Genomic DNA, 452,555 nt, shown 5'->3' with positions numbered 1-452,555 from the left:
ACTGGGATGAAAGCGACAACCCGGCCTACCAGCTGTTCCTCGGCTGAACGACTACGCTGAGGATCGGAGCCTTAAGGAAGCGAAAACATGGAAACACTGACCACGCTGAAGACGCTTCATGTACTGGCCACCGTGCTGCTATTGGGCAGTGCGCTGGGGCTGGCGATCTGGGTCTGGCGCCTGCGCCGCCAGGGGGATGCCACGGTTTATAGCCGGGTGCTGCACCGTCCGGGCCTGTTCGGCTGGCTGTTGCTGGCGCTGGGCATGCTGACATTGCCGTTCAGCGGTTGGTGGCTGGTGCATCTGGTGGGTTGGCCGCTAGGGCAGACCTGGGTCCTGGGTTCCAGTGTGCTCTACACCCTGGGGGCCCTGGCCTGGCTGTGGCTGATGGTGCGCCTCAACCGCCTGCGGGTGGCCAAGGTTGCCAGCGGCCTGGCGTTCACCCTGGTGCTGGCGGTGTTCAGCGCCGCATGTTTCGTGACCATTGCCGGTCTTATGGGCGCCAAGCCGGTCTAACTCTCAAGGATTGCCATGAAGGTCGTTCTGGTGGGGGCCACAGGGTTTGTCGGCCGTCATCTGCTGGCGGCATTGCACGCTGCCGGCCATCAGTTGATTGCCACCAGCCGTCGCCCGCAGCCCCAGGGGTTGCCTGGGGTGGAGTGGCGCCAGCTGGATCTCGATCGCCTGGGCCGCGAGCCCCAGCCCTTTGCCCTGCCTGCCGACACCGACCTGCTGATCAACGCCGCGGGGCTGTTGAGCACTGATGCGCGGGCGTTGAGCCTGACCCAGGACCTGGGTACCCGCGCGCTGTTCGATCTGGCGGCGGCCCGGGGCGTGCGGGTACTGCAGATTTCCGCATTGGGGGCCGGGATCCTGCCCCAGGTGCCGTTCCTTGCCAGCAAGGCGGCGGCGGATGATTACCTGCTGCAGTTGGGGGTACCGGCGGTGGTGCTGCGGCCCTCGCTGGTGCTCGGCGCTGGCGGTGCCAGCAGTGGCTGGCTGACGAGGCTGTCGCCCTGGCCGCTGATTCCCTTGCTATCCGCCAAGGCGCAGATGCAGCCCTTGCATATAGAGGACTTGAGCGCCGCGGTGCTGGCGCTGCTCAGGCAGTGGCCGCAGGAATCCATGGTTCTGCCCCTGGTCGGCCCGGAACGCATGACCATGGCGCAACTGCTCGATCACCTGCGGTCGGCCCAGGGCTGGGGCCCGGCGCGCTACTTCAAGCTGCCAGCGGTCTTGCTGCGGCTGGTGGCCGCTGCTGGCGATCGCCTGGGCTGGCGAGCCTTGAACCGGCAGAGCCTGGCCATGGCCCGCCACGACAACCTGGCGGATCCGCAGGTGCTGGCCTCGGTCTGCGGGTATCACGCGGCGCCGCTGGCGGCCCGCTTGCAGGACTGGCCGCAGGCGGCGCAAAGCACCCAACTGGCCCTGCGCCCCCTGTTGCTGGCAGTGATGGTGCTGATCTGGCTGGGTACCGCGCTGGTGTGCATTGGCCCGGGTTACGACTGGGGCCTGCGGATCATGGCCGAGGCTGGCGTGCAGGGCGTCTGGGCGGCCCTGGCGGTGATCGGCGGTTCACTCTGTGATGCGCTGCTGGGTGTCGGCCTGCTGCTGCGGCGCTGGCGCCGGCGGGCCTTGCAGGCGCAGTTGGGGCTGATGCTCGGCTACACCCTGATCATCAGCCTGATCCTGCCGCACTTCTGGTTTGACCCTTATGCCGCCGTCGCCAAGAACCTGGTGCTGATGGTGGCGACCCTATGGCTGCTGTGGACCGAACCCCGCCAATGAGCGCTTACCTGCTGTTGAAAACCCTGCATATCCTGTCCTCCACCGTGCTGTTCGGCCTCGGCGCGGGGTCGGCCTATTACGCCCTGCGGGCCTGGCGCAGTGGCCGGGTGGAAGTGATTGCCGTGACCTTCAAGCACCTGGTGTTCGCCGACTGGGCCTTTACCGCCACCACGGCGGTATTCCAGCCGTTGAGCGGGCTGGGGCTGGTGCACCTGGCAGGCTGGTCGCTGCAGCAGGCGTGGCTGATGTGGAGCCTGGGCCTGTATGTGGTGGCGGGGCTGTGCTGGCTGCCGGTGGTCTGGTTGCAGATCCGAGTGCACAAGATGGCCGAGCAGGCCCTGCAGGACGGGACGCCGATGCCGCTGCGGGCAACCCTTTATATGCGCTGGTGGTTCGCCCTGGGCTGGCCGGCGTTCCTGGCCTTCATGGCGATTTTCTATCTGATGGTGGCCAAGCCGGCGTAGGTTTTTTCGCTGGCAAGCCAGCGCCTACAGCCGGCTCGCCGGCGAGCTGTCTAGTCGCGCAGGCTGATGATCTGCCAGCCACGTTTCTCGGCCTCGGCCCGCAGGTTCGGATCCGGGTCAACGGCCACGGCGGTGGTCACTTGCTCCAGCAGGGGCAGGTCGTTCATCGAATCGCTGTAGAAGTAGCTGTCTTCCAGGCTGTGGCCGGTCTCTTCCAGCCAGCGGTTGAGGCGGGTGACCTTGCCTTCACGGAAGCACGGCACATCGGTACTGCGCCCGGTGTAGCGGCCATCCTGCATTTCGCATTCGGTGGCGATCAGGGTTTCCACGCCCAGGCGTTCGGCGATCGGCGCGGTCACGAAACGGTTGGTCGCGGTGATGATCACCAGCTTGTCGCCGGCAGCGCGATGCTTGTCCAGCAGGGCCTGGGCCTTGGGCAGGAGGATCGGCTCGATGCAGTCGCGCATGAAGTCGCGGTGCCACTCTTCGAGCACGGCCATGTCGGTGCGGCCGAGGATTTCCAGGCAGAAGTTCAAGTAGGCGGCATTGTCGAGCTTGCCGGCCAGGTAATCCTGATAGAACTCGTCGTTGCGGGTCTTGTAGGCGACGGCGTCGAGGAAGCCCCGCTCGCACAGATAGTCGCCCCAGGCGTGGTCGCTGTCGCCGCCCAAAAGCGTGTTGTCCAAGTCGAATAAAGCCAGGCGCATTGCAGTTACTCGCTGAAAAGTCGCGGAAAAAGGTGCCCAGAATACGGTCTTTTCACAAGAGTGCACATAAGCTAAGCAGCCTCGTTGCTGCATTCCCAAGCTTTGTGGAACAATGCGGCGACATGCGTTTGCGAGGTTGTAGCCGTGATCGACCCCGATGGTTTCCGCCCCAATGTCGGGATCATTCTGACCAATGATGCCGGACAGGTGCTATGGGCTCGCCGTATCAATCAAGATGCCTGGCAGTTTCCTCAAGGGGGAATCAACCCCGATGAGACGCCGGAAGACGCCTTGTATCGCGAGCTGAACGAAGAAGTGGGGCTGGAGCGCGAAGATGTGCAAATTCTCGCCTGCACCCGGGGCTGGTTGCGCTATCGTTTGCCGCAGCGTCTGGTCCGGACCCACAGCCAACCGCTGTGCATTGGCCAGAAGCAGAAATGGTTTCTCCTGCGCCTGATCTCCAACGAGCAGCGGGTGCGGATGGATTTGACCGGTAAACCGGAGTTCGATGGCTGGCGCTGGGTCAGTTATTGGTATCCGTTGGGCCAGGTGGTGACATTCAAGCGCGAAGTGTATCGCCGCGCTCTCAAAGAGCTTGCCCCGCGCCTGCTAGTGCGCGACTGACGACGGAGTTCGACCCCGAGCCATGCTCAATACGCTGCGCAAGATCGTCCAGGAAGTTAACTCCGCCAAGGATCTCAAGGCGGCGTTGGGGATTATTGTATTGCGCGTCAAAGAGGCCATGGGCAGCCAGGTCTGCTCGGTCTATCTGCTGGACCCGGAAACCAACCGTTTCGTCCTGATGGCCACCGAGGGCTTGAACAAGCGCTCCATCGGCAAGGTCAGCATGGCGCCCAACGAAGGCCTGGTAGGCCTGGTGGGCACTCGCGAAGAACCCCTCAACCTGGAAAACGCCGCCGACCACCCGCGCTATCGCTACTTCGCCGAAACCGGTGAGGAGCGTTACGCCTCGTTCCTCGGTGCGCCGATCATTCACCACCGCCGGGTGGTGGGCGTACTGGTTATCCAGCAAAAGGAGCGCCGCCAGTTCGACGAAGGCGAAGAAGCCTTTCTGGTGACCATGAGCGCCCAACTGGCCGGGGTTATCGCCCATGCCGAGGCCACCGGTTCGATCCGTGGCCTGGGTCGCCAGGGCAAGGGCATTCAGGAAGCCAAGTTCGTCGGCGTACCGGGCTCGCCCGGCGCGGCGGTGGGCAGCGCGGTGGTGATGCTGCCGCCAGCCGACCTGGATGTGGTGCCGGACAAGCACGTCACCGACATCGATGCCGAACTGGCCCTGTTCAAGAGCGCCCTGGAAGGGGTGCGGGCCGATATGCGCGCGCTGTCGGAAAAGCTCGCCACCCAATTGCGCCCTGAAGAGCGCGCGCTGTTCGACGTCTACCTGATGATGCTTGACGACGCCTCCCTGGGCAGTGAAGTGAAGGCCGTGATCAAGACCGGGCAATGGGCCCAGGGCGCGTTGCGCCAGGTGGTCACCGATCACGTCAACCGTTTTGAACTGATGGACGATGCCTACCTGCGCGAGCGGGCCTCGGACGTCAAGGACCTAGGCCGCCGGCTCCTGGCCTACCTGCAGGAAGAGCGCCAGCAGACCCTGGTCTATCCCGACAACACCATCCTGGTCAGTGAAGAACTGACCCCGGCCATGCTCGGCGAAGTGCCGGAAGGCAAGCTGGTGGGCCTGGTCTCGGTGCTGGGTTCGGGCAACTCCCACGTGGCGATCCTGGCCCGGGCCATGGGCATCCCGACGGTGATGGGCCTGGTGGACCTGCCGTACTCCAAGGTCGACGGCATCCAGATGATCGTCGACGGCTACCACGGCGAGGTCTACACCAACCCCAGCGACGTGCTGCGCAAGCAGTTCGCCGATGTGGTGGAAGAAGAACGGCAACTGGCCCAGGGCCTGGATGCCCTGCGCGACCTGCCCTGCATCACCCCCGATGGCCATCGCATGCCGCTGTGGGTCAACACCGGCCTGCTGGCCGATGTAGCCCGGGCGCAGAAGCGCGGGGCCGAAGGCGTGGGCCTGTATCGCACCGAAGTGCCGTTCATGATCAACCAGCGCTTCCCCAGCGAGAAGGAACAGCTGGCGATCTATCGCGAACAGCTGGCGGCCTTCCACCCGCAACCGGTGACCATGCGCAGCCTGGACATCGGCGGCGACAAGTCGCTGTCGTACTTCCCGATCAAGGAAGACAACCCCTTCCTTGGCTGGCGCGGGATCCGCGTGACCCTCGACCACCCGGAGATCTTCCTGGTACAGGCCCGGGCGATGCTCAAGGCCAGCGAAGGCCTGAACAATTTGCGCATCCTGCTGCCGATGATTTCCGGCATCCACGAGCTGGAAGAAGCCTTGCACCTGATCCACCGGGCCTGGGGCGAAGTGCGCGATGAAGGCACTGACGTACCGATGCCGCCAGTGGGGGTGATGATCGAAATCCCTGCCGCGGTGTACCAGACCAAGGAACTGGCGCGCCAGGTGGACTTCCTCTCGGTGGGCTCCAACGACCTGACCCAGTACCTGCTGGCGGTGGACCGCAACAACCCACGGGTGGCCGATCTCTACGACTACCTGCACCCGGCAGTGCTGCAAGCGCTGCAGAACGTGGTGCGTGATGCCCATGCCGAAGGCAAGCCAGTGAGCATCTGCGGCGAGATGGCCGGTGATCCGGCGGCGGCGGTGCTGTTGATGGCGATGGGCTTCGACAGCCTGTCGATGAACGCCACCAACCTGCCGAAGGTGAAGTGGATGCTGCGTCAGGTCAGCATGACCAAGGCCAAGGAACTGCTGGCGGAAATGATGACCATCGACAACCCGCAAGTTATCCACAGTTCGCTGCAACTGGCGCTGAAGAAACTCGGGCTGGCGCGGATGATCAATCCGGCTTCGAGCAAGACCCTATAACCGGGTTGTTTTCTTCGCCGGCAAGCCGGCTCCCACAGAAGCGTTCGTGGGAGTCGGCGTGCCGGGGAACGCTTCAGACCTTCAGTTCGACCTCTCCCAGATGCCCGCCATAGGGGCCAAAGCTGCGCTCCAGCAGATGCCGCGAGCCATCGGCGTGGACGATCAGGGCCGTGCTGGCTCGTGTGCCGTAGCTGGGGCTGGCGATGAACACGCTGGACAGCAGGCTTTCGGTGGCCAAGCCCACGCCGGTGTCCGGCAGGTCGGCGAAGGGTGCTGTCTGCGGGTCGCTCAATAGCGCCAGCAGTGCCTGGGGCTGTGGATCATGCAACACCTCCTGCAATGCCGCCCTGGCCTTGAGCAGCTTGGGCCAGGGCGTATCCAGCCCGGCATTGGAAAGGCCGTAGACCCCAGGCTCCAGCTGTTGCGGCTGCGGGTCCCGAGCGTTGTAGTGCCACAGTTGCTCGGCATTGCCCAGCAGCAGGTTGAACCCGGCGTACTCCACCGAGCGCCCGACTACATCGCGCAAATAATCATCCAGGGGCACGTCGCCGGCGAGAAAGCGCGCCACCAGTTCACCCCGCGAGCGCCGCGCCGGAGGCTGGTGCGGGTTGCGGATATTGGTCAGGGCGGCAAAGCGGCCCTCGGCGCCGACCCCGAGCCAGGTGCCGCCGGCTTCCAGGTCGCGACCGGCGTGGATCTGCGGCAGTTCCGGCCACTGCCCCAGGGGCAGGCTCGGCCGCGCGTAGAATTCATCACGGTTGGCCGCGACGATCAGTGGCTGAGCATGACCCGGCCGCCAGGCGAAAACGATCAAGCACATTAAGGTGGCCCCCTGTGTGTTTTGCCCACTTTACGCACAGATCCGGCGGGTATCCATCGCCATCCAGTGGAGTCCGGGGCGGCGCTTCCGTTACCATGCCGATCTATTTTTCGGATGCTCCCATGGAATTTCTGCTCTATCTGCTGCTGGGCGCCTGTGCGGGCGTGCTGGCCGGGCTGTTCGGCGTGGGCGGCGGGATCATCATAGTCCCGGTGCTGGTGTTCAGCTTCACCCTGCAAGGCTTCGATGTCTCGGTGCTGACCCACCTGGCGGTCGGCACCTCCCTGGCCAGCATCATCTTTACCTCGGTCAATGCGGTGCGCGAGCACCATCGGCGTGGCGCTGTGCGCTGGCCGATCTTCGCCTGGATGACCGTGGGTATCCTCCTGGGTGCCGGTTTCGGCGCACTGACCGCCGAGGCGATCTCCGGCCCGCACCTGCAGAAAATCATCGGTGTGTTTGCCCTCGTGGTGGCCTTGCAGATGACCCTGGAGCTCAAGCCCAAGGCCAGCCGCCAGGTGCCCGGCAAGCTGGGCCTGACGGCCGCCGGCGGTGTGATTGGCTGGGCCTCGGCGATCTTCGGCATCGGCGGTGGCTCCCTCACCGTGCCTTTTCTCACCTGGCGCAGCGTGCCCATGCAGCAGGCGGTGGCCACCTCATCGGCCTGCGGTTTGCCCATTGCCCTGGCCAGTGCCTTAAGTTTCATGATTCTGGGCTGGCATGATCCGCTGCTCCCGGCCCATAGTCTCGGTTTCGTTTATTTGCCGGCCCTGTTGGGTATTGCCCTGACCAGCATGGTGTTCGCCCGCATCGGCGCGCGCCTGGCCCACAAACTGTCGCCACGCCTGTTGAAACGCATGTTCGCCGCGCTACTGTTCTGCGTGGGGCTCAGCTTCCTGTTCTGAGTGGTGACGCAATCCTGGCTTAATCCTGGGCTGGCAGTTTGCCCCGGGAATCTGAAGTTCTAACCCTTACGAGGAGTCGCAATGCTGCCTTACCCGCAGATTGATCCGGTGGCGCTGGCCATCGGCCCGCTGAAAATCCACTGGTACGGCCTGATGTACCTGATCGGCATTGGCGGTGCCTGGTTGCTGGCGTCGCGCCGCCTGAACCGTTTCGATCCGACCTGGAGCAAGGAGAAGCTCTCGGACATGGTGTTCTGGATGTCCATGGGGGTGATAGTCGGTGGTCGCCTGGGTTATGTGCTGTTCTACGACCTGAGCGCCTATTTGGCCAACCCGACGCTGATCTTCGAGGTGTGGAAGGGCGGCATGTCGTTCCACGGTGGTTTCATCGGGGTGATGCTGGCGGCCTGGTGGTTCGGCAAGCGCAACAACAAGACCTTCTTCGAGCTGATGGATTTCGTCGCGCCGATGGTGCCGATCGGCCTGGGCGCCGGGCGCATCGGCAACTTCATCAACGCTGAATTGTGGGGCAAGCCCACCGATCTGCCCTGGGCCATGGTGTTCCCGCCGTTCAGCGATCCGGCGCAATTGCCGCGCCATCCCTCGCAGCTGTATCAGTTCGCCCTGGAAGGCGTGGCGCTGTTCCTGATCCTCTGGCTGTTCTCGCGCAAACCCCGGCCGACCATGGCGGTTTCCGGTATGTTCGCCCTGTTCTACGGGATCTTCCGTTTCATCGTCGAGTTCGTCCGGGTGCCGGACGCCCAGCTGGGCTACCTGGCCTGGAACTGGCTGACCATGGGTCAGGTTCTGTGCGTGCCGATGATTCTCGGTGGCCTGGGGTTGATCTGGCTGGCTTATCATCGCGCTCCGGCCAAGAGCGCGGCGCAATAAATTCGAACCCCGGGGCGTGCCCCGGGTTCAAGGATGCAGGTAATTCATGAAGCAATATCTTGATCTGGTGGCCCACGTCATCAACAACGGCACCAAGCAGGCCAACCGCACCGGTGTGAACACCATCAGCTTCCCCGGGGCCATGCTGCGCTACGACCTCAAGGAAGGTTTCCCGGCCATCACCACCCGCAAGATGGCCTTCAAGTCGGCCATCGGCGAGATGGTCGGCTTCCTGCGCGGGGTGAACAACGCCGCCGAGTTTCGTGCGCTGGGCTGCAAGGTCTGGGACCAGAACGCCAACGAAAACGCCCAGTGGCTGGCCAACCCGTTCCGCCAGGGCGACGACGACCTGGGCGAGATCTACGGCGTGCAGTGGCGCAAGTGGCCGGCCTACAAACAGATCAAGACCAGCAACCAGGCGGCCATCGACCTGGCGCTGAGCCAGGGCTACCGGCAGATCGCCGCAGGCGAGGAAGACGGCCAGGGCTACGTGGTGCTGTACAAGGCCATCGACCAGGTGCGCCAGTGCGTCGACACCATCATCAACGACCCGGGTAGCCGGCGGATCCTGTTCCACGGTTGGAACTGCGCCCAGCTGGATGAAATGGCCTTGCCGCCGTGCCACCTGCTGTACCAGTTCCACCCCAATGTCGAGACCCGGGAAATCTCCCTGACCCTCTACATCCGCTCCAACGACCTGGGCCTGGGCACGCCGTTCAACCTCACCGAGGGTGCTGCGCTGCTGAGCCTGATCGGCCGCCTGACCGGCTACACGCCGCGCTGGTTCACCTATTTCATCGGTGATGCCCACGTCTATGAAAACCATCTGGACATGCTCAACGAACAGCTCAAGCGCGAGCCGTTCCCGATGCCCAAGCTGGTGATTTCCGAGCGTGTGCCGGAGTTCGCCAAGACCGGCGTCTACCAGCCGGAGTGGCTGGAGCTGATCGAACCGAGCGACTTCTCCCTGGAAGGCTATGAGCACCACGCGCCCATGACGGCGCCGATGGCGGTCTGAGCATCCAGCTACTGCAGCAAGGGCCGCGCGGCCCTTGCCGATTGATCCTGTTGCCCTTATCGACCTGTGCCCGGAGCCGTTCCGGGCATGGCTGTGCCCGGCGGCCAGCTACGCTCTGAGTAGCGGCCCTGCCAGGTGCGGGGTGTGGTCCTTGTGACATTCAACGTGAGCCCCGAATGGAAGAACTCAATCACAGCCTGTTCCTGGCCATCAACGCCAGTGCCGGGGCGTCCATGCCGATGCGTGCACTGGCGGTTTTCCTCGCGCAATGGGTGGTACTCAGCGTGCCGCTGCTGCTGGTGGTGTTCTGGGTTTTCGGCGAGCGCCGCCAGCGCATGATCGTGTTGCTCGCCGGCCTGAGCATTGTCCTGGCCCTGGTCTGCAACCTGCTGATCCGTGAGCTGTGGTTCCATCCGCGGCCGTTCATGATCGGCCTGGGGCAGAACTTCCTCGCCCACGCGCCCGGGGCGTCTTTCCCCAGCGACCACGCCAGTGGCATGTTCGCCATGGCTTTCGCGCTGATCCTGGCCAGCCTGCGCAAGACCGGGCTGGTGATGCTGGGCCTGGCGCTCCTGGTGAGTTGGGCACGGGTCTACCTGGGTGTGCATTTCCCTTTCGACATTCTGGGTGGCTGCCTGGTGGGGGGGCTCAGCGCCTGGCTGGTGCGCCAGGCGCTGGCCTGGCAGCAACTGGACCAGCGGCTGCTGGCAATCCTCGAAGGGGCTTATCTGCGGCTGACGGCCAGCGTTCGGCGCGGCGCCTGAAACCGCGCCAGGGGTTCAGTGCCCGTGGCTGCGCCCGACATGGGAGGGCTCGCTCTCATTGGGGGCCACCGAGCCGCTGACTTCCAGGCGCTGGAGAATTCCGCAGTGCTCAAGGTCCGGGCCCTCGCTGCAGCGCTGGCGCAGGTCCAGCAGTTGTTCCTGCAGGGCCAGCAGGCCGTCGATGCGCGCCTTGACGTGATGGATATGCTCGTCGATGAGGGCGTTGACGCTGGCGCACTGGTCCTGGGGGCTGTCGCGCAGGTTGAGCAGGCTGCGGATCTCCTCGAGGGTCATGTCCAGGCTGCGGCAATTGCGGATAAAGGTCAGGCGCTCGGTGTGGGCCTGGGTGTAGAGGCGATAGTTGCCTTCACTGCGGGCCGGTTCCGGCAGCAGCCCTTCGCGCTCGTAGTAACGGATGGTCTCGACCTGACAGTCGGTGAGTTTCGCCAGTTCGCCAATCTTCATTGTCGTCGTCTCCGAATGGGTGCTTGACCCTATAGTGGCTACAGGGTGTTCACTTGGCAACAAGCACCTTAATTCGGAAGGGACCCTAATGAGCGATTCTCTCCACAGCCCGCGCAAAACCGCGGATCAGCAGCCCCAGGCTGATCACGATCACGATCACGATCACGATCACGATCACGATCACGATCACAGCCATGGCCACAGCCATTCCCATGCGCCCGCGGGCAAGTTGCAGCCGGTCAAGGCACACGATCATGCCGCCCGCGGCGCATCCTGCTGCGGTTCCGCCGACCTGGCGCCGTCCAGGGTCACCCTGAGCGAGACCCCGACCGCCGGCGCGCGCTTGAGCAGCTTTCGCATCGAAGCCATGGACTGCCCCACCGAACAGACCCTGATCCAGAACAAGCTGGGCAAGCTGGCCGGGGTCCAGGCGCTGGAGTTCAACCTGATGAACCGCGTGCTGGGGGTGACCCACGACCTGCCGAGCACCGCGCCTATCATCGAGGCGGTCAAGTCACTGGGCATGCACGCCGAACCGCTGGAACAGGAGGGTGACCAAGCCGCGCCTGCCGCAGCGCCCGTGAAGAAGCCCTGGTGGCCGCTGGCCCTGTCCGGTATCGGCGCGCTGGCTGCCGAGGTCATCCATTTCACCAATGCCGCGCCCGACTGGGTGATTGCCCTGGTGGCCCTGGTGTCGATCCTCAGTGGTGGCCTGACCACCTACAAGAAGGGCTGGATCGCCCTGAAGAACCGCAACCTCAACATCAATGCCCTGATGAGCATCGCCGTGACCGGCGCCGTGCTGATCGGCCAATGGCCGGAAGCGGCGATGGTGATGTTCCTGTTCACCGTGGCGGAATTGATCGAGGCCCGTTCCCTGGATCGGGCGCGCAACGCCATCAGCGGCCTGATGCAGATGACCCCGGAACGGGTCACGGTGCAGCAGGCAGACGGCAACTGGAGCGAACAGGAAGCGAAAAACGTCGAACTTGGCGCACTGGTGCGGGTGCGTCCCGGCGAGCGCATCGGCCTCGACGGCGAGGTCGTGTCCGGCAACTCCACCATCGACCAGGCGCCGATCACCGGTGAAAGCCTGCCGGTGGAAAAGACTGTGGGCGACAAGGTTTTCGCCGGCACCATCAACCAGGCCGGCTCCCTGGAATACCGAGTGACTGCCGCCGCCAACAACTCGACCCTGGCGCGGATCATCCACGCTGTGGAACAGGCCCAGGGCGCCCGGGCTCCGACCCAGCGCTTCGTTGACAGCTTCTCGAAAATCTACACCCCGGCGGTATTCGCCTTCGCCCTGGCGGTGGCGCTGATTCCGCCGCTGTTCATGGGCGGCGTCTGGTTCGACTGGATCTACCGCGCCCTGGTGCTGCTGGTAGTGGCTTGCCCCTGCGCCCTGGTGATCTCCACCCCGGTGAGCATTGTCAGCGGCCTGGCGGCTGCCGCGCGCAAGGGCATCCTGGTCAAGGGCGGGGTCTACCTGGAAGGCGGCTACAAGCTCGACTACCTGGCCCTGGACAAGACCGGCACCATCACCCACGGCAAACCGGTGCAGACCGACTTCCTGTCCCTGGACCCGCTGGCCCAGGACACCGCCCCGGCCCTGGCCGCAAGCCTGGCAGGGCGTTCCGACCACCCGGTGTCCCTGGCCATTGCCCAGGCGGCTGTGGATAAGCAGTTGGCCATGCACCCTGTGGATAACTTCGAGGCCCTGACCGGCCGAGGCGTACGCGGCGAGATCAACGGCGAGCTGTACCACCTGGGCAACCATCGTCTGGTGGAAGAGCTGGGCCTGTGCTCCCCGGCTTTGGAAGAAAAACTCTTCGCCCTGGAGAAACAGGGCAAGACCGTGGTCCTGCTGCTGGACCGCAATGGCCCGCTGGCGCTGTTCGCCGTGGCCGATACGGTGAAGGAATCCAGCCGCGAAGCCATCCAGCAATTGCATGAGCTGGGGATCAAGACCCTGATGCTCACCGGCGACAACCCCCATACCGCCCAGGCCATCGCGGCCCAGGTGGGTATCGACCAGGCCCGGGGCGACCTGCTGCCCACCGACAAGCTGCAGGCCATCGAAGACCTGTACGCCCAGGGCCATCGGGTGGGCATGGTGGGCGACGGCATCAACGACGCCCCGGCCCTGGCCCGTGCCGAAATCGGTTTCGCCATGGCTGCGGCGGGCACCGACACCGCCATCGAGACCGCGGATGTGGCCCTGATGGACGATGATCTGCGCAAGATCCCGGCGTTTATCCGCCTGTCGCGCCAGACCTCGGTGGTGCTCAAGCAAAATATCGTCCTGGCCCTGGTCATCAAGGCGATCTTTCTTGGGGTAACCTTTGCCGGGCTGGCCACCATGTGGATGGCAGTGTTCGCCGACATGGGCGTGAGCCTGTTGGTGGTGTTCAACGGTCTGCGCCTGCTGCGCAAATAAGCAACGAGAGAACCCTGTGCTGAGTGCCGAGCTGAAGGCTTTTTACATGGTCGCCCGCCTGGGCAGCATTACCCAGGCGGCGAAGAAGCTCGGCCTCAGCCAGCCCACGGTGACTACCCAGGTCCGCAACCTGGAGAGCCAGTACGCGGTGGAGCTGTTCTACCGAGGCGGTCGCCGCCTGAGCCTGAGCGATGAGGGCGCGCGCTTGCTGCCGATGGTCAAGGAGCTGCTGCAGAAAGAGTCGGACATCGAATTCTTCCTGCGCAACTGCGGGCAGGTGCAGGGCACGCTGCGCATCGCCGCCACCGCGCCGTACTACATCCTCGATCTGGTGAAGACTTTCCGCCAGCGCCTGCCCCAGGTGGAGGTCTCGGTGGAAATCGGCAACTCCCAGCAGGTCCTGGAGGCGCTGGAAGACTACCGGGTGGATGTGGCCGCTTCCTCGCAACTGCTGGAGGATTCGCGGTTGGTCCGCCGGGTGCTGGGCAGCGATCCGCTGGTGCTGGCGGTGCATCGCAATCACCCCCTGGCGGCGCTGGATCACGTGCCCCTCAACGCCCTGGCCGGGCATACGCTGCTGATGCGCGAACCCGGCTCCACCACCCGCAGCCTCACCGAAGGTCTGCTGAAGAACGCCAACGTCAGCTTTGGCCCGCTGCTGGAGATCGGCAGCCGTGAATCGATCCGCGAGGCGGTGCTGCGCAATATCGGCATCAGCATCATTGCCCGCCAGGAAGTGCCCCACGACCCGCAACTGCGGGTACTGACCATCGAAAACGCGCCGCAGATCGCCGAGTACCTGTATTGCCTCAAGGAGCGCAAGAACGCGCGCCTGCCCGCCGCCTTTCTCGGCCTGGCCCAGGAAATGGCTCCCGCCTGAAAGACCTGCATCGGCCATGCCGATGCCTTCGCGAGCGAGCTCGCTCCTGCGTTGAAATGCATTGCCCCTGGGGGAGCGAGCTTGCTCGCGAAGGCGCCAGATCAGCCAGCACATGATTTACACGTGAACCCAAATCCCTGAATACCACTATCGGTCGTTTTTGCCTTACTGCCATATGACCGACGCATTGCAACTCTAGGATTTGCCTCATCTGCTAGATGAGGTCCGTCCATGAACCACTCCACTGCAACTGCCCTGAGCAACCCCGGTGCACCGATGAAGGTGCGCGGTATCCACAAGCGCTTCGGTGCCTTCACCGCGCTGGATAACGTGTCCCTGGACGTCGCCGCCGGGGAGCTGGTGTGCCTGCTGGGGCCGTCCGGCTGCGGCAAGACCACCTTGCTGCGCTGCATCGCCGGCCTGGAACGCCAGGACCAGGGCGAGTTGTACCTCGGGGATCGGGACGTGTCGCTGCTGGCGCCCCAGGCCCGGGACTACGGGATCCTGTTCCAGTCCTACGCGCTGTTCCCCAACCTCACGGTAGAAGCCAACATCGCCTACGGCCTGTCCGGAAGTGGCCGCGAAGAAGCGCGCAAGCGCGTGGCGCAGATGCTGGAACTGGTGGGGCTGACCGGCAGCGAGAAGAAGTACCCCGGCCAGCTGTCCGGCGGCCAGCAGCAGCGCGTGGCCCTGGCCCGTGCCCTGGCACCGGCGCCGTCGTTGCTGCTGCTGGACGAGCCGATGTCGGCGCTGGACGCCCGGGTCCGCGAGCACCTGTGCACCGAGCTGCGCCAGCTGCAGCGGCGTCTGGGGATCACCACCCTGATGGTTACCCACAACCAGGACGAAGCCATGCTGATGGCCGACCGCATTGCCGTGATGAATAACGGCAAGGTCGAGCAGTACGCCACGCCCCAGGAAATCTACGACCGTCCGGCCACGCCGTTCGTCGCCGAATTCGTCGGCCAGGGCAACTGGCTACCCTTCAGCCGCAACAGCGACAGCCATGCCCAGGTTGGCGGCATGAATGTGCGCCTGGCCGACGGCTCGGCCAAGACCGCCTCGGGCCGGCTGTTCTGCCGTCCGGAAGCCATCAGCGTGAATCCGCTGGTGCACGAGGAAAACCTGTTCCCGGCCAAGGTCCGCGAGATCACTTTCCTCGGCAATCGCTGCCGCATGAGCTTCGAACTCAACGAGCTGCCGGGGCATGCGCTGCTGGCCGAGCTGGCCCCGGAAGCCATGCCGCGTCTGGGCGCCCAGGACATCTGGGTCGCCTTGCCGCCGCGCAGCCTTCAGGTGTTTGCCTAAGATGAGCGTGCCAATGTCCCTGCCGCTACCTGCCAAGCGGGCGCGCCAGGCTTCTCGTGCCGAGATCGGCGACCGTATTTTTGTCGTCGGCGGCAAGGTTCTGCTCCTGGTCCTGCTGGGTGTAGCGGTGCTGTTGCCCCTGTTGGCGATCTTCTGGCGCGGCTTCAGCGCCGAGGCCGGGCAGGGCGGAGGCTGGCTGGCGGCTCGCGAGCTAGTGGCCAGCGAAAACTTCCACTGGTTGCTGGGCAACAGCCTGAAAGTCTCCCTTAGCGTGGCCGCTATCGTCGTGCCCCTGGCCTACCTGTTCGCCTACGCCCTGCAACGCACGCTGATTCCCGGCAAGGGCATCTGGCGCGGCCTGTCGCTGTTGCCGCTGATGGCGCCGTCGATGCTCCCGGGCATTGCCCTGGTCTATCTGTTTGGCAATCAGGGGATGCTGCGTGGCCTGTTCGCCGAGAACATCTACGGCTTCTGGGGCATTGTCCTGGGTGAAGTGATCTACACCTTTCCCCACGCCCTGATGATCCTGCTCTCGGCGCTGTCCCTGGCGGACGCGCGGCTGTTCGACGCCGCGTCGAGCATGGGCGCCAGCCCCGCCAAGGCCTTTCGCAGCATCACCTGGCCGGCGACCCGGCAGGCGGTGTTCGCCGCCTTCTGCCTGGTGTTCACCCTGACCATCACCGACTTCGGCGTGCCAGTGGTAGTGGGCGGCGACTATCAGGTGCTGGCCCTGGAAGCCTACAAGGCGGTGGTGGGGCAGCAGCAGTTCGGCCGCGGCGCGTTGATCGGCATGGTCCTGCTGTTGCCGGCCCTGTTCAGCTTCGGTGTCGACGCCTGGCTGCGCCGGCGCCATGGTGACTCCATGAGCGGCCGTGCCCAGGTATTCAAGCCTGCGCCGTCGCCACTGCGCGATGGCTGCTACCTGGCCATTGTGTTGCTGATCTGCGCGGCCCTGCTGCTGGTGTTCGGCATGGCGGTGTTTTCGTCGCTGGTGAAATTCTGGCCCTACAACCTGTCGCTGTCGCTGAACCACTACCAGTTCAACGACACCGCCGGCGGTGGCTGGCTGGCCTACCGCAACAGCTTGACCATGGCACTGTGCACGGCGCTGATCGGCAGCGTGGTGATCTTCACTGGCGCCTACCTGATGGAGAAGACCCGCGGCCAGCGCGGCTTGAACCTGGCGCTGCGCATGCTCAGTTTCGTGCCCATGGCGGTGCCCGGGCTGGTGCTGGGCCTGGGCTACGTCTTCTTCTTCAACCTCAATGGCAACCCGCTGCACGTGTTCTACGGCACCATGACCCTGCTGGTGGTGTGCACCATCGCCCACTACCTGACCACCGCGCAGATGACCGCCACCACCGCCCTGCGCCAGCTGGATGCCGAGTTCGAGGCGGCCGCGCTGTCGCTCAAGGCGCCGCTGTACCGGCATTACCTGCGGGTTACCGTGCCGATCTGCCTACCGGCGCTGCTGGACATCGTGCGCTACCTGTTCGTCTCGGCCATGACCACGGTGTCGGCGGCGATCTTCCTCTACAGCCCGGACACCATCCTCGCTGCCGTGGCCGTGCTGAATATGGACGACGCTGGCAACGTCGGCGGCGCCGCGGCCATGTCGACCCTGATCCTGTTCACCTCCGCCGGCGTCTCGCTGCTCCTGGCCTGGGCTTCGCGCGGCCTGCTGCGCCGTTCCCAGGCCTGGCGCCAGGGCACGCCGGGCCACTGATGCGCTTCACCCACCCCCACCCCCACTCTGATCTGCACTCACTAAGGAACCGCACCATGTTCAAGCCCCTGGCTCTTGCCGCTGCCGTCCTCTCTGCTGTCAGCCTGAACGCCTTTGCTGCGAAAACCGAGCTGACGGTCTACACGGCCCTTGAAGCCGAGCAACTGAAGTCCTACAAGCAAGCCTTCGAAAAGGCCAACCCGGACGTGGAGATCAAGTGGGTACGTGATTCCACCGGGATCATCACCGCCAAACTGCTGGCGGAAAAAGCCCGCCCGCAGGCCGATGCGGTCTGGGGCCTGGCCGCGTCCAGCCTGGCGATCCTCGACCAGCAGGGCATGCTGCAAAGCTATGCGCCCAAGGATCTGGGCAAGATCGGCCCGAACTACCGCGACGCCGCCAACCCACCGGCCTGGGTCGGCATGGACGTCTGGGCCGCCACCATCTGCTTCAACACCGTGGAGGCCGAAAAGCAGGGCCTGACCAAGCCGGTGAGCTGGCAGGACCTGACCAAGCCCGAGTACAAGGGCAAGATCGTCATGCCCAACCCGGCCTCCTCGGGCACCGGCTTCCTCGACGTCAGCGCCTGGCTGCAGACCTTCGGCGAGAAGCAGGGCTGGCAGTACATGGATGAGCTGCACCAGAACATCGGCCAGTACGTCCACTCCGGTTCCAAGCCCTGCAAGCTGGCCGCCGCCGGTGAATTCCCGATTGGCATCTCCTTCGAGTACCCGGCCGTGCAGCTCAAGCGCCAGGGCGCGCCGCTGGACATTGTCCTGCCGAAGGAAGGCCTGGGCTGGGAAATCGAAGCCACCGCGGTGATCAAGGGCACGCCTCATGAAGAGGCGGCGAAGAAACTCGCCGACTTCTCCGCCAGCCCCGAGGCCATGGAGCTGTACAAGGAAAACTTCGCCGTGCTGGCCCAGCCGGGCATCGCCAAGCCGCAGACCGAACTGCCGGCCGACTACGAGCAGCGCCTGATCAAGAACGACTTTGCCTGGGCCTCGAAGAACCGCGACGAGATCCTCGCCGAATGGCGCAAGCGCTATGACGGCAAGTCGGAAAAGGTTGCCAAGCAGTAGCCGATCAATCGCCTTCGCCGGCTTGCCGGCGAAGGCGCTCCCCATCCAGGAAACAACTCATGACCAATCACAGCGATCTGCTGATCGTCGGCGCCGGCATCCTGGGCCTGTCCCATGCCTATGCCGCCGCCAAACGCGGTCTGCGGGTGCACGTTTTCGAGCGCAGCGCCACGCCCCTGGGCGCTTCGGTGCGCAACTTCGGCCAGGCCCTGGTCACCGGCCAGCCGCCGGGCACCATGCTGGAGCTGGCCAGGGCCAGCCGCGAGATCTGGGCCGACTGGCAACAGTTGGCGGGCCTGCAACTCAAGCGCAACGGCTCTTTCCTGTTCGCCCGCAGTGAAGCCGAGGAGCAGTTGCTCGAAGCCTTCTGCGCCGGGCGTGCGCTGGAGCACGGCTACCGCGTCGAGCTGCTCCAGGGCGCGGCGCTGAATGATCTGTACGGCGGCCAGTTCCGCCATCACCGGGCGGCCTTGCACGGCCTGGACGACCAGCAGCTGTATTCCCGTGAAGCGATCCCGCAGTTGATCGACTACCTGCGCCGGGACCTGGGGGTGCAGTTTCACTTCTCGACCCTGGTGCGGGATATCCAGCCGGGCCAGTTGCGCAGCACCGCCGGCAACTTCCACGCGCCGCGGATCGTGCTGTGTTCGGGGCACGATTATCAGGCCCTGCTGGCGGATCAGATCGCTGCCTTGCAGCCGCAGATCTGCCGCTTGCAGATGCTCCGGGCGCGGCCCGAGGCCAATCTCAACCTGCAACATGCCCTGCTGACCGGTCTGAGTTGCGTGCACTACGGGGCCTTCGCCGACCTACCGGAAGCCGCCGCGGTGCAAGCGCAGATTCTGCGCGAGGCGCCCCATCTGCACGAGCATGGTATCCACCTGTTGATCAGCCCGACTCCCTACGGTGAGCTGATCATCGGTGATTCCCACGATTACGGTAGCGATCCTTCACCGTTCAATGCTGAACAGGTGGACAACTGGCTGCTCGAACTGGCCGAGCAGACCCTGGGTTGCAGGGTCCGGGTGGTGGAGCGCTGGCAGGGTGTCTACGGCGCTCGCGGCCCGGCACCGTTCTCCTTCCTGGAGGCGGCCCCCGGGGTCCATGTGGCCCTGATGCACACCGGGGTCGGTATGAGCGTTGGCCCGGCCATGGCCGAGGGCAATATCGCCCGACTGCTGGAGGAAGCGTGATGGAGCGGCGACAGCAGGTGGTCGACGAGGTCTTCGGCCTGTACGAGCGTTTCGGCGACTGCGACTACATCGGCGAGCCGGTGTCGCAGATCGAGCACATGTCCCAGGCCGCGCAGTTGGCCCTGGCGGAAGGTTATGACGACGAGGTGGTGCTGGCGGCGTTCTTCCACGATATCGGGCATATCTGCCAGCAGGATGCCGAGAACATGGGCGGCTTCGGCGTGGTCAGCCATGAGCGCCTGGGGGCGGACTACCTGCGCCGGGCGGGTTTCAGCGAACGCCTGGTGCGGCTGGTGGAATACCACGTCCAGGCCAAGCGCTACCTGACCTTCAAGGACCCCGGTTATTACCAGCGGCTGAGCGAAGCCAGCCGGCGCACCCTGGAATACCAGGGTGGGGTGATGAGCGCGGCAGAGGCGGCAGCCTTCGAACTCGACCCGTTATGGGCGGTGAGTTTGCGCATGCGCCACTGGGACGAGCAGGCCAAGGAAATGTGGGTGCCGGTGATGGATTTGCAGGTGCTCAAGGACAAGGCGCTGGCTGTATTGGCCTGAGGGCCCTTTCGCCGGCAAGCCGGCTCCTACAGGGCTTGCAGGAGCCGGTTTGCCGGCGAAGGCGATCTAAGACACCAGCAACGTCTCAGCCAGCGCCTCGATCTGCTCCTGGCGCTCGGCCTGGCTCAGGCGTTTTTGCGGATTGAGCGATGACCACTGCGGGTGCGCCCGGGCCTTGCTCAGGGCTTCCGGCAACTTGCCCTCGCGCCAGCTCTTGTCCTCCGGCGTGGCCAGGCGAATGCTGTCCATGGCCGCATGCCCGCGCAGGTTCAGGGCCTGTACCAGCTGGCGCTGACGCAGGGCCAGCAGGCGCAGCACGCTGTCGTCCACGGTCAGCTCGCGCTGGCCCTTGAGTTTGCCCAGCAGGCGGCTGCCGTAGCTGCGGGCGGTCTGCAGGGCGCCGCCGGCAATAGCCCCGGCCAGCGCCGCGGCCCCCAGGGTCAAACCACCCACCAGCAAATCCACCCCTGCGCCGGCCGCGGCTCCGGCGGCGATGCCGCTGCCCACCCGCACCCCCAGTTGCTTGAGGGTTTCCGGGTTGAACAGGTCGTCGCCCCAGCGCCCGTCCAGTAGCGGCAGGTCGCTGGCCGACGCGTCCTCGGGGCGGAAGGCGTAGAGCTTGAGCAAGGCCTCGACGCAGCGCTGCTCGCGCTGGCGGATGGCCTGGCGCAGTTCGCCTATGGCCTGTTGTTCCTGTTGGGCGTCGCTGGCTACGCTGCGGCGGCAGGCGGCGCAGTCCACCAGCAGCTCGGCAATCAGCCGCGCTGCGCTGTGCTGGCGGGCCAGGCGCTGGGCCTCTTGGTCGTCGATCAAGCGTTGCAGGGCCGGGCGTGCGTGCTCCAGCAGCAGCGCCAGGCTTTCATACAGGCGCCGTTCGCCGTCCTCCGGTGGCGCCACGCTGTCGAAGCGCACCAGGGCGTGCAGCCCCAGGCGGGCCAGGGCATCGCGCCAGTCGCCTTCGCGCTGGTCGGCGCTGCTGACGAAATTCAGCACTGGCAGCAGCGGCTTGCCGCAACCGGTGAGCACTTCAAGCTCATCGCGATACTTGGCCAGCACCGGCTCGCGGGCGTCGATCACATACAGGCCGGCGTCCGAGGCCAGCAGCTGGCGCAGGACCTTGGCTTCCTGTTCGAAGCGCTGGCGAGCCTCGCTACCGTCGAGAAACCGCGCCATCCGCGCCGGGCCGTCCAGGCGTTCGCCCGGGCGCTCCAGGCGCTCCAGGTAATCCAGCAGGGCGATGGCATCTTCCAGGCCGGGGGTGTCGTAGAGCTCCAGCAGGGGTTGGCCATCCACCGAAAGGCGGGCGCCTTCCACGTGCCGGGTGGTGCTGGGGCGATGGGAAACCTCGCCAAAACCCACGTCCCGGGTCAGGGTGCGCAGCAGCGAGGTCTTGCCGACGTTGGTGTGGCCGACCACGGCGAGTTTCAGTGGCTTGTGGCGGGTATCAGTCATGACCGTTCTCCAGCCAGTCGAGGGGGGCGCAATCGGCGAAGGGCAACTGCAGCTGGTGCAGGGCGCTGTGCCAGTCGCCCAGGCGATCGGCGTCCAGGGCCTGGCCGGGCGGGGCTTGCAGCAGCCAGACCCGGGTGGCGCTGGCGTTGCGCGTCAGTTCGGCGATCAGCCCCAGGCTGCCGCGGTCCGGCGAGCGCCGCGGGTCGCAGGCGATCACCAGACGCGCCGGGGGGAAACGGCTCATCTGCTCCAGCAGGCGGCTGCGCGACTCGCGACTGTCGAGGATGCCGGCGTCCTTGACGCTCTCCGGCAGTTGCGGCGGCCAGGGGCGCTGGTTGTCCAGTTCGATGGCCACCAGCAGGGCGCCGCTGCTGTCCTGGGCACTGACGCCGCCTTCGACCCGGTGCAACTGCTCGGGGGCCGCATCGTTGACCCCCAGGCGCTCGCTGCTGGGCATCAGGCGCTCACGCAATTGGGCGTAGCCCGGCAGGTTGAGGTCCAGTTGCAGGCGCGCCTGCCCGTGTTTCCAGCGCCAGCGGCAGAACAGCATCAGCAGCAGGCGCGGCAGCACGCCGTAGATCACCACCAGCACCACCAGCCAGATGGCCCAGGACTGGCGGATCAGTTCGGTGTTGTAGACATCCCGGGTGCTGGCCTGAATGCTCGCCACGCTCGGCGCGCCAAAGCCCAGGCCACGGGGCAGGGCACTCAAGGTGTTGGTAATGGCCACGAAGGCATCGCTGCCCAGCAGGGTGCTTTCCCAGACAAAACTGTAGCGGTGGGTGGTCAGCAGCAACAGCAACATGACCACGGCGCTGAACAGGGCCAGGCACCACAGGCCGTTGATCAGGCTGCCCAGGGCCCAGCGGTTGAGCTTGCGCCGTTGCAGCAACAGCAGCAGGGCCGGCGGCAACTGCGCGGCCTTGGCATCGCGGGAGAATTTTTCGCTGAGCCACAGCCACAGGCGGCCCAGGCTGGCGCCGTGCTCGCCGGCGAACAGCAGGCCTGCCAGCCAGCTCAGCAGCAGGATCAGGTTGATTCCCAGCAGGCTGCCCAGGGCCCAGAACACGTTCACCGGTTGCTGGGTGCTGCCCAGGGCGCTGAAGGCCAGGCCGGCACCGCTGATCACCGCCAGAACCGAGAGCGCCAGCAGGGCCAGGCGTGCGCCCTGCTGCCAGTGCAGCAGGGCGCTGTGCAGGCCGTCACGCTGGGCCAGCCACAGGGCGCGGTTCTGGATCCGGGTCGCCAGGTCGCCGCCCTGGTTGCGGGCCAGGCGATTGGCTTCCTGATCTTCCAGCGGGCCGGCGTGTTCCTCGCGCAGGCGCACGGTTTCGGTCAGCCACAGGCGTTGCAGGGGAGTCAGTGCAGTCACGCGTCATTCCATCGCTCAAAAGTGCGCTGAGCATAACTGCTGCAGCGCGGATCGGGGTACGTTGCCAGGTCCTGGTCCTCTGGTATCCTCGCCGGCATGAAAAAATCTCTCCCTCTCAGCCTGATCGCGGCCCTTGCACAAAACCGCGTGATCGGCGTCGACAACAGCATGCCCTGGCATTTGCCGGGGGATTTCAAATTCTTCAAGGCCACCACCCTGGGCAAGCCCATCATCATGGGGCGCAAGACCTGGGACTCTCTCGGCCGGCCGTTGCCGGGGCGGTTGAATATCGTGGTCAGTCGTCAGACCGGCCTGGTGCTCGAAGGTGCCGAGGTCTACCCCTCCCTGGAGGCGGCAGTGGCCCGGGCCGAGGAGTGGGCACTGGAGCAGGGCGCCAGCGAGCTGATGCTGATCGGTGGCGCACAGCTTTACAGCCAGGGGCTGGAGCAGGCAGATCGCCTGTACCTGACGCGGGTAGCCTTGAGCCCGGAAGGCGATGCCTGGTTTCCGGAATTCGATGAGCAACAGTGGAAGCGGGTGTCAGAGGTGCCGAACCCGGCGGAAGGGGACAAGCCGGCGTACAGCTTCGAGGTGTGGGAGAAGCGCTGAGCGCTCCGCCAGCCAGCCGGGCTCCCGAAGGAACCGGCGGGCCGGCGAAGAGATCAATCAGGCCTGAGCCAGTTCTTCGTGCTCATCGGCGTCCAGCAGCGCCTTGTCGGTCTGCTGCATCACCTGGCTGGTGATCGCGCCTGCGGTCATCGAACCGCTGACGTTGAGCGCGGTGCGGCCCATGTCGATCAGCGGCTCCACGGAAATCAGCAGCGCCACCAGAGACACCGGCAGGCCCATGGCCGGCAGCACGATCAGCGCGGCGAAGGTTGCGCCGCCGCCCACGCCTGCAACGCCGGCGGAACTCAGGGTGACGATGGCCACCAGGGTGGCGATCCACAGCGGGTCCAGCGGGTTGATGCCCACGGTCGGGGCAACCATCACCGCCAGCATGGCCGGGTACAGGCCGGCGCAGCCGTTCTGGCCGATGGTGGCGCCGAACGAGGCGGCAAAGCTTGCGATGGACTGGGGAATGCCCAGGCGCCGGGTCTGGGCCTCGATGCTCAGGGGAATGCTGGCGGCGCTGGAGCGGCTGGTGAAGGCGAAGGTCAGCACTGGCCAAACCTTGCGGAAGAAGCGCAGCGGGTTGATCCCGGCCAGTGCCACCAGCAGGCCGTGGACCACGAACATCAGCCCCAGGCCGATATAGGACACCACCACGAAACTGCCCAGCTTGATGATGTCCTGCAGGTTGGAACCGGCCACCACCTTGGTCATCAGCGCCAGCACACCGTAGGGCGTGAGCTTCATCACCAGGCGCACCAGGCGCATCACCCAGGCTTGCAGGGTGTCGATGGCGTTGAGCACTTTCTGGCCCTTGTCGGCATCGTCCTTGAGCAGCTGCAGCGCCGCGACGCCGAGGAAGGCGGCGAAGATCACCACGCTGATGATCGAGGTCGGCTTGGCCCGGGCCAGGTCGGCGAAGGGGTTCTGCGGGATGAACGACAGCAGCAGCTGCGGCACGTTGAGGTCGGCCACCTTGCCTGCGTAATCGCTCTGGATCACTTGCAGGCGGGCCATTTCCTGGGTGCCGGCCACTAGCCCTTCGGCGGTCAGGCCGAACAGGTTGGTCAGGCCGATGCCCACCAGCGCGGCGATGGCGGTGGTGAACAGCAGGGTGCCGATGGTCAGGAAGCTGATCTTGCCCAGGGACGAAGCATTGTGCAGGCGGGCCACGGCGCTGAGGATCGAGGCGAACACCAGGGGGATGACGATCATCTGCAGCAATTGCACGTAGCCGTTGCCCACCAGGTCGAACCAGGCGATGGAGGCCTTGAGCACCGGGTTGCCGGCGCCGTAGAGGCTGTGCAGGGCGATGCCGAAGACCACGCCCAGCACCAGGGCCAGCAGGACTTTCTTGGCCAGGCTCCAGGTGGTATGGCGGGTTTGTGCCAGGCCCAGCAGCAAGGCCAGGAACACCAGCAGGTTGAGGAACAGCGGCAGATTCATTGGGGCTCCGATAAGGCTTGTGCCAATCGCGGCTCAGGGCGATTGCGAACCGGCAAGCCTAACAGCTTGAAATCTATTGAATTAATAACGATATCGCATGGCAACTGTCGTTTTTGGAATAAGCGATTGACGTTCAGGCGCATGTCGCTGGCGCTTACGGGACGCAAGCGGTCGCGTGGAGACGAGAACTGTCACAGGGATTTGTTAGCGTCGAAGGCTTTCACTCAGGGAGAAAACCGCCGATGAAACTCGCTCCGAAATTGCTCGCAGTCGCACTCTGCCTGGGCCTCGCCGGCCAGGCCCTGGCCACCGAGTTGAAGCACTGGCCCGCGGAACAGGCCAAGCAGCTGGACGCGATGATCGCGGCCAATGCCAACAAGGGTAACTACGCGGTGTTCGACATGGACAACACCAGTTACCGCTACGACCTGGAAGAATCCCTGCTGCCCTTCATGGAAAACAAGGGCCTGATTACCCGCGACACGCTTGACCCGTCGCTCAAGCTGATCCCGTTCAAGGACACCGCCGAGCACAAGGAAAGCCTGTTCAGCTACTACTACCGCCTCTGTGAAATCGACGACATGGTCTGCTACCCCTGGGTCGCCCAGGTGTTCTCCGGCTTTACCCTCAAGGAGCTCAAGGGCTATGTCGATGAGCTGATGGCTTCCGGCAAGCCGGTGCCGAGCACCTATTACGACGGTGATGTGGTCAAGACCATCGAGGTCAACCCGCCCAAGGTCTTCACCGGCCAGGCCGAGCTGTACAACAAGCTGATGGAGAACGGTATCGAGGTCTATGTGATGACCGCCGCCTCAGAAGAGCTGGTGCGCATGGTCGCCGCCGATCCCAAGTACGGCTACAACGTCAAGCCGCAGAACGTCATCGGCGTGACCACCCTGCTCAAGGATCGCAAGACTGGCGCCCTGACCACCGCGCGCAAGCAGATCAGCGAAGGCAAATATGACGAGAAGGCCAACCTCGGCCTTGAACTGACCCCCTACCTGTGGACCCCGGCCACCTGGATGGCGGGCAAGCATGCGGCGATCCTGACCTACATCGACGAGTGGAAGAAACCGGTGCTGGTGGGCGGCGACACCCCCACCAGCGACGGCTACATGCTGTTCCACGATGTTGACGTGGCCAAGGGCGGCATCCACCTGTGGATCAACCGCAAGGACAAGTACATGACCCAGCTCAACGGCATGATCGCCAAGCACGCCGCGGCCCAGGCCAAGGAAGGGTTGCCGGTGACTGCCGACAAGAACTGGGTGATCGTCAAGCCCGAAGACATCCAGTAAGCCTGCCCGCTACACCGCCCCTCTGTAGGAGCCGGCTGCCGGCGAAGAGGCCATTGGGCCGGGCGTCGCTCTCGCGGACGCCTTCGCTGGCAAGCCAGCTCCTGCAAGGGGTGTCTGTCGTTCGGTGCGGAGCCGGCGTCCGTTATAGGCGGAGAATGTTTCAACTTGTGACTGCCAAACCCCCTCTGCCATAATCGCGTCCGTTTCCCATCCCCCCGCCTGCTCTCCCTTGTGCCGGGTTTGTCCCCGACTGCACGTAATGGACTACGTTGTGAGCTATCTCTCGATCGAATTCGGCCTCTGCTTCATCCTGTTCTTCGTTCTGTACTGGGGCCTGGGCTTCAGCCTGCGCTTGCAGAACGTCCTGCTGCTGGTCGCCAGTTACGCGATCCTTGCCAGCTTCAGCCTGAACTTCCTCTACATCCTGCTGGGCTACACGGCCCTGGTGTACCTGCTCGGCCTGTTGAGCCAGCGTTACCCCGGGCGCGGCTGGGTCAACGGACTGATGCTGCTGCTGGTGCTCGGGGCGTTCTACCTGTTCAAGTACCAGGATTTCTTCACCAGTACGGTGCAGAACGCCTTCGCCCAGTTCGGTGTCGAGGTGTCGCTGCCGCTGCTGGAGGTGCTGCTGCCGGTGGGGCTGTCATTCTATGCCTTCCACTCGGTCAGTTACCTGGTGTCGATCAACCGCCGTGAGCTGACCCCGGGCTCGCCCTTCGACCTGGCGCTTTACCTGGCCTTCTTCCCCAGCCTGATCGCCGGTCCGGTGAACCGGGCGATTCCCATGCTGGCGCAGATCAACCCGCCGCAGTTGCGCCAGGTGCTGGAGCCGCAGCGCGCCCTGGGCCTGATCGCGGTGGCGGTGGTCAAGCTGTTCTTCCTCAGTTCCTGGCTGGCCAACGAATGGGTCGACCCGGTATTCGACAGCCCGGTGGCCTATTCTGCCGAGCAGATCCTGCGTGCGGTCTACGGTTATTCGTTCCTGATCTACTTCAACTTCAGCGGCTACACCGACCTGGTGACGGGCATCGCCCTGCTGCTGGGCTTCCGCCTGCCACAGAACTTCAACTACCCCTACGCGGCGCGCAACCTCAAGGAATTCTGGGGCCGCTGGCACATCAGCCTGTCGACCTTCATCCGTGACTATGTGTACATCCCCTTGGGGGGCAACCGTGGCCCGGTGTGGCGCGGCAACCTGAACATGCTGCTGGCGATGCTGATTTCCGGCCTGTGGCACGGCGCCAGCGCCAACTTCATCATCTGGGGCGCGCTGCACGGTATCGGCCTGGCCCTGTACAAGCTGTGCAGCCCGCTGCTGGCCCGGGGGCCGAGCTGGATCGGCGCCGACCTCATGGCGCGGCTGTTGACGTTCCACTATGTGGCGTTCGCCTGGATCTTCTTCCGCTGCGCGACCCTGTCCGATGCCATGGACATGCTCAAGGGCCTGGGCGAGCTGTCCTTGGGCGGCCTGCTCGGCGGCGGCGCCAGCCTGCTGGGCTGCCTGCTGTTCGTTGCGTTCTACCCACGGATCGTGGCGCTGCTGCGCCGCCTGTTCGATGCCGCCACCGGTTTGCCGTGGCTGTTCTATCCAGTGCCGCTGGGGCTGTTTATCTGCGTGGTCATCTTCGCCTCTCCGTCGGGCGTGCCGGGGTTCATCTATGCCAGTTTCTAACCGTTCGCCCTTGTCGATCAGCCTCGGTAGCGCGGCCAAGGTCTTCTACGCCCTGGTGGTCACCAGCCTGCTGCTGGTGTGGTTCAACCAGCAGTCGATCCGCCTCTACTGCCAGCAGAAGTACCACGACGACTGCGAGGTCCCGGGGTTGTCGCAGAACCCGCAGTGGCGCTTTGGCGCGCAACTCAACCAGGCCCTGGAAAATGCCCGGGTGGCCTTTGTCGGCAGCTTTACCGGCCAGGTGATGGTGGCCGAGGCCGCCGCGGAGCAAGAGCTGCCTCCTTTGCCTACGCTGGCCGAGGTGTCTGCGCCCGTACCTGCGCCGGTTGCGACCGACCATGCTGCGCCGGTGCATCCGGCCCCCGTGCATCCCGCTCCGCAGGCGCCGGCTGCAGTGCACCCGCAGCCGGTGGCCGTGGCCCCGGTGGTCAGCCATCCGCCCAAGGTCGAGCCGGGGGCAACCACGCCTCTGAAGGCCAGCCTGGCCACCGGGGATGAAGTGTTCTTCGTCGGTGATTCCCTGATGCAGGGCGTGGCGCCACACATGGCCAACACCTTGCGCAAACGCTACAACGTCAAGAGCCTGAACCTCAGCAAGCAGAGCACCGGCCTTGCCTACCCGAGCTTTTTCAACTGGCCCAAGACGGTTGAAAGCACCCTGGCCAGCAACCCCAACATTCGCCTGATGGTGATTTTCCTCGGCCCCAACGACCCCTGGGACATGCCGGTGGTCAAGGGCAAGCCGTTCCTGCGCTTCAAGACCCCGGACTGGGAAGAAGCCTATCGCCAGCGCATCGATTCGATCCTCGACACCGCCCAGGCGCATAATGTGCAGGTGATCTGGGTCGGGCCGCCGAACATGGAGAAGCCCAAGCTGTCTACAGCCATGGCCTACCTGAGCCAGCTGTACAAGGGCCAGATCGAGCAGTACCACCAGCACTACGTCTCGGCCAACGAGATTCTCGGTTACCAGAGCGACGAATTCTCCTATTACCGCACCACCGGCGATGGCAAGAAGGTCAAGACCCGGGTCGACGACGGTATCCATTTCACCACCACTGGGCAGAAGCTGATCGCTGAGCGTGTGATCTCGCTGATCAACTTTCCCAGCCAACAATTGACGGAGCACTGACTATGGGGCGACTGCAAGGCATTGCGCTGTTGCTGGGCATCACCTTGCTGAGCAGTTGCAGCCCGACCACCGAGGTCCAGGCCACTCCCGCTTCGGCGCTGGCCAAGTCCGGGATGAAGGCGAAAAAAGTCCTGACCACCGGGACCGACCCGAACCTGGCGCTGCTGGCACGCAAATTCAGCACTTCCAACCGCACCCCCATCACCATTGTGCAACTGGGCGACTCCCACACCGCCGCCGACTTGTTCAGCGGTGAGGTGCGGCGCCTGCTGCAGGCGCAATACGGCGATGGCGGCATCGGTTTCGTGGCAGCCACGCCGGTGCCCGGCACCCGCTATGAGCGGGTGATTCTCGGCGCCGCCAAGCGCCAGTGGTCCTTGGTATCGGCACGCAACCAGCAGAGCAACCAGTTTCCCCTGGGCGGCTACCTGTCGCTGCCCCTGACCCCAGGCGCGCGGGTGCATATCGCCGAACGCCAGCCGAGCAACCAGCAGTACCGGATTTCCGCGCTGTACCAGGCGTCCAGCAACAGCACCCTGACCGCCCGGGACAACCTCAACAAAAGCAGCCGCATGCTGGCCGCTACGGGGGGGCAATGGCGCTTCAGCCCGCCGTTCAACAACCTGACCCTGCCCCTGGACCTGAACGTGGCCAGCAACCAGGGACTGGCCCTGGGCGGCTGGAACATCCTCGGGCAGAAGAGCGCCGGGGTGATCTATTCCGCCCTGGGGATCAACGGTGCACGCCTGGACGTGCTGGACAAGTGGCAGCCCGGCTGGCTGGAAGCCCTCAAGGCCCTGCGCCCGGACATGGTGGTGCTGGCCTACGGCACCAACGAAGCCTTCGACGACGACCTGGATCTGCAGTTGTACCGCAGCCAGTTGCAGGAGAAGGTCGCGCTGTTGCGCAAGAACCTGCCCAAGACCGTGATTTTGCTGGTGGGGCCGCCGGATTCCATCAAGCGTCGCAATGCTGGCAGTTGCGCGGCCTCCCAGCCCCAGCCGTTGCGGCAGATCATCCAGATCCAGAAGGACGTGGCGAAGAACAGTCGCACCCTGTTCTGGGACTGGCAGGCGTTCATGGGGGGGGACTGCTCCATCAGCAAATGGCAGGGCAGCGACCTGGCCCGCAACGACCTGATCCACCTGACCGCCGATGGTTATCGCAAGAGCGCCGATGGCTTGTATCGCTTCCTGCGCGGGCAATTGGGCGAACGCATGCCTTGAGCTCCCGGCACCGCTTCAGCGGCGGCGCCACCACCTTGAATGCTGCTGTAGGAGCTGGCTTGCCAGCGAAGGCGCGGTCGAGGGCGATGCAAGGTTCAACGCTGCCTTCGCCGGCAAGGTCAAAAAAAATGCCCCGCACTTGGCGGGGCATTTTCATTGGCGGGCTACGATCACAGGCCGTCGAGCATGGCCTTGTTGCGCACCGCACCCTTGTCGGCGCTGGTGGCCAGCAGGGCGTAGGCCTTCAGCGCGGTGGTCACCTTGCGCGGGCGTGCTTCCACCGGTTTCCAGCCTTTCTTGTCCTGCTCGACACGGCGGGCCGCCAGTTCCTCGTCGCTGACCAACAGGTTGATCGAGCGGTTGGGAATGTCGATCAGTACCTTGTCGCCGTCCTGCACCAGGCCGATGGCGCCACCGGCTGCCGCTTCAGGCGAGGCGTGGCCGATGGACAGCCCCGAGGTGCCGCCGGAGAAGCGGCCGTCGGTGAGCAGGGCGCAGGCTTTGCCCAGGCCCTTGGACTTCAGGTAGGAGGTCGGATAGAGCATTTCCTGCATGCCCGGGCCGCCTTTCGGGCCTTCGTAACGGATGATCACGATGTCGCCTTCCTTCACCTCGTCGGCGAGGATGCCGCGCACCGCGCTGTCCTGGCTCTCGAAGATCTTGGCGTTGCCTTCGAAGACATGGATCGACTCGTCGACACCGGCGGTCTTCACCACGCAGCCGTCCAGGGCGATGTTGCCGTAGAGCACGGCCAGGCCGCCTTCTTTCGAGTAGGCATGCTCGACACTGCGGATGCAGCCGTTTTCACGGTCATCGTCGAGGCTGTCCCAACGGGTCGACTGGCTGAACGCCGTCTGGGTCGGGATGCCCGCCGGGCCGGCCTTGAAGAAGTGATGCACGGCTTCGTCGCTGGTCTGGGTGATGTCCCACTGGGCGATGCCTTCGGCCATGGTCTTGCTGTGCACGGTGGGCAGGTCGGTGTGCAGCAGGCCGCCACGGGCCAGTTCGCCGAGGATGCTGAAGATGCCGCCGGCGCGGTGCACGTCTTCCATGTGGTACTTCTGGATGTTCGGCGCCACTTTGCACAGCTGCGGCACGTGGCGCGACAGGCGATCGATGTCCCGCAGGTCGAAGTCGATCTCGGCTTCCTGGGCGGCGGCCAGCAGGTGCAGGATGGTGTTGGTGGAACCGCCCATGGCGATGTCCAGGGTCATGGCGTTCTCGAACGCCTTGAAGTTGGCGATGTTGCGCGGCAGGACCGACTCGTCGTTGTCGCCGTAGTAGCGCTGGCACAGCTCGACGATGGTGCGCCCGGCCCGCAGGAACAGCTCTTCGCGATCGCTGTGGGTGGCCAGGGTCGAACCGTTGCCCGGCAGGGCGAGCCCCAGGGCTTCGGTCAGGCAGTTCATGGAGTTGGCGGTGAACATGCCGGAGCACGAACCGCAGGTCGGGCAGGCGCTGCGCTCGTACTCGGCAACCTTCTCGTCAGAAGCGCTGGAGTCGGCGGCGATGACCATGGCGTCCACCAGGTCCAGGCCATGGCTGGCGAGCTTGGTCTTGCCGGCTTCCATCGGGCCGCCGGAAACGAAGATCACCGGGATGTTCAGGCGCAGGGCGGCCATCAGCATGCCGGGGGTGATCTTGTCGCAGTTGGAAATGCACACGATGGCGTCGGCACAGTGGGCGTTGACCATGTATTCCACGGAGTCGGCGATGATCTCGCGGCTCGGCAGGGAATACAGCATGCCGTCGTGGCCCATGGCGATGCCGTCGTCCACGGCGATGGTGTTGAATTCCTTGGCCACGCCACCGGCGCGTTCGATCTCGCGAGCCACCAGCTGGCCCAGGTCCTTCAGGTGCACGTGCCCCGGGACGAACTGGGTGAAGGAGTTGGCAATGGCGATGATCGGCTTCTTGAAGTCGTCATCTTTCATCCCCGTGGCGCGCCACAGGGCGCGGGCGCCGGCCATGTTGCGGCCATGGGTGGATGTTTTCGAGCGGTAATCAGGCATGGAGCACTCCGGGCGGCTAATCAGGTAACAAATGGGGAGTGAGCTTCTATTGACCTCGGGAACACTCAGAAATGGCCGTGTGTCCGAAAGCTGCCGATGACGCCGCGGGATCGCCGCGCGCCTCAGCCTGAGCTCATAAACCCGCCGGGGGATGACTGGCGATGAATTCGCCGATTCTACACCGCTGGCGTCAGGAAGGAATGCCGGGGCCGCTCTGTGGCATTGATTGCCTGGATATCACCGGACGCTGCCATCCTGGTTTAGACTCGCCGCCCTTCGATTACCTTCCAATGGAGCTGGAATGTCCGCGACTCTGCAATCCATCAAGTTCTGCCTGGGCGTCGGCCTGTTGCAGGGGCTGCTGCTGATGTGGCTGTTGTTGTACAGCGATTGGTCCGGCCTGGGCATCGTCGCAACGGGTGCTGCACTACTGGTGGGCGGCGGGGGGTTGCAAATGCTGGCCGGGCAGCAGCGCCAGTGGCGCACCTGGGGGCTCATGTTGCTGCTGGGCCTGGGGGCGGCGGGGCTGGTACGGCTGTATGACGAGCTACCCTCCAGCCCGCGGATGGAGTACTGCGTGGCGGCCGGGCTGCTGGTCGCCGTGGCCGTGGTGAGTCGGGTGCAAGGGCGGGCACGATTGGGCCGGCGCCTGCTGGGCAATGTCCTCTGGCTGGTGCTGGCCTTGCCATGGCCCTGGCTGGTGCTGAAGCTGTTCAAGCTGTGGCTTGCTTACCGTTATCTCGACCCTTTCAAGAGCGGGTGGATGTCCCTGCTGTTCTTTGCCGGCCCGACCCTGGCCTTCTCCCTTGGCCTGTGCCTGACTGGCCGCGGGCTGGCCCGTTTCAGCGAGGGAGCTGCCACAACCGCCTGATGGCCACCAGGACCCGGGCCAATCCGGGCTTCAGGCCAGGCGCAGGTTCCGGGCGCGGCGGCTGATGCGCTGGTTGACCAGCAGGCCGACGCTGCTCAGGGCGATGAAACTCAGGGCCAGGGTGGTCTGCAGGTCGCTGGCGCTGAGGTTGATCACGGCGCTGATCAGCCCGCCCATGACGAAAATCAGCGTGTTGCCGGCCGAGGCCGAGGCGCCGGCATTGTCCGGGAACAGTTCCATGGCCCTGGACGTGGCGGCGGGCCGGGTGATGGTGGTGCCGGCGGTGCAGATGATCATCGGCACCAGCACCGTGCTGATGGACAGGCCGAACTGGCTGGCCAACAGCAGCATGACCAGCCCGGCGAGGAAGATCAGGCACAACCCGGTAATGATCTGGGTGCCGGGCTCCAGGTATTTGTTGAGCACCCCGGCTACCACCCCGCCAATCACGTAGGCCGCGCCGTAGAGCAGCAGGGTCAGGGAAAACTCGTAGCTGCTGAGCTGCAGTTGCTCCAGGAAGATCAGCGGCGAGACCACGATGAACGAGAAGTGGCAAGCGAAGACGATGGCCGAGATCAGCCAGTAGGCGACGAAACTGAAGTTGCTGCAGACCCGTCGGTAGGCCTGGAGGATGCCGGTGCGCGGGCCGCTCCTGACGATCGGCGGGTTTTCCAGGGTGGCCAGCGCCTTGAGAAACACCAGGACGGCAATCGCGCTGAACACATAGAAGCTGCCTGGCCAGCCCATCAGGCTTTGCAGCAGGGTCCCGGCCAGGGGCGAGAGGGAAATGCACAGGCCGCTGGCGGTGACCATGAGGATCCGCAGGCGGTCGCGCTCCTGGCCGACGAACAGGTCCTGGACCAGCGCCTGGGACAGCACGAAGCAGCCACAGCCCAGTGCCTGGACCACGCGAAACACCAGAAACCAGTTGTAGTCCCTGGCCCAGACGCAGCCCAGAGCGCCGCCGACCGATACGGCCATGCCGGCCAGCAGCAGGGTCTTGCGGCCCAGGGCATCCGACAGCGGGCCGATCAGCAATTGGGAGATCGAGATGCCGATGGCGAACAGGCTGACGGACAGGGCGATATCGGCGGCGCTGGTAGCAAAGTGTTGGGACAGTGCAGGAAAAGAAGGCAAGAGCACGTCGATCGGGAACACCCCGAGCATGACCATGGCCATGAGCAAGACAATGGCGCCGACCTTCCTGGTCGTGGAGGCAGAGTCATCCCTGATTTCAGGCATCGATCAGTCCTGTCTGGGTGAAGAGTCGGCGGTTATCATCGTGCTCGAAGAAACCTGCGCGCTTCATGGCTTGCAGGGTGGCGCCGGCGATCGAGCGGGCGCGCAGCACTTCTGCACTCGGCTGAATCAGGCTGTGGATGGCGGCATGTGCCGCGGCGAGGGGAATGCCGGACTCGTTCAGGCTTGCGCTCAGCCACTCCTGGTCCACGGCAGCGAAGATGAAAATGATATCGATCAGTTGGCTGGCGGAAAAAACCTGCTGCTGCGGCGACAGTCGTGCCCAGACATAGTCGAACACTTCGCTGAAATAACGACTGTGCCGGGCCTCGTCTTCCAGGTGCTCCCTGAACATCTGGTAGACCGTGGACACCAGCCCATCACCGGTGATGCTCAGCAACTCCTTGGCAATGATGGTTTCGGAGACGAAACCCAGCAGGAACCAGACCAGGGGCCGTTGAGAATCGGCGCAGCGGGCCAGCAGGTCGTGCATCAGGCGGATGCGCCTGGGCAGTGGCTGCCAGGCTGGCATGGCGTAACCATTCGCCACCTGCTCCGCCAGCTTGAAGGAGAACAGGGCGTGATAGCCCTCGTCGGTATACAACTGCAGGGCCGCGATTTTCATCGTCTCCGGCAGCTCGATCGCCAGTTCCCCGTGGATCAGGGTTTCCACCGAGCGGTTGACGATCTTGTGCTCCAGGATCGTCGTGTAGTGCAGGAAGTACACCAGATGGTTGGCCGCCAGGCGCTGCTGTACCGTCCTCCCGGCGTGCTGGACGGCCGGGTCGGCGAAGTAGGGGATGAAGGCCGGCGGAAACCAGTCACGGGTCTGCAGTTCCTGTTCGAGCTCGCTGTGGGGCGGTAGCTGGTAGCTGCTCTTGCGCGAGCGCACCGCGGAGCGGTTGTCCCAGTCGCCGAGGGAGTAGGGACGCCGGCCTGCCGGGGCCTCTTTGGACGATGCGGCGGGGTGCATTACTGTTCGCGCTCCCGCTGTTCGATCAGGGCCTTGAGTTCCTTGCATTGCACCTGGCCATCACCTTGGCCGCAGCCGACAAAGAACAGCGGCTGCTCCGCGGCGTCCTGCAGCCCCAGCAATTGCTCCACGCGCTCGTCGCTCAGGGCTCCCGTCAGCCAGGTGTCCAGGCCCAGGGCAGTGGCCGCGAGCTGGAAGGTTTGCGAGATATGCCCGGCCTCGACATAGGCCATGCGGTAGGCCCGGGAGTGTTCGTATTTCCACCACAGTTTGTCGAAGCGGCAGGTCAGGAACAGGCCCAGGGGCAGTTCGTTGACGAAGTGCTGGCCAGCCAGCAGCAGGCCCAGGGGTTCTTCTGGAAGCGGGTGCACGGGCCGCAAGGCGTGCAGCTCCGGGTGGTAGTAATAGAGGCCCGGCTCCAGGCCGCGGACCCTGGCGGCATAGACATAACCCTCGCAGGCGTTCAGGCCACCGCCGGAAGGGCTGCTGCGCCTTGGCCGCAGGGCTTCGGGGACGGTCTCGTCCGTGTCGGCTTCCCGTTCCTTGAGGTAGCCCAGGGACAGGTAGAGCAGGGTGCTGAGCTCTTCCAGGGCCACGGCCTGCTGGGAAAAGGAGCGTGAAGTCTTGCGCTGCAGCAGCACCTGGTTCAGGGAGCTGGCGGTTTCCAATACCGGCGCGGGCAGGCGGATCAGACCATTGTGGGAGGTTTCGGCAAAGCGGGCTGAGGGGGCCGGGGTGTCCAGTACCTGATCGCAATGCTCGAGGTATTGGGCGGACCACTCATGAATATCCTGGGGCACTTGCTCGAAGGGCAGGTTCTTGGTGCCGATGTGGAAGATCCGCGACAGTTCATCCCAGCCCCATTCAAGTGGCTCGAAAGTCTCGTTGGACAGGAGCCCGGCGGCGGCGAATGCACTATCTATTTCATTCTTATCGTCATACTGCGAAGGGTCTTCGACAAGTTGTATGAGGCGTGTGGAATAGATCGAGTCCAGTTCGAACTGAGTGTGATCTTTATAGTTCCAGATAACAGTGAAGGGCGGGCGGGCAAGTATGAAAAAGTTCGGGTTTATTTGCATGTTCTTTTAAAACTCTGAACTTGACCAAAGATGAAGCTGGGTAGCCGGCACTCCCCAGTTCATCAATTACTTAGCGGGATTTAGCCGCTGCGAGGCAAGCCAGGTTGGCGATCTTTTTCGATTCGAGGGAGATAGCTTTCATTGTTATTGCTCCTAAACGATTTGAATGAATGTCGCTTCCTAAGCGACTTCCGAAGAGTAGACAGCAATAGAGAGGAATCAAGTAGTTATTAGGTAAGTGATTGCCTAGAGCACTGTAGGATATTGGCTAGTTACTTTGATGGATCATAGGTATATAAGCGCGGGTTTCCCTGGGTTATCCAATGGCCCGGGCGGCGAGAGGGGAGAGGCGAGAGGGGAGCGAGGCGCTCGAGCGGTTGCCCAGGGATGCTGTGGCGTCCCTGGGCAGGCAGTGGCTCAGCTGTTGGGCAGCAGGCGGCAGGTGATGCTCTTGATGTAGCGGGTTTCCGGAATGGCCGGGTGTACCGGGTGGTCCGGGCCCTGGCCGCCGCGCTCCAGCAGCTGGATGTTGCGGTCCAGGTGGCGGGCGCTGGTCAGGAGGATGTTCTGCAGGTCGTCCTCGGGCAGGTGCATCGAGCACGAAGCGCTGACCAGGATGCCGTCCTTGTTGAGCAGGCGCATGGCTTGCTCGTTAAGGCGGCGGTAGGCGCCTTCGCCGTTCTTCAGGTCTTTCTTGCGCTTGATGAAGGCGGGCGGGTCGGCAACGATCACGTCGAAGCGCTCTTCACTGGCCTTGAGTTCCTTCAGGGCTTCGAAGACGTCGCCTTCGATGCAGGTCATTTTCTCGGAAAAGCCGTTCAGCGCGGCGTTGCGCTCCACGCCGTCGAGGGCGAAGGCCGAGGCGTCGACGCAGAACACTTCGCTGGCGCCGAAAGCCGCGGCCTGCACGCCCCAGCCGCCGATGTAGCTGTACAGGTCCAGCACGCGCTTGCCCTTGGCATAAGGCGCCAGGCGGGCACGGTTCATGCGGTGGTCGTAGAACCAGCCGGTTTTCTGGCCCTGGATCACCGGGGCTTCGAACTTCACGCCGTTCTCTTCCAGGGCGACCCACTCCGGCACCAGGCCGAACACGGTTTCGACGTAGCGTCCCAGGCCTTCGGCGTCACGGGCGGCGGAGTCGTTCTTGAACAGGATGCCGCTGGGCTTGAGCACCTGGGTCAGGGCGGCAATGATGTCGTCCTTGTGGGTTTCCATGGTCGCGGAGGCGATCTGTACCACCAGGATGTCGCCGAAACGATCGACCACCAGGCCCGGCAGCAGGTCGGAGTCGCCGTACACCAGGCGGTAGAACGGTTTGTCGAACAGGCGCTCGCGCAGGGACAGGGCCACGTTCAGGCGGTGCACCAGCAGCGACTTGTCCAGGGCCAGCTTGGCATCGCGCGACAGCAGGCGGGCGCAGATCAGGTTGTTCGGGCTCATGGCGACCACGCCCAGGGGCTTGCCGCCGGCGGCTTCCAGCACTGCCTGGTCGCCTGCCTTGAAGCCGTGCAGAGGGGTGGCGGCTACATCGATTTCGTTGCTGTAGACCCACAGGTGGCCGGCGCGCAGGCGGCGATCGGCGTTGGCTTTGAGGCGCAGGCTTGGCAGGGACATGACGTCGCTCCGGAAAAAAGGGCGCGATTATACCCCGTCGCGGGGCGCAAGCGATGGCCAATGGACCTGCGGCGGGAGCCCTTTGCCGCAACCATTGGGTAAAGTTCCTGTCCGGTCGCCCAACATTCCCGTGTTAGAGGTTAGAATCCCCGGCTCACCCAGAGCGTGTACTTATGTCCCAAGAGCTATCAGCCGAACAGATTCAACAGGCCCTGCAAGGCATCAGCGTGCCGCCCCAACCGCAAATCATGGTGGATTTGCAGATGGAGCAGTACATGCCCGATCCCGATCTGGAGGTGATCGCCAAGCTGATCTCCCAGGACCCGGGCCTGTCCGGCGCGTTGCTGAAGATCGTCAATTCACCGTATTACGGGCTGAGCAACAAGATTGCTTCGATCCAGCGGGCGGTGAATCTCCTGGGCAGCCGTTCGATCATCAACCTGATCAATGCGCAGTCGATCAAGGGCGAGATGAGCGATGAAACCATCGTCACCCTCAACCGCTTCTGGGACACCGCCCAGGACGTGGCCATGACCTGCCTGACCCTGGCCAAGCGTACCGGCTCCCAGGCCGTGGACGAGGCCTATGCCCTGGGCCTGTTCCATGACTGCGGCGTGCCGCTGATGCTCAAGCGCTTCCCCGACTACATGACTGTGCTGGAAGAGGCCTACGGCAGCGCCGGCCCGGAGCAGCGGGTGGTGGACACGGAAAACCGTGCCTTCAATACCAACCACGCGGTGGTCGGCTACTACACGGCCAAGTCCTGGCGCCTGCCGGAGCACGTGACCAACGCCATTGCCAACCACCACAACGCCCTGGCGATCTTCAGCGACGAATCCTCGCGCAACAGCCAACTGAAGAACCTGCTGGCGATCCTCAAGATGGCCGAGCACATCTGCGCGTCCTACCGGGTGCTGGGCAACCAGGTGGAAGACCACGAGTGGAACAGCATCGGCCACCTGATTCTCGATTACGTCGGCCTATCGGACTACGACTTCGAGAACCTCAAGGAAACCGTGCGCGAGCTGGGCGCACACTGATCGTTCATTTCGCGATGAGTACCAGGGGCGCATATGCCTGAATTACCGGAAGTCGAAACCACCCGGCGCGGAATCGCGCCGCATCTGGAAGGCCAGAAGGTCAGCCGGGTCATCGTCCGTGACCGGCGCTTGCGCTGGCCGATCCCCGAAGATCTGGACGTGCGCCTGTCCGGGCAGCGCATTGTGCTGGTGGAGCGGCGGGCCAAATACCTTTTGATCAATGCTGAGGTCGGCACCCTGATCAGCCACCTGGGAATGTCCGGCAACCTGCGTCTGGTGGAGGTTGGGCTGCCGGCGGCCAAGCACGAACATGTGGATATCGAGCTGGAGTCCGGCCTGGCCCTGCGCTACACCGATCCGCGGCGCTTTGGCGCCATGCTCTGGAGCCACGACCCGCTGAATCACGAATTGCTGGTGCGCCTGGGGCCCGAGCCGCTGACCGACCTGTTCGACGGCGAGCGCCTGTATCAGCTGTCCCGCGGACGCTCCATGGCGGTCAAACCGTTCATCATGGACAACGCGGTGGTGGTGGGGGTGGGCAATATCTATGCGACCGAGGCGCTGTTCGCCGCGGGCATCGACCCGCGCCGCGAAGCCAAGGGGATTTCCCGAGCGCGCTACCTGAAGCTGGCGATCGAGATCAAACGCATCCTGGCGGCCGCTATCGAGCGCGGCGGCACCACCTTGCGCGACTTTATCGGTGGCGATGGCCAGCCGGGCTACTTCCAGCAGGAACTGTTCGTCTACGGGCGTGGCGGGGAGAACTGCAAGGTCTGCGGCACCGGGCTGCGGGAAATCAAGCTGGGCCAGCGGGCCAGTGTCTATTGCCCGCGTTGCCAGAGCTGAGAAGCTTCGCCGGCAAGCCGGCTCCTACAGGTGTTTGTGGGAGCCGAAAGGGCGCCATATCACTCAAGCCTTGCCGGTGATCTTCCGGTACTTGGCCATCAACTCTTCTTCGGTTTCCGGGCGGGCTTCGTCCAGCGGAATGCAATCCACCGGGCACACCTGCTGGCACTGCGGCTCGTCGTAGTGGCCGACGCACTGGGTGCACAGGTTCGGATCGATGACGTAGATCTCTTCGCCTTGGGAAATCGCCGCGTTAGGGCACTCGGGTTCGCAGACGTCGCAGTTGATGCAATCGTCGGTGATGATCAGGGACATGGGGTACTCCGGCCTGGGCGGCAGGCCCGGGCATGTAAAAACGAATGCGCGCAATTGTGCCGTATTGACGCCCACAGTGCACGCGGGCGCGATGGCTGACGTCAGGCGAGGGCCCCGGTGCGGGGCCGCGCGGCTTATTTCTTGAAGCGCAGGGTCAGCGCGTCGGCGACCGCCGGGTGCACGAACTTGGTGATATCACCGCCCAGGGCAGCGATTTCACGGACCAGGGTCGAGGAAATGAACGAGTAGCGCTCCGACGGAGTGAGAAACAGGCTTTCCACGTCCGGGGCCAACTGGCGGTTCATGTTGGCCAGCTGGAATTCGTATTCGAAGTCCGAAACCGCCCGCAGGCCGCGCAGGAAGACATTGGCGTTCTGCTCCTTGGCAAAATGCGCCAGCAGGGTGGAGAAGCCGACGACTTCAACGTTGGGCAGATGCTTGGTCACCTCGCGCGCCAGTTCCACGCGCTGCTCCAGGGGGAACAGCGGGTTTTTCTTGGGGCTGGCGGCAACGGCGATGATCACATGGTCGAACAGGCGCGAGGCGCGTTCGACCAGATCGCCATGGCCCTTGGTAATAGGGTCGAAGGTACCTGGGTACAACACTCGGTTCATCGCGTCGTCCTGGCGGGAATCCGTTGGGGAGTCGGATGGTATCGCAGCCTTCCCGGTCGGCCAAGTCGCCTTTTAGGGAAGAAAGCACTATAGACGACGAGAATATCCCGCTTTTTCACACTGATTTCAGGCGCTCCGCCAAGGCGCTGGCCAATTGCGCCGTGAGCCCATAGACCGACAGCTGCGGGTTGGCGCCGATGCTGGTGGGAAACAGCGAGCCGTCGTGGACCGACAGGTTGTGCAGTTGATGGTGGCGCCCGAGGCTGTCGGTGACCGCGGTTTTCGGATCTTCGCCCATGGCGCAACCGCCCATCACGTGGGCACTGCCCAGGCGGGTGCGGTACAGGGCCAGGTCCAGGCCGTCGATCTGCGCCCGCACTTCGTCGAGGTTCTTGGCGAAGCGTGCATCGCTGTGCAGCGGCTTGACCGCCTTGGCGCCGCCAGCGAACTGGATCTCCGCCATGCTGTGGAAGGCCCGGCGCAGTCCGTCCCAGGCGTAGGGTGAAACCTGATAGTCGAGGACAGGGGTGCCGTCACCCCGCAGTTCGACGTTGCCGCCGGTGCTGTCGGGGTGAAAGCCGTCCCGCAGCAGGGCAAGCATGGCATGGGTGTGGGGCAGTTTCTCCATGGACAGCCCGCTCTGCGGCCCGAACCCGCCCAGCAGGGTGCTGGCCAGGGCCGGCTGCAGGGGCGGCACTTCAAGTTTGTAGGACATCTTGCCGGTGGTGCCGTCCTGCCACTGGAAGTGGTCGGAATAGATCGACTGCGGCGCGCCGTAGAACGGGTTGATCACCTCGTCGAACTGCCCGGCGGAGAAGTTGACCAGGTGCAGGAAGGTGCGTTTGCCCAGCCGCGAATGCGGGTCCGGCGCATCGGAACGCAACAGCAGGGCCGGGCTGTTGATGCCGCCACCGGCCAGCACGTAATGCTTGGCCTTGACCGTGATGGTGCGCCCGGTGGGGGCCACGCAGCGGGCGTCCATGGCCTGGCATTGCAGGCTGGTGACCTTGTCGTCCTTTATTTGCAGGCGCTCGGCCCGGGCCAGGTACAGCAGCTCGCCACCTTTCTCCAGGGTCGCCGGAATGGTGGTCACCAGCATCGACTGCTTGGCGTTGGTCGGGCAGCCCAGGCCGCAGTAGCCCAGGTTCCAGCAGCCGCGCACGTTGCGCGGAATCACGTGCCAGCTGTAGCCCAGGGCTTCGCAGCCCTTGCGGATCACGTCGTTGTTGGCGTTGGGCGGCATGACCCAGGGCGCGACGCCCAGGCGCTGTTCCATTTTCTCGAACCAGGGCGCCATTTCGGCCGAGCTGTGGCCCACCACCCCGTGCTCACGGGCCCAGTGCTCCAGGGTCGGGTCAGGCGTGCGGAAGCTCGACGTCCAGTTGATCAAGGTAGTGCCGCCCACGGCGCGGCCCTGGAGGATGGTGATGGCGCCATCCTTGCTCATGCGCCCGATGCCCTCCTGATAGAGGCTGGTGTAGGCCTGGTCTTCGAGCATCTTGAAGTCGTCGCTGGTCTTGAGCGGGCCTTCTTCGATCAGCAGCACCTTGTAGCCGGCGGCGCTGAGGATCTCGGCAGTGGTGCCGCCCCCGGCGCCGCTGCCGATGATGGCGACATCGGCTTCCAGGGTCAGGTCCTGCTCCAACTGCGAGCCGTTGTAGGTTTTCCAGCCACGATTCAGGCCTTCGCGGAACAGATCAGGTACAGGCATATCGGGTGCTCTCTTATTATTGATGGCTCGGCGCGCATCCACTGTAGCTGCTGCTGAGCCTGCGAAGCTGCGAAAAGGCCCCAGGGCCTTGCTTGACGATCTGCAGCCGAACCCCCAGTGCCCCGCGAGCGCCTCGCTCGTTCGCAGCCTGTGGCAGCGGCTACAAAGGCCGGTCAGACCTTCGGTGGCCCGGGATAACCGCAATGGGCCCAGGACTCGGGCCGGGTGTACCAAGCCATCATCACCAGTTGCAGCAACGAGGCATGGCCCATGCGCAGCAAGGCCAGGAAGCTGTTTTCCCAGCGGCTGAGGAAATTGCGGATGTCATCCGCGCTGGCGTTTTCCCAACTGCCCCAGATCCCCGTCAGCGGGCCGCGGGTGACCGCCATGCCCAGTACATCGAACAGCTGCTGGGTGAGCTTGAACATCTCGGTCGACAGGTGATTGAGGGCGTTGTCCAGGTTGGCCAGGGTGCCTTCGATGGCGGCGGGCATCTTGTCCGCCGGTACGGCGCCTTCGAGCATCACCGGGATCAGCGCCCGCAGGAACGGCAGGTCATTGCTGCGCAGCATGGTGAAACCGCTGGCGGGCGTGCTGGCGGAGCAACCGCTGAGGCTGGCGCCGAGCCCGGCAGTGGCCAGGAAAGCGCTGGCGCAGAGGCCGATTTTCAGCAGGCCGCGCCGTGACAGCGCGGGTGTTTCAGACAGGCTAGGGGTCATTGTTGTTATTACCCGGCGTTGTACTGGTTAACGAATGAACAGCTTCTGGATGAGCTTCTGGATCGATTTGCCATACGGCGGGTAGATCAGGCGGGCGGCGTTGAACCGCTGCTTGATGAACACCCCCTTGGCCTTGCTGAAGGTCAGGAAGCCTTCATGCCCGTGGTAGTGGCCCATGCCGGAAGGGCCGATGCCGCCGAACGGCAGGTCGTCCTGGGCCACATGCAGCAGGGTGTCGTTGAGGCACACGCCGCCGGAGTGGGTTTCGTTGAGCACCCGTTGCTGCTCGGCCTTGTCGTAGCCGAAGTAGTACAGCGCCAGCGGGCGCGGACGCTGGGTGATATAGGCGAAGGCCTGGTCCAGGGTCCGGTAGGGCACGATGGGCAGGATCGGGCCGAAGATCTCGTCCTGCATCACGGTCATGTCATCGCTGACATTGAGCAGCAGGCTGTGGCCCAGGCGGCGTTCCTGGCTCTGCTCGAACAGGGGCACCAGCAGCGCGCCCTTGCTGGTGGCGTCGCTCAGGTAACCGTTGAGCCGCGCCAACTGGCGCTGGTTGATGATGGCGGTGTAGTCGGGGTTGTCTGCCAGGGTCGGGAAAAAACCGCGCACCACCTGTCGATAGGCTTCGACAAAGGCGCCGACGCGCTCTTCCGGTACCAGTACGTAGTCCGGGGCGACGCAGGTCTGCCCGGCGTTGAGGGTCTTGCCGAAGGCGATGCGTTCGGCAGCGTCCTTGAGGGGCACGGTGCTGGAGACGATGGCCGGGGATTTGCCGCCCAGTTCCAGGGTCACCGGGGTCAGGTTTTCCGCGGCGGCGCGCATCACGTGCTTGCCGATGCTGGTGGCGCCGGTGAACAGCAGGTGGTCAAAGCGCAGCTTGGAAAACGCCATGCCCACCTCGGCCTCGCCCAGCACCACGCACACCAGGTCCTCGGGGAAGACCCGGGCCAGCAGTTGCTTGAGCAGTTGCCCGGTGGCGGGTGTGGACTCACTGAGCTTGAGCATCACTCGGTTGCCGGCGGCCAGCGCCCCCACCAGCGGGCCCATGCACAGGTACAGCGGGTAGTTCCACGGCACTATGATCCCGACCACCCCCAGGGGCTGGTAGACCACCTTGGCCGAGGCCGGCTGGAAGGCCAGGCCCACGGCGCGGCGGGACGGCTTCATCCATTTCTTCAGGTGTTTGCTGGCGTAGTGGATGCCGTGCAGGCTGGGCATCAGCTCGGCCAGCAGGGTTTCGTCGGCGCTGCGGTTGCTGAAGTCCTGGCTGATGGCATCGATCAGGGCCTGGCGCTCGTTGCTAAGCAGCTCCTGCAGTGCCTTCAGCCATTGCTGGCGTTGCGCTGCGGGGGGCATCGGGTTGGCGGCAAAGGCCCGGCGCTGGGCTTCGAACAGCTCAAGCAGCTCGTCCTGTTGCTGAAGGGAATCCTGCAGGTAAGCGATTTCGGCAGACATGGACGGGCTCCGTCTTTGTAAGGTGGCTAGTTTTTTAGAGCTTATGCTCTAAAATGTCAATTGCCCTCCTGCGCCGGTGGCGATTTATCCCCGGGGGGATAGAACGTAAGATGCACGCCAGCCTTCTGATTAAAGCCCACGCCCATGGCCCCACGCATAAAAACCCGCGAACGCATCGTCCAGTTCAGCCTCGAACTCTTCAACCAGCAGGGCGAGCGTAACGTCAGCACCAACCATATTGCGGCGCACATGGAGATTTCCCCGGGCAACCTGTACTACCACTTCCCCAACAAGCAGGCGATCATCGCCGTGCTGTTTGCCGAGTACGAAAGCCTGGTGGACAGCTTCCTTCGACCGCCCCCCGGGCGCGCGGTCACCGTGCAAGACAAGCGCTACTACCTGCAGGCTCTGCTGGCGGCCATGTGGCGCTATCGCTTCCTGCACCGCGACCTGGAGCACCTGCTGGACAGCGACCCCGAGCTGGCTGCGCGCTACCGACGTTTTTCCCAGCGCTGCCTGATCCAGGGCATGGCCATCTACGGGCGTTTCGTCGACGCCGGGATCGTCGCCATGGACAAGGTGCAGATCGAATCCCTGACCCTCAATGCCTGGATCATCCTCACCTCCTGGGTGCGTTTTCTGTGCACGACCCGGGAAAACTCCACGCACCTGAGCGAAGAAGCCATCAAGCGTGGGGTGTACCAGGTGCTGGTGCTGGAGGCCGGTTTCGTCACCGACCAGGCCCGGGAAGCGGTCAACGGCCTGTTCGAAGAGTTTTATGTGCCCTTGGCCCAAGCCCTGGAAGAAGTGCAGTAGGATCAACCTCCAACTTATTCACAGGAGCCCGCCATGCCCCTCGCGCAGTTGATCAGCCCGCTTGCCCTGGACCAGAAGAAACAGCAGCCCGGCCTGGTGATTCTGGATTGTCGCTTTGCTCTGGAAGACCCGGATTACGGCCAGCGCAGTTACGCCGACGGGCATATCGCCGGGGCGCATTTCGCGGACCTGAACCGGGATCTGAGCGCGCCGGTGATCAAGGGCGTGACCGGTCGGCATCCGTTGCCGGAGCCCGCGCAGTTGGTGGCGCGCCTGCAGGCCTGGGGCATCGATAACGACAGCGAGATCGTGCTCTACGACGACGGCCCCGGTTCCTACGCCGCTCGTGCCTGGTGGTTGCTGGCCTGGCTGGGCAAGCGTGATGGCGTTTTCATTCTCGATGGCGGCCTGAAAGCCTGGCACGCCGCTGGCTTGCCGCTGAGCCTGGATGCCCCGGAAAACGCGCCGGGGCAGTTCGTCGGGCACCCTGATCACAGCCTGCTGCTGGATGCCGAGCACCTGGGCAAGCGCCTGGGCCAGACGGACCTGACCCTGCTGGATGCCCGTGGCCTGCCGCGCTTTCGTGGCGAAGTGGAACCCATCGACCCGGTGGCCGGGCATATTCCCGGGGCGCAATGCGCGGCGTTCACCGACAACCTGGGGGAGGATGGGCGCTTTCTACCGGCCGATCAGCTCAAGCAGCGTTTCGCGCAGAAACTGGCCGGGCGTGACCCGCAGCAACTGGTGGCCTATTGCGGTTCTGGCGTCACCGCCTGCCACAACCTGTTTGCCCTGAGCCTGGCCGGCTACCCCCTGGGGCGGCTGTATGCCGGTTCGTGGAGCGAGTGGATCACCGATGCGCAGCGGCCTGTCGCCACCGGTGACTGACGGCCTTTACCCGCGGCCCCTTCGCTGGCAAGCCAGCTCCTACGGCCCGCAGGCCCCCGCGAACCTGTAGGAGCGAGCTTGCTCGCGAAAGCCGCACCGCCCTACTGCAGAACGGCACTGCGATAAGCCGCCGGCGCTACCCCATACACCTGCTTGAACTGCCGACTGAGGTGACTCTGGTCGGCAAACCCCAATTGTGTCGCCACTTCCAGGGGCAGGCAGCCGTCACGCAGCAAGGCCCGGGCCTTGGCGATGCGCTGTTGCATCAACCAGGTGTGGGGCGGAATCCCCGTAGCCCGGCGAAACACCCGGGCGAAATGGAACGGTGACAGGTTCACCGCTGCTGCCAGTTCCTCCAATGAAGGCGGCGCCGCCAGCTGCGAGCGCAGCAACTCCTTGGCCTGGACGATGGCCCGGTGTTCCTGCCCGGGTTCACCTGGTGCCCGCACTCCGGCGTGCCGTTGCAACAGCAACAGCAGCATTTCTCGCCATTGGGTCTGTTGTTGCAGGGCCGTGGCCGGGCTTTCCAGCAGGTGGTGCAGGCGGGCAAAACCCTGTACCAGGTCCGGATCGCGGTACAAGGTGGCGCCGAAGGCCGGCAGGCTGCCGCTGGGCAGTTCCAGTTCATCCAGCAGGCCGAATATCTGCTGGTTCTCCGGGTAGAAGGCGCGGTACAGCCAGCCGTCTTCCACGCCCTTGGCCCCGGTGTGCAGCTCGTCCGGGTTGATCAGCACCAGGGTGCCGCTGCCCGCCAAATGCTCGGCTCCGCGATAGCGGTAGCGCTGGGCACCGGCCATGATCATGCCGATCACATAGCCCTCATGCACATGGGGCACGAAACGCTGCTCGATGTAACGCGCGGCCAGCAACTCGACCCCGGCCAGGGGCGCACTCTGCCAGAAGCGGATCGATTCCCGGGCTGGCTTATCCATGGCGATCCAGGCCAGCCAACCACTGCGGGATCCGCCGCTCCAGGTAATAGCCGGGGTGTTTCAGGCTGCCGTCGACAAAACCCACATGGCCACCCTTGGCCTGCAGCTCGAACTGGGTGCTGGCGGATAGCTCGCTGGCTTCGGGCAGGCTGTGACGGAATACGAAGGGGTCGTCCGCGGCCTGGATGATCAGGGTCGGGGTGCGGATTTGCCCCAGGAAATAGCGGCTGGAGGCGCGGCGGTAATAGTCCTGGGCATCGGCAAAGCCGTGCAGCGGCGCGGTGACCCGGCCGTCGAAGTCCCAGAAGGTGCGCATCTTGGTCAGCGGCCCCAGTTGCGCCAGGGTGGCCAGGCCTTCGTGGCGGCCGTCGTGCTGGAACTGGCGCTGCTTGTCCTTGATGTAGGCCAGCATCTCGCGCATGAAGTGCGCCTGGTAGACCTTGGAAAAACCCTGGCCTATGCGATCGGCGCACTGGTCCAGGCGAAACGGCACCGACACCGCCGTGGCGCCTTGCAACGGGCTGTCGCTGCCGCTTTCCCCTAGGTATTTGAGCAGCACATTGCCCCCCAGGGAGTAGCCCACCGCATAGAGCGGCGCCTGGGGGCGCTTGGCCCGCAGGTGAGCGATGGCTGCAGCCAGGTCTTCGCTGGCCCCGGAGTGGTAGCTGCGGGGCAGCAGGTTGGGCTCGCCGGAACAGCCGCGCCAGTTTAGCGCCGCGCTGGCCCAGCCCCGGGTTGCCAGGGCCTGCTGCAGGCCGGCCACGTAAGGCGAGTTGGAAGAACCGGTCAAACCATGCAGCACCAGCACCAGGGGCGCGTCGGCGCTATGGGGGCCGTGCCAGTCCAGGTCGAGAAAGTCGCCGTCGTCCAGCCACAAGCGTTCGCGCTGGCGCTCAAGATGAGTGGTCGGGCGCCACAGCGGGCCCCACAGGGTCTGTAGGTGCGGGTTGCCAAGGCCGAAGGCGGGGGTGAAGCGATCAGGCGAGTCGGGCACGGGGAGGGTCTCGATGCAGCGGCGCGCAGCCCGGGCGGGCTGCGTACCTTGTTCCGGTCGGCTTGAGAGCCTGACTACGATCTGCTGCGCGGCTCGGGCCTGAGCGTTGCTCGCGAGGTCGTGATCAGGTTCTAGGCGACGTTGTCTGCCATACGTTGCCACAACGAGTAATACACCTGCCCGGATTTTTGTTCACGGTGCAGGCGCCAGCTTCCGGGGAGCCCCAGGGTCGATGGCGCGGTTTCGCTTTCGGTGTAGATCCAGGCGTCGTCCGCCAGCCAGCCGCACTCTTCCAGCAGGGCGCAGGCGGCGGGCAGCAGGTTCTGATTGAACGGCGGGTCGAGGAAGGCCAGGTCGAACGGCGTGGCCGGCTGGGTTTCCAGGTAGCGCAGGGCGTCGGCGGTCTGGGCCTGGCCGACGGTGCAGCGCAGGGTCCCCAGGTGCTCGCGCAGGCTGGAAATGGCCACGCTGCTGCTGTCCAGGGCCAGGCCCGTGGCGGCGCCACGGGACAGGGCTTCGAGGAACACCGCACCGCTGCCGGCGAACAGGTCGATGACCTTGGCCCCGGCCACATAGGGGGCCAACCAGTTGAACAGGGTTTCACGCACCCGGTCCGGGGTCGGGCGCAGCCCCGGCAGGTCGGGGAAGCTCAGCTTGCGGCTGCGCCATTCGCCGCCAATGATGCGCAACTGGCCCACGCCATTGTGCTGGTTGTGGACGGGTTTCTTGCTGGGACGGGCTGGACGGGCCATTAATGCTCCGGAACCCCGAGCGGCTGCTCGGCGGGTTTGTCAGTGGGAGGCGGCAACGGCTTTTGCGCGACGGTGGGGCCGGCGCTGACGATGACCATCTTGTCGACATTCAGGTGCTTGTTCATGGCGGCCTTGACCTGCTCCACCGTCAGCTCCTGGGATTGACGCATGAAGTCTTCCAGGTAGCTCAACGGCAGGTTGTAGAAACCCATGGCGCCCAGCTGGCCGACGATATCGGCGTTGCTGGCGGTGGACAGCGGGAAGCTGCCAGCCAGTTCACGCTTGGCGTCGTCCAGTTCTTTCTGGGTCGGGCCGTTCTTCAGGTACTCGGCGAACACGTCCTGCACCAGCTTCAGGGTGCCTTCGCTCATTTCCGCGCGGGTCTGCAGGTTGATCATGAACGGGCCGCGGGCCTGCATCGGGGTGAAACCCGAGTAGACGCCGTAGGTCAGGCCGCGCTTCTCGCGCACTTCGCTCATCAGCCGGGTGCCGAAGCCGCCGCCGCCGAGAATCTGGTTGCCCAGGGAGACAGCGGCGTAGTCCGGGTCGTCACGGTCGATGCCCAGTTGCGCCAGCATCAGGCTGGTCTGGCTCGACGGGAACTCGATATGGCCGATGCTGGCCTTGGGTTCGGCAGGTTGCTCGATCTTCGCCAGCGCCGGGCCTTTTGGCAGGGCGGCGGAGACTTGTGCGGCAATCGCCTCGGCATCGCTGCGGGACAGGTCGCCGACCAGGGCGATCACCACGTTGCCTGCGGCATAGGCCTTGGCGTGGAAAGCCTTGAGCTGGGCCAGGGTGATCGGCGGGATGCTCTTGGCATCGCCGTCGCTGGCATGGGCGTAAGGGTGGGTGCCATACAGGCGCTTCATCAGCTCCAGGCTGGCCAGCTTGCCGGGGTTCTGCTTCTGGTATTCGAAGCCGGCGAGCATCTGGTTCTTGATCCGCGCCAGGGAGTCGGCGGGGAAGGTCGGCTTGCCCACCACTTCGGCGAACAGCTTCAGCGCCGGTTCGCGTTTATCCACAGCGCTCAGGCTGCGCAGCGAGGCCACGGCCATGTCCTTGTAGGCGCCGTTGCCGAAATCCGCACCCAGGCCTTCGAAGCCCTGGGCGATGGCGCCTACATCCTTGCCGGCCACGCCTTCGTTGAGCATGGCGTTGGTCAACAGGGCCACGCCCGGCGCGTTGCCGTCCTGGCTGCTGCCGGCGGCGAAGATCAGGCGCAGGTCGAACATCGGCAGCTCGCGGGCTTCGACGAACAGCACCTTGGCGCCTTCGGCGGTGCTCCAGGTCTGCACATTGAGGTTGCGGTGGCTGGGGGCCTTGCCATCCAGCTCGGCCAGGGATTGGAGCTTCTGGCTGGTCTTGGCGTTGTCCAGGGCCTGGCTGGCATTGGATTCGCCGGAACGCGACAGGTACAGGCCGCCGGCGGTGAGCAGGGCCACCAGGGCCAGGCCCAGCAGGACCGGCGAGGCATTCTTGCGCTTACTCATGAGCGGACTCCTCAGGCAGTACATGGGCCACGCTCATACGTTCCCGAGTGAAATAGGTGCGGGCGGCCTTCTGGATGTCTTCCGGGGTCACGCTTTGCAGTTCCGCAAGCTCGGTGTCCATCAGCTTCCACGACAGGCCGACGGTTTCCAGCTGGCCGATGGCGGTGGCCTGGCTGGTGATGGAGTCACGTTCGTAGACCAGCCCGGCGATCACCTGGGCTCGCACCCGCTCCAGTTCCTCGGCGGATGGCGGGGTGGTCTTCAACTGGTCCAGCAGGCGCCACAGCCCGGCTTCGGCCTGGGCGATGGTTTTCTTCTTCTGGCTGTTGGGGGTGGCCGAAAGCATGAACAGGCTGTCGCCCCGGGTGTAGGCGTCGTAGCTGGTGGAGCCGCCGGACAGCAGCTCTTCGCCGCGCTCCAGCTGGGTCGGGATGCGAGCGCTGTAGCCGCCGTCCAGCAGGGCCGCGGCCAGGCGCAGGGCGTTCACCGCGCGTTTGTCCTCGGCGGTGGCGATGCTCGGCACGTTGAAGGCCAGCATCAGGCTCGGCAGTTGGGTCTTGACGTGCAAGGTGATCAGGCGCTCGCCGGGCTCGGCCAGCTCCATGGGGATCTTCGCCGGTGGCACGTCACGCTTGGGGATCGCGCCGAAGTAGCGTTGGGCCAGGGTTTTCACCTCGTCCGGGGTGACGTCGCCGACTACCACCAGGGTGGCATTGTTCGGCACGTACCAGGCCTGGTACCAGTGGCGCAGTTCCTCGACCTTCATCCGGTTCAGGTCGGCCATCCAGCCGATGGTCGGCGTGTGGTAGCCGCTGGCCGGGTAGGCCATGGCCTTGAAGCGCTCGTAGGCCTTGGACATCGGCTTGTCGTCGGTGCGCAGGCGGCGCTCTTCCTTGATGACCTCGATTTCGCGGCTGAACTCGTCGGCCGGCAGGCGCAGGCTGGCCATGCGGTCGGCTTCCAGCTCCAGGGCCACGCCCAGGCGGTCGCGGGCCAGGACCTGGTAATAGGCCGTGAAGTCGTCGCTGGTGAAGGCGTTCTCTTCGGCGCCCAGGTCCCGCAGGATCAGGGAGGCCTCGCCGGGGCCGACTTTCTCGCTGCCCTTGAACATCATGTGTTCCAGGGCGTGGGACAAACCGGTCTGGCCCGGGGTTTCGTAGCTGGAGCCGACCTTGTACCAGACCTGGGACACCACCACCGGCGCGCGATGATCTTCGCGGACCACGACCTTGAGGCCGTTGTCGAGGGTGAATTCATGGGTGGGTTGAGGGTCGGCAGCCAGGGCTGCAAGGGGCAGACAAACTGTGCTGAGCAGCAGGCCTGCGGCGCGGCGGGCTAGAGCATTCATTCGTTTTTAAACCTGTTGGGCTGCCCGCTTGGTCTTAGCCTGTGCGGGCGAGGAGGTGCTAGGATACTGATCCGTTTTACTGGCGGCCACGCCTATCAGGTCTTCGCGGATCAGCATGTACTTGAGCAGGTTGTATGAGTTACCGGCAAGAAGCCCTGATTTACCAGCTAGACTTCGACTTTTCGCCGATTTTGCCGTTCCAGTCCTTTAGTAAAATCGCTCCTTGAAGTGCTTTTGGGCATTTCGACAACATGTTGCGCGTGAACAAGCTGGATGAAACACAGTCTGTTCTGCATCGAATATTTATTTACCGAGGCGCCCAGTGGCGCATCGCTACCTTGAGATAGCCGTCTCCATGTTTGGTTCCAACGACGACAAAAAGACCCCAGCCGCGGCTGGCGAGAAGAAAGGCCTGTTCGGATGGCTGCGCAAAAAGCCGCAGGAACCCGTCGTCGAACAGCCGCAAGTGCCTGCCGAGCCGGCACCGACCCCGGTCATCGAACCTGCCGCCAGCGTAGCCTCGGCCGAGCCGGTGGTGCTGCCAATGGCCGAGCTGGTGCTGCAACCGCACATCGCGCCTGAACCGGCGGCCCCCGCGGCGCCCGACCTACCGCTGGCGCCAAGCGCCGAGCACAAGCCCTGGTTGACCCTGCCGGTGGCGGAAGAACCCGTGGCCCTGGTGGAAGACGCCCAGGCCGAGCATGTGGCTCCGCCGATTCCGGCTGTTGCCGTGCACCCTGAGCCGGTGGTCGAAGCCCCGGTGGTTAGCCCGGCTCCCGTGGTCGAGGTGCAAGCCCCGGTTGCCCCGGTATTCGTCGCCCCTGAACCTGTTGCTCCTGCTCCTGCTCCTGCTCCTGCTCCTGCTCCTGCTCCTGCTCCTGCTCCTGCTCCTGTAGCCGAGCCGGTTGTGGCGGCGGCAGAGCCCGAGCCTGTGACCGAGCCCGTCCGTCCCGCCGAAGAGAGCAAGATCGGCTTCTTCGCTCGCCTCAAGCAGGGTCTGTCCAAGACCAGCGCCAGCATTGGCGAAGGCATGGCCAGCCTGTTCCTGGGCAAGAAGGCCATCGATGACGAATTGCTGGAAGACCTGGAAACCCGCCTGCTGACCGCAGACGTCGGGGTTGAGGCGACTTCGGTGATCATCCAGAACCTGACCCAGAAGGTGGCACGCAAGCAGCTCACCGACTCCGATGCGCTGTATGCCTCGCTGCAGGCCGAACTCACCAGCATGCTCAAGCCGGTGGAACAACCACTGCAGATCGTCGCCCAGAACAAGCCGTTCGTGATCCTGGTGGTGGGCGTCAACGGCGCCGGCAAGACCACCACCATCGGCAAGCTGGCGAAGAAGCTGCAGTTGGAAGGCAAGAAAGTCATGCTGGCCGCCGGCGACACCTTCCGCGCCGCGGCAGTGGAGCAGCTGCAAGTCTGGGGCGAGCGCAACAAGATCCCGGTCATCGCCCAGCACACCGGTGCCGATTCGGCCTCGGTGATCTTCGATGCGGTGCAAGCGGCCAAGGCCCGTGGCATTGACGTGCTGATCGCCGACACGGCGGGGCGCCTGCACACCAAAGACAACCTGATGGAAGAGCTGAAGAAAGTCCGTCGGGTCATCGGCAAGCTCGATGCCGACGCCCCCCACGAGGTGCTGCTGGTGCTGGACGCCGGTACCGGCCAGAACGCCATCAACCAGGCCAAGCAGTTCAACCAGACGGTGCAGTTGTCCGGCCTGGCCCTGACCAAGCTCGACGGTACCGCCAAGGGGGGAGTGATCTTCGCCCTGGCCAAGCAGTTCGGCCTGCCGATCCGTTATATCGGCGTCGGTGAAGGCATCGACGACTTGCGTACCTTTGAAGCCGAACCCTTTGTCCAGGCACTGTTTGCCGAGCGGGAGCGTTCATGATTCGTTTCGAACAGGTCGGTAAGCGCTACCCCAACGGTCACGTTGGCCTGCATGAGCTGAGCTTTCGCGTGCGTCGCGGCGAATTCCTGTTTGTCACCGGCCATTCCGGCGCCGGTAAGAGCACCTTGCTGCGCCTGCTGCTGGCCATGGAGCGTCCCACCACCGGCAAGCTGCTGCTGGCCGGGCAGGACCTGGGGCAGATCAGCAATGCGCAGATCCCGTTCCTGCGGCGGCAGATCGGCGTGGTGTTCCAGAACCACCAGTTGCTGTTCGACCGCACCGTATTCAACAACGTCGCCCTGCCGCTGCAGATCCTCGGCCTGTCCAAGGCGGAAATCGCCAAGCGGGTGGACTCGGCCCTGGAGCGCGTAGCGCTGTCGGACAAGACCGATCTGTACCCCGGCGACCTGTCCACCGGCCAGCAGCAGCGCGTGGGCATCGCCCGGGCCATCGTCCACCGCCCGGCTCTGCTGCTGGCGGACGAACCCACCGGTAACCTCGACCCGCGTCTTGCGGCGGAAATCATGGGCGTGTTCGAAGACATCAACCGCCTGGGCACCAGCGTGCTGATCGCCAGCCACGACCTGGCACTGATCGCCCGCATGCGCCACCGCATGCTGACCTTGCAACGCGGACGCTTGATCGGCGACGGGGAGGCCGGCGTATGAGTGCTACACGTACCCCTAAAGTGGCGGAGCGCGTAGCGCCCAAGGCTTCCGAAGCACCACCGCCGAAGAAAAAGCGTGACGAGGACGACGGCCCGGATTTCGGCACCCTGCTACACGCCTGGATCGAAAGCCATCGCGCCAGCCTGCTGGACAGCCTGCGGCGCCTGGGCAAACAGCCCATCGGCAGCTTCTTTACCTGCCTGGTGATGGCCGTGGCCTTGAGCCTGCCCATGGGCTTGTCGCTGTTGCTCAATAATGTCGAGCGCCTGGGCGGTTCCTGGCAGCGCGCGGCGCAGATCTCGCTGTACCTGGATCTGGGGGCTTCTGCTACCGAGGGCGAGAAGCTCAGTGAAGAGATCAAGGGCCTGCCCGGTGTGGCGGATGCCGAGTTCATCAGCAAGGAAAAGGCCCTGGAGGAGTTCCAGCAGCAGTCCGGGCTGGGCGAGGCCTTGCGCGAACTGCCCCATAACCCGCTGCCGGGTGTAGTGCTGGTCACACCGAACGAAGTGGACAAGGCGACCCTGGAAGCCCTGCGCCAGCGGTTGTCGGAAATGCCCAAGGTGCAACTGGCGCAACTGGACCTGGTATGGGTCGAGCGGCTGGCGGCGATCCTCAAGCTGGGGGACCGCTTTGTCTTCGGCCTGACGGTGCTGCTGGTTTCTGCATTACTTTTGGTGATAGGCAATACCATTCGTCTTCATATTGAAAACCGCCGCACCGAGATAGAAGTGATTAAACTCGTCGGCGGCACGGACAGTTATGTTCGTCGGCCCTTCCTCTATATGGGGGCGCTGTATGGTTTCGGCGCGGGGATCCTGTCCTGGGGTGTATTGGCGTTTGGCCTGAACTGGCTGAACGATGCGGTAATCGGTCTGGCTGGCTTGTATGGCAGCGATTTTGCCCTCGCGGGGGTGCCGGTTGCCGATGGTCTGTCGCTCTTGCTAGGGGCGGTGCTGTTGGGTTATATCGGTGCGTGGATTGCGGTGGCCCGTCACCTGAGGGAACTGGCACCGAAGTAATATCTTTTTGCTTGTATTGACCTTTCAGCATTTTTGGGAACTTGTTTCGCGGTTTCCGGTCAATTTTCGCAGTGCTGAACGGCACGAGTTATGTGAGTCGGAGGTTTTTTCGTATGACCACTTCTTTGCAACCTGCTTACGCATTGGTTCCAGGCGCAAACCTGGAGGCTTATGTGCACACGGTGAACAGCATTCCATTGCTGACACCCGAGCAGGAGCGTGAACTGGCCGAGAGTCTCTACTATGAGCAGGATCTTGAGGCGGCTCGGCAGATGGTGCTCGCCCACCTGCGTTTTGTCGTACATATCGCCCGTAGCTATTCCGGCTACGGGTTGGCCCAGGCTGACCTGATCCAGGAAGGCAACGTTGGCCTGATGAAAGCCGTGAAGCGCTTCAACCCTGAAATGGGTGTGCGCCTGGTGTCCTTTGCCGTGCACTGGATCAAGGCGGAAATTCACGAGTTCATCCTGCGTAACTGGCGGATTGTGAAGGTTGCTACCACCAAGGCGCAGCGCAAGCTGTTCTTCAACCTGCGCAGCCAGAAGAAGCGTCTGGCCTGGCTGAACAACGAAGAAGTTCACCGCGTGGCGGAAAGCCTGGGCGTGGAGCCTCGTGAAGTGCGGGAAATGGAAAGCCGGCTGACCGGCCAGGACATGGCGTTCGATCCGGCTGCGGAAGCGGACGACGACAGCGCCTTCCAGTCGCCAGCCAACTACCTGGAAGACCACCGCTACGACCCGGCGCTGCAACTTGAGGATGCCGACTGGAGCGACAACTCCACCAGCAACCTGCACGAAGCCCTGGAAGTGCTGGACGAACGCAGCCGTGACATCCTCTACCAGCGCTGGCTGGCCGAAGAGAAAGCCACGCTGCACGACCTGGCGCAGAAGTACAACGTTTCGGCCGAGCGGATTCGCCAGCTGGAAAAAAGCGCGATGAACAAGCTGAAACTGTCCATCGCCGCTTAAGCCTGAAGCATCATGTAAAACGCCCCGATTACCTCGGGGCGTTTTTGTTTGTGCGGTTGGCGTAGGAGCCGGCTTGCCGGCGAATCCCCAGCCCAGCACCCATCTCGAACATGCTCAAGAAGAACCGGCGCAAAGCCAAATCCGGGTTACTCCGCCCAGGGCGCCCTGCGCGACTCGTTCAGCCGATTCAAGTAATCGGCTCCACCCAACTGGCTCATCTGCCGCCGAACCCAGCCCGCCCGCTGCATCACATAAGTGCTGGGACGTGCTGCGCTCCACACCCTTGGATTGGGCAGGACAGCGGCTAGCAGGCTGGCTTGCTGGCGTGACAGATTGGCCGCGCTGACGCCGAAGTGATGGCGCGCCGCGGCTTCTGCCCCGAACACCCCTTCATCCCATTCGACACTGTTGAGGTAGACCTCAAGAATCCGCTGCTTGGGCCAGAACACTTCGATCAGCGCGGTGAACCAGGCTTCCAGTCCCTTGCGCAGGTAGCTGCGGCCGGACCACAGGAACAGGTTTTTCGACACTTGCTGGCTCAGGGTACTGGCGCCACGGATCGAGCCGCCCCTTTCGTTGTGGATCAACGCTGCCTGGATTGCATCGATATCGAAGCCCCAGTGCTCGGGGAATTTCTGGTCTTCGCCGGCAATCACCGCCACCTTGAGGTTGTCGGATATTTCATCCCAAGGCTTCCAGGTGCGCTGCAGGTCGATGGGGTCGTTGTCGACCCAGGACTCGATCTTGCGCTCTACCATCAGGGCGGTGCCCGGTGGCGGTACGAAACGCAACAGCAGCACCAGCAGGACGCTGCCGACCATGAACCACATCAAGGCTTTTACAAGACGACGAAACAGATAACGCAGCATAGAGATGGCTTGGCCGAACCCGTTGAGCGCGCCATTATACAGACCCTTTGTGCTGAATCTGACTGGAGTTCCTCATGTTGCGTGGCTTCCTGATGCTGGCCGCCTTCTTCGGTTTCACCGGGGTTGCCCTTGGCGCTTTCGCCGCCCACGGTCTTAAAAACCGCCTGAGCACGGACTACCTGGCTATTTTTCATACAGGTGTTACCTATCAACTGGTGCATGCCCTGGCGTTGTTCGGCGTCGCCTTGCTGGCGGCTCATATTCCCGGGCGGCTGGTGACCTGGGCCGGCGCTGCCTTCACCCTGGGCATCCTGCTGTTCTCCGGTAGCCTGTACCTGCTGACCCTGACTGGCACCAGCAAGCTGGGGATCATCACCCCCTTCGGCGGTGTGGCCTTCCTGGTCGGCTGGTTCCTGCTGGGGCTTGCCGCCTGGCGCCTGCAAGTCGCCGGCTGACGCTTGTAGCTGACCTTTAGGTCATGATCGGGCTAGAATGCTGGCCCCTAAAAATGATGGCGGCCTTGGCATGCGCATTCAGTTGAACGGTGAATCCTTTGAACTGCCCGACGGCTCGACCGTTGCGGCCCTGCTGAGCCATCTGGAACTCACCGGACGGCGGATCGCGGTGGAACTCAACCTGGATATCGTTCCGCGCAGCCAGCACGCCGAAACCGCCCTCAACGAAGGTGACCAGGTTGAAGTGGTCCACGCCATCGGCGGCGGCTAGTCACTGGCTTCAATAGCGCTGCTGTCCATCTGCGCAGCGCCCTGGCCCGGCTCCGGGCCCTCTCATGGACGACATGCTTTCACCGGCCCCGGATCGAGGGTCACCAGCGCCCCGGGCCTGATAAAGAATTCTGCAAGAACCTCACCCCAACAGAGGATTTCCGATGAGCAACGTTCGTAGTGACAAGCCTTTCGTCCTGGCCGGTCGGACGTACCAGTCGCGTTTGCTGGTAGGCACCGGCAAGTACCGCGACATGGAAGAAACCCGCCTGGCCATCGAGGCCTCGGGTGCCGAGATCGTGACCGTTGCCGTGCGCCGGACCAATATCGGCCAGAACCCGGGCGAACCGAACCTGCTGGATATCCTGCCGCCGGATCGCTACACCATCCTGCCCAACACCGCCGGCTGCTATGACGCGGTCGAGGCCGTGCGCACCTGCCGCCTGGCCCGTGAGCTGCTCGATGGCCACAACCTGGTGAAGCTGGAAGTCCTGGCCGACCAGAAGACCCTGTTCCCCAACGTGCTGGAAACCCTCAAGGCCGCCGAAGTGCTGGTCAAGGAAGGTTTCGACGTGATGGTCTACACCAGCGACGACCCGATCATCGCCCGCCAGCTGGCGGAAATGGGCTGCATCGCGGTCATGCCGCTGGCCGGCCTGATTGGCACCGGGCTGGGGATCTGCAACCCGTACAACCTGCAGATCATCCTTGAAGAAGCCAAGGTTCCGGTACTGGTGGATGCCGGTGTCGGTACCGCTTCCGACGCCACCATCGCCATGGAACTGGGGTGTGAGGCGGTGCTGATGAACTCGGCCATCGCCCACGCGCAGCAGCCGGTGATGATGGCCGAAGCCATGAAACACGCAATTGTCGCGGGCCGCCTGGCGTACCTCGCCGGTCGCATGCCGAAGAAACTCTATGCCAGCGCCTCTTCGCCGCTGGATGGTCTGATCAAGTAAGAGCCATTGATGACTGAATCAAACGACACGCCAATCCAGCCGGAAGCCGGCGACGAGCGCCAACACCGCCGCATCAAGAGTTTCGTGATGCGCGCCGGGCGCATGACCGAAGGCCAGCAACGCGGCCTGGACCAGGGCGCGCCGCTGTACGTGCTGCCCTTGGCCGACGCACCGGTGGATTACGACCAGGTGTTCGGCCGTTCGGCACCACGCTCCCTGGAAATCGGCTTCGGCATGGGTCACTCGCTGCTGGAAATGGCGGCGGCGGCTCCGGAACAGGATTTCATCGGCGTTGAGGTTCACCGCCCGGGTGTCGGCGCGCTGCTCAATGGCGTGCTGACCCAGGGCCTGACCAACCTGCGGGTCTACGATTGCGACGCCATCGAGGTGCTCAACCGCTGCATCGCCGACAACAGCCTGGACCGGCTGATGCTGTTCTTCCCCGATCCGTGGCACAAGAGCCGGCACCACAAGCGCCGCATCGTCCAGGCTTCCTTCGCCGAGCTGGTGCGCAGCAAGCTCAAGGTTGGCGGCATTCTGCACATGGCCACCGACTGGGAGCCCTATGCCGAATACATGCTGGAGGTGATGAACGTCGCCCCGGGTTATCGCAACCTGGCCGAAGACGGCAAGTGTGTACCGCGCCCGGCCGAACGCCCGATCACCAAGTTCGAGCGTCGCGGCGAGCGCCTGGGCCACGGCGTGTGGGATTTGAAGTTCGAAAAGCTCGCCTGAGCCCCGCGGACACGCTGCTGTAGGAGCTGCCGGGCGGCGTTCCGCTTGCCAGCGAAGAGGCCTTCAAGGTCGCCTTCGCCAACCAGCTGGCTCCTACAGGGCTTTGATGAAGCCGACCGGCACCTGGTCGGTCAGCCACACCCCATTCTCTGCCTGATAGAAGGTGAAACCCTGGGCCTGCATGGCCTGGGCGTCGATCTGCAGGATCACCACCTTGCCATAGCGCTGGCCCACGGCCCGGGCGGTGTCGATTTCCTGGGACAGGTGCACGTGGTGCCGTGAACCCGGGATCAGCCCCTTTTCGTTGATCGAATCCATGAAGCGCGTGGCGGTGCCGTGGAAGAGCACGGCGGGCGGTTGCTTTGCCTCAAGCTGCAATTGCACGGCCTTGTTGGAATGCCCCTGAACGGCACGAATCCGCCGGCTGTCAGCCGAGAGGGCGAAGCGCTTCTTGTCGTTGCCTTCGACCACCAGCTCGATCAGTTCCCGGCTCAGTTGCCGGCCGTTCTTGGCCGCACCGCTGATCAGCGCGTCGATATCGCCCCAGCCTTCGCTGTCCAGTTCCAGGCCGATGGCCTGGGGCTCGTGGCGCAGCACATAGCTGAGGAACTTACTGGTGTCCTCGATGACTTTCTTGCTCATGTTCTTCCTTGATAACGGGGGCAGCCGTTGGATTGCGTTCGCCGGCTTGGTGTAGGAGCCGGCTTGCCGGCGAAGGGGCCCTGCGAATTAACGACGATCAGCGACCACGCCAATCAGCACCAGCACCACCAACAGCACTGGCGCCAGGCTGTAGTTGTTGAACTGGCTCAGGCCGCGGACGATCCACGGTGTGGCGTAGATCAGCGCCAGGCCGCTGCCGACCATGCACAGCAGGGCCATCAGCGGCACCCGCAGGGCGCCGGCGATGCCGCCCAGGCGCTGTTCGACCCAGCCCTTGATGTCCGCGCCGAACAGCACCAGCAGGCAGCCCACCAGTGCCAGGGCGATTTCCGAGAGGTTGCTGCGACTCCAGCGGGACACGGTGGCGAGCAGGTCGAGTACCAGATCCATGTGATTTCCTTAGATCAGAAAGTATTGCAGCAGGTCATTGAGAAAAAGTTGCCCGCGGGCCGTGGCCGCCAGGCGTGACGGTTCGACCTGCAACAAGCCGCTTTGTTCGGCCTGGCGCCGACCTTCGGCGAGGCTGACCAGGTCCAGGCCGGTGCGTTGGGCGAACAGCGCAGCGTCCACGCCATCGGTGAGGCGCAGGGCGTTCATCAGGAACTCGAACGGCAGCTCTTCGTTGCCCAGGGCCTTCTCGCCCGCCTTGAACTGCTTGGCCGGGTTCAGGTAGTCCTTGGGCAGGCGGGTCTTCCAGGTGCGCAGGATGCGCCCGTCCGGGTGGCTGAGTTTGCCGTGGGCACCGGCGCCGATCCCGATGAAGTCGCCAAAGCTCCAGTAGTTCAGGTTGTGCCGCGCCGCGCGCCCGGGCTGGGCGTAGGCCGAGACTTCGTACTGGGCATAGCCGTGCTCGGCCAGCAGGGCCTGGCCGGCTTCCTGGATGTCCCACAGGGTGTCGTCTTCCGGCAGTACCGGTGGCTGGTTCCAGAACACCGTGTTGGGCTCCAGGGTCAGCTGGTACCAGGACAGGTGGGTCGGCTTCATCGCAATGGCCTGGCGCAGGTCGCCCAGGGCATCGTCCAGGGACTGGTCCGGCAGGCCGTGCATCAGGTCCAGGTTGAAGTTGTCGAACCCGGCCTGGCGCGCCATGCCAGCGGCGCGAGTCGCTTCATCGCCGTTGTGGATGCGGCCCAGGGCCTTGAGCTTCTGTTCCTGGAAACTCTGGATGCCGATGGACAGGCGATTGATGCCCAGGGCGCGGTAGGCGGTGAATTTTTCCTGCTCGAAGGTCCCGGGGTTGGCTTCCAGGGTGATTTCGATGTCGGGGGCAAACCGGATGCGCTGTTCCACGCCCTTGAGCAGCCGACCCAGGGCCTGGGCGCTGAACAGGCTCGGGGTGCCGCCGCCGAAGAAGATCGAGCTCAGCTCGCGACCGTGCACGGCGTGCAGGTCCTGGTCGAGGTCGGCCAGCAGGGCGTCGACGTACTCCTCTTCCGGTAGCGTCGGGCTGGCCGCGTGGGAGTTGAAGTCGCAGTAGGGGCATTTGCGTACACACCACGGGATGTGGATGTACAGCGCCAGAGGCGGCAACTGGGGCAGCGCCGCCCGGGGCGTATGCGCGCCGCCGAGAATCAGCGGCGACGCGGAGGGCTCGTGGCTCATTTCAGGCCCAGGCGTTGCCGCAGAATGGCCATGGCGCGGGCGCGGTGGCTGAGCTGGTTTTTCTCCTCGGGGCCCAGTTCGGCGCTGGAGCAGTTGCGTTCCGGCACCCAGAACAGCGGGTCGTAGCCGAAGCCGTGCTCGCCGCTGGCGGCGGTAAGGATGCGCCCGTGCCACAGGCCTTCGCAGAGGATCGGCAGCGGATCGTCGGCGTGCCGTACCAGTGCCAGGACGCAGACGAACTGCGCACCGCGCTCGGCTTGCGGGACATCCTTGAGGGCTTCGAGCAGCTTGGCGTTGTTCGCCGAGTCGCCCTGGCCGTCGGCGTAGCGGGCCGAGTAGATGCCCGGGGCGCCACCGAGGAAGTCCACTGCCAGGCCGGAGTCGTCGGCCAGTGCCGGCAAGCCGGAAATGCGTGCGGCATTGCGCGCCTTGAGGATGGCGTTTTCGACGAACGACAGGCCGGTTTCTTCCGGCTCGACGCTGCTGAACTCGCCGATCGAGCGCAATTGCACCGAAGCGCCGAGCATGGCCTGGAGTTCTTTGAGTTTGCCGGCGTTATGGCTGGCCAGTACGAGTTGCGTGAGGTTCATTATTCGCCCGGGAATAGCTCTTGGTTGAAGCTGAAGCTGTTGGTGTCACCGCCAGTCTGCACATTGATGGTGAACGTACGGTTTTCCTGCTGCTCCACCGGGAACTGGGCGATGTAATAGATCGCGCCCTGCTCGGTGATCTGGCGGAATTTCAGCGGGATGCTCTTGCTGGTCAGGTCCTTGACCGTGCCACTGACCTGGCCGACCAGCGGCTTGCCGTCCTTGATCAGGGAAACGTTGATCACGCCCTGGTTCTTGCTGCGGACCAGCTCCGCCGCCCTGGCGATATCAGGCTGCAGGTAGGTGGAGTTGAAGGTGTTGTAGTGCACGGTGATGTCACCGAACACTTCCTGGCGTTCGCCCTTGATCGGGTCCGCCGCCAGGGCGCTGACGCTCAGGCAGGCAGCCAGTAGAAATGTAACCAGACGTCCCATGATGGTTCTCCTCGATGCAACGTGGTTTATACCGCGACCTTGTGATCTTGCAGGCCGGGACTGCTGACGCGGTAGATGCCGATCTCTCCTAAGAGATTAGGCCATAGCTTACTGGCCCACCCATGGCGGTGTTGTTGATCGACGGCAAGGCGGTTGATCACCCGGGCTTGCCGCTCGCGGCACAGTTCTTCGAAGTCCTCGAAGGTGCAGAAGTGGATGTTCGGCGTGTTGTACCAGGTGTACGGAAGGAACTCCGAGACCGGCATCCGCCCCTTGCTGGCCAGGTACCAGCGGCAGCGCCAGTGACCGAAATTGGGGAAGGTGATGATGCACTGGCGGCCGACCCGGAGCATTTCGTCGAGGATCTTGTCCGGGTAGTGCACGGCTTGCAGGGCCTGGGTCATGACCACGATGTCGAAGCTGTTGCTGGCAAAGTTGCCCAGGCCCTTGTCCAGGTCCTGCTCGATCACGTTGATGCCCTTGGCCACGCACTCGGCGATGTTGTCCGGGTCGTTTTCCAGGCCATAGCCGGTGACCTGCTTGTGCTCCTGCAGCCAGCTCAGCAGCTCGCCGTTACCGCAGCCCAGGTCGAGGACGCGGCTGCCGGCGGGGATCCATTCCTGGATGATTTCCAGATCGGCTCTCATCGTGTCCTCACAAGGTAATGCGGTTCATGTAGTGGCTGAACGCCTGCAGGTAGCGCGGGATCGGGATCAGGAAGGCGTCATGCCCCTGCGGTGCGTCGATCTCCAGGTAGCAGACGTCCTTGCGCGCGGCCATCAATGCATCCACCAGTTCCCGGGAGCGGGCCGGGGAGAAGCGCCAGTCGGTGGTGAAGGACATCACGCAGAACTTGGCGGTGGCATGGGCGAAGGTCTTGGCCAGGTCGTCGTCGCAGTTGGCCGCCGGGTCGAAGTAGTCCAGGGCCTTGGTCATCAGCAGGTAGGTGTTGGCATCGAAACGCCCGGAGAACTCCTCGCCCTGGTAGCGCAGGTAGCTTTCCACCTGGAACTCGACGCTGTGGAAGTCGTAGTTGAGCTTCTCGCTCTTGAGCCCACGGCCGAATTTCTCGCCCATGGAGTCGTCGGACAGGTAAGTGATATGGCCCACCATTCGCGCCAGCATCAGCCCGCGCTTGGGGATCACCCCCTGTTCCTGGAACGAGCCGCCGTGGAATTCCGGGTCGGTGAGGATCGCCTGGCGCGCCACTTCGTTGAAGGCGATGTTCTGCGCCGAGAGCTTGGGCGCCGAGGCGATGGCCAGGCAGTGCCGTACACGGTCCGGGTAGGTGATGGTCCATTGCAGGGCCTGCATGCCGCCGAGGCTGCCGCCGATCACCGCTGCCCACTGGTCGATGCCCAGGCGATCCGCCAGGCGCGCCTGGCTGTGTACCCAGTCTTCCACGGTAAGCACCGGGAAGTCGGCGCCGAATGGCTTGCCGGTGTCCGGGTTGAGGCTGCTGGGACCGGTGGAGCCGTTGCAACCGCCGAGGTTGTTGAGGCTGACCACGAAGAACCTATTGGTGTCGATCGGCTTGCCCGGGCCGATGCAGCTGTCCCACCAACCGGGCTTGCGGTCGTCGACGCTGTGGTAGCCGGCGGCGTGATGATGGCCGGACAGGGCGTGGCAGATCAGCACCGCGTTGCTGGCGCTGGCGTTGAGCTGACCGTAGGTTTCGTAGATCAGGTCGTAGGCCGGCAGCGCGCGCCCGCAGGCCAGGGCCAGGGGTTCGCTGAAGTGCGCTATTTGTGGCGTGACCAGACCAACAGAATCGGGGGGAAAGGCAGTTGGCATCGACCCTGCTCTCATTTAAATGAGGCGTAAGTCTAAAGACCGCTGCCCCCAGCGGCAAGCAAAGCCCGGGGCTGTGTTTCGTTGCGGGAAATGACGTGGGAGCTTCGCTGGCAAGCCAGCTCCTGCAGTGAACATGGCGCGCAGGAGCCGGCTTGCCGGCGAATCAGGCGGGGCGAGCCAGCCCCGGCAGGTCCGGCAGCTTCTTCGGCGCTTGCAGGCGCACCCGCTTCTGCCGGTTCAGTTCGCCGCTGACCAGGCTGACGTTGCTCTTGGGAATGCCAAAGGCCTTGGCCAGGAACGCCATCAGGTGCGCATTGGCCTTGCCTTCCACTGGTGGCGCGGTGAGGCGGATCTTCAACCGCTCGCCGTGCAGGCCAGCGAACTCGTCGCTGCTGGCCTTGGGTTGCAGGTGGCAATCGAGGATCAGATCGTCACCGTCCCAGCGGTAATAACTCATGCAGGCCGCCCGGGTCAGATCAGCAGGCGCAGGATGTCCGGCATCATGGTCATGGCCGCCAGGTTGTTGATCACCAGCATGTCCAGCAGCTTGAGCACCATGAATGCCAGGATCGGCGAGATATCCAGGCCGCCCATGCTCGGCAGGATGCGACGGAACGGGGCCAGGGCGGGTTCGCAGATCTGGTTCACCAGTTCGGCGCCGGGGTTGTGGCTGCCAGGGGCGACCCAGGACAGGATCACGCTGATGATCAGGGCGAAGAAGAAGATCTTCAGGAACAGCGCGGTGACGCCGATGATCGACCAGATCAGCAGTTGCAGCGGGTTGCCGGTGGTGCCGTAGGTCAGCAGCAGGGTCAGGGCCATCAAGGCCAGTTGCACCAGGATCGCCAGGAGCAGCGAGGACATGTCCAGGCCGCCGATGCTCGGGATGACCCGGCGCATCGGCTTGAGCAGCGGCTGGGTGGCCCGCACGATGAACTGGCACAGCGGGTTGTAGAAGTTGGCGCGCACCAGTTGCAGGACGAAACGCATCAGCACGATCAGCAGGTACAGGCTGCCCAGGGTTTGCAGCACATACACCGCAGCGGTGTTCAATCCAATCATCATTGGCTCCTTATTGGCCCAGTTGTTCGGCCATTTCGGCCGAGCGGTGCGCAGCGGCACCCAATGCTTTTTCCACCAGGGCTTCAAAGCCACCGGCCTGGAACGACTTGATGGCCGCTTCCGTGGTGCCTGCCGGTGAAGTCACGCGGCGGCGCAGCTCGGCGGCGTCAACGTCACTGGAGACCGCCATGTGGGCGGCGCCCAGGGCGGTCTGCAGAGTCAGCTGGGCGGCGGTTTCCCGGGGCAGGCCGAGCTTCTCGCCGGCGGCGGTCATGGCTTCGATCAGCAGGAAGAAATACGCCGGGCCACTGCCGGAGACGGCAGTCACTGCGTCCAGTTGCTGCTCCTGGTCCAGCCACAGGGCGATACCCACGGCGGACAGCAGTTCCTCGGCCTGCTGGCGTTGCTGGGCGCTGACTTCGGCGGTGGCGTACAGGCCGCTGACACCCTGGCGCAGCAGTGCCGGGGTGTTGGGCATGCAGCGCACGATGGGCTGGGTGCCGAGCCAGCTGTTCATGCTCGAACAGGTGATGCCGGCGGCGATGGACACCACCAGCTGTTGCGGCTTCAGGCTCGGGCGCAGGGCTTGGCACACGGCTTTCATGGCCTGGGGCTTGACCGCCAGGACGATCACGTCGACGCCTTCGATGGCCTCGGCGTTATCGGCAAATACCTGGATGCCATGTTCGGCCGCGACTTTCGCTCGGGTCTGCTCGCCCGGGTCGCTGGCGCGGATCTGCGAGGCCTCCAGGCCTTTGGCCCGCAGGCCGCCGATGAGACTGGCCGCCATGTTGCCGGCACCGATAAAAGCGATACGAGTCGTGTTCATGACAGGTCCTTACAAGAGGTCGGGGTCAGTCGCATCAGGACTGACTGTAGTCGCGGGCACCAAACAGCGCGGTACCGATCCGCACCCAGGTGGCGCCTTGGGCAATGGCCGCTTCGAGGTCGTGGCTCATGCCCATGGAAAGGGTATCCAGGGGCAGCTTGAGGCTGTCCCGCAGGTCGTTGTTCAGGCGTTGTACCGCGGCGAAGGCGGCGTCCTGGGCAGCGCGGTCCTCGGTAGGCTCGGGAATCGCCATCAACCCCCGCAGTTGCAGGCGTGGCAAGGCACCGATGGCGCTGGCCAGGGCCGGCAGGTCGGCCGGGGCGCAGCCGGACTTGCTGGCTTCGCCACTGACGTTCACCTGGATGCAGATGTTCAGTGGCGGCAACTCGGCCGGGCGTTGTTCAGACAGGCGTTGGGCGATTTTCAAGCGATCCACGGAGTGCACCCAGTCAAAATGCTCGGCAATGGCACGAGTCTTGTTCGACTGAATGGGGCCGATGAAGTGCCAACTCAAGGGCAGGTCGGCCAGTTCCTGCTGTTTGCCCAGGGCTTCCTGCAGGTAGTTCTCGCCGAAATCCCGCAGGCCGGCGGCATGGGCCTCGCGCAGGGCGGCGGCGGGCTTGGTCTTGCTCACGGCCAGCAGCTGGACGCTGTGCGGGTCGCGCTGTACGGCCTGGCAGGCGTTGCGGATGCGCTCGGCTACCTGGGCAATGTTGTCTGCTATCGTGGACATTCGATTTCGTCTCAAAAGTACCGGCGGCCCTGGCCACCGGCTGCCGCGTGAATCCACCAGACCTCGATTCTCCGCCGGCCCGAGCCACGCTCAAGGGTCGCGCCGGGCATCGTCCGCGGCCTGGCCATTGAATCTGCCAGGCGCGGGCGGGTCTGAAGCTCGCGGCATTCTACTGGAATTGGGGGGCACTATGGACATCACCGAACTCTTGCGCTTGAGCGCTTCCCGGGGCGCTTCGGACCTGCATCTGTCCGCCGGGCTGGCGCCGATGTTGCGCATCGATGGCGATATTCGCCCGCTGCCGGGCCCGGCCCTGGAAGGGCCAGAGGTGCTGGCGCTGATCCATGAACTGATGAGCGAAGCTCAGCGCCAGGCATTCGCCGCCTGCAATGACCTGGATTTCGCCCATGAACTGCCAGGTGTGGCGCGGTTTCGGGTCAATGCCTTCCGGCACGCCCGGGGCGCCGGTGCGGTGCTGCGCCTGATTCCCGCGCGGGTACAGAGCCTGGAGGAGCTGGGGCTGGGGGAAGTGTTTCGGCAGATTACCGAGGCGCCCCGCGGGCTGGTGCTGGTGACCGGGCCCACCGGCAGCGGCAAGTCCACCACACTGGCGGCGATGATCGACCACCTGAACCAGCGCCGCCAGCAGCACATCCTGACCATCGAAGACCCTATCGAATTCGTGCATCCGCAGAAAAACTGCCTGGTGCACCAGCGCGAAGTGCAGCGCGATACCCAGAGCTTCGCCACGGCCTTGCGTGCGGCGCTGCGGGAAGATCCCGACGTGATCCTGCTGGGCGAACTGCGGGACCTGGAAACCATCCGCCTGGCCCTGACCGCCGCGGAAACCGGGCACTTGGTACTGGCCACCTTGCACACCTCGTCGGCGGCCAAGACCATCGACCGGCTGGTGGACGTGTTTCCAGGGGAGGAAAAAGCCCTGGTGCGCTCGATGCTGGCCGAGTCGCTGCAGGCAGTGGTCGCGCAAGTGCTGGTGAAGAAGGTGGGCGGTGGCCGGGTAGCGGCGCACGAGATCATGCTGGGCAGCCCGGCGATCCGTAACCTGATCCGCGAGGACAAGGTGGCGCAGATGTATTCGGCGATCCAGACGGGCGGCGCCCAGGGCATGCGCACCCTGGACATGAGCCTCAAGGCATTGCTCGGGCAGGGGTTGATCAGCCGCGATCAGGCGCGGGAGCAGGCGCGGATGCCGGAGAGCTTTTGACGGGGCTGGAAATGCATTCGCCGGCAAGCCTGCTCCTACAGGTGGGTGCAGGAGCCGGCTTGCCGGCGAAGCGGGGTATCAGCGTTGCACGACCCGCAGGGGCGCGTGCTCCTTGGGCAGGACCCGCTTGGCAACCACGTAGTGGCTCTGCCAGTAGGGCTTCTTCAGGGTATCGATGGTCACTGCCTTGCCGCGCCGCGGGGCGTGGATGAAGCGGTCTTCGCCCAGGTAGATGGCGACGTGGTTGACCTTGCGGCTCTTGATGTTGAAGAACAATAGGTCGCCCGGCTTCAGGTCCTTGCGTTCGACCTTCTGCCCGTGGCCGCTGGCCATGGCGTTGGAGGTGCGTGGCAGGTCCACGGCGGCGACATCATTGAAGGCGTAGCGCACCAGGCCGCTGCAGTCGAAGCCTTTGCTTGGGCTGCTGCCGCCCCAACGATAGGGTGTACCGAGGACATTGACCGCGCGGCTGAGAACCGTGGTGCTCGGCCGGCCGGCGTTGTTGGCCACCAGCTTGCTGTCGGCCTTGCTCAGGCGGGTGGGGTGCTTGATGGTGCTCTTGTTCTTGGCGGCGACCGTCGAAACGTGAGGTTTCGGAGTGTAGCCATTAACGTTGGGAAGTCGTTGCTCACGGTTGGTGGCGTGGGCGGCCAGTGGCATTAATAGGCAAATGGTTAGCCATGTCTTGAAAAATGGACGCATTAGGCAAGGCTCTTATTTGGTTAGCGCGCAACTTTATAACAGCTTTCAGGTCACTTCCGTGGCCGTTTGTCGATTCAACCTTGGGGTCAACTTCGGCAAAGAGGTGGCAACTTGACGCAGAAAACCGTCAGAAGTCAGGCAGTACAAGGCTTTGGCAGAACAGAAGGTAACATTGCCCGCACGTCGAATGCCTGTAAAAAAGTCACAAAGTTTTTAAGAATATTTATCTATCACCTGCAAAGAGGCACTTAATGAACACCTATCGTCAGGATGCATCCACCCATGACACCCACAGCAAGGTGATCGGTTACCTGTTGTGGATTTTCGGTTTTACCGGGGCCCACCGCTTCTATTACGGCAAGCCGGTGACCGGGACTATCTGGTTCTTCACCTTCGGTCTGCTGGGCATTGGCTGGCTGATCGACTTGTTCCTGATCCCGTCCATGGACCGGGAAGCGGACCTTCGCTTTACCGCAGGTCCGGTGGAATACAGCGTGGCCTGGATTCTGCTGACCTTCCTCGGGGTTTTCGGCGTGCACCGCATGTACCAGGGCAAATGGCTGAGCGGGGTGATCTACCTGTTCACCGGCGGCCTGTTCTTCCTGGGGGTGCTGTACGACTTCTGGACCCTGAACGATCAGGTATCGCTGGAGAACGCCAAGCGCCGTTGATCCCGTCATCGGCGCAGGCGGTGATGGCGCAGCCTGTAGCCACTGCCGCAGGGCGCCATCAGGAGCGGCGGCTCCTTCGGAGCCGTTCGCAGCCTGCGGCAGCGGCTACAGGGTGTTTGCCAGGCGATCAGCCCTGATAGCTGATATGGCCGTCCACCAGGGTGTAGCGCACCGCGCCCGGCAGGCTATGGCCGAGGAACGGGCAGTTTTCGCCCTTGGACAGCCAGCGCTCGCCGGCCACGGTGGAACTGGCCGGGTCGAACAGCACCAGGTCCGCCGCACCACCGGCTGCCAGCTTGCCTGCCGGCAGGCGCAAGGCCGCGGCGGGGCCGGCACTCAGGCGTGCCAGCAGGGTCGGCAGGTCCAGCAGGCCGTCCTGCACCAGGGTCAGGGCCAGGGGCAGCAACAGCTCGACGCTGCTGATGCCCGGCTCGGTGGCGCCGAACGGCGCCAGCTTGGCGTCCCGCTCATGGGGCTGGTGATGGCTGGAAATGGCTTGCACCACCCCGGACTTCACCGCTTCGCGCAGGGCATCGCGGTCGGCCCGCGAGCGCAGCGGCGGCTGCACGTGGTACAGGCTCGAGAAGTCGATCAGCGCCTCGTCGGTCAGGATCAGCTGGTACAGCGCCACATCGGCGGTGACCGGCAGGCCGCGGGCCTGGGCCTGGGCGATCAGCTCCACGCCGCGGGCGCTGGTCAATTGGCTGAAGTGGGCGCGCACGCCGCTCTGTTCCACCAGCAGCAGGTCCCGGGCCAGGGCCACGGTCTCCGCGCTTTCCGGGATACCCGGCAGGCCGAGGAAGCTGGCGGTGGCGCCTTCGTGGGCCAGGCCGCCTTCGGCCAGGTCGCGGTCCTGGGAGTGGAAGATCACCGTCAGGTCGAAGGTGGCGGCGTATTCCAGGGCGCGGCACAGGGTACGGGTGCTGCGGAAACCTTCCAGGCCGTTGCCGAAGGCCACGCAACCGGCGTCACGCAATGCGATCAGCTCCGCAAGCTGCTCGCCTTCCAGGCCCTTGCTCAAGGCGCCAATGGGGAACACTTTGCTGTTGCCGGCCTCGCGGGCGCGGTCGAGGATCAGTTCGGCCACCGCCGAGGTGTCCAGTACCGGCTTGGTGCGCGGCGGGCAGCACAGGCTGGTGACGCCGCCGGCGGCTGCGGCGCGGGTTTCGCTGGCAATGCTGCCCTTGCGGCTGTAGCCCGGCTCGCGCAGGGCGACGCTCAGGTCCACCAGGCCGGGGGCGGCCACCAGGCCCTTGGCGTCGATGGTGGTAACGGCATTGAAGCCGCCAGGCGCGGCGCCGATGGCGACGATCTTGCCGGCTTCCAGGTGCAGATCGGTGGTTTGATCCAGGCCGCTGCTTGGATCGATGACGCGGGCGCCGAGAATGCTGAGCTTCACTGGGCGTTCTCCTGCTCGAATTGTCGCTGGGCGGTCTGCCCGCTCATGGCCATGGACAGTACCGCCATGCGCACTGCAATGCCGTAGGTCACCTGGTTGAGGATCACCGAGTGCGGGCCGTCGGCTACCGCCGATTCGATCTCCACGCCGCGGTTGATCGGGCCCGGGTGCATGACGATGGCGTCGGGCTTGGCCCCGGCCAGGCGCGCGGTGGTCAGGCCGAACAGGCGGTAGAACTCGCCTTCGCTGGGCAGCAGGCCGCCCTGCATGCGTTCACGCTGCAGGCGCAGCATGATCACCACGTCCACGTCCTTCAGGCCTTCGGTCATGTCGGTGTAGACCTTGACCCCGTACTGCTCGATGCCGATGGGCAGCAGGGTTTTCGGCGCGATCACGCGGATGTCCGGGCAGCCGAGGGTTTTCAGCGCCAGCATGTTCGAACGCGCCACTCGCGAGTGCAGGATGTCGCCGACGATGGCTACCGAGAGGTTCTCGAAGCCGCCCTTGTGCCGGCGAATGGTCAGCATGTCGAGCATGCCCTGGGTCGGGTGGGCGTGACGGCCGTCGCCGCCGTTGATGATCGCCACTTGGGGGCACACGTGTTCGGCGATGAAGTGCGCGGCGCCGGAATCGCCGTGGCGCACCACGAACATGTCGGCGGCCATGGCTTCCAGGTTGCGCAGGGTGTCCAGCAGGGTTTCACCCTTGCTCGCCGAAGAGGTCGAGACATTCAGGGTGATCACGTCCGCCGACAGCCGCTGGGCGGCCAGTTCGAAGGTAGTGCGGGTTCGGGTGGAGTTCTCGAAGAACACATTGCACACGGTCTTGCCGCGCAGCAGCGGGACTTTCTTCACCGCCCGGGCGCCGACTTCGAGGAACGAGTCGGCGGTGTCGAGGATTTCCGTCAGCAGCTCGCGGTTCAGGCCGTCGAGGGACAGGAAGTGGCGCAGCTGGCCCTGATCGTTGAGCTGCAGCGGGCGCTTGGCGTCTAGAGGCGTCATCGCAATGGACTCTTAAAAGGGCGAGTTAGAGGGCGAGGTCTTGGAGCTCGAGTTGAAGCGGCGCAGGACCGGACAATTTTACCCGCTCATGGGCGGCCAGCGACAGGGTCGCGCCCACCACATTCGGACGGATCGGCAGTTCAGCGGCGTTCAGGTCCAGCAGGCAGACCAGGGTCACGCTGGCCGGCCGGCCGTAGTCGAACAGTTCGTTGAGGGCGGCGCGGATGGTCCGGCCGCTCATCAGCACGTCGTCGATCAGCACCAGGTGCTGGCCTTCGATCTCGAACGGCAGCTCCGAAGGGCGCACCTGCGGGTGCAGGCCGTTCTGGCTGAAGTCGTCGCGGTAGAAGGACACGTCCAGGGTACCCAGGGGCGAATCGCTGCCCAGGGCTTCCAGCAGGGCCTGGGCCACCCAGACGCCGCCGGTACGGATACCGATGAAACGTGGCTCGCTGATGGCGCGCTGGGCCAGGTGGGCGTTGAGATCAGCGGCCATCTGGCTGATCAGGGCGGCGGGATTGGGCAGGCTCATGGTGGCTCCTTCGTGGGCTCGCGCCTGCTGCCGGGCAGCTGGGCGCGGGAACTTACGGCTGGTGTTGGGCCAGGAGGCGCGCAGCCCCGGGGCCGCGCATCTTCAGGATGTGGTCTCAGGTGTTCAACAGGCCGGCGTTTTCATCGAGCCAGCCTTGCAGCAGCAGGGCGGCGGCGATGGCGTCCACCGGGTTGTCGCGGTAACTGCCTTTCTGGCCGCCCCGGGCCAGGCGTTCACCCTTGGCCTCGAAGGTGGTCAGGCGTTCGTCGTGGGTATAGAAGGGCACATTGAAGCGGCCGTTCAGGCGCCGGGCGAACTTTTCGGCGCGCACGCACATGTCGCTGGGGCTGCCGTCCATGTTCAGGGGCAGGCCCACCACCACGGCGTCGGGCTTCCATTCCTTGATCAGGGCTTCCACCTGGTTCCAGTCGGGCACCCCGTTTTGCGCCTTGAGGGTGCACAGCTCCCGGGCCTGGCCGGTGATGGCCTGACCCACGGCAACGCCGATCTGCTTGGTGCCGTAGTCGAAGCCGAGGATCAGTCGCAGGGTCATCAGGCGTGGCCCGCCTGGCTGGTGAGCAGGCTGAGGTTGACCCCCAGGTGCCGGGCGGCGGCTTCCAGGCGCAGTTCGCTGCTGGTGTTGAACAGGATGTCGGCGTCGAAGGGGCAGGTCAGCCAGGCGTTGTCCGCCAGTTCGGCTTCCAGCTGCCCGGCTTCCCAGCCGGCATAGCCCAGGGCGATCAGGCTCTTGGCCGGGCCCACGCCATCGGCGATGGCGAACAGCACGTCCTGGGACGTGGACAGGGACAGCCCCTCGAGTTCCACCGTGGCCTGGTAGACCGGGCCGTTGGGGTGCAGGACGAAGCCACGATCGGTCTGCACCGGGCCACCGCTGAAAATGGGCACGTGCTGGCACAGCAGGGACGGCTCTTGGTCAGGGCGCAATTGTTCGAGGATATCGGCCAGGTTCAGGTCCTGGGGGCGGTTGACCACCAGGCCCATGGCGCCACTGGCGTTGTGCTCGACGATGTAGGTCAAGGTCTGCGCAAAGTTCGGGTCGGCCATATGGGGCATGGCGATCAGGAAATGATGCTTGAGATAGCTTGGGCTGACATTTTTCATGAGCGCTAGTGTGGCGGTGGCGGGCCCGGCTGACAAGCTGGCGATGTGCGGCCATGGCGCTGTCACGCGGCCGATTGCCGGCCGATCAGTTGCTGGAAAGCTTGTCGCCCCGGGCGAAGCGCCAGGTGCGGATGATTTCCAGGCGATCGATGTCCGACAGGTCGCCGGTAAAGGGGGCGAACGGCGCCGCCAGGCGCACGATGCGCTGGGCCGCCTGGTCCAGCAGCGGTTGCCCGGAGGACTCCAGCACCAGCACTTCATACAGCGAGCCGTCACGGTTGATCGAGACCATCAGCCGCAAGTTGCCGTAGATCTGCTTGCGCCGGGCTTCCTCGGGGTAGTTGAGGTTGCCGATGCGCTCGACCTTCTTGCGCCATTCGTCCTTATACCAGGCGCCCTTGTCGCGCATGGTGGAGGCGGCGCTGAGGCGGTGGATGCGCGGGCGTTTGGCATACAACTGCTGTTCGTTGGCCAGCTCGGCTTCCAGGCTGGAAATCTCGCTGGACAGTTGCGAGCTGTCGAACGTCGGAGTGGGGGCCTTGGGCGTCGGGTCTTTCTTGACCTCTTCACGCTGGGTGACGGTCTTTTTCGGCTTGGGCGCGGTGGTGGCCACGGCGGCCTTGGGCGCGGTGTCCTTGACCTCGGGCTTGACCGAGGGCGGCGGCGTGACCTTCTTCACCGAGTTGTCCTGGAACGGTGCGACTTCGGTGGTTTTCGGAATGGCCTTCTTGTCCAGGGTGCCGCTGCCCTGCTGGTTGTCCTGGGCGAGGAAGTCGGCCTTCTTCGGCTTGGTCTCGCTCTTGAAGGTGGCCAGGGTGATTTCCAGGGTCTTGCTGATGGCCTTGGGCTCGGCGAAGGAAAAGCCCAGGCCGAGGATCAGTGCCAGGTGCAGGAGCGCCGCCAGGAACAGGGTAAAACCCAGGCGATCGGCCGCACGCACGCCGCTATGGGCAAGCTCGGGGGGCAGATCGGACGGGAGGCTCATCGGCAGTTCGACATCACAGGAGGCATCACACAACCAACATCACGGTTTCACAGGCGGCGCATGATAACGCAATGTTGGTTTGTGCTTGGTTGTTCTACATCACTTGGCCTTGAGCTTCTGATCGATGGCATCCATCAGCATCGCGCCGATGTTGGTGCCGAAGGCGTTGTCGATTTCACGGATGCAGGTGGGGCTGGTGACGTTGATTTCCGTCAGGTGTTCGCCGATCACGTCGAGGCCGACGAACAGCAGGCCCTTGGCCCGCAGGGTCGGGCCGACCTGGGCGGCGATCCAGCGGTCCTTGTCGCTCAGCGGGCGGGCTTCGCCACGACCGCCGGCCGCCAGGTTGCCGCGGGTTTCACCGGCGGCGGGGATGCGCGCCAGGCAGTAATCCACCGGTTCGCCGTCGATCATCAGGATGCGCTTGTCACCGTCCTTGATTGCCGGCAGGTAGGCCTGGGCCATGATCTGCTGGCTGCCGAGCACGGTCAGGGTTTCCAGGATCACCGACAGGTTCGGATCACCCGCGCGGTGGCGGAAGATCGAGGTGCCGCCCATGCCATCCAGGGGCTTGAGGATCACATCGCCATGCTGGGCCGCGAACTCGCGCAGCACGTCGGCGCGGCGGCTGACCACGGTGGGCGGGGTGCACTGGGGGAACAGCGTGGCAAACAGCTTTTCGTTGCAGTCACGCAGGCTCTGGGGCTTGTTGACCACCAGCACGCCAGCGCTTTCGGCCTGTTCCAGCAGGTAGGTGGAGTAGACGAACTCCATGTCGAAGGGCGGGTCCTTGCGCATCAGGATCACGTCCAGATCGCTCAGCGGGCAGTCGATCTCGGCGTCCAGCTCGAACCACTTCTGCGGGTTGGCGAACACCTGCAGCGGGCGCATGCGGGCCCGGGCCACGCCGTCGCCCTGGTACAGGTCGCGCTGCTCCATATAGAAGAGGGTCCAGCCGCGCTCCTGGGCGGCCAGCAGCATGGCCAGCGAGCTGTCCTTCTTGTAGGAGATGCTGGCGATAGGGTCCATGACAATCCCGACGCGAACGCTCATGGGTGGATTCCTTTAAGAAAATGAGTGGGAGCGAGGCAAAAAAAGTGGCGTCAGAGTGGCGCTGACAGGGGCCTGGGTCAAGGAAAAACCACTGCCTGGCGTGGTCCATAGATTGCAGGGGGGAGAGTGTGCTAAAAAGGCTCGCAGGCCGGGCCCAAGCCTTGAAGTTCAAGGGTTTCACCCATTGCCCGGCGGTACCGGACCAAATCATTCGCTGGGGCGATGGCAGAGCAGATATGGAACAGCATTCCAACGCCTTGAAGGTGATGGTGATCGACGATTCGAAGACGATTCGCCGCACGGCCGAAATGCTGCTGAAGAACGTCGGTTGCGAGGTCATCACCGCAGTGGACGGCTTCGAAGCCCTGTCGAAGATCGTCGACCATCACCCCGGCATCATCTTCGTCGACATCATGATGCCGCGGCTCGACGGCTATCAGACCTGTGCGCTGGTGAAGAACAACAGCGCGTTCAAGTCCATCCCGGTGATCATGCTGTCTTCCAAGGATGGCCTGTTCGACAAGGCCAAGGGGCGCATCGTCGGCTCCGACCAGTTTTTGACCAAACCCTTCAGCAAGGAAGAACTGCTGAGCGCGATCAAGGCCCATGTCCCGGACTTTGTCGCGCTTGCGCCACAGTAGACACGCACAGCGACGCCCGGCCAGCAGGCCGCGCGCCTATACCGTATGGGGAAGACCATGGCTCGTATTCTGATCGTCGATGACTCGCCGACTGAAATGTACAAACTCACCGGCATGCTGGAAAAGCACGGCCATGAAGTGCTCAAGGCCGAGAACGGTGCCGACGGCGTGGCCCTGGCCCGGGAAGAAAAGCCCGACGCGGTGCTGATGGACATCGTCATGCCCGGCCTCAACGGTTTCCAGGCGACCCGCCAGTTGACCAAGGATGCCGAGACCAGCCATATCCCGGTGATCATCATCACCACCAAGGATCAGGAAACCGACAAGGTCTGGGGCACCCGCCAGGGCGCCAAGGACTACCTGACCAAACCGGTGGACGAAGAGACCCTGATCAAGACCCTGAACAACGTCCTGGCCGGCTGACAGCCGCGCCATGAGCCAATCCCAGACCGCCTTCGAGCTGCTGCTGGAGATCGACCAGCGCTGCCGCTTGCTGGCCGCCGACCTGCCGTCCCAGGAAACCCGCCAGCACAGCTGGAGCGGCATCGGCTTTCGCCTGGGCGAGCATTGGTACGTGGCCGCCATGGGCGAGATCAGCGAAGTCCTGCACGAGCCGCGCTACACCCTGCTGCCCGGGGTCAAGCCGTGGGTCAAGGGCGTAGCCAACCTGCGCGGGCGGCTGCTGCCGATCATGGACCTGTGCGGTTTCTTCGGCCATGAGCTGTCGCCCCTGCGCAAGCAGCGACGGGTGCTGGTGGTGGAGTACAAGGAGCTGTTCGCCGGCCTGCTGGTGGACGAGGTGGCCGGGCTGCAGCACTTTGCCCAGGACAGCCTGGAGCCCGGCATCACCGACTTTGCCGACGCCGCGGTCAACCCCTACCTGCAGGGCCAGTTCCGCCGCGATCAGGTCTGGCAGGTCTTCAGCCCCTTCGCCCTGGCCCGTTCGCCGGGGTTCCTGGAGGTGGCAGCGTGAAGGGCGCCCCGGCGCCTGGGCAACCCGTTGGCCGTGCCACGGGAAGCGCGTGTTTCCCTGGATCAACCCATGCTGCCCCGGCGTTGCGCGCGCCCCGGGCACTCGAATGCGGGACCGCCCGCTCGCCACAGGCCTGATCGATGACCAAAGCCAAAACCGGCAAGCCCCTGGAAGGCTCCCGCAGTCGCTCGCAGATCATCGTGCTGTTCATCGCACTGATCGTGTTCATCATGCTGTTGTTCGCCAACTTCGCTTACCTCAATACCCAGGCCACCTACGACAAACAGTACATCGGCCATGCTGGCGAGCTGCGGGTGCTGTCCCAGCGCATTGCCAAGAACGCCACCGAAGCGGCGGCGGGCAAGGCTGCGGCGTTCAAGCTGCTGGGGGATGCGCGCAACGATTTCGCCCGGCGCTGGGGCTACCTGAAAAAGGGTGACCCGGACACCGGGCTGCCCGGGGCCCCGGTGGCCTTGCGCCAGGAAATGCGCGCGGTGCAACTGGACTGGGAAAAACTGCTGAAAAACACCGACGCGATTCTCGCCAGCGAGCAGACCGTGCTGTCCCTGCACCAGGTGGCGGCAACCCTGGCGGAAACCGTGCCGCAATTGCAGGTGGAGTATGAAAAGGTCGTCGAGATCCTGCTCCAGCGTGGCGCCCCGGCGGCCCAGGTGGCCATGGCCCAGCGCCAGTCGCTGCTGGCCGAGCGGATTCTCGGTGCGGTCAACACGGTGCTGGCCGGCGACGAAAACGCGGTCCAGGCCGCCGATGCCTTCGGTCGCGATGCCGCGCGCTTCGGCCAGGTGCTCAACGGCATGTTGCAGGGCAACCCGGGGCTGAAGATCAGCCAGGTGGAAGACCCGGATGCCCGGGGGCGGCTGGCGGAGATTTCCGAGTTGTTCGAGTTCGTCTCCGGCTCCGTGGACGAGATCCTCGAAACCTCCCCCGAGCTGTTCCAGGTCCGCGAGTCGGCGAGCAACATCTTCAGCCTGTCCCAGACCCTGCTGGACGAAGCTTCGCTGCTGGCCACCGGCTTCGAGAACCTGGCCGGCAGCCGCAAGCTGGACACCATCGGCGGCTACGTCCTGGGCTTGCTGGCCCTGGCTTCGATCATCCTCATCGGCCTGGTGATGGTGCGCGAGACCAACCGCCAGTTGCGCGAGACCGCAGAGAAGAACGAGCGCAACCAGAACGCGATCATGCGTTTGCTGGACGAGATCGAGGACCTGGCCGACGGCGACCTCACGGTCACCGCTTCGGTGACCGAGGACTTCACCGGCACCATTGCCGACTCCATCAATTATTCCGTCGACCAGCTGCGCGACCTGGTGGCCACCATCAACCTCACCGCCGGCCAGGTGGCCGGCGCAGTGCAGGAAACCCAGGCCACCGCCATGCAGCTGGCCGAAGCCTCGGAGCATCAGGCCCAGCAGATTTCCGAAGCCTCCACGGCGATCAACGAAATGGCCCAGTCCATCGACCAGGTATCGGCCAACGCCGCGGAATCCTCGGCGGTGGCCGAGCGCTCGGTGGAAATCGCCAACAAGGGCAACGAGGTGGTGCACAACACCATTCACGGCATGGACAACATCCGTGAGCAGATCCAGGACACCGCCAAGCGGATCAAGCGTCTGGGCGAGTCTTCCCAGGAGATCGGCGATATCGTTAGCCTGATCGACGACATTGCCGACCAGACCAACATCCTCGCCCTCAACGCGGCGATCCAGGCCTCCATGGCCGGTGACGCCGGGCGCGGCTTTGCCGTGGTGGCCGACGAGGTGCAGCGGCTGGCGGAGCGTTCCTCGGCGGCCACGCGGCAGATCGAGACCCTGGTGCGGGCGATCCAGACCGACACCAACGAGGCGGTGATCTCCATGGAGCAGACCACCACCGAAGTGGTGCGCGGCGCGCGCCTGGCCCAGGACGCCGGGGTGGCCCTGGAAGAGATCGAAGGCGTGTCCAAGACCCTGGCGGCGCTGATCCAGAGCATCTCCAACGCGGCCCAGCAGCAGACCTCTTCGGCCGGGCAGATTTCCCTGACCATGAACGTGATCCAGCAGATCACCTCGCAGACTTCGTCCGGTTCCACCGCCACCGCCGAGAGCATCGGCAACCTGGCGAAGATGGCCAGCCAGCTGCGCCGCTCGGTGTCCGGCTTCACCCTGCCGGCCACCCGGGGCCCGGCCCCGAATGACAACCGCTGACACAAGGCTTTGACTGGAGTGGTTATGGTTGATCGGCACGACTATGTAGCCCTGGAGTGGGTCAAGGGCGAAATTGCCGAGACCCTGAAGCAGGCGCATCAGGCGCTGGAGCATCTGGCGGACGATCCCCAGGCCCTGGAGGCCATCGACCAGTGCCTGGAAGGCATTCATCTGGTCCATGGCAGCCTGCAGATGGTGGAGTTCTACGGCGCCGCGCTGCTGGCTGAAGAAATGGAAAAGCTCGCCCAGGCCCTGCAGCAGGGGCGCGTGGCCCAGCGCGACGAAGCCCTGCGCCTGCTGCGCCAGGCCATCGGCCAGTTGCCCCAGTACCTGGACCGGGTGCAGAGCGCGCGGCGCGACCTGCCGCTGGTGGTGCTGCCGCTGCTCAACGACCTGCGCAGTGCCCGGGGCGAGAGCCTGCTCTCGGAAACCAGCCTGTTCAGCCCGCAACTGCCCAGCCTGCCGCCCCTGAGCGACAAGGCCCTGGCGGCTTTGGAACCCCTGGAGTTGCCCAACCAGTTGCGCAAGCTGCGACACATGTTGCAGACCGCCCTGGTGGACCTGCTGCGCGAGCAGGATGACGAGCAGAGCCTGGGCTACATGGCCAAGGTCTTCGAACGCCTGGAAGCCTTGTGCCAGGACGCCCCGCTGGCGCCCTTGTGGCATATCGCCTCGGCCCTGGTGGAGGGCATGCGCCACGACGAGATCGCCAACAGCCCGGCGGTGCGCAGCCTGCTCAAGGATGCCGACAAGGAGCTCAAGCGCCTGCTGGAACAGGGCATGGCCGGGATCAACCGGCCGGCCCCCGATGAATTGCTCAAGAGCCTGCTGTTCTATATCGCCAAGGCGCGCCATCCCACCCCATTGATGCTGACCATGAAAGAACGTTACGGACTGGATGACGCCTTGCCCGACAGCGCGGTGGTGGACGAGGAGCGGGCCCGCCTGGCCGGCCCCGACCGGGATGCCATGCGCTCGGTGCTGACCGCGGTGTGCGATGGCCTGGTGCGGGTCAAGGAACGCCTCGACCTGTTCGTGCGCAGCGACCGCCAGCACACCGACGACCTCGAAGGGCTGCTGTCGCCCCTGCGGCAGATCGCCGACACCCTGGCGGTGCTGGGCTTCGGCCAGCCGCGCAAGGTCATCATCGATCAGTTGGCGGTGGTCCAGAGCCTGGCCCAGGGCCAGCGCGCGCCGGACGACGCGGTGCTGATGGATGTGGCGGGGGCCCTGCTGTACGTGGAAGCGACCCTGGCCGGCATGGCCGGCACCGTGGAGCCCGAAAGCCGTGAGGAAAGCCGCCTGCCCACCACCGACCTGACCCAGATCCACCAGTTGGTGATCCAGGAGGCGCGGGTTTGCCTGCACCAGGCCAAGGACCTGATCGCCGAGTGCATCGAGGCCGACTGGGACGCCGAACACCTGCAGGCGCTGCCCGAGCTGCTGACCCAGGTGCGCGGCGCCCTGGCGATGATCCCGCTGCCCCGCGCGGCGGGGCTGATGCAGGCCTGCCAGCAGTTTGTCGTCGAACACCTGCTGGCGGCCAGTTCCCGGCCCGACTGGCAGCAACTGGACCACCTGGCGGATGTGCTCACCAGCCTGGAGTACTACCTGGAACGCCTGAGCGAGGACCACGAGGCGCCGGGGGAGAAGATCCTCGATGTGGCCCAGCAAGGCCTGCTCGCCCTGGGCTATGTGCCGGTGGAGCAGGTGCCGTTGCTCGATCAGCCCCTGAGCCCCAGCGAAGCCCTGGTGATGCAGGACCTGCAAGAGCTGGACGATCCCCGGGTGGCGCAGTCCCTGGCGGATGTCCTGGCGGTGCCGGTCTCGGCCCTCAACCCGCCGGCCCTGATCACCCCGGGCAGCCTGTTGCCGCCGCCAGGGGACGAGGAGCCGGTGGACGATGAACTGCGGGAAGTCTTCCTCGAAGAAACCGAGGAAGTGCTGGAGATGCTGCGCGAGTACCTGCCGCGCTGGGCCGCGGACCCCCATGGCACATCTGCCCTGAGCGAACTGCGCCGGGCCTTCCACACCCTCAAGGGCAGCGGGCGCATGGTGCGCGCGCTGGTGCTGGGGGAGCTGGCCTGGGCGGTGGAAAACCTCCTCAACCGGGTGCTGGAGCACAGCGTGGAGCCCGGTGTCGAAGCCCGGCAACTGGTGGCCGACACCCTGCAACTGTTGCCGGAACTGATCGCCGAGTTCGCCCAGCAGGCCCAGCGCCAGCGCGACGATGTCGACCGCCTGGCCGCCCGGGCCCATGCCCTGGCCAATGGTGCGCAAGGCTCGGCGCCAGTGCCGGCCGAGGCCTTGGACCCGCAGTTGCTGGAGATCTTCCGCACCGAGGCCCAGACCCACCTGGACAGCATCAACCGCTTTCTCGAGCAGGCCGCCGAACACGTACCGCTGCAGGCCAGCGACGAACTGCAACGGGCCCTGCACACCCTCAAGGGCAGCGCCTCCATGGCCGGAGTGCTGCCGATTGCCGAGCTGGCCGGCCCTCTGGACCAATTGGCCCGGGAATACCGGGCGCACTTGATCCCCCTGGACCTGGACGAGGTGGAGCTGCTGCTGGAAGCCGAAGGCCTGCTGCGCCGGGGCCTGCGGCAGCTGGACAGTGACCCGCTGGCGCCTATCGATGGCGCCCGCTCCCTGGTGGGGCGCGCCCTGGCCCTGCTGGGGGAGCGCCTGGAAACCCTGCTCAGCGCCCCGGACAGCGCGCCCCGGGCCAAGCGCGACCCGCAGTTGATCAACAACTTCCTGGCCCAGGGCATGGACATCCTGCTGGATGCCGAAAGCCTGCTGCGCCGTTGGCAGCAGCACCCGGGCGAGCGTCAGGAACTCAGCGCCCTGCTGGATGAGTTGACCACCCTGGGCGAGGGCGCGCACCTGGCCGACCTGTACCCGGTGGACGAGCTGTGCGAAGCCTTGCTCGATCTCTATGGCGCGGTGGAAGAGAGCAGCCTGGCCGTCAGCGAGCGTTTCTTCCACGAAGCCGAAAGCGCCCATGATGCCTTGATCAACATGCTCGACGAGCTGGCCGCAGGCCAGGAAGTCAGCCCGCGCCCGGAACGGGTGCAGGCCTTGCGCGAGCTGCTGGATGAAGGTCTGGACCCTTCTGCCACGGGCCTGATCAAGAGCGATGGCAGCCGCGCCCTGAGCATCAGCGAACTGGGCGCGGCCACGGCCCGCCTGGAGCAGGCTGAAGCCCCGATGCAGGCGGACGACGAAATTGTCGAGATCTTCCTCGAAGAAGCGGTGGATATCCTCGAAAGCGCCGACCAGGCCCTGCAGCGCTGGCTGGCCGACCCGGACAATGGCGCGCCACTATCTTCCCTGCAGCGAGACCTGCACACCCTCAAGGGCGGCGCACGGATGGCCGAAGTGGCACCGGTGGCGGAACTGGCCCAGGAGCTGGAGTCGCTGTACGAGGGGCTGGTGGACCGGCGCTACAGCCACAGCCAGCACCTGGGCCTGCTGTTGCGCAGCAGCCACGAGCAACTGGCACTGCTGCTGGAACAGTTGCAGGGGCAGCATCCCCTGGACGAATCCCGGGCGCAGATCGAGGCTGTGCGGTCGTACCGGCAGCAGGCCGCCAGCACCGGCGAAGTGGCCCAGGGCACGGTCGAGGCAGACCGTGCGGCCCAGGACCCGGAGCTGCTGGAAATCTTCCTCGAAGAAGGTTTCGACATCATCGACAGCTCTGCCGCGGCCCTGGCCCGCTGGCAGGCCGAGCCCCAGGGTCGCCAGGAAGTGGAAACCCTGCTGCGCGACCTGCACACCCTCAAGGGCGGTGCGCGCATGGTGGAAATCGCCCCCATCGGCGATCTGGCCCATGAACTGGAATTTCTCTTCGAAGGCCTGTCCGCCGGCCTGCTGCAACCCAGCTCGGTGCTGTTCACCCTGTTGCAGAAGAGCCACGACCGCCTGGCCCAGATGCTCGATGCGGCCCGTGCCGGCCAGCCCATCGAGCCGGCCCAGAAGCTCATCGATGCGATCCACGACCTGAGCCATCCGCGGGTAGCGACCGGCGTTGCCGCAGAAGCTGCACTGCCCAGCACCAAGTCCGAGCCCGCTGCGCCCGCGGCGGAAGCGGCAGTGGCGGGGGACATGGTCAAGGTCTCGGCAGAGCTGCTGGACGACCTGGTGAACCTGGCCGGGGAAACCTCGATCTTCCGTGGCCGTATCGAACAACAAGTCAACGATGCGCGCACGGCATTGGGCGAGATGGAAACCACCATCGAGCGCATGCGCGACCAGTTGCGCCGCCTGGACACCGAAACCCAGGGGCGGATTCTCAGCCGCCAGCAGGTGGAGGCCGAGCGCCTGGGCTACGAAGAGTTCGACCCCCTGGAAATGGACCGCCACTCGCAGTTGCAGCAGCTGTCCCGGGCCCTGTTCGAATCGGCTTCGGACCTGCTGGACCTCAAGGAAACCCTGGACCGGCGCAACCACGACGCCGAGAACCTGTTGCAGCAGCAGGGCCGGATCAACACCGAATTGCAGGAAGGCCTGATGCGCACGCGCATGGTGCCGTTCGAGCGCATGGTGCCCAGGCTCAAGCGCATCGTCCGCCAGGTGGCCGAAGAGCTGGGCAAGGACGTGGAGTTCGTGGTCGGCAACGCCGAAGGGGAAATGGACCGCAACGTTCTCGAACGCATGGTCGCGCCCCTGGAACACATGCTGCGCAACGCCGTGGACCACGGTCTGGAATCGGCCGAGGCGCGCCTTGCGGCAGGCAAGCCGGCACAGGGGCGGATCAGCCTGGACCTGTCCCGCGAGGGCGGCGACATGATTTTCGACATGCGCGACGACGGCGCCGGGGTGCCCCTGGAAGCCGTGCGCAAAAAAGCCATCAAGCGCGGCCTGCTGGACCCCGAGGCGCAGCTCAGCGACCGCGAAGTGCTGCAATTCATCATGCAGCCGGGGTTTTCCACCGCCGAGAAGATCACTCAGATTTCCGGGCGCGGGGTGGGCATGGACGTGGTCCATGAAGAGGTGCGCCAGTTAGGCGGCAGCATGAGCATCGACTCGGTTGCCGGCCAGGGCGTGCATTTTCGCATTCGCCTGCCGTTCACCGTGTCGGTCAACCGCGCGCTGATGGTGCAGTGCGCCGACGAGCAGTACGCGATTCCGCTGAATACCGTGGAGGGCATTGTCCGGGTGCTGCCCGCAGAGCTGGACGGCTACTACCAGCTCGACCCACCGCGCTATGAGTACGCCGGCCAGTCTTATCAGCTGTGCTACCTGGGGGAGCTGCTGCACACCGTGCCCCGGCCGAAGCTGCTGGGCCAGGTGCAGCCGCTGCCGGTGCTGCTGGTGCACTGCAACGAGCAGCGCATCGCGGTGCAGGTGGATGCCACCGCCGGCACCCGGGAAATCGTGGTCAAGAGCCTGGGGCCGCAGTTCGCCGCGGTCCAGGGGTTGTCCGGGGCGACGATTCTCGGCGATGGTCGGGTGGTGCTGATTCTCGATTTGCTGGCGCATATCCGCGCCTTGCAGGCCCAGGCACCGCTGCCGCGCCTGGCGGGCGACGAGCCGGCCAGCGAGGTGCAACCGCCGCGGCCGATGCTGGTGCTGGTGGTGGACGACTCGGTCACGGTGCGCAAGGTCACCAGCCGCCTGCTGGAGCGCCACGGCATGAATGTGCTCACCGCCAAGGATGGGGTCGACGCCATGGCGCTGCTGGCCGAGCACACCCCGGACCTGATGCTGCTGGACATCGAAATGCCGCGCATGGATGGCTTCGAAGTAGCGATCCAGGTACGCAACGACCCGCGCCTGCAACACCTGCCGATCATCATGATCACCTCCCGCACCGGCCAGAAACACCGCGACCGGGCCATGGCCATCGGCGTCAACGACTACCTCGGCAAGCCCTATCAAGAGTCGGTGCTGCTGGAAAGCATCGCCCTGTGGAGCAAGACCCATGCTTGATCACCGCGCCAGCACTCTCACCGGGCTGCTGCTGCCCCTGGCCGACCGTACCCTGATCCTGCCCAACGTGGCCGTGGCCGAGCTGATCGACTATCAGCAGGGCACCTTCGACCTGGATTCACCGCCCTGGTACCTGGGCCGGGTGCTGTGGCGCGAGCGGTGGATTGCGCTGATCAGCTTCGAGTCGGCCTGCGGTGGCAGGACCGTGATTGGCGAGCGGGCGCGGATCGTCGTGCTCAATGCCCTGGGCGGGCGCCCGGAGCTGAAGTTCATGGCCCTGCTGGTGCAGGGCATTCCCCGCTCCTGCAAGCTCGACAGCCAGTTGAGCTATGTCGACGTGCCCCTGGCTGCGCTGGAAAAGGCCGCGGTGCAGGTGGCCGAGCAGGTGGCCAAGGTGCCGGACCTGCTGGCCCTGGAAGAGCTGCTGGTGACGGGGCTCTAGGCCTCTTGGCCGGCAAGCCGGCCGCTACACAACACCGCCGGTAGGAGCTGGCTTGCCAGCGAAGGCAACCCCTCAGCCAATGCGCAACCTGTCCCGCACCTCCATCAGCGCATAGCCCAGCAGATTCAGGCCGCGCCACTGTTCCGGCCGGCTGGCCCTGGCGTCCTCTGCCGCCAGGCCGATGCCCCAGATCCGGTCCACCGGGCTGGCTTCCACCAGTACCTGGTCGCCTGTGGACAGCAGGTATTCACCCAGCGCCTGATGTTGGCTGAACTTGGCCAGGTTGCCCTGCACCACGATATCCAGGCGTGCTTCGGTCCAGCGGGCGTCATCGAAGCCGCGCACCTCGCGACCCAGTTGCTTCACGTCGGCGGGCGTCACGGCCTTGAGGATCCGCCCGTGGGTTTCCTGGTCGCCGAACAGCAGGGCCTTGCCGGCCATCATGAAATGCTCGGCGCTGGGGTATTGAATGCCATCGAGTTCCAGACCTGCGTCGAACCACTGGCTGAAACAGCTCTGGGAGATGCGTCCGTCCCGGGTGGGCTGGTGCCCCCAGAACATCAGGTAGTCAGGCTTCAGGCCATGCTTGAGCTGCTCCAGCAGCGCCTGGTTCGAGCGAATCGGTGTGTCCATGCTGACTCTCATCTTGGTCTGCCCAGGCCGCTCATGGGCCGGTACGGCGGGCATTGTGTACCGAGAGAGCATGAGAGTGCCATGGCTCCCAAATCATTACGCTGAGCGTAACGATCCAACGCCGTGCTTGATTGATGCTCCTTGTTTTCACTCCTAAGGTGACTGCCACGACAGCGAACCCGTGGAGTGAGCATGACAACAATAATTTCCCCCGACGCGCGCTGGTCGCGGCGGCGCAGCGAAAAGCAGCGGCGCCTCGAGCAGGTGCGGGCCATCGCCGATGGCGTGGTGTTGCCGACCGACAAGATCGTCGCGGCCCTGGAAGCGCTGATCCTGCCCGGCGACCGGGTGGTGCTGGAAGGCAACAACCAGAAACAGGCGGACTTTCTCTCCCGCTCCCTGGCCAAGGCCGACCCGGCCAGGCTGCATGACCTGCACATGATCATGCCCAGCGTCGGCCGTTCCGAGCACCTGGACCTGTTCGAGCGCGGCATCGCCCGCAAGCTGGACTTTTCCTTTGCCGGCACCCAGAGCCTGCGCATCAGCCAGTTGCTGGAAGACGGGCTGCTGGAAATCGGCGCCATCCATACCTACATCGAACTCTATGCGCGGCTGGTGGTGGACCTGATCCCCAATGTGGTGCTCTCTGCCGGGTTCATGGCCGACCGCGCCGGCAACATCTACACCGGCCCCAGTACCGAGGACACGCCCGCGCTGATCGAGCCGGCGGCCTTCAGCGACGGCATTGTCATCGTCCAGGTCAACCAGCTGGTGGACGATGTCAGCGAGCTGCCCCGGGTCGACATTCCCGCGTCCTGGGTGGATTTCGTGGTGGTGGCCGACAAGCCGTTCTATATCGAGCCGCTGTTCACCCGTGACCCGCGCCATATCAAGCCGGTGCACGTGCTGATGGCGATGATGGCGATTCGCGGCATCTACGAAAAACACAACGTGCAGTCGCTGAACCATGGCATCGGTTTCAACACCGCGGCCATCGAGCTGATCCTGCCCACCTACGGCGAATCCCTGGGGCTCAAGGGCAAGATCTGCCGCAACTGGACCCTCAATCCTCACCCAACCCTGATTCCGGCCATTGAAAGTGGCTGGGTGGACAGCGTGCATTGCTTCGGCACCGAACTGGGCATGGAAAACTACATCGCCGCGCGTCCGGACGTGTTCTTCACCGGTCGCGACGGTTCCCTGCGTTCCAACCGGATGTTCTGCCAGCTGGCCGGGCAGTACGCGGTGGACCTGTTTATCGGCGCCACCTTGCAGGTGGATGGCGACGGCCATTCCTCCACCGTGACCCGTGGCCGCCTGGCCGGTTTCGGCGGGGCGCCGAACATGGGCCACGACCCCCGCGGGCGCCGCCACGGCACCCCGGCCTGGCTCGATATGCGCCAGGATCAGAGCGATGCACCCCAGGCCATGCTCGAACGCGGCAAGAAGCTGGTGGTGCAGATGGTGGAAACCTTCCAGGAAGGCGGCAAACCGACCTTCGTCGAAACCCTCGACGCGGTGGACGTGGCGCGCAAGAGCGGCATGCCCCTGGCGCCGATCATGATCTACGGCGACGACGTCACCCACCTGCTGACCGAGGAAGGCATCGCCTACCTGTACAAGGCCCGTTCCCTGGAAGAGCGCCAGGCGATGATCGCCGCCGTGGCCGGGGTTACCGCCATCGGCTTGCGCCACAACCCCAAGGACACCGCGCGCATGCGCCGTGAAGGCCTGATTGCCCTGCCGGAAGACCTGGGCATCCGCCGCACCGACGCCAGCCGCGAGCTGCTGGCGGCGAAAAGCGTGGCCGACCTGGTGGAGTGGTCCGGTGGCCTGTACAACCCGCCCGCCAAGTTCAGGAGCTGGTAATGCACGCATTCAACCTGCAATCACCCACCCCGAGCCTGGCCGAGCGCCTGGCGGACCTGGCGGTGGACGCGCTGATCGACGAGGCCGACCTGTCGCCCAAGCCGGCCCTGGTGGACCGCCGTGGCAATGGCGCCCACACCGACCTGCACCTGGGCCTGATGCATGCCTCGGCGCTGTCGCTGTGGCCGGCCTTCAAGGAAATGGCCGACGCTGCCCTGCTGCTCGGGGAAGTGGGCCTGCCCCTGCGTGAAGCCCTGGGGCGCATTGGCCGAGAAGGCGAGCAGGCCATGCTCGCCACCACTGGTGGGGTGAATACCCATCGCGGGGCGATCTGGGCCCTGGGGCTGCTGGTGGCCGCCGCCGCGCTGGAACCTCAAGCCACGAGTGCCGGCAGTGTCGCGCTGCGGGCCGCGCGCCTGGCCTTGCTCGAAGACCGTTATGCACCACGCCCCTTGAGCCATGGCGCCCAGGTGGCGCTGCGCTACGGCGTGCGCGGTGCCCGCGAAGAAGCCCAGCAAGGCTTTCCCGCCGTGCTGCAACTGGGGCTGCCGCAGCTCAAGCGCAGCCGCGCCCAGGGCCATGGCGAACAGAATGCCCGGCTCGATGCCTTGCTGGCGATCATGAGCCGGCTGGCGGACACCTGCGTGCTCTATCGCGCCGGTGAGCTGGGCCTGCAGGCCATGCAGCAGGGGGCCCGGGCGGTGCTCGATGCTGGTGGCAGCGCCACCCTGGCCGGGCGTCGTCGCCTGCATGAACTGGATCTGCAACTACTGACCTTGAATGCCTCGCCCGGCGGCGCTGCCGACTTGCTGGCGGCCAGCCTGCTGCTGGACCGGATCGAATCCGGCGATGCTGTTAACCAGGGAGCGAACTGATGGAAACCTTGTCCTTTGAATTCCCCGCCGGCCAGCCCGGCCGTGGCCGCGCCCTGGTGGGCTGTGTCGGCTCCGGCGACCTGGAAGTGCTGCTGGAGCCGGGGCAGCCCGGCAAATTGAGCATCCAGGTACAGACCTCGGTAAACGGCAGCGCATCGCGCTGGCAGCACCTGTTCGAGCGCATGTTCGACGGCCAGACGCCGCCGGCGCTGTTGATCGACATCCATGATTTCGGCGCCACCCCCGGGGTGGTGCGCCTGCGCCTGGAGCAGGGCTTCGAGGAGATCGGCCATGACTGACAGCGCACGCTTGTTGAACAAGCACAGCTTCGTCGAGCTGGGTGCTCGGCAGCGGGCCCGGGCACTCCTGGATGCCGGCAGCTTTCGTGAGTTGCTGGACCCGTTCCAGCGGGTCATGTCGCCCTGGCTGGAGCGCCAGGGCGTAGTGCCCCAGGCTGATGACGGGGTGGTGATCGCCAAGGGCAGCATCGCGGGTTCGCCGGTGGTGATTGCTGCCATCGAAGGCGCTTTCCAGGGCGGCAGCCTCGGTGAAGTGGGGGGGGCGAAGATTGCCGGCGCCCTGGAGCTGGCCGCCGAGGACAACCGCAACGGCATCCCGACCCGCGCCGTGTTGCTGCTGGAAACCGGCGGCGTGCGCCTGCAGGAAGCCAACCTCGGGCTGGCGGCGATTGCCGACATTCATGCGGCGATTGTCGACCTGCGCCAGTACCAGCCGGTGGTCGGCGTGGTGGCCGGCAGCGTCGGCTGCTTTGGCGGCATGTCGATTGCCGCCGGTTTGTGCAGTTATCTGCTGGTCACCCAGGAAGCGCGCCTGGGGCTCAACGGCCCGCAGGTGATCGAGCAGGAAGCGGGCCTTGAGGAATACGACTCCCGGGACCGGCCTTTCATCTGGAGCCTGACCGGCGGCGAGCAGCGTTTCGCCAGTGGCTTGGTGGACCGCTACGTGGCTGACGATGTGGCACTGATCCAGGCCCAGGTCCGTGAGCTGCTGGCCCTGGGCTTGCCGTCGCGGCAACGCAGCCGCGAGGCCGAGCTGTACCTGCAACGTCTGTCCCGCCTGAACACGACGCCGCAAATCGATGCGGCGACGGTGCGCGACCTGTATCAAGGAGACCGCCCATGACTGCTAGTTCCCTGCGGGGCCTGAACTGGTTCGACGCCTTGAGTGGCGATGCAACCCCCGTGAGCGGCCTGCCACCTTCCTTGAAGGTTGCCGACGGCCAGTTGGACGGGCAGCCGGCGCGCTTCATTGCGGTAGTGCCTGACCCCGACAACCGTTTTCCCCGCGCCCGTCAGGGCGAGGTCGGCCTGCTGGAAGGCTGGGGGCTGGCCAAGGCAGTGGATGAGGTGATCCGCGCCGATCAGGACCAGGAGCACAAGCGGGCGCTGATCGCCATTGTCGATGTGCCGAGCCAGGCCTATGGCCGGCGCGAAGAGGCGCTGGGCATTCATCAGGCCCTGGCGGGCGCCGCCGACAGCTATGCCCGGGCCCGCCTGGCCGGGCACCCGGTGATCGCCCTGCTGGTGGGCAAGGCCATGTCCGGGGCCTTTCTGGCCCATGGGTATCAGGCCAACCGCTTGATCGCCCTGCGTGACCCGGGGGTGATGGTGCACGCCATGGGCAAGGCCTCGGCGGCGCGGGTGACCCTGCGCAGCGTCGAGGAGCTGGAAGCCCTGGCCGCCAGCGTGCCGCCCATGGCCTATGACATCGACAGCTACGCGGGCCTGGGCCTGCTGTGGGAAACCCTGTCGGTGCGGCAGATTGAGCAGCCGACGGCGGAGGATCTGGCCCGGGTCAATCAATGCCTGTTGGCGGCGATTGCCGATGTGCGGGCCAAGGGCGTCGACCTCGGCAGCCGTCTGGGCGCGGTGAACCGGGCGGCGTCGAGCCGAGTCCGGCAGTTGCTGCGGGAGCAGTGGTGAGCGGGTGCGGCCCCTGGCTGCCCCACGACCTGCTGTGGGGCATGACCCCGGCGCAGTTGCCGGGCGATGCGCCGGCCTGGGCCCATGCGGTGCTGGAGGCCGGGCAGCCGGTGGTGGTGCGCCGGGCCCTGACTGCACCGGGGCAGGTTGCGGTGGGTTTGCGCGGTGTTTCCCGGGAACAGCGCTATCCGGCGCTGCTGGATCTGCAAGCCGTGCAGCGCGGGGTGCGCCCCGAGCAGCTGTGTCATGTACCGCCCCAGGGCCCATGGCCGGCGTTGCAGGCGTTGCAGCACTTGCGCGATGAACTGGATGCCCAGGAGTGGATCTGGGGCGTGAGTGGCAGTGCCGGTTTCGAGCTGGCGAGCGGCGTGGCGGCCTTGCATCAGCACAGCGACCTGGACCTGATCCTGCGTACCCCGGAGCCTCTGCCACGGGCCCGGGCCCGTGAATTGCTGGCGCTGCTGGACGGCGCCGGTTGCCCGGTGGATATGCAATTGCAGGTGCCCGGCGGCGCCCTGGCCCTGCGCGAATGGGCCGGGCCGGCTGCCCGGGTTCTGCTCAAGAGCGCCAGTGGCGCGCGCCTGGTCAGCGACCCCTGGAACCCTCAGGAGCAGGCGGCATGAGCAGCCTGCTGGTGTTTCCGGGCCAGGGCGCGCAGCAGCCGGGGATGCTCCAGCGTCTGGCGCAAAGCCCGCAAGCGCGGGCCTGCCTGCAAGAGGCCAGCGATGTGTTGGGGCAGGACGTACTGACGCTGGATTCACCCCAAGCCCTGGCCAGCACCCGGGCGGTGCAGCTGTGCCTGCTGATCGCCGGCGTGGCGGCGGCGCGCACTCTGTTGCAGCCCGATACTCGGGTGAACTACGTGGCGGGCCTGTCCATCGGCGCCTATCCGGCGGCGGTGGTGGCCGGGGCCCTGGAGTTTGCCGACGCCTTGCGCCTGGTGAGCCTGCGGGGTGAGTTGATGCAGCAGGCTTATCCACAGGGCTATGGCATGACCGCATTGATCGGCCTGGAACTGGCGGCGGTGGAAGGGCTGCTGGCCCAGGTCCACAGCCCGCAGAGGCCGGTGTACCTGGCCAATATCAACGCTGACAACCAGGTGGTGATCGCCGGCAGCGATGCCGCGATGCATGCCGTGGCCGAGTTGGCCCGGGGGTGCGGGGTCGGCGTGGCCAAGCGCCTGGCGGTCAGCGTGCCGTCCCATTGCCCACTGCTGGAGCAACCGGCCCAGGCTCTGGCTGCCGCCTTTGCCGAGGTACCTCTGCAGCTGCCGAAGCTGGGCTACCTCAGTGGCAGCCGGGCGCGCCTCATGCGCTCCGTGGAAGCGTTGCGTGACGACCTGGCCTTCAACATGTGCCGCGTCGTCGACTGGCGCGGCACGGTGCAAAGCGCCTACGAGCGCGGGGTGCGCCTGCAGGTCGAATTGCCTCCCGGCGCGGTACTGACCGGGCTGGCCCGCCGGGTGTTTGCCCAAGGGACGGTGATCGCCTTCGACGGCGCGCGCCTGGACACCCTGCAAGCCCTGTTGAGTGAGGAGGGAAGCCGCGACCGATAGAGCACCGACTCAGGCTGACGAAGCACAAGAACAACAACTTCGACGATGCACTTTGAGGACTACGACAATGATTATCTACGGTGTGGCATTGCTGGCGATCTGTACGCTAGCGGGTGTGATTATCGGCGACATGCTCGGCGTGTTGCTGGGGGTGAAATCCAATGTCGGCGGAGTCGGCATCGCCATGATCCTGCTGATCTGCGCCCGTTTGTGGATGCACAGGCACGGCGGCATGACCAAGGATTGCGAGATGGGCGTGGGTTTCTGGGGCGCCATGTACATTCCGGTGGTGGTGGCCATGGCCGCCCAGCAGAACGTGGTGACGGCGCTGCACGGCGGGCCGGTGGCGGTGCTGGCGGCCATCGGTTCGGTGGTGCTCTGCGGATGCACCATCGCCCTTATCAGCCGCACCCACAAGGGCGAGCCACTGCCGGCCGAGCCGCTGGAGCCGGGTGTGAAAGCCGCACCGGCAGGAGGGCGCTGAGATGTGGGATCTGATCGAGAAAGGCCTGGAGCACAACGGTCTGGTCACCGCCTTCGCCTTCGTCGGAGTGATCATGTGGGTCTCGGTGCTGCTGTCCAAGCGCCTGACGTTCGGCCGGGTACACGGATCGGCCATTGCCATTGTCATCGGCCTGGTCCTGGCCTGGGTTGGCGGCACCCTGACCGGTGGTCAGAAGGGCCTGGCGGACCTGGCCCTGTTTTCCGGCATCGGCCTGATGGGGGGCGCCATGCTGCGGGACTTCGCCATCGTCGCCACGGCCTTTGAAGTACAGGCCACCGAGGCGCGCAAGGCCGGGATGATCGGTGCCGTGGCGCTGCTGCTGGGTACGGTACTGCCGTTCATTGTCGGCGCGAGCATCGCCTGGGCCTTCGGCTATCGCGATGCGGTGAGCATGACCACCATTGGTGCCGGCGCGGTGACTTATATCGTCGGCCCGGTGACCGGCGCAGCCATTGGTGCCAGCTCCGACGTGGTGGCCCTGTCGATTGCCACGGGCCTGATCAAGGCGATCCTGGTGATGGTGGGTACGCCCATGGCCGCGCGCTGGATGGGCCTGGACAATCCGCGTTCGGCGATGGTCTTCGGTGGCCTGGCCGGCACCGTCAGCGGCGTGACCGCGGGGCTGGCAGCCACGGACCGGCGGCTGGTGCCCTACGGCGCCCTGACCGCCACCTTCCACACCGGGCTGGGCTGCCTGCTGGGGCCATCGCTGCTGTTCTTCATCGTCCGCGGCCTGGTGGGCTAACCCCTGCAGGAGCCGGCTTGCCGGCGAAGAGGCCCGTGAGGCATGCGCTGTTCTTGCGCACGCCTTCGCTGGCAAGCCAGCTCCTACAAAAGGCCGGGCCGGCCGGCTTCTAGGGGGTTTGGCGGTTGGCGTACATCCGGCATTCGGCCAGCAGCGCCAACAGGTTCGGGTCGCGCTCCTTGGCCTTGAGAAACACCACGCCGATATGCTGCTGCAGGCGGTAGCGCGCCTGCAGCGGTATCAGTTTCACGCGGTTCTCATACACCGCCGCGATCCTCCCCGGCAGCAACGCATAACCGACCCCGGAGCTGACCATGCTCAGCAGGGTGAAGATGTCGTTGACCTGCATCGCCACCTTGGGTTCGAACCCCGCCTGCTTGAACACTCGCACCCCGTCCTGATGGGTGGCAAAGCCCTGGGTCAGGGTGATGAAGGTGGCGTCGCGCACGTCGGCCAGGTCCACTTCGCTCTGCTGGGCAAAGGGCGAATCGGCGGGGGTGGCGAGAAAAATGTCATCGGAAAACAACGGCAGTTGCTCGCAGTCCGGGTCATGGGCGCTGTCGTCCAGGGAAATCAGGATGGCGTCCACTTCCATGTTCTTGAGCTTGTACAGCAGGTCGATGTTGGAGCCCAGGATCAGGTCGATGTTCAGCTCGCTGCGGCGCAGCTTGAGGCCCATGATCAACTGCGGCACGGTTTTCACCGTCAGCGAGTAAAGTGCGCCGAGCTTGAAGCGTTCTGCTGAAAAGCCCGCCGCTTCGCGGGTCAGGCGCACGCTCTCGACCACGTCCTGCACCAGCTTCTGTGCCCGTTCCTCCAGGACGAAGGCGCTTTCCAGGGGCGTCAGGTTGCGCCCTTCATGCTTGAACAGCGGGCAGCGCAGGGCATTTTCCAGGGAGTGGATGGCCCGGTGCACGCTGACATTGCTGGTCTGCAACTCGGCGGCGGCGCGGGCCAGGTTGCCGGTGCGCATGAAGGCCAGAAACACTTCGAGCTTTTTCAGGGTCAACTCTTCGTCGATGAGCATGGTCCGGACTCTGCTGAGGAGGGGCTGATGATGCCCGATCGGTCAGGACGTGGCCGCTGGTATTTTCTCGGCCGCGCCCCAATAGACATATTGCGCTTTCAAGCTGCAGGCCTGAGCCTTGCGTGTTTTTTCAATGTTTCAAGGGTGAGCGACTGATGTATCACGGAGAAAGATTCAACGCCTGGACCCACCTGCTGGGGGCAATCGCGGCGTTTATCGGCGGCATCTGGCTGGTGGTGCTGGCCAGCCTGGATGGCAGCCCGTGGAAGATCGTCAGCGTGGCGATCTATTCCTTCACCTTGCTGGTGCTCTACAGCGTGTCCACGGTCTATCACAGCGTGCGCGGACGGGCGAAGAACATCATGCAGAAGGTTGATCATTTTTCGATCTACCTGCTGATTGCCGGCAGTTACACGCCGTTCTGCCTGGTGACCCTGCGCGGGCCCTGGGGCTGGACCCTGTTCGGCATCGTCTGGGGGCTGGCGCTGATCGGCATCCTCCAGGAGATCAAGCCGCGCTCGGAGGCGCGGATTCTCTCCATCGTGATCTACGCGGTGATGGGCTGGATCGTCCTGGTGGCGGTCAAGCCGCTGCTGGCGGCCCTGGGGCCAGCCGGCTTCGCCTGGCTGGCCACGGGCGGGGTGCTGTACACCGTGGGCATCATCTTCTTTGCCCTCGACAGCCGCCTGCGCCATGCCCACGGCATCTGGCACCTGTTCGTGATCGCCGGCAGCCTGCTGCATTTCGTCGCGATCCTGTTCTACGTCCTGTAGGGGCCGGCTGGCCGGCGCAGCGGGCCCTCTGGATTTGCACCGTGCTGGCGGACGTTTTCGCTGGCAAGCCAGCTCCTACAAGGGGCGGTCGAGCTGGGCCCGGGCCTGGCGGGCGAAGATTTCCAGCAGGCTGGCCAGGGTGTGGGGCGGCGGTTCTGCGGCGCGGGTCACGGCGTACAGGGTGATCGGCAGCGGCGGGCTCAAGGGGCGGATAGCGGTGTTGGCCGTTGAGGCGCCCAGGGCGGTGAAGGGGTCGATCAGAGCCAGCCCGGCGCCGGACTCGACCATGGCCCGGGCCAGGGAATAGGTCTGCACGGCAATGCTCACCCGCGGCGGTGGCTCCACCGACTTGAGGTAGCTGTCGAGCCGGGCCGACAACGGGTCGGCGCTGCTCAGGCCAATCAGTGGCGCGTCCGCCAGCTCCTGCAGCGCCAGGGGCTGGCCGCGGCTGTGCTCGGGCCAGAAGCCCAGCGGCGCCAGGGCCACCAGCACACCCTGGGCCAGGGGTTGGGCGCTCAGGCCCGGGTGATCCGGGGGTTGCAGGGTCAGCGCCAGGTCGATTTCGCGCATCAGCAGGTTCTGTACCAGCTCGCGGCTATGGGCGCTGGACAGTTCGCATAGGCTGTCCGGGTAAAGGCGGATCCATTCACTGATGGCGGGCGGCAGCAAGGCCAGGGCCAGGGCCGGTGTGGCGCCGATGCGCAGGCTGTGGCCCGGCGCCCGGCGCAGGTTCTGGGCCAGGCGGCGTACCCCTTGCAGGCTCTCGCTGACCTTGTCCACTTCGCGCTCCAGCTCCAGGGCTTCCGGGGTTGGCTGCAACTTGCCACGCACCCGCAGGAACAACGGGAAACCCAACTGCAGTTCGGCGTGCTGCAAAACCTTGGTCACCGCCGGCTGGGAGACATGCAGCAACTGCGCCGCGCCGCTGATGGAGCCGGTCTGGCGGATGGCCTGGAAAATCTCGATATGACGAAGGCGCATGGGACAGTCCATAACCTTTGTTTATGGGAGGTCCATCTTTATTCATTGTCCGGCGCCTGTCACCTGCCCCTAACCTTGGGCCATCGACCAACAGGCCAGGGGCAGTCATGAGTCAGCGGGTTTGCATCATTGGAGGGGGCGTTATCGGTTTGGCCAGTGCCTACGCCCTGGTCCGCCAGGGCTTCGAGGTGACGCTGGTGGAGGCGCAGGAGTCCCTGGGCAGCCAGACCAGTTTCGCCAACGGCGGGCAGCTGTCCTATCGCTATGTGGCGCCTCTGGCTGATGCCGGGGTGCCCTGGCAGGCCCTGGGCTGGATGCTCAAGGGCGACTCTCCGCTCAAGCTGCGGCCACGCCTGGACGCGGCGCAGTGGCGCTGGCTGGCGGGGTTCCTCGGTGCTTGCCGGCACTCGGTGAACCGGCGCAATGGCGCGCACCTGCTGCGCCTGGCGCTGCTCAGCCAGAGCACCCTGCAAAGCTGGCGCGAAGAGGATGGCCTACAGGGCTTCGACTGGCGGCGCAACGGCAAGCTGGTGACTTTCCGCGAGCAAAAAAGCTTCGAGCACGCCCGGCACAACCTGGCGGACAGCGGCCAGCAACAGGTGCTTTGCGCCGCCGAATGCACGGCCCTGGAACCGGCCCTGGGGGATACGCCCTTCGTCGGCGGTATCTATACCCCGGATGAAGAAGTGGCCGACTGCCACGCCTTCTGCCAGCAACTGGCCACGCGGCTGCGCGCTTCCGGGCGCTGCGAAATCCTACTGGGCCAGCGGGTGCGGGGCATTCGCCATGGGGGAGATAAGGTCCAGGCCATCGACCTGGGGGAGCGCGTGTTGCCGGTGGACCAACTGGTGCTGGCTGCCGGGCACCGCAGCGCCGAACTGCGCCTGCCCGGGCTCCAGCTGCCGCTGTATCCGCTCAAGGGCTACAGCCTCAGCGTGCCCATCGGCCCGCAGCACCGGGCGCCGGGCATCAGCATCACCGACTACAACCGCAAGATCGTCTATGCGCGTATCGGCCAGCAACTGCGGGTGGCGGCCATGGTCGACATCGTCGGCTTCGACCCGTCCCCGGACCCGGCTCGGCTGGCCTTGATGCGGCGTCAGGCCGAGCAGACCTTCGCCGCCGCCGGTGATTATGCGGCAGCCATCGAATGGGCCGGTATGCGTCCCGCCACTCCCAGCGGCGTGCCGCTGATCGGAGCCACCGCCTATCGCAATCTGTGGCTCAACCTTGGCCACGGCGCGCTGGGATTTACCCTGGCCTGCGGCAGTGGCCAGTTGCTTGGCGAACTGATCGGCCAGCGTTCCACCAGCATCGACATGCAGGGCCTGGCGCCCCGCGTCGCCTGAATGTTCAACAGGAGTCTTCAGATGAGTATCCAGCGTATCCACAGCAACAATCGCCTCAGCGGCGCCGTCACCTTTGCCGAACTGGTGTTCCTTTCCGGCCAGGTGCCGGGCTCTAGCAGCGACATCGGCGGTCAGACCCGGGAGGTCCTGGAGAAGATCGACGCCTTGCTGGTCGAAGCCGGCAGTGACAAGGATCATCTGCTCAGCGCAACGCTCTACCTCAAGGACATCCAGGCGGACTTCGCGGCCATGAACGTGGTCTGGTCGGCCTGGCTGTCTCCGGGCCAGGCACCGGCTCGCACTACCTTGCAGGCGGCCCTGGCACGTCCGGAGATCCTCATCGAAATCAGCGTCATCGCTGTTCGCCGCTGAATCACTTCTACCCACAACGGAGAATAACAATGCATAAGATCACGTTGCTCGGCTGCACCCTGGGACTGTTGTTCAGCGCCATTTCCCACGCCAGCGAAGTGCCCCTGGACGGCACCCTGGCCAAGATCGCCAATAGCTCCACCATTACCTTGGGTTATCGCGATGCATCGGTGCCGTTCTCCTATGTTGGCGACAACAGTGGCCAGCCCATGGGGTATTCGGTGGAACTGGCGGGCAAGGTGGTGGAGCGCATCCAGCAACAGTTGCACCTGCCCAAACTCGCAGTGAAGTACAACCTGGTGACCTCCCAGACGCGCATTCCCCTGGTGCAGAACGGCACCGTGGACCTGGAGTGCGGTTCCACCGGGGTGACGGCCGAGCGGCAGAAGCAGGTGGCGTTTTCCTATGGCTTCATCTACGTCAAAGGCCAGTTGCTGACCGCCAAGGACAGCGGGATCAAGAGCTTCGCCGACCTGCGGGGCAAGAACGTGGTGACCACGGCGGGGACCACCAACGAGCGTTTTCTCAAGAGCTACAACGTCGAGCACAAGATCGACATGTTCGTGATCAGCGCCAAGGACCACGGCGAGGCATTCCAGATGCTGCAGTCGGGGCGTGCGGCGGCGTTCTACATGGACGATGCGTTGCTGTACGGCGAGCGGGCCAAGGCCCGGGATCCGCACAACTGGGTGGTGGTGGGGGAAGAACAGTCGCGGGAGATCTACAGCTGCATGGTGCGCAAGGATGACCCGCAGTTCCTGGCCCTGGTCAATGGCGCCCTGGCGGACCTGTACCGCTCCGGGGAGATCAACGGCATTTACCAGCGCTGGTTCCAGCAGCCGATTCCGCCCAAGGGCCTGAACCTGGAATTCCCCATGACCAGTGAACTCAAAGCGATCATCGCCCAGCCCACCAGCGATCCGGTGCAATAGCCACCAAGGAAGGGTTAGAAGTCACCCCACAGTTGCTGGGCCACGGCCAGGGCCACCACGGGAGCGGTTTCGGTACGCAGCACCCGCGGCCCCAGGCGCGCGGGGAGGAAACCGGCGCTGTGGGACAGCTCCACTTCGGCGTCTGTCAGGCCGCCTTCAGGGCCAATGAGGAACGCCAGGCTGGCAGGCTTGGCGTGGCTTTCCAGGGGCTGGGCCACGGGGTGCAGCACCAGCTTCAGGTCGGCCCGGGCCTGCTTGATCCAGTCCGCCAGCAGCACGGGTGGGTGGATCACCGGGACCTGCGAGCGGCCGCACTGTTCGCAGGCGCTGATGGCCACCTGGCGCCAGTGCAGCAGGCGCTTATCGGCGCGCTCGTCCTTGAGCCGCACTTCGCAGCGCTCGCTGAAGATCGGGGTGATTTCGCTGACCCCCAGTTCGGTGGCCTTCTGGATCGCCCAGTCCATGCGCTCGCCTCGGGACAGGCCCTGGCCCAGGTGAATCCGCAGCGGTGATTCTTCCTGGCCGGCGAAGCTTTCATTCAGCTGGACCCGAACCCGCTTCTTGCCCACTTCCACCAGAGCCCCGCGAAACTCGGTGCCCGAGCCATCGAACACCTGCAGGGCAGCACCTTCGGCCATGCGCAGTACGCGCCCGATGTAGTGTGCCTGGGCTTCCGGCAACTCGTGTTCGCCTAGGCTCAGGGTGGCGTCGATAAAGAAGCGGGACAATCTCATCTGGGTTCTCTGTTGAATGTGAATCGGTGGAAAGCGTTCTGTGGCGAGGGAGCAAGCTCCCTCGCCACAACTAACGACCTGTTCTAGCCCGGATCGCGAAAGCCGGGGTGGAAGTCCTTGGGCACCGCCACGCTGACCTGGTCGCGGGTGGCGATATCGATGCCTTCACTGGCGACTTCGGCGAGGAAGTCGATCTGTTCCGGGGTGATCACGTACGGCGGCAGGAAATACACCACGCTGCCCAGGGGACGCAACAGGGCGCCGCGTTCCAGGGCGTGCTGGAAGACTTTCAGGCCGCGGCGTTCCTGCCAGGGGTAGGCGGTCTTGCTGGCCTTGTCCTGGACCATCTCGATGGCCAGGACCATGCCGGTCTGGCGTACTTCGGCAACGTGGGGGTGGTCCACCAGGTGCGCGGTGGCGCTGGCCATGCGCCGGGCAAGCGCGTGGTTGTTCTCCACCACCTTGTCCTGCTCGAAGATATCCAGGGTCGCCAGGGCCGCGGCACAGGCCAGCGGGTTACCGGTGTAGCTGTGGGAGTGGAGGAAGGCGCGCAGGGTCGGGTAGTCGTCGTAGAAGGCGCTGTAGACCTCATCGGTGGTCATGCACGCGGCCAGGGGCAGGTAGCCGCCGGTCAGGGCCTTGGACAGGCACAGGAAATCCGGGCGGATGCCGGCCTGCTCGCAGGCGAACATCGTGCCGGTGCGGCCGAAACCCACGGCGATCTCGTCATGGATCAGGTGCACGCCATAGCGGTCGCAGGCTTCGCGCAGCAGCTTGAGGTACACCGGGTGATACATGCGCATGCCGCCGGCGCCCTGGATCAGCGGCTCGACTATGACCGCGGCCACTGTTTCGTGGTGCTCGGCCAGGGTCTGCTCCATGGCGGCGAACATGTTCCGCGAGTGTTCTTCCCAGCTCATGCCTTCGGGCCGCAGGTAGCAGTCCGGGCTCGGCACCTTGAGGGTGTCCAGCAGCAGGGCCTTGTAAGTCTCGGTGAACAGCGGTACGTCGCCCACCGACATGGCGGCGATGGTCTCGCCGTGGTAGCTGTTGCTCAGGGTGACGAAGCGCTTCTTGTTCGGTTGGCCGCGGTTGATCCAGTAGTGAAAGCTCATCTTCATCGCCACTTCGATGCATGACGAACCGTTGTCGGCGTAGAAGCAGCGTGTCAGGCCTTCGGGGGTGATCTTGACCAGGCGCTCGGACAACTCGATCACCGGCTGGTGGCTGAAGCCGGCGAGGATCACGTGTTCCAGCTGGTCCACCTGGTCCTTGATACGCTGGTTGATGCGCGGGTTGGCGTGGCCGAACACATTGACCCACCAGGAGCTGACCGCATCCAGGTAGCGTTTGCCTTCGAAGTCTTCCAGCCAGACGCCTTCGCCTCGCTTGATGGGGATCAACGGCAGCTGTTCGTGGTCTTTCATCTGGGTGCAGGGATGCCACAGCACCGCAAGATCGCGTTGCATCCACTGGTTATTCAGGCCCATGTACAGTCTCCTGGAAGCGGCCCGCCAACGGCGCGGGCGAACAATCGGGCAAGCCTATGCAATGCATGGCCGCGGGACAACCTATTGTGCAAGACGCGCCACGGCGTGATGCGTCAGGTGCAAAGACGCCGCCTGCAAGACCCAGGGCACGGCACGAGGGAGCAAGAAGGCTGGCTTGGCGTGAGGCTTAATCTTTTCTTAACGCGCTCGGTCCAGACTACTGATCGTATTTCTCGATATTTCAAAGCAAAAAATTCCGCTTTAATTCGATAGGTAAATCGCTAGTCTTGATCTGCGTTTCTTACAGGATGCAACTGATGCAGTTACGTAATTCTTCTTCTCGCTATGGTTGGGTCAGCATTGTTCTGCACTGGGGCGTGGCCCTGGCGGTGTTTGGTCTGTTCGCCCTGGGCCTGTGGATGGTCGGCCTCGACTACTACAGCACCTGGCGCAAAGACGCGCCGGACCTGCACAAGAGTATCGGCCTGACACTGTTTGCAATCATGCTGCTGCGGGTGTTGTGGCGGTGGGTCAGCCCACCGCCGCCGGCCCCGGCCAACCATGGGCCGCTGACCCGCCTGGGGGCCAAGCTGGGGCACGCGTTCCTCTACCTCGGCCTGTTCGCGGTCATGATTGCCGGTTACCTGATCTCCACCGCCGACGGCGTGGGTATCCCGGTGTTCGGCTTGTTTGAAGTTCCTGCCCTGATCTCCGGACTACCGGACCAGGCAGATGTAGCAGGTGTGGTGCATCTGTACCTGGCCTGGGCACTGGTGATCTTTGCCGGTATCCATGGCCTGGCTGCGCTGAAGCACCACTTTATCGATCGTGATGCGACCCTTACCCGTATGCTGGGTCGCAAAGCCTGATGTTCAACCTTGACTCAAAAGGAATAGAAAGCATGTTGAAAAAGACTCTCGCCGCTCTGGCAATCGGATCTGCTGTATTGGCGGCCGGTCAAGTGATGGCAGCGGACTACGTGATCGACAAGGAAGGCCAGCACGCCTTCGTCGACTTCAAGATCAGCCACCTGGGCTACAGCTTCATCACCGGTACCTTCAAGGACCTGGACGGCAAGTTCAGCTTTGACGCGGCCAAGCCGGAAGACGCCAAGATCGAAGTCAACGTGCGCACCGCCAGCGTGTTCACCAACCACGCTGAACGTGACAAGCACATCACCAGCAAGGACTTCCTGGACGCCGGCAAGTTTGCCGACGCCAAGTTCGTCTCCACCAGCGTCAAGCCCACCGGCAAGAACGCCGACGGCAAGCTGACCGCTGACGTGGCCGGCGACCTGACCCTGCATGGCGTGACCAAGCCAGTCGTGGTCAAGGCCACCTTCCTGGGTGAAGGCAAGGACCCATGGGGCGGCTACCGTGCCGGCTTCGAAGGTACCACCAGCATCAATCGCCAGGATTTCGGCAAGATGATGGACCTGGGCCCGGCCTCCAACAATGTTGACCTGTACATCAGCTTCGAAGGCGTGAAAGCGAAGTAATGCTTCGTCTGTAGCCGCTGCCGCAGGCTGCGACAAGGCCCGCAGGGCCTTCGCGATCTCCCCCGCACAGCCCTTATAGGACTGGTCGCAACCTGCGAAGGCAAAAAAACGCCCCCGGCCACAAACCGGGGGCGTTTTTTATTGCCCGTCATGAAACACGGTGAGCCGGTCAGATCCTCGCGCCGGGTTCCCCCTCGTTCGCAACCTGCGGCAGCGGCTACAGAAACGCCCTCGACCAGCCACCATAAAAAACGCCCCGGGCCTTGCGGCCAGGGGCGTTTTTCATTTCAGCGCGAGGCTCAGCGGTTGCGGGTCAGCAGCGCCGGCTTTTCGCCCCGTGGACGGCTTGGCAACTGATCCAGCTGCTCAGGCGTCGGGAAACGATCGGCCTTGGATTCCTTGTGCATGATCTTCGGCTGGTTGCCCCGAGGATTCTGCACGGCCGGTTCCTGGCGTGGCTGATCGTCACGATTCGGGCGGCGATTGCGCGGCTCGTCGCGACGGCCCTGGCTGTCACGAGGGGCGCCGTTGCGCGGGCCGCCACTGCGCTTGGCCGGCGCGGTGCCGGTGGTGCTGCCGTTGCTGTTGCGCGGGTTGCCGGAACGACCCTGGCCACCACCGGCACCGCCGCGTGGCGGATTGCCAGCGCCCGCACCCTGGGCCGGAGCCCCTGGGCGGCGGCCGCGGCCCTGGTTGTTCTTGTTCTGGTACGGGCTGACGTAATCAGCGCGGTTACCGAAGTTGTCCACGTCGTCGTCGAGGAACTCGTCCGGTGCGCGATCGGCACGGGGCGTCGGTTGACGCTGTTCGCGGGCCGGGGTGCCTTCACGAGGCTTCTGCTCGCGGGCCGGGCGTTCGCCACGGGCGGGTTTTTCCTTGCCACCCTTGTCCTTGCCCTTGTCCTTGCGACCGCCACCACCGCCACCGCCGTTCGGGCCATCGCCGCGTGGGCCACGGGGATTGCGCGGGTTGCGCACATCCGGACGCTCGCGCACTTCCGGCTTCTCGGCTTCCACTGCGCTGGCATCGAAGCCCATCAGGTCACCGTCGGCGATCTTCTGCTTGGTCATGCGCTCGATGCTTTTCAGCAGTTTCTCTTCGTCCGGAGCCACCAGGGAGATGGCTTCGCCGGAGCGACCGGCACGGCCGGTACGGCCAATACGGTGCACGTAGTCTTCGTCGACGTTAGGCAGCTCGAAGTTGACCACGTGAGGCAGTTGGTCGATATCCAGGCCGCGGGCGGCGATATCGGTGGCGACCAGGATCCGCACTTCGCCGGCCTTGAAGTCGGCCAGCGCTTTGGTACGGGCGTTCTGGCTCTTGTTGCCGTGGATCGCCACAGCGCTCAGGCCGTGCTTGTCCAGGTACTCGGCCAGGCGGTTGGCGCCGTGCTTGGTCCGGGTGAACACCAGGACCTGTTCCCAGGCGCCGGCGGTGATCAGGTGCGCCAGCAGGGCACGCTTGTGGCTGGCCGGCAGGCGGAAGACCCGCTGCTCGATACGCTCCACCGTGGTGTTCGGCGGGGTCACTTCGATGCGCTCGGGGTTGTGCAGCAGCTTGCCGGCCAGGTCCGTGATGTCCTTGGAGAAGGTCGCGGAGAACAGCAGGTTCTGGCGCTTGGCCGGCAGGCGGGCGAGGACTTTCTTGACGTCATGGACGAAGCCCATGTCGAGCATGCGGTCGGCTTCGTCGAGAACCAGGATTTCCACGTGGGACAGGTCGACGCTGCCCTGGCCAGCCAGGTCCAGCAGACGGCCGGGGCACGCCACCAGCACATCGACGCCACGGGCCATGGCCTGGACCTGCGGGTTCATGCCGACGCCGCCGAAGATGCAGGCGCTGACGAACTTCAGGTCGCGGGCGTACAGCTTGAAGCTGTCATGCACTTGCGCGGCCAGCTCGCGAGTGGGGGTCAGGACCAGTACGCGGGGTTGGCGCGGGCCATGACGCTGGGATTTGTCCGGATGACCGTTGGGAAACAACCGTTCCAGGATCGGAAGGGCGAAACCGCCGGTTTTACCAGTACCTGTCTGTGCCGCGACCATCAGATCGCGACCTTGCAACACGGCGGGAATGGCCCGCTGTTGCACCGGAGTAGGCTGGGTGTAGCCGGCGGCTTCGATGGCGCCGACTAAAGCCTCGGAGAGACCGAGGGAAGCAAAGGACATGAGTAATCCTGTTTTAGTGAGGGCTTGGCCCAAAGGGATAATCTTGCCGGGCGTGAATGGCGTTTAAGAGGACGCAATCCCGTCCGGTCCTGCTGGCCTGAAGGGTCATTCACCGGCGGCTCGCGCGGGCCGGTTGGCTGCGCTGTAGCGGGGTGGAGAGGCCTTGAACAGGGTCCAGCGTCCGGGCGTGAGCCTGGCGGGAGGCCGGAGTATAACAGAGCAATCAGTGTGCGCTGCTTTCCTGCTGCTCAACGGTTTTTTCTGACTCGCGGGTTGATGAAGACCTGACCGGCGGCAGAGCAGGTTCAGCACCGTACTTGGCGCTCAGTTGGGCGTAGGCCGGTTCGCGCTTGAAGCGCTTCAGTTCGGCGCCGAAGCGCTGTACCAGCAGGTCCATGCCGGCATTGCGGCGCACGGCCAGGTATTGGCTCTGGCGGCTGATGACAGTGGGGTTCTGGCTGACCTGGTCACGCAGCCCCAGGCTGTCCAGCAGGTGCTGGCCGACCCGTTTGTCGGTAATCAGCAGGTCGATCCGCCCCAGCAGCAGCTTGCCGAAATTGGCTTCGTGGGTGGGGGCCGGTTCGCGGTTGAACAGGGTCGAGTTGCTGAAATCGTCGCTGTACAGATAGCCGGGGGAAGTGCCGATGGTCAGGCCCTTGAGTTCGTTCAGGCGCTTGAACGGGTATGGGCGCTGGTTGGCATAGAACATCACGAACTCCACGTCCGAGAGCGGTTCGTTGGGGTAGAGCAGGGTGCCGTCGCGCTGGTCGCTGTGGAAGATGTCCAGGGCGCCATCGGCCTGGCCGGTTTCCAGCATCGCCAGGCAGCGTTTCCAGGGCAGGAACTGCCACTGCACCTCTATGCCCAGGCGCTGGAAGACAATGGCGGTGGTTTCGTAGTCCAGGCCCTTGGCCGTGCCATTTTCCTCATAGACATAGGGTGCCCAGGGTTCGGTGACAATGCGCAGCTTCTCGCCATGGGCGGCAAGGCTCAGGCAAGTGCAGAGAAGGGCGGTCAGCAACCGGGCTATGACGGACATTGCTGGAGATTACGACGAGAGATCATGCAATTGCTAGAGGCAGTTCCGGACGCTCTAGCTCAAGGCTGCTGCAAACAAAAAGGCCCCGGTTTTCACCAGGGCCCGGAGCTTGGGTTGCAGCCTGTCAGCGTGGCAGCTGGAGGTTGTTCCAGATCGCCAGGCTCGGGTCGGCCTGGTTCAAGGTATAGAAGTGCAGCCCGGGTGCGCCGCCCTGGAGCAGGCGTTCGCACATGTCACTGATTACCTGTTCACCGAAGGCCTGGATGCTGGCGCTGTCATCGCCATAGGCTTCCAGCTGCTTGCGGATCCAGCGCGGAATCTCTGCGCCGCAGGCGTCGGAGAAGCGCGCCAGCTTGCTGTAGTTGGTGATGGGCATGATGCCCGGCACGATCGGGATGTTCACGCCCATCTTGCGCACGCGCTCGACGAAGTAGAAGTAGCTGTCGGCGTTGAAGAAGTATTGGGTGATCGCACTGTCGGCACCGGCATTGGCCTTGCGCACGAAGTTGACCAGGTCTTCCTCGAAGTTGCGCGCTTGCGGGTGCATTTCCGGGTAGGCGGCGACTTCGATATGGAAGTGGCTGCCGGTTTCCTCGCGGATGAAGCTCACCAGGTCATTGGCGTAGCGCAGTTCACCGCTGGCCATGCCCATGCCCGAAGGCAGGTCGCCACGCAGGGCGACAATGCGCTTGATGCCGGCTGCCTGGTACTGCTGCAGCAGGCCGCGCAGGTCGTCCTTGCTGTCGCCGACGCAGGACAGGTGCGGCGCCGCAGGGACTTTAACTTCGCTCTCCAGTTGCAGCACGGTGTTGACTGTGCGATCACGGGTCGAGCCGCCGGCACCGTAGGTGCAGGAGAAGAAATCGGGGTTGTAGCCGGCCAGCTGACGGGCAGTGGCGAGCAGTTTTTCATGCCCAGCATCGGTCTTGGTGGGGAAGAACTCGAAGCTGTAGCGACGATCTTGGGACATGGAGGGGACCTCCAGTTGCAAGTAACAGGCGGCAAGCGCCAAGAAAAAGCGGAGGTGCGCTGGTTTCTTGTGCCTGCAGCCTGCTGCTTGAAACTGCTATAGCGATTAGGACAAGCACCAGGTCAGTTGCAGCAAGCAGAGCTTTTGGCTCCTTGCTTGCCGCTGATAACTTGCCGCCTGCAGCTGCTCTTAGTAGCGGTAGGCGTCTGGCTTGAACGGGCCTTCGACGGTTACGCCGATGTATTCAGCCTGTTGCTTGGTCAGTTGAGTGACCACGCCGCCGAAGCCGCGAACCATTTCCAGGGCCACTTCTTCGTCGAGTTTCTTCGGCAGTACTTCAACAGTCAGGCGCTCGGCTTTCTGGGCCGGCGACAGGTCGGCGTACTTCTGGCCGAACAGGAAGATCTGTGCCAGGACCTGGTTGGCGAACGAACCGTCCATGATGCGGCTTGGGTGACCGGTGGCGTTGCCCAGGTTCACCAGGCGGCCTTCGGCCAGCAGGATCAGGTAGTCGTCGTTCTGTGCATCGAAATCGCCAGGGCCGGTGCGGTGGATCTTGTGCACCTGTGGCTTCACTTCTTCCCATGCCCAGTTCTTGCGCATGAAAGCGGTGTCGATTTCGTTGTCGAAGTGGCCGATGTTGCAGACCACGGCACGCTTTTTCAGGGCCTTGAGCATGTTTGCGTCGCAAACATTGACGTTACCGGTGGTGGTCACGATCAGGTCGATCTTGCCCAGCAGGGCTTTGTCGATGCTGGCTTCGGTGCCGTGGTTGATACCGTCGATGAACGGCGAAACCAGCTCGAAACCGTCCATGCAGGCTTGCATGGCACAGATCGGGTCCACTTCCGAAACCTTGACGATCATACCTTCCTGACGCAGGGACTGGGCCGAGCCCTTGCCCACGTCACCGTAGCCGATGACCAGCGCTTGCTTGCCGGACAGCAGGTGGTCGGTGCCGCGCTTGATAGCGTCGTTCAGGCTGTGACGGCAGCCGTACTTGTTGTCGTTCTTGCTCTTGGTCACCGAGTCGTTGACGTTGATCGCAGGAACCTTCAGCTCGCCCTTGGCCAGCATGTCCAGCAGGCGGTGCACGCCGGTGGTGGTTTCTTCGGTCACGCCGTGAACGCGGTCCAGTACCTGTGGGTACTTGTCGTGCAGCAGCTGGGTCAGGTCGCCGCCGTCGTCGAGGATCATGTTGGCGTCCCAAGGCTTGCCATCCTTGAGGATGGTCTGCTCCAGGCACCACTCGTACTCTTCTTCGGTCTCGCCTTTCCAGGCGAACACAGGAATGCCGGCAGCGGCGATGGAGGCTGCGGCCTGGTCTTGAGTCGAGAAAATGTTGCAGGACGACCAGCGTACTTCGGCACCCAGGGCAACCAGGGTTTCGATCAGCACGGCGGTCTGGATGGTCATGTGGATGCAGCCGAGGATCTTGGCGCCCTTGAGTGGCTGTTCAGCCAGGTACTTGCGGCGCAGACCCATCAGGGCCGGCATTTCCGATTCGGCGATGATGGTTTCGCGACGACCCCAGGCAGCCAGGGAGATGTCGGCGACTTTGTAGTCGGTAAAACCTGCAGGCGTGTTTACAGCGCTCATCAAGAGCCTCCATTCGTAGTGTGCGAATGGGCGCCGTTGTGCGTTTAGTGTCCATACAGGGAGCCCTGTACCAACAACGCCCCATCCGAGCCTGACAGGCCATGCCTGCTGCAGCGCCCCTCGGACAGGTGGCGGGAAAACGGTATCAAGTGCAGATGACCGTTTTGAAACGGTGGCGATTATAGCCGCCTGAGCCAGACTTCCAAAAGTGTTTATGTCACCTGGATGAAGATCGTTAATCGCGACCATAGTCGATGTTGCATAGAGCATGACTGCCCGGTCTGCCATTATGCCGGGCATCAATTGGCAGGACGGTCAGGAGTGCATATGAATTTCCACACCCGCAAGTGGGTAAAACCCGAAGACCTCAACCCCAACGGCACGCTGTTCGGCGGCAGCCTGTTGCGCTGGATCGACGAAGAAGCGGCGATCTACGCCATTGTCCAGCTGGGCAACCAGCGAGTCGTGACCAAGTACATCTCGGAAATCAACTTCGTCAGCGCCTCGCGCCAGGGCGACATCATCGAGCTGGGTATCACCGCCACCGAGTTCGGTCGTACCTCGATCACCCTGACGTGCGAAGTGCGCAACAAGATCACTCGCAAATCCATTCTCACGGTGGAGAAGATGGTCTTCGTCAACCTGGGGGAAGACGGCCTGCCGGCGCCTCACGGCCGCACCGAAATCAAATACGTCAAAGACCAGTTCAAGGATGACGCTTGCGACGCCTGATGCCTTGCGTAGAAAGGAACAGCCCTGAGCCCAGCGTGTCGTAGCTAAATGACCCGCCTGGTTCAGGAGCCTTATGGACGCGCAAAAAGATGGCAAGACCCCCGGTCTCTCTGCTCAAGAGCAGCATGAGGTCGACCATAACCAGCCGCCCCGAGCGGCGGTCCTGCATGAAATCATCCGCACCCAGGGCGACCAGGAACTGGAGCGCAGTGTCGCGGCCCTCTGGTGGTCGGCCCTGGCTGCCGGCCTGACCATGGGCCTGTCGCTGATGGGCATGGGCCTGCTCAACTCCCGCCTGCCCGACGGCGAGGCCTTCAAGGTCATTGCCAGCTTTGGCTACTGCGCGGGCTTTCTGGCGGTGATTCTGGCGCGCCAGCAACTGTTCACGGAAAACACCCTGACTGCCGTGCTGCCGGTGATGAGCAAGCCGAGCCTGAACAACTTCGGGCGCTTGCTGCGCTTGTGGGGCGTGGTGCTGGTGGGCAACCTGTGCGGCACCCTGCTGGTGGCCTATGTGATGCTGCACTTACCGATTTTCGACGGCAAGACCGATCAGGCTTTTCTGGAAATCGGCCGCAAGGTCATGGAGAACGACAGAGCGCAGATGTTCGCCAAGGGCATCATCTCCGGCTGGATGATTGCCACCATGGTCTGGATGATCCCGTCCATGGAGAGCGCCAAGCTGTGGATCATCATCCTGATCACCTACCTGATGGCGCTGGGGGATTTCACTCACATCGTGGTGGGCTCGGCGGAAGTGTCCTACCTGGTATTTGCCGGCGAGTTGCCGTGGCGGGATTTCTGGATGGTGTTCGCCGGGCCGACCCTGGCCGGGAATATCATTGGAGGCAGTTTCATCTTCGCCCTGATCAGCCATGCCCAGGTGCGTAGTGAAAGTGGCAAGCCGAACAGGAACGCGGACCGGGCACCGGCGCCCGATCCGCGGCAGATCAAGAAATGATCAGTGGGCCTCGGCCTTGGCCGCCGGGGCATCCTGGGTGACATGGCGCACCAGTTTGCCGATGGTCAGACCCTGCAGCAGGATCGACGACAACACCACGATGTAGGTGATGCTCAGCACCAGGTCACGCTCCGGCCCCAGGGGCAGGGCCAGCGCCAGCGCCACCGAGACGCCACCGCGCAAGCCGCCCCAGGTCAGCACGCGGATAGTGCCCCGGGGCACGCTGCGCCAGCGCCGCAACAGGAGGATTGCCGGAGCCACGGTGAGCACGCGAGAGAGCACGATGGCCACGGCCAGCAGGCTGGCAGCCGCCAGGTGCAGCCAGTTGAATGGCAGCAGCAACAGCTCCAGGCCGATCAGGGCGAACAGCAGGGCATTGAGCATGTCGTCGAGCAACTCCCAGAAACCGTCCAGGTAGCGCCGGGTCATGTCGTTCATCGCCAGGTTGCGTCCCAGGTTGCCGATGATCAGGCCGGCCACCACCATGGCAATCGGCGCCGAGACATGCAGCTCGCTGGCCATCGCCGAACCACCGATGACTAGGGCCAGGGTCAGCATCACTTCGATCTGGTGCTGCTCGATGCTCTTGATCATCAGATACACCAGGTAGCCGATCAGCCCGCCGAACAGTACGCCGCCAATGGCCTCATGCACGAACAGCCAGGCCGTGGCAGCCACGGTCGGGGTTTCCCCCAGTTGAGCGATGCCCAGCAGCACGGTGAACACCACTACCGCGGTGCCGTCGTTGAACAGCGATTCGCCGACGATGGTGGTTTTCAGCGGCTTGGAAGCGTTGGCGGTACGCAGCACACCCAGCACGGCAATCGGGTCGGTGGGGGAAATCAGCGCGCCGAACAGCAGGCAGTAGAGAAAGCTCACGTGCCAGCCGAACAGGCCGAAGATCCAGTAGGCCAGGCTGCCGATGACGAAGGTGGCGATCAGCACGCCGACCGTGGCCAGCAGGCCGATGGGCCAGCGGTAGCTGCGCAGGTCGTTGAGGTTGACGTGCAGGGCGCCGGCGAACAGCAGGAACGACAGCATCCAGTTCATCAGCAGATCGCCGAAGTCGATCTTGCCAATCAATTCTTCCACATGTTCTTCCAGGCCGGGGTAGCCCAGGTAGCTCAGGCCTTGCAGCAGCAGCGAGAACAGCAGGGCGGTGACCATCACGCCGATGGTCGGTGGCAAGCCGATAAAGCGGAAGTTGACGTAGGTGAGCAGCGTCGTCAGGCAGATAAAGGCAGCGACAAGTTCAAGCATCCGGACTCCTTTGGATGATTACAGAAAAAGCGACCTGAATGCTTTCAGGCTAAGGGTTTGATGTACCGGCGTCGGCGAGGGACACAGTTTTCGCCATCGTCGCCTGACCGCAGCCATTGACCACAGCCTCGACCCGACGTTGCAGGCACTTGGGGAAAAGTACCTCGAACATGCCCATGTTGCCGAATTGGCTGCTGGCACTGCCAAATGCGCCGGTAGCCCGTGCAAGCAGGGCCGCAGGCATGCGAGGATTCCCGGCTTCTGCCCGGATGTGCGGTATCCGGCTTTTTCAGGCAACCAGGGAGTGCAAGGTGCTGGCGACAAGTCTGGTTTTGGTGGCGGCGTTGTTGCACGCAGCCTGGAACACCCTGATCAAGTTCAGTGGCGAGCGCTTGCTGGTGGTGGCCTGCATGGACACCGTGGCCCTGCTGTTCGTGGCCATCATGCTGTTTTTTCTCGAATCCCCACCACTGGAGATCTGGCCCTGGATCATCGCCTCGGCGGCATTCGAGCTCTTGTATCGATATCTGCTGATCCAGGCCTATCGCGTGGGGGATCTCGGGCTGGTGTACCCGTTGATGCGCGGACTTTCGCCATTGGTGGTGCTGGCGTTGACCCTGGTCTTCGCCGGCGAGGCGCTGAGCACTCAGCAGGTCCTAGGCATTCTGCTGATTCCCTTCGGCATGCTCTGCCTGCTCTGGCAGGGCGGCGGCGGGGCACGGTTGCCCTGGTCGATGCTGCCGGTGGTGGCGCTGATCGGCCTGTGCATCGGTTGCTACACCTATATTGACGGCCAGGCGCTGCGCCGCTGGTCGCACCCGCTGGATTATCTGACCTGGGTCACGCTGCTCAGCGCCTGGCCCTTTCCGCTGGTGGCGGTGGTCTGGAAGCGCCCGGCCTTTGCCCTGTTCTGGCGCGAGCAGTGGCGCCTGGGGCTGAGCGTCGGGTTTTGCGTGTTGTTCAGCTACGCTCTGGTGCTTTGGGCCATGCAACTGGGATCGATCGCCGAAGCGGCTGCGTTGCGTGAAATCAGTGTGATCCTGGTGGTGCTGTTCGGCATGCGCTACCTGAAAGAACCTTTCGGCCGGCCACGGCTCTTAGCCTGTGGACTGGTGCTGATTGGCATGTTGGTGATGAAGTTCTGAAGGCTCCCTAAAAACTCTAAAAAAGGATTTGCTCCATGACTGTCGCTTTCTGGTGTGTGTTGATTGCAATCATCCTGCCCTATCTCTGTACTGCCATCGCCAAGGGCGCCGGCAAATACGGGCTTCGCTACAACCATGACCCACGGGCGTTCCTGAGTACTCTGGAGGGTTTGCCCAAGCGTGCCCACAACGCGCAGCTCAACGGTTTCGAGGTGACCCCGGCATTCGCTGCGGCGGTGATCATCGCCCATGTAGCAGGTAACGCCGAGCTGGTGACGATCAACGTGCTGGCGGTGCTGTTTATCACCAGCCGCCTGCTGTACATGATCTGCTACCTGGCGGACTGGGCGATCCTGCGGTCCCTGGTGTGGTTCGTGGGCATGGGCCTGATCGCCAGTTTCTTCTTCGTTTCAGTCTGAGACACCCTTTTGCAGGAGCCGGCAAGCCGGCTCCTGCAGGGGCTCAAGGGGCGTCGGGCACTTCCGGCACCTTGGGCAGCGCTACGCCCTTGGGCCAGAGCATCCAGATCTGGCCCTGCTGCTTCATGTCTCCGGCCAGTTGCCCCGCGGCATCGCCCGTGCCCCAGAACAGATCGGCGCGCACCTCACCGGTGATTGCGCCGCCCGTGTCCTGGGCGGCTACCGGCCGTACCAGGCTGCTGCCATCCGGGCGGGTGGTGGACAACCACAGCAGGCTGCCCAGGGGGATCACCTTGCGGTCCACGGCCACGCTATAGCCTGACGTCAGCGGTACGTTCAACGAGCCCCGCGGGCCTTCATTGCTATCCGGGTTGCGGTTGAAGAACACGTAGCTGGGGTTGCTGCCCAGCAGCTCGGGAATCCGTGCCGGGTGGGCCTTGGCCCAGGCGGCAATGGTGCCCATGGTCACGTCCTCTTTCTTCAGCTCGCCCTGGTCCACCAGCCAGCGGCCGATGGGACGGTAGGGGTGGCCGTTCTGGTCGGCATAGCCGATCCGCAATTGGCGCCCGTCATCCAGCTGGATTCGCCCGGACCCCTGGATCTGCAGGAATTGCAGGTCCATGGGGTCGGTCAGCCAGGCAATCACCGGGGCCTTGGTTCCCTTGCTTTCGATGGTCGCCGCATCGTCATAGGGCTTGAGTACCCGGCCTTCGAGCCGGCCACGCAGGCGCTTGCCCTTGAGCTCCGGGTAGAGGCTGTCCAGGGCGACGATGATCATGTCCTCCGGCACGCCGTATACCGGCACATTGGCCACCTGGGTCTGGGTCAGGCTGCCGGGATAGACCGGTTCGTAGTAGCCGGTGATCAGGCCGGTACTGCTGCCGTTGCCCGAGCGCAGGCCGTAGACCTGCAGGTGCTCCTTGAGAAAGCCGCGGATGGCCTCGGGGGTTTGCGGCACCGTCGCGGCTGCGGCGCAGGTGGCGCCCCACACCGGGTCGGCCTTGAGGCGGGTGCAGGCGCTGCGCCAGGAGCCGAAACCGGCCAGCAGGTCGTTGTCGGCGACGTTGGGCAGGGCGTCCCAGGTGGCGCTGTTGTAGGTGGCCAGGGCGTGGGTGGGGGCTGGCTTGGTATTGTCGCCGCCGTTGCAGCCAGCGAGCAGCGCCAGGGCCGGCAGGGCCCAGAGCAGATGGCGAGGCCAGCGGAGCGGGCTCGGGTTCATGCTGTATTTCCTTGAGAGGCTGCCCGCCGCATTGGTGATGGGGGACAACCCATATTATTAATAGGGCTATTGGTCTTTGCCGGGGAGGCGAGGATACTGGCCGCCGTTTCCGTGACCAGACCTGAAGCCACCATGACGCTAAAAAGACTTTCTGTTGTATTGCTGGCCTGCCTGACGCTTTCCGCCTGTGGCGGTGTCGATCCCAATTCTCCCCTGGGCCAGCGCAAGGCGATCTTCAAGCAGATGCTCAAGACCGGCGAGGACCTGGGGGGCATGTTGCGTGGGCGGATTCCTTTCGACGGCGCGCGCTTTGCCGAAGGCGCGGTGAAACTCGACAGCCTGTCCCATGAGCCGTGGAAGCACTTCCCCGAGGTCAAGGAAGAGGATCACAGCAGCGCCACCGATGACGTCTGGCGCAAGCAGGCGCGTTTCCAGGAGTTGGCCCGCACCCTGGAAGCCGCCACCGGTGAGCTGGTGACGATCAGCCAGGTCCAGCCCTACAAGGCCAGCAATCTGGGGCCGGCGGTGCAGAAGGTCGAGGATGCTTGCAGCGCCTGCCACAAAGAGTTCCGCAATCACTGATTGGCGGCTCTGCTGAGCAGGGCCGCGGCATCAGGTTGCTTACTTGTCCAGTTCGTCCAGGGCTTGCTGCAGTTCCTTGCGCGACTCGGCAAGCTTGTCCTTGCGCTTGTTGATCTTCTCCGAGTCACCTTTCTTCATGGCTTTTTCCAGGTCGGCCTGGCGTCGGCTGACCTCATGCTTGGCCTCAAGCACTTTGTTTTCCCGCTCTTTCTTCAGCGAGGCGTCGGTGCAGTGGGCGGTCACTTCGCTCAGGGCGCGCTCCAGGCCGGCCTGCTGATTGCTGTTGCCGTGGGCCTTGGCCTGTTCGATCTGGTTCATGATGGCCTGGCGCTTGGCGGCGCAGCCGGTCAGCTCGGGGGCCTGCTCGGCGGCCAGCAGTGGCGCGCTCATCAGGCTGCAGAGGGTCAGGGTGGCGAGCGATGGAAAAAGTTTCATTGAAGGCTCCAGGTGAAAAAGATCAAGAAATAACCAATAAAAATACTGACTGTTGTACCGGGAATGGGCTGTTGGAGCGTATTCCGGCTTGGGTGGTTCCACGTGCCATCGGGCTAAAAACCTTCGATACCGGCGCTGTTCAGGGCGCCTTGCAAGGCCAGGACCTCTGGAGCGCGAAAAAACGCCACCAGTTGTGCGGCCCGCTCCGCTCCGATACCGGCTTCATTCTGCCAGTCCAGGCTGCTTTTCATGGCCAGGGCCTGCCATGGCCCGCTCAGGTCGGCCGAGCCACTGGGCGGGATGCCGAGGGCTTTGAGCCAGCGTGGGAAGGGCTGTTGCCTGGCGCTGTGCAGGCTCTCGAGCAAACGCTTGCTGCTGCGATCACCAAAGCCGGCAATGTTAGCAAGCTCTGCCTGATCCAGGGTCAGCCAATCCAGCAGGCCTTTGATACGGCCTGTTTCAACCAGCCGGGCCCAGGTCCGGCTGCCGATATTCTGCAGGTTCAGGCCTTGTTTGCTGCTGAGCCAGGTCAGTCGGGCCAGAAATTGTTCCTCGCAGCCGGGTGATGGCTGCCAGCAACTCAGGAAGTGAAAGTCGGCTTCTCGCGGGGGCTGGATGCTTTGGCGCAGGGTGCTTCTGAGTACCACTTCATCCAGGCGCGGGATGCTCAACCCGGCGAGACTGATGGCTACCTGATCGCCGGGAACGATATCCAGGGATCGCCAGCGTTGCAGTGAGCCGAGACTGACACGGCGGATCTGCCGGTCGTCCAGGGTCACCGGCTCGATCTCCAGCAGGGGCGTGATGCGCCCCGTGCGGCCGATACGAAAATCGACTTGACGAACGCTGGCCAGCACCTGGGCGTAGGGGTACTTCCAGGCGGCAATCCAGTATGGGGCCTTGGCCTGCCAGCGTTCGGCGGCGGGACGCCGGCTTTGCCGCAGGATGATGCCGTCACTGGCAAAGGGCAGTGGCGAGCGATACCAGCGGGCCCGCCACTGTTGTGCATCGGCGAAGCCGCCTATGGGTCGGCTGTACTCGCGGGGTTCGGCAAAACCCAGGGCTGCCAGTTGTTCCAGGCGTTCGCTCAATGTAGCCGGGCCCTGGGGCCAGTCCCAGACAAACAGCCCGATCTGCGCGGCCTCCGCCGCTGTCAGCTGTTTGCGAGCCATCCAGCCTGCCACCCGGTTGCGCGCCTTGAGGCTGCCGGAGCGAGCCTGGACATGCTGCTCCAGGCGCAGATAGAGCTCTCCTTGCAGCAACAGGTCGACGGGCCGTGACAGTCGTTTGGGTATGGCCTCGATTTGCCAGGCTGCACGGGTCCAGTCATGGCCATGCACGCCGTCGCCACGGCTGAGTGCTTGCTGGAACTGCCCCTGGTGGTAGATCAGGGTCACCGCTACGCCGTCGACCTTGGGTTGCGCCCAGATGTCGTCGCGGCCCTTGAGCCACCCCGTCACGGCATTGGCATCGGCGAGTTTTTCCACTCCTGTGTGGGGGATGGGGTGGCGGATGCTGCCCCCGGCGCCGAGCAGGGGCTGGTCCATTGCCCGGGGAGCCTGAGGGAAGCACTGGCGCCAGGTGAGCAGGCGCTGGCGGGCCTGATCGTAGAGCTCATCCGCCACCAGTGATCGGCCGTCACGGTAGTAGCTGCTATCCCAGCGCTGCAGTTGCTGCTGCAGGGCGGTGATTTCATCGGTGGCACGGGGAACCGGCCAGTCGGGGCAGGCGGCCTGGGCGAAGAATGGAGTGAGGCTCAGCAGCACAACGGCTCTTGGCAGCATGGGGAGCATCCTTGCTCTATGGGTCATGCGCTAAAGGCTAGAGGGGATTGGCTGACGGCCGGGATGAAGGTGGTTGCGAGGTGTTTCCCCGTCAGGGAACACCTGTGTCCTTGCTCGCTCGGCCCCGTACCAGCAGCGGTTTGCGGGATGAGCAAGAAACCCCAGGCGACAAAAAAGCCCCGCCGGGCGAGCCGGGCGGGGCTTTGGATGTTGCCAGGTGAAGCTTACAGGCCGGCAGCGGCGCGCAGGGTGTCGGCGCGGTCGGTCTTTTCCCAAGTGAAGGTGGTGAAGGTGTCGTCACCCACGGTCTTGGTTTGCGGAGCCCGGCCGAAGTGACCGTAGGCGGCGGTTTCCTGGTACATCGGGTGCAGCAGGTCGAGCATGGTGGTGATTGCGTAGGGGCGCAGGTCGAACACTTCGCGTACCAGCTTGATGATCTTGTCGTCGCTGATCTTGCCGGTGCCGAAGGTGTTCAGCGAGATCGAGGTCGGTTGGGCCACGCCGATGGCGTAGGACACCTGGATCTCGCAGCGCTCGGCCAGGCCGGCGGCAACGATGTTCTTGGCCACGTAGCGACCGGCGTAAGCGGCGGAACGGTCGACCTTGGATGGATCCTTGCCGGAGAACGCGCCACCGCCGTGACGGGCCATGCCGCCGTAGCTGTCGACGATGATCTTGCGGCCGGTCAGGCCGCAGTCACCTACCGGGCCACCGATGATGAACTGGCCGGTCGGGTTGATGTGGAACTGGGTGTCCTTGCTCAGCAACTCGGCAGGCAGCACGTGCTTGACGATCAGCTCCATCACGCCTTCGCGCAGGTCGTTGTAGGACACCTCGGGGTTGTGCTGGGTCGACAGCACCACGGCATCGATACCGACCACCTTGCCGCCTTCGTAGCGGCAGGTGACCTGGGATTTGGCGTCCGGGCGCAGCCAAGGCAGCAGGCCCGATTTGCGGGCTTCGGCCTGGCGCTGGACCAGTTGGTGCGAGAAGGTGATCGGCGCCGGCATCAGCACCTCGGTTTCGTTGCTGGCGTAGCCGAACATCAGGCCCTGGTCGCCAGCGCCCTGATCTTCCGGCTTGGCGCGGTCGACGCCCTGGTTGATGTCGGGGGACTGCTTGCCAATGATGTTCATCACGCCGCAGGTAGCACCGTCGAAGCCGACGTCGGAGCTGGTGTAGCCGATATCGCAGATCACATCGCGAACGATCTGTTCCAGGTCGACCCAGGCGCTGGTGGTGACTTCGCCGGCAACAATGGCCACGCCAGTCTTGACCAGGGTCTCGACCGCTACGCGGGCGTGCTTGTCCTGGGCAATGATGGCGTCCAGCACCGCATCGGAAATCTGGTCAGCGATTTTATCCGGATGCCCTTCAGACACGGACTCGGAGGTGAAAAGGGAGTATTCGCTCATCTTGAAGGTTTCCTAAATTTACCGATGGTGAGTGTCGCCAGCCGGTCGCTGAAAATGGCGAACCTGGATCTGGAAACCATTACGTAAGCCTACATACAGGCTTTCCCCGGGAGTCAGTCCCGCAGCGGTGGCCCAACGGGCCAAATCATCTTGTTCGAACCCTAGCCAGAGATCGCCGCAAGCCTCTTTGGCCCAACTCTGGTTGTGGCTGCACAAGTCTGTCACTAACAGGCTGCCGCCTGGTTGCAGCAATTGGGCCATCTGCTTGAGGGCCTCGGCCGGCGCGGCGAAATGGTGCAGGACCATGTTCAGCACCACGCAATCGGCCTGCAGCTGTACACCGTTCAGTGCATCGGCCAATTGCAGGCTGACGTTAGCCAATGTTTCGCGTTCGCACAGCTGGCGTGCCAGCTCCAGCATCGCCGGGCTGTTGTCCAGCGCGGTAACCCGGGCAAAGCGTCGGGCCAGCTCGGGGAGAAATCCACCGTCGCCGGGGCCGACTTCAATGGCCGTGGCCACTGGGTCGAAACTCAGTTTGTCCAGCAGCGCCAGCACACTGTCGCGATACTGGGGCAGTCCTGCGATCAGGTCCTGCTGGGCGCGGAATTTTTCCGCCACCCGGGAAAAGAAGTCCTGGCTGGCTGCAGCCCGCTGCCGGTGCACCAGGCTGATCCGGGCCTGTACCTCGCCCGGCAGGTTCAGCTGGTCGACCTCTTCCAGCAAGGCTGCGTGCAGTTTGCCGCCCAGGAGCCCGGTATGGGGCAGGGCGCGGCGATAGAAAATCGCATTGCCTTCACGGCGGGTCGCCACCAGGCTGGCCTGGGCCAGGACCTTCAGGTGGTGGCTCATGCCCGACTGGCCGATGGCGAAGATCTGCGCCAGCTCCAGCACACCAAACGAATCGTTGCTCAGCGCGCGCAATACATTCAGCCGCAGGGGGTCGCCGCCGGCCTTGCACAGGGCCGCCAGTTCGTCGCAATTGTCATGGCTGATGGCAGGCGCGGGCAGGTTCATGGGGCAGCAGTCTAGAGATGCCCGCAAATGCTCGCAAGGCCAATATCAAAAAGTTTTGATATTGGTGCCTGTAGGGGCTTTTCCAGAGCCTCTGCTTCTACAGTCAACGAGCGGCGAAGGGGTTTCATCAATGGATTGTGTCTTCAACAGGGGAAAAACATGCCTGAGTGACTATCTGTCATTGCCCCCGCCTGACGCCTGAGGGAAAATGCAGGCCTTTTTTCCGTTTCGTTTTATTCAATCCCCAGGAGATCAGCGATGCCAAGCCGTCGTGAGCGTGCCAACGCCATTCGTGCCCTCAGCATGGATGCCGTGCAAAAAGCCAACAGCGGCCATCCAGGTGCCCCTATGGGTATGGCGGATATCGCCGAAGTACTTTGGCGTGACTACCTGAAGCACAACCCGAGCAACCCATCCTTCGCCGACCGCGACCGCTTCGTGCTGTCCAATGGCCACGGCTCGATGTTGATCTACTCGCTGCTGCACCTGACCGGCTACGACCTGTCGATCGATGACCTGAAGAACTTCCGCCAGCTGCACAGCCGCACCCCGGGCCACCCGGAGTTCGGTTACACCCCAGGCGTGGAAACCACCACTGGCCCGCTGGGCCAGGGCCTGGCCAACGCTGTGGGATTTGCCCTGGCGGAGAAAGTCCTGGCGGCGCAGTTCAACCGTCCAGGCCACAACATTGTCGACCATCACACCTACGTGTTCCTGGGTGATGGCTGCATGATGGAAGGCATTTCCCACGAAGTCGCTTCCCTGGCCGGCACCCTGGGCCTGGGCAAGCTGATCGCCTTCTACGATGACAACGGCATCTCCATCGACGGCGAAGTCGAAGGCTGGTTCACCGACGACACGCCCAAGCGTTTCGAAGCCTATAACTGGCAAGTGATCCGCAACGTCGACGGCCACGATCCGGAAGAGATCAAGACCGCCATCGACACCGCGCGCAAGAGCCCGCTGCCGACCCTGATCTGCTGCAAGACCACCATCGGTTTCGGTTCGCCGAACAAGCAGGGTAAGGAAGATTGCCACGGCGCCCCACTGGGCGACGCGGAAATCGCCCTGACCCGCCAGGCGCTGAACTGGAACTACGGTCCGTTCGAAATCCCGGCCGACATTTATGCCGAGTGGGATGCCAAGGAAAAAGGTCGCGCTGCCGAAGCCGAGTGGGACCAGCGTTTCGCGGCCTATTCCGCTGCCTTCCCAACCGAAGCCAACGAACTGGTACGTCGCCTGAGCGGTGACCTGCCTGCCGACTTCGCCGAGAAGGCCGACGCCTACATCGCCGAAGTGGCCGCCAAGGGCGAAACCATCGCCAGCCGCAAAGCCAGCCAGAACACCCTGAATGCTTTCGGCCCCCTGCTGCCGGAAGTGCTTGGTGGGTCGGCCGACCTGGCCGGTTCCAACCTGACCCTGTGGAAAGGTTGCAAGGGTGTCAGCGCTGAAGATGCCAGCGGCAACTACATGTACTACGGCGTGCGCGAGTTCGGCATGACCGCCATCATGAACGGCGTTGCCCTGCACGGCGGCCTGGTGCCTTACGGCGCGACCTTCCTGATGTTCATGGAATACGCCCGCAACGCAGTGCGCATGTCGGCGCTGATGAAGAAGCGTGTGATCCATGTCTACACCCACGACTCCATCGGTCTGGGCGAAGACGGCCCGACGCACCAGCCGATCGAGCAACTGACCAGCCTGCGTACCACGCCGAACCTGGACACCTGGCGCCCGGCCGATGCCGTTGAATCGGCGGTGGCCTGGAAGAACGCGCTGGAGCGTAAAGACGGCCCTTCGGCGCTGATCTTCTCGCGTCAGAACCTGCAGCACCAAACCCGCGATGCCGGCCAGATCGCCGACATCAGCCGCGGTGGCTATGTGTTGAAGGACTGCGCAGGCGAGCCTGAACTGATCCTGATCTCCACCGGTTCGGAAGTCGGCCTGGCCGTTCAGGCCTACGACAAACTGACCGAGCAAGGCCGCAAGGTGCGCGTGGTTTCCATGCCTTGCACCAGCGTGTTCGATGCTCAGGACGCTGGCTACAAGCAATCGGTTCTGCCGCTGCAGGTCAGCGCACGTATCGCGATCGAAGCGGCTCATGCCGACTTCTGGTTCAAGTACGTGGGTCTGGAAGGTCGCGTGATCGGCATGACCACCTACGGCGAATCGGCTCCGGCTTCGGCACTGTTCGAAGAGTTCGGCTTCACCCTGGACAACATCCTGGGCCAGGCCGAAGAGTTGCTGGAAGACTAAACCCGGAAGCCGGGTTGTCTGTACTGACGCAATCGCGAGCAAGCTCGCTCCTGCAGGGATGTATACCGTCCTTGTGGGGGCGAGCTTGCTCGCGATGACGATGGCGCAGGCAGCACGAAGCTGATGGTTTCACCACCGGTCATTGAGAACCCCATGCCTCAACCGCGTCCCTACAAAGTTGCACTCAACGGCTACGGCCGGATTGGTCGTTGCGTCTTGCGTGCTCTGTTCGAGCGAGGGGCTGCGGCCGGGTTCGAGATCGTTGCCATCAACGATCTGGCCGACATGGCCAGCGTTGAATACCTGACACGCTTCGATTCCACCCACGGGCGTTTTCCCGGTGAGGTGAAGGTCGATGGCGATTGTCTGCATATCAATGGCAACTGCGTGAAAGTGTTGCGCAGTGCCACCCCCGAAGGCATCGATTGGGCGTCCCTGGGCGTCGATCTGGTGCTGGAATGCTCCGGTGCCTACCACACCCGCGAAGACGGCCAGCGTTTCCTCGACGCCGGCGCGCCGCGGGTGCTGTTCTCCCAGCCGATGGCCAGCGAGGCGGATGTCGACGCCACCATCGTCTATGGGGTGAACCAGGACTGCCTGAGCGGCGACGAACGGCTGGTGTCCAACGCCTCCTGCACCACCAACTGCGGCGTGCCGCTGTTGCGCCTGCTGGATCAGGCCATTGGCCTGGAGTACGTATCGATCACCACCATTCACTCGGCGATGAACGACCAGCCGGTGATCGACGCCTATCACCATGAAGACCTGCGGCGTACCCGTTCGGCCTTCCAGTCGGTGATCCCGGTGTCCACCGGTCTGGCGCGGGGTATCGAGCGCCTGTTGCCGGAACTTGCCGGGCGAATTCAGGCCAAAGCAGTGCGGGTGCCGACGGTGAACGTGTCCTGCCTGGACATCACCATGCAGACCGTGAGCGATACCGACGCCACCGAGGTCAACCGGATCCTGCGCGAGGCCGCCACCAGCGGTCCGCTCAAGGGCCTGCTGGCCTACACCGAGCTGCCGCATGCCAGCTGTGATTTCAATCATGATCCCCATTCGGCGATCGTCGATGCCAGTCAGACCCGTGTTTCCGGCCCCCGGCTGGTGAACATCCTGGCCTGGTTCGACAACGAATGGGGCTTTGCCAACCGAATGCTGGACGTAGCTGGGCACTACCTGCACACAGCCGCTCCACGCACTGACACTCAACTCTCTGTTTCTGAAGAACAGTAACCCAGGAATTGCGACCCATGACCGTGTTGAAGATGACCGACCTCGATCTGCAAGGTAAGCGCGTGCTGATCCGTGAAGACCTCAACGTCCCAGTCAAGGACGGTGTTGTCACCAGCGATGCGCGAATCCTGGCTTCGCTGCCGACCATCAAGCTGGCCCTGGAAAAAGGCGCGGCAGTGATGGTCTGCTCGCACCTGGGCCGCCCGACCGAAGGCGAGTTTTCCGCCGAGAACAGCCTCAAGCCGGTAGCCGACTACCTGAGCCGCGCCCTGGGTCGCGAAGTACCGCTGGTGGCCGACTACCTGGGTGGTGTCGAGGTCAAGGCCGGCGACATCGTGCTGTTCGAGAACGTGCGCTTCAACAAGGGCGAGAAAAAGAACGCCGACGAGCTGGCCCAGCAATACGCCGCCCTGTGCGACGTGTTCGTGATGGACGCCTTCGGCACCGCGCACCGCGCCGAGGGTTCGACCCATGGCGTGGCCAAGTTCGCCAAAGTGGCTGCTGCTGGTCCTTTGCTGGCCGCTGAGCTGGACGCGCTGGGCAAGGCCCTGGGCAACCCGGCCAAGCCGATGGCGGCCATCGTTGCCGGCTCCAAGGTGTCGACCAAGCTGGACGTGCTCAATAGCCTGAGCCAGATCTGCGACCAGTTGATCGTCGGTGGCGGCATCGCCAATACCTTCCTCGCCGCTGCCGGGCATCCGGTGGGCAAGTCGCTGTACGAGCCGGACCTGCTGGACACCGCTCGCGCCATCGCCGCCAAGGTCAGCGTACCGCTGCCGGTGGACGTGGTGGTGGCCAAGGAATTTGCCGAGAGCGCTGCGGCCACCGTCAAGCTGATCGCCGATGTGGCCGATGACGACATGATTCTCGACATCGGCCCGCAGACTGCCGCGCAGTTCGCCGAACTGCTGAAATCCTCCAGGACCATCCTCTGGAACGGTCCGGTGGGCGTGTTCGAATTCGACCAGTTCGGCAATGGCACCAAGGTCCTGGCCCAGGCCATCGCTGACAGCGCCGCGTTCTCCATTGCCGGCGGCGGCGACACCCTGGCAGCCATCGACAAATATGGCGTAGCCCAGCAGATCTCCTACATTTCTACCGGTGGCGGCGCCTTCCTCGAGTTCGTCGAGGGCAAGGTGCTGCCGGCGGTTGAAGTCCTGGAAGCCCGGGCCAAGGCCTGAGGCCTCGATTGGCCGGGCAAAGGAGTGTTCTGATGGTCAAGACGTTGCCACTGTTGGTCGCCGTGGCGTTGCTGGCGGGCTGCTCCAGTGCCCCCAAGGCAACGCCTGCGGAGGATGCCGGCGAGGTGCAGAAAGGCTGCTACCAGGCTGACTGGCAGGCCGAGACGGCTCCGGTGATCAACAAGCGCCTGGGCCCTGAGGGCCTGGAGAAGTACGAGACGCCGTCAAAGGCCAGGGAACAGGGTTGCCCTTGACGGGTCAGATGGGTTAACGCAACGCGCCGGGGCCTGTTGGCCGCCTGCCGAGGAACATTGATGAAAGGTTTGATCGCCGTGGCGATGCTGGGCTTGTTGGCAGGTTGTGCCAACCTGAACCTGCTCAAGTCGCCGACCACTGACAACTGGACCACCTGGACCTGCGACAGCCAGGCCCAGGTGCTCTGGCGCTACACCGACGACAGCCGCAAGGCCGTCGACGTGCGCCTGGGGGGCGACGACCAGGTACGCCGCCTGAAGCTTGAGCCCAGCGGTTCGGGCTCGCTGTACAGCGACGACATGCTGGCGTTTCACGTCAAGGGCGAGGAGGGCCTGGTCTACTGGGTCGCCACCAATGACCTGATCGGCCGCGGCTGCAAGGCCATGTAGGGGCTGGCTTGCCAGCGGAGGCGGCCTCCAGACCTGTGCAAGGTTCAAGGCCCCTTTCACCGGCGAGCCGGCTCCTGCATGGCTGTAGAAATTTGGTTTTAACGAATGGAACAGAGCGGGTTGACCCCCGATCTGCAATCACTTGAATAGCAGTCGCCGCTACGGCAGGCTTGCACGATTAACGACCCTCGACCGGGAGACACACACACAATGGCACTCATCAGCATGCGCCAGATGCTGGACCACGCAGCCGAGTTCGGCTACGGCGTTCCAGCTTTCAACGTCAACAACCTTGAGCAGATGCGCGCCATCATGGAAGCCGCTGACAAGACTGACTCCCCGGTGATCGTCCAGGCTTCGGCCGGCGCCCGCAAATACGCCGGCGCGCCTTTCCTGCGTCACCTGATTCTGGCTGCCATCGAAGAGTTTCCGCATATCCCGGTGTGCATGCACCAGGACCACGGCACCAGCCCTGACGTCTGCCAGCGCTCCATCCAACTGGGCTTTTCCTCGGTCATGATGGACGGCTCCCTCGGTGAAGACGGCAAGACCCCGACCGACTACGAATACAACGTCCGTGTTACCCAGCAAACCGTAGCCATGGCTCACGCCTGCGGCGTGTCGGTAGAAGGCGAACTGGGCTGCCTGGGTTCGTTGGAAACCGGCATGGCCGGTGAAGAAGACGGTATTGGCGCCGAGGGCGTGCTGGACCACAGCCAGATGCTGACCGACCCGGAAGAAGCCGCGGACTTCGTCAAGAAGACCCAGGTGGATGCCCTGGCCATCGCCATCGGTACCAGCCACGGCGCCTACAAGTTCACCAAGCCGCCTACCGGCGACGTACTGGCCATCGACCGTATCAAGGAAATCCACAAGCGCATCCCCAACACTCACCTGGTGATGCACGGTTCCTCTTCGGTGCCGCAAGAGTGGCTGGCGATCATCAACCAGTACGGTGGCGACATCAAGGAAACCTACGGCGTGCCGGTTGAAGAAATCGTCGAAGGCATCAAGTACGGCGTGCGCAAGGTCAACATCGACACCGACCTGCGCCTGGCGTCCACTGGTGCCATGCGCCGCCTGATGGCCACCAACCCCAGCGAGTTCGACCCGCGCAAGTTCTTCGGCGCCACCGTGACCGCCATGCGCGATGTCTGCATCGCCCGTTACGAAGCCTTCGGCACCGCCGGCAACGCCTCGAAGATCAAGCCGATCTCCCTGGAAGCCATGTTCCAGCGTTACCTCAAGGGTGAGCTGAACGCCAAGGTCAACTGAGCCTAAGCGTCGAACGAAGAAGCCCGCAGCGATGCGGGCTTTTTTGTATTCGAAGCTCTTGCCTTCGTAGGCGCTGGCTTGCCCGCGAAGAGCGCCTTTGGGCGGATGCCGGGCTCAAGGGCGCCTTCGCCGGCAAGCCGGCTCCTACGCAGGGAGGGGGGTCAGGTCTTGTTGTGGTCGATGTCCAGCTTGGAAAAGGTCACCTTGCCGCCTTCGCTGGTATAGCCGGTGTTGTCCTGCACATAAACCCCGGCCTTGAAGTACAGCGGCTTGTCGCGCCAGGTCGCGCTCAACTGGCTGTCCCACTGATAGCCGGCAGCGCTGACGCCCAGGGCGCCGCCCGGGCTCAGGTGGATCAGGTAGGAAAACTCCCGGTCCATGGGCACGTTCTCGGCAATGGTGATGACACGGCCTTCCTCGTCGTCCGGGTGCAGGCGCACCTTGGCCACGATGTTGCCGCTGCCCTTGCTGGTCTTGTACTGGTACTCGACCTTCACCAGCGGCTTGGTGCTGTTGTAGGCGTGGATCTGGCCGATGACGATCTTGCCCGAGGAGGGCACCTGGTTCACCGCCAGGGTCGCGTACAGCAGGTTGTCCGCTTCGGGGTAGGTCCAGTTGCGCAAGGTGCCGTTGGAGTAGGTCTCGCGCAGCTCGGTGCGCGGGTAGATGGCGTTCTCGGTTTTCGAGCCGGTCACCGGCGACCAGAAGAACAGGGTGCCGGTATCGGAGTGGAAATACTGGTCCTTGAACCCCTTGACCAGTGTCGGGGTGTCGATGGTCGCCGGCGGGCTGCCGACGGGAACGCTGAGGTTCCAGGTTGCCAGGTCGATCATGGTGGTTTTCCGCAAGGCATGACTGATGCAGGTGGCCGAAGGCTTTAGCCTGCGCTTCTTAGGGGGTCTTTATAGCGCAGAAGCGGCGCTTGGCGAGGCCCGTATGGCGGATATATGGCGTCAGCAAAATGTCGAAATGCCATCTATCCCGGTTCTTATGCGGCAACTCTGTGACCGTTAGTCGGGAGCTGCGGCCATTGGCGAAGTGATGGCGTGCTGACTGCTTCTGCTTTTGAGGATCCGGGTCTAGAGTGAAACCTCAGGTTTTACCGGGTTTTTAAATCCGTTCAGTCTTATTACAGACAAGAGAAGCAGCATGGAATGCGTGCAACCAGAGGCAGCCGAAGGCCACTCCACTCTTCTGATCGTCGATGACTATCCTGAAAACCTCCTCAGCATGCGTGCTCTGTTGCAGCGCCAGGACTGGCAGGTGATGACCGCCGCCTCGGGGGTCGAGGCCCTGGGCCTGCTGCTCGAACATGAAGTGGACCTGGTGTTGCTGGATGTACAGATGCCCGGCATGGATGGCTTCGAAGTCGCCCGCCTGATGCGTGGCAGCCAACGTACCCGGCTGACCCCGATCATCTTTCTCACCGCCAACGAACAGTCTCAGGACGCTGTGATCAAGGGCTATGCCAGTGGCGCCGTGGACTACCTGTTCAAGCCGTTCGACCCACAGATTCTCAAGCCCAAGGTCCAGGCCCTGCTGGAGCATCAGCGCAACCGCCGGGCCCTGCAGCACCTCAGCCACGACCTGGAGGTGGCACGGGCCTTCAATGCCTCGGTGCTGGACAACGCTGCCGAGGGCATCCTGGTGGTGGACGAGGGCGGGTGCGTGCGTTTCGCCAATCCGGCGGTCTCGCGCCTGCTCAATGCCCAGGTCAAGGAACTGGAAGGCTCGCCCTTTCTCGACTACCTGCAAAAGCCCCACGTTCCCGACTGGAGCGGCTCCGAGCTCTACGCCTGTTATCGCCGGGGCGAAACCTATCGCCTGCACGACGCTCAGATGCGCACCGTGCCCGGCCAGTTGATCAGCGTGGCCTTGTCCTGTGCGCCCTTGCCCAGTGACCAGAAAGCAATGGTGGTCACCCTGCTGGACATGTCCGAAGTGCGTCACCTGCACCAGCAACTGGAATACCAGGCCGTGACCGACCCGCTGACTGGCCTGCTCAACCGCCGCGGCTTCTATCAGACGGTGGAAAACATCCTGCTGCGCAGCGACCGCTCGGGAAAGTCCCTGGTCCTGCTCTACCTGGACCTCGACGGCTTCAAGCGGGTCAACGACTCCCTGGGGCACGACGCCGGCGACCGGGTGCTGCGCTGGGTTTCCGAACAACTGAAGGACTGCCTGCACTCCTTCGACATTCTCGGGCGCATGGGCGGCGACGAATTCACCGCGCTGCTGGAGCTGAGCTTCCCCGAGCAGGCGGCGAAGATCGCCGAGAAGCTGATCGAACGCCTGTCCATCAACCAGCAGATCGATGGCCTGGAGGTGGTGCTGGGGGCGAGTATCGGCATCGCCATCTACCCCGACTGCGGCTCCAACCTGGACGGCCTGTTGCGGGCGGCGGACATCGCCATGTACGAAGCCAAGCGCGCCGGCCGCCAGCAGTACCGCTACTACGATCACGAGATGAATGGCCGCGCCCGTTCGCGGCTGATGCTCGAGGAAAGCGTGCGCAGCGCCGTGGAGCGCAAGGAATTCACCCTGGTGTACCAGCCCCAGGTGGCCATTGCCGACGGGCGCCTGCGCGGTTTCGAAGCCTTGCTGCGCTGGCGTCATCCGAGTGTGGGCGACGTGCCTCCGGGGCTGTTCCTGCCCCTGCTTGAGGAGGCACGGCTGATCAGCCGCCTGGGCAGTTGGATCTATCAACAGGGCGCGGCCCAGCGCAAGGACTGGGAGCAGGTGTTCAGCCCCGACCTGGTGCTGGGCGTCAGCCTCAGTGCCACCCAGTTCAACATGCCCAACCTGGTGGCCGAGCTGCGTCAGGTGCTGTCGCGCCATGGCCTGCAACCGCGCCAACTGGAGGTGGAGGTTACCGAGGCCGCCTTGACCCAGAACCTGGATGACACCCGCAAACAGTTGCAGCTCCTGCGTCAGCTGGGGGTGCGGGTGGCCCTGGACGATTTCGGCTCGGGCAGTTGTTGCCTGGCCTACCTGCGTGACCTGCAACTGGACACCCTCAAGCTCGATCGCCACCTGATCGCCCGCCTGCTGACCTCGCCAAGGGATGCCGCCATTGCCCGGTGCGTGATCGACCTGTGCAAGCAGTTCGACCTGCTGGTGATCGCCGAGGGCGTGGAAACCCTCGAGCAATACCAGTGGCTCAAGGCCAATGGCTGCGAGTATGTGCAAGGTTTCCTGGTGGCTCGGCCGCTGACCGCCAGTATCGCCAGCCAGTTTGCCCAGCCCTTTGACTGGAGCGCGCTACAGGCCTGAATTCGCTACACTGGCGCCTTTTATGCCCTGCGTTGCCCCTTCATGACCGCACTCAAATACCTCCAGGCCTATCCCGTTGCCTTGCAGCAGCAAGTGCGCCAGTTGATCGATGAACAGCGCCTGGGCGACTACCTGAGCCAGCGTTACCCGGGCCGGCACGCTGTACAGAGCGACAAGGCGCTGTACAGCTACGCTCTGGAGCTCAAGCAGGAATACCTGCGCAATGCGCCGGCCATCGACAAGGTGCTGTTCGACAACCGTCTGGACCTGACCCACCGTGCCCTGGGCCTGCATACCACGGTTTCCCGGGTGCAGGGCGGCAAGCTCAAGGCCAAGAAAGAGATCCGCATCGCTTCGCTGTTCAAGGAGGCGGCGCCGGAATTCCTGCAGATGATCGTGGTGCACGAGCTGGCCCACTTCAAGGAGTCGGATCACAACAAGGCGTTCTACAAGCTCTGCGAGCATATGCTGCCGGGCTATCACCAGCTGGAGTTCGACCTGCGGGTCTACCTGACCTGGCGCGACCTGCAAGGCAAGGCGGGAGCGCCGGATTAACCCCTGAAGGCAAGGAGTGGGCGATGGATGTGAGCAAGACCAAGAGCAGTTTCTACCGCCGCCTGTATGTGGCGTACCTGATCGACAGCGGCCTGGCCAGCAGCGTGCCGGCGCTGACCGAGGTCACCGGCATGCCACGGCGCACCGCCCAGGACACCATCGCGGCCCTGGCGGACCTGGACATCCTCTGCGAGTTCGAGCAGCAGGACGGCGCGCGCAACCATGCCGGGCGTTACCGGATCCACAACTGGGGCGCCATCGACAAGGGCTGGATCGAGCCCAACCTGCGGCAGATCAAGGCCGTGCTGGGCTATCCCTGAGGCTCAGGAGCGACGCATGCCGATGTGAGGAATATCGTCCTCCAGGTATGCTTCGCCCGCCACCACGAAACCGTAGCGGCCGTAATAGGCCTGCAGATGAGCCTGGGCCGAGAGGTAGATCGGCGTTTGCGGCCAGTGCCGCTCGGCCTGCTTCAGCGCCTGCTCCATCAGGGTGTGGCCCAGGCCCTGGCCACGGGCCTGTTCAGCGATGACCACGCGGCCGATGACCACATCGCCGCCCTGGGAAGTCGGGTCCAGCAGGCGCAGGTAGGCCAGCAACCGGTCGCCGTCCCAGGCCATCAGGTGGCAGGTATCGCCTTCAAGGTCGCGGCCGTCGACTTCCTGATAAGGGCATTTCTGTTCCACCACGAAGACTTCGGTGCGCAATTGCAGAATCGCGTACAACTGTTCCTTGCCCAGGTCGGTGTGGTGTTTGCAGACCCATTCGATGGTCATCTTCATATCCTGTATTGAGTGCTGCGCGAAATAGTAAGCACATCGCCACGGGATGTCTTGCCGGTTGTCACGCAGAAATTGTTTCTGTGAGATGGGTCAAAATGCCACTACTGAGATCACTGGTATTTGTCTTCTTTGTGTAATCTGTTTTCAAGACCTGTGCATGGGTTCTGATGAGCTAATGTTAGGAGCTGGGCCGACCTGTGCCGCACAGGCCGCGACCCTGGAGTATGGGCTGGAACGCGCTGGGCCCAGGGCCCGCTAAGGATCTATTAGCATGCTGCGACTGCATCGAGCTTTGGCTTTGATCGGATTGCTGTTGCTGGGCCAGAGCGCTTTTGCCGAAAGGCTGCGGCTGGTCGCCGATGCCTGGCCACCCTTTACCGACGCGACCCTGGTCAATGGCGGCGTGGCCACCGACATTGTCAGCACCGCGCTGTCCCGCGCCGGCTATTCCAGCGAATTCGAGCAGGTGCCCTGGGCCCGGGCCCTGCTGGGCATCGGCGAGGGGCGCTACGACGTGCTGGTGAATGCCTGGTACAACGAAGAGCGCACCCAGTTGGGGCAGTTCTCCGCGGAATACATGGTCAACCGCGTGCGCTTCATCAAGCGCAAGGACGCGCCGCTGGAATACAGCAACCTCAAGCAGCTGCATGAGTACCCGGTGGCAGTGGTGCGTGGCTACGCCTATTCCCCCGAATTCGACAATGACCCCGACCTGCAGAAGGTGCCGGTGCACAACTTCGCCATGGCGGTGCGCATGCTGGCGGCGGATCGGGTCAAGCTGACCCTGGAAGACGAATACGTGGCCCGCTACTACTTGGCCCGGGAGTCACCGCGGGTACGCAATGCGGTGGAGTTCCTGCCCAAGCCCCTGAGCGAGAACAGCCTGCATATCCTGGTCAGCCTGAAGAACCCCGAGCATGCGCAGATCGTGGCCAGGTTCGACAAGGAAATCGCTGCCATGAAAGCTGACGGCAGCTACGACCGCCTGCTGCGCCAGCACGGCATGTAACCGAAGATGCAGGAGCTGGCTTGCCAGCGAAAGCGACTCCGGACCGTGCATGAGTCTTGCGGCCCCTTTCGCCGGCAAGCCGGCTCCTACGGTTTTGCGTTGTCGCTGGTGTCCTTGATCAGATGCGCCGCCAGGGTCCGCAACGGGCCCAGCTGACGGCAGATCAGCGCCAGTTGGGTCTGCACCAGGCGCTGGCCTTCGTCGACCTCGTCGGGCATCTGCTCCAGCTCATTGGCCAGGGCTTCTTCGGCATCGCTCTGGATATCGATCGGGATCTTGTTGGCCAGACCCTGGGCAATCTCGTCGATGCTGGCCGCCAGGCTGACCCCGGCGCCTTCGATCAAGTGCTCGCGAACCTCGTCCGGCAGCCGGGTTTCGCGGTGTGCGCCCAGGCCCGAGAGGTAGCTGAGCAAGGTGTGGGACAGCACCAGGAAGCGAAAGCCCACGTCCGCTTCCTTACGGAAATGCCCGGGTTCCATGAGCATGTTGGCCAGGGTGGTGGACAGCGCGGCGTCGGCGTTGTGGGCGTTGCGCCGGGCCAGGCGGTAGGCCAGGTCGTCGCTCTTGCCGGCGGCGTACTGCTGCATGATCTGGCGCAGGTAGATGCTGTTGCAGGTCAGGGTGTTGGCCAGCACCTTGTTCAGGCGCCGGCCCTGCCAGTCCGGCAGGAACAGGAACACCGCCAGCCCGGCGATCAGGCTGCCCAGCAGGGTATCGAACAGCCGCGGCAGGAACAGCCCATAACCGTCGCCCACCTGGTTGAAGCAGAACAGCACCATCAGGGTGATGGCCGCCGTGGCCAGGGTGTAGCGGGTGGTGCGGTTGGTGAAGAACACCACCCCGGCGGCAATGGCGAACAGCGACTGCACCAAGGGGCTGGGGAACAGGTCGAACAGCGCCCAGGCAATGGTCAGGCCGATAGCGGTGCCGATGATCCGCTGGCCCAGCTTGCGCCGGGTAGCGCCGTAGTTGGGCTGGCAGACGAACAGGGTGGTGAGGATGATCCAGTAACCCTGGGAAGGGTGGATCAAATGCACCATGCCGTAGCCGATGCTCAGCGCCAGGGGCAGGCGCAGGGCATGGCGGAACAGCAGCGAGGTTGGCGTCAGCTGGGTGCGCAGGCGGGTCCAGACATCCTTGAAGTTGCGTGGCGAACGGTCCAGCAAGCTGCTGTCGGTGGCGTCCGCCAGGGCGTCGGGGTTGCTGGCGTCGCTGAGCAGGCGGTCGAGGGTGCCGAGGTTGGCCGCTAGGGCTCGCAATGAGCGCAACAGCCCGCGCCAGGCCGGGTTGCTCTGGATCCGCAGGTGTTCCAGGGAAGCGTGCAGGTCGCCCAGGGCCTCGGCGAAGGTGGCGTCATAGACGAACGGCTGGCGCAACTGGATGGATTCGGCCAGGGCACGGCAGGCCTTGCCCTGCTGGCGCAGCAGGCGCTGGCAGCGGAACAGCACGTCGCTGTGGAAAAACGCCTCGGTCAGGGCGTTGTACGGGTAGTGGGAAGAGCTGGCGCGCTCGTGAATGTCCTGGGCCAGGAAGTACAGCTTCAGGTAGCGGCTGACCTTCGACCCCGGCCGGCCGTTGCCCACCCGGTGCAGGATGATTTCCTTGGCGACGTTGAGGGCCGCCACCACCTTGCCGTTCTGCTTGGCCAGTTCCAGGCGCCGGGCCTCCACGTCCAGCTGGCGGATGGGCTCGAACAGAGAGGACTTGAGCTTGAGGTAGTAACCCAGTTCGCGAAACAGCCGGGCCAGGCTCTGCTGCACCGGCTGGTTGGAAAACAGCGCCTGCCACAGCACCGACAGCAGGCCGTACCAGGCGGCGCCGGCCACCAGCAGCAGCGGCTCGTGCCAGAAATCGATCACCGCGCCGCCGCGCTGGTCGACGCCGATCATGGTGTAGACCGAGAGGATCAGGGTCGCCGAGGCGATGGCGCCATAGCGTTCGCCCAGCGCCCCCAGCATGGTCAGGCCGAAGCTGGCCAGGGCCAGGGCGATGGCGAAGATCCAGGGGTAGGGGAACAGCAGTTCCACCGACAGCGCGGCAATGCTGAAGCACACCAGGGTTACGGCCAGGGAATTGAGCCGGCCTTGCCAGCTGTCGTCGGTTTCCGCCAGGGCGCTGGCGATGATGCCGAGGAACAGCGGGATCAGCAGGGCCATTTCATCCTGATACCAGCACAGCGCCATGCTGCCGGTCAGGGCGATGAACACCCGCACGCTGTAGCTGAATTTATCCAGCGCCCAGAGGCGGCGCAGGGATTGGCGAAAAGAGGTCGAGGACATGGAGTAGGGCAGGCCTTCCGGGGCGATGCAGCTAAATTGAGCCAGTATTGACGACGGCGCAATGCCGTCGTCACATCGGCCGGCAAATTCTGTTGCCGTTGCCGGTCGGACACCTGTAGCCGCTGCCGCAGGCTGCGACAGGTCCGCAGGACCTCAGCGGACATTGGATCGCCGCGCCCCTTCGGGTCGTTCGCAGCCTGCGGCAGCGGCTACAGGGACACGCAGCGGCTCAGACGTATTGGGCCGCCGCGTAGCCCGAGGCCCAGGCCCACTGGAAGTTGAAGCCGCCCAGGTGGCCGGTGACGTCTAGCACTTCACCGATGAAATACAGCCCCGGGCTCTTCAGCGATTCCATGGTCTTGGACGAAACTTCCCGGGTGTCGACGCCGCCCAGGGTCACTTCGGCGGTGCGGTAGCCCTCGGTGCCCGCCGGTACCAGTTGCCAGCTGCCGAGTTTCTGCGCCACGTCCGCCAGCTCCGCCGGGGTGTACTGCTTCATCGGCTTGGAGACGAACCAGTGGTCGGCCAGCAGGCCGGCCATCTTCTTGGTGAAGATCTCCCCCAGGAGGGTCTTGAGCTCGCTGTTGGGGCGCTCGGCCTGCTGCTGTTGCAGCCAGCCCAGGGCGTCGTGGTCCGGCAGCAGGTTGATCTCGACGCTGTCGCCGGGCTGCCAGTAGGAGGAAATCTGCAGGATCGCCGGGCCGCTGAGGCCGCGGTGGGTGAACAGGATGTTCTCGCGAAAGCTCTGGTCGTTGCAGCTCACCAGGCAATCCACCGAGGTCCCCGACAGCTCGCTGCACAGTTCCTTGAGCTGGTCGGTGATGGTGAACGGCACCAGGCCGGCACGGGTCGGCAGCAGTTCGTGGCCGAACTGTTTGGCCACCTGATAACCGAAGCCGGTGGCGCCCAGCGTCGGGATCGACAGCCCGCCGGTGGCGATCACCAGCGATTGGCACTGAACCTGGCCGAGGGTGGTGTCGAGCAGGTAGCCGCTTTCGACCTTTTCGATGGTCTGGATCGAGGTGTCCAGGCGCAGCTCCACGCCGACCTGATCGCACTCGTCGAGCAGCATGCCGAGGATGTCGCTGGACTTGTTATCGCAGAACAGCTGACCGAGTTTCTTCTCGTGGTAGGGCACGCCGTGCTTGGCCACCAGGCCGATGAAGTCCCACTGGGTGTAGCGCGCCAGGGCCGATTTGCAGAAGTGCGGGTTCTGCGACAGGAAGTTGGCCGGTTCGGTGTACATGTTGGTGAAATTGCAGCGGCCACCGCCGGACATCAGGATTTTCTTGCCGGCCTTGTTGGCGTGGTCCAGCAGCAATACCTGGCGGCCCCGGCCGGCCGCGGTCAGGGCGCACATCAGGCCGGCGGCGCCGGCGCCAATGATCACGACTTCGGTAGAACGCAAAACGGTGTCCTCATTAGGAGCGAACGACCCTGCGGCAGAGGCTACAGGTCAAGCAGTGGGGTTAGAGGACGCGCACGCGCAGCGAACGGCCCTTGATCTTGCCGTTGTTCAGGCGCTGCAGCGCCTGCATGACCACGGTGCGCTCAACCGCCACATACGACTGGAAGTCGAAGATCGCGATCTTGCCGACCTGGGCGCCCGGGATGCCGGCGTCGCCGGTCAGTGCGCCGAGAATATCCCCCGGACGTACCTTGTCCTTGCGCCCGCCGGCGATGCACAACGTGCTCATCGGTGGCTGCAGCGGGGCGCCGCCCTGGGACTTGAGGTTATCGACCTGATCCCAGTTCAACGGGGCTTTCTGCAGTTGTTCGATGGCTTGCGCGCGATGGGCTTCGGACGGTGCGACGAGGCTGACCGCGATGCCTTTCTCGCCAGCGCGACCGGTACGGCCAACGCGGTGAATGTGGATTTCCGAATCGCGGGCCAGCTCGACGTTGATCACCATGTCCAGCGCATCGATGTCCAGGCCACGGGCGGCAACGTCGGTGGCGACCAGTACCGATGTGCTGCGGTTGGCAAACATCGCCAGCACCTGATCGCGGTCACGCTGCTCCAGGTCGCCGTGCAGGCCGACAGCGGAGATGCCTTTGGCGGTCAGGTGATCGACGGTTTCCTGCACTTGCTGCTTGGTGAAGCAGAACGCCACACAGGAGGCCGGGCGGAAGTGGTGCAGGACTTTGGTCACTGCGCTCATGCGCTCTTCCGGTGAAATCTCGTAGAAGCGCTGCTCGATCTGCGTATCGTCGTGGAACGCTTCGGCTTTCACCGTTTGCGGATCGCGCATGAATTTCGACGCCAGTTGCTTGATGCCCACCGGGTACGTGGCGGAGAACAGCAGGGTCTGGCGGCGCGACGGGGTCTTTTCGATGATGTCTTCGATGGCGTCGTAGAAGCCCATGTCGAGCATGCGGTCGGCTTCGTCGAGCACCAGCGTGTTCAGGCCGTCGAGCACCAGCGAACCCTTGCGCAGATGCTGCTGGATACGCCCTGGGGTGCCGACGATGATATGCGCACCGTGCTCCAGGGAGGCGATCTGTGGCCCGAACGACACGCCGCCGCACAGGGTCAGGACCTTGATGTTGTCTTCGGCGCGAGCCAGCCGGCGCACTTCCTTGGCCACCTGGTCGGCCAGCTCGCGAGTCGGGCAGATCACCAGGGCCTGGCAGCCGAAGTAGCGCGGGTTGATCGGGTTCAGCAGGCCGATGCCGAAGGCCGCGGTCTTGCCGCTGCCGGTCTTGGCCTGGGCGATCAGGTCCATGCCCTTGAGGATCACCGGCAAGCTCTGCGCCTGGATCGGCGTCATCTGGGCATAACCGAGGGAGTCGAGGTTAGCCAGCATGGCGGGAGACAGGGGCAAAGTATTAAAAGCGGTGGCAATGGTGGTCACGGGACTGGCCTGCAAAACAAAATGTCGCGCAGTGTATCAGTCCCGCTCCCACAACCTGCAAATTCTGGACGAGCAGCCGTGCAGGGGCGGTTTTGTGTAGGCGCTGGCTTGCCAGCGAAAGCGGCCGCGAGGTTGGCGCAGGGCCCGGGGGCCTCTTCGCCGGCAAGCCGGTTCCTACGGGGGGAGGTGCGTGGGTTCAGTGTTCGATGTGCTGCTCCTCGAGCTTGCGCGCGCGCCGGCCATCGGTGGGCGACAGCTGGAGGAAGATCGCCGCCGCCAGCATCGCCATGATGCCTACCGTGAGGAAGGTCAGTTGGAAGGCGCCGAGCACGGTGTCCACGCCATCGTTGCCCAACTCAGCGGTAAAGCCGCCCAGCAGCGCGCCGGCACAGGCCACCCCAAGGCTCAGGGACAGTTGCGCCACCACCGACAGCAGGCTGTTGCCGCTGCTGGCGGCGGCATCGTCGAGGTCGATCAGGGTCACGGTGTTCATCGCCGTGAACTGCAGCGAGTTGATCGCCCCCAGCACCGCCAGCATGCCCAGCAGCAGCGGGTAGGGCGTCTGTTCGCTGACCAGCCCCATACTGGCCAGCATGATGCCCAGGGCCAGGGTGTTGCCGGTGAGCACGATGCGGTAGCCCAGGCGCTCGATCAGTGGCCGGGCGATGGATTTGGCCAGCATTGCCGCGGCCGCCAGGGGCAGCATGCTCATCCCCGCCTGGGACGGTGAATAGCCCAGGGCCACTTGCAGCAGCAGGGGCACCAGGAACGGCAGGGCGCCGCTGCCCAGGCGGGCGAACAGGTTACCCAGAATGCCCACGGCAAAGGTCCGCACCTTGAACAGTGACGGGGCGAACAGCGGGTTGTCGGTGTGCACGGCCCGCAGCCAGTAGGCCGCCAGGCAGGCCAGCCCGCCGAACAGCAGCAACATCACCCGCAAGTGCGGCAGGTGCAGTTCCCCCAGGCCTTCCATGGCGATGGTGATCAGCACCATCGCCGCGCCGAACAGCACAAAGCCCAGGCTGTCGAAGCGTGTGCGCTCGCTGCCGCGCAGGTCGGGAATGAAACGCCACACCGCATAGCAGCCAACGGCGCCTACCGGCAGGTTGATCAGGAAGATCCAGTGCCAGGTCAGGTACTGCACCATCCAGCCGCCCATGGTCGGGCCGATCAGCGGCCCCAGAAGCCCGGGAATGGTGATGAAGCCCATGATCCGCACCAGTTCCGAACGCGGGTAGGCACGCAGCACCACCAGCCGTCCCACCGGCAGCATCAGCGCACCGCCCAGGCCCTGGATCACCCGGGCGCCAATCAGCTGGGTCAGGGTGTTGGACAGGGCGCAGAGCAGGGAACCGATGCTGAACAGCAAGATGGCGCCGAAGAAGATCCGCTTGGTGCCGAAGCGGTCGGCGATCCAGCCCGAGGCCGGGATCAAGAGGGCCACAGTGAGCATGTAGGCGATGATCACCCCCTGCATGCGCAGCGGGTTTTCCGCCAGGTCCTGGGCCATGGCCGGCAGGGCGGTATTGAGGATGGTGCCGTCCAGGGACTGCATGAAGAAGGCGATGGCCACCACCCAGGGCAGCCAGCGGGCGGTGGTGGCATCGAGTGGCGCGCGTTCGGGCATGGGACCTCTGGGTGAGTTCAGGTTTGAAGGCGGTTTCTACAGGGTCAGGGTCAGGCGGCTGACCAGCGCTCCGGGCAAGTGCATCGAAGCGGTCTGGCGCTGGCTGTAGGTACTGGCCGACAGCAGCAGCTCGCGTTGCTCGGTCAGGGCCTCCAGCTGCGAGCCCAGCAGGCTGTAGACGCTGTCATCGAAGCGCATGGTGCTCACCGGCGCCTGGATCTCGCCGTTCTCCACCCAGAAGGTGGCGAAGCGGGTCATGCCGGTCAGGCGCGCCGCGGGCAGGTCCGAGTAGTTCAGGTACCACAGGTTGCTGATGTACAGCCCGGTGCCCAGCTGCTTGAGGATCTCCTGCTGGGACAACCGCCCCGCGGCCATGTTCAGTGCACTGGGGTACTCGCCGCTGCCGGCACCATTGGTGGTCAGGCCGTATTCGGCGGCGCTGCGGGAGTTGATCAGTTGGGCATTGGCGCTGCCCGCGGCGATCAGTGACAGGTCGCTGCGCGGGTAGCCTTCGTCGGAAAACGCCGGGCTCAGGGAACCGCTGACCTGTTCGTCGAGCGACACCAGCGGGTTCAGCGCGGCATCACCGGCATAGAGCTTCTGCAGCGGGCTGTGCTTGCTGGCGATCGACTGGGCCGAGAAGCCGCCCCAGGCCAGCATGCCCATGATCTCCTCCAGGGCCGCCGGCGCCAGGTAGGCCCGGTACTGCCCGGGCGCCAGGGTGCGCAGTGGCCGGCCAAGGAACTCCAGCTGCTCCCGGGCCTGCTGGAAGCGCAGGGCGAAGGCCTGGCTGTCCCAAGCGTGCCCAGCGTAGCTGGCCTTCACCGCCTCGCCGTTTTCGTGGAACAGGCTGAAATCGAAGTTGAAGCTGTTGGCCTGGTGCCAGCCGAAGGCCCCGCCGGAACTGGCGAAGCCACGGCTGATGGGGCCGGCAGCGTAGATGCCCACCAGGTCCAGGCCGGCGCCGGCGCGACCGATTTCTTCCACCACCTGCTCACTGCCGGGCAGCGGCTGGTCCTGCACGTGATGGCTTTGCCAATGGGTGTGGTTGAGCATCAGGTACGGGTCGGCCGGCAGCAGCGGCAGGGTCTCGCGCAGTTGTTGCAGGCCATCGGCCAGGCGCTGGCGATCCACCTCGGGGTCATTGCTCAGGGTGATGCTGAGGTCGGCGTGGCGGCCATTGTCGATCAGCTTGAAATGCACGCTGGCCTGTTGCACCTGCCCGGCCTGGCGCACCTTGGCGTGGTTGAAGCGAATGAACTCCGAGGCTTCGGCGGCGTAGCTCAGGGTGAACTGCTCGGTCTCGCGCAGCGCGTCTTTGAGCCACTGCACCAAGGCCTTGAATGGCTGGGCCTGATCGGCTGTCCTGGTCATCAGGCGTCTCCTCCAAATACATCAATCTTGCTGAATACGCAGGCCGGCGAAGCATGGCCGACGCGAATCACCTGGTTGGGCTCGCCCTTGCCGCAGTTGGGTGTGCCCAGCACCTGGAAGGTGCTGCGGTCGCCGACCGCGCTGAGGTTGCGCCAGAACTGCGCGGAAATCCCCCGGTAATTGGGGTTCTTGACCACGCCCCGGAGTTCGCCGTTCTCGATCAACTGGCCCCATTCGCAGCCGAACTGGAACTTGTTGCGCGCATCGTCGATGGACCAGGAACGGTTGGTGGACATCAGGATGCCGTGCTCGATGTGCCCGATCATTTGCTCCAGCGGCTGGTCGCCGGGCTCGATGTTGAGGTTGGCCATGCGGTCGATCGGTGCACGGTTCCAACTGCTGGCGCGGCTGTTGGCAACGCCGTCGAGGCCGCTGCGGTATTGCGAAAGGGCGCTGCCCAGGGGGCGTACCAGCAGGCCCTCGCGAATCAGGAACTGCTTGCTGGCCGCGGTGCCGTCGTCGTCGTGACTGTAGCTGGCCAGTTCCTCGGGGATCTGCGGGTCGAAAGTCACGTTGAGCAGCGAGGAGCCGTATTGCAGACGGCCGAAATCCTGCTGTTTGACGAAGCTGGTGCCGGCGTAATTGCGCTCGTCGCCGAGAATGCGGTCCAGCTCCAGGGGATGGCCGATGGATTCGTGGATCTGCAGCATCATCTGGTCCGGCATCAGCAGCAGGTCCCGCGGGCCCTGGGGGGTATTGGGCGCCAGCAGCAGTTGCAGGGCCTGGTCGGCGACCCGCGGCGCGGCCCCCAGCAGGCCGCAGCGGCTGATCACATCGCCGGCGCCCTGCTGGCCGAAGTTCTCCCGGCCGAGGCTGCGGGTCTGGCTGTCGCTGCCGTCGTAGGCGGTCACGTCCAGGCCCGGGTAGACGAAACGCTGGGCCTGGCGCAGCTCGGCGCCGGCGCTGTTGAGGTAGATCTGTTCGACCTGGGTCACGCCGATGCCCACCTGCCAGTTCACCAGGCGTTCATCCTTGGGCACCGAGGCCGACTCATCGCCCAGCAGCTGATAGCAGTCGCTGAGGGAGGGGAAGGGCTGCTCCAGGTTGGGCGAGAAATAGTCCGCGCGGTGGCTGGAGACCGGTTGCTCACGCAGGTCCAGCAGGGCATGGGCGGCGATGACCCGGGCCTGCTGCTCGGCGCGCTCCAGGGCGGCCTGCAGGCCGCTTTGCGACAGGTCGTTGGTGGCGGCGTAGGCTTCCACGCCGCGCACCCGCACGGTCAGCATCGCCCCTTCGTCTCGGCCCAGGCTCGGCGGCTCGGCGACGTTCTTGCGCACCGACAGGTACTGGTCCGACTCGCGGACATAACGCAGGGAAAAGAATTCGGCGCCCGTGCGCAAGGCAGCGAAGCGCTGCTTGAGCTGGGGGTGAAAGTCGAACATGGAGGACCTCCTTGTGAGGCGCGATAGCGGGTCGACGCGTTTCGCCAGCAAACGGAACACCGCCCGGCGGTTCCTACAGGTATAGGTGCTGATGGGCGCGGGGGCGAAAGGGGATGTGCAAGTTGCAGAACTGTAGCCGCTGCCGAAGGCTGCGATCAAGGAAGTAGTTCTGAGGGAATGAAGGGAAGAGAAAAAGGGCGCCGACCCTTGCGGTCGGCGCCCGTCAGGCTTACTGCGCGGCGGGAGTCACATCGCGCATCGGCTTGCCACGTACCGGGGCTTCACCGGCTACGTAGTAGGCCGCGGTGCTGCGTGGCAGTGGCTGGCGGCCACGGATCTTGTCGGCGATTTTCTCGGCCATCATGATCGTCGGCGCGTTGAGGTTGCCGGTGGTGATGATCGGCATGATCGAGGCATCCACCACGCGCAGGCCTTGCATGCCATGCACGCGACCCTGGCCATCCACTACAGCCATGTCGTCGGTGCCCATCTTGCACGAGCAGGATGGGTGGAAGGCGGTCTCGGCGTGCTCGCGGACGAACTTGTCCAGTTGCTCGTCGGTCTGCACCTCGATGCCCGGGCTGATCTCGCGGCCGCGGAAAGGATCCAGGGCCGGCTGCTGCATGATTTCACGGGTCAGGCGGATGCCGTCGCGGAATTCCTGCCAGTCCTGCTCGGTGGCCATGTAGTTGAAGAGGATGCTCGGGTGTTGGCGCGGGTCCTTGGACTTGAGCTGCACGCGGCCACGGCTCGGCGAGCGCATGGAGCCCATGTGCGCCTGGAAGCCGTGCTCTTTCACACCATTGCTGCCGTTGTAGTTAATCGCTACCGGCAGGAAGTGGTACTGGATGTTCGGCCATTCGAACTCTTCGCGGGTACGGATGAAGCCGCCGGCTTCGAACTGGTTGCTGGCGCCGATGCCGGTGCCGTTGAATAGCCACTCGGCACCGATGGCCGGCTGGTTCCACCACAGCAGCGATGGATACAGCGACACCGGCTGGGTGCAGGCGTACTGCAGGTACAGTTCCAGGTGGTCCTGAAGGTTCTCGCCCACGCCCGGCAGGTCGTGAACCACCGGGATGTCCAGGCTTTCCAGGAGGGCGCGGGGGCCTACGCCGGAACGTTGCAGCAATTGCGGCGAGGCGATGGCGCCGGAGCTGACGATGACTTCCTTGCGCGCACGGGCCTCCACGCGCTCTTCAGTGCTGCCTTGCAGGTAGCTCACGCCCACGGCGCGCTTGCCTTCGAAGAGGATCTTGTCGGTCAGGGCGTGGGTGACGATGGTCAGGGTCGAACGCTTTTTCGCGGTGTCCAGGTAACCGCGGGCGGTGCTGGCGCGACGACCTTTGGGGGTCACGGTGCGGTCCATCGGGCCGAAGCCTTCCTGCTGGTAGCCGTTCAGGTCTTCGGTACGCGGGTAACCGGCCTGCACGCCGGCTTCGACCATGGCGTGGAACAACGGGTTGTTGCCGGCCTTGGGCGTGGTCACGCTGACCGGGCCTTCGCCGCCGTGGTAGTCGTTGGGGCCGATGTCACGGGTTTCCGCCTTGCGGAAATACGGCAGGCAATCCAGGTAGGTCCAGTCTTCCAGGCCCGGCAGCTTGGCCCAGCCGTCGTAGTCCATGGCGTTGCCGCGGATGTAGCACATGCCGTTGATCAGCGACGAGCCGCCCAGGCCCTTGCCGCGACCGCATTCCATGCGACGACCGTCCATGTGTGGCTCAGGATCGGTCTCGTAGGCCCAGTTGTAGCGCCGGCCTTGCAGGGGGAACGCCAGTGCCGCCGGCATCTGGGTGCGGAAGTCGAAACGGTAGTCCGGGCCGCCGGCTTCCAGCAGCAGGACGGTGACGCCTTCGTCTTCAGTCAGACGGGTCGCCAGGGTGTTACCGGCAGAGCCGGCACCGATGATGATGTAATCGAATTCTTGGGCCATTGGAGCCTCCGTGGAGAGCTGCAAGCCTCAAGCTTCAAGCTGCAGGGAAGGCAGCGAAGCGGGCTTGGCATTGAATGGGGAGCAGGCGGCAAGCCAGGCTGTTGCCTGGGCCTGCCGCTTGTAGCTGACAGCTGCTTAGAACACCGAGGCGTAGTCGCCCAGCTCGACCTGCACCGACTTGATGCGGGTGAAGTTGTTCAGCGAGCTGATGCCGTTCTCACGGCCCACGCCCGACTGCTTGTAGCCGCCAACCGGCATCTTGGCGTCGGACTCGCCCCAGGCGTTGATCCAGCAGATACCGGCTTCGAGCTGATGAATCACGCGGTGAGCGCGGTTCAGATCCTTGGTGACCAGGCCGGCAGCCAGGCCGAAGTCGGTGTCGTTGGCGCGGCGGATCACTTCTTCTTCGGTTTCGTAAGTCAGGATCGCCATCACTGGGCCGAAGATTTCTTCACGGACGATGGTCATGTCGTCGGTGCAGTCGGTGAACACGGTCGGTGCAACGAAGGCTCCCTTGGCGAATTCGCCGTCGGTCAGGCGCTCGCCGCCGCACAGTACACGGGCACCTTCTTCTTTACCCTTGGCGATGTAGCCCAGCACGCTTTCCATGTGCGGGAAGCTGACCAGCGGGCCGAAGTTGGTGTTTTCGTCTTCCGGGTTGCCGATGCGGATGCGTGCAACGCGCTCGGCGATCTTGGCTTCGAAAGCGGCTTTCAGGTGGCTCGGCACGAACACGCGAGTGCCGTTGGTGCAGACCTGACCGGAGCTGTAGAAGTTGGCCATCATGGCGGTGTCGGCGGCGCGATCCAGGTCGGCGTCGTCGAAGATGATCAGTGGCGACTTGCCGCCCAGTTCCATGGTCACGTCTTTCAGCGAGGAGCTGGAAGCGCTGGCCATGACCTTCTTGCCAGTGTCGGTGCCGCCGGTGAAGGAGACCTTCTCGATGCGCGGGTGCTCGGTCAGCCAGGTGCCGACTTCGCGGCCGCTGCCGGTCAGGACGTTGAACACGCCATCCGGCAGGCCGGCTTCGGTGTAGATCTCGGCTAGTTTCAGGGTGGTCAGCGAGGTCACTTCGCTCGGCTTGAAGATCATCGCGTTACCGGCCGCCAGGGCCGGTGCGGATTTCCACAGGGCGATCTGGATCGGGTAGTTCCACGCGCCGATACCGGCCACTACGCCCAGGGGCTCGCGACGGGTGTAGACGAAGGAAGTGGTGCGCAGCGGGATCTGCTCGCCTTCGATGGCCGGTACCAGGCCTGCGTAGTATTCCAGCACGTCGGCGCCGGTGACGATGTCCACGTACTTGGTTTCGGAGAACGCCTTACCGGTGTCCAGGGTTTCCAGGGCGGCCAGTTCGTCGTTGCGCTCGCGGAGGATTTCCACGGCGCGGCGCAGGATGCGCGAACGCTCCATGGCGGTCATGGCGGCCCAGATCTTCTGGCCTTTCTCGGCGCTGACCACGGCGCGTTCAACGTCTTCCTTGGTCGCACGCTGCACTTGTGCGAGAACTTCACCGTTGGCCGGGTTGATGGCATCGAAAGTGGCGTCGCTGCCGGCATCGGTGTAGCCGCCGTCGATGTAGAGTTTTTGCAGTTCGAAACGGGCCATAGTGTCCTCGCAAGTGCATTAAGTAGTGGGCTTGACCACCGGGCATGCCCCTAAGTTCGGGGCGCGCTGATCAGTGGCGGTTCAGGGGCCGAGCGTCTCTTTTGTGCTCTAGCGCTCCTGCTTAGCCAGTTGTAGATCCATGTATTCGTAAGCGATCCGTATCGCCTGGTCGGTGTCGAATGCATCACCCGACAAGGCACCACGCAGCCACAAACCGTCGATCAAGGCCGCCAGGCCGCGGGCTGCCTTGCGCGCATGGTAGAGCGGCAGGGCACGGCGGAACTGGCAACACAGGTTGGAATACAAGCGGTGGTCGTTGATCCGCTGCAACCTGTGCAAATCGGGCTGGTGCATGCTGGAAGCCCAGAAGGCCAACCAGGTTTTCATTGCCGGGCCGTTCACCTGGCTGGCATCGAAGTTGCCCTCGATGATCACTTTCAGATGAGCGCGCGGGCTGTCGTCCGTCAGGGCCTGGCGGCGTGCTCTGACGCCTTCGTTGAGCATGCTCATGATGTAACCCATCGTCGCTGCGATCAGGCCGTTCTTGTCCCGAAAGTAGTGACTGATGATGCCGTTCGAGACACCGGCCAAACGGGCGATCAGCGCAATGCTGGCGTCCCCCATTCCGACCTGATCGACCGCTTGCAGCGTGGCTTCGATCAATTGCTGGCGGCGTATGGGTTGCATACCGACCTTGGGCATCTGATACCTCTCCTTAGGCCTGTCGATTGGCGTATGACGCCCGTCGACTTGTGGGCCAGTCTATTTTGTTTTGATTGAACGTTCAATCAACAAAGAATAAGATCTGCGACAAATCGTCGCTGCCTGGGGAGTTTCTCCTGCTCGCAGATGGCGGAAAAACGACCTCCGAAAATGCCCGAAACTTACACGCGGCATAGCGTGGACCGGCAAGAGAGCACACGTGTTGAAGGGGCAGGACGCTCCGGGTTCCAGGCGACGAACTGCAGGTTCGTCACCGGCCCCGGATGCGGTTGCGCAACGCGGCTTTTGCGGTTTCGGGTGTTTTCGGGGTGTCTTTATAACACCCGATGATCGGCTGCCAACTAACCGATTGGTCGGGTGCCGTGTTGCCTTGTGTCCTTCTCTCGCACTGCCCGGAGCATCTGCGCAATGAGTTCTGCCTCTCTTATAAAGACCCCACCGGAGAAGGTGCGGGTCAACGGTTGGGTGTTCTACACCTCCACCGCGCTGATCCTGTTGTTGACCGCCATTCTGATCATCGCCCCGCAAGAGGCCGGCCGACTGCTGGGCATTGCCCAGGCCTGGTTGTCCCGCAGCTTCGGCTGGTACTACATGGTGGTGATCGCCGCTTACCTGGTGTTCGTGGTGGGCCTGGCGTTCTCCTCCTACGGCAAGCTCAAGCTGGGGACCAAGCAGGACACCCCGGACTTCAGCTACGGCGCCTGGGCGGGGATGCTGTTTTCCTCCGGCATCGGCATCTCGCTGCTGTACTTCGGTGCTTCCGAGCCCCTGGACCACTACTTCAACCCGCCGGAAGGCGTACCGGGCAGCAACCTGGCCGCACGCCAGGCGCTGCAGCTGACGTTCCTGCACTGGGGCCTGCACGGCTGGGCCATCTATGCCCTGGTGGGCCTGGCGGTGGCGTACTTCGCCTATCGGCATAACCAGCCACTGGCACTGCGTTCGGCGTTGTACCCGCTGGTGGGCGAGCGCTGGGTCAAGGGTGCGGCCGGCCATGCGGTGGACGGTTTCGGCATGTTCGTGACCCTGCTGGGCCTGGTGACCAACCTCGGGATTGGTTCGATGCAGGTGTCTTCTGGCCTGGAAAACCTGTTCGGCATGGAGCACAGCAACACCAACCTGCTGATCGTGATCATCGTCATGAGCACGGTGGCCACCATCGCTGCGGTGTCCGGTGTGGAAAACGGCATCCGCCGCCTGTCCAACCTGAACATCGTGCTGTTCAGCGGCCTGTTGATCTTCGTCCTGCTGTTTGGCCCGACCCTGCACCTGCTCAACGGCTTCGTGCAGAACATCGGCGACTACCTGAACGGTGTAGTGCTCAAGACCTTCGACCTCTATGTGTATGAGGGCGACAGCGCCAAGTCCGATCGCTGGCTGGGCCTGTGGACCCTGTTCTACTGGGCCTGGTGGATTTCCTGGGCGCCATTTGTAGGCATGTTCATCGCGCGTATTTCCCGTGGTCGCACCGTGCGTGAACTGGTGGCCGGCGTATTGCTGATTCCCCTGGGCTTCACCCTGGCCTGGCTGTCGATCTTCGGTAACTCGGCTCTGGATCTGGTGGTCAATCAGGGAGCCGTGGAGTTGGGCAAGACGGCGTTGGAACAGCCGTCCATGGCGATCTACCAACTGCTCGAGCACTACCCGGCCTCGAAGATTGTCATCGGTGTGTCGATCTTCGTCGGCTTCGTGCTGTTCCTGACCCCCGCCGACTCCGGGGCGGTGATGATGGCCAACCTTTCGTGCAAGGGCGGCAACGTCGACGAAGACGCCCCGCACTGGCTGCGGATCTTCTGGTCGGTGGTGATCACCCTGGTGACCATCGGCCTGCTGTTCGCCGGCAACTTCGAAGCCATGCAGACCATGGTGGTGCTGGCCGGCCTGCCGTTCTCGGTGGTGCTGATCTGCTTCATGTTCGGCTTGCACAAGGCCATGCGCCAGGACGTGCAGATCGAGCAGGAGCAGGCGCAACTGGCCGAGCGTGGTCGTCGTGGCTTCAGCGAGCGCCTGAGCCAGCTGGACCTGCAGCCGACCCAGTCGGTGGTGCAGCGCTACATGGACAAGCACGTCAGCCCGGCCTTGCAGGAAGCGGCGGCGCAACTGCGCAACTTGAGCCTGGAAGTGCAGACCAACCTGGGCAAGTCGAAGAACCTGCTGGGCCTGCGCGTGGAAATGGATGAAGGCAATCCCTTCGTCTATGAAGTGAGCCTGGACGGCTACCTGGCGACGCCTAGCGAATCGACCCAGCCGGAAGGGGCCGACAGCGAAGTGCGCAGCCGTTTCTACCGCGCCGAGGTGTATCTGCACAACGGCAGCCAGGAATACGACTTGATGGGCTTCACCCAGGAGCAGATCACCCGGGATGTGCTCGATCAGTTCGAAAGCCATCGGCAGCTCCTTGGCCGTGTCTATAGCTGAGTGAAAACGGCCCCATCCTTGTAGGAGCCGGCTTGCCGGCGAAGACGTCCTCAAGGGCGCTGCAAGGCTTCAGGGCCTGTTCGTTGGCAAGCCAGCTCCTACAGAAGGGGGTGGGTGGTTAAAGCAAAACGCCGCGATTGCTCGCGGCGTTTTTGTGTCTGCTGCTTAACCCAGGTTCTTGCCGAGCAGCGCGTGGTAGAGCTCGCTGTCGCCAAGGATACCCACCACTTTCTGGTTGTCGTGGAGCACCAGTTTGTTGCCGGTCTGGTAGCGGATCTGCAGGGCATCGCGCATGCCGATGCTGGAGTCCACCAGGGTCGGGCGTCGGCCCAGTTCTTCCACGGCTTGCCCCGGAACCCAGTTCTGCAGGTCCAGCTGCGAGCCGTTGCGGCGTGCGCCCTTGATGGTGTTGCCTTCGGCCAGGTCGAGCCAGGAATCGCCACCCGGGTCCAGGCATACCGAGCCGTTGACCCGCTTGCAGTTGTCCAGGCTGCGCATCAGGCTGCGCCCGCACAGCACGTTCAGTGGGTTGGTGTGGGCAACGAAAGTCCGTACATAGTCGTCCGCCGGGTTGAGCACGATCTCTTCCGGGTTGCTGTACTGGATGATCCGTCCGTCTTTCATGATGGCGATGCGGCTGCCCAGCTTCAGGGCCTCATCCAGGTCGTGGCTGACGAAGACGATGGTCTTGCTCAGCTTGCGTTGCAGCTCCAGCAGTTCGTCCTGCAGGCCCTGGCGGATCAGCGGGTCGAGGGCCGAGAAGGGTTCGTCCATCAGCAGGATATCGGCGTCCATGGCCAGGGCACGGGCCAGGCCCACGCGCTGCTGCATGCCTCCGGAGAGTTCGTCGGGCTTCTTGTTGCGCCACTGGGTCAGGCCCACCAGCTCAAGCTTCTCGTCCACCAGCTTGCGCCGTTCCTTTTCCGGGCGGCCCTGCATTTCCAGGCCGAAGCTGATGTTTTCGCGCACGGTCAGCCAGGGCATCAGGGCGAACTTCTGGAACACCATGGCGATGCGCTTGGTGCGCATCATCTTCAGCTCGGCGGGGCTGCAGGAGGCGATGTCGATCTGCTTGCCTTCATGCTCGACGAACAGCTTGCCGCGGCTCACGGTGTTCAGGCCGTTGATGCAGCGCAGCAGGCTCGACTTGCCGGAACCGGAGAGGCCCATCAGCACGCAGATCTCGCCTTTCTCGATGTCCAGGCTGGCATTCTCGACGCCGACGATCTGCCCGGTCTTCTTCAGGATCTCGTTGCGGGTCATGCCCTGGTCCAGCAGCTTGAGGGGCTCGCGCGGGTCCTTGGAGAAAATCACGTCGACCTTGTCGAAGCGGATAATGCTCATGCGTCACCTCCTACTTTGGCTTCAGGTTGCTTGCAGATGCGGTCGAGCATGATCGCCAGCAGCACAATGGCCAGGCCGGCTTCGAAGCCCAGGGCGATATCCGCGGTATTGAGGGCGTTGACCACCGGCTTGCCCAGGCCATCGGCGCCCACCAGGGCGGCGATCACCACCATCGACAGCGACAGCATGATGCATTGGGTAATGCCGGCGGCGATGCTCGGCATGGCGTGGGGCAGTTCAATGCGCGACAACAACTGACGGCGCGAGCAGCCAAAGGCCTTGCCGGCGTCCATCAACTCTTGTGGAACATCGCGAATGCCCAGGTAGGTCAGGCGGATCGGCGCGGCGATGGCGAACACCACCGTGGAAATCAAGCCGGGTACCACCCCCAGGCCGAACAGGGTCAGGGTCGGGATCAGGTAGACGAAGGTGGGCACGGTCTGCATCAGGTCCAGCACCGGCCGCATCATGGTGTAGAACAGCGGCTTGTGCGCCGCGACTATGCCCAGCGGTACGCCGATGAGCACGCAGACCAGGGTGGCGAACAGCACCTGGGCCAGGGTTTCCATGGTTTCCTGCCAGTACCCCAGGTTGAGGATCAACAGGAAGGACAGCACGACAAAGGCGGTCAGGCCCCATTTGCGCTGGATCAGGTGCGCCAGCAGGGCAATCAGGCCGATCAGGGCCAGGGGGTTGAACCAGGTCAGCGCGAACGTCACGCCGTGGATCATGGTTTCCAGGGTGGTAGCGATCGCGTCGAAGGTGCTGGCGCCGTGCTTCGTCAACCACTCGACGAAAGCCGCGATGTACTGGCCCAGGGGGATTTTCTGATCAGTGAGCATGGTATTGAACGTCCGCATGCAAGGGAAAAACAGCCCGGGCGGGCGAGCCCGCCCGGCGTAAGCGCACTACTTAATTTGAAGCTTGTGCAAGCTTGGCTTTCACGGCCTCCAGGCCAGGTTTACCGTCAATGGTGGTCACGCCGGCGAGCCAGGTATCGAGCACCTGAGGGTTCTGCTTCAACCAGGCCTTGGCGGCCGCCTCAGGCTTCATCTTGTCGTCCAGCACGTTGCCCATCAGGGTGCTTTCCATGTTCAGGGTGAACGACAGGTTCTTCAGCAACTGGCCGACGTTGCTGCACTCTTCGGCATAGCCCTTGCGGGTGTTGGTGTAGATGGTGGCCTGGCCGAAGTTGGGGCCGAAGAACTCGTCGCCGCCGGTCAGGTACTTCATCTTGAAACGGGTGTTCATCGGGTGCGGTTCCCAGCCCAGGAACACCACCGCGGTGTCACGGCGCTGTGCGCGCTCGACCTGGGACAGCATGCCTGCCTCGCTGGATTCCACCACCTTGAAGCCGGCGTCCTTCAGGCCGAAGGCATTCTTGTCGATCATGGTCTGGATGGTGCGGTTGCCGTCGTTGCCCGGCTCGATGCCGTAGATCTTGCCGTCCAGTTCCTTCTTGAATTTGACGATGTCGGCGAAGTCCTTCAGGCCCTTGTCGTACAGCGACTCGGGCACCGCCAGGGTGTATTTGGCGTTTTCCAGGTTGGCCCGCAGGGTGGCCACGGTCCCGGCGTCGCGGTAGGGCTTGATGTCGTTTTCCATGGTCGGCATCCAGTTGCCGAGGAACACGTCCATGTTCTTGCCGTCGGCCAGGGACTTGTAGGTCACGGGCACGGAAATCATGGTGGTCTTGGTCTTGTAGCCCAGGGCGTTGAGCACGACGCTGGTGGTGGCGGTGGTCACGGTGATATCGGTCCAGCCGACATCGGAGAAGTTTACGGTGCTGCATTGTGCCGGTTCTGCGGCTTGTGCCAGAAGCGGCAGACTCAGCATGGCGGCCAACAACAACGACGGGGAACCTTTCATAGGGGGGACTCCTGGATGTTTTTTTGGCGGCGTTTGGACCGCGCTTATAAGTGTGGCGGTTGGTGTGTCGGGAACAGCTCTACCACCGTGCCTTGCAATCGAGTCGAGACTGATCATGTACCAGTGAAAATCTGTCGCCTACAGGGTGCGTCGTATCCAGTACAGGGAGGGTCGCATCCAGTGTCGGTGAGGTCGCTTACAGTGTTTTCGAGCGATTTTTCCTACAACTGAGCCGCAAAAAACGCCCAAAACCCCTGCGTTGCGCCTGGCGGCGTTAGTGGGCATGAGTGAGTCGGTGTCAGACGTCGCGGGCCTTGGCAAAAGCCTGATGATGCGCCCTTCTCGGCGGATTGCAGCTTGAGCGTAGCAGCTCCGTCAGAGGGCGTTTCCGGCGCCCGGACAGTGCTCAACCAGGAGTTACGCAGCAATGGCTATCAGTGTTTTCGACCTGTTCAAGATCGGCATCGGCCCCTCCAGTTCCCACACGGTCGGGCCCATGCGCGCAGCGGCTTTGTTCGTCCAGGTGTTAAAGGAAAGGCAACTGTTGGAGCAGGTACGCCGGGTCGAGGTGCAGCTCTTCGGTTCGCTGTCCGCCACCGGCATCGGCCATGGCAGCGATAACGCGGTGATCATGGGCCTGATGGGGGAGTGGCCGGACGCGATCGACCCGTCGCTGATCGGCACGCGCATCGAGCTGCTGCGGGAAACCGACACTCTGTTGCTGGACGGGCGGCTGCCAGTGCCTTTCATCTGGGCCCGGGACATGCAGCTGGTGGACCGCAACCTGCCATTCCATCCCAACGCCATGACCCTGGTGGCCGCGGGCGAAGAGGGTGAGCTGCACCGCGATACCTACTATTCGGTGGGCGGCGGTTTTGTCGTCGACCAGGCCCAGGCCGACAGCGGTGTGGCGGACCTGGACCGCAGCGAGCTGCCTTACGATTTTTCCAGTGCGGTGGAACTGCTGGGCCTGTGCCAGAAGCACAACCTGCGGGTCGCCGAACTGATGCTGGCCAACGAGAAGGTCTGGCGTTCGGAAGAGGAAATCCGCAGCGGCCTGATGGCGCTCTGGCGTGCCATGCAGGACTGCGTGGAACAGGGGCTCAAGCACGAGGGCATCCTGCCTGGCGGGCTCAACGTGCGTCGCCGCGCGGCCAAGTTGCACCGTAGCTTGCAGGAACTGAACAAGCCCAATGTGATCGGCTCCACCCTCAGCGCCATGGAGTGGGTCAACCTGTTTGCCCTGGCGGTGAACGAAGAGAACGCCGCCGGCGGACGCATGGTCACCGCCCCCACCAACGGCGCGGCGGGGATCATTCCGGCGGTGCTGCATTACTTCATGAAATTCAGCGAAGACGTCACCGACGCCAACGTGGTGGATTTCTTTCTCGGCGCGGCGGCCATCGGCATCCTGTGCAAGAAGAACGCCTCCATCTCCGGTGCCGAAGTCGGCTGCCAAGGTGAAGTGGGTTCGGCCTGCGCCATGGCGGCGGCCGGGCTGGCGGAAATTCTCGGGGCGACCCCGGAGCAGTTGTGCAACGCCGCGGAAATCGGCCTGGAGCACAACCTCGGCCTGACCTGTGATCCGGTGGGCGGGCTGGTGCAGGTGCCGTGCATCGAGCGCAATGCGATTGCCGCGGTGAAGGCGATCAATGCCGCGCAAATGGCCTTGCGCGGCGATGGCCAGCATTTCATTTCCCTGGACCGGGTGATTCGCACCATGCGTGATACCGGCGCCGACATGCACGACAAATACAAGGAAACCTCCCGTGGCGGCCTGGCGGTCAGCGCCGTGGAGTGCTGATTGCCGGCGCGCACAAATCGCTCACATGCCCAGGGGCGCGCCACCTTTTAGCGCGTCGTGAATAGACAAGTCGCCAACCGGGCCGGGCAGCCCCCGTGCCCGTGGCCCGGTTGTGCTTTGAGTGACACTCGCCCGCCCCTGTGCGAAGTGCCTGCCGCGCAAGTGCTACCTAACTGCTCACAGCTCTCTGGGCCTGGCCACCGCACGCCGACGGCGGCGCTTCTTATCCGCACATTGACAAGGGCTATGTAGACACGTCGCGACGTCGTTTTCAGGAGTTATTGAATGCCCATTCAACTTTAGGCATGGCAATTGCTCTGTGAATATCAAGCCCGTCTCCCTTGAGGAACAGGGCACATAAAAAGAGCCTCCGCCTGAGGCCATCACCCGCTTTGTGTGAGGAGATATCGCGATGACGTCGTTCAACTCCGGGGCCCAACCCCAGAACCGTGCGCCTCAATCCATCGGCTTTCTGCTGCTGGACAATTTCACGCTGATTTCCCTGGCCTCCGCAGTCGAACCCCTGCGCATGGCCAACCAACTGTCCGGTCGCGAGCTGTATCGCTGGACCACCCTCAGCGTCGATGGTGGCCAGGTCTGGGCCAGTGACGGTCTGCAGATCACCCCCGATGCCGCGATGCACAAAGCCCCCAGCCTCGATACCGTGATTGTCTGCGGCGGTATCGGCATTCAGCGCACCGTCACCCGCGAACATGTGTCCTGGCTGCAGAGCCAGGCCCGCCAGTCGCGCCGTCTGGGCGCGGTGTGTACCGGCAGCTGGGCCCTGGCCTGCGCCGGCCTGCTGGACGGCTTCGATTGCAGCGTGCACTGGGAATGCCTGGCGTCGATGCAGGAAGCCTTTCCCCGGGTGGCCATGAGCACCCGCCTGTTCACCCTCGACCGCAACCGCTTCACCAGCTCCGGCGGCACCGCGCCGCTGGACATGATGCTGCACCTGATCAGCCGCGATCATGGCCGCGAGCTGTCGGCGGCGATCTCGGAAATGTTCGTCTACGAGCGCATCCGCAACGAGCAGGATCACCAGCGCGTACCCCTCAAGCACATGCTGGGCACCAACCAGCCCAAGCTGCAGGAAATCGTCGCCCTGATGGAAGCCAACCTCGAAGAGCCGATCGACCTCGACGAACTGGCGGTATACGTCGCCGTGTCCCGGCGACAGCTGGAGCGGCTGTTTCAGAAGTACCTGCATTGCTCGCCGTCGCGCTACTACCTCAAGCTGCGGCTGATCCGCGCCCGGCAACTGCTCAAGCAGACTCCCATGTCGATCATCGAAGTGGCGTCGGTCTGTGGTTTCGTCTCCACGCCGCACTTCTCCAAGTGCTACCGCGAGTACTTCGGCATTCCACCGCGTGACGAGCGCATCGGTTCCAACACCACCCAGCAGGTGGCGATGATGCCGTTGCCGCAAGCCATGGTTTTGGCGCCGCTGTCCGGGCCATTGTCGGCCCTGAGCCAGGCACGCAACGAATCGACCTTCGCCAGCGTGCGCCTGTAGTCACAGGCGTTTCTTGAAATACACCACGCGCTCGGTTTCCTCGAAACCCAGCGCGTGGTGCAGATCCTGGCTGGCCAGGTTGTCGAGGCTGGTGTCCGAGGCCATTTCCACGCATCCCCGTTGTTGCCCCCAATAGGCGACCTGCTCGATCAGGCGCTGGGCAATGCCCTGGCGACGATGCCCGGGGGCCACATAGATGCCTTGAAGAAAGACCACGGGGGAGCTGTCGGTGCCGTTGACGTAGTCGTGGCGCAATGCAGCCTCGGCCAGGCCCACGGCCTCACCGTTCTCGGTGCAGGCCAGCCAGCAGCCGTAGCGCTGGGGCTCGGCCAGAATCTGCTGGATTTCGGCCTGGTGTTCATCCTGCGGGCAATCGGGCCATAGGCCCTGGCGCAATTGCAGCCACCCGCCAGCGTTGGCGGATGAACCAGGTTCAATGGGGGTTATGAGCGGGCCTGTGGTTTGTGGAGGAAACCCACTTTAGCAACCCGCCCGGGCCCCGGGGGCGTTCACGCGCGTTTTTGCTGCTGGTACTCGGCCAGGGCCGGCAGTAGTTGGCGGTCGATGGCCTGGCGTACGGCAGGCAGGATGGTCGCATTGCCGGTGAGCATCTGCTCGACCATGCCCTTGAGCGCCTTGGCCCGTGCATCGCTCAAGCCCCTTACCGCACATTCGCAGGCCTGCTCGGCGCTGGCGCCTGCGGGCATTTCGAAACCCAGTGCCCGGAGTTGTCCCAGCAGGTCGTCCTGGTCAATCAGATCCGCGTGCATCATGACTCTTATCCTTGTTCAGGGAGCGTGGTCGTGAGCCGATTCTGGTAGGGCGTCCGGGTGGCGGCAAGGGCAGATTGTCGCGATGGCCCGTTTACCTATGAACAGGTCGTTTTCGGCTAAGTCGATGGCCATGGCCGGTTGCCACAGCGTTGGGAAAAGGCGGCGCAATCAAGTCTTGCGGCGCCTGCTTGTGAGGCCTCGGGCTTGCCTGAAGGGTGGGGTAATGAGCGCTCCTGCCGCGCAAAGACACTCTGTGCAAGCGCTGGGTGTTCGGTAGGATGGCCGCCGAGTGGTAAACCATGGAGCTGGAGTGGATGAAAGTGATGTTCAGAATGGGGTTCGCCTGTTTGTTGTTGATGGTTTCCGGCGCCGCTCTGGCAGCTCCCGAGTGCGGCGATTTTCTGAAGGCCATGACCGATCCACCGAAGTCCCTGGAGTTTTTCCGTTGTGAGTCGAAGCCCCAGGATCAGGGCGCACCGCTGACTGCCAGTTACCGGGTCAAAGGTCAGGATGCCCATGAGGTAGAGCGCTATCTGCAGCGGGAGTTGGGGGTTCAGGAGGGGCTCAGGTTTGTCTGCTGCGGCTGGGAAACGAAGGGTTTCATTTCCTATAGGGATAAAAAGACCGGGCGTAATTACCAGATTGGCATGGGCTCTGAAGAGACGCCCTACAACCAGCGCCAGGATTGGCACAAGATCGGCTATTTCTATGTGACGGTGGTGCTGTATACCGAGGACATCTGAAGGCGTGGCAGTGGCCCTATTACCTATGAGCAGGTCGCTCTCGGCTAACTCGCGGGAAGGCAGAGTGGGCAGACTGAAACCAGCTCGCGTCGTGTCGGTTTGGTCACCTTCTCACCGCAGCTCCTCAGAAGTAGTCCCTGCCTCGATCCTGTCACGGCTTGATCGGGGCTTTTTTTTGCCTGTGCAAAGCTCTCCGGCAAGTTTCGCCGGCAAGCCGGCTCCTACAGGGGAGCCGGGGGCGGGAGGGGTGAGGATCAGCGCTGCAGCACCAGGATTCTGGAGAGCAGTTCGTCGCGGTCGATGTAGCAGCCCTGGAAGTGCCGGGCGCCGCTGGCCGGGTCGAAGGCGTTGCGCGCGTGCAGGGTGCGGCGGTTGTCGAAGCACCAGAGCTGGCCCGGGTCCAGGCGGCGAATGACCCGGAACCGGGCTTCGCGGGTCAGGGCGATAAAGCGCCGGTAGGCGCGGTACAGCCGGGGCATCTGTTCTTCCGTGGTGTCGAAGGGGCCACGCAGGAAATTGGCCATGCGGATTTCCGCGACCTGGCCCCGGGCATCCAGGGCGATGATCGGCGCCAGGCAGCGGTAGTCGCTGTGGCGGTCCTTGTTGCGAAACTCCACGGGGATTTCGCACAGGGCGCGGAACGCCTCGGGGTCTTCCCGGCGCAGGGCGTCGGCAATGGCGAAGCCGTCGACGAAAATGCTTTCGCCGCCTACCGCGTCATTCACCAGGCAATGCAGGAATTGCAGCCCCGGTTGCAGCTCGCGGGTCGGCAGGTCGCTGTGCAGCGGCAGATTGAAGGCGGTGTAGGCGTTGCTGTCGGCATCGGCCTTGGACTGCACGTTGAACAGTACGCCGAAATTGCTTTCGCGGATAAACGAAATACGCCGCGCAATCAGGGCCAGCGAGCCGGGTTCGGTGGGCGCGCCACGGACCTGGGTCAGGCCGGTATCGCGCAGGGCCAGCAGCCATTGCAGCAGCACCTGGGGGTCCTCCATCAGCGGCTGGTACTGGAACTCGGGCAGTTGGAGGCTGGCGTCCCACAGCGAGTGCCGGGCCTTGGCGGCCTGCCGTTCTTCGCGCGACTGTCGATCATAGGCATGGGCCCGCAGCCAGCCGGGGTCGAAGCGGCTGCGGTGGCCGTCCGCCCAGTCGAGGTTCAGGCAGCCGTCGGCATCAATGCGTGCGGCGTTGCACTCGAGGTCTTCGGCAACATCGACGATTTCCAGCACCTGTTCGCGGGTCACGCTGTAGACGCATTGCGGGCAAGGGCAGTTGTCCCGCAGCCATTGATGGTGAAAAGGGCTGAGACGGCCGTCGGCCCAGTGCACCTGGAGCCGGTCCGGCAGGACCTGGACAGTGGCCAGTGCGCTGATCAACGGGTAACTGCGGTAGTCGGCAAGGGCGGCGGTGTTCACGGCGATCTCCTTTTATTCTGAGGGCTATTTTTCCGCGGGCAGGGCGATCACCCGGCCGAGGCAGGCCGGGCGCGGCAGGTCCGCCTGCTCGGCGGCCAGGGTTTGCAGGCGTTGCAGCACCGGCTCGCTGAACGGCGCCGAACGCGGCCCGGCCAGGTCGACGTGGAGCAGCATTTGCTCGTTGCCTGCCAGCTCCCGGGGATCATCGAGTCTGTGCAGGCTGTGGTAGAGGTGCAGGCGCTTGCGATCGTGGCCGATGATCTGGGTGCGCACTTCGACCTCGGTGTCGAGCTTCACCTCATGCAGGTAGTTCAGGTGCAGTTCCAGGGTGAACAGCGAGTGGCCGCTGGCTTCGCGGTTGTCGCTGTCGAGCCCCAGGCGATCCATCAGGGCGTCAGTGGCATAGCTGAAGATCAGCAGGTAGAAGGCATCGCGCAGATGGCCGTTGTAATCGACCCAGTCGCTGATGATGCGGGTGCTGTAGGTGGTCAGGGCAGGCATAAGGTCACCGGATAACGGTAGGAGCCGGCTTGCCGGCGAAGGCGTCCGTTGGGTTTGCGCCTGGCTTGGCGGCCCGTTCGCCGGCAAGCCAGTTCCTACGGGGTTGGGTTAGTCGTGAAAGTGCATGCCGTGCTTGGCCTTGGTGGTTTTCACCGCCTCCAGCACCGCCAGCAGGCAGTCATCACGATAGCGCTCCAGGGCCGCAATGCTGTGGGTGCCCAGTTGCTCGGCGGTGCCTTCGACCACGTCGTCGATCAGCTTGTCGGTCAGCTCCGGGGCCGGCAGGTAGGTCCAGGGCAGTTGCAGCGCCGGGCCGAACTGGGCCATGAAGTGGCGCATGCCGGCGTCGCCGCCCGCCAGGGTGTAGGTGAGGAAGGTGCCCATGAACGACCAGCGCAGGCCGGCGCCAAAGCGGATCGCATCGTCGATTTCCCCGGTGGTCGCCACGCCGTCGTTGACCAGGTGCAGGGCCTCGCGCCACAGCGCTTCGAGAAGACGGTCGGCGATGAACCCCGGGACTTCCTTGCGCACGTGAAGGGCGCGCATCCCCAGGGATTCATAGACCTTGATCGCGGCCTGGACCGCTTCGGGCGCGGTGCGCTTGCCGCCCACCACCTCCACCAGTGGCAGCAGGTACACCGGGTTGAACGGGTGGCCCACCACGCAGCGTTCCGGGTGGGTCGAGCCCTCGTAGAATTCGCTGGGCAAAAGGCCCGAGGTGCTGGAGCCGATCAGCGCCTCAGGCTTGGCCGCGGCGCTGATTCTGCTGTGCAGTTCCAGCTTGAGCTCCAGGCGTTCGGGAGCGCTTTCCTGGATGAAGTCGGCATCCTTCACGCATTCCTCGATGGTGTCGACGAAGCGCAGGCGCTGTTGTGATGCTCCGGGGGCCAGCCCTTGTTTTTCCAGCGCGCCCCAGGCGTTGGCGACGCGCTTGCGCAGGGCCGCTTCGGCGCCGGGCGCCGGGTCCCAGGCCACTACGTCGAGGCCGTGGGCCAGGGCACGGGCCACCCAGCCGCTGCCGATCACGCCACTGCCCAGGGCGGCGAAAGTTTTGATGTTGGTGATAAAAGTCATCGCGTCTTCCTGGATAAAAAGTTCGTAGGAGCTGGCTTGCCAGCGAAGCTATTGGCGGCCTTGCGGGCCTCTTCGCCGGCACGCCGGCTGCTACGAGCTCGGATGTGACGGCCTCTTCGCGAGCAAGCTCGCTCCTACGGTGGGAGAGGTGGATTGGGGTCAGCCGCGTTGCTTCAGGCCCATTTTCTGCCGACCTTCGGCCGGGGTCAGGACCCGGGCGCCGAGGCGGCTGAGGATTTCCGTGGCCCGTTCCACCAGTTGGCCGTTGGTGGCGAGCACGCCGCGATCCAGCCACAGGTTGTCTTCCAGGCCGACCCGCACGTTGCCCCCCAGCAGCACCGCTTGCGCAGCCATGGGCATCTGCATGCGGCCAATCCCGAAGCCGGCCCAGACCGCGTCCGCCGGCAGGTTGTCGACCATGGCCTTCATGGTGGTGGTGTCCGCCGGGGCGCCCCAGGGAATGCCCAGGCACAGCTGGAACAGCGGGTTGTCCAGCAGGCCTTCCTTGATCATCTGCTTGGCGAACCACAGGTGCCCGGTGTCGAAGATTTCCAGCTCGGCCTTCACTCCCAGCTCCTGGATACGCTTGGCGCCGGCCCGCAGCTGGGCCGGGGTGGAGACGTAGATGGTGTCGCCGTCGCCGAAGTTCAGGGTGCCGCAGTCCAGGGTGCAGATCTCCGGCAGCAGTTCCTCGACATGGGCCAGGCGGGTCAAGGGGCCGACCAGGTCGGTGTGGGGGCCGAACTCCATGGGGTTCTCGCCGCCGCCGATCTCCAGGTCGCCGCCCATGCCGGCGGTGAGGTTGACGATGATGTCGATGTCGGCCTCGCGGATCCGCTCCATCACTTCGCGGTACAGCGCCACATCGCGGCTGAACTTGCCGGTGGCGGGGTCGCGCACATGGCAGTGCACCACGGTGGCGCCGGCCTTGGCGGCTTCTACGGCGGCCGCGGCGATCTGTTTCGGGGTGACCGGCACGTGCGGGCTCTTGGCGGTCGTGTCGCCAGCACCGGTGAGTGCGCAGGTGATGATGACGTCGTGGTTCATGGTGCGGTTCCTTACAGGCGTGTTTGCTGAGGGCGTGAGGTGGCCGTGCGCAGCCCAGGGCGGGCTGCGGGGCGGCAGTGGCGGTGGCTTATTTGCTGGTCAGTTGCAGGTGCTCGGCGGCCGGCTTGCCATCGAAGGTGGTGACCCCTTCCAGCCAGCGCTGCTGGTCCTGCGGGTGGTCCTTGAGCCATTGCCGCGCGGATTCCAGGGCATCCTTGTGATCCAGCAGCGGCTGCATCATGCGGCTCTCGTCTTCGGCGCTGAAGGTCAGGTTGGTCAACAGCCGGTGCACGTTCGGGCACTGCTCGGCGTAGTTAGGCGCGGTGACGGTCCACACCGTGGCCTGGCCTTCGTTGGGCCCCAGGGCGTTTTCGCTGCCGCTGAGGTAGGTCATCTTGAAGTTGACGTTCATCGGGTGCGGCGCCCAGCCGAAGAACACGATGGCCTCGTTGCGTTTCACCGCTCGGGCCACCGCCGACAACATGCCCGCCTCACTGGACTCCACCAACTGGAACTTGCCCAGGCCGAACTGGTTCTTGGCGATCATTTCCTTGATCTGGGTATTGGCTCCCGAACCCGGTTCGATGCCGTAGATCTTGCCCCCCAGTTCCTTCTGGAACCTGGCGATGTCGGCAAAGGTCTTCAGCCCCTTGTCCGCCAGGTAGGCCGGCACGGCCAGGGTGGCGCGGGCGTCCTTGAGGCTCGGTTCGGCCAGGACCTTGACCTGGTTGGCGTCGACGAAGGGGGTGATGGTCTGGGTCATCAGCGGGTTCCAGTAGCCCAGGAACAGGTCCAGGCGCTGGTCACGGATGCCGGCGAAGATGATCTGCTGGGAAGCACTGGTCTGCTTGGTCTTGTAGCCGAGGCCGTCGAGCAGGACCTGGGTCAGGGCGCTGGTGGCGATCACGTCGGTCCAGTTGACCACGCCCAGGCGCACGTTCTGGCAACTGGCGGCATCGGCGGCCAGGGCCCCGCTGCTCAGAAAAACGCTACCACTAAGCGCAAGCACACAGCTGCTGATCAGTCGTTTCATGATGCTTTCCTCGGCAGGTCGTTATTGTCGGTCCCGGCGTCTTTGTGCGCAGGTGTTGCCAAGGTACGCAGGCGCCGCCGGTGGCAAGCGCACAGCGGCGACCGACTCTTGCACTGCAGCGACCTGCCCCCTTGTGGCACGGGGGCATTTGGCGTATCACAAGGCCCACGCTGGCCGTCACCGGAGTGCGTTGCATGTCCCAGGACTTCTATTTCCTGCTGATGCCGGGGTTTTCCGCCATCGGTTTCATCTCGGCCATCGAGCCGCTACGGGTGGCCAACCGCTTTCGTGGCGAGCTGTACCGCTGGCATGTGCTGAGCGCCGACGGCGGCGCGGTGCTGGCCAGCAATGGCATGTCGGTGAATGTCGATGCGGCCCTGGAGCCGCTGAAGAAAGGCGCGACCTTGTGGGTGGTGGCCGGTTTCGAGCCGCTGAAGTTTCTCACCCCGGCCCTGGAGCACTGGTTGCGGCGGCTGGAGGTGGAGGGCGTGACCCTGGGCGGGATCGACACAGGTAGCGTGATCCTTGCCGAGAGCGGTTTGCTGGAGGGGCACCGGGTGACCTTGCACTGGGAGGCCATCGAGGCCTTCAAGGAGTCCTACCCGCAACTGAGCGTGACCCAGGAGCTGTTCGAGATCGATCGACGGCGCATCACCTGTGCCGGCGGCACGGCGTCCATCGACATGATGCTCGACCTGATCGCCCAGGCCCACGGCCCGCAACTGGCGGTCCAGGTCAGCGAGCAGTTCGTGCTGGGGCGCATCCGCCCGCGCAAGGATCACCAGCGCATGGAAGTCGCCAGCCGCTACGGCATCAGCAACAAGAAGCTGGTGCAGGTGATCGGCGAAATGGAACAGCACAGCGAACCGCCCCTGAGCACCCTGGCCCTGGCCGAGTCGATCAAGGTCACCCGGCGCCAGCTGGAGCGCCTGTTCCGCCTGCACCTCAACGATACCCCGAGCAATTTCTACCTGGGCCTGCGCCTGGAGAAAGCCCGCAAACTGCTGCGCCAGACCGACATGAGCGTGCTGGAGGTGAGCATTGCCTGCGGGTTTGAATCGCCGTCCTACTTCACCCGCAGTTACCGCGCGCGGTTCGTGCGGTGCCCGCGGGAAGACCGGCGCCCGTCGGGCGGCGGCCGCGAGCTGGCTTGACTCGGGCTCGGTAGCGCCGGCCAGCCGGCTCCTACGGTTACTTTTTCAGCAGGGCGGCGCAGGCGGCTTTGTAGGCTTCGTGCTGGTATTTGTTGAGGCTCGCGGCCAGAGCGAAGCCGTGCTTCTTGTACTGGGCGTTGATGGTCTGGGGCGACAGCAGGGTCACCTCGCAATTCTCCAGCAACTGAAACACGCCTTCGATCTTGAAGGTGGTGGGGCCGCCGGCGAACTCGCCTTTCTTGCTGCGCTTCTTGATGGCGATGCGGGTGATCCCGTGTTCGCGCACGAAGGCCCCGACCTGGCTGGCGAAGGCCCTGACGTTGGCGGCCTCGTCATCGTCTTCCAGGGCGATTTTCTTGGTGGCCAGCGGCTGGTGTTGCACCGCGCCGTCTTGCAGAGTGGCGAGGGCGAAGATGGCTTCGCTGCCTTTGATCTCGATACCGCAGATGCTCATGGGGAACCCTTTCAATCAGTGAGTGAGGCGCAGCTTACAGCTCCAGCTGGTCGGCGCGTATGCCGAAGGCGGCGGCGATCTTTTCCCGGGTGGCCCGGCGCGGCCGGGCGACGCTTTCCTGCTGGGCAAAGGCCGGCTGGGAGATCCCCAGGCGCCTGGCTACTTCGTCCTGGGTGAGGTGCAGGTGCTCGCGCCAGGCGCGGATCGGCGTGGCGCCGTCGACCATGCGGCTGACCACGTCATGGGGTATCAGATCGGCTTCCTTGTACTGCGCCATGTACTGCGCGTAGGGAATCACCACGAATGCCGGGCTGCCGTCCGGGCCGTGGATGATCTGGATGTCAGTAGGTACGTTCATCACGTTTCTTGACCTCTTGAACACTGACGATGTGTATGGCTCCGTCCCAGTCGAACAGGACCCGGTACTGCCCGACCCGAAGACGATAGGCATAAGTGTGGCCGGACAGGGCTTTGACGTTGCCACTGGCGGGCATGTCGGCCAGCAGGGCAATCGCATCGCGAACCTGGACCTGATGCTCGTGGTGCAGTCGCATCAACTGCTTGACCGCTTTTCTACTCCAGAGGATCTCGTTCATGGCGGACTATATAAGTCTTTTATAAGGAATGCGAATCCTTGCTTATATTTTCTGCCCGGCCAAGTGCAGAACCTTGTCCCTTTGTTGCCCGCGCCAGCATTACCAGGTCGTGGACTGCCCGCGCCGGTCCACCTCGTACACCTTCTGGCGCAGCAGCCGCTCCTTGAGCCAGCGCTCGGCCTTGCCCATCACCCGTTGTCGGGCCCAGAGCAGGTCGACGCCGATCAGCCAGTCGGTATGGGGGTAGGCCCCCAGTTGCAGTTCCACCAGCTCGCCCTTGGCCAGTTCACGCTGGATCAGTTGCCGCGGCAGGGTGGCCCAGCCCAGGCCGGCGCGGACCATTTCCAGCAGCGCCAGGTAGTTTTCCGCCTGCCACAGCTGGGTGGAGCGCAGGTATTCGCTGCTAGGCAGCTTGTTGGCGTGGGCGCTGAAGGCCAGGCGCCGGTGCACATGCAGGTCGTCGAAGGTCACGCTGTCGAGCTGCGCCAGCGGGTGGTCCGGGTGGCAGACGTGCAACATGATCAGCTTGCCCAATTGCTGGAACTCCAGCTCCTGGGGGTAGCCCGGTTGCGAGAAGGCGATGCCCAGCACCGCCTCACCCCGGGCCACCAGCTCGCTGGCGTCCCCGGACAGCGGGTGGCGGATCAGCAGGTCGACATAGGGAAAGGCCTGTTCGAACTCCCGCAGGGCCGGCATCAGCGGGCCATAGGGGGTTTCGATGACGATCGACAGGTGTGGCTCCACCACCTGCGACAGGCAGTCGGCGTTGGCCTGCAGGGTCAGGCAGCGTTCCAGCACCGCCTCGGCCTGCAGCAGCATCTTCTGCCCGGTGGCCGTTAGCACCGGGCTGCGAGCGCTGCGGTCGAACAGCTCGACCCCCAGGTCCGCCTCCAGGTTGCCGATGGCCACGCTGACCGTGGACTGGGTCTTGCCCAGCTTGCGTGCGGCGGCCGAGAACGAGCCGCTTTGCGCGGCCTGTACGAACATCTGCAGTTGATCCAGCGAAAAGCGCATCGCGGCTCCCGGCCCTGGAAGAGGGCTGTCTGATCCATCGTTAAAAACGATGGCTGCTCATTTGTTTCATCGTATTCAAGCACAGATCATGGCCCCGACGTCCGTACTTCCTGCCGGCGGCGCTTGCCCCGGATGCCTGCCAAAACAAAAGCAAAAGCTGCACCTTCAGGAGACCTGCGACATGACAATTTCCCGCGTGCATCCCGTGGACGAGGTACTGCCCGTCCGCCAGCTGTTCACCTTCGGCCTGCAGCATGTGCTGGTGATGTATGCCGGTGCAGTGGCGGTGCCGTTGATTCTAGGCAATGCCCTGGGCCTGACCCCGGCGCAGGTGGTGCTATTGATCAACGCCAACCTGCTGACCTCGGGCATCGCCACCCTGGTCCAGACCCTGGGGTTCTGGCGTTTTGGCGCGCGGCTGCCGTTGATCCAGGGCTGTTCGTTCATCGCCCTGGCACCGATGATCATGATCGGCAAGCAGTTCGGCCTGACCGAGGTGTTCGGCGCGGTGATCGCCGCAGGCGTCATCACCATTGCCCTGGCGCCGCTGTTCAGCCGTTTGCTGCGGTTTTTCCCGCCCGTAGTGATCGGCAGCCTGATCACCATCATCGGCATTTCCCTGATGCCGGCAGCGGCGATCTGGCTCGGCGGCGGCAACCCCGCGGCGGACGATTTCGGCGCGCCGGCCAACCTGCTGCTGGGGCTGGCCACGGTAGCGGTGACGCTGGTGATCTACGGCAAGTTCTCGGGCTTTATCGGCAACCTCAGCGTGCTCATCGGCTTGCTGGTGGGCAGCCTGATCGCCGCGGCGTTCGGCATGACCGACTTTGCCCAGGTGAGCCAGGCGGCCTGGTTCGAACTGAGCCGGCCCATGGCGTTTGGGGCTCCACAGTTTTCCCTGGTGCCGATCCTGATCATGACTCTGGCGATGCTGGTGATCATGGCCGAGACCACCGGCAACTGCCTGGCCATCGGCAAGCTCACCGGCAAACCGACCACCCAGCGCACCCTGGGCGATGCGTTCCGCGCCGATGGCCTGTCGACCCTGCTCGGCGGGCTGTTCAACAGCTTTCCCTACAACGCCTTTACCCAGAACACCGGGCTGATCGCGCTGTCCAGGGTCAAGAGCCGCTTCGTGGTGGCCGCGGCCGGGGCAATCATGGTGCTCATGGGGCTGTTTCCCAAGCTGGGTGCCCTGGTGGCCGCGGTGCCGACCCCGGTGCTTGGCGGTTGCGCCATCGTGATGTTCGGCATGACTACAGTGGCCGGCATCCAGGAACTGTCGCGGGTGCCGTTCGAAGGTACGCGCAACGCCATCGTGGTGGCGGTGTCGGTCAGCGTCGGGGTGCTGCCGATGTCCTTCCCGGCGCTGTTCGCCCATCTGCACGGTCCCCTCAGGCTGGTGCTGGAAAGCGGCATCTTCCTTGGCGCCATCACCGCCATCGTTCTCAACCTGCTGCTCAACCCCCGTGAGGCCGCCGCCCAGGTGCTGGCAGCCCATGTCGAGCTCAATGACTGACGTTTTTCTCGCCGCCATTGCTGTGGCGGCTCCTGCCCATGAAAAGGAGGTCAAGATGACCCAGATTCTTTCTTCCATCCCTGCCGGCGTCACCGAACTGGACCTGCACCTGCTGCGCCAGAGCATCCAGCTCGCCGAAGAGGCCAAGGCCCGCGGCCGTCATCCGTTCGCCGCCCTGGTGGCCGATCGCGACGGCAAGGTCATCGCCAGCGCCGGCAACAACTCGATGCCCCCCGAAGGCGACCCGACCCAGCACGCCGAACTGGCGGCAGCGGCGCTGGCGGCCAAGCGCCTCAGCCCCCAGGCCCTGGCCGAGTGCACCCTGTACACCAGCGCCGAGCCCTGCTGCATGTGCGCCGGGGCCATCTACTGGACCGGCATTGGTCGGGTGGTCTACGCCTTGTCCGAACATGAGCTGCTGGAGTTGACCGGCGACCACCCGGAAAACCCGACCTTTTCCCTGCCGTGCCGCGAAGTGTTCGCCCGTGGGCAGCGGCAGATCCCGGTGTTCGGGCCGATGCTTGAGAGCGAGGCCGCCCTGGCGCACAAGGGCTTCTGGAAATGAACGGCGGCCTATCCATCCATGTGGTGGACGTCGCCAGCGGCAAGGTGGCCGAAGGCATGGCGGTGCGGGTGCGCCGCCTGGGCGGCGAGCTGCTCTGCGCAGGGCGAATTGCCGGCAACGGCTTGCTGAGCGAGCTTGCCGAGCGGTCGGCGAGCTTCGGCCAGGGCGTCTACGAAGTGGAGCTGGACGTGGCGGCGTTCTATCGCGAGCAAGGCCAGGCGCTGCCGCCGGTGCCCTTCCTCGAGGTGCTGGCGTACCGCTTCGGCCTGGATGATCCGCGCCAGCACTACCACCTGCCGTTCAAACTCACCGCCTGGGGCGTCTCGTGCTTTCGCGGTGGCGCCTGACCCGGCGCTGACCTGTAGGAGCGAGCTTGCTCGCGAAACGCTCGCAGCCACCACAACCGGTTCGGCAGAGCGCTTTTCGCGGGCCGGCCCGCTCCTAGCGGTGGCGGGTCATTCCTGGGCGATGGATTCGATGAACTCCGAGCGTTCGTCGCTCATGCGCGCCAGGCAGTCATTGGTGGCGATGGTGTAGGCCTTGGTGCCGGGCTTGGCCGGAAAGGACTCCATCGCGCAGTCGGCGTCGCGCTGCTTCTGCCACAGTTGCTGGGCATTTTTGACCTTGGCGCTGATGTCGGCCAGTTGCCCTTTGTCGCTGCCATAGAGGGTACCCAGGCGTTCCAGCAGGCTCTGCACGTTGTCGCCCAGCAACTGTTCGGCGGTGGTCCTGTTGTAGGTCGCGCATTCCAGGGTCTGCACGTTGTTTTCCACGCCGTCGCAGGGCGTGTTGTCGGCCTCTTCGGCCGCCTGTACGCCTGTCGTTATCAGTAACAAGGCCAGGAAGATCGGTTTCATTGCAGCGCTGCCCTCATCCAGTGACGCTTTCGTTGAAGCGGCGAATTCTGGCGCAAGCCCCGGGCAAAGAACAGAGGCCACCCATGCCCTCCGTCCGGCCCTTTGTCGGCGCTTGACGCTTTCGGCAATTCCCCTGTCGTTTTTGCACCCAGGCGCCCCGGCCCTCAAGCATATGCTGACCCCAAAGCGCCGGCAGACGATTCGGCGCAAGAATCGCCAATAAGGGGACAGCCTGATGAGCCCAGCCGAACTACACGCCGACAGCATCGTTATCGACGGGCTGATCATTGCCAAGTGGAACCGCGAGCTGTTCGAGGACATGCGCAAGGGCGGCCTGACCGCAGCCAACTGCACCGTGTCGGTCTGGGAAGGTTTCCAGGCCACGGTCAACAACATTGCCTCCAGCCAGAAGCTGATACGCGAAAACAGCGACCTGGTGATGCCCGTGCGCACCACCGCGGACATTCGCAAGGCCAAGGAGCTGGGCAAGACCGGCATCCTCTTCGGCTTCCAGAATGCCCATGCCTTCGAAGACCAGATCGGCTACGTCGAGGTGTTCAAGCAGCTGGGCGTGGGCATCGTGCAGATGTGCTACAACACCCAGAACCTGGTGGGCACCGGCTGCTACGAGCGTGATGGCGGGCTCTCCGGGTTCGGCCGCGAGATCGTCGCCGAGATGAACCGCGTCGGGGTCATGTGCGACCTGTCTCACGTTGGTTCCAAGACGAGCGAGGAAGTGATCCTCGAATCCAAGAAGCCGGTCTGCTACTCCCACTGCCTGCCGTCGGGGCTCAAGGAGCACCCGCGCAACAAGTCCGATGCCGAACTGAAATTCATCGCCGACCACGGCGGTTTCGTCGGCGTGACCATGTTCGCGCCGTTCCTGGCCAAGGGCATCGACTCCACTATCGACGACTACGCCGAAGCCATCGAATACACCATGAACATCGTCGGTGAAGATTCGATTGGCATCGGCACCGACTTCACCCAGGGCCATGGCCAGGACTTCTTCGAATACCTGACCCACGACAAGGGCTACGCCCGGCGCCTGACCAACTTCGGCAAGATCATCAATCCCCTGGGCATCCGCACCGTGGGCGAGTTCCCCAACCTCACCGAGACCCTACTCAAGCGCGGCCACAGCGAGCGCGTGGTGCGCAAGATCATGGGCGAGAACTGGGTCAGCGTCCTGAAGGACGTCTGGGGCGAATAAGGCCACCCCCCACAGCACATTCCTGTAGCCGCTGCCGCAGGCTGCGATCGGCTCCGAAGGAGACGCGCTCTTGCGGCCTTCGGAAGGCTCTTCGAGCCTTTCGCAGCCTGCGGCAGCGGCTACAGACGTACTTATCCACAGAATTCCGGAGTTTTGAAACATGGCCAAGATCGCCCCGCAATTGCCTATCGAAGTCGACAGCGAAACCGGTGTCTGGACCTCCGACGCCCTGCCGATGCTCTACGTGCCACGGCATTTCTTCGTCAACAACCACATGGGCATCGAGGAGGTGTTGGGCGCCGATGCCTACGCCGAGATCCTCTACAAGGCCGGCTACAAGTCCGCCTGGCACTGGTGCGAAAAAGAAGCCGAATGCCACGGCCTGGAAGGCGTCGCGGTGTTCGAGCACTACATGAAGCGCCTGTCCCAGCGCGGCTGGGGCCTGTTCAAGATCCAGGACATCGACCTGGATAAAGGCACCGCCAGCGTCAAGCTCGAACACTCGGCCTTCGTCTACGTGTACGGCAAGGTCGGGCGCAAGGTGGACTACATGTTCACCGGCTGGTTCGCCGGTGCCATGGACCAGATCCTGGCGGCCCGTGGCAGCAAGATCCGCACCGTGGCAGAGCAGGTTTACGGTGGTTCCGAAGAAGGCCACGACGATGGCCTGTTCGTCGTCAAACCGTTGTAAGCGGAGTTAAGAAAAATGGCTTTCGAAGCGATGTTCCAGCCGATCCAGATCGGCAAACTGACCATCCGCAACCGTGTGCTGAGCACCGCGCACGCCGAGGTCTATGCGACTGACGGCGGCATGACGACTGAACGGTATGTGAAGTACTACGAAGAAAAGGCCAAGGGCGGCATCGGCCTGGCGATCTGTGGTGGTTCCTCGGTGGTGGCCATCGACAGCCCCCAGGAGTGGTGGAGCTCGGTGAACCTGTCCACCGACCGCATCATCCCGCATTTCCAGAACCTGGCCGACGCCATGCACAAGCATGGCGCCAAGATCATGATCCAGATTACCCACATGGGCCGGCGCTCGCGCTGGGACGGTTTCAACTGGCCGACCCTGATGTCGCCGTCCGGGGTGCGCGAGCCAGTGCACCGCGCCACCTGCAAGACCATCGAGCCGGAGGAGATCTGGCGGGTGATCGGCAACTACGCCCAGGCCGCGCGCCGGGCCAAGGCCGGTGGCCTGGACGGTGTCGAGCTGTCGGCGGTGCACCAGCACATGATCGACCAGTTCTGGAGCCCACGGGTCAACAAACGCACCGACGAATGGGGCGGCACCTTCGAGAAACGCATGCGTTTCGGCCTGGAAGTGCTCAAGGCGGTACGCGCTGAAGTGGGCGACGATTTCTGCGTGGGCATGCGCCTGTGCGGCGACGAGTTCCACCCGGACGGCCTGTCCCATGAGGACATGAAGCAGATCGCCAAGTATTACGACGACACCGGCATGCTGGACTTCATCGGCGTGGTGGGTTCGGGCTGCGACACCCACAACACCCTGGCCAACGTGATCCCCAACATGAGCTTCCCGCCGGAGCCGTTCCTGCACCTGGCGGCGGGCATCAAGGAAGTGGTCAAGGTGCCGGTGCTGCACGCACAGAACATCAAGGACCCGAACCAGGCCACGCGGATTCTCGAAGGCGGTTACGTCGACATGGTGGGCATGACCCGCGCGCACATGGCCGACCCGCACCTGATCGCCAAGATCAAGATGGGCCAGATCGACCAGATCAAACAGTGCGTCGGCGCCAACTACTGCATCGACCGCCAGTACCAGGGCCTGGACGTGCTGTGCATCCAGAACGCCGCCACGTCCCGTGAATACATGGGCGTGCCGCACATCATTGAGAAAACCACCGGCATCAAGCGCAAGGTGGTGGTGGTCGGTGCCGGTCCTGCCGGTATGGAAGCCGCTCGCGTCGCCGCCGAACGCGGCCACGACGTGACCCTGTTCGAGAAGAAGGAAGCCATTGGCGGGCAGATCACCACCGCTTCCAAGGCCCCGCAACGGGACCAGATCGCCGGTATCACCCGCTGGTACCAGCTGGAACTGGCGCGCCTGAAGGTCGACCTGCGCCTGGGCACCGCGGCGGACACCGCGACCATTCTCGACCTGCGCCCCGACGTGGTGGTGCTGGCCGTGGGCGGCCATCCGTTCATCGAGCAGAACGAGCACTGGGGCGCCGCCGAAGGGTTGGTGGTCAGCAGTTGGGACATCCTCGACGGCAAGGTGGCGCCGGGCAAGAACGTGCTGGTGTACGACACCATCTGCGAGTTCACCGGCATGTCGGTCACCGACTTCATCGCCGACAAGGGTTCGCAAGTGGAAATCGTCACCGACGACATCAAGCCGGGCATCGCCGTGGGCGGCACCTCGTTCCCTACCTACTACCGCAGCCTGTACCCCAAGGAAGTGATCATGACCGGGGACCTGACCCTGGAGAAGGTCTACCGCGAGGGCGACAAGCTGGTGGCGGTGCTGGAAAACGAATACACCGGCGCCCGGGAAGAACGGGTGGTGGACCAGGTGGTGGTGGAAAACGGCGTGCGTCCCGACGAAGAGCTCTACTACGGGCTCAAGGAAGGTTCGCGCAACAAGGGCCAGATGGACGTCGAGGCGCTGTTCGCGATCAAGCCGCAGCCGTGCCTGAGCGAGACGGGGGAGGGCTACCTGTTGTTCCGCATCGGCGACTGCGTATCCCAGCGCAACACCCATGCCGCGATCTACGACGCACTGCGCCTGTGCAAGGATTTCTAAGCCACTTCCTGTAGGAGCCGGCTTGCCGGCGATCGGCACTGGCGAGATACCGCGTGCTGCCTGATCGCTGGCAAGCCAGCTCCTACAAGGCCCCAGGTCTTTGGGAGCTCCACCATGTTGAACACCCTTCTTCCCATTCTGTTGTTCGCCGCCATCGGCCTTGCGGTCCTTGGCGCGCTGCGACGCGTGGCCATGTGGCGCCGGGGGCGAGCCTCCAAGGTCGATCTGATTGGCGGCCTGCTGGCCATGCCCAAGCGCTACATGGTGGATCTGCACCACGTGGTGGCCCGGGACAAATACATGGCCAACACCCACGTGGCCACGGCGGGGGGCTTTGTCCTGGCCGCCGTGCTGGCGATCCTGGTGCACGGTTTCGGCCTGCACAACCGCATCCTGGGTTATGCCTTGCTGCTGGCCGCCACGCTGATGTTCGTCGGCGCGCTGTTCGTCGCCAAGCGTCGGCGCAACCCGCCGGCGCGGCTGTCCAAAGGGCCGTGGATGCGCCTGCCCAAAAGCCTGCTGGCATTCTCCGTGAGCTTCTTCGTGGCGACCCTGCCGGTGGCCGGGATCCTTCCGGAAAACTTCGGTGGCTGGCTGCTGGCGGCGCTGCTTGCGCTGGGTGTGCTCTGGGGCGTGTCCGAGCTGTTCTTCGGCATGACCTGGGGCGGGCCGATGAAGCACGCCTTCGCTGGTGCCCTGCACCTGGCCTGGCACCGGCGCGCCGAGCGCTTTGGTGGCGGACGCTCCACCGGCCTCAAACCGTTGGACCTGGAAGACCCGAACGCGCCTTTGGGGGTGGAAAAGCCCAAGGACTTCACCTGGAACCAGTTGCTGGGCTTCGACGCCTGCGTGCAGTGCGGCAAGTGCGAGGCGGCGTGCCCGGCCTTCGCCGCCGGCCAGCCGCTGAACCCGAAGAAACTGATCCAGGACATGGTGGTCGGCCTGGCCGGCGGTACCGACGCGCAGTTCGCTGGCAGCCCGTACCCTGGCAAGGCCATCGGCGAACACGGCGGCAACCCGCACCAGCCCATCGTCAACGGCCTGGTGGACGCCGAGACCCTGTGGTCCTGCACCACCTGCCGGGCCTGTGTCGAGGAATGCCCGATGATGATCGAACACGTCGATGCCATCGTCGACATGCGTCGCCACCTGACCCTGGAGAAGGGCGCCACGCCGAACAAGGGCGCCGAGGTCCTGGAAAACCTCATTGCCACCGACAACCCCGGCGGCTTCAACCCCGGCGGGCGGATGAACTGGGCGGCGGACCTGAACCTGTCCCTGCTCAGCGACAAACAAAGCACCGACGTGCTGTTCTGGGTCGGCGACGGCGCCTTCGACATGCGCAACCAGCGCACCCTGCGGGCCTTCGTCAAAGTGCTCAAGGCGGCCAAGGTGGACTTCGCCGTGCTCGGCCTGGAAGAGCGCGACAGCGGTGACGTGGCCCGGCGCCTGGGCGACGAAGCGACTTTCCAGCTGCTGGCCAAGCGCAACATCCAGACCCTGGCCAAGTACCGCTTCAAGCGCATCGTCACCTGCGATCCCCACAGTTTCCATGTGCTGAAGAACGAGTACGGCGCCTTCGATGGCAACTACCTGGTGCAGCACCACAGCACCTACCTGGCCGAGTTGATTGGTGCTGGTGCCCTCAATCTGGGCCAGCACAAAGGCAATAGCGTGACCTACCACGACCCGTGCTACCTGGGCCGTTACAACGGTGAATACGAAGCGCCGCGCGAGGTACTGCGGGCCCTGGGCATCGAGATCAAGGAAATGCAGCGCTCGGGCTTCCGTTCCCGTTGCTGCGGCGGTGGCGGCGGCGCGCCGATCACCGACATTCCGGGCAAGCAACGGATTCCCGACATGCGCATGCAGGACATCCGCGAAACCGGCGCCGAGCTGGTGGCCGTGGGTTGTCCACAGTGCACGGCGATGCTCGAAGGGGTGGTGGAGCCGCGGCCGATGATCAAGGACATCGCCGAACTGGTAGCCGATGCCTTGCTCGAAGACGCCGCCCCGAGCAAAGCGCCGGCGTCGGTGAAACCTGAACCTGCGGAGGTGCACTGATGAGCGACATTATCCGCCGCGATCCCCGGGCCGAGTGGATCGCCCGCAACCGCCTGCACCCGCTGCACGCGGCCATGCAGCCGGCGCAACACAGCTGGATGGGGCCCAATGGCCTGATCCGCAAGAACCCCCACGGCATCGGTTTCATCGGCCCCAACGGCCTCAAGCGCATCGACCGCAGTGGCGCCCAGCAGGGCGGCAGCGCCAAGCGCACGGCAGCGGCCGAGGTGCAGTTGCCGCTGCATCAAGTGGCGCAGCCGGCGTTCTACATCAGCGTGGTGCCGGACATGGTCGGTGGCCGCCTGAGCAGCCACGACCGCGACCTTCTGGGCCTGGCCCATCAGCTGGCGGGCCAGGACGGCGCGGTGCTGGCGGTGGTGTTCGGCGAGCACAAGGAATCGGCCTTCGCCACCGCGGGTGTCGACCGCCTGCTGGTGCTGCAAGGCAGCGAGTTCGAAGGTTATGCACCGGAGCAACGGGTGCAGGGCCTGCGGGCTGTGGATAACCAGTTCAGCCCGCGTCACTGGCTGCTGCCCGACAGCCGCACCGGCGGCGGCGAACTGGGCCGGCGCTTTGCCGCGGCCCTGGGCGAACGCCCGGCGACCCGGGTCTGGCAGGTCAAGGACGGGCAGTGCATCGGCCGTGCCGGCGCCGGCCTGCAGGACCTGGCGCGGCCGGTGGCGCGCTTGATCCTGGCCGCCGCCGAATGCGCGGAGCCGGTCAGCGAAACCCGCCACGAAGCCTTGCCGGTGGAGTTATCCACAAGCGTGGCCCGCAGCCTGGCGCGGATCGAAGACCTGGGCGCAGTGGCGGTGGACCCGGCGGCGATTCCCATGGCCGAGGCCGAATTCATCTTTTCCGGGGGCAACGGGGTCAAGGACTGGCCGCTGTTTCACCAGACCGCCGCCGCCCTGGGGGCCACCGAAGGCGCTTCGCGGGTGGCGGTGGACGACGGCTTCATGGCCCGCGACCGGCAAGTGGGGGCCAGTGGTATCTGGGTCACCGCGCGGGTCTATGTGGCGGTGGGGATTTCCGGAGCGATCCAGCACCTGCAAGGCATTGGTGCCTGCGACAAGGTGGTGGCGATCAACCTCGACCCGGGTTGCGACATGATCAAGCGTGCCGACCTGTCGGTGATTGGCGACAGCGCGGAGATTCTCAAGGCCTTGATCGCGGCGGTAGCGGCCTACCGCAACGACGCCAAGCGCGATGCGGCTTAAGGGGATGTTATGCACAGCAATGTAATCAGCCTGATTTCGATTGGCGCCCACCCCACCTCCGGCCGCCCGCGGCGTGCCGAACAGGATGCCCGGGCAGTGGAACTGGGCCTGCAACTGGCCGGTGCGCAGTTGCAGGTGCTGCATGCCGGCGATGTAGCCGAACCGGCCCTGCGCGCCTACCTGGGCATGGGCCTGGAACAGCTGCATGTGCTGGAGCAGCCGGCGGGCGCCGATGCCCTGCCGGCACTGACCCAGTACCTGCGTCATGCCGGCGCCCAGGTGGTGCTCACCGGCAGCCAGGCGGAAACCGGCGAGGGCTCGGGGATGCTGCCATTCCTGCTGGCGGAAAACCTCGGCTGGCCGCTGGTGGTGGGGCTGGCCCAGGTCGAGTCCCTGGGCGATGGCGTGGCCCATGTCCTGCAAGCCTTGCCTCGCGGCCAGCGACGCCGGCTCAAGGTGCGCCTGCCATTCCTCGCCACTGTGGATAACGCCGCACCCAAGCCGCGCCAGAGCGCCTACGGCCCGGCGCGCCGGGGCGTGCTCGAAACCGACCAGGTGCTGGTGGTGGAGGACGAGTTGTTCACAGGCTCCAGCCTGCAACCGGCCAAGCCGCGCCCCAAGCGCCTGAAAGTGATCAAGGCCAAGAGCGGCGCCGACCGCATGAAAGCCGCTACCGCCAAGGCCAGCGGCGGCACCGGCCAGGTACTCAAGGGCGTCAGCCCTGAGGCGGGTGCCGAAGCCATTCTCAAATTGCTCATCGAAGAAGGCGTAGTGCGCTGACCTCAGGGTTATGCACAACCCCTGGCACCGCTGTTCGCTGGCAAGCCAGCTCCTACGGGAGGGAAATGTACCCATGCCTTGTAGGAGCCGGCTTGCCGGCGAAGAGGCCGGCGCGGTTTTGCACAATTCCCGGCCGTCTTTCGCGACAGGGGGGTAGGGTTACTCACAATCCCTGTGTGCGGACCTGTGGATAAGGTGTTCGCGCCTCGCTCCAGCCCTTGTGCAGCGGGCCCTGGCGCCGCCTGTACGATTTTTGATCAGGCTAAGTCGGCGTTTTTTATGGCGTTTTTTCCATGATGGGAAAACCCTCGGGTAGACTTTTGCACAGCAGTTGCCCCCAAAGTCTGTTGGCGCTTCTGTGGATAAGATGTTCGCTTAGCGCTGTATCCCTTGCAGAACGGGGCTTTCAAGATTTTGTTCAAAAAACGACCAAATGCTGGTTTTTCCGCAGAATATCCTGGCGTGGCCCTGATAATGCGCGGCGTTTGGCGGTTTTCCACAGTGCATGACTCGTGCACCCGAGTTGCCCCCAAAGTCTGTTGGCCGTTCTGTGGATAAGGTGTTCGCCTTCCTCTGTAGCCTTCTGAATACATGGCTTTGATGGATGTGTTCAAAAAATGATCAATGTCTTGTAAAACAGCACTTTCTACATAAGTTACGGATTTTATTGCCATTGCCCGGCGAAATATCCCCAAGCCAGAGGAACTTGCCCACAGTTGCTGTGGGCCAAGGTGTGGATAAGGTGTTCGTCGAAGGCTGCACCCCTTGTAATCCATGGCTTGCACGGCAATAGATCAAATTTCATACAGTTCTAATGGCTGCCTTGACACTGGCAAGTGGCCTGTCTTCACGGATGCCACAAGGACCTGGCAGTTACTTATCCACATCCGGTTCCCGGGAGCTCAGGCAATGGACTGTCGTTCATCACAGGCTTCCGCGATCCGCGCCTTTCTCCCTCGACGCACCCGCCGCCGCGCCACCAACCAGCGTGCCCGCCTATAGCTGCACCCCCGGGCTGCCGCCGGTTGGCACTTTTTCCACAGTTTGTGTTTCCCTGGCCAAGCTCCAGGCCAACCAGAAGTCCGCGGACTTTCTCAAGCAGGAGGCGCATTTCTACAAGCCGCCGATCAACGTGACCTTCGCCAAGTTACCCAACAACCTCAACCACGTCGGGGTCGAGCAACTGCCGTGCAACCACTGTGGCGACTGCGTCTGGGGCTGTAACAACAAGGCCAAGAACACCACCGCAATCACGGTGCGCAGATTTTCTGCCAGGCCCAGGTGCGCCATCTGGAGCGTGACGGCGACGGCTGGATCGTGCGCTTCCAGTACCTGGACAGCGCCCAGGGACGGCATGTATGGGCGCTGCATCGGCCATGGGGCGATTCCCTATGGCGTTACCAGCGAACTGAAGGGCAACACCCAGGTGCAATGGTCGGAAACCCTTTCGGCAGACGACCCGAACTACCCGCTACGGGTGCGCAATGGCTATGTGAAGGTGAGGCTGGACGGCCCGCAGATCAGCGAGACCTTCATCGGCGAGACCGGCGCGGTCAGCTGGTCGCGGCCCCGAAGGCCCTGTAGCCGCTGCCGAGCCCGCGAGGCTGCGACAAGGTCCGCAGGACCTTGCTTGACGGTTTTCCGCCGGACCTCAGGCGCTCTCAAGATCGCTGCGCCTGCTGCGTCGGAATGCCGCCCAAGCCGTTCGCAGCCTGCGGTAGCGGCTACACAAGCCTTGTAGCCGCTGCGGTGCTTGCAGTGTCAGCCGGTGACCGGAACACCCTTGAGGTAAGGCGCCGGTTCCGCCCCCAGGTTGCTCAGCATGCGCTCGCTGTACCAGTCGACGAAGTTGACCACGCCGAACTCGTAGGTCTTGGAGTACGGGCCGGGCTGGTAGGCGGTGGAGTTGATGCCGCGCTGGTTCTCTTCCGCCAGGCGCCGGTCCTGGGCGTTGGTGGCGTCCCACACCTGGCGCATGCGCTCGACGTCGTAGTCCACGCCTTCCACGGCGTCCTTGTGCACGATCCACTTGGTGGTGACGATGGTTTCCTGGGCGCTGATGGGCCACACGGTGAACACGATGATGTGGTCGCCCATGCAGTGGTTCCACGAGTGGGGCAGGTGCAGGATGCGCATCGAGCCCAGGTCCGGGTTCTTGATCCGGCCCATGAGTTTGGCGCAGCCCTGTTTGCCGTCCAGGGTCATGGACACGGTGCCCTTGAGCAGCGGCATGCGCACGATGCGGTTGCGCAGGCCGAAGCTGGCGTGGGCGTAAGGGATCTTCTCGGCTTCCCAGGCGGCAGCGGAGGCGGCCACGTGGTCCTTGAACGCCTGGTCGGCCCGCGGGTCGGTGACGTCGTCCCATTCCAGCAGGGTTTTCAGCAATTCGGGGTGCGAGCCGCCGCAGTGGTAGCACTCGCGGTTGTTCTCCAGCACCAGTTTCCAGTTGGCCTTTTCGTGCAAGGTGGTCTGCACCGCCACCTTGGTGTTCTCCATGTCGTAGGGCTCCATGTAATGGGCCAGGGTCGCCAGGAAGTCGTCGATGGCCGGCGGGTTCTCGGCCAGGGAGATGAAGATGTAGCCGCCGGCGGTCTTCACGTTCACCGGTTTCAGGCCGTATTGCTTCATGTCGAAGTCGGCGCCCATCTCGGTGCCGGCGAACAGCAGGCGGCCGTCCAGTTCGTAGGTCCACTGGTGGTAGTGGCAGACCAGCTTGGCGACCTTGCCCTTGTCGCTGGTGCACAGCCGTGAGCCGCGGTGGCGGCAGACGTTGTGGAAGGCGTGGACCACGCCGTCGGCGCCGCGGATGACGATGATCGGGTTCTCGCCGATCTGCAGGGTGATGTAGTTGCCCTTGGTAGGGATCTCGCAGGTCATGCCGGCGATCAGCCATTCCTTCTGGAAGATCTCCTGCATGTCGATATCGAACAGCCTTTCATCGCAGTAGAACGGCTGCGGCAGGGAAAAGGTCCGCTCACGTTCCTGCAGCATCTGTGCAGTGGCCTTGCGTGCAGGTTCCAGCGGATCGCCCAAGCTCAGGGTTGCGGTGACGTCCATCGTTCAAGTCCTCATGGCCGTTCAGTGCGGCCGGCGAATTAATTAGTGGCTACGGTGGGTGCTACGCAAGTCACGAAAAAAACGGCTGTTGTCGTTGAGGCGAGTGTGGGTCCGCAGGCGCCAAGAACCTTATCCATGGGCGACATGGCCCAATCTGTTCCCGACGCGCCAGCCCCGGCAGCTGGGGGCTGGTCGCGATAAGCATGTGAATGTCGCAGATAGGTAAATGGGCGCGAGAAGCCTTACGCAGAATCGCTGACAAGACGCCGACCGTCGGCCGTGGAGAACAGCATGTCCAACACCTTCCTCAACCCGGTAACCACCCAGACCTGGGCCAATGGCCGTCACATCGTCCGTTGCGTCAAAGTCATCCAGGAAACCTGGGACGTGCGGACCTTCTGCTTCATGGCCGACCAGCCGATCATGTTCTTCTTCAAGCCTGGGCAGTTCGTCACCCTGGAGCTGGAGATCGAGGGCCAGCCGGTGATGCGTTCCTACACCATCTCCAGCTCGCCCTCGGTGCCCTACAGCTTCTCGGTGACCATCAAGCGCGTGCCCGGCGGCAAGGTCTCCAACTGGCTGCACGACACCCTGCACGAAGGCCAGGAACTGGCGGTGCACGGGCCGGTGGGGCTGTTCAACGCCATCGACTTTCCGGCGCCGAAGATCCTCTACCTCAGCGGCGGCGTCGGCATTACCCCGGTGATGTCCATGGCGCGCTGGTTCTACGACACCAACGCCAACGTCGACATGGTGTTCATCCACAGCGCCCGTTCCCCCAAGGACATCATTTACCACCGCGAGCTGGAGCACATGGCCTCGCGGATCGACAACTTCAGCCTGCACCTGATCTGCGAAAAGCACGGCCTGGGCGAGCCCTGGGCCGGTTATCGCGGTTACCTGAACCACAAGATGCTGGAGTTGATGGCCCCGGATTTCCTGGAGCGGGAAGTGTTCTGCTGCGGCCCCACGCCCTATATGAGCGCGGTCAAGCGGCTGCTGGAAGCCGCCGGTTTCGACATGGCGCGCTACCACGAGGAATCCTTCGGCGCGACCCCGGCCGAAGCCCGGGCCGATGCGGTGGAACACGCCGAACAGGCGGCCGAGGCGCCGGAGCCGGACCTGGCGGACCTGCATCAGGTGGAGTTCACCGCTTCGGGCAAGAGCATCCGCGTGGCCCCCGGGGAAACCGTGCACGCGGCGGCGGCCAAGCTTGGCCTGATGATTCCCAAGGCCTGCGGCATGGGCATCTGCGGCACCTGCAAGGTGCTCAAGCTGGGGGGCGAGGTGGAGATGGAGCACAACGGCGGGATCACCGAGGAAGACGAAGCCGAAGGCTACATCCTGTCCTGCTGCAGCGTGCCCAAGGGCGACGTGCGCGTGGAGTTCTGATCGCCGGCAAACCGGCCCCTGCATCCGTTTGCTGTAGGAGCCGGCTTGCCAGCGAACAGGTGCAAGCTGATCCTTCGGTTACTGATACAACGCCGGGCGCCGATCCAGGTGCACATGGTTATGTTCACTGATGGACTTGTGCCAGGCCTGGGTCAGGTCCAGCTCCGCCAACAGCAACTGCTCGGCGCTTTCCCGATCCCTGCCCGCCAGTGGATAACCGTCGGCATCGACAAGGGTCGAGCCGCCCACCCAGTTCACTCCACGTTCCTCGCCGCAGCGGTCGCAGGCGGCGATGAACATCCGGTTGACCGCCGCATTGGCCTGCACCCGGACCATCTCCGCCGGCCGCTCGCCCAGCGGGCGCGGGCCATCCGGCCAGTTCACCGGGGCGCACAGCAGGGCCGCGCCGGCCAGGGCTGGCAGGCGCACCCACTCGGGAAACTCCAGGTCGTAGCAGATCATCATGGCGATCGGCCCGAAGCGGGTCGCCACCACCGGCGGCGGTTCGTCGCCCGGGGTGAAGATCAGGTTTTCCCGATCCCACAGGTGGGCCTTGCGGTACAGCGTCAGCCTGCCTTCGGGTTCGACCAGCGCCGCGCTGTTGGCCACGCGCTCCTGGTCCAGGCGCTCGCAGAAGCCGCCGACGATCACCACCTGCAGCTCTTCGGCCAGGGTTTTCCACAGGCTCAGGGTCGGCCCGTCGAGGCTTTCCGAGAGTGCCAGGGCTTCATTGCGGTCGCTGAACACATAGCCGCTCTGCACCAGTTCCGGCAGCACCACCACCTGGGCGCCGCGGGCGGCGGCCTGGCGTATCGCCTCGGCGCCCAGGGCGCGGTTGTACTTAAGGTCGCCGATGCGCGGGGCCACTTGCTGGCAGGCCACCTTGAGGGATGCCTGAGGAATCATTGCGCGCCTCCTTCCAGTTGCTGCTCGCTGGCCTGGATGGCCAGGCGCTCCGCGTCCAGGTCCAGGTTGCGGGTCAGCGCCCAGTAGACCAGCGCGGCCACGGCAAGGCCAACCACGAAGGCAATGTCGGCGCCGCCCAGGGCCTGGGACAGCGGGCCCTGGAAGAAGCTCAGGGACATGAACGGCACCATCGCCAGCAGGCCGAGGAAATACGCCAGCAGCCCGGCGCTGGACCAGCGGCCATAGATCCCGGTGTGATTGAAGATGTCGCTGATGGCGTAGCGACCTTTGCGCACCAGGTAGAAGTCCGCCAGGTTGACTGCGGTCCAGGGCACCAGGAAATACAGCATCAGCAGCACGAAAGTGTTGAAGCTGCCCAGGTAGCTCTCGGGAATGTTCATGGCGATGAGAAAGATCACCACCGCCACCAGCACGATTCCGCAGACCCGGCTCTTGAGGTTGGGCTTGATCGACTTGAAGCCGTCGATGGCGCTGATGCCGGTGAGCATGGCGCCGTAGCAGTTGACCGCCATGATGCCCACCAGCGCCGGCACTGCGATCAGCACGGTGAAGGTGCCGAAGCCGGGGATCACCCGGTTGCCCACTTCGCGCACGCTGGCGATGGCATCGGGGGAGGGCAGGGCCGAAGCCAGGAACGCCCCCAGGGACATCAGCCACAGGGCCGAACCGGCGGCGCCCAGGTAGGTCCAGAAGATCACCTGGCGCGACGGCGTCTGGTGCGGCAGGTAGCGTGAGTAGTCGGAGACGTACACCGAATAGCTGATCTGGTAGCCGGCGGCGGCCGACAGCTGGATCAGGAACGCCGACCAGGAGAACTGCGGGTCGGCCAGGGCCGAGTCGGCCTGCAGGGTCAGCAGGGCACTGACGGTGAGCACCGCGAACACGCTGATCATCACGTAGGTCAGCCAGCGCTGCACGGTGTGCAGCAGGTCATGGCCGATCACCGCGATCAGCACCGCCACGGCGATCATCAGGGTGTACCAGGGCGCCCGGGCGCCGGGAATCACGGTGTTGATGGCATCGGTGGCGAGAATCACGTTGAACACGTTGAAGCCGATGTAGACGAACACCACGGCGGTGAACGGCACGATGGCGCCACGCAGGCCGAACTGGGCGCGGGACTGGATCATCTGCGGCAGCCCCATGCGCGGGCCCTGGTTGGCGTGGAAGGCCATGCAGAAGGTGCCCAGGCAGACGCCGATGACGATCGCCAGGATGGCGTATTGCAGGGCGAGGCCCAGGGCTGCGCCGGTGAAACCGGTGACCATGGTGGTGAGCACGAAGTTGCCGGTGAACCAGAAGGGGCCCTGGTGCCAGACTTTGCCGTGGCGCTCGTTGCGCGGCACGTAGTCGATGGAACGGGTTTCGATCTTCAGGCCGGGAGGCTGGGCGTTCTCGGTGACGCAAGAAGAAGTCGTCATGGGGTACAGCCTTATTTTTATAGGTCGACCCCGGAGTCTCGGACAAACGCTGCGGTTGTTGAATCAGTGGGGGCAAATAATCAGTTCAGGAATTTGTGAACTGATGAAGGGGGCGTGCTTGACGGGCCTCTTCGCTGGCAAGCCAGCTCCTACGGGGTGGGAGGTGCGCTGGCCGTTGTAGGAGCCGGGTTGCCGGCGAAGGCGTCCGTGAGAGCTGCGCCCGGGTTGCAGGCCTCTTCGCTGGTAAGCCAGCTCCTACAGGCGGGGGTGGTGGGTCAGGCGCTCATCACGGTGCGGATGTCCGCTGCCAGTTCGCGCACGCGCTCTTCTTCGGTATCCCAGGAGCACATGAAGCGCGCGCCACCCTTGCCGATGAAGGTGTAGAAGCGCCAGCCCTTGGCCGTCAGCGCGGCAATGGCCGGTTCCGAGAGCTGCAGGAACACGCCGTTGGCCTGCACCGGGAACATCAGTTCCACGCCAGGGATGTCGGCCACTAGTTGGGCCAGCAGCTGCGCGCAGTGATTAGCGTGGCGGGCGTGCTTGAGCCAGGCGTCGTTTTCCAGGAGGCCGACCCAGGGCGCGGAGAGAAAGCGCATTTTCGAGGCCAGCTGGCCAGCCTGCTTGCAGCGGTAGTCGAAGTCTTCCGCCAGCTTGTGGTTGAAGAACAGGATCGCTTCACCCACCGCCATGCCGTTTTTCGTGCCGCCAAAGCACAGCACGTCCACGCCGGCCTTCCAGGTCAGCTCCGCCGGGGTACAGCCGAGGAAGGCGCAGGCGTTGGAGAAGCGCGCGCCGTCCATGTGCAGGTTCAGCCCCAGTTCCTTGCAGGTGGCACTGATGGCGCGAACTTCTTCCGGGGTGTAGACACTGCCCACCTCGGTGGCCTGGGTCAGGGTTACCACCCGCGGTTTGGGATAGTGGATGTCCTGGCGCTTGAGGGCGATCTCGCGGATCGATTCCGGGGTCAGCTTGCCATTCTGGGTGCCGGCGATCAGCAGCTTGGAGCCGTTGGAGAAGAACTCCGGGGCGCCGCACTCGTCGGTTTCGACGTGGGCGGTTTCCGAGCAGATCACGCTGTGGTAACTCTGGCACAGCGACGACAGGGCCAGGGAGTTGGCGGCGGTGCCGTTGAAGGCGAAGAACACTTCGCAGTCGGTTTCGAACAGTTTGCGGAAATGATCCGAGGCGCGAGCGGTCCACTGGTCGTCGCCGTAAGCGCGCTCGTGGCCGTGGTTGGCCTGCTCCATGGCGGCCCAGGCTTCGGGGCAGATGCCGGAGTAGTTGTCGCTGGCGAATTGTTGGCTCTTGTCGGTCATGGCCGGCTCCGTGGTCGATGATGGTGCGCACTTTAACCAAGAATAATGGCCCAGCACACGCTCTGTTTATGCCGGAATAATGCATGGCCCATAAGGATTTATGCGTGACGCGATGCTGAAACCCGACACTGCCCGGCGCGACGGGGCGCTGGATGCGCTGAAATGGCTGGCGCTGTTGAGCATGGTCCTCGATCACCTGCGTTATGTGGGCCTGAGCCTGGACTGGCTTTACGTACCCGGGCGCCTGGCGTTTCCCTGGTTCTGCCTGGCCATGGCGGTGAACCTGACCCGGGCCAGGGATGAAATCGACCGCCGGCCCGGTCCATGGCACTACCTGGGCTGGTTGCTGCTGTTCAGCCTGTTGAGCGAGATTCCCTATCGCCTGTTCATTCCCGACCCCGATACCTTGAATGTGTTGCCCACCCTGGCCCTGGGCCTGCTGGTGGCTCGCGGCTGGCAGAGGCGCAGAGGCCTGGACCTGGGGCTTGGCCTGCTGGCCTTGCTGCTGGCGGTGGTTTTCAGCGAGCGGCTGATGTTCGGCGCCTTCGGGGTGTTGCTGCCGCTGGCCCTGGTACTGGTGTTGCGCCGGCCCTGGTATTTCAGCCTGCTGCCTGGGGCGCTGTGCCTGGCGGCCAATCAATGGGAAACCTTGTTCCCGGCGGCGCACCTGGGCAATCAGGTGGCGACCTGCGGTATTGCCGCTTGTCTGCTGGCGCCGTGGCTGGGGCTGATGCTGCTGCGGGGGCTGCGTGGCAGGTCGGTGCCGGCCATGCGCCGCTGGGCTTACCTGCTGTACCCGGCGCACTTTCTCCTGCTGCTGGCCCTGCGCGCAGCCCTGTAGGAGCCGGCTTGCCGGCGAAGGCGCCCGTGAGGATTTGCGCCCGGCTTGCGGGCCTCTTCGCTGGCAAGCCGGCACCTACGGCAGAGGGCGTTGCGCTGCGGTGGAGGGACAGGCCCGATCCAGAGCCGTTGGCGGGTGGTGCGGGCAGGCATTTATCTCCGCGCGCCAAGGCATGTCGTAAATGCACCTTTGCGTGGCGTCCATAGGCATTTGAGTTCCCCTTCCCGGTCATACCATCGCATCCAAAGGGCGCAGCTTTAAGGCTGGCCTCACCGAGACGAAAGGCGCAGCGCCGCCGCTGGGAGAGACGTGATGTTCAGCAAGCAAGACCAGATCCAGGGTTACGACGATGCACTGCTGGCGGCGATCAATGCCGAGGAACAACGCCAGGAAGATCACATCGAGCTGATCGCGTCGGAGAACTACACCAGCAAGCGGGTGATGCAGGCGCAAGGCAGCGGGCTGACCAACAAGTACGCCGAAGGCTATCCGGGCAAGCGCTACTACGGTGGCTGCGAGCATGTGGACAAGGTCGAGGCCCTGGCCGTCGAGCGCGCCAAGCAGCTGTTCGGCGCCGACTACGCCAACGTCCAGCCGCACTCCGGTTCTTCGGCCAACAGCGAGGTGTACCTGGCCCTGCTGCAGGCCGGCGACACCATCCTCGGCATGAGCCTGGCCCATGGCGGTCACCTGACTCACGGCGCCAAAGTGTCGTCCTCGGGTAAGCTGTACAACGCCGTGCAGTACGGCATCGATACCCGCACCGGGCTGATCGATTACGACGAAGTCGAGCGTCTGGCCGTGGAACACAAGCCGAAGATGATCGTCGCCGGCTTCTCGGCCTACTCCAAGACTCTGGATTTCCCGCGCTTCCGGCAGATCGCCGACAAGGTCGGGGCGCTGCTGTTCGTCGACATGGCCCACGTGGCCGGTTTGGTGGCCGCCGGTCTGTATCCCAACCCGCTGCCCTATGCCGACGTGGTCACCACCACCACCCACAAGACCCTGCGCGGTCCCCGTGGTGGCCTGATCCTGGCCAAGGCCAACGAAGAGATCGAGAAGAAACTCAACGCCGCGGTATTCCCCGGCGCCCAGGGCGGCCCGTTGATGCACGTGATCGCCGCCAAGGCCGTGTGCTTCAAGGAAGCGCTTGAGCCCGGCTTCAAGGCCTATCAGCAACAGGTGATCGACAACGCCCAGGCCATGGCCGGCGTATTTATCAAACGCGGCTACGATGTAGTGTCCGGCGGCACCGACAACCATCTGTTCCTGGTCAGCCTGATTCGCCAGGGCCTGACCGGCAAGGATGCCGACGCCGCCCTGGGCCGTGCCCACATCACCGTGAACAAGAACGCCGTGCCCAATGACCCGCAGTCGCCGTTTGTCACGTCCGGCCTGCGCATCGGCACCCCGGCGGTCACCACCCGCGGTTTCAAGGTCACCCAGTGCACCGAACTGGCGGGCTGGATCTGCGACATTCTCGACCACCTCGGCGATGCCGACGTCGAGGCCAATGTCGCCCGTCAGGTGGCGGCCCTGTGTGCTGATTTCCCGGTTTACCGCTGAGAGCCGCAACTGGAGCAATGACTATGCAACGCTATTCGGGCTTCGGCCTCTTCAAGCACTCTCTCAGCCACCATGAAAACTGGCAGCGCATGTGGCGCACCCCGACCCCGAAGAAAGTCTATGACGTGGTCATAGTCGGCGGCGGCGGGCATGGCCTGGCCACCGCCTACTACCTGGCCAAGGAACACGGCATCACCAATGTCGCGGTGGTGGAGAAGGGCTGGCTGGGCGGCGGCAACACCGCGCGCAACACCACCATCGTGCGTTCCAACTACCTGTGGGACGAGTCGGCGCAGCTCTACGAGCATGCGATGAAGTTGTGGGAAGGCCTGTCCCAGGACCTCAACTACAACGTGATGTTCTCCCAGCGCGGGGTCTACAACCTGTGCCATACCCTGCAGGACATCCGTGACTCCGAGCGCCGGGTCAGCGCCAACCGGCTCAACGGCATCGACGGTGAACTGCTCAACACCCAGCAGGTGGCGGACGAGATCCCCTACCTGGACTGCTCGAAGAACACTCGCTACCCGGTGCTCGGCGCCACGGTCCAGCGCCGCGGCGGTGTGGCCCGTCACGACGCCGTGGCCTGGGGCTTTGCCCGGGCCGCCGACGCCCTGGGCGTGGACCTGATCCAGCAGACCGAAGTCATTGGTTTTCGCAAGGAAAACGGCGTGTGCATCGGCGTCGAGACCAACAAGGGCTTTATCGGTGCCAAGCGCGTCGGGGTGGTCACCGCCGGCAACTCCGGGCACATGGCCAAGCTCGCGGGCTTCCGCCTGCCGATCGAATCCCACCCGCTGCAGGCGCTGGTGTCGGAGCCGATCAAACCGATCATCGACAGCGTGATCATGTCCAACGCGGTGCACGGCTACATCAGCCAGTCGGACAAGGGCGACCTGGTGATCGGCGCCGGTATCGACGGCTGGGTCGGCTACGGCCAGCGCGGTTCCTACCCGGTGATCGAGCACACCATCCAGGCCATCGTCGAGATGTTCCCGGTCCTCTCCCGTGTGCGCATGAACCGCCAGTGGGGCGGCATCGTCGACACCAGCCCGGACGCCTGCCCGATCATTTCCAAGACCCCGGTGCCGAACATGTTCTTCAACTGCGGGTGGGGCACTGGTGGCTTCAAGGCCACCCCGGGCTCGGGCAACGTGTTTGCCGCAAGCCTGGCCAAGGGCGAGATGCATCCTCTGGCCGCCCCTTTCTCCATCGACCGTTTCCACAACGGCGCGCTGATCGACGAACACGGCGCTGCTGCGGTCGCCCACTAAAAGGACAACTACCTATGTTGCATATCTTCTGTCCTCACTGCGGCGAGCTGCGCTCCGAAGAGGAATTCCATTCGTCCGGCCAGGCGCATATTCCACGGCCCCTGGACCCCAACGCCTGCACCGACGAGGAGTGGGGCGACTACATGTTCTTCCGCGACAACCCTCGCGGCCTGCACCACGAGTTGTGGATCCACGCCGCCGGTTGCCGCCAGTACTTCAACGCTACCCGCGACACCGTCACCTACGAAATTCTTGAGACCTACAAGATCGGCACCAAGCCGCAATTCACCGCCAAGGCTGCTGGAGAGAAGGTATGAGCCAGACCAATCGCCTGTCCAACGGCGGACGCATCGACCGCAACAAGGTCCTGACCTTCACCTTCAACGGCCAGAGCTACAAGGGTTTTGAGGGCGACACCCTGGCCTCGGCCCTGCTGGCCAACGGCGTGGACATCATCGGCCGCAGCTTCAAGTACTCCCGGCCCCGGGGCATCTTCGCCGCAGGCTGCGAGGAGCCCAACGCGGTGCTGCAGATCGGCGCCACCGAAGCCACCCAGATCCCCAACGTGCGCGCCACCCAGCAGGCGCTGTACCAGGGCCTGGTCGCCACCAGCACCAACGGCTGGCCCAGCGTCAACAACGACATGATGGGCATTCTCGGCAAGGTCGGCGGCAAGCTGATGCCACCGGGCTTCTACTACAAGACCTTCATGTACCCGCAATCGTTCTGGATGACCTACGAGAAGTACATCCGCAAGGCCGCGGGCCTGGGCCGTTCGCCCACCGAGAACGATCCGGACACCTACGACAACATGAACCAGCACTGCGACGTGCTGATCGTCGGCGCCGGCCCCGCGGGCCTTGCCGCCGCCCTGGCAGCGGCCCGCAGTGGCGCCCGGGTGATCCTGGCCGACGAGCAGGAAGAGTTCGGCGGTACCCTGCTGGACAGCCGCGAGAGCCTGGACGGCAAGCCGGCGGCGGAGTGGGTGGCCAGTGTGGTTGCCGAACTCCAGTCGCTGCCGGATGTGTTGCTGCTGCCGCGGGCCACGGTCAACGGCTACCACGACCACAACTTCCTGACCATTCACGAGCGCCTCACCGATCACCTCGGCGACCGCGCGCCCATCGGCCAGGTACGCCAGCGCATCCACCGGGTACGCGCCAAGCGCGTGGTGCTGGCCACCGGCGCCCATGAGCGGCCGCTGGTCTACGGCAACAACGACGTGCCGGGCAACATGCTGGCTGGCGCGGTCTCCACCTATGTGCGCCGCTACGGCGTGGCCCCGGGCAAGAAACTGGTGCTGTCCACCAATAACGACCACGCCTACCGTGTGGCCCTGGACTGGCTCGACGCCAGCCTGCAAGTGGTGGCCATCGCCGATGCGCGGCACAACCCGCGCGGCGCCCTGGTGGAAGAAGCCCGGGCCAAGGGCATTCGCATCCTCACCTCCAGCGCGGTGATCGAGGCCCGTGGCAGCAAGCATGTGACCGGCGCGCGTGTAGCGGCCATCGACGTCAAGGCACACAAGGTCACCAGCCCCGGCGAATGGCTCGACTGCGACCTGATCGCCAGCTCCGGCGGCTACAGCCCGGTGGTGCACCTGGCCTCGCACCTGGGCGGCAAGCCGGTGTGGCGCGAAGACATCCTCGGTTTCGTGCCCGGTGAAGCGCCGCAGAAACGTGTGTGCGTCGGTGGCATCAACGGCGTCTACAGCCTCGGCGATACCCTGGCCGACGGTTTCGAAGGCGGTGTGCGCGCCGCCAGCGAAGCCGGTTTCCAGGCCGTGGAGGGCGTTCTGCCCAAGGCCCTGGCCCGTCTTGAGGAACCGACCCTGGCGCTGTTCCAGGTGCCCCACGAAAAAGGCACGGCGCGTGCGCCGAAGCAATTCGTCGACCTGCAGAACGACGTCACCGCCGCCGCCATCGAACTGGCGACCCGCGAGGGCTTCGAGTCGGTGGAACACGTCAAGCGCTACACCGCCCTGGGCTTCGGCACCGACCAGGGCAAGCTGGGCAACGTCAACGGCCTGGCCATTGCAGCTCGCTCGCTGAACGTCAGCATTCCGCAGATGGGCACCACCATGTTCCGTCCGAACTACACGCCGATCACCTTCGGCGCCGTGGCTGGCCGGCACTGCGGGCACATCTTCGAGCCGGTGCGCTTCACCGCGCTGCATGCCTGGCATGTGAAGAATGGCGCCGAGTTCGAAGACGTCGGCCAGTGGAAACGCCCCTGGTACTTCCCGAAAAACGGCGAAGACCTGCATGCCGCGGTCAAGCGCGAATGCCAGGCCGTGCGCGACAGCGTCGGCCTGCTGGACGCCTCGACCCTGGGCAAGATCGACATCCAGGGCCCGGACGCCCGGGAGTTTCTCAACCGCATCTACACCAACGCCTGGACCAAGCTCGACGTGGGCAAGGCCCGCTACGGCCTGATGTGCAAGGAAGACGGCATGGTCTTCGACGACGGCGTCACCGCCTGTCTGGCCGACAACCACTTCCTGATGACCACCACCACCGGCGGCGCGGCTCGCGTGCTGCAGTGGCTGGAGATCTACCAGCAGACCGAATGGCCGGACCTCAAGGTGTACTTCACCTCGGTCACCGACCACTGGGCCACCATGACCCTGTCCGGGCCCAACAGCCGCAAGCTGCTGAGCGAAGTCACCGACATCGACCTGGACAAGGACGGCTTCCCGTTCATGACCTGGAAGGAAGGCCTGGTGGGTGGCGTACCGGCGCGGGTGTTCCGTATCTCGTTCACCGGCGAGCTGTCCTACGAGGTCAACGTCCAGGCCGACTACGCCATGGGCGTGCTGGAGCAGATCGTCGAGGCCGGCAAGAAGTACAACCTGACCCCCTATGGCACCGAGACCATGCACGTGCTGCGGGCCGAGAAGGGCTTCATCATCGTCGGCCAGGACACCGACGGTTCCATGACCCCGGACGACCTGAACATGGGCTGGTGCGTGGGCCGGACCAAGCCCTTCTCCTGGATCGGCTGGCGCGGCATGAACCGTGAAGACTGCGTGCGCGAGCAGCGCAAGCAACTGGTGGGCCTCAAGCCGATCGACCCGACCCAGTGGCTGCCGGAAGGTGCGCAACTGGTGTTCAACCCCAAGCAGGCGATCCCGATGAGCATGGTGGGCCACGTGACCTCCAGCTATGCCCACAACTCCCTGGGTTATTCCTTCGCCCTGGGTGTGGTCAAGGGGGGGCTCAAGCGCCTGGGCGAGCGGGTCTTCGCACCGCTGGCCGATGGCCGGGTGATCGAGGCGGAAATCGTTTCCTCGGTGTTCTTCGACCCCAAAGGCGACCGCCAGAACATCTAAGGCACAACACGCTCATGTAGGAGCTGGCTTGCCAGCGAAGGCGGCCTCAAGGCTGCCACAAGGCCCAAGGGCCTCTTCGCCGGCAAGCCGGCTCCTACAGGGTGTTATCAACAGAATTCAGGACAGGTGCTCTATGACCGCAGTCAACGTTTACCAACAGCGCCCGACCACCGGGGCCAAGGCCGAGTCGTCGTTGCACCACGCCGACCTGCCGAGCCTGGTGGGCAAGGGCCGCAAGAACGCCGGGGTGACCCTGCGCGAGAAAAAACTCCTCGGCCACCTGACGATCCGTGGCGACGGCCACGATCCGGCCTTCGCCGCCGGCGTGCACAAGGCCCTGGGCATCGAGTTGCCGGGTGCCCTGAGCGTGGTGGTCAAGGGTGAATCCAGCCTGCAATGGCTGGGTCCGGATGAGTGGCTGCTGATTGTGCCCAGCGGCGAAGAGTTCGCCGCCGAGCAGAACCTGCGCGCCGCCCTGGGCGACCTGCATATCCAGATCGTCAACGTCAGCGGCGGCCAGCAGATCCTCGAACTGTCCGGCCCCAACGTGCGTCAGGTGCTGATGAAGTCCACCAGCTACGACGTGCACCCCAACAACTTCCCGGTGGGCAAGGCCGTGGGCACGGTGTTCGCCAAGTCGCAACTGGTGATCCGCCGTACCGGCGAAGACACCTGGGAGTTGCTGGTGCGCCGTAGCTTCTCCGATTACTGGTGGATGTGGCTGCAGGATGCCGCGGCCGAATATGGCCTGAGTGTCCAGGCCTGAACCCAGCTTGGCTTGGTAGGAGCGAGCTGGCTCGCGAAGGATGGATTTTCCGGAAGACCACAGCGCCCTTGGATTTTTCGCGAGCAAGCTCGCTCCTACAGAGAATCGACCGCGCTGCGGTTGCCCCAACGAACAGGAGTTATCCCGCATGAGCCGCGCCCCCGATACATGGATTCTCACCGCCGACTGCCCCAGCGTGCTCGGCACGGTGGACGCGGTGACCCGCTTTCTGTTCGAGCAGGGCTGCTACGTCACCGAGCACCACTCCTTCGATGACCGGCTCTCGGGCCGCTTCTTCATTCGCGTGGAGTTTCGCCAGCCCGACGGCCTCGACGAACAGGGCTTTCGCGATGGTCTGGCGCAGCGGGCCAAGGCCTTCGAGATGAACTTCGAACTGACCGCGCCGCACTACCGGCCGAAGGTGGTGATCATGGTCTCCAAGGCCGACCACTGCCTCAACGACCTGCTCTACCGCCAGCGCATCGGCCAGTTGCCCATGGACGTGGTGGCGGTGGTGTCCAACCACCCGGACCTCAAGCCCCTGGCCGACTGGCACCAGATTCCCTACCACCACTTCCCCCTAGACCCCAACGACAAGCCGTCCCAGGAGCGTCAGGTGTGGCAGGTGATCGAGGATTCCGGCGCCGAACTGGTGATCCTTGCCCGCTACATGCAAGTGCTGTCGCCGGAGCTGTGCCGCAAGCTCGATGGCAAGGCCATCAACATCCACCACTCGCTGCTGCCGGGGTTCAAGGGCGCCAAGCCTTATCACCAGGCCTACAACAAGGGGGTGAAACTGGTGGGGGCCACGGCGCACTACATCAACAACGACCTGGACGAAGGCCCGATCATCGCCCAGGGCGTGGAGGTGGTGGACCACAGCTATTACCCCGAGGACCTGATCGCCAAGGGCCGGGATATCGAGGGCCTGACCCTGGCCCGGGCGGTGGGTTATCACATCGAACGGCGGGTGTTCCTGAACGGCAACCGCACGGTGGTGCTCTGATGATTCCCGGGGCTGCTGCGCAGCCCTTCGCGAGCAAGCTCGCTCCTACAGGCGTTGCGCCTGTTCGCGCGAAAGCGATTTTGAAAACGAAACAGCATCTGTACCCGAGCAATCCACGTGTTTCCCCTTTGGGTTACGCGGTTCCATAACAACAACAGCGAGGTGAAAGCATGTCTGGTAATCGTGGTGTCGTGTATCTCGGCAGCGGCAAGGTCGAAGTACGGAAAATCGACTATCCAAAAATGCAGGACCCGCGTGGCAGGAAGATTGAGCACGGCGTCATCCTGCGCGTGGTCTCCACCAACATCTGCGGTTCGGACCAACACATGGTCCGTGGCCGTACCACCGCCCAGGTCGGCCTGGTCCTGGGCCACGAAATCACCGGCGAAGTCATCGAGAAGGGCAGCGACGTCGAGAACCTGAAGATCGGTGACCTGGTGTCGGTGCCGTTCAACGTCGCGTGCGGGCGCTGCCGCTCCTGCAAGGAACAGCACACCGGGGTCTGCCTGACCGTCAACCCGGCTCGCGCCGGTGGTGCCTACGGCTACGTCGACATGGGCGACTGGACCGGTGGCCAGGCCGAGTACGTGCTGGTGCCTTACGCCGACTTCAACTTGCTGAAACTGCCGAATCGCGACAAGGCCATGGAGAAGATCCGCGACTTGACTTGCCTCTCCGACATCCTACCCACTGGTTATCACGGCGCCGTCACTGCTGGCGTTGGCCCGGGCAGCACCGTTTATGTGGCCGGTGCCGGTCCGGTCGGTCTGGCGGCCGCCGCTTCTGCGCGCTTGCTGGGGGCGGCGGTGGTGATTGTCGGCGACGTCAACCCGGTGCGCCTGGCCCACGCCAAGGCCCAGGGTTTTGAAATTGCCGACCTGTCCAAGGACACCCCGCTGCACGAACAGATCGCCGATTTGCTTGGTGAGCCGGAAGTCGACTGCGCAGTGGACGCCGTGGGCTTCGAAGCCCGTGGCCACGGCCATGCCGGTGCTCAGCACGAAGCCCCGGCCACCGTGCTCAACTCGCTGATGGGCGTGGTGCGGGTGGCGGGCAAGATCGGCATTCCCGGCCTGTACGTCACCGAAGACCCGGGCGCGGTGGACGCCGCGGCGAAGATGGGCAGCCTGAGCATCCGCTTCGGCCTGGGCTGGGCCAAGTCCCACAGCTTCCACACCGGCCAGACCCCGGTGATGAAATACAACCGCCAACTGATGCAGGCCATCATGTGGGACCGCATCAACATCGCCGACGTGGTGGGGGTTGAAGTCATCAGCCTCGACGACGCCCCGCGCGGCTATGGCGAGTTCGACGCCGGCGTGCCGAAGAAATTCGTCATCGACCCGCACAAGCTGTTCAGCGCTGCCTGAGGACAGTCAGCCTTTGGGTTGAAGCCTGTCAGTCACTTAAAACGCCGCCTTCTCTTGCCGAGAACGCGGCGTTTTTTCTTCTGGGGGGAGGCACTTTCAATCAGGCGATCAGTGTGGCGCACAAGCGCCGTCCCAGCACATCCATCAGGTCGCAGCCATCGCGCAAGGGAATGGCGCAGAGCTGGGCCAACTCCTGGGCCAGTACCGGGTCCTTGCCCAGGGCATCGCTCAAGGCCAGTTGCTCCAGCACCTGGGTCACGGCGCGGATACGGAAGGCGGCGGCTTCATGGAGCACGTCCAGCGGCGCCTGGGTATCGATCAGTAGAGAGGGAATGTTGCAGTCGTGGCCGGTGATCGGCATGTAACGGTTCATTCGATAACACTCCTGTGTCGTCTTCCTGAATGCCGCCACTCATTTGTCGCCAAGCATTGGGTGGCAGCTGTACGCAGGTTGGCGAACCGGAGACACAAGAACCCGGCAGACCCTAAGGTCTCCCGCGCACAGCTGCCATGAAGCAACGGATGCGCATGCGCTCACGTTTTCCACTGTGTGCGGAAACCGTGTACGCCTTGTATCTAACGGGTCGCCAAACCCGGTCGCCATCTGGGCGACCGGCGGACTATAAGCCGCCGGCGCAGGGGCGGCAAGGCGTCGGGTGGTTGATGTCTTGCAGAAGGTTTCGTCCGCTGTGGCGTCGCTGAACGTGCATGAGGTCCTGTTTACGAGTCCGGTCCACTGAAATCGGTTGACCGCAAAGAGTCGACCTCGCAGAATGGAAAAACGTAGCCACAATGTAGCTACAAATAACGAATAGAGGTGATACCTTGGCTGCATTACTGAAAACCACTGACGTGCGTTGCCGCATAGACGAGGATTTGAAGGTCAGTGCCACCGCTGTGCTCAATGCCTGTGGGCTGAGCCTGAGCGAGGCCATGCGTCTTTTCCTGCGTCAGGTTGTGGCCGTGCAGGGGCTGCCTTTCGAAGTGCGTGTCCCATCGGAGAAAACCGCTCGAGCCATGGCGCAGGCGCGTGAGATTCGTCGTCAGTACGACTCGATTGACGACATGTTGAGGGATGCTGATGGCGAAGCCGGAGAGGAACCCAAAGCGCGCTGACCTGCCCAGGCAATGCGCACAAACGCCGGAGTTTAAAAAGTCCTGGGAGCGCTATCGGCGTGCAGGGCGTCGTGACATGCACGAAGTGCGCAAGGTCATGGTGCTGCTGTTCCTGGGGGAGCCGCTACCGGCGCAGTATCTCGATCATGCGCTGAAGGGGGAGTGGGACGGTTTCAGGGAGTGTCATATCGGTGGCGATTTTCTGCTGATTTATGACGTGGCCCGAGCCGGTCTTGTGACCTTTGTCGACCTTGGCAGCCATGCCGAATTGTTCAGATAGCCTAATGCAGATTGCACAAACCCGCCTATTGGCGGGTTTGTGTTGCCCGCCAATCAAGCCTGATCAATAGCCTCTACCCGGGTAGTCGAACCAGTGTTCGCCACTCAGGATTTCCTTTATGTCGGTCTCGGCCAGGATGCCTGGCGCATCCCGCTGGAAGCGCGAGCGCCACTGGGGCAGCCACCAGTAGTTCAGCGCCGTGCCTCTTGGTATCAGCACCAGGGTCAGGACGGGGCGGTCCATGGCGCCGCGTTGGTACAGCTGGTGGCTGCGGTCCATGAGGTCCAGGTAGTAGTCGAGGGGCAGGGACAGCATCAGGGCCGTGGTATGCACCTTTTCCGTCTGGGTTCGCTCTGGGTCCTGCAGCAGGTTCAGGGCTTCGCAGTAGTAACGCTCGGGTTGGCGGGCGAACGCCTGGGCCTCGGCAACGCCAAGAATGCCCAAGGCACTGCCGTCGTCGCGCCAGTCGGCTCCCTGGCGATCGCTGAAGTGCTGGCGGATGAAGCCGGTCAGGGGGCCCGGGGGCGTGTCGGCGCATTGGCTGCTATCGACCGGGGTGCCGATTCGCCAGAGCAAGACGGCGATTGCCAGGGCCAGCAGGAGACCGCTGTAGAGCGCAGCTTTCATAAGAGTCCGTTCGATGGATGGCGCCAGGCGAGGCGGGGGCTTGCATGGCAGGCAAGGGCCTGCCTGCAAGGACGCGGCGGGGGGCCTGGGCGCGGAGTTTACCCTGACGGCGTTCGCGGGCAAGCCCGTTCCTGCGGCAGAAGGTGCCTGTTACAGCGCCGCCAATTGCCCCTGGTACAACACCGGCCCGGTGGGTTGCCCGGTAGGCGAGCCGCCGTGGGGCTCCAGGCTCACGGCCAGGGCGATCGGGGTGCCCAGCAGTTCGCGTTGGGCCGGGCTCAGGTTGATCTTACCTTGGCCGCCTACCGGCACCACGCCGAGGGAAATCGGTTTGCCATCGGCAGGAATCGCCCAGAGTTCCAGGCTGCGGTCCAGGCCGATGGCAGCCAGGGTCAGGGGTTCCACTTGCAGGTACTGGGCGTGGGCCTTGATCTGCAAGGCCGGTTGCTGGTCGGCGCTGAGCAGGGTGGCGCTGTAGCGCACCTGGTCGTCCTGCCGGATAAAGCCGATGTACAGGGTGGCCAGCACGGCGCAGGCGGCGATCGCCAGGCGCAGGCGCATCCACAGCGGGTTTTTCTGCGGCATGTGCAGGACCTGGGGCTGGATACGCGCCTGGATGCCTTTCCACACATGCTCCGACACTTCCTGCTCGGGCAGGCCTGCAGTCAGGCTGGCGAGGCTCTCCTGCCACTGCGCCAGTTCCTCACGCAGGGCCGGGTCGTCCAGCAGGAGCATGTCGAAGCGCCGGCGCGCGGCGCCCTGCATCAGGCCGATGGCGTAGTCGGCGGCGAGGGCGCGGCGCCGTTCGGGGGTTCGATAATTCATGATTCAAGGCACCTGCGCAGGCGTTCCATGCCGCGGCGGATCCAGGACTTGACCGAGCCCAGGGGCGCGGCCAGCTGCTCGGCCAGTTCCGAGCAGGACAGGCCCTGGAAGTAGGCCACGGTGATGGATTGGCGTTGCATGCCCTCCAGGCTTTCCAGGCAGCGGTTCAGGGCCCGGGCCTGGCGGGCGCTGTCCAGTTGTTCGTGGGCCGAGGGGGCGTCGTCCATCAATTGCTGTTGCTCCCCCTCGCCCAGGGGCCGCTCGCGGTGCTTGCGCAGTTGGTCGATGGCCTGGTTGCGGGTGATGTTGATCATCCAGGTCAGGGGGGCGGACAGGTGCGGCTGGTAGCGCACGGCGTTGTTCCAGATGCGCACGAAGCTTTCCTGCAGCACCTCCTCGGCCAGGTCGCGGCGGCCCATGAAGCGCAGGGCCACCCCATTCAGGCACGGGGCAACGCTGCGGTACAGGGTTTCGAAGGCGCGGCGATCGCCCAGTGAGCACTGGGCTAGCAAGTGCCGCAGTTGATCGGGGTCGAGAGCGGAAATGGCGGTTCTCCAGGCAGGTGGCAAATGAATGGACCACGGCTGGCAACGGTCGATCCAGCCAGAGGGTAGTCCAGGGTGGGCGGTTGTTCCATTCACGGGTTGCGACCTCCTGCTACGGCCGGTGCCGATGTGCCTGCGCCGGTCGTCGTTGCTGCATATACGCAGAGCGGCGAGTCGTGGATGCGTGATTCTCGACTAAAATCCGCAGGGTGCGGGCGCCGCTGCGTCACTTTCGGAACATTCGCCCGATGCTTCAGTCAAAAGGCTGTTTTCCAGCCATCCGAACACGGGTGGTTTCCTGCCCCATGAGGTTGTTTCGATGAATATTCCACGCGGTTTCGCCTTGGCTACCCTGATGACCCTGGCAGCCGGTTCGGCCCTGGCCGGCGGTTTCAGCCTGAACGACGCGGCCAATGCCATTTCCGGCATGCAGGGCGGCGACAAGGCTGCCGCCGCGGCCCCCACTTCCCAGACCGCCGGCCTGCTCGGAGCCCTGGGTTCGCAACTGAATGTCACTCCCCAGCAAGCCATCGGCGGTACGGGCGCCATGCTTGGCCTGGCGAAGAACCAGTTGAGCAGCACCGACTATTCCCAGTTGAGCAAAAGTGTCCCGGGCCTGGACAAGCTCTCGGGCAGCAACGCCCTGGGCAGCCTGGGTGCCCTGAGCGGCCTGCTGGGTCAGTCGTCCGGGCAGACCAAGGGCCTGGACAACGCCCTGGGCGACGTCAAGGACACCAATGACCTGAACAACGCCTTCGGCGCCCTGGGCATGGAGAGCGGCATGATCGGCCAGTTTGCGCCGGTGATCCTGCAGTACCTGGGCCAGCAGGGCGTTGGCGGCTCCCTGCTGCAAAGCCTGAGCGGCATCTGGGGCGTGGCCAAGTAGCGCGCTCCGGCCCCGGCGCCTGGCGCGCCGGGGCCCTCCCAGTTTCCTGCAATCCTGGTCTTTACCTTTCCCGGAGTTTTCGCCGAATCGGGCCTGTGCTATATCTCGCGCCCCGTTTTCCAAGGAAGCTTGAACGCGATGTTCATGGATGCACTGAAGATGTCTCTGCCCGCCGATGCGGTGCTCGGTTTCATGCTCTACATGCTGGGCGCGGCCCTGGTCTTTGCCCTCTATGCGTTCATCTATACGCGCCTGACCCCCTATAACGAATTCGCCCTGATCCGCGAGGGCAACAGCGCGGCTTCCATCGCCCTGTCCGGTGCCTTGCTGGGTTTTGCCATTCCGGTGGCCAGCGCTATTTCCCATTCAATCTCGATCATCGACTTCCTGCTCTGGGCCGGCATCGCCGCGGTGGTGCAGCTGCTGGCGTTCTTTGTGGTCAGCCTGATCCTCAAGGGCCTGTCCCAGCGCATTGCCAGCCAGGAGTACGCGGCGGCGATCCTGGTGGCATCGGTTTCTGTCGGTGTCGGCCTGCTGAACGCGGCCTGCATGACTCCTTCGGTCTGAGGGCGCGGCCATGAAACGCAGCAAGAGCGTGCGCCTGGTGTTGCTGGGCAGCGTGCCGTTTGCCCTGGCCGCCTGTGACGGCCAGCCCCAGGCGACCCGGGAAGTGCGCCAGACCCAGAATTTCAGCAGCGTCAGCGAATGCGAACGGGCACAGATTCCGTCCGCCATTTGCCAGGCCGCCCGCGATGACGCCCGCGAGCGTGGGGAGCGTGTGGCCCCGCGTTACCTGGACCTGCAACGTTGCGAGGAGGATTTCGTCACCGCCAACTGCATGGTCTCGCGCGATAACCGAGCCTATGTACCGATTTCCAGCGGTTTTGCCCTGACCTCCCAGCGCACGGTGCCGGACAAGCCCGAAGAAGAACAACAGACCAGCTCCAGTGGTGGTGGTGGTGGTGGTGGTGGTGGTGGTGGTGGTGGTGGTGGCTCCAGCTCGGGCTCGCGCTTCTGGCGCTGGATCGGCCTGGATTCGACCCCTGAACCGCGCTATTTCAGCGAGGCCCTGTACAAGCAGCGCGATGGTCGTGGCGGTACCCAGCTGAGCACCCTCAGCCAGCAGGTGGAGGCCGGCAAGACCTTCTCCGGCGCCAGTGGCGGGCGCTTCGGGATATCCAGCCCGGAACACTTCACCAGCGCCGGCAACCCGCTGGCCGGCGCCCATGAAGTGGTCAGCCGCAGCGGCTTCGGTTCCTCCAGCCGCAGCAGTTGGAGCTTCGGTTCTTGAAGCGCATCCCCAGCACCCCGCGTGCGGACTGGCAAGCCACGGCGGAGCAACTGGGTTTTGCCTTCCACACCTTCGACGGTGAGCCTTACTGGGACGAGTCGGCCTACTACCGCTTCAGCCTGCGGCAGATCGAGGACGACCTGGAAGACCCGACCCAGGAACTGCACGAGCTGTGCATGGCCCTGGTGGCCGAGGTGGTGGACAGCGAGGAACTGCTGGAGCGCCTGGCTATCCCTGCGGCCTTTCATGAGTTGATCCGCCAGTCATGGAAGCAGGGCGATCCCCACCTCTATGGGCGCATGGACCTGTGCTACGACGGCACCGGCCCGGCCAAGCTCCTGGAAACCAACTACGACACGCCGACCTCGCTGTACGAGGCGAGCTTCTTCCAGTACGTCTGGCTCGAACAGCAGATGCAGCGCGGGCAATTGCCGGCCGGCTGCGACCAGTTCAACAGCATCGAGGACAAGCTGCTCCAGGCCTTCGTCCAGGGCGGCTTCAAGTCGCCGATGCACTTTGCCTCGGTCAGGGATTCGCTCGAAGACCGCGGCACGGTCGAATACCTGCGCGACATTGCCCGTCAGGCTGGCCTGGGGACGCGGTTGCTCGACATCGAGGACATCGGTCTGAATGCCGGCGGGCGTTTCGTCGACCTGCTGGGCACCCCCATCGACAGCCTGTTCAAGCTCTACCCCTGGGAGCACCTGTTCAACGAAGCCTTTGGCCCGGCCATTGCCGGCAGCCGCACGCAGTTTGTCGAGCCGCCGTGGAAAGCCATTCTCTCCAACAAGGGCGCGCTGGCCCTGCTCTGGGAACGGCATGCGGGGCACCCGAACCTGCTGCCGGCGTTTATCGACGACGACCCCGCCGCCAGCCTGGGCCCGGGGTGGGTGCGCAAGCCGTTCTTTTCCCGAGAGGGCGCCAATGTGGAAATCTGCACCGAAGGCGGCGAGCATTTGATCGAGGCCGGGCCCTACGGCGGCGGGCCCTGCATCCGCCAGCAGTTCCACCCCTTGCCGGTGTTTGCCGGCAACCACACGGTGATCGGCAGTTGGGTGATCGGGGACCAGCCGGCGGGTATCGGCATTCGTGAGGACAACTCGCCGATCACCAAGGACAGCAGCCGCTTCCTGCCCCACGTGATCAGCGATTGATCAGCGGCTTTCGCCCAGCAACTCGCTGATGCGCTGGTCCTTGTCGGTCCACAGCCGGTTGACCCAGTCCTGCACCTGCTGGCGGAACGCCGGGTCGTTTTCGTAATCGCCCTGCCACAGCGCGGGGTCCAGTTCGCGGGTGCGGATGTCGATGATCACCTTGGGCACGCTGCCGCAGATCAGGTCCCAGAAACCGGGAATGCGCTCCTGGGGATAGACCACGGTGACATCCAGCATGGCGTCCAGCTGTTCGCCCATGGCCGCGAGGACAAAGGCCACGCCGCCAGCCTTGGGCTTGAGCAGATGCTGGAAGGGCGAGCCCTGCTGCTGGCGCTTGGCCGGGGTGAAGCGGGTGCCCTCCAGGTAGTTGACCACGGTCACCGGCTGGCGCTTGAACAGCTCGCAGGCAGCCTTGGTGATTTCCAGGTCCTTGCCTTGCAGTTCCGGGTGCTTGGCCAGGAAGGCCTTGCTGTAGCGCTTCATGAAGGGGTAGTCCAGGGCCCACCAGGCCAGCCCCAGGAACGGCACCCAGATAAGTTCCTTCTTGAGGAAGAACTTGAAGAACGGCGTGCGCCGGTTGAGGGTCTGGATCAGGGCCGGGATGTCGACCCAGGATTGGTGGTTGCTCACCACCAGGTAGGAGGTGTCAACCCGCAGGCCCTCGCCGCCGCGTATGTCCCAGCGGGTGGGGATGCACAGGGCGAAGATCAGCTTGTCGATCTCGGCCCAGGTCTCGGCGATCCACATCACCGCGGCCGAGGCGTAGTCACGCAGGCGCCCAGGCAGGACCAGCTTGAGCAGGGCGAACACCATCAACGGGCCGAACAGCACCAGGGTGTTGAGCAGCAGGAGCAGGGTGACGAAACAGCCGGTGAGCAGGCGGCGCATAAGGCACTCTTTGCAATCTTTTGGGCGCGCCATGATAAGCAGCTTCGGCGGGCAGGCCAAATTCTAGTGTGCTGACGAATGTTTCACCTGGGGGCGGGTACGGTGGGTGGCAATTGGCTGGGGTGTCTATCGGGGCCCTTTCGCCGGCAAGCCGACTCCTACGGGGCTCGGGTAGAACCAATTCGTTGGCAGCGGTCTAAAATCCCGCTGCCCACTTTCTTCAAGGAATCCACCGTCGTGAAATCTGTCCTTGCTCTTGTGTCTCTGTTGGCGCTGCCGGTGATGGCTGCCGAGCCGACCCTGTATGGCCGTTACGAATACATCCGCCTGCCGGAAATCGGCGAAACCCTGCAAGCCAAGATGGACACCGGGGCCCTGACCGCTTCGCTGTCGGCCAAGGATATCCAGACCTTCACCCGCGATAGCGAGGACTGGGTGCGCTTCCGCCTGGCCACCAAGGACGCTGGCAGCAAGGTCTACGAACACAAGGTGGCGCGCATCAGCAAAATCAAGAGCCGTTCCGACGAGGACGATGACCGGGAAGAACCGCAGGCGGCCAAGCGCCCGGTGGTGGAACTGGAAATGTGCCTGGGCAACGTCAAGCGCACGGTGGAGGTCAACCTCACCGACCGCAGCAGCTTCAACTACCCGCTGCTGATTGGCGCCAAGGCCCTGCGCGAATTCGGTGCGGCGGTGAACCCGGCGCGGCGTTATACCGCCGATAAACCCGACTGCTGATTGACGACTTACCAGGCATCCGGCACCGTTCGCCCACTGAATTTGCGTGCTTGGATGCCATGCCCCATATCCTGATTGTCGAAGACGAAGCGGCGATTGCCGACACCCTGATCTTTGCCCTGCAAGGCGAAGGCTTCACTACCACCTGGCTGAGCCTGGGCCGTGCGGCCCTGGAGCATCAACAGGCGAGCCCGGCGGACCTGATCATCCTCGACATCGGCCTGCCGGATATCAGCGGCTTCGAAACCTGCAAGCAACTGCGGCGCTTCAGCGAGGTGCCGGTGATGTTCCTCAGTGCCCGGGACGGCGAGATCGACCGGGTGGTGGGCCTGGAAATCGGTGCCGACGATTATGTGGTCAAGCCCTTCAGCCCGCGGGAAGTGGCGGCGCGGGTCAAGGCGATCCTCAAGCGCATGGTCCCGCGGGTGGCTCCCGAGGCGGTCGCGGCGTTGTTCGTGATTGACCCTGAGCGGGTGCAGATCAGTTACCGTGGCCAGCCCCTGAGCCTGACCCGGCATGAGTTCCGCCTGCTGCAATGCCTGCTGGAACAGCCCGAGCGGGTGTTCAGCCGCGAGCAGTTGCTGGACGCCCTGGGGGTAATGGCGGATGTGGGCTATGAGCGCAACATCGACAGCCATATCAAAAGCCTGCGGGCCAAGCTGCGCCTGGTGGCGGCCCAGGCCGAACCGATCCAGACCCATCGCGGCCTGGGCTACAGCTACAGCCCGAGCCACGCCTGATGACCTTGGGGCTGCGGATCTTCCTGGTCTATTTGCTGTTCATCAGCCTGACCGGCTATTTCGTGCTGAGCACGGTGATGAAGGAGATCCGCCCCGGGGTCCGCCAGTCCACCGAGGAAACCCTGGTGGACACCGCCAACCTGCTGGCGGAGATCCTGCGGGATGACTTCAAGGCCGGCACCCTCAGCGAGAACCGCTGGCCGCAGCTGTTGCGTGCCTATGGCGAGCGGCAACCGGCGGCGACCATCTGGGGCCTGCCGAAGAATCAGGTCAACCACCGCATCTACGTGACCGACGCCAAGGGCATCGTGGTCCTGGATTCCAGCGGCCTGGCGGTGGGCCAGGACTATTCGCGCTGGAACGACGTGTACCTGACCCTGCGCGGCCAGTACGGCGCGCGCTCGTCGCGCTCGCTGGCCGACGATCCCAATTCCTCGGTGATGCACGTGGGTGCGCCGATCCGCGACAACGGCCAGATCATCGGCGTGGTCACTGTGGCCAAGCCCAACAGTTCCCTGCAGCCCTATGTCGACCGCACCGAGCGGCGCCTGCTGTGGTACGGCGCCGGGCTGATCGCCATGGGCCTGCTGTTCGGTGCCTTGCTGTCCTGGTGGCTGAGCGCCGCGCTGCGGCGCATGACCGCCTATGCCCTGGCGGTCAGCGAAGGGCGCCGGGCCGAGTTGCCGCACTATCGCGGCGGTGAAATGGAGCAGTTGGCCACGGCGGTGGAACACATGCGCACCCAGCTCGAAGGCAAGGCCTACGTCGAGCGCTACGTGCATACCCTGACCCACGAACTGAAAAGCCCCCTGGCGGCGATTCGCGGGGCGGCGGAGCTGCTGCAGGGCGAAATGCCCCTGGAACAGCGCCAGCGTTTCGTCGGCAATATCGACAGCGAAAGCGCGCGCATGCAGCAGTTGATCGAGCGCCTGCTGAACCTGGCGCAGGTGGAGCAGCGCCAGGGCCTGGAAGAGCGGGTGAATGTGCCCCTGGCGCCGTTGTGCAAGGAGCTGCTGAACAGCCAGCACGGGCGTATCGAAGGCAAGCAACTGCAGGTGGAACTTCAGGTGCCAGCGGACCTGGCCTGGTCCGGCGAGCCGTTCCTGCTGCGCCAGGCCCTGGGCAACCTGCTGACCAATGCCCTGGACTTCAGCCCCGTGGGCGGCCTGTTGCGTTGCAGCGCGCAACCTGTGGAGGAGGGCGTGGAGCTGGTGCTGTTCAACCAGGGCGAGCCGATTCCGGACTATGCCCTGCCGCGCCTGTGCGAGCGGTTCTATTCCCTGCCGCGCCCGGACAGCGGACGCAAGAGCACCGGCCTGGGGCTGAACTTCGTCGAGGAAGTGGTGCAGTTGCATGGCGGCCAGATGCGTATCGACAACGTTCCGGGCGGGGTGCAGGTGACCTTGCGCCTACCCTGAGCGGGGATTCTCCACAGACTCTCCACATTGCTTCCATAAAACCCCCATAGCCGCGTTCCAGACTCTCCTCCATTCGAACCGGGAGAGCCTCATGAACCGCAACCTGACCTTCAAACTCGGGGCCATTGGCCTGTTGATCCTGCTGTTGCTGATACCGCTGCTGATGATCAGCGGCCTGATCAGCGAGCGCCAGAGCCTGCGCGACGGCGTGCTCGACGATATTGCCCGCAGCTCCAGCACCCAGCAGCAGATCCGCGGCCCGGTGATGGTGGTGGATTACCGCAAGACCGTGCGCACCTGGAAGACCGACGAAAAGACCAAGAAGCGCTATCAGGACATCGGCGAGGAGCAAGGGCGCATGTTCTTCCTGCCGGAACACTTCGAGCTGGACGGCAAGGCCCAGACCGAGCTGCGTGCCCGGGGCATCTACGAGGCTCGGCTGTTCCACGCCGACAATCACATCAGCGGCCATTTCGCCGTTCCCGAGCAATACGGGATCAAGGAAGATTTTGCCGACTACCAGTTCGACCAGCCCTTCCTGGCGGTGGGCATCAGCGATATCCGCGGCATCGAGAACGCCCTGCAATTGCAACTCAACGGCCAGACCCTGGACTTCGCCCCGGGCACCTTTGTCAGTTGGCTGGATGAAGGCGTGCATGTGCTGCTGCCGCCCCTGGACCTGAAAAAGAACACCCGCCTGGATTTCGCCTTCGACCTGCGCCTGCAGGGCACCGGCCAGTTGCAGGTGCTGCCGGTGGGCAAGACCAGCAAAGTCCTGCTGACGGCCAACTGGCCGCACCCGAGCTTTATCGGCAACTACCTGCCGGTGCAGCGTGAAGTGACCGAGCAGGGCTTTTCAGCCATCTGGCAGACCTCGTTCTTCTCCACCAACCTGGAACAGGCCATGGAGCGTTGCGCATTCGGCACGCAATGCCAGGACTTCAACGGCCGCAGCTTCGGCGTGAGTTTCATCGACCCGGTGGACCAGTACCTGAAGAGCGACCGGGCCATCAAGTACGCCTTGCTGTTCATCGGCCTGACCTTCGCCGGCTTCTTTCTCTTCGAGGTGCTCAAGAGCCTGTCGGTGCACCCGATCCAGTACGGGTTGGTGGGCGTGGCCCTGGCGTTCTTCTACCTGTTGCTGCTGTCGCTATCGGAGCACCTGGGCTTTGCGCTGGCCTATGGCGTGTCGGCGGCAGCCTGTGTGGGGCTGATCGGCTTCTATGTCAGCCATGTGCTGCACAGCTGGCGTAACGGCGCGCTGTTCGCGATCGCGCTGGCGGCCTTGTACGGCCTGCTCTATGGCCTGCTCAGCGCCGAGGATTACGCGCTGCTGATGGGCTCGCTGCTGCTGTTCGGGCTGTTGGGCGTGTTCATGGTGCTGACCCGCAAGCTGGACTGGTATGGCATTGGCCAGCGCAAGGCAGCGCAGCCTTTGCAATTCGATCTGGAGGCCGTCCATGAGTAGGTCATTGGGTTTGCGTGAGGATCAGCGCCAGCGGGAGCATCTGGCGCAGCGCATCGGCCAGTTGTTTCCGCTCGATGCCTGGTGGCTGGTACGCCAGCAAGCCATGCCCCGTGCTGCAGGAGCCGGCTTGCCGACGAAGAGGCCCGATCGCCTGACCGATTAGACCGGCGGCCGGGTCGCCAGCATCGACGGGCGCTGGCTGATCTCGAAGTACCAGGCGGCCAGCTGGGGATGGTCCTGGCGCCATTCCAGGTCGGGGTGGCGGAAATCCAGGTAGCCCAGGGCGCAGGCAACGCTGATGGCGGCAATATCGAAGTGGCTGGCCAGTTCGGCAATCGCTTCGGCTTCGAGAACCGCCAGGGCTCGGCGGATCTTGTCGCGCTGGCCGTCGAGCCACTGTTCCCAGTGTTTTTCCGGGGCACGCAGGGCCAGCTCGTAGCGCACCAGTACCGAGGCGTCCATGATCCCGTCGGCCAGGGCCGCGAGCGTCAGGCGCCGCCAGCGGGCCGAGCCGTCCCGGGGGATCAGCGGGTTGCCGACGTGCTGCTGGTCCAGGTAGTCGAGGATTACCCGGCTGTCGTACAGCACCTGGCCGTTGTCCAGGCGCAGGGCGGGGATCTTGCCCAGGGGGTTGTCCTGGTTCAGCGCGGCGTCCGGAGCTACCGGGCTCAACTGGCTGGCTTGCAGGGCGACCCGGTTCAACTGCCCGGTTTCATGCAGCAGCACCATGACTTTGCGTACGTAAGGTGATGCCGGGTTGTGGAACAGCGTCATGCTTGGGGTGGACATGAATATTCCTCGCGGGTGGAAGTCTCGCAGCCCGGGGATCTTAGCGCAGCCTGTGGCATTGGCCACAGGGGCGATTGGCGGTACAGACGAGGAGTGATGAGTGCGCAGGTCCTATCTTCTACACGGGTTGTACAGCCTGGCCCTGACCCTGTTGGGCGCGCTGGCGGTGTATCTGGCCTTGCAATACGAGTTCCGCCGCAAGGGTGAAGGGGAGCCGGAGCTGGTCATGGCGTTCGCCTACATGGCCTGGTACTGGGCCCTGCCGGCACTGGCCCTGCCGGGCCTGGGCTGCGCACTGCTGGCCTGGCGCGGGCCCGACCCGGTGACCCAGCCCTGGCGCTGGAGCCTGGCGGCCAGCTATGTGCCGCTGCTGGGGCTGGCGTTGTTCAGCGTGCTGGTGGCCATCGAGGCGCTGCTGGAAAATCGCCTGTTCATCCCGGTGATGCTGATCGGCCTCGGGCTCTCGATGTACCTGTGGCGTGGTTTCCCGGCGCCAGGTTCAGGCCGCCGGCTTGCGCCGCAACAGGCCGCGCAGGGCGATCAGCGTCGGTAGGCCCAGGCCCAGCCAGCTCAAGCTGTCCCAGGCCCCGTCTCCCAGTAGCGCCGCGAACAACCCGGCGGCGCAGAGCAGGCCAATGCCCAGGGGCGCGGCGAAGACCTTCCAGAAGTTCGATTGCCGGGGTTTCATGGGCGCACCTGCGGTATCGACTTGCCGGCTCGCCGGCGGACTAGCCACAGGTACAGGCCGCTGCCCAGGACAATGATGGTCAGCACGTCCATCGCCGCCCACAGCACCTTCATCGGCATGCCGCCGTAGTCGCCGAAATGCAGCGGCTGGGACATGCCCATGGCGTCCATGTACCAGGGCCGCCCGGCCACGGCGGTGACCTGCAGGCTACTGGCGTCGATCAGCACCGGGGTCAGCAGGTGCGAAGTCAGGTGGCTGCTGCCCTTGAGGAACACCGCGTAGTGATGCTCGCTGGAAAAGCGTGTGCCGGGGAAGGCGATGAAGTCCGGCTGCATGCCCGGGGCGGCTTCCCTGGCGATATCCAGCAGGCGGCTGGCCGGCGCCAGTGAGGTCAGTGGCGGCGCGTCGCGGTAGGGCGCGACCATGGCGCTGAGGCTGTCGTTGCGCCAGGCGGCGATGATCAGGTCGGCACAAGCGCTGATCACGCCGGTAACGCCCACCACTAGGGCCCAGGTCAGGGTTACCACGCCGATCAGGTTGTGCAGGTCGAGCCAGCGCAGGCGGCTGGACTTGTCCTGGCGCACCGTGGCGAACTTCAGGCGGCGCATGAACGGCAGGTAGAGCACCGTGCCGGAGATGATCGCCAGCACGAAGAGGATGCCCATGAAGGCCAGCAGCAGCTTGCCCGGCAGCCCGGCGAACATGTCCACATGCAGGCGCAGCATGACCATCATCAACCCGCCATTGGCCGAGGGCATGGCCACGGCCTCGCCGGTGCGGGCGTCGAGCATGAAGGTGTGGGAGGAGTTGGGCTCGGTGCCGGCGGTCCTGGCCATGATGGTCATCACGCCATTGGGTTCGTCCTCGTCCCAGCCGAAGTACTGCATGACCTCACCCGGGCGATGAGCCTCGGCGGCCTTGACCAGCTGTTGCAGGTCCAGGTGCGGGGTGTCGGCAGGCATCTCCCGCAGTTCGGGGGAATCCCCCAGCAGGTGGTCGATCTCGTGGTGGAAGATCAGCGGCAGGCCGGTGAGCGCCAGCATCAGCAGGAACACCGTGCAGATCAGGCTGGTCCAGGTGTGGATAAAGGACCAGCGGCGGATTGTCTTGCTTTTCATTTCTTAGCCTTCAGACACACCAAGGCCGCCCTTGTCGGACGGCCTGGTTGTTAACTCAGCTGGTTACCATTGATAGGTGGCGCTGGCGACCACGCTACGCTGATCGCCGAAATAGCAGTAGGAACCATCGCAAGTGGAAAGGTAATCCTTGTCGAACAGGTTCGTGGCGTTGAGTTTCAGCGACGCTCCTTTGAGGCTGTTGTCCAGGCGGCCGAGGTCGTAATGCACGGCGGCATCGAACACCGTGTAGGCGTCGGCCTTGCCCAGCCAGGTGTTGGCTTGGTCGCCATAGGTATTGCCGGTGTAGCGGGCGCCCGCACCGATGCCGAAACCATCGAGTACGCCGGAATGCCAGGTGTAGTCAGTCCACAGGGAGGCTTGCTGGTTTGGCATCAGTTGCAAGCGGTTGCCTTTGTAGATGCCTTTTTGCACCTCAGACTTGGCCAGGGTATACGCGGCGATGACCTTGAGGTTTTCGGTTACGTCAGACACCGCCTCCAGTTCCAGGCCTTTGACCTTCACTTCGCCGGTCTGGTTGGTGATCGATTCGCCACCGGCGCCAATGCTGGTCACCAGGACATTTTTCTGTGTCAGGTCGTAGACCGCCGCGCTCAGCAGAGTGTTCGAACCTGGTGGCTGATATTTGACCCCCAGCTCCCATTGTTTGCCTTCCGTGGGTTTATACGATTCGGTCGGTGAAACGCTGGCGTTGCTCGCTGGCTGGAACGATTCGGCGTAGGAGATGTACGGCACAACACCCGAGTCGAACACATAGCTCAGCGCCGCATTGCCGCTGAAGTTCTTGCTGCGATCAGTGTTGGTCACGTCTTTCTTGTTGAGGTAGGTGGTGCCTTGGTGCACCCAGTCCTCACGGCCACCCAGGGTCAGGCGCCAGTTGTCCAGGGCCATCTGGTCCTGGACGTAGAGGCCGGTCTGAATGGTCTTCTGGTCGTAGTCGTAATAGGCGTCGGCGCGCGACGGACGAACAATCGACTGTCCATAGACCGGGTTGAAGATGTTGGTGGTTCCCCCGTTACCGTAGATCGACAGGTAGGAGGTATCGGTACGTTGGTGATCCAGGCCAAGCAGCACGGTGTGGCTGATGTCGCCAGTGGTGAAGTCCGCTTGGAAATTGTTGTCGACCGCGAACTGGCCGATGTCTTCGTCGACGTTGGTCGAGGTACGGCTGATGTTGCCCGCGGCATCAGCCGGGGAGTAGGCGTAAGAACCAACGGTCAACTGTTGGAAGGACAGCTCCGATTTGGTGTAGCGCAGGTTCTGACGGAACTGCCAGACATCGTTGAGGCGGTGCTCGAAGGCGTAGCCTAGCGCGTAGTAGGTCCGATCGTAGAACTCGTAGTCCGGGTCACCCAGGTTCTTGTGATGGGAAACGTCGCCCAGTGGCGACTTGATCTTGGTGCCCTGGATCGGCATGAACTGGCTGGTGGCACCCGTATCGTCACGGGTGAACTGCGTGAGCAGGGTCAGCTTGGTATCGGTATCGATGTTCCAGGTCAGGCTGGGAGCGATGTTGTAACGCTTGTTGTCGATGTGGTCGACCTGGGTGCCGGCGTCGCGAACGACGCCGCTGAGCCCATAAAGAAACTGGCCTTCATCGTCGATCTTGCCGGTGCTGGCGAAGTTGATCTGGCGGTAGTTGTCACTGCCGTACTGAATCTGGACGGCGTGGCTGGTGTCTGCGCTTGGGCGCCGGCTGACCATATCCAGCAGGCCGCCCGGTGGGGTCTGCCCATACACCGAGGACGCCGGGCCGCGCAGCAGGGCAAGGCGGTCGAGGTTCCAGGTTTCCGCTTTCGGATTGGCATACACACCGCGGGGCAGGGGCAGGCCGTCGAGAAATTGTGTGGGTTCAAAGCCACGTACACGCATCCAGTCATAGCGGGTGTCGCTGCCATAGCTGGCAGAAACAATCCCGGGCATGTAGCGCACGGCATCGTCTAGATTCTGAACGTTGCGGTCTTCCATCTGTTGGCGGGTAGCGACGGAAATCGAGCGCGGAGCTTCAACCAGCGAGGTATCGGTCTTGGTGCCGACGGCGGTACGTGTGGCGAGGTAACCGTCGACCGGGCCCCAGGCGCTCTCGCCAGCTTGCTGGCCGGTGATATTGGTTTGCGGCAAGGCCACCACGCCTTCCGGCGTGGCCACCAGGCTGTAGGTGCCGGCGCTGCTGTGCTCCAGTTGCAGGCCGGTGCCACGCAGGGCCTCACGCAGGGCGCCCGGTGCATCGAACTGGCCCTTGACCGGGGCCGAAGTCTTGCCCGCCGCCAGGGACGGATTCAGGCTCAGGGCCAGGCCGGCCTGGCTGGCGATCTGGTTCAGGGTGCTGGCCAGCGGTGCGGCCGGCAGGTTGTAGGCGCGCACGCTGGTGGACTGTTCGGCGGCCATCAGCGCCGGGCTGGCCAGGGGGACGCAGAGGGCGATGGCAACGGCCAAGAGACTGGGGCGCAACAGGGTGTCTAGCGGGCGGGACATACGGCGGCTCCTGAATGGAAATGTTTCGCAATTGCCTAGGTGCCGGACGAGATTGGAAAAGTGATAGGGGCGGATTGAAAATAATTTAGATTTAGACTGATTGAGGCTAATTCGCCGGCAAGCCAGCTCCTACGGGATCGGTGCAGGAGCCAGCTTGCCGGCGAAGGCTGCGACACCGACCTCAGTGCTTGGCGTCGGCCTTGGCCACCACCGTCACCCACCAGGGGGTGTGCCGTTCGATCTTCACCGGCAGGGTCGGCAGCAGGGCATTGAGCGCGAGGTCCGTGTCCTGCAACGGGAAACTGCCGGTGATCCGCAGGTCGGCCAGTTCCGGTGCGACGCCCAGGTGACCACGGCGGTAACGGCCCAGCTCATCGATCAGGTCACCGAGCCGGGCGTTGTCCACCACCAGCACGCCCCGGGTCCAGGCGTCGGCCCCCAGGTTCAGGGCCTGCAGCGGGCCGAGGCCATCGCGGCGCATCAGCACTTGCTGGCCTTCCTTGAACACGTGCTCGTCCTGACCGGCTTGCGGCCGCGCCGCCACCGCCGATTGCAGCACCCCGAGGCGGGTGCCCTGGTCCTCGCGCTTGACCAGGAACCGCGTGCCCAGGGCGCGCATACGGCCGTCGCGGGTTTCGACGATGAACGGCCGGCTGTCGTTGTGCCCGGTCTCGATCAGGATCTCGCCTTCCTGAAGCACGATCCGCCGCTGCTTCTCGTCGAAGCGCACATCCAGCGCACTGTGGGTATTGAGGTTGATCACCGTGCCGTCGGCCAGGCGCAGGGTGCGCTGCTCGCCGGTGGCGGTGCGCTGGTCTGCCAGCCAGTAGTCCATCGGCAGGTAGCGTTCCCCGGCAAACAGCGCCAGGCCGCCGAACAGCACGACGCTGGCGACCCCGCGACCCAGCTTGCGTACCCGCCGGCGCAAGCCTTCGCGCGATTGCAGCAAGGCGTTGCGGGCCGGGCCGGTGGCCACGCCAAAGCGCTGGTCGAGCATGCCCAGCTGGCGCCAGGCGCGGGCGTGTTCTTCATGGGCAGCGTGCCACTTGGCAAACTCTTCGCGCTCCACGGCACTGGCGCCGCCATCCAGCGACAGCTGCCAGGCGATGGCGGCATCCAGCACCTGGGCCGACACCGGCTTGGAACTCATGGGGGTCATAGCGGCTCCCCGTACAGGGCGATGTAGCACTGGCGGATGCCCTGGGCCAGGTATTGGCGCACCCTTGGCACCGAGACCCCCAGGCGTTCGGCGATCTCGGCGTGGCTCAGGCCGTCGAGGCGGTTATAGAGGAAGGCCATGCGCGCCTTGCTGGAGAGCTTGCCCAGCAGGCGGTCGATGGCCTTGAGGTCTTCGAGGATCATCTGCTGTTCTTCGGGCGACGGTTGTTCGCCTTCGGGGATCAGCATCAGTTCGCTGAGGTAAGCCTGTTCCAGCGCGGCGCGGCGGAAGTAGTCGAACAGCAGGCCCTTGGCGATGGCCACCAGAAACGCCCGCGGCTCCCGGGGCGCCTTGAGTTCGTCGCGGCCCAGCAGGCGCACGAAGGTGTCCTGGCTCAGGTCCTCGGCCCGCTGGCTGCAGGCAACGTTGCGCCGTAGCCAGGCCAACAGCCAACCACGATGGTCGCGATACAACGCACCAACCAGCTCATTGTGAGGGCTTTGGACTGACGACAACGGAACTCACCAATCGAGAAGTTTAAACTAACGAGAATTATTCGCGATTGTGGCAGAGGCGAAACAGTGGCGCAATTGACGCTGGTCGGCTGCCTTGTGGCTGAAAGAGGGCGGGTGCCCAAGGCAAGGAACCAGTTGTGTCGAGGGAACTGGCTCCCGTTGGCGTGCGCAGCACGCCCAAGGCGTTGTATCTGTTAGATCCAGGACTCAGGTTCTACGGCCGCGGCGCGACCGAGCGGGAGCAAGCTCCCTCGCCACAGTGCGGCTGCTCAGAACGAAGGGGCCTGCTGCCGGCGTTTCCACTGGCCCAGGCGCTGTTGCAGGTTCAGCGGGCTGTGGATCTGCTGCTGGCGGGCGCGGTTGAACAGGATCAGCGCCAGCTCCGCGGTGGCCAGGGCATCGGCCGCCGCGTTATGGCGCTCCACCACTTGCAGGTTGAACCAGCGCACCCAGTCGTCCAGCCCGGCTTCGCGGATCTGGGCCTGGGGGCACAGCAGCGGCGCCATGTCCGCCACATCGAGGAAGCTGTGTTGCAGGCGGTAGCCCAGGCTGTCCTTCAGCGCCCGGCCGAGCATGTGCTGGTCGAACGGGGCATGAAAGGCCAGCAGCGGGCTGTCGCCGACGAACTCCATGAAATCCAGCAGGGCCTCCACCGGATCACAGCCGGCGGCGATGGCGCTGGGCCCCAGGCCGTGGATCAGTACGCTGGGGCTGAGCTTGTGGCCCTCGCGTTGCAGGGTGCGCTCGAACTGCTGGCTGAAGTCGATGGCACCGTCTTCGATCACCACCGCGCCAATGGACAGCACCTGGTCGCGGTTGAGGTTGAGGCCGGTGGTTTCCACGTCCACCACCACCCAGCGTTGCTCTCGCAGGCTGCATTCGCCCAGCTCGGTGAACGCGGGCAGGCGGTCGCGGCGTTGTTGCTGTTGGGCCGTCAGGACGCTGACGGCAGGACGGAACCAGGCAAACAGGCTCATAACTGATACCGCAGGGCCAGACTGCTTTGCAGGCGCTGGGCCTGGCGCAGGGATTCACGCAGGATGCGTCGGTCCAGGTGATTGAGGCTGTCGGGGTCGACCCGATTGGAGTAGGGCTGGTTCTCCCGGGTTTGGCGTTGATGCTGCTGCATGCGGGTCTGCTGGATGAAGTGATAGGCCTCTTCATAGGCGGCGCCGTCCAGGGGTTCGATCACTTGTTTGGACACCAGCTGGCGCAGGCGCTCCAGGGTATTGATCGCGCCGATGCCGTTGGCCAGGGCCAGCAGCCGGGCACCGTCGACAAAGGGGGTGAGGCCCTGGACCTTGAGGTCCAGGGTGGCCTTTTCGCCATTTTTCCTGGCCAGCACGAACTCGCGAAAACGCCCCACGGGCGGGCGCTGGCGCAGGGCGTTTTCCGCCATCATGCGTTGGAACAGACGGTTGTCCGCCACCTGGTCGAGGATGCCCCGACGCAGTTGTTCGGCGCTCTGTTCATCGCCCCAGACCACCCGCAGGTCGAAATAGATGCTCGAACCCAGCAGGTTTTCCGGGGTGGCCTCACGGATGAAGGCCGCGAAGCGTCGGGCCCATTCAGCACGGGACAGGCACAGCTCGGGGTTGCCGGCCATGATGTTGCCCTTGCACAGGGTGAAACCGCACATGGCCAGGCTCTGGTTGATCTGCTGGGCGATGGGTAGCAGCTTGCCGCGGATTTCTGCCGCGTGGGCCGCGTCCCGGGCCTCGAACAGGATGCCGTTGTCCTGGTCGGTGTGCAGGGTCTGTTCGCGTCGGCCTTCACTGCCAAAGCACAGCCAGCTGAAAGGCACGCCGGGGTCGCCCTTGTCGGCCAGGGTCAGCTCGATGACCCGGCACACGGTGTGATCGTTGAGCAGGGTGATGATATGGGTGATCTGGGTCGAGGAGGCGCCGTGGGCCAGCATGCGCTCCACCAACTGGCCGATCTCGCCCCGCAGCGCCACCAGGTGTTCGACCCGGGGCGCGTTGCGGATGGTCCGCGCCAGGTGCACCAGGTCGACCCGCTGCAGGGAAAACAAATCGCGCTCGGAAACCACCCCGCACAGGCGCTGTTCTTTCACCAGGCAGACATGTGCGATATGCCGCTCGGTCATGGCGATGGCGGCGTCGAAGGCGCTGTGGTCCGGGCTGAGGAAGAACGGCGCCTGGGTCATGTGCTGTTCGATGGGCTGGTTGAGGTCCTGGGTGCCGTCGGCCACCACCTGGCGCAAGTCGCGCAGGGTGAAGATCCCCAGCGGGGCCTTGCGTTCGTCCACCACGACGATGCTGCCTACCTGCTGCTCATGCATCAGCGCCACGGCTTCGCGCAGCGGCGTCTGCGGTGAACAGGCCACCGGATGACGCATGGCCAGCTCGCCCAGGCGGGTGTTCAGCGAATACTGGGTGCCGAGGGTTTCCACGGCTTTCTGTTTGACTTGCTGGTTGACCTGGTCCAGCAGGCTGCTGACTCCACGCAGGGCGAAGTCGCGAAACTCCGCGGACAGGGCGAACAGCTTGATGAAAGCGCCCTTGTTCAGTTGCAGGCAGAACGTATCTTCGGCGGCGCGATGCTCGGTGCGGGTCGCGCGCTCACCCAGCAGCGCGGCCAGGGGGAAACACTCGCCGGAAGTGATTTCGAAGGTGGTCTCGGTGCTGCCCTTGGCGGCGTGTGTGCGTTCGCCCACCACGCGGCCCTGCTTGACGATATAGAAGTGCTCAACCGGGCCGTCGGCCGGCTTGATGATGCTGTCGCCGGGGCCGTAGAAGCGCAGTTGGCATTGTTCTACCAGGTAGGCCAGATGCAGCTGCTCCATCTGGTTGAACGGCGGGAACCGTTGCAGGAACTGCACGGTCCCCTGGATGTTCTGCAACACCGCGGTCTTCCCGGCCTGGGTGAAGGCGTCCGCTTTACTCATAACGATTACCGCAGTCTTTTTGGATTTGTTGTGGTCGGATCACGGCATGGTCGGCTGCAACGTCTGGGGTGCCCATTGGACGTAAGTCTAGGTAGCGCCCTAGGGGCCGGACATTTGGCTTTGAAGCGTCGGCAATCAATGCGAAAAAGCTCTGATCAAGACTCTTGGCAATTTTTCCGACGAAGTGCACATTGGAGGCCTGCTTAGCGATGTCTGACCACTGTGCTAGGGGATTGATCTGTTCATGTAGAGAAATGTATGCCCGACCACGATATTTTGAGTGACGCCGAGCGCGAGGCCCTGAGTGCGGTCATGCTGGAACCGGATCTGCCGCCCCAGCGGGTGCTGATCGCCGATGACGACAAGGATGCACGGGAGCTGCTTGCGGAGATTCTTGGCCTGGATGGCATCCGTTGCATCACGGCGGCCAGTGGCAAGGCCGCACTTGAGTTGCTTGAATCGAATAAATCCATCGGCCTGTTGATCACCGATCTGCGCATGGCGCCCTGCAATGGCCTGGACCTGATCCGCCAGGTGCGTGAATCGGAGCGGGCGGCGCTGCCGATCATCATCATTTCCGGCGACGCCGATGTCCGCGATGCCATCGCCGCCATGCACCTGAGCGTGGTGGACTTCCTGCTCAAGCCGATCGACACCACCAAGCTGCTGGCCCTGGTCAAGCACGAGCTGGGCGTGGTGCTCTAGCCGATCCCTTGCCACACAGGCGAAAAAAAGCCCCGGCCTTGCGACCGGGGCTTTTTTAATTACTGCTGGTTACGCGGGCTTACAGACCGTTCTTGGCCTTGAACTCGCGACGCCGGCGGTGCAGGACCGGCTCGGTGTAGCCGTTTGGCTGCTTGGTGCCTTCGATCACCAGTTCCAGGGCGGCCTGGAAGGCGATGTTGCTGTCGAAGTCCGGTGCCAGGGGGCGGTACAGCGGGTCGCTGGCGTTCTGCCGGTCAACCACCGGAGCCATGCGCTTGAGGCTTTCGAGCACCTGCTCCTGGGTGACCACGCCGTGGCGCAGCCAGTTGGCGATGTGCTGGCTGGAGATACGCAGGGTGGCGCGGTCTTCCATCAGGCCGACGTCATTGATGTCCGGCACTTTCGAACAGCCCACGCCCTGGTCGATCCAGCGCACCACGTAACCGAGAATGCCCTGGGCGTTGTTGTCCAGTTCGTTCTTGATCTGCTCTGGCGTCCAGCTCGGGTTGACCGCCAGCGGGATGGTCAGGATGTCATCCACCGAGGCGCGGGCACGCTTGGCCAGTTCGGCCTGGCGGGCGAATACGTCGACCTTGTGATAGTGCAGCGCGTGCAGCGCAGCGGCGGTCGGGGATGGAACCCAGGCAGTGTTGGCGCCGGCCAGTGGGTGAGCGATTTTCTGTTCGAGCATCGCTGCCATCAGGTCCGGCATCGCCCACATGCCCTTGCCGATTTGCGCGCGGCCTTGCAGGCCGGTGCTCAGGCCGATATCGACGTTCCAGTTCTCGTAGGCGCCGATCCATTTCTCGGCCTTCATGTCGGCCTTGCGCACCATGGCGCCGGCTTCCATGGAGGTGTGGATTTCGTCGCCGGTACGGTCGAGGAAGCCGGTGTTGATGAACACCACGCGCTCGCTGGCCGCCTTGATGCAGGCCTTGAGGTTGACCGTGGTGCGGCGCTCCTCGTCCATGATCCCGACTTTCAGGGTGTTGCGCGGCAGGTTCAGCACCTCTTCGATGCGGCCGAACAGCTCGTTGGTGAACGCCGCTTCTTCAGGGCCGTGCATCTTCGGCTTAACGATGTACATCGAGCCGGTGCGGCTGTTCTTGCGCGACGTGTTGCCGTTGAGGTTGTGGATCGACGCCAGGCTGGTGACCAGGCCGTCGAGGATGCCTTCCGGCACTTCGTTGCCATCCTTGTCGAGGATCGCATCGATGGTCATCAGGTGGCCGACGTTGCGCACGAACAGCAGCGAACGACCGTGCAGTTTCACCGGCTCGCCATTGACCCCGGTGTATTCGCGATCGGCGTTCATGGTGCGGGTGAAGGACTTGCCACCCTTGGAAACTTCTTCCGCCAGGTCGCCTTTCATCAGGCCGAGCCAGTTGCGGTAGATCACCACCTTGTCGTCGGCATCCACTGCGGCGACCGAGTCTTCGCAGTCCATGATGGTAGTCAGGGCCGCTTCCATCAGCAGGTCCTTGACCCCGGCGGCGTCGGTCTGGCCGACCGGGCTTGTGGCGTCGATCTGGATCTCGAAGTGCAGGCCGTTGTGTTTGAGCAGGATCGCGGTAGGGGCCGCAGCGTCGCCCTGGTAGCCGATCAGTTGCGCGTCGTTGCGCAGGCCGCTGTTGCTGCCACCCTTGAGGCCGACCACCAGCTTGCCGCCGACGATCTTGTAGCTCACCGAGTCCACGTGGGAGCCGGCAGTCAGCGGCGCGGATTCATCGAGGAAGGCGCGGGCGAAGGCGATGACCTTGTCGCCGCGGACCTTGTTGTAGCCTTTGCCTTTTTCCGCACCATCGGCTTCGCTGATGGCATCGGTGCCGTACAGGGCGTCGTACAGCGAGCCCCAGCGAGCGTTGGAAGCGTTGAGGGCGAAGCGCGCATTCATCACCGGCACCACCAGCTGCGGGCCGGCCATGTGGGCGATTTCTTCATCGACGTTTTGCGTCGTGGCCTGGAAATCCGCCGCTTCTGGCAGCAGGTAACCGATGTCTTGCAAGAAGGCTTTATAAGCCACAGCGTCATGCGCCTGGCCGGCACGGGACTGGTGCCAGGCATCGATACGTGCCTGGAAGTCATCGCGTTTGGCGAGTAGGGCTTTGTTCTTCGGCGCCAGGTCGTGAATGACCTTGTCTGCACCGGCCCAGAACGAGTCGGCGGTGAGGCCGGTACCGGGAATGGCTTCGTTGTTCACGAAGTCGAACAGGACTCTGGCGACCTGCAGGCCACCGACTTGAACGTGCTCAGTCATTGCTTGCCTCACTCTGCTCAGCTATTTCGCTTTTCAGCTCTTCAAATTAACAATGAAGCCGGCGGCCATTTAAAGCACAACCCTGTTCTCCAGTACATGCCATCGCTGGCGGCTGGGTCCTTCCAATCAACGGCGGAGCCTTGCTGACGGGCTGTTGCGGGGGTTGCGATCAGGCCTTGGCGAACATCGTTCCAACGTTATGTAGTGCGCGCTGCGGCATACTACATGATGAACTGCGGTTGTGAAAATTAGACTAAAAGCGTCGTTCCGCGACTTTAAAGTGCAGTGCGGTCACGCAGGGGAATGCGATGTTCTCAAAAAACCGGTGGATTGTTCCATATAAATACAAAAAGTTGTACACGATTTGTGTTTTGCCTTGCGCACCCTCGTAGGAGCCGGCTTGCCGGCGAATGGGCCTTCGGGGTTTGCGTCGGCCTTGCGGGCGCATTCGCCGGCAAGCCAGCTCCTGCACAAGCTGCTGCTATGGGCTGGAAGGCGCGGGGAATGAGGCTGCCTATACTGGATCTTTCATTGCTCAAAGAGGGCTGCGCCATGGACCATCTCGTTCTCACGGTATTCGCCCCGGACAAGGCCGGCCAGGTCGAGCGCATTGCCCAGTGCATCGCCGAGCATGGCGGCAACTGGCTGGAAAGCCGCCTGTCACGCATGGCCGGGCAGTTCGCCGGGATCCTGCGGGTGGCAGTGCCGGCCGAAGCCTACGATGAACTGGTGGATGCCCTGCAAGGCTTGTCGGCCCAGGGCATTCGCGTGTTGATCGCCGAAAGCGGTGTGGAGCAATCCTGCACCTGGAAACCCATCGCCATGGAACTGGTGGGCAACGACCGCCCGGGAATCGTGCGCGACATCACCCGGCTGCTGGCCGAGCAGGGGGTGAACCTGGAGCGCTTGGTGACCGAGGTGCGCCCAGCGCCCATGAGCAGCGAGCCGCTGTTCCACGCCGAGGCGATCCTTGCGGTGCCCCTGACCCTGTCCCTGGAAGTGCTGCAGGCGCGCCTGGAAACCCTGGCGGACGACTTGATGGTGGAATTGGTCCTGCGCAGCGAGCCCTGAGCCTTGTGAGGGTTATCCCAGTAAACCGTGCATGTGCCTGTGGATAACCTGTAGAGACCAGGCCCTGGCCCAGAGCCAGCGCGGCGTTGCGCCAGTTGATCAAAAAACCAGCAGTTTCAAGGGCTTGTGCACAAAGGACGGGGATCAGGTTGTGGATAACCTTGGGAAGAACCGCTGCAAGCCACGAAGAACGTGGCCTGCAGGGCTTTGTGCGTTTATTGATCAGCGACGCCCGCGTAGGCTGAGCCAGGCATCCACGCTGTATACCGCCAGGCCGGCCCAGATAAACATGAAGGCCAGCAGGGTGCTGGAGGACAGGTGCTCGTCGAACAGCAGCACGGCCTGCAGCAGCACCAGGGTGGGAGCCAGGTACTGGAGGAAACCCAGGGTGGTATAGGGCAGGTCCCGTGCGGCAGCGTTGAAGCACACCAGAGGTACCAGGGTCACCGGGCCGGCGGCCACCAGCCACCAGGCCTGGGAACTGCTCCAGAACTCGGCATGGGCACTGCTGGCATCGGGGTGCAGCAGCAGCCAACCCAGAGCGATGGGCACCAGCATCCAGGTTTCCACCACCAGGCCGGGCAGGGCCTTGACCGGCGCCTGCTTGCGGATCAGCCCGTAGAAGCCGAAGCTCAGCGCCAGCATCAGCGAGACCCAGGGCAGGCTGCCTACCTGCCACACTTGCTGGGCCACGCCCACCGCCGCCAGGATCACCGCCAGCCACTGCATGCGCCGCAGGCGTTCGCCAAGAATCAGCATGCCCAGCAGCACGTTGACCAGTGGGTTGATGTAGTAGCCCAGGCTGGCTTCGAGCATGCGCCCGTTGTTTACCGACCAGACGTAGGTCAGCCAGTTGGCGGCGATCAGGGTGCCGCTCAGGGCCAGGATCGCCAGGCGCCTGGGGTTGTCCCGCAGTTCGCGCCACCAGCCGGGGTGCTTCCACACCATCAGCAGCAGGGCGCCGAACAGCGCCGACCAGAGCACCCGGTGGATGATGATCTCGACCGCGGGAACGCTGGCGATAGCTTTGAAATAGAGCGGGAACAGACCCCAGATGATGTAGGCGGTCAGACCCAGGATGTACCCGCGGCGCGGGTTGGCGGCTTGCATGCAGAATCCTTGCTTAGGCAGCTAACAAAGCCGCAATTGTAAGGACAATTGTCTAGACCTGTCCTGACTTTTACCCCGCTGCCCACTGTGGACGCCGGCTTGCCGACGAGGGCAATCTCTCGGGCCCTTTCGCTGGCAAGCCAGCTCCTACGGCTGGCGCCCTTGTGTGGGTACCGGCTTGTCGGCGAAGGCGATTTCTCGGGTCCCCTTCGCTGGCAAGCCGGCTCCTGCAGGCCGGGTCAGAACAGCTTGAGGGGTTCTTCGTTGAGGGCCGCCAGCTGTTCGCGCAAGGCCAGCACCTGATCGCCCCAATAACGTTCGCTGCCGAACCAGGGGAAACTGTGGGGGAACGCCGGGTCGTCCCAGCGTCGTGCCAGCCAGGCGCTGTAGTGCATCAGGCGCAAGGCTCGCAGTGGTTCGATCAGGGCCAGCTCCCGCGGGTCGAAATCATGGAACTCGCTGTAGCCATCCATCAACTCGGACAACTGGCCCAGGCATTCCTGGCGGTCGCCGGCGAGCATCATCCACAGGTCCTGCACCGCCGGGCCCATGCGGCAGTCATCCAGGTCGACGATATGGAACATCTCGTCGCGGCACATCATGTTGCCGGGGTGGCAGTCGCCGTGCATCCGGATGTTCTGGTGTGGCGTGGCCTGGTAGACCTCTTCCACCCGCTTGAGCAGGTCCCGGGCCACCGACTCGTAGGCTGGCAGCAGGCTCTTGGGGATGAAGTTGCCCTGCAGCAGGGTTGCCAGGGAATCGTGACCGAAGTTCTTCACCCCCAGGGCTTCGCGGTGTTCGAACGGGCGGGTGGCACCCACCGCGTGCAGGCGGCCCAACAACTGGCCGAGACGGTAGAGCTGGTCCAGGTTGCCTGGCTCCGGGGCGCGCCCGCCGCGGCGGGGAAACAGGGCGAAACGAAAGCCCGCGTGTTCGAACAGGCTGGCGCCGTCGTGAATGATCGGCGCCACCACCGGCACGTCGCATTCGGCGAGTTCGAAGGTGAAGCGGTGTTCTTCCAGGATCGCTTCGTTGGTCCAGCGCTGGGGCCGGTAGAACTTGGCGATCAGTGGCTCGCTTTCGTCGATGCCGACTTGATAGACGCGATTTTCGTAGCTGTTGAGCGCCAGCACGCGGGCGTCGCTGAGAAAGCCGATGCTTTCAACGGCGTCCAGGACCAGATCGGGGGTCAGTGTTTCAAACGGGTGCGACATGCTTACTCCTGCGCGCAGCAGGCTGCCGCGTCCGGCCAAGCATGGTAACGCAGACGGGGAGCCAGCGGGGGAGGGTTTGCCGGTGGTTCGGCCGTGCGTCGGGTTCGCAACCCAGCCGGTTCCTGCGGGTGCAGAAGCCGGCCGGGCGCGAGGCGGGGTCAGGCGCCGATGACGCCGCCGTCTTCCCGGGTGATGGCCATGACCGAGGAGCGTGGCTTGCCGTTGGGCAGGTGTTCGGGGAAGGTCGAACCGCCGTTTTCCCCAGGGTGCTGGATACCCACGAACAGGGTCTTCTGGTCCGGGGCGAAGGCGATGCCGGTGACTTCGCAACCCACCGGCCCGACCATGAAACGGCGGATCTCACCGCTGTCCGGGTCGGCGCAGAGCATCTGGTTGTTGCCCATGCCGGCGAAGTCGCCGCTGTTGCTGTAGTCGCCGTCGGTGAGGATCCACAGGCGCCCGGCCTTGTCGAAACCCAGCCCGTCGGGGCTGTTGAACATGTTCTGCGGGGTGATGTTGGACGACCCACCCTTGGGTTGGCCGGCGTGCACCCCCGGGTTGCCGGCCACTACGAACAGGTCCCAGGAAAAACTCATGGCACCATGATCGTCGTCGCCGGTGCGCCAGCGCAGGATCTGCCCGTAGACGTTCTTCTCCCGCGGGTTGGGGCCGCCTACCGGCTGGCCGTCCTCGCCACGCTTGGAGTTGTTGGTCAGGGTGCAATAGACCTGGCCGTCCTTGGGGCTGACCACTATCCATTCCGGGCGGTCCATGCGCGTGGCCTGGACCACGCTGGCGGCCAGGCGAGCCTGGATCAGCACCTGGGCCTGGTCGGCGAAGCCGCTGCTGGCGTCGATGCCGTTCTTGCCGTGGGTCAGCTCGATCCACTGGCCCAGGCCCTTGGGGTGGTCCGGGTTGCCGTCGCCGGCATCGAAGCGCGCCACGTACAGGGTGCCGTGGTCCAGCAGGTCGCGGTTGGCCTTGGGGTTGCGGTGGTTGATCTTGTCGCGGCTGATGAACTTGTAGATGAATTCGCCACGCTCGTCGTCGCCCATGTAGACCACGGCGCGGCCGTCGCGGGTTTCGGCCAGGGCGGCGTTTTCGTGCTTGAAACGACCCAGGGCGGTGCGCTTGACCGGGGTCGATTGCGGGTCGAACGGATCGATTTCCACCACCCAGCCGTGACGGTTGAGTTCGTTGGGGTTCTTCGCCAGGTCGAACCGCGGATCGTGCAGGTGCCAGTTGATCTCCTTGCTGGCCACCACGGCGCCGTAACGCTTCTGCGCGGCGTCGAATTTCTGCTCGGCGTTGCTGCTGCCGAAGCAGTCGGTGAAGTTCTCTTCGCAGGTCAGGTAGGTGCCCCATGGGGTCTTGCCGTTGGCGCAGTTCTGGAAGGTGCCGAGGACTTTCCTGCCCTTGGGGTCGGCGCTGGTCTTGAGCAGATCGTGACCGGCTGCGGGGCCACTCAGGCGGATCGGCGTGTTGCCGTGGATCCGTCGGTTGTAGCGTGAGCCCTGGACGAACTGCCACTGGCCATTCTTGCGCTGCACTTCAATCACCGACACGCCTTCGCTGGCCTGGGCCTTGCGCACGTCTTCGGCGGATTGCGGCAAGCCGCCATGGGGGTAGAGGTAGCGGTAGTTGGTGTATTCGTTATTGATGGCCATCAGCGCGCGGTGGCGGTCGTCCGGGAAGGCGAACAGGCTCATGCCGTCGTTGTTGTCGCCAAACTGCACTTCCTGGGCCCGGGCGGTGCCATTGCCGCTGGGGTCGAAGGCCGGGCCGTTCTTGGCCAGTGGCTGGCCCCAACTGATCAGTACCGAGGACTTGTAGCCAGGTGGCAACGTGATGCTGTCGCTGGTGGCGGCAGGGATGCCGGCAAAGCCCAGCAACTGGCTGGTGCCGGCGCTGACGCTGGCGGCCAGGGCGCTGCGGCTCAACAGGTTGCCGCCCAGGAACAGCGCTGCACCGCACAGGGCGCCGGCACCGATGAAACCGCGGCGGCTGAGGCCGACCATCTGTTCCAGGTCGGTGGGTTGGTCTTCTTCTAGTAACAGGCTCATATCAGGCTCCCTGCAGGTTTTTGCAGCCACCTTAATGAGCCCCCATGACGAATATGTTGCAGTGAAATGGCGGTGGAGCCTTGGTCAGAGCGGGGTTCCGATCAGCACGTGGGACGGTGAGAACTGCACCTGGACGGTCGAGGATTCCTTCAACTCCAGGGTCTTGAGCAGCAACGGCTCGGCCAGGGCGCACAAGGTCTGACCATTGGGCAGGGCAATTCGCACCTCGCAGGGGCCGTCCTCGGCGTCGAGAATCTGCTCGATCGTGCCCCTCAGGCAATTGTGTCCAGTTGTTACTTGGGCGCCCGCAGCTTGTACGTCCAGCCAGCCAGCCTTGATCAGTGCCACCACTTCGGTCCCCGGCAGCAGTTCCAGGCGCAGGGTGCTGTCGTGGGTGATCTGCGCCTGGAGTTGCAGGCCCTCGGGCAGTTCCAGGACGATCAGGTCGTTGCAGCCCTGGCTTTCGACAGCCCGGACCTTGCCATGCAACTGATTGCGCGCGCTGGTGCGCAGCATCAGGCGGCTGAGCAAGTCGAGGTCGCTGGTGTCTTCCGCCGCTTCCAGTACCTGGGCCTGCAGAGCTTGCAGGCGCTGGTAAAGACGCAGCACCCGCTCGCCCTCGGCGGACAGCTTGGCGCCGCCGCCGCCCTTGCCGCCGACGCTGCGCTCCACCAGCGGGCTCTGGGCCAGGTTGTTCAGTTCGTCGATGGCATCCCAGGCTGCCTTGTAGCTCAGGCCGGCGCTTTTTGCCGCGCGGGTGATGGAGCCTTGTTCGGCGATGTGTTGCAGCAAGGCAATGCGTTGCGGGCGGCGGACGATGTGCTGGGTCAACAGAGTGGGCAAGGACATGGCGGGGGGCGCTTTGAACACTGGGGGTGGACTGGGAGTTTGCGGCTTGGGCGACGAGAGTCAAGTCAGTCGCCGGTGCCGGGGCTTGGGGTCCTGGCCAGGCAGTAGATATCCACCCGACGGGCACCGGCGTTGATCAGCAAACGGGCCAGGGCCTGGGCGGTGGCGCCGGTGGTCAGGACATCGTCCACCAGGGCCAGGTGTCGTCCTGCAACCTGGGCCTGATCTGCTAGGGCGAAGGCCTGGCGCAGGTTGCGCTGGCGGGCCCGGGCATCCAGGCCCTGCTGGGCGGGGGTGTCTTGGGTGCGCAGGAGGAGCTTGGGTTGCACCACCAATTGCAACGAAGCGCCCAGCCACTGGGCCAGCATGCCTGCCTGATTGAAGCCGCGCTGGCGCAGCCGCCTGCGGGACAGTGGCACCGGCAGCAGGCAATCAGGCCGTGGCAGGCCTTCATCGAAGCGATAGTGGAGGAACTGGCCGAGAAGTTCGGCCATCAGCCGGCCAAAAGGCCATTTCTCATGGTGCTTGAAACGACTGATCAGGCTGTCCACCGGGAAATCGTAGCGCCAGGGTGCGATCACCCGCTGAAACGCCGGCGGCTCTTGCAGGCACTGGCCACAGGTGAGGCCGGGCCCAGGCAGGGGCAGGGCGCAGACTGAACACTGGGCGCCGAGCCAGGGCAGCTCGTCCAGGCAGGGAGCACACAGGGCCAGGGCCGAATCGCTGGGTTCGTCACACAATAAACATGCCTGATTGTTTTTTAACCAGATGTAAACCGGTCCTTTGTATCTGGGTTGACAGTGCATGACTCTTCCTTAAATATGCCGAACATCCGTGTCGCGGCTGTGGGCTTTCCTGTCCCGCACCGCTTGCCAAGCATAATCAAGGAATCGCCCATGAGCGCCAGCACCACCGCCACCCTGCGTCATGATTGGACTTTGGCTGAAGTCAAAGCCCTGTTCGTCCAGCCGTTCAATGACTTGCTGTTCCAGGCGCAGACGGTGCACCGCGCGCATTTCGACGCCAATCGGGTCCAGGTTTCCACGCTGCTGTCGATCAAGACCGGCGCCTGCCCGGAAGATTGCAAATATTGTCCGCAGTCCGGTCACTACAACACCGGCCTGGAAAAGGAAAAGCTCCTTGAGGTGCAGAAGGTCCTGGAAGAGGCCGCCCGGGCCAAGGCCATCGGTTCTACCCGTTTCTGCATGGGCGCGGCCTGGAAGCACCCTTCGGCCAAGGACATGCCCTATGTGCTGGAGATGGTCAAAGGCGTGAAGGCCATGGGCCTGGAAACCTGCATGACCCTGGGCCGTCTCGATCAGGACCAGACCGAGGCGCTGGCCAAGGCCGGCCTGGACTACTACAACCACAACCTCGATACCTCGCCGGAGTTCTACGGCAACATCATCACCACTCGCACCTACAGCGAGCGCCTGCAGACCCTGGCCTATGTGCGTGACGCGGGCATGAAGATCTGTTCCGGCGGCATTCTCGGCATGGGCGAATCCCTGGATGACCGCGCCGGCCTGCTGATCCAGCTGGCCAACCTGCCGGAGCATCCGGAGTCGGTGCCGATCAACATGCTGGTGAAGGTGGCGGGTACGCCGCTGGAAAATGCCGAAGAGGTAGACCCCTTCGACTTTATCCGCATGCTCGCGGTGGCGCGGATTCTCATGCCGCAATCCCATGTGCGGCTATCGGCCGGCCGTGAGGCGATGAATGAGCAGATGCAGGCCCTGGCGTTCTTCGCCGGCGCCAACTCGATTTTCTATGGCGACAAGTTGCTGACCACCGCCAACCCGCAGGCCGACAAGGACATGCAGTTGTTCGCGCGCCTGGGCATCCAGCCCGAAGCCCGCGAAGAACACGCCGACGAGGTGCACCAGGCCGCCATCGAACAGGCCCTGGTGGAGCAGAAAAGCAGCGAGCAGTTCTACAACGCCGCCGTCTGACCTTCTGCCGTAGGAGCCGGTTTGCCGGCGAATCTCGCGAGCCTCATGGATTTCGCGTCGCCTGCTTCGCCGGCAAGCCAGCTCCTGGCGATGAACTGTCCGTAAGCCAACATCGAGGCCTGCATGTCTTTTGATCTCGCCGCGCGCCTTGCTGCCCGCCGTGCCGAACACCTCTATCGCCAGCGCCCGCTGCTGCAGAGCCCCCAGGGGCCGCAAGTGGTGGTCGACGGTCAGCCATTGCTGGCCTTTTGTAACAACGACTACCTGGGCCTAGCCAACCATCCGCAAGTGATCGAAGCCTGGCGCTCCGGTGCCAGCCGCTGGGGCGTGGGCGGTGGTGCTTCCCATCTGGTGATCGGCCACAGCACGCCCCATCACGCCCTGGAAGAGGCGCTGGCCGAACTCACTGGCCGCCCTCGGGCGCTGTTGTTTACCACCGGCTACATGGCCAACCTGGGGGCGGTGACGGCGCTGGTGGGGCAGGGCGATACGGTGCTGGAGGATCGTCTCAACCACGCGTCGCTGCTTGATGCGGGGCTGCTTTCCGGCGCGCGCTTCAACCGTTATCTGCACAACGATGCGCACAGCCTGGCCAAGCGTCTGGAAAAGGCCACCGGCAATACCCTGGTGGTCACCGATGGGGTGTTCAGCATGGATGGCGATGTCGCCGACCTGCCGGCCCTGGCTCGGGCAACCAAGGCCCGTGGCGCCTGGCTGATGGTGGACGATGCCCATGGTTTCGGGCCGCTGGGGGCCAATGGCGGCGGGCTGGTGGAGCATTTCGGCCTGGGGCTGGATGAGGTGCCGGTACTGGTGGGCACCCTGGGCAAGGCTTTCGGCACCGCCGGGGCCTTTGTCGCCGGCAGCGAGGATCTGATCGAAAGCCTGATCCAGTTTGCCCGGCCTTATATCTACACCACCAGTCAGCCGCCAGCCCTGGCCTGCGCCACCCTGAAAAGCCTGGAGCTGCTGCGCAGCGAGCATTGGCGGCGCGAGCACCTGGCGGCCTTGATCCGTCAATTCCGCCAGGGCGCCGAGCAGATCGGCCTGCAGCTGATGGACAGTTTCACCCCGATCCAGCCGATCCTGGTGGGCGACAGTGCTCGGGCCGTGCGTCTGTCGCAGATGCTGCGTGAACGGGGAATCATGGTCAGCGCCATTCGCCCGCCTACCGTGCCGGCCGGCAGCGCGCGGCTGCGGGTGACCTTGTCCGCGGCCCACAGCGAGGCTCAGGTGCAGCTATTGTTAAGCGCGTTGGCAGACTGTTTCAGAGAACTGCAAGCGGAGCCGAGCCATGCGTGATCGACTGATTCTGTTGCCGGGCTGGGGCTTGGGCGTGTCGCCGCTGGAACCTCTGGCGGCGGCCTTGCAGGGGCTGGATGAACACTTGCGGGTGGAGATCGAGCCCTTGCCGGAGTTGACCTCCAGCGACCCGCAGGACTGGCTGGACGAACTCGATGACGCCGTGCCGGACAATGCCTGGCTGGGTGGCTGGTCCCTCGGCGGCATGCTGGCTTCGGAATTGGCGGCGCGCCGTGGTGAGCGCTGCTGCGGCCTGCTGACCCTGGCCAGCAATCCCAGTTTTGTCGCCCATGAACAATGGGCCAGTGCCATGGCCGGGGAAATCTTCGACGGCTTCCTGGCCGGCTGCGCGGCCGATCCGCGAACCACCCTCAAGCGTTTTGCCTTGCTCTGCGCCCAGGGCGCCGCGGACACGCGAGGCCTGTCGCGGTTGCTCCTGAGCGGCGCGCCGACCACGGCGCCGGCGGTGCTGATGGCCGGGCTGGAGTTGCTGGCGCAGTTGGATACCCGCGAAGCCTTGCAAGGCTTTCGCGGGCCGCAGTTGCACTTGTTTGCCGGGCTCGATGCTCTGGTGCCTGCCGAGGCGGCCGGTGAATTGCTGGCCTTGCTGCCGGATATTGAAGTTGGCCTGATTGAACACGCCAGCCACGGATTTCTCCTGGAGGACCCCCATGGAGTGGCGGGAGCGATCCAGGCTTTCTTGCATGAGTCCGGTGATGACTGATCTTTCTCTGACTGCCTTTCCCGTTCGCCTGCCTGACAAGCGCCAGGTCGCGGCTTCGTTCTCCCGCGCGGCGGCCAGCTACGACAGTGTCGCGGAGCTGCAGCGTGCGGTTGGGCAACAATTGCTCAGCCGTCTGCCCCCGGGCCTTGAGCCACGGTGCTGGCTGGACCTGGGCTGCGGCACTGGGCATTTCAGCCGGGTGCTGGGGCAGCGTTTCCGTGCTGCCCAGGGGCTGGCCCTGGATATTGCCGAGGGCATGCTCAATCACGCCCGGCCTTTGGGTGGCGCGGACCATTTCATCGCCGGGGATGCTGAACGCCTGCCGTTGCAAGGCGACAGTTGCCAATTGATCTTCTCTAGCCTGGCGGTGCAGTGGTGCGACGATTTCTCTGCTGTGCTCAGTGAGGCTATGCGGGTGCTCAAGCCGGGCGGCGTGCTGGCTTTTGCCAGCCTGTGCGTGGGTACTTTGCAGGAACTGCGCGAAAGTTGGGCGCAGGTCGATGGCCAGGTTCACGTCAATCGCTTCCGTGAGTTCGAACATTATCGACAGCTGTGTGAAGCCAGTGGCTTGCAAGTGCGCAGTCTGGAAAAGGCGCCCCATGTCCTGTATTACCCGGATGTGCGCAGCCTGACCCATGAGTTGAAAGCCCTGGGCGCGCACAACCTCAATCCCGGACGCCCGGGCGGCTTGACCGGACGGGCGCGGATCGCCGGGTTGATCGATGCCTACGAGGGTTTCCGACAGGCCAAGGGCCTGCCGGCGACTTATCAAGTGGTCTATGCCGTGCTGGAGAAACCGCTATGAGCCCTGCCTACTTCATTACGGGTACCGATACCGATGTGGGGAAAACCACCATTGCGGCCGGCTTGCTGCATGCGGCGCGTCTGGCCGGCCTGAGTACTGCTGCGGGCAAGCCGGTGGCTTCGGGTTGCGAGCTGACGGCCAAGGGCCTGCGTAACGCCGATGCCCTGGCATTGCAGGCGCAGTCTTCGTTGCCGTTGGCCTATGCAGAAGTGAATCCGGTTGCCTTCGAACCGGCCATCGCCCCTCATCTGGCAGCGCGAGAGGCCGGGGTTGCGCTGACCGTGCAGTCGCTGTTGACGCCCATGCGCCATCTGCTGGCCAAGGGCGCGGACTTCACGCTGATTGAAGGCGCGGGTGGTTGGCGGGTCCCCCTGGCAGACCAGGACAATCTGTCGGATCTGGCCATGGCGCTGGGGTTGCCGGTGATCCTGGTGGTGGGCGTGCGTCTGGGTTGCATCAATCATGCGTTGCTGACGGCCGAAGCCATCGCTCAGGACGGCCTGCAACTGGCGGGGTGGGTGGCCAATATCATCGATCCAAAGACCTCTCGTCTGGAGGAAAACCTCGCAACCCTGGCCGAACGCTTGCCGGCCCCGTGCCTGGGCAGGGTGCCGAAACTCAAGCCGGCCAGCGCCGAGGCGGTGGCCGAGCATTTGCAACTGGATCTGCTGGACTAGATTTTGCCTATTGCAAGGCATATTGCCATTAGTGTTTTTGACGGGTGTTTTCTTGACGGGTCTGCTTCAATGACACCTGTCACTCATTCTCAAGGTCGAGTTCTCCCATGCAAATCTCCGGGAACACCGCTTTCTACGCCGGGCTGAACGCTATCCAGACCGGGCAGAATCGCGTCGATCAAGCCGCCGGCCAGATTGCCAGCACTGCAGTTGAACGCTCTGCCGGCAGCCAGTCGTCGGATGTCCAGGTTGACCGCCTGCGCGCTGTGGATCGCAGCCAGGAATCGGATCTGGCCAGCAGCATGGTGGATATGTCCATGGGCAAGATCCAGGCAGAACTGGGCGTCAATGTCGCCAAGGCCTCGGATGAAGTCCTCGGCACCCTGATCGATACCTACGCCTGATTACCCTCTGCAAAAGCCCGGCCTCCCAAAGAGACCGGGCTTTTTCATGCCTTTTCTGTTGATAGCGGCTCTCGCTGATTCCTTTCCCTGACTGATTGCCGGTGCGTCGGCTTCTACACTTCATGGCAGTGCCGTGGGTGTTCGCCTGCGTATGCATTTTGTTTCGATGACGAAAGGCATTGGCGCGACGCTTGACAAGATTTGGGCGTAAACGTATGTTTCAAACAACTGTTTGACCGCTATAAAAACTCAACGCGGTTGTTCATTCCCGGTTACATCAGCAGAGGTTTATCGCTATGCCTGACTACAAGGCCCCCTTGCGTGATATTCGCTTCGTTCGTGACGAGCTGCTCGGCTATGAGGCGCATTATCAGAGCCTCCCGGCTTGCCAGGACGCCACTCCGGACATGGTTGACGCCATTCTCGAGGAAGGTGCCAAGTTTTGTGAGCAGGTGCTGGCTCCGCTGAACCGTGTGGGCGACCTGGAAGGTTGCACCTGGAGTGAATCCGGCGTTAAGACCCCTACCGGCTTCAAGGAAGCCTACAAGCAATTCGTCGAAGGCGGCTGGCCAAGCCTGGCTCACGACGTTGAGCACGGTGGTCAGGGCCTGCCTGAATCCCTGGGCCTGGCGGTCAGCGAAATGGTTGGCGAAGCCAACTGGTCGTGGGGCATGTACCCTGGCCTGTCCCATGGCGCGATGAACACCATTTCCGAGCACGGTACTGCCGAGCAGCAAGAGGCCTACCTGACCAAGCTGGTGTCCGGAGAATGGACCGGCACCATGTGCCTGACCGAGCCGCACTGCGGCACCGACCTGGGCATGCTGCGCACCAAGGCCGAACCTCAGGCCGATGGTTCCTACAAAGTCACTGGCACCAAGATCTTCATCTCTGCCGGTGAACACGATATGGCCGACAACATCGTCCACATCGTTCTGGCGCGCCTGCCGGACGCACCGGCCGGTACCAAGGGTATTTCGCTGTTCATCGTGCCCAAGTTCCTGCCTAACGCTGATGGCAGCGTAGGTCAGCGCAACGCCGTGAGCTGTGGTTCCCTGGAGCACAAGATGGGGATCCACGGTAACGCCACCTGCGTGATGAACTTCGACGCGGCCACCGGTTTCCTCATCGGCCCGGCGAACAAAGGCCTGAACTGCATGTTCACCTTTATGAACACCGCGCGCCTGGGTACCGCTCTGCAAGGCCTGGCCCATGCCGAAATCGGCTTCCAGGGCGGCCTGAAGTACGCTCGCGATCGCCTGCAAATGCGCTCCCTGACTGGCCCGAAAGCGCCGGACAAGGCTGCCGACCCGATCATCGTGCACCCTGACGTGCGCCGCATGCTGCTGACCATGAAGGCCTTCGCCGAAGGCAACCGGGCAATGGTCTACTTCACTGCCAAGCAGGTCGATATCGTCAAGTACGGTGTGGATGAAGAAGAGAAGAAGAAAGCCGACGCACTGCTGGCGTTCATGACTCCGATCGCCAAGGCGTTCATGACTGAAGTTGGTTTTGAATCCGCCAACCACGGTGTGCAGATCTATGGCGGCCACGGCTTCATCGCCGAGTGGGGCATGGAGCAGAACGTTCGCGACAGCCGTATCTCGATGCTGTACGAAGGCACCACCGGTATCCAGGCACTCGACCTGCTGGGCCGTAAAGTGCTGATGACTCAGGGCGAGGCTCTGAAAGGCTTTACCAAGATCGTCCACAAGTTCTGCCAGAACAACGAAGGCAACGAAGCCGTCAAGGAATTCGTCGCACCTCTGGCTGCACTGAACAAAGAATGGGGCGAGCTGACCATGAAGGTCGGTATGGCTGCCATGAAAGATCGCGAAGAAGTCGGCGCGGCCTCCGTGGACTACCTGATGTACTCCGGTTATGCCTGCCTGGCCTACTTCTGGGCCGACATGGCACGCCTGGCGGCTGAAAAGCTGGCAGCCGGCACCACCGAAGAGGCTTTCTACACCGCCAAGCTGCAGACCGCGCGTTTCTACTTCCAGCGCATCCTGCCGCGTACCCGCACTCACGTTGCAACCATGCTTTCGGGTGCCAACAACCTGATGGACATGAAGGAAGAAGACTTCGGCCTGGCTTACTAAGCCCGACCGCAGTGGTTCGAAAAGCCGTTCGCCCCTTGGAGCGAGCGGTTTTTTTATGCCCGCAGAATCTTCATGAAAATTCCCGACTAAATCGCTAAGCAGAAGCGATTTCCTGCCGTTAAAGAGATGGCAATGTGATGTCCATCACACCGCGTGTGCTTAACTTCAACAAATGAAGGCACAATGCCATTCATTGATCAGCCGGGTCGGAGTTTTACCCTTGCCGCGTTCTTTCGCTGTACGTTTCAGTCACTTTGTACCGTCTTTACTGCTTCTGCTTGCGGGGCTGGCGGCCGCCTACGTCAAGGACCTCAACGTCTTCTTCACCTCGCTGTTCAACGTGCTGCCAACCTTGGTGCTGTTGCTGGGCGGGGCGTATTGCGCGGTATATCGGCGCCAGCGCGAACTGTTTTTGATGGTCACTGTGTACATCGCCTATTTCCTGCTGGACACCCAGACCGACTACTACCGGGACAACGGCAGGGTCCGGGAGGACGCGGCGGTGGTGTTCCATCTCTGCTGCCTGTTGCTGCCGCTGTTGTTCGGACTGTTCGCTGCCTGGCAGGAGCGCACGCACCTGTTCCAGGACATGGTGGCGCGTTTTGCCGTGCTGCTGGCCTTCGGCAGTGTGGCTCTGGGGCTCGAGCAGAGTTACCCGCAGGCTCTGCTGAACTGGTTGGCGGAGATCCGCTGGCCGGCCCTGCATGGCAGTTGGATGAGTTTGATCCAGTTGTCGTATCCAGTGTTCTTCGCAGCCTTCCTGCTGCTGGCGATCCAGTACTGGCGCAGCCCGCGTCCGCTGCACGCGGCGCAGCTGGTGGGGCTTCTGGGGCTGTTCTGGATGCTGCCCAAGACCTTCATCCTGCCGTTCACCCTGAACATCATGTGCAGCCAGGTGATGCTGATGATCGCTGCTGCTGTCGCCCACGAGGCCTACCAGATGGCGTTCCGCGACGAACTGACCGGCCTGCCGGGACGCCGGGCGCTTAACGAGCGCATGCAGCGCCTGGGGCGCAACTATGTGCTGGCGATGACCGACGTCGATCACTTCAAGAAATTCAATGACACCCACGGGCACGATGTGGGCGACCAGGTGTTGCGCCTGGTGGCCAGCAAGCTCTCGAAAGTCACCGGGGGCGGCCGGGCCTACCGTTACGGAGGCGAGGAGTTTGCCGTGGTGTTCGCCGGCAAGACCATGGACGAATGCATGCCGCATCTGGAGATGATTCGCGAGATCATCGCCACCTACAACATTCAACTGCGTAATCAGGACAACCGCCCTCAGGACGACCAGCAGGGTCGCCAGCGTCGCGGTGTCGCTGCCGCGTCCAGTGTCTCGGTGACCATCAGTATCGGCGTCGCCGAGCGGCTGGCAGAGCACCGGACTCCGGAGGAAGTGCTCAAGGCTGCAGACCAGGCGCTCTACAGCGCCAAGGGGGCGGGGCGTAACTGTGTCATTGCATTCGGGCAGAACCGCCGCGGTGCGGTGCGCATGGATACAGCTGCGGGTTGAGTGATGATGGCGCATTCAGCGCCTGCACAGTCATTGGCAGGCTGAGGGCGGCGGCAGTAGGTTGGTCTGATCTGCTGCCGGAGAAACCACCATGCCCGAGTATCAAGCCCCCTTGCGCGACATGCGCTTTCTGATCGATCACGTCTTCGACTTTCATGCCAGTTACGCGGCGTTGGGGGCCACTGACGCCAGTCCGGACATGGTCAGTGCCATCCTCGAGGAAGGCGCGAAATTCTGCGAAAACGTCCTGGCCCCGTTGAACCGTTCCGGTGACGAGGAAGGTTGCCACTTTGATAACGGCGTGGTCACCACGCCCAAGGGCTTCAAGCAGGCCTTCGCCCAGTACGTTGAAGGCGGCTGGCACGGGTTGGCCGCCGATCCGGCCTATGGCGGCCAGGGACTGCCCCACTCGCTGGGGCTGGTGATCAGCGAGATGGTGGGCTCCAGCAACACCTCCTGGGGCATGTACCCGGGCCTGACCCACGGTGCCATGTCGGCTATTCATGCCCATGGCAGCGCGGAACAGAAGCAGTTGTACCTGGGCAAGCTCACCGCCGGGCAATGGACCGGCACCATGTGCCTGACCGAAGCCCATTGCGGCACTGATCTTGGCATCATCAAGACTCGCGCGGTGCCCCAGGCAGACGGCAGCTATGCGGTGACGGGGAGCAAGATCTTCATCTCCGCCGGCGAGCATGACATGAGCGAGAACATCGTTCACCTGGTGTTGGCCAAGCTGCCGGACGCGCCGGCCGGAACCAAGGGTATTTCGCTGTTCATCGTGCCCAAGTTCCTGCCGGATGCGGCAGGTGAGGCCGGCGAGCGCAATGGCGTGAGCTGCGGCTCCATCGAGCACAAGATGGGGATCAAGGCGTCCGCGACCTGTGTACTGAACTTCGACGGTGCCAGGGGCTTTCTGATTGGTCAGGCCAACAAAGGCCTGAACTGCATGTTCACCATGATGAACCACGCCCGCCTGGGGACCGGAATGCAGGGCCTGTGTCTGGGTGAAACCAGCTTCCAGGGGGCGATCAGATACGCCAACGATCGTTTGCAGATGCGGTCGCTGACCGGCCCCAAGTCTCCGGACAAGGCGGCGGACCCGATCATCGTCCACCCTGATGTGCGGCGCATGCTGCTGACCATGAAGGCGTTCAACGAAGGCAACCGGGCCCTGGCCTACTTCACCGCCCAGTTGCTGGATGTGGCGCATCTGAGCCGCGATGAAGCCCAGCGCCAGGACGCCGAGAACCTCCTGGCGTTCCTCACCCCGATCTGCAAGGCCTTCATGACCGAGACCGGGCTGGAAGTGACCAACCACGGCATGCAGGTGTTCGGCGGTCATGGGTTTATTCGCGAATGGGGCATGGAGCAGTTGGTACGTGATTGCCGCATTGCGCCGATCTATGAAGGTACCAATGGCATCCAGGCCCTGGACCTGCTGGGCCGCAAGGTGCTGGGCAGCCAGGGCAAGCTGCTGCTGGGCTTTACCCGGATTGTGCACAAGTTCTGCAGCGCGCATGCCGAGCATCCGCAGCTCCAGGCTTATGTCGCGCAACTCGATGCCTTGAACCGTCAGTGGGGCGAGTTGACCACCAAGGTCGGCATGGCAGCCATGAACAACCCCGACGAAGTGGGGGCCGCGGCCTTGGATTACCTGATGTACAGCGGCTACATCGTCCTGGCCTATTTCTGGTTGCGCATGGCTCTGGTCGCCCAGCAGCAACTGGACGCCGGGCAGGGCGACCAGGACTTCGCCACCGCCAAGCTGATCACCTGCGAGTTCTATTTCAAGCGCCTGCTGCCCCGTACGGGGGCTCATCGGGCGGCCATCGAGGCCGGCAGTGATTGCCTGATGAAACTTCCCGCGCAGTTGTTCGCCTTGTAACTGCTAGGGCGGCACGAACAAAGCCCGCTGCTGCGGGTTTTTTCGTGCTTGGGAATATCTGTGACTAAAAATTACATAAAGGTCACTAGTTGACCCTATGTGTCGCAAAAGTTGTTCGGGTACACTCTGGTTTTCTAAATGGGTCCGTTTCGGCCCGCTTTTTTAGTTCTTGCGAGGTTTGCCATGGCTGACTACAAAGCGCCCTTGCGCGATATGCGCTTCGTCCTCAATGAAGTTTTCGAGGTCGCCAAACTCTGGGCCCAGTTGCCGGCTCTGGCTGAGACTGTGGATGTCGAGACGGTCGAGGCGATTCTGGAGGAAGCGGGCAAAGTCACCGCCAGAAGCATTGCTCCGCTGAGTCGCGGTGCCGACGAGGAAGGTTGCCACTGGGACAACACCGAGGTGACCACCCCTGAAGGTTTCCCACAGGCCTATCAGACCTACGCCGAAGGTGGTTGGGTCGGTGTGGGTGGCGATCCCGAGTTCGGCGGCATGGGCATGCCCAAGGCGGTATCGGCCCAGGTCGAGGAAATGGTCAACTCCGCGAGCCTGGCCTTTGGCCTGTACCCGATGCTGACTGCCGGGGCCTGCCTGTCGATCAACGCCCATGCCAGCGAAGAGCTGAAAGCCACCTACCTGCCGAACATGTATGCCGGTGTCTGGGCAGGCTCCATGTGCCTGACCGAGCCCCATGCCGGTACCGATCTGGGGATTATCCGCACCAAGGCCGAGCCTCGGGCCGACGGTTCCTATGCCATCAGCGGAACCAAGATCTTCATTACCGGTGGTGAGCACGACCTGACGGAAAACATCATTCACCTGGTGCTGGCCAAGCTGCCGGATGCGCCGGCTGGTCCCAAGGGTATTTCCCTGTTCCTGGTGCCCAAGTTCATGGTCAATGCCGATGGCAGCCTGGGCGAGCGCAACCCGGTGACCTGTGGTTCGATCGAGCACAAGATGGGCATCCAGGCTTCGGCCACGTGCGTGATGAACTTCGATCAGGCCATCGGTTACCTGGTGGGTGAACCGAACAAGGGCCTGGCGGCCATGTTCACCATGATGAACTACGAGCGTTTGGGGGTAGGTATCCAGGGGCTGGCCACTGGCGAGCGTTCCTACCAGAACGCTATTGAATATGCCCGTGATCGCCTGCAGAGCCGCTCGCCTACCGGCCCGCAAGCCAAGGACAAGGTAGCCGACCCGATCATTGTGCACCCGGATGTGCGGCGCATGCTGCTGACCATGAAGGCTGCAAACGAAGGCGGCCGGGCATTTTCCACCTATGTGGCGATGCAATTGGATACCGCCAAGTTCAGCGAAGATCCGGATACCCGCAAGCGCGCGGAAAGCCTGGTGGCTTTGCTGACCCCGGTGGCCAAGGCTTTCCTGACCGACCTGGGTCTGGAAACCACGGTTCATGGCCAGCAGATCTTCGGCGGCCACGGCTATATCCGTGAGTGGGGCCAGGAACAACTGGTACGCGATGTACGGATTACCCAGATTTACGAGGGCACCAACGGTATCCAGGCTCTGGATCTGGTGGGACGCAAGATCGTCGGGAGCGGCGGTGCGTTCTATAAGCTGTTTGCCGACGAGATCCGCCATTTCACCGCTACGGCGGATGAGCAATGGGGGGAGTTCACCCGCCCGCTGAACGCGGCGCTGGACAATCTGGATGAGCTGACCGCCTGGGTATTGGACCGGTCCGCCAGCAACCCCAACGAAATCGGGGCAGCGTCGGTGGAATACCTGCAGGTATTTGGCTACACCGCCTACGCCTACATGTGGGCACTGATGGCCAAGGCTGCGTTGGGCAAGGAGCAGGAAGACGACTTCTATGCCAGCAAACTGGGGACGGCGCGGTTCTACTTCGCCCGCCTGCTGCCGCGTATCCACTCGCTTAGCGCCTCGGTCAAGGCCGGTAGCGAATCGCTGTTCCTGTTGCAGGCTGAGCAGTTTTAACCAGCAAGGGCGTTTGTAAGTCATCTCTTACATAACGTGCTGCTGATCGTCCATATCGGTAGATGACGGCTGAAGCTAATCTACTTCACATGGACGTCGCGCAGGAAGCGCAAAGCAACAACACGGACACGTAGGATTCCGCCAGGATGGTGGAGTGAAAAGGATGTCAGGGAAACAGTCTGCAAAGCCCCGCTTCGGCGGGGTTTTCTTTTGTCCGGGTTTTTTATTTTGGCAGGCTTATCCCGGCACCTCCACGGCGGAAGTTCCCCCCAGGCGCGGCTCCTGCGCATTCATCGAGTCTTCCAACAAGCTGCGCAGCAGCTCCAGCGTCCCCTGTTGACGCTGCAGATCCCGGCAGACCAACCCCACCTTTAGCGGCACCCTGGGCTCGCTCAGCGGTTTCCACAACAGTTCCTTGTTGCCGTGCTGCTGTTGGGAGCGCCCGGGAAGCACGGTGGCCAGCCGTGTATGGGGCAGGCTGTCGAGAATCCCGGCCATGTTGTTCAGCTCCGCCTGCACCTGCGGGCGCCGCCCCAGATTGGCCAGTTGAGCCTGCCAGATCTGGCGGATCTGGAACTCCTCTCCCAACAACAGCATCGGCAACTCTGCTGCCTGGCTCATGGAGACCTTCTTGAACTCGCGCAGCGGATGCTGCTCCGGGATGACCAGAGTCAGTTCATCTTCGTACAGCGGTACCCCATGCAGACCTGGCTGGCGTGGCGGCAAGTAGCTGATGCCGATATCCAGCGAGCCATTGAGCAGGCGTCTTTCGATCTCCAGGCCGGTCAATTCATAGATCTGCACCACAAGATGGGGCTGGGCCTTGCGTACACGCTCAAGCATCTGCGGCACCAGGCTGGTATGCACGGTTTGCAGTACGCCGATCGCCAAGGTGCGCAGCGCCTGGCCCTTGAAGTTGCGCAAGGCCTCGCGGGCCTGTTGCAAGCCGTCGAGCAGGGGCAGGGCGTGGTTGTACAGCGTATGCGCCGCCAGTGTCGGCAACAGGCGTTTACTGCTGCGCTCGAACAGGCTGACGTCGAGGTTCTGTTCCAGCTGGCGGATCTGCTGGGAAAGCGCCGGTTGCGAGATCGACAGCCGTTCGGCGGCACGTCCCACATGACCTTCTTCATACACCGCGACGAAATAACGCAGTTGCTTAAAATCCATAAGTATTTCTTATCGAAAAAGCTTAAAAAACGAAATGGCCCGAAGCCCCGGAGGGGCCTAGTCTAGCGCCTATTCACAAGGCTTACAGGGCCACGAAGGGCGATGAATACCGTTTACGTCGATGGTGTTTACATAGGCAAGGCAAAAAATCTCGGCCAGGGTCTGGTCAGCGACACTGACAAGTACCCGGTTGCCAACCGACTCTGGTTGTGGCCACAAGGCCTGGGCAGCGATGAGCACGGCGATCCGCGCTTTCACACCGGTCCCGAGCGCGCCTTGCATCATTACCCCGCTGAACACTATGACCACTGGCGCAAACGTTACCCACAGTTCGCCTGGTGCGCGCCGGCCTTCGGTGAAAACCTGTCCACCCATGGCCTCACCGAAGAACAGGTGTGCCTGGGCGATCTGTTTCGCTGGGGCGGTGCGCTATTGCAGGTCAGCCAGCCGCGTTCGCCCTGCTATCGCCTGAGCCATCGCTGGGGCCTGGCCAATCTGCCGCAACAGGCCCAGGACAATGGTCGTTGCGGCTGGTTTTACCGGGTCCTCAAGCCAGGTTTCGTACAAGCGGATGAACCCTTTGAACTGATTCAGCGCAGTTACCCCGGCCTCACCGTGGCCTGGGCCCTGCGCTGTTTTTTCCAGGAACCTCTGGAGCATGCTGGCTTGAAAACCCTCATTGATTGCCCGGCGCTTTCCTCGCGCTGGCGTGATATCGCTATCAAGCGCATGCGTACTGGCCGGGTTGAAGACTGGTCCGCGCGCCTGCTGGGGCTGCCGCTGGAGGGCCTGCGGGCATGAATCTGTTCAACCTGCGCCGCACTGTGCCGAGCCTGGAAGATTTGGCCGCCGAGCCCTATGCAAACGCTTCGGCCCCGGCCTTTTCCAGCGAGTGCCTGATGCCCAGTGTGCAGCGTCCCCAACCGGTCTTCGTGCGCGGCCAGGGCTCTTGGCTGTGGGACAGTGAAGACCGTACTTACCTGGACTTCACCCAGGCCGGGGCCGCCAACAGTCTTGGCCACAGCCCGTCGGTCCTGGTCGCCGCGCTTGCCGAGCAGGCGCAGTCGCTGATCAACCCGGGTTCCGGGTTCTACAACCGTGGCATGCTCAAGCTGGCCGATCGCCTGTGCCGCAGCACCGGCAGCGACCAGGCCTACCTGCTGAGCAGCGGCACTGAAGCTTGCGAGGCCGCAATCAAGCTGGCGCGTAAATGGGGGCAACTGCATCGTGGCGGCGCGGCTGGCATCATCACTGCCAGCCAGAGCTGCCATGGTCGTGGCTTTGCTGCGTTGTCGGCGGCTGGCAGCGGCGCTCCGGGCAATCGTTTCGGCCCCGGGCTGCCGGGTTTCAGCCAGGTGCCGTTCAACGATCTGCCGGCTTTGCACGCGGCGGTGGATGCGCAAACCGTGGCGATCATGCTGGAGCCGATCCAGAGTGAGGCTGGTGTCATTCCGGCGACCGAGCATTACCTCAAGGGTGTCGAGCGCCTGTGCCGTGAACTGGGCATCCTGCTGATTCTCGATGAGGTCCAGACTGGCATCGGCCGCTGCGGCACCCTGCTGGCCGAACAGCTGTATGGCGTGCGTGCCGACATCATCGCTCTGGGCAAGGGGCTCGGCGGTGGCGTGCCACTGGCGGCGTTGCTGGCACGGGGCAAGGCCTGCTGTTTCGAGGCGGGCGAGCTGGATGGCACTCACCATGGCAATGCGCTGATGACCTCGGCCGGCCTGGCGGTTCTGGACAGCTTGCAGGAGCATGGCTTTCTCCAGCAGGCGCGCCATAACGGCCAGTACCTGGGGCAGGAACTGACCCGCCTGGCGAGCCGGTATGCCCAGGGCCAAGTGCGGGGGCAGGGTTTGTTCTGGGGCATGACCCTGGCGGATGAGTCCGCCGACGCGGTGGTCAAGGCTGCCTTGCATGAAGGCTTGCTGCTCAGCGCGCCGCAACCGGACTGCCTGCGTTTTACCCCGGCATTGAGTGTCAGCAAAGGCAATATCGACGAGATGCTCCTGCGCCTGGCTCGGGCTTTTTCCCGGGTGCGCACGGCGCAATTGCACTGTCGCAAGGGAGTGGCCGTCTGATGCGTGTACTGATCCTGCAACATTCGCCTGCCTCCGGGCCGGGGCGGATCAACCAGTGGCTGCTGGAGCGGGCGAGCGCCGTGCACATCTGCCATCTGTACGCCCAGGCACGTTTGCCGCGGCTCGACAGTTTCGACCTGCTGATCGCTCTGGGTGGGCCCATGAGTGTGCACGACGAGGCCCAGACTCCGTGGCTGGCTGCGGAAAAACGCCTGTTGCGCAAGGCCCTGTCTGCCGGCAAGCGCGTGCTGGGCATCGGCCTGGGTGGCCAGCTCCTGGCGCAGGCGCTGGGGGCGCAGGTTCGCCCCAGTGCAGCGCGGGAGATTGGCTGGTGGCCTGTGGAAAAGTACCCCAATGCCCAGGACTCGCCTCTGGGGCTGGCCTTGCCGGAACGTCTGATGGCCTTTCATTGGCACGGCGAAAGCTTCGATCTGCCCAAGGGCGCGTTGCCGCTCTATCGCTCGGCGGCCTGCGATCAACAGGGCTTTATCTGGCAGGAGCGGGCCATCGGCTTGCAATGCCTGTTGCAGAGCGACCTGCACAGCATCGAGGCACTTTTGCAGGCGCGCCCCAACGGTTGGCTGAGCGCTGAACACAGCGCCGAGCCCGATAGCGTCGAGGATCAACAGGCGATTCTCGCCGGAATCCCGCATTGCAGTGGTTTGGCACCCACTCTGTTCCGGGTGCTGGATTACCTTTCCGGGCCACATGCGACCTTACGTTGACTGACTTCCTGAACCGTCTCGCGGTATAACGCATCGCCCCGTGTCCGATTTTTCGCACGGGGCGTTTTTTTATCTCCAGTTTTTTCAAACCCCCTCTTTGTTCTTGCAACCTCCTTCAAGTACCGGCTCGTTGTACGGGCGCCATGGCCCTCAAGCTGTTGAGCGTGGTGCAGGAACATGGCCTCCAGATCCTCGCCCGAGTGGCTGCGCGGCCTCGAATCGCTCTGAACCCTGGCGTATGGCCAAGGTCGATTGCAGGTAAGGCTCATTCGAGCCGATTGTTATCAGGAGCTGCCCATGGACTTGATCCGCATCATCTTCGCCATTCTCTTGCCGCCCCTGGGGGTCTTCCTGCAAGTGGGGTTTGGCGGCGCTTTCTGGCTGAACATCCTGCTGACCCTGTGCGGCTACATTCCGGGGATCGTGCATGCGGTGTACATCATCGCCAAACGCTGATGGTCTGCCCGTTCCAGGGGAACGGGCATTAGCTGATCAGTGCTGTGCCTGCAGCACTCGGCGGTAAAACCGCCACTCCTGCTCCAGGGCGTGGGCCTGGTTGCTGGCCTTGCGAAAGCCGTGGCGCTCATCGGGATAGTAGTGGGCCTCGGCGGCGATGCCCTGGTCCTGTAGCGCCTTGAGCATGTCGCGGGTCTGCTTGGGCACCACCACCGCATCCTGCTCGCCCTGGAAAAACACCACCGGCACGCCGATGCTGCTGGCGTGGGCCAGGGGAGTACGGGCCAGATAACGTTCGCTGTCGCGTTCAGGATCGCCGATCAGCCAGTCCAGGTAGTCGCCTTCGAACTTGTGGGTGGCGCGGGCCAGGCTGATCGGATCACTGACTCCGTAGAGGCTGGCTCCGGCGCAGAAGACCTTGGCGAAGGCCAGGGCGCAGAGGGTGGTGTAGCCCCCCGAGCTGCCGCCGCGTATGAATGCCTGTTGCGGATCGATCAGCCCCTGCTCATCCAGGTGGGCCACCACGGCGCAGGCGTCTTGCACATCCACCTCGCCCCAGCGCAGGTGCAGGGCCTGGCGATAGGCCCGACCATATCCGGTGCTGCCGCGGTAGTTCAGGTCGGCCACGGCAAAGCCGCGCTGGGTCCAGAACTGGATACGCGGGTCGAGTATCGGGTAACAGGCCGAAGTCGGGCCGCCGTGGATGAACACCACCAGGGGCGGCCGGTTGACACCGTTCATGGCCGGGTAGAAGAAACCATGGGCCTGGCCGTCGCCGCTGGGGTAGCACAGGGTCTGCGGGCGGCTGATGCGTTCCGCCGGCAGAGGGGCAATCCCTCCCGCCAGGACTTGGACCTGCCGGGTCTTGCGGTCTATGGCGATAACGGCCGAGGGGCTGATAGGCGAGGCCGCGATGCAGTACAGGTAGTGCTGGTCCAGCGCCAGGCTGCGGAAGCGGCTGTAGTTGCCGCTAAAGTCCTGCTGGAAACCGTCGTCCTGACGCAGCCCGAGGCGGCCAAAACCCTGCTCGGTCCAGCTGCCAAACCAGGCATCGCCGCCCAGGGGCAGCCAGGTGCAACTTCCCAGTTGCCAAGGCGCCGGGGCATGGTCCGCGGCGGTGCTGGGCAACGGCCGCAAACCATCGCTCGACTCGGTCCAGGGTTGCCAGAAACCGCCGCGATCGCTGAGGCAATACAGATGATCGTGCTGGTCGAAGCGCGGCTGTTGCAGTGACTCTGGCTCGCCATCGCCCGCCACGCAGCGGGGATCCCCCCAGGTCCCGTTGCCCAGGCGCTCAGCAAGCATCAGGCGGGTGCTGGTCCAAGGTTGATGGGGCCGGTCCCACTCGATCCAGGCCAGGCGCAGACCATCGGGGCTGAGGGTAGGAGCGGCATAGAAGTCGGCCCCGGCAGCCAGTAGCCGGCGTTGACCGGTGACGCTGTCAATGCTCACCAGTTGGTGTTGCTCGGCGCACTCCTCGACGGCCAGCACCTGGCCAGAGTGGTATCGCAGGTCACCGTAGCGGCACGTGCCTTGAGTCAAGGCGCTGGGCGCTCCACCGGCCAGGGGCTGGCGATACAGCTGCTGGTCCGCCTCGTTGACGAACAGCAGGGCATCATCGCTGAGGCAGAAGGCGCCACCACCGTATTCATAGACCCTGCTGCGCACGCTGAAGCCGGTTGGCGTCAGGCACTGGGCCTGGCCCTGATGCCACTGCCAGATCCGACAGCGGCCGTCCTCGGGACGATATTCATTCCAGAACAGGCCGTGGGTCGTCAGTTGCAGTTCAGCAAAGTCGACCCCGGCCGTAGTGGCCTGGCTGGCGCTGAAGGGCTCAACCCTTGGCGATGAGGCGGGAGTTTCGTTCATTGCGAAAAGCCAGTTGCTCGATGGTGTGGGTGGCCGTTTCAGATTCTTCACGGGCCTGGAGGATCATCCCATGGTGTGGCGATTTGCTGCACACCGGATCGGCATTGCTGGCATCTCCGGTGAGCATGAAGGCCTGGCAGCGGCAGCCGCCGAAGTCCTTTTCCTTCTCGTCGCAGGAGCGGCAGGGTTCGGGCATCCAGTCGTACCCGCGAAAGCGGTTGAAACCGAATGAGTCGTACCAGATGTGCTGCATGCTGTGGTCGCGCACATTGGGGAACTGCACCGGCATCTGCCGCGCGCCGTGGCAAGGCAGTGCGGTGCCGTCCGGAGTCACGGTGAGGAAGATGCTGCCCCAGCCGTTCATGCAGGCCTTGGGGCGCTCCTCGTAGTAGTCCGGAGTGACGAAGATCAGCTTGCAGGGATGCCCTTGGGCTTCCAGCCTGGCGCGGTATTCGTTGGTGATGCGCTCGGCGCGCACCAGTTGCTCCTTGGTCGGCAGCAGGCCCACGCGGTTGAGCTGGGCCCAGCCGTAGAACTGGCAGGTGGCGAGCTCGACGAAATCGGCTTCCAGTGCGATGCACAGCTCGATGATGCGGTCGATCTTGTCGATGTTGTGCCGGTGGGTGACGAAGTTCAGCACCATCGGATAGCCATGGGCCTTGACCGCACGGGCCATTTCCAGCTTCTGCGCGAAGGCTTTTTTCGAACCGGCCAGCAGGTTGTTCACCTGTTCGTCGCTGGCCTGGAAGCTGATCTGGATATGGTCCAGGCCGGCTTTCTTGAAGTCGCTGATCTTCTGCTCGGTGAGGCCGATGCCGGAGGTGATCAGGTTGGTATAGAAGCCCAGCTTGCGCGCCTCGCCGATCAGTTCGGCCAGGTCCTGGCGCACCAGCGGCTCGCCGCCGGAGAAACCCAGCTGCGCTGCACCCATTTCCCGCGCTTCGCGAAATACCTTGATCCACTGCTCGGTGCTCAGCTCCTTGCCCTGCTCGGCGAAGTCCAGGGGGTTGGAGCAGTAGGGGCACTGCAGCGGGCAACGGTAGGTCAGCTCGGCCAGCAGCCACAGCGGCAGGCCAACTTCCGGTTTGCCGGGCAGAACCGCCGGTTCAGGCGAGTTCGATCCAGTGCTGAGCACGGGCGACCTCCATGAACTGCTCGATATCTTCACCGAGCTCGGCCACCCCCGGGAACTGGATTTCCAGCTCGCTGATGATCGCCGCCACGTCACGTTCGCCATCGATCAGGCCGCCAATCAGGGCGGCACTGTCGTTGAGCTTGATCATGCCCTCGGGGTACAGCAGGACGTGGCCCTTTTGCGCCGGTTCATACTGGAAGCGGTAGCCGGGGCGCCAGCGTGGGGTTTTACTGCGGTCGAAACTCATAGGGTGATCCCCTTATGCCAGACCCGCTGATCGGTGACGCTGTGATAGGGCGGGCGGTTCAGTTCATAGGCCATGCTCATGGCGTCGAGCATGCTCCAAAGGATGTCCAGTTTGAACTGGAGAATTTCCAGCATGCGTTCCTGGCCGGCACGGGTGGTGTAGTGCTGCAGGGTGATCGCCAGGCCGTGCTCGACATCACGGCGGGCCTGGCCCAGGCGGGTGCGGAAGTACTCGTAGCCAGTGGGGTCGATCCATGGGTAATGCTGGGGCCAGCTGTCCAGGCGCGACTGGTGGATTTGCGGCGCGAACAGTTCGGTCAGCGAGCTGCTGGCCGCCTCCTGCCAACTGGCCCGGCGAGCAAAATTGACATAGGCGTCCACGGCAAAGCGCACACCGGGCAGCACCAGTTCCTGGGAGCGCAACTGGTCCGGGTCCAGGCCCACGGCCTGGCCCAGGCGCAGCCAGGCCTCGATGCCGCCGTCCTCGCCCGGGGCGCCGTCATGGTCCAGCAGGCGCTGGATCCATTCGCGGCGAATCTCCCGGTCCGGACAGTTGGCGAGGATCGCCGCGTCCTTCATGGGGATGTTCACCTGGTAATAGAAGCGGTTGGCGACCCAGCCCTGGATCTGCTCGCGGGTCGCCCGGCCTTCATACATCGCCACGTGATAAGGGTGATGGATGTGGTAGTAGGCGCCTTTGGCGCGCAGTGCCTGCTCGAATTCGGCGGCGGACAGCGGGGTGTCGGTCATGTGTGTTCTCCGGGGGGCAGCCCTTTCGCGGGCAAGCCCGCTCCTACGCAAAGGGGCCAAGGCTCGTGGGGCGAGCTTGTGGGCGATTCGCCCTACAGCTCAATACTCATTCCGTCGTAAGCCACTTCCACCTTTCGGCGTACCAGTTCGGCACGTTCGGCGGAGTCTTCATCGAGGATCGGGTTGGTGTTGTTGATATGTATCAGCACCTTGCGCTGGCGGGGCAACTGTTCCAGCACTTCGAGCATGCCGCCGGGGCCGTTCTGCGCCAGGTGGCCCATTTCCCGGCCGGTACGGGTGCCCACGCCACGACGCTGCATTTCATCGTCTTCCCACAGGGTGCCGTCCACCAGCAGCACATCGCTGGCGGCCATGATCTCCAGGAGTGGCGCGTCGACCTTGCCCAGGCCCGGCGCGTAGAAGAGTTTGCCGCCGCTGCGCAGGTCTTCGACGATCAGGCCGATGTTGTCCCCCGGGTGCGGGTCGAAACGGTGGGGCGAATAGGGCGGCGCTGCGCTGCGCAGGGGCAGCGGCGTGAAGCGCAGGTTGGGGCAGGCGGGGATGCTGAAGCTCTGGTCCAGCTCGATGCGGTTCCAGCTCAGGCCGCCGTTCCAGTGGCTGAGCATCTTGAACAGCGGGAAACCGGTGCTCAGGTCTTCATGGACCATGTCGGTGCACCAGACCTGGTGCGGGCAGCCTTCACGCAGGCTGAGCAGGCCGGTGGTGTGGTCGATCTGGCTGTCCATGAGGATGATGGCGCCGATGCCGGTGTCCCGCAGTGCGCGGCCCGGTTGCATGGGGGCGAAGCTTTGCAACTGCGCGCGGATATCCGGAGAGGCGTTGCACAGCACCCAGTTCACCCCGTCATCGGAAATCGCGATGGACGATTGAGTGCGCGCCTGGGCCCGCAGGCTACCGTCGCGAAATCCGGCGCAGTTCACACAGTTGCAGTTCCACTGCGGAAAACCACCGCCGGCGGCGGAACCTAGAATCTGGACAAACATGGACGCTCCCTGGGCTCAAGACTGAAAAAAGGACGGAGAACTGAAAATAAAAACGCCCCGGACGGGCCGAGGCGTTGCGCTGCGTTTCTGGCCAGAGGCAGAAATTAGCGGCTGGCGAAGTACATGGTGACTTCGAAGCCGATACGCAGGTCGGTGTAAGCAGGTTTGGACCAGGTCATAAAATTGCTCCTTTGAGGTGGGTGGGACGGGTGTTGCCTATACATATAGTCCACCTCCGGCGGGAGATGTTCAGATGCTTAGGAGGCTATCTTACTAAATTCCCGCGGAAGGTTGCCCGCAATTCTGAAGAAAGCTCATTGCAGCGCTGGTAATGATCATTCTGCCACTTGCCAGGGTGTACCCGGGCACGGCCTGTTGGCCAGCGCGCTGCAGCCGCCGGCAGCCTCTCTGAGTTGGCGGGCGGCCTGGATCACGATGGCGGGCGTCAGGGCCTCTATGCAGCCTTGCAACTGCGGCAGGTAATCCGACGAGTGGCCGGCCAGTTTTGCCTGCCACAACAGCTCCATGGCCTGGTCCAGGGGCAGGGTCGCGGGCTGCAACTGTTGAGCCAGGGCCTGTTGCTGATCATTCCAGCTGGGCTCGTCGAGTGCCTGGAGTTGTTCGGGCAGGTGCTCAAGGAATTGTGCGATGTGCTGAAGTATCTCGGTGACTGTCGCGCCGGGGGATTGCACGCCGAACAACAGACCCGTCCGGCCGTTGCGCTGGCGAACGGCACTGAAGACGCCATAGCCCAGTTGCAGCTCAACCCGCAGGCGCTGATAGAACGGGGTCTGGCAGAGCTGGCCGAGCAGGCGCCATGCGGCTTCATCGGCAAGGCTGGCGCTGGGCACGGGATAGAACAGCAGCAGGGCATGCTCACCGGCACTCCCGGGCAGGTTCTGCCACTGCTGGCCGGTGCCTGCTGGCACCGGCCGGCAGAGGGTGGCGTCCGCTGTGCCGGGCATCTGTTGCAGGGTTCGGCTCAAGGCTTCCTGGATGGCGGCTGGCAGCGCCAGGCCCAGTCCGTCCCAGCGAGCGCTGGCCCAGAGTGCTTGCAAGGCCTCTGGGTCGGGCTGGGCCGGGCTGTCGGGCTGTGGCTGTTCGCTGAATGCCTTGAGCAATTGGCGGATCGTCAGCAGGGGCGCTTCAGCATTGACGCTTGCCTGCTCCTGCCAGAACGACTCGGCAGGTCGTCCCAGGGCTTTCAATGCTTGCAGTAGTACTGCGGGCATGGGGGACGGCAAACCGTGCAGTTTCAGCAGCCAGTCTTTGCCACAAGAGGTGAAAATCAGCTCTACGCCGGCCTGGCGGGCATCGTCGCGCAATGTCGCCAGGCTGCGCAGCAACCGGGCATGCAAGCCCATCGGAGCAGGCGAGGCCAGTTGCCAGCGCAGAGTCAGGGCGCTACCAGAAGGATCTGCTGGCAGCGCCTGGCTGAAGCTCAGGGCCGAGCTTTCCTTGCGGCCCCGGGAGCGATCCTGGGCAAAGGTGCGCAGCCCGCGATGAGCGCTGGTCTGCCCGCGAATCAACCCGGCCCGTGGTGCCTCGATCGTGCTGCGTAGAAAGGGGTTGGCAGGAGGCAGGCGCCAGTCGTGGCTGAAGTGCTCCACAGCCTGGGGTTGCAACTGCTTGAGCACCTGCTTGAGGGCGGCCAGCCCCGACTCATCCAGCCCATCGGCAGCTTGGCGGCTGTCGCGTCGGGACAGTTCCAGGGCGCTGGCAACTTCGATCTGGCGCTGTTGCAGCAAGACATATTCTTCGCGCAACGGTGCCCAGTCGGCCTGGGCACTGAAGAACCCCAGCCACTCTGTCAGCAGCTCGCGTACCTGAACCGGGGCTGATGCCGCCACGCTGGTCAGATCGAACTCCAGGTGCAGCAGGGCCTGGCCGGCGAACTCATACAGGAGCGTTGCCTTGAGGCTGTGAGCCAGTTGGCGCTGCTGGAGTTCCGCCAGCAACCCGCCGGGCTTGGCCGATTGCAGCCAGGTGCAGAGAAAATCCACAGCGGCAGTAGCGCCCGCGGGCAGCCGCTCTAGAGCAAACAGCAGGTCCAGCCGCTGGCCGCTGAGTTGTTGGTAAGTCTGGTTGCCCGTGGTCATTAGGGCGGGAGGCGCTGTCTGCTCAAGGTGTTGACCGCTCGGCAGGCAACTGCCGTAGCGTTCCGCCAGGGCTCGGAGCTCCTCCAGTGGCTGCGGGCCGGCGAGGCTCAAGACCATTTGCCCGGCCTGGTAATACTCGCGATGGAACTGCTGCAAGGCCTGCTGGAAGGCGTTATTGGGCAGGTTCAGGCTGTAGCGGTTGCCGGCATGGAAGGCCCTTAGCGGGTGCGCGGCATGAAGACCGTCAAACAGTGCGAACTGACGCTGCGCTGTCGCATCCCGGGACCAGGCGATGAACTCCGCGTGTAGGACTTCCCGCTCCCGGTGTTGGTCCTCCAGGCTCATGCGCGGTTGAGCGAGCATCTCGCACAGACGTTCCAGGCCACCGGCAAAGGCGCTGGCCGGCAGCTCGAAAAAGAACTCGGTGGCACGTTCGCAGGTTCGCGCGTTCAGTTGCCCGCCCTGGGCCCGTACATAGGCCATCAGCCCCTGTTCGACAGGAAAGCGCTCGGTCCCGAGAAACAGCAGGTGTTCCAGAAAGTGCGCCAGGCCCGGCCAGGCCAGCGGCACATCGTGGCTGCCGGCGGCGACGCGCAATGTCGCGGCGCAGCGTTTCAAATGGGGAGCATGACGCAGGGAAACCCGCAGGCCGTTGGCCAGGGTCTCCAGTGGGGGCAGAGGGTGATTCGGCGCGGGCATGAGCACTTCCAGAACAGAGAAGCGCTCATGCTAGCGGATATCCCCGGATCAGCGCTTGCTCAGGTCGTCGTAAAGCTCGGGGCGGCGATCGGACAGGTAGCGGTTGAGCGCCCGGGATTCGCCCATCAGTTGGCGGTCCAGGGTGCCGATGATCAGGGCCTCGTCGAGACCGGCCAGGGCAATCCGGCTGCCGTCGGGGGCGGCGATGCTGCTCTGGCCGCAATAGCGGATCTGTTCTTCATGGCCGCAGTAGTTGGCATAGGCCACGTAGCACTGGTTCTCGAAGGCCCGGGCACGGATCGTCACGTCGGCGACGAAGTCGTAGGGGATCATGTTGGCGGTCGGCACCAGAATCAGCTCCGCGCCTGCCAGGGCCAGGCGTCGTGCATTCTCCGGGAACTCGATGTCGTAGCAGATCAGAAAGCCGAGTTTCCAGCCGTCCAGTTCCACCAGCGGAAAGTCATCTTCGCCGGCGCTGAACATCGAATGGTCGAGGTCACCGAACAGGTGGGTCTTGCGGTAGTTGCACAGGCGCTGCCCCTGGGCGTCGATCAACTGCACGGCGTTGTAGATCTGGCCGTCGACACTGCGCTCCGGGTAGCCATAGAGGATCGCCGTGCCGGCGGCCTGGGCGATGGCGGCGATGCGCTGGGCCGAAGGGCCGTCCTGGGCCTCGGCCAGAGCGCCCACCGCTTCCAGGCCGATGTTGTAGCCGCTGAGAAACATCTCCGGCAGCACCAACAGATCGGCATCGGTGGCCTCCATGGCCACCTGATGCAGGCGTTGCAGGTTGCCGGCCACATCCAGCGGCCGTGGCGGGCACTGATACAGGGCGACGCGCATGGTCTTCACTCCACTCACTGACAGACCGGCCACTGTAGCCGCTGTCGCAGGTTCGTACGACATCCCCGCAGGGCAAGCCTGCGGGGACGAGCGCCTGCCCGGCCGCCGGTTTCAGTCGGCCAGGGCAATCGGCCCGATCTCGTGGAACACATCCCCCGGGCCCGGGTTCTCGGCGTGAGTAGCGCCACCGAAGTGCTTCATGATCCCCCACACCGCGTTCAGCGAGGTCTGCACCGCACCCTCGACCCAGGCCGGAGTCCAGGAGACATCGTCACCAGCGATGAAGATACCGCGCTGCTCGGCGGGCATGTCGTCCTGCATGAAGTGCGCGTACATCCGCTGGTTGTAGCGGTAGTGGCCCGGCAGCGCGCCCTTGAAGGCACCGAGGAAGTGCGGGTCGGCCTCCCAGGAGACGGTGATCGGGTCGCCGATGATACGGCTGGCGATATCCACCTTGGGGTAGATCTTCTTCAGCGCATCCAGGGCCAGCTTCACGCGTTTTTCCACAGGCTGCGGGAGCATCTTCAGGGCATCGCTCATCCACGAGTAGGACAGGCAGATCACCCCCGGCTTGTCGTCGCCGTTGTCGAACAGGTAGGTGCCGCGGGTCAGGCGGTCGGTGAGGGTCATGCTCATCAGGTCGCGACCGGTTTGCGGATCCTTGTCCTTCCAGAACGGCCGGTCGACCATGACGAAGGTCTTCGACGACTGCATGTAGCGGGTGCGGTCCAGGGCCATCCACATCTTTTGCGAGAACAGCGATTCCTCGCATTCGATCTGGGTGGTCAGCAGCCAGCTCTGGCAGGTGGTCAGCACCGCGGCGTATTCCCGGGTGTCGCCCCAGTTGTCGGTGACGCTGAAACGGCCGTCGGCGGCCCGGGCAATGCGCTTGACCCCGGTACGCGGCGCGCCGTGGTGCAGCGAGCTGAGGCTGGTACCGGCCGGCCAGTGGGCACAACGCTCCGGCACGTGGCGCCAGATGCCCAGGGGCACCTGCTCGACGCCGCCCACCACCAGGTGCTGGTGGTCGTCGCAGTTGGTCATGACCACGCGGAAGATTTCCAGCATCGAGTTGGGGAAGTCCGAGTCCCAGCCGCCGGTGCCGAAGCCCACCTGGCCGAACACCTCACGGTGATGGAACGACAGCTTGGCGAAGGCCTTGGAGGTGGCGACGAAGTCGTAGAAGGTGCGGTCGTCCCACAGCGGCACCAGGGTGTTCCACAGTTCCTTGAGGCGCGGCACGTCGCGGTCACGGATTGCCTGCTGGATTTCGCTGAAGCGCGAACCATCTTCCAGGGCATCGGCCCAGGCATCGGCGACTTCCTGGAACAGCGCCGGCAGGTCGGCGAGTTTCTGGGCGTAGTGGGTCTGGCCTTCGAGGTCGATGACGGTACTGCCCGAGGCCGGGGTCAGCGGGTTGGGAAAGGGCTTGGTTTCAAGGCCGAGCTTGTCGACGTAATGGTAGAAGGCCGTGGACGACACCGGAAAGCGCATGCCACCCAGCTCGGCGATGATCCCCTCGGCTCCCTCAAAGGCCTGGGAGCGCAGGCGGCCGCCCATTTTCGAGGCTTCATAGACCACTGGCTTGAGGCCCAGCTTCATCAGCTCGTAGGCCGCCACCAGCCCGGCGATACCGGCGCCGACAATCGCCACTTCGGTGCCGTGCCGTGCCTGGGGAATGCTGCCCAGGCCGGCAGGATGCTCGATCCAGTCGTCGAAGGCGAAAGGGAAGTCCGGGCCGAAAATGGTGATCGGCTTCTTACCGTCTGCAGGATGGCGATTGTTCTTGTTCATGGCTGACCTTGGCGGGCGGCTCAGCAGAGTGCTGAGTATAGGAAAAGATGGCAGCCATTCTAGAGAGGGTGAAACACGTAAATAAGACGCAAACTGTCGTCGTTATGCTCGGTTATTTATCGATATGACGAATTTGTGCGTCAGATTGGCTGATTGGCAGGGCGCACCTTACAGCGCGTGCCCGCGATCGATCTTGCTGCTGAGGATGATCGAGGTGGTGGTTTTCTCCACGCCGTCAACGCTGCCGATCTGGTCCAGCAACTGGTCCAGCTGTTCCGGTGAGTCGGTGCGCAGCCAGGCCACATAGTCGAATTCGCCGCTGACCGCACACAGTTGCTGGACCTGCGCCATGCCGCTCAGGCGCCGCAGCACTTCCTTGCCAGAGCGCGGCTGGACCTTGATGCCGACATACGCCTGCAAGCCGCCATCGACTACCCGCTGCCCCAGGCGCACGCCATATCCGGTAATGACCCGGGTCTTTTCCAGGCGGGCCAGGCGCGAGGTCACGGTGGTGCGGGCGATACCCAACTGCCGGGCCAGCATCGCCACGCTTTCGCGGGCGTTGATCTGCAAGGCTGCGATCAATTGACGGTCGACTTCGTCAAGAACGGGAGGGCGGCTATCGGACAAGGTGGGCTCCAGCACGGCTATCGGGGGAGCGCACATGTTACAGGCTCCCGTGAACACCCGCCGCAGCTCCCGGAGAACATGGCGCAAGCGACAGCTACGCTCTGTGAGTCGGGAATTTTTTTGAAACAAATGACCTGCGACAGATTGTCATAAGTAACTGGTTAGTACATTCTCGCCGTCAGGTTTTGAAGATGGGAGAGTTTTTAAGATGAAAAACACGGGGGCTGCCGCCGGCAGCAAATGGTTGCTCGGGGGGCTGGGTATCCTGATTGCCCTGATCGGGCTGGGCCTGGCCGCAGGCGGGGGTTACCTCCTGAGCCTGGGCGGCAGTGCCTATTTCCTGTTGATGGGCCTGGCGATGCTGGTGTCCGGGCTGTTGATCGCGCGGCGCAACCCGCGTGGTGCCTGGCTGTATGGGGTGGCCCTGGTGCTGACGGCGATCTGGGCGGTCTGGGATGCGGGCCTGGAATACTGGCCGCTGGTCTCGCGGGTACTGACCTTCGCCGTGATCGGCCTCGTGGTGGCGCTGATCTACCCGACCCTGGTGCGTGCCTCCGGAGCCCATGCCGGGCGCGGTGCCTATGGCCTGGCTGGGCTGTTGGGGTTCGGTGTGGTCGCGACCCTGGCCTACATGTTCGTGCCGACCCATGTGGTCAAGGCGGATAAGGTGCCAGCGGTCCAGCCGGTGGCTCCCGGGACGGAACAGAAAGACTGGGCCCACTGGGGCAATACCACTGCGGGCAACCGCTTCGCCGCACTGGACCAGATCAACAAGGGCAACATCGACCAGTTGCAGGTGGCCTGGACCTTCCGCACCGGTGACCTGCCCGAAAGCAACGGCGCTGGTGCCGAAGACCAGAACACACCCCTCCAGATCGGCGATACCGTCTACACCTGCACCGCCTACGGCAAGGTGTTCGCCCTGGACGCCGACACCGGCGCCGAGCGCTGGAAGTTCGACCCTCAGGGCTACGCGCCAAACTGGCAGCGCTGCCGCGGCCTGGGTTATTTCGACGCCTCTGCCACCCCGGTAGCCGATGCTTCGGCGCCCGCTGCTCCGGCGGCCTGCACCAAGCGCCTGTTCCTGCCGACCGGTGATGCGCGCCTGATCGCGATCAACGCTGAAACCGGCAAGCCCTGTGAAGACTTTGGCAACCAGGGCACGGTCGATCTGAAAACCGACATGGGCGAGATCAAGCCGGGCTACTACCAGCAGACTTCGACACCGTTGGTGGCGGGCACCGTGGTGATCGTCGGCGGCCGGGTGGCGGACAACTTCTCCACCGGCGAACCGCCGGGCGTGGTTCGGGCTTTCGATGTGCGCAGCGGCGAGCTGATGTGGGCCTGGGACCCGGGCAACCCGGCCACCACCAAGCGCCCGCCGGCGGGTGAAACCTACACCCGTGGCACGCCCAACGTCTGGTCGGCAATGTCCTATGACGCCAAGCTGGGCCTGGTGTACCTGCCCACTGGCAACGCCACCCCGGATTTCTTCGGCGGCCAGCGCACCGAGTTCGACGACAAGTGGAACTCCTCCATCGTCGCCATCGACGTGAAGACCGGCCAGGTTCGCTGGCACTTCCAGACCACCCATCACGACCTCTGGGACTTCGACCTGCCGGCACAGCCGCTGCTGTACGACATTCCGGACGACAAGGGCGGTGTGCAACCGGCGCTGGCCCAGGTCACCAAGCAGGGCGAGATATTCCTGCTCAACCGTGAGACCGGCAAGCCGATTGCCCGGGTGGAAGAGCGCCCCGTGCCCCAGGGCAATGTGCCGGGCGAGCGGTATTCGCCGACCCAGCCGTTCTCGGTGGAAATGCCGTCGATCGGCAACCAGACCCTGACCGAGTCCGACATGTGGGGCGCGACTCCCTTCGACCAGCTGATGTGCCGTATCCAGTTCAAGGGCATGCGCCATGAGGGTGTGTACACCCCGCCGGGCCTGGATCATGCGTTGCAGTTTCCGGGCTCCCTGGGCGGCATGAACTGGGGCAGCGTGTCGGTGGACCCCACCAGCAACTACATGTTCGTCAACGACATGCGTCTGGGCCTGGCCAACTACATGATTCCCCGGGACCAGATCGCCGCTGGTGCCAGTGGCATCGAGATGGGCGTGGTGCCCCAGGAAGGCACGCCGTTCGGCGCCATGCGCCAGCGCTTCCTCTCGGCGGCGGGCATTCCCTGCCAGAAGCCGCCGTTCGGTACCATGTCGGCCATCGACCTGAAGACCCGCAAGCTGGTGTGGCAAGTGCCGGTGGGTACCGTGCAGGACACCGGCCCGCTGGGGATCCGCATGCACCTGCCGATCCCGATTGGCATGCCGACCCTGGGCGCGTCCCTGGCTACCCAATCCGGCCTGCTGTTCTTCGCCGGTACCCAGGATTTCTACCTGCGGGCCTTCGATACCGGCAATGGCAATGAGATCTGGAAGGCGCGCCTGCCCGTAGGCAGCCAGTCGGGCCCCATGACCTACGTGTCGCCCAAGACCGGTCGCCAGTACATCCTGCTCACCGCTGGCGGTGCGCGGCAGTCGACGGATCGTGGGGACTACGTGATTGCTTACGCGTTGCCCAAGAAATAAGCGCAGCCTGGCAACACCATGAAAAGCCGCGCAATGCGCGGCTTTTTCATGGGCGCAGGCAACGGGCTTCAGCCCCGTGCGATTTGGGGAAGGCGGGGCATGTTCCGGGAGGGCGTTGGTGGTTGCCTGCAGGGGAGTGTAAATAAGAACTGTCTTAGATACTGTTTGTGGGCATTTTGCTAAAAAAGCCGCCTTTTCCAGGTCCCGAAATAGTGGGAATGAATATGGATTTCGGCATGACGTACAGGCTGTCTCTTTCAGGCTTTCAGGATGCGGTCGAGCATTTCCACACGGTGGTCGAGGCCCTGGCCTTCTATGAAAGCCTTCAGGAGAGGGAGGGGGATGCACCTGGCGCAGGCCGTGCAGAATTGCACTGTCTGCAAAGGAATACCTTCGTCGTCCTGCTTCCGGGAATCAGTGTGCAAACCGTCACCGAAGAACTGGAAACCGTGTGGGAGTGGGCGCCGGAAGATCGCCTGAAAATTCGCCCCATGTTGAAAGAGCGCTATCGGACCAAGACTTGATGAGGTTTGCTTTTCAAGCAATAACACAGAGCTGCGCATTGCATGGATTTTGTGTTTGGTGGGCTTCGAGACATACGCCCCGCCGCCTCTGCAGTCGGTACGCGCCGCGATCTTGAGATGGGCAAAAAAGTGAGTGCAGAACTCGTCGGCGAGCGGGGGAATGCTTTCTACATCCGATTTATGTGTGGTTACTAATGTATACCTATACGGATTATCATCGGTGGCTGCCTTAAAAAGTGTCCATCGGAGAGCGGAGGCTTGCAGCTGGAGGTTTATCGCCCACTACTACCTCCCCGTAATTAAGTAACTGCGATTTGGTCGGTCGGATGTTTCACAGTTGGAAATTCGATCTTGTCGATAGATACGAATTTTTGGACGCTCTATTTGTTTTCAGGGTGCCGTATCACTCACTAAGAATTTAACTTGTTCAAGGTGTGTCCCACCTCCGAAAATCTGTCTTTAGGCGTGTTTTTTAAGAATTGCCTTAGATCGTGGTCGGTTTGAATGAAATAGAATTTTAAGAGGTGAGTTTTCCAAGCGACTAGGGCGATGAAGTCATGATTAGTTATTTAGGCGGTTACAGTTTTTTTCGGAGCTATCTTGTAATATTTTTTGTTTGTGTGATCTATTCCGGTTTCGTAAGTGCGGATTATCGAAATAATTACTGTAACTCCGGAGCGGAGCTGGGTAGTAACTCTATATCTTTTAAGCTCGGATACTTACGCCCTTTCTCTGAGGTGGAAGTTGGAGGTGTTCTCGGAACCGCAGCGCTGGTGGGTGCAGTGACATGTAACGCTGTAGAAGAACCTTACGGAAAGTTGGGCTTTAGTCTGCAAGTTGTTCCTGGTACAGGCGAGCCTGGTGACATTTGCAGCACGCCGATTGATGGAGTTGGAGTGCGATATAGATCGGCTTATGGTAGAGCCATACCATGTGACCATTGGGACGAAGTTTTCCTGGTCCAGCCAAAAAAAGGCGGGTACTACGCGGTCTCATTGGATCAAGCAGTGGAGTTCATTAAAACCAAGCCGAGAACCTCCCTCGGGCCAGGGTTGCATGAGCTGCGACTGCCTCCAAGTAGCTATATCTACTCATACTGGAAAGGTATAACCACTAGCAATACTTGGGGGCACTATGCATTTTATTCAGCCGCCAAACTGCTGGTAGCAGACTGCCGAATGGTTGACGCAAACAAAACAGTTGACTTCGAAGGAGTGAATCCATATCACCTTGCAGATGGCGGCATGGTAGAAAAGAAATTTGATCTTACGCTTGGGAGTTGTGGCAGCCAAAGCGCAGCCGAAGAATTCAACAGCGTTGCCAGTTTCCATTTTCAGTCGAAAAATATACGAACAGATGGAAGGCTGGAAAATGACCGATGCGAGGGGTGCGCCAAAGGCATATTGATCACAGTGGCAAATGCTAAGGGGAAAATGATTGATTTAAATAAATCTTATTTGATGAGAGGTGGTGATTATAGCCTGAGCGGAGAAAGAATAACGCACCACTTTTTGGCTAGGTTAGAGCGCGATTTTAAAAATATTGAAGCAGGAAGAATTCAGGTGGTGCTTACGCTGATAATAAGTTCGCTTTAATTGTGAATACGATGTAGTTGCTGTATGGGTATGCATGATGGTGTTTTTGCGTTGATGTTTGATTGTTGAATTGTAAGGTTCTGGCTGATTGATATATCTATTTAGGCTCTCTCTTGTAGTTGGTCGATAATGTGATGTTAATTGTTTTGTTGTCAGTTGACTTTTTAAAGCTTGGAATCGCATGAGTATATTTGAGTGCATTAGCATTGCTCGGCGGCAGGGCCTGCTAATAAATATGCTCGGCGAGTTGAGTGTTCATACCCGCCAGTGGGGTGAGCGTATTGCAAACAATCTTGAATAGATTCACGTCCTTAGATCGGATCCAGCTGTTTGGCGCTTGCAGGCTCTGACCATGCGCCAGGATCTGGACGTCTCACAGAACGACGTGCTTCAGATTCAGGAGCGGCGGATCGGTCAGGGTCGCCGCCAGTTCGCGTCAGACCAGTATCCGCCGCACGTCTTTAGTGGAGGTTTAACTCTCCGCGCAACTGATGAGGTTGCGCTATGGCAGTAGAAGTTGACTGCATGTATCGGCGGTCGGCGATGAGGGCAGAAGGGGCTTCTAGGGTCTATACCAACCCTGTCCAGGGTTAACTGAGCTTGTGTGGGTGGAAAGGAAAGGGGGCTATTTGTTGAACGATTCAGAAAAGCGAAAGCCGCGCATTGCGCGGCTTTCTTGTTTGGTGGGCCCACACGGACTTGAACCGTGGACCAAAGGATTATGAGTCCTCTGCTCTAACCAACTGAGCTATAGGCCCTCAGTAGGCGCCGGATTATAGCGATGGTTTCTCGGCTGTGCTATCCGAAAAATCGGAAACTCGGATTCGCAGGAAGGTCGTACAGAACTCCTCGGCTTCAAGGGGCAGGCTGACGATATAACCCTGGATCTGTTCGCAGCCTTCCAGGGTGAGGAAAGTCTGCTGCTCCTGGTTTTCCACACCTTCGGCAATCACCGTGAACTGCATGCTGCGCCCCAGGGCGATGATGGCGCGGACAATCGCCACGTCGTGGGGGTCGTCCGGCAGCCCGCGGACAAAGGACTGGTCGATCTTGAGAAAGTCCAGGGGCAGGCGTTTGAGGTAGCTGAGGGACGAGTAGCCGGTGCCGAAGTCGTCGATGGCCAGTTGCACGCCCAGGCGCTTGAGCTGATGCAGCACTTCCAGGGCTTCTTCGGCCTGGCTCATGATGAAGTTCTCGGTGATTTCCAGCTGTAGCATTCCGGGCTGCAGGTCATAGTCGCGCAGCAGTTGCTCGATGCGCCCCAGCAGGTTGGGCTGGCGCAACTGGGCGCCGGCGAGGTTCACCGACAGGGGGCCGAAATCCTCAAAGCGTCGGTTCCAGTTGTTGAGTTGCAGGCAGGCCTGTTCCAGTACCCAGTCGCCGATCAGCAGGATCATGCCGTTTTCTTCGGCCAGGGGAATGAAGTGCTCGGGGGGCACATCGCCGAAAGTGGGGTGATGCCAACGGATCAGGGCTTCGGCGCCCACCAGCTCGTGGTTGCTGAGGCTGATCTTGGGTTGGAAATACAGCGACAGCTCGTTGCGCTCAATGGCTCGCCGCAGCTCGTGCTCCAGGGCTACCCGTTCGCTGGCCTGGGCGGTCAGGTCGCGGGTGTAGCGCTCCACGCGGTTGCGGCCCTTGGCCTTTGAGCGATACATGGCGGCGTCGGCGTTCTTGATCAGGGTGGCGACATCGCAGCCGTCCTTGGGGTACAGGCTGGTGCCGATGCTGGCGCTGATGAAAAACTCGTGTTCGCCGGCCTGGAAGGGGGCGGTAAAGCAGTTCAGCAGCTTGGTGGCGATGTGATCGGCATCGCTGGCCTGGTGCAGGCCCGGCAGCAGGATGATGAATTCGTCGCCACCCAGGCGGGCCACGGTGTCGATATCCCTCAGCTGTTCCTTCAGACGCACGGCGATGCCCTTGAGCAGCAGGTCGCCCACCGGGTGGCCGAGGCTGTCGTTGATGTGCTTGAACCGGTCCAGGTCTAGGAACAGTACCGCGCCCTGGCTGCCGTTGTCCTGTTGGCTATTGAGAGCACTGAGCAGTCGGCTTTCAAACAGGGTGCGATTCGGCAGGCCGGTCAGGGGGTCGTGGTGAGCCTGGTAGTCGAGCCGCGCCTGGGCGTGCTTGAGGCTGGAAATATCGGCGAACACCGCGACGAAATGGGTGATCTGGTTTTCCCGGTTGCGCACCGCATTGATGGTCAGCCAGTTGGGATAAAGCTCACCGTTCTTGCGCCTGTTGGAGATCTCACCCTGCCAGTGGCCCTCCAGGGTCAACTGATGCCACATCGCGGCGTAGAAGGCGCTGTCATGCAGGCCCGAGGCAAGTAGGCGCGGAGTGTGGCCCAGGGCTTCACGTTCGCTGTAGCCGGTGATTTCGCTGAAGGCGCGATTGACTGCGCTGATGCGCTGCTGGGTATCGGTGATCATCACGCCTTCGGCTGTGCTTTCGAATACGGTCGCCGCCTGTTGCAGCTTCTCCTGCATCAGGCGTCGGTCGGTAATGTCCCGGGCGATGGTCAGCATGCAGTCGTCACCGCCGATGGGCAGTGGCCGGCTCGACAGCTCGCAGAGGCGGATCTGGCCATCGTTGCGCCGGATATGGCAGTTGAAGTCGCGGACGAAACCATCGCGCTGCAGCAGGTCGAGCATCTGCTTGCGCTCATTGAGATTGACCCAGATGCCCAGGTCCAGGGTCGAGCGGTCCAGCGACATGGCGCTGTTGAAGCCGGTGATGCGACTGAAGCCTTCGTTGACCTCGATCAGTAGCCCGTCGCGCTGACGGGTCAGCAGCAGGCCATCGGGGGAGGCATGGAAGGCCTTGGCGAACTTCTCCTCGGAGGTCTGCAGTTGTTGCTGGGTCTCTTTGAGTTGGCTGATGTCGCGTACCACTACCACCAGCGCCGGCGTGGTGTCGAGGTCGAAGGGCTCGGCGGAGATCAGGCCGGTGAACAACTGGCCGTTATGCCGGCGAAAGGGCATTTCCAGATTGCGGATGCTGCCGGCCTGCAAGCGTTGCAGCAGCCCTGGCCCGACCCCGGGGATGCCCCAGATATTGAGCTCGGTGGCGGTCTGGCCAACCACGCTTTGCGCGCTCAGGCCGATCTGCTCCTCGAAGGCCTTGTTGACTTCCAGCAGGCAGCCGTCGGACAGCCGGGCAATCACCAGGATGTCCGGACATTGCTGGAACACCGAGGCGAACTTCTGTTCGGACAGGCGCAGGGCCTCTTCGGTGTGCTTGGTCTCGCTGATGTCGATCATCAACCCGCGCATCACCGGTTCGTGGCCATGCTCGATCAGGCTGACGATGTCGCGCACCCAGAGGCAGCGACCGTCGGCGGCGATCACCCGGTAATCGAGGCTGTGATCCCGCCCGGCCTGCACTTCGTGGTCGCAGAAGGCCTGGGCCCGGGTCAGGTCCGCGGGGTGGATGATGTTGCGCCAGAAACCGGGAATCAGCCAATGGGCCAGGGGATAGCCCAGCAGGGCTTCGGCATGGGGCGAGACATAGCTGTAGGTAAAGTCGCTGATGCGCGCTTCCCAGGCAATCGCGGACAGGCTTTCCACTAGGCTGCGGTAGTGGTATTCGCTGCTGCGCAGTTCCTGTTCCAGGGCGACCCGCCGGGAAATTTCCGAGCTCAAGCGGCGGTTGATACGGATCACCACCGCCAGCACGGTCACCAGCAGCAGTAGACCGGGCAGGCCATACATCAGGACATCCGACCAGAAGGTCCTGTGGTCGAGCACGCTGCCCACCCAGTGTTGCTGGATGGTGCTGATTTCCTCGGGGCTGAGGTCGGCGAGCACCTTGTCGAGAATGCTTACCAGGACCTTGTTTTCCCGCGGGACGCCCATCGCCAACTGATAGCGATAGGGGGTTTCGCCGCTGACGTAGAGACCGTCGAGCTTGAGCTGACGCAGGCTCCAGACACTGGAGGCGAGGTCGCCGACCACGGCGTCCACTTCGTCGGTGGCCAGGGCCTGCAGCGCCGAGCTGACATTGGGCATGGCCACCAGGTTCAGGTCCGGGTGGTGGGTGCGCAACAGTTCGTGAGGGGCGTAGTTTTCCACCACCGCTATCTTGAGGCCGTACAGTTCCTTGAGGTTGTGGGGTTGCGCGCCGCCTTCATGGGCGAGGATGACGATGGGAAAGTCCAGGTAAGGCCGGGTGAAGGCCATGTAGCTCTGGCGTTCGGGGGTCGACATGATCCCGGGCAGCAGGTCCAGCTTGCCCTGCTTGGCGTCCTCTAGCACCGCGGTCCAGCTGGCGGGCTCGACGGGCTTGAGGTTTACGGACAGGCGTTCCTGGATCAGGTGGATGTAGTCCGCGGCCAGGCCCTGATAGCGGCCTTCTTCATCCCGATACTCGAAAGGCGGCCATGAAGCGTCCACACCCAGGCGCAGTTCCGGGTGAGTCTTGAGCCAGCTACGTTCTTCGTCGGTGAGAGTCAGCGCGCCAGCCGTTGCGGTCCAGGTGAGCAGCGCCAGCAGGAGCATGGCCGACAGTCTGGGCATAACCGTCTCGTTATGGCACGGGGAATGTTTCGAGTGTAGACCGGCTATGGGGCGGGGAAGGAAAGAAGGACGGGCTGCAAAAAGCAAAACCCCCAGCTGGGCTGGGGGTCTTGGGCTTACTCGTCGAGGAAGGAGCGCAGATGCTCGCTTCGCGTCGGGTGGCGCAGCTTGCGCAGCGCCTTGGCTTCGATCTGGCGGATCCGCTCACGGGTCACATCGAACTGCTTACCGACTTCCTCGAGGGTATGGTCGGTATTCATGTCGATGCCGAAGCGCATGCGCAGTACCTTGGCTTCACGGGCAGTGAGGCCGGAGAGTACTTCGCGAGTTGCTTCCTTCAGGCTCTCAACTGTGGCGACATCGATTGGCGACTGCATGGTCGAGTCTTCGATGAAGTCGCCCAGATGGGAGTCTTCGTCATCACCGATCGGGGTTTCCATGGAGATCGGCTCTTTGGCGATCTTCAATACCTTGCGGATCTTGTCCTCAGGCATTTCCATGCGTTCGCCCAGCTCTTCCGGAGTCGGTTCGCGACCCATTTCCTGCAGCATCTGCCGGGAAATACGGTTGAGCTTGTTGATCGTCTCGATCATGTGCACCGGAATACGAATGGTGCGGGCCTGGTCGGCGATCGAGCGAGTGATCGCCTGACGGATCCACCAGGTGGCATAAGTCGAGAACTTGTAGCCGCGACGGTATTCGAACTTGTCCACGGCTTTCATCAAGCCGATGTTGCCTTCCTGGATCAGGTCGAGGAACTGCAGGCCACGGTTGGTGTACTTCTTGGCGATGGAGATCACCAGACGCAGGTTGGCTTCAACCATCTCTTTCTTCGCGCGGCGGGCCTTGGCCTCACCGATCGACATGCGACGGTTGATGTCCTTGATCTCGGCGATCTTCAAGCCTGTTTCGACTTCAAGAGCGGTCAGCTTCTGCTGGCAACGGATGATGTCCGGCTGCAGGCGGGCGATGGCTTCGGCGTACTTGCTCTTGCCTTTGGCCAGGGCGTCGGTCCAGCTTTCATCCACTTCGTTGCCCGGGAACTGGCGCAGGAAGTCGGCACGTGGCATGCGGGCATCACGCACGCAGAGCTGCATGATGGCGCGTTCCTGCTGGCGCAGGCGATCCAGGGCACTGCGTACACGTTCAACCAGGCCTTCGAATTGCTTCGGAACCAGTTTGATCGGCATGAACAGTTCAGCCAGGGCCAGCATTTCGGCGATGGCTTGCTTGTTCTCGCGGCCGTGTTTCTTCAGCGCCTTGCGGGTGACTTCCATCTGGTCGGCGACGGCGCCAAAGCGCTGTGCGGCGATGACCGGATCCGGACCGCTTTCGGCTTCTTCTTCGTCTTCGGTCGCTTCCGCTTCTTCGTCTTCGCTGTCGTCATCCGCTTTCGCGGTCTTGGTGTCGACAGGCGGCGGCACTTCGGCGGCAGGCGGCGTAATGCCGTCATCCGGGTCGATGTACCCGCTGAGAACGTCGGACAGGCGTCCACCTTCGGTGGTGACGCGAGTGTACTCGGAGAGGATGTGATCAACCGTGCCAGGGAAGTGCGCGATTGCGCCCATCACTTCACGGATACCCTCTTCGATACGCTTGGCGATTTCGATTTCGCCTTCACGTGTGAGCAGCTCTACCGTGCCCATTTCGCGCATGTACATGCGCACTGGGTCGGTAGTGCGACCAATGTCGGTTTCCACAGCCGCCAACGCTGCGGCGGCTTCTTCAGCTGCTGCTTCGTCGGTATCGGCTTCGGCCAACAAAAGGGCATCCGCATCCGGAGCACTCTCGAATACGTTGATCCCCATGTCGTTGATCATGCGGATGATGTCTTCCACCTGTTCCGGATCTGAAATATCCTCCGGCAGGTGGTCGTTGACCTCCGCGTAAGTCAGGTAACCCTGCTCACGTCCACGGCTGATCAACTCTTTGAGGCGAGACTGCTGTTGCGCTTTTCCGGACATAACACCCTATCCACTGAAGGTCTTGGCGGGCAAAAAACAAGCCGAGGATTATACCCGAGCTATGACCTCACGCGCCAGTTGAGGTCGGGTTTGATGCGGGAACATTGCGTTTTAGAAGCTCAACCAGCTGTTTTTTCTCTTCGCTGCTGAGCTCGCTTTGACGCGATTTCCTGAGAAGTTGCTCTAAAACACGCTCGCGTTGGCGAGCTGACAAACTATTAATGGTGTCGAAAAACTGTTGTTCAAGGTTATCTCCGTCGATCAGCCATTCTTTTTCCGCCAGTGCGGTGAGCAGATGCCCTTGCTGGGTGCCGTGCCAGCGCGCCATCAATTGATGAATAGAGCGTAGCTTAGGATTTTTCTGCACGGCTTCGATCAGAGCCACCAGCAACTGGGTATTGGTGTTGTCGTCATCGGCAAAATGCCCGGCATCTTCAACTTTTTCTGCCAGTTGCGGGTGATGCAGCAAAGTGCGCAAGGCTGAAAGGGTCGGCGGTTCCACTGCAGCGGGGATGCGCGGGCCGCGTGGCTGGTCGCGATCGCCCTGGCGCTTGCCCTTGCCGTTCTTGTCCCAGGGTTTGTTTTCCCATTTCTTGCCGCCGGCATTTTTCTTTGGCGTCCACTCTTGTTGTGGGGTGTACGCCTCCTGGTGCGGCTCATGATAGTCGGCATAATCCGGCATCGCGTCGTAATCGATGCCTGCGTCGTACGCGGGTGGCGCTTCGGGCGGTGCGCTGTGGGCCAGTTGGTTGACCGTTTCGTTGGTCAGGCCGGTGATTTCGCTCAGGCGCTGGCGCATCAGGGTGCGCAGGTTGGCCCCGGGGATTTTCTCGATCAGGGGCGCGGCCAGGGTCGCCAGATGGGCCTTGCCTTCCAGTGAGCGCGGGTCGGCTTCATCGATCAGTTGCTGGAAAAAGTAATCGGCCAGCGGCTGTGCGTGCTGGTTGATTCGAGCGCGGAAGGCATCGGTGCCTTCGGCGCGGACCAGGGTATCCGGATCTTCGCCTTCGGGAAGGAACAGAAAGCGCGCGCGGCGCCCGTCCTGCAAGCAGGTCAGGGTCGCCTCCAGGGCGCGCCAGGCGGCCTTGCGCCCAGCCTGGTCACCGTCGAAGCAGAACAGTACGTTGGGTACGATGCGGAACAGGCGCTTGAGGTGTTCTTCGCTGGTGGCGGTACCCAGGGTGGCCACGGCGTTGCGCAGGCCTTGCTGGGCCAGGGCGATGACGTCCATGTAGCCCTCGACAACGATGATTTCGTCGAGGTTGCGGTTGTTCTTGCGGGCTTCAAACAGGCCGTAGAGTTCCTGGCCCTTGTGAAAGACCGGGGTCTCCGGAGAGTTCAGGTATTTGGGCTTGTCGTCCCCCAGAACCCGGCCGCCGAAGGCGATGATCCGACCGCGAGTGTCGCGGATCGGGAACATTACCCGGTCGCGAAAGCGGTCATAGCGCTTGCCGGTCTCGGCGTTCTCGATCAGCAGGCCGGCATCGATCATGGCTTTCTGCTGCAGGGTGTCGCTGCTCAGGTGTTTGAACAGGTTGTCCCAGCCAGGCGGAGCGAAGCCCAGGCCGAAGTCCCGGGCGATCTCGCCGGTAAGGCCGCGCCCCTTCAGGTAGTCGACCGCAGCCTTGCGCGCTGGATGGCTTTTCAGGGCCTGGCGGTAGTAGTCGGCGGCGGCAGTGAGCAGCGGATACAGCGGTGAGTCGGTGGGTTGCCGAGGCTTGCGCTGGCCGCGGCTGCTCTCTTCGCGGGGGATTTCCATGCCAGCCGCCTTCGCCAGTTCCTCGACGGCCTGGGGAAAGTCCAGGTTGTCGTGGTCCATGATGAAGCCGAGGGCGTTCCCGCCTGCGCCGCAGCCAAAGCAGTAGTAGAACTGCTTGTCGGGGCTGACGCTGAAGGAGGGGGTCTTTTCCTTGTGGAAGGGGCAGCAGGCGGTGTAGTTCTTGCCGGCTTTCTTGATTTGCAGGCGCGAACTGACGACATCGACGATGTCGGTGCGGTTCAGAAGGTCGTCAATAAAGCTCTGGGGAATAAGCCCGGCCATGGCGTTCTCGTCATCACTGCGCGCAAAGATAGCCCTGGCGACACCGTCGAAAGTTCAGGTGGCGGCCAAGCGTGAGGTTACGCGGCTCGACCCTGGTTTTCGGCGTGATCGCAGTCGGGAAGTGTATCTGCCGAACGTCCACTGACGTTAGTTTCAATCAGTATTCGACTATTTGAAGGTGTTGCGCTGAGTCCGACAGTGGCTTTGGGCTGGCCTCGGATAGCTCATTAAGCGGGCGCTGGAGAAGGGCGCCTTGGGCTGATCGTCTGTAGGAATCAGATAAGGGTGTGCTCGTCAGTAGCCTTGGAAGGCTCGTCAGAAAAGACGTGCACCGCTGGCAAGAAGCCAGGTCTGACGTGGTGAAGCAGAATCGTCTGGGTCGCATGGGCGGCTTCGACGGTGAAGCATCAAGCGTATTCCGCAAATGCCATTAGCCCGGCTGAGGGCCGGGCTTGGCAGAAGCTTGCAACGAACGTCTGTGTATTAGTACAGACGTACGGCGCGGCGCTGTTCGCGCTGAACTTTCTTGGCGTGACGCTTAACAGCAGCAGCTGCTTTGCGCTTACGCTCAGAAGTCGGCTTCTCGTAAAATTCGCGGCTACGAACTTCAGCCAGAACACCGGCTTTTTCGCAGGAGCGCTTGAAACGACGCAGAGCTACGTCGAAGGGTTCGTTCTCTTTAACTTTGACGGCTGGCATCCAGAGCTACCTTCATTCATTACCGGGGTCAACGTTCTCGTCGCAAAAATCGCGGCTGAGGTCGTCGGTTTTTAAGGGTTGCGGATGTTAACCCCTCAACGCTCGGAATGCAAAGCCTCTGATCGAAAACCGCTGGTCGGGCGCGGGAGTGGCGACTATTATGCGCGCCTTCGAATTCAGCCTCTACAAGGCGCAAACCCATGCTAGTACTGGGATTAGAAACGTCCTGCGACGAAACCGGCGTCGCGTTATACGACAGTGAGCGGGGCCTGCTGGCCGACGCGCTGTTCAGCCAGATCGACCTGCATCGCGCCTACGGTGGCGTGGTGCCGGAGCTGGCCTCCCGGGATCACGTCAAGCGCATGCTGCCCTTGATCCGCCAGGTGCTGGCCGAGGCCGACTGCGTGCCTACCGAGATCGACGCGATTGCCTACACCGCTGGCCCCGGCCTTGTCGGTGCCTTGCTGGTGGGGGCTTCCTGCGCCCAGGCGCTGGCCTTTGCCTGGGGCATTCCAGCCCTGGGCGTGCACCATATGGAGGGCCACCTGCTGGCGCCGATGCTGGAGGAGCAACCTCCGCAATTCCCGTTCGTCGCTTTGTTGGTGTCCGGTGGTCATACCCAGTTGGTTCGGGTCGATGGTATCGGCCAATACGAGTTATTGGGCGAGACCCTGGATGACGCCGCAGGCGAGGCATTCGACAAGACGGCGAAGATGATCGGCCTGAATTATCCGGGCGGCCCCGAGATTGCGCGCCTGGCGACTCAGGGCGTAGCAGGGCGCTTTGTCTTTCCGCGGCCGATGACCGATCGCCCGGGGCTGGATTTCAGCTTCAGCGGCTTGAAAACCTTCGCCTTGAACACCTGGCAGCAGTGCGTCAGCGCTGGAGACGACGGCGAGCAAACCCGTTGCGACATCTCCCTCGCGTTCCAGCAGGCGGTGGTGGAGACTCTGACCATCAAATGCAAGCGTGCCTTGAAGCAGACCGGTCTCAAACGTCTGGTTATTGCGGGAGGTGTAAGTGCCAACAAGGCATTGCGCGCTTCGCTGGAAAAGATGCTGGCTGAAATGAAGGGCAATGTGTTCTATGCCCGTCCCGAGTTCTGCACCGACAACGGAGCGATGATCGCCTTTGCCGGTTGCCAGCGTTTGCAGGCCGGGCAGCAGGAAAGCCTGGCGATCAGCGTACAGGCGCGTTGGCCGATGGAGCAGTTGTCAGCTCTCTGATTTCATGCGGGGAGGCTCGGGCTGAGACCTTTTCATCTGAGGGATTCAAAAATGCCGTTCGCGCCCGGCAAACAGGTCGCGTAAATTGCCGCGGTGGCGCCAGACGATCAGCAGTGTCAGCACGCTCATCGGCAATAGCGCCTCCGGTTCCTGCCAGGCCAGCAGTGGCAAGGTCAGGGGGGTGGCGATCAGTGCGGCCAGTGAACTGGTACGAGTGAGATAGAAGGTTAGCGCCCAGGCGGCGATGGCCAGCAGCGCGGCCGGGGGGTAGAGCCCCAGCAGCATGCCGGCGGCGGTGGCGACACCCTTACCGCCGCGGAAGCGGAAGTACAGTGGAAACAGATGGCCGAGGACGGCATAGAGCCCCACCCAGGCCTGTTGTTGCAGGGACAAGCCCGCGAGGTGGGCGATCAGCACAGGTGCCAGGCCTTTGCACAGGTCTCCCAGCAGGGTCAGGACTGCGAGTTTCTTGCCGGCCAGGCGCAGCATGTTGGTGGCGCCGGCATTACCCGAGCCACTCATTCGCGGGTCGGGATTACCCGTAAGGCGGCTGAGCAAAATGGCGAAGGACAGAGAGCCGAGCAGGTAGGCGAAAATCGCCAGTAACCAAAACATGCTAACTATTCCGGGCGAGGAAGCCCTGATTCTAACGGCGCATTGCGCCCTTGTCGTGCTGCGGAGAAGAGTGCTTGGACAGAGTGTTTATCGAAGGGCTGGAAGTGGACACCGTGATTGGTGCCTACGACTGGGAGCGCGGCATCCGACAGTGCCTGCGTCTTGATCTGAGCTTTGCCTGGGACAATCGCCCGGCAGCTGCTGGAGATGATCTGACGCTGGCATTGGACTATGCCAGTGTCTCCACCCGGATCCAGGCGTTTGCCGAGCATGCCCAGTACCAGTTGGTGGAAACCTTTGCCGAGCGCCTTGCCGAGGTTCTGATGAATGAATTTCACATCCCTTGGTTGCGCTTGAAACTGACCAAGCCTGGCGCCGTCCCGGCTGCCTCGGGTGTGGGTGTGGAGATCGAGCGCGGATGTCGCTGACTCAGGTGTATCTGGGGCTCGGTAGCAATATCGAGCGTGAAGTTCATCTGCGGGCCGGGCTCGATGCCCTGGCCGGTTTTCTGGTGGATATGCGTTGCTCGCCGGTGTTCGAAAGCCAGCCGGTGGGAATCAAGAGCGGCCCGTTCTTCAACCTGGTGGTGACGGCTTTTACCGACTTGCCTCTGATCGAGCTGGACCGGCGCCTGAAGTTCATCGAGGCCGATAACGGCCGTTATGCCCCTGATCGTAAAGGCCTGCCGCTGGATATCGATGTATTGCTCTACGGTGAACTGACCGGCAATTTCGATGGCCTGATCCTGCCCCGGGCAGAGATTCTGAAGAACGCCTTCGTGCTCTGGCCGCTGTCGCTGATGGCGCCCGAGCGGGTGCATCCGCTGGCGGGCAAGAGCCTCGGGGCGCTCTGGGCCGAGGCGCAGATCGATCAGGTGCTGGCCCCGGTCGCCTTCGAATGGCGGGGCATGCAACTGACCCCTCCAGACTTATAGCTACCCTCGGCTAATCGCGGACCAGTCGGGGCGGTCCGCGACTCACTCAAGGCGCGTGCTGTTCCTTGTAGGCCTTGATGGCCTTCAGTCGTTCCAGCCTTAGTGCCTCGCCCAGTTGCGGCCCCTTGAACCCCTGTTCCAGCAAGGGTTGAACCGCCACCTTGCGCGCCGCCTCGGCGGCTCCTCGCAGGTAATCGGCCTGCGGATAAGGCCGCGACTCCAGCCCAAGACGGCCGCGAGCATCCATTTCGCATGCCGCTATGAACTCTTCGAAACGCTGTGGGCGTCGGAACACGTCGAAACTTTGCAATAGTTCCAGGAGTGTCGAGGCCTTGAGTTCCAGCGCCTTGTGGCCGTGGGTATGGTACTGGCCCACCAGCAGTGCCAGCTCCTGGCATTCCCGGGGCGCCTTGAAGCGTTCATTGACCGCCTTGATCAGTTCCAGGCCTGTGCGCTCATGGCCAATGTGCCGTGGCCACTCCTCCTCGGGTGTCAGGCCTTTGCCCAGGTCGTGGAGCAGGCAGGCCCAGCGCACGCTGAGGGGTTGCTGATGCAACGCGGCTTGCAGCAGAACGCTGAGGGTGTGCGCGCCGGTGTCTATCTCCGGGTGGTGGACCGCGGGTTGAGGTACGCCGAACAGTGCGTCGATTTCGGGCATCAGCACCGCCAGCGCGCCGCAGTCGCGCAATACCTGGATAAAGACCTGGGGCTGATCCTCCATCAGGGCGCGAGATATCTCTTTCCAGCTGCGTTCGGCCGTCAGGGCCTGAAGCTCACCGGATTCACTAAGTTCGCGCATCAGCTCGAGTGTCTCTGGCGCCACGCGAAAACCCAGACCGGCGTAGCGGGCGGCGAAGCGGGCGACCCGCAGTACTCGCAGGGGATCTTCGGCGAATGCCGGGGAAACGTGGCGCAATAGCCGCTCTTCAAGGTCCTTCTGACCGTTGTAGGGATCGGTGAGGCGGCCCTGTTCATCTTCGGCCATGGCGTTGATGGTCAGGTCGCGACGGATCAGGTCCTCTTCCAGGGTGACTTCCGGGCTGGCATGGAAGGTGAAACCGCCATAACCCCGCCCACTCTTGCGCTCGGTGCGGGCCAGGGCATACTCCTCGCCGCTCTTGGGGTGCAGGAACACCGGGAAGTCCGCGCCCACGGGGCGAAAGCCCTTGGCGAGCATCTCCTCTGCGCTGGCACCCACTACCACCCAGTCGATATCGGTAACCGGCCTGCCGAGCAGGCGATCGCGCACGGCGCCGCCGACTTTGTAAATCCGCATAAAAAAACCTCCGTTAGCGCGACAGGATAACCCTTGTATCGCGCATCCGGAGGCTTGTTATCGGGCTTAAAGGTGGATAACCGCCAGGTCCAGGCGACCGTAGTCGTTTTCGTTGTGATCGCTCTTTGGCGGTACGTGGTGGGTTTTCATCACCTGGTCGCCCTGCAGGGTTTCCAGGTGAATGTCGAAGCCCCAGAGGCGGTGCAGGTGCTTGAGCACTTCGTCGGTGGAATCCCCCAGGGGTTTACGGTCGTGTTGCTGATGACGCAGGGTCAAGGAGCGGTCGCCCCGGCGGTCGATGCTCCAGATCTGCACGTTGGGTTCGCGGTTGCCCAGGTTGTATTGCGCGGCCAGGGTTTCACGGATGATCCGATAGCCGCTTTCATCATGGATTGCCGGTACCAGCAGGTCGTCCTTCTGGTCGTCGTCCATGATGCTGAACAGCTTGAGATCGCGGATGACCTTGGGCGACAGGTACTGCAGGATGAAGCTCTCGTCCTTGAAGCTGCTCATGGCGAACTTGATGCTCGACAGCCAGTCGGTGCCGGCCAGTTCCGGGAACCAGCGCCGGTCCTCTTCCGTGGGCTCCTCGCAGATGCGTCGGATATCGCGGTACATGGCAAAGCCCAAGGCATAGGGGTTGATGCCGTTGTAGTAGGGGCTGTCGAAGCCTGGCTGGAATACCACGCTGGTATGGGAGGTGAGGAATTCCATCATGAAGCCATCGGTGACCAGGCCTTCGTCGTACAGATCGTTCATCAAGGTGTAGTGCCAGAAGGTAGCCCAGCCTTCGTTCATCACCTGGGTCTGGCGTTGCGGGTAGAAGTACTGGGCGATCTTGCGCACGATGCGCACGATCTCGCGTTGCCAGGGCTCTAGCAGTGGCGCGTGTTTTTCGATGAAATAGAGGATGTTTTCCTGAGGTTCGGCGGGGAAGCGCGCATTGTCCTTGTCGCTGTACTTGTCCGCGCCCTTGGGAATGGTGCGCCACAGGTCGTTGATCTGTTTCTGCAGGTGTTCCTCCCGGTCTTTCTGCCGGCGCCGTTCTTCTTCGGCGGAAATCGGGTAGGGCCGCTTGTAGCGGTCGACACCGTAGTTCATCAAGGCATGGCAGGAGTCCAGCAGATCTTCCACGGCATCGATGCCATGGCGCTCCTCGCATTGCATGATGTACTGCTTGGCGAACACCAGGTAGTCGATGATCGAGCTGGCATCGGTCCAGGTGCGGAACAGGTAATTGCCCTTGAAGAAGCTGTTGTGGCCATAGCAGGCGTGAGCCACCACCAGCGCCTGCATGCAGATGGTGTTCTCTTCCATCAGATAGGCAATGCAAGGGTCGGAGTTGATGACGATTTCGTAGGCCAGGCCCATCTGGCCCCGGCTGTAGGATTTTTCGGTGCTGAGGAAGTGCTTGCCGTAGGACCAGTGGTGATAGCCCAGGGGCATGCCCACCGAGGCATAGGCGTCCATCATCTGCTCGGCGGTGATCACTTCGATCTGGTTGGGATAGGTGTCCAGGGCATAGCGGGCCGCGATACGGCTGATTTCACGGTCGTAGGCCTGGATCAGCTCGAAGGTCCATTCCGAGCCGGTGGAGATGGGTTGGCGCTTCTGCTCTCTGGCGGTCATGTCACTAACCTGCGCTGGAAGAGTTCACGGAAGACCGGATAGATGTCTCCGGCCGAAACCAGTTGCTGCTGGGCGAATGTATCGGAAAAGGCCTCGGCGATGCGTTCGTACTCGAACCACAGGGCCTGGTGCTCGCGCGGGGTGATTTCCACGTAGGTGTAGTACTGCACGAACGGCATGATCTGGTTGATCAGGATGTCGCGGCAGATCGGCGAGTCGTCGTTCCAGTTGTCGCCATCGGAGGCCTGGGCAGCGTAGATGTTCCACTCGTTGCTCGGGTAGCGTTCGGCCATGATCTCCTGCATCAGCTTCAGGGCGCTGGAGACGATGGTGCCGCCGGTTTCCCGTGAATAGAAGAACTCCTCTTCGTCCACTTCCCGGGCACTGGTGTGGTGGCGGATGAACACGACGTCGATCTTGTCGTAGTTGCGCTTGAGGAACAGGTACAGAAGGATGAAGAAACGCTTGGCGATGTCTTTGGTGGCCTGGGTCATGGAGCCGGAAACGTCCATCAGGCAGAACATCACCGCCTTGGAGCTGGGGTTGGGCTGTTTCACCAGCAGGTTGTACTTGAGGTCGAAGGTGTCGAGGAAGGGCACGCGGTGAATCCGGGCACTCAGGCGCTCGATTTCCGCCTCAAGCTCCTGGATATCGCCGAAATTGTCCGGTTCTTCCCGCTTCAGGCGCGCCAGTTCTTCCTTGGCTTCCCGCAGCTTGGCCCGGCTGCTGCCGGACAAGGCAATGCGCCGCGCGTGGGCCGACCGCAAGGTACGGATGATATTGATCCGGGCCGGGTTGCCTTCGTTGCTGATCCCGGCTCGTACGGTCTTGAAGGTGTCGGTTCCGGTCAGGTTGCGTTTCACCAGGTTGGGCAGTTCCAGGTCCTCGAACATGAATTCGAGGAATTCCTCCTGGGTGATCTGGAACACGAACTCGTCCATGCCTTCGCCGGAGTTGCCGGCCTTGCCCCGGCCGCCACCGCCCCCACCGCCGCCTTGAGGCCTGGCAATGTGCTCGCCGGCAGTGAATTCCTTGTTGCCTGGGTGAACCACGGTCTGCTTGCCGCCACGGCCGTGGTGCAGCACCGGCTCGTCGATATCCCGCCCGGGAATGCTGATTTGCTCGCCATGCTCCATATCGGTGATGGAGCGCCGGCTAACCGCCTCTTCGACGGCCTTTTTAATGTGGTCACGGTAGCGCCGCAGAAACCGCTGGCGGTTTACCGTGCTCTTGTTCTTGCCATTGAGACGTCGGTCGATCACATAGCTCATGGGCCCCTCCGGGGAGCTTCAAGACATAAGCTTCAAGCGGTAGGCAGCGTTGCAGCAGAGCCCGCAAGGGCTCTACGGCAAGGTGCCCGCAGCTTGGGGCTAGAAGCTTGCAGCTGCTTTACTGCGACTTTCTGACCCGCAGATACCATTCGGATAGCAGCCGTACCTGTTTGTCGGTGTAGCCGCGCTCGACCATTCGTGTGACGAAGTCGTTGTGCTTCTGCTGATCCTCCTTGCTCGCCTTGGCGTTGAAGCTGATGACCGGCAACAGGTCCTCGGTGTTGGAGAACATTTTCTTCTCGATGACCACCCGCAGCTTCTCGTAGCTGAGCCAGGTGGGGTTCTTGCCGTTGTTGTTGGCCCGGGCGCGCAGGACGAAATTGACGATTTCGTTGCGGAAATCTTTCGGGTTGCTGATCCCGGCCGGTTTTTCGATCTTTTCCAGTTCCTCGTTGAGGGCCACGCGATTGAGGATTTCGCCGGTCTCCGGATCGCGGTATTCCTGATCCTGGATCCAGAAGTCCGCATAGAGCACGTAGCGGTCGAAGATGTTCTGGCCGTACTCGCTGTAGGACTCGAGGTAGGCGGTCTGGATCTCCTTGCCGATGAATTCGATGTAGCGCGGTGCCAGGTATTCCTTGAGGAAGCGCAGGTAGCGCTCGCGGGTTTCTGCCTGGAACTGCTCTTGCTCGATCTGCTGTTCCAGCACGTACAGCAGGTGCACCGGGTTCGCCGCCACTTCGTGAGGGTCGAAGTTGAAGACCTTCGACAGGATCTTGAAGGCAAAGCGAGTCGACAACCCGTTCATCCCCTCATCGACGCCGGCGCTGTCACGGTACTCCTGGATCGACTTGGCCTTGGGATCGGTGTCCTTGAGATTTTCGCCGTCATACACCCGCATCTTCGAGTAGATGTTGGAGTTCTCCGGTTCCTTGAGGCGCGAAAGCACGGTGAACTGCGCCAGCATCTTCAGGGTGTCGGGGGCGCAGTGGGCCTTGGCCAGGGAGCTGTTGAACAGCAGCTTGTCGTAGATCTTCACCTCATCGGTGACCCGCAGGCAGTACGGCACCTTGACGATATAGATCCGGTCGATGAAGGCTTCGTTGTTCTTGTTGTTGCGGAAGGTGTGCCATTCCGACTCGTTGGAGTGGGCCAGCAGAATGCCGGTAAACGGAATCGCCCCCAGGCCCTCGGTGCTGTTGTAGTTGCCTTCCTGCGTCGCGGTCAGCAATGGGTGCAGCACCTTGATCGGTGCCTTGAACATTTCGACGAATTCCATCAGGCCCTGGTTGGCCCGGCACAGCGCCCCGGAGTAGCTGTAGGCGTCGGCGTCGTTCTGGGGGAATTCTTCCAGCTTGCGGATATCCACCTTGCCCACGAGGGCCGAGATGTCCTGGTTGTTCTCATCCCCAGGCTCGGTCTTGGCCACGGCAATCTGGTTGAGGATCGACGGATAGAGTTTCACCACCCGGAACTGGCTGATGTCGCCGCCGAACTCCGACAGGCGCTTGGTGGCCCAGGGCGACATGATGGTGTTGAGATAACGCCGGGGAATGCCGAAGTCTTCTTCGAGAATCGCGCCATCTTCCGTGGCGTTGAACAGGCCCAGCGGTGATTCGAAGACCGGAGAGCCCTTGATGGCGTAGAAGGGCACTTTCTCGATCAGTTGCTTGAGTTTCTCGGCGAGGGAGGATTTACCACCGCCCACCGGCCCCAGCAGATAGAGGATCTGTTTCTTTTCTTCCAGGCCCTGAGCGGCATGACGGAAGTAGGAGACGATCTGATCGATGCATTCTTCCATGCCATGGAAGTCTTCGAACGCCGGATAGCGGCGAATCACTTTGTTGGAGAAGATTCGCGACAGCCTCGAATTGGTCGAGGTATCCAGCAATTCGGGCTCGCCGATGGCCAGCAGCAGGCGCTCGGCGGCCGAGGCGTAGGCGCTTCGATCCTTCTTGCACAGCTCCAGGTATTCCTGCAGCGAAAACTCTTCCTGGCGTGTGGATTCGAAGCGTTGTTGGAAGTGGCTAAAAATACTCATGACGTCACCTCGCTCGATACGTGGAGCCGGCGTCGGATCAGTCAGTCAAGTGCTGGCATGCAGCTGAGTTTCCAGCTGCTGTTTACCCCCCAGAACACTTTCAAAGCTATCGACCTTGAAAGCTAGTACCGATGACCCGCTCGCCGGTGTACCGGCTCTCCCCTGATTTGGATGGCCTGAGGCTAAGGATAGTTCGGAATCCGGGAGGTCAAGGCGAGATGGGGAATTAGTTGCCCGCTACCGTTCGTCTGGTGCTGCGTCAGCCCGCGTCGTACGCGGGCTAGAGCGTCGGAAAAAAATTATTCAGGGTTGCCCTGAGCGGTTTCCGCTGGATAAGTGCTGCGCCACAGTTCGAAGCCGCCATCCAGGCTGTAGACGTCGGAAAAGCCCTGGCTGACCAGGTAGGCTGCCGCGCTCTGGCTCGAGTTTCCGTGATAGCAAACCACCACTAGCGGAGCGTCGAGGTCAGCCGCGCGGATGAAGTCGGAAATGGAGTGATTGTCCAGGTGTTGCGAGCCACTGATGTGGTTCAGTGCGTAGGTTTGCGGATCGCGGATGTCCACCACCACGGCACCTTGCTCGCGCAGTGCCTGGGCCTGTTCTGGGGGGATGCGTTTGAATTCGCTCATGGCGGGCTCCTGGAGCTTGATAATCAGCGCCGGCTAGCGCTTTGCCGGTGCCGGCAGGGGTTCGGGGGAAAGAGCGGCGGTGCGGCCCTGGGCATCGCAGTCGCAGGTCAGGCGTACGCCGCTATCGACATTCAGCAGGGTCATGGCCCCGCCCCAGACGCAGCCGCTGTCCAGGGCGAAGATGCCGGGCTCGTTGCAATGGCCTTCCAGGGCTGCCCAGTGGCCGAAGATGATCTTCAGGTCCCGGGTCTTGCGCTCCTTGTGGCTGAACCAGGGGGCGTAGCCCGGTGGCGCGGTGTCCAGGCCCTCCTTGCTCTTGAGGTCCAGCTTGCCGTCGCTGGTACAGAAGCGCATGCGGGTGAAGTAGTTGGTGATGACCCGCAGGCGAGTCACGCCTTTGAGATCACTGTCCCATTTCGCTGGATCATTGCCATACATACCGTCCAGGAAGGGGTCGAAGAGGTTGTCGTCGCGCAACGCTTCTTCGACCTCGGCGGCACATTTCTGGGCTTTCTTCAGCGACCACTGGGGGGCTATGCCGGCGTGCACCATGGCGATGTTGCGGGCTTCGTCGTAATGCATCAGCTTCTGCTGGCGCAGCCACTGCAAGAGCTCCTCGCAATCGGGAGCCTCCAGGATCTCGCGCAGAGTGTCGGATTTCTTCAGGCGCTCGACGTTGCGCCAGACGGCCAGCAGGTGCAGGTCGTGATTGCCCAGCACGCAGACCAGCGAGTCGCGGATCGAATACAGGTAGCGCAGGGTTTCCAGCGACTGCGGGCCACGGTTGACCAGGTCGCCCACCAGCCACAGGCGATCCCGGGCGGGATCGAAGGCTACTTGTTCAAGCAGGCATTGCAGAGGTTCCAGGCAGCCTTGCAGGTCGCCGACGGCGTAGGTCGCCATCAGTGCAAGGCTCCGGGCACGGCCAGGCGGAAAGGCGCAATGACGGCGTCGAACTGTTTGCCGTCCTCGGCGAGCATCTGATAGCTGCCCTGCATGTTGCCAACCCGGGTGGTCATTACCGTGCCGCTGCTGTAGGTGTGGCTTTTGCCTGCGGCGATCAGCGGTTGCTGGCCCACCACGCCGGCACCACGGACCTCTTCGACATGCCCGTCGCCATCGGTGATCACCCAGTGCCGGGACAGCAGCTTGGCTGGAAGCGAGCCATTGTTCTGCACGGTGATGGTGTAGGCGAAAGCGAAGCGGTTCTGCTCGGGTTGCGATTGGTCTGCCAGAAAGCGAGTGACGACGCTGACGTCGACCTGGTAACGAGGATCGGACATGCAAGAGGCCTTTAAAGCAAAGCGGGACGCGGGACAGGACTGATGGAGGTCAGTCTAGGTCAAGTATCGGGTAGTAGACCAGACATCCCGTCTGGCGTCCTACCCGATATCAGCCGAGGGCGTTTCAGTCGGTAGCGGGCTTGGGCTGGTCTGCCAACTGATCGGCCAGGCGCACGAAGGCGGCCAAGTCCAGTTGCTCGGGACGCAGGCTGCCGTCGACGCCGGCGGCCTCGATCTCGGCGCTGCTGAGCAGTGCCTTGAGGGTGTTGCGCAGGGTCTTGCGGCGCTGGTTGAAGGCTTCGCGCACGATGCGCTCCAGCAGGCGATGATCCTTGGCAGGGTGTGGCAGTACCGCGTGGGGCACCAGGCGCACGATCGCCGAGTCGACTTTTGGCGGCGGATTGAAGGCGCCCGGGCCGACGTTGAACAGGTGCTCCACACGGCAGTGATACTGGACCATGATCGATAGGCGGCCCCAATCACCACCGCCAGGGCCGGCAGCCAGGCGTTCGACCACTTCCTTTTGCAGCATGAAGTGCATGTCGCGGATCAGTCCGGCGTTCTGCAGCAGGTGGAAGATCAGCGGAGTAGAGATGTTGTAGGGCAGGTTGCCGACCACCCGCAGGCTGCCTGGCGCTGCGCCCAGGGTGTTGAAGTCAAACTTCAGGGCGTCGCCCTGGTGCAGGTTGAAGTTGCTCTTGCCGGCGAACTGCTGGTTGAGGATCGGGATCAGGTCCTTGTCCAGCTCCACCACGTCCAGCTGGGCGCCGCTGCCCAGCAGGCCTTCGGTCAGGGCGCCCTGGCCCGGGCCGATTTCCAGCATGCGGTCCTCGGGCTTGGCGTGGATGGACCGCAGGATGCGGTCGATGACGCCAGCGTCATGCAGGAAGTTCTGGCCGAAGCGCTTGCGCGCCCGGTGTTGGTATTGCTCGGTCATATACGGTTCTCGGCCATCTGGTAGGCGGTTTCCAGGGCGACCTGCAGGCTGCCGGTGTCGATCTTGCCGCTGCCGGCCAGGTCCAGGGCGGTGCCGTGGTCGACGGAGGTGCGGATGATCGGCAAGCCGAGCGTCACGTTGACGGCCGCACCGAAGCCTTTGTATTTCAGCACAGGCAAGCCTTGGTCGTGGTACATCGCCAGCACTGCGTCGCAGTGCTCCAGATATTTGGGGGTAAACAGAGTGTCGGCAGGCAACGGACCGCGCAGGTCCATGCCTTCGGTGCGCAGGCGCTCTAGGGTAGGTTCGATGATGTCGATTTCTTCGCGGCCCAGGTGACCGCCTTCACCGGCGTGGGGGTTGAGCCCGCAGACCAGGATGCGTGGCCGGGCGATGCCGAACTTGTGCTGCAGGTCGGCATGCAGGATCCGCGTGACCCGCTCCAGGCGCTCGACAGTGATGGCGTCGGCGATTTCCCGCAAGGGCAGGTGGGTGGTTACCAGCGCCACGCGCAGGCCGTGGGTGGCCAGCATCATCACCACTTGCTCGGTGTGGGTCAGGTCGGCGAGGAATTCGGTATGGCCGGAAAAAGCGATCCCGGAGTCGTTGATCACGCCTTTGTGCACGGGGGCGGTGATCATGCCGGCAAAGTGCCCGTCCAGGCAGCCCTGGCCGGCGCGGGTCAGGGTTTGCAGGACAAAAGCCGCATTGGCCTGGTCCAGCTGGCCGCTGATCACAGGTTTGGCCAGGGGCGTGTCCCAGACATATAGGCTGTTCGCCGGGGCGGGTTCAGTCGGCAGTTGCTCCAGGGTTACCGGCAGCAGATCGACGGCCACGCCCAGCTGCGCGGCCCGCTCTAGGAGCAGGTCGCGGCTGGTAATGGCAATCAGGGGGTGAGGCTGGGGTTGCGAAGCGAGTAGCAGGCACAGGTCAGGACCTATACCCGCCGGTTCGCCGGGTGTCAGAGCGAAACGTCTGGGTTTCACTGTGCGGCCTGTTCAGCGCCGGGCAGCTTGATTTCGACGTAGGCCTCGTCACGGATCTGCCGCAACCAGGTCTGCAGCTCTTCGTCGTACTTGCGGTTACGCAGGACGGTCATGGCTTGCTGTTCGCGGGCCTGGCTGGTGCTGTCGGTGGCGCGACGGCCAAGGACTTCCAGTACGTGCCAGCCGTAAGGGCTCTTGAAGGGCTTGGACAGTTGACCTTGTGGGGTCTTGGCCATCACTTCGCGGAATTCCGGCACCAGGGCGTTCGGGTCGATCCAGTTGAGGTCGCCGCCGTTGAGGGCGGAGCCTGGGTCTTCCGAGTAGCTTTTCGCCAGTTCGGCGAAGTCTTCGCCGGCCTCGATGCGATCGTAGAGTTTCTGCGCCAGGCGCTTGGTCTCTTCTTCGCTGCGAATTTCGCTTGGCTTGATCAGGATGTGACGCACGTGCACTTCGTCACGCACCTGATTGCCACCGCCACGCTTGTCCAGCAGCTTGAGGATGATGAAGCCGCCAGGGGTACGGGCCGGTTGGGTAATGTCGCCCACGGCCATGGCGCTCAGTTCGCGATCGAATGGAGGGGGCAGTTGAGCCGCTTTGCGCCAGCCCATGTCGCCGCCTTCCAGAGCGTTGTCGCTGCCGGAGCGGGCGATTGCCAGCTGGGCGAAGTCTGCACCCTGCTTGAGTTGCTGGTACACCTCCATGGCCTGGCGGGCAGCGCTCTGAATGGCTTCGGAGTTGGCGCTTTCCGGGGTCGGGATCAGGATGTTGGCCAGGTGCAGCTCTTCGGAGAGCTGCATCTTGCCCAGGTCCGAGGCCAGGAAGTTCTTCACTTCCTGTTCCGATACCTGAATGCGTTCGGCCACACGGCGCTGGCGCACGCGGCTGATGATCATCTCGCGGCGAACCTGGTCACGGGCGTCCTCATAAGAGAGACCATCGTGGGCCAGGGCGGCACGGAATTGCTCGATGCTCATGCTGTTGCGCTGGGCAATGGTGCCGATCGCCTGGTTCAGTTCTTCATCGGTGATGCGGATGCCGGAGCGTTCGCCAATCTGCAGTTGCAGGTTTTCAACGATCAGGCGTTCCAGAACCTGTTGCTCCAGGACGCTGGTAGGCGGTACTCCACCGCCACGCTTGGCGATGGTTTGCTGGACTTCGTGAACCCGTTGGTCCAACTGGCTCTGCATGACCACGTCGTTGTCGACGATGGCCACGACCTTGTCGATGGACTGTACTGCGGCGCTGGCCGCAGTACTCAGGAACAGCGCGCCCAGCATCAGCGGGCGCAGACAATCAGAAAGCTTGGTCTTCACGTTCACGATAACCTTGGATGCCTTTGTCGAGGAAGCTCTCTACTTTGGTGCCCATGACGCCACCGAGACCCTTCAGAACAATTTGGAGGAAGATGCCGCGGTCGCCTTTTTCGTTCTCCGGAGCGTTCTGACTGAACTCGTCATACTTGACCCAGTAACGGCTGATCAGGCGCAGTTTCCAGCAGCAGTTGTCGTATTCGAAACCACCGAAGGCCTCGAGCGTGCGGTTACGGTTGTAGTCGTACTGCCAACGGCTGATGGCGTTCCATTGCGGCACGATCGGCCAGATCACCGAGAAGTCATGCTGCTGGATCTTGTAGTAGTCCTTCACGTAGCCAGGCTGGCCTGGAGTGCCGTAGTCGCCACCCATTTTCCAGGTACCGCTGTTCTGGTCGTAGCGAATCTGGTCGTTGCGATAGCGATAGCCGGCGTTGACCACCTTGTTCGGGTTGTCTTCAGGCTGATAGTGGAACATCGCACTACCGGAACGCGGGCTGTGGCTGTCCGGGTCCCAGTTGTAGTCGGCAGTTGCACGCCAGTCGCGGTTGTAGCGGTATTCGTACTCAAGTGCGTAAGGCGAGACGTTCGAGGTGGCGTCCGCGCGGGTACGGTAATCGATGCCCGGGAGCTGGACGGTACGGTCCTTGAAGTACAGAGCCTGGCCGACGCTGATGCGCTGGCGTTGGAAACCGTTGTCTTCGATCCAGCGGCTGGTCACACCCAAGGACAGCTTGTTCTCGTCGCCGACACGGTCAGAGCCGGAAAAGCGGTTGTCGCGGAACAAGGAGGCGTAGTTGAACGTGGGCTCGCCAGTATCGAATACCGGGATGTCTTTCTGATCCTCTTCAGGAACGTAGAGGTAGAACGCGCGTGGTTCCAGGGTTTGACGATAGTTCTTGCCAAACCATTGGGTGTTGCGGTCGAAGTACAGGCCACCGTCGAGGCTGGCGATCGGGACGCCGCGGTTTTGGTTTCGGCTGTAGTCGCCGCCGACATAGCGGGTGCCTGTAGCGGTCGCGTAGTTGCGTGCCGCGACGATGCCTTCTTTGCCAGTACCATCAAGATCAAGGTTGTATTGGGTGTACATGTACTTCAAGGACGGCGTCAGGTAGCCGTAGCTCCAGTTCAGCGGCAGGCTGACGCCCGGCTTGAGGTTCAGACGATCGCCATTCGCGCGGGCTAGCCCAGCGACGTTGGTATCCAGGCGTCGCGTGCCCACTGCACCGGTAACCGGATCGATCGGCCCACCGTCCTTGTCCGTATAATTGCCTGTCAGCAGATCCCGATCGAAGCGCACCAACTCGGTTTCATAAGTGAAATCCAGGCCTTGCGGATGGTACGGCAGCGCGCCGTTGAAGGTGATTTGCGGCAGCTTGTTGTACGGAGTGATGTTGGACACGCTGGCCAGCTCGTACGCCTGTACGTTCAGGCGTGCGGTGTAGCTGTCGCCACGGTAGGTCACGGCACCTTGCTGGTTGACGTAATCGGTGGACTTCACGCCGATCTGGTCGGTCTGCAGATCCTGGAAGTAGTACGGATCGCTGATCTTGGTGTAGTCGACTTCGGTCATCAGACGCGAATCAAGCCCGCCCTTGTGCTGCCAGTTGAGCATGTAGCGGGTTTTTTCGTAGTCGGTCTGCTTCTTGCGATCGGTGTCGTCGTCGTTGAGGTAGGCCGCGCCGAACTGACCTTCGCTGCTCTTGGTCAGGTAGCGGAACTCGCCTTCCATCAACAGGCCGCGCTTGGCCATGTAGCGTGGGTACAACGTGGCGTCGTAGTTGGGCGCCAGGTTGAAGTAGTACGGGGTCACCAGCATGAAGCCGGTATCGCTGCCGGTACTGAAGCTAGGCGGCAGGAAGCCGGACTGGCGACGATCGTCGATCGGGAAGTAGATATACGGGGTGTAGAGCACCGGAATATCTTTGACCCGAAGGGTCACGTTGGTCGCGGTACCGAAGCCGGTGGCCGGGTTCAAGGTGATGTTGTTGCCCTTGAGCTGCCAGGCGTTGCTGTTCGGCTCGCACGTGGTGTACGTACCATCCTTGAGGCGGATGATGGCGTTTTCCGCACGCTTGGCGTACAGCGCATTACCGCGGACGCGGGATTTGTGCAGTACGTACTCGGCGTTGTCGACCTTGGCTTCACCGGTATCCAGCTGGATGTCGGCGTGGTCGCCCACCAGCAGCGCGCCATTGTCGCGTACGCGCACGTTGCCGCTTAGTTCGCCGCGGTTCTCGGCCTGATACAGGCTGGCCTCGTCGGCCTCGACCTGCATGCTGCCCTGGCGCATGACCACGTCACCGGCCAGGGTCGCCACCTGTTCTTCCTGCTGATAGCGGGAAGCCTTGGCGCCGATAAAGGTCGGAGCGTCACTTTTATTCGTCTTGTCATTCATGCCAGGACGAATCGGTTCGATATAGGAACCAGAGCAGTAAGGACCGGTCTCGGCCAATTGAGCGGCGGTGAGCTTCTCACGCGGTACCCAGTCGAGGTGGCTGTAGTCCGCACTGCGGGACTTCAGGCCACGGCCCTTGGCCTCGGTCACCAGCTTCGACTTGTCGCCGCTGGCTTCTTCGCCCGTAGCATCGGCTGCCGTGGCAACGCTGGAGCTGACCGAGTTGGCGTCGTGGACCGGGCGCGGCGGCAGTTGGGCGGCGCTGGTTTTCGGCGCACAGGCCCAGCCACCCGAAGCAGAGACTGAGCAGTCATACTGTTCCGCGGCGACCACGAAGGAAGTGGCTAGAGGTTGCAGGGCCAGCAAACTGCCGGTAACCAGCAACGGAAATTTTTTACGAAACGCGGGGGATTTCAATGCCATCTTATTAGTCCGGGCTTCCTGCGTGCCATCTGCCCGCGGTGTGGGCCGCACGCCTCTCGATGGTCTGAAAAAGATGCTGGATAATAAAGCATGACCCGCTTGACGGCTAGCGCCGTCGGAGACCCTTGTAATGCCTGACCAAGATGTACGCTTGCAACACCTGAAAGTTTGGCTCGATGAGCAGTTGGCGATTGTTTATGCAGCGCAGGGCTGGGGTGAAGTGCCCCCGGCAACATTGACCGCAGCCAGCAGCGACGCGAGTTTCCGTCGTTATTTCCGTTGGCAGGGCGCGGGTCGCAGCTTCGTGGTGATGGACGCTCCGCCCCCCCAGGAAAACTGCAAACCCTTCGTGGATATCGCCCGTTTACTGGCGACTTGCGGCATCAACGTGCCGAAAATTTATGCAGAAGATTTGCCTCGCGGCTTCCTGTTGCTCAATGACCTGGGCAATCAGACCTACCTGGACGTGATCAACGAACATAATGCCGACGCACTGTTCGAGGATGCATTCCAGGCTTTGCTGGCCTTCCAGCAGTTGCCGATGGACGCGCCCCTGCCCAGTTACGACGTGGCCCTGCTGCGCCGTGAGCTGGAGCTGTTCCCCGAGTGGTACATCGGCCGTGAGCTGGGCATCAGCCTGAGTCCGCAGCAGCGCGAGCAATGGCAGCGTGCCAGCGACCTGCTGATCGACAGCGCCCTGGCGCAACCCAAGGTGCTGGTGCACCGCGACTATATGCCACGCAACCTGATGCACAGCGAACCGAACCCCGGCGTGCTGGACTTCCAGGATGCGGTCTACGGCCCGGTGACCTATGACGTGACCTGTCTGTTCAAGGATGCCTTCCTCAGCTGGCCGGAGTCCCGGGTACAGGGCTGGCTGAGCCAGTACTGGCACCAGGCGCGGGCGCGGGGTATCCCGGTGCAGGACGACTTTGACGAGTTTCTGCGGGCCAGCGACCTGATGGGCGTGCAGCGTCACCTCAAGGTGATCGGTATCTTCTCGCGGATTTGCCACCGCGATGGCAAACCACGCTACCTGGCCGACGTGCCGCGCTTCTTTGCTTATATAGAGGCGGTGACGTCCCGACGCCCCGAGCTTGCAGAGCTGTCGCAACTGCTGCTCAGCCTGCGCCAGCCGGCGGGAGCCCATGCATGAAGGCGATGATCCTGGCAGCCGGCAAGGGCGAGCGCATGCGCCCCCTGACCCTGACCACTCCCAAACCCTTGCTGCCTGTAGCGGGCATGCCGCTGATCGAGTACCACCTGCGGGCCCTGGCGGCGGCAGGTTTTCGCGACATCGTCATCAACCATGCCTGGCTCGGCCAGCAGATCGAGGATGCCCTCGGCGATGGCCAGCGCTGGGGCCTGAACATTCAGTATTCGGCCGAAGGCCAGCCGCTGGAAACCGGCGGCGGGATTTTCCAGGCATTGCCCTTGTTGGGGGACGCGCCGTTCCTGGTGGTCAATGGCGATATCTGGACCGACTACGATTTTGCCGCCCTGCGCCGGCCCCTGGCCGGGCTGGCTCATCTGGTGATGGTGGACAACCCGCCGCACCACCCCAGTGGTGGCGACTTCTGCCTGGTAAACGGCCAGTTGCACGACCGCCAGCCAGGCGTAGCGGCGCTCACGTTCAGCGGCATATCGGTGCTGCATCCGCGGTTATTCCAGGGTTGTGTTGCCGGTCCGTTCAAGCTGGCGCCGCTATTGCGCGAAGCCATGGCCCAAGGCCAGGTCAGTGGCGAACATATGCAGGGGCACTGGGTCGATGTCGGCACCGTCGAGCGTCTGGCCCAGGTTGAACACTTGCTGCAAGCGAGTCGCTGATATGTGGTGGCCAGGGACTCTGATCGGAGCCGGAGCTGGATTTGCAATCGCCAGTATTCCGGGGGCCATGCTCGGTGCGTTGCTGGGGCAGGCGCTGGACCGGCGCCTGCAACTGCACAGCTGGGCGCAGGTGCGTGAACGCCTGGGCGGTCGCCCGGCGTTGCGCAATGATGAATTGCTGTTCGTGCTGCTGGGGCGGCTGGCCAAGAGTGATGGCCGGGTGATGGACGGGCATATCCAGCAGGCGCGCCAGGAAATGCGCTCGCTGGAGATGAACGATGCGGCCCAGCGCCGGGCGATTGCCGCATTCAACCGCGGCAAGTCGGGCAATGACCGTCTGCGCGGCTATCTGCGTCGCCTCGCGGCTCAGCCCCATGCCGCCGAAGGCGTGCTGCGGGCCTGTTGGCGCATGGTCTGGGCCGACGGCCGGGTCGGGCCGGCGGAGCGCGAACTGATCCAGCTCTGGGGCAAATGGCTGGGCTGGACCCGTGAGCAGGTGCAGGCGTTGGCGCAGGACTACGGTCCGGCGAGGAAGTCACTGGCCGAAGGCGCCCTGACTTATCAAGAGGCGCTGCGCCTGTTGGGGGTTGCAGCTACCAGCGAGCCGGCGCAGATCAAGCGGGCCTATCGGCGCCTGCTCAGCCGCCATCACCCGGACAAGATCGCCGGCAACGGCGCCAGCGAGGCACAGGTGCGTGAGGCTACGGAAAAGACCCGGGAGCTGCACAGCGCCTATGCCCTGATACGCCAGCGCCGGGAATTCCGCTGAGGGTGCAGGCCGCGATTGCCACTGCGGCAGTCGCGGCCTGTGGGCTCAGCTATCGGTGTTCTGAGGGTTCAACCAACCGCGTACCCGGCGAAACAGCTGCTCTTGCTGGGCGGTGTTGTTGCCGGGCAGGGCCTTGAGGGGAATCTGGCTGAAGTTCGAGTGCTTCAGGCGCTTGCTCGCTTGCAGTCGCTCCAGGGCGGCTTTTTGCGCCAGAGGCTTGTCGACATAGAAGAAGTCGGCAGTGGCCAGCTTCAACGTAGGCGTGATCTCCACCAGTTGCGGTTTGCCATTGGCCGGGGACTGGGCTGCTACCATCACCAGCTTCTGTACCTGGGCCGGCTGTTTCTCGCTGAGGTAGCGTGCGGCCCAGTAGGCACCCGTACCATGACCCAGGAGCACGATACTGCGGGCGTTCTGCTGTTCGGCAAAGGCCAGGGCAGCATCGACGCGGGTGAAGATGCGCTCGGCATCCGCCTTGATCTGCTCTTCCGTGCTTTCTGCTACTACCCGGTCGGCCACGTCGGCTTCGCCGCCAGCGACCTGCTCGATCGGCTTGGCCTCGGTGCTGGCATCCTTGGCGGTGTTGGCCTTGTCCGTAGGGGCCGGTGCGGCTTCGACCACCCGTGGTTGCGCGGCCTCGCTGAGCATGTCGGGCAGGGTCAGGCTCAGGCTGGCCCACTCGGTGTCCGGCAATTTGTTGCGCAAAGGTGCAATGGCTTGCGGCCAGTCAGCGGTTTCACCCGCTCCCGGGAGGATAATCACCACGCCCTTGGGGTCGCTGGTGTTGGCCGGCTTCCACAGGGCCAGGAAGGTATCGCCGCCGGCTTGCAACTGCTGCTGTTCCAGGGCGGGCAACTGGCGCTCCAGGGCGGCGGCGTCTTCCTGGCTACGCTCAGGCAGAGGTTGGCGTTGCGCCGGTTGTTCCTCGGGAGTCTTGGTTTCTGGAGCCGGGTCGGCAGCTTGCACAGAAAAGGTCCAGGGCAGGATCAGCGACAGGCACAATGCGGGCAGTGCCGAGCGGTGGACAAGGGGCATCGGATATTCCAGGCCAGAAGTAATTCCGGCAGCCTAATGGGTTGGTCAGTATTTGTCAGGGTGTGAGACTTCAGATGATGCGTTTTCGCTGCCTTCTGCTTATCGGCTGTCTGTGCCTTCCCTTGATAGGCCATGCGGCCCCGGCGCCCCAGGTGCCGACTGCGCCCTTGAGCCTGGAACAGCGCCAGTGGCTGGCGCAGCACCCCGAGTTGCGGGTGGGGCTGGTGTTGCAGGCGCCGTTCGCCCAGTACGACCGGCGCCTGCAGCGGCTGTCCGGGGCCAATGTCGAGTTGATGCAAGCCCTGGCCAAGGCGCTGAACATCGAGCTCAGCTGGCGCAACTTCCCTGACCAGGCACAGCTGGAGCGGGCCCTGCGCGACGGCGAGGTGGACATGGCCCCGGGCCTGACCCAGACCCCGGCCGGTCTGCGCCTGTGGTTGTTCAGCGACCCCTATATGCGCGTGCCGCAGCTGGTGGTCGGGGAGCGCAAGGGCGCAGGTGCGGTGGAGCTGGAAAAACTCGACAGCCAGGCCCGGGTCGCCGTGCGCATGCCCAGTGCGGTGGCCGATTACCTGCGCCTGACTTACCCCAACCTCAACCTGCAAGGGGTGCCGCTGGAGCGCCAGGCCCTGCAGTTGCTGCTGAGCCAGCAGGCCCGCTACGCGGTGGTGGACGAGGCTCAGCTCAGTCGCCTTTCGGGGGAGGCGGAGTTCGCCGGGCTGGCCGTGGTGGGGGATATCGGCTTGCCGCAATTGCTGCGGGTAGCCACTCGCCGCGATTGGCCGGAACTGGCGAGCATTGTCGAAGCGGCCTTGCATGCGATCCCGGCCAAGGAGCTGGAGCAGCTCCATGGCCGCTGGCTCCAGCCCAAGTACCCGCGGCTTGGCGAGTCCCCCGGGGTCTGGCAGAACCTCAGCCTGCTGTTGGTGATCCTGCTGCTGGCGAGTCTGGCGATCGTCTTCTGGCAGCGCCGCCAGCAGCGCAGCCTGGAGCAGCGCCTGCTGGCGGCGCGGGAGGACATCGCCTTGCGTGCCGCCAGCGAGGAAGCCCTGCGCCTGACCCAGTTCTCCATCGATCAGAGCACCGTGGGCATTCTCTGGGTCAATTGGGACAGCCATGTGCGCTACGCCAACCGGGCAGCCGAAGAGATGCTCGGTTACCCGGCGGGCGGGGTGATCGACCGGCCGCTGATCGATTTCGAGCCCAACCTGCATATGGATCGCTGGCTCAACCTGTGGAAGCGGGCCCGGGGCAGCGAGGAGGGCGTGCAAAGTTTCGAGACCCAGTGTGTGCGTGCCGATGGCAGCATCCTGCCGGCGGACGTGTCCCTGAGCTTCCTGCGCTTTCGCGACAGCGAATACCTGGTGGTCTATCTCAATGACGTGACCGAGCGCCGTCGCGCGCTGGCGGCCCTGCGCGAAAGCGAGGCGCGTCTGCAGGGGATTGCAGCCAACGTGCCGGGCCTGGTGTTCCGCCTGGAGCGGGCGCCGGTCACCGGGCAGATCGACTTCGCCTATATCAGCGAAGGCAGCGAGACCCTGGTGGGCTACTCGCCAGCAGTGCTGGCCCACCGGGACAAGGGCCTGCGCAGCCTGGTGCACCCGGACGACAAGGCCAGCTATCACCAGACCCAGGACCAGGCCCTGGACACCGACAGCGACTGGTCCTGGCAGGGCCGCATCCTCACTCGCCAGGGCCAGCAGCGCTGGGCCGAGATCAAGGCCATCACCCGGCGCCTGGATGACGGCGCGTTTGTCTGGGACGGCATTGTCTGGGACATCAGCGAAAGCAAGCGCATCGAGCTGGAACTGGCCAGCTCCCGTGAACAGTTGCGGGAGCTGTCGGCGCACCTGGAAAGCGTGCGCGAAGAGGAAAAGGCCCGCATTGCCCGGGAAGTCCATGACGAACTGGGGCAGATGCTGACTGTGCTCAAGCTGGAAACGTCCATGTGTGAGCTGGCCTATGCCCAGCTCGACCCGGGCCTGCATGAACGCCTCAACAGCATGAAGCGCCTGATCGCCCAGCTGTTCCAGCTGGTGCGGGATGTGGCTACCGCACTGCGGCCGCCAATCCTCGATGCGGGCATCGCCTCGGCCATCGAATGGCAGGCCCGCCGGTTCGAGGCCCGCACCCAGATCCCCTGCCTGGTGCAGGTGCCGGACAACCTGCCGCGCTTGAGCGACGCCAAGGCCGTCGGCCTGTTCCGTATCCTCCAGGAGGCCCTGACCAATGTCATGCGCCATGCCCAGGCGCATACTGTGGAACTCACCCTGACCCTGGAAGCACACGAGCTGTGCATGAGCATCAGCGATGACGGCCTGGGCTTCGACACCGCTTCTGCACGTCCGACGTCCTTTGGCCTGGTGGGCATGCGCGAGCGGGTGCTGATCATGGGCGGGAGCCTGTCGCTGCACAGTGAGCGGGGCGAAGGCACCACCCTGAGTGTCCGGGTGCCCCTGGACCAAGAACAATAATGAGGAGACACGCGTGATCCGTGTACTGGTAGCCGAAGACCACACCATCGTTCGCGAAGGCATCAAGCAACTGATTGGCCTGGCCAAGGACCTGGTCGTGGTGGGCGAGGCGAGCAACGGCGAGCAGTTGCTGGAGACCCTGCGTCAGGTGCCCTGCGAAGTGGTGCTGCTGGATATCTCCATGCCCGGGGTGAACGGCCTGGAGGCCATTCCGCGGATCCGTGCCCTGAGCAATCCGCCGGCGATCCTGGTGCTGTCGATGCACGACGAGGCGCAGATGGCCGCCCGGGCGCTGAAGATCGGCGCTGCCGGCTACGCCACCAAGGACAGTGATCCGTCGCTGCTGCTGACGGCCATTCGCAAGGTGGCATCCGGCGGCCGCTATATCGACCCGGACCTGGCTGACCGTATGGTCTTCGAGGTCGGCCTGACCGATACCCGGCCCTTGCATTCGCTGCTTTCCGAGCGTGAATTCTCGGTTTTCGAGCGCCTGGCCCAGGGCGCCAATGTCAACGACATTGCCCAGCAACTGGCCCTGAGCAGCAAGACCATCAGTACCCACAAGGCGCGGCTGATGCAGAAGCTCAACATCACCTCCCTGGCCGAACTGGTGAAATACGCCATGGAACACAAGCTGCTCTGACACCCTCTGCGGTGCTCTCCCTCCCCTTGGGGGAGGGCACTTATCCATTTGCGACATTCCGCGCTTTCAGGCTTTCGCCGTTTCTTGCCGCTTGCAGCCTGTCGTTTGCCTCCGCCCTTATCCAATCGCGCCATTCTTGTAGGGCAATCCCTACACGCAACCTTCCAGAGGGCTGAGGCGAATCTCTCCTGGCCCCCGATTTGCGCGCTCTGCCGGCTCCTCTAGGCTTGTTCCACAGCCGTCTAAAACAAAAGGTGCGGGTATGAGCGAGGTCGTTTCAAGTGCTGGGGCCAACGATGTTCTGGTCAGCTTTCGTGGTGTGCAGAAGAGCTACGACGGCGAGAACCTGATCGTCAAAGACCTCAACCTGGAAATTCGCAAAGGCGAGTTCCTCACCCTGCTGGGGCCGTCCGGTTCCGGCAAGACCACCAGCCTGATGATGCTGGCCGGTTTCGAAACCCCGACCGCCGGCGAGATCCAGCTGGCCGGGCGCTCGATCAACAATGTGCCGCCGCACAAGCGCGACATCGGCATGGTGTTCCAGAACTACGCGCTGTTCCCCCACATGACCGTGGCCGAGAACCTGGCCTTTCCGCTGTCGGTACGCGGCTTGAGCAAGACCGACATCAGCGAGCGGGTCAAGCGGGTGCTGAGCATGGTCCAGCTCGACGCTTTCGCCCAGCGCTACCCGGCCCAGCTGTCCGGCGGCCAGCAGCAGCGGGTGGCCCTGGCCCGGGCCCTGGTGTTCGAGCCACAGCTGGTGCTGATGGACGAACCCCTTGGCGCCCTCGACAAGCAACTGCGCGAACACATGCAGATGGAGATCAAGCACCTGCACCAGCGCCTGGGCGTGACCGTGGTCTATGTGACCCACGACCAGGGCGAAGCCCTGACCATGTCCGACCGGGTGGCGGTGTTCCACCAGGGCGAGATCCAGCAGATCGCGCCGCCGCGCACTCTCTACGAAGAGCCGAAGAACACCTTCGTCGCCAACTTCATCGGCGAGAACAACCGCCTCAACGGCCGCCTGCACAGCCACAACGGCGAGCGTTGCGTGGTGGAGCTGGGGCGTGGCGAGAAGGTCGAGGCGCTGGCGGTGAATGTCGGCCAGGTCGGCGGCCCGGTGACCTTGTCCATCCGCCCGGAGCGGGTGAGCCTCAACGGTTCCAGCGAAAGCTGCGTCAACCGCTTCTCCGGCCGGGTGGCGGAATTCATCTATCTGGGCGACCACGTCCGGGTGCGCCTGGAAGTCTGCGGCAAGAGCGACTTCTTCGTGAAACAGCCGATTGCCGAGCTCGATCCTGCGCTGGCAGTAGGTGACGTGGTGCCGCTTGGCTGGCAAGTCGAGCACGTTCGCGCGCTCGACCCGCTTCTAGAGGCGAATTGATCGCCCCCTGCAACACCAACCTGCACGTGGAGAACACAATAAATGTTGAGATCCCTGAAATTCACCGCCCTGGCACTGGGCATGATGGGTGCGGCGCACGCCATGGCGGCGGGCCCGGACCTGACCGTGGTGTCCTTTGGCGGGGCGAACAAGGCGGCCCAGGTCAAGGCCTTCTATGCCCCTTGGGAAGCGGCGGGCAAGGGCAAGATCATCGCCGGCGAATACAACGGCGAGATGGCCAAGATCAAGGCCATGGTCGACACCAAGAGCGTGTCCTGGGACCTGGTAGAAGTGGAGTCCCCGGAACTGTCCCGCGGTTGCGACGAGGACATGTTCGAGCAACTGGACCCGGCGCTGTTCGGTAACAGCGAAGACTACGTCAAGGGCGCGATCCAGCCGTGCGGCGTGGGTTTTTTCGTCTGGTCCACGGTATTGGCCTACAACGCCGACAAGCTGAAAACCGCTCCGAGCAGTTGGGCTGATTTCTGGGACGTCAAGCAGTTCCCGGGCAAGCGCGGCCTGCGCAAGGGCGCCAAGTACACCCTGGAGTTCGCCCTGATGGCCGACGGCGTCGCGCCCAAGGACGTGTACAAGGTCCTGGCCGGCAAGGATGGCCAGGACCGTGCCTTCAAGAAACTCGATGAGCTCAAGCCCTACATTCAGTGGTGGGAAGCCGGCGCCCAGCCGCCGCAGTACCTGGCTTCCGGCGACGTGGTCATGAGCTCGGCCTACAACGGCCGGATCGCCGCGGTGCAGAAGGAAAGCAACCTGAAAGTGGTGTGGAACGGCGGCATCTACGACTTCGACGCCTGGGCCATTCCAAAAGGCCTGGACAAGGCTCGCGCCGAAGCGGCGAAGAAGTTCATCGCCTACTCGGTGCAACCGCAGCAGCAGAAGACCTATTCGGAGAATATCGCCTACGGCCCGGCCAACACCCAGGCCGTGCCGCTGCTGGCCAAGGACATCCTCAAGGACATGCCGACCACTCCGGAAAACATCGCCAACCAGGTGCAGATCGACGTCAGCTTCTGGGCTGACAACGGTGAGCAACTGGAACAGCGCTTCAACGCCTGGGCTGCCAAGTAACCACCCCCTGCCGTTGTAGGAGCGAGCTTGCTCGCGAAGGCGTCATCAGCATCAACCTTGATGGTGAAGCACAGCCTTCGATGCGCGGCCAAGCCCGCTCCTGCCGCCGGGTGGTTTGTATTCGAAAGATCGATTCGCGGAGTTTGTCATGACCATCACCGTTCCCCTGAACGCGGTCACCGGCCCGACCCTCAAGCAGCGGCTGGCCCGTGCCGAGCGGGTCAACCGCTGGAAGGCCCAGGCGCTGATCGCGCCCCTGGTGCTGTTTCTGCTGCTGGTGTTCCTGGTACCGATCGTGGCGCTGCTGTACAAGAGCGTCGGCAACCCGGAAGTGGTCGGCGGCATGCCGCGTACTGTGGCGGCCGTGAGTGCCTGGGACGGTCGTGGCCTGCCCGCTGAAGGGGCCTACAAGGCGTTGAGCGAAGACCTGGCGGACGCCCGCAAGAATCAGACCCTGGGCGACCTGTCCAAGCGCCTGAACATGGAGTTGGCCGGCTACCGCAGCCTGCTGACCAAGACCGCTCGCGCCCTGCCGTTCAAGGCCGAGCCCGAATCCTATAAAGAAGCCATGGAAAGCCTGGATGAGCGCTGGGGCGACCCGGCCTACTGGCAGGCGATCCGCCGCAACACCAGCAGCCTGACCCCGTACTACCTGCTGGCGGCGGTGGACCATCGCATCGACGACCTGGGCGAACTGGCGCCGGCCACCCCGGACCAGTCCATCTACCTGGACATCTTCGCCCGCACCTTCTGGATGGGCCTGGTGATCACCGCCATCTGCCTGGCCCTGGCCTATCCCCTGGCGTACCTGCTGGCCAACCTGCCGGCGCGCAAGAGCAACCTTCTGATGATCCTGGTGCTGCTGCCGTTCTGGACCTCGATCCTGGTGCGAGTGGCGGCGTGGATCGTGCTGCTGCAATCGGGTGGCCTGATCAACAGCGCGCTGCTGGCCATGGGGGTGATCGACAAGCCCCTGGAACTGGTGTTCAACCGTACCGGGGTCTACATCTCCATGGTGCACATCCTGTTGCCGTTCATGATCCTGCCGATCTACAGCGTGATGAAAGGCATCTCGCCGACCTACATGCGTGCGGCGATCTCCCTGGGCTGCCATCCGTTCGCCAGCTTCTGGCGGGTGTATTTCCCGCAGACCTACGCCGGGGTCGGCGCTGGTTGCCTGCTGGTGTTCATCCTGGCGATTGGTTACTACATCACCCCGGCATTGCTGGGCAGCCCGAACGACCAGATGGTCAGCTACTTCGTCGCCTTCTATACCAACACCAGCATCAACTGGGGCATGGCCACGGCCCTGGGCGGCCTGCTGTTGCTGGCGACCATCGTGCTCTATCTGATTTACAGCTGGCTGGTGGGCGCAAGCCGCCTGCGCCTGAGCTAAGGAGAGAATCGAAATGCTGAGCCCCTACATGTCGCCCGTCGAACGGGTCTGGTTCTACAGCTTGCGGATTCTCTGCGGCTTGATCCTGTTGTTCCTGGTGTTGCCGGTGCTGGTGATCATCCCGCTGTCGTTCAACTCCGGCAGTTTCCTGGTGTACCCGCTGCAGGGCTTTTCGCTGCACTGGTACCAGGACTTCTTCGCCTCTGCCGAGTGGATGCGCGCGCTGAAGAACAGCGTCATCGTGGCGCCGGCCGCAACCTTGCTGGCCATGGTCTTCGGCACCCTGGCGGCCATCGGCCTGACCCGCGGTGATTTCCCCGGCAAGGCGCTGGTGATGGCCCTGGTGATTTCGCCGATGGTGGTACCGGTAGTGATCATTGGTGTGGCCAGCTACCTGTTCTTCGCCCCGCTGGGCATGGGCAACAGTTTTTTCTCGCTGATCATCGTGCACGCGGTGCTTGGGGTGCCCTTCGTGATCATCACCGTGTCGGCAACCCTGCAGGGCTTCAACCACAACCTGGTGCGGGCCGCGGCCAGCCTGGGCGCCTCGCCGCTGACCACGTTCCGCCGGGTGACCTTGCCGTTGATCGCCCCCGGGGTCATCAGTGGCGCGCTGTTCGCCTTCGCCACCTCGTTCGATGAAGTGGTGGTGACCCTGTTCCTCGCCGGCCCGGAGCAGGCCACCCTGCCGCGGCAGATGTTCAGCGGCATCCGCGAGAACCTCAGCCCGACCATCGCCGCTGCGGCCACGTTGCTGATCGCCTTCTCGGTGATCCTGCTGCTGACCCTGGAATGGCTGCGCGGACGCAGCGAGAAACTGCGCACGGCTCAGGCCTGAGCCCCTTGGGCGGCCTTGTACTAAGGTCTGGGCCGCCCCGTCCCCTCTGCATGTCGTTCACCCGTAAACTGCGCGCTTCCCATGCTTACTGTGGAGTCGCGGGTGAACTTCAACGATGCCAGTTTCGAAGAGCTGCTCAATGCGCTGCATGACGGCGTCTACATCACCGATGGCCAGGGCCAGACCCTCAAGGTCAACCAGGCCTACGAGCGCCTCACCGGCCTGAACGGCGCCGAGCTGCTGGGGCGGCCGATGCAGGAGCTGGTGAAGAGCGGGGTGATTTCCCAGTCCGCTTCACTACGGGTACTGCAGGACGGTCGGCCGGTGTCGGTGATGCAGAGCCTCAGCCACGGCAAGAAGTTGCTGGTCAGTGCCACGCCGATCCTCGCCGCCGACCAGAGCATTCGCTATGTGGTCAGCACCGTGCGCGACATGACCGAGCTGCTGCGCATCAAGCGCGAGCGCGACGAGTTGCAGCAGCTCAAGCAGCTGCGCACCAGCACTGCGCGGCTGCATGCGGGCCAGCGTGACGACCTGTTGCAATCACCGCTGATGGCCGACCAGGAGGTTTCCGGGCGGGTCTTTGCCCAGGCCCGGCAAGTGGCCGACTGCGACGTGAAGGTGCTGCTGCAAGGGGAGACGGGTGTGGGTAAAACCCTGGTGGCGCAATTTATCCACAACGCCAGTGCTCGTGCCCGCGAACCGTTCCTGGCCCTCAACTGCGGGGCGCTGCCGGAGAACCTGATCGAGGCCGAGCTGTTCGGCTATGCCCCGGGTGCCTTCACCGGTGCTGGCAGCAAGGGCAAGCGCGGGCTGCTGGAACTGGCACACAACGGTACGCTGTTTCTCGATGAGATCGGCGATCTGCCCCTGGCGGTGCAGGTCAAGCTGCTCAAGGTCATCGAAGAGAACCGCTTCATTCCGGTGGGCGGCCTGGAGCTCAAGGAGGTGGATGTGCGCATCATCAGCGCCACCCATCACGACCTCAAGCAGCGGGTGGCCGAGGGCAAGTTCCGCGCCGACCTGTATTACCGCCTGAATGTGGTGCCCATCGCGATCCCGGCCCTGCGCGAGCGCAGCGAGGAAATCGGCCCCTTGCTGGAGTACTACCTGGAGCACTTCAACCAGCGCTATCAGCGTCAGGTGCAGTGGAGCCTGGAAGCCCTGGAACTGCTGGGCGAGTACGCCTGGCCGGGGAACATCCGCGAGCTGATCAACGTGGTGGAGCGCCTGGTGGTGACCTGCTCCGGCCAGGTGATAGAGGCCCTGGACCTGCCGGAGGACCTGATCGAGCAACAGGCCCGCAACACCGACGACAGCCGCCTGCCGCTGCGCAAGGTGCTGGAGAACGCCGAGCGCCAGGCGATTCGCGCGGCCCTGCAACTGCACAAGACCACCCGCCTGGCCGCCAAGGCGCTGGGGGTGAGCCAGGCCACGGTGGTGCAGAAGATGAAGCGCTGGGAACACTCTGATTAGGATTCTGATCAGAGCTGCCTGCAGCGATCAGCAATTCAATCGCGACGGCCCGGTCATTCCCCTGGATTTCCTTCCAGAGCCTTGTAGATCAAGGCTTTGCGTATCTTGGCACAGCTTTCGCTCTACAGCCTGCGAGCCCATTCGAGAGTGGCCGCCTGACGGCGCTCTTGCCACAACAATTAAACAAGGCCGAGCTGATGAGTATCTCTGCGTTCAAGATTGCCAACAAACTGATTACCGGCCAGGGCGCCATCGAGCAGCTGGACGCCGAACTGGCGCGCCTGCAGATCAGCAACCCGCTGATCGTCACCGATGCGATCCTGGTCAAGTCCGGCACCGTCGATCTGGCCCTGGCCCACCTGGGCGGGCGCGCCTACCGGATCTTCGACGAGGTCCAGCCGGAGCCGGAAATCGCCATAGTCCAGGCCTGCACCCAGGCTTACCGGGCCGGTGGCCACGATGGCCTGATCGGCCTGGGCGGCGGCAGCGCCATTGATATCGCCAAGGCGGTGGCGGCGTTCGCCGGCCATGAAGGCGCGCTGGAAGAACTGTTCGGGGTGGATCAGGTGCAGCGCAAGGGGCCGCCGCTGATTGCCATTCCTACTACTGCGGGCACCGGTTCGGAGGTGACCAACGTGGCGATCCTCTCGGACAAGGTGGCCCAGTTGAAAAAGGGCATCGTCAGCGATTACCTGCTGCCGGACGTAGCGCTGGTGAGCCCGGTGATGACCCTGACCTGCCCGCGCAGCGTCACCGCCGCCAGTGGCGTCGACGCGCTGGTGCATGCGGTGGAGTCCTACCTGTCGCTCAACGGTTCGCCGATCACCGACTCCCTGGCCCTGGGCGCGATCCGCCTGATCGTCAGGGCGCTGCCCAAGGCCTACGCCAACCCGGCCAACCTGCAGGCCCGGGAAGACATGGCCACCGCCAGCCTGATGGCCGGCATGGCCTTCGGCAATGCCGGAGTCGGTGCAGTGCATGCCCTGGCCTATCCCCTGGGCGGGCGCTTCAATATCGCCCACGGGGTGAGCAACGCGCTGCTACTGCCCTACGTCATGGCCTGGAACAAGATGGCCTGTGTCGAGCGCTTTCGCGATATCGCCCAGGCCATGGACCTGCCGATCGCCGGGCTCAGTGATGGCCAGGCCGCAGAGCAGGCGGTCCAGGCCATGGCTGCGCTGTGCGCTGCGGTGGACATCCCCACGGGCATGCGCAGCTTCGGTGTGCCCGAGGACGCGATCCCGGCCATGGCCGTGGAAGCGGCGGGTATCCAGCGGCTGATGCGCAACAACCCGCGCCAACTGAGCCCCGGCGATATCGAGCAGATCTACCGGGCTGCCTATTGATCGATCCTTGCCCGTGCCAACTGGCGCGGGCCGCTTTACACCGCCACCAATACCAATAAGACAGGTGCAGTTGATGCCAACGCCTTCCGACACTCGGCACGAAACGCCGTACATCGCCCTTGGCCCGTTCAAGGTGCGTTTGCCCTTTATCCACTACAAATTCGAGCTGCCGGACTACCTGCAAGGCTTGCTGATGTGCGCCGTCGACCTGGCGGCCATTCCACTGATGACCGAGTTCCTCGGCATGCCCTTCGAGATGGCCCTGGCCGTGGTCATGCTCAACGGCCTGTTGTACCTGGCCCACCATCTGCTGGGCGACCCCGTGGTGCCCGGCTGGATCACCCCGGCAGTGCCGCTGCTGATGGCCTATTGCGCGCAGTTTCCCGTGGGCCCGGAGCGTGTCCACGCGCTGATTGCCTTCCAGCTGATGCTCGGGGTGTTCTCCATCGCCCTGGGGGCCACCGGCATGGCACGCAAGGTGGTGGGCTTCGTGCCCTCGGCGATCAAGTCGGGAATCATTGTCGGCGCCGGGCTCAGTGCGGTGACCGCGGTGTTCCAGGTGGGCGGCAAATTCGACAGCTTTCCCTGGACCATTTCCATCGCCATCGGCATTGCCTTCTACCTGATCTTTTCCCAGCATTTTGCCCAGCTCAAGCTGCGCAACCGCTTCTGGTGGAACTTCGCCAAGCTGGGCATCCTGCCGATCATCCTGCTGGCGGTAGTGCTGGCGCCGCTGTTCGGTGAAGCGCCGTGGCCGACCATCCAGTGGGGCCTGAGCAAGCCGGACTTCATCGGCCTGTGGAACAACTACACCGTGTTCGGCCTGGGCATGCCGCCGCTGTCGATGTTCATCAGCGCGCTGCCAACCATGCTCGCGGTGTACATCATCGTCTTTGGCGATGTGCTCAGCGCCAAGGTGTTGCTGGACGAGGCCGAGCAGATCCGCACCGACGAAAAGGTCGACTACGACCCGGACCGCTCGCACCTGATCTTCGGCGGGCGCAACGCATTCATGAGCATCTTCGGTCCGGACATTGCCATGTGCGGGCCGAAATGGGCGGCGATGCTGGTGGTGGTGATCGAGCGCTTCAAGGGCGGGCCCAAGGCCATGAAGTCGATCTATGGCGGCATGGGCTCGTTCCGTTGGGGCACCAACACCGGCTTGCTGCTGTTGCCGGTAGTGACCCTGGTGCAGCCGATTCTCGGGGTCGCGCTGGCGCTGACCTTGCTGATCCAGGGTTACGTCAGCGTGCGCCTGGGCATTCTCGAGGCCCGTAGCCAGCGTGACCTGGGCATCGCAGGGGTGATCGGTGCAGTGCTGGCGATCAAGGGCGCCAGTTGGGGCTTTGCCATTGGCGTGGTGCTGTGCCTGCTGATCTACGGCAAGAACTTCTTCAAGGGCGAGAACGACCGGACTTTCAGCAAGGACCTGGGCGCCGCGGACGCAACTCCCGTCCCGGGTGCCCAGCCAGGGCCCCAGGCCAAGCCCGCCCGGGCGGTGGAAAGCGAGGTGGCATGAGCCTTCGCGGGTAACGTGAGCACTGTCGTGATGCCGATCGGGCATCGCGACAGCCCGGTTGCGCAATCCCCAGCTACGCTTGTGCCGGCTCCCACCTTTATATAAGAGGCTGCGCACATGAGTATTTCCTCTTTCAAGATCGCCCATAAATTGCTGACCGGCAGCACCGCCATCGAGCAACTGGCTGCCGAGCTGACCCGCCTGGATGTCGATAACCCGCTGATCGTCACCGATACTGCCCTGCTCAGGTCCGGCACGGTGGAGCTGGCGCTGGCCCACCTGGGGGAACGCAGTTACGAAGTCTTCGACCGGGTGCAGCCCGATCCGGAAATCGCTATCGTCGAGGACTGCATGCAGGTGTACCGCGAGGGTGGGCATGACGGGCTGATCGGCCTGGGCGGCGGCAGCGCCATCGATATTGCCAAGAGTGTCGGGGCCTATGCCGGCTATCACGGCGCCCTGGAGGACCTGTTCGGCATCGACCAGGTGCCGCGCAAGGGGCCGCCGCTGATCGCCATTCCCACCACCGCAGGTACTGGTTCGGAAGTGACCAATGTGGCGATCCTCTCGGACCGGGTCGCGCAATTGAAGAAAGGCATCATCAGCGACTACCTGCTGCCGGACGTGGCCCTGGTCAGCCCGCAGATGACCCTGACCTGTCCACCGCGTGTCACCGCGGCCAGCGGCGTCGATGCCCTGGCGCATGCCATCGAGGCCTACCTGTCCCTCAATGCTTCCGCGATCACCGACTCCCTGGCCATCGGCGCCATCAAGCTGATCGTCAAGGCTTTACCCAAGGCCTTTGCCAACCCGGCTCACCTGCAGGCTCGGGAGGACATGGCCACTGCCAGCCTGATGGCCGGCATGGCCTTCGGCAATGCCGGGGTCGGTGCGGTACATGCGATGGCCTATCCCCTGGGCGGACGCTTTCATATGTCCCACGGGGTCAGCAATGCCTTGCTGCTGCCCTATGTCATGACCTGGAACAAGATGGCCTGCGTCGAGCGTATGCAGGATATCGCCGAGGCCATGGGGGTACAGACCGCGCACCTGAGCGCCAGCGAGGCGGCCGACCGGGCAGTGGAGGCCATGGCAGCGTTGTGTGCGGCGGTGGAAATTCCCAGCGGCTTGCGCAGCTTCGGCGTGCCCGAGGATGCGATCCCGGCCATGGCCGTCGAGGCCGCGGGTATCGAGCGCTTGATGCGCAACAACCCGCGCCGGCTGAGCCCCGCCGATATCGAGAAGATCTATCGCGCGGCCTACTGATCATCGCGGTTACGGTGTGCGCTCCAAAGCATGAGGTATACAATGCGCGCCATCGTGATTCTGCTCAAAAAAGGTGCGTCATGCAGCCCTTCGCTATTGCTCCGTCGATTCTCTCCGCCGACTTCGCCCGTCTGGGCGAGGAAGTGGACAATGTCCTGGCCGCCGGCGCCGACATCGTGCATTTCGATGTCATGGACAACCACTATGTGCCGAACCTGACCATCGGCCCGATGGTCTGCGCTGCGCTGCGCAAGTACGGGATCACCGCGCCGATCGATGCACACCTGATGGTCACTCCGGTGGACCGCATCATCGGTGACTTCATCGAAGCGGGCGCCACCTACATCACCTTCCACCCCGAAGCCACGCTGCATGTGGACCGTTCCCTGCAGATGATCCGCGAAGGCGGTTGCAAGGCCGGCCTGGTGTTCAACCCGGCAACTCCGCTGGACGTGCTCAAGTACGTGATGGACAAGGTCGACATGGTGCTGCTGATGAGTGTCAACCCGGGCTTTGGCGGGCAGAAGTTCATTCCGGGCACCCTCGACAAGCTGCGTGAGGCTCGTGCCTTGATCGATGCCTCCGGGCGGGATATCCGCCTGGAAATCGACGGTGGGGTGAACGTGGGCAACATCCGCGAAATCGCTGCCGCAGGCGCCGATACCTTTGTGGCAGGCTCGGCGATCTTCAATGCGCCGAACTATCAGGAAGTCATCGAGAAAATGCGTGCCGAACTGGCGTTGGCGCGACCATGAGCGCCTTTGAGCAGCTGTTCCAGGGGCGCCTGCCACGGCTGGTGATGTTCGACCTGGATGGCACCCTGGTCGATTCGGTACCGGACCTTGCGGCCGCCGTGGATCAGATGCTGCTCAAGCTGGGGCGCAAGCCTGCCGGTGTCGAGGCGGTGCGTGAGTGGGTTGGCAACGGTGCGCCCATGCTGGTGCGCCGGGCCCTGGCCAACAGCCTGGAGGCCCAGGGTGTCGACGATGTCGAGGCCGAGTATGCGCTGGAGCTGTTCAATACCGCCTACGAGGACAGCCACGAGTTGACCGTGGTCTATCCCGGTGCGCGCGAGACTCTCAAGTGGCTGCACAAGCAGGGCGTGGAAATGGCCCTGATTACCAACAAGCCCGAGCGTTTCGTGGCCCCCTTGCTGGACCAGATGAAAATCGGTCGGTATTTCCGCTGGATCATCGGCGGCGATACCCTGCCGCAGAAGAAACCCGACCCGGCGGCGCTGTTCTTTGTGATGAAGATGGCCAGCGTGCCGGCCTCGCAATCACTGTTCGTCGGCGATTCGCGCAGTGACGTGCTGGCAGCCAAGGCGGCGGGGGTCAAGTGCGTCGCCCTGAGCTACGGCTACAACCACGGCCGGCCGATTGCCGAGGAGTCGCCGGCGCTGGTGATCGACAACCTGCGGGCGCTGATCCCCGGTTGCTTAGAACCTGCCGCTGAGATAACGTTGCCCGACGCTGTTCCATCCCATTCTGGAAACTCCATCGTGGTGGTCACTCGCAAACTCTGGATGAAAGTCATCAAGGCCCTGGCCCGCTGGCGTTGGCGCGCCTGATTTTTGTCTGGCCGGCCCCGCCGGCACGTTTGCATACCTGACTGTTAGACCCTCAAGCCACGAGGCACCCCATGATTCGCGAAGAATTCCTGCGTTTGGCCGCAGCCGGTTACAACCGTATCCCGCTGGCCTGCGAAACCCTTGCCGACTTCGATACCCCGCTGTCGATCTACCTGAAACTGGCCGACCAGCCCAACTCCTATCTGCTGGAGTCGGTGCAGGGCGGTGAGAAATGGGGGCGTTACTCGATCATCGGCCTGCCGTGCCGCACTGTGCTGCGGGTGCACGGCTTCCAGGTCAGCGTGACCCATGATGGCGTGGAGATCGAAAGTCACGAAGTGGCCGACCCGCTGGCCTTCGTCGAGGAATTCAAAGCCCGCTACAACGTCCCGACCATTGCCGGCCTGCCGCGTTTCAACGGTGGCCTGGTGGGCTATTTCGGCTATGACTGCGTGCGTTATGTCGAGCCGCGCCTGGGCCCGTGCCCGAACCCGGATCCGATCGGTGTGCCGGATATCCTGCTGATGGTCTCCGACGCGGTAGTGGTGTTCGACAACCTGGCGGGCAAGGTGCACGCCATCGTGCTGGCCGACCCTGGCCAGGACAACGCCTTCGAAGCCGGCCAGGCACGTTTGCAGGAATTGCTGGCGCAACTGCGCCAGCCGATCACTCCGCGTCCGGGCCTGGATTTCAGCAAGCAGCTGGCCGCCGATCCGCTGTTCCGCTCCAGCTTTACCCAGGCTGACTATGAACGGGCCGTGGACACCATCAAGGAATACATCCTGGCCGGTGACTGCATGCAGGTGGTGCCGTCCCAGCGCATGTCCATCGATTTTTCGGCGGCGCCCATCGACCTGTACCGGGCGCTGCGCTGCTTCAACCCGACCCCTTACATGTACTTCTTCAACTTCGGTGATTTCCATGTAGTGGGCAGCTCGCCGGAAGTGCTGGTGCGGGTCGAAGACAACCTGATCACTGTGCGGCCGATCGCCGGTACCCGCCCGCGGGGCGCCTCCGAGGAAGCGGACCTGGCCCTGGAGCAGGACCTGCTGTCGGACGCCAAGGAGATCGCCGAGCACCTGATGCTGATCGACTTGGGACGCAACGACACCGGTCGGGTCTCGGAAATCGGTTCGGTGAAACTCACCGAAAAGATGGTCATCGAGCGCTATTCCAACGTGATGCACATCGTTTCCAACGTCACCGGCCAGCTCAAGGCCGGGCTGACGGCCATGGATGCGCTGCGGGCGATCCTGCCGGCGGGCACCCTGTCCGGCGCACCGAAAATCCGTGCGATGGAAATCATCGACGAGCTGGAACCGGTCAAGCGTGGGATCTATGGCGGCGCCGTGGGTTACTTCGCCTGGAACGGCAACATGGACACCGCCATTGCCATTCGCACGGCGGTGATCAAGAACGGCGAGCTGCATGTACAGGCCGGCGGCGGGATTGTTGCCGACTCGGTGCCGACCCTGGAGTGGGAAGAGACGCTGAACAAGCGTCGCGCAATGTTCCGTGCCGTGGCACTGGCGGAACAGACCCCTGCATCCAAGGCTTGAGGAGTTGCTGTCGTTGATTGGTTTTATGAGGATCCTGATGTCTATCAGGTCCTCATGAAATCCAGTGCTGTGGTGTATATCAATCGAGCGCGGGAGCGATAAGCGCCCAGCTGTTGCGCTGATGAAGGTCCCGAGCATTGCGCCCTAAGGTCTTAGGCCTGCCTGATATTTTCCTGCGGCTTTTCGAAGGCAACGAACAGTTGGTCTGCGGTGATAGTGCCAAGGTCCAGGCGCATGTTGGCTTCAAGCATGGCGAACAGGCGGGTGAATACATCGAATACCTTGCAATGTTCTTCCATGCCTGAGAACGGGTTGTCGATCTTCTCGGCGATCAGCGAGCTTTCCTGTACGGCGTCATAGACCTCACGCAAGGTGATATCGCTGGCTGGGCGTGCGAGGGTCAGGCCGCCGTGGGCGCCGCGCCATGACTTCAGAATATTGGCTTTGACCATCAACGACACGAGACTGCGTACCCGGGTGGGATGAGTCTTGACCCACTTGGCAATGGTCTCGGTACGCAACCTCTGCGGCGCGTTGGCCGCTACGAACGAGAGGATGTATGAGGCGGTGATCAGGCGGGTCGACTGACTCATCTAGTTTGAATTCTCTCTTCAGTGGTAGGGCAGTAGCGACATTCCGATCTGCCCCTTCGAACCGATAGTACTGACAAAACCCCGCCTAGCAAGAGCCTCGCTCGTAAAGAGAAGGGGATTGGCAGCGACCTGTTTTTGAGCTTAATGTATTTGTCACGATGACAATTACAAATATTTAGCATCAGTGCGTGCGAGGTCGGCTGAATCCTTTTCTCTGCGGTTCAACAGAGGCAATGCCATGAGCGATAACAACAACAAAATAACTCAAGCGATGCACGACAGCGGCCTGCCGCGTCGGGATTTTCTCAAGTACAGCGCAGCGGCGGTTGCCGTGGCCGGGGCGTTTTCAATGGGCTTGCCGCAACGCGGCTGGGCCGGGGAGGCCACCCCGAAAGCGGGCGGCGTGCTACGCATGGGCCTGGCCGGTGGCAGTACTACCGATTCTCGTGATCCAGGTTCATGGAGCGACACCTTTACCTTTGTCGGTTTCTCGGCGGTGTACAACACCCTGAGCGAAATCGGCGTCGATGGCACGGCGATCCCCGAGCTTGCCGAGCGCTGGGAATCCAGCCCCGATGCACGCATCTGGACCTTCACCTTGCGCCAGGGGGTGACCTTCCATAACGGCAAGACTCTGGATGCCGGCGATGTGGTCGCCTCAATCGGGCATCACCTGGGCGACAAGTCCACCTCGGCGGCCAAGACCGTGCTCGGCGATGTTGCCAAGGTCAGCGCCCAGGGCAATGACACCGTGGTGTTCGAACTGCATTCGGGCAATGCCGACTTCGCCTACGTGGTGGCCGATTATCACCTGGTGATCATGCCCGCCAAGGACGGCGCCGCCGACTGGCAGGCCGGGATCGGCACCGGCGGTTATCGCCTCAAGGGCTTCGAACCCGGCGTGCGCATGGACCTTGAGCGCAGCCCGGATTACTGGAAAGCCGGCCGCGCGCATTTCGCCAGCGCCGAGCTGCTGGCCATCGCCGATGGCGCCGCGCGGGTCAACGCCCTGGTCACCGGCCAGGTCGATGTGATCAACAAGGTCGATCTCAAGACTGTCGCCTTGCTCAAGCGCAACCCCAATCTGGTCATCGAAGAGACCAAGGGAGCCCAGCACTACACCTTCCCGATGCTGACCGACAGCCAGCAGTTCCAGGACAACAACATCCGTCTGGCGCTCAAACATGCGATCAACCGCGAAACCCTGCTGGCCTCGGTGCTTTATGGCTATGGCCAGATTGGCAACGACCACCCGATCCAGCCCGGTAGTCGCTTCATCAACAGCGCCCTGGAGCAGCGTGGCTATGACCCGGACAAGGCGCGTTTCTACCTGCGCCAGGCCGGGGTCGACTCTCTCAAGGTGCGCCTGCAGGCCTCTGATGCCGCTTACACCGGCGCGGTGGATGCCTCGGTGCTGTTCAAGGAGCAGGCACGCCAGGCCGGTATCGACATCGACGTGGTGCGCGAACCTGCCGACGGCTTTTTTTCCAATGTGTGGATGAAGCAGCCCTTCACCACCTCGTTCTGGTACAGCAGCCTGACCGCCGACCGCATGTTCAGCATCGGCTACGCCAAGGGCGCGGCATGGAACGAGACGCACTGGGACAACGCCCGTTTCAACCAGCTGCTCAACGCCGCTCGCGGCGAGATGAACGCGCCGCTGCGCCAGGAGATGTACAACGAAATGCAGGCCCTGTGCCGTGACGAGGGCGGGGCGATCGTGCCGCTGTTCGCAAGCTCCGTGGCCGCACGCTCCAAGCGCGTGGCCCACGGCGGGCTGACCGCGCCCTATGGCGAGCTCGACGGCCTGCGCTTGATCGAGCGCTGGTGGCAGGCGTAAGCCCGACACTTTTTGCACCTTTCTTCGTTGATCCTGTTCGAGGAGCTGTACGGTGAATAGCCTTTGCAAACTGTTGCTCCAGCGCCTGGCCCTGGGCCTGTTGTCGCTGTTGGCGGTGTCGGTGATCATCTTCCTGGCCGTTGGCATGCTCCCGGGCGATGTCGCCCAGGCCATGCTCGGCCAGGCGGCAACTCCCGAGACCGTCGCTGCCTTCCGTGCCCAACTGGGCCTGGACCTGCCGCCGCTGACCCGCTTCGGCCACTGGGCCTGGCAACTGCTGCACGGTGACCTGGGCCTGTCGCTGGCCAACCAGCGGCCGATTGCCGAGCTGATCGGCACGCGCCTGGGCAACACCTTTACCCTGGCCTTGCTGGCGGCGCTGGTGTCGGTGCCGGTAGCCTTGCTGCTGGGCATGCTCGCGGCGCTGTACCGCAACAGTTGGTTCGACCGCCTGCTCAACACCAGCGCCCTGAGCGCGGTGTCGTTCCCGGAGTTTTTCGTCGCCTATATCCTGATCCTGGTGTTCGCGGTCAAGCTCAACTGGTTGCCGAGTATCTCCAACCTGGCTCCGGGGGCATCGTTCGCCGAGGTGCTGGAGCGCTCGCTACTGCCGGTGCTGACCCTGAGCCTGGTGGTGGTCGCGCAAATGATGCGCATGACCCGCGCGGCCTTGATCAACGTGCTGGCCAGCCCCTATATCGAGATGGCCCGGCTCAAGGGCATCAGCCAGGCGCGGATCATCTTCCACCACGCCTTGCCCAATGCCCTGGCACCGATCATCAATGTGGTGGCACTGAACCTGGCCTACCTGGTGGTCGGCGTGGTGGTGGTCGAGGTGGTGTTCGTCTATCCGGGGCTCGGCCAGTTACTGGTCGACTCGGTGTCCAAGCGCGATATCCCGGTGGTGCAGGCCTGCAGCCTGATCTTCGCCGCCACCTACATCCTGCTCAATACCACGGCCGACGTGCTGTCGATTGCCAGCAACCCACGCCTGATGCATCCGAAGGGGTAAGCCATGAGCCTGATCAAAGCGTTGTTGCGGGCGCCCATGAGCGCCCAGTTCGGCCTGCTGGTGATTGTTGCCTACATACTGGTGGCGCTGTTCGCGCCGGTGCTGGCGCCGTATGGCGAGACTGAAGTGGTCGGCGAAGGTTTTGCGCCCTGGGGCGGGCAGTTCCTGCTGGGTACCGATAACCTGGGCCGCGACATGTTCAGCCGCCTGGTGTATGGCGCGCGCAACACTCTGGGGATTGCCTTCCTGACGACGCTATTGGCCTTTGCCGTCGGCGGTTTCTGCGGGCTGGTAGCGGCGATCAGGGGCGGCTGGATCGACCAGGGCCTGTCGCGGCTGGTGGATATCCTCATGGCCATCCCGCAGCTGATCTTTGCCTTGCTGATCCTCAGCGTGGTCGGCACCAACGCCACCTCGCTGGTGCTGGTGATCGCGCTGCTGGATGCCACCCGGGTGTTTCGCCTGTCACGGGCGGTGGCGATGACCGTGGTGGTCCAGGACTTCGTCGAGGCCGCCCGGCTGCGTGGGGAAGGGCTGTGGTGGCTGGTCAGCCGCGAGGTGCTGCCCAATGCCGCCGCGCCGCTGATTGCCGAGTTCGGCCTGCGTTTTTGCTTCGTGTTTCTGTTCATCAGTGCGTTGTCGTTCCTGGGCCTGGGCATCCAGCCGCCGACCGCCGACTGGGGCAGCATGGTCCGCGACAATGCCGTGCTGATCACCTTCGGCGATATCAGCCCGCTGCTGCCGGCCCTGGCAGTGGCGCTGATCACCGTCAGCGTCAACTTTGTCGTGGACTGGGTGCTGCATCTTTCCAGCGGCCTGAAGGAGTGCTGAGCATGACCGTTCATCCAAGTGACAAGCCGCTACTGGAAATCCACGACCTGCGTATTGAAGGCCATTATCAGGACGCTTGGCACCCGCTGATCAAAGGCATCGACTTGAGCTTGCAGCGGGGCGAAGTACTGGGCCTGATTGGTGAATCGGGGGCGGGAAAGTCGACTCTGGGCCTGGCCTCCATGGGTTATGTGCGCGACGGTTGCCGTATCACGGGTGGCTCGGTGCGCTTCGATGGCCAGGAACTGGTGGGCGCCAAGCCCGAAGCCCTGCGCAAGCTGCGCGGCCTGCGTATCGCCTATGTCGCGCAAAGCGCGGCGGCCTCGTTCAACCCCGCGCACCGGCTGATCGACCAGCATGTCGAAACCGCGGTAAGGAACGCTGGTATCGACCGTGCCAAGGCACAAGCCGAAGCAGTGGAGCTCTACCGCATACTGCGTCTGCCCAACCCCGAGCAGATCGGCCAGCGCTACCCGCACCAGGTCTCCGGCGGTCAGTTGCAACGGGTGATGACCGCCATGGCCATGGCCTGCCACCCGGACCTGATCATCTTCGACGAACCGACCACGGCGCTGGATGTCACCACCCAGATCGAAGTGCTGGTGGCGATTCGCGATGCGGTGAAAACCTACGGGAGCGCCGCCTTGTACATCAGCCACGACCTGGCAGTGGTGGCGCAAATGGCCGATCGCATCATGGTTCTGCGTCACGGCAAGTTGGTGGAGGAGGCCGACACCCGGACCATGCTCGACGCCCCGCAGCAGGATTACACCAAATCGCTGTGGGCAGTACGTAGCTTGCGCACCGAACCCAAGCCGTGCCCACCGCAGGCAACACCGCTGCTGGAGGTACGCAAGGCCAGCGCCAGCTACGGCCATCAGCCGGTGCTGCATGATGTCTCGCTCAAGCTCTATCGTGGCCAGACCCTGGCGGTGATCGGCGAGTCGGGCAGCGGCAAGAGCTCTACGGCACGCTTGATCACCGGGTTGTTGCCGCCGACCAGCGGCCAGGTGTTGTATGACGGAAAAGCGCTGCCAGCTGATTATCGCCAGCGCAGCAAGGAGCAATTGCGCCGATTGCAGATGATTTACCAGATCCCCGACACCGCGCTCAACCCGCGCCAGCGCATCGTCGACATCATCGGCCGGCCGCTGAGTTTCTACCTCGGCCTCAAGGGCCAGGCGCTGCGCCAGCGGGTCGCCGAGCTATTGGAGATGATCGAGCTGGACCCGGCGTTGTACATGGATCGCCAGCCCCGCGAACTGTCTGGCGGGCAGAAGCAGCGAATCTGTATCGCCCGGGCTCTGGCGGCCGAGCCGCAACTGATCATCTGCGACGAAGTCACCTCGGCCCTCGACCAACTGGTGGCCGAAGGCGTTCTGAAGCTGCTCAACCGCATCCAGCAGCAACTGGGCGTGGCCTACTTGTTCATCACCCACGACGTCGCCACCGTGCGCGCCATTGCCGACGAGGTACTGGTGATGCAGCGTGGGAAGGTGGTCGATCACGGCTGCCGGGAGGAGATCTTTACCCCGCCGTACCGCGACTACACCGGCTTGTTGTTCTCCAGTGAGCCAGAAATGGATCCGGACTGGCTCGACCATTTGCTGGAGAAAAGGGCGCTGGTTTCCTGACTTGGCCATGGTAAGAATAGCGCCCCTTTGATCAAGTGGCCGTGCTTCCTGTTCTGGCAGAGGCGTAATGCCCCTTGAGCCGCACGACAAAGGAGAGCAAGCAGGCGGCCACCACATTACGAACCGCGCCGTTTCGGTGATGGACTTGTGGCGTTTAAAGGGCCTCCAAGCCAGCTGCCGAGGCGGGCTGCGCAAAACGGTTTGCATGTCGTGCCGCCCGGCGCTCTGGAGCGCACGGCATACGCGGGGCCAGCCATGCATTGCGCTCCAACGGAGTGGGGCAGGTATCAACCATCGGAGTGAGTGCCGCAAGACCCAGCGGCAAATTGCAATCGACGCAGCCCCTTGATGAACGGTACAATCGCGCCTCGAAGCTCGGCTGCGGAACGCCGTCGAGTGCTCAATTACGGTTAGGTCCTATGCTTTACATTGCAACGATTCGTTTTAGTCAGTGGTGGCGCTTCCAATAGGAAGCGGCACGTCGTTGCGGTTTTTTAACCGAACCCTGCCGCCGTAATCGGCAAGCAGGGATCAAGGATCTAATAGCTCTCCGGCACGGCGGCTCCAAACCCCAGGAGAACGCTGCATGCCAATCAGTCTCCCCACGCAGTACACCTTCGCCCGGCGGCAATGCCATCGGGTGCATCGTCATGCCCAACGTTCTGCCGGCTTGCGCTGGCGATGGCCGACGATGGCGTGGCGAGCTGAGCGACATTGCATAGATAAGGCGGTTCAATTCCATCACCTTGTCTGCCCTGCCGACAGCTTGCAGCATTCGGGTGCGCAAGCTCGCCCGGCACGCTCCACTGCGCTTGTGTATATCAATGTGCATATCGACACCCTGAGTTGCATGCACACCTACTTTAAAATCAATAAGTTGGAGCATGTATGCTGCTGATGATTGATAACTACGACTCCTTCACCTACAACGTCGTCCAGTACCTGGGCGAGTTGGGAGCTGAGGTGAAGGTAGTGCGCAATGACGAACTGACCGTGGCTCAGATCGAGGCGCTCAAGCCCGAGCGCATCGTGGTCTCGCCCGGGCCTTGCACGCCGACCGAAGCCGGTATTTCCATCGAGGCGATCAAGCATTTCGCCGGCAAGCTGCCGATTCTCGGCGTATGCCTGGGGCATCAGTCCATCGGCCAGGCCTTTGGCGGCCAGGTGGTGCGTGCCCGGCAAGTGATGCACGGCAAGATCAGCCCGGTGTTCCACCGTGACCTGGGGGTGTTCAACGGCCTGAACATGCCGCTGACCGTAACCCGTTACCACTCGCTGGTGGTCAAGCACGAGAGCTTGCCCGAGTGCCTCGAAGTCACGGCCTGGACCCAGCTGGAAGACGGCTCCGTCGACGAGATCATGGGGTTGCGCCACAAGACGCTGAATATCGAGGGGGTGCAATTTCACCCCGAGTCTATTCTCACCGAGCAGGGCCACGAGCTGTTCGCCAACTTTCTCAAACAGAGCGGCGGCACGCGCTAAGGACTTTTCATGGATATCAAGACTGCCTTGAGCCGTATCGTCGGCCACCTGGACCTGAGCACCGAAGAAATGCGTTCGGTAATGCGTGAAATCATGACCGGCCAATGCACCGATGCGCAGATTGGCGCCTTCATGATGGCCATGCGCATGAAAAGCGAAAGCATCGACGAGATCGTCGGTGCGGTATCGGCAATGCGCGAGCTGGCGGACCGGGTCGAGCTGAAAACCCTGGATGGCGTGGTGGATGTAGTGGGCACCGGCGGCGACGGGGCGAACATCTTCAACGTGTCCACGGCTTCCTCCTTTGTGGTCGCAGCGGCCGGTTGCACTGTGGCCAAGCACGGCAACCGCGCGGTGTCCGGCAAGAGCGGCAGCGCCGACCTGCTGGAAGCGGCAGGGATCTATTTGAACCTGACCCCGGTCCAGGTGGCGCGCTGCATCGATAACGTCGGCATCGGCTTCATGTTTGCCCAGTCCCATCACGGGGCGATGAAATATGCCGCCGGCCCGCGTCGCGACCTTGGCCTGCGCACCCTGTTCAACATGCTCGGCCCGCTTACGAATCCGGCCGGAGTCAAGCATCAGGTGGTAGGCGTGTTCACTCAGGCGTTGTGCCGGCCCTTGGCCGAAGTCTTGCAACGCCTGGGCAGCAAGCACGTTCTGGTGGTGCATTCCCAGGATGGTCTGGACGAGTTCAGCCTGGCTGCGCCCACCTATGTGGCCGAGCTGAAGAATGACCAGATCACCGAGTACTGGGTACAGCCCGAGGATCTGGGCATGAAGAGCCAGAGTCTGTTCGGCCTGGTGGTGGAAAGCCCGGCGGCCTCCCTGGAGCTGATCCGCGATGCCCTGGGGCGCCGCAAGACCGAGCATGGCCAGAAGGCCGCCGAAATGATTGTGCTCAATGCGGGTGCGGCGCTGTATGCCGCCGATCATGCCAGTAGCCTGAAAGAGGGCGTGGCCCTGGCTCACGACGCCTTGCACACCGGCCTGGCCCGGGAGAAGCTCGAAGAGCTGGGTGCCTTTACCGCGGTGTTCAAGCAGGAGAATGAAGGATGAGTGTGCCGACAGTTCTGGAAAAAATCCTCGCCCGTAAAGCCGAGGAGGTTGCCGAGCGCAGCGCCCGCGTCAGCCTGGCCGAGCTGGAAACCCTGGCGCGTGCTGCCGATGCACCACGGGGTTTCGCCCGGGCCTTGCAGGATCAGGTCAAGCTCAAGCAGCCGGCAGTGATAGCCGAGATCAAGAAGGCTTCGCCGAGCAAAGGCGTGATCCGTGAGAACTTCGTTCCGGCGGACATTGCCAAGAGCTACGAGAAAGGCGGTGCCACTTGTCTGTCCGTGCTGACCGATGTCGATTACTTCCAGGGTGCCGATGCGTACCTGCAGCAGGCCCGCGCCGCCTGCAAGCTGCCGGTGATCCGCAAGGACTTCATGATCGACCCGTACCAGATCGTCGAAGCCCGTGCCCTGGGCGCCGACTGCGTATTGCTGATTGTCGCTGCGCTGGATGACGCGCGGATGGCGGAGCTGGCGGCGGTGGCCAAGGGCGTTGGCCTGGATGTGCTGGTGGAAGTGCATGATGGTGATGAGCTGGAGCGGGCGTTGAAGACCCTCGACACACCGCTGGTTGGGGTCAACAACCGCAACCTGCACACCTTCGAAGTCAATCTGGAGACCACCCTCGACCTGCTGCCACGCATTCCCCGCGAGCGCCTGGTGATTACCGAGAGCGGCATCCTCAACCGTGCCGATGTCGAGCTGATGGAAATCAGCGATGTCTATTCGTTCCTGGTGGGTGAGGCGTTCATGCGTGCCGAAAGCCCGGGCAGCGAATTGCAGCGTCTGTTCTTCCCTGAGCGCGGCGTGCCGGTCAGCGGCTCGACCCTGGACTGAACCCGTGACAATGAACAAGCCGGCGATGCCGGCTTTTTCATGCCTATCGCCAAGGATTTCTACTGCCATGACTCAACCCCTTGCCTTGACTGTCGAAGCCGGCCTGCAGGCCGAGCAAGATCTGCTGGCCCTGGTGTGTACCGGTGAACAAGAGTTCGGCCTGCTGTTCTGGCAGCCCAGTGACCGGGCGCTGGTGATGCCTCGGCGCTTGAGCCGCCTGCCTGGATTTGAACGGGCCTGCGAGGAGTCGGCCGCCAACGGCTGGCCGGTGCTGTTGCGCGAAACCGGCGGCGAGCCGGTGCCGCAGTCGGCGGCCACGGTGAACATCGCACTGGTCTACGCCCCGCCGCGCAGCGAAGGGGATCAGGGCCGGATCGAAACCGCGTACCGGCGCCTGTGTCAGCCGATCTGCGACCTGCTCAGCGAGCTGGGGGGCAACCCGTCATTGGGCGAAGTGGAAGGGGCGTTCTGCGATGGTCGCTTCAACGTCAACCTGGACGGGCGCAAGATGGTCGGCACCGCCCAGCGCTGGCGTCAGAGCAAGGGTGGCCAGCGGCCAGTGGGCCTGGTGCATGGTGCCTTGCTGCTGGATAACGAACGCGATTCGATGGTGAACGCGGTCAATACTTTCAATCAGGCCTGTGGCCTGGAACAGCGCTGCCGGGCCGAAAGTCATATCGCCCTGCACGAGGCCTTTGCGGCGCCCGATGCGCTAGTGCGGTTGGAGAGCCTGTACCGACAGATGCTCAAGGGTTTCCTGGGGGATTAGCGGGTGCCGAATACCACCATGGTCTTGCCCTTGACGTGAACCAGGTTGCGTTCTTCCAGATCCTTGAGGACGCGACCGACCATTTCCCGTGAACAACCGACGATCCGGCCGATTTCCTGGCGGGTGATCTTGATCTGCATGCCATCCGGGTGGGTCATGGCGTCCGGTTGCTTGCACAGCTCCAGCAGGCAGCGGGCCACCCGCCCGGTCACGTCGAAGAACGCCAGGTCGCCGACCTTGCGCGTGGTGTTGCGCAGGCGCTGGGCGATCTGCCCGCTGAGCACATAGAGGATGTCCGGGTCGTTCTGCGACAGTTCGCGGAACTTGGCGTAGCTGATCTCGGCAACCTCGCACTCTACCTTGGCGCGCACCCAGGCGCTGCGCTGCTGCTCATGGCCGGCCTCTTCGAAGAGCCCCAGTTCGCCGAAGAAGTCTCCGGCATTGAGGTAGGCGATGATCATCTCCCGACCGTCATCGTCTTCGATGAGGATGGTCACCGAGCCCTTGATGATGAAGTACAGGCTGTCGGACACATCACCGGCGCAGATGATGTTGCTCTTGGCCTGATACCGGCGGCGTTGACAGTGCATGAGCAACTTGTCGAGATTTTTGATCTTGGGGGTGGGGGCAATAGCAACCATGGTTGTATCCCGAAAAGACTGCACGGTATGAGGTGTTTTTTTTATGGGGCGTAAAACGAAGGTGTTGAACGCTGGCGATGCGCCAGTCATTTGGCGTCAGCTTAACAGACACGTCCTTGGCTCAATTAAGATTTTTCTTATCGAAAACCGGTATTGAGGGACAAACGGTCAAAGCGCTGTGGCTGGAAAACCCTGTGCTAAGCTGGCGACCCTTTTTTAACAGTGGAGTCTTGGCGATGAAGGCACGCATCCAATGGGCTGGCGAAGCCATGTTCCTCGGCGAATCGGGCAGTGGCCACGTAGTGGTGATGGATGGCCCGCCGGAAGCCGGTGGCCGCAACCTGGGTGTTCGCCCTATGGAAATGCTCCTGCTCGGCGTGGGCGGTTGCAGCAACTTCGATGTGGTCAGCATTCTCAAGAAGTCGCGCCAGGCGGTTGAAAGCTGCGAGGCGTTCCTGGATGCCGAGCGTGCCACCGAAGACCCCAAGGTCTTCACCAAGATCCACATGCATTTCGTGGTCAAGGGCCGGGGCCTCAAAGAGGCCCAGGTCAAGCGGGCCATCGAGCTGTCTGCCGAGAAATACTGCTCGGCGTCGATCATGCTCGGCGCGGCCGGTGTGGCCATCACTCACGATTACGAAATCGTCGAGCTGGGCTGAACCCGCGCGGATTCTGGCGGTAAAAGAAAAGGGCGCTTCGATAGCGCCCTTTTTGATGCCCGTGGTTTGGAATCAGATCCGGTAGGTGCTCTTGGTCATGACCTTGGCCAGCAGGCTCATGCCGAATTTCACCGGCGCCGGGAAGCGGAACCCGCCGGCTTCGAGCGCGGTTTCAGCGTGATGTTCTTCGTCGATGCGCATCTGTTCGAGAATCGCTCGGGACTTTTCGTCTTCGGCCGGCAGTTGCTCCAGATGCTCGTTCAGGTGCTTGCACACCTGGTCTTCAGTGGCGGCAACGAACCCCAGGCTGACCTTGTCGCTGATCAGGCCTGCCGCGGCGCCGATGCCGAAGGACAAACCGTAGAACAGCGGGTTGAGCACGCTCGGGTGGCTACCCAACTGGCGGATGCGCTGTTCGCACCAGGCCAGGTGGTCGATTTCTTCTTCGGCGGCATGTTCCATGGCCTGGCGTACCTGAGGCAGCTTGGCGGTCAGGGCCTGGCCCTGGTACAGCGCCTGGGCGCAGACTTCCCCGGTGTGGTTGATGCGCATCAGGCCGGCCACGTGCCGGGTGTCCTCGTCACTCATCTGCGCTTCCGGCTGCACGATGGCCGGCGACGGGCGATAAGGTTGGCCGCTGAAAGGCAGCAGCGTGCGCATCGCCATATCGGCTTGCAACAGCAGGCGGTCGATCGGCGAGTAGTGACGTTGGGTAGTCATGCTTATCTCCGGGAGAAATCTCGGCGGCCAGTTTACTCCAATCAAAGGAGCGAAAACTGCGCTGGATCAGCGCACCCTCGTCCTCGATGGTCCGAGAGGGCGCTGCGCAAGGGGTGGGTGGGGGCAATCAGCCCGGCGGCCAGTTCATCTGGCGCTGACCCAGCACGTGCATGTGAATGTGATACACGGTCTGCCCACCCAGCTCGTTGCAGTTCATGACCACCCGGAAGCCGTCTTCGCAGCCTTGCTCCTTGGCCAGGCGCTGGGCGGTGAACAGAATGTGTCCGGCCAGGGTCTTGTCGTCCTCGGTGAGGTCGTTGAGGGTACGGATGGGTTTCTTCGGGATCACCAGGAAATGCACCGGCGCTTGCGGGGCAATATCGTGGAAGGCCAGAACCTGGTCGTCCTCGTAGATGATCTTCGCGGGTATTTCTCTGTTGATGATCTTGGTGAACAGAGTATCCACAGCTGTTTCTCCATTGGGTTGGTCCGGGCCGAGTGTACTCAGGTGCACAAGGTGCGCCCAGCCCCGACTCTTAACGTGGGCAGTAGGCCCGATTGACGTAACCGACGATCTTGCGGGTCAGCCAGCGTGAACTCAGGCGGGCGCTGAAGGCCATCCAGCGGTTCAGGCGGCCGGGAATGATGATGGCGCGGTTCTTTTCCAGGGCGCGGATCGCATACAGCGCGACCTCCTCGGGGCTCATGAGCAGCTTGCTGTCCTTGAGTTTGGTGGTGTCCATTTGTGCGGTGCGGAAAAATGCGGTGCGGGTCGGCCCCGGGCAGAGTACCGAGACCTTCACCGCGCACTTCTTCAATTCTTCGCGCAACCCTTCGGAGAAATGCAGGACATAGGCCTTGCTGGCGTAGTAGCTGCTCATCCAGGGGCCGGGATAGAAGGCTGCCACCGAGGCGACATTGAGGATCTGCCCGCCGCCCAGCAGCGCCATGCTGTTGCCCAGGGCATGACACAGGCGGGTGAGGGCGAGGATGTTGACCTCGATCAGGTCCTGCTCGGTCATCCAGTCCTGGGCCAGGAACGGGCCGCTGGTGCCGATGCCGGCGCAATTGACCAGCAGGTCGATCTGCCGGTCACCCTCCTCCAGCTCCAGCAGGAAACCGGACAGGCGCAGTGGTTCGCCCAGGTCGCAGGCGCGGAACAGCACTTCGACGCCGAAGCGCTGGGTCAATTCCAGGGCGATGCATTCCAGCTGATCACGCTGACGGGCCACGAGAATCAAGTTACGGCCGCGCCGGGCCAGTGCTTCGGCCAGGGCCAGGCCTATGCCGCTGGAAGCACCAGTGATCAGAGCGTAACGGGTCATGCATTTCTCCATCGCAACGGCCGGCGGCCTGCGACGGGGAGGGTCGCAGGCCCGGGCGCGTTTATTCTTGCTCGGACTCGGATTCTACAGGGGCGGCGATATCGGCGGGTTCGGCATCTTCATCGGCGTTGCTGGAGTCGATGCTTTCGCTGTAGCTGGTTTCGCTGTAGCGATCTTCCAGGGAGCTCAGACCGCCGGCCACCATGCCCACGATCAGCACGACGATCAGGACGACCCACATCCAGGACAGCACCTTGACGGCGGTGGTGTTGGGCGGTGGTGGTGCGCCGTAGCGGTTGGCCACGTTGCTGCCCGGGCTGACCATCAGCACCAGAGGGAAGATGCTGCCGACGATGGGCACGAAGTTCAGCAGCCACAGCCAGCCCGACCAGCCGAGATCGTGCAGGCGCTGCACGCTGATCTGAATGCTGACCACGAGGAAGCCGATGAAGACCACGATGCCGCCGACAATCCCCAGGCCGGTGAGCAGGGTGGAATTGAACACCGCCGCGGACAGGATACCGAAGAAGGCGCCTACCCCGACCACGGCCAGCATGGCCACCGTCAGGACCAGAGTCCAGGCCAGGTAGCGCAGGCGACCGATACGGCCTTCGAAGCTGAATACGTTGAGTGCGGCGTATTGTGGGATTGCATCGCCTACTACGGCTTGCGGGGGCGCATAGGGTGACTCGCTGAGGCTGCTGGCCCTGGGTGTGGGGGTTACTGCGTCTAGATCCAGCTTCAGGGCCTGCTCGGATTCGATGCGGGCATCGATCCCGGCGTTCTTCAATGCTTCCAGATAGCGCTGGGCGTCGGCCTGCGTCAGGTCGCGCTTGAGCTCCACCTGCTGGCCGCTGAACAGGCGTTCTACGGCGGCCGCATCGCTTTTGAACAGTTCGGCGAGGTTCAGTTGGGCAGTGGCTTTTTCCACGCCGGGCAGCAATGTGCCGTCGAAAACGATCTTGTAGCGGGTTTCGCTCATGGGGGCATCCCTGTCACTTGAAAAGAAGGTTTACATAAAAGACCGACAGTTTAAGGCCAGCGCCCCTCGGCTGGCCAAAAAACTAATGAGAACGGGTTAACGTGGCCAGCGTTTGCTCAGTTGGCTGGCGCGTTGCTGGGCCGCCTGATATTCGCTGTCCAGGCGCGCGATCAATTGGTCGACGCTGGGCAGGTCGTCGATTTCACAGACCCCCTGGCCTGCGGACCAGACGGTTTTCCAGGCTTTTGCCTCATCACTGATGGGTTTGAGCTTGGAGCCGAAGTTGATCTCACCTTTGCCTTGCAGGGCGGCCAGGTCGAAACCTGCGTTCTCCAGGCTTTGGCGCATGAAGCTGGCAGGTACTCCAGAAACCGCGGCGGTATGCACGATGTCGGCGGCTCGAGAGCTGAGTAGCATCTCTTTATAGGCATCCGGTGCGTGGCTTTCGGTGGTACCGATAAAGCGGGTGCCCAAGTAGGCGAGGTCGGCGCCAAGCAGCTGTGCGGCAAGAATCTCGTGGCCCCGGGTCAGGCAGCCGGCCAGTAGCAGGGTCTTGTCGAAGAACTGGCGGATCTCGGCGACCAGAGAGAAGGGGCTCCAGGTGCCTGCATGGCCACCCGCTCCGGCTGCGACGGCGATCAGCCCATCGACACCCGCCTCGGCGGCTTTCTCTGCGTGCCGGCGGGTGGTCACGTCATGAAATACCAGGCCGCCGTAGCTGTGCACGGCGTCCACTACTTCCTTGACCGCGCCGAGGCTGGTGATGACGATCGGTACCTTGTGCTCGATGCAGATCTGCAAGTCGGCCTGCAGCCGTGGGTTGCTGTTGTGCACGATCAGGTTCACGGCGTAGGGAGCAGGGTTCTCCAGCTTGGCCAGGCCCGCTTCGATCTCCTCCAGCCAGGCCTTGAAACCGCTACTTTCGCGCTGATTGAGGGCGGGAAAGCTACCCACCACACCATTGCGACAGCAGGCCAGGACCAGTTCCGGGTTGGAGATCAGAAACATCGGCGCGGCCACCAGGGGCAGGCGCAGACGTTGTTCGAGCAAAGCGGGCAGTGACATTGGAGTACCCCCAGGGAAGCGACTAGTTAGAGTTAGAACGGCCGTACAACGACCAAAATTACAATAGCCAGCAATATCAGAACCGGTACTTCATTGAACCAGCGATAAAAGACATGGCTGCGGGTGTTTTCGCCACGGGCGAAGCGCTTCACTTGCGCGCCGCACATGTGGTGATAGCCGATGAGGATGACCACCAGGGTCAGTTTGGCGTGCATCCAGCCGCCCTGGCCGAAATACGCGCTGGGGTTGAGGCTGATCAGCCAGATGCCAAAGATCAGTGCCGCGATCATCGCAGGCCCCATGATGAAGCGGTACAGCTTGCGTTCCATCAGGCAGAAGCGCTCGCGGCTGATGCTGTCCTCGCTTTGGGCGTGGTAAACGAACAGGCGTGGCAGGTAGAAAAGGCCGGCAAACCAGCAGACCACGCTGACGATATGAAAGGCTTTGAGCCATAGATAGAGCATTTTTAGTTATTCCCAGGTTCACGGTGGCGAAGATAGTAGAGGGTAGAGCGTCCGCACGTCACCTTGACGGTTGTCGCAGGGGCGCGCCGCCCCTATTATCGGCAGCTTTCCAGTGGGTTCGTTGAGGGCAGGTTTATGGTCAAGGTCGGTATCGTCGGCGGCACGGGTTACACCGGTGTCGAACTGCTGCGTCTGTTGGCACAGCATCCGCAAGCGCGAGTGGAAGTCATCACTTCGCGATCCGAGGCTGGCCTGGCCGTTGCCGATATGTACCCGAACCTGCGTGGCCATTACGACGGCCTGGCGTTCAGCGTGCCGGATATCAAGACCCTTGGTGCCTGTGACGTGGTGTTCTTTGCCACCCCCCATGGCGTGGCGCATGCACTGGCTGGCGAGCTGCTGGCTGCGGGGACCAAGGTCATCGACCTATCGGCAGACTTCCGCCTGCAGGATGCCGATGAGTGGGCCAAGTGGTACGGTCAGCCTCACGGTGCTCCTCAATTGCTGGACGAAGCGGTCTACGGCCTGCCGGAAGTCAATCGCGAACAGATCAAGAAAGCCCGTTTGATTGCGGTTCCTGGCTGCTATCCAACCGCAACCCAGCTCGGTTTCCTGCCGCTGCTGGAAGCCGGCCTTGCCGACACTTCCCGGCTGATCGCCGACTGCAAATCCGGTGTCAGCGGTGCTGGCCGTGGCGCCAGCGTCGGGTCGCTGTACTCGGAAACTTCCGAGAGCATGAAGGCCTATGCGGTCAAGGGGCACCGTCATTTGCCGGAAATCCGTCAAGGCCTGCGCCGGGCAGCAGGCAAGGAAGTTGGCCTGACGTTCGTACCGCACCTGACGCCGATGATTCGCGGTATCCACTCCACGCTCTACTCCACGGTGGTGGATAAGTCGGTGGATCTGCAGGCGTTGTTCGAGAAGCGTTATGCCAATGAGCCGTTTGTCGATGTAATGCCGGCCGGCAGCCATCCGGAGACCCGCAGTGTGCGGGGTGCCAACGTGTGCCGGATTGCCGTGCACCGGCCGCAGGATGGTGATCTGGTAGTGGTACTGTCGGTCATCGACAACCTGGTCAAGGGCGCTTCGGGCCAGGCGGTGCAGAACCTCAATATCCTGTTCGGCCTGGATGAGCGTCTGGGGCTGTCCCACGCGGGCATGCTGCCTTAACGTCGTTTTTGCGTGAACAAAAAGGCCCGTCTGACGGGCCTTTCTGCTTTATACGGGTGGCTGTACGACTATTGATATACCGTAACAATAGTTGACCGCTTTTCTGGGAGAAGCGGATAATGCGCGTCATTACGCAGTATGGCGGCTTAACGCCGGGAGATAGTCAGCATGAGCGTTGAATCCTTCACCCCCACGGCTTTGCAATTCACTCAAGGTGCAGCGCACAAGGTGAAGACCCTGGTCGATGAAGAGGGTAATGATCGCTTGAAGCTGCGCGTATTCGTTACGGGCGGCGGTTGTTCGGGGTTTCAGTACGGTTTCACTTTCGATGAGGAAGTGGCCGAGGATGACACCATCGTCGAGCGCGAGGGCGTGAGCCTGGTGGTCGATCCGATGAGCTTCCAGTACCTGGCCGGTGCTGAAGTGGACTACCAGGAAGGCCTGGAAGGTTCGCGGTTCGTGATCAAGAACCCCAATGCCACCACTACCTGTGGTTGCGGGTCGTCGTTCTCGATCTGACCAGCCGGCAGTAGCCATTCGCCGAACGCCGCAGGGGCCTGGGATCCTGCGGCGTTTTGCTGTCTGCTGTTCAAGCCGGGTAGATGGCGCCTAGTACACGCAGGCCACGGGCGCCGGTGACGCTGGGCCGGTTGGCAGCGATGCCTTCCAGGCAGCAGTGGGCCAGCCAGGCAAACGCCATAGCCTCTACCCAGTCGGGATCTACGCCATACGCCGCAGTGCTGCTGACCCGTGTTTGCGGGAGGAGGGCTGCCAGGCGGCCCATGAGCGCTGCGTTATGCGCGCCGCCGCCGCACACCAGCAGCTCCTGGGTGTCACTTTGAGCGCTCTGCAGCGAATCGACGATGGTTAGAGCTGTCAGTTCGAGAAGGGTAGCCTGCACGTTTTCGGCGACAATAGCGCCCCGTGCCCTCAGATGCCGCTGTAGCCAATCAAGATTGAATACCTCGCGCCCGGTGCTCTTCGGGCCTTGGGTGGCGAAGAACGGGTCGCTGAGCAGGGCTTGCAGGAGGGGCGGATCAACCTGGCCGCTGGCAGCCCACTGGCCATTGCGGTCGAAGTTCTCTGCGCGTTGGGCCTGGATCCAGGCATCGAGCAGGACGTTGCCCGGGCCACAGTCGAATCCGGCCACCGGCTTGGCGGTTTCGATCAGGCTCAGGTTGCTGAACCCGCCAATGTTCAGCACGGCGCGGTTTCCCGGGCGCTGGGCGAACAGGGCTTCGTGAAAGGCCGGAACTAGCGGCGCGCCTTGTCCGCCCGCCGCCACGTCGCGGCTGCGGAAGTCACTGACAACAGTGATCCCGGTCAGCTCAGTGAGCAGGGCCGGGTTGCCGATCTGCACCGTGAACCCGCGGCTTGGCTCATGGCGCACGGTTTGTCCGTGGCTGCCGATAGCGCGAATGTCTTGAGGGTGCAGTTGCTGTTGTTGCAGAAGCTGGTTGATGGCCTGGGCGGCCAGTTCGACCCAGTGCTGTTGGGCGATGGCGGAACGGGCGATCTCGTCGGGGCCACTGGCGCACAAACCCAGGAGTTCGGCGCGCAGGGTATCGGGCATGGGGATGTAGCGAGTGGCGACCAATCTGAGCGCCGGGCTTTGCTCGATCAGGGCGATGTCCAGGCCATCAAGGCTGGTACCGGACATCACACCTATATAGAGCGCCATGGCTTAGCGCTTGCTCGAGGCCAGCATCGTGGCCTTTTCCTGATCCATCCGGGCCATCAGAGGCTGGCTCTGCTGCAGGAAGCGTGCTCGTTCGGCCTTGGCGATCGGGTCGGCCATGGGCAGCTTCTGGCCCAGCGGATCCACGTGGACACCGTTGACCTGGAACTCGTAGTGCAGGTGCGGTCCGGTGGACAGCCCGGTGGTACCGATATAGCCGATGACCTGGCCCTGTTTCACCGAGCCGCCAGTCTTCACACCCTTGGCAAAGCCCTGCATGTGGCCGTACAGGGTGCGGTAGGTGTTGCCGTGCTGGATGATCACGGTATTGCCATAACCGCCACGACGGCCAGCTAGCAGCACCTTCCCATCACCGGCAGCCTTGATTGGCGTGCCCCGTGGCGCGGCATAGTCCACGCCCTTGTGGGCACGGATCTTGTTCAGGATCGGGTGCTTGCGGCCCATGGAAAAGCGCGAACTGATGCGAGCGAAGTCCACCGGTGTACGGATGAAGGCCTTGCGCATGCTGTTGCCATCAGCGGTGTAGTAGCTGCTGGAACCCTGTTTGTTGGTGTAGCGCACTGCGGTGTAGGTCTTGCCACGGTTAGTGAAGCGCGCGGAGAGGATATTGCCTGTGCCGACTACCTTGCCGTTGGCGACTTTTTGCTCATAGATCACGTCGAATTCGTCACCCTGGCGAATATCCTGGGCGAAGTCGATGTCGTAGCCGAAAACGTTGGCCATATCCATGGTCAGGCTGTGGGACAGCCCGGCGCGTGCGGCAGACTGCGAAAGCGAGTTGTTGATGACGCCGTGGACATAGGCAGAACGAACCACTGGCTTGGTGATCACGCGGCTGAACGTAAAGCCCTTGGGGCCTTTGGTCAGGGTGATGGTTTCCAGGTCGCTGACCTTGCTGTGCAGGTTGTTCAGTTGGCCATCAGGCGTCAGCTCGAACTCCAGCTTCTGGCCATGCTTGAGCTGGGAGAACTGCTTGGCCTGCTTGTCGCTGGCCAGTACTTCATGGACAGAAGTGGCTGGCAGGCCAACCTTTTCAAAGAGTGTGGAGAGGGTGTCGCCCTTGGTGACCAGAACTTCCCTGTGGCCGGGGGCTTTTGGCTCCTCCACGGCAGCAGGCATGGGTGCGGTTTCTGCGGTTTGCGTGGTGTCTTCGGCGGTGTTTTCGATCTGTGCGAAAGGTGAGGCAACGGCCTCGCTTGTGGCTTGTTCGGTGGATGCGGCGTCTTGATCTTGTGTCAGTTGCTCGATCGGGCTTTCCAGATCAAGGCTCAATGTCGTTTTTTTTGCTTCTACATCACTGGATGGAAATACCAGAAGGGCCAAGCTGAGAAGGGCCGCGATGCCACTTGCGGCGAGCAGGTGGCTCTTCGGATAAAGCGGTGGCGCTTTAGACGGTTCGGTGGTCATAGGTAATTTGACTTTGAAAAGATGAAATGGAAAAGATGAATGACATGATGAAGATGAAATAACTGTATAAAATATAACCAAATCATCTGTGACGCAAGGGCGCGGGCACTCTGCTTTCGGAATGCTCCCGTACGCCGGGCAAAACTTGTAATTAGTCCATGATCTTGTATGGTTGGTTCCCTTTTGAATCTGAGCCTTGCGGGTCTGTTATGAAGTCGGTTGAAGAGCAGCTAGCGCTGATCAAACGTGGTGCGGAAGAGTTGTTGGTCGAGTCCGAGTTGATCGAGAAGCTCAAGCGCGGCGAACCGCTGCGCATTAAGGCTGGCTTCGATCCGACGGCGCCGGATCTGCATCTCGGGCATACCGTACTTATTAATAAGCTGCGTCAGTTCCAGGACTTGGGTCACCAGGTAATCTTCCTGATTGGCGACTTCACCGGCATGATCGGTGACCCCAGTGGCAAAAGTGCCACGCGCCCACCCTTGACTCGCGAGCAGGTCCTGGAAAACGCAGAGACCTATAAAAGCCAGGTTTTCAAGATTCTTGATCCTGCCAAGACTGAGGTGGCTTTCAACTCCACCTGGATGGACAAGATGGGGCCGGCGGACTTCATTCGTCTAACTTCCCAGTACACCGTTGCGCGGATGCTCGAGCGCGACGACTTCGACAAGCGCTATTCGACCAATCAGCCGATTGCCATTCATGAGTTCCTGTATCCGTTGGTGCAAGGCTATGACTCGGTGGCATTGCGCGCCGATGTCGAGCTGGGCGGTACCGACCAGAAGTTCAACCTGCTGATGGGGCGTGAGCTGCAGCGCGGTTACGGTCAGGAGGCTCAGTGCATTCTGACCATGCCATTGCTCGAAGGGTTGGATGGCGTCAAGAAGATGTCCAAGTCTCTGGGTAACTATGTCGGTATCCAGGAGGCGCCTGGCGTGATGTACGGCAAGCTGGTGTCCATTCCTGATGCGTTGATGTGGCGTTACTTCGAGTTGCTCAGCTTCCGCTCCATGGATGAGATCAGTGCATTCAAGGCGGATGTAGATGCTGGCGCTAACCCGCGTGACATCAAGATCAAGCTGGCCGAAGAGATTGTTGCGCGCTTCCATGGTGAAGAGGCTGCTGCAAATGCTCACCGTGCCGCAGGTAACCGCATGAAAGATGGCGAGCTGCCTGATGATCTGCCGGAAATCGAGCTGGTTGCTGCCGAGGATATGCCGATTGCGGCTGTCCTTAATAAGGCAGGGCTGGTGAAGAACGCCGCAGTGGCTCGGGATCTTCTAGGTTCGGGTGGTGTGCGGGTGGATGGTGAGGTTGTCGATCGCACCTATATATATGCAGTAGGTTCAACCCATGTGTGCCAAGCCGGCAAGAAGGCATTTGCACGTATTACGCTTAAATCCGAATAAAACTGAAAATAGGTGTTGACGGCGAATTATATCTCTCTATAATTCGCCCCACTTCCGGCGCAGTCGAAACGGAAAACTCCTTGAGATTCAATGAGTTACGCAGTTTTCGACAGCGGTTACGCTTCAGTTCATCGAAGCCAGAAGCAGTTGGTAAGGCAGTCAGTTTTCGCCTTATTAACGATTCGATCCTCTCGGTCGAAAGCGGTTGAAAAGAGGTGTTGACAGCAGCGTGTAACGCTGTAGAATTCGCCTCCCGCTAACGAGAGATCGGAAGCGCAAGTGGTTGAAGTTAAAAAGGAAACTTTGAAAACTTCTTAAAAAAATCACTTGACAGCAAATGAGGCTGCTGTAGAATGCGCGCCTCGGTTGAGACGAAAGATCTTAACCAACCGCTCTTTAACAACTGAATCAAGCAATTCGTGTGGGTGCTTGTGGAGTCAGACTGATAGTCAAAAAGATTATCAGCATCACAAGTTACTCCGCGAGAAATCAAAGATGTAACCAACGATTGCTGAGCCAAGTTTAGGGTTTTCTCAAAACCCAAAGATGTTTGAACTGAAGAGTTTGATCATGGCTCAGATTGAACGCTGGCGGCAGGCCTAACACATGCAAGTCGAGCGGCAGCACGGGTACTTGTACCTGGTGGCGAGCGGCGGACGGGTGAGTAATGCCTAGGAATCTGCCTAGTAGTGGGGGATAACGTCCGGAAACGGGCGCTAATACCGCATACGTCCTACGGGAGAAAGTGGGGGATCTTCGGACCTCACGCTATTAGATGAGCCTAGGTCGGATTAGCTAGTTGGTGAGGTAATGGCTCACCAAGGCGACGATCCGTAACTGGTCTGAGAGGATGATCAGTCACACTGGAACTGAGACACGGTCCAGACTCCTACGGGAGGCAGCAGTGGGGAATATTGGACAATGGGCGAAAGCCTGATCCAGCCATGCCGCGTGTGTGAAGAAGGTCTTCGGATTGTAAAGCACTTTAAGTTGGGAGGAAGGGCAGTTACCTAATACGTGATTGTTTTGACGTTACCGACAGAATAAGCACCGGCTAACTCTGTGCCAGCAGCCGCGGTAATACAGAGGGTGCAAGCGTTAATCGGAATTACTGGGCGTAAAGCGCGCGTAGGTGGTTTGTTAAGTTGGATGTGAAAGCCCCGGGCTCAACCTGGGAACTGCATCCAAAACTGGCAAGCTAGAGTATGGTAGAGGGTGGTGGAATTTCCTGTGTAGCGGTGAAATGCGTAGATATAGGAAGGAACACCAGTGGCGAAGGCGACCACCTGGACTGATACTGACACTGAGGTGCGAAAGCGTGGGGAGCAAACAGGATTAGATACCCTGGTAGTCCACGCCGTAAACGATGTCAACTAGCCGTTGGGAGCCTTGAGCTCTTAGTGGCGCAGCTAACGCATTAAGTTGACCGCCTGGGGAGTACGGCCGCAAGGTTAAAACTCAAATGAATTGACGGGGGCCCGCACAAGCGGTGGAGCATGTGGTTTAATTCGAAGCAACGCGAAGAACCTTACCAGGCCTTGACATCCAATGAACTTTCTAGAGATAGATTGGTGCCTTCGGGAACATTGAGACAGGTGCTGCATGGCTGTCGTCAGCTCGTGTCGTGAGATGTTGGGTTAAGTCCCGTAACGAGCGCAACCCTTGTCCTTAGTTACCAGCACGTTATGGTGGGCACTCTAAGGAGACTGCCGGTGACAAACCGGAGGAAGGTGGGGATGACGTCAAGTCATCATGGCCCTTACGGCCTGGGCTACACACGTGCTACAATGGTCGGTACAAAGGGTTGCCAAGCCGCGAGGTGGAGCTAATCCCATAAAACCGATCGTAGTCCGGATCGCAGTCTGCAACTCGACTGCGTGAAGTCGGAATCGCTAGTAATCGCGAATCAGAATGTCGCGGTGAATACGTTCCCGGGCCTTGTACACACCGCCCGTCACACCATGGGAGTGGGTTGCACCAGAAGTAGCTAGTCTAACCTTCGGGAGGACGGTTACCACGGTGTGATTCATGACTGGGGTGAAGTCGTAACAAGGTAGCCGTAGGGGAACCTGCGGCTGGATCACCTCCTTAATCGACGACATCAGCTGCTTCATAAGCTCCCACACGAATTGCTTGATTCATTGAAGAAGACGATAGAAGCAGCTTTAAGCTCCAAGCTGATAGCTCCAAGCTAACAGTTACAAGCTCGAAATTGGGTCTGTAGCTCAGTTGGTTAGAGCGCACCCCTGATAAGGGTGAGGTCGGCAGTTCGAATCTGCCCAGACCCACCAATTTTGTTATGGGGCCATAGCTCAGCTGGGAGAGCGCCTGCCTTGCACGCAGGAGGTCAGCGGTTCGATCCCGCTTGGCTCCACCATAAACTGCTTCTGAAAGCTTAGAAATGAGCATTCACTTTGAATGTTGATTTCTAGTCTTTTGATTAGATCGTTCTTTAAAAATTTGGGTATGTGATAGAAAGATAGACTGAACGTTACTTTCACTGGTAACGGATCAGGCTAAGGTAAAATTTGTGAGTTCTCTTTTAATTAAGAATGCAAATTTTCGGCGAATGTCGTCTTCATAGTATAACCAGATTGCTTGGGGTTATATGGTCAAGTGAAGAAGCGCATACGGTGGATGCCTTGGCAGTCAGAGGCGATGAAAGACGTGGTAGCCTGCGATAAGCTTCGGGGAGTCGGCAAACAGACTTTGATCCGGAGATCTCTGAATGGGGGAACCCAGCCATCATAAGATGGTTATCTTGTACTGAATACATAGGTGCAAGAGGCGAACCAGGGGAACTGAAACATCTAAGTACCCTGAGGAAAAGAAATCAACCGAGATTCCCTTAGTAGTGGCGAGCGAACGGGGACTAGCCCTTAAGTGGCTTTGAGATTAGCGGAACGCTCTGGAAAGTGCGGCCATAGTGGGTGATAGCCCTGTACGCGAAAATCTCTTAGTCATGAAATCGAGTAGGACGGGGCACGAGAAACCTTGTCTGAATATGGGGGGACCATCCTCCAAGGCTAAATACTACTGACTGACCGATAGTGAACTAGTACCGTGAGGGAAAGGCGAAAAGAACCCCGGAGAGGGGAGTGAAATAGATCCTGAAACCGTATGCGTACAAGCAGTGGGAGCAGACTTTGTTCTGTGACTGCGTACCTTTTGTATAATGGGTCAGCGACTTATTTTCAGTGGCAAGCTTAACCGAATAGGGGAGGCGTAGCGAAAGCGAGTCTTAATAGGGCGTCTAGTCGCTGGGAATAGACCCGAAACCGGGCGATCTATCCATGGGCAGGTTGAAGGTTAGGTAACACTGACTGGAGGACCGAACCGACTACCGTTGAAAAGTTAGCGGATGACCTGTGGATCGGAGTGAAAGGCTAATCAAGCTCGGAGATAGCTGGTTCTCCTCGAAAGCTATTTAGGTAGCGCCTCATGTATCACTGTAGGGGGTAGAGCACTGTTTCGGCTAGGGGGTCATCCCGACTTACCAAACCGATGCAAACTCCGAATACCTACAAGTGCCGAGCATGGGAGACACACGGCGGGTGCTAACGTCCGTCGTGAAAAGGGAAACAACCCAGACCGTCAGCTAAGGTCCCAAAGTTATGGTTAAGTGGGAAACGATGTGGGAAGGCTTAGACAGCTAGGAGGTTGGCTTAGAAGCAGCCACCCTTTAAAGAAAGCGTAATAGCTCACTAGTCGAGTCGGCCTGCGCGGAAGATGTAACGGGGCTCAAACCATACACCGAAGCTACGGGTATCACGTAAGTGATGCGGTAGAGGAGCGTTCTGTAAGCCTGTGAAGGTGAGTTGAGAAGCTTGCTGGAGGTATCAGAAGTGCGAATGCTGACATGAGTAACGACAATGGGTGTGAAAAACACCCACGCCGAAAGACCAAGGTTTCCTGCGCAACGTTAATCGACGCAGGGTTAGTCGGTCCCTAAGGCGAGGCTGAAAAGCGTAGTCGATGGAAAACAGGTTAATATTCCTGTACTTCTAGTTATTGCGATGGAGGGACGGAGAAGGCTAGGCCAGCTTGGCGTTGGTTGTCCAAGTTTAAGGTGGTAGGCTGGAATCTTAGGTAAATCCGGGGTTCTAAGGCCGAGAGCTGATGACGAGTTACCTTTTAGGTGACGAAGTGGTTGATGCCATGCTTCCAAGAAAAGCTTCTAAGCTTCAGATAACTAGGAACCGTACCCCAAACCGACACAGGTGGTTGGGTAGAGAATACCAAGGCGCTTGAGAGAACTCGGGTGAAGGAACTAGGCAAAATGGCACCGTAACTTCGGGAGAAGGTGCGCCGGTGAGGGTGAAGGACTTGCTCCGTAAGCTCATGCCGGTCGAAGATACCAGGCCGCTGCGACTGTTTATTAAAAACACAGCACTCTGCAAACACGAAAGTGGACGTATAGGGTGTGACGCCTGCCCGGTGCCGGAAGGTTAATTGATGGGGTTAGCTAACGCGAAGCTCTTGATCGAAGCCCCGGTAAACGGCGGCCGTAACTATAACGGTCCTAAGGTAGCGAAATTCCTTGTCGGGTAAGTTCCGACCTGCACGAATGGCGTAACGATGGCGGCGCTGTCTCCACCCGAGACTCAGTGAAATTGAAATCGCTGTGAAGATGCAGTGTATCCGCGGCTAGACGGAAAGACCCCGTGAACCTTTACTATAGCTTTGCACTGGACTTTGAATTTGCTTGTGTAGGATAGGTGGGAGGCTTTGAAGCGTGAACGCCAGTTTGCGTGGAGCCATCCTTGAAATACCACCCTGGCAACTTTGAGGTTCTAACTCAGGTCCGTTATCCGGATCGAGGACAGTGTATGGTGGGTAGTTTGACTGGGGCGGTCTCCTCCTAAAGAGTAACGGAGGAGTACGAAGGTGCGCTCAGACCGGTCGGAAATCGGTCGTAGAGTATAAAGGCAAAAGCGCGCTTGACTGCGAGACAGACACGTCGAGCAGGTACGAAAGTAGGTCTTAGTGATCCGGTGGTTCTGTATGGAAGGGCCATCGCTCAACGGATAAAAGGTACTCCGGGGATAACAGGCTGATACCGCCCAAGAGTTCATATCGACGGCGGTGTTTGGCACCTCGATGTCGGCTCATCACATCCTGGGGCTGAAGCCGGTCCCAAGGGTATGGCTGTTCGCCATTTAAAGTGGTACGCGAGCTGGGTTTAGAACGTCGTGAGACAGTTCGGTCCCTATCTGCCGTGGACGTTTGAGATTTGAGAGGGGCTGCTCCTAGTACGAGAGGACCGGAGTGGACGAACCTCTGGTGTTCCGGTTGTCACGCCAGTGGCATTGCCGGGTAGCTATGTTCGGAAAAGATAACCGCTGAAAGCATCTAAGCGGGAAACTTGCCTCAAGATGAGATCTCACTGGAACCTTGAGTTCCCTAAAGGGCCGTCGAAGACTACGACGTTGATAGGTTGGGTGTGTAAGCGCTGTGAGGCGTTGAGCTAACCAATACTAATTGCCCGTGAGGCTTGACCATATAACACCCAAGCAATTTGCTTAAGAAGCGAGTTGCGGTGTGTGAAGACGATACAAACCGAAAGTTTGCGAACACACAAATCTATTACATACCCATTCGCTGGCACGTTGCACAAGCAACGGACTGGCTACCGAATTTCTTGACGACCATAGAGCGTTGGAACCACCTGATCCCATCCCGAACTCAGAAGTGAAACGATGCATCGCCGATGGTAGTGTGGGGTTTCCCCATGTGAGAGTAGGTCATCGTCAAGATTAAATTCCGAAACCCCAACTGCACATGCAGTTGGGGTTTTGTTTTTGCGCGCGAAAAATGGGTTTGATTTTTTGCTGTCTCGATCGACTTGCTCGTCAGGTGGGGGTTTCTATGCAATAGCGCTGGGCATGGCTATCATGCCTGCCTCATGGTGAGGCGGAAACTGCATGTCGACGTTGTTAGAGCTTCTGAAAGATGGGCGATTTCACTCGGGTCAGGCGCTCGGTCAGGCGCTGGGTGTTAGCCGTAGTGCTATATGGAAGCAGTTACAGCTTCTTGAGGCGGAGTTGGGGCTTGTCATTCATAAGGTGCGAGGCCGCGGTTACCAGCTGGCCACTCCAATCACATTGCTGAGCAGTGCTGAGATAGGCCGCTCCTCTATTTCCAGTGGCTCCTGGGATATCCGAATTCTCGACTCTATCGACTCCACGAATGCACAGGCGCTGCGATCCATTGAAGAAGGGAGTGTGGCTCCTTTTCTTGTGCTAGCTGAGCGCCAGACGGTGGGGCGAGGCCGTCGTGGTCGTAAGTGGGTAAGCCCTTTTGCCGAAAATATCTATTACAGCCTCGTCTTGCGTATGGACGGAGGTCTCCGGCAATTGGAAGGGCTTAGCCTGGTCGTTGGGTTGGCAGTCATGCATACCCTTCGTGAGTATGGAATTCCTGATGCGGGTTTGAAGTGGCCAAATGATGTTTTGGTTGGTCAGAAGAAGGTCGCGGGGATACTTTTGGAGTTGGTGGGTGATCCTGCGGATGTGTGTCATGTGGTCCTGGGCATTGGGATCAATGTGAATATGCAAAGCGCTGAAGAGATCGATCAGGAGTGGACTTCGGTTAGGTTGGAGTCTGGCAAGGTTATTGATCGCAATCAGCTTGTTGCTCGATTGAATGAGGTTCTTGTGTCTTATCTGGAGCGTCATCGGCTGAATGGCTTCTCCGCGATCCAGGGCGAGTGGGAGCAAGGTCACCTCTGGCAGGGGCGTGCTGTGTCTCTGATCGCGGGCGTAAATAAGATCGATGGTGTTGTGTTGGGTATTGATCGCCAAGGAGCTTTGCGGTTGAGCGTTGAGGGGGAGGAGAAAACGTATAGCGGCGGGGAGCTCAGTCTAAGGTTGCGTGATGGCTCATGAGTTCGGCCATCAATGTGCGCTTGCGCGATCTACGGCTAGGAGGTAGGGGCTGATTCCTTGTGTGGGGTGGGACTTTGAGTGTTGCATCGGTTCCGCAAGATCAGCTTGTACGTGATCCATCTTTTCGAGTTGTTTAAGCCTTGTCCTCTGTCTTGAGGTTTTTATGCGCTGGTTGTTTCTGTTGTTATTGGTCCTCAATTGCTTTTATTACATCTGGCATCAGCAGGAAGCGCCGCTTCGTGCGAAAGAGGTCATGCCTCTCTCGCTCTATCGAGGTACTCAGCAAGATATCCGTTTGTTGAGTGAGTCTTCTGATTCGGTCGAGCGGCGGGATAAGGGTAAGTCAGGGGAGGTTGATGCAAGCTGTCTTTACCTGGGGGGCTTTGCTCGTCGTGATACGGCTCAGATGTTGGAGCAGCGGCTGGTAGGGCTGGGGGCTGATGTCAGGCTGCAGTCCTTGAGTGTTTCTGGTTCTTCTGGTTTTTGGCTTCGTGTGACTCCCGAGAGCAAGCATTTGCTGGATGATCTGCAACTGCAGAACCTTGCTAAAGAATTCAATGAGTTAAAACATAAAATAATGCCTTGCGAGGGGGTTGCAACTGTCGAATAGGTTGCATAGAATGGCGCCCGCTCCGCAGCGAAGACTTCACGAAGTCAACGTCGCGAAGCGAGGTCAACGCAGCTAACCTCAAGATTTTATTGAGAAAATGCTTGACAGAAGGGTGGCATGATATAGAATGTCGCCTCGCTTAGGAGGGGTTCCCGAGCGGCCAAAGGGATCAGACTGTAAATCTGACGTCTACGACTTCGAAGGTTCGAATCCTTCCCCCTCCACCAGATTTAGCGAGAGCTGCAGGCTCCGCGGGTATAGTTTAGTGGTAGAACCTCAGCCTTCCAAGCTGATGATGCGGGTTCGATTCCCGCTACCCGCTCCAAGTTTGCAGGTTTTGCAAAGTGTTACGCTCTTGTAGCTCAGTTGGTAGAGCACACCCTTGGTAAGGGTGAGGTCAGCGGTTCAAATCCGCTCAAGAGCTCCATATAACAAGGCAGATATGAAAATATCTGCCTTTGTTTTAATGGCTTGGGTGACTTGCTCAATTCTTCTCCTAGGGGTGATTTCGATGGCTAAGGAAAAGTTCGAACGTAATAAGCCGCACGTTAACGTGGGTACTATCGGTCACGTTGACCACGGTAAAACCACTTTGACCGCTGCTCTGACTCGCGTTTGCTCCGAAGTTTTCGGTTCGGCTCGTGTTGACTTCGACAAGATCGACAGCGCCCCAGAAGAAAAAGCTCGTGGTATCACCATCAACACTGCGCACGTAGAGTACGACTCGAACATTCGTCACTACGCGCACGTTGACTGCCCAGGTCACGCCGACTACGTCAAAAACATGATCACTGGTGCTGCCCAGATGGACGGCGCGATCCTGGTTTGCTCGGCTGCCGATGGTCCGATGCCACAAACTCGTGAGCACATCCTGCTGTCCCGTCAGGTAGGCGTTCCGTACATCGTTGTCTTCCTGAACAAGGCTGACATGGTTGACGACGCTGAGCTGCTGGAACTGGTTGAGATGGAAGTGCGCGATCTGCTGAGCACTTACGAATTCCCAGGTGACGACACTCCGATCATCATCGGTTCGGCTCTGATGGCTCTGAACGGCCAAGACGACAACGAAATGGGTACCACCGCTGTTAAGCGTCTGGTAGAAACTCTGGATACCTACATCCCAGAGCCAGAGCGTGCAATCGACAAGCCGTTCCTGATGCCAATCGAAGACGTATTCTCGATCTCCGGTCGTGGCACCGTGGTAACTGGCCGTGTTGAGCGTGGTATCGTTCGCATCCAGGAAGAAGTTGAGATCGTTGGTCTGCGCGACACTCAGAAAACTACCTGCACCGGCGTTGAAATGTTCCGCAAGCTGCTCGACGAAGGTCGTGCTGGCGAGAACTGCGGCGTTCTGCTGCGTGGTACCAAGCGTGACGACGTTGAGCGTGGCCAGGTTCTGGTTAAGCCAGGCACCGTTAAGCCGCACACCAAGTTCACCGCTGAAGTTTACGTTCTGAGCAAGGAAGAAGGCGGCCGTCATACTCCGTTCTTCAAAGGCTACCGTCCACAGTTCTACTTCCGTACTACTGACGTGACTGGTAACTGCGAGCTGCCAGAAGGCGTTGAAATGGTAATGCCAGGTGACAACATCCAGATGACTGTCACTCTGATCAAAACCATTGCGATGGAAGATGGTCTGCGTTTCGCTATCCGTGAAGGCGGTCGTACCGTCGGCGCTGGCGTCGTAGCCAAAGTCATCGAATAAGTTCTTGATATATCTCCATCGGGCCGACATAATGGTCGGCCTGATTTTGTTTTTAGGTCAGTAGCTCAATTGGCAGAGCGACGGTCTCCAAAACCGTAGGTTGGGGGTTCGATTCCCTCCTGACCTGCCAGATTCACTCAATGTGTCTGGCTTTCTTTTCACAGGATCTTCATAGATGACTCCTAAGGCTGAAGCTCAAGGCTCTCGCTTCGATCTGCTCAAGTGGCTGGTTGTTGTTGCCTTGGTGATTGTTGGTGTTGTTGGCAATCAGTACTACTCTGCTTCGCCGATCCTGTACCGCGTCTTGGCGCTACTTGTCATTGCTGCAGTTGCTGCCTTCGTTGGTTTGCAGACTGCCAAGGGTAAGTCGTTCTTTGTCTTGGTTAAGGAAGCGCGCACTGAGATTCGTAAAGTCGTATGGCCAACTCGCCAAGAGACCACGCAGACCACATTGATTGTTGTGGCTGTGGTTCTGGTCATGGCGTTGCTGTTGTGGGGGCTAGATTCCCTGCTCGGCTGGCTTGTTTCCTTGATTGTTGGCTAAGGGTGTCCCGTGGCTAAGCGTTGGTACGTTGTGCATGCTTACTCGGGTTACGAGAAGCATGTAATGCGTTCGTTGATCGAGCGTGTGAAGCTGGCTGGCATGGAAGATGGCTTCGGCGAGATTCTGGTCCCCACTGAAGAAGTGGTTGAGATGCGCAATGGCCAGAAGCGCAAAAGCGAGCGTAAATTCTTTCCAGGCTATGTGCTGGTACAGATGGACATGAATGAGGGTACTTGGCACTTGGTCAAGGACACTCCTCGTGTCATGGGCTTTATTGGTGGTACTGCCGATAAGCCGGCTCCTATCACTGACAAAGAAGCGGAAGCGATTCTGCGTCGTGTTGCTGATGGCAGCGACAAGCCCAAGCCTAAGACCCTGTTTGAGCCGGGTGAGGTGGTCCGTGTTACTGACGGCCCATTCGCTGACTTTAACGGTACGGTTGAAGAAGTTAACTACGAAAAGAGCCGCATTCAGGTGGCAGTGCTCATTTTCGGTCGCTCTACTCCGGTAGAGCTAGAGTTCAGTCAGGTCGAGAAGGCATAACTGAACGAGAATCCCATACCCCGCAGCCTTAGGCTGTGGGGTTTTGTCGTCACTGGGATAAACGCGCAAGTAACCGGGGAGCCTATCTGGGCGTCTGAACCCGTAATTGGAGTGCCTCATGGCTAAGAAGATTACTGCTTACATCAAGCTGCAAGTTAAGGCCGCTCAGGCCAACCCAAGTCCACCCGTTGGTCCAGCTCTGGGTCAGCACGGCGTGAACATCATGGAGTTCTGCAAAGCTTTCAACGCCCGTACTCAGGGTCTTGAGCCAGGCCTGCCGACTCCTGTGATCATCACTGTTTACAGTGACCGCAGCTTCACTTTCGAAACTAAGAGCACCCCCGCTTCGGTTCTGCTGAAGAAAGCTGCTGGCCTGACCAGCGGTTCCGCTCGTCCAAACACCGTTAAGGTTGGCACTGTTACCCGTGCTCAGCTGGAAGAAATCGCGAAAACCAAAAACGCGGATCTGACTGCAGCTGATATGGATGCAGCCGTGCGTACTATCGCCGGTTCTGCTCGTAGCATGGGCCTTAACGTGGAGGGTGTGTAATGGCTAAGCTGACCAAGCGCCAAAAGGCTATCGCCGGCAAGATTGAAGCAGGCAAGGCCTACAACTTCGTAGAAGCCGCCGCTCTCCTGACCGAGCTGTCGACCGTTAAGTTCAGCGAGTCCGTAGACGTTGCTGTGAACCTGGGCGTAGACCCACGTAAATCTGACCAGGTTGTTCGTAGCGCTACTGTGCTGCCACACGGCACTGGCAAGACTGTACGTGTAGCTGTGTTCACCCAGGGCCCAGCAGCTGAAGCTGCTCTGGCTGCCGGTGCAGACCGCGTAGGTATGGACGATCTGGCTGCCGAAATGAAAGGCGGCGACCTGAACTATGACGTGGTTATTGCTTCCCCGGATGCAATGCGCGTTGTGGGTCAGCTGGGTCAGGTTCTGGGTCCTCGCGGCCTGATGCCTAACCCGAAAGTCGGTACCGTTACGCCAGACGTAGCTTCGGCAGTTAAGAACGCCAAGGCTGGTCAGGTTCGCTATCGCACCGACAAAAACGGCATCATCCACACTTCCGTTGGCAAGGTCGGCTTCGACGCCGTCAAGCTGAAGGAAAACGTTGAAGCCCTAATCGCTGACCTGAAGCGTATCAAGCCAGCTTCTTCGAAAGGCATCTACGTCAAGCGCGTTACCCTGAGCACCACTATGGGCCCAGGTCTGGTCATCGACCAGGGTTCGCTGGACGTATAAGACACAAGCGCGTGCAAGCAATTGCGCGTGCTGAAAAATTGGGGTCCCTGCCTGGCGGGGGCTATCCAAGACCGTAGGCGACGCAAGTCTTAAACCTCAAGCCTACGCAGATGGTGCTCCCGGTTCCTTACCGAATCAGACACCAAAACGACATCCAGCTCCGGTTGGATGAAACGGTAACAAGCAGGAGTTAAACCCGTGGCAATTAAACTCGAAGACAAGAAGGCCATCGTCGCTGAAGTCAACGAGGCTGCCAAAGCCGCTCTGTCCGCTGTCGTGGCTGATGCCCGTGGTGTGACAGTAGGCGCTATGACCGGACTCCGTAAAGAGGCCCGCGAAGCTGGTGTTTATGTACGTGTCGTACGTAACACCCTGCTCAAGCGCGCTGTTGAAGGCACTCAATATGACGTGCTCAACGACGCGTTCGTCGGCCCTACCCTGATTGCATTCTCCAAGGAACATCCGGGCGCTGCCGCTCGTATTTTCAAAGAGTTCGCAAAGGGTCAGGAAAAGTTCGAGATCAAGGCAGCTGCGTTCGAGGGCAAGTACCTCGCAGCAAACGAGATCGACGTGTTGGCTTCGCTGCCAACTCGCGACGAAGCTATTGCGAAGCTGATGAGCGTGATTCAAGGCGCTACCAGCAAGCTGGCTCGTACTCTGGCGGCTATTCGCGACCAGAAAGAAGCTGCTGCTGCCTAAGGCACTGCAAGCCCTTTCAAAATCATATGTTTAATTTGATGGCTGCGTAGGCTGTCACCCCAATACAGGAATTTATAGTCATGTCTCTGACTAACGAGCAAATCATCGAAGCAATCGGCCAGAAAACCGTTCTGGAAGTTGTTGAGCTGATCAAAGCAATGGAAGAAACCTTCGGCGTTACCGCTGCTGTTGCCGCTGCTGGCCCAGCTGCTGCTGCCGCTGTTGTTGAAGAGCAAACTGAATTCAACGTCATGCTGACCGAAGCTGGCGAGAAGAAAGTTAACGTGATCAAGGCTGTACGTGAACTGACCGGTCTGGGCCTGAAAGAAGCCAAGGCTGTAGTTGACGGCGCTCCTGCCATGGTTCTGGAAGCTGTTGCTAAAGAAGCAGCTGACAAAGCCAAAGCAGCTCTGGAAGAAGCAGGCGCTAAAGTCGAGCTCAAGTAAGCATCGACTTTGTGTCTCCAGCCCAAGCGTTAAGCGAACGGCTGATGGCTGGTGGCTTTTGCCACCGGCCTTTTTCCGTTATTGGCGACCGACTGGGTCGGTGCCAGTAACGTGCTGTAGCCCACCCTGTGCGGTGGCGCAAACCAAAGGGTTTGCACGATTTTCTGGCTGCTCCCGTCGGGAGGAGCCGAATAAGCAGGTGACCAAGCTGGGGAACGCTGATGGCTTACTCATATACTGAGAAAAAACGTATCCGCAAGGACTTTAGCAAGTTGCCGGACGTCATGGATGTGCCGTACCTCCTGGCCATCCAGCTGGATTCGTATCGTGAATTCTTGCAAGCGGGAGCGACTAAAGATCAGTTCCGCGACGTGGGCCTGCATGCGGCCTTCAAATCCGTTTTCCCGATCATCAGCTACTCCGGCAATGCTGCGTTGGAGTATGTCGGTTATCGCCTGGGCGAACCGGCGTTTGATGTTAAAGAATGCGTGTTGCGTGGTGTAACTTACGCCGTACCTTTGCGGGTAAAAGTCCGTCTGATCATTTTCGACAAAGAATCGTCGAACAAAGCGATCAAGGACATCAAAGAGCAAGAAGTCTACATGGGTGAAATTCCCCTGATGACTGAGAACGGTACCTTCGTAATCAACGGTACCGAGCGTGTAATCGTTTCCCAGCTGCACCGCTCCCCTGGCGTATTCTTCGACCACGACCGTGGCAAGACGCACAGCTCCGGTAAGCTGCTGTATTCCGCGCGGATCATTCCTTACCGCGGTTCGTGGCTGGACTTCGAGTTCGACCCGAAAGACTGCGTGTTCGTCCGTATCGACCGTCGTCGCAAGCTGCCGGCATCGGTTCTGCTGCGCGCGCTGGGCTATACCACTGAAGAAGTGCTGGACGCTTTCTACACCACCAACGTATTCCACGTGAAAGGCGAGAGCCTGAGCCTGGAGCTGGTGCCTCAGCGCCTGCGTGGTGAGATTGCCGTTCTGGACATCCAGGATGACAAGGGCAAGGTTATTGTCGAGCAGGGTCGTCGTATCACCGCTCGTCACATCAACCAGCTGGAAAAAGCCGGTATCAAAGAGCTGGATGTACCTCTGGACTACGTCCTGGGTCGTACCACCGCCAAGGCTATCGTGCACCCGGCTACCGGTGAAATCCTGGCAGAGTGCAACACCGAGCTGAACACCGAGATCCTGGCAAAAATCGCCAAGGCTCAGGTCGTTCGCATCGAGACTCTGTACACCAACGACATCGACTGCGGTCCGTTCGTCTCTGACACTCTGAAGATCGACTCCACCAGCAACCAATTGGAAGCCCTGGTCGAGATCTATCGCATGATGCGTCCTGGCGAGCCACCGACCAAAGATGCTGCCGAGACTTTGTTCAACAACCTGTTCTTCAGCCCTGAGCGGTATGATCTGTCCGCCGTTGGCCGGATGAAGTTCAACCGTCGTATCGGTCGTACCGAGATCGAAGGTTCCGGCGTTCTGTGCAAAGAAGACATCGTTGCCGTACTGAAGACTCTGGTCGACATCCGTAACGGTAAAGGCATTGTCGACGACATCGACCACCTGGGTAACCGTCGTGTTCGCTGTGTTGGCGAAATGGCCGAGAACCAGTTCCGCGTTGGCCTGGTGCGTGTAGAGCGTGCGGTCAAAGAGCGCCTGTCGATGGCTGAAAGCGAAGGCCTGATGCCGCAAGACCTGATCAATGCCAAGCCAGTGGCTGCGGCAGTGAAAGAGTTCTTCGGTTCCAGCCAGCTGTCCCAGTTCATGGACCAGAACAACCCGCTGTCCGAGATCACCCACAAGCGCCGTGTTTCTGCACTTGGCCCAGGTGGTCTGACCCGTGAGCGTGCAGGCTTCGAAGTCCGTGACGTACACCCGACCCACTACGGTCGTGTATGCCCGATTGAAACGCCGGAAGGTCCGAACATCGGTCTGATCAACTCCCTGGCGGCCTATGCGCGCACCAACCAGTACGGCTTCCTCGAGAGCCCGTACCGTGTGGTGAAAGACGCTCTGGTAACCGACGAGATCGTGTTCCTGTCCGCTATCGAAGAGGCCGATCACGTTATCGCCCAGGCTTCGGCGACGATGAACGACAAAGGTCAGTTGGTCGATGAGCTGGTAGCTGTTCGTCACTTGAACGAATTCACCGTCAAGGCGCCGGAAGACGTCACCTTGATGGACGTTTCGCCGAAGCAGGTAGTTTCGGTTGCAGCGTCGCTGATTCCGTTCCTCGAGCACGACGACGCCAACCGTGCATTGATGGGTTCCAACATGCAGCGTCAGGCTGTACCGACCCTGCGTGCTGACAAGCCGCTGGTAGGTACCGGCATGGAGCGCAACGTTGCCCGTGACTCCGGCGTTTGCGTCGTGGCTCGTCGTGGCGGTGTGATCGACTCGGTCGATGCCAGCCGTATTGTGGTTCGTGTTGCTGATGACGAAGTTGAAACCGGTGAAGCCGGTGTCGACATCTACAACCTGACCAAGTACACCCGCTCCAACCAGAACACCTGCATCAACCAGCGTCCGCTGGTGAGCAAGGGTGATCGGGTTCAGCGCAGCGACATCATGGCCGATGGTCCGTCCACCGACATGGGTGAGCTGGCACTGGGTCAGAACATGCGTATCGCGTTCATGGCGTGGAACGGCTTCAACTTCGAAGACTCCATCTGCCTGTCCGAGCGTGTGGTTCAGGAAGACCGTTTCACCACGATCCACATCCAGGAACTGACCTGTGTGGCTCGTGACACCAAGCTTGGCCCAGAGGAAATCACTGCAGACATCCCGAACGTGGGTGAGGCTGCACTGAACAAGCTGGACGAAGCCGGTATCGTTTATGTAGGTGCTGAAGTTGGCGCAGGCGACATCCTGGTGGGCAAGGTCACTCCGAAAGGCGAGACCCAGCTGACTCCGGAAGAGAAACTGCTGCGTGCGATCTTCGGTGAAAAAGCCAGCGACGTTAAAGACACTTCCCTGCGTGTGCCTACTGGTACCAAGGGCACTGTTATCGACGTACAGGTCTTCACTCGCGACGGCGTTGAGCGTGATGCTCGTGCACTGTCGATCGAGAAGAGCCAGCTGGACGAGATCCGCAAGGACCTGAACGAAGAGTTCCGTATCGTTGAAGGTGCGACCTTCGAACGTCTGCGCTCCGCTCTGGTTGGCCATAAAGCCGAAGGCGGCGCCGGCCTGAAGAAAGGCCAGGAAATCACCGATGAAGTTCTCGACGGTCTTGAGCATGGCCAGTGGTTCAAACTGCGCATGGCTGAAGATGCTCTGAACGAGCAGCTCGAGAAGGCCCAGGCCTACATCGTTGATCGTCGCCGTCTGCTGGACGACAAGTTCGAAGACAAGAAGCGCAAGCTGCAGCAAGGCGATGACCTGGCTCCTGGCGTGCTGAAAATCGTCAAGGTCTACCTGGCAATCCGTCGTCGCATCCAGCCGGGCGACAAGATGGCCGGTCGTCACGGTAACAAGGGTGTGGTCTCCGTGATCATGCCGGTTGAAGACATGCCGCACGATGCCAATGGCACCCCGGTCGACGTAGTCCTCAACCCGCTGGGCGTACCTTCGCGTATGAACGTTGGTCAGATCCTCGAAACTCACCTGGGCCTCGCGGCCAAAGGTCTGGGCGAGAAGATCAATCGCATGGTCGAAGAGCAGCGCAAGGTCGCAGAACTGCGTACCTTCCTGGACGAGATCTACAACCAGATCGGCGGTCGCAACGAAGACCTGGACAGCTTCTCCGATCAGGAGATCCTGGATCTGGCGAACAACCTGCGCGGCGGTGTTCCGATGGCCACTCCGGTGTTCGACGGTGCCAAGGAAAGCGAAATCAAGGCCATGCTGAAACTGGCAGACCTGCCAGAAAGCGGCCAGATGCAACTGACCGACGGCCGTACCGGCAACAAGTTCGAGCGTCCAGTTACCGTTGGCTACATGTACATGCTGAAACTGAACCACTTGGTAGACGACAAGATGCACGCTCGTTCTACCGGTTCGTACAGCCTGGTTACCCAGCAGCCGCTGGGTGGTAAGGCGCAGTTCGGTGGTCAGCGTTTCGGGGAGATGGAGGTCTGGGCACTGGAAGCATACGGTGCTGCATACACTCTGCAAGAAATGCTCACAGTGAAGTCGGACGATGTGAACGGTCGTACCAAGATGTACAAAAACATCGTGGACGGCGATCACCGTATGGAGCCGGGCATGCCCGAGTCCTTCAACGTGTTGATCAAAGAAATTCGTTCCCTCGGCATCGATATCGATCTGGAAACCGAATAACACGTGACGCGAATCGAGAGCGGGGCAGGATTGCCCGCTCTCTGCTCCGCCAGGAGGAAAGGCCTTGAAAGACCTACTGAATTTGCTGAAAAACCAGGGTCAAGTCGAAGAGTTCGACGCCATCCGTATCGGATTGGCCTCGCCTGAGATGATCCGTTCGTGGTCGTTCGGTGAAGTTAAAAAGCCGGAAACCATCAACTACCGTACGTTCAAGCCTGAGCGTGACGGCCTGTTCTGCGCCAAGATCTTTGGCCCGGTAAAGGATTACGAGTGCCTGTGCGGTAAGTACAAGCGCTTGAAGCATCGCGGCGTGATCTGCGAGAAGTGCGGCGTTGAAGTTGCGCTGGCCAAGGTTCGTCGTGAGCGCATGGCGCACATCGAACTGGCTTCGCCGGTTGCCCACATCTGGTTCCTGAAATCGCTGCCGTCCCGTATCGGCTTGCTGATGGACATGACTCTGCGTGATATCGAGCGCGTTCTCTACTTCGAGAGCTACGTCGTTATCGATCCAGGCATGACCACCCTTGAAAAAGGTCAGCTGCTGAACGATGAGCAGTACTTCGAAGCGCTGGAAGAGTTCGGCGATGACTTCGACGCCCGCATGGGTGCCGAGGCTGTCCGCGAGCTGCTGCACGCTATCGACCTGGAGCACGAGATTGGCCGTCTGCGTGAAGAGATTCCGCAAACCAACTCGGAAACCAAGATCAAGAAGCTGTCCAAGCGTCTGAAGTTGATGGAAGCCTTCCAGGGTTCCGGCAACCTGCCAGAGTGGATGGTGCTGACCGTTCTGCCGGTTCTGCCGCCAGATCTGCGTCCACTGGTCCCGCTGGATGGCGGTCGTTTCGCGACTTCCGACCTCAACGATCTGTATCGTCGAGTGATCAACCGTAACAACCGTTTGAAGCGCCTGCTGGATCTGTCCGCTCCGGACATCATCGTGCGCAACGAAAAGCGTATGTTGCAGGAAGCTGTCGATGCACTGCTCGACAACGGTCGTCGTGGCCGCGCTATCACCGGTTCCAACAAGCGTCCTCTGAAATCCCTGGCTGACATGATCAAGGGTAAGCAAGGTCGTTTCCGTCAGAACTTGCTCGGTAAGCGTGTTGACTACTCCGGTCGTTCGGTAATTACCGTAGGTCCGACCCTGCGTCTGCACCAGTGCGGTCTGCCGAAGAAGATGGCTCTCGAGCTGTTCAAACCGTTCATCTTCGGCAAGTTGGAAATGCGTGGCCTGGCCACCACCATCAAAGCCGCCAAGAAGATGGTCGAGCGCGAACTGCCAGAGGTTTGGGACGTTCTCGCTGAAGTGATCCGTGAACACCCGGTTCTCCTCAACCGTGCACCGACCCTTCACCGTCTGGGTATCCAGGCGTTTGAACCGGTACTGATCGAAGGTAAGGCTATCCAGCTGCACCCTCTGGTCTGTGCTGCGTACAACGCCGACTTCGACGGCGACCAAATGGCCGTGCACGTACCGCTGACACTGGAAGCCCAGTTGGAAGCGCGTGCGTTGATGATGTCGACCAACAACATTCTGTCGCCAGCCAACGGTGAGCCAATCATCGTTCCGTCGCAGGACGTTGTATTGGGTCTGTACTACATGACCCGTGAAGCGATCAACGCCAAGGGCGAAGGTCGTGTGTTCGCGGACCTGCAGGAAGTCGACCGCGTATTCCGCGCCGGCGAAGCGGCTCTGCACGCCAAGATCAAGGTTCGCATCAGCGAAACTGTCAATGATCGTGATGGCGGCAGCGTGAGCGCCACCCGTATCGTCGACACCACTGTCGGCCGTGCTCTGCTGTTCCAGGTTGTGCCGAAGGGCCTGTCGTTCGACGTCGTCAACCTGCCGATGAAGAAGAAGGCGATCTCCAAGCTGATCAACCAGTGCTACCGCGTGGTTGGTCTGAAAGAGACCGTGATCTTCGCTGACCAGTTGATGTACACCGGTTTCGCTTACTCGACCATTTCCGGCGTTTCCATCGGTGTTAACGACTTCGTTATCCCGGATGAAAAAGCTCGCATCATCGGTGCTGCCACCGACGAAGTGAAAGAAATCGAGAGCCAGTACGCCTCCGGCCTGGTAACCCAGGGCGAGAAGTACAACAAAGTGATCGACCTTTGGTCGAAGGCCAACGACGAAGTATCCAAGGCGATGATGGCCAACCTCTCGAAAGAGAAGGTCATCGACCGCAATGGCGACGAAGTCGAGCAAGAATCGTTCAACTCGATGTACATGATGGCTGACTCGGGTGCGCGGGGTTCCGCAGCACAGATCCGTCAGCTGGCCGGTATGCGTGGTCTGATGGCCAAGCCGGACGGCTCCATCATCGAAACGCCGATTACTGCGAACTTCCGTGAAGGTCTGAGCGTACTCCAGTACTTCATCTCGACTCACGGTGCTCGTAAAGGTCTGGCGGATACCGCGTTGAAAACTGCGAACTCCGGTTATCTGACTCGTCGTCTGGTGGACGTTGCGCAGGATCTGGTTGTAACCGAGATCGATTGCGGCACCGAACACGGCCTGCTGATGACTCCGCACATTGAAGGCGGCGACGTTGTAGAGCCACTGGGTGAGCGCGTATTGGGTCGTGTTATCGCCCGTGACGTATTCAAGCCGGGTACCGAGGACGTCATCGTTCCTGCCGGCACCCTGGTAGACGAAAAGTGGGTTGAATTCATCGAGCTCAACAGCATCGACGAAGTGATCGTGCGTTCGCCGATCAGTTGCGAAACCCGCTATGGCATTTGCGCCAAGTGCTACGGCCGTGACCTGGCTCGTGGTCACCAGGTGAACATTGGTGAGGCGGTCGGCGTTATCGCTGCCCAATCCATCGGTGAGCCGGGTACCCAGCTGACCATGCGTACGTTCCACATTGGTGGTGCGGCAAGCCGTACTTCCGCAGCCGACAGCGTTCAGGTGAAGAATGGCGGTACCGTCCGTCTGCACAACCTGAAGCACGTTGAGCGTGTGGATGGCCACCTGGTTGCTGTGTCCCGTTCCGGTGAGCTGGCAATCGCTGATGACTTCGGTCGTGAGCGCGAGCGTTACAAGCTGCCGTACGGTGCTGTGATTTCGGTTAAAGAAGGTGACAAGGTCGACGCTGGCGCTATCGTGGCCAAGTGGGATCCGCACACTCACCCGATCGTTACCGAAATGAAAGGTACCGTGACCTACGTGGGCATGGAAGAAGGCATCACGATCAAGCGTCAGACTGACGAATTGACCGGTATGACCAACATTGAAGTGCTTGACGTCAAAGACCGTCCAGCTGCCGGCAAGGACATCCGTCCTGCTGTGAAGATGGTGGGTATGGATGGCAAGGATCTGCTGCTGCCAGGTACCGACGTACCGGCACAGTACTTCCTGCCGGCTAACGCCCTGGTCGGTGTTGCCGACGGTGCGCAGATTGCGATCGGTGATGTTATCGCTCGTATTCCGCAAGAAACTTCGAAGACTCGTGACATCACCGGTGGTCTGCCGCGTGTTGCCGACCTGTTCGAAGCTCGTCGTCCGAAAGAAGCGTCGATTCTGGCTGAAGTCAGCGGCACCATCGCGTTCGGTAAAGAGACCAAGGGCAAGCGCCGTCTGGTCATTACTCCGAACGACGGTAGCGATCCGTATGAAGAGCTGATTCCGAAGTGGCGTCACCTGAACGTCTTCGAAGGCGAACAAGTGAACCGCGGCGAAGTTATCTCCGACGGTCCGAGCGATCCACACGATATCCTGCGTCTGCTGGGTGTCAGTGCGCTGGCCAAGTACATCGTCAACGAGATCCAGGACGTTTACCGTCTGCAAGGCGTGAAGATCAACGACAAGCACATCGAGACCATCCTGCGTCAGATGCTGCGTAAGGTTGAAATCGCCGAGTCCGGCGACTCCAGCTTCATCAAGGGCGACCAGATGGAACTGACTCACGTACTGGTAGAAAACGAGCGTCTGAGCACCGAAGACAAGTTCGTCGCCAAGTTCACCCGCGTACTGCTGGGTATCACCAAGGCGTCCTTGTCCACCGAATCGTTCATCTCGGCGGCCTCTTTCCAAGAGACCACCCGTGTACTGACCGAAGCGGCGGTAACTGGCAAGCGCGACTACCTGCGTGGTCTGAAAGAAAACGTGGTCGTGGGTCGTCTGATCCCGGCCGGTACTGGCCTGGCGTACCACAGCGAGCGTAAGCGTCGTCGTGATGCAGACAAGCCGCTGCGCGTAAGCGCAAGCGAAGTCGAAGCAGCACTGACTGAAGCGCTGAACTCCAGCGGTAATTGAGGTCTGCAGTAGATTGAGACGGGGCCCCGGCTTTTTCGATTGAGAATCAAGACACTTTTTGTCGAGGTTCGCTGATCGGGGAGGCCGGGGCCTTGCCTTGACTGGGGGCAAGATCCTCTTTAGACTCTTGTACCCCTAAATTTGGTGGAGCTCCTGCTCTGCCATTTTGTTTATGTCGAAAGACAACAGTGGAGCTAGTAGATGGCAACTATCAACCAGCTGGTACGTCAGCCGCGTAAGCGTATCGTCGAGAAATCCGACGTGCCTGCGCTGCAGAACTGCCCGCAACGTCGTGGCGTGTGCACTCGCGTGTATACCACTACGCCGAAAAAACCTAACTCGGCACTGCGTAAAGTGTGCCGTGTGCGTCTGACCAACGGTTTCGAGGTTTCCTCGTACATCGGCGGTGAAGGCCACAACCTGCAAGAGCACAGCGTCGTACTGATTCGCGGCGGCCGTGTAAAAGACTTGCCAGGTGTTCGTTACCACACCGTTCGCGGCTCCCTGGATACTTCCGGCGTTAAAGGTCGTAACCAAGGTCGTTCGAAGTACGGTACCAAGCGTCCGAAGTAATCGGTCGTTTTGCAGTTTTTAATTATATTGAGTCGATAAGAGTAAGGTCGGGCACGCGTCCATTGGATCAACTGTCCCGAGCTAACCTGAAGACCGTTTGAGGGCTTATCAATGCCAAGACGTCGCGTAGCAGCCAAACGTGAGATTCTGGACGATCCGAAATACGGAAGCCAGATCCTCGCCAAGTTCATGAACCACGTAATGGAAAGCGGCAAGAAAGCCGTTGCCGAGCGTATCGTTTATGGCGCGCTGGAAAAAGTTAAAGAGCGCAAGAACAGCGATCCCCTGGAAATCTTCGAGAAAGCTCTCGACGCCATCGCTCCGCTGGTCGAAGTGAAGTCGCGCCGTGTAGGCGGTGCTACTTACCAGGTTCCGGTCGAAGTTCGTCCGTCCCGTCGTAACGCTCTGGCAATGCGCTGGTTGGTAGACTTCGCCCGCAAGCGCGGCGAGAAGTCTATGGCTCTGCGTTTGGCTGGCGAACTGCTGGACGCTGCCGAAGGCAAAGGTGCTGCAGTTAAGAAGCGTGAAGACGTTCACCGTATGGCTGAAGCCAACAAGGCTTTCTCGCACTACCGCTTCTAATATCGGCATCATTCATTTTGCGAGGGCTTTATGGCTCGTACTACAGCAATCAACCGCTACCGTAACATCGGTATCTGTGCCCACGTTGACGCGGGCAAGACTACCACTACCGAGCGGATCCTGTTCTACACAGGTCTCAGCCACAAGATGGGTGAGGTGCATGACGGCGCTGCGACCACCGACTGGATGGTGCAGGAGCAGGAGCGGGGTATCACCATTACCTCCGCTGCTGTAACTACCTTCTGGAAAGGTTCGCGCGGCCAATACGATAACTATCGTGTAAACGTTATCGATACCCCTGGCCACGTTGACTTCACCATTGAAGTAGAGCGCTCTCTGCGTGTACTCGACGGCGCGGTCGTTGTGTTCTGCGGTACTTCCGGTGTTGAGCCTCAGTCTGAAACCGTATGGCGTCAAGCCAACAAGTACGGTGTTCCACGTGTTGTTTACGTGAACAAGATGGACCGTGCTGGTGCCAACTTCCTGCGCGTTGTTGGCCAGATCAAGAACCGCCTGGGTCATACCCCGGTTCCGGTCCAGCTGGCTATCGGTGCTGAAGATAACTTCGAAGGTCAGGTTGATCTGATCAAGATGAAGGCTATCTACTGGAACGACGACGACAAGGGTACTACCTATCGCGAGGAAGAAATTCCTGCCGATATGCTGGACCTGGCTAACGAGTGGCGCTCCAACATGGTTGAAGCTGCTGCTGAAGCCAACGAAGAGCTGATGAACAAGTACCTTGAAGAAGGTGACCTGACTGTCGAAGAGATCAAGGCCGGTCTGCGTGCGCGCACCCTGGCTAGCGAGATCGTTCCGGCTGTCTGCGGTTCGTCGTTCAAGAACAAGGGCGTTCCCCTGGTTCTCGATGCCGTTATCGACTTCCTGCCTGCTCCTACCGAGATCCCGGCGATCAAGGGTATCCATCCGGATCTCATCGAGAAGCCGAAGGATGAGCTGGTAGAGGCTGACTACGACGAGCGTCATGCTGACGATGCTGAACCGTTCTCGGCTCTGGCATTCAAGATTGCTACCGACCCGTTCGTTGGTACTCTGACTTTCGTGCGCGTTTACTCGGGCTTCCTGAGCTCGGGCGACTCCGTGATCAACTCGGTCAAGGGCAAGAAAGAGCGCGTTGGTCGTATGGTGCAGATGCACGCCAACCAGCGTGAAGAGATCAAAGAAGTACGTGCAGGCGACATCGCTGCTCTGATCGGCATGAAGGACGTCACCACTGGTGACACTCTGTGCGATCTCGACAAGCAGATCATTCTTGAGCGTATGGACTTCCCTGAGCCTGTAATTTCGGTAGCGGTAGAGCCGAAAACCAAGCAGGACCAGGAAAAGATGGGTATTGCACTGGGCAAGCTGGCTCAGGAAGACCCGTCGTTCCGCGTCAAGACCGACGAAGAGACTGGTCAGACCATCATCTCCGGTATGGGTGAGCTGCACCTGGACATCCTCGTTGACCGCATGAAGCGCGAGTTCAACGTCGAAGCCAACATCGGCAAGCCGCAGGTTTCGTACCGCGAGAAGATCAGCAAGAGCAACGTTGAGATCGAAGGCAAGTTCGTTCGTCAGTCCGGCGGTCGCGGTCAGTTCGGTCACTGCTGGATCCGTTTCTCGGAGCCAGACGTCGATGCGAACGGCAACATCACCGAAGGTCTGGTCTTCACCAACGAGGTTGTTGGTGGTGTGGTTCCTAAGGAATACATCCCGGCTATCCAGAAGGGTATCGAAGAGCAGATGAAGAACGGCGTCGTTGCCGGTTATCCGCTGATCGGCCTGAAGGCTACCGTGTTTGATGGTTCCTACCACGACGTCGACTCCAACGAGATGGCGTTCAAGGTGGCAGCCTCCATGGCGACCAAGCAGCTGGCCCAGAAGGGTGGCGGCGTTGTGCTCGAGCCGATCATGAAGGTTGAAGTTGTAACCCCAGAGGACTACATGGGTGACGTGATGGGTGACCTGAACCGTCGTCGTGGTCTGATTCAGGGTATGGATGACTCGGTGTCCGGCAAGGTTATCCGTGCTGAAGTGCCACTGGGTGAAATGTTCGGTTATGCAACTGACGTTCGTTCCATGTCTCAGGGTCGCGCGAGCTACTCCATGGAATTCTCCAAATACGCCGAAGCTCCGTCGAACATCGTCGAAGCTCTCGTTAAAAAACAAGGCTGATTCAGTCTCCCCTTTAGGCTAGGAGTTAATTGTCGTGGCTAAAGAAAAATTTGAACGTAACAAACCGCACGTCAACGTTGGCACTATCGGTCACGTTGACCACGGTAAAACCACTCTGACCGCTGCTCTGACTCGCGTTTGCTCCGAAGTTTTCGGTTCGGCTCGTGTTGACTTCGACAAGATCGACAGCGCCCCAGAAGAAAAAGCTCGTGGTATCACCATCAACACTGCGCACGTAGAGTACGACTCGAACATTCGTCACTACGCGCACGTTGACTGCCCAGGTCACGCCGACTACGTCAAAAACATGATCACTGGTGCTGCCCAGATGGACGGCGCGATCCTGGTTTGCTCGGCTGCCGATGGTCCGATGCCACAAACTCGTGAGCACATCCTGCTGTCCCGTCAGGTAGGCGTTCCGTACATCGTTGTCTTCCTGAACAAGGCTGACATGGTTGACGACGCTGAGCTGCTGGAACTGGTTGAGATGGAAGTGCGCGATCTGCTGAGCACTTACGACTTCCCAGGTGACGACACTCCGATCATCATCGGTTCGGCTCTGATGGCTCTGAACGGCCAAGACGACAACGAAATGGGTACCACCGCTGTTAAGCGTCTGGTAGAAACTCTGGATACCTACATCCCAGAGCCAGAGCGTGCAATCGACAAGCCGTTCCTGATGCCAATCGAAGACGTATTCTCGATCTCCGGTCGTGGCACCGTGGTAACTGGCCGTGTTGAGCGTGGTATCGTTCGCATCCAGGAAGAAGTTGAGATCGTTGGTCTGCGCGACACTCAGAAAACTACCTGCACCGGCGTTGAAATGTTCCGCAAGCTGCTCGACGAAGGTCGTGCTGGCGAGAACTGCGGCGTTCTGCTGCGTGGTACCAAGCGTGACGACGTTGAGCGTGGCCAGGTTCTGGTTAAGCCAGGCACCGTTAAGCCGCACACCAAGTTCACCGCTGAAGTTTACGTTCTGAGCAAGGAAGAAGGCGGCCGTCATACTCCGTTCTTCAAAGGCTACCGTCCACAGTTCTACTTCCGTACTACTGACGTGACTGGTAACTGCGAGCTGCCAGAAGGCGTTGAAATGGTAATGCCAGGTGACAACATCCAGATGACTGTCACTCTGATCAAAACCATTGCGATGGAAGATGGTCTGCGTTTCGCTATCCGTGAAGGCGGTCGTACCGTCGGCGCTGGCGTCGTAGCCAAAGTCATCGAGTAATCGACGACTCATGAAGAAGCCCCCGCTTGCGGGGGCTTTTTTATTGGGTTGACACTCTGTGGGGCCATCTATAGAATTGCGCCTCCTTTTAACGGGCGTATTGCGCCCGGTGGGAATAGCAGCCTGGAGTCTGAAATCCAATGCAAAATCAGCAAATCCGTATCAGGTTGAAGGCTTTCGACCATCGCCTGATCGACCAATCCACCCAGGAAATCGTGGAAACCGCGAAACGTACTGGTGCTCAAGTGCGTGGTCCAATTCCACTGCCTACCCGTAAAGAGCGGTTCACCGTTCTGGTCTCCCCGCACGTCAACAAAGACGCGCGTGACCAGTACGAGATCCGTACTCATAAGCGCGTACTGGACATCGTCCAGCCAACGGATAAAACCGTTGATGCTCTTATGAAGCTTGATCTTGCGGCAGGTGTGGAAGTGCAGATCAGCCTCGGCTAAGACTCGGTCTTAGTCGTGTAACGCTCTGAAATGGGCGGCCATAGCGGGTGAAAGCCCCGTACACTCATGAGGTTTACAACATGACTATTGGTGTAGTCGGTCGTAAATGCGGTATGACCCGTATTTTCACCGAAGAAGGTGTCTCCATTCCGGTCACGGTCATTGAGATCGAGCCGAATCGCGTCACCCAGTTCAAAACTGAAGAAACCGATGGCTATCGTGCAGTGCAGGTCACTGTAGGTGAGCGTCGTGCTTCGCGCGTGACTGCTGCTCAAGCAGGTCACTTCGCTAAAGCGAACGTTGCTGCCGGTCGTGGCGTTTGGGAATTCCGTCTTGAAGAAGGCGAGTACCAAGCTGGCGATCTGATCAATGCAGAAATCTTCGCTGCTGGCCAACTGGTAGACGTTACCGGTCAGTCGAAAGGTAAAGGCTTCGCCGGTACCATCAAGCGTTGGAATTTCCGCGGTCAAGATAACACCCACGGTAACTCCGTTTCCCACCGCGTCCCGGGCTCTATTGGCCAGTGCCAGACTCCTGGTCGTGTATTCAAGGGCAAAAAAATGTCCGGTCATATGGGCGCTGAGCGCGTGACCGTGCAGTCCCTGGAAGTAGTGCGCGTCGACGCTGAACGCAATCTGTTGTTGGTCAAGGGTGCTGTTCCTGGCGCTACTGGCGGCAACCTGGTTGTACGTCCGGCGGCCAAGGCTCGCGGTTAAGGGGAAGCTGACATGCAATTAAATGTAAATGACGCTCAAGCGATCGAAGTTTCCGAACTGACATTTGGCGGCGAATTCAACGAGACGCTGGTTCACCAAGCAGTCGTGGCCTACATGGCCGGCGGCCGTCAAGGTAGCAAGCAGCAAAAGACCCGTTCCGACGTTTCCGGTGGCGGCAAGCGCCCATGGCGTCAGAAAGGTACTGGCCGTGCTCGTGCCGGTACTATCCGTAGCCCAATCTGGCGTGGCGGCGGTACCACTTTCGCAGCTCGTCCTCAGGATCACTCCCAGAAGCTGAACAAGAAGATGTATCGCGCAGCAATGCGTTCCATCCTTGCTGAGCTGGTGCGTACTGATCGTCTGGTCGTGGTTCAGGATTTCGCTGTTGAAACTCCGAAAACCAAAGATCTGCTGGGCAAGCTGAACAACATGAGCCTGACCGACGTTCTGATCGTGTCGGACGCTGTTGATCAGAACCTGTACCTGGCTGCTCGTAACCTGCCACACGTTGATGTTCGTGACGTGCAAGGTTCCGATCCAGTTAGTCTGATCGCATACGACAAAGTGTTGATCACTGTGTCGGCCGTGAAGAAATTCGAGGAGCTGCTGGGATGAACCAGGAACGCGTATTTAAAGTTCTGCTTGGCCCGCACGTTTCCGAGAAGGCTACGGTTCTGGCAGACAAGAAAGGCCAGTTCGTTTTCAAGGTTGCTACTGACGCAACCAAGCTGGAAATCAAGAAGGCCGTCGAAAGCCTGTTCAGCGTGAAAGTGGAACGCGTTACTACCCTGAACGTTCTGGGTAAGAGCAAGCGTACCGCTCGCGGTCTGGGCAAGCGTAATGACTGGAAGAAGGCAGTTATCTCCCTTCAGCCAGGCCAAGATCTCGATTTCAGCAGCAGTGCTGAGTAAGGAAGGGGTGCATCATGGCAATCGTTAAATGCAAACCGACTTCCCCTGGCCGCCGTTTTGTGGTCAAGGTGGTCAACCAGGAGCTGCATAAAGGCGCTCCTCACGCACCGCTGCTCGAGAAGAAATCGAAGTCTGGTGGTCGTAACAACAATGGCCGCATTACCACTCGTCACGTTGGTGGTGGTCATAAGCAGCATTACCGTCTGGTCGACTTCCGTCGCAACGACAAAGATGGCATCGCTGCCACTGTCGAGCGTATTGAATACGATCCAAACCGTACTGCTCACATCGCTCTGCTGCTGTACGCAGATGGCGAGCGTCGCTACATCATCGCCCCTAAAGGCGTGAGCGCTGGCGACCAGCTGATCGCAGGTGCTCTGGCACCGATCAAGCCGGGCAACGCTCTGCAACTGCGCAACATTCCAGTTGGTAGCACCGTACACGGCATCGAACTGAAGCCAGGTAAAGGCGCGCAAATCGCTCGTTCGGCTGGTGCTTCGGCTCAGCTGGTCGCTCGTGAAGGTGTCTACGTGACCCTGCGTCTGCGTTCTGGTGAGATGCGTAAAGTGCTGGCTGAATGCCGCGCGACCCTGGGCGAAGTCTCGAACTCCGAGCACAGCCTGCGTTCGCTGGGTAAAGCTGGTGCCAAACGCTGGCGTGGCGTTCGCCCAACCGTTCGTGGTGTTGCCATGAACCCGGTTGACCACCCACATGGTGGTGGTGAAGGTCGTACCTCTGGTGGTCGTCATCCGGTATCGCCATGGGGCTTCCCGACTAAGGGCGCGAAGACTCGTGGTAATAAGCGTACCGACAAAATGATCGTCCGTCGTCGCAAGTAAATAGAGGGATACGACAGTGCCACGTTCTCTGAAAAAAGGTCCTTTTATTGATCTTCACCTACTGAAGAAGATCGAAGTGGCGGCGGAAAAGAACGATCGCAAACCAGTTAAGACCTGGTCGCGCCGTTCCATGATCCTGCCACAAATGGTCGGTCTGACCATTGCTGTGCATAACGGTCGTCAGCATGTTCCAGTTCTCGTGAACGAAGACATGGTCGGCCACAAACTGGGCGAGTTCGCCGGTACCCGTACATATCGCGGGCACGTGGCTGACAAGAAAGCCAAGCGTTAAGGGGTAAGGAATGATGGAAGTAGCCGCTAAGTTGTCGGGCGCTCGAATCTCCGCCCAGAAAGCCCGCTTGGTCGCCGACCAGATCCGCGGGAAGAAGGTGGGCGAAGCGCTCAACCTGTTGGCTTTCAGCAGTAAGAAAGCCGCCGAGATCATGAAGAAAGTGCTGGAGTCGGCCGTAGCCAACGCCGAGCATAACGAAGGCGCAGACGTTGATGACCTGAAGGTCTCCACCGTTTTCGTCAACGAAGGGCGTTCGCTGAAGCGCATCATGCCACGTGCCAAAGGCCGTGCTGATCGCATCGTCAAGCGGTCTTGCCATATCACTGTCAAGGTTGCTGACAAGTAACGGAGTCGAAGAGATGGGTCAGAAAGTACATCCCATTGGCATTCGCCTGGGAATCGTCAAGGAGCACACCTCCGTCTGGTACGCAGACGGTCGGACTTATGCGGACTATTTGCTCGCAGATCTGAATGTGCGTGAGTATCTCCAAGACAAACTAAAAAGCGCGTCCGTAAGCCGTATCGATATCCATCGTCCGGCTCAAACTGCACGCATCACCATCCACACCGCTCGTCCCGGCATCGTGATCGGCAAGAAAGGTGAAGATGTTGAGAAGCTGCGTCAGGACCTGACCAAGCAAATGGGTGTGCCTGTGCACATCAATATCGAAGAGATCCGCAAGCCGGAGCTCGACGGTATGCTGGTTGCGCAGAGCGTAGCTCAGCAGCTGGAGCGTCGCGTAATGTTCCGTCGTGCTATGAAGCGCGCCGTACAGAACGCCATGCGCATTGGTGCCAAAGGCATCAAAATCCAAGTGAGCGGTCGTCTCGGCGGTGCTGAAATCGCACGTACTGAATGGTATCGCGAAGGTCGTGTGCCACTGCACACCCTGCGTGCCGATATCGACTATGCCACCTACGAAGCTCACACCACTTACGGTGTGATCGGTGTGAAGGTTTGGATCTTCAAAGGCGAAGTAATTGGTGGTCGCCAAGAAGAGCTGAAGCCGCAAGCACCTGCGCCTCGTAAAAAAGCTGCTAAGTAAGGGGTACGCCAAATGTTGCAACCAAAGCGTACGAAGTTCCGCAAGCAAATGACCGGCCACAACCGTGGTCTGGCATTGCGCGGTAGCAAAGTCAGCTTCGGCGAGTTCGCGCTGAAGTCTGTTGCTCGTGGTCGTCTCACCGCTCGTCAGATCGAGTCAGCGCGTCGTGCTCTGACCCGTCACGTAAAACGTGGTGGCAAGATCTGGATCCGTGTATTCCCGGACAAGCCTATTTCCAAAAAGCCTCTCGAAGTTCGGATGGGTAAAGGTAAGGGTAACGTCGAATACTGGGTAGCCCAGATTCAGCCAGGCAAAGTCCTGTATGAAATCGAGGGTGTTTCTGAAGAGCTGGCGCGTGAGGCTTTCGCCCTGGCTGCTGCAAAGCTGCCGCTCGCCACCTCCTTTGTTAAACGGACGGTGATGTGATGAAAGCGAATGAACTTCGTGAAAAATCCGCACAGCAGCTGAACGAGCAACTGCTCGGCCTGCTGCGCGACCAGTTCAATCTGCGTATGCAGAAAGCAACTGGCCAGTTGGGGCAGTCTCATCTGCTCTCGCAAGTTAAGCGTGACATCGCTCGCGTGAAGACTGTGCTCAACCAGCAGGCAGGTAAGTAATCATGGCTGAAGCCGAAAAAACTGTCCGTACGCTGACTGGCCGTGTTGTCAGCGACAAGATGGACAAGACCATCACCGTTCTGATCGAGCGTCGCGTTAAGCACCCTATCTACGGTAAATACGTTAAGCGTTCGACTAAGCTGCACGCGCACGACGAAACCAATCAGTGCCACATCGGCGACAAAGTCACTATTCGTGAAACTCGTCCGATGGCCAAGACCAAGTCTTGGGCCCTGGTTGATGTTCTCGAACGCGCTGTGGAAGTCTAAGGGCTAGGGGTCGGAGAAATTATATGATTCAGACTCAATCCATGCTCGATGTGGCCGATAACAGCGGCGCTCGCCGCGTTATGTGCATCAAGGTGCTGGGTGGCTCCCATCGTCGTTACGCTGGTATCGGTGACATCATCAAAGTTACCGTCAAGGAAGCAATTCCTCGCGGTAAGGTGAAAAAAGGCCAAGTGATGACTGCTGTTGTAGTCCGCACTCGCCATGGTGTTCGTCGTGCAGACGGCTCCATCATCCGCTTTGATGGCAACGCTGCTGTTCTGTTGAACAACAAGCAAGAGCCGATCGGCACCCGTATCTTTGGGCCAGTGACCCGTGAACTTCGCAACGAGAAGTTCATGAAGATCGTCTCGCTCGCCCCAGAAGTGCTGTAAGGAGATCCGACATGCAAAAGATTCGTCGTGACGACGAGATCATCGTGATCGCCGGCAAAGACAAAGGTAAGCGCGGTAAGGTGCTTAAGGTTCTGGCTGACGACCGTCTGGTCGTCGGTGGCCTGAACCTGGTCAAGCGTCATACCAAGCCTAACCCGATGTCGGGCGTACAGGGCGGTATCGTCGAGAAAGAAGCGCCACTGCACGCTTCCAACGTCGCCATTTTCAACAGCGAAACCAACAAGGCTGACCGCGTTGGTTTCAAAGTAGAAGACGGCAAAAAAATTCGTGTCTTCAAGTCGACCCAAAAAGCGGTTGATGCTTGAACACTGCTAGGTAGAAGACCATGGCACGACTAAAAGAGATTTACCGGAAGGAAATCGCTCCGAAACTTAAGGAAGAACTTAAGCTTTCGAACGTGATGGAAGTTCCGCGCGTTACCAAAATCACCCTGAACATGGGTCTGGGCGAAGCAATCGGCGACAAAAAAGTCATCGAGCATGCTGTTGCTGACCTGGAAAAGATCACCGGCCAGAAAGTCGTTGTGACCTACGCTCGTAAATCCATCGCTGGCTTCAAAGTCCGCGAAGGATGGCCGATCGGCGTCAAAGTGACCCTGCGCCGTGAGCGTATGTACGAGTTCCTGGATCGTCTGCTGTCGATCTCCCTGCCTCGGGTTCGCGACTTCCGCGGCCTGAATGCCAAGTCCTTCGACGGTCGTGGCAACTACAGCATGGGCGTTAAAGAGCAGATCATTTTCCCGGAAATCGATTACGACAAGATCGATGCTCTCCGCGGTCTGGACATTACCCTGACCACCACTGCTAAGAACGATGACGAAGGCCGCGCTCTGCTGCGTGCTTTCAAATTCCCGTTCCGCAACTGATTGGAGTAGGAAAATGGCCAAGAAGAGCATGAAGAACCGTGAGCTGAAGCGTCAGCTCACCGTTGCCAAGTACGCCACCAAGCGTGCAGCGCTGAAAGCTATCATCGTGGATCTGAACGCAAGTCCAGAAGCTCGTTGGGAAGCTACCGTAGCTCTGCAGAAGCAGCCACGTGATGCAAGCGCTTCGCGCATGCGTAACCGCTGCCGCCTGACTGGTCGTCCGCACGGCGTTTACCGCAAGTTCGGCCTGGGCCGTAACAAGCTGCGTGAAGCTGCAATGCGTGGTGACGTACCAGGTCTGGTTAAAGCCAGCTGGTAATAGCTATCAAAGTCTCGGTGTTCGGGCTCGCAAGATCCCGATCGCCGGTGGCCTTGAACGTGAATCAAGCCCCTTTTGGGGCTTGATTCATTTCTGGGGTGTGTCTAGAATGACCGGCTCGCCTGAGCCCGTGTTTTTTGCCCGGAATTTCTCGGCGACAGTTGTAGCCGCAAGGCTAATTCTTTTTGTATCAGGAGCATCTAGCCCATGAGTATGCAGGACCCGTTAGCGGACATGCTAACTCGAATCCGTAATGCCCAGATGGCTGAAAAGTCCGTCGTAAGCATGCCGTCTTCCACGCTGAAGGTGGCTGTAGCAAAAGTCCTGAAGGACGAAGGTTACATCGCGGGTTATCAGATCAGCAGCGAAATCAAACCTCTGCTGTCCATCGAGCTGAAGTACTTCGAAGGCCGTCCGGTCATCGAAGAAGTGAAGCGCGTTAGCCGTCCAGGCCTGCGTCAGTACAAGTCCGTTGAAGAACTGCCGAAAGTACGTGGCGGTCTTGGCGTGTCTATCGTCTCCACCAACAAAGGTGTGATGACTGATCGTGCTGCGCGCGCTGCCGGTGTCGGCGGCGAAGTTCTTTGCACTGTGTTCTAAGGGGGGATAAGCATGTCTCGCGTCGCTAAGAACCCCGTTAAGCTGCCAGCTGGTGTCGAAGTCAAATTCGCCGGCCAACAGCTTTCGGTGAAGGGTGCCAAGGGCACTCTCGAACTGAACGTACACTCGTCCGTTGAAATTGTTCAGGAAGCTGGTGAGCTGCGTTTCGCTGCTCGCAACGGCGACCAACAAACTCGCGCAATGGCCGGTACCACTCGTGCTCTGGTAAACAACATGGTCCAAGGCGTAAGCCAAGGCTTCGAGCGCAAGCTCCAGCTGGTCGGTGTTGGTTACAAGGCACAGGCAAAAGGCACAGTGCTGAACCTGGCCCTCGGCTTCTCGCATCCAGTGGATTACGAACTGCCGGAAGGCATCACCGCTGAGACTCCTAGCCAGACCGATATCCTGATCAAGGGCATCGATAAGCAGCTGGTAGGTCAAGTGGCCGCTGAGATCCGCGACTTCCGTCCACCAGAGCCTTACAAAGGCAAAGGTGTGCGCTACGCGGACGAAGTCGTCCGTCGTAAAGAAGCCAAGAAGAAGTAGGGCATAGCAAATGACCGACAAAAAAGTTACTCGACTGCGTCGCGCTCGCAAAGCACGCCTGAAAATGCACGAACTCGAAGTCGTGCGTCTCTGCGTGTTCCGCTCTTCGCAGCACATCTACGCCCAGGTCATTTCGGCCGACGGCAACAAAGTCCTGGCAAGTGCCTCGACTTTGGATAAAGAACTGCGTGATGGCGCCACTGGCAACATCGACGCGGCCACTAAGGTTGGCCAGCTGGTCGCTACGCGTGCGAAAGCCGCTGGCGTCTCGCAGGTGGCTTTCGACCGCTCTGGCTTCAAGTACCACGGCCGCGTCAAGGCGCTGGCTGATGCTGCTCGTGAAGCTGGGCTGGAGTTCTAAGTTATGTCAAATAACGACCAAAAGCGCGACGAAGGCTACATCGAGAAGCTGGTTCAAGTTAACCGCGTAGCCAAAACCGTAAAAGGCGGCCGTATCTTCACTTTCACCGCGTTGACCGTGGTTGGTGATGGTAAGGGCCGTGTTGGCTTCGGCCGTGGCAAGTCGCGTGAAGTGCCTGCTGCGATCCAGAAGGCAATGGAAGCTGCTCGCCGCAACATGATCCAAGTTGACCTGAACGGCACCACTCTGCAGTACGCAATGAAGTCCGCTCACGGCGCTTCCAAGGTGTACATGCAGCCTGCTTCTGAAGGTACCGGTATCATCGCTGGCGGCGCTATGCGTGCTGTCCTCGAGGTAGCTGGCGTTCAGAACGTTCTGGCCAAGTGCTACGGCTCGACTAACCCAGTAAACGTGGTTCACGCCACTTTCAAGGGTTTGAAAGCAATGCAGTCCCCTGAATCCATTGCCGCCAAGCGTGGCAAAAGCGTCCAGGAGATCATCTGATCATGGCTACCGTAAAAGTAACGCTGATCAAAAGCATGACCGGCCGTATCCCTAACCACAAACTGTGCGTTAAGGGTCTGGGTCTGCGTCGCATCGGTCACACTGTAGAAGTCCAGGATACTCCCGAGAATCGCGGGATGATCAACAAGGCTTACTACATGCTGCGTGTCGAGGGTTAATCGATGAAACTCAATGATCTGAGTCCAGCGCCGGGTTCCCGTCGCGAAAAGCATCGTCCGGGCCGTGGTATCGGTAGTGGTTTGGGTAAGACTGGTGGCCGTGGTCACAAAGGTCAGACTTCCCGCTCCGGTGGCACCATTGCTCCAGGCTTTGAAGGCGGTCAACAGCCGCTGCATCGTCGCCTGCCGAAGTTCGGTTTCGTTTCCCTGAAGGCCATGGATCGCGCAGAAGTGCGTCTGTCCGAGCTGGCTAAAGTGGAAGGCGACATCGTCACCGTGCAGTCCCTGAAAGATGCCAACGTGATTAACCAAAACGTTCAGCGTGTGAAAATCATGCTGTCCGGCGAAGTTACTCGCGCTGTGACCATCAAGGGTATCGCAGCCACCAAAGGTGCGCGTGCGGCTATCGAAGCAGCTGGCGGCAAGTTCGAGGAATAAATGGCTAAGCAAGGTGCTCTCTCTGCGCTCGGCAAAGGCGGTATGTCTGAACTTTGGGCTCGTCTGCGTTTTCTGTTCTTGGCGATTATCGTCTACCGAATAGGCGCACACATCCCGGTTCCAGGTATCAACCCTGACCGACTCGCGGACCTGTTTCGACAGAATGAGGGGACCATTCTTAGCTTGTTCAACATGTTTTCCGGCGGCGCGCTGGAACGGATGAGCATCTTTGCACTGGGGATCATGCCGTATATCTCGGCATCGATCATCATGCAGTTGATGACAGCCGTCAGCCCGCAGTTGGAGCAGTTGAAGAAGGAAGGTGAAGCTGGCCGTCGCAAGATCAGCCAGTACACCCGCTACGGCACTGTCATCCTGGCCCTGGTTCAAGCTATCGGCATGTCCGTTGGCTTGGCGGGTCAGGGTGTTGCGTTCACTGGTGACTTTGGCTTCCATTTCGTCGCGGTATCCACTTTTGTGGCTGGTGCGATGTTCATGATGTGGCTGGGTGAGCAGATTACTGAGCGTGGTGTTGGCAACGGTATCTCGATGTTGATTTTCGCAGGTATCGTCGCCGGTCTTCCGAGAGCCATCGGGCAGTCTTTCGAGTCTGCACGTCAGGGTGATATCAACATTTTTGCCCTGGTTGCGATCGGTTTGCTGGCAGTAGCGATTATCGGTTTTGTGGTGTTCATTGAGCGTGGTCAGCGTCGTATTGCTGTTCATTACGCCAAGCGTCAGCAGGGCCGCAAGGTATTTGCTGCGCAGACCAGCCACTTGCCGCTGAAAGTGAATATGGCCGGTGTTATTCCTGCTATCTTCGCGAGCAGCATTTTGCTGTTTCCGGCTTCGTTGGGTGCCTGGTTCGGTCAGTCTGAAGGTATGGGCTGGTTGCAGGACATCTCGCAGTCGATCGCTCCTGGTCAGCCGTTGAATATTCTGCTGTTTAGTGCAGGGATTATTTTCTTCTGCTTCTTCTATACGGCGTTGATGTTCAATCCGAAAGACGTAGCGGAAAACCTGAAGAAGTCCGGTGCCTTTATTCCGGGCATCCGTCCAGGTGAGCAGTCGGCGCGCTACATTGATGGCGTTCTGACTCGTTTGACCATGTTCGGTGCTCTATATATGACGGCCGTCTGCCTGTTGCCCCAGTTCCTGGTGGTTGCTGCAAACGTTCCGTTCTACCTTGGCGGGACCTCGTTGCTGATCGTGGTCGTGGTTGTTATGGACTTTATGTCGCAAGTACAATCGCACCTCGTTTCCCACCAGTACGAATCCCTGATGAAGAAAGCCAACCTGAAGGGTTACGGCAGCGGCATGCTGCGCTAATCCATAAGGTTCGAGGAGTTGGTGATGAAAGTTCGTGCATCGGTGAAAAAGCTGTGCCGTAACTGCAAGATTATTCGCCGCGAAGGTGTTGTTCGAGTAATTTGCAGCGCGGAACCGCGTCACAAACAGCGCCAAGGCTGAGTGTGATTGTGCTTCAAGCCCGGCAGCTAGTGCGCTGCCGGGTTGATTATTTGTTATTACAGCGATATTATCTCGCGCCCTATTTCTTGGCTTCCGGGGCGTAGGTAGCTGTCAATTGGAGTCCCACTGAATGGCCCGTATTGCAGGCGTTAACATTCCAGATAACAAGCATACTGTTATCTCGCTGACCTACATCTATGGTGTTGGTCGCACTACTGCGCAGAAAATCTGCGCGGTGACTGGGGTCAACCCAGCTGCGAAGATCAAGGATCTGAGCGACGAGCAAATTGAACAGCTGCGTGGCGAAGTGGCGAAGTTCACCACTGAAGGTGACCTGCGTCGCGAAATCAACATGAAAATCAAACGCTTGATGGATCTGGGCTGCTACCGCGGTCTGCGCCATCGTCGTGGTCTTCCAGTGCGCGGTCAGCGTACCAAGACCAACGCGCGTACTCGCAAAGGTCCGCGTAAGCCGATCCGCAAGTAATCGCACCAGCGAATCGACAGGAATTTAGTCATGGCAAAACCTGCTGCTCGTCCTCGTAAAAAGATTAAAAAGACAGTGGTTGATGGCATCGCCCACATCCACGCGTCTTTCAACAACACCATCGTGACCATCACCGACCGTCAAGGTAACGCTCTTTCCTGGGCAACCTCCGGTGGTTCGGGTTTCCGCGGTTCTCGCAAGTCCACCCCGTTCGCTGCTCAAGTAGCTGCTGAGCGTGCTGGTCAAGCTGCGCTGGAATATGGCCTGAAAAACCTCGACGTCAACGTCAAGGGTCCAGGTCCAGGTCGTGAATCCGCAGTCCGCGCTTTGAACGGCTGTGGCTACAAGATCGCCAGCATCACCGACGTGACGCCAATCCCGCACAACGGGTGCCGTCCGCCGAAGAAGCGCCGCGTGTAATCCAGGAGATTGTAAAGAATGGCTCGTTACATTGGTCCAAAATGCAAACTGGCTCGTCGCGAAGGCACCGATCTCTTCCTGAAGAGCGGCGTGCGCGCTATCGAATCCAAGTGCAACATCGAAGCAGCTCCTGGCATCCACGGCCAGCGTCGCGGTCGTCAATCCGACTACGGCACCCAGCTGCGTGAAAAGCAAAAAGTTCGTCGTATCTACGGCGTACTCGAGCGTCAATTCAGCGGCTACTACAAACAAGCAGCTGGCAAGAAGGGCGCAACCGGCGAAAACCTGTTGCAACTGCTCGAATGCCGTCTGGACAACGTTGTGTACCGCATGGGCTTCGGTTCTACTCGTGCCGAATCCCGTCAGCTGGTATCGCACAAGTCGATCAGCGTAAACGGTCAGACCGTTAACGTTCCGTCCTACCAGGTTCGTGCTGGTGACGTGGTCGCTGTTCGCGAGAAAGCAAAAAATCAACTTCGCATTGTCCAAGCTCTCGATCTGTGTGCTCAACGTGGCCGCGTAGAATGGGTAGAAGTAGACACTGAGAAGAAGTCGGGCGTTTTCAAGAACGTTCCAGCTCGCAGTGATCTGTCCGCCGACATCAACGAAAGCCTGATTGTCGAGCTCTACTCCAAGTAAGGGCTAGAAAATAGGTGCATCCATGCAGATTTCGGTAAATGAGTTCCTGACACCCCGCCACATTGATGTGCAGGTTGTCAGTCCAACCCGCGCCAAGATCACCCTCGAGCCTCTCGAGCGTGGTTTTGGCCACACCCTGGGCAACGCGCTGCGCCGCATCCTGTTGTCCTCAATGCCCGGCTGTGCAGTAGTCGAGGCCGAGATTGACGGTGTGCTCCACGAGTACAGCGCCATCGAAGGTGTACAGGAAGACGTAATTGAAATCCTGTTGAACCTTAAAGGTCTGGCTATCAAGCTGCACGGCCGTGACGAAGTTACGCTGACCTTGTCGAAGAAGGGTTCGGGGGTGGTTACCGCTGCCGATATTCAGCTGGATCATGATGTCGAGATCGTTAATCCCGATCACGTAATCGCTAACCTGGCGTCTAACGGCGCCCTGAACATGAAGCTCGTAGTAGCTCGTGGTCGTGGTTATGAACCGGCCGACTCGCGTCAGAGCGATGAAGACGAAAGCCGCAGCATTGGTCGCTTGCAGCTCGACTCTTCGTTCAGCCCGGTTCGCCGTATCGCATACGTGGTGGAAAACGCCCGTGTCGAGCAGCGTACTAACCTGGACAAGCTGGTTATTGATCTGGAAACCAACGGTACTCTGGATCCTGAAGAGGCTATCCGTCGTGCTGCAACCATCCTGCAACAGCAGTTGGCTGCGTTCGTCGACCTCAAGGGTGACAGTGAGCCAGTGGTAGTCGAGCAGGAAGACGAGATCGATCCGATCCTGCTTCGCCCGGTTGACGATCTGGAACTGACTGTACGTTCGGCTAACTGCCTTAAGGCGGAAAACATTTACTACATCGGCGACCTGATTCAGCGTACCGAAGTAGAACTGTTGAAGACTCCGAACCTGGGCAAGAAATCCTTGACTGAAATCAAGGACGTTCTGGCCTCCCGCGGTCTGTCCCTCGGCATGCGCCTCGACAACTGGCCGCCTGCAAGTCTTAAGAAGGACGACAAGGCGACTGCCTGATCGTCGTAATCACCGAACGTTGTGTTTGGTAAGGAATGAACCATGCGTCATCGTAAAAGTGGGCGTCACCTGAGCCGCACCAGCTCGCACCGCAAGGCCATGTTCCAGAACATGGCGGTGTCGCTGTTCGAGCACGAGCTGATCAAAACTACACTGCCGAAAGCTAAAGAACTGCGCCGCGTTGCCGAGCCGCTGATCACTTTGGCCAAGACAGACAGCCTGGCTAACCGCCGTCTGGCTTTCGACCGTACTCGTTCGAAAGCTATCGTTGGTAAGCTCTTCAACGACCTGGGCAAGCGCTACGCTACCCGTGAGGGTGGCTACCTGCGCATCCTCAAGTGCGGTTTCCGCGCTGGCGACAACGCTCCTATGGCGTACGTTGAACTGGTTGATCGTGCTGTCGGCGGTGAAGCTGTATCCGCTGAGTAAGACGTCAGTCTGAAACAAGGAACCGGGCCTAGCGCCCGGTTTTTTGTGTCTGCCTATATTGGATATTTCTATCGTTAGCTAATGTGTAATGCATTGGATGTTGTAACACTGGTGGTCAATACTCTTTGTCAGCCGATTAGCCGGCAGTTTCACAGACTGACAGAGGAAGATTGAGCATGAGCCAGACCAAAACTCTTACTACCGCAAGTGGCGCTCCTGTCGCTGATAACCAGAACTCTCGTTCCGCCGGCCCCCGGGGCCCTCTGCTTCTCGACGATTTTCACCTGATCGAAAAGCTCGCCCATTTCAACCGCGAGAATATTCCCGAGCGTCGCGTGCACGCCAAGGGTTCAGGCGCCTATGGCACTTTCACCGTTTCTCGTGATATCACCGAGTACACCAGCGCCAAGTTGTTTGAGGCGGTAGGCAAGAAGACTCCGACCTTCCTGCGTTTTTCCACGGTGGGCGGCGAGCGTGGTTCGGCAGACACCGAGCGGGACCCACGCGGCTTTGCCCTCAAGTTCTACACCGAAGAAGGCAACTGGGACATCGTAGGCAACAACACCCCGGTGTTCTTCATTCGCGACCCGCTGAAGTTTCCCGACTTTATTCACACCCAGAAGCGCTTGCCCCAGAGCAATCTGAAAAGTGCCCAGATGATGTGGGATTTCTGGTCCCATTCGCCCGAGGCGCTGCACCAGGTAACCATTCTGTTTTCCGATCGGGGTATTCCGGACGGCTACCGCCACATGCATGGCTTTGGCAGCCACACCTACAGCCTGATCAACGCCAAGGGTGAGCGGCACTGGGTCAAGTGGCACTACAAGACCAAGCAGGGCATCAAGAACCTGGCGCCGGCTGACGCAGCGCGCCTGGCCGGTACCGATCCTGATTACGCCCAGCGCGACCTGTTCAATGCGATCGAGCGCGGTGAGTTTCCGAAATGGAGCGTGTGTATCCAGGTCATGACCGAAGCTCAAGCCACCGCGCATTACGAGAACCCCTTCGATGTGACCAAGACCTGGTCGCAGAAAGAGTTCCCGTTGATCGAAGTGGGTGAGCTGGAACTGAACCGCAACCCGTTGAATTACTTTGCAGAGGTCGAGCAGGCTGCATTCGGCCCTAGCAACATGGTACCTGGGGTAGGTCTTTCGCCGGACCGCATGCTGCAAGGCCGGGTATTCGCATACGCCGACGCGCATCGCTACCGTGTGGGTACCAACCACCAACAGTTGCCGGTGAACGCTCCATTGAGCCCGGTGAACAGCTACCAGCGCGACGGCTCCATGGCTTTCGGTACCAATGGTGGTGCGGCGCCTAACTACGAGCCCAACAGCTATGGCGATGCGCCGAAGCAGGCTCCACGTTATGCCGAGCCGGCCCTGGCACTCAGCGGTGCTGCGGACCGCTACGATCATCGTGAAGACACCGACTACTACAGCCACGCTGGTGCGTTGTTCCGCCTGATGAACGATGAGCAGAAGGCATTGCTGATCAATAACATCGCGGGCGCCATGGCTGGAGTGACGGCTGATGTGGTTGATCGGCAGTTGCAGCATTTCTACAAGGCCGACCCGGCTTACGGCGAAGGCATCGCCAAAGCTTTGGGCGTATCGCTCAAGTAAGTCTAAATAAGAAGCAGAACCGCCCTCATTTGGGCGGTTTTTGCGTTATTTCTACTGGTTTTCTCAGATATTCTTCACTTTTTCAGCTATTTCTAAGTGACCTGCAAGTCAGCTTGGTTCAAACTATCCACTTTCAAGCAGGGAGATGTAGGGCGATGCAAGGTCACCCGGACGTAATCGATTACCTCAACACGTTGCTGACGGGCGAGCTGGCAGCACGAGACCAATATTTCATCCACTCGCGGATGTACGAAGACTGGGGCTTTACCAAGCTCTATGAGCGTATCAACCATGAAATGGAAGAGGAGGCGCAACACGCCGACGCCCTGATGCGCCGCATCCTGATGCTCGAAGGTAGTCCGCGCATGCGCCCTGACGATCTCGACACCGGAACCACGGTGCCGGAGATGCTGGCCAGCGACCTGCGCCTGGAATACAAGGTGCGCGCCGCGTTGTGCAAAGGCATCGAGCTGTGCGAGTTGCACAAGGACTATGTCAGCCGCGACATCTTGCGCATCCAGCTGGCGGATACCGAGGAAGATCACACCTACTGGCTGGAGAAGCAGTTGGGCCTGATCAAGTCCATCGGCCTGGAGAACTACCTGCAATCGCAGTTCTGATTGCCTTAGGTTTTGCTGCCTGTTCGCGAGCAAAGCTCGCTTCTGCGGGAAGCGCAGCAACCCCTAGAGACAAAAAAGCCCCTGGCACCGTCAAGTGCCAGGGGCTTTTTCATGGGCCTCAGGCGCGGTCGCGGGTCAGCAACGGCTTGAGGTAGTGCCCGGTATGGGACTGCGGCATCTCCGCAACCTGCTCCGGGGTGCCCACGGCAATGATCTGGCCGCCCTTGGAACCGCCTTCCGGCCCCAGGTCCACCAGCCAGTCGGCGGTCTTGATCACATCCAGGTTGTGTTCGATCACCACCACGGTGTTGCCGTGATCGCGCAGGCGGTGCAGTACGTCCAGCAACTGCTGGATATCCGCAAAGTGCAGGCCCGTGGTCGGCTCATCAAGGATATACAGAGTCTTGCCGGTGTCGCGCTTGGACAGCTCGCGAGACAACTTGACCCGCTGCGCTTCGCCACCGGACAGGGTCGTCGCCGACTGCCCCAACTTGATGTAGGACAGGCCCACATCCATCAGGGTCTGCAGCTTGCGCGCCAGGGCAGGCACCGGGTCGAAGAACTCCCTGGCTTCCTCGATGGTCATTTCCAGCACCTCGTGGATGCTCTTGCCCTTGTACTTGATTTCCAGGGTTTCGCGATTGTAGCGCTTGCTCTTGCACACGTCGCAGGGCACGTAGATGTCCGGCAGGAAGTGCATTTCCACCTTGATCAGGCCATCGCCCTGGCAAGCCTCGCAGCGCCCACCCTTGACGTTGAAGGAGAAGCGACCGGGCCCGTAGCCTCGGGAGCGCGACTCGGGTACCCCGGCGAACAGCTCGCGGATCGGGGTGAACAGCCCGGTGTAGGTCGCCGGGTTGGAGCGCGGAGTCCGGCCGATCGGGCTCTGGTCGATATCCACTACCTTGTCCAGGTGCTGCAGGCCGTTGATGCTGTCGTGTGGCGCGGCTTCCAGGGTGGTGGCGCCATTCAGTGCGGTGGCGCTCAAGGGGAACAGGGTGTTGTTGATCAGGGTCGACTTGCCCGAGCCCGATACCCCAGTGACGCAGGTCAGCAGGCCGATGGGGATCTCCAGGTCGACATTGCGCAGGTTGTTGCCGCGAGCGCCCTTGAGGGTCAGGGAGAGCTTCTTGTTGCGCGGCGTGCGCTTGGCCGGCACCACGATCTTCACCCGGCCCGAGAGGTATTTGCCGGTCAGGGAGTCCGGATGGGCCATGACCTCTGCGGCGGTGCCTTCGGCAACGATTCGCCCGCCGTGCACACCGGCCCCCGGGCCGATATCGACGACATAGTCGGCCAGGCGAATGGCGTCTTCATCGTGTTCAACCACGATCACCGTGTTGCCGATGTCGCGCAGGTGTTTCAGGGTTCCCAGCAGGCGATCATTGTCCCGCTGGTGCAGTCCGATGGACGGCTCGTCGAGGATGTACATCACCCCCACCAGGCCGGCGCCGATCTGGCTGGCCAGGCGGATACGCTGGGCTTCGCCGCCGGACAGGGTGTCCGCGCTGCGGTCCAGGGTCAGGTAGTCGAGCCCGACGTTGACCAGGAACTGCAGGCGCTCGCGGATTTCCTTGAGGATCTTGTCGGCGATTTCGCCACGGCGCCCGGTGAGTTTCAGGGTGCCGAAATAATCGGTGGCGTCGCCGATGGGCAGGCTGGTGACTGCCGGCAGGGTTTTCTCGCCCACCCAGACGTGCCGCGCTTCGCGACGCAGGCGGGTGCCACGGCAATCCGGGCAGGGCTGGGTGCTGAGGAACTTGGCCAGCTCTTCACGCACGGTGGCCGACTCGGTTTCCCGGTAGCGGCGCTCCAGATTCGGCACTATCCCTTCGAACGGGTGGGAGCGCTTGACGATGTCGCCCCGGTCGTTGAGGTATTTGAAGTCGACGTTCTGGGTGCCGCTGCCGTGCAGGATGACCTTCTGCTGATCCGCCGGCAGTTGGTTGAACGGTACTTCCAGGCTGAAGCCGTAATGAGAGGCCAGCGAACCGAGCATCTGGAAGTAATAGACGTTGCGCCGGTCCCAGCCGCGTATCGCCCCTTCGGCCAGGGTCAGCTCACCATTGACCAGGCGCTTGATGTCGAAGAACTGCTTGACCCCCAGCCCGTCGCAGGTCGGGCAGGCACCGGCCGGGTTGTTGAAGGAGAACAGCTTGGGTTCCAGTTCGCTGATGGCATGGCCGCAGATCGGGCAGGCGAAGCGCGCGGAGAAGATCATCTCTTCTCCCGGCTCGTCGTCCATCGGCGCCACCAGGGCAATCCCGTCCGCCAGTTTCAAGGCGGTTTCAAAGGATTCGGCCAGGCGCTGCTGCAGGTCGGCGCGGACCTTGAAGCGGTCGACCACCACATCGATGGAGTGCTTCTTCTGTTTATCCAGCTTCGGCAGCTCGTCCAGCTCGAACAGCTTGCCGTTGACCCGGGCGCGAACGAAGCCCTGGGCTCGCAACTCTTCGAAGACCGACAGATGTTCGCCCTTGCGCTCGCGGATCACCGGGGCCAGCAGCATCAGCTTGCTGCCTTCGGGCTGGGCCAGCACCAGGTCGACCATCTGGCTGACGGTCTGGGCTTCCAGCGGGATGTCGTGGTCCGGGCAGCGTGGAGTACCGACGCGGGCATAGAGCAGGCGCAGGTAGTCGTAGATCTCGGTGATGGTGCCGACGGTGGAGCGCGGGTTGTGGGAGGTGGATTTCTGTTCGATGGAAATCGCCGGCGAGAGGCCTTCGATGGTGTCGACATCGGGCTTTTCCATCATCGACAGGAACTGTCGGGCATAGGCCGAGAGCGACTCGACATAGCGGCGCTGGCCTTCGGCATACAGCGTGTCGAAAGCCAGGGACGACTTGCCGGACCCAGACAGCCCGGTGATGACGATCAACTTGTCCCGCGGCAGGGTCAGGTCGATGTTCTTCAGGTTGTGGGTGCGGGCCCCACGAATCAGAATCTTGTCCAAAAGTGGCCTCGATCGGCGGGCGTAAAGGCAGGAGTATAAAACCAAACACTGGATGGATGCACACTATCGTTCGGCGCTTTTTTGATCGCTGGCATGGGCTGCGCGGCAAAGCGTCGCCATATACCCCCTCAATCGATCCGACTGGTAGAATCGCCGCCGGTTCACATGAGGTTTATCCATGCACGATCCCCACAACGAACGCATGAGTGGCAGCGAGACCCGCGCGGCAAGCGGGCTGGCCCTGGTGTTCGCCTTCCGTATGCTTGGCATGTTCATGGTACTGCCGGTCCTGGCGACCTATGGAATGGATCTCGCAGGAGCGACCCCGACCCTGATCGGGCTGGCGATTGGTGCCTATGGCCTGACCCAGGCAGTGTTCCAGATTCCCTTCGGGATCATTTCCGACCGTATCGGTCGTCGTCCGGTTATCTACCTGGGGTTGATCGTGTTCGCCCTGGGCAGTGTGCTGGCGGCCAACGCCGATTCGATCTGGGGGGTGATCGCCGGGCGTATCCTGCAGGGCGCCGGCGCAATTTCCGCGGCGGTGATGGCGCTGCTTTCCGACCTGACCCGCGAACAGCACCGGACCAAGGCCATGGCCATGATTGGCATGACCATCGGCCTCTCCTTTGCCGTGGCCATGGTGGTGGGCCCGCTGCTGACCCGCAGTTTCGGGCTTTCGGGGCTGTTCCTGGCCACCGGGGCCATGGCCCTGGTGGGCATTCTGATCATCGCCTTCATGGTGCCGCGCTCAACCGGGCCGCTGCAGCACCGGGAATCCGGAGTGGCGCGCCAGGCGCTGATCCCGACCCTCAAGCACCCCGATCTGCTGCGCCTGGATCTTGGTATCTTCGTGTTGCACGCGATGCTCATGTCGAGCTTCGTGGCCTTGCCCCTGGCGCTGGTGGAAAAAGCCGGCCTGCCCAAGGAGCAGCACTGGTGGGTCTACCTCACCGCACTGCTGATTTCGTTCTTCGCCATGATCCCGTTCATCATCTACGGCGAGAAGAAACGCAAAATGAAACGAGTTCTGTTGGGCGCGGTCAGTACGCTGCTGCTCACCGAGCTATTCTTCTGGGAGTTCGGCGACAGCCTGCGGGCGCTGGTGATTGGTACCGTGGTGTTCTTCACCGCGTTCAACCTGCTGGAAGCGTCCTTGCCGTCGCTGATCAGCAAGGTTTCGCCGGCGGGTGGTAAAGGAACGGCGATGGGGGTGTATTCCACCAGCCAGTTCCTCGGTTCGGCACTGGGCGGCATCCTCGGCGGCTGGTTGTTCCAGCATGGCGGTTTGTCGGCTGTGTTCCTTGGATGCGCAGTCCTGGCTGCACTCTGGCTGGCCTTTGCTGTTACCATGCGCGAGCCCCCGTATGTGACGAGCCTGCGCTTGCCGTTATCGCCCGAAGCGATCCGCGAAGCCGGCCTGGCCGAGCGCCTGAAGGCCGTTGTTGGGGTAACAGATGCCGTAGTGGTGGCCGAAGAGGCCGCCATTTACATCAAATTGGACACCGAATTATTGGATCGCACGACCCTCGAGCAGCTGGTCAATCCAGCGCCGTCGGCGAGCGAAGCCTAGGAGAACGTTATGGCCCGTGGGGTTAACAAAGTCATATTGGTCGGCACTTGCGGCCAGGATCCCGAAGTTCGCTACCTGCCTAACGGTAACGCCGTGACCAACCTGAGTCTGGCCACCAGCGAGCAGTGGACCGACAAGCAGACCGGTCAGAAGGTCGAGCGCACCGAGTGGCACCGCGTGTCGATGTTCGGCAAGGTCGCGGAGATCGCCGGTGAATACCTGCGCAAGGGTTCGCAGGTCTACATCGAGGGCAAGCTGCAGACCCGCGAGTGGGAAAAAGACGGTATCAAGCGCTACACCACCGAAATCATCGTCGACATGCAGGGCACCATGCAGCTGCTGGGTGGCCGTCCACAGGGCGACCAGCAAGGCCAGGGCGGCATGTCCAACTCGGCACCGCGTCCACAGCAGTCCCGTCCTGCTCCGCAGCCACAGCGTGAGTCGCGTCCAGCGCCACAGCAGGCCGCTCCGCAGCCGGCTCCGGACTTCGACAGCTTCGATGACGATATTCCGTTCTGATCGCTGTTTTGAGCGTTCAGCATCGATAAGAACGGGGCCATGCAGATGGCCCCGTTTTTTTATGCCCGGGTTTAACCGGTGTGCCGCATCACTCAGCTCAAAGCGCCACTCGCCGCAGTCGGCCGCTCAGTGCGACCACCTGCTGCTCCGGCGTCGGAATCGGCCGCCCACTCAGGCCCATGCCTTCACTCACCAGCACCGCGTCTCCGACGCAGCACAGGTTGGAAGGCGTATCCAGGCCCTTGGCGAGTACTTGCACGCTGCGTTGCTGCAAATCGCAGCGCAGCAGGCGGCCGCTGAAGCGGGCGAAGCCGCCGTGCAGGACTTCGCCGGCCCAGTCCGGCGGCAACGGTTGCAGCAGCCGGTCGCACAGTTCCAGCACCAGGATCCGCTCCTGCGGGTCCAGCGCCAGCCCGGTGGGCAGTTGCAGTCCGCGAATCAGCACCTCGATCCTGCCGCTCTCGGGCCAGACCCGGATCACCTGGCCCGCCTTGTCGGCGAAGTCGATACCCATCCGCGCCGGGTCCCGGCGCAGCTCGCCGGAGAACAGGCTGATCAGCACGGCATCCGTCTGCGGCTCGTGCACCAAGGTCACCGGCACGGCTTCCTGGCCCTGATCCAGATCGGGCAGTTGCGCCAGGACTTGTTCACCGCCTTCGGTGAACTCCACCAGTTGGTTGCTATCGGGCTTGACCGCCAGCCAGCTGCGGCGCGACGGGTGATAGCACAGCGAGTTGAGGTTGCCGCGACTATGGAACAGCGGCTCGGGCGGGTTGTATTGCAGGTCCAGCAGCTTGGAGCCGGCGACGTAGTCGGTTTGGCTGGCCAGGCAGCGCCCGTCGCCCAGGGCGATGTCCGACAGGCCCATGATTTCGTCGCGCAGCATGCGCGATTGCATGTTCATCGAACGAAAACCCTGAGCCACGACCTGAGGCGGCAGGTAGGCGCCCGGCTGGCCCGGATCCGGACGCAGGCGGCTGATGCGGCCGCTGAACGGCTGGTCCGGCAGGCCCGAGCCGGCTTCCGCCAGCAGCAGGCTGCCATCGCCTTGCAGGCAAACCCCGCGAGGGTTGAGCAGGCCCTCGGCGATGACGTGATCCGGTCGCAGCACCTGCTCGAGCTGGGTGGGAATATGCAGAGCAACGGGCATGGTCTTCTCCTTGTTCAAGGCTGCCAGGGCGTGCCATTGAGATAGGCGGTCAGCAGGGAGCGTTGGCTCGGCGACATCGAACGCACCACGGACATGTACAAGGTGGTGTTCTGGTACTCGGGGGAGATCCGGGCCAGGATCGCCTGTTTGTAACCCATCACCGCGTCGGGCTGATTGAGCTGGATGTAGCGCGACATGGCGGGGAAGGCCAGGTAATGAAAGCGCAGCACGTTTTGAAACGCCTGTTCCCAGGTGACGATGCTGCCTGTTGGAACGCCGAAGTCGCTCCAGGCGTACTTGCGGAAGTTGCTGAAGCTCTGGGTCAGAGGGTTGTTGTCGATGGTGTAGGTCAGTGTGGTGAAGCCAGCCTGGGTATTGGAACCGGCGACGGGAACGACGTTGAAACTCACCGAAGGTTGACCGGCCGGCACCGTTACCGAGTTCGGAAGCTCCAGGAAGTTCCAGTAGCGGTTGGCTTGATAGACGGCGGTCGCCGAGGCATCGATGCTGATCGGCGTAGCCTTCTGCACCGGCGCTCCCAGGTAACGTACTTGCAAGGTGATCTGCACGCCTGTGCTGTCGGGATCGAGGTAGGTGTTGCGCTGATCGCTGTAGACCCGATACGGGCATTCGGGGGCCGACAGCGCCGGGTTGCGGGTGGTCCCGGGGGCACTAATGCACAAGGGCGTGCTCTGCACCACCTGTGTCTGGGTCGAGTTGAGCGGCACGTCGATGATGCCGCCGTACCGGTAGTAGTCTTGCAGCAGCGGATTGCTGGGCTCGAAGCTCGCCAGGGGCGTGGTTCCGGCCGCGATGGTGACGGTCCCGAAGTCGGCGTTGGGGCCGATGGGGCTGGTGATGTCGTCGCGTACAGCCCTGAACGTCTGCTTGGGGATCAGGTTGACCATGTCGATGCTCAGTTGCCCGTTGGCGACCTCGGCATAGGCCACGCTGTTGATGTTCAGGTCTTTGTCGGCATTGATGATTTGGCGGCCCGGCGGACAGATCTGCGGCTCATCGGTAAACGCCGTGGCCAGGGTACCGATGACCCGGCCGATGCTCGGGTTCGGGCTGAACTGGTTGGCTGCGTAGTCGGCATTCAGTTGCTCGGTGGTCAGGGTCGGACACATTTCGAACATCACGAAACGCAGCACGATCCCGGTAGCGTTGGGCGCCTCAATCAGGGCCCGGAGTCCGGCACTTTCCTTGTTGTAGCTGACGATGCTGCTCAGCGGAAAGGTCAGTTGAAAGGTGCCGCTGGCGTGGAAGGAGCCCGGCGAGTCCATGGTTGCAGGCTCCAGCACCCGGGTATTGAGGTCGAAACTGCTGCACACGGTATCCCAGCGAATCAAGAGCTGAGGCGTGTTGCCGTTGCCGATCTGCAGGCCTCCGACAAAGATCTGGGTCGTGGTGCTGGCTGTGGGGTCCAGGTCGACCATCATTGGGCCGGAGTAGGGACCTTGTCCGGTGCCGGGGGTCACGGAGCCGAGCAGGTAAACCGGCTGTCCGACCATATCCCCTTCCAGCGCAATGTTGCCCGGGGTGCCTTGGGAACTGATCAGCGCGTTGTGCAGCGTCACCACGTGTTCGCCATAGTGGTTCCAGCCGCCGGCCGTGTACCGACTGTTGGGGCCGATTCTCGGGTCCGGGGCGTTGATCAGTTGGTACAGGTGCTCATCGCTATAGGTCTTGGCCTGGTCCGCCACGGTCGAGGTGGTCAGGTCGAACAGCTCAAGGGAGGTGGCGATGCCATTGGGCAAGGTCGGTGAGTTGTTTGGCACGCTGACGTCGGTAGAGATGCCGCCCCAGAAGTTCAGTCGGGGTCCATTCAATATGCTCATGATCTATTCCTTATCCTTGGCGACGCTGGTGACTGGGGCTTGGGCGAATCTGAACAGGAAGGAGAAGTCGCTCTTGTACTGGCTGTTGAGCGGTGCGGCCATGGAATGGCAGTTCATGCAGCTGCTGTTGGTCTGGATATAACTTTCCATGGTGACGTTGGCCGACAGTGATGGCGTTGGTTGCCCCAAGGGGTTGCCGGGGTTATCCGGCGACTGCGGGCGTTGGGTGGTGATCAACTGGTAGTACTTGAACACGCTTTGCTGTACCTGCGGATCGCCCTGATATTGGGTATTGATCTGCTGGGTGACGTCCGTGATCGGGGTGACCCGGTTCAGTGGGTCCGGGGTACTGAAGCTGTTACCGGGTTTTGGGGTACAGACCATTTGTCCAGCTTGTTGCTGCCACAGGCAGGGGGATTGGTTGAGGCTTTCGGCGGGCGCCTTGGCGTTGAAGTAGGAGTAGAAAATCCCCGAGACCGGTTGGTCCACCCAACGGCCCCCCAGCTGGGTCTTGGGAGGCACGTTGTCGACCTGCTCGAAGGTCGACCAGACCCACTGCGGGAACCCCTCCACCTTGCTGATGATGTGCAACCCCACCAATCCCAAAGTGGCCTCGGTGGTGCCGTTGGGCTGTCCCTGACTGTCGAACTGGGTGACCAGGGCCTTCATTGTCAGATAGCGGCTGCTGTCGTCGGCGCTGCTGAGGATGCGCCAACTGCTCTTGATCTCGCCGGCGTTGTTGGGAAAGCTGATGTTCTTCGCTGCGTTGACGACCACCGCGTTGTAGAAGTCGTTATCGACGATGTAGTTGTAGGAGACCTCGTTGGCGGCGATGTCGTAGTAGGTCGGGTTGCCGCGCTGGTCAATCAGCCAGCCGCCCACCGCCTGGTTGTCCGCTTGCACCACCTGGGTGTTCTTGACCGCGGCGATGTTGATCAGGCTGAGATTTCTGCGGGGCAGTTGCGAGTTCCAGAGGCCCGGATTCTTGGCCCCGGGGAGGAAGGTCTCGCTGACGCTCTTGTAGGTCTGCCACACGGTATCGCCAGGGCTGCCCAGGGGCTTGCTGCAATCGGCCACTCCGCGCTGTCCCGCCTGGGCCGGCCAGTTCAGGTTGATGAACATCTTCCAGCTGTATTGATCGAAAGCCTGCTGCGACGCGCCCGCAGCAGGCACCGCAGCCGTGGGCGGGCAGCTGGTCTGCGGCGCCGCTGCGCTGGGCTGCAGGGCGCTGGCCTGCTGGCTGCCCAGGCCAAGCAACAACAGGGCGGTGAAACGGCTCCAAGGGTTCATGAGGCGGCTCCTGTCATGGCGAGGGGGGCGAAAGTTGGTTCCACTGCGGCCGCGCACCGTTCTTCAGCGATGGCGGTGGCGTGAAGAGCTGGCAGTCCGGCGGGTTGGCCGGGCACATCTTCGCCACCTGGTCCCAGGTCTTGGCCGGATTTGGTTTCTCGGTGCGCCAGTTGAGGTAGTTCTGGCTGACGATTGGCGCGTTGGCGACGCTCTCGTCACCGGAGAAATAGAACGATTGCGGATGCTGATAGGCCGGCTGGCCCGGGCCGTCGCTGCTGGCTTTCTTGTAGAACGCATAGCCGAACAGAATCGGGCTCGGCTGGACCGGGATCTCCAGCGCGTAGGCTTGCACGCTGCCATCCATATGCTGGCTGCGGGCGGCGCTGTAGGGCAGGTGCTTGATGAAGTCCCGGCGCGGCGGGTGGTTCATGGGCGAGAACATGCAGCAGGCCGGCATGTCCTTTGGCCGGTCCTCGGGGTAGGTGAGGAAGTAGGCCTTGTTGCCCAGGGAAACGAAGGAGCAGGTGTAGTTGTTGTCCTTGATCGGGAAGATCGGCAGGCAGTACTTCTCGTAGTGCTCCATCATCGCCCCGGTGCCGTCCTTGTCGGCCGGCACATAGTCGTTGTCGTAGTAGCTGGTGCCCCGGGACACGGTGTAGTCGGCCGGTTTCAGGGTGCTGGGCGGGCTGCTGTAGGGCGGTGGGTTCTTCACGTAGTTGGCGGTGACCCGGTACATGATCCAGTCACTGACCCAGGTTGCCGGGTAGAGCGGATCGGCCGGCTCGCCGGGTTTGCGCTTGGCGATGCAGTTGTTGGTCTTGGCGTCGCACCCCCGGTCGTTGTGCACGCCCATGTTGAAGTAGACGTTGTCGGGGTAGGTCTCGGCCCATAGCGTTTGGCTGGCGCTCAGCAGGCTGGCGGCCAACAGCAGTTGCTTGAAGAGACTGGCGTTCATCTGACACTCCTTTGAAAGCGCCGGGCGACGGGGTCGCCCGGCATTCCATGGGCTGGCCTTTGCGGCTCAGCCGTGGGGGTAGTCGTTGAGTTTCAGCGGGATCGGTGGGTAGCCCTTGCTCACCAGGTCCTGGGCCCAGATTTCCAGCACCCTGCGCCGGCTTTGCGGCAGGTCCCGGGTGATCGGCATGGCCAGGGTGCTTTCCTCCTGGTAGTCCTTGCTGATCAGCACGATGAACTGGTTGATCGCGCCCTCGATGCGTTGCAGGGAGTTGAGCGGCATGAACTTGTTCATGATCGGGTAGAGGTAATAGAAAGGCTGGAGGATTCTGGGGAAGATGAACTCCTTCCAGATCCGCACGCTGGCGTCGTCCTGGGTGCACACCCGGTTCCAGCAGTCGATGAAGTCCTTGAGCATCTCCGGCTCCTGGGGCAGGACCCGCAGGGGCGCAAGGAAGTCGGTGTAGGCGTCGGTGTAGTTGAAGCTGAAGGGCACCGTCGGTTGCTGCTGGCCGTCCTGGATGAAGAAGCGCAAGGTCGGGAAGCCGGCCGCCACGGCCTTGACCGATACCTGGGCGATGCCATTGGCGTCGGTCAGGATCTGCGCCAGGCTGTACTGCACGGTGGCGTTCAGCGGGTCTGCCAGGGTGCCGCTGCGTGCCTGCCCATTGGTGAACTGCAGGCGGGGGCTCAGGGCCACAGCCGAGGGCTTGGTCAGGAAGCTCTGGTAGAGCATGGGCTCGGATGGCTCGCTGTCCTCGACGTTCAGCACCGCGCTGAGCCGGCGGCCGCTGCCCACGTGCAACAGGCTTTCAGCGGTCTGGGTGCCGACGAACTGCGGTCGGTTCGACGTGTTGCTCCCGGGGTCCTTCGGGTAGTTGTTGAACAGGGTGAAGTTGGCCGCGTTACTGAAGGCCAGGTAATAGTCGCTGGTGGTCAGCATGTAGGCGTTGTTGTACTCCGCCACCCACAGCGCGGTGCCCGCGGGCGCGGGCAGGCCGTCGTACTGCACCATGATGCTCAGGACCCGAGTGTCGCCCACATCGATGAAGCAGCCGCTGTCGAGGACCTCGGCGGTCCACATATTCTGGGCGGCGGCGACCAGTTCCTGGCTGCCCTGCAACTGCAGCTCCAGGGCGCCCTGTTGCAACGCGGCCTGGTCGGCGGGGCTGATGGGCAGGTCCAGCAGGCCGGCGCGCTTGTCGAAGGCGGTCTGGCGATACTGTTCGAGGCCAAAACTGGCGACTTTGTGGAAAGCGCCGCCAGTGGGCCGTACCCCGATGTCGTAATCACCGGCCAGGTATTTCCCGGGCACCGGAATTCCCTGGCTCAGGTCAGTGTTGGTGGGCGGCAGTGCGGCGCTGTCTCCGGCGGGATAGAACGGAAAGGTATTGCCCAGGTCCAGGGACAGGGTGTTGTCGTGCACTTGGGCGCTGATCACCCCCAGGGTCATGGCCGCAGGCTTGGTGTCTCTGGGAACCGCCTTGCACACCGGTACCGGGGCCTTGGGTTCCAGGCGCCGGCCAGCCGGAGCGGTGGGGTATTCATTGTCGAACCACAGGCCCAGAGTACCGGCGGTGCGGCTGTAGGCCGGGTTGAAGAAGATGTCGGCGACGTTATCCAGGCCCTTCTGGTACATCGCCTGCAGCGCGGCCATGGCTTCGGGCGTCTTGGAGTGGCTGTCCACCACCGGGAAGTCGTTGAAGATGCCGTTCTTGTCGTAGAAGGTCAGGTAGGTGGTGAACCGGAACATCAGGCCCTTGGCGTTCTGGTTGATCATCTCCTGTTGCAGGGTCTTCAGCAGTTGCGAGTCGCCGACGATCCACTGCAGCTGGTCTTTCGGGAAGCAGGTCTGCCAGGTGGTAGTTACGTAGCTCAAGCCGCCGAAGGCCCCCCAGTTGAAGTTGAGGAAGCGGTCGAGCATGCGGTACCGGCGCTTCAAGGTCAGGCCGCAGGTGGCGTCCCCCAGTACCAGTTTGTCGAAGTACAGGGCGGTGAAGGTGTTCTGCCAGGGGCTGATATCGACGAAGCGCGCGGCTGTGGGCGCGGCGCTGCCGAACGGGTTGCCCTGCAACTGGTAACACTTGTTCACCAGCGGGTCGTTGTCGATGTAGGTGTTGGCCTGGAACTCGCCACCGACGATCACCGAGCGGGTCTGCTCGTAGTCGACCAAGCCGCAGGCGTTGTCGCCGAACAGGTCCCATTCGGCGGGAATCATCGGGTAGCCACTGGGCGAGCCATTGGTGGGCACCTGCAGCACGTAGTCCGGCACGTTCTCGTAGGCCAGCGGGGCGATGGTCCAGGGCATCAGCTGTTGCGGGGCGTTCTGGTCGTTGATCCCGTAGTAGGACAGGAACGGCCAGTTCATGCGCATCTTCACCGCGTCATATAGCGGGAAAACGTCGTTGTTGTTGGCCGTCGGTGGGTTCCAGAACATGTGGCCATTGAAGTAGATCCGGGGAAAGTTCAAGACGCTCATGAGCTGCTCCTTAGCGCTGCCACTGGGCGCGTTTGAGCGACCAGACGTAGTCCAGTTTCTGGTAGCCGACGAAGTCGGAGTCCGGTAGTACGGTGGTGGGGTAGACGATCCCGCCATCCTCTTTCAAGGCGAAGTTGAAGTAGGTGTTGTTGCTCGAATAGGCCGCGGTGTTGTGGCAGGCCAGGCACGAGGAGTGGCTCTGGAAGGCTGATTCCAGCTGGGAGTTGGCCAGCAGCTTGGGCTCGGCCTGGGCCTGGTCGTACTGCACGCCGATCAACTCGTACTGGGCCAGCGTGGGGTTCTGCTGCTGGAAGGTGGCATTCACCGGCTGGGCCGCGTCAGTGGGCCCGGTGATGTTGGTCATGGGCTTGGCCGGCGTGCCGTTGGTCACGGTGTACTTGCTGTTGTTGCGGTTCTCGAAGGTGGTCCAGACCCAGTCGTGGGTCAGCTTGTTGATGACGTGCATGCCGCTGAGGCCGGCGTAGCCGGTGTGGTATTGGCCCTGCTTGTCGACGTAGTAGGCCTGGGCGATGAAGTAGCCATCCTTTGCCAGTTGCGCCTGGAAGGTGCTATCGCTGCCGATCCACAACCAGGAGGTCTTCAGCTCCCAGGCCGTGGCGGGAAAGTTCAGGCTGCTGGTCAGGGCGGCAATGCCGTTCCGGTTGTAGATCTTCTGCTGGACGATGTAGTTGAAGGTGTCCTGGCCCATCAACATGTGAAAACGCACCGACTGGCCCCGTTGCGCTTCCGGCACCTGGTTGCCCATTTCCAGGGCCAGGCCATCGACCTGCTGGGTGCCGTTGTCGGTGCTGCCGTCGGTGTCGTTGCCCAGGTTGAGGAACAGCCCGCTGGTGTTCATGCCCGGGATCTTCTGCGCCTGGGTCTGCACCTGGCTCGGCAGGTTGGCCTGGGTGCTGTAGGGCTGGGGAGCCTGCCCCTTGCTCAGGTAGACCTCATCGGATGGTTTGAACGTCTCCCAGAGCCGCTCCGGGCTACCGGAGCCGGCCGGCTGGTTGAGGCACACAAACCAGTTCCATGCCATGGTTTCCGGGCTCTGCTTGAAGGTGCTCAGGGTGCCGGCCTGGTCACCATTGAACGTCAGGAAGTTGCTGCAATTGAAGGCGGGCGTGGTCTGTGCGTGAGCGAGGCCGCTCAACACACCGAGCACGACTATAGGGATGGTTCGCCGCATGGAATCTCCTTGGCCTGAGCCGTATCGTCATAGGGGCGCCCTAGGAAATGCTCTAGGAGCAGGTGCTTTACCGCGGTGGCCGGCAGGTGCGCCGGCAGGGGTAAATCGCAATCGGTGATGAGCAGGGGCCCTGCCTCGGCACTGCTGGGCAAGCGTCCGTGGCTGCCGCGAATCAGTGAGGTGTCCAGGGGAATCAGGTCCATGTAGTAGCGAAAGCCGAGCTTCTTCTGCAGCAGCCGGCGAGCGACCCGCAGCTTGGGAAAGCGGATCGCCGGGTCGATGAACAGCTCCAGTGGGTCGTAGCCCGGCTTGCGGTGGATATCCACAGTGCGGGCGAAATCCGGGGCCAGGCGGTCGTCGAACCAGTAGTAGTAATCGAACCAGAAGCCCGGGGCGGCCACCGCCACCAGCTCGCCGCTGCGTGGGTGATCGAGCTGGCAGGCCCGCTGCTCGCTCCTGTCCAGCACCTGCTCGATACCGGGCTGGCGCAGCAGCAGGGCCTTGACCCGGGCAATGTCCTCGGGCTGGCGCACATAGACGTGGGCGATCTGGTGGTCGACCACGGCGAAGGCCGCGCTGGCGCCGGGGTCCAGCAGCTCCCAGCTCAGTGAACGACGTACCTGCAGCAGACCTTGCTCGCGCAGCACGCGGTTGATCGAGATGGACTGCTGCACCGCCTCGATGCCGTATTCGGAGACCAGCATCACGGCCGCGCCTTGCTGCTGGGCAAAATCCAGCAGGCGCCCGACTTCATGGTCGATGGCCCGCACTTCGTCGCTGATGGACGGATGCTCCGGCCCCAGGCGTTGCAGGCTGTAGTCCAGGTGCGGCAGGTAGATCAGTTGCAGGTCGGGGCGGCTGATCTGGAACTCGGCGATGGCGCAGTCGACGATCCAGCGGCTGGAGGCAATCCCCGCGGCCGGGCCCCAGAAGCTCGGAAAGGGGAACTCGCCGATCTGCTGTTCGATGCGTTCGTGCAGCCCCGGAGGCGACGAATAGAGGCCGAACATCTTGCGCCCGTCGGCCGGGTAGTGGGGGCGCGGGGTGATGGCTGCCTCCACCTGGGCATACATGTTGAACCACCAGAACAGCTGGCTGCAGCGCAGGCCGGGGATCTCCCGTTGCAGCGCCTGCCAGACCTTTTCACCCTGGATCAGCGCGTTGGGCTGCAGCCAGAAACGCACCTCGGCCTGATCGCGGAAATACCAGCCGTTGCCGACGATGCCGTGTTCCGAAGGCGGCAGCCCGGTGAGGATCGAGGCCTGCACGGTGGAGGTCACGGCGGGGAACACCGGGCGCAGCCGGGCCATTCGCGCCCGTTGCAGCAGGTTGTTGATCCGCGGCGTGGCCGGCCCCAGCAGGCTGGGTGTCAGGCCCACCACATTGATCAGCAGCAAGGGCTGGCGCGGGCGTTCAGAAGGCATGGGCCGGAGCCTCCAGGGCAGACGAGTGGGTACGCAGCAGATGCCGCTGGCGCAGTTGGCCCTCGACCCATTGCAGCTCGGCGGCGATGCCTTGCAGCAAGGCCTGCTCGCTGTCCGGGCGCAGCGCACCGGGCAGCACGTTCCAGCTGTAGGTTTCCACCTCCAGCACCGGCTGGAAGTTCGGGTGCGCGGCGAGAAAGTCGAAGGTGCGCAGCAAGGCCTGCTGGCTGCCGCTGAGCTCGGCCAGTAGAAACTGTTCGCTGAACAGCGGCACATGAAAGTGAATGCGCAACTCGGGGCATTGCCCCTGGGCCGGTTCGGCGGCGTCCAGGGCCCCGGGCAGGTCGGCCCAGGCCAGTAGCTGCCCGGCCATATCCCGGGCCTTGACCTGATGCAGGTAGGTGGCTTCGGCGAAGTTGCCCAGGGCCTGCAGTACCTGCTGGCGGCGTGGGCGATCGGCAAACGGCAACTGGCAGATAAGGGCGGTGGACAGCTGGATCTTGCCCACCGGAACCCGCGCATCCAGCAGCCGTTGCAGGGATTGGTAGCAGTCTTCGAAGACCACCGCCTGATGGCAGACGTCGAAGCACAGCGCCAGGTAGCCATGATGGGGATCGGTGGCCTGCCAGTGCTTGAAAAAGGCCAGGGCCTGATCGGTGTTTTCCAGCACGCAATCCGGCTCCATCTCCAGGCACACCAGGATCTTCCTGCCGCTGCTGCGATGCAGGCTGGCCAGCTCGGCGGTCAGTTGCCGCAGGTGGGTTTCGGCCTGTTGCTGCTGGGCCTCGTCCCAGGTGGCGGCATAACCGAAGGGCACGCTGGAAATCACCCCCTGCTGGCAATCCAGGGGCAGAGCGGCGGCCAGCAGATGCGCCAGTTGCAGGCTGTATTCCAGGCGCTGGGGTTCGGCCCAGGTGGGCCGGTAGACCTCGGCCTTAACTGCGCCTTCATGGAACTGGCCATAGGGGAAACCGTTGAGCGAGGTCAGGCGCAGGCCACAATCGTGCAGCAGTTCGATGAAGGCCTCGCGCACCTCGGGCACCTGTAGTTCGGCGGCGGCCTGGGCGCTGATCCACAGGCCGCTGTCCTGCACCGCCAGCCCACGCTGACGCCGCACGCCCTGGAAATGTTCCTGGATCGACGCCCGCAGGCCGGCCACGTCACGGGCCGGGTGCACGTTGCTGCAGTAGCCGATCTGCGCGGCGTTCCAGCCGGCCCGGGCACTCATTTGACCACCGGTTCCTGGCCCCTCAGGGCCGAGTTGTCCTGCCACTGGCGGCGCTGGTCGATCGGCAGCGGGGTGCTCACCAGTTGCTTGTCCAACTGCCCGCTCTGGGCGAAGAAATCCACCGGGTTGTGGAACAGCACCTGCTCCACCTGGGCTTCGCTGAAGCCGGCGGCGAGCATGGCCTGGCCGGTCTTGGGCACTTTGAGCGGGTCGCTGATGCCCCAGTCGGCAGCGCTGTTGACCACCATTTTTTCGCTGCCGTATTCCTGCAGCAGGGCCACCATGCGCTGTTCCGACATCTTGGTGTTGGGGTAGATCGAGTGCCCGCGCCAGCAGTCGCTGTCCAGCACCAGGGGCAGGGTCAGTTCGTTGAGGTGGTCGATGATCACCAGGTTTTCGGCGATGCCCACCTCGCGGATCACCGCCAGGGTGCGCTTGGTGCCGCCGATCTTGTCGCGGTGCGGGGTGTGCACCAGCACCGGCAGGTTGAACTGTCTGGCCAGTTCCAGTTGCGCGGCGAGAAAGCGATCTTCTTCCGGGGTGATGTCGTCGTAGCCGATTTCCCCTACCGCTACCACGCCGTCCTTGACCAGGTAGCGCGGCAGGATCTCCAGCACTTCGTTGGCCACCGACAGGTCGTTGGCTTCCTTGGGGTTGAGGCCGATGGTGCAGAAATGGTGGATGCCGAACATGCTGGCGCGAAAGCGCTCCCAGCCCAGCAGGGTGTCGAAGTAGTCGATGAAGCTGCCGACGCTGGTGCGCGCCTGGCCTTGCCAGAACGCAGGCTCGATGACCCCGGTGATGCCGGCGGCGGCCATGTTCTGGTAGTCGTCGGTGGTGCGGCTGACCATATGAATGTGCGGGTCGAAGTACTTCGCCATGGTGGCTCCTTGCTTGAGTGCGGGAAAAATCGTGGGCTCAGCTGCCGGGGGTCAACCGCCTGCCGGGAAGTGGTCGCGCCAGTGCGCAGGCAATCGTCCCTGCTGGTACAGGCCTCGCAGGCGCTGCAACTGGGCCTGGCTCAACAGCTCGAAGGCAATGGCCTGGGGCAGGCCGTCGGCGATCTCGCGTTCGGCGGCCAGCTGTTCTTCCATCAGGTCCAGGGCCAACTGGTTGAGGTCGACGCTGCGCCGTTCTACCAGGCCGTGGATGTGGCGGCTGTCCAGGCCCATGCCCAGGGTCTTGAGCACCAACTGGTGGAAGGCCCGTTCCGGGTAGTGGCGCGCGGCAAAGGGGTTGTCCAGGGCGATGGCGGCGAACACCTCGCGGTTGTTGGTGCGCCCGGCCTGGAGCGCCAGGTCGAGGCTGGCCCCCTGGCTGTCGAGGTCATCCAGGGCCTTGAGCAGGGCAGCCTTTTCCTGGTCGTCGCCCCAGAGAAACAGCTGGCGCAACAGGGCCAGTTGCCCGGCGCCGGCCTGCTGCTCCAGCAACTGGGCCAGCAGTAGCGCCCGGGCCAGTTGAGTGCAGTTGCAGTCCGGGCTGGGGGCCTGCGGTGCGCTGGCCAAGCGGCGCCGACACTGACTGCTGAGCAGCATCAGGGTGTTGGCCGAGGGCTGTCGGGCCAGTTGTTCCCGGGCTTGCTGCCACCAGCTTCGGCTGTCGTCGTCCAGATGCCGTTCCAGCAATTGCTGGCGCTCGGCGAAGGCACCATGGCGAATGGCAAGCGCCGGCGGCGCAGGGGCGATGGGATCCATGTTCATGTCGGCTTGATCCAGCGTTGAAGGTGGGGAAGCAGAAAGAACACCAGCACACACAGCAGGCTGCCCAAGGGCTGGTTGGCCACCGCCAGCACCAGGGCGTCGAACAGCGGCAGGGCGGCCAGCCCGGCACCGATGAAGGCACGGACCTGCCGTTGTTGCGGGTTGGCCAGGTGGCGCTGGTAGTGCCAGCCCAACCAGCCCAGCCACAGCAGCAGGACCAGCCAGAACACGCTGTTGCCGGCATAGGCGGCCAGGAGCAGAGGGCTGAGCATGAGCAGCAGCGGCAGGCGGCTGAGCAACTGGTTGCGATGCTCCAGGCGGGCCAGGTAGGTCAAGCCGGCGATGTAGGTGCCCAGCAGCGCGGCGCACAGCCACAATGGCTGGGGCGGCATGGCCAGGCTGGCGGCGGCGGTCAGGTACAACGCCGAGCGGCAGCCGCCCATCAGCCAGACGCTGTGGGGATATTTCTTGTGCAGAAGGTTGTAGCCAAGGATAAACAGCAGCAGCAATCCGGCGCTGGCCAGCAGCCAGTGGGGCTGGGCAATCATCCGGCTCAGGCCGAGGACCGCCAGCGCCGCCAGCAGCAGCAGCGCGGCAGTGGCCAGGCGGACCTGGGCGCGGCTGACTAGGCCGAGAACGATCGGCCGCGGGTTGTGGTGCTGCTGGTCCCAGTCGGCGTCCATCAGGTCGTTGAGCAGCATGCCCGCCAGGTACAGCGCCGAGAGCGCCACCAGCAGCAGGGTCCAGACCAGCGGCGAGGGCGGCGCCAGGGTGGTAGCGCTGCTGGCCAGCAGCGCGGCGGCCAGGGCATTGGTCCATACCGTTGGCAGGTTGGAGACCCGGCCCAGGGTCAGCCAGGTGGTTAGCGACGATTGGGTCATTGCGCGCACCCCGGGCCCCAGGCGAAATCCGGCCCGCCGAAACCCGCCAGGCGCAGCAGGGCCTGTTCCATCAGCGGCATGTCGATCTGGTGCACATCCACCGACTGGCCCAGGCGGTTGAGCATCGGGATCGACAGCTGGCCCCCCAGGTGCTGGCGGAACTCTTCCAGGCCCACCAGGATCGGCGAACGCCCCTGGCTGTCCCGCAGGCTCAGTTCCGGCGGGCAGAGGTTGAAGCCGAGCCTGTCCAGCAGTCGCAGCAGGCGCTGGCAGTCGGCGTCGGACAGCAGGCCGCTGGCGTTGGCATACAGCGCATCCAGGGCCATGCCCACGGCCACCGCTTCACCGTGGCGCAAGCGATGCTGGCTGAGATTCTCCAGCTTGTGGGCGGCCCAGTGCCCGTAGTCCAGGGGGCGGCCATTGCCCCGTTCGAACGGATCGCCGGCACCGGTGATATGGCCCAGGTGCAGTTCGGCGCAGCGGTGAATGGCGTAGCGGCTGGCGTTGTGCTCGAAACCGGCCAGGGCTTCGGCCTGCTGCTCCATCCACTGGAAGAACGCGGCATCCTTGATCACCGCGACCTTGACCGCTTCGGCCAGGCCGGCAATCTGGTCCCGGTGGGAAAGGCTGAGCAGCAGCTGGAAGTCGTTGATCACCGCTGTGGCCGGGTAGAAGGCCCCCAGCAGGTTTTTCTGGGCGAAGGCGTTGATGCCATTCTTCACCCCGATGCCGGCATCGTTCTGCGCCAGCACGGTGGACGGGATGCGGATCAGGCGCATGCCCCGATGGAAGGTGGCGCAGGCATAGCCCACTGCGTCCAGCACTGCGCCGCCGCCCAGGGCCAGCACATAGCAGTGGCGATCCAGGCCGTGTTCCAGCATCTGCGCGTACAGCTGCTGAAGCACGTCCGGGGTCTTGCTCAATTCGCCGGCCGGCACCGCGATCGGTGCGGCCTGCAGATGCAGGTCGGCGGCGTGGGCGCTGAAGTAGTGGTCGATCTGCAGCGGCAACTGGGGCGAGCACAGCAGCAGTTGTTCATCGACAAACACCAGCACCGTGGTGCGCCCCGGGTTCTGCCGGGTCAGTTGCTGGTGCAGGCAGGGGTTGTCGGCCTGGAAGATGTGATCGGTGAACAGCACCGGGTAGTGGTAGCTCACCTGGAAGCGGCCCTCCAGAGAATGCACCTGATCGTACCGGGGCTGAGCCAGGCGGCTCTTGAACAGGCTGCGGGTGCCGAGGAACAGCCCGGGCAGCACCATGCTGGCGAGAATGGTTGCCAGCAGGGCGTTCTGTTCCACCAGCAGGCTGCCGATGGCGGCATAGGCCAGGGCCAGCCCGGCGTTGGCCAGGGTGGTGACCAGGAGAAACTGGCGCAGCGGATAACGTTGCATGCCGGCGGCCAGCACCGAGGTTTCTGCCAGCACCGGCACGCCACGCAGGCACACGAGCGACAGGGTGCTGAGGCGATAGGCCAGTTGCCCGGGTTGCCAGGTCCTGAGCCCCAGCCAATTGGACAGCAGGCGGAAGTAGCCGGCCCCCAGCCAGTAGCCAAGGCTGGCCCCCAGGCACAGGCCGATGAAGATCACCAGGTAGCCGCCAATGGCGCCCAGGGCCGCCACGGCCAGCAGTGCCACCAGGCTGGAGGGCACGGGCAGCAGCACGTCCAGGGCCAACAGGGTTACCAGCAACAGGGCCAGGCTCAGGCGCTGTACGGGATCGGTGGGAAGGAAGGTGCCCAGGTGACTCAGCAGTTGTTGGATCTGCTGTTCAAACAACAGGAAACTGGCGATAACCAGGATCGAGAATAGTAATAACGAGAGCCAGTAATTTTCGGCCGCACCCTTGAGTGAAAAGGCACGAGACAACGAGCTGCGCTTCATCAAGCGTCCCTCTTGATTGATATGACTGGATTCCGTGTCAGTGTCAGCTGGGTAGGGCAGGAGGGCGTCTGGTTATTGAATTCCTCGACGGTTTTTATTGATCTTCTGGCGGCTGAAGAACACTTCAGTGGCGAGTAGCTATCAACTTAGTCAAGGCCGAGGGTTTTGCAAGTAAGTTGAATGAAGTGGCCTGCAAGGCATTTTTATGGCTTCAGGGGAAAGTGCGTGTTTAGTCCGGGACGGCTCCGCTGAACGTCTTGCAAGAAGTCTGATGGAGCCTGTTCTTGCTCAATGAATGCTGGGGGTGGTATAGGCGGAGGGGCTGTTTTTTACTTTGCTATAAATATTATGAAAATTGGATATATAGAAAAAATCGTTCCATGAAAGCGCACTAAGTCATGTGCGAGGGCAGCTCTTGATGGATTTTTACAAATGTTTCAAATCAGGTTTTGAAATAACGGATTAACCCTTGATTACTATTAGTCAGCTATTTAATGGCTTGCTTATTAATGAGGAGTTATTTAGTTGTTCCATAGAGCTGTCCGAGCGGGTTGCCGGGGAGTGTTTTTTGTTAATAGGAATCATTCGTTCGCATTATGGTTAACTTGTAGGTCCTGCAACTATTGGCATTTGCCGCTATTAACCTCTCGGTAAACAGCGGCGAACTTAATCCGGGAAATGCCTGGTGCCATGAAGTTGCGGTGAGCCACGGCTCACCGCTTGCGGGTGATCAAGCCGCAGGGGCCTGCCCGGCCGCCAGAAACTGCTCGGTGGACAGCACGCTGGCATAGGCGAACGCCAGGGCCGCCATCACCGCACTTTGTACCTGGGCGGCGGGCACGCGCTGGCCAGCGAACTCCAGGTCGAGAGTGGCACAGGCGTCATGGATCACCTTGACCGGGTAGCCCAGGTCGGCAGCGGCCCGGGCAGTGCCTTCCACACACATGTGGCTCATGTTGCCGACGATCACCAGTTCCTCGATGCCCTGCCGCGTGAGCAGCGATTGCAGCTCGGTGTCGCGGAATGCGTTGACGAAATGCTTGAGCACCACCGGCTCATCGGCGTGGTTCTGGACCTTGGGGTGCAACTGCGCACCTGGGGAGCCGGGAGTGAAGAAGGGAGCGTCGTCGGAGGTGAATTCGTGGCGGATGTGCACCACAGGTTCAGCGTTCTGGCGAAATGCCTGGATCAGCCGGGCGGCGTTGTCCGCTGCAGCGTCGACGCCGATCAGGGGCCACTTGCCGTCGGCGAAGTAGTCGTTCTGGATATCGATTACGATGAGTGCCTGTCTGGCCATGGGTAATACCTGCGGGTGAGTGATTGACGTAGGAGCCAGTATCGCCATCGGTCGTTCCTTCGAGGATTGGCCGCACCGACATTAACCGGGGGAAAACTGACAGTGGGTATTCAAGGCACGCACGCCGAATTGGGGGTACTGCTCTATCCCGGTGTGCAGATGGCGGCGGTACATGGCCTGAGCGACTTGTTCGAGGTGGCCAACCGGATTGCCGGCGAACAGCCGCAGGCGCAGTTGCCGCGGTTGCGCGTCAGCCACTGGCAGGCCAGCGGCGAACTGCCTCCGGTGCGGGTCCACGACAGCCTGGCCGAAGCCCCCGGGGCCTTGTTGGCGGTATTGATCCCGCCTTCGCTGGCGGGCTTCTCAAGCCATCAGTCATCTGCCGCCCTGATGGATTGGCTGCGCCAGCAACACGCCGCCGGAGCCACCCTGGGCGGGGTCTGTGTGGGCTCGATCCTGCTGGCCGAAAGCGGCCTGCTCGATGGCCGCAGCGCCACCACCCACTGGACCTCGGCCCAGGCCTTCGCCGAGCGTTACCCACAGGTGCGCCTGGAAGCGGACAAACCCATTGTCGATGACGGCGACCTGATCACCAGCGCCGGGCTGATGGCCTGGGCCGAGCTTGGTCTGCGCCTGGTGAACCGCTTGCTGGGGCCGAGCATCGCCAGTGCCACGGCGCGCTTTCTGGTGATGGAACACAGTGCCAGCGCGAGCCAGTGCGGCAGCAATTTCGCACCGATCCTCAGCCACGGCGACGGGGCGATTCTCAAGCTCCAGCACTGGCTGCAGGCCAATGGCGCGGTGGATGTTTCGCTGCCGGTGATGGCGCAGCAGGCGGGGCTTGAGCCGCGCACCTTGCTGCGGCGCTTCCGGGCGGCCACCGGCCTCAAGCCGACCCAGTACTGTCAGCACCTGCGGGTGGGCAAGGCCCGGGAACTGCTGGAGTTCACCAACGGTAGCATCGATCACATCGCCTGGACCGTGGGTTATCAGGACCCTGCCACCTTTCGCAGCCTGTTCCGGAAAATCACCGGGCTGGCGCCCAGTGAATATCGCAATCGCTTCGGTGCCACCTCAACGGCTGCAAGCCGGGTACCGTAACCCGGCTGCGGCCTGTTCAGTGGCCGGCCACTGCCCGGGCGCTGCCGCCGGCCGGCGCGAACGCTAGCGGGTTGCGGCGATCCAGGTGGCCGCTCAAGACGGTCAGGGCCAGGGCCACCAGCACCACCAGCGCGCCGATCCAGGCGGTGTGGATCAGCCCCAGGTGAGCGACGATCAAGCCCCCCAGCCAGGCTCCACCGGCAATCCCCAGGTTGAAGGCGGCAATGTTCAGGCCGGACGCCACGTCCACCGCCTGGGGTGTGTAGTGCTCGGCCTGACGTACCACATAGACCTGCAGCCCCGGTACGTTGCCAAACGCCACCGCGCCCCACAGCAGCACGGTCAGCAGCGCCAGCCATGGGTTGCCGGCGGTGAGGCTGAGCATCAGCAGCACCGCGGCGAGCAGGGCGAAGATGATCTTCAGGGCGCCGATCGGTCCGCGCCGGTCCGCCAGCTTGCCGCCCCAGATATTGCCCACCGCCACCGACACGCCGTACACCAGCAGCACCAGGCTCACGGTGCCGGCGCTTAAGCCGGAAATGTCCTGGAGGATCGGCGCCAGGAAGGTGAAGGCGATGAACGAGCCGCCGTAGCCCACCGCGGTCATGGCGTACACCAGCAGCAGGCGCGGTTGCTTGAGCACCTGCAGTTGTTGCAGCAGCGACGCCGGCGGGCGGTGGGTAATGTTCTTCGGCACGAACAGCAGGCTGCCGATAAAGGCGATCACCCCCAGGGCGGACACTGCGAGGAAGGTTTCGCGCCAGCCCAGATGCTGGCCGATAAAGGTGCCCAGGGGTACGCCGGTGACCAGAGCCACGGTGAGCCCGGTGAACATGATGGCGATCGCGCTGGCGGCTTTTTCCTTGGGCACCAGGCTGGTGGCGATGGTCGAGCCGATGGAGAAGAACACCCCGTGGGCCAGGCCCGTGACAATCCGTGCCAGCACCAGGGATTCATACCCGGGTGCCTTCCAGGCCAGCAGGTTGCCAAGGGTGAACAGCACCATCAGCGACAGCAGCAACAGCTTGCGCGGCACCTTGCCGCTGAGGGCGGTGAGCACCGGGGCGCCAATCGCCACGCCCAGAGCGTAGAGGCTGACCAGCAGGCCGGCGGACGGCAGGCTGACCCCGAGGTCGGTACCTATGGTGGGTAGCAGGCCAACGATAACGAACTCGGTCGTGCCGATGGCGAATGCGCTGAGGGTCAGCGCGAGCAGGGCAATGGGCATCACTGCAACTCCGGTGAAAGTGGGATTGGCGCGCAGTGTCCGGGTTTGACTCGTGCGGAAAAATAGCCCTATCGGCACAAGATATTTGCCTGTGGGTCAAGGATCCCGGAGCCCGTCGTTCACCGGCGCGCCGGCCTCGGGGGCAACTGAAGCGAACTTGCCGGGCGTTTGCTGATCAGTTCCTTACAGACCCTGCTGAAGGAGCCCTGCGTTGTGTTGAATTTCAAGACCGCGATCTTGCTCGGGATGCTGCTCGTTCTGGGCAGCAGCGAGCTCTGCGCCGCCACTGCCGCAACAGCCCCGGCGGCGGCCCCGGCCAAGCCGGAACTGCTGGTGGAAGGGGGCCTGCTGGGCGCCATCAGTTCGAGCATCGACGATGTCCAGGACAAGCTCGACCTCAATGAAAACCTGATCGACGCCTGGCGCCTGCGGGCCGACCGCGCTGCGGACGAAGTGGGGCGCCTGGTGAACCAACCCTCGGACCGTTCGGGCTGGAGCGTGGCCGGGGATTTCCTCACCTTGTCCGGCACCTGGCTGGGCAGCTTCGCCCTGCTCACGGTGCTGGCCGGGCTGCTGGTACGGCGGCTGAGCCAGCGGCCCTGGCTGCAAGCCCGGCCCCGAGGCCAGGGCCTGTTGGAATACCTGCTGCCTTACACCTTGCCGGCCTTGGTCTGCCTGCCGCTGACGCTTTACGTCAGCCATTCCCTGAACGGTTCGGTGGGGCGGGCGCTGGCCCTGTGCCTGGCCTATGCCACCAGCAGCGGCATCGTCTCGACCTCGGTGCTGTTGTGCCTGATCGTGATGTTCAACGTCGGGCACAAGCGGCCCGCGGTGCGGATCATCCGTGGCTACTGCCCGAAACCGCTGTTTCTGATCGGTTTCCTTGCGGCTCTCAGCGATGCCCTCACCAGCCCGCAGATCGCTCGCCAGCTGGGGGGCAATATCACCAGCAGCGTGGCGGTATTCACCGGCCTGCTGGCCTCGCTGATCTTCGCGGTGCTGGTGATCCGCCTGCGCCGGCCGGTGGCGCACCTGATCCGCAACCGCTCCCTGGCCCAGCGTCTGAAACAGCCGGCGTTGCAGGAGTCGCTGCGGATCTTTTCCGGGCTCTGGTACTGGCCGATCCTGCTGATGGTGCTGGTCTCGGCGGTGAGCCTGATCGGTGCCGGCGAGGACAGCCAGCAGGCCCTGCGCTGCGCCTTGCTGACCACCGTGCTGCTGATCGCCACGGTGTTCCTCAGCACCGTGCTGCAGCACCTGTTCAAGTCCCGTAGCGCCCAGACGATTCAGCGCAGCAGCGCCTACAAGGAGCGTTTCCTGAGCCTGTTGCACGCCCTGCTGCGGATCGTCATGGCCATCGCCTTCATCGAGATCCTCGGGCGCATCTGGGGGATCTCGCTGTTCGAGTTCGCCCAGCGCAATACCGTGGGCCGGGCCATCAGCGACTCCCTGAGCAGCATCGGCCTGATCTTCCTGGTGACCTGGCTGCTGTGGGTGGTGCTCGACACAGCGATCCAGGAGGCCCTCAAGCCACCGGCCAACAAGCGTGCGGCGCGTCAGCCCAGTACCCGGGTCAAGACCATCCTGCCGCTGCTGCGCAATGCGATCAAAATCATCCTGGTGGTGATCTGCGCGATCACCACCATGGCCAACCTGGGGATCAACGTCGCGCCGCTGCTGGCCGGTGCCGGGGTGGTGGGCCTGGCCATCGGTTTCGGCTCCCAGCAACTGGTGCAGGACGTGATCACCGGCCTGTTCATCATCATCGAAGACACCCTGTCCATTGGTGACTGGGTGGTGCTCGACTCCGGCCATGCCGGCACCGTCGAGGGCCTGACCATCCGCACCCTGCGCCTGCGCGACGGCAAGGGTTTCGTGCATTCGGTGCCGTTCGGCCAGATCAAGGCGGTCACCAACCAGTCGCGGCAGTTCGCCTATGCCTTCTTCTCGGTGCAGTTCACCTACGACACCGACGTCGACAAGGCCATCGAACTGATCCGCGAAGCCGGGCGCTCCATCAGCGAGGACAGCTTCCTGCGCTACAACCTGCAAGGCGGCCTGGACGTGTTCGGGGTGGACAAGATGGACCTCAACGGCGTGGTGCTGACGGCCCAGTTCCGCACGGTGTCCGGCGGCCAGTACGCGGTGAGCCGGGCCTTCAACCAGCGTCTGAAAAAGCTTGTGGATAACTGCCCCTGGGTGCATTTCGCCCAGACTTATCCACAGCCGGTGGTGTTACCGGCGCGGCGGGTGCATGAAGACGAACCGGAACAGGACGACTCGGCGCTGCTGCTCCCCGAATCCCCCCGCCCGCAATGATTGCGCAACGACGGCCAGCGTAAGGGCAGCTGGATCTGGCGCAGGGCTCACGGACCCTTTCGCCGGCAAGCCGGCTCCTACGAGGGTGGGCGTGGATTGTCTGGAAGGGCGCCTGCTGCCTGGGTAGGAGCTGGCTTGCCAGCGAAGAGGCCGCTGGATGTGGCGCAGGGCTCACGGGCCCTTTCGCCGGCAAGCCGGCTCCTACGAGGGTGGGCGTGGATTGTCTGGAAGGGCGCCTGCTGCCTGGGTAGGAGCTGGCTTGCCAGCGAAGAGGCCGCTAGATGTGGCGCAGGGCTCACGGGCCCTTTCGCCGGCAGCCGGCTCCTACGGGGGGAGGTCAGTGCCGGATGAGCTTGTTGCGCAGGGCCTGGGCGGCCTGGGGTTCCAGCTCCAGCCACAGGTGCTGGGTGCCGCCGATGTCGGCGGCCGCCGGCAGGCCGTCGCGGAACACCAGGCGGTTGCCGCTCAGGGCCGGGACCTTGGGCCCGGGCAGCAGGGTCCCGGCAAGGTTCAGCGGGTCGACGCCGCACACCGCGATCAGGCTGCCGTCATGGGGCCGGCGGCGCACTTCGCGCAGTAGCGGGATGGCTTCCGGCAGGGCGAACTGCTCGCCGGCCAGGCCGCTGACGAAGCGCCCGCCGCGAATTTCTCCGCGGGCTTCCAGGCGATGGAAGGTACGCAGCAAATCGCGCCAGTTGGGCAGCCAGTCGGCCTCGCGCTCCAGCAGGCGCCAGAACACCACGCCATAGCGGCGTAGCAGGGTCATGGCCACGTGCTCCAGGGTGGCGGCGCTATCCTCGCTGGCGGCGCGGCGCAACAAGGCCCAGCGCCCCGCGTCGTCCATTCCTCCGACGAAGGCGCCGCGACCCCGTCGGCTGCTGCGGTTCTGGCGCTTGCTGGCCGGGGTGATCAGGGCCCGCAGCCCGGCGAAGCTGTCGGCATTCACCCATCCGGCGCCCACCAGTTCCTGCAGCACGGTTTCCAGTTCGCTGCGCAGCAGGTGGGTTTCCTGCAGCAGTTCATCGAAAAACAGTGCGCCCAGCTGGCTCAGTACGGTGTGAACCTTCTGCGCCTTGGGTGACAGGTCACTGCTGTCGATGGGGCAGGTCAGGGCGTTCCAGAGCGCCACGCGGGCCCGGGGCAGCAACACGATGGGGGTGCTGCGCAGGGCGCTGGCGGCGATCTTGCCGCTGCTGTTGATCCGGCTCCAGACCACCTTGCCGCTGCGGCACAGGTCATCCAGCCAACTGGCGGAGTAATCCTTCAGGCGCGCCGGCAGCAGGTCGCTGTCCCAGGCCGAGGCCGCTGCGGGGTAGCCTTCGAACTGCGCGACCAGCTCGGCCAGCATGGCGCTGCCCTGGCCCTGGGTACCCGGCGACAGGTGCTGCCAGTCGAACAGAAAGCGCATGAAATCCTGCAAGGCCACCGGTTCGATTTCCCGGCGCAGGCGCTTCACCGTGTAGCGGTGGATCCGCGCCAGCAGGTGACGTTCGCACCATTGTTCTTCATCGCCGCCAGGGCTGAAGCGCCCCCGCAGCACATAACCTTCGCTCTCCAGCTGGATCAGCGCCTGGTGGATGCTGGAAGCGGGCAGGCCCAGGGGCGCGGCGATCTGCGCCAGGGTCAGGGGAGCGAAGCCGCTGAGGCGGGCGCGAATCAGCTCCACCAGGGCCGGCTGTGCCTCCCAGGCCTGGTCGAAACCGGGCACCGGTTGCAGCGCGGGTTGCAAGGCGGCCTGAGGGTACAGCGCCCGCAGACAGCAGATGCGCTCCAGGGCCAGCCACAAGCCGCCGCCCGGGCCGGCCTGCAAGCGGCAGGCGCGGCCCTGGCTGGAAAGGGCTTGCAGCCACTCGGGCCAGTGGAGGTTGGCCTGGGCCTCGGCTTCGCTGATACAGGCCAGGCTCATCAGCGCTTCGTGCATTTCATCGGCACTGGCCGGGGCTGGCCAGGCTTCGGCGGCCACCGCGGCAATCGCTTCGGCATCCAGGGCGCCCAGGTCGTCGGTGGCTTGCGGGTCGCTCCAACGCCGGGCCAGCACCGCCTGGGTACGGCGTTCCTCCAGGGGCGCGTCATCGAGAAAGGTGTAGGGCTTGGCGCTGAGGATTTCCGCCGCCAGGGGCGAGGGCGCCGGCAGTTCGCGGCTGAGCAGGCGCACCTGGCCCTGTTCCATGCGCCGCAGCAGGTTCAACCAGCCTTCGCTGTCCATGGCTTCGTGCAGGCAGTCGTCGAGGGTCTGCTCCACCAGCGGATGGTCGGGAATCTCGCGCTCGCCGGCCAGGTTTTCCAGGCAGGCGATCTGGTCGGGAAACACGCTGGCGATCAGGTCTTCGCTTTTCATGCGCTGGATCTGCGGCGGCACTTTGCGCCCGCCGCTGTAGCGCGGCAGGGCCAGCGCCACTCCGGCGTTCCAGCGCCAGCGCACGCCGAACAGCGGTGCGTCCAGCAGCGCCTGGACCAGGATGTGTTCGGCGCTGTTGCTGTGCAGGTAACGCCAGACCTCGTCCAGGGCGAAGCTGTGGCTGGTGGACAGGGAAAGGACGATCGCGTCCTCGCTGGCGGCCGCCTGCAATTCGAAATTGAAGGTGCGGCAGAAGCGCTTGCGCAGGGCCAGGCCCCAGGCGCGGTTGATGCGGCTGCCGAAGGGGCTGTGGATCACCAGTTGGGTGCCGCCGGACTCGTCGAAGAAGCGCTCCATGATCAGCGTGTCCTGGGACGGCAGCGCGCCCAGGGCCAGGCGCGCCGGTGCCAGGTAATCCACCAGTTGCTCGGCGCTGGCCAGGTTCAGGCCCAGTTCGTGGTGCAACCAGTGGATGGCCGCTTGCAACTGGCCGGGCGTGGCGCCGAGCAACTCGTCGAGTTGGGCCAGCAGGCGCGCCACGGCACTGGAGAGTTCGGCGCTGCGCCCGGGGGCTTCGCCGAGCCAGAAGGGAATGTTTGGCGGCTGGCCCTGGGCATCCTCGACCCGCACCTTGCCGGTTTCCACCCGCAGGATGCGATAGGAGGTGTTGCCCAGCTGGAACACGTCGCCGGCAATGCTTTCCACGGCGAAGTCTTCGTTGACGCTGCCAATGTTCAGCCCCTGGGGCTCCAGCAGCACGCTGTAGTCGGCGTTGTCGGGGATGGTCCCGCCGCTGGTCAGCGCGGTCAGTTGGGCGCCTCGGCGCCCGCGCAGGGTGCGGGCCAGGGCGTCGCGGTGCAGGTAGGCGCTGCGCAGGCCCTGGCGCCCGTTGAAGCCCTCGGCGAGCATCTGCAACAGCGCCTGGTAGTGGGCCTGATCCAGGTCGGCGTAGGGCGCGGCCTGGCGCAGCATGTCCAGCAGCGCGGCTTCCGACCACTCCTGGCAGCTGACTTCAGCGACGATCTGCTGGGCCAGCACATCCAGGGGGGCATGGGGAATCAGTAGAGTGTCCAGTTCGCCCCGGCGCACGCAGTCGAGCAGGGCGGCGCATTCGATCAGGTCGTCGCGGGTCAGGGCGAACAACCGGCCCTTGGGCGTGCCGCCCACCTGGTGACCGGAGCGGCCGACCCGCTGCAGAAAGGCCGAGATCGAGCGCGGCGAGCCGATCTGGCACACCAGGTCGACATCACCGATATCGATCCCCAGCTCCAGGGAAGCGGTAGCGATCAGCACTTGCAGGTCGCCGGCCTTGAGTCGCTGCTCGGCTTCCAGGCGCTGCTCCTTGGCCAGGCTGCCGTGGTGCGCGGCCACCGCCTGCTTGCCCAGGCGCTCGCTGAGGTGGCGGGCCAGGCGCTCGGCCAGGCGCCGGGTGTTGACGAATATCAGCGTGGTGCGGTGTTCCCTGGCCAGGTTGGCGAGGCGCTCGTACACCAGCTCCCAGACGTCATTGGCCATGACCGCCGACAGCGGCACCGGCGGCACTTCGATGTCCAGGTCCCGGGGCCGGGCGTGGCCGATATCGACAATTTCGCAAGGGCGGCCGTGGCCCACCAGAAAGCGCGACACGGCTTCGATGGGCTTCTGCGTGGCGGACAGGCCGATGCGCAGCAAGGGTTCGGCGCGCAAGGCCTGCAAGCGTTCCAGGCTCAGGGCCAGGTGGCTGCCGCGCTTGCTGCCGGCCAGGGCGTGGATTTCGTCGACGATCACGCTGCGGGTGCTGGCCAGCATCCTGCGGCCGGAATCCGAGCCCAGCAGCACGTAGAGGGATTCCGGGGTGGTGACGAGGATCTGCGGCGCGCTCTTGCGCATGGCGTTGCGGTCTTTCTGCGGGGTATCGCCGGTGCGCACCGCGGTGCTGATGGACAGTTCCGGCAGGCCCATGCGGCGCAATTGCTCGGTGATGCCCGCCAGTGGCTGCTGCAGGTTGATCTGAATGTCATTGCTCAAGGCCTTGAGTGGCGACACATACACCACCAGGGTGGCGTCCGGCAGCTGGCCACCGCCGGCCAGCCCCTGGCGCACCAGGTCATCGATCACCGCGAGAAAGGCGGTCAGGGTCTTGCCGGAGCCGGTGGGCGCGGCGATCAGGGTAGAGCGGCGCTGGGCGATCAGCGGCCAGGCGCGGGCCTGGGCCGGGGTCACAGCGGCAAAGGTATGCTTGAACCAGGCGCTGACAGCGGGGTGGAAGCCGTCCAGCACCGGATTCACGGATTGGGCAAGGTTCATGGATGGATTTATGCGGCCGCACCCGGCAACTTGCAAGCACCGTTGATTCCATGGGGGCCTCGACACTTTCTGAGTGACGCTTGCGCCACAAACCCGCAAAATGCAACGATTCCGGCAATTATCGACGGCCAGCCCCACGAGACTGGCCGACTCCAACCATCGTTCTGAACAGACTGGGCCTGCTGACTCTATGCGAATGCGCCTTATGTTACTGGGCGGCGGAAATGCCCTTGGGCAGGCGCTGATTCGCCTGGGTGCGGAGGAAGACATCGGTTTCCTCGCCCCCCGTCCGCCGCAAGACGGCTGGGATGCCGCGAGCCTTACGCAACTGCTCGACGACACCCGCCCGGATGCCTTGATCAACCTGGCTTACTACTTCGACTGGTTTCAGGCGGAGAGCGTGAGCGAGGCGCGCTTGAGCGGCCAGGAACGGGCGGTCGAGCGCCTGGCAGAGCTTTGCCAGCATCACAACATCATCCTCCTGCAACCTTCGAGCTACCGGGTGTTCGACGGCTCCCGGGCGACTGCCTACAGCGAAAAGGACGAGCCGGTGCCCCTGGGCCTGCGCGGCCAGGCTCTGTGGCGTATCGAGCAAAGCGTTCGCGCCACCTGCCCACAGCACGTGCTGCTGCGTTTCGGCTGGCTGCTGGATGACAGCCCGGACGGCATTCTCGGGCGTTTCCTGGCCCGGGCCGAATCCCCGGACGAACTGTTGATGGCCGACGACCGGCGGGGTAATCCGACCCCGGTGGACGATGCCGCGCGGGTGATCATCTCGGTGCTCAAGCAGCTCGATTGCGCCGCGCCGCTTTGGGGCACCTACCACTACGCCGGCCAGGAAGCCACCACGCCCCTGGCCCTGGGGCAGGCGGTGCTGACCGAAGCCCGGCAATTGCACCCGCTGGCCATCGAGGCGCCGACCGCCCAGGCCCATGCCGCCAGCGCCGATGCCGCCGAGGAACCGCAGCACGCAGTACTGGCCTGCAAGAAAATCCTTCATACCTTCGGGATCAAGCCGCGCGCCTGGCGTGCCGCGCTCCCGGCTTTACTGGATAGGTTTTATCGTCATGGCTGAAGGCCTCGTATTGATCACCGGCGGTGCCGGTTTCATTGGCTCGCACCTGGCCGACGCCCTGCTCGCCAAGGGCTACGCGGTGCGGGTGCTGGACGACTTGTCCACCGGCAAACCGAGCAACCTGCCGCTGGCTGATCCGCGGGTCGAGCTGATCGAGGGCAATGTGGCCGATGCGTCGCTGGTCAGCCAGGCCATGCAAGGCTGCTGCGCTGTGGCGCACCTGGCAGCGGTGGCTTCGGTGCAGGCCTCGGTGGACGACCCGGTACAGACCCACCAGAGCAATTTCATCGGCACCCTGAATGTCTGCGAGGCCATGCGTGAGCACGGCGTCAAGCGAGTGCTGTTCGCTTCCAGCGCTGCGGTGTATGGCAACAACGGGGAAGGCCAGTCCATCGACGAGGACACGGCCAAGGCGCCGCTGACCCCTTATGCCTCGGACAAGCTGGCCAGCGAGTACTACCTGGATTTCTACCGGCGCCAGCACGGGCTGGAACCGGCGATCTTTCGCTTCTTCAACATCTTCGGCCCGCGCCAGGATCCCTCTTCGCCCTATTCCGGGGTGATCAGCATCTTCAGCGAACGGGCCCAGCAAGGCTTGCCGATCACCGTGTTCGGCGATGGCGAGCAGACCCGGGATTTCGTCTACGTCGGCGATCTGGTTCAGGTGCTGGTGCAGGCCATCGAGGCTCCGCAGTTGGAAGTGGGAGCGGTCAACGTTGGCTTGAACCAGGCCACGACCCTCAAGCAGATGCTCGCGGCCCTGGCCGAGGTGGTGGGTGCCTTGCCACCCATCAGCTACGGCCCGGCTCGGGCGGGCGATATCCGCCATTCGCGGGCTGGCAACCAGCGGCTGCTGCAGCGCTTCAAGTTCCCCGAACCGACCCCGATGAGCGTCGGCCTCGCCCGCCTGATGGGGCGCTGAGGGAAAACACGCACATGAAAAAGGCGCCTTGCAAGGCGCCTTTTTTATTGCTGGCGGGTTTAGAACTTGTAACCCAGGCCCACCATGTAGACCCATGGGTCGACGTCCACATTGACCTTGGCACGAGTGCCGGCGGCCAGGGCGTTGTTGTCCACGTAGGCGCGGGTATCGATGTCGATGTAGCGTGCCTGGGCGTTGATCATGATGTTGTCGGTCAGCATGTAGTCGGCACCGATCTGCCAGGCCAGGCCCCAGGAGTTCTTGGCGCGGAAGTTGTCGAAACCTTCGGACTGGGCGCGGCTGCCGACGTGCTCGTCGTAGATCCAGGTGTAGTTGATACCGGCACCGACGTAGGGTTGGAACACCGACTTGTGGTCCAGCGGGTAGTACACCACGCTCAGGGTCGGTGGCAGGTGCTTGAGAGTACCCAGCTTGCCGTTGGCCGGAGCCAGGGACGTGTTGCGGATCTTCACGTCGTGTTCGAACGGGGTGGCGGCCAGCAACTCGATACCGATGTTGTTGGTCAGCATGTAGGCGAAGTTCAAGCCCAGCTGAGTGTCGCTGTCCATGGTCGCCTTGCCGCCCAGGTTGGCGCCAGCCAGTGGGCCGCTGTCGACCTTGACGTCGGAGCTGTTGGCTTTGGGTTTGACGGTAATCGCACCGGCACGAACGATGATGTCACCAGCTTCGTGGGCGTTGGCAATCGGGGCGGCGAGTGCGAGCGCGATCAGGGAGGCGCTAAGCAGAGACTTGTGCATGGGAGCTCCAAAGGACGATTCAGATTGGCTATGTCCAATGGTAAGGATCGTCAAGTTGACCGCCTTGACTCAGCTCAATGAAATGGCAAACCCCGGTTGGCGGGGTGAACTATTCTTTTGCCCCGCACTCTTTTGACGTTCCCCGGGCGTCGCCCGCCCGCACTCTTTTACTCCGGCAACTCGTAGACGTAGATCTTCTGCGCCGCCATCTGGTAGCCGGCATCCGCCAGCTCGCTGGTGGAGGGCTTGACCTGCATGTCGCCTTCGATCCAGTACGGCTGGTACAGCTCATCGAGTTTCACCCCGACTTCGCTGGTGACGTGGACGATCTGGTTCGACGGCGGTGGCGGTACGTGGATGCAGGCGCCGAAGTAGGGCACCAGCAGGAAGTCTGTGGTGCGTCCTTCCTCGCTCACTTCCAGGGGCACGATGTAGCCGGGCAGGCGCACCGATTGGCCGTCGAGGCTCTTCACCACCGGGGCATTGGGCAGGTCCTGCTTGGCAGCGGGAGCCGATTCGGCGGACAGCGCATCGCTCATCTGCGACAGGTCGTGCAGCGGCTTCATGTTCGGCACTTCCGGCGGCGCGTCCGGCGGGATCATTTCCGACCAGGTCAGGTCCTTCGGAGCCCCCGCCGCCCACAGCGGCGAGCTGAACAGCAGCGACAGGGCAAGCAGAGAGCGCAGCAAGCGTTGGGTCTTCATAAACCAGGGCTCATAAACGAATCGACAGGCCATCGGCCAGGGATTGCCGGTAGGCGCGCCAGGCCGGCACGCTGCCCATCAGCAGCGCGGCGATCAGAATACCGCCCAGCAGCGTCCACTCATACTGGCTGGGCCAGGACAGTGGCAGGTACAGGCCGTAATTCGACTGCACGTAGCCCTGGGCCAGGGCGATGCCCAGGTACAGCAGGCCAAGCCCGGCCAGCACCCCGAACAGCGCCAGGGCGAAGGCTTCGAAGATCAGCAGGGTCGCAATGTGCCAGGGGCGCGCGCCCACCGAGCGCAGGATGGCCATCTCCCGCCGGCGTTCATTGAGGCTGGTGAGGATCGCCGTGAGCATGCCGATCAGGCCGGTCAGGACCACGAACAGCGACACCACGAACAAGGCTTTCTCGGCGGTGCCCATCAGGCTCCAGAGTTCCTGCAGGGCCACGCCGGGCAGGATCGCCAGCATCGGCTCGCCGCGGAATTCGTTGATCTCCCGTTGCAGGGCGAAGGTCGAGATCTTGCTGTTGAGGCCCAGCATGAAGGCGGTGATGGCCTGGGGCGTCAGGTCCATGTTGCGCGCCTGGTCGGCGCTGATGCGCCCCTCGCCACGGGCCGGCACGCCGTTGTGCCAGTCGATGTGGATCGCCTCCATGCCGCCCAGGCTGATGTGCAGGGTGCGGTCCACCGGAGTGCCGGTGCGCTTGAGGATGCCGACCACGGTGAAGGGCTTGTCGTCGTGCTTGACCAGGCTGATGGCCGCCACGCCATGGGCCAGTACCAGCTTGTCCCCCAGCTTGTAGTGCAAGGCATCGGCGACTTCGGCCCCCAGCACCACTTCGAAGGGGTCGCTGGCGAAGGCCCGGCCCACCGCCAGTTGCAGGTTCTGCTGGTGGCCGTACTGGTAGTGCTGGAAGTAGGCGTCGGTGGTGCCCATCACCCGGTAGCCGCGGTGGGAGTCGCCCAGGGAAATCGGGATCGCCCACTTCACCTTGGGGTTGCTGGCGAAGTGCTCGAAGCTGTCCCAGCGGATGTTGTTGGTGGCGTTGCCGATGCGGAATACCGAGTACAGCAGCAGGTTCACCGAACCGGAACGGGCGCCGACGATCAGGTCGGTGCCGCTGATGGTGCTGGCGAAACTGGCCCGGGCTTCGGTGCGCACCCGCTCCACCGCCAGCAGCAGGCAGACCGAGAGGGCAATGGCGAAGGCCGTGAGGATCGCGGTGAAGCGACGGTTAGCCAGGCTGGCCATGGCTAGACGGAACAGATACATCTCAGACCTCTGCGGGCTTGGCGGCGCGATTGAGTTCGGCCAGCGACAGGTTGCGATCGAACAGCGCTGCCAGGCTCTGGTCGTGGCTGACGAACAGCAGGCTGGCCCCGGCTTCACGGCATTCGGCGAACAGCAATTGGAGGAAGGCTTCCCGGGCGTCGTGGTCCAGCGCCGAAGTCGGTTCGTCGGCAATCACCAGTTCCGGCTGGCCGATCAGCGCCCGGGCCGCAGCGACCCGCTGCTGCTGGCCGATGGATAGCGAATCGGCGCGGCGGCCGAGCAGCTCCGCGTCCTTCAGCCCCAGGTGGGCCAGCAGGGTGGCTGCGGCCTGCTCGACGCTGCCATGGCGCTGTGCGGCGCGGCCGGCCCGTAGCTTGGAGAAGTGGCAGGGCAGCTCGACGTTCTCGCGTACCGAGAGAAACGGCAGCAGGTTGAACTGCTGGAAGATGTAGCCGGTGTGATCGACGCGAAAGCGGTCGCGGGCGCCGGCCGAAAGCTCGGTCAGCTCCTGGCCCAGCAGGCGAATGCTGCCCTGGTTGGGTTTCTGCACGCCGCCCAGCAGGCCCAGCAGGGTGGTCTTGCCGCTGCCGCTGGGGCCCTTGAGGAACAGGGTTTCGCCGACTTCCAGGCGAAAGTCCGGGATGTCCAGTAACGGTGGATGACCGGGCCAGTTGAAGCCCAGGTTGGACAGTTCGATAAGTGCTTGGGTCATGTCGGGTCGATCATCGGATGAGTGTTGTAGCCGCCGAAGGCAGCGGCTACAGGGTTGGCGCTCAGAACTTCAGGGTTGCCGCCGTGGCGCTGGCTTCGACGCCCTGCTGGCCATTCGGCGAAATGAGTTGTACCTGAATTTTCTGGGTGGCGGGGAAGGTCTTGAAGACCTGCCCCAGATCGAGGGTCTTCAGGGCATCCGGCTTGGCGCAGGTGAACTGGTAGTGGGCGTGGATCTCGCTGTGCTCATGGTGATGCTCGTGGCCAGCGGTGTCCTTGGCATCTTCGTCGTGGTCGTCGTCATCGTGATCATCGGCATCGGGCTGGTCGCCGAACAGCGGGCTCTCCAGCTCCTGCTTGGCCACCACGCACGCCGCTGCCTTGGGCAGGCTGAACAGCACCAGCGGCTGTTCCAGCTGGGTGCGGGCGGCAGCCACCTTGGCCTTGTCGGCGTCGGTGCTCGGAGCGTGTTCGAAGCCCACCAGGTTCATTGCCGGGCTCTCCAGCTCCAGTTCCAGGGTCTGGCCGTCGAGCACTGCGTTCAAACGGCCGACTCCATGTTCGTGGGCGCCGAGGCTGCCATGTTCATGCTCGTGATCATGGGCTTGCGCGGCCTGGGCGGCGGCCAGCGGCAACAGGGCGAACGGCAGGGCGAGTAGCAGACGGCGCATAGCAAGTCTCCGGAGCGAAGATGAAATAAATGTTATGTGATCTTATAACAATCGGCCGCTGAGTTTGACCGGCCGCTTGGCGTTGTGCAAGACGCGTGGGAGCATGCTCGTCAGAAAAATTCAGGAGCACAGCAATGTTGCGGATTCGTGGAAGCATCGGCGACTGGCCGGTGGATTTGACCCTTGAACTGGACGAAGGCGACTGGGCGCAACTGGGTGCGCAGTTGCAGGCGGCCAAGCCCGAGAGCGTCGCGGTGGCGGCGAAGCCGGCCAGCCAGGACGATGCCCTGTGGCAGACCACCAAGGAGTTGCTGCGCAAGGCCGGGCAGCTCAGCGGGCCGGAGTTGCTGGAGCAATTGGAAGGGCTGGCCGGTAGCGCGGCGGCAGGCAAGCGCTTGTTGGTGCGCTTGCGCCACTGCGCCGAGGTCAAGGTGGTGAGCGGCGCCGATACGCCGATCTACAGCTGGGTGCAATGACCCTGCAGGAGCCCGCTTGCTGGCGAACGCGTTCGGCCTGTCAGAACGCTTTCGCTGGCAAGCCAGCTCCTGCACCAGCCGGCTCAGTACAGGGCGGCGAACAGCTTGCGGCGGTAGGCGGTCACCAGCGGGTGGTCGTTGCCCAGCAGGTCGAAGACTTGCAGCAGGGTCTTGTGGGCGATGCCTTCGTTGTAGCTGCGGTTGCGCATGAACAGCTTGAGCAGGGCTTCGAGCGCCGCTTCATATTGCTGGCGCGCCAGTTGCTGGATCGCCAGTTGGTACAGCGCTTCATCGTCCTGCGGGTCCTTGGCCAGGCGCGCCTTGAGCTCGGCGGCGTCCGGCAGGTCCGCGGCCTGCTTGAGGAAGGTGATCTGCGCCTTGGCTCCGGCCAGGGCCGCCTTGTGCTCATCGCTCTTGACCGCGTCGAGCACGGTCTGGGCTTCACCCAGCTCGCCACGCTCGGCCAGGCAGCGGGCGTAGAGGATCAGCGCCTTGGCGTTGCTGTTGTCTTCGCCCAGCAGCACCTTGAGCAGGGCCTCGGCATCGCCGATACGACCTTCGGCAAACAGGGCTTCGGCCTGTTCCAGCGGATCGGCGGCCGGCGGTGGCGGCATCTGCACATGGGGTTCGAGCATGGCCCGCACCGCGGATTCCGGTTGCGCACCGGCAAAGCCGTCTACGGGCTGGCCGTCCTTGAACAGCACCACGGTGGGCAGGCTGCGGATGCCGAAGCGGGCGACGATGTCCTGCTCGATGTCGCAGTTGACCTTGGCCAGCAGCAGTTCGCCCTGATAGCTCTCGGCAATTTGCTGCAGCATCGGCATCAGCGCCTTGCAGGGCGCACACCACTCGGCCCAGAAGTCCACCAGGACCGGCTTGTGAAAGGAGTTCTCGATCACCGACTGGTCGAAATCAGCGGTGCGGGCGTCGAAGATGTAGGGCGTTTCCTGACTCATGGGGTATCTCGAATAAGCGGGAATGGAACCACTATAAAGGCTGGCCGGGAGGCTGAAAATCGCTATCGCCGCTGTGCGTGATAGAGGCTCACGTTGCGAAATTCCCAGGGTTCGGCCAGGTCGGGCAGGGTGAGGGCATTGAGCATTTCCAGGCGCTGATAGAGCGGGTGCTGGAAGTCCCGTACGCGGGAATCCGCCACCAGGGCCTGGCGGCCACGGCTGAGGAACTGGTCCAGCAGCGGCAGGTTGGCCCGGTCGTAGAGCACGTCCGCCACCAGGATCAGGTCGAAGCGGTCGGCCTCGGCGAAGAAATCCATGGAATAGCTCAGCTCGACGCCATTGAGTCGGGCATTCGCCCGGCAGGCGGCAATGGCCAGCGGGTCAAGGTCACAGGCCACCACTTCCCGGGCTCCGGCCTTGGCCGCGGCAATCGCCGCCACGCCGGAACCGGCACCGAAATCCAGCACCCGCTTGCCCGCGACCCAATGCGGCTGCTCGGCCAGGTAGCGCGCCAGGGCCAGGCCGCTGGCCCAGCAGAAGCTCCAGTAGGGCGGCTCGTGGAGGATGCGCCGGGTTTCTTCCGGGGTGAAGGCGCGGTTCATGTTGTCGGCGTCGATCAGCCAGAGCTTCAGCGTGGTATCGGGCAGCTCGCAGGCTACCAGTCGCGCGTCCCCCAGCAGTTCGCTGAGGGCAGCTTGCAGGTCGAGCGGGACATTCATGGGGCTTTGACAAATTGCAGTTGGCCCAGGGCCTGGCTGGTGGGTTGGTCGATGCGTTGGGCCGGCAGGTGCAGGATCAATTGGCCGGACTGGCTGGCGCGGCCGCGCAGTTCGACCCGGGTTCCGGCCGGAAAGGCTTCGGTGGCAAAGCGCAGGCGGAACGGCAGGGCCTGGCTGGTGCCGCTCAGGTTGCTGCTGGCCAGCAGGCGTTGCGGACGGCCGCGCTCATCGATCACCAGCAGGGCCAGCTCGACGTCGGCGCCGGCCGGTACGCCCTCGAGGGTGCCACTCAACTCGCGCTGGTAGGCCGGCAAGGGGCCTGGATCGGCCGGTTCCTGATTTTTTTTCACCGCCTGCTGCTGTGAAGTGGAGGGGGCCGCGGTTTTTGGCGCATCGCTGCTGCAAGCGACCAACAGGCTGACAAGACTGAGCAGAACGAGCGGTCTGAGCGGCATCTGAAGCTCCAACAAGGCGAATTTCCGTGTGCGAAACATAATAGTCGGTCTGTATACCGTAAAGGCTATGGCTTGTCTTGCCAGTGGGATGCGCTACCATGGCCCTCCCTTTTTTTGTTGCCTGCCACCATGCACTGTCCCTTCTGCGGTGCCAACGACACCAAGGTCATCGACTCGCGTCTGGTCGCCGAGGGCGAACAGGTGCGCCGCCGGCGTGAATGCCTGGCCTGTGGTGAACGTTTCACCACCTTCGAAACCGCCGAACTGGTGATGCCGCGCCTGATCAAGACTGACGGCAGCCGTCAGCCCTTCGACGAAGAAAAACTGCGCGCCGGTATGCAGCGCGCCCTGGAAAAACGCCCGGTGAGTGTCGAGCGTCTGGAGGCGGCGCTGGTGCACATCAAGCACAAGCTGCGGGCCACCGGCGAGCGCGAGGTCAAGTCGCTGGTCGTGGGTGAGCTGGTGATGACCGAGCTGCAGAAGCTCGATGAAGTCGCCTACATCCGCTTCGCCTCGGTCTATCGCCGTTTCCAGGACCTCAACGAATTCCGTGAAGAGATCGACCGTCTCGCCCGTGAGCCGGCCAAGCAATGAGCCAGCCTGCCGAGCAAGCGGTCCTCGACGCCCACTACATGGCCCGTGCTCTGGAACTGGCGCGCAAGGGTCGCTACTCCACCCATCCCAACCCGCGTGTCGGCTGCGTCATCGTGCGCGACGGCCAGGTGGTGGGCGAGGGCTGGCACGTGCGGGCCGGCGAGCCCCATGCCGAGGTGCATGCCCTGCGCGCGGCCGGTGAACTGGCCCGTGGCGCCACCGCCTATGTGACCCTCGAACCCTGCAGCCATCACGGGCGTACGCCGCCCTGCGCCGACGCCCTGGTGAATGCCGGTGTGGCACGGGTGGTCGCGGCCATGCAGGACCCCAACCCGGAAGTGGCCGGCCGTGGCTTGCATCGCCTGGCCCAGGCCGGCATCGACACCCATGGCGGTGTGCTGGAAGGCGAGGCGCGGGCGATCAATAAAGGCTTTCTGAAACGCATGGAGCACGGCTTGCCTTATGTGCGGGTCAAGCTGGCCATGAGCCTGGATGGCCGCACCGCCATGGCCAGTGGCGAGAGCCAGTGGATCACTGGCCCTGCGGCGCGCTCTGCAGTGCAGCGCCTGCGGGCCGAGTCCAGCGTGGTACTGACCGGCGCCGACACAGTGCTGGCGGACGACGCGCGGCTGACCGTGCGCGCCGCCGAACTGGGCCTGGATGCCGAGCAGACCGCCCTGGCCATGAGCCGGCCGCCGCTGCGGGTGCTGATCGACGGCCGCCTGCGGGTGCCTCTGGATGCGCCATTCTTCAAGGCCGGCCCAGCGTTGGTTGCCACTTGTGCGGCGGTGGAAGAGCAATACGCCAACGGCCCGGAATGCCTGATTGTTCCAGGCCCCGATGGCCAGGTGGATCTGCGTCGCCTGCTGTTGGAGCTGGCGGCCCGTGGGGTCAACGAAGTGCTGGTGGAAGCCGGCCCACGCCTGGCCGGGGCCTTTGCCCAGCAGGGCCTGGTGGACGAGTACCAGATATTCGTCGCCGGCAAGTTCCTCGGTTCCTCTGCGCGGCCGTTGCTGGACTGGCCGCTGGCGCAGATGAGCCAGGCGCCATTGCTGAAGATCATAGAAATGCGTGCGGTGGGCGATGACTGGCGAGTCACTGCCATCCCGGCCCCGCCAGCGAGCGTATAATTCCCGACTTTCGCCTACCCGGCGGCCCTGTTCTCGAGGAGGACTCCATGTTCACCGGCATCATCGAATCCATCGGCAGCATTCGCGCATTGACCCCAAAAGGCGGAGATGTGCGGGTCTATGTAGAAACCGGCAAGCTTGATCTGGCCGACGTCAAATTGGGCGACAGCATCGCGGTGAACGGCGTCTGCCTGACCGCTGTTGAACTGCCTGGCGATGGTTTCTGGGCCGATGTCAGCCGTGAAACCCTGGACTGCACCGCTTTTCATCAGTTGAAGGCCGGCAGCCGGGTGAACCTGGAGAAAGCCCTGACCCCGACCACCCGCCTGGGCGGTCACCTGGTCAGTGGCCATGTCGACGGCGTCGGTGAAGTGGTGGCGCGGGAAGAAAATGCCCGGGCCATCCAGTTCCGCATCCGCGCACCGAAAGAGCTGGCCAAGTACATCGCCCATAAAGGCTCGATCACCGTCGACGGCACCAGCCTGACGGTCAACGCGGTCAATGGCGCCGAGTTCGAGCTGACCATCGTTCCCCACACCCTGGCGGAAACCATCATGGCCGACTACCGGCCGGGTCGGCAGGTCAACCTTGAGGTGGACCTGCTGGCGCGCTACTTGGAGCGCCTGCTGCTGGGCGACAAGGCGGCCGAGGCCACGGGCGGCACCATTACCGAAAGTTTTCTGGCCGCTAACGGCTATCTCAAATCCTGACTCAAGGGGGTGCCGAGTGGCGCTCAACAGCATCGAAGAACTGGTTGAAGACATCCGCCAAGGCAAGATGGTCATCCTCATGGATGACGAAGACCGCGAGAACGAAGGCGACCTGATCATGGCCGCCGAGTGCTGCAAGGCCGAACACATCAACTTCATGGCCAAGCACGCCCGCGGCCTGATCTGCATGCCCATGAGCCGCGAGCGCTGCGAGCTGCTCAAGCTGCCGCTGATGGCGCCGCGCAACGGTTCGGGGTTTGGCACCAAGTTCACCGTCTCCATCGAGGCCACCGAAGGCGTGACCACCGGCATCTCCGCCGCTGACCGCGCCCGTACCGTGCAGGCCGCCGCTGCCAAGGACGCCAAGGCCGAGGACATCGTCAGCCCGGGCCACATCTTCCCGCTGATGGCCCAGCCCGGCGGCACCCTGGCCCGCGCTGGCCACACCGAGGCCGCCTGCGACCTGGCGCGCATGGCCGGTTTCGAGCCCAGCGGGGTGATCTGCGAAGTGATGAACGACGACGGCACCATGTCCCGTCGCACCGAACTGGAAGCCTTCGCCGCCGAGCACAACATCAAGATCGGCACCATTGCCGACCTGATCCACTACCGGATGATCCACGAACGTACCGTTCAGCGGATTGCCGAGCAGCCGCTGGATAGCGAACTGGGCCAGTTCAACCTGGTGACCTATCGTGATTCCGTGGAAGGCGACGTGCACATGGCCCTGACCCTGGGCGAGATCTGCGCTGAAGAGCCGACCCTGGTACGGGTGCACAACATGGATCCGCTGCGCGACCTGCTGATGGTCAAGCAACCGGGCCGCTGGAGCCTGCGGGCGGCCATGGCCACGGTGGCCGAGGCCGGCAGTGGCGTGGTGCTGTTGCTCGGGCACCCGCTGGATGGCGACGTGCTGCTGGCGCATATCCGTGAAACCGCGGAGCACCAGCCGGCGAAGAAGCCCACCACCTACAGCATCGTCGGTGCCGGTTCGCAGATCCTGCGCGACCTGGGCGTACGCAAAATGCGCCTGATGAGTGCGCCGATGAAGTTTAATGCGATATCCGGTTTCGACCTGGAAGTTGTAGAATACGTGCCCTCCGAATAAAAGCCGCCTGTTTCCGGCAGCCTATTCGCGGTTCAAATATCACTGAAGAGCGTGTACTAGACACGCTCTGGCTCTTTAAGAGATTTGTCGAATGACCCTGAAGACCATCGAAGGTACCTTCATCGCCCCTAAAGGCCGCTATGCCCTGGTGGTCGGCCGTTTCAACAGCTTCGTCGTCGAAAGCCTGGTCAGCGGCGCGGTTGACGCCCTGGTTCGCCACGGCGTGAGCGAAAGCGACATCACCATCATCCGTGCTCCTGGCGCCTTCGAAATTCCGTTGGTTGCACAGAAAGTGGCACAAAAGGGTGAGTTCGCGGCAATCGTCGCCCTGGGCGCGGTCATTCGTGGCGGTACTCCGCACTTCGAATACGTGGCTGGCGAGTGCACCAAGGGCCTGGCCCAGGTGTCCATGGAGTTCGGCGTGCCAGTGGCCTTCGGCGTGCTGACCGTTGACTCGATCGAACAAGCCATCGAGCGTTCCGGCACCAAGGCCGGCAACAAAGGTGCTGAAGCTGCCCTGTCCGCCCTGGAAATGGTCAGCCTGCTGGCGCAGTTGGAGGCCAAGTGATTAGCGACGATAGCGATCGTTTCAACCCGCGCGATCCCAAGCCTGCCAATGCCGGCAAGCCATCCAAGAGCGCCAAGCGTCGCGAAGCCCGTCAGCTCGCGACCCAGGCGCTGTACCAATGGCACATGGCCAAGCATTCGCTGAACGAGATCGAAGCGCAGTTTCGGGTCGACAACGATTTCACTGACATCGATGGCGCCTACTTCCGTGAGATCCTGCACGGGGTTCCGGCCAACAAGAACGAGATCGACACCGCGCTCGTGCCTTGCCTGGACCTGGCCATCGATGAGCTGGACCCTGTGGAACTGGCGGTTCTGCGCCTGTCCACCTGGGAACTGCTCAAGCGCGTCGACGTGCCGTACCGCGTTGTGATCAACGAAGGTATCGAACTGGCCAAGGTCTTCGGTTCCACCGATGGCCACAAGTTCGTCAATGGCGTACTCGACAAGCTGGCCCCACGCCTGCGCGAAGCTGAAGTGAAGGCGTTCAAGCGCTGAACCGCGCTTGCAGCTGCCATGGGCGAGTTTGAGCTGATCCGCAACTTCTTCGCTGCCGCGCCTTGTGCGCAGGGCGGCGAGGGTGTTGCCCTGGGGATCGGCGACGACTGCGCCTTGCTGGCAGTTGCCCCTGGCGAGCAGTTGGCGATTTCCACCGACACCCTGGTGGCCGGTGTGCATTTCGCCGATCCCTGCGAGCCCTTTCTTCTTGGCCAACGCTCCCTGGCGGTGGCTGTCAGCGACCTGGCCGCCATGGGCGCCACGCCACTGGCCTTTACCCTTGCCCTGACCCTGCCGACGGTAAGCACCGATTGGCTGCAGGCCTATGCCCAAGGTTTGAATGCCATGGCGCAGAACTGCGGGGTGCGCCTGATCGGTGGCGATACCACCCGCGGCCCCTTGACCCTGACCCTGACGGTATTCGGCCGGGTACCTGCCGGCCTGGCCCTGACCCGCAGCGGTGCTCGGGCAGGCGATCTGCTGTGCGTCGGCGGTGACCTGGGCAACGCCGCCGGCGCCTTGCCGCTGGTTCTGGGCCAGCGCAGCGCCGAGCCGGCGCTGGCTGAGCCACTGCTGGCCCATTACTGGTCGCCGCAACCGCAACTGGCCCTGGGCCAGGCGCTGCGGGGCAAGGCCACGGCGGCGCTGGACATCTCCGATGGCTTGCTGGCCGACTGCGGCCATATCGCCACGGCCTCGGCGGTTGGTTTGCAGGTCGAGGTCGAGAAGGTGCCGCTGTCGCCGGCGCTGCTGGGCTTTCTCGGCCAGCAGGGCGCTCGCGCCGCGGCCCTGAGTGGCGGTGACGACTACGTCCTGGCCTTCACCCTGCCACCGGCCGAACTGGCGCCGCTACTGACGGCCGGCTGGCCAGTGCGGGTGGTCGGGCGAGTGGTGGCCGGGCAGGGGGTGACCCTGCTGGATGCCGATGGGCAGGACATCACCCCCGGCACCCGGGGTTATCAACACTTTCCGGAGACACAGTGACAGATCATCCCAAACAGGTCCCGGCGGAGTTCGTACCGCCGTCGGTGTGGCGCAACCCCTGGCATTTCCTGGCCTTCGGCTTTGGTTCCGGCACCTTGCCCAAGGCGCCGGGCACCTGGGGTTCGCTGGTTGCGCTACCCTTTATCCCGCTGTGGCAGATGTTGCCGGACTGGGGCTACTGGCTGATGCTCGGCATCACCATGCTGTTCGGCTTCTGGCTCTGCGGCAAGGTGGCCGACGATCTGCGGGTGCATGACCACGAAGGCATCGTCTGGGATGAAATGGTCGGCATGTGGATCACCCTGTGGCTGGTGCCCGAAGGCTGGTACTGGCTGCTGGCAGGTTTCCTGATGTTCCGCTTCTTCGACATTCTCAAGCCCTGGCCGATTCGCTGGATCGACCGGCATGTGCATGGCGGCGTCGGCATCATGCTCGACGACGTCCTCGCCGGGGTGTTTGCCTGGCTGGCGATGCAAGGGCTGGTGTGGTGCTTCAGCTGAGGAAATAGGCATGGGTGTGTGCCGCGCGCTGCTGGTATTGCTGGTTGCCTTGAGCTGTTGCAGCGTCCGGGCCGCGGAGCCGCAGGCGCAGCCCAGGCACATTCGCATCGCCAGCGAGGTCTGGAGCGATTACACCGAAGCCAACGGCGAGGGGCTGGGCTGGGACATCCTGCGCGAAGTCTTCGAGCCGCTGGGTGTGACCATCGAACGTTGCAGCGTGCCCTATACCCGTTCGGTCGGGCTGGTACAGCGCGGCGAAGTGGACGCCCACATGGGTGCCTACCGCGATGAGTCGCCGGGTGTGCTTTACCCCCACTGGAACTACGACACCGATCACATCTACGCCCTGGGACTGGCCAGCAACCCCGAGTTGAGCCTGGCGACTATCGCCAGTTACCGACTGGTCTGGGTGCGCGGCTACAAGTACCAGGACTACCTGCCCAATATCCGTCGCTACAACGAGATCCGCCGGCGCATCGGCATCCTGCCGATGCTGCTGTACAGCCGCGCCGACTATTACATCGATGCCCAGACCGAGATCGACTACGTGCTGGGGCAGGCCTCCGATCCGAGCCAGTTCAAGCGTACCCACCTGACCGAGCTGCCGCTGTACCTGGGGTTCGCCAGCAACCCGCGCGGGCGGGAAATGCGCGAACTGTACGACCAGCGCATGGCACAGCTGGTGAGCACCGGGCGTTTGCGGCCGATCTTCGAGCGCTGGAAACAGCCTTATCCCTTTGATGGGAGCCCTTAGCCGGCGGTGCGTTGATCAAACTTATCGATCTTTATCTCCGATAATTCAGCCTAAGCGTCCAGTGGAGGCTGCTGTTACAATGCCGCCTCTGCGAATCTCCAGTCCTCATACAGATCAGGAGCACAACAGTGCCCGTCGTTTTTGTTGCTGCTTGCAAGCTGCCTACGCCTTTTGCGCAATTCACCATGCATGGTTTTCTCGATGAAGCTACCGGCCGCGAGCATGTGGTGCTCAGCCTGGGCGATATCGCCGACGGCGCTCCGGTTCTCGGCCGCCTGCACTCCGAGTGCCTGACCGGCGATGCACTGTTCAGCCAGCGTTGCGATTGCGGCTCGCAACTGGAAGCCGCCCTGCAGGCCATCGCCCGCGAAGGTCGTGGGGTGTTGCTGTACTTGCGCCAGGAAGGCCGGGGTATCGGCCTCTTGAACAAGATCCGCGCCTACGAACTGCAGGACGGTGGCGCCGACACCGTGGAGGCCAACGAACGCCTGGGCTTTGCCGCCGACCAGCGCGACTACGCCATGTGCCTGCCGATGCTGGAGCACCTGGGGGTCAAGTCCCTGCGCCTGATGACCAACAACCCGCGCAAGGTCAAGGCCTTGACCGAGATGGGGATCCAGGTCGCCGAGCGCGTACCGCTGCATACCGGCCACAACCCGCACAACAAACTCTACCTGGCGACCAAGGCCAGCAAGCTCGACCACATGATGGGCAACGAGCACCAGGGCGAGGTTGACCGCGCGTGACCCGGGGCCAAGTCAAGCGGCGCCTGACCGTCAGTTGGTGGCAATACCTGGCCCTGGGCCTGTTGCCGTTGTTCGTGATCAACGCGCTGTTCGGCCAGGGCGAGCCCATCCTGCCGGTGCTGGCGATGCCGTTCTTCATTGCCGGGGTGGCATCGATGTTCGTCAGCCTGCGCTTCTTCGGCGGCTACAAGCACGCCCTGATCGCCACCCAGAAAGCCCTGGACACTCCCGAGGAACCGGCGGCCTGGATCAACCTTGCGGCCAGCCGGCGGGTGGCGTTCCTGGCGGCGTCGCTGCCGGCCTGGATCGGCACCCTGGCAGTGTTCGTCGGCCTGGAAGCGGTGCCGCTGATGCTTCTGGCGGTGTCCACGGCGGTGCTGTTCTACCTCTATCGCATTCCGCGTCAACTGGGCTGATGCTGCGCTGGCTGGCGGTCCTGTGCCTGCTGGCCAGTGTTCCGGCGCTGGCGGCGCAGCGGGTGGTGAGTCTTGCGCCATCGCTCTCGGAAATCGTTGTAGAGCTGGGGGCTGCCGAGCTGCTGGTGGGCGTGCTGGATGCCGGTGAACGGCCCGCGCCGCTCAAGGACCTGCCTTCGGTGTGGCGCTACGGCCAGCTGGATATCGAGCGTTTGCTGAGCCTCAAGCCTGATCTGCTGTTGCTCTGGCCGGGCAGTGTCGGCCCGGCCCAGCGCGATCAACTGGCGCGCCTGGGGATCCCCACCCTGGTTGCCGAACCCCATGACTTCCCGCAACTGACCGCGCAGATTGCCGAGATCGGCGAGCGCCTGGGTCGCCCGGCGGCCGGCCGCGAGCTGGCCGCCGAGTTGAACGGGCAACTGGCTGCATTGCGCGTCCGCTATCACCGCGAACCGCCGTTGCCGGTGTTCTATCAGGTCTGGGACCAGCCGCTGTATACCGTGGGTGGTGGGCAGATCATCAGCGAAGCCTTGAGTGTCTGCGGCGCGCGCAATGTGTTTGCCGACCAGCAACTGCCGGCGCCCCAGGTCAGTATCGAGTCGGTGTTGCAGCGCAATCCGCAGGCGATCCTGGCCACCGTCCAGGGACAGTTGGATGCCTGGAAGGCCTGGCCGCAGATCGCGGCGGTACAGCAGGGGCGGTTGTTGCTGGTGAGGGACAAGGGCCTGGAGCGGCCCAGTGGGCAGATGATTGCAGCGACTGCCAAGCTCTGTGCCTTGATCGCGCCCGAGCGCTGAGCCCCTTCGCCGGCGAGCCGGCTCCTACGGGGTCGGTGTAGGAGCTGGCTTGCCAGCGAAGGCGGCGGACCTTACAGCTCAGGCGTCCAGGTCACGCCGAGCATCCAGGTACGGCCTTCGCTGCGGTAGCCATAGTCGTTGCCGTTGTACTCGTAGAACGCGCGGCTATAGGACTTGTCGAAGATGTTGTCGAGTTTCAGGTCCAGCTTCACTTCCTGATTGATCGCCCAACTGCTTCGCAGTCCGAACAGGCCGTAGCCGCCAATCGGGACCTGCTTTTTCGTGCTCAAGTCCTCACGGCTCTTGCTCACCAGTTGCCAACTGGCACCTAGCGCCAATTGGTCGAACTGCCGGTCTAGATCCAGATTCAAGGTGCGGCGGGCACGGCGCGGCAGTTGATGGCCATCCTTGCGATTGCGCGGATCAATGATCGCGGTGCCGATGCTGGTCTGCCAGCCGAACAGTTCCTGTTTCAGGGCCGCTTCGAAACCGTTGATTCTCGCTGCGCCAACGTTTTCCGGGCGTTGGGCTATGCGGTCATAAATGATTGCGTCCTTGATATCGGTGCGGAAGATCGAGGTCTCCAGGCGAGTGCTTTGCGTCAGTTGGTTACGCCACTGCAATTCATAGCTCTTGGAGTGTTCCGGCTTGAGGTCGGGGTTGCTGAAGCCGGGGTAATACAGGTCGCTGAAGTTGGGCGCCCGGAAACCTTCGCTATAGGAGAGCAGCAAGTCATTGTCCGGGTTGAGCGGCAGGGTAAAGGTGCCGCTCCAAGTGTTCTGGCTGCCATATTGCTGGTTCTGGTCGCGGCGCAGACCCAGCTCGGTGGAGAAACTGTCACCGCGAAAGCGGTGCTGAATGAAGGCTGCCCGGTTCCAGCGGCTGTCTTCGGCAAATCGCGCCGGGCTGGTATTGAGCCGGTCTTCGTACCAGTCAGCGCCGAGGATCAGGCTGTTGTGTTCGTCCAGGCGCAGATCGTTCTGCCAGTTCAGCGAGTCCCGGTAGGTATTGAATACGTTTCGTTCGTCACTGAGTTTGTCGCGCTTGAGGTCGCGGTTCTCGCTATGCCCCAGCTCTACTCGCGACGTCCAGTAATCATTGATGTGCGCATCGAGATAGCCGCTGACGCTGCTGACACTGAAGTCGGTGTAAGGATCCTGGGCGAAGACGTCGTAGCTTGAGTCGTAGCGCCCGAAGGGGTTGTCATAGCGCGTGCGACCACGGTTATCCAGCAGGTTGAGGCCTACCTCCAGGTCATCGTTCAGCGCATGGCTGAGGGTGAAGCTCAACGACTTGTTGCGGTAACCATCATGGTCGGCATCGCTGGGGAACGATTCCTGGGTCCAGTCGATCCCGGCGGTTTCATCCAGGTTGGCGCCGAGGCTGAAGCGTGTCTGTTGATCTCCACCGGACAGTCCCAGGCTGCGCTCCCAGGTCTGGTTGCTGCCAGCGGCGACGCGCATGCGCCCATGGAGCCCCGAGTCCGCTCCGCGCCGGGTGAAGATCTGGATCACCCCGCCAATGGCGTCGCTGCCATAGATCACTGAGCGCGAGCCACGCAGTACTTCCACCCTTTCTATCTGCTCGATACTGATGAACTGCAGGTTACTGTCGCCGCTCGATGAGCTGCTGATGCGCTGGCCGTCCACCAGCACCAGGCTCTGGGCCGAGTTGGTGCCGCGGATGAAGATATTCGGCAGGTTGCCGCGCCCGCCGCCCTGGGCTACCTGCACCCCTGGCACCCGCTGCAGCAGGTCGGTGAGGCTGCCGGGTTGCAGGCGGTCGATGTCTTCCCGGGTGAATACGGTGTTGGCGGCGCTGCTGTCATTGCGCGCTTCCACCTGGCGGTTGGCGCTGATCAGCATTTCGGGCAGTTTCAGGGCCTGATCGCGGTCGGGGGGGGCGGCAAGGAGTTCGGCGCAGGGCAAAAGGCAAAGCGGCAGGGCCAGGCGAGAGAGTTTCATGGCTATTCCGTTAGCGCGGCTCGGCCTTTGCCGCAAAGTGGGAGAGGCTGCACAGTGAAGGCCAAAAAGCGACGCCCGCATGGCGGGCGTGCAACAGCGGCTACAGCTGGCCGTTGTGGATCAAGCCAGGCCCAGCAGCGCCAGGCGCTGGCGCACCGAGGCCTCGATGCCGGCTTCGTCGAGGCCGCACTCGGCGAGCATCTGCGCCGGTTTGGCGTGCTCGACGTAGGCGTCCGGCAAGCCCAGGTGGAGGATCGGCTTGAGGATGTTTTCCCGTGCCAGGTATTCGCTGACCGCGCCACCGGCGCCACCCATGATGGCGTTTTCCTCGATGGTCACCAGCAGTTCGTGGCTGCTGGCGATCTCGCGTACCAGGGCTTCATCCAGTGGCTTGACGAAGCGCATGTCGACCACCGTGGCGTCGAGTTTCTCGGCCACTTGCAGGGCTTCGGCCAGTTGCACGCCGAACACCAGCAGGGCCACTTGCCTGCCCTGGCGGCGGATCACGCCCTTGCCGATCTCGATCGGTTCCAGGCTCTTGTCGATCGGTGCGTTGGGGCCGGTGCCGCGTGGGTAGCGCACGGCCGCAGGGCCGCTGTACAGGTGCCCGGTGCTGAGCATCATGCGCAGCTCGTTCTCGTCGCTCGGGGTCATCACCAGCATGCCGGGGATGCAACGCAGGTAGGAGAGGTCGAAGCTGCCGGCGTGGGTCGGGCCGTCTTCGCCCACCAGGCCGGCGCGGTCGATGGCGAACAGCACGTCGAGGTTCTGTACCGCCACATCGTGGATCAGCTGGTCATAGCCGCGCTGGAGGAAGGTCGAATAGATCGCCACCACCGGCTTGGCGCCCTCGCAGGCCATGCCGGCCGCCAGGGTCACGGCGTGCTGCTCGGCAATTGCCACGTCGAAGTAGCGCAGCGGGAAACGCTCGCTGAAGGCCACCAGGTCCGAACCTTCCTTCATCGCCGGGGTGATGCCCACCAGGCGCGGGTCGGCGGCGGCCATGTCGCACAGCCATTCGCCGAACACACCGGAGTACTTCGGCCCGCCGGCCTTTTTCGGCGCGGCCGCCGGGGCGTCCAGGGGTTCCAGCTTGGTGATGGCGTGGTAGCCGATCGGGTCGACTTCCGCCGGGGCGAAGCCCTTGCCCTTCTTGGTCACCACATGCAGGAACTGCGGGCCCTTGAGGTCGCGCATGTTGCGCAGGGTGGCGATCAGGGTCGGCAGGTCATGGCCGTCGATGGGGCCGATGTAGTTCCAGCCCAGTTCTTCGAACAGGGTGCCGGGGACCAGCATGCCCTTGGCGTATTCTTCGGTGCGGCGAGCGATTTCCCAGGCCCCGGGCAGGCGCGACAGCACTTTCTTGCTGCCTTCGCGCATGCTGGCGTAGGTGCGGCTGGAGAGAATCTTGGCCAGGTAGTTGGACAGCCCGCCGACATTGCGCGAGATCGACATGTCGTTGTCGTTGAGGATCACCAGCATGTTGGCGTCCACCTCCGGCGCGTGGTTCAGGGCCTCGAAGGCCATGCCCGCGGTCAGGGCGCCGTCGCCGATCACGGCGATGGCCTTGCGCTCGCTGTTCTGCAGGCGTGCGGCGATGGCCATGCCCAGGGCAGCGCTGATGGAGGTACTGGAGTGGCCGACGCCGAAGGTGTCGTACTCGCTCTCGGAGCGCCGCGGGAAGGCGGCCAGGCCGTCTTTCTGGCGCAGGCTGGCCATATGCTCACGGCGCCCGGTGAGGATCTTGTGCGGATACGCCTGGTGACCCACGTCCCACACCAGCCGGTCGTCCGGGGTGTCGAACACGTAATGCAACGCGATGGTCAGCTCGATGACCCCGAGGCCGGCACCGAAGTGCCCGCCGGTCTGGCCGACCGTATAGAGCAATTCCAGGCGCAACTCATCGGCCAGGGTTTCCAGCTCGGCTTCGCCTAACCGGCGCAGGCCGTCCGGCGTCTGGGCGCGGTCGAGCAGCGGCGTGGTCGGGCGTTTGCGGGGAATCTCATGAAACGTCGTGGGCATCAGGCGAATCGTTATAGGTATAGAAAGAGGCGGCAGTTTACCTTATGCATCGCAAGCTGCCCACGCAGAGCGCCGAACTTGGCCGATATGCGGTCCTGCTACGGACCGCCGATCAGCTGCGGCGTTCGACGATATAGCGCGCCAGCTCGCGCAGCGGCTCGGCCGCTGCGTCAAACGGACGCAGGGCATGCAGCGCCTGGTCGCGCAGTTCCAGGGCGTACTCCTTGGCTGCGGCCAGGCCCAGCAAGGCCGGGTAGGTCGGCTTGTCCCGGGCGATATCGGCGCCCTGGCGCTTGCCCAGGGTGGCGGTATCGCTTTCGACATCGAGAATGTCGTCCTGCACCTGGAACGCCAGGCCAATGGCCTGAGCGTAGGTTTGCAGGGCCTTGAGCTCGTCCTTTTCGGCCCGGCCGCTGGCCAGGGCGCCAAGGATCACGCTGGCTTCGATCAGTGCCCCGGTCTTGTGCCGATGCATGTATTCCAGGGCCTGCTGGTCCAGCTTGAGCCCCACGGAGCCGAGGTCGATGGCCTGGCCGCCGACCATGCCCGCCGGGCCCGCGGCCTGGGCCAGGGTGGTGACCATGCGCAGGCGGATCTCGGCGCTGGCGTCGCTCAGGGCCGGGTCCAGCAGGGCGCTGAAGGCCAGGCTCTGCAGGCCGTCGCCGGCGAGGATCGCGCAGGCTTCATCGAAAGCCTTGTGGGTAGTGGGCTGGCCGCGGCGCAGGTCGTCATCGTCCATGGCCGGCAGGTCGTCGTGCACCAGGGAATAGGCGTGGATCAGCTCCACCGCGCAGGCGGCGCCGTTGGCTTGCTCGGGCTTGCCGCCCAGGGCCTCGCAGGCGGCGTAGGCCAGCAGCGGGCGCACGCGCTTGCCGCCATTCATCACGCTGTAGCGCATGGCTTCATAGAGGCGGGCAAGTTCGGGGCTAGGGGCGGTGAACAGGGTGTGCATTGCAGCGTCGACGCGGGCCTGGCTGGAGGCCTGATAGGCGGTAATCATTCCGGCTGTTCCGCATCGAAGGGCTGTTCCGCCAGCTCGCCATCGCGCTCCAGGAGGATCTGCACCTTCTGCTCGGCCTGGGCCAGGGCCGCCTGGCAATCGCGGGTCAGGCCGATGCCTTGCTCGAAGGCGGTCAACGAGTCTTCCAGCGACAGCTCGCCGTTCTCCAGACGCTCGACCAGGGTTTGCAGGTCGGCGAGGGATTGTTCGAAATCTAAGGCAGCTTTTTTGCGGGCCATGGCGGCTATCCCGGTTGACGTTAAACCGGCGCGACACTAGCAGACAGCGGGGTTTCGGGCAAATGAGAAGCGCCCGCTGGCGGGCTTCGGGCGGGGGCGTTGGGGTAGGGGGGGCGGGGGTTTTCACGACGCGCGTTGCTCCCGGGAGTGAAGGGGGTGATGGCGCTGTAATGGCACTTGCTGCGGGGGTTTCAGGGCATTGCCGATTCCCTCGCAAATTCCTTTTTCGGCAATTGTGCAACAGGCGCCAAGTCGCTAATCTGCGGCCTTTCCAACGCCCTTTGTTGCCGGGCACTCTTTCTGAATATTTGCAGCCGCGCCGAGGATCTGGCGCCAGGGTTTTCCCATGCATGGCAGGACGCATTACATGCGCGCTCTATCCTCCCTTCTGCTGACCTTGCTGCTGGCCGGGCCGGCATTCGCCGAGCCTTCTGCCGAGCTGCAGGAACCCCTGGCCGGCTGGCGTTATTCCGGCCTGCTGGACCGCACCGAGCAGGATCGCGTGGCCTATCCGACGCCGCCCATCGACCGCGGCATCCAGCGCAACCGTACCCTGATCGAAGGCCAGCTCAAGGCCATTGGCCATTTGCGCCAGCCCCACAGCCTGTCGGTCAACGGTAACCCGTTGAATCTCTACACCGACGAGCAGGGCCGTTTTGCCCGGCCCTATGCGTTCGGTGCCGGCTCCAACAGCGTCGAAGTGCGCAGCTCCGAGGGCAAGTCCCTCAAGCGCGTGCAGTTCTATGAAGCCAACCTGAACAAGACTCCACCGCGCATTCGCTTAGTGCTGGGCTGGGACGATCCCAAGGCCGAGCTGGACATGCACATCATTACCCCGGACGGTCAGCACGCCTTCTTCGGCCACCCCGGCCTGACCAATGGCGGCGGCCTGGACCCGGACGGCGTCGATGGCCCGGGCCCGGAAATGTTCACCATGACCGCACCGCTGCGGGGCACCTACCTGATCTACGTGAACTACTGGGGCAACTTCGGCAGCGGCGGATACAACTTCGACGAAGGCAGCAATCAGAACGAGGTGATCACCTCGCAGATCAACCTGATCCTTAACGAAAACACCGTCGATGAGAAACGCGAGACCTTTATCGTGCCCATGCGGGCCATCGGCGACCTGTTGCTGGTCAAGTCTTTCAACTATTGAACATCCCGCACCACGGATGAATTGGGCTTTGTGAATCATGAGCGAAAACACAGCATCCCCGGCAGCCGGCGTGCCCGGTACTGAACAACCCGCCAGCAAGCGGCGCTGGCCGGTCCTGGTCATGGGCCTGTGCCTGGTGGCGGCCGCGGTCACCGGCGTGGGCTGCAAGCCCAAGACTCCGGTGGCGGAGCTGGCCGGCGACAAGCTGGGCCTGAGCCGCCCCGATGGGCTGCTGGAAACCCATTCCCTGGCGCAGTTGCCCAAGGACCTGCTGGCGGTGCCTTTCCTCAAGGAAACCCTGACCGAGGATTTCGTCTTCTATTACCAGACCCACGCCGACCGCCTGGGCCTGATCGGCAGCCTGCGGCGGATCATCTACGAGCATGACCTGAAGCTGCAGGACAACCTGATCGAGCAGTTGTTCGACCAGCCGGCCGACGTGGCGCTGTGGCGCGGCGCCGACGGGCGTCTCAAGGACTTCCTGCTGGTGATGGACCGCGGCGGCCTGGCCAAGCTGCTGGAGCCCCTGGCCAAGGTGGCCCTGGATGACACCCAGTTGAGCAAGCTGGCGGACCTGAAGGTCGGTGGCGATGCGGTGACCCTGTACCAGTTGAATTACAACGCCAGCCGGTCCCTGGCATTCGCCTCCCACGGCGACAAGCTGGTGGTGCTGTCCAACCCCGCCAAGCTGTACGACCCCGCCACCGGCGCCGACGACGAGCATGGTGCGGTGTCCACCACCGCCCTGGAGGCCCTGCTCAACGGTGACAAACTGTTCCCCGAGGCCTTTGGCCTGGAAGCGCGCAAGCCTGAAGTGCAGCAGCGGCTGGCAGTCAATTCCAGCGTTTTGGCCATGGGTTACCAGCGCTTTATCCCCAACTTCGCCGGCCTGCGCTTCGACATGGACGACAAGGGCTGGCACAGCTACCTGGCCATGCAAGAGCAGGACAACCAGCCGGCGTTCGACTTCAAGCCGATCTGGCAGGCCATGCCCATGGGCGCCAGCGCCTGCGTAGCCTTGCCCCTGGCGGCGGAGCAGCAGAAGCCGTTGCTGGTCAAGCTGGGGGCCGAAGAAGCGGTGGCCACCACCCTGACCGAGCACATGGCCGGGACCGCCGGCCTGTGCTGGTACGCCGACTCGCGGCTGTATACACCGCTGCTGGTGGCCAGCCTCAAGGACAAGGACAATGCCAAGCTCGATGCGGACCTGGGCAAGCTGTTCGGCTCCATGGTCGGCACCCGGGAAAGCAAGGTGGCGGAGCGCATCTTCCCGGTGGTCGAGCAGCAGAACGGCGACGTGCACCAGTGGCAGCGCCAGGTCAGTTCCAACTTCGGCCAGTACCCGGCCAAGGAAGCCAAGGACCCGCAAACCATCACCGGTCGCGCCTTCATGCAGGTCAGCCTGGCCCGCCATGGCTCGACCCTGGTGTTTTCCCTGGATGACAAGCTTGTGAGCAAGGCCCTGGGCACCCTGGACAAGCGCTTCCCGCCCCTGGCGGACGTGGTGCCCAAGGATGCACTGATGCCGGTGTACCTGGGCCCGCAGTCCCTGGCCCAGTTGATCCAGCAGGAAACCTTCGACAGCCTGCCCCAGGACATGGAGCCGGTGTTCAACAACGCCGCGCAAACCTACCTGGTGCCCAAGCTGCGTACCCTCGGCGGTTATGGCAAGTACGCCCTGACCCTGCCCGAAGGCAGCGAGCCCGACGGTCACTGGCAATGGCTGCCTCTGCAATGGCGTGCCCTGTGAGTGCACTGCGCAAAGGTCTGAGCAGCCTTGGCCTGTTGGCCTTGTTGCTGAGCAGCGCCGTGGGCGCGACCCAGGCTCCGCCCCTGGACGTGCAGCAGTCCCAGGTGTTCCGTGCCTGGTTCGTGCGCATCGCCCAGGAGCAGTTGAGCCAGGGCCCGAGCCCGCGCTGGTACCAGCAGGACTGCGCGGGCCTGGTGCGTTTTGCTGCCAACGAAGCGCTCAAGGTCCACGACAACAAATGGCTGCGGGCCAACGGCATGTCCAATCGCTACCTGCCGCCGGAGCTGCAACTGAGCGAAGGCCAGCGCGGCCTGGCCCAGCAGTGGCAGCAGGGCGGCGGCCAGACCGGGCCCTACGTCAATGCCATCAAGCTGATCCAGTTCAACAGCCATCTGGTGAGCCGTGACCTGGGGCAGGCGCGCCCCGGTGACCTGTTGTTCTTCGACCAGGGCGACGACCAGCACCTGATGATCTGGATGGGCCGCAACATCGCCTATCACACCGGCACCACCACTCCCACCGACAACGGCATGCGCTCGGCTAGCGTGCAGCAACTGATGACATGGAAGGACACTCGATGGATACCCGACTCAGCCAACCCCAACTTCATCGGCATCTATCGACTGAACTTCCTCACCCAATGAGCGAATCCCGTATGTCCCGTTTTCTGTTTCGCCTGACCCTGGCCTTGACCCTGCTCACCCCCGTGGCCCTGGTCAACGCCGAAGACTCGGTGCCGCCCAGCGACTATGCGGCGGTCTCCGGCGAGAGTTTCTTCCTCCTGGCCGACAGCAGTTTCGCCAGCGACGAACAGGCCATGGTGCGCCTCGAAGCCCCGGGCCGTGACTACCGGCGCTTTCGCATGGAGCCCTATGGCGGCGCGGACATCCGGGTGTACCGGATCGACCAGCCGCTGGACTTTCTCAAGCGCCAGAAGAACCTGCACCGGGTGGTCAGCGACGGCCAGTTCAAGGGCGAGGGCCTGTCCAACACCCTGGCCTACCTGTGGGACAACTGGTACCGCAAATCCCGCCGGGTGATGCAGCGCGCCTTCTCCTACGAGTCACGCAAGCAGGTCACCGAAGAGGTGCCGGAACTGAAGGTGGGCAACTCCATGCTGGCGCCGACGCCGTATGACGCCCAGCCGCAATTCGCCCTGATCCCGGGGCTGCCCCTGGTGACCCAGTTCCGTTATCCGCTGTGGCAGGCCAAGCCGATCCAGCCGCCGGCCGGGGTAAACCTGTCCGGTTCCTCCAGCCAGTTCATCAACGTCGCCCCGGGCAACGTCTACATCCCGCTGGGGCAGCTCAAGCCCGGCCTGTACCTGGTGGAGGCCCTGGTGGGCAAGTACCGCGCCACCACCATGGTCTTTGTTTCCAACACCGTGGCGGTGAGCAAGATCGCCGGCGACGAACTGCTGGTCTGGGCCGCGGGCAAGCATGAAGGCAACTCGGTGCCCAAGGTCAATGTGCTGTGGACCGACGGCCTCGGTGTGATGAACAGCGGCGCCACCGACGAACAGGGCCTGGTGCGCCTCAAGCACGTCAGCCCCGAGCGCTCCTACGTGATCGGCGAAGACCAGGAAGGCGGGGTGTTCGTCTCCGAGAACTTCTATTACGACAGCGAAATCTACGACACCAAACTGTATGCCTTCACCGACCGGCCGCTGTATCGCCCGGGGGACTGGGTATCGCTGAAGATCGTCGGTCGCGAGTTCAAGAACGCCCGGGACTCGGTACAGCCGGGTGCCGGCACGGTGAACGTCAGCGTGCTGGATGCCGCCGGCACCGCCCTGCAGAACATGACCCTGAACCTGGATTCCAAGTCCGGCGCCCAGGGCCGCTTCCAACTGCCGGAAAATGCCGTGGCCGGTGGTTATGAACTGCGTTTTGGCTACAAGGGCCAGGTCTACAGCAGTGCCTTCCGCGTGGCCGAGTACATCAAGCCGCACTTTGAGGTTTCCCTGGCCCTGGCCAAGCCGGACTTCAAGACCGGCGAGCCGGTGAAGGGCAACCTGGTGCTGCTCTACCCCGACGGCAAGCCGGTGGCCAACGCTCGCCTGCAACTGAGCCTGCGGGCCCAGCAGCTGTCCATGGTGGACAACGAACTGCAGTACATGGGCCAGTTCCCGGTGGAGTTGACCAGCGCCGAACTGACCACCGATTCCAAGGGCAGTGCGACCCTCGACCTGCCGGCGGCGGACAAGCCCAGCCGCTACATGCTCACCGTATTCGCCAGTGATGGCGCTGCGTATCGGGTCAAGACCACCAAGGAAATCCTCATCGAGCGTGGCGCGGCGAGCTTCAGCCTCAGCGCGCCGCAGCGTTTCAGCGCTGCCGGCGACAAGGTGCAGTTCAGCTACGCCAACCAGAACACCAGCGAGCAGAGCAAGAACGTCAAGCCGAGCCGCTACGGCTGGGTGCGCATGGAGGACCAGTCCACCGGCGAGGGCAAGCTGGCTGCCGCTGATAGCGGTTTCGCCCTGGCCTTCGAGCGCCCCGGTACCTACAACCTGACCCTGCGCGACGAGCACGATCGTGTACTGGGCGGCACCAGCCACTCGGTCACTGGCGAGGGCGTGAAAGCGGTGCCGGGCACCGTGGAAATCGTCCTCGACAAGCCCGAGTACAAGGCTGGTGACGAAGCCTTGGCGCTGATCACCTTCCCGGAGCCGATCAACGACGCCCTGCTGTCCCTGGAGCGGGACAAGGTCGAGGCCACGGCGCTGCTGTCCAAGGGCGGCGATTGGCTCAAGGTGGAAAAACTCAGCCCCACCCAATACCGCGCCCGGGTGCCGGTGAAGGACGGCTTTGCGCCGAACCTGACCTTTTCCGTGCTCTACACCAAGGGCGGCGAGTACAGCTTCCAGAACGCCGGGATCAAGGTGCTGACGCCGCAGATCGATGTGGCCATCCATACCGACAAGGACAAATACCAGCCGGGTGACATGGTCACCGTCGACCTGTCTACCCAGTTCGCCGGCAAGCCGGTGCCCGCACACCTGACGGTCAGCGTGGTGGACGAAATGGTCTACGCCCTGCAACCGGAAGTGGCGCCGAGCATCGACCAGTTCTTCTACCACCCGCGGCGCAACAATGTGCGCACCAGCGCCAGCCTGTCGTTCATCAGCTACGACGTGGCCCTGCCGGGCAGCCCCACCGCCCCGGGCAAGGCCAACCGCAGCGAACGCGGGGTCAAGGTACTGGAGCGTCCGCGGCGCGAAGATGTCGACACCGCTGCCTGGCAGCCGGAGTTGGTCACCGATGGCAACGGCAAGGCGCGTTTCACCTTCCGCATGCCGGATTCCCTGACCCGCTGGCGCATCACTGCCCGGGCCATCGCCGATGATGGCCAAGTGGGGCAGAAAAAGCAGTTCGTGCGTTCCGACAAGGCCCTGTACCTGAAGTGGAGCGGTCCGACCCGCTTCCGCACGGGTGACAAGCCGGACCTGGGGGTATTCGCCTTCAGCCAGTCCGAACAACCCACCAAGGCCGAACTAGTGATCCATTACGCCGGGGAGTCCCAGCGCCTGCCGCTGACCCTCAACAGCGGCATCAACTATGTGGCGCTGCCGGCCATTGCCCCGGGCAATGGCGAGTGGAGCGCCGAGCTGGTGCAGGGCGGCAAGACCGTGGATGCCCTGGCGGTGCGCCTGGTGAGCAGTGCGGCCGGCTGGCAGAGCGTGCAGACCCAGAGCCTGGACGTGGTCACCATCAGCACGCCGCTGGGCCTGCCGGCCGATGCTGCGGACATTCGCCTGCGCCTGGACGACAGCCCGCAAGCGCTGTTCCGTTCGGCCCTGGATGACCTGCTGGAATACCCGTATGGCGGCGTCGAACAGACCGCCAGCCAGTTGCTGCCGCTGAGCGTTGCCTACCCGGCGCTGGCCAGCAATCCGCAGATCCGCGACCGGCTGCGGCTGATGATGCAGAACAGCCGTCTGCGCCTGGTGCACATGGCCGGGCCGGAAGCGGCATTCACCTGGTGGGGCGAAGATGCCGAGCCGGATGCCTTCCTCACCGCCTACGCCTATTACGCCGACTGGAATGCGAGCAAGGTGCTGGACCTGAACCTGCCGCCGGAGCACTGGCAGCGGGTGCTGGAGGTCTACGCCAAGCAGGCTGGCAATACACCGTTGCTGCAACGGGCGCTGATCCTGTCGTTCGCCCGTGAAATGAAACTGCCGATCAACACCCTGGTCAGCGGCCTGATGGACGACCTGGCCAAGGCCGGTAGCGGCCCGGCAGCCAGCATGCAGGACAACGGCAGCGACAGCCTGGTGATGGACGATCCGGATTCGGCCCTCGGCCTGGCCAGCGCCCGGGTGCTGGCCGCGGCCCTGGCGCGGGATGCCAAGGTCACGCCACCCGCGGCGTTCGTCGCCCAACTGGAAGCGGCGCAGCAGCAATTGGATATCAGCTCCCAGCCGTTCACCCAGGCCCTGAGCCTGTCGCTCAAACCGTTCGACCAAGGCGCGGCGCGTGCCTTGCTGCAACGCCTGCTGCCGTCGCAATCGACCCTGGAACGGGCCCTGGCCCTGACCTGGCTGCAGCGCAGCATCGCCCAGTCGACCCCGGCGGTGGCCTTGAACCCGGGGCAGGGCTGGCAACAGCGCCAGGGCGCCAGCGGTGAAAGCTACTGGCAGTGGCAAGGGGCGCAGGTGCCGACGGTACTGGCCCTGGGCTCTGTGCCGGAACGTCCGTTGCGGGCGTCGGTGAGCTACCTGAGCAAGCTGGACATGGGCACGCCGTCGCCGGTGAACATCACCCGCCGCCTGTTGCGCCTGGTGCCGGGGGACGAAGCCTTCACCTTCAAGCTGGAACCGGTGGGCAACAAGCCGATCGCCAGTGACGGCCTGTACCTGGACGAAGTGATCATCGCCAACGAAGGCAACCGGCCGCTGCTGTACGGCATGCTGGAAGTGCCGCTGCCGCCGGGCGCCGATGTCGAGCGCACCACCTGGGGCATCAAGCTGGCCGGCCCGGCCGGTACGGAGGCGGCGTCCCTGGAGAAGGCTCGCTCCGAACCGGGGCAGATGAGCTACGCGGTGCCGCTGGATGCGTTGAACGACGGCAGCGAAGTGCGCCTGCGCCATCTGGTTCGCTTCTCCCAGAAAGGCCAGTTCAATCTGCCGCCGGCACGTTTCTACCAGGTGTACGCACCGGAGCATCAGGCTCAGGAACGCACCCCGGCCCTGGGTCAGGTCACGGTCAAATAACATGGTGCGGTGCTGGGCCTGGCTATGTCTGTGTTTGCTTCCTGGGTGGGTGACGGCCCAGGAGGAGCCTCTGCGCCTGGCCTGGAAAATCGCCCCGGACAGTGAGCTGGTAAGCCTGAGCAAGACTCAGGTTCTGTCTCGCGAGCCGTTGCCCAAGGATCTGCAAGCGCCCCTGGGCAGTGTCTGGAAACTCTTTGTCTACGCCTGGCTGGTGGACACCGGCGCCCAGGAGCCTGCCTATGCCTGCCAGGGCAAGTCCAAGGAAGAGGTCTATTGCTGTGCGGTGGGCGCCAGCATCGCCCGTGATCAGGCGCTGGTACGTTCCTGCGGTTTGTATTTCGAGCCCCAGCGCTTGCAACTGTCCGCCGCTGACTGGCGCCATTACTGGCAGGCCCGCAACGCCCCCGACTGGTTGCAGGACCTCAACCAGCTGCAGCCCCAGACCCGGGTCCCGGTGGCGGAACTGTTGCAGGTACTGGCGCTGTTGCCGGCCCGGGACACGGCCCGGCGCGTGCTGCTGGATGTGGTGCTCAATGCCGCCGACGGCGCAGTAGTGGGCGCCTTGGGCGGGCGCTTGCGGGTCAAGACCTGGAGTTGGCTGGCGGATCAGGACCCGCAGTCGCGCCAGGGTGGTTTTGCCGGCTGGCTGGTGGATGGCACACCGCTGTGGGTGGGCGGGCGTGGCACCAGCCAACGGGTGTTGAAGGACTACGCCCAGGCCCTGAACCAGGAACTGCCGGACAACCCGCCTGTGGATAAAGGCCGCTGTGTGGAGGTCAGCCTGTTTTCCCGCTACCCGCTCAAAAGCGTCAGCCAGGGCGGCCAGCCGGCTAAACCGGGTGCCTTGCAAGGGGATTACCGGGTGGAGTTTGCCAACGGCAACCAGCTGGATATCCACAGCGCCGGCGAGCTGTTCCTGCAGCAAGACCCTGCGGCCCAGCGACTGGTGGCGCGCCTGGACCGTGAGGAATATGTCGCTCGGGTACTGCAGCGCGAAGCCACCAGTGAGCCAGTGGAGGCCGCCAAGGCGTTGGCCGTGGCCATCCGTACCTACCTGTTGCAGAACGCCGGGCGCAGCGGCGAATGCCTGAGCATCGACGACAGCAGCAACCGCCAGCGGGTCGCGCCGCGCCCGGCCACTGCCCAGGCCCGGGCCATTGCCGCCTGGACCAGCGACCTGGTGCTGGCCGGCACTCAAGTCACCTATCACTCGGACCTGAAGGCGCCGGACAAACTGTCCTGGCAACAGGCCGTGGAGCAGGCCCGGTCCGGGCAACGCTACGACGCCATCCTGCTGCACGCCTATCCCCGGGCCAGCCTCAGCCGCTGGGACAACCCCGTGGCCTCCTGCGAACCCTTGCCGGCGGCCCAGGAGTGGCTGCTGCAGCAGCGCCGGCGCTGGCGCCAACCGCTGGAGCAAGAGATCGGCTACAACGAAATCAGCCAGTTCGCCGTGTGCCGCCTGAGTTTCGGCCGGCCCTACGTCGACCGTGAACGGCAACGCATCTATGTGCGGGGCGTGCTCTCGCTGCAAGACCGCCTCGACCTGACTCATGAATACCTGCACCTGGCCTTTGAAGCTCATCCCAACGGCCAGGATGAAACCTACATCGAAGGGCTCGCCCGTCATCTTTTATTGGAATAGGCCATGAAACTTCCTGCTCCCCCGGTCCTCCTGTTCCTTTGTGGAATGTTCAGCCTGCCCATGGCCCTGGCCGACAGCGGCATCCAGCTCGACACCCCCAAGGGCGGCTGGCGCACTCGAGCCATGGATGGTGAACAGTACATTCAGGAGGTCAACTACCCGGCCTCCTCGGTGAATACCCCCCAGGGCCAGGCCGATACCGCGCGTATTCGCGGGCAGATCAAGGGTGCGCCCAAGGCGAACAAAGAGCCCGGCAAGCTGATCGTCAATGGCGTCAGCATGCCGCTCAAGTTCGATGAGCAAGGCAGCTTCGACCGGCCGTACGCCTTCCCCAACGGCAGCAACAGCGTCGAAGTGCGCAGCCCGGATGGCCAGCAGCGCAAGCGCGTGCAGTTTCTCAACACCGGCGGTGGCGTGACCCCGCCCAAGTTGCGCGTGCTGCTGTCCTGGGACAGCGACAACACCGACCTCGACCTGCACCTGGTAACCCCGGACGGCGCGCACATCTGGTACGGCGACCGCGTGGCTCCCAACGGCGCGACCCTGGATGTGGACGTGACCACGGGCTACGGCCCGGAGATCTTCTCCATGCCGGCGCCGCTCAAGGGCCAGTACCTGGTCTATGTGAACTACTACGGTGGCGGTTATCGCAGTGACGACGATGAAGACGGCGGCCAGGAAAATGCCGTGCAGCCCCTGACCACCGCCCAGGTCACAGTGATTACCGAGGAAGGCACGCCGGATGAAAAGAGCGAGACCTTTGTGGTGCCGATGCGCGCTCCCGGGGAACTGACCCTGGTGCGCAGTTTCAGTTATCCATGACCGGGCTCAACGGATGCGCTTTCCCGGCCATCCGTTCATTGCCCTGAGACAATACGGGCCCCCGGTGTTTGCCTTGCAATGAATCACCATTCATTGGCAGGGAAATGCAGAACATGGGTGCTTTTCAATCGTGGTTGAAGTGCTGTGTAGTGGCCGGAAGCTGTGCCTCCAGCCTGGTGTTGGCCGCGGGCGCCGACGGTTTGCAGCGGGTCAAGGTGGACCTGGTGGCGCCGCCCCAGGTGCATGTTCATGAGCAGGCTGTCAGCGGGCCGCCGAAGGTCGTGCAGTTCCGCATGAACGTGGAAGAGAAAAAGATGGTGGTGGACGATCAGGGCACCACCCTGCAGGCCATGACCTTCAACGGCTCCATGCCGGGGCCGACCCTGGTGGTGCACGAGGGCGACTACGTCGAGCTGACCCTGAGCAATCCGGCCAGCAACAGCATGCCCCACAACATCGACTTCCATGCGGCCACCGGTGCCCTGGGCGGTGCGGCGCTGACCCAGGTGCTGCCGGGGCAGGAAGTGGTGCTGCGTTTCAAGGCTGACCGCAGCGGGACCTTCGTCTATCACTGCGCGCCGCCGGGCATGGTGCCCTGGCACGTGGTTTCGGGCATGAGCGGGACCTTGATGGTGCTGCCGCGCGAAGGCTTGCAGGACCCTGCCGGCAAGCCCTTGCACTATGACCGGGCCTACACCATCGGCGAGTTCGACCTGTACATCCCCAAGGACAAGGACGGGCATTACAAGAGCTACCCGGACCTGGCCTCCAGCTACCAGGACACCCGTGAAGTGATGCGTACCCTGACCCCGAGCCACGTGGTGTTCAACGGCCGTGTCGGCGCCTTGACCGGAGCCAACGCCCTGACCGCCAAGGTCGGCGAAAGCGTGCTGTTCATCCACTCCCAGGCCAACCGCGACAGCCGTCCGCACCTGATCGGCGGCCATGGCGACTGGGTCTGGACCACCGGCAAGTTCGCCAACGCCCCGCAACGCAACCTGGAGACCTGGTTCATCCCCGGCGGTTCCGCCCTGGCGGCGCTCTACACCTTCAAGCAGCCGGGCACCTACGTGTACCTCAACCACAACCTGATCGAGGCCATGGAGTTGGGGGCCCTGGCTCAGGTCAAGGTCGAGGGGCAGTGGGACGATGACCTGATGACTCAGGTAAAGGCCCCCGGGCCCATGACTCCGGCCAAGTGATAGCAGCCGGGGCTCAAGCCCCGGCACCTGGCATCAGAGGTTCAGGGCGAACTTCAGGTAGCCCGGATACACCTGGCGCCAGTCGTCCTGGAAGGTATGGCCTTGCTCATGCTCATGGCTCTGGACCTGGTTGCCGGGTTCCAGGGCCTGTTGCGTGGCGGCGGTGAGCTTCTGGTTGCTCTCGTGCTCCTTGGCGCCATGGACGATGACGATGCGCTTGTCCCGGGCCTTGGTTTCGCCGAAGGGAATCCGGTAGCCGCCGGGTGACAGCAGCAGCGCGCCGCTGTAATGCTGCGGGTACTCGGCGATCAGGTGCGAGGCTTGCTCGGCACCTTGGGAGAAACCCATCAGGACGATGCGCGAGCGATCGATACGGGTCTGCTTTTCCAGTTTCTTCAGCGCTGCGCTGACCGCCTCTTCGGTCGGCGCTACCGAATGCTGCTGCCACATGAACTGGTGCTCATCGCGCTTGAGAGTGCCGTTGATGCCCACCAGCACGGCGTTCTCTCCCACAAGGTCCGTGCGCATGTCGATGCCGTCGCTGCCTTCGGTACCGAACCCCGACAGCCAGACCACTACCGGCCAGCCCTCGCTCGGGGTCTTGCCCTGGGGAATGCTGAAGGCCGCAAGGCCCGCATCCCTGGCCTTGGCCGGGTAGTTTTTCTCGGCGGCCTGCAACAGCTTCTTGTAGGCCGGGTCCTGCTGCAACGATTCCAGTTCGTCGTCTTCCTTGAGCAGCACCAGCTGCCAGAAGCCACGCTCGCGGGCCTGGTCGAGGTATTCGGCGGCGCGCTTGTTCTTGTCCATGGCCGCCAGGCTGCCGGCGGCCTGGTAGGAGGCGTAGGCATTCTTCGGGTCGAGGCGGGCAGCGGTCAGGTAGTAGGCGAGGGCGCCGGCGTAGTTGTCGTGCTGGCTCTTCTCATTGTCCCCGGCCTCGATGAAATCCGCTGGCGTGGCTTCGTCCAGGTACAGGTTGGCCATGCCGGCCAGGCCTTGCCAGCGCCCCTTGGCGACGTCCTGTTGCGCATCGGCATGGGCCCAGGAACTGCTGAGGCTGAGAACGCTGAACAGCGAGAGAAATGACAGGGGCAGGCGTACTGCGGCCGGCAACGACATGACTGAGAGTCCTTTTTCAGTGAAGGAGGTCCCGGGCCGTTGCCCGAAACGGCGCGCAGCTTAGCATGGCGGATCGCCCGGATGGACGACCCGCGCTGTGGCCGGAGTCAGCGCCGAAGCGGTAGGTCAATCGCTCTGGTCGGCGGTGGAAATCACTTCATCGATCTTCCAGCAGCCCTTGTCCTTGATCATCCGCACATCGACGATCTGGGTGGTGTCCGGGGTGTTGCCCAACGTCACTTGCTCCTTGGCGCTGGAGCCCTGGACTTGTGGTTCGCTGACCTTGATCTGGGTCAGCCACTCATCCATGTAGTCCTGGGCCTTGAGGAAGTAGTCCTCTTCCAGGCCGTCGGGGCTGGCCATCTGTTTCTTGATCTTGGTGATCAGCGAGTCGGAGACGTACTTCTTCATTTCCGCCACGTTGTCGGTCAACGGATCCTTGTCTTCGCTGAAGGTTTGCAGGTACCAGCTATAAAACGCCTGGGTTGCGGGCTTTGGCGAACTGGCGCAGTCGGCCAGGGCGACCGACTGATGCATCGCGACCGCTGCCAGCAGCGAGCAAAACAGCATTCTCATGGAGGACCCCTTACGGATGGCGATAGATTTTGTAGGCAGGTTTCTGCACCCGGTAGGAATGCCCCGGGTAGAAACCGTGCAGTTGCTTGAAGTCTGACACCCAGAGTGTGCCGTTGAACATCGCCATGTGACCGTGGGGGTGCCCTGGAATGGGCTGGATGATCACCACATCGCCCGCTGCGGGCGTCTGGCCGGCCGGTTGTTCGATGAAACCGGCAGAAGTCAATGATGAGCCGAAGTCCTTGGCCGAATGCTTCCTGTGCAGAATCACCCCTCCGCCACCGGCTTCGATCGCCTGGCGAGTATAGGCCGCACAGCGCCCCGTACTACCGGCGTGAGCGTGAGCGTTCAAGTGACTGATAGCGGCTTCTTTATTCCACATTCCTTGTCATCCGAGAGTCCTGGAGAGCGGCGAGTTTATTCTTGCCCAAGGGCGCCGGAAATACTGGCTAAGTGCCTTATTTGCCGCCTTTGGGGGGCGTATCACAGTTATCTCGCTGATTGGCAAAACCACGCAGGAGCCAGGCGGCCTGGCCGTTCAGTCCGGCTGCAACTCCAGGGTGCTGCGCGATACCGTGTGCACTCGGTTGCGTCCCTGGTGCTTGGCGTCATACAGGGCTTCGTCGGCCAGGGACAACAGGCGCGGCAGGTCGTAGCCCCGGGTTTCACTGCTGACCACACCGATGCTGACGCTGAGCAGCCCGGGTTCCAGCAGAGGCAAGCGGGCAAAAGCCTGGCGAACCCGCTCGGCTACCGTTACTGCGGCCTGCTCATCGGTCGCGGCCAGGAGGCAGGCGAACTCTTCACCGCCAATGCGGGCAAATACGTCTTTTGTACCCAGGGTTTCTGCAAGCACCTGGCTGAATGCGACCAGCACCACGCCCACCGCCGCCAGCAGCATCATGCCGCCGAGGTAGGCCAGTGGCCGCTCACGGGTTTCCCGTAGCCAGGCGTGGAAGGTCAGCAGGCTCATCAGAAAGAAAATGAACACCGAGACTACGAGCAGGGTGGGGATGTGCAGGGCCATGTCCGGAATTCTCGTTAACGTCGCGCTCAAGGGGCAGGAGTCGAAGCCGGCCGCTGCAGAGCGGGCGAATTGCCATCAATGGGCGGGATTGTAGCGAGAACGTGAGGGCCTTGGTGTGGGGGCCAAGGAGTGAAGGGCCTAGCGGAACCTCCCGCAAAGCGCGTTGCCCTGGTAACCGTGCGCGATTGGCCCGAGGAACATGAATGGGCCACAGGCGTAGAAGTCCGAACTGACTTTCTGGTTCACATACAGCAACGCAGCTTCGGCGCCGTTTATATCGTTGCCGTACGAGGTGGCGCTGTAGGACTCGCAAACCGGCAGTTTCAGCGGGATTGGCAGGATCACGAGCAAAACGGTGGTGCCGCACCACTGGCGTTCGGCGGGGCTCTTCTGCGTGCGGGTGATGACCGGGGTCATGGAGTGGCCCACCAGCGTTTGGTGAGCGTCGGTCTTGGTGACTTGCCTTTCGGGCATATCCATCCAGGCACCCACGCACCCGCAAAGGCCAAGGGCTGTCAGCGCCGCCAGCAATGCACCGTTGATGGCTCGCCGCAGGGGCTGAAAATTCACCGCAGGGGATCTTGTGGGAGCTGCAAAGCTGCGTAGGTCGTGCATCCTGCACCTGCTGTAGGAGTGGCCGGTCCTTCCCGTGCCCGGGTTCCAGGCATTAAAAAGCCGGCTTGTGGCCGGCTTCTCGGGGACTGGCTTGGTTCATTTTTGGTAAACCGCACCAGCCTTCAAAACGTACACCCAGCTCTTGCGGCTGGCTGTGGGACTGGGCGAGAAAGTCATCCGCTTCGTCAGGCGCTCTGACCGCTTGAAGGGTCGATGCGCAAATGTGGGGCGCAGCATACGCATATTCGCCGGGAATTCCCAGTGCGAAGCGCGTTCCAGAGGCCTTGAAGCAGTAAAAAGTGCGAAGAATATGTTGCTGGATGCGTGGTCGGCCGAGGAAGCGGTTCACTGGCAAGCGGGCGCCAGCAGGCAACCGGTGCTGCGTGCGGGCATAAAAAAGCCCCGGATGACCGGGGCTCTTTCTTGAAGCTTGTTGCTCCAAGCGTGCAGTTGCTTCTTAGCCTTTGTAGGCAGCAACCGACTTCAGGATCTCGGCGCGGGCTGCATCGGCATTGCCCCAACCGTCGATCTTCACCCACTTGCCTTTTTCGAGATCTTTGTAGTTCTCGAAGAAGTGCTTGATCTGTTCCAGCAGCAGGGCTGGCAGGTCGGTGTATTCCTTCACGTCGACATACAGCTGGGACAGCTTGTCGTGTGGTACCGCGATCACTTTGGCATCGCCGCCGCCGTCGTCGGTCATGTTCAGGATACCCACTGGACGGGCACGGATCACCGAGCCTGGCGCTACTGGGTAAGGGGTCACGACCAGTACGTCGAGGGGGTCGCCGTCGTCAGCCAGGGTGTTGGGGATGAAGCCGTAGTTGGCCGGGTAGAACATCGGGGTGGCCATGAAGCGGTCAACGAACAGGCAGTCGCTGTCTTTGTCGATTTCGTACTTGATCGGCGCGTGGTTGGCCGGGATTTCGATAGCGACGTAGATGTCGTTCGGCAGGTCTTTGCCCGCCGGAATCTTGCTGTAGCTCATTGGGCGTTGCCCCCGTTAGTTGACCAAATGACTTGGCCGGATTGACCAAAAAGTGGCGGCGATTATAGACACACTCCGCTACCGATGCCACGTACCAAGGGTCGTAGAACCTTGGTTGTACTGTGTCGCGGGCGTGTTCGGGTTTACCGAGCGACCGGCGGCCTGGTTGTCAGGTAACCGGTCTTCAGATGAACAGCTTAAATAGCGCGACAGGACATTAGTGGTGCGTTTGATAGACCGGATCTTCTGCTTGAAGTTGCTGTAACCGGGCCAGTGGATTCTGCCGATAAAACAGCTGTAGTTGTGCATAGACTTTCGGATAGGCCGCCACCAGCAAGTCCGGGGCGCTGAAGAAGTATTCGCTGGTGACGGCGAAGAATTCCGCCGGGTTTTCCGCGGCGTAGGGGTCGATGGCGGTTTCTGCGTCCGGATTGCGGTCCAACTGGTGGTTGAGGTCGTCGTAGGCGCTTTGCATCACTTGCGCCCACTCGCTGACCCGCATGTCGCTGTGCAGCGGCGGCAGGCCGTTGGCGTCGCCGTTGAGCATGTCCAGCTTGTGGGCCAGTTCGTGGATCACCAGGTTGTAGGCTTCCCAGCCACCGCTGGCCAGGACTCCGGGCCAGGCGAGGATGACCGGCCCCTGCTGCCAGGCTTCGCCACTGTGTTCGCCATCCCATTCGTGCTCGATACCGCTGGCGTCGCGATGGCGTTGCGGGCTGAGGAAGTCGTCGGGGTAAAGGATGATTTCGTGGAAGCCCTGATACCAGTTCAGGTCCCCCAGGTGCAGCAGCGGCAGCTGTGCCTGGGCCGCCAGTAGCAGGCGCTGTTCCTGATGCAGCTCGACCCCGGGCAGGGCGGTGAGGTGCTTGTCGTCGAGAAACAGCACGCTGGCCTCGCGCAGCCACTGGTCCTCGGCGGCACTGATGCCGTCGAGGAAGGGCAGGTGCTGGCGTACCCGCTGCCAGGTTTCATCGCTGACCGGGTGCCTGGCCAGCCGGCGCTTGCGGCGCCAGGCGCTGAGGGACCACATGGTGCTTAGCGGGTTTCGGCTTTTTCGGTACTGCGGCCAAAACGGCTGCGCAGTACGCCAATGATCATCGGCACCAGGGACAGGAGGATGATGGCCACCACCAGCAGCGAGAGGTTTTTCTTGATGAAGGGCACGTTGCCGAAGAAGTAGCCCAGGGTCACCAGGCCGCCGACCCAGAGGATGGTGCCGGCCACGCTGAAAGCGAAGAACCGTGGGTAAGGCATGCGCGCCACGCCGGCGACGAAGGGCGCGAAGGTGCGGATGATCGGCAGGAAGCGCGCCAGGGTCACGGTCTTGCCGCCGTGCTTTTCATAGAAGTCGTGGGTTTTCTGCAGGTAGTCGCGGCGGAAGATCTTCGAGTTGGGGTTGCTGAACAGCCGTTCCCCTGCCGTTCGTCCAATCACATAGTTGGTGCTGTCGCCAAGGATCGCCGCCAGCATCAGCAGGCCGCCCAGCAGCACCGGGTCCATGCCGCCGCCTGCGGCCACCGCGCCGGCGATGAACAGCAAGGAGTCGCCGGGCAGGAAGGGGGTTACCACCAGGCCCGTCTCACAGAAAATCACCAGGAACAGGATGGCGTAGATCCAGGGCCCGTAGTTGGTCACCAGCATGTCGAGATAAACGTCGAGATGAAGGATTAGGTCGATCGGGTTGAAATCCATTGGGGCACCTGTGATGACAGCCTGGCTCGGCAGGCCTGTGCGATGACTCGGAGAAAGGGACTACAGGGGTGTGTAGCTTTTCTTACGATCCGAAAAGGTCGGCATTATAAGGGCTGACAAGTGAAATGCGTGTTCAGATTGTAGCGGGGCGTTTCGGCTTGGCCGGTGCTTGGTAGGTTGCCGGGAGGGCGCGCGTCAGGGGCGGAAATACCAAAGCGGCCCTGGGGCCGCTGTCTGCAGAGTCAGTCGTCGCTGAGGGGCAGGACGTAGTTCTTGAACTCGGTATCTTCGCGAAAACCCATGGATTCGTAGGTTTTGCGTGCCACTTCGTTGTTGCTGCTGGTGGACACCCGCAGGCGCACGGCGTTGGTTTCCTTGGCCATCTTCTTCGCGGTGCGCATCAGGTTGTCCGCCACCAGCTGGCGCCGGGCGTCTTCGGCAACGTAGATATCGTTGAGAATCCACACACGCTTGAGGGAGAGGGAGGAAAAGCTCGGGTACAGCTGGCAGAAGCCCAGCAATTTGTTGCTGTCGTCGTCGGCCAGGGCCAGGTAGATCACCGATTCCTTGCGCCGCAGGCGTTTTTCCAGGAAGGCCCTGGACGAATCCGGGTAGGGCAGTGCGCCATAGAATTCGCGGTATTTGACGAATAAGGGGGTCAACAGATCCAGGTGCTCGAGGGTTGCTTGAGTAATCCGCATGGTGGCTCTCAACTTCAAGTGGATGTGACGGCACAGGTTGGATGACTCGGGCAGCCGTGTTGCGATGCTGCCCAAAGCGGCGAAAAAGCGCAATCGTCTTGCAAAATCACGCTTGGGGCGGGCCCAGGAGGAAGTTGCCCTTCATATCTGCCGGCTCGTCGCTGTCCAGGGTCTGCACTTGCGCCTCGTCTTTGAGGTTCACCCCCGACAGTTGGCGGCGGCAGGCTTCACGCATCAGGTAGAGCAGGCGGTGAGCGGCCATGCCGTAGCTCAGGCCCTCCAGGCGCACATTGGAGATGCAGTTGCGATAGGCGTCGGTGAGGCCGATTTTCGGCTGGTAGGTGAAATACAGCCCCAGGCTGTCGGGGGAACTGAGCCCCGGGCGTTCGCCGATCAGGATCACCGTCATCTTCGCCCCCAGCAGTTGCCCGACCTCGTCGGCCACCGCCACCCGGCCCTGTTCCACCAGCACCACGGGCGACAGCGACCAGCCTTCGGCGGCGGTCTGTTCCTCCATGCGTGCCAGAAATGGCAGGGTATGGCGATGCACCGCCAGGGCCGACAGGCCGTCGGCTACCACCACTGCCAGATCGAACCCGCCGGGATGGGCGCTGGCGTAGTCGCGCAGGGCCTGGGCCGAGTCTTCACTGAGCCGGCGTCCCAGGTCGGGGCGTTGCAGGTAGCTGTGGCGGTCGGTGGCGGCGCTGTGCAGCAGCAGGCTGTCACGGCCGCGCTCGGCCAATTGGGCACTCAGGCCGGCGTGGTCGAAGGGCAGGTGCACGGCGTCCCGGGCCTGGGCGTGGGCGTATTGGAAGTCCAGTTGAGCATCGGTGGGCAGGCTGGTGCCGGTACGGCCCAGGGCAATGCGTGCCGGAGTCAGGCGGCGCAGTTCCAGCCAGGGGTTCTGCGAATCGGTCGGGTGTTTTTGCATGAGCCTGTTCCTTATCCCAACTGGGCCAGCGCCTGGCGGAAAGCCGGCGGCAGGTTGTTGCCGAAATGCACCTTGCCGTCGGCCTGAGTGAAGATGCCGGTCCTGGCCAGCCATTGCTCGAATTCGGGAGCGGGTTTCAGGCCAAGGGTCTGCCGGGCATAGAGCGCGTCGTGGAAGGACGTGGTCTGGTAGTTGAGCATGATGTCGTCGGACCCGGGGATGCCCATGATGAAGTTGATTCCTGCCACCCCCAGCAGGGTCAGCAGGTTATCCATGTCGTCCTGGTCGGCTTCGGCGTGGTTGGTGTAGCAGATGTCACAGCCCATGGGCACGCCCAGCAGCTTGCCGCAGAAGTGGTCTTCGAGGCCGGCGCGGATGATCTGTTTGCCGTTGTAGAGGTATTCCGGGCCGATGAAGCCGACAACGGTGTTGACCAGGAACGGCTTGAAGTGCCGGGCCACGGCATAGGCGCGGGTTTCGCAGGTCTGCTGGTCGATGCCGAAGTGGGCGTTGGCCGACAGGGCGCTGCCCTGGCCGGTCTCGAAGTACATCAGGTTCTGCCCGAGGGTGCCGCGGTTCAGGCTCAGGCCTGCTTCATAGCCTTCCTGGAGCACGTTGAGGTTGATGCCGAAGCTGGCATTGGCCGCTTCGGTGCCGGCAATCGATTGAAAGACCAGGTCCAGGGGCACGCCGCGATTGATCGCCTCGATGGAGGTGGTGACGTGGGTCAGCACGCAGGCCTGGGTGGGGATCTCGTAGCGCTGGATGATGGCGTCGAGCATTTCCAGCATGGCGCAGATCGAGGCGATGCTGTCGGTGGCCGGGTTGATGCCGATCATCGCGTCGCCGTTGCCGTACAGCAGGCCGTCGAGAATGCTTGCGGCGATGCCCGCCGGCTCGTCGGTGGGGTGGTTGGGCTGCAGGCGGGTGGACAGGCGTCCACGCAGCCCCAGGGTGCCGCGAAACTTGGTCACCACGCGGATCTTCTGCGCCACCAGGATCAGGTCCTGCACGCGCATGATCTTCGACACCGCGGCGGCCATTTCCGGGGTCAGGCCCGGCGCCAGGGCCCGCAGGCTCTGTTCGTCGGCGGCGTCACTGAGCAGCCAGTCGCGAAAGCCGCCCACGGTCAGGTGGCTGACCGTGGCGAAGGCCTCGCGGTCATGGGTGTCGATGATCAGCCGGGTGACTTCGTCGGACTCATAGGGAATCAGCACCTCTTCGAGAAAGTGCTTGAGGGGGATATCCGCCAGGGTCATCTGGGCGGCAACCCGCTCGCCGTCGTTGAGGGCGGCAACCCCGGCCAGAAAGTCGCCGGAACGGGCCGGGCTGGCCTTGGCCATGACGTCCTTGAGGCTGTCGAAGCGATAGGTCTGAGAACCTACGCTGTGGGAAAATTGGGCCATCTCAGTCTCCGTTTCAACGATGTAGGGGCGTTGCCGAGTGCTGGCGGATCATCAGGATGCCACCTTCTTCAGCAGGTTTTCCAGACGGTTGCCGGCAGCCCGGTGATGGAGGATGGCAAAGGCCTTTTCCGCCACCAGGCTGCCGCCTTCCAGCGGCGGCAGGCCACCGCTGTAGATGTTCGAGATCACTGTGTATTCATAGCGAATGTCGGCATTGCCGCTGAACTGGGCGGCGGCGCGGCGCGCCTGGTCGTCCGGCAGGCGGTAGCCCAGATAGGCGGACATGCTCCGTGAGGCCAGGGCATCGCCGCCGGGCCGCTCGCCGATCAGCACGATGATCAGCTGGGGTTGCAGGGCCTCGCCCACCGACTCCGCCAGCTTGACCCGGCCATAGGGCGCGAGGATCGGCTGGCCGATGCGCAGCTCGCGACTCAGCAGGCCATCCATCAGCACCGGCAGCAGCTCGGGAATGTTGTGGTGGATGGCCTCGGCGCTGAGGCCGTCGGAAATCACGATCTGCACGTCGTTGTATTCCGGTTTAAGGCGCCGCAGCACTTCCTCGGTCAGCCGCGCGCCCAGCTCCGGGTCTTGCAGGTGAGCCAGCTTGTCCGGGGCAGCGGTACGCAGCTCGCGCAGGGCAATGGCGCCGATTTCGCTGGGGCGCAAGTCGACGTAGATTGCCTCGCGGGCCACTGCCAGGTTGGCGCGCACCGTACGCGACACGCTGTTGGCCGGGCGCGGCCCGGCGTTGTCGAAGCCGTAGGTGGCCGGGGTGGATTCCAGCAGGCGCTGGAAGTCGATGTCCGACTGGCAGAAAATCCGCGGGTTGCCCCAGTTCGGCCCGCGTTCCACGTTGCCGTGGGCGTCTTCCTGGAAAATCCCCTTGCCCAGGGCCCAGCGCAGGTATTCCGGGGCCGGTGCCAGGTCGTGCACCTCGCGCAGGGTCTGGTTGTCGTGGGCGCTGGTGTCGAAGTAGGCGAGCATGCGGTCGGTGCTCAGGTACACGTCCATGAAGAAGTTGGCGCCTGCGGCAGTCAGCAATTCGGTGGCCATCTGCTGGCCTTCCAGGGTCACTTGCGAGTGCAGGGTGTAGCAGGGGGCCATGCCCATGGGCAGCCCCAGCAACTTGCCCATGAACTGGTCCTGCAGGCAGGAATAGGTCATCTCGAAGTTGTCGAGGTGGGTTTCCGGGCCGATGAAGCCGGTGACGTTGTTCACCATGTACGGCCGGTAGCGCCGGGCAAGCCCATAGCACAGGGCTTCGCAGGTGGTCATGTCGATGCCTTCGTGCTTGCCGTAGGTCAGCTCGCTGCCCTGGCCAGTCTCGAAGTACATGAAGTTTTCCGCCACGTCCCGCAGCGGGCCGCGCTCGGCCATGGTCTGCCAGGCCTGGTCCAGCAGTTGCACGGTAACGTCGAACTCGTCGGTCAGGGTACGTTCGGTGCCCGCCAGGCTCTGGAACATGATCTCTACTGGAGCGCCCTGGTCGAGGCAGGCCAGTTGGGTCTTGATATGGGACAGCACGCAGATTTGGGTGGGTGCTCCCGTTTCCCGGCGCAGCTTGTCCAGGTGGTGGAGCGTGGCGCTGATGTTGTCCACGGTGTCGATGGCCGGGTTGAGGCCGATCAACGCGTCCCCCGAGCCCATGCTCAGGCCGGTGTAGACCAGCAGGGTGATGCCGCTGAGGTTGTCGGTGGGATGGTTGGGCTGCAGCCGCGACGACAGAGTACCGGGCAGGCCCACCAGGGTTCGGGCCTTGGCGGCCGCGCCACTCTTGAGCTTTTTCGACAGCAGGATCAGTTCATGCACATCCAGCAGCTTGGCCAGGGCGGCCACCATTACCCCGGTCAGGGCGCGGCCGATGCGGCGTATTTCGGTGCCGTGGCTGCGCAGCAGGCGATCTTTCAGGGCGCCCAGGGTAAGAGGGGCGATTTCCCCGAACACTTCGTGGTCGATGTCGTAGTTGACCTGCATGACACTGTCGATATGGCCGTGGCGGTCGGTCAGCGGGTGCTGGAAATAGTGATCCAGGGTCAGTTCCGAGAGCACCTTGCGCGCTGCTTCGCGAGTGATTTCATCCACGGCGGCCAGCCCCGCCACGCGGTCCCCGGCCTTGCTGATGTCGGCGGCGCCGAGCACCGCCTTGAGGCTGTCGAAGGCGATCTGGCGATCCAGCACGCGGGTGCTGTAGCCACGTTCGGCCGGGACGACGGGAAGGCGGATGTGCTGCAGTTCGGTGAGTGACATGGCAAGACTCTCCTTGGCCGGCATCGGCATCAGTGCACACCGTAAAAGGCGACGGGCACTATGTGCTGATGGGGTGTTCCCAGATTGATGAAGTGCGCCGAGCGTTCACGTACTTCGTCGATGACGATCAGGTTGCAAGAACTGCGCCCCCAATCCGTGGCGTAGTTGCCCAGGACCTTGCCGACGTTGCTCTCCAACAGCAGCACCAGCGGCCATTGGGCAGCCGGGCGAGCAGTGCCCAGGGCCCGGCACAGCAGGGCGCCGAGGTGGCGTATTTCTTCCAGGCCCGGCGCCTGGCCGCCATCGAGCAGTTGCAGGCAGGCACCGTCGCGGCTGCTCAGGGCCAGTTCCAGGGCCGCCTCCAGTTGCTGCCGGGAGGCGCGCACCGATAGACGGGCAACGATGGGCAGGTCCTTGAGCGGCAGTGCCTCGGGCCGGGGCAGGAACAAGGTGCTGCCGGAGATTTCGGTGTTGTGCAGGGTCAGCCCGTAGACCGTGGCCCGGCCACGGTTTTCCGGGACCAGGCGGCGGGCGTCACGCACCAGCCGCGGCTGGCGGGCAATGGCCAGGGCCAGGTCGATGCCCAGGTCGCCGTAGTGGGTGGTGCCGGGCAGGGTTTCACCCTGCAAGTGCCGATACAGCAACTCGCCGACGCCACCGGAAAAGGTCAGCGCCACATCAGGTTCGTGAGCCGGCAGGTTCAGCGGCAGTTGCTCCGTCAACCGGCCCAGCGGGCTGGCGAAGAACGCTCGGTCCCCCGACACGAGCGCCAGCAGGGCGTCGATGTACCAATCCAGCACGGCCTGCAGTTGTGAGCTGTCGAGGAGTTGCCCGGATGTTTTGCCAATCGCCAGGTGATCGAGCAGGGCCCGGCCGAACTCCGACATTCCGCTGAGCCGATAGCTGCCCGGCTCGAATTGCAGGTGCCGGGCACCGATGAAATGGCAACCGCTGGCCAGCACATTGCCCTCCAGGCCCCAGGCGGCATTGGTGGTGCCACCGCCGATATCCAGGTTGAGCATGGGCTGCTGCGCGTGAAAGCGGCTCAGGGCCGAGCAACTGCCCATGAACGCCAGCCAGGACTCCAGCCCGCCATCGTCGGCACGGGTGATCAGTGCGTTACCGATCAGTTGCCCCACCAGTTGCGCCAGGGCCTGGGCGTTGTGCCGCCGGGCCGCCAGCCCGGTGATGATCACCCCGCCGGAAAACAACTGCTGCGGGCGCACGTCCGCCTGTTCAAGCCAGGTTTCGATCAGGCCGCGGATCGCGGCTTCATCGATGACCTCATCCTTGAAGGGCGTGAACACCGGGTCGCCGCGAAACAGCACCCGAGGTTCGTTGAGGGCCATGCGCCCGGTGATGCAGTGGCTGCTGAGGCTGGCCTGGGCAATCAGCACGCTGCTGGTGGTGGACCCGAAGTCCAGCCCCAGCAGCAAGACCTGGGCGCCGCCGGTGAAGGCTTGCATGCAGGCGTTCCTCGCCGCGCCGGAGTCAGGCCGTGGCCTTCTGGCCTGCCGGTTCCGGGGTTTCCAGGGCCGTACCGCCCAGGTACTCGCCTTCGCCGATGATTCCGGCAGCCCGGTCCTGGGCTTCCAGTTGCAGGGCCTTGGGCACCGATAGCCAATAGGCCAGTCCCACCGCGACGAAGCCGGCGCTGATCTTGCCGATCAATACCGGGAGGATGATGGTCGGCTGGAAGTTGGCGGTGAAGGACAGGTGGTCCCCCAGCAGGAAGGCGGCGCAGACACCGAAGGCGATGTTCACCACCTTGTCCTTGGGCGGCATGAAGCGCACCAGGCGGAACATGGCCAGGATGTTGGCGATGGTGGCCAGCATGCCGGCACTGCCTACCGCGCTGAGGCCGATCTTGCCGCCGAGGTTTTCCAGGGGCTTGCCCAGGTACTTGCGCAGCAGGTAGACCATGGGGAAGGCGCCGGCCAGCATGATGCCGATGTAGCCGGCGGTTTCCAGGGCGCGGGTCTGGTCCTCGGCGTCGGCGATGATCGGGTGGAAGCCCCAGCCGCCGAACACCGCGGAGAAGGCCCCGGTGAAGTACTCGACGATGGAGAACACCAGTACCAGTTTGATCGCCGCATCCATTGCCCGGCCGAAGATGATGAAACCCTTGATCATCATGTCCGGCAAAAAGCGCAGGCCCAGGGCCAGGGCCACGACGAAGATCAGGATCGGCAGCAGGTTGGCGAAGATGCTGCCCAGGCCCAGGGCCAGTTGGTAGCTGGCTTCGCCGCTGGTGCTGACCAGTTCGCGTACCTGCGGGTTGCTGAAGGCCAGGATCAGGCTGGCGATCATTACGCCCACGGGAATGGTGAGGATCCCGGACATGATCCCCAGGGCCATGTACTTGTGGTCGCGCTTGTCGAGCATCGCCAGGCCCATGGGGATCGAGAAGACGATGGTGGCGCCACCCATGAAGCCGGTGATCAGCGCCATTACCAGCGCTTCCTTACTGGCGGCCAGGGCCGAGGCCAGCTGATAGCCGCCCATGTCCGAGGCGATGATCATGGTCGCCGCCAGGGCCGGATCGGCTCCCAGGGAATTGAAGAACGGTCCGAAGACGGTTTCGATGACCACGGTGAGATAGGGGATGGAGGCCATGATGCCCGCGGCCGGCACGAAGATGTAGCCGGTGGCGTGAATGCCTTCCATGAATTCCTTGCCCAGGCCTCGCTCGCTGTCATAAATGGCGGCGAAGGCGCCAAGTACGGCGCAGAGCATGATGAGGTAGAGCACGTAGTTGCCGATCTGATCCATTGCGTTTGTCCCTTGTTATTGTTTTTCAAGCAGGGTCTGTGCACGACTGGTTTGGCGCAGAACTTCCGACAGCAGTGTCCCGTCCGGCAAGCCGTCGGCACCGGATCAGAGCAGGTGAACCTGTGCGGCAGGGCCGCGAAAAGGCCTCCCGGCGGCCTGTGCCGCCGGGAGGATCGATCAGAAGAAGCCCAGCGGGTTGATGTCGTAGCTCACCAGCAGGTTCTTGGTCTGCTGGTAGTGGTCGAGCATCATCTTGTGGGTTTCACGGCCGACGCCGGATTTCTTGTAGCCACCGAACGCGGCGTGGGCCGGGTACAGGTGGTAGCAGTTGGTCCAGACGCGGCCGGCCTTGATCCCGCGGCCCATGCGGTAGGCGCGGTTGATGTCGCGGGTCCAGACCCCGGCACCCAGGCCGAACTCGGTGTCGTTGGCGATCGCCAGGGCTTCGGCTTCGTCCTTGAAGGTGGTGACGCTGACCACCGGGCCGAAGATTTCCTCCTGGAACACGCGCATCTTGTTGGTGCCCTTGAGCAGGGTCGGCTGGATGTAGTAGCCGCTGGACAGGTCGCCCTCGAGTTTTTCCACCTTGCCGCCGGTGAGCAGCTGCGCACCTTCGTTCTTGGCGATGTCGAGGTAGGAGAGGATCTTGTCGAACTGCTGCTCGGAAGCCTGGGCGCCGACCATGGTGTCGGTGTCCAGTGGGTCGCCACGCTTGATCTGCTCGATCTTCTTCATCACCACTTGCATGAATTCGTCGTAGATCGATTCCTGCACCAGGGCGCGGGATGGGCAGGTGCAGACTTCACCCTGGTTGAAGAATGCCAGCACCAGGCCTTCGGCGGCCTTTTCGATGAACTTGGGCTCGGCCTGCATGATGTCTTCGAAGAAGATGTTCGGCGACTTGCCGCCCAGTTCCACGGTGGACGGAATGATGTTCTCGGCGGCGCACTTCATGATGTGCGAGCCCACCGGAGTCGAGCCGGTGAAGGCGATCTTGGCGATGCGCTTGCTGGTGGCCAGGGCTTCGCCGGCTTCGCGGCCAAAACCTTGCACCACGTTGAGTACGCCGGGTGGCAGCAGGTCGCCGATCACTTCCATGAGCACGGTGATGCCCAGCGGGGTCTGCTCGGCGGGCTTGAGTACCACGCAGTTGCCCGCTGCCAGGGCCGGGGCGAGTTTCCAGGCGGCCATCAGGATCGGGAAGTTCCACGGGATGATCTGCCCGACCACGCCCAGGGGTTCATGGATGTGATAGGCCACGGTGTTGCCGTCGATTTCCGCAGCGCTGCCTTCCTGGGCCCGCAGGCAACCGGCGAAGTAGCGGAAGTGGTCGGCGGCCAGGGGAATGTCGGCGTTCAGGGTTTCGCGCACGGCCTTGCCGTTGTCCCAGGTTTCGGTGATGGCCAGCAGTTCGAGGTTCTGTTCGATGCGGTCGGCAATCTTCAGCAGGATCAGCGAGCGCGCCTGCACCGAGGTGGCGCCCCAGGCGTCGGCGGCGGCGTGGGCAGCGTCCAGCGCCTTGTCGATGTCTTCGGCGGTGGAGCGGGGGAATTCGGCAATTGGCTGGCCGTTGACCGGCGAGGTGTTGGTGAAGTACTGGCCTTTGACAGGCGCGACGAATTCGCCGCCGATGTAGTTACCGTACTTGCTCTTGAACGAAACGATAGCGCCTTCAGTACCGGGGTGTGCGTAACGCATGGTGGGTATCTCCTGGCTTTTATGCTTATGGGGGAGGACGCGCCGTAGCGCATATCAAGCGTAGAGCAAAGGTCGGGCCAGCGTGCTACAGGCCATATGCATCAAGGGTTTGCGGATGTTTCGAGGGGACCGCTACGGGGCGCTGTGACGGATCCGGTACAGGCTTGAGTGACAGTTTGTAACCTAAGTGGCACAACCTGTGACTCGGGAGTCAAGCCGGCATTGCAATGCAGCAGCGCCTGGAGGATGCTGGTTCGCGTGTCGAATCTTGTCGGACAAGTCTGATGAGCATTCCTCCTTCGTAGTCGATTGCAGCCCGGCAGTGGCGACAGTATTTCGTCTGAGCGTGACAGCGCAGCAGGAGAATAATAAGAAATGCACACTAGCAATTACTTGAGCCGGCATGCCCAGCAGGTGCTCACCGTGGCCCAGGGCAAGGCTCATTTGCAGGGCCCGGGCAGCGATCCTTCCATTGCCCGCTCCTGGCTGCGCTGCCTCGAGGACTATCATCTCGACCCGGCCCAGGTCATGGCCCCTACGGTGCTTGAACATGGCCGCCTGTTGGAGAGCCGCGAGCGCCTGCAAGATGTCTTGCAGATTGCCGGCACCGAGATGGCCAACCTGCACCAACAACTGTCCGGCGCCGGGCATGCGGTGCTGCTGACCGATGCCCGGGGCGTGATCCTCAACTGCATTACCGCCCCCAGCGAACGCAAGATCTTCGAGCATGCCGGACTGTGGCTGGGCGCCGATTGGAGCGAGGCCCGGGAGGGCACCAACGGCATCGGCACCTGCCTGGTGGAGCGCCAGCCGCTGACCATTCACCAGGGCGAGCATTTCCGCGGCCGGCACACCGGCCTGACCTGCTCTGCGAGCCCGGTGTTCGACCCCCATGGCGAGTTGCTGGCGGTGCTGGATGTGTCGTCGGCGCGCCAGGACGTGTCCCGGCAGAGCCAGTTCCACACCATGGCCCTGGTCAATCTGTCGGCGAAGATGATCGAGAGCTGCTATTTCCTGCGTTATTTCGAGAACCAGTGGCTACTGCGCTTTCATCTGCAGGCGGAGTCGGTGGGGCTGTTCAGCGAGGGCCTGCTGGCGTTCGATGGCGATGGCCGGATCTGTGCGGTGAACCAGAGCGCCCTGAACCTGCTGGGGCATATTCGCGGCGGGTTGCTGGGCAAGCCGGTGGAAAGCTTTTTCGACTGCTCCCTGGATGAACTGCTCGGCCGCGCCAGTATCAATGCCAGCGCCAGTTGGCCATTGCGCACCCGGGACGGGCGACGCCTGTTCGCCTTGTTGCGCGGCCAGCCACAGCCGGCCGCACAACCAGCGGTGCTGCGGGCACCGCAGGCCATTGCGCCGGCGCGGCCCTCGGGGATCTGCCTGGGGGATGACGGCCTGCAGAACGATTTTCGCCGCGCCTCGCGAGTGTTCGAGCGCGATGTGCCGTTGCTGATCAATGGCGAGACCGGCTCCGGCAAGGAGGCCTTCGCCAAGGCGGTGCACCAGGGCAGCGCGCGGGCGGGCAAGGCCTTTGTCGCGCTCAACTGCGCGGCTATCCCGGAAAGCCTGATCGAGAGCGAGCTGTTCGGTTATCGCGGCGGCAGCTTTACCGGGGCGCGCAAGGAGGGCATGCGCGGCAAGTTGCAGCAGGCCGATGGCGGTACCCTGTTCCTCGATGAAATCGGCGATATGCCCCTGGCCCTGCAGACCCGTTTGCTGCGGGTACTGGAGGATCGGCTGGTGGTGCCGATCGGCGGCGAGCCGCAACCGGTCAACGTGCGCATCATCAGCGCGACCCACCGTGACCTGCTGGAGCGGGTGCGCGACGGTAGCTTCCGTGAGGACCTGTATTACCGGCTCAATGGCCTGGAGATCGCCTTGCCGGCCTTGCGCGATCGCAGCGACAAATCCCAGTTGCTGGATTTCCTCCTGGCCGAAGAGGCGGGCGGCCAGC

At 62.8% G+C, this 452,555-nt stretch carries 417 protein-coding genes, 7 tRNA genes, 3 rRNA genes, 2 pseudogenes and 1 riboswitch (2 of these 430 running past the window's edge); of the genes and pseudogenes, 240 read left to right on the top strand and 189 right to left on the bottom strand.

Annotated features, from left to right (window positions below; all coding sequences use genetic code 11):
• The 4 genes in view from ilvA to PFLCHA0_RS29205 are tightly spaced (at most 40 nt apart) and all read left to right on the top strand, a layout consistent with a single transcriptional unit that may run on beyond the window.
• A protein-coding gene (ilvA, locus tag PFLCHA0_RS29220) for a threonine ammonia-lyase, biosynthetic (RefSeq protein ID WP_015637402.1) crosses the window boundary here: on the top strand, positions 1-47 show its final stretch. 1,468 nt of this gene lie to the left of the window's left edge; the window shows 47 of its 1,515 coding nt (coding positions 1,469-1,515); the start codon falls outside the window, past its left edge; it ends in the stop codon at positions 45-47.
• Positions 48-87: 40 nt separating this feature from the next.
• Entirely contained in the window at positions 88-516 is a 429-nt protein-coding gene (locus PFLCHA0_RS29215; RefSeq protein WP_011064077.1) for a DUF2269 family protein, read from the top strand.
• Positions 517-531: 15 nt separating this feature from the next.
• On the top strand, positions 532-1,788 hold the full coding sequence (locus tag PFLCHA0_RS29210; RefSeq protein WP_015637401.1) for an SDR family oxidoreductase: 1,257 nt from the start codon (positions 532-534) through the stop codon (positions 1,786-1,788).
• A complete protein-coding gene (locus PFLCHA0_RS29205; RefSeq protein ID WP_011064075.1) occupies positions 1,785-2,252 on the top strand; it encodes a DUF2269 family protein in 468 nt (155 codons plus the stop codon). Before PFLCHA0_RS29210 ends, PFLCHA0_RS29205 begins: the two co-directional genes overlap by 4 nt.
• A 50-nt stretch (positions 2,253-2,302) precedes the next feature.
• On the opposite strand, the gene PFLCHA0_RS29200 is transcribed toward PFLCHA0_RS29205, so the two are convergent.
• Positions 2,303-2,959, bottom strand: coding sequence for a histidinol-phosphatase (locus PFLCHA0_RS29200; RefSeq protein ID WP_041120293.1), 657 nt, complete (start codon positions 2,957-2,959; stop codon positions 2,303-2,305).
• A 144-nt stretch (positions 2,960-3,103) separates the two neighbouring features.
• On the opposite strand from PFLCHA0_RS29200, the gene PFLCHA0_RS29195 reads away from it, so the two are divergent.
• Together PFLCHA0_RS29195 and ptsP are read left to right on the top strand one after the other, a co-directional pair.
• Positions 3,104-3,583: an RNA pyrophosphohydrolase gene (locus PFLCHA0_RS29195; protein ID WP_011064073.1), complete on the top strand. Its 480-nt coding sequence runs from the start codon at positions 3,104-3,106 to the stop codon at positions 3,581-3,583.
• A gap of 22 nt (positions 3,584-3,605) precedes the next feature.
• Positions 3,606-5,885 (top strand): phosphoenolpyruvate--protein phosphotransferase, encoded by a 2,280-nt coding sequence (ptsP, locus tag PFLCHA0_RS29190; protein WP_011064072.1) that lies wholly within the window; start codon positions 3,606-3,608, stop codon positions 5,883-5,885.
• Positions 5,886-5,958: 73 nt separating this feature from the next.
• Here ptsP and PFLCHA0_RS29185 read toward each other — a convergent pair whose 3' ends face one another.
• Positions 5,959-6,705 (bottom strand): NRDE family protein, encoded by a 747-nt coding sequence (locus PFLCHA0_RS29185; protein WP_015637399.1) that lies wholly within the window; start codon positions 6,703-6,705, stop codon positions 5,959-5,961.
• Positions 6,706-6,827: 122 nt separating this feature from the next.
• Here PFLCHA0_RS29185 and PFLCHA0_RS29180 point away from each other — a divergent pair, with 122 nt between their 5' ends.
• The 4 genes from PFLCHA0_RS29180 (at position 6,828) to PFLCHA0_RS29165 (ending at position 10,283) form a co-directional block, all read left to right on the top strand.
• The gene (locus tag PFLCHA0_RS29180) at positions 6,828-7,610 is read left to right on the top strand and encodes a sulfite exporter TauE/SafE family protein (protein ID WP_026020005.1); all 783 of its coding nucleotides are present in this window, start codon (positions 6,828-6,830) and stop codon (positions 7,608-7,610) included.
• Between the two features lie 81 nt (positions 7,611-7,691).
• A complete protein-coding gene (gene lgt / locus PFLCHA0_RS29175; protein WP_011064069.1) occupies positions 7,692-8,501 on the top strand; it encodes a prolipoprotein diacylglyceryl transferase in 810 nt (269 codons plus the stop codon).
• 46 nt (positions 8,502-8,547) lie between these two features.
• Entirely contained in the window at positions 8,548-9,519 is a 972-nt protein-coding gene (locus PFLCHA0_RS29170; protein WP_015637397.1) for a thymidylate synthase, read from the top strand.
• A 176-nt stretch (positions 9,520-9,695) separates the two neighbouring features.
• On the top strand, positions 9,696-10,283 hold the full coding sequence (locus PFLCHA0_RS29165; protein WP_015637396.1) for an undecaprenyl-diphosphatase: 588 nt from the start codon (positions 9,696-9,698) through the stop codon (positions 10,281-10,283).
• A gap of 15 nt (positions 10,284-10,298) precedes the next feature.
• Here the strand turns inward: PFLCHA0_RS29165 and cadR are convergent, their stop codons facing one another.
• The gene (cadR, locus tag PFLCHA0_RS29160; RefSeq protein WP_011064066.1) at positions 10,299-10,748 is read right to left on the bottom strand and encodes a Cd(II)/Pb(II)-responsive transcriptional regulator; all 450 of its coding nucleotides are present in this window, start codon (positions 10,746-10,748) and stop codon (positions 10,299-10,301) included.
• 88 nt (positions 10,749-10,836) lie between these two features.
• On the opposite strand from cadR, the gene PFLCHA0_RS29155 reads away from it, so the two are divergent.
• The 7 genes from PFLCHA0_RS29155 (at position 10,837) to PFLCHA0_RS29125 (ending at position 19,931) form a co-directional block, all read left to right on the top strand.
• Positions 10,837-13,188 (top strand): heavy metal translocating P-type ATPase, encoded by a 2,352-nt coding sequence (locus PFLCHA0_RS29155; protein ID WP_015637395.1) that lies wholly within the window; start codon positions 10,837-10,839, stop codon positions 13,186-13,188.
• Positions 13,189-13,204: 16 nt separating this feature from the next.
• The gene (locus PFLCHA0_RS29150; protein WP_011064064.1) at positions 13,205-14,068 is read left to right on the top strand and encodes a LysR family transcriptional regulator; all 864 of its coding nucleotides are present in this window, start codon (positions 13,205-13,207) and stop codon (positions 14,066-14,068) included.
• A 231-nt stretch (positions 14,069-14,299) separates the two neighbouring features.
• On the top strand, positions 14,300-15,376 hold the full coding sequence (locus PFLCHA0_RS29145) for a putative 2-aminoethylphosphonate ABC transporter ATP-binding protein (protein ID WP_015637394.1): 1,077 nt from the start codon (positions 14,300-14,302) through the stop codon (positions 15,374-15,376).
• Between the two features lies 1 nt (position 15,377).
• Positions 15,378-17,102: a putative 2-aminoethylphosphonate ABC transporter permease subunit gene (locus PFLCHA0_RS29140; protein WP_015637393.1), complete on the top strand. Its 1,725-nt coding sequence runs from the start codon at positions 15,378-15,380 to the stop codon at positions 17,100-17,102.
• Positions 17,103-17,158: 56 nt separating this feature from the next.
• Entirely contained in the window at positions 17,159-18,184 is a 1,026-nt protein-coding gene (locus tag PFLCHA0_RS29135; RefSeq protein WP_011064061.1) for a putative 2-aminoethylphosphonate ABC transporter substrate-binding protein, read from the top strand.
• Between the two features lie 59 nt (positions 18,185-18,243).
• Positions 18,244-19,377, top strand: a complete 1,134-nt coding sequence (locus PFLCHA0_RS29130) for a TIGR03364 family FAD-dependent oxidoreductase (protein WP_015637392.1) — start codon at positions 18,244-18,246, stop codon at positions 19,375-19,377.
• Positions 19,377-19,931, top strand: coding sequence for a phosphonate degradation HD-domain oxygenase (locus tag PFLCHA0_RS29125; protein WP_015637391.1), 555 nt, complete (start codon positions 19,377-19,379; stop codon positions 19,929-19,931). Before PFLCHA0_RS29130 ends, PFLCHA0_RS29125 begins: the two co-directional genes overlap by 1 nt.
• A gap of 66 nt (positions 19,932-19,997) precedes the next feature.
• Here the strand turns inward: PFLCHA0_RS29125 and PFLCHA0_RS29120 are convergent, their stop codons facing one another.
• Positions 19,998-21,383: a GTPase/DUF3482 domain-containing protein gene (locus tag PFLCHA0_RS29120; protein WP_015637390.1), complete on the bottom strand. Its 1,386-nt coding sequence runs from the start codon at positions 21,381-21,383 to the stop codon at positions 19,998-20,000.
• On the bottom strand, positions 21,376-22,755 hold the full coding sequence (locus PFLCHA0_RS29115; RefSeq protein WP_015637389.1) for a DUF2868 domain-containing protein: 1,380 nt from the start codon (positions 22,753-22,755) through the stop codon (positions 21,376-21,378). The genes PFLCHA0_RS29120 and PFLCHA0_RS29115 overlap by 8 nt, the downstream gene beginning before the upstream one ends.
• Before the next feature lie 96 nt (positions 22,756-22,851).
• Between PFLCHA0_RS29115 and PFLCHA0_RS29110 the strand changes: the two genes are divergently transcribed.
• Positions 22,852-23,364 (top strand): dihydrofolate reductase, encoded by a 513-nt coding sequence (locus tag PFLCHA0_RS29110; RefSeq protein ID WP_015637388.1) that lies wholly within the window; start codon positions 22,852-22,854, stop codon positions 23,362-23,364.
• A gap of 57 nt (positions 23,365-23,421) precedes the next feature.
• On the opposite strand, the gene PFLCHA0_RS29105 is transcribed toward PFLCHA0_RS29110, so the two are convergent.
• Complete coding sequence (locus PFLCHA0_RS29105; protein WP_011064055.1) at positions 23,422-24,813, bottom strand: L-cystine transporter; 1,392 nt, start codon at positions 24,811-24,813, stop codon at positions 23,422-23,424.
• 242 nt (positions 24,814-25,055) lie between these two features.
• On the opposite strand from PFLCHA0_RS29105, the gene PFLCHA0_RS29100 reads away from it, so the two are divergent.
• The 4 genes from PFLCHA0_RS29100 (at position 25,056) to PFLCHA0_RS29085 (ending at position 30,141) form a co-directional block, all read left to right on the top strand.
• Positions 25,056-26,111 carry an HAD family hydrolase gene (locus PFLCHA0_RS29100; RefSeq protein WP_011064054.1) on the top strand — a complete coding sequence of 352 codons (1,056 nt, stop codon included), beginning with the start codon at positions 25,056-25,058 and terminating at the stop codon, positions 26,109-26,111.
• Between the two features lie 271 nt (positions 26,112-26,382).
• Positions 26,383-27,783, top strand: coding sequence for an MBOAT family O-acyltransferase (locus PFLCHA0_RS29095; protein ID WP_026020235.1), 1,401 nt, complete (start codon positions 26,383-26,385; stop codon positions 27,781-27,783).
• Positions 27,770-28,915: an SGNH/GDSL hydrolase family protein gene (locus tag PFLCHA0_RS29090; RefSeq protein WP_015637387.1), complete on the top strand. Its 1,146-nt coding sequence runs from the start codon at positions 27,770-27,772 to the stop codon at positions 28,913-28,915. The genes PFLCHA0_RS29095 and PFLCHA0_RS29090 overlap by 14 nt, the downstream gene beginning before the upstream one ends.
• 2 nt (positions 28,916-28,917) lie before the next feature.
• Complete coding sequence (locus PFLCHA0_RS29085) at positions 28,918-30,141, top strand: SGNH/GDSL hydrolase family protein (protein ID WP_015637386.1); 1,224 nt, start codon at positions 28,918-28,920, stop codon at positions 30,139-30,141.
• A 170-nt stretch (positions 30,142-30,311) separates the two neighbouring features.
• On the opposite strand, the gene ilvD is transcribed toward PFLCHA0_RS29085, so the two are convergent.
• Positions 30,312-32,153: a dihydroxy-acid dehydratase gene (ilvD, locus tag PFLCHA0_RS29080; RefSeq protein WP_015637385.1), complete on the bottom strand. Its 1,842-nt coding sequence runs from the start codon at positions 32,151-32,153 to the stop codon at positions 30,312-30,314.
• A gap of 301 nt (positions 32,154-32,454) precedes the next feature.
• Here ilvD and PFLCHA0_RS29075 point away from each other — a divergent pair, with 301 nt between their 5' ends.
• Complete coding sequence (locus PFLCHA0_RS29075; RefSeq protein ID WP_015637384.1) at positions 32,455-33,024, top strand: hypothetical protein; 570 nt, start codon at positions 32,455-32,457, stop codon at positions 33,022-33,024.
• A 30-nt stretch (positions 33,025-33,054) separates the two neighbouring features.
• On the opposite strand, the gene PFLCHA0_RS29070 is transcribed toward PFLCHA0_RS29075, so the two are convergent.
• The 4 genes from PFLCHA0_RS29070 to PFLCHA0_RS29055 all read right to left on the bottom strand — a co-directional run bounded on the left by PFLCHA0_RS29070 (position 33,055) and on the right by PFLCHA0_RS29055 (position 37,929).
• Positions 33,055-34,266, bottom strand: a complete 1,212-nt coding sequence (locus PFLCHA0_RS29070) for a multidrug effflux MFS transporter (protein ID WP_015637383.1) — start codon at positions 34,264-34,266, stop codon at positions 33,055-33,057.
• Positions 34,259-35,236 (bottom strand): diiron oxygenase, encoded by a 978-nt coding sequence (locus PFLCHA0_RS29065; RefSeq protein ID WP_015637382.1) that lies wholly within the window; start codon positions 35,234-35,236, stop codon positions 34,259-34,261. Before PFLCHA0_RS29065 ends, PFLCHA0_RS29070 begins: the two co-directional genes overlap by 8 nt.
• On the bottom strand, positions 35,236-36,315 hold the full coding sequence (locus PFLCHA0_RS29060) for a SagB family peptide dehydrogenase (protein WP_015637381.1): 1,080 nt from the start codon (positions 36,313-36,315) through the stop codon (positions 35,236-35,238). Before PFLCHA0_RS29060 ends, PFLCHA0_RS29065 begins: the two co-directional genes overlap by 1 nt.
• A 417-nt stretch (positions 36,316-36,732) precedes the next feature.
• Positions 36,733-37,929 (bottom strand): class I SAM-dependent rRNA methyltransferase, encoded by a 1,197-nt coding sequence (locus PFLCHA0_RS29055; RefSeq protein WP_015637380.1) that lies wholly within the window; start codon positions 37,927-37,929, stop codon positions 36,733-36,735.
• A 227-nt stretch (positions 37,930-38,156) separates the two neighbouring features.
• Here PFLCHA0_RS29055 and PFLCHA0_RS29050 point away from each other — a divergent pair, with 227 nt between their 5' ends.
• A complete protein-coding gene (locus PFLCHA0_RS29050) occupies positions 38,157-38,969 on the top strand; it encodes an HDOD domain-containing protein (RefSeq protein ID WP_162865006.1) in 813 nt (270 codons plus the stop codon).
• Between the two features lie 33 nt (positions 38,970-39,002).
• On the top strand, positions 39,003-39,815 hold the full coding sequence (gene mutM, locus PFLCHA0_RS29045; RefSeq protein WP_011064043.1) for a bifunctional DNA-formamidopyrimidine glycosylase/DNA-(apurinic or apyrimidinic site) lyase: 813 nt from the start codon (positions 39,003-39,005) through the stop codon (positions 39,813-39,815).
• 63 nt (positions 39,816-39,878) lie between these two features.
• Here mutM and PFLCHA0_RS29040 read toward each other — a convergent pair whose 3' ends face one another.
• From PFLCHA0_RS29040 to PFLCHA0_RS29020, 5 genes are all read right to left on the bottom strand, one after another.
• A complete protein-coding gene (locus PFLCHA0_RS29040) occupies positions 39,879-40,130 on the bottom strand; it encodes a YfhL family 4Fe-4S dicluster ferredoxin (RefSeq protein WP_011064042.1) in 252 nt (83 codons plus the stop codon).
• A 134-nt stretch (positions 40,131-40,264) separates the two neighbouring features.
• Positions 40,265-40,744, bottom strand: coding sequence for a pantetheine-phosphate adenylyltransferase (gene coaD, locus PFLCHA0_RS29035; protein ID WP_003176711.1), 480 nt, complete (start codon positions 40,742-40,744; stop codon positions 40,265-40,267).
• Between the two features lie 115 nt (positions 40,745-40,859).
• Positions 40,860-42,455 carry a GMC family oxidoreductase gene (locus tag PFLCHA0_RS29030; RefSeq protein WP_015637379.1) on the bottom strand — a complete coding sequence of 532 codons (1,596 nt, stop codon included), beginning with the start codon at positions 42,453-42,455 and terminating at the stop codon, positions 40,860-40,862.
• A gap of 173 nt (positions 42,456-42,628) precedes the next feature.
• Entirely contained in the window at positions 42,629-43,174 is a 546-nt protein-coding gene (locus tag PFLCHA0_RS29025; RefSeq protein ID WP_011064040.1) for a hypothetical protein, read from the bottom strand.
• Between the two features lie 27 nt (positions 43,175-43,201).
• Positions 43,202-44,677: a coniferyl aldehyde dehydrogenase gene (locus tag PFLCHA0_RS29020; protein WP_259463990.1), complete on the bottom strand. Its 1,476-nt coding sequence runs from the start codon at positions 44,675-44,677 to the stop codon at positions 43,202-43,204.
• Positions 44,678-44,776: 99 nt separating this feature from the next.
• Between PFLCHA0_RS29020 and PFLCHA0_RS29015 the strand changes: the two genes are divergently transcribed.
• Both PFLCHA0_RS29015 and PFLCHA0_RS29010 read left to right on the top strand, forming a co-directional pair.
• Positions 44,777-45,448: a TetR/AcrR family transcriptional regulator gene (locus tag PFLCHA0_RS29015; RefSeq protein WP_011064038.1), complete on the top strand. Its 672-nt coding sequence runs from the start codon at positions 44,777-44,779 to the stop codon at positions 45,446-45,448.
• 33 nt (positions 45,449-45,481) lie between these two features.
• A complete protein-coding gene (locus PFLCHA0_RS29010) occupies positions 45,482-46,336 on the top strand; it encodes a sulfurtransferase (RefSeq protein WP_015637377.1) in 855 nt (284 codons plus the stop codon).
• Between the two features lie 101 nt (positions 46,337-46,437).
• Here PFLCHA0_RS29010 and PFLCHA0_RS29005 read toward each other — a convergent pair whose 3' ends face one another.
• The 5 genes from PFLCHA0_RS29005 to PFLCHA0_RS28985 all read right to left on the bottom strand — a co-directional run bounded on the left by PFLCHA0_RS29005 (position 46,438) and on the right by PFLCHA0_RS28985 (position 51,852).
• Positions 46,438-47,268, bottom strand: coding sequence for an AraC family transcriptional regulator (locus PFLCHA0_RS29005; RefSeq protein ID WP_011064036.1), 831 nt, complete (start codon positions 47,266-47,268; stop codon positions 46,438-46,440).
• Positions 47,261-48,262: a hydrolase gene (locus PFLCHA0_RS29000; RefSeq protein ID WP_019095297.1), complete on the bottom strand. Its 1,002-nt coding sequence runs from the start codon at positions 48,260-48,262 to the stop codon at positions 47,261-47,263. Before PFLCHA0_RS29000 ends, PFLCHA0_RS29005 begins: the two co-directional genes overlap by 8 nt.
• A 131-nt stretch (positions 48,263-48,393) precedes the next feature.
• Complete coding sequence (gene rsmD, locus PFLCHA0_RS28995; protein ID WP_015637375.1) at positions 48,394-49,014, bottom strand: 16S rRNA (guanine(966)-N(2))-methyltransferase RsmD; 621 nt, start codon at positions 49,012-49,014, stop codon at positions 48,394-48,396.
• Entirely contained in the window at positions 49,014-50,504 is a 1,491-nt protein-coding gene (locus tag PFLCHA0_RS28990; RefSeq protein WP_011064033.1) for a M16 family metallopeptidase, read from the bottom strand. Before PFLCHA0_RS28990 ends, rsmD begins: the two co-directional genes overlap by 1 nt.
• Positions 50,497-51,852 carry a M16 family metallopeptidase gene (locus tag PFLCHA0_RS28985; protein WP_011064032.1) on the bottom strand — a complete coding sequence of 452 codons (1,356 nt, stop codon included), beginning with the start codon at positions 51,850-51,852 and terminating at the stop codon, positions 50,497-50,499. The genes PFLCHA0_RS28990 and PFLCHA0_RS28985 overlap by 8 nt, the downstream gene beginning before the upstream one ends.
• Before the next feature lie 609 nt (positions 51,853-52,461).
• On the opposite strand from PFLCHA0_RS28985, the pseudogene ftsY reads away from it, so the two are divergent.
• The 4 genes and pseudogenes from ftsY to rpoH all read left to right on the top strand — a co-directional run.
• Positions 52,462-53,749, top strand: a pseudogene (gene ftsY / locus PFLCHA0_RS28980) (signal recognition particle-docking protein FtsY); the annotation flags it as partial.
• Positions 53,746-54,417, top strand: a complete 672-nt coding sequence (gene ftsE / locus PFLCHA0_RS28975; protein WP_011064030.1) for a cell division ATP-binding protein FtsE — start codon at positions 53,746-53,748, stop codon at positions 54,415-54,417. The pseudogene ftsY and the gene ftsE, both read left to right, overlap by 4 nt.
• Complete coding sequence (gene ftsX / locus PFLCHA0_RS28970; protein WP_015637373.1) at positions 54,414-55,436, top strand: permease-like cell division protein FtsX; 1,023 nt, start codon at positions 54,414-54,416, stop codon at positions 55,434-55,436. The genes ftsE and ftsX overlap by 4 nt, the downstream gene beginning before the upstream one ends.
• Positions 55,437-55,549: 113 nt before the next feature.
• Entirely contained in the window at positions 55,550-56,404 is an 855-nt protein-coding gene (rpoH, locus tag PFLCHA0_RS28965) for an RNA polymerase sigma factor RpoH (RefSeq protein ID WP_011064028.1), read from the top strand.
• 146 nt (positions 56,405-56,550) lie between these two features.
• Here the strand turns inward: rpoH and mtgA are convergent, their stop codons facing one another.
• Positions 56,551-57,273, bottom strand: coding sequence for a monofunctional biosynthetic peptidoglycan transglycosylase (gene mtgA / locus PFLCHA0_RS28960; protein ID WP_011064027.1), 723 nt, complete (start codon positions 57,271-57,273; stop codon positions 56,551-56,553).
• A 74-nt stretch (positions 57,274-57,347) separates the two neighbouring features.
• Between mtgA and PFLCHA0_RS28955 the strand changes: the two genes are divergently transcribed.
• The 4 genes from PFLCHA0_RS28955 (at position 57,348) to trmB (ending at position 59,692) form a co-directional block, all read left to right on the top strand.
• Positions 57,348-57,728: a DUF423 domain-containing protein gene (locus PFLCHA0_RS28955; protein WP_011064026.1), complete on the top strand. Its 381-nt coding sequence runs from the start codon at positions 57,348-57,350 to the stop codon at positions 57,726-57,728.
• Between the two features lie 70 nt (positions 57,729-57,798).
• The gene (thiS, locus tag PFLCHA0_RS28950) at positions 57,799-57,999 is read left to right on the top strand and encodes a sulfur carrier protein ThiS (protein WP_011064025.1); all 201 of its coding nucleotides are present in this window, start codon (positions 57,799-57,801) and stop codon (positions 57,997-57,999) included.
• 163 nt (positions 58,000-58,162) lie between these two features.
• Positions 58,163-58,957, top strand: coding sequence for a thiazole synthase (locus PFLCHA0_RS28945; RefSeq protein WP_011064024.1), 795 nt, complete (start codon positions 58,163-58,165; stop codon positions 58,955-58,957).
• A gap of 9 nt (positions 58,958-58,966) precedes the next feature.
• Positions 58,967-59,692 (top strand): tRNA (guanosine(46)-N7)-methyltransferase TrmB, encoded by a 726-nt coding sequence (trmB, locus tag PFLCHA0_RS28940; protein WP_011064023.1) that lies wholly within the window; start codon positions 58,967-58,969, stop codon positions 59,690-59,692.
• A gap of 93 nt (positions 59,693-59,785) precedes the next feature.
• On the opposite strand, the gene PFLCHA0_RS28935 is transcribed toward trmB, so the two are convergent.
• The 11 genes from PFLCHA0_RS28935 to PFLCHA0_RS28885 all read right to left on the bottom strand — a co-directional run bounded on the left by PFLCHA0_RS28935 (position 59,786) and on the right by PFLCHA0_RS28885 (position 67,399).
• Positions 59,786-60,334, bottom strand: a complete 549-nt coding sequence (locus tag PFLCHA0_RS28935) for an RNA 2'-phosphotransferase (RefSeq protein WP_011064022.1) — start codon at positions 60,332-60,334, stop codon at positions 59,786-59,788.
• A gap of 87 nt (positions 60,335-60,421) precedes the next feature.
• A complete protein-coding gene (locus PFLCHA0_RS28930) occupies positions 60,422-60,745 on the bottom strand; it encodes a DUF3392 domain-containing protein (protein WP_011064021.1) in 324 nt (107 codons plus the stop codon).
• Between the two features lie 9 nt (positions 60,746-60,754).
• The gene (gene hemW / locus PFLCHA0_RS28925) at positions 60,755-61,957 is read right to left on the bottom strand and encodes a radical SAM family heme chaperone HemW (protein WP_015637372.1); all 1,203 of its coding nucleotides are present in this window, start codon (positions 61,955-61,957) and stop codon (positions 60,755-60,757) included.
• Positions 61,954-62,550 (bottom strand): RdgB/HAM1 family non-canonical purine NTP pyrophosphatase, encoded by a 597-nt coding sequence (gene rdgB, locus PFLCHA0_RS28920; RefSeq protein ID WP_041752666.1) that lies wholly within the window; start codon positions 62,548-62,550, stop codon positions 61,954-61,956. The genes hemW and rdgB overlap by 4 nt, the downstream gene beginning before the upstream one ends.
• Positions 62,547-62,981, bottom strand: a complete 435-nt coding sequence (locus PFLCHA0_RS28915) for a DUF4426 domain-containing protein (protein WP_011064018.1) — start codon at positions 62,979-62,981, stop codon at positions 62,547-62,549. The genes rdgB and PFLCHA0_RS28915 overlap by 4 nt, the downstream gene beginning before the upstream one ends.
• Positions 62,982-63,007: 26 nt before the next feature.
• Positions 63,008-63,628 carry a methionine biosynthesis protein MetW gene (gene metW / locus PFLCHA0_RS28910; protein WP_011064017.1) on the bottom strand — a complete coding sequence of 207 codons (621 nt, stop codon included), beginning with the start codon at positions 63,626-63,628 and terminating at the stop codon, positions 63,008-63,010.
• A gap of 7 nt (positions 63,629-63,635) precedes the next feature.
• Entirely contained in the window at positions 63,636-64,775 is a 1,140-nt protein-coding gene (gene metX / locus PFLCHA0_RS28905; RefSeq protein WP_041752663.1) for a homoserine O-succinyltransferase MetX, read from the bottom strand.
• Between the two features lie 163 nt (positions 64,776-64,938).
• The gene (locus PFLCHA0_RS28900; RefSeq protein ID WP_011064015.1) at positions 64,939-65,232 is read right to left on the bottom strand and encodes a DUF167 domain-containing protein; all 294 of its coding nucleotides are present in this window, start codon (positions 65,230-65,232) and stop codon (positions 64,939-64,941) included.
• A 14-nt stretch (positions 65,233-65,246) separates the two neighbouring features.
• A complete protein-coding gene (locus tag PFLCHA0_RS28895) occupies positions 65,247-65,837 on the bottom strand; it encodes a YggT family protein (protein ID WP_011064014.1) in 591 nt (196 codons plus the stop codon).
• Positions 65,838-65,847: 10 nt separating this feature from the next.
• Positions 65,848-66,666, bottom strand: a complete 819-nt coding sequence (proC, locus tag PFLCHA0_RS28890) for a pyrroline-5-carboxylate reductase (RefSeq protein ID WP_015637369.1) — start codon at positions 66,664-66,666, stop codon at positions 65,848-65,850.
• 34 nt (positions 66,667-66,700) lie between these two features.
• Positions 66,701-67,399 (bottom strand): YggS family pyridoxal phosphate-dependent enzyme, encoded by a 699-nt coding sequence (locus PFLCHA0_RS28885; protein ID WP_011064012.1) that lies wholly within the window; start codon positions 67,397-67,399, stop codon positions 66,701-66,703.
• Between the two features lie 190 nt (positions 67,400-67,589).
• On the opposite strand from PFLCHA0_RS28885, the gene PFLCHA0_RS28880 reads away from it, so the two are divergent.
• Positions 67,590-68,624 carry a type IV pilus twitching motility protein PilT gene (locus PFLCHA0_RS28880; RefSeq protein WP_015637368.1) on the top strand — a complete coding sequence of 345 codons (1,035 nt, stop codon included), beginning with the start codon at positions 67,590-67,592 and terminating at the stop codon, positions 68,622-68,624.
• Between the two features lie 78 nt (positions 68,625-68,702).
• Here the strand turns inward: PFLCHA0_RS28880 and PFLCHA0_RS28875 are convergent, their stop codons facing one another.
• A complete protein-coding gene (locus PFLCHA0_RS28875; protein WP_015637367.1) occupies positions 68,703-69,326 on the bottom strand; it encodes a C40 family peptidase in 624 nt (207 codons plus the stop codon).
• A 251-nt stretch (positions 69,327-69,577) separates the two neighbouring features.
• Between PFLCHA0_RS28875 and PFLCHA0_RS28870 the strand changes: the two genes are divergently transcribed.
• A complete protein-coding gene (locus PFLCHA0_RS28870; protein ID WP_011064009.1) occupies positions 69,578-69,997 on the top strand; it encodes an NINE protein in 420 nt (139 codons plus the stop codon).
• A gap of 127 nt (positions 69,998-70,124) precedes the next feature.
• Here the strand turns inward: PFLCHA0_RS28870 and PFLCHA0_RS28865 are convergent, their stop codons facing one another.
• The 7 genes from PFLCHA0_RS28865 to gshB form a co-directional block, all read right to left on the bottom strand.
• Positions 70,125-71,396 carry a dihydroorotase gene (locus tag PFLCHA0_RS28865; protein ID WP_011064008.1) on the bottom strand — a complete coding sequence of 424 codons (1,272 nt, stop codon included), beginning with the start codon at positions 71,394-71,396 and terminating at the stop codon, positions 70,125-70,127.
• Positions 71,393-72,397: an aspartate carbamoyltransferase catalytic subunit gene (locus tag PFLCHA0_RS28860; protein WP_011064007.1), complete on the bottom strand. Its 1,005-nt coding sequence runs from the start codon at positions 72,395-72,397 to the stop codon at positions 71,393-71,395. The genes PFLCHA0_RS28865 and PFLCHA0_RS28860 overlap by 4 nt, the downstream gene beginning before the upstream one ends.
• A 25-nt stretch (positions 72,398-72,422) precedes the next feature.
• Positions 72,423-72,929 (bottom strand): bifunctional pyr operon transcriptional regulator/uracil phosphoribosyltransferase PyrR, encoded by a 507-nt coding sequence (gene pyrR / locus PFLCHA0_RS28855; RefSeq protein ID WP_011064006.1) that lies wholly within the window; start codon positions 72,927-72,929, stop codon positions 72,423-72,425.
• A gap of 115 nt (positions 72,930-73,044) precedes the next feature.
• Positions 73,045-73,482, bottom strand: a complete 438-nt coding sequence (gene ruvX / locus PFLCHA0_RS28850) for a Holliday junction resolvase RuvX (RefSeq protein WP_015637366.1) — start codon at positions 73,480-73,482, stop codon at positions 73,045-73,047.
• Positions 73,482-74,051, bottom strand: coding sequence for a YqgE/AlgH family protein (locus PFLCHA0_RS28845; protein ID WP_011064004.1), 570 nt, complete (start codon positions 74,049-74,051; stop codon positions 73,482-73,484). Before PFLCHA0_RS28845 ends, ruvX begins: the two co-directional genes overlap by 1 nt.
• Before the next feature lie 85 nt (positions 74,052-74,136).
• Positions 74,137-75,036 (bottom strand): energy transducer TonB, encoded by a 900-nt coding sequence (locus PFLCHA0_RS28840; protein WP_011064003.1) that lies wholly within the window; start codon positions 75,034-75,036, stop codon positions 74,137-74,139.
• Positions 75,037-75,135: 99 nt separating this feature from the next.
• Positions 75,136-76,089, bottom strand: a complete 954-nt coding sequence (gshB, locus tag PFLCHA0_RS28835) for a glutathione synthase (protein ID WP_015637364.1) — start codon at positions 76,087-76,089, stop codon at positions 75,136-75,138.
• A gap of 236 nt (positions 76,090-76,325) precedes the next feature.
• On the opposite strand from gshB, the gene pilG reads away from it, so the two are divergent.
• From pilG to PFLCHA0_RS28805, 6 genes are all read left to right on the top strand, one after another.
• Complete coding sequence (pilG, locus tag PFLCHA0_RS28830) at positions 76,326-76,730, top strand: twitching motility response regulator PilG (protein WP_011064001.1); 405 nt, start codon at positions 76,326-76,328, stop codon at positions 76,728-76,730.
• Positions 76,731-76,787: 57 nt separating this feature from the next.
• Positions 76,788-77,153 carry a twitching motility response regulator PilH gene (gene pilH, locus PFLCHA0_RS28825; protein ID WP_011064000.1) on the top strand — a complete coding sequence of 122 codons (366 nt, stop codon included), beginning with the start codon at positions 76,788-76,790 and terminating at the stop codon, positions 77,151-77,153.
• Between the two features lie 10 nt (positions 77,154-77,163).
• The gene (locus tag PFLCHA0_RS28820) at positions 77,164-77,703 is read left to right on the top strand and encodes a chemotaxis protein CheW (protein WP_011063999.1); all 540 of its coding nucleotides are present in this window, start codon (positions 77,164-77,166) and stop codon (positions 77,701-77,703) included.
• A 140-nt stretch (positions 77,704-77,843) separates the two neighbouring features.
• On the top strand, positions 77,844-79,907 hold the full coding sequence (locus PFLCHA0_RS28815; RefSeq protein ID WP_015637362.1) for a methyl-accepting chemotaxis protein: 2,064 nt from the start codon (positions 77,844-77,846) through the stop codon (positions 79,905-79,907).
• A 24-nt stretch (positions 79,908-79,931) separates the two neighbouring features.
• Entirely contained in the window at positions 79,932-85,841 is a 5,910-nt protein-coding gene (locus PFLCHA0_RS28810) for an Hpt domain-containing protein (protein WP_015637361.1), read from the top strand.
• On the top strand, positions 85,834-86,283 hold the full coding sequence (locus PFLCHA0_RS28805; protein WP_015637360.1) for a chemotaxis protein CheW: 450 nt from the start codon (positions 85,834-85,836) through the stop codon (positions 86,281-86,283). The genes PFLCHA0_RS28810 and PFLCHA0_RS28805 overlap by 8 nt, the downstream gene beginning before the upstream one ends.
• A gap of 72 nt (positions 86,284-86,355) precedes the next feature.
• Here PFLCHA0_RS28805 and PFLCHA0_RS28800 read toward each other — a convergent pair whose 3' ends face one another.
• Positions 86,356-86,916, bottom strand: a complete 561-nt coding sequence (locus PFLCHA0_RS28800) for an NADAR family protein (RefSeq protein WP_041120239.1) — start codon at positions 86,914-86,916, stop codon at positions 86,356-86,358.
• A gap of 192 nt (positions 86,917-87,108) precedes the next feature.
• Here PFLCHA0_RS28800 and mdcA point away from each other — a divergent pair, with 192 nt between their 5' ends.
• The 9 genes from mdcA to madM all read left to right on the top strand — a co-directional run bounded on the left by mdcA (position 87,109) and on the right by madM (position 94,408).
• The gene (gene mdcA, locus PFLCHA0_RS28795; RefSeq protein ID WP_015637358.1) at positions 87,109-88,785 is read left to right on the top strand and encodes a malonate decarboxylase subunit alpha; all 1,677 of its coding nucleotides are present in this window, start codon (positions 87,109-87,111) and stop codon (positions 88,783-88,785) included.
• Positions 88,785-89,660, top strand: coding sequence for a triphosphoribosyl-dephospho-CoA synthase (locus PFLCHA0_RS28790; RefSeq protein WP_015637357.1), 876 nt, complete (start codon positions 88,785-88,787; stop codon positions 89,658-89,660). The genes mdcA and PFLCHA0_RS28790 overlap by 1 nt, the downstream gene beginning before the upstream one ends.
• Positions 89,660-89,959, top strand: coding sequence for a malonate decarboxylase subunit delta (locus PFLCHA0_RS28785; protein ID WP_015637356.1), 300 nt, complete (start codon positions 89,660-89,662; stop codon positions 89,957-89,959). Before PFLCHA0_RS28790 ends, PFLCHA0_RS28785 begins: the two co-directional genes overlap by 1 nt.
• Positions 89,952-90,803, top strand: coding sequence for a biotin-independent malonate decarboxylase subunit beta (locus PFLCHA0_RS28780; RefSeq protein WP_015637355.1), 852 nt, complete (start codon positions 89,952-89,954; stop codon positions 90,801-90,803). The genes PFLCHA0_RS28785 and PFLCHA0_RS28780 overlap by 8 nt, the downstream gene beginning before the upstream one ends.
• Entirely contained in the window at positions 90,800-91,603 is an 804-nt protein-coding gene (gene mdcE, locus PFLCHA0_RS28775; RefSeq protein ID WP_015637354.1) for a biotin-independent malonate decarboxylase subunit gamma, read from the top strand. Before PFLCHA0_RS28780 ends, mdcE begins: the two co-directional genes overlap by 4 nt.
• On the top strand, positions 91,600-92,226 hold the full coding sequence (locus PFLCHA0_RS28770) for a malonate decarboxylase holo-ACP synthase (protein ID WP_041752659.1): 627 nt from the start codon (positions 91,600-91,602) through the stop codon (positions 92,224-92,226). The genes mdcE and PFLCHA0_RS28770 overlap by 4 nt, the downstream gene beginning before the upstream one ends.
• Positions 92,223-93,158 (top strand): malonate decarboxylase subunit epsilon, encoded by a 936-nt coding sequence (gene mdcH / locus PFLCHA0_RS28765; protein ID WP_015637352.1) that lies wholly within the window; start codon positions 92,223-92,225, stop codon positions 93,156-93,158. The genes PFLCHA0_RS28770 and mdcH overlap by 4 nt, the downstream gene beginning before the upstream one ends.
• Positions 93,159-93,225: 67 nt before the next feature.
• Complete coding sequence (madL, locus tag PFLCHA0_RS28760; protein ID WP_015637351.1) at positions 93,226-93,642, top strand: malonate transporter subunit MadL; 417 nt, start codon at positions 93,226-93,228, stop codon at positions 93,640-93,642.
• A gap of 1 nt (position 93,643) precedes the next feature.
• The gene (gene madM, locus PFLCHA0_RS28755; protein WP_011063986.1) at positions 93,644-94,408 is read left to right on the top strand and encodes a malonate transporter subunit MadM; all 765 of its coding nucleotides are present in this window, start codon (positions 93,644-93,646) and stop codon (positions 94,406-94,408) included.
• Between the two features lie 109 nt (positions 94,409-94,517).
• Here the strand turns inward: madM and PFLCHA0_RS28750 are convergent, their stop codons facing one another.
• Complete coding sequence (locus PFLCHA0_RS28750; RefSeq protein WP_015637350.1) at positions 94,518-95,435, bottom strand: LysR family transcriptional regulator; 918 nt, start codon at positions 95,433-95,435, stop codon at positions 94,518-94,520.
• Between the two features lie 155 nt (positions 95,436-95,590).
• Here PFLCHA0_RS28750 and trhA point away from each other — a divergent pair, with 155 nt between their 5' ends.
• The gene (gene trhA, locus PFLCHA0_RS28745; RefSeq protein ID WP_011063984.1) at positions 95,591-96,208 is read left to right on the top strand and encodes a PAQR family membrane homeostasis protein TrhA; all 618 of its coding nucleotides are present in this window, start codon (positions 95,591-95,593) and stop codon (positions 96,206-96,208) included.
• A gap of 75 nt (positions 96,209-96,283) precedes the next feature.
• Here the strand turns inward: trhA and PFLCHA0_RS28740 are convergent, their stop codons facing one another.
• Entirely contained in the window at positions 96,284-97,189 is a 906-nt protein-coding gene (locus tag PFLCHA0_RS28740; RefSeq protein ID WP_041120225.1) for a LysR family transcriptional regulator, read from the bottom strand.
• Positions 97,190-97,296: 107 nt separating this feature from the next.
• Between PFLCHA0_RS28740 and PFLCHA0_RS28735 the strand changes: the two genes are divergently transcribed.
• Genes PFLCHA0_RS28735 through PFLCHA0_RS28725 form a run of 3 tightly spaced genes read left to right on the top strand, consistent with a single transcriptional unit; the run spans position 97,297 to position 99,842 of the window.
• Positions 97,297-98,538: a D-amino acid dehydrogenase gene (locus PFLCHA0_RS28735; protein ID WP_015637348.1), complete on the top strand. Its 1,242-nt coding sequence runs from the start codon at positions 97,297-97,299 to the stop codon at positions 98,536-98,538.
• Between the two features lie 21 nt (positions 98,539-98,559).
• Positions 98,560-98,910 (top strand): RidA family protein, encoded by a 351-nt coding sequence (locus PFLCHA0_RS28730; RefSeq protein WP_015637347.1) that lies wholly within the window; start codon positions 98,560-98,562, stop codon positions 98,908-98,910.
• 29 nt (positions 98,911-98,939) lie between these two features.
• Complete coding sequence (locus tag PFLCHA0_RS28725; protein ID WP_015637346.1) at positions 98,940-99,842, top strand: transporter substrate-binding domain-containing protein; 903 nt, start codon at positions 98,940-98,942, stop codon at positions 99,840-99,842.
• A 14-nt stretch (positions 99,843-99,856) separates the two neighbouring features.
• Here PFLCHA0_RS28725 and PFLCHA0_RS28720 read toward each other — a convergent pair whose 3' ends face one another.
• Together PFLCHA0_RS28720 and PFLCHA0_RS28715 are read right to left on the bottom strand one after the other, a co-directional pair.
• Positions 99,857-100,576: a 16S rRNA (uracil(1498)-N(3))-methyltransferase gene (locus PFLCHA0_RS28720; RefSeq protein WP_015637345.1), complete on the bottom strand. Its 720-nt coding sequence runs from the start codon at positions 100,574-100,576 to the stop codon at positions 99,857-99,859.
• An 83-nt stretch (positions 100,577-100,659) separates the two neighbouring features.
• Entirely contained in the window at positions 100,660-102,066 is a 1,407-nt protein-coding gene (locus PFLCHA0_RS28715; RefSeq protein ID WP_015637344.1) for an adenosylmethionine--8-amino-7-oxononanoate transaminase, read from the bottom strand.
• Positions 102,067-102,383: 317 nt separating this feature from the next.
• Here PFLCHA0_RS28715 and PFLCHA0_RS28710 point away from each other — a divergent pair, with 317 nt between their 5' ends.
• On the top strand, positions 102,384-102,935 hold the full coding sequence (locus PFLCHA0_RS28710) for a cytochrome b (protein ID WP_011063977.1): 552 nt from the start codon (positions 102,384-102,386) through the stop codon (positions 102,933-102,935).
• Between the two features lie 32 nt (positions 102,936-102,967).
• The gene (locus tag PFLCHA0_RS28705; protein ID WP_011063976.1) at positions 102,968-103,564 is read left to right on the top strand and encodes a YceI family protein; all 597 of its coding nucleotides are present in this window, start codon (positions 102,968-102,970) and stop codon (positions 103,562-103,564) included.
• 299 nt (positions 103,565-103,863) lie between these two features.
• Here the strand turns inward: PFLCHA0_RS28705 and PFLCHA0_RS28700 are convergent, their stop codons facing one another.
• The 4 genes from PFLCHA0_RS28700 to ahcY all read right to left on the bottom strand — a co-directional run bounded on the left by PFLCHA0_RS28700 (position 103,864) and on the right by ahcY (position 109,340).
• Complete coding sequence (locus tag PFLCHA0_RS28700) at positions 103,864-105,732, bottom strand: DEAD/DEAH box helicase (RefSeq protein ID WP_011063975.1); 1,869 nt, start codon at positions 105,730-105,732, stop codon at positions 103,864-103,866.
• 223 nt (positions 105,733-105,955) lie between these two features.
• Positions 105,956-106,771 (bottom strand): substrate-binding periplasmic protein, encoded by an 816-nt coding sequence (locus PFLCHA0_RS28695; RefSeq protein ID WP_015637342.1) that lies wholly within the window; start codon positions 106,769-106,771, stop codon positions 105,956-105,958.
• Between the two features lie 124 nt (positions 106,772-106,895).
• Complete coding sequence (metF, locus tag PFLCHA0_RS28690) at positions 106,896-107,741, bottom strand: methylenetetrahydrofolate reductase [NAD(P)H] (protein WP_015637341.1); 846 nt, start codon at positions 107,739-107,741, stop codon at positions 106,896-106,898.
• Between the two features lie 189 nt (positions 107,742-107,930).
• Positions 107,931-109,340, bottom strand: coding sequence for an adenosylhomocysteinase (gene ahcY / locus PFLCHA0_RS28685; protein WP_011063972.1), 1,410 nt, complete (start codon positions 109,338-109,340; stop codon positions 107,931-107,933).
• Between the two features lie 21 nt (positions 109,341-109,361).
• A riboswitch (S-adenosyl-L-homocysteine riboswitch) is annotated at positions 109,362-109,468 on the bottom strand.
• A 199-nt stretch (positions 109,469-109,667) separates the two neighbouring features.
• Here ahcY and PFLCHA0_RS28680 point away from each other — a divergent pair.
• A complete protein-coding gene (locus tag PFLCHA0_RS28680) occupies positions 109,668-110,072 on the top strand; it encodes an acyl-CoA thioesterase (RefSeq protein ID WP_041120217.1) in 405 nt (134 codons plus the stop codon).
• Positions 110,073-110,145: 73 nt separating this feature from the next.
• Positions 110,146-111,033, top strand: coding sequence for a formate/nitrite transporter family protein (locus tag PFLCHA0_RS28675; RefSeq protein ID WP_011063970.1), 888 nt, complete (start codon positions 110,146-110,148; stop codon positions 111,031-111,033).
• On the opposite strand, the gene PFLCHA0_RS28670 is transcribed toward PFLCHA0_RS28675, so the two are convergent.
• Together PFLCHA0_RS28670 and PFLCHA0_RS28665 are read right to left on the bottom strand one after the other, a co-directional pair.
• Positions 111,034-112,293 (bottom strand): cation:proton antiporter, encoded by a 1,260-nt coding sequence (locus tag PFLCHA0_RS28670; RefSeq protein WP_011063969.1) that lies wholly within the window; start codon positions 112,291-112,293, stop codon positions 111,034-111,036.
• A 49-nt stretch (positions 112,294-112,342) separates the two neighbouring features.
• Positions 112,343-112,537 carry a hypothetical protein gene (locus PFLCHA0_RS28665; protein ID WP_015637339.1) on the bottom strand — a complete coding sequence of 65 codons (195 nt, stop codon included), beginning with the start codon at positions 112,535-112,537 and terminating at the stop codon, positions 112,343-112,345.
• A 67-nt stretch (positions 112,538-112,604) separates the two neighbouring features.
• On the opposite strand from PFLCHA0_RS28665, the gene PFLCHA0_RS28660 reads away from it, so the two are divergent.
• Complete coding sequence (locus PFLCHA0_RS28660; protein ID WP_011063968.1) at positions 112,605-113,438, top strand: EamA family transporter; 834 nt, start codon at positions 112,605-112,607, stop codon at positions 113,436-113,438.
• A 35-nt stretch (positions 113,439-113,473) separates the two neighbouring features.
• Complete coding sequence (locus PFLCHA0_RS28655) at positions 113,474-113,857, top strand: MAPEG family protein (protein WP_011063967.1); 384 nt, start codon at positions 113,474-113,476, stop codon at positions 113,855-113,857.
• 43 nt (positions 113,858-113,900) lie between these two features.
• Here PFLCHA0_RS28655 and mltA read toward each other — a convergent pair whose 3' ends face one another.
• On the bottom strand, positions 113,901-115,076 hold the full coding sequence (gene mltA / locus PFLCHA0_RS28650) for a murein transglycosylase A (protein WP_015637337.1): 1,176 nt from the start codon (positions 115,074-115,076) through the stop codon (positions 113,901-113,903).
• Positions 115,077-115,208: 132 nt separating this feature from the next.
• On the opposite strand from mltA, the gene PFLCHA0_RS28645 reads away from it, so the two are divergent.
• A complete protein-coding gene (locus PFLCHA0_RS28645) occupies positions 115,209-115,658 on the top strand; it encodes a c-type cytochrome (RefSeq protein WP_011063965.1) in 450 nt (149 codons plus the stop codon).
• 39 nt (positions 115,659-115,697) lie between these two features.
• Here the strand turns inward: PFLCHA0_RS28645 and PFLCHA0_RS28640 are convergent, their stop codons facing one another.
• From PFLCHA0_RS28640 to PFLCHA0_RS28625, 4 genes are all read right to left on the bottom strand, one after another.
• Positions 115,698-116,093: a DUF1090 domain-containing protein gene (locus tag PFLCHA0_RS28640; protein ID WP_011063964.1), complete on the bottom strand. Its 396-nt coding sequence runs from the start codon at positions 116,091-116,093 to the stop codon at positions 115,698-115,700.
• Positions 116,094-116,206: 113 nt separating this feature from the next.
• On the bottom strand, positions 116,207-117,877 hold the full coding sequence (gene ligB / locus PFLCHA0_RS28635) for an NAD-dependent DNA ligase LigB (RefSeq protein WP_015637336.1): 1,671 nt from the start codon (positions 117,875-117,877) through the stop codon (positions 116,207-116,209).
• Between the two features lie 224 nt (positions 117,878-118,101).
• Complete coding sequence (metK, locus tag PFLCHA0_RS28630) at positions 118,102-119,292, bottom strand: methionine adenosyltransferase (RefSeq protein WP_015637335.1); 1,191 nt, start codon at positions 119,290-119,292, stop codon at positions 118,102-118,104.
• Between the two features lie 18 nt (positions 119,293-119,310).
• The gene (locus tag PFLCHA0_RS28625) at positions 119,311-120,306 is read right to left on the bottom strand and encodes an ArsR/SmtB family transcription factor (protein ID WP_015637334.1); all 996 of its coding nucleotides are present in this window, start codon (positions 120,304-120,306) and stop codon (positions 119,311-119,313) included.
• 258 nt (positions 120,307-120,564) lie between these two features.
• On the opposite strand from PFLCHA0_RS28625, the gene tkt reads away from it, so the two are divergent.
• The 6 genes from tkt to fba all read left to right on the top strand — a co-directional run bounded on the left by tkt (position 120,565) and on the right by fba (position 126,895).
• Positions 120,565-122,562, top strand: coding sequence for a transketolase (tkt, locus tag PFLCHA0_RS28620; RefSeq protein ID WP_011063960.1), 1,998 nt, complete (start codon positions 120,565-120,567; stop codon positions 122,560-122,562).
• Between the two features lie 153 nt (positions 122,563-122,715).
• Positions 122,716-123,795 carry an erythrose-4-phosphate dehydrogenase gene (gene epd, locus PFLCHA0_RS28615; protein ID WP_011063959.1) on the top strand — a complete coding sequence of 360 codons (1,080 nt, stop codon included), beginning with the start codon at positions 122,716-122,718 and terminating at the stop codon, positions 123,793-123,795.
• A 17-nt stretch (positions 123,796-123,812) separates the two neighbouring features.
• On the top strand, positions 123,813-124,976 hold the full coding sequence (locus tag PFLCHA0_RS28610) for a phosphoglycerate kinase (RefSeq protein WP_011063958.1): 1,164 nt from the start codon (positions 123,813-123,815) through the stop codon (positions 124,974-124,976).
• 32 nt (positions 124,977-125,008) lie between these two features.
• Complete coding sequence (locus tag PFLCHA0_RS28605) at positions 125,009-125,230, top strand: hypothetical protein (protein ID WP_015637332.1); 222 nt, start codon at positions 125,009-125,011, stop codon at positions 125,228-125,230.
• A gap of 60 nt (positions 125,231-125,290) precedes the next feature.
• Complete coding sequence (locus tag PFLCHA0_RS28600; RefSeq protein ID WP_011063956.1) at positions 125,291-125,620, top strand: MliC family protein; 330 nt, start codon at positions 125,291-125,293, stop codon at positions 125,618-125,620.
• A gap of 210 nt (positions 125,621-125,830) precedes the next feature.
• Positions 125,831-126,895, top strand: coding sequence for a class II fructose-bisphosphate aldolase (gene fba, locus PFLCHA0_RS28595; RefSeq protein WP_003229012.1), 1,065 nt, complete (start codon positions 125,831-125,833; stop codon positions 126,893-126,895).
• A gap of 161 nt (positions 126,896-127,056) precedes the next feature.
• Here the strand turns inward: fba and PFLCHA0_RS28590 are convergent, their stop codons facing one another.
• Positions 127,057-127,728 (bottom strand): polysaccharide lyase family 7 protein, encoded by a 672-nt coding sequence (locus PFLCHA0_RS28590; RefSeq protein ID WP_011063955.1) that lies wholly within the window; start codon positions 127,726-127,728, stop codon positions 127,057-127,059.
• A 316-nt stretch (positions 127,729-128,044) separates the two neighbouring features.
• On the opposite strand from PFLCHA0_RS28590, the gene PFLCHA0_RS28585 reads away from it, so the two are divergent.
• From PFLCHA0_RS28585 to PFLCHA0_RS28575, 3 genes are read left to right on the top strand one after another with little or no spacing between them, the layout of a single operon-like run.
• On the top strand, positions 128,045-130,168 hold the full coding sequence (locus PFLCHA0_RS28585; protein ID WP_015637331.1) for a putative bifunctional diguanylate cyclase/phosphodiesterase: 2,124 nt from the start codon (positions 128,045-128,047) through the stop codon (positions 130,166-130,168).
• A 42-nt stretch (positions 130,169-130,210) separates the two neighbouring features.
• Positions 130,211-130,723, top strand: a complete 513-nt coding sequence (locus PFLCHA0_RS28580; protein ID WP_015637330.1) for a YgjP-like metallopeptidase domain-containing protein — start codon at positions 130,211-130,213, stop codon at positions 130,721-130,723.
• Between the two features lie 23 nt (positions 130,724-130,746).
• The gene (locus PFLCHA0_RS28575; RefSeq protein ID WP_011063952.1) at positions 130,747-131,043 is read left to right on the top strand and encodes a winged helix-turn-helix domain-containing protein; all 297 of its coding nucleotides are present in this window, start codon (positions 130,747-130,749) and stop codon (positions 131,041-131,043) included.
• A 3-nt stretch (positions 131,044-131,046) separates the two neighbouring features.
• Here the strand turns inward: PFLCHA0_RS28575 and PFLCHA0_RS28570 are convergent, their stop codons facing one another.
• A complete protein-coding gene (locus PFLCHA0_RS28570) occupies positions 131,047-131,499 on the bottom strand; it encodes a GNAT family N-acetyltransferase (RefSeq protein ID WP_015637329.1) in 453 nt (150 codons plus the stop codon).
• Between the two features lie 277 nt (positions 131,500-131,776).
• On the opposite strand from PFLCHA0_RS28570, the gene PFLCHA0_RS28565 reads away from it, so the two are divergent.
• On the top strand, positions 131,777-132,514 hold the full coding sequence (locus PFLCHA0_RS28565) for a substrate-binding periplasmic protein (RefSeq protein WP_011063950.1): 738 nt from the start codon (positions 131,777-131,779) through the stop codon (positions 132,512-132,514).
• Between the two features lie 86 nt (positions 132,515-132,600).
• On the opposite strand, the gene yccS is transcribed toward PFLCHA0_RS28565, so the two are convergent.
• From yccS to betI, 9 genes are all read right to left on the bottom strand, one after another.
• Entirely contained in the window at positions 132,601-134,793 is a 2,193-nt protein-coding gene (yccS, locus tag PFLCHA0_RS28560; RefSeq protein WP_015637328.1) for a YccS family putative transporter, read from the bottom strand.
• Positions 134,794-135,022: 229 nt separating this feature from the next.
• Positions 135,023-136,201 carry a BaiN/RdsA family NAD(P)/FAD-dependent oxidoreductase gene (locus tag PFLCHA0_RS28555; RefSeq protein WP_011063948.1) on the bottom strand — a complete coding sequence of 393 codons (1,179 nt, stop codon included), beginning with the start codon at positions 136,199-136,201 and terminating at the stop codon, positions 135,023-135,025.
• Between the two features lie 61 nt (positions 136,202-136,262).
• Positions 136,263-137,600: an ATP-dependent RNA helicase DbpA gene (dbpA, locus tag PFLCHA0_RS28550; RefSeq protein ID WP_230493580.1), complete on the bottom strand. Its 1,338-nt coding sequence runs from the start codon at positions 137,598-137,600 to the stop codon at positions 136,263-136,265.
• Positions 137,601-137,844: 244 nt separating this feature from the next.
• Positions 137,845-139,275, bottom strand: a complete 1,431-nt coding sequence (gene mdtD / locus PFLCHA0_RS28545) for a multidrug transporter subunit MdtD (protein WP_015637327.1) — start codon at positions 139,273-139,275, stop codon at positions 137,845-137,847.
• A 36-nt stretch (positions 139,276-139,311) separates the two neighbouring features.
• On the bottom strand, positions 139,312-140,649 hold the full coding sequence (locus PFLCHA0_RS28540; RefSeq protein WP_015637326.1) for a TldD/PmbA family protein: 1,338 nt from the start codon (positions 140,647-140,649) through the stop codon (positions 139,312-139,314).
• Positions 140,649-142,091, bottom strand: coding sequence for a TldD/PmbA family protein (locus tag PFLCHA0_RS28535; RefSeq protein WP_015637325.1), 1,443 nt, complete (start codon positions 142,089-142,091; stop codon positions 140,649-140,651). Before PFLCHA0_RS28535 ends, PFLCHA0_RS28540 begins: the two co-directional genes overlap by 1 nt.
• 229 nt (positions 142,092-142,320) lie before the next feature.
• Complete coding sequence (gene betA, locus PFLCHA0_RS28530) at positions 142,321-144,024, bottom strand: choline dehydrogenase (RefSeq protein WP_015637324.1); 1,704 nt, start codon at positions 144,022-144,024, stop codon at positions 142,321-142,323.
• Between the two features lie 135 nt (positions 144,025-144,159).
• Positions 144,160-145,632, bottom strand: a complete 1,473-nt coding sequence (betB, locus tag PFLCHA0_RS28525) for a betaine-aldehyde dehydrogenase (RefSeq protein ID WP_011063942.1) — start codon at positions 145,630-145,632, stop codon at positions 144,160-144,162.
• A gap of 108 nt (positions 145,633-145,740) precedes the next feature.
• The gene (gene betI / locus PFLCHA0_RS28520; protein WP_011063941.1) at positions 145,741-146,334 is read right to left on the bottom strand and encodes a transcriptional regulator BetI; all 594 of its coding nucleotides are present in this window, start codon (positions 146,332-146,334) and stop codon (positions 145,741-145,743) included.
• Between the two features lie 486 nt (positions 146,335-146,820).
• Between betI and PFLCHA0_RS28515 the strand changes: the two genes are divergently transcribed.
• Positions 146,821-148,773 carry a BCCT family transporter gene (locus PFLCHA0_RS28515; protein ID WP_225368821.1) on the top strand — a complete coding sequence of 651 codons (1,953 nt, stop codon included), beginning with the start codon at positions 146,821-146,823 and terminating at the stop codon, positions 148,771-148,773.
• A 165-nt stretch (positions 148,774-148,938) separates the two neighbouring features.
• On the opposite strand, the gene choV is transcribed toward PFLCHA0_RS28515, so the two are convergent.
• The 3 genes from choV to PFLCHA0_RS28500 form a co-directional block, all read right to left on the bottom strand.
• A complete protein-coding gene (gene choV, locus PFLCHA0_RS28510; RefSeq protein WP_011063939.1) occupies positions 148,939-150,117 on the bottom strand; it encodes a choline ABC transporter ATP-binding protein in 1,179 nt (392 codons plus the stop codon).
• Positions 150,114-150,959: a choline ABC transporter permease subunit gene (gene choW, locus PFLCHA0_RS28505; RefSeq protein ID WP_019095263.1), complete on the bottom strand. Its 846-nt coding sequence runs from the start codon at positions 150,957-150,959 to the stop codon at positions 150,114-150,116. Before choW ends, choV begins: the two co-directional genes overlap by 4 nt.
• A 70-nt stretch (positions 150,960-151,029) precedes the next feature.
• Positions 151,030-151,986 carry a choline ABC transporter substrate-binding protein gene (locus PFLCHA0_RS28500; RefSeq protein WP_011063937.1) on the bottom strand — a complete coding sequence of 319 codons (957 nt, stop codon included), beginning with the start codon at positions 151,984-151,986 and terminating at the stop codon, positions 151,030-151,032.
• Positions 151,987-152,413: 427 nt separating this feature from the next.
• On the opposite strand from PFLCHA0_RS28500, the gene PFLCHA0_RS28495 reads away from it, so the two are divergent.
• Together PFLCHA0_RS28495 and gbdR are read left to right on the top strand one after the other, a co-directional pair.
• Positions 152,414-153,790 carry an L-serine ammonia-lyase gene (locus PFLCHA0_RS28495; protein ID WP_011063936.1) on the top strand — a complete coding sequence of 459 codons (1,377 nt, stop codon included), beginning with the start codon at positions 152,414-152,416 and terminating at the stop codon, positions 153,788-153,790.
• 412 nt (positions 153,791-154,202) lie between these two features.
• Positions 154,203-155,306, top strand: coding sequence for a choline metabolism transcriptional regulator GbdR (gbdR, locus tag PFLCHA0_RS28490; protein ID WP_011063935.1), 1,104 nt, complete (start codon positions 154,203-154,205; stop codon positions 155,304-155,306).
• Here the strand turns inward: gbdR and aac(6') are convergent, their stop codons facing one another.
• Both aac(6') and PFLCHA0_RS28480 read right to left on the bottom strand, forming a co-directional pair.
• Positions 155,307-155,753 carry an aminoglycoside 6'-N-acetyltransferase gene (gene aac(6'), locus PFLCHA0_RS28485; RefSeq protein WP_041752655.1) on the bottom strand — a complete coding sequence of 149 codons (447 nt, stop codon included), beginning with the start codon at positions 155,751-155,753 and terminating at the stop codon, positions 155,307-155,309.
• A gap of 62 nt (positions 155,754-155,815) precedes the next feature.
• Complete coding sequence (locus PFLCHA0_RS28480; protein ID WP_015637320.1) at positions 155,816-156,079, bottom strand: hypothetical protein; 264 nt, start codon at positions 156,077-156,079, stop codon at positions 155,816-155,818.
• A 314-nt stretch (positions 156,080-156,393) separates the two neighbouring features.
• Between PFLCHA0_RS28480 and PFLCHA0_RS28475 the strand changes: the two genes are divergently transcribed.
• On the top strand, positions 156,394-156,822 hold the full coding sequence (locus tag PFLCHA0_RS28475) for a DUF4952 domain-containing protein (protein WP_015637319.1): 429 nt from the start codon (positions 156,394-156,396) through the stop codon (positions 156,820-156,822).
• Positions 156,823-157,076: 254 nt separating this feature from the next.
• On the opposite strand, the gene PFLCHA0_RS28470 is transcribed toward PFLCHA0_RS28475, so the two are convergent.
• The 5 genes from PFLCHA0_RS28470 to PFLCHA0_RS28450 all read right to left on the bottom strand — a co-directional run bounded on the left by PFLCHA0_RS28470 (position 157,077) and on the right by PFLCHA0_RS28450 (position 161,892).
• The gene (locus tag PFLCHA0_RS28470; RefSeq protein WP_015637318.1) at positions 157,077-158,237 is read right to left on the bottom strand and encodes a gamma-butyrobetaine dioxygenase; all 1,161 of its coding nucleotides are present in this window, start codon (positions 158,235-158,237) and stop codon (positions 157,077-157,079) included.
• Positions 158,238-158,261: 24 nt separating this feature from the next.
• On the bottom strand, positions 158,262-158,738 hold the full coding sequence (locus PFLCHA0_RS28465; protein WP_015637317.1) for a thioesterase family protein: 477 nt from the start codon (positions 158,736-158,738) through the stop codon (positions 158,262-158,264).
• A 108-nt stretch (positions 158,739-158,846) separates the two neighbouring features.
• Positions 158,847-159,812, bottom strand: a complete 966-nt coding sequence (locus PFLCHA0_RS28460) for an L-carnitine dehydrogenase (RefSeq protein WP_015637316.1) — start codon at positions 159,810-159,812, stop codon at positions 158,847-158,849.
• A gap of 159 nt (positions 159,813-159,971) precedes the next feature.
• Positions 159,972-160,859: a beta-keto acid cleavage family enzyme gene (locus tag PFLCHA0_RS28455; RefSeq protein ID WP_015637315.1), complete on the bottom strand. Its 888-nt coding sequence runs from the start codon at positions 160,857-160,859 to the stop codon at positions 159,972-159,974.
• A gap of 88 nt (positions 160,860-160,947) precedes the next feature.
• Positions 160,948-161,892, bottom strand: a complete 945-nt coding sequence (locus tag PFLCHA0_RS28450) for a choline ABC transporter substrate-binding protein (RefSeq protein WP_011063927.1) — start codon at positions 161,890-161,892, stop codon at positions 160,948-160,950.
• Positions 161,893-162,086: 194 nt separating this feature from the next.
• On the opposite strand from PFLCHA0_RS28450, the gene PFLCHA0_RS28445 reads away from it, so the two are divergent.
• Entirely contained in the window at positions 162,087-163,046 is a 960-nt protein-coding gene (locus PFLCHA0_RS28445; protein WP_015637314.1) for a GlxA family transcriptional regulator, read from the top strand.
• A gap of 37 nt (positions 163,047-163,083) precedes the next feature.
• On the opposite strand, the gene PFLCHA0_RS28440 is transcribed toward PFLCHA0_RS28445, so the two are convergent.
• The 4 genes from PFLCHA0_RS28440 to PFLCHA0_RS28425 all read right to left on the bottom strand — a co-directional run bounded on the left by PFLCHA0_RS28440 (position 163,084) and on the right by PFLCHA0_RS28425 (position 165,110).
• Entirely contained in the window at positions 163,084-163,500 is a 417-nt protein-coding gene (locus PFLCHA0_RS28440; protein ID WP_015637313.1) for a DUF3010 family protein, read from the bottom strand.
• Positions 163,501-163,534: 34 nt separating this feature from the next.
• Positions 163,535-163,858 carry a helix-turn-helix domain-containing protein gene (locus PFLCHA0_RS28435; protein WP_015637312.1) on the bottom strand — a complete coding sequence of 108 codons (324 nt, stop codon included), beginning with the start codon at positions 163,856-163,858 and terminating at the stop codon, positions 163,535-163,537.
• Positions 163,842-164,096: a type II toxin-antitoxin system RelE family toxin gene (locus PFLCHA0_RS28430; RefSeq protein ID WP_011063923.1), complete on the bottom strand. Its 255-nt coding sequence runs from the start codon at positions 164,094-164,096 to the stop codon at positions 163,842-163,844. The genes PFLCHA0_RS28435 and PFLCHA0_RS28430 overlap by 17 nt, the downstream gene beginning before the upstream one ends.
• A 99-nt stretch (positions 164,097-164,195) precedes the next feature.
• On the bottom strand, positions 164,196-165,110 hold the full coding sequence (locus PFLCHA0_RS28425) for a LysR family transcriptional regulator (RefSeq protein WP_011063922.1): 915 nt from the start codon (positions 165,108-165,110) through the stop codon (positions 164,196-164,198).
• A gap of 181 nt (positions 165,111-165,291) precedes the next feature.
• Here PFLCHA0_RS28425 and PFLCHA0_RS28420 point away from each other — a divergent pair, with 181 nt between their 5' ends.
• From PFLCHA0_RS28420 to PFLCHA0_RS28410, 3 genes are read left to right on the top strand one after another with little or no spacing between them, the layout of a single operon-like run.
• Complete coding sequence (locus PFLCHA0_RS28420; protein ID WP_011063921.1) at positions 165,292-166,629, top strand: nucleobase:cation symporter-2 family protein; 1,338 nt, start codon at positions 165,292-165,294, stop codon at positions 166,627-166,629.
• A gap of 55 nt (positions 166,630-166,684) precedes the next feature.
• Positions 166,685-167,194: a nucleoside deaminase gene (locus PFLCHA0_RS28415; protein ID WP_041120175.1), complete on the top strand. Its 510-nt coding sequence runs from the start codon at positions 166,685-166,687 to the stop codon at positions 167,192-167,194.
• Positions 167,191-167,541, top strand: coding sequence for a hydroxyisourate hydrolase (locus PFLCHA0_RS28410; protein ID WP_015637310.1), 351 nt, complete (start codon positions 167,191-167,193; stop codon positions 167,539-167,541). The genes PFLCHA0_RS28415 and PFLCHA0_RS28410 overlap by 4 nt, the downstream gene beginning before the upstream one ends.
• Positions 167,542-167,649: 108 nt before the next feature.
• Here PFLCHA0_RS28410 and PFLCHA0_RS28405 read toward each other — a convergent pair whose 3' ends face one another.
• Entirely contained in the window at positions 167,650-168,051 is a 402-nt protein-coding gene (locus PFLCHA0_RS28405) for a lysozyme inhibitor LprI family protein (RefSeq protein WP_015637309.1), read from the bottom strand.
• A gap of 235 nt (positions 168,052-168,286) precedes the next feature.
• Between PFLCHA0_RS28405 and PFLCHA0_RS28400 the strand changes: the two genes are divergently transcribed.
• The 7 genes and pseudogenes from PFLCHA0_RS28400 to PFLCHA0_RS31500 all read left to right on the top strand — a co-directional run.
• Positions 168,287-169,264 (top strand): dipeptidase, encoded by a 978-nt coding sequence (locus PFLCHA0_RS28400; RefSeq protein ID WP_011063917.1) that lies wholly within the window; start codon positions 168,287-168,289, stop codon positions 169,262-169,264.
• Positions 169,265-169,424: 160 nt separating this feature from the next.
• Positions 169,425-169,955, top strand: coding sequence for a 4-vinyl reductase (locus PFLCHA0_RS28395; RefSeq protein WP_011063916.1), 531 nt, complete (start codon positions 169,425-169,427; stop codon positions 169,953-169,955).
• 15 nt (positions 169,956-169,970) lie between these two features.
• Positions 169,971-172,031, top strand: coding sequence for a dimethylglycine demethylation protein DgcA (dgcA, locus tag PFLCHA0_RS28390; protein WP_015637308.1), 2,061 nt, complete (start codon positions 169,971-169,973; stop codon positions 172,029-172,031).
• Positions 172,032-172,145: 114 nt separating this feature from the next.
• Complete coding sequence (gene dgcB / locus PFLCHA0_RS28385; protein ID WP_015637307.1) at positions 172,146-174,095, top strand: dimethylglycine demethylation protein DgcB; 1,950 nt, start codon at positions 172,146-172,148, stop codon at positions 174,093-174,095.
• Entirely contained in the window at positions 174,095-175,315 is a 1,221-nt protein-coding gene (gene etfA, locus PFLCHA0_RS28380) for an electron transfer flavoprotein subunit alpha (protein WP_015637306.1), read from the top strand. Before dgcB ends, etfA begins: the two co-directional genes overlap by 1 nt.
• 9 nt (positions 175,316-175,324) lie before the next feature.
• Entirely contained in the window at positions 175,325-176,095 is a 771-nt protein-coding gene (gene etfB / locus PFLCHA0_RS28375) for an electron transfer flavoprotein subunit beta (protein WP_011063912.1), read from the top strand.
• Positions 176,096-177,146: 1,051 nt separating this feature from the next.
• Positions 177,147-177,442 (top strand): annotated as a pseudogene (locus PFLCHA0_RS31500) (hypothetical protein); the annotation flags it as partial.
• A 414-nt stretch (positions 177,443-177,856) separates the two neighbouring features.
• Here PFLCHA0_RS31500 and gbcA read toward each other — a convergent pair.
• Positions 177,857-179,152 carry a glycine-betaine demethylase subunit GbcA gene (gene gbcA, locus PFLCHA0_RS28365; protein ID WP_015637304.1) on the bottom strand — a complete coding sequence of 432 codons (1,296 nt, stop codon included), beginning with the start codon at positions 179,150-179,152 and terminating at the stop codon, positions 177,857-177,859.
• A 291-nt stretch (positions 179,153-179,443) separates the two neighbouring features.
• Here gbcA and gbcB point away from each other — a divergent pair, with 291 nt between their 5' ends.
• The gene (gbcB, locus tag PFLCHA0_RS28360) at positions 179,444-180,544 is read left to right on the top strand and encodes a glycine-betaine demethylase subunit GbcB (RefSeq protein ID WP_011063909.1); all 1,101 of its coding nucleotides are present in this window, start codon (positions 179,444-179,446) and stop codon (positions 180,542-180,544) included.
• A gap of 78 nt (positions 180,545-180,622) precedes the next feature.
• Here the strand turns inward: gbcB and PFLCHA0_RS28355 are convergent, their stop codons facing one another.
• The 3 genes from PFLCHA0_RS28355 to PFLCHA0_RS28345 form a co-directional block, all read right to left on the bottom strand.
• Positions 180,623-181,450, bottom strand: a complete 828-nt coding sequence (locus tag PFLCHA0_RS28355) for a nitrilase-related carbon-nitrogen hydrolase (RefSeq protein WP_011063908.1) — start codon at positions 181,448-181,450, stop codon at positions 180,623-180,625.
• Entirely contained in the window at positions 181,447-182,892 is a 1,446-nt protein-coding gene (locus tag PFLCHA0_RS28350) for a purine-cytosine permease family protein (protein ID WP_015637303.1), read from the bottom strand. The genes PFLCHA0_RS28355 and PFLCHA0_RS28350 overlap by 4 nt, the downstream gene beginning before the upstream one ends.
• A 275-nt stretch (positions 182,893-183,167) precedes the next feature.
• Entirely contained in the window at positions 183,168-184,208 is a 1,041-nt protein-coding gene (locus PFLCHA0_RS28345) for a threonine aldolase family protein (protein ID WP_015637302.1), read from the bottom strand.
• A gap of 100 nt (positions 184,209-184,308) precedes the next feature.
• On the opposite strand from PFLCHA0_RS28345, the gene PFLCHA0_RS28340 reads away from it, so the two are divergent.
• The 8 genes from PFLCHA0_RS28340 (at position 184,309) to fdhA (ending at position 194,362) form a co-directional block, all read left to right on the top strand.
• A complete protein-coding gene (locus PFLCHA0_RS28340) occupies positions 184,309-185,049 on the top strand; it encodes a TraX family protein (RefSeq protein WP_041120160.1) in 741 nt (246 codons plus the stop codon).
• Between the two features lie 312 nt (positions 185,050-185,361).
• Positions 185,362-186,615 (top strand): serine hydroxymethyltransferase, encoded by a 1,254-nt coding sequence (locus PFLCHA0_RS28335; RefSeq protein WP_015637300.1) that lies wholly within the window; start codon positions 185,362-185,364, stop codon positions 186,613-186,615.
• A gap of 23 nt (positions 186,616-186,638) precedes the next feature.
• A complete protein-coding gene (locus tag PFLCHA0_RS28330) occupies positions 186,639-187,889 on the top strand; it encodes a sarcosine oxidase subunit beta family protein (RefSeq protein ID WP_011063903.1) in 1,251 nt (416 codons plus the stop codon).
• 14 nt (positions 187,890-187,903) lie between these two features.
• Positions 187,904-188,206, top strand: a complete 303-nt coding sequence (locus PFLCHA0_RS28325; protein WP_011063902.1) for a sarcosine oxidase subunit delta — start codon at positions 187,904-187,906, stop codon at positions 188,204-188,206.
• Positions 188,203-191,220 (top strand): sarcosine oxidase subunit alpha, encoded by a 3,018-nt coding sequence (locus tag PFLCHA0_RS28320; protein WP_015637299.1) that lies wholly within the window; start codon positions 188,203-188,205, stop codon positions 191,218-191,220. The genes PFLCHA0_RS28325 and PFLCHA0_RS28320 overlap by 4 nt, the downstream gene beginning before the upstream one ends.
• Positions 191,221-191,353: 133 nt before the next feature.
• Positions 191,354-191,986 (top strand): sarcosine oxidase subunit gamma, encoded by a 633-nt coding sequence (locus PFLCHA0_RS28315; RefSeq protein ID WP_015637298.1) that lies wholly within the window; start codon positions 191,354-191,356, stop codon positions 191,984-191,986.
• A 148-nt stretch (positions 191,987-192,134) separates the two neighbouring features.
• Positions 192,135-192,992 carry a formyltetrahydrofolate deformylase gene (purU, locus tag PFLCHA0_RS28310; protein WP_041752650.1) on the top strand — a complete coding sequence of 286 codons (858 nt, stop codon included), beginning with the start codon at positions 192,135-192,137 and terminating at the stop codon, positions 192,990-192,992.
• 170 nt (positions 192,993-193,162) lie between these two features.
• On the top strand, positions 193,163-194,362 hold the full coding sequence (gene fdhA / locus PFLCHA0_RS28305) for a formaldehyde dehydrogenase, glutathione-independent (RefSeq protein WP_015637296.1): 1,200 nt from the start codon (positions 193,163-193,165) through the stop codon (positions 194,360-194,362).
• A gap of 100 nt (positions 194,363-194,462) precedes the next feature.
• Here fdhA and PFLCHA0_RS28300 read toward each other — a convergent pair whose 3' ends face one another.
• On the bottom strand, positions 194,463-194,735 hold the full coding sequence (locus PFLCHA0_RS28300) for a hypothetical protein (RefSeq protein ID WP_015637295.1): 273 nt from the start codon (positions 194,733-194,735) through the stop codon (positions 194,463-194,465).
• A gap of 452 nt (positions 194,736-195,187) precedes the next feature.
• Here PFLCHA0_RS28300 and PFLCHA0_RS28295 point away from each other — a divergent pair, with 452 nt between their 5' ends.
• Entirely contained in the window at positions 195,188-195,478 is a 291-nt protein-coding gene (locus PFLCHA0_RS28295; protein WP_015637294.1) for a type II toxin-antitoxin system RelB/DinJ family antitoxin, read from the top strand.
• A complete protein-coding gene (locus PFLCHA0_RS28290) occupies positions 195,438-195,758 on the top strand; it encodes a type II toxin-antitoxin system YafQ family toxin (RefSeq protein ID WP_306766516.1) in 321 nt (106 codons plus the stop codon). The genes PFLCHA0_RS28295 and PFLCHA0_RS28290 overlap by 41 nt, the downstream gene beginning before the upstream one ends.
• Before the next feature lie 63 nt (positions 195,759-195,821).
• Here PFLCHA0_RS28290 and PFLCHA0_RS28285 read toward each other — a convergent pair whose 3' ends face one another.
• From PFLCHA0_RS28285 to PFLCHA0_RS28275, 3 genes are all read right to left on the bottom strand, one after another.
• Positions 195,822-196,385: a hypothetical protein gene (locus PFLCHA0_RS28285; RefSeq protein ID WP_015637292.1), complete on the bottom strand. Its 564-nt coding sequence runs from the start codon at positions 196,383-196,385 to the stop codon at positions 195,822-195,824.
• A 150-nt stretch (positions 196,386-196,535) separates the two neighbouring features.
• Positions 196,536-197,210: an anti-sigma factor gene (locus tag PFLCHA0_RS28280; protein WP_015637291.1), complete on the bottom strand. Its 675-nt coding sequence runs from the start codon at positions 197,208-197,210 to the stop codon at positions 196,536-196,538.
• Positions 197,207-197,851: a sigma-70 family RNA polymerase sigma factor gene (locus PFLCHA0_RS28275; RefSeq protein ID WP_015637290.1), complete on the bottom strand. Its 645-nt coding sequence runs from the start codon at positions 197,849-197,851 to the stop codon at positions 197,207-197,209. The genes PFLCHA0_RS28280 and PFLCHA0_RS28275 overlap by 4 nt, the downstream gene beginning before the upstream one ends.
• 223 nt (positions 197,852-198,074) lie before the next feature.
• On the opposite strand from PFLCHA0_RS28275, the gene PFLCHA0_RS28270 reads away from it, so the two are divergent.
• The 4 genes from PFLCHA0_RS28270 (at position 198,075) to PFLCHA0_RS28255 (ending at position 201,086) form a co-directional block, all read left to right on the top strand.
• A complete protein-coding gene (locus PFLCHA0_RS28270; protein WP_015637289.1) occupies positions 198,075-198,641 on the top strand; it encodes a DUF2780 domain-containing protein in 567 nt (188 codons plus the stop codon).
• A 138-nt stretch (positions 198,642-198,779) separates the two neighbouring features.
• The gene (locus PFLCHA0_RS28265; RefSeq protein WP_011063893.1) at positions 198,780-199,208 is read left to right on the top strand and encodes a DUF350 domain-containing protein; all 429 of its coding nucleotides are present in this window, start codon (positions 198,780-198,782) and stop codon (positions 199,206-199,208) included.
• Positions 199,209-199,218: 10 nt separating this feature from the next.
• A complete protein-coding gene (locus PFLCHA0_RS28260) occupies positions 199,219-199,932 on the top strand; it encodes a DUF1190 domain-containing protein (protein WP_015637288.1) in 714 nt (237 codons plus the stop codon).
• Positions 199,929-201,086 carry a glutathionylspermidine synthase family protein gene (locus PFLCHA0_RS28255; RefSeq protein WP_015637287.1) on the top strand — a complete coding sequence of 386 codons (1,158 nt, stop codon included), beginning with the start codon at positions 199,929-199,931 and terminating at the stop codon, positions 201,084-201,086. The genes PFLCHA0_RS28260 and PFLCHA0_RS28255 overlap by 4 nt, the downstream gene beginning before the upstream one ends.
• Here the strand turns inward: PFLCHA0_RS28255 and PFLCHA0_RS28250 are convergent, their stop codons facing one another.
• On the bottom strand, positions 201,087-201,974 hold the full coding sequence (locus tag PFLCHA0_RS28250; RefSeq protein ID WP_011063890.1) for an acyltransferase: 888 nt from the start codon (positions 201,972-201,974) through the stop codon (positions 201,087-201,089).
• Positions 201,975-202,211: 237 nt separating this feature from the next.
• Between PFLCHA0_RS28250 and rloA2 the strand changes: the two genes are divergently transcribed.
• From rloA2 to PFLCHA0_RS31785, 5 genes are all read left to right on the top strand, one after another.
• Complete coding sequence (rloA2, locus tag PFLCHA0_RS28245) at positions 202,212-202,712, top strand: retropepsin-like aspartic peptidase RloA2 (RefSeq protein WP_041752647.1); 501 nt, start codon at positions 202,212-202,214, stop codon at positions 202,710-202,712.
• A 59-nt stretch (positions 202,713-202,771) separates the two neighbouring features.
• Positions 202,772-203,452 (top strand): two-component system response regulator CreB, encoded by a 681-nt coding sequence (creB, locus tag PFLCHA0_RS28240; RefSeq protein ID WP_011063888.1) that lies wholly within the window; start codon positions 202,772-202,774, stop codon positions 203,450-203,452.
• On the top strand, positions 203,452-204,870 hold the full coding sequence (gene creC, locus PFLCHA0_RS28235; protein WP_015637284.1) for a two-component system sensor histidine kinase CreC: 1,419 nt from the start codon (positions 203,452-203,454) through the stop codon (positions 204,868-204,870). Before creB ends, creC begins: the two co-directional genes overlap by 1 nt.
• Before the next feature lie 91 nt (positions 204,871-204,961).
• Entirely contained in the window at positions 204,962-206,338 is a 1,377-nt protein-coding gene (gene creD, locus PFLCHA0_RS28230; RefSeq protein ID WP_011063886.1) for a cell envelope integrity protein CreD, read from the top strand.
• Positions 206,331-206,501 (top strand): hypothetical protein, encoded by a 171-nt coding sequence (locus PFLCHA0_RS31785; RefSeq protein WP_155246651.1) that lies wholly within the window; start codon positions 206,331-206,333, stop codon positions 206,499-206,501. Before creD ends, PFLCHA0_RS31785 begins: the two co-directional genes overlap by 8 nt.
• Here PFLCHA0_RS31785 and PFLCHA0_RS28225 read toward each other — a convergent pair.
• Positions 206,498-207,127, bottom strand: a complete 630-nt coding sequence (locus PFLCHA0_RS28225) for a glutathione S-transferase (RefSeq protein WP_011063885.1) — start codon at positions 207,125-207,127, stop codon at positions 206,498-206,500. The genes PFLCHA0_RS31785 and PFLCHA0_RS28225 overlap by 4 nt on opposite strands.
• Positions 207,128-207,227: 100 nt before the next feature.
• Here PFLCHA0_RS28225 and PFLCHA0_RS28220 point away from each other — a divergent pair, with 100 nt between their 5' ends.
• Positions 207,228-207,680, top strand: coding sequence for a hypothetical protein (locus PFLCHA0_RS28220; RefSeq protein WP_011063884.1), 453 nt, complete (start codon positions 207,228-207,230; stop codon positions 207,678-207,680).
• Here the strand turns inward: PFLCHA0_RS28220 and PFLCHA0_RS28215 are convergent.
• The 7 genes from PFLCHA0_RS28215 to PFLCHA0_RS28185 all read right to left on the bottom strand — a co-directional run bounded on the left by PFLCHA0_RS28215 (position 207,627) and on the right by PFLCHA0_RS28185 (position 216,008).
• Positions 207,627-207,815: a hypothetical protein gene (locus PFLCHA0_RS28215; protein WP_011063883.1), complete on the bottom strand. Its 189-nt coding sequence runs from the start codon at positions 207,813-207,815 to the stop codon at positions 207,627-207,629. The genes PFLCHA0_RS28220 and PFLCHA0_RS28215 overlap by 54 nt on opposite strands.
• On the bottom strand, positions 207,812-208,933 hold the full coding sequence (locus tag PFLCHA0_RS28210; protein ID WP_015637283.1) for a PepSY-associated TM helix domain-containing protein: 1,122 nt from the start codon (positions 208,931-208,933) through the stop codon (positions 207,812-207,814). The genes PFLCHA0_RS28215 and PFLCHA0_RS28210 overlap by 4 nt, the downstream gene beginning before the upstream one ends.
• Before the next feature lie 63 nt (positions 208,934-208,996).
• Positions 208,997-211,426 carry a TonB-dependent siderophore receptor gene (locus PFLCHA0_RS28205; protein ID WP_015637282.1) on the bottom strand — a complete coding sequence of 810 codons (2,430 nt, stop codon included), beginning with the start codon at positions 211,424-211,426 and terminating at the stop codon, positions 208,997-208,999.
• Between the two features lie 181 nt (positions 211,427-211,607).
• Positions 211,608-212,585, bottom strand: a complete 978-nt coding sequence (locus PFLCHA0_RS28200; RefSeq protein WP_015637281.1) for a FecR domain-containing protein — start codon at positions 212,583-212,585, stop codon at positions 211,608-211,610.
• Entirely contained in the window at positions 212,582-213,100 is a 519-nt protein-coding gene (locus tag PFLCHA0_RS28195; protein WP_011063879.1) for an RNA polymerase sigma factor, read from the bottom strand. The genes PFLCHA0_RS28200 and PFLCHA0_RS28195 overlap by 4 nt, the downstream gene beginning before the upstream one ends.
• A gap of 269 nt (positions 213,101-213,369) precedes the next feature.
• Positions 213,370-214,077: a 3'-5' exonuclease gene (locus PFLCHA0_RS28190; protein ID WP_015637280.1), complete on the bottom strand. Its 708-nt coding sequence runs from the start codon at positions 214,075-214,077 to the stop codon at positions 213,370-213,372.
• The gene (locus PFLCHA0_RS28185; protein WP_015637279.1) at positions 214,074-216,008 is read right to left on the bottom strand and encodes a putative nucleotidyltransferase substrate binding domain-containing protein; all 1,935 of its coding nucleotides are present in this window, start codon (positions 216,006-216,008) and stop codon (positions 214,074-214,076) included. Before PFLCHA0_RS28185 ends, PFLCHA0_RS28190 begins: the two co-directional genes overlap by 4 nt.
• Before the next feature lie 258 nt (positions 216,009-216,266).
• On the opposite strand from PFLCHA0_RS28185, the gene PFLCHA0_RS28180 reads away from it, so the two are divergent.
• Entirely contained in the window at positions 216,267-216,713 is a 447-nt protein-coding gene (locus PFLCHA0_RS28180; RefSeq protein ID WP_015637278.1) for a response regulator, read from the top strand.
• A 79-nt stretch (positions 216,714-216,792) separates the two neighbouring features.
• Here the strand turns inward: PFLCHA0_RS28180 and PFLCHA0_RS28175 are convergent, their stop codons facing one another.
• Complete coding sequence (locus PFLCHA0_RS28175) at positions 216,793-218,970, bottom strand: malate synthase G (RefSeq protein WP_011063875.1); 2,178 nt, start codon at positions 218,968-218,970, stop codon at positions 216,793-216,795.
• Positions 218,971-219,522: 552 nt separating this feature from the next.
• Between PFLCHA0_RS28175 and PFLCHA0_RS28170 the strand changes: the two genes are divergently transcribed.
• On the top strand, positions 219,523-220,041 hold the full coding sequence (locus tag PFLCHA0_RS28170) for a glycine cleavage system transcriptional repressor (protein WP_011063874.1): 519 nt from the start codon (positions 219,523-219,525) through the stop codon (positions 220,039-220,041).
• A gap of 222 nt (positions 220,042-220,263) precedes the next feature.
• On the opposite strand, the gene rarD is transcribed toward PFLCHA0_RS28170, so the two are convergent.
• The 5 genes from rarD to PFLCHA0_RS28145 form a co-directional block, all read right to left on the bottom strand.
• Positions 220,264-221,151: an EamA family transporter RarD gene (rarD, locus tag PFLCHA0_RS28165; protein WP_011063873.1), complete on the bottom strand. Its 888-nt coding sequence runs from the start codon at positions 221,149-221,151 to the stop codon at positions 220,264-220,266.
• A gap of 239 nt (positions 221,152-221,390) precedes the next feature.
• The gene (locus PFLCHA0_RS28160; protein ID WP_011063872.1) at positions 221,391-222,365 is read right to left on the bottom strand and encodes a serine/threonine protein kinase; all 975 of its coding nucleotides are present in this window, start codon (positions 222,363-222,365) and stop codon (positions 221,391-221,393) included.
• Positions 222,366-222,523: 158 nt separating this feature from the next.
• Positions 222,524-224,428, bottom strand: a complete 1,905-nt coding sequence (locus tag PFLCHA0_RS28155; RefSeq protein WP_015637276.1) for a PhoX family protein — start codon at positions 224,426-224,428, stop codon at positions 222,524-222,526.
• 84 nt (positions 224,429-224,512) lie between these two features.
• On the bottom strand, positions 224,513-225,277 hold the full coding sequence (locus tag PFLCHA0_RS28150) for a TOBE domain-containing protein (RefSeq protein WP_011063870.1): 765 nt from the start codon (positions 225,275-225,277) through the stop codon (positions 224,513-224,515).
• Between the two features lie 65 nt (positions 225,278-225,342).
• A complete protein-coding gene (locus PFLCHA0_RS28145; protein ID WP_015637275.1) occupies positions 225,343-226,083 on the bottom strand; it encodes a ComF family protein in 741 nt (246 codons plus the stop codon).
• A gap of 90 nt (positions 226,084-226,173) precedes the next feature.
• On the opposite strand from PFLCHA0_RS28145, the gene bioB reads away from it, so the two are divergent.
• From bioB to PFLCHA0_RS28095, 10 genes are all read left to right on the top strand, one after another.
• Positions 226,174-227,229, top strand: a complete 1,056-nt coding sequence (gene bioB, locus PFLCHA0_RS28140; protein ID WP_011063868.1) for a biotin synthase BioB — start codon at positions 226,174-226,176, stop codon at positions 227,227-227,229.
• 123 nt (positions 227,230-227,352) lie between these two features.
• Positions 227,353-228,531, top strand: a complete 1,179-nt coding sequence (gene bioF / locus PFLCHA0_RS28135; protein ID WP_011063867.1) for an 8-amino-7-oxononanoate synthase — start codon at positions 227,353-227,355, stop codon at positions 228,529-228,531.
• The gene (locus PFLCHA0_RS28130; protein WP_015637273.1) at positions 228,524-229,255 is read left to right on the top strand and encodes an alpha/beta fold hydrolase; all 732 of its coding nucleotides are present in this window, start codon (positions 228,524-228,526) and stop codon (positions 229,253-229,255) included. The genes bioF and PFLCHA0_RS28130 overlap by 8 nt, the downstream gene beginning before the upstream one ends.
• Positions 229,248-230,060 carry a malonyl-ACP O-methyltransferase BioC gene (gene bioC / locus PFLCHA0_RS28125; RefSeq protein ID WP_015637272.1) on the top strand — a complete coding sequence of 271 codons (813 nt, stop codon included), beginning with the start codon at positions 229,248-229,250 and terminating at the stop codon, positions 230,058-230,060. Before PFLCHA0_RS28130 ends, bioC begins: the two co-directional genes overlap by 8 nt.
• Entirely contained in the window at positions 230,057-230,737 is a 681-nt protein-coding gene (gene bioD, locus PFLCHA0_RS28120) for a dethiobiotin synthase (protein ID WP_011063864.1), read from the top strand. Before bioC ends, bioD begins: the two co-directional genes overlap by 4 nt.
• A gap of 107 nt (positions 230,738-230,844) precedes the next feature.
• Positions 230,845-231,141 (top strand): hypothetical protein, encoded by a 297-nt coding sequence (locus tag PFLCHA0_RS28115; protein WP_015637271.1) that lies wholly within the window; start codon positions 230,845-230,847, stop codon positions 231,139-231,141.
• Positions 231,142-231,437: 296 nt separating this feature from the next.
• Positions 231,438-233,243 (top strand): phenylacyl-CoA dehydrogenase, encoded by a 1,806-nt coding sequence (locus PFLCHA0_RS28110; protein ID WP_015637270.1) that lies wholly within the window; start codon positions 231,438-231,440, stop codon positions 233,241-233,243.
• Between the two features lie 220 nt (positions 233,244-233,463).
• Positions 233,464-234,756, top strand: a complete 1,293-nt coding sequence (locus PFLCHA0_RS28105) for a GGDEF domain-containing protein (protein ID WP_011063861.1) — start codon at positions 233,464-233,466, stop codon at positions 234,754-234,756.
• 91 nt (positions 234,757-234,847) lie between these two features.
• The gene (locus tag PFLCHA0_RS28100) at positions 234,848-236,644 is read left to right on the top strand and encodes an acyl-CoA dehydrogenase C-terminal domain-containing protein (protein WP_011063860.1); all 1,797 of its coding nucleotides are present in this window, start codon (positions 234,848-234,850) and stop codon (positions 236,642-236,644) included.
• Between the two features lie 183 nt (positions 236,645-236,827).
• Positions 236,828-238,606, top strand: coding sequence for an acyl-CoA dehydrogenase C-terminal domain-containing protein (locus PFLCHA0_RS28095; protein ID WP_015637268.1), 1,779 nt, complete (start codon positions 236,828-236,830; stop codon positions 238,604-238,606).
• A gap of 237 nt (positions 238,607-238,843) precedes the next feature.
• Here the strand turns inward: PFLCHA0_RS28095 and PFLCHA0_RS28090 are convergent, their stop codons facing one another.
• Positions 238,844-239,773 (bottom strand): LysR family transcriptional regulator, encoded by a 930-nt coding sequence (locus PFLCHA0_RS28090; protein WP_011063858.1) that lies wholly within the window; start codon positions 239,771-239,773, stop codon positions 238,844-238,846.
• Positions 239,774-239,875: 102 nt separating this feature from the next.
• Here PFLCHA0_RS28090 and PFLCHA0_RS28085 point away from each other — a divergent pair, with 102 nt between their 5' ends.
• The 4 genes from PFLCHA0_RS28085 to PFLCHA0_RS31485 all read left to right on the top strand — a co-directional run bounded on the left by PFLCHA0_RS28085 (position 239,876) and on the right by PFLCHA0_RS31485 (position 243,035).
• A complete protein-coding gene (locus PFLCHA0_RS28085; RefSeq protein WP_015637267.1) occupies positions 239,876-240,574 on the top strand; it encodes an MOSC domain-containing protein in 699 nt (232 codons plus the stop codon).
• A complete protein-coding gene (locus PFLCHA0_RS28080; RefSeq protein WP_015637266.1) occupies positions 240,571-241,854 on the top strand; it encodes an aspartate aminotransferase family protein in 1,284 nt (427 codons plus the stop codon). Before PFLCHA0_RS28085 ends, PFLCHA0_RS28080 begins: the two co-directional genes overlap by 4 nt.
• Entirely contained in the window at positions 241,854-242,579 is a 726-nt protein-coding gene (locus PFLCHA0_RS28075) for a type 1 glutamine amidotransferase (protein WP_015637265.1), read from the top strand. Before PFLCHA0_RS28080 ends, PFLCHA0_RS28075 begins: the two co-directional genes overlap by 1 nt.
• Positions 242,580-242,876: 297 nt before the next feature.
• Complete coding sequence (locus tag PFLCHA0_RS31485) at positions 242,877-243,035, top strand: YqaE/Pmp3 family membrane protein (RefSeq protein WP_011063854.1); 159 nt, start codon at positions 242,877-242,879, stop codon at positions 243,033-243,035.
• 36 nt (positions 243,036-243,071) lie between these two features.
• On the opposite strand, the gene PFLCHA0_RS28065 is transcribed toward PFLCHA0_RS31485, so the two are convergent.
• From PFLCHA0_RS28065 to PFLCHA0_RS28025, 10 genes are all read right to left on the bottom strand, one after another.
• The gene (locus tag PFLCHA0_RS28065) at positions 243,072-244,904 is read right to left on the bottom strand and encodes a S9 family peptidase (RefSeq protein ID WP_015637264.1); all 1,833 of its coding nucleotides are present in this window, start codon (positions 244,902-244,904) and stop codon (positions 243,072-243,074) included.
• The gene (pqqE, locus tag PFLCHA0_RS28060; RefSeq protein ID WP_019094523.1) at positions 244,870-246,039 is read right to left on the bottom strand and encodes a pyrroloquinoline quinone biosynthesis protein PqqE; all 1,170 of its coding nucleotides are present in this window, start codon (positions 246,037-246,039) and stop codon (positions 244,870-244,872) included. Before pqqE ends, PFLCHA0_RS28065 begins: the two co-directional genes overlap by 35 nt.
• Positions 246,011-246,286 carry a pyrroloquinoline quinone biosynthesis peptide chaperone PqqD gene (gene pqqD / locus PFLCHA0_RS28055; protein WP_011063851.1) on the bottom strand — a complete coding sequence of 92 codons (276 nt, stop codon included), beginning with the start codon at positions 246,284-246,286 and terminating at the stop codon, positions 246,011-246,013. Before pqqD ends, pqqE begins: the two co-directional genes overlap by 29 nt.
• Positions 246,283-247,035 (bottom strand): pyrroloquinoline-quinone synthase PqqC, encoded by a 753-nt coding sequence (pqqC, locus tag PFLCHA0_RS28050; RefSeq protein ID WP_011063850.1) that lies wholly within the window; start codon positions 247,033-247,035, stop codon positions 246,283-246,285. The genes pqqD and pqqC overlap by 4 nt, the downstream gene beginning before the upstream one ends.
• A 92-nt stretch (positions 247,036-247,127) precedes the next feature.
• Entirely contained in the window at positions 247,128-248,039 is a 912-nt protein-coding gene (gene pqqB / locus PFLCHA0_RS28045) for a pyrroloquinoline quinone biosynthesis protein PqqB (RefSeq protein ID WP_011063849.1), read from the bottom strand.
• A gap of 104 nt (positions 248,040-248,143) precedes the next feature.
• Entirely contained in the window at positions 248,144-248,218 is a 75-nt protein-coding gene (gene pqqA / locus PFLCHA0_RS31480; RefSeq protein ID WP_003194766.1) for a pyrroloquinoline quinone precursor peptide PqqA, read from the bottom strand.
• A 156-nt stretch (positions 248,219-248,374) separates the two neighbouring features.
• Positions 248,375-250,837, bottom strand: coding sequence for a pyrroloquinoline quinone biosynthesis protein PqqF (gene pqqF / locus PFLCHA0_RS28040; protein WP_015637262.1), 2,463 nt, complete (start codon positions 250,835-250,837; stop codon positions 248,375-248,377).
• Positions 250,838-250,885: 48 nt separating this feature from the next.
• On the bottom strand, positions 250,886-251,680 hold the full coding sequence (locus PFLCHA0_RS28035; RefSeq protein ID WP_011063847.1) for a carbon-nitrogen hydrolase family protein: 795 nt from the start codon (positions 251,678-251,680) through the stop codon (positions 250,886-250,888).
• A gap of 111 nt (positions 251,681-251,791) precedes the next feature.
• On the bottom strand, positions 251,792-253,474 hold the full coding sequence (locus tag PFLCHA0_RS28030; RefSeq protein WP_015637260.1) for a flavin monoamine oxidase family protein: 1,683 nt from the start codon (positions 253,472-253,474) through the stop codon (positions 251,792-251,794).
• A gap of 168 nt (positions 253,475-253,642) precedes the next feature.
• Positions 253,643-254,104 (bottom strand): Lrp/AsnC family transcriptional regulator, encoded by a 462-nt coding sequence (locus tag PFLCHA0_RS28025; protein ID WP_011063845.1) that lies wholly within the window; start codon positions 254,102-254,104, stop codon positions 253,643-253,645.
• 208 nt (positions 254,105-254,312) lie between these two features.
• Between PFLCHA0_RS28025 and PFLCHA0_RS28020 the strand changes: the two genes are divergently transcribed.
• The 3 genes from PFLCHA0_RS28020 (at position 254,313) to PFLCHA0_RS31475 (ending at position 258,807) form a co-directional block, all read left to right on the top strand.
• A complete protein-coding gene (locus PFLCHA0_RS28020; protein WP_015637258.1) occupies positions 254,313-256,688 on the top strand; it encodes a glucose/quinate/shikimate family membrane-bound PQQ-dependent dehydrogenase in 2,376 nt (791 codons plus the stop codon).
• Between the two features lie 218 nt (positions 256,689-256,906).
• A complete protein-coding gene (locus PFLCHA0_RS28015) occupies positions 256,907-257,212 on the top strand; it encodes a hypothetical protein (RefSeq protein ID WP_172621754.1) in 306 nt (101 codons plus the stop codon).
• A gap of 557 nt (positions 257,213-257,769) precedes the next feature.
• Entirely contained in the window at positions 257,770-258,807 is a 1,038-nt protein-coding gene (locus tag PFLCHA0_RS31475; protein WP_015637257.1) for a hypothetical protein, read from the top strand.
• A gap of 681 nt (positions 258,808-259,488) precedes the next feature.
• Here PFLCHA0_RS31475 and PFLCHA0_RS28005 read toward each other — a convergent pair.
• The 5 genes from PFLCHA0_RS28005 to rpsU form a co-directional block, all read right to left on the bottom strand.
• Positions 259,489-259,565 (bottom strand) — tRNA-Ile (locus PFLCHA0_RS28005).
• 15 nt (positions 259,566-259,580) lie between these two features.
• Positions 259,581-263,324 (bottom strand): EAL domain-containing protein, encoded by a 3,744-nt coding sequence (locus PFLCHA0_RS28000; RefSeq protein WP_011063841.1) that lies wholly within the window; start codon positions 263,322-263,324, stop codon positions 259,581-259,583.
• A 116-nt stretch (positions 263,325-263,440) separates the two neighbouring features.
• A complete protein-coding gene (gene rpoD, locus PFLCHA0_RS27995; RefSeq protein ID WP_011063840.1) occupies positions 263,441-265,288 on the bottom strand; it encodes an RNA polymerase sigma factor RpoD in 1,848 nt (615 codons plus the stop codon).
• Between the two features lie 67 nt (positions 265,289-265,355).
• A complete protein-coding gene (dnaG, locus tag PFLCHA0_RS27990; protein ID WP_015637256.1) occupies positions 265,356-267,329 on the bottom strand; it encodes a DNA primase in 1,974 nt (657 codons plus the stop codon).
• A gap of 483 nt (positions 267,330-267,812) precedes the next feature.
• Complete coding sequence (gene rpsU / locus PFLCHA0_RS31470; protein ID WP_002551877.1) at positions 267,813-268,028, bottom strand: 30S ribosomal protein S21; 216 nt, start codon at positions 268,026-268,028, stop codon at positions 267,813-267,815.
• Between the two features lie 200 nt (positions 268,029-268,228).
• Between rpsU and tsaD the strand changes: the two genes are divergently transcribed.
• Positions 268,229-269,254 carry a tRNA (adenosine(37)-N6)-threonylcarbamoyltransferase complex transferase subunit TsaD gene (gene tsaD, locus PFLCHA0_RS27980; protein WP_011063838.1) on the top strand — a complete coding sequence of 342 codons (1,026 nt, stop codon included), beginning with the start codon at positions 268,229-268,231 and terminating at the stop codon, positions 269,252-269,254.
• A gap of 45 nt (positions 269,255-269,299) precedes the next feature.
• Here tsaD and plsY read toward each other — a convergent pair whose 3' ends face one another.
• The gene (plsY, locus tag PFLCHA0_RS27975; RefSeq protein ID WP_011063837.1) at positions 269,300-269,869 is read right to left on the bottom strand and encodes a glycerol-3-phosphate 1-O-acyltransferase PlsY; all 570 of its coding nucleotides are present in this window, start codon (positions 269,867-269,869) and stop codon (positions 269,300-269,302) included.
• 74 nt (positions 269,870-269,943) lie between these two features.
• On the opposite strand from plsY, the gene folB reads away from it, so the two are divergent.
• Both folB and folK read left to right on the top strand, forming a co-directional pair.
• Complete coding sequence (gene folB / locus PFLCHA0_RS27970) at positions 269,944-270,297, top strand: dihydroneopterin aldolase (protein ID WP_011063836.1); 354 nt, start codon at positions 269,944-269,946, stop codon at positions 270,295-270,297.
• Entirely contained in the window at positions 270,288-270,803 is a 516-nt protein-coding gene (folK, locus tag PFLCHA0_RS27965) for a 2-amino-4-hydroxy-6-hydroxymethyldihydropteridine diphosphokinase (protein WP_015637255.1), read from the top strand. The genes folB and folK overlap by 10 nt, the downstream gene beginning before the upstream one ends.
• A 46-nt stretch (positions 270,804-270,849) precedes the next feature.
• On the opposite strand, the gene PFLCHA0_RS27960 is transcribed toward folK, so the two are convergent.
• From PFLCHA0_RS27960 to PFLCHA0_RS27910, 11 genes are all read right to left on the bottom strand, one after another.
• Positions 270,850-272,079, bottom strand: coding sequence for a multifunctional CCA addition/repair protein (locus PFLCHA0_RS27960; protein ID WP_015637254.1), 1,230 nt, complete (start codon positions 272,077-272,079; stop codon positions 270,850-270,852).
• Between the two features lie 66 nt (positions 272,080-272,145).
• Positions 272,146-273,708, bottom strand: a complete 1,563-nt coding sequence (locus tag PFLCHA0_RS27955) for a SpoVR family protein (protein ID WP_011063833.1) — start codon at positions 273,706-273,708, stop codon at positions 272,146-272,148.
• Positions 273,705-274,979, bottom strand: a complete 1,275-nt coding sequence (locus tag PFLCHA0_RS27950; RefSeq protein WP_011063832.1) for a YeaH/YhbH family protein — start codon at positions 274,977-274,979, stop codon at positions 273,705-273,707. Before PFLCHA0_RS27950 ends, PFLCHA0_RS27955 begins: the two co-directional genes overlap by 4 nt.
• Before the next feature lie 118 nt (positions 274,980-275,097).
• Positions 275,098-277,020, bottom strand: a complete 1,923-nt coding sequence (locus PFLCHA0_RS27945; protein ID WP_011063831.1) for a PrkA family serine protein kinase — start codon at positions 277,018-277,020, stop codon at positions 275,098-275,100.
• A gap of 299 nt (positions 277,021-277,319) precedes the next feature.
• Entirely contained in the window at positions 277,320-277,649 is a 330-nt protein-coding gene (gene glpE / locus PFLCHA0_RS27940; protein WP_011063830.1) for a thiosulfate sulfurtransferase GlpE, read from the bottom strand.
• A 33-nt stretch (positions 277,650-277,682) separates the two neighbouring features.
• The gene (locus tag PFLCHA0_RS27935; RefSeq protein WP_015637253.1) at positions 277,683-278,552 is read right to left on the bottom strand and encodes a symmetrical bis(5'-nucleosyl)-tetraphosphatase; all 870 of its coding nucleotides are present in this window, start codon (positions 278,550-278,552) and stop codon (positions 277,683-277,685) included.
• Positions 278,552-278,932: a Co2+/Mg2+ efflux protein ApaG gene (gene apaG, locus PFLCHA0_RS27930; RefSeq protein ID WP_011063828.1), complete on the bottom strand. Its 381-nt coding sequence runs from the start codon at positions 278,930-278,932 to the stop codon at positions 278,552-278,554. The genes PFLCHA0_RS27935 and apaG overlap by 1 nt, the downstream gene beginning before the upstream one ends.
• 124 nt (positions 278,933-279,056) lie before the next feature.
• Positions 279,057-279,869, bottom strand: a complete 813-nt coding sequence (gene rsmA, locus PFLCHA0_RS27925) for a 16S rRNA (adenine(1518)-N(6)/adenine(1519)-N(6))-dimethyltransferase RsmA (protein WP_011063827.1) — start codon at positions 279,867-279,869, stop codon at positions 279,057-279,059.
• A complete protein-coding gene (gene pdxA / locus PFLCHA0_RS27920; RefSeq protein ID WP_015637252.1) occupies positions 279,866-280,855 on the bottom strand; it encodes a 4-hydroxythreonine-4-phosphate dehydrogenase PdxA in 990 nt (329 codons plus the stop codon). The genes rsmA and pdxA overlap by 4 nt, the downstream gene beginning before the upstream one ends.
• On the bottom strand, positions 280,852-282,168 hold the full coding sequence (surA, locus tag PFLCHA0_RS27915) for a peptidylprolyl isomerase SurA (protein ID WP_036997049.1): 1,317 nt from the start codon (positions 282,166-282,168) through the stop codon (positions 280,852-280,854). Before surA ends, pdxA begins: the two co-directional genes overlap by 4 nt.
• Complete coding sequence (locus PFLCHA0_RS27910) at positions 282,149-284,986, bottom strand: LPS-assembly protein LptD (RefSeq protein ID WP_015637250.1); 2,838 nt, start codon at positions 284,984-284,986, stop codon at positions 282,149-282,151. Before PFLCHA0_RS27910 ends, surA begins: the two co-directional genes overlap by 20 nt.
• 130 nt (positions 284,987-285,116) lie before the next feature.
• On the opposite strand from PFLCHA0_RS27910, the gene PFLCHA0_RS27905 reads away from it, so the two are divergent.
• Genes PFLCHA0_RS27905 through PFLCHA0_RS27895 form a run of 3 tightly spaced genes read left to right on the top strand, consistent with a single transcriptional unit; the run spans position 285,117 to position 287,582 of the window.
• Entirely contained in the window at positions 285,117-286,142 is a 1,026-nt protein-coding gene (locus tag PFLCHA0_RS27905) for an aminoglycoside phosphotransferase family protein (RefSeq protein ID WP_011063823.1), read from the top strand.
• Positions 286,139-286,813 (top strand): N-acetylmuramate alpha-1-phosphate uridylyltransferase MurU, encoded by a 675-nt coding sequence (gene murU / locus PFLCHA0_RS27900; RefSeq protein ID WP_015637249.1) that lies wholly within the window; start codon positions 286,139-286,141, stop codon positions 286,811-286,813. The genes PFLCHA0_RS27905 and murU overlap by 4 nt, the downstream gene beginning before the upstream one ends.
• Position 286,814: 1 nt before the next feature.
• Positions 286,815-287,582 (top strand): TerB family tellurite resistance protein, encoded by a 768-nt coding sequence (locus PFLCHA0_RS27895; protein WP_011063821.1) that lies wholly within the window; start codon positions 286,815-286,817, stop codon positions 287,580-287,582.
• Positions 287,583-287,627: 45 nt separating this feature from the next.
• Here PFLCHA0_RS27895 and PFLCHA0_RS27890 read toward each other — a convergent pair whose 3' ends face one another.
• The gene (locus PFLCHA0_RS27890; RefSeq protein WP_015637248.1) at positions 287,628-288,617 is read right to left on the bottom strand and encodes an alpha/beta hydrolase family protein; all 990 of its coding nucleotides are present in this window, start codon (positions 288,615-288,617) and stop codon (positions 287,628-287,630) included.
• Between the two features lie 74 nt (positions 288,618-288,691).
• Here PFLCHA0_RS27890 and PFLCHA0_RS27885 point away from each other — a divergent pair, with 74 nt between their 5' ends.
• The 13 genes from PFLCHA0_RS27885 (at position 288,692) to trpE (ending at position 305,177) form a co-directional block, all read left to right on the top strand.
• Positions 288,692-291,091, top strand: a complete 2,400-nt coding sequence (locus tag PFLCHA0_RS27885) for a PAS domain-containing sensor histidine kinase (RefSeq protein ID WP_015637247.1) — start codon at positions 288,692-288,694, stop codon at positions 291,089-291,091.
• 13 nt (positions 291,092-291,104) lie between these two features.
• A complete protein-coding gene (locus tag PFLCHA0_RS27880) occupies positions 291,105-291,734 on the top strand; it encodes a response regulator (RefSeq protein WP_011063818.1) in 630 nt (209 codons plus the stop codon).
• A 262-nt stretch (positions 291,735-291,996) separates the two neighbouring features.
• Positions 291,997-293,121, top strand: coding sequence for an ABC transporter ATP-binding protein (locus PFLCHA0_RS27875; protein WP_015637246.1), 1,125 nt, complete (start codon positions 291,997-291,999; stop codon positions 293,119-293,121).
• Between the two features lie 42 nt (positions 293,122-293,163).
• A complete protein-coding gene (locus PFLCHA0_RS27870; protein ID WP_011063816.1) occupies positions 293,164-294,207 on the top strand; it encodes an ABC transporter substrate-binding protein in 1,044 nt (347 codons plus the stop codon).
• A gap of 148 nt (positions 294,208-294,355) precedes the next feature.
• Positions 294,356-295,603, top strand: coding sequence for an ABC transporter permease (locus PFLCHA0_RS27865; RefSeq protein WP_011063815.1), 1,248 nt, complete (start codon positions 294,356-294,358; stop codon positions 295,601-295,603).
• Between the two features lie 13 nt (positions 295,604-295,616).
• Positions 295,617-296,441, top strand: coding sequence for an ABC transporter permease (locus PFLCHA0_RS27860; protein WP_011063814.1), 825 nt, complete (start codon positions 295,617-295,619; stop codon positions 296,439-296,441).
• A 102-nt stretch (positions 296,442-296,543) separates the two neighbouring features.
• Positions 296,544-297,917 (top strand): sigma-54 interaction domain-containing protein, encoded by a 1,374-nt coding sequence (locus PFLCHA0_RS27855; protein ID WP_011063813.1) that lies wholly within the window; start codon positions 296,544-296,546, stop codon positions 297,915-297,917.
• A gap of 197 nt (positions 297,918-298,114) precedes the next feature.
• Positions 298,115-299,263: an iron-containing alcohol dehydrogenase gene (locus PFLCHA0_RS27850; RefSeq protein ID WP_011063812.1), complete on the top strand. Its 1,149-nt coding sequence runs from the start codon at positions 298,115-298,117 to the stop codon at positions 299,261-299,263.
• 73 nt (positions 299,264-299,336) lie between these two features.
• Positions 299,337-300,782 (top strand): membrane protein, encoded by a 1,446-nt coding sequence (locus PFLCHA0_RS27845; protein ID WP_011063811.1) that lies wholly within the window; start codon positions 299,337-299,339, stop codon positions 300,780-300,782.
• A gap of 117 nt (positions 300,783-300,899) precedes the next feature.
• Positions 300,900-302,048, top strand: coding sequence for an iron-containing alcohol dehydrogenase (locus PFLCHA0_RS27840; RefSeq protein WP_011063810.1), 1,149 nt, complete (start codon positions 300,900-300,902; stop codon positions 302,046-302,048).
• 80 nt (positions 302,049-302,128) lie between these two features.
• Positions 302,129-302,803, top strand: coding sequence for a ribulose-phosphate 3-epimerase (gene rpe / locus PFLCHA0_RS27835; RefSeq protein ID WP_011063809.1), 675 nt, complete (start codon positions 302,129-302,131; stop codon positions 302,801-302,803).
• A complete protein-coding gene (locus PFLCHA0_RS27830; protein WP_011063808.1) occupies positions 302,800-303,618 on the top strand; it encodes a phosphoglycolate phosphatase in 819 nt (272 codons plus the stop codon). The genes rpe and PFLCHA0_RS27830 overlap by 4 nt, the downstream gene beginning before the upstream one ends.
• Before the next feature lie 71 nt (positions 303,619-303,689).
• Positions 303,690-305,177, top strand: a complete 1,488-nt coding sequence (trpE, locus tag PFLCHA0_RS27825) for an anthranilate synthase component I (RefSeq protein WP_011063807.1) — start codon at positions 303,690-303,692, stop codon at positions 305,175-305,177.
• A 152-nt stretch (positions 305,178-305,329) separates the two neighbouring features.
• On the opposite strand, the gene PFLCHA0_RS27820 is transcribed toward trpE, so the two are convergent.
• The gene (locus PFLCHA0_RS27820) at positions 305,330-305,770 is read right to left on the bottom strand and encodes an Rrf2 family transcriptional regulator (protein WP_015637243.1); all 441 of its coding nucleotides are present in this window, start codon (positions 305,768-305,770) and stop codon (positions 305,330-305,332) included.
• 238 nt (positions 305,771-306,008) lie between these two features.
• On the opposite strand from PFLCHA0_RS27820, the gene PFLCHA0_RS27815 reads away from it, so the two are divergent.
• The 8 genes from PFLCHA0_RS27815 (at position 306,009) to PFLCHA0_RS27780 (ending at position 315,230) form a co-directional block, all read left to right on the top strand.
• The gene (locus PFLCHA0_RS27815; protein WP_011063805.1) at positions 306,009-307,610 is read left to right on the top strand and encodes an ABC transporter substrate-binding protein; all 1,602 of its coding nucleotides are present in this window, start codon (positions 306,009-306,011) and stop codon (positions 307,608-307,610) included.
• Between the two features lie 52 nt (positions 307,611-307,662).
• Positions 307,663-308,622 (top strand): ABC transporter permease, encoded by a 960-nt coding sequence (locus PFLCHA0_RS31780; protein ID WP_011063804.1) that lies wholly within the window; start codon positions 307,663-307,665, stop codon positions 308,620-308,622.
• Between the two features lie 3 nt (positions 308,623-308,625).
• Entirely contained in the window at positions 308,626-309,453 is an 828-nt protein-coding gene (locus PFLCHA0_RS31775) for an ABC transporter permease (protein ID WP_011063803.1), read from the top strand.
• 2 nt (positions 309,454-309,455) lie between these two features.
• Positions 309,456-311,087, top strand: a complete 1,632-nt coding sequence (locus tag PFLCHA0_RS27800; protein ID WP_015637242.1) for an ABC transporter ATP-binding protein — start codon at positions 309,456-309,458, stop codon at positions 311,085-311,087.
• A gap of 888 nt (positions 311,088-311,975) precedes the next feature.
• On the top strand, positions 311,976-312,569 hold the full coding sequence (locus tag PFLCHA0_RS27795) for an aminodeoxychorismate/anthranilate synthase component II (protein WP_015637241.1): 594 nt from the start codon (positions 311,976-311,978) through the stop codon (positions 312,567-312,569).
• Positions 312,570-312,578: 9 nt separating this feature from the next.
• On the top strand, positions 312,579-313,628 hold the full coding sequence (gene trpD / locus PFLCHA0_RS27790) for an anthranilate phosphoribosyltransferase (RefSeq protein WP_011063800.1): 1,050 nt from the start codon (positions 312,579-312,581) through the stop codon (positions 313,626-313,628).
• Positions 313,625-314,461 (top strand): indole-3-glycerol phosphate synthase TrpC, encoded by an 837-nt coding sequence (gene trpC / locus PFLCHA0_RS27785; protein ID WP_011063799.1) that lies wholly within the window; start codon positions 313,625-313,627, stop codon positions 314,459-314,461. Before trpD ends, trpC begins: the two co-directional genes overlap by 4 nt.
• A gap of 67 nt (positions 314,462-314,528) precedes the next feature.
• Entirely contained in the window at positions 314,529-315,230 is a 702-nt protein-coding gene (locus PFLCHA0_RS27780) for a lipoate--protein ligase family protein (RefSeq protein ID WP_015637240.1), read from the top strand.
• Here PFLCHA0_RS27780 and crp read toward each other — a convergent pair.
• Positions 315,227-315,871, bottom strand: a complete 645-nt coding sequence (crp, locus tag PFLCHA0_RS27775) for a cAMP-activated global transcriptional regulator CRP (protein ID WP_011063797.1) — start codon at positions 315,869-315,871, stop codon at positions 315,227-315,229. The genes PFLCHA0_RS27780 and crp overlap by 4 nt on opposite strands.
• A gap of 236 nt (positions 315,872-316,107) precedes the next feature.
• On the opposite strand from crp, the gene PFLCHA0_RS27770 reads away from it, so the two are divergent.
• The gene (locus PFLCHA0_RS27770) at positions 316,108-316,530 is read left to right on the top strand and encodes an OsmC family protein (RefSeq protein WP_009045862.1); all 423 of its coding nucleotides are present in this window, start codon (positions 316,108-316,110) and stop codon (positions 316,528-316,530) included.
• A 72-nt stretch (positions 316,531-316,602) separates the two neighbouring features.
• Here PFLCHA0_RS27770 and coq7 read toward each other — a convergent pair whose 3' ends face one another.
• From coq7 to hemJ, 6 genes are all read right to left on the bottom strand, one after another.
• Entirely contained in the window at positions 316,603-317,250 is a 648-nt protein-coding gene (coq7, locus tag PFLCHA0_RS27765; protein WP_011063796.1) for a 2-polyprenyl-3-methyl-6-methoxy-1,4-benzoquinone monooxygenase, read from the bottom strand.
• A 127-nt stretch (positions 317,251-317,377) separates the two neighbouring features.
• Positions 317,378-317,716, bottom strand: a complete 339-nt coding sequence (locus PFLCHA0_RS27760) for a histidine triad nucleotide-binding protein (protein ID WP_011063795.1) — start codon at positions 317,714-317,716, stop codon at positions 317,378-317,380.
• Positions 317,717-317,786: 70 nt separating this feature from the next.
• Entirely contained in the window at positions 317,787-318,575 is a 789-nt protein-coding gene (locus tag PFLCHA0_RS27755) for an SDR family NAD(P)-dependent oxidoreductase (protein WP_015637239.1), read from the bottom strand.
• Between the two features lie 61 nt (positions 318,576-318,636).
• On the bottom strand, positions 318,637-319,557 hold the full coding sequence (locus tag PFLCHA0_RS27750) for a DUF805 domain-containing protein (RefSeq protein WP_015637238.1): 921 nt from the start codon (positions 319,555-319,557) through the stop codon (positions 318,637-318,639).
• A gap of 96 nt (positions 319,558-319,653) precedes the next feature.
• Positions 319,654-320,622 carry an NAD(P)H-dependent flavin oxidoreductase gene (locus PFLCHA0_RS27745; protein ID WP_015637237.1) on the bottom strand — a complete coding sequence of 323 codons (969 nt, stop codon included), beginning with the start codon at positions 320,620-320,622 and terminating at the stop codon, positions 319,654-319,656.
• Between the two features lie 32 nt (positions 320,623-320,654).
• A complete protein-coding gene (hemJ, locus tag PFLCHA0_RS27740) occupies positions 320,655-321,086 on the bottom strand; it encodes a protoporphyrinogen oxidase HemJ (RefSeq protein WP_011063791.1) in 432 nt (143 codons plus the stop codon).
• 135 nt (positions 321,087-321,221) lie between these two features.
• Between hemJ and argC the strand changes: the two genes are divergently transcribed.
• Both argC and erpA read left to right on the top strand, forming a co-directional pair.
• Positions 321,222-322,256, top strand: coding sequence for an N-acetyl-gamma-glutamyl-phosphate reductase (argC, locus tag PFLCHA0_RS27735; RefSeq protein ID WP_015637236.1), 1,035 nt, complete (start codon positions 321,222-321,224; stop codon positions 322,254-322,256).
• A 168-nt stretch (positions 322,257-322,424) separates the two neighbouring features.
• Entirely contained in the window at positions 322,425-322,775 is a 351-nt protein-coding gene (gene erpA / locus PFLCHA0_RS27730; RefSeq protein ID WP_011063789.1) for an iron-sulfur cluster insertion protein ErpA, read from the top strand.
• Positions 322,776-322,845: 70 nt separating this feature from the next.
• On the opposite strand, the gene PFLCHA0_RS27725 is transcribed toward erpA, so the two are convergent.
• Positions 322,846-323,937: an anhydro-N-acetylmuramic acid kinase gene (locus tag PFLCHA0_RS27725; RefSeq protein WP_015637235.1), complete on the bottom strand. Its 1,092-nt coding sequence runs from the start codon at positions 323,935-323,937 to the stop codon at positions 322,846-322,848.
• A 3-nt stretch (positions 323,938-323,940) separates the two neighbouring features.
• Positions 323,941-325,362 carry a peptidoglycan DD-metalloendopeptidase family protein gene (locus PFLCHA0_RS27720; protein ID WP_015637234.1) on the bottom strand — a complete coding sequence of 474 codons (1,422 nt, stop codon included), beginning with the start codon at positions 325,360-325,362 and terminating at the stop codon, positions 323,941-323,943.
• A gap of 209 nt (positions 325,363-325,571) precedes the next feature.
• On the opposite strand from PFLCHA0_RS27720, the gene tyrS reads away from it, so the two are divergent.
• The 55 genes from tyrS (at position 325,572) to bfr (ending at position 368,651) form a co-directional block, all read left to right on the top strand.
• Positions 325,572-326,771, top strand: coding sequence for a tyrosine--tRNA ligase (tyrS, locus tag PFLCHA0_RS27715; protein ID WP_015637233.1), 1,200 nt, complete (start codon positions 325,572-325,574; stop codon positions 326,769-326,771).
• Positions 326,772-327,323: 552 nt separating this feature from the next.
• Positions 327,324-328,862, top strand: a 16S ribosomal RNA gene (locus tag PFLCHA0_RS27710).
• A gap of 123 nt (positions 328,863-328,985) precedes the next feature.
• Positions 328,986-329,062 (top strand) — tRNA-Ile (locus PFLCHA0_RS27705).
• 10 nt (positions 329,063-329,072) lie between these two features.
• A tRNA-Ala gene (locus PFLCHA0_RS27700) sits at positions 329,073-329,148 on the top strand.
• Between the two features lie 233 nt (positions 329,149-329,381).
• A 23S ribosomal RNA gene (locus PFLCHA0_RS27695) occupies positions 329,382-332,273 on the top strand.
• 138 nt (positions 332,274-332,411) lie between these two features.
• A 5S ribosomal RNA gene (gene rrf / locus PFLCHA0_RS27690) occupies positions 332,412-332,527 on the top strand.
• The 16S, 23S and 5S rRNA genes sit together here with 2 tRNA genes alongside, the layout of an rRNA operon.
• Positions 332,528-332,695: 168 nt before the next feature.
• Positions 332,696-333,658 (top strand): bifunctional biotin--[acetyl-CoA-carboxylase] ligase/biotin operon repressor BirA, encoded by a 963-nt coding sequence (birA, locus tag PFLCHA0_RS27685; RefSeq protein WP_015637232.1) that lies wholly within the window; start codon positions 332,696-332,698, stop codon positions 333,656-333,658.
• Positions 333,659-333,821: 163 nt separating this feature from the next.
• Positions 333,822-334,268 (top strand): hypothetical protein, encoded by a 447-nt coding sequence (locus tag PFLCHA0_RS27680; RefSeq protein ID WP_041752638.1) that lies wholly within the window; start codon positions 333,822-333,824, stop codon positions 334,266-334,268.
• Positions 334,269-334,410: 142 nt separating this feature from the next.
• Positions 334,411-334,495, top strand: a tRNA-Tyr gene (locus tag PFLCHA0_RS27675).
• Between the two features lie 24 nt (positions 334,496-334,519).
• Positions 334,520-334,593, top strand: a tRNA-Gly gene (locus tag PFLCHA0_RS27670).
• A gap of 26 nt (positions 334,594-334,619) precedes the next feature.
• Positions 334,620-334,695, top strand: a tRNA-Thr gene (locus PFLCHA0_RS27665).
• Between the two features lie 84 nt (positions 334,696-334,779).
• Positions 334,780-335,973 (top strand): elongation factor Tu, encoded by a 1,194-nt coding sequence (gene tuf / locus PFLCHA0_RS27660; RefSeq protein WP_015637231.1) that lies wholly within the window; start codon positions 334,780-334,782, stop codon positions 335,971-335,973.
• A gap of 54 nt (positions 335,974-336,027) precedes the next feature.
• A tRNA-Trp gene (locus PFLCHA0_RS27655) sits at positions 336,028-336,103 on the top strand.
• A 45-nt stretch (positions 336,104-336,148) separates the two neighbouring features.
• Entirely contained in the window at positions 336,149-336,517 is a 369-nt protein-coding gene (gene secE / locus PFLCHA0_RS27650) for a preprotein translocase subunit SecE (RefSeq protein WP_011063783.1), read from the top strand.
• Positions 336,518-336,526: 9 nt separating this feature from the next.
• On the top strand, positions 336,527-337,060 hold the full coding sequence (gene nusG / locus PFLCHA0_RS27645; RefSeq protein ID WP_002555501.1) for a transcription termination/antitermination protein NusG: 534 nt from the start codon (positions 336,527-336,529) through the stop codon (positions 337,058-337,060).
• A 118-nt stretch (positions 337,061-337,178) separates the two neighbouring features.
• On the top strand, positions 337,179-337,610 hold the full coding sequence (gene rplK, locus PFLCHA0_RS27640) for a 50S ribosomal protein L11 (RefSeq protein ID WP_003176435.1): 432 nt from the start codon (positions 337,179-337,181) through the stop codon (positions 337,608-337,610).
• Positions 337,610-338,305, top strand: a complete 696-nt coding sequence (gene rplA / locus PFLCHA0_RS27635) for a 50S ribosomal protein L1 (protein WP_011063782.1) — start codon at positions 337,610-337,612, stop codon at positions 338,303-338,305. The genes rplK and rplA overlap by 1 nt, the downstream gene beginning before the upstream one ends.
• A gap of 198 nt (positions 338,306-338,503) precedes the next feature.
• Entirely contained in the window at positions 338,504-339,004 is a 501-nt protein-coding gene (gene rplJ, locus PFLCHA0_RS27630; RefSeq protein ID WP_011063781.1) for a 50S ribosomal protein L10, read from the top strand.
• 80 nt (positions 339,005-339,084) lie between these two features.
• Positions 339,085-339,450, top strand: a complete 366-nt coding sequence (gene rplL, locus PFLCHA0_RS27625) for a 50S ribosomal protein L7/L12 (RefSeq protein ID WP_011063780.1) — start codon at positions 339,085-339,087, stop codon at positions 339,448-339,450.
• A 221-nt stretch (positions 339,451-339,671) separates the two neighbouring features.
• Positions 339,672-343,745, top strand: a complete 4,074-nt coding sequence (rpoB, locus tag PFLCHA0_RS27620; RefSeq protein ID WP_011063779.1) for a DNA-directed RNA polymerase subunit beta — start codon at positions 339,672-339,674, stop codon at positions 343,743-343,745.
• 64 nt (positions 343,746-343,809) lie between these two features.
• Positions 343,810-348,009: a DNA-directed RNA polymerase subunit beta' gene (rpoC, locus tag PFLCHA0_RS27615; protein ID WP_011063778.1), complete on the top strand. Its 4,200-nt coding sequence runs from the start codon at positions 343,810-343,812 to the stop codon at positions 348,007-348,009.
• Between the two features lie 201 nt (positions 348,010-348,210).
• Complete coding sequence (gene rpsL / locus PFLCHA0_RS27610) at positions 348,211-348,582, top strand: 30S ribosomal protein S12 (RefSeq protein WP_003186084.1); 372 nt, start codon at positions 348,211-348,213, stop codon at positions 348,580-348,582.
• Between the two features lie 111 nt (positions 348,583-348,693).
• Positions 348,694-349,164, top strand: a complete 471-nt coding sequence (gene rpsG, locus PFLCHA0_RS27605) for a 30S ribosomal protein S7 (RefSeq protein ID WP_007925959.1) — start codon at positions 348,694-348,696, stop codon at positions 349,162-349,164.
• 30 nt (positions 349,165-349,194) lie between these two features.
• Entirely contained in the window at positions 349,195-351,342 is a 2,148-nt protein-coding gene (fusA, locus tag PFLCHA0_RS27600; RefSeq protein WP_011063777.1) for an elongation factor G, read from the top strand.
• Between the two features lie 34 nt (positions 351,343-351,376).
• A complete protein-coding gene (gene tuf, locus PFLCHA0_RS27595) occupies positions 351,377-352,570 on the top strand; it encodes an elongation factor Tu (RefSeq protein WP_011063776.1) in 1,194 nt (397 codons plus the stop codon).
• Positions 352,571-352,710: 140 nt separating this feature from the next.
• Complete coding sequence (gene rpsJ, locus PFLCHA0_RS27590) at positions 352,711-353,022, top strand: 30S ribosomal protein S10 (protein ID WP_003186070.1); 312 nt, start codon at positions 352,711-352,713, stop codon at positions 353,020-353,022.
• Between the two features lie 80 nt (positions 353,023-353,102).
• Positions 353,103-353,738 carry a 50S ribosomal protein L3 gene (gene rplC / locus PFLCHA0_RS27585; RefSeq protein ID WP_007924205.1) on the top strand — a complete coding sequence of 212 codons (636 nt, stop codon included), beginning with the start codon at positions 353,103-353,105 and terminating at the stop codon, positions 353,736-353,738.
• Between the two features lie 12 nt (positions 353,739-353,750).
• On the top strand, positions 353,751-354,353 hold the full coding sequence (gene rplD, locus PFLCHA0_RS27580; RefSeq protein WP_007924200.1) for a 50S ribosomal protein L4: 603 nt from the start codon (positions 353,751-353,753) through the stop codon (positions 354,351-354,353).
• Positions 354,350-354,649 (top strand): 50S ribosomal protein L23, encoded by a 300-nt coding sequence (gene rplW, locus PFLCHA0_RS27575; RefSeq protein WP_002555488.1) that lies wholly within the window; start codon positions 354,350-354,352, stop codon positions 354,647-354,649. The genes rplD and rplW overlap by 4 nt, the downstream gene beginning before the upstream one ends.
• Positions 354,650-354,663: 14 nt before the next feature.
• Positions 354,664-355,488, top strand: a complete 825-nt coding sequence (rplB, locus tag PFLCHA0_RS31455) for a 50S ribosomal protein L2 (protein ID WP_011063775.1) — start codon at positions 354,664-354,666, stop codon at positions 355,486-355,488.
• A 16-nt stretch (positions 355,489-355,504) separates the two neighbouring features.
• A complete protein-coding gene (gene rpsS / locus PFLCHA0_RS27565) occupies positions 355,505-355,780 on the top strand; it encodes a 30S ribosomal protein S19 (protein ID WP_002555486.1) in 276 nt (91 codons plus the stop codon).
• A gap of 13 nt (positions 355,781-355,793) precedes the next feature.
• Positions 355,794-356,126, top strand: a complete 333-nt coding sequence (gene rplV, locus PFLCHA0_RS27560) for a 50S ribosomal protein L22 (protein ID WP_003103908.1) — start codon at positions 355,794-355,796, stop codon at positions 356,124-356,126.
• A gap of 13 nt (positions 356,127-356,139) precedes the next feature.
• Positions 356,140-356,826, top strand: a complete 687-nt coding sequence (rpsC, locus tag PFLCHA0_RS27555) for a 30S ribosomal protein S3 (RefSeq protein ID WP_007924192.1) — start codon at positions 356,140-356,142, stop codon at positions 356,824-356,826.
• Between the two features lie 12 nt (positions 356,827-356,838).
• Positions 356,839-357,252: a 50S ribosomal protein L16 gene (gene rplP, locus PFLCHA0_RS27550; RefSeq protein ID WP_003228729.1), complete on the top strand. Its 414-nt coding sequence runs from the start codon at positions 356,839-356,841 to the stop codon at positions 357,250-357,252.
• Positions 357,252-357,443 carry a 50S ribosomal protein L29 gene (rpmC, locus tag PFLCHA0_RS27545; RefSeq protein ID WP_002555481.1) on the top strand — a complete coding sequence of 64 codons (192 nt, stop codon included), beginning with the start codon at positions 357,252-357,254 and terminating at the stop codon, positions 357,441-357,443. The genes rplP and rpmC overlap by 1 nt, the downstream gene beginning before the upstream one ends.
• Before the next feature lie 2 nt (positions 357,444-357,445).
• On the top strand, positions 357,446-357,712 hold the full coding sequence (gene rpsQ / locus PFLCHA0_RS27540; protein WP_003194644.1) for a 30S ribosomal protein S17: 267 nt from the start codon (positions 357,446-357,448) through the stop codon (positions 357,710-357,712).
• Between the two features lie 23 nt (positions 357,713-357,735).
• On the top strand, positions 357,736-358,104 hold the full coding sequence (gene rplN / locus PFLCHA0_RS27535) for a 50S ribosomal protein L14 (protein WP_011063774.1): 369 nt from the start codon (positions 357,736-357,738) through the stop codon (positions 358,102-358,104).
• 11 nt (positions 358,105-358,115) lie between these two features.
• Positions 358,116-358,430: a 50S ribosomal protein L24 gene (rplX, locus tag PFLCHA0_RS27530; protein ID WP_010443924.1), complete on the top strand. Its 315-nt coding sequence runs from the start codon at positions 358,116-358,118 to the stop codon at positions 358,428-358,430.
• A 20-nt stretch (positions 358,431-358,450) separates the two neighbouring features.
• A complete protein-coding gene (gene rplE, locus PFLCHA0_RS27525) occupies positions 358,451-358,990 on the top strand; it encodes a 50S ribosomal protein L5 (protein WP_003210069.1) in 540 nt (179 codons plus the stop codon).
• Positions 358,991-359,003: 13 nt separating this feature from the next.
• Positions 359,004-359,309, top strand: a complete 306-nt coding sequence (gene rpsN / locus PFLCHA0_RS27520) for a 30S ribosomal protein S14 (protein ID WP_003228726.1) — start codon at positions 359,004-359,006, stop codon at positions 359,307-359,309.
• A gap of 207 nt (positions 359,310-359,516) precedes the next feature.
• The gene (gene rpsH, locus PFLCHA0_RS27515; RefSeq protein ID WP_011063773.1) at positions 359,517-359,909 is read left to right on the top strand and encodes a 30S ribosomal protein S8; all 393 of its coding nucleotides are present in this window, start codon (positions 359,517-359,519) and stop codon (positions 359,907-359,909) included.
• Positions 359,910-359,921: 12 nt separating this feature from the next.
• A complete protein-coding gene (rplF, locus tag PFLCHA0_RS27510) occupies positions 359,922-360,455 on the top strand; it encodes a 50S ribosomal protein L6 (RefSeq protein ID WP_007924185.1) in 534 nt (177 codons plus the stop codon).
• Between the two features lie 10 nt (positions 360,456-360,465).
• Positions 360,466-360,816: a 50S ribosomal protein L18 gene (rplR, locus tag PFLCHA0_RS27505; RefSeq protein WP_003186037.1), complete on the top strand. Its 351-nt coding sequence runs from the start codon at positions 360,466-360,468 to the stop codon at positions 360,814-360,816.
• Positions 360,817-360,819: 3 nt separating this feature from the next.
• Entirely contained in the window at positions 360,820-361,320 is a 501-nt protein-coding gene (gene rpsE, locus PFLCHA0_RS27500; protein ID WP_007924184.1) for a 30S ribosomal protein S5, read from the top strand.
• Between the two features lie 2 nt (positions 361,321-361,322).
• Complete coding sequence (rpmD, locus tag PFLCHA0_RS27495) at positions 361,323-361,499, top strand: 50S ribosomal protein L30 (RefSeq protein ID WP_003176408.1); 177 nt, start codon at positions 361,323-361,325, stop codon at positions 361,497-361,499.
• 3 nt (positions 361,500-361,502) lie between these two features.
• A complete protein-coding gene (gene rplO, locus PFLCHA0_RS27490) occupies positions 361,503-361,937 on the top strand; it encodes a 50S ribosomal protein L15 (RefSeq protein ID WP_007924183.1) in 435 nt (144 codons plus the stop codon).
• Positions 361,938-363,266 (top strand): preprotein translocase subunit SecY, encoded by a 1,329-nt coding sequence (gene secY, locus PFLCHA0_RS27485; RefSeq protein WP_003210064.1) that lies wholly within the window; start codon positions 361,938-361,940, stop codon positions 363,264-363,266.
• Between the two features lie 24 nt (positions 363,267-363,290).
• Positions 363,291-363,407, top strand: a complete 117-nt coding sequence (rpmJ, locus tag PFLCHA0_RS31765; RefSeq protein WP_002555468.1) for a 50S ribosomal protein L36 — start codon at positions 363,291-363,293, stop codon at positions 363,405-363,407.
• A 130-nt stretch (positions 363,408-363,537) separates the two neighbouring features.
• Entirely contained in the window at positions 363,538-363,894 is a 357-nt protein-coding gene (gene rpsM / locus PFLCHA0_RS27480) for a 30S ribosomal protein S13 (protein WP_003186020.1), read from the top strand.
• A gap of 30 nt (positions 363,895-363,924) precedes the next feature.
• Entirely contained in the window at positions 363,925-364,314 is a 390-nt protein-coding gene (gene rpsK, locus PFLCHA0_RS27475) for a 30S ribosomal protein S11 (protein WP_007924177.1), read from the top strand.
• 18 nt (positions 364,315-364,332) lie between these two features.
• Positions 364,333-364,953, top strand: coding sequence for a 30S ribosomal protein S4 (rpsD, locus tag PFLCHA0_RS27470; RefSeq protein WP_011063772.1), 621 nt, complete (start codon positions 364,333-364,335; stop codon positions 364,951-364,953).
• Positions 364,954-364,975: 22 nt separating this feature from the next.
• On the top strand, positions 364,976-365,977 hold the full coding sequence (locus PFLCHA0_RS27465; protein ID WP_007970428.1) for a DNA-directed RNA polymerase subunit alpha: 1,002 nt from the start codon (positions 364,976-364,978) through the stop codon (positions 365,975-365,977).
• Between the two features lie 42 nt (positions 365,978-366,019).
• Complete coding sequence (gene rplQ / locus PFLCHA0_RS27460; RefSeq protein WP_007924175.1) at positions 366,020-366,406, top strand: 50S ribosomal protein L17; 387 nt, start codon at positions 366,020-366,022, stop codon at positions 366,404-366,406.
• Between the two features lie 176 nt (positions 366,407-366,582).
• Entirely contained in the window at positions 366,583-368,031 is a 1,449-nt protein-coding gene (locus tag PFLCHA0_RS27455; protein ID WP_015637229.1) for a catalase, read from the top strand.
• A gap of 155 nt (positions 368,032-368,186) precedes the next feature.
• Positions 368,187-368,651, top strand: coding sequence for a bacterioferritin (gene bfr, locus PFLCHA0_RS27450; protein ID WP_015637228.1), 465 nt, complete (start codon positions 368,187-368,189; stop codon positions 368,649-368,651).
• A gap of 118 nt (positions 368,652-368,769) precedes the next feature.
• Here bfr and uvrA read toward each other — a convergent pair whose 3' ends face one another.
• Positions 368,770-371,604: an excinuclease ABC subunit UvrA gene (gene uvrA / locus PFLCHA0_RS27445; protein ID WP_019094235.1), complete on the bottom strand. Its 2,835-nt coding sequence runs from the start codon at positions 371,602-371,604 to the stop codon at positions 368,770-368,772.
• Positions 371,605-371,782: 178 nt separating this feature from the next.
• Here uvrA and PFLCHA0_RS27440 point away from each other — a divergent pair, with 178 nt between their 5' ends.
• Complete coding sequence (locus PFLCHA0_RS27440; protein WP_015637226.1) at positions 371,783-373,177, top strand: MFS transporter; 1,395 nt, start codon at positions 371,783-371,785, stop codon at positions 373,175-373,177.
• Positions 373,178-373,186: 9 nt separating this feature from the next.
• Positions 373,187-373,696, top strand: coding sequence for a single-stranded DNA-binding protein (locus PFLCHA0_RS27435; RefSeq protein WP_011063767.1), 510 nt, complete (start codon positions 373,187-373,189; stop codon positions 373,694-373,696).
• Positions 373,697-373,793: 97 nt separating this feature from the next.
• On the opposite strand, the gene PFLCHA0_RS27430 is transcribed toward PFLCHA0_RS27435, so the two are convergent.
• The 13 genes from PFLCHA0_RS27430 to PFLCHA0_RS27370 form a co-directional block, all read right to left on the bottom strand.
• Positions 373,794-374,846, bottom strand: coding sequence for a hypothetical protein (locus PFLCHA0_RS27430; RefSeq protein ID WP_041752624.1), 1,053 nt, complete (start codon positions 374,844-374,846; stop codon positions 373,794-373,796).
• A gap of 14 nt (positions 374,847-374,860) precedes the next feature.
• The gene (locus PFLCHA0_RS27425) at positions 374,861-376,687 is read right to left on the bottom strand and encodes a hypothetical protein (RefSeq protein ID WP_015637224.1); all 1,827 of its coding nucleotides are present in this window, start codon (positions 376,685-376,687) and stop codon (positions 374,861-374,863) included.
• Positions 376,688-376,690: 3 nt separating this feature from the next.
• The gene (locus PFLCHA0_RS27420) at positions 376,691-377,977 is read right to left on the bottom strand and encodes a hypothetical protein (RefSeq protein ID WP_015637223.1); all 1,287 of its coding nucleotides are present in this window, start codon (positions 377,975-377,977) and stop codon (positions 376,691-376,693) included.
• 13 nt (positions 377,978-377,990) lie between these two features.
• Positions 377,991-378,932, bottom strand: coding sequence for a hypothetical protein (locus tag PFLCHA0_RS27415; RefSeq protein WP_015637222.1), 942 nt, complete (start codon positions 378,930-378,932; stop codon positions 377,991-377,993).
• 66 nt (positions 378,933-378,998) lie between these two features.
• Positions 378,999-381,410, bottom strand: coding sequence for a hypothetical protein (locus PFLCHA0_RS27410; protein WP_015637221.1), 2,412 nt, complete (start codon positions 381,408-381,410; stop codon positions 378,999-379,001).
• A 10-nt stretch (positions 381,411-381,420) separates the two neighbouring features.
• The gene (locus PFLCHA0_RS27405) at positions 381,421-382,602 is read right to left on the bottom strand and encodes a hypothetical protein (RefSeq protein ID WP_011063761.1); all 1,182 of its coding nucleotides are present in this window, start codon (positions 382,600-382,602) and stop codon (positions 381,421-381,423) included.
• Positions 382,581-384,026 carry an alkaline phosphatase family protein gene (locus PFLCHA0_RS27400; protein ID WP_015637220.1) on the bottom strand — a complete coding sequence of 482 codons (1,446 nt, stop codon included), beginning with the start codon at positions 384,024-384,026 and terminating at the stop codon, positions 382,581-382,583. The genes PFLCHA0_RS27405 and PFLCHA0_RS27400 overlap by 22 nt, the downstream gene beginning before the upstream one ends.
• Positions 384,016-385,254, bottom strand: coding sequence for a metabolite traffic protein EboE (gene eboE / locus PFLCHA0_RS27395; protein WP_015637219.1), 1,239 nt, complete (start codon positions 385,252-385,254; stop codon positions 384,016-384,018). The genes PFLCHA0_RS27400 and eboE overlap by 11 nt, the downstream gene beginning before the upstream one ends.
• The gene (locus tag PFLCHA0_RS27390) at positions 385,251-386,135 is read right to left on the bottom strand and encodes a TatD family hydrolase (RefSeq protein WP_011063758.1); all 885 of its coding nucleotides are present in this window, start codon (positions 386,133-386,135) and stop codon (positions 385,251-385,253) included. The genes eboE and PFLCHA0_RS27390 overlap by 4 nt, the downstream gene beginning before the upstream one ends.
• Positions 386,136-386,186: 51 nt before the next feature.
• Entirely contained in the window at positions 386,187-386,954 is a 768-nt protein-coding gene (locus PFLCHA0_RS27385) for an EboA domain-containing protein (RefSeq protein ID WP_015637218.1), read from the bottom strand.
• Complete coding sequence (locus PFLCHA0_RS27380; RefSeq protein WP_015637217.1) at positions 386,951-387,835, bottom strand: UbiA family prenyltransferase; 885 nt, start codon at positions 387,833-387,835, stop codon at positions 386,951-386,953. The genes PFLCHA0_RS27385 and PFLCHA0_RS27380 overlap by 4 nt, the downstream gene beginning before the upstream one ends.
• Positions 387,832-389,715, bottom strand: a complete 1,884-nt coding sequence (locus PFLCHA0_RS27375) for a 3-dehydroquinate synthase (RefSeq protein WP_015637216.1) — start codon at positions 389,713-389,715, stop codon at positions 387,832-387,834. The genes PFLCHA0_RS27380 and PFLCHA0_RS27375 overlap by 4 nt, the downstream gene beginning before the upstream one ends.
• A 730-nt stretch (positions 389,716-390,445) precedes the next feature.
• Complete coding sequence (locus PFLCHA0_RS27370; protein ID WP_011063754.1) at positions 390,446-391,012, bottom strand: cysteine hydrolase family protein; 567 nt, start codon at positions 391,010-391,012, stop codon at positions 390,446-390,448.
• Between the two features lie 159 nt (positions 391,013-391,171).
• Here PFLCHA0_RS27370 and PFLCHA0_RS27365 point away from each other — a divergent pair, with 159 nt between their 5' ends.
• Positions 391,172-392,113: a GlxA family transcriptional regulator gene (locus tag PFLCHA0_RS27365; RefSeq protein WP_217438384.1), complete on the top strand. Its 942-nt coding sequence runs from the start codon at positions 391,172-391,174 to the stop codon at positions 392,111-392,113.
• A gap of 16 nt (positions 392,114-392,129) precedes the next feature.
• On the opposite strand, the gene PFLCHA0_RS27360 is transcribed toward PFLCHA0_RS27365, so the two are convergent.
• Positions 392,130-393,341, bottom strand: coding sequence for an MFS transporter (locus PFLCHA0_RS27360; RefSeq protein WP_015637213.1), 1,212 nt, complete (start codon positions 393,339-393,341; stop codon positions 392,130-392,132).
• Positions 393,342-393,554: 213 nt separating this feature from the next.
• Here PFLCHA0_RS27360 and PFLCHA0_RS27355 point away from each other — a divergent pair, with 213 nt between their 5' ends.
• On the top strand, positions 393,555-395,660 hold the full coding sequence (locus PFLCHA0_RS27355; protein ID WP_015637212.1) for a mechanosensitive ion channel family protein: 2,106 nt from the start codon (positions 393,555-393,557) through the stop codon (positions 395,658-395,660).
• 337 nt (positions 395,661-395,997) lie between these two features.
• Here the strand turns inward: PFLCHA0_RS27355 and PFLCHA0_RS27350 are convergent, their stop codons facing one another.
• Positions 395,998-400,284 carry a DEAD/DEAH box helicase gene (locus tag PFLCHA0_RS27350; protein ID WP_041752622.1) on the bottom strand — a complete coding sequence of 1,429 codons (4,287 nt, stop codon included), beginning with the start codon at positions 400,282-400,284 and terminating at the stop codon, positions 395,998-396,000.
• A gap of 190 nt (positions 400,285-400,474) precedes the next feature.
• On the opposite strand from PFLCHA0_RS27350, the gene PFLCHA0_RS27345 reads away from it, so the two are divergent.
• Complete coding sequence (locus tag PFLCHA0_RS27345) at positions 400,475-401,359, top strand: sugar nucleotide-binding protein (protein WP_036995925.1); 885 nt, start codon at positions 400,475-400,477, stop codon at positions 401,357-401,359.
• On the top strand, positions 401,352-402,281 hold the full coding sequence (locus PFLCHA0_RS27340; RefSeq protein ID WP_041752620.1) for an NAD-dependent epimerase/dehydratase family protein: 930 nt from the start codon (positions 401,352-401,354) through the stop codon (positions 402,279-402,281). The genes PFLCHA0_RS27345 and PFLCHA0_RS27340 overlap by 8 nt, the downstream gene beginning before the upstream one ends.
• 59 nt (positions 402,282-402,340) lie before the next feature.
• Here PFLCHA0_RS27340 and PFLCHA0_RS27335 read toward each other — a convergent pair whose 3' ends face one another.
• The 5 genes from PFLCHA0_RS27335 to PFLCHA0_RS27315 all read right to left on the bottom strand — a co-directional run bounded on the left by PFLCHA0_RS27335 (position 402,341) and on the right by PFLCHA0_RS27315 (position 406,401).
• Positions 402,341-403,039: an OmpW/AlkL family protein gene (locus PFLCHA0_RS27335; protein ID WP_011063748.1), complete on the bottom strand. Its 699-nt coding sequence runs from the start codon at positions 403,037-403,039 to the stop codon at positions 402,341-402,343.
• 167 nt (positions 403,040-403,206) lie between these two features.
• Positions 403,207-403,728 (bottom strand): DUF3299 domain-containing protein, encoded by a 522-nt coding sequence (locus PFLCHA0_RS27330; RefSeq protein WP_026019988.1) that lies wholly within the window; start codon positions 403,726-403,728, stop codon positions 403,207-403,209.
• Between the two features lie 25 nt (positions 403,729-403,753).
• Positions 403,754-405,019 (bottom strand): ABC transporter permease, encoded by a 1,266-nt coding sequence (locus tag PFLCHA0_RS27325; protein ID WP_015637208.1) that lies wholly within the window; start codon positions 405,017-405,019, stop codon positions 403,754-403,756.
• 1 nt (position 405,020) lies between these two features.
• On the bottom strand, positions 405,021-405,731 hold the full coding sequence (locus PFLCHA0_RS27320; protein ID WP_015637207.1) for an ABC transporter ATP-binding protein: 711 nt from the start codon (positions 405,729-405,731) through the stop codon (positions 405,021-405,023).
• A gap of 61 nt (positions 405,732-405,792) precedes the next feature.
• Positions 405,793-406,401 (bottom strand): DUF2796 domain-containing protein, encoded by a 609-nt coding sequence (locus tag PFLCHA0_RS27315; RefSeq protein ID WP_015637206.1) that lies wholly within the window; start codon positions 406,399-406,401, stop codon positions 405,793-405,795.
• Between the two features lie 134 nt (positions 406,402-406,535).
• Here PFLCHA0_RS27315 and PFLCHA0_RS27310 point away from each other — a divergent pair, with 134 nt between their 5' ends.
• On the top strand, positions 406,536-406,877 hold the full coding sequence (locus PFLCHA0_RS27310) for a hypothetical protein (protein ID WP_015637205.1): 342 nt from the start codon (positions 406,536-406,538) through the stop codon (positions 406,875-406,877).
• Between the two features lie 83 nt (positions 406,878-406,960).
• Here the strand turns inward: PFLCHA0_RS27310 and trxA are convergent, their stop codons facing one another.
• The 3 genes from trxA to PFLCHA0_RS27295 form a co-directional block, all read right to left on the bottom strand.
• A complete protein-coding gene (trxA, locus tag PFLCHA0_RS27305) occupies positions 406,961-407,833 on the bottom strand; it encodes a thioredoxin (RefSeq protein WP_011063742.1) in 873 nt (290 codons plus the stop codon).
• Between the two features lie 62 nt (positions 407,834-407,895).
• Positions 407,896-408,552 carry a class I SAM-dependent methyltransferase gene (locus tag PFLCHA0_RS27300; RefSeq protein ID WP_015637204.1) on the bottom strand — a complete coding sequence of 219 codons (657 nt, stop codon included), beginning with the start codon at positions 408,550-408,552 and terminating at the stop codon, positions 407,896-407,898.
• Positions 408,549-409,007: a lipoprotein gene (locus tag PFLCHA0_RS27295; protein ID WP_015637203.1), complete on the bottom strand. Its 459-nt coding sequence runs from the start codon at positions 409,005-409,007 to the stop codon at positions 408,549-408,551. The genes PFLCHA0_RS27300 and PFLCHA0_RS27295 overlap by 4 nt, the downstream gene beginning before the upstream one ends.
• A gap of 129 nt (positions 409,008-409,136) precedes the next feature.
• Here PFLCHA0_RS27295 and nrdR point away from each other — a divergent pair, with 129 nt between their 5' ends.
• The 12 genes from nrdR to PFLCHA0_RS27235 all read left to right on the top strand — a co-directional run bounded on the left by nrdR (position 409,137) and on the right by PFLCHA0_RS27235 (position 417,811).
• Positions 409,137-409,601, top strand: coding sequence for a transcriptional regulator NrdR (nrdR, locus tag PFLCHA0_RS27290; RefSeq protein WP_019095943.1), 465 nt, complete (start codon positions 409,137-409,139; stop codon positions 409,599-409,601).
• Complete coding sequence (gene ribD / locus PFLCHA0_RS27285) at positions 409,598-410,731, top strand: bifunctional diaminohydroxyphosphoribosylaminopyrimidine deaminase/5-amino-6-(5-phosphoribosylamino)uracil reductase RibD (protein WP_015637201.1); 1,134 nt, start codon at positions 409,598-409,600, stop codon at positions 410,729-410,731. Before nrdR ends, ribD begins: the two co-directional genes overlap by 4 nt.
• A gap of 47 nt (positions 410,732-410,778) precedes the next feature.
• The gene (locus PFLCHA0_RS27280) at positions 410,779-411,441 is read left to right on the top strand and encodes a riboflavin synthase (RefSeq protein WP_011063737.1); all 663 of its coding nucleotides are present in this window, start codon (positions 410,779-410,781) and stop codon (positions 411,439-411,441) included.
• Between the two features lie 16 nt (positions 411,442-411,457).
• Entirely contained in the window at positions 411,458-412,549 is a 1,092-nt protein-coding gene (ribBA, locus tag PFLCHA0_RS27275; protein ID WP_011063736.1) for a bifunctional 3,4-dihydroxy-2-butanone-4-phosphate synthase/GTP cyclohydrolase II, read from the top strand.
• Between the two features lie 91 nt (positions 412,550-412,640).
• Positions 412,641-413,117 (top strand): 6,7-dimethyl-8-ribityllumazine synthase, encoded by a 477-nt coding sequence (ribH, locus tag PFLCHA0_RS27270; protein WP_011063735.1) that lies wholly within the window; start codon positions 412,641-412,643, stop codon positions 413,115-413,117.
• The gene (gene nusB, locus PFLCHA0_RS27265) at positions 413,114-413,614 is read left to right on the top strand and encodes a transcription antitermination factor NusB (RefSeq protein ID WP_011063734.1); all 501 of its coding nucleotides are present in this window, start codon (positions 413,114-413,116) and stop codon (positions 413,612-413,614) included. Before ribH ends, nusB begins: the two co-directional genes overlap by 4 nt.
• A gap of 18 nt (positions 413,615-413,632) precedes the next feature.
• On the top strand, positions 413,633-414,598 hold the full coding sequence (gene thiL, locus PFLCHA0_RS27260; RefSeq protein WP_015637199.1) for a thiamine-phosphate kinase: 966 nt from the start codon (positions 413,633-413,635) through the stop codon (positions 414,596-414,598).
• Complete coding sequence (locus PFLCHA0_RS27255) at positions 414,595-415,098, top strand: phosphatidylglycerophosphatase A family protein (RefSeq protein WP_011063732.1); 504 nt, start codon at positions 414,595-414,597, stop codon at positions 415,096-415,098. Before thiL ends, PFLCHA0_RS27255 begins: the two co-directional genes overlap by 4 nt.
• Positions 415,099-415,108: 10 nt before the next feature.
• Positions 415,109-415,852 carry a substrate-binding periplasmic protein gene (locus tag PFLCHA0_RS27250; RefSeq protein WP_015637198.1) on the top strand — a complete coding sequence of 248 codons (744 nt, stop codon included), beginning with the start codon at positions 415,109-415,111 and terminating at the stop codon, positions 415,850-415,852.
• 128 nt (positions 415,853-415,980) lie between these two features.
• A complete protein-coding gene (ribA, locus tag PFLCHA0_RS27245) occupies positions 415,981-416,598 on the top strand; it encodes a GTP cyclohydrolase II (RefSeq protein ID WP_011063730.1) in 618 nt (205 codons plus the stop codon).
• Positions 416,595-417,014, top strand: a complete 420-nt coding sequence (locus tag PFLCHA0_RS27240; RefSeq protein WP_011063729.1) for a hypothetical protein — start codon at positions 416,595-416,597, stop codon at positions 417,012-417,014. Before ribA ends, PFLCHA0_RS27240 begins: the two co-directional genes overlap by 4 nt.
• Positions 417,014-417,811, top strand: coding sequence for a cobalamin-binding protein (locus PFLCHA0_RS27235; protein ID WP_041752617.1), 798 nt, complete (start codon positions 417,014-417,016; stop codon positions 417,809-417,811). Before PFLCHA0_RS27240 ends, PFLCHA0_RS27235 begins: the two co-directional genes overlap by 1 nt.
• A 71-nt stretch (positions 417,812-417,882) precedes the next feature.
• On the opposite strand, the gene PFLCHA0_RS27230 is transcribed toward PFLCHA0_RS27235, so the two are convergent.
• The 4 genes from PFLCHA0_RS27230 to PFLCHA0_RS27215 all read right to left on the bottom strand — a co-directional run bounded on the left by PFLCHA0_RS27230 (position 417,883) and on the right by PFLCHA0_RS27215 (position 423,036).
• Positions 417,883-419,775 carry a TonB-dependent receptor plug domain-containing protein gene (locus tag PFLCHA0_RS27230; protein WP_041752615.1) on the bottom strand — a complete coding sequence of 631 codons (1,893 nt, stop codon included), beginning with the start codon at positions 419,773-419,775 and terminating at the stop codon, positions 417,883-417,885.
• Between the two features lie 120 nt (positions 419,776-419,895).
• A complete protein-coding gene (gene dxs / locus PFLCHA0_RS27225) occupies positions 419,896-421,797 on the bottom strand; it encodes a 1-deoxy-D-xylulose-5-phosphate synthase (protein ID WP_015637195.1) in 1,902 nt (633 codons plus the stop codon).
• A gap of 112 nt (positions 421,798-421,909) precedes the next feature.
• A complete protein-coding gene (gene ispA / locus PFLCHA0_RS27220) occupies positions 421,910-422,797 on the bottom strand; it encodes a (2E,6E)-farnesyl diphosphate synthase (RefSeq protein ID WP_019092778.1) in 888 nt (295 codons plus the stop codon).
• On the bottom strand, positions 422,794-423,036 hold the full coding sequence (locus PFLCHA0_RS27215; RefSeq protein ID WP_011063724.1) for an exodeoxyribonuclease VII small subunit: 243 nt from the start codon (positions 423,034-423,036) through the stop codon (positions 422,794-422,796). Before PFLCHA0_RS27215 ends, ispA begins: the two co-directional genes overlap by 4 nt.
• A 367-nt stretch (positions 423,037-423,403) precedes the next feature.
• Here PFLCHA0_RS27215 and PFLCHA0_RS27210 point away from each other — a divergent pair, with 367 nt between their 5' ends.
• From PFLCHA0_RS27210 to nirK, 7 genes are all read left to right on the top strand, one after another.
• Entirely contained in the window at positions 423,404-424,195 is a 792-nt protein-coding gene (locus tag PFLCHA0_RS27210; protein ID WP_041752612.1) for a YfaP family protein, read from the top strand.
• Between the two features lie 37 nt (positions 424,196-424,232).
• Positions 424,233-425,945: a DUF2138 domain-containing protein gene (locus PFLCHA0_RS27205; protein WP_015637192.1), complete on the top strand. Its 1,713-nt coding sequence runs from the start codon at positions 424,233-424,235 to the stop codon at positions 425,943-425,945.
• Positions 425,930-426,589, top strand: a complete 660-nt coding sequence (locus PFLCHA0_RS27200) for a DUF1175 domain-containing protein (RefSeq protein WP_015637191.1) — start codon at positions 425,930-425,932, stop codon at positions 426,587-426,589. The genes PFLCHA0_RS27205 and PFLCHA0_RS27200 overlap by 16 nt, the downstream gene beginning before the upstream one ends.
• Positions 426,586-431,163: an alpha-2-macroglobulin family protein gene (locus PFLCHA0_RS27195; protein WP_015637190.1), complete on the top strand. Its 4,578-nt coding sequence runs from the start codon at positions 426,586-426,588 to the stop codon at positions 431,161-431,163. Before PFLCHA0_RS27200 ends, PFLCHA0_RS27195 begins: the two co-directional genes overlap by 4 nt.
• A 1-nt stretch (position 431,164) precedes the next feature.
• A complete protein-coding gene (locus PFLCHA0_RS27190; RefSeq protein ID WP_015637189.1) occupies positions 431,165-432,808 on the top strand; it encodes a DUF2300 domain-containing protein in 1,644 nt (547 codons plus the stop codon).
• Positions 432,809-432,811: 3 nt separating this feature from the next.
• Positions 432,812-433,630: a YfaP family protein gene (locus PFLCHA0_RS27185; RefSeq protein ID WP_015637188.1), complete on the top strand. Its 819-nt coding sequence runs from the start codon at positions 432,812-432,814 to the stop codon at positions 433,628-433,630.
• Positions 433,631-433,743: 113 nt separating this feature from the next.
• A complete protein-coding gene (gene nirK / locus PFLCHA0_RS27180) occupies positions 433,744-434,832 on the top strand; it encodes a copper-containing nitrite reductase (RefSeq protein ID WP_015637187.1) in 1,089 nt (362 codons plus the stop codon).
• 33 nt (positions 434,833-434,865) lie between these two features.
• Here the strand turns inward: nirK and PFLCHA0_RS27175 are convergent, their stop codons facing one another.
• The 16 genes from PFLCHA0_RS27175 to exaC form a co-directional block, all read right to left on the bottom strand.
• The gene (locus PFLCHA0_RS27175) at positions 434,866-435,948 is read right to left on the bottom strand and encodes a dienelactone hydrolase family protein (protein WP_015637186.1); all 1,083 of its coding nucleotides are present in this window, start codon (positions 435,946-435,948) and stop codon (positions 434,866-434,868) included.
• A gap of 126 nt (positions 435,949-436,074) precedes the next feature.
• Positions 436,075-436,524, bottom strand: a complete 450-nt coding sequence (locus PFLCHA0_RS27170) for a DUF3828 domain-containing protein (RefSeq protein WP_011063716.1) — start codon at positions 436,522-436,524, stop codon at positions 436,075-436,077.
• A gap of 10 nt (positions 436,525-436,534) precedes the next feature.
• A complete protein-coding gene (locus PFLCHA0_RS27165; RefSeq protein WP_011063715.1) occupies positions 436,535-436,906 on the bottom strand; it encodes a hypothetical protein in 372 nt (123 codons plus the stop codon).
• A gap of 156 nt (positions 436,907-437,062) precedes the next feature.
• The gene (locus PFLCHA0_RS31450) at positions 437,063-437,551 is read right to left on the bottom strand and encodes a GGDEF domain-containing protein (RefSeq protein WP_080644469.1); all 489 of its coding nucleotides are present in this window, start codon (positions 437,549-437,551) and stop codon (positions 437,063-437,065) included.
• 138 nt (positions 437,552-437,689) lie between these two features.
• Complete coding sequence (locus PFLCHA0_RS27155; RefSeq protein ID WP_015637184.1) at positions 437,690-438,166, bottom strand: hypothetical protein; 477 nt, start codon at positions 438,164-438,166, stop codon at positions 437,690-437,692.
• A gap of 52 nt (positions 438,167-438,218) precedes the next feature.
• On the bottom strand, positions 438,219-438,608 hold the full coding sequence (locus tag PFLCHA0_RS31445; protein WP_134532635.1) for a hypothetical protein: 390 nt from the start codon (positions 438,606-438,608) through the stop codon (positions 438,219-438,221).
• Between the two features lie 15 nt (positions 438,609-438,623).
• Positions 438,624-439,151, bottom strand: coding sequence for an inorganic diphosphatase (gene ppa, locus PFLCHA0_RS27150; protein WP_011063696.1), 528 nt, complete (start codon positions 439,149-439,151; stop codon positions 438,624-438,626).
• Positions 439,152-439,368: 217 nt separating this feature from the next.
• Positions 439,369-440,181 carry a M90 family metallopeptidase gene (locus tag PFLCHA0_RS27145; protein ID WP_015637182.1) on the bottom strand — a complete coding sequence of 271 codons (813 nt, stop codon included), beginning with the start codon at positions 440,179-440,181 and terminating at the stop codon, positions 439,369-439,371.
• 5 nt (positions 440,182-440,186) lie between these two features.
• Positions 440,187-440,843 carry a DedA family protein gene (locus PFLCHA0_RS27140; RefSeq protein ID WP_011063694.1) on the bottom strand — a complete coding sequence of 219 codons (657 nt, stop codon included), beginning with the start codon at positions 440,841-440,843 and terminating at the stop codon, positions 440,187-440,189.
• A gap of 242 nt (positions 440,844-441,085) precedes the next feature.
• Positions 441,086-441,544, bottom strand: a complete 459-nt coding sequence (locus tag PFLCHA0_RS27135; protein ID WP_011063693.1) for a GNAT family N-acetyltransferase — start codon at positions 441,542-441,544, stop codon at positions 441,086-441,088.
• Positions 441,545-441,650: 106 nt separating this feature from the next.
• Positions 441,651-442,475 carry an ethanolamine ammonia-lyase subunit EutC gene (gene eutC / locus PFLCHA0_RS27130; protein WP_015637181.1) on the bottom strand — a complete coding sequence of 275 codons (825 nt, stop codon included), beginning with the start codon at positions 442,473-442,475 and terminating at the stop codon, positions 441,651-441,653.
• A gap of 11 nt (positions 442,476-442,486) precedes the next feature.
• A complete protein-coding gene (locus PFLCHA0_RS27125) occupies positions 442,487-443,881 on the bottom strand; it encodes an ethanolamine ammonia-lyase subunit EutB (protein ID WP_011063691.1) in 1,395 nt (464 codons plus the stop codon).
• Between the two features lie 51 nt (positions 443,882-443,932).
• Positions 443,933-446,128 carry an ethanolamine ammonia-lyase gene (locus PFLCHA0_RS27120; protein WP_015637180.1) on the bottom strand — a complete coding sequence of 732 codons (2,196 nt, stop codon included), beginning with the start codon at positions 446,126-446,128 and terminating at the stop codon, positions 443,933-443,935.
• A 29-nt stretch (positions 446,129-446,157) separates the two neighbouring features.
• Complete coding sequence (locus PFLCHA0_RS27115) at positions 446,158-447,594, bottom strand: ethanolamine ammonia-lyase reactivating factor EutA (protein WP_015637179.1); 1,437 nt, start codon at positions 447,592-447,594, stop codon at positions 446,158-446,160.
• Positions 447,595-447,619: 25 nt separating this feature from the next.
• A complete protein-coding gene (gene eutH, locus PFLCHA0_RS27110) occupies positions 447,620-448,900 on the bottom strand; it encodes an ethanolamine utilization protein EutH (protein WP_011063688.1) in 1,281 nt (426 codons plus the stop codon).
• 177 nt (positions 448,901-449,077) lie between these two features.
• Positions 449,078-450,598, bottom strand: coding sequence for an acetaldehyde dehydrogenase ExaC (gene exaC, locus PFLCHA0_RS27105; RefSeq protein ID WP_011063687.1), 1,521 nt, complete (start codon positions 450,596-450,598; stop codon positions 449,078-449,080).
• Positions 450,599-450,973: 375 nt separating this feature from the next.
• Here exaC and PFLCHA0_RS27100 point away from each other — a divergent pair, with 375 nt between their 5' ends.
• Positions 450,974-452,555, top strand: the 5' portion of a protein-coding gene (locus tag PFLCHA0_RS27100) for a sigma-54-dependent Fis family transcriptional regulator (RefSeq protein ID WP_015637178.1). Its footprint extends 341 nt past the window's final position; the window shows 1,582 of its 1,923 coding nt (coding positions 1-1,582); the start codon lies at positions 450,974-450,976; the stop codon falls past the right edge of the window.

The sequence above is a fragment of the Pseudomonas protegens CHA0 genome (assembly GCF_000397205.1).
Classification (GTDB): Bacteria; Pseudomonadota; Gammaproteobacteria; order Pseudomonadales; family Pseudomonadaceae; genus Aquipseudomonas; species Aquipseudomonas protegens.
Note: the sequence above shows the minus strand (reverse complement) of the source record. Positions and strands in the feature narration are given on the sequence as shown.

Coding starts and splice junctions, on each gene's coding strand:
- rpsM (WP_003186020.1), top strand. CDS start 363,538: ATGGCCCGTATTGCAGGCGTTAACATTCCAGATAACAAGCATACTGTT.
- PFLCHA0_RS27435 (WP_011063767.1), top strand. CDS start 373,187: ATGGCCCGTGGGGTTAACAAAGTCATATTGGTCGGCACTTGCGGCCAG.
- PFLCHA0_RS31785 (WP_155246651.1), top strand. CDS start 206,331: ATGAGTAGGTCATTGGGTTTGCGTGAGGATCAGCGCCAGCGGGAGCAT.
- PFLCHA0_RS27310 (WP_015637205.1), top strand. CDS start 406,536: ATGTTGCGGATTCGTGGAAGCATCGGCGACTGGCCGGTGGATTTGACC.
- PFLCHA0_RS27170 (WP_011063716.1), bottom strand. CDS start 436,524: ATGAGAATGCTGTTTTGCTCGCTGCTGGCAGCGGTCGCGATGCATCAG.
- PFLCHA0_RS28015 (WP_172621754.1), top strand. CDS start 256,907: ATGAATATGGATTTCGGCATGACGTACAGGCTGTCTCTTTCAGGCTTT.
- PFLCHA0_RS28885 (WP_011064012.1), bottom strand. CDS start 67,399: ATGTCCACGATAGCAGACAACATTGCCCAGGTAGCCGAGCGCATCCGC.
- PFLCHA0_RS28350 (WP_015637303.1), bottom strand. CDS start 182,892: ATGACGACTTCTTCTTGCGTCACCGAGAACGCCCAGCCTCCCGGCCTG.
- PFLCHA0_RS27365 (WP_217438384.1), top strand. CDS start 391,172: ATGGCGGCGGTACATGGCCTGAGCGACTTGTTCGAGGTGGCCAACCGG.
- gbdR (WP_011063935.1), top strand. CDS start 154,203: ATGACGTCGTTCAACTCCGGGGCCCAACCCCAGAACCGTGCGCCTCAA.
- PFLCHA0_RS28445 (WP_015637314.1), top strand. CDS start 162,087: ATGTCCCAGGACTTCTATTTCCTGCTGATGCCGGGGTTTTCCGCCATC.
- pqqF (WP_015637262.1), bottom strand. CDS start 250,837: ATGCCCGCGCCGAATCACCCTCTGCCCCCACTGGAGACCCTGGCCAAC.
- PFLCHA0_RS28205 (WP_015637282.1), bottom strand. CDS start 211,426: ATGTCCCGCCCGCTAGACACCCTGTTGCGCCCCAGTCTCTTGGCCGTT.
- PFLCHA0_RS29200 (WP_041120293.1), bottom strand. CDS start 2,959: ATGCGCCTGGCTTTATTCGACTTGGACAACACGCTTTTGGGCGGCGAC.
- PFLCHA0_RS27190 (WP_015637189.1), top strand. CDS start 431,165: ATGGTGCGGTGCTGGGCCTGGCTATGTCTGTGTTTGCTTCCTGGGTGG.
- PFLCHA0_RS28930 (WP_011064021.1), bottom strand. CDS start 60,745: ATGGATCTGGTACTCGACCTGCTCGCCACCGTGTCCCGCTGGAGTCGC.
- nrdR (WP_019095943.1), top strand. CDS start 409,137: ATGCACTGTCCCTTCTGCGGTGCCAACGACACCAAGGTCATCGACTCG.
- PFLCHA0_RS28035 (WP_011063847.1), bottom strand. CDS start 251,680: ATGCGCGTCGCCCTGTATCAGTGCCCGCCACGGCCGCTGGATGTGGCC.
- PFLCHA0_RS27800 (WP_015637242.1), top strand. CDS start 309,456: ATGACCGTTCATCCAAGTGACAAGCCGCTACTGGAAATCCACGACCTG.
- PFLCHA0_RS29125 (WP_015637391.1), top strand. CDS start 19,377: ATGGAGCGGCGACAGCAGGTGGTCGACGAGGTCTTCGGCCTGTACGAG.
- ribD (WP_015637201.1), top strand. CDS start 409,598: ATGAGCCAGCCTGCCGAGCAAGCGGTCCTCGACGCCCACTACATGGCC.
- rsmA (WP_011063827.1), bottom strand. CDS start 279,869: ATGACCGAGCAATACCAACACCGGGCGCGCAAGCGCTTCGGCCAGAAC.
- PFLCHA0_RS28625 (WP_015637334.1), bottom strand. CDS start 120,306: ATGAACCTGCCCGCGCCTGCCATCAGCCATGACAATTGCGACGAACTG.
- mutM (WP_011064043.1), top strand. CDS start 39,003: ATGCCTGAATTACCGGAAGTCGAAACCACCCGGCGCGGAATCGCGCCG.
- PFLCHA0_RS29170 (WP_015637397.1), top strand. CDS start 8,548: ATGAAGCAATATCTTGATCTGGTGGCCCACGTCATCAACAACGGCACC.
- PFLCHA0_RS27185 (WP_015637188.1), top strand. CDS start 432,812: ATGAAACTTCCTGCTCCCCCGGTCCTCCTGTTCCTTTGTGGAATGTTC.
- PFLCHA0_RS29180 (WP_026020005.1), top strand. CDS start 6,828: ATGGAATTTCTGCTCTATCTGCTGCTGGGCGCCTGTGCGGGCGTGCTG.
- PFLCHA0_RS28000 (WP_011063841.1), bottom strand. CDS start 263,324: ATGCCCAGACTGTCGGCCATGCTCCTGCTGGCGCTGCTCACCTGGACC.
- PFLCHA0_RS28705 (WP_011063976.1), top strand. CDS start 102,968: ATGTTGAAAAAGACTCTCGCCGCTCTGGCAATCGGATCTGCTGTATTG.
- PFLCHA0_RS28985 (WP_011064032.1), bottom strand. CDS start 51,852: ATGAATGCTCTAGCCCGCCGCGCCGCAGGCCTGCTGCTCAGCACAGTT.
- PFLCHA0_RS28810 (WP_015637361.1), top strand. CDS start 79,932: ATGGTTGATCGGCACGACTATGTAGCCCTGGAGTGGGTCAAGGGCGAA.
- PFLCHA0_RS28670 (WP_011063969.1), bottom strand. CDS start 112,293: ATGCTTGAACTTGTCGCTGCCTTTATCTGCCTGACGACGCTGCTCACC.
- mtgA (WP_011064027.1), bottom strand. CDS start 57,273: ATGCTGCGTTATCTGTTTCGTCGTCTTGTAAAAGCCTTGATGTGGTTC.
- PFLCHA0_RS28665 (WP_015637339.1), bottom strand. CDS start 112,537: ATGCCTGCGGCCCTGCTTGCACGGGCTACCGGCGCATTTGGCAGTGCC.
- PFLCHA0_RS28800 (WP_041120239.1), bottom strand. CDS start 86,916: ATGGACACACCGATTCGCTCGAACCAGGCGCTGCTGGAGCAGCTCAAG.
- dgcB (WP_015637307.1), top strand. CDS start 172,146: ATGTTGAACACCCTTCTTCCCATTCTGTTGTTCGCCGCCATCGGCCTT.
- PFLCHA0_RS28430 (WP_011063923.1), bottom strand. CDS start 164,096: ATGAACGAGATCCTCTGGAGTAGAAAAGCGGTCAAGCAGTTGATGCGA.
- ilvD (WP_015637385.1), bottom strand. CDS start 32,153: ATGCCTGATTACCGCTCGAAAACATCCACCCATGGCCGCAACATGGCC.
- PFLCHA0_RS28740 (WP_041120225.1), bottom strand. CDS start 97,189: ATGCGCCTTCGTCATATCGAGATTTTCCAGGCCATCCGCCAGACCGGC.
- rpoB (WP_011063779.1), top strand. CDS start 339,672: ATGGCTTACTCATATACTGAGAAAAAACGTATCCGCAAGGACTTTAGC.
- PFLCHA0_RS28680 (WP_041120217.1), top strand. CDS start 109,668: ATGAATTTCCACACCCGCAAGTGGGTAAAACCCGAAGACCTCAACCCC.
- PFLCHA0_RS29100 (WP_011064054.1), top strand. CDS start 25,056: ATGAAACTCGCTCCGAAATTGCTCGCAGTCGCACTCTGCCTGGGCCTC.
- PFLCHA0_RS28500 (WP_011063937.1), bottom strand. CDS start 151,986: ATGAAAGGTTCCCCGTCGTTGTTGTTGGCCGCCATGCTGAGTCTGCCG.
- rpoH (WP_011064028.1), top strand. CDS start 55,550: ATGACCACTTCTTTGCAACCTGCTTACGCATTGGTTCCAGGCGCAAAC.
- bioF (WP_011063867.1), top strand. CDS start 227,353: ATGTCTTTTGATCTCGCCGCGCGCCTTGCTGCCCGCCGTGCCGAACAC.
- gbcB (WP_011063909.1), top strand. CDS start 179,444: ATGTCCAACACCTTCCTCAACCCGGTAACCACCCAGACCTGGGCCAAT.
- PFLCHA0_RS27140 (WP_011063694.1), bottom strand. CDS start 440,843: ATGGATTTCAACCCGATCGACCTAATCCTTCATCTCGACGTTTATCTC.
- PFLCHA0_RS27795 (WP_015637241.1), top strand. CDS start 311,976: ATGCTGCTGATGATTGATAACTACGACTCCTTCACCTACAACGTCGTC.
- metW (WP_011064017.1), bottom strand. CDS start 63,628: ATGAGAGCCGATCTGGAAATCATCCAGGAATGGATCCCCGCCGGCAGC.
- PFLCHA0_RS28820 (WP_011063999.1), top strand. CDS start 77,164: ATGAGCCAATCCCAGACCGCCTTCGAGCTGCTGCTGGAGATCGACCAG.
- PFLCHA0_RS28185 (WP_015637279.1), bottom strand. CDS start 216,008: ATGAGTAAAGCGGACGCCTTCACCCAGGCCGGGAAGACCGCGGTGTTG.
- thiL (WP_015637199.1), top strand. CDS start 413,633: ATGGGCGAGTTTGAGCTGATCCGCAACTTCTTCGCTGCCGCGCCTTGT.
- thiS (WP_011064025.1), top strand. CDS start 57,799: ATGCGCATTCAGTTGAACGGTGAATCCTTTGAACTGCCCGACGGCTCG.
- PFLCHA0_RS28480 (WP_015637320.1), bottom strand. CDS start 156,079: ATGATGCACGCGGATCTGATTGACCAGGACGACCTGCTGGGACAACTC.
- PFLCHA0_RS29145 (WP_015637394.1), top strand. CDS start 14,300: ATGAACCACTCCACTGCAACTGCCCTGAGCAACCCCGGTGCACCGATG.
- PFLCHA0_RS29165 (WP_015637396.1), top strand. CDS start 9,696: ATGGAAGAACTCAATCACAGCCTGTTCCTGGCCATCAACGCCAGTGCC.
- epd (WP_011063959.1), top strand. CDS start 122,716: ATGCCTCAACCGCGTCCCTACAAAGTTGCACTCAACGGCTACGGCCGG.
- pqqB (WP_011063849.1), bottom strand. CDS start 248,039: ATGTTTGTCCAGATTCTAGGTTCCGCCGCCGGCGGTGGTTTTCCGCAG.
- mdcA (WP_015637358.1), top strand. CDS start 87,109: ATGACAACAATAATTTCCCCCGACGCGCGCTGGTCGCGGCGGCGCAGC.
- PFLCHA0_RS28725 (WP_015637346.1), top strand. CDS start 98,940: ATGCATAAGATCACGTTGCTCGGCTGCACCCTGGGACTGTTGTTCAGC.
- PFLCHA0_RS27770 (WP_009045862.1), top strand. CDS start 316,108: ATGAAGGCACGCATCCAATGGGCTGGCGAAGCCATGTTCCTCGGCGAA.
- PFLCHA0_RS27865 (WP_011063815.1), top strand. CDS start 294,356: ATGACCATCACCGTTCCCCTGAACGCGGTCACCGGCCCGACCCTCAAG.
- PFLCHA0_RS28460 (WP_015637316.1), bottom strand. CDS start 159,812: ATGACTTTTATCACCAACATCAAAACTTTCGCCGCCCTGGGCAGTGGC.
- PFLCHA0_RS27300 (WP_015637204.1), bottom strand. CDS start 408,552: ATGAATGTCCCGCTCGACCTGCAAGCTGCCCTCAGCGAACTGCTGGGG.
- dgcA (WP_015637308.1), top strand. CDS start 169,971: ATGGCTTTCGAAGCGATGTTCCAGCCGATCCAGATCGGCAAACTGACC.
- PFLCHA0_RS29205 (WP_011064075.1), top strand. CDS start 1,785: ATGAGCGCTTACCTGCTGTTGAAAACCCTGCATATCCTGTCCTCCACC.
- PFLCHA0_RS28895 (WP_011064014.1), bottom strand. CDS start 65,837: ATGATTGGATTGAACACCGCTGCGGTGTATGTGCTGCAAACCCTGGGC.
- erpA (WP_011063789.1), top strand. CDS start 322,425: ATGAGCGTTGAATCCTTCACCCCCACGGCTTTGCAATTCACTCAAGGT.
- PFLCHA0_RS27430 (WP_041752624.1), bottom strand. CDS start 374,846: ATGCCCGTTGCTCTGCATATTCCCACCCAGCTCGAGCAGGTGCTGCGA.
- creD (WP_011063886.1), top strand. CDS start 204,962: ATGAACCGCAACCTGACCTTCAAACTCGGGGCCATTGGCCTGTTGATC.
- purU (WP_041752650.1), top strand. CDS start 192,135: ATGAGCCGCGCCCCCGATACATGGATTCTCACCGCCGACTGCCCCAGC.
- PFLCHA0_RS27870 (WP_011063816.1), top strand. CDS start 293,164: ATGTTGAGATCCCTGAAATTCACCGCCCTGGCACTGGGCATGATGGGT.
- PFLCHA0_RS29090 (WP_015637387.1), top strand. CDS start 27,770: ATGCCAGTTTCTAACCGTTCGCCCTTGTCGATCAGCCTCGGTAGCGCG.
- PFLCHA0_RS27905 (WP_011063823.1), top strand. CDS start 285,117: ATGCCTGACCAAGATGTACGCTTGCAACACCTGAAAGTTTGGCTCGAT.
- PFLCHA0_RS28845 (WP_011064004.1), bottom strand. CDS start 74,051: ATGAAAAATGTCAGCCCAAGCTATCTCAAGCATCATTTCCTGATCGCC.
- rplF (WP_007924185.1), top strand. CDS start 359,922: ATGTCTCGCGTCGCTAAGAACCCCGTTAAGCTGCCAGCTGGTGTCGAA.
- ahcY (WP_011063972.1), bottom strand. CDS start 109,340: ATGAGCGCTGTAAACACGCCTGCAGGTTTTACCGACTACAAAGTCGCC.
- PFLCHA0_RS27815 (WP_011063805.1), top strand. CDS start 306,009: ATGAGCGATAACAACAACAAAATAACTCAAGCGATGCACGACAGCGGC.
- rplV (WP_003103908.1), top strand. CDS start 355,794: ATGGAAGTAGCCGCTAAGTTGTCGGGCGCTCGAATCTCCGCCCAGAAA.
- plsY (WP_011063837.1), bottom strand. CDS start 269,869: ATGTTTTGGTTACTGGCGATTTTCGCCTACCTGCTCGGCTCTCTGTCC.
- PFLCHA0_RS28090 (WP_011063858.1), bottom strand. CDS start 239,773: ATGGATTTTAAGCAACTGCGTTATTTCGTCGCGGTGTATGAAGAAGGT.
- PFLCHA0_RS28575 (WP_011063952.1), top strand. CDS start 130,747: ATGGATGTGAGCAAGACCAAGAGCAGTTTCTACCGCCGCCTGTATGTG.
- PFLCHA0_RS27440 (WP_015637226.1), top strand. CDS start 371,783: ATGCACGATCCCCACAACGAACGCATGAGTGGCAGCGAGACCCGCGCG.
- PFLCHA0_RS28405 (WP_015637309.1), bottom strand. CDS start 168,051: ATGAAACCGATCTTCCTGGCCTTGTTACTGATAACGACAGGCGTACAG.
- PFLCHA0_RS27350 (WP_041752622.1), bottom strand. CDS start 400,284: ATGAACCTTGCCCAATCCGTGAATCCGGTGCTGGACGGCTTCCACCCC.
- rplN (WP_011063774.1), top strand. CDS start 357,736: ATGATTCAGACTCAATCCATGCTCGATGTGGCCGATAACAGCGGCGCT.
- PFLCHA0_RS27370 (WP_011063754.1), bottom strand. CDS start 391,012: ATGGCCAGACAGGCACTCATCGTAATCGATATCCAGAACGACTACTTC.
- bioB (WP_011063868.1), top strand. CDS start 226,174: ATGAGCGCCAGCACCACCGCCACCCTGCGTCATGATTGGACTTTGGCT.
- rpmD (WP_003176408.1), top strand. CDS start 361,323: ATGGCTACCGTAAAAGTAACGCTGATCAAAAGCATGACCGGCCGTATC.
- PFLCHA0_RS29040 (WP_011064042.1), bottom strand. CDS start 40,130: ATGTCCCTGATCATCACCGACGATTGCATCAACTGCGACGTCTGCGAA.
- PFLCHA0_RS28805 (WP_015637360.1), top strand. CDS start 85,834: ATGCTTGATCACCGCGCCAGCACTCTCACCGGGCTGCTGCTGCCCCTG.
- PFLCHA0_RS28285 (WP_015637292.1), bottom strand. CDS start 196,385: ATGAAAGCTGCGCTCTACAGCGGTCTCCTGCTGGCCCTGGCAATCGCC.
- ptsP (WP_011064072.1), top strand. CDS start 3,606: ATGCTCAATACGCTGCGCAAGATCGTCCAGGAAGTTAACTCCGCCAAG.
- PFLCHA0_RS28880 (WP_015637368.1), top strand. CDS start 67,590: ATGGACATCACCGAACTCTTGCGCTTGAGCGCTTCCCGGGGCGCTTCG.
- gshB (WP_015637364.1), bottom strand. CDS start 76,089: ATGAGCGTTCGCGTCGGGATTGTCATGGACCCTATCGCCAGCATCTCC.
- PFLCHA0_RS28130 (WP_015637273.1), top strand. CDS start 228,524: ATGCGTGATCGACTGATTCTGTTGCCGGGCTGGGGCTTGGGCGTGTCG.
- lgt (WP_011064069.1), top strand. CDS start 7,692: ATGCTGCCTTACCCGCAGATTGATCCGGTGGCGCTGGCCATCGGCCCG.
- secY (WP_003210064.1), top strand. CDS start 361,938: ATGGCTAAGCAAGGTGCTCTCTCTGCGCTCGGCAAAGGCGGTATGTCT.
- PFLCHA0_RS28465 (WP_015637317.1), bottom strand. CDS start 158,738: ATGCCTGCCCTGACCACCTACAGCACCCGCATCATCAGCGACTGGGTC.
- PFLCHA0_RS27405 (WP_011063761.1), bottom strand. CDS start 382,602: ATGCGGCGAACCATCCCTATAGTCGTGCTCGGTGTGTTGAGCGGCCTC.
- etfB (WP_011063912.1), top strand. CDS start 175,325: ATGCACAGCAATGTAATCAGCCTGATTTCGATTGGCGCCCACCCCACC.
- argC (WP_015637236.1), top strand. CDS start 321,222: ATGGTCAAGGTCGGTATCGTCGGCGGCACGGGTTACACCGGTGTCGAA.
- PFLCHA0_RS28075 (WP_015637265.1), top strand. CDS start 241,854: ATGCGTGTACTGATCCTGCAACATTCGCCTGCCTCCGGGCCGGGGCGG.
- PFLCHA0_RS28325 (WP_011063902.1), top strand. CDS start 187,904: ATGTTGCATATCTTCTGTCCTCACTGCGGCGAGCTGCGCTCCGAAGAG.
- PFLCHA0_RS27320 (WP_015637207.1), bottom strand. CDS start 405,731: ATGACCCAAGCACTTATCGAACTGTCCAACCTGGGCTTCAACTGGCCC.
- PFLCHA0_RS28495 (WP_011063936.1), top strand. CDS start 152,414: ATGGCTATCAGTGTTTTCGACCTGTTCAAGATCGGCATCGGCCCCTCC.
- PFLCHA0_RS31475 (WP_015637257.1), top strand. CDS start 257,770: ATGATTAGTTATTTAGGCGGTTACAGTTTTTTTCGGAGCTATCTTGTA.
- rplR (WP_003186037.1), top strand. CDS start 360,466: ATGACCGACAAAAAAGTTACTCGACTGCGTCGCGCTCGCAAAGCACGC.
- PFLCHA0_RS27145 (WP_015637182.1), bottom strand. CDS start 440,181: ATGTGGTCCCTCAGCGCCTGGCGCCGCAAGCGCCGGCTGGCCAGGCAC.
- PFLCHA0_RS27455 (WP_015637229.1), top strand. CDS start 366,583: ATGAGCCAGACCAAAACTCTTACTACCGCAAGTGGCGCTCCTGTCGCT.
- etfA (WP_015637306.1), top strand. CDS start 174,095: ATGAGCGACATTATCCGCCGCGATCCCCGGGCCGAGTGGATCGCCCGC.
- yccS (WP_015637328.1), bottom strand. CDS start 134,793: ATGTCCTCGACCTCTTTTCGCCAATCCCTGCGCCGCCTCTGGGCGCTG.
- PFLCHA0_RS28095 (WP_015637268.1), top strand. CDS start 236,828: ATGGCTGACTACAAAGCGCCCTTGCGCGATATGCGCTTCGTCCTCAAT.
- PFLCHA0_RS27420 (WP_015637223.1), bottom strand. CDS start 377,977: ATGAACCCTTGGAGCCGTTTCACCGCCCTGTTGTTGCTTGGCCTGGGC.
- betA (WP_015637324.1), bottom strand. CDS start 144,024: ATGGCCCAAGAATTCGATTACATCATCATCGGTGCCGGCTCTGCCGGT.
- PFLCHA0_RS28580 (WP_015637330.1), top strand. CDS start 130,211: ATGACCGCACTCAAATACCTCCAGGCCTATCCCGTTGCCTTGCAGCAG.
- trpC (WP_011063799.1), top strand. CDS start 313,625: ATGAGTGTGCCGACAGTTCTGGAAAAAATCCTCGCCCGTAAAGCCGAG.
- PFLCHA0_RS27345 (WP_036995925.1), top strand. CDS start 400,475: ATGCGAATGCGCCTTATGTTACTGGGCGGCGGAAATGCCCTTGGGCAG.
- PFLCHA0_RS28395 (WP_011063916.1), top strand. CDS start 169,425: ATGGCCAAGATCGCCCCGCAATTGCCTATCGAAGTCGACAGCGAAACC.
- dxs (WP_015637195.1), bottom strand. CDS start 421,797: ATGCCCACGACGTTTCATGAGATTCCCCGCAAACGCCCGACCACGCCG.
- PFLCHA0_RS28435 (WP_015637312.1), bottom strand. CDS start 163,858: ATGAACGTACCTACTGACATCCAGATCATCCACGGCCCGGACGGCAGC.
- ruvX (WP_015637366.1), bottom strand. CDS start 73,482: ATGACCCTGCGACTGATCCTCGGCTTCGACTACGGCACCAAGCAGATC.
- PFLCHA0_RS28265 (WP_011063893.1), top strand. CDS start 198,780: ATGTTCATGGATGCACTGAAGATGTCTCTGCCCGCCGATGCGGTGCTC.
- choV (WP_011063939.1), bottom strand. CDS start 150,117: ATGAGCATTATCCGCTTCGACAAGGTCGACGTGATTTTCTCCAAGGAC.
- PFLCHA0_RS28610 (WP_011063958.1), top strand. CDS start 123,813: ATGACCGTGTTGAAGATGACCGACCTCGATCTGCAAGGTAAGCGCGTG.
- PFLCHA0_RS27840 (WP_011063810.1), top strand. CDS start 300,900: ATGAGTATTTCCTCTTTCAAGATCGCCCATAAATTGCTGACCGGCAGC.
- PFLCHA0_RS28570 (WP_015637329.1), bottom strand. CDS start 131,499: ATGACCATCGAATGGGTCTGCAAACACCACACCGACCTGGGCAAGGAA.
- fusA (WP_011063777.1), top strand. CDS start 349,195: ATGGCTCGTACTACAGCAATCAACCGCTACCGTAACATCGGTATCTGT.
- PFLCHA0_RS27850 (WP_011063812.1), top strand. CDS start 298,115: ATGAGTATCTCTGCGTTCAAGATTGCCAACAAACTGATTACCGGCCAG.
- PFLCHA0_RS27230 (WP_041752615.1), bottom strand. CDS start 419,775: ATGAAACTCTCTCGCCTGGCCCTGCCGCTTTGCCTTTTGCCCTGCGCC.
- PFLCHA0_RS27125 (WP_011063691.1), bottom strand. CDS start 443,881: ATGGCCCAATTTTCCCACAGCGTAGGTTCTCAGACCTATCGCTTCGAC.
- PFLCHA0_RS28420 (WP_011063921.1), top strand. CDS start 165,292: ATGACAATTTCCCGCGTGCATCCCGTGGACGAGGTACTGCCCGTCCGC.
- madL (WP_015637351.1), top strand. CDS start 93,226: ATGATTATCTACGGTGTGGCATTGCTGGCGATCTGTACGCTAGCGGGT.
- PFLCHA0_RS27425 (WP_015637224.1), bottom strand. CDS start 376,687: ATGAGCATATTGAATGGACCCCGACTGAACTTCTGGGGCGGCATCTCT.
- trhA (WP_011063984.1), top strand. CDS start 95,591: ATGTATCACGGAGAAAGATTCAACGCCTGGACCCACCTGCTGGGGGCA.
- PFLCHA0_RS28900 (WP_011064015.1), bottom strand. CDS start 65,232: ATGAGTTATTACCGCTGGGACGGTGACGATCTGATCCTCGATTGCCAC.
- PFLCHA0_RS28225 (WP_011063885.1), bottom strand. CDS start 207,127: ATGTCCACCCCAAGCATGACGCTGTTCCACAACCCGGCATCACCTTAC.
- PFLCHA0_RS28250 (WP_011063890.1), bottom strand. CDS start 201,974: ATGCGCCGCCTGCTCACCGGCTGTTTCGTCACCCTGCTCCTGCTGCTC.
- PFLCHA0_RS27195 (WP_015637190.1), top strand. CDS start 426,586: ATGAGCGAATCCCGTATGTCCCGTTTTCTGTTTCGCCTGACCCTGGCC.
- PFLCHA0_RS28730 (WP_015637347.1), top strand. CDS start 98,560: ATGAGTATCCAGCGTATCCACAGCAACAATCGCCTCAGCGGCGCCGTC.
- rpmC (WP_002555481.1), top strand. CDS start 357,252: ATGAAAGCGAATGAACTTCGTGAAAAATCCGCACAGCAGCTGAACGAG.
- PFLCHA0_RS27820 (WP_015637243.1), bottom strand. CDS start 305,770: ATGAGTCAGTCGACCCGCCTGATCACCGCCTCATACATCCTCTCGTTC.
- crp (WP_011063797.1), bottom strand. CDS start 315,871: ATGGTTGCTATTGCCCCCACCCCCAAGATCAAAAATCTCGACAAGTTG.
- PFLCHA0_RS29110 (WP_015637388.1), top strand. CDS start 22,852: ATGAAAAAATCTCTCCCTCTCAGCCTGATCGCGGCCCTTGCACAAAAC.
- PFLCHA0_RS29215 (WP_011064077.1), top strand. CDS start 88: ATGGAAACACTGACCACGCTGAAGACGCTTCATGTACTGGCCACCGTG.
- PFLCHA0_RS28605 (WP_015637332.1), top strand. CDS start 125,009: ATGGTCAAGACGTTGCCACTGTTGGTCGCCGTGGCGTTGCTGGCGGGC.
- PFLCHA0_RS27165 (WP_011063715.1), bottom strand. CDS start 436,906: ATGTGGAATAAAGAAGCCGCTATCAGTCACTTGAACGCTCACGCTCAC.
- tyrS (WP_015637233.1), top strand. CDS start 325,572: ATGAAGTCGGTTGAAGAGCAGCTAGCGCTGATCAAACGTGGTGCGGAA.
- PFLCHA0_RS28655 (WP_011063967.1), top strand. CDS start 113,474: ATGACTGTCGCTTTCTGGTGTGTGTTGATTGCAATCATCCTGCCCTAT.
- PFLCHA0_RS27750 (WP_015637238.1), bottom strand. CDS start 319,557: ATGAGCGAAACCCGCTACAAGATCGTTTTCGACGGCACATTGCTGCCC.
- rsmD (WP_015637375.1), bottom strand. CDS start 49,014: ATGGCCCGTCCAGCCCGTCCCAGCAAGAAACCCGTCCACAACCAGCAC.
- PFLCHA0_RS27845 (WP_011063811.1), top strand. CDS start 299,337: ATGCCAACGCCTTCCGACACTCGGCACGAAACGCCGTACATCGCCCTT.
- PFLCHA0_RS29210 (WP_015637401.1), top strand. CDS start 532: ATGAAGGTCGTTCTGGTGGGGGCCACAGGGTTTGTCGGCCGTCATCTG.
- betB (WP_011063942.1), bottom strand. CDS start 145,632: ATGGCCCGTTTCGAACTGCAAAAACTCTACATCGACGGCGGCTACACC.
- PFLCHA0_RS28270 (WP_015637289.1), top strand. CDS start 198,075: ATGAATATTCCACGCGGTTTCGCCTTGGCTACCCTGATGACCCTGGCA.
- PFLCHA0_RS27400 (WP_015637220.1), bottom strand. CDS start 384,026: ATGCCTTCTGAACGCCCGCGCCAGCCCTTGCTGCTGATCAATGTGGTG.
- PFLCHA0_RS28455 (WP_015637315.1), bottom strand. CDS start 160,859: ATGAACCACGACGTCATCATCACCTGCGCACTCACCGGTGCTGGCGAC.
- PFLCHA0_RS28945 (WP_011064024.1), top strand. CDS start 58,163: ATGAGCAACGTTCGTAGTGACAAGCCTTTCGTCCTGGCCGGTCGGACG.
- PFLCHA0_RS27205 (WP_015637192.1), top strand. CDS start 424,233: ATGAGCGAAAACACAGCATCCCCGGCAGCCGGCGTGCCCGGTACTGAA.
- rplE (WP_003210069.1), top strand. CDS start 358,451: ATGGCACGACTAAAAGAGATTTACCGGAAGGAAATCGCTCCGAAACTT.
- murU (WP_015637249.1), top strand. CDS start 286,139: ATGAAGGCGATGATCCTGGCAGCCGGCAAGGGCGAGCGCATGCGCCCC.
- PFLCHA0_RS31485 (WP_011063854.1), top strand. CDS start 242,877: ATGGACTTGATCCGCATCATCTTCGCCATTCTCTTGCCGCCCCTGGGG.
- apaG (WP_011063828.1), bottom strand. CDS start 278,932: ATGTCCGATCCTCGTTACCAGGTCGACGTCAGCGTCGTCACTCGCTTT.
- PFLCHA0_RS28640 (WP_011063964.1), bottom strand. CDS start 116,093: ATGAAACTTTTTCCATCGCTCGCCACCCTGACCCTCTGCAGCCTGATG.
- PFLCHA0_RS27875 (WP_015637246.1), top strand. CDS start 291,997: ATGAGCGAGGTCGTTTCAAGTGCTGGGGCCAACGATGTTCTGGTCAGC.
- PFLCHA0_RS28320 (WP_015637299.1), top strand. CDS start 188,203: ATGAGCCAGACCAATCGCCTGTCCAACGGCGGACGCATCGACCGCAAC.
- coq7 (WP_011063796.1), bottom strand. CDS start 317,250: ATGACTACCCAACGTCACTACTCGCCGATCGACCGCCTGCTGTTGCAA.
- PFLCHA0_RS27235 (WP_041752617.1), top strand. CDS start 417,014: ATGCTGCGCTGGCTGGCGGTCCTGTGCCTGCTGGCCAGTGTTCCGGCG.
- rplD (WP_007924200.1), top strand. CDS start 353,751: ATGCAATTAAATGTAAATGACGCTCAAGCGATCGAAGTTTCCGAACTG.
- PFLCHA0_RS28600 (WP_011063956.1), top strand. CDS start 125,291: ATGAAAGGTTTGATCGCCGTGGCGATGCTGGGCTTGTTGGCAGGTTGT.
- PFLCHA0_RS27200 (WP_015637191.1), top strand. CDS start 425,930: ATGGCGTGCCCTGTGAGTGCACTGCGCAAAGGTCTGAGCAGCCTTGGC.
- PFLCHA0_RS29140 (WP_015637393.1), top strand. CDS start 15,378: ATGAGCGTGCCAATGTCCCTGCCGCTACCTGCCAAGCGGGCGCGCCAG.
- metK (WP_015637335.1), bottom strand. CDS start 119,292: ATGAGCGAATACTCCCTTTTCACCTCCGAGTCCGTGTCTGAAGGGCAT.
- rpsJ (WP_003186070.1), top strand. CDS start 352,711: ATGCAAAATCAGCAAATCCGTATCAGGTTGAAGGCTTTCGACCATCGC.
- birA (WP_015637232.1), top strand. CDS start 332,696: ATGTCGACGTTGTTAGAGCTTCTGAAAGATGGGCGATTTCACTCGGGT.
- creB (WP_011063888.1), top strand. CDS start 202,772: ATGCCCCATATCCTGATTGTCGAAGACGAAGCGGCGATTGCCGACACC.
- PFLCHA0_RS28260 (WP_015637288.1), top strand. CDS start 199,219: ATGAAACGCAGCAAGAGCGTGCGCCTGGTGTTGCTGGGCAGCGTGCCG.
- ftsE (WP_011064030.1), top strand. CDS start 53,746: ATGATTCGTTTCGAACAGGTCGGTAAGCGCTACCCCAACGGTCACGTT.
- PFLCHA0_RS27335 (WP_011063748.1), bottom strand. CDS start 403,039: ATGCACAAGTCTCTGCTTAGCGCCTCCCTGATCGCGCTCGCACTCGCC.
- PFLCHA0_RS28020 (WP_015637258.1), top strand. CDS start 254,313: ATGAAAAACACGGGGGCTGCCGCCGGCAGCAAATGGTTGCTCGGGGGG.
- PFLCHA0_RS27720 (WP_015637234.1), bottom strand. CDS start 325,362: ATGACCACCGAACCGTCTAAAGCGCCACCGCTTTATCCGAAGAGCCAC.
- PFLCHA0_RS28030 (WP_015637260.1), bottom strand. CDS start 253,474: ATGAACAAGAACAATCGCCATCCTGCAGACGGTAAGAAGCCGATCACC.
- PFLCHA0_RS27465 (WP_007970428.1), top strand. CDS start 364,976: ATGCAGATTTCGGTAAATGAGTTCCTGACACCCCGCCACATTGATGTG.
- PFLCHA0_RS28315 (WP_015637298.1), top strand. CDS start 191,354: ATGACCGCAGTCAACGTTTACCAACAGCGCCCGACCACCGGGGCCAAG.
- rplW (WP_002555488.1), top strand. CDS start 354,350: ATGAACCAGGAACGCGTATTTAAAGTTCTGCTTGGCCCGCACGTTTCC.
- PFLCHA0_RS28715 (WP_015637344.1), bottom strand. CDS start 102,066: ATGGGCCTGAATAACCAGTGGATGCAACGCGATCTTGCGGTGCTGTGG.
- PFLCHA0_RS27860 (WP_011063814.1), top strand. CDS start 295,617: ATGCTGAGCCCCTACATGTCGCCCGTCGAACGGGTCTGGTTCTACAGC.
- glpE (WP_011063830.1), bottom strand. CDS start 277,649: ATGAGCGAATTCAAACGCATCCCCCCAGAACAGGCCCAGGCACTGCGC.
- PFLCHA0_RS28110 (WP_015637270.1), top strand. CDS start 231,438: ATGCCTGACTACAAGGCCCCCTTGCGTGATATTCGCTTCGTTCGTGAC.
- pyrR (WP_011064006.1), bottom strand. CDS start 72,929: ATGAGCCTGCCCAATCCCGCCGCCCTGATCAGCCAGATGGCCGCTGAT.
- PFLCHA0_RS27325 (WP_015637208.1), bottom strand. CDS start 405,019: ATGTATCTGTTCCGTCTAGCCATGGCCAGCCTGGCTAACCGTCGCTTC.
- PFLCHA0_RS27375 (WP_015637216.1), bottom strand. CDS start 389,715: ATGAAGCGCAGCTCGTTGTCTCGTGCCTTTTCACTCAAGGGTGCGGCC.
- PFLCHA0_RS27830 (WP_011063808.1), top strand. CDS start 302,800: ATGAGCGCCTTTGAGCAGCTGTTCCAGGGGCGCCTGCCACGGCTGGTG.
- madM (WP_011063986.1), top strand. CDS start 93,644: ATGTGGGATCTGATCGAGAAAGGCCTGGAGCACAACGGTCTGGTCACC.
- PFLCHA0_RS28590 (WP_011063955.1), bottom strand. CDS start 127,728: ATGATCGACCTGGCAACCTGGAACCTCAGCGTTCCCGTCGGCAGCCCG.
- PFLCHA0_RS27280 (WP_011063737.1), top strand. CDS start 410,779: ATGTTCACCGGCATCATCGAATCCATCGGCAGCATTCGCGCATTGACC.
- PFLCHA0_RS29130 (WP_015637392.1), top strand. CDS start 18,244: ATGACCAATCACAGCGATCTGCTGATCGTCGGCGCCGGCATCCTGGGC.
- betI (WP_011063941.1), bottom strand. CDS start 146,334: ATGCCCAAGGTCGGTATGCAACCCATACGCCGCCAGCAATTGATCGAA.
- tsaD (WP_011063838.1), top strand. CDS start 268,229: ATGCTAGTACTGGGATTAGAAACGTCCTGCGACGAAACCGGCGTCGCG.
- mdtD (WP_015637327.1), bottom strand. CDS start 139,275: ATGCCCGAACGCGCGCCACTCGATGCCACCACCGCCCGCTGGCTGCCC.
- PFLCHA0_RS27910 (WP_015637250.1), bottom strand. CDS start 284,986: ATGGCATTGAAATCCCCCGCGTTTCGTAAAAAATTTCCGTTGCTGGTT.
- PFLCHA0_RS31775 (WP_011063803.1), top strand. CDS start 308,626: ATGAGCCTGATCAAAGCGTTGTTGCGGGCGCCCATGAGCGCCCAGTTC.
- PFLCHA0_RS27780 (WP_015637240.1), top strand. CDS start 314,529: ATGACTCAACCCCTTGCCTTGACTGTCGAAGCCGGCCTGCAGGCCGAG.
- nirK (WP_015637187.1), top strand. CDS start 433,744: ATGGGTGCTTTTCAATCGTGGTTGAAGTGCTGTGTAGTGGCCGGAAGC.
- PFLCHA0_RS27340 (WP_041752620.1), top strand. CDS start 401,352: ATGGCTGAAGGCCTCGTATTGATCACCGGCGGTGCCGGTTTCATTGGC.
- PFLCHA0_RS28215 (WP_011063883.1), bottom strand. CDS start 207,815: ATGAAACCCCGGCAATCGAACTTCTGGAAGGTCTTCGCCGCGCCCCTG.
- trpD (WP_011063800.1), top strand. CDS start 312,579: ATGGATATCAAGACTGCCTTGAGCCGTATCGTCGGCCACCTGGACCTG.
- PFLCHA0_RS27945 (WP_011063831.1), bottom strand. CDS start 277,020: ATGAGTATTTTTAGCCACTTCCAACAACGCTTCGAATCCACACGCCAG.
- rpsQ (WP_003194644.1), top strand. CDS start 357,446: ATGGCTGAAGCCGAAAAAACTGTCCGTACGCTGACTGGCCGTGTTGTC.
- PFLCHA0_RS28790 (WP_015637357.1), top strand. CDS start 88,785: ATGCACGCATTCAACCTGCAATCACCCACCCCGAGCCTGGCCGAGCGC.
- PFLCHA0_RS27115 (WP_015637179.1), bottom strand. CDS start 447,594: ATGCAAGCCTTCACCGGCGGCGCCCAGGTCTTGCTGCTGGGGCTGGAC.
- PFLCHA0_RS28145 (WP_015637275.1), bottom strand. CDS start 226,083: ATGCACTGTCAACCCAGATACAAAGGACCGGTTTACATCTGGTTAAAA.
- PFLCHA0_RS28410 (WP_015637310.1), top strand. CDS start 167,191: ATGAACGGCGGCCTATCCATCCATGTGGTGGACGTCGCCAGCGGCAAG.
- PFLCHA0_RS27295 (WP_015637203.1), bottom strand. CDS start 409,007: ATGCCGCTCAGACCGCTCGTTCTGCTCAGTCTTGTCAGCCTGTTGGTC.
- eutC (WP_015637181.1), bottom strand. CDS start 442,475: ATGCAAAAACACCCGACCGATTCGCAGAACCCCTGGCTGGAACTGCGC.
- PFLCHA0_RS28065 (WP_015637264.1), bottom strand. CDS start 244,904: ATGAACGAAACTCCCGCCTCATCGCCAAGGGTTGAGCCCTTCAGCGCC.
- eutH (WP_011063688.1), bottom strand. CDS start 448,900: ATGGATCAGATCGGCAACTACGTGCTCTACCTCATCATGCTCTGCGCC.
- rplP (WP_003228729.1), top strand. CDS start 356,839: ATGTTGCAACCAAAGCGTACGAAGTTCCGCAAGCAAATGACCGGCCAC.
- PFLCHA0_RS29075 (WP_015637384.1), top strand. CDS start 32,455: ATGTCCGCGACTCTGCAATCCATCAAGTTCTGCCTGGGCGTCGGCCTG.
- rpsC (WP_007924192.1), top strand. CDS start 356,140: ATGGGTCAGAAAGTACATCCCATTGGCATTCGCCTGGGAATCGTCAAG.
- PFLCHA0_RS29015 (WP_011064038.1), top strand. CDS start 44,777: ATGGCCCCACGCATAAAAACCCGCGAACGCATCGTCCAGTTCAGCCTC.
- hemJ (WP_011063791.1), bottom strand. CDS start 321,086: ATGCTCTATCTATGGCTCAAAGCCTTTCATATCGTCAGCGTGGTCTGC.
- PFLCHA0_RS28330 (WP_011063903.1), top strand. CDS start 186,639: ATGCAACGCTATTCGGGCTTCGGCCTCTTCAAGCACTCTCTCAGCCAC.
- PFLCHA0_RS28860 (WP_011064007.1), bottom strand. CDS start 72,397: ATGACGCCTCTAGACGCCAAGCGCCCGCTGCAGCTCAACGATCAGGGC.
- PFLCHA0_RS31450 (WP_080644469.1), bottom strand. CDS start 437,551: ATGGCCCTGCACATCCCCACCCTGCTCGTAGTCTCGGTGTTCATTTTC.
- rpmJ (WP_002555468.1), top strand. CDS start 363,291: ATGAAAGTTCGTGCATCGGTGAAAAAGCTGTGCCGTAACTGCAAGATT.
- metF (WP_015637341.1), bottom strand. CDS start 107,741: ATGTCCCAAGATCGTCGCTACAGCTTCGAGTTCTTCCCCACCAAGACC.
- PFLCHA0_RS28335 (WP_015637300.1), top strand. CDS start 185,362: ATGTTCAGCAAGCAAGACCAGATCCAGGGTTACGACGATGCACTGCTG.
- PFLCHA0_RS28115 (WP_015637271.1), top strand. CDS start 230,845: ATGCAAATCTCCGGGAACACCGCTTTCTACGCCGGGCTGAACGCTATC.
- metX (WP_041752663.1), bottom strand. CDS start 64,775: ATGCCAACTGCCTTTCCCCCCGATTCTGTTGGTCTGGTCACGCCACAA.
- PFLCHA0_RS28425 (WP_011063922.1), bottom strand. CDS start 165,110: ATGCGCTTTTCGCTGGATCAACTGCAGATGTTCGTACAGGCCGCGCAA.
- PFLCHA0_RS27745 (WP_015637237.1), bottom strand. CDS start 320,622: ATGTCACTGCCCGCTTTGCTCGAACAACGTCTGCGCCTGCCCCTGGTG.
- rplQ (WP_007924175.1), top strand. CDS start 366,020: ATGCGTCATCGTAAAAGTGGGCGTCACCTGAGCCGCACCAGCTCGCAC.
- PFLCHA0_RS28100 (WP_011063860.1), top strand. CDS start 234,848: ATGCCCGAGTATCAAGCCCCCTTGCGCGACATGCGCTTTCTGATCGAT.
- trxA (WP_011063742.1), bottom strand. CDS start 407,833: ATGAGTCAGGAAACGCCCTACATCTTCGACGCCCGCACCGCTGATTTC.
- PFLCHA0_RS28565 (WP_011063950.1), top strand. CDS start 131,777: ATGCTGCGACTGCATCGAGCTTTGGCTTTGATCGGATTGCTGTTGCTG.
- pilG (WP_011064001.1), top strand. CDS start 76,326: ATGGAACAGCATTCCAACGCCTTGAAGGTGATGGTGATCGACGATTCG.
- rpsU (WP_002551877.1), bottom strand. CDS start 268,028: ATGCCAGCCGTCAAAGTTAAAGAGAACGAACCCTTCGACGTAGCTCTG.
- PFLCHA0_RS27390 (WP_011063758.1), bottom strand. CDS start 386,135: ATGGCGAAGTACTTCGACCCGCACATTCATATGGTCAGCCGCACCACC.
- PFLCHA0_RS28710 (WP_011063977.1), top strand. CDS start 102,384: ATGCAGTTACGTAATTCTTCTTCTCGCTATGGTTGGGTCAGCATTGTT.
- rarD (WP_011063873.1), bottom strand. CDS start 221,151: ATGCAAGCCGCCAACCCGCGCCGCGGGTACATCCTGGGTCTGACCGCC.
- rpsH (WP_011063773.1), top strand. CDS start 359,517: ATGAGTATGCAGGACCCGTTAGCGGACATGCTAACTCGAATCCGTAAT.
- mdcE (WP_015637354.1), top strand. CDS start 90,800: ATGACTGCTAGTTCCCTGCGGGGCCTGAACTGGTTCGACGCCTTGAGT.
- PFLCHA0_RS28695 (WP_015637342.1), bottom strand. CDS start 106,771: ATGTCCGTCATAGCCCGGTTGCTGACCGCCCTTCTCTGCACTTGCCTG.
- PFLCHA0_RS27680 (WP_041752638.1), top strand. CDS start 333,822: ATGCGCTGGTTGTTTCTGTTGTTATTGGTCCTCAATTGCTTTTATTAC.
- PFLCHA0_RS27360 (WP_015637213.1), bottom strand. CDS start 393,341: ATGCCCATTGCCCTGCTCGCGCTGACCCTCAGCGCATTCGCCATCGGC.
- PFLCHA0_RS27885 (WP_015637247.1), top strand. CDS start 288,692: ATGATGCGTTTTCGCTGCCTTCTGCTTATCGGCTGTCTGTGCCTTCCC.
- rpsE (WP_007924184.1), top strand. CDS start 360,820: ATGTCAAATAACGACCAAAAGCGCGACGAAGGCTACATCGAGAAGCTG.
- rplA (WP_011063782.1), top strand. CDS start 337,610: ATGGCTAAGCTGACCAAGCGCCAAAAGGCTATCGCCGGCAAGATTGAA.
- PFLCHA0_RS28750 (WP_015637350.1), bottom strand. CDS start 95,435: ATGCTCATCGACGAAGAGTTGACCCTGAAAAAGCTCGAAGTGTTTCTG.
- hemW (WP_015637372.1), bottom strand. CDS start 61,957: ATGAGCCACGAGCCCTCCGCGTCGCCGCTGATTCTCGGCGGCGCGCAT.
- PFLCHA0_RS28175 (WP_011063875.1), bottom strand. CDS start 218,970: ATGACTGAGCACGTTCAAGTCGGTGGCCTGCAGGTCGCCAGAGTCCTG.
- ribH (WP_011063735.1), top strand. CDS start 412,641: ATGACCCTGAAGACCATCGAAGGTACCTTCATCGCCCCTAAAGGCCGC.
- PFLCHA0_RS28840 (WP_011064003.1), bottom strand. CDS start 75,036: ATGAGCCTCCCGTCCGATCTGCCCCCCGAGCTTGCCCATAGCGGCGTG.
- PFLCHA0_RS28990 (WP_011064033.1), bottom strand. CDS start 50,504: ATGAGTAAGCGCAAGAATGCCTCGCCGGTCCTGCTGGGCCTGGCCCTG.
- fba (WP_003229012.1), top strand. CDS start 125,831: ATGGCACTCATCAGCATGCGCCAGATGCTGGACCACGCAGCCGAGTTC.
- tuf (WP_015637231.1), top strand. CDS start 334,780: ATGGCTAAGGAAAAGTTCGAACGTAATAAGCCGCACGTTAACGTGGGT.
- rpsG (WP_007925959.1), top strand. CDS start 348,694: ATGCCAAGACGTCGCGTAGCAGCCAAACGTGAGATTCTGGACGATCCG.
- PFLCHA0_RS29060 (WP_015637381.1), bottom strand. CDS start 36,315: ATGCAAATAAACCCGAACTTTTTCATACTTGCCCGCCCGCCCTTCACT.
- pqqC (WP_011063850.1), bottom strand. CDS start 247,035: ATGACCGACACCCCGCTGTCCGCCGCCGAATTCGAGCAGGCACTGCGC.
- PFLCHA0_RS27955 (WP_011063833.1), bottom strand. CDS start 273,708: ATGACCGCCAGAGAGCAGAAGCGCCAACCCATCTCCACCGGCTCGGAA.
- PFLCHA0_RS27755 (WP_015637239.1), bottom strand. CDS start 318,575: ATGACCCGTTACGCTCTGATCACTGGTGCTTCCAGCGGCATAGGCCTG.
- rpsN (WP_003228726.1), top strand. CDS start 359,004: ATGGCCAAGAAGAGCATGAAGAACCGTGAGCTGAAGCGTCAGCTCACC.
- PFLCHA0_RS27890 (WP_015637248.1), bottom strand. CDS start 288,617: ATGCCCCTTGTCCACCGCTCGGCACTGCCCGCATTGTGCCTGTCGCTG.
- PFLCHA0_RS27120 (WP_015637180.1), bottom strand. CDS start 446,128: ATGTCACTCACCGAACTGCAGCACATCCGCCTTCCCGTCGTCCCGGCC.
- PFLCHA0_RS28290 (WP_306766516.1), top strand. CDS start 195,438: ATGCTGATGGCGAAGCCGGAGAGGAACCCAAAGCGCGCTGACCTGCCC.
- PFLCHA0_RS29105 (WP_011064055.1), bottom strand. CDS start 24,813: ATGAATCTGCCGCTGTTCCTCAACCTGCTGGTGTTCCTGGCCTTGCTG.
- PFLCHA0_RS28645 (WP_011063965.1), top strand. CDS start 115,209: ATGACGCTAAAAAGACTTTCTGTTGTATTGCTGGCCTGCCTGACGCTT.
- PFLCHA0_RS28190 (WP_015637280.1), bottom strand. CDS start 214,077: ATGAGCCTGTTTGCCTGGTTCCGTCCTGCCGTCAGCGTCCTGACGGCC.
- dnaG (WP_015637256.1), bottom strand. CDS start 267,329: ATGGCCGGGCTTATTCCCCAGAGCTTTATTGACGACCTTCTGAACCGC.
- PFLCHA0_RS27415 (WP_015637222.1), bottom strand. CDS start 378,932: ATGAACGCCAGTCTCTTCAAGCAACTGCTGTTGGCCGCCAGCCTGCTG.
- PFLCHA0_RS28700 (WP_011063975.1), bottom strand. CDS start 105,732: ATGTCCTTTGCTTCCCTCGGTCTCTCCGAGGCTTTAGTCGGCGCCATC.
- PFLCHA0_RS27725 (WP_015637235.1), bottom strand. CDS start 323,937: ATGGCGCTCTATATAGGTGTGATGTCCGGTACCAGCCTTGATGGCCTG.
- PFLCHA0_RS28450 (WP_011063927.1), bottom strand. CDS start 161,892: ATGAAACGACTGATCAGCAGCTGTGTGCTTGCGCTTAGTGGTAGCGTT.
- rpe (WP_011063809.1), top strand. CDS start 302,129: ATGCAGCCCTTCGCTATTGCTCCGTCGATTCTCTCCGCCGACTTCGCC.
- PFLCHA0_RS28780 (WP_015637355.1), top strand. CDS start 89,952: ATGACTGACAGCGCACGCTTGTTGAACAAGCACAGCTTCGTCGAGCTG.
- ftsX (WP_015637373.1), top strand. CDS start 54,414: ATGAGTGCTACACGTACCCCTAAAGTGGCGGAGCGCGTAGCGCCCAAG.
- PFLCHA0_RS27155 (WP_015637184.1), bottom strand. CDS start 438,166: ATGCACGACCTACGCAGCTTTGCAGCTCCCACAAGATCCCCTGCGGTG.
- PFLCHA0_RS27960 (WP_015637254.1), bottom strand. CDS start 272,079: ATGCGGATTTACAAAGTCGGCGGCGCCGTGCGCGATCGCCTGCTCGGC.
- bioD (WP_011063864.1), top strand. CDS start 230,057: ATGAGCCCTGCCTACTTCATTACGGGTACCGATACCGATGTGGGGAAA.
- rplK (WP_003176435.1), top strand. CDS start 337,179: ATGGCTAAGAAGATTACTGCTTACATCAAGCTGCAAGTTAAGGCCGCT.
- PFLCHA0_RS29135 (WP_011064061.1), top strand. CDS start 17,159: ATGTTCAAGCCCCTGGCTCTTGCCGCTGCCGTCCTCTCTGCTGTCAGC.
- PFLCHA0_RS28540 (WP_015637326.1), bottom strand. CDS start 140,649: ATGACCAGGACAGCCGATCAGGCCCAGCCATTCAAGGCCTTGGTGCAG.
- PFLCHA0_RS29185 (WP_015637399.1), bottom strand. CDS start 6,705: ATGTGCTTGATCGTTTTCGCCTGGCGGCCGGGTCATGCTCAGCCACTG.
- PFLCHA0_RS28440 (WP_015637313.1), bottom strand. CDS start 163,500: ATGAGCATCTGCGGTATCGAGATCAAAGGCAGCGAAGCCATCTTCGCC.
- rplB (WP_011063775.1), top strand. CDS start 354,664: ATGGCAATCGTTAAATGCAAACCGACTTCCCCTGGCCGCCGTTTTGTG.
- PFLCHA0_RS27385 (WP_015637218.1), bottom strand. CDS start 386,954: ATGAACATGGATCCCATCGCCCCTGCGCCGCCGGCGCTTGCCATTCGC.
- PFLCHA0_RS29030 (WP_015637379.1), bottom strand. CDS start 42,455: ATGCCTGTACCTGATCTGTTCCGCGAAGGCCTGAATCGTGGCTGGAAA.
- PFLCHA0_RS28210 (WP_015637283.1), bottom strand. CDS start 208,933: ATGAAAAGCAAGACAATCCGCCGCTGGTCCTTTATCCACACCTGGACC.
- PFLCHA0_RS28355 (WP_011063908.1), bottom strand. CDS start 181,450: ATGATTCCTCAGGCATCCCTCAAGGTGGCCTGCCAGCAAGTGGCCCCG.
- ppa (WP_011063696.1), bottom strand. CDS start 439,151: ATGAGCTACAGCAAGATTCCGGCGGGCAAAGACCTGCCGAACGACATC.
- PFLCHA0_RS28720 (WP_015637345.1), bottom strand. CDS start 100,576: ATGAGATTGTCCCGCTTCTTTATCGACGCCACCCTGAGCCTAGGCGAA.
- PFLCHA0_RS29155 (WP_015637395.1), top strand. CDS start 10,837: ATGAGCGATTCTCTCCACAGCCCGCGCAAAACCGCGGATCAGCAGCCC.
- rpsD (WP_011063772.1), top strand. CDS start 364,333: ATGGCTCGTTACATTGGTCCAAAATGCAAACTGGCTCGTCGCGAAGGC.
- bioC (WP_015637272.1), top strand. CDS start 229,248: ATGACTGATCTTTCTCTGACTGCCTTTCCCGTTCGCCTGCCTGACAAG.
- ligB (WP_015637336.1), bottom strand. CDS start 117,877: ATGCTGCCAAGAGCCGTTGTGCTGCTGAGCCTCACTCCATTCTTCGCC.
- PFLCHA0_RS29120 (WP_015637390.1), bottom strand. CDS start 21,383: ATGACTGATACCCGCCACAAGCCACTGAAACTCGCCGTGGTCGGCCAC.
- gbcA (WP_015637304.1), bottom strand. CDS start 179,152: ATGGACGTCACCGCAACCCTGAGCTTGGGCGATCCGCTGGAACCTGCA.
- rplC (WP_007924205.1), top strand. CDS start 353,103: ATGACTATTGGTGTAGTCGGTCGTAAATGCGGTATGACCCGTATTTTC.
- creC (WP_015637284.1), top strand. CDS start 203,452: ATGACCTTGGGGCTGCGGATCTTCCTGGTCTATTTGCTGTTCATCAGC.
- pilH (WP_011064000.1), top strand. CDS start 76,788: ATGGCTCGTATTCTGATCGTCGATGACTCGCCGACTGAAATGTACAAA.
- PFLCHA0_RS28300 (WP_015637295.1), bottom strand. CDS start 194,735: ATGAACCGTTACATGCCGATCACCGGCCACGACTGCAACATTCCCTCT.
- rplX (WP_010443924.1), top strand. CDS start 358,116: ATGCAAAAGATTCGTCGTGACGACGAGATCATCGTGATCGCCGGCAAA.
- eboE (WP_015637219.1), bottom strand. CDS start 385,254: ATGAGTGCCCGGGCCGGCTGGAACGCCGCGCAGATCGGCTACTGCAGC.
- PFLCHA0_RS29005 (WP_011064036.1), bottom strand. CDS start 47,268: ATGGATAAGCCAGCCCGGGAATCGATCCGCTTCTGGCAGAGTGCGCCC.
- PFLCHA0_RS28340 (WP_041120160.1), top strand. CDS start 184,309: ATGCGTGACGCGATGCTGAAACCCGACACTGCCCGGCGCGACGGGGCG.
- PFLCHA0_RS29025 (WP_011064040.1), bottom strand. CDS start 43,174: ATGACCCCTAGCCTGTCTGAAACACCCGCGCTGTCACGGCGCGGCCTG.
- PFLCHA0_RS28150 (WP_011063870.1), bottom strand. CDS start 225,277: ATGTCCTTGCCCACTCTGTTGACCCAGCACATCGTCCGCCGCCCGCAA.
- PFLCHA0_RS28955 (WP_011064026.1), top strand. CDS start 57,348: ATGTTGCGTGGCTTCCTGATGCTGGCCGCCTTCTTCGGTTTCACCGGG.
- PFLCHA0_RS29010 (WP_015637377.1), top strand. CDS start 45,482: ATGCCCCTCGCGCAGTTGATCAGCCCGCTTGCCCTGGACCAGAAGAAA.
- rpsL (WP_003186084.1), top strand. CDS start 348,211: ATGGCAACTATCAACCAGCTGGTACGTCAGCCGCGTAAGCGTATCGTC.
- PFLCHA0_RS28675 (WP_011063970.1), top strand. CDS start 110,146: ATGGACGCGCAAAAAGATGGCAAGACCCCCGGTCTCTCTGCTCAAGAG.
- PFLCHA0_RS28535 (WP_015637325.1), bottom strand. CDS start 142,091: ATGTTCGACTTTCACCCCCAGCTCAAGCAGCGCTTCGCTGCCTTGCGC.
- fdhA (WP_015637296.1), top strand. CDS start 193,163: ATGTCTGGTAATCGTGGTGTCGTGTATCTCGGCAGCGGCAAGGTCGAA.
- cadR (WP_011064066.1), bottom strand. CDS start 10,748: ATGAAGATTGGCGAACTGGCGAAACTCACCGACTGTCAGGTCGAGACC.
- PFLCHA0_RS27175 (WP_015637186.1), bottom strand. CDS start 435,948: ATGTCGTTGCCGGCCGCAGTACGCCTGCCCCTGTCATTTCTCTCGCTG.
- rplO (WP_007924183.1), top strand. CDS start 361,503: ATGAAACTCAATGATCTGAGTCCAGCGCCGGGTTCCCGTCGCGAAAAG.
- PFLCHA0_RS28085 (WP_015637267.1), top strand. CDS start 239,876: ATGAATACCGTTTACGTCGATGGTGTTTACATAGGCAAGGCAAAAAAT.
- PFLCHA0_RS28155 (WP_015637276.1), bottom strand. CDS start 224,428: ATGAGCCTGTTACTAGAAGAAGACCAACCCACCGACCTGGAACAGATG.
- rpsK (WP_007924177.1), top strand. CDS start 363,925: ATGGCAAAACCTGCTGCTCGTCCTCGTAAAAAGATTAAAAAGACAGTG.
- PFLCHA0_RS28180 (WP_015637278.1), top strand. CDS start 216,267: ATGCCCGACCACGATATTTTGAGTGACGCCGAGCGCGAGGCCCTGAGT.
- trpE (WP_011063807.1), top strand. CDS start 303,690: ATGATTCGCGAAGAATTCCTGCGTTTGGCCGCAGCCGGTTACAACCGT.
- PFLCHA0_RS28815 (WP_015637362.1), top strand. CDS start 77,844: ATGACCAAAGCCAAAACCGGCAAGCCCCTGGAAGGCTCCCGCAGTCGC.
- PFLCHA0_RS28735 (WP_015637348.1), top strand. CDS start 97,297: ATGAGTCAGCGGGTTTGCATCATTGGAGGGGGCGTTATCGGTTTGGCC.
- PFLCHA0_RS27210 (WP_041752612.1), top strand. CDS start 423,404: ATGCGCGCTCTATCCTCCCTTCTGCTGACCTTGCTGCTGGCCGGGCCG.
- PFLCHA0_RS28345 (WP_015637302.1), bottom strand. CDS start 184,208: ATGACCGACAAGAGCCAACAATTCGCCAGCGACAACTACTCCGGCATC.
- PFLCHA0_RS28870 (WP_011064009.1), top strand. CDS start 69,578: ATGAACACCTATCGTCAGGATGCATCCACCCATGACACCCACAGCAAG.
- PFLCHA0_RS27380 (WP_015637217.1), bottom strand. CDS start 387,835: ATGACCCAATCGTCGCTAACCACCTGGCTGACCCTGGGCCGGGTCTCC.
- PFLCHA0_RS28160 (WP_011063872.1), bottom strand. CDS start 222,365: ATGTCGCACCCGTTTGAAACACTGACCCCCGATCTGGTCCTGGACGCC.
- PFLCHA0_RS28200 (WP_015637281.1), bottom strand. CDS start 212,585: ATGACCCCCATGAGTTCCAAGCCGGTGTCGGCCCAGGTGCTGGATGCC.
- tkt (WP_011063960.1), top strand. CDS start 120,565: ATGCCAAGCCGTCGTGAGCGTGCCAACGCCATTCGTGCCCTCAGCATG.
- PFLCHA0_RS28585 (WP_015637331.1), top strand. CDS start 128,045: ATGGAATGCGTGCAACCAGAGGCAGCCGAAGGCCACTCCACTCTTCTG.
- rplL (WP_011063780.1), top strand. CDS start 339,085: ATGTCTCTGACTAACGAGCAAATCATCGAAGCAATCGGCCAGAAAACC.
- secE (WP_011063783.1), top strand. CDS start 336,149: ATGACTCCTAAGGCTGAAGCTCAAGGCTCTCGCTTCGATCTGCTCAAG.
- choW (WP_019095263.1), bottom strand. CDS start 150,959: ATGCTCACTGATCAGAAAATCCCCCTGGGCCAGTACATCGCGGCTTTC.
- trmB (WP_011064023.1), top strand. CDS start 58,967: ATGACTGAATCAAACGACACGCCAATCCAGCCGGAAGCCGGCGACGAG.
- ispA (WP_019092778.1), bottom strand. CDS start 422,797: ATGATTACCGCCTATCAGGCCTCCAGCCAGGCCCGCGTCGACGCTGCA.
- PFLCHA0_RS28080 (WP_015637266.1), top strand. CDS start 240,571: ATGAATCTGTTCAACCTGCGCCGCACTGTGCCGAGCCTGGAAGATTTG.
- rpoD (WP_011063840.1), bottom strand. CDS start 265,288: ATGTCCGGAAAAGCGCAACAGCAGTCTCGCCTCAAAGAGTTGATCAGC.
- PFLCHA0_RS27315 (WP_015637206.1), bottom strand. CDS start 406,401: ATGCGCCGTCTGCTACTCGCCCTGCCGTTCGCCCTGTTGCCGCTGGCC.
- PFLCHA0_RS28785 (WP_015637356.1), top strand. CDS start 89,660: ATGGAAACCTTGTCCTTTGAATTCCCCGCCGGCCAGCCCGGCCGTGGC.
- PFLCHA0_RS28475 (WP_015637319.1), top strand. CDS start 156,394: ATGAAAGTGATGTTCAGAATGGGGTTCGCCTGTTTGTTGTTGATGGTT.
- PFLCHA0_RS28875 (WP_015637367.1), bottom strand. CDS start 69,326: ATGCGTCCATTTTTCAAGACATGGCTAACCATTTGCCTATTAATGCCA.
- PFLCHA0_RS27950 (WP_011063832.1), bottom strand. CDS start 274,979: ATGAGCTATGTGATCGACCGACGTCTCAATGGCAAGAACAAGAGCACG.
- PFLCHA0_RS27135 (WP_011063693.1), bottom strand. CDS start 441,544: ATGCGGATTACTCAAGCAACCCTCGAGCACCTGGATCTGTTGACCCCC.
- mdcH (WP_015637352.1), top strand. CDS start 92,223: ATGAGCAGCCTGCTGGTGTTTCCGGGCCAGGGCGCGCAGCAGCCGGGG.
- exaC (WP_011063687.1), bottom strand. CDS start 450,598: ATGCGTTACGCACACCCCGGTACTGAAGGCGCTATCGTTTCGTTCAAG.
- PFLCHA0_RS28935 (WP_011064022.1), bottom strand. CDS start 60,334: ATGAGCAAGAAAGTCATCGAGGACACCAGTAAGTTCCTCAGCTATGTG.
- folK (WP_015637255.1), top strand. CDS start 270,288: ATGTCGCTGACTCAGGTGTATCTGGGGCTCGGTAGCAATATCGAGCGT.
- PFLCHA0_RS27895 (WP_011063821.1), top strand. CDS start 286,815: ATGTGGTGGCCAGGGACTCTGATCGGAGCCGGAGCTGGATTTGCAATC.
- mltA (WP_015637337.1), bottom strand. CDS start 115,076: ATGAACCCGAGCCCGCTCCGCTGGCCTCGCCATCTGCTCTGGGCCCTG.
- PFLCHA0_RS28280 (WP_015637291.1), bottom strand. CDS start 197,210: ATGAATTATCGAACCCCCGAACGGCGCCGCGCCCTCGCCGCCGACTAC.
- PFLCHA0_RS28400 (WP_011063917.1), top strand. CDS start 168,287: ATGAGCCCAGCCGAACTACACGCCGACAGCATCGTTATCGACGGGCTG.
- PFLCHA0_RS29085 (WP_015637386.1), top strand. CDS start 28,918: ATGGGGCGACTGCAAGGCATTGCGCTGTTGCTGGGCATCACCTTGCTG.
- dbpA (WP_230493580.1), bottom strand. CDS start 137,600: ATGCTGGCTAACCTCGACTCCCTCGGTTATGCCCAGATGACGCCGATC.
- bfr (WP_015637228.1), top strand. CDS start 368,187: ATGCAAGGTCACCCGGACGTAATCGATTACCTCAACACGTTGCTGACG.
- PFLCHA0_RS28915 (WP_011064018.1), bottom strand. CDS start 62,981: ATGGGACGTCTGGTTACATTTCTACTGGCTGCCTGCCTGAGCGTCAGC.
- pqqD (WP_011063851.1), bottom strand. CDS start 246,286: ATGAGTTTCGACCGCAGTAAAACCCCACGCTGGCGCCCCGGCTACCGC.
- PFLCHA0_RS27250 (WP_015637198.1), top strand. CDS start 415,109: ATGGGTGTGTGCCGCGCGCTGCTGGTATTGCTGGTTGCCTTGAGCTGT.
- PFLCHA0_RS29070 (WP_015637383.1), bottom strand. CDS start 34,266: ATGCCTGAAATCAGGGATGACTCTGCCTCCACGACCAGGAAGGTCGGC.
- PFLCHA0_RS29065 (WP_015637382.1), bottom strand. CDS start 35,236: ATGCACCCCGCCGCATCGTCCAAAGAGGCCCCGGCAGGCCGGCGTCCC.
- PFLCHA0_RS27215 (WP_011063724.1), bottom strand. CDS start 423,036: ATGGCCCGCAAAAAAGCTGCCTTAGATTTCGAACAATCCCTCGCCGAC.
- proC (WP_015637369.1), bottom strand. CDS start 66,666: ATGAACACGACTCGTATCGCTTTTATCGGTGCCGGCAACATGGCGGCC.
- PFLCHA0_RS27935 (WP_015637253.1), bottom strand. CDS start 278,552: ATGGCGACCTACGCCGTCGGCGACCTGCAAGGCTGCCTGGAACCTCTG.
- PFLCHA0_RS29055 (WP_015637380.1), bottom strand. CDS start 37,929: ATGTCCCTGCCAAGCCTGCGCCTCAAAGCCAACGCCGATCGCCGCCTG.
- PFLCHA0_RS28415 (WP_041120175.1), top strand. CDS start 166,685: ATGACCCAGATTCTTTCTTCCATCCCTGCCGGCGTCACCGAACTGGAC.
- PFLCHA0_RS28170 (WP_011063874.1), top strand. CDS start 219,523: ATGGACCATCTCGTTCTCACGGTATTCGCCCCGGACAAGGCCGGCCAG.
- coaD (WP_003176711.1), bottom strand. CDS start 40,744: ATGAACCGAGTGTTGTACCCAGGTACCTTCGACCCTATTACCAAGGGC.
- PFLCHA0_RS27410 (WP_015637221.1), bottom strand. CDS start 381,410: ATGAGCGTCTTGAACTTTCCCCGGATCTACTTCAATGGCCACATGTTC.